Source organism: Rhizobium sp. BK379, assembly GCF_014193955.1.
Lineage (GTDB): Bacteria > Pseudomonadota > Alphaproteobacteria > Rhizobiales > Rhizobiaceae > Rhizobium.
The window spans coordinates 1-455,846 of record NZ_JACIAD010000005.1 but is presented as its reverse complement, the minus strand read 5'-3'; the positions used below and the strand labels follow the sequence as shown (position 1 = coordinate 455,846).

Sequence of the window (455,846 nt, the reverse complement as noted above, 5' to 3'; positions counted from 1 at the left end):
CCGAGACCAGCAACGATCGTGTCTTCCTGCTCGGTCTTGAGTCGGCTGTCACGCAGACGATCGCTGTATTTCTTGGAATCGCGGAACTTCAGCGGATCCTGGGCGACCTTCGGCTGCGGCAAAGCTTCGTATTCGCCGTTGTCGAACAGGTCGGCAAGGCGCGCCTTTGCCGGCATCTTCATGTGGTAGCCGGAAGCGGGGATGACCCACTTGTTGCTTTCCAAGTCCTTGTGAAAGACCATCTCACCCGTTTCCGGGCACTTGATCCAGAGGTTCTCCGGCACTTCGCGACGGCCCAGCATGGAATTGATCCGCGGGCGAACGTAGTTAGTGATCCAGTTCAACTCGAATACTCCTGATTGACTGGTGCCAATGTGGGGAAACTATTCGGCAGCAACAAGGCGCGCCGAACGCGTTCCTGTGGAAAGACCCCGAACCAGCGTCGCAACGGCCTGAACCGTATCCGCTGTCGCCTTCCCGTCAGCCGTCAGGCTGTTGGCCACCTGATTGACGATTGCGGTACCAACGACGACGCCGTCCGCCGAAGCACCGATGATCTTTGCGTGTTCAGCCGTTTTGACGCCGAAACCGACGCAGACGGGGAGATCGGTATGGTCCTTGATGCGCTCGACTGCGCCCGAAATCAGCGACGGATCCGGCAAGGCCGAACCGGTGATGCCGTTCATCGAGACATAGTAGACGAAGCCCGACGTGTTCTTCAAAACGGTCGGCAAGCGCTTTTCATCCGTCGTCGGTGTCGCCAGACGGATGAAATTGATGCCCTTCTTCAGAGCTGGGATGCAGAGTTCGTCATCCATTTCCGGCGGCAGGTCGACGATGATCAGGCCATCGATGCCGGATGCCAGCGCATCATCGAGAAATTTCTCGACGCCGTAAATGTAGATCGGGTTGTAGTAACCCATCATGACGATCGGTGTCGTATCATTGGTCTTGCGGAAGTCGGCAGCGAGCTGCAGCGTCTTCTTCAGCGTCTGGCCACCCTTGAGGGCACGCTGGCCGGCGAGCTGGATCGCGGGACCATCGGCCATCGGATCGGAAAAGGGCATGCCGAGCTCGATAACGTCAGAACCTGCTTCCGGCAGCGCCTTCATGATGCCGAGCGAGGTCTCGTAGTCCGGATCGCCGCCCATGAAATAGGTTACGAGCGCCGGGCGGCCTTCCGCCTTCAGGTCGGCGAAGCGTTTGTCCATACGTGCGGTCATGTTACTTACTGCCCCATTCCCAGGATCTTGCCGACGGTGAAGATATCCTTGTCGCCGCGGCCGGAGAGGTTCATCAGGATGATCTCGTCCTTGCCCATCTTGGGCGCGCGCTTGATGACTTCGGCAAGCGCATGCGAAGGCTCAAGCGCCGGAATGATGCCCTCAAGGCGCGTCAGCGTCTGAAAGGCTTCAAGCGCTTCATGGTCCATGATCGGCACATATTCCGCGCGGCCGATATCGTTCAGCCATGAATGTTCCGGGCCGATACCAGGGTAGTCAAGGCCAGCCGAGATCGAATGACCTTCCTTGATCTGCCCGTCATCGTCCTGGAGCAGATAGGTACGGTTGCCGTGCAGTACGCCCGGCGAGCCGGCCGTGATCGAGGCACAGTGCTCGTCGCCCTGCAGGCCCTTGCCGCCGGCTTCAACGCCGACAATCTTGACGTCCTTATCATCGAGGAAAGGATGAAAGATGCCGATCGCATTCGAGCCGCCGCCGACGGCAGCAACGACGAGATCCGGCAGACGGCCTTCGGCCTCAAGGATCTGCTGCTTGGCTTCCGTGCCGATGACGGCCTGGAAATCGCGGACCATTTCCGGATAGGGATGCGGGCCGGCGGCCGTACCGATCAGGTAATAGGTGTCATCGACGTTGGTGACCCAGTCACGCAGCGCCTCGTTCATCGCATCCTTCAGCGTGCCGCTACCCGCCGTGACGGGCTTTACCTCGGCACCCAGCAGCTTCATGCGGAAAACGTTCGGTGCCTGACGCTCGACGTCGGTGGCGCCCATATAGACGACACAGGGAAAGCCGAAGCGTGCGGCGACGGTGGCGGAAGCCACGCCATGCTGGCCGGCACCGGTTTCCGCGATAATGCGGGTCTTGCCCATGCGCTTGGCAAGCAGGATCTGGCCGATGCAGTTGTTGATCTTGTGCGAACCCGTATGATTCAGCTCTTCGCGCTTGAAATAGATCTTGGCGCCGCCGAGATGCTGGGTCAGGCGTTCGGCGTAATAAAGCGGGCTCGGCCGGCCAATATAATGGGTGCCGAGATGCTTCAATTCCGCCTGGAATTCCGGATCTTCCTTCGCCTTGTTCCATTCTTCCTGCAGATCCAGGATCAGGGGCATGAGGGTTTCGGCCACGAAGCGGCCCCCGTAAATGCCGAAGCGGCCGTCTTCGTCTGGACCGGCGCGGAAGGAATTCGGTTTAGGCGTCTCGTTCAATTTACACTCCCTGTGGTCGTTTCAGGCATACATGCCTGATCAACCGCATCGAAAAACTCATCGATCATCTCCAGGCTCTTCACGCCCGGTGCACTCTCGACACCGGAGGCGGTATCGACACCCGGCGCCTTCGTCATTGCAAGAGCCTGGCCGACATTGGCCTTGTTGAGCCCACCTGACAGCATGTAGTCGACATTGCCGTCAAGCCAGGTGAGCAGGCCCCAATCAAAGGAAACGCCGTTGCCGCCTGGCAGTTCAGATCCTTTCGGCGGCTTGGCGTCGAAGAGGAAGCGGTCAGCTATGCCAATATAGGCTTCGACCTTCTTCAGGTCGTCGGTGGTGCGGACCGACAATGCCTTGATGACAGGGATGCCGTACATCGCCTTGATGGTCAGCACGCGCTCGGGGCTCTCGCTGCCGTGGAGCTGGAGCATGTCAGGGCGCAGAAGTGCAACGATTTCATCAAGATCATCATTGCTCGGATCAACCAAGACGGCAACGACCTTAGCCTTGCCGCGCACAGGTTCGGCCAGCTTGCCGGCAATGTCCGGCTCGACGTAACGCGGGCTTTTCTGGAAAAAGTTGAAGCCGATATGCGTCGCTCCGCGCTTCAATGCGCGCTCGACAGTTTCAGGCGTCTTCAAACCGCAGATCTTGATATCCGGTCTCATGGCAGCGAAGTGACACGAAACGAGCGAAGAGTCGAGCCAATTTGCAATGCCGGCCGTATTTAACGGGAGCGCTTATTCGAACTCTATCGCGTGCAATTGACTGCCATGACGCTTCAGCCAGGATTTCGCCTCTTCCATGTGTGGGCAAAGCTTCTTGCAGAGCGCCCAGAAGTGCGGGCCGTGGTTCATTTCCTTCAAATGTGCAACCTCATGGGCGGCGAGGTAATCGATCACCGAAGGTGGTGCCATGACGATGCGCCAGGAGAAGCTCAGGTTTCCTTCCGAGGAGCAGGAGCCCCAGCGGCTGCGGGTATCCTTCATGGAAATCGAGCGGATCGGTGCCTTGATGGAGCCGGCATGCAGGCGCGACAGTCTCTCGAGATCGCTGCGCGCCTCCTTCTTGAGGAAGGTCGCGATGCGGCGGCCGATATGTTCCGGCATGCCGCTGACGCGAAGCACCGGTTTGCCGTCCAGCACGATAGCCTCAGTCAGCCCACGCAGGCTGCCGGTGTGCTCGATGCGATGTCTGATGCCGCGAAAGAGAATTTCGCCGCCATCGCGCAGGCCCGTATCTGTCGAGAATTTCGCAAGCTTGGTCAGCAGCCAGCCCTGATGCCGATCAAGGAAGGCGTTGACTTCGCGGGCGGCAAGCCCTTTCGGAACCGTCATCTTCAGTGCACGGCCGCCTGGCTCGATACGAAGGGTGATCCGGGTCGCCCGATCATGCTGCTTGATCGTCAAGGGCATGAGGCGGCCGGCGACATCCAGCGTCCGCTTTTCGGGCGGGGCCGGTTTTTTCGTCGCACGGCGGATCTTCGGGAGCGGAAACATAGGAGTTTTCTATACGATTCGGCAGAAATCCGGGCAAAGAAAAACCGGCATCGGAAGCGATGCCGGCCGTAGATTTTCTGTGATCTGCTTACGGCGTCTGGTATTCGGCGACCGGACCATTGTCGTCGCGTCGACCGTTCTTGCGATCGCGCATGAATCGGTCGAACTCTTCCTGATCCTTGGCGCGGCGAAGCTCGCGCAGGTAGGAATCGAATTCCTCACGCATTTCATCTAGCTTGCGGCGCTCCTCCTCGATGCGATCGAGTTCGGCCTTGCGCCAATCGTCGAAGGCGACGTTGCCTGTCGAGAAATGCGGGCGGTGACGGCCATGCGAACGGCGGCAGCCTGCAAAGAAGCCATCCGTTGCCTGGTTGACGTCACGCTTGAAGCCACGCAGCCGCTCGCCGAAGATGATATAGGCAAGCATGGCCAGCCCCAGAGGCCAGAAAACCATGAAGCCGAGGATCATCAAGGCAACGGTAGCCGGAGTCCAATCCGGGCGAAGCAATGCTGACTGGTTCATCGTGCGGTATCCTCGCGTTCAGCACCCGACAGGATGCCGAGTGCTGAAAAAACAGATGGTTACCGCTGAACCGGCCTTCAAGACGATATCAGGTTAAATCGAGCAAAGCCTTGAATCGATGGCATTAAATCAGCGTTTTCTAACTCATGCCGATTTGCCGCCCTTGATGACGCGCTGGACCGGCGGCTTCTTGGCGCGGGAATGCTGGCGCGTGAAGCTGACGATGCGCGGCGCGATCTCGCGGCGGAAGCGGGAACCATTGAAGACGCCATAGTGGCCGACATCCGGCTGCAGGTAATGCATGCGCATGTGCTCAGGGATGTTCACGCAGATGGTCTGGGCTGCATGCGTCTGGCCGACACCGGAGATATCGTCGTTTTCGCCCTCTACGGTCAGCAGAGCGACGTTACGGATTGCCGAGGGATCGACCCGCTTGCCGCGATGCATCAGCTCGCCCTTCGGCAGCGCGTGTTTCATGAAGACCTGATCGACCGTCTGGAGGTAGAATTCCGCGGTCAGATCCATGACGGCCAAATATTCATCGTAGAAATCGCGATGCTTTTCCGGCTCGCCGTCGTTCTTCACGAGATGCATGAAGAATTCCTTGTGGGCGATCAGGTGGCGATCGAGGTTCATCGACATAAAGCCGGAAAGCTGCAGGAAACCCGGATAGACGGGGCGCATGAAGCCCGGCTGCGGCCAGGGCACGTTCATGACGACATTGTCGGCAAACCATTCGAGCGGGCGCTCCTTGGCAAGCTTGTTGACGGCCGTCGGATTGATACGGGTATCGATCGGGCCACCCATCAGCGTCATCGATGACGGAGCGAGCGGATCCTTGGCCTCTTCCATGATCGCAGCAGCTGCGAGGACCGGCACCGAGGGCTGACAGACGGCGATAACATGTGTGTCATGGCCAAGGAAATGCAGCATCTCGATGACGTAATCGATGTAATCGGAAAGATCGAAAGTACCTTCCGTCATAGGCACCATTCGGGCATCGACCCAGTCGGTAATATAGATATCAGCACTCGGCAAAAGCGCTTCGACGGTGCCGCGCAGCAGCGTCGCATAGTGGCCGGACATCGGTGCTACGATGAGGATGCGCGGGTCGCCGCTATGGCCGGCCGGTACATCGCGAGAGAAATGCAGGAGACTGCAGAAGGAGCGCGTCCAGACCACTTCCTCGCGAACCGCAACCTTCTTGCCGTCGATGACGGTCTCATTGAGCCCAAATTCCGGCTTGCCGTAACGGCGCGTCGTGCGCTCAAACATTTCGAGGCTGGCCGAAATGGTGCGGCCGAGCGGTGTCTGCGAGAAGGGGTTCAGCGGATTGGCATAGGCAAAACGCATCATATCGGCTGCAGCGCGGAAGGGAGCCAACGCCGCATGGTTTAATTCATAAAGCTGGTAGAACATGGAGGGCGCCACCTTTCTCTATCCGGCAAAGACGGCGCCGATTGAAGGGCACCGGACTCTTTCCGTTAACGCTGGCACATCAACGTAGGCTAACAGGTTTTTGTTGCACAGCAACATAACATTAGAGTCCGAAAGAAAAATGCCGGGAAATTGATCCCCGGCATTATCTTGGTGCACAAAGTTTAAGCTTTTCAGCCGGAAAAACAGTTAACGATCCGCTACGAAGAGCTGCTTCTGAGTGCCGAGGCCGTCGATACCGAGTTCGACAACGTCGCCGTCCTTCAGGAAACGCGGGGGTTTCATGCCCATGCCGACACCCGGAGGCGTGCCGGTCGAGATAACATCGCCCGGCTGCAGAGACATGAACTGGCTGAGATAGGACACGACGAAAGCGACGCCGTAGACCATGGTCTTGGTGGAGCCGTCCTGCATCGTCTGCCCGTTGACCTTGAGCCACATGCCGAGGTCCTGCGGGTTCCCGACCTCATCCTTGGTGACGAGCCAGGGGCCGATCGGCCCAAAGGTGTCGCAGGACTTGCCCTTGGTCCACTGGCCGGAACGCTCGGTCTGGAAGGCGCGCTCGGAGACGTCGTTGGAGACGCAGTAGCCGGCGACATAATCCAGAGCCTCGGCTTCGCTCACATACTTGGCGGTCTTGCCGATAACGACACCAAGCTCGACTTCCCAGTCGGTCTTTTCGGAACCGCGCGGGATCTGGACATTGTCGTTCGGGCCGACGATCGCCGAGGTTGCCTTCATGAAGATGACGGGCTCGGGGGGCACAGTCGCGCCGGTCTCAGCCGCATGGTCTGAGTAGTTCAGGCCGATGCAGATGAATTTGCCGGTGCCGGCAACGCAGGCGCCGATACGGCCGGGTGACAGTTCCGGCAGGCTCTTCGGATCAAGGGCGGCGATCTTTGCAAGACCTGCCGGCGTGATCGCCTCGCCGCCGATATCGGCGACATGGGCAGAAAGATCGCGGATCTTGCCATCGGCATCAAGCAGGGCCGGCTTTTCGCGGCCCGCTTCTCCAACGCGCATCAGCTTCATGAATATCCTCCTCATGGAAAGCGGGGTGCGCCACCTATGAACGAATTATTCATCGGTGTCATTATGACTTTGCGCGGAAGCGGTACGCCTATCTAGAAAATTTCGGCGAGCTTCGGCCCCATCGGGACGATCCGCGTGGGATTGAGGCTCTCGATCGAATAATAGCCGCGCTTGATGTGATCGAAATTCACGGTCTCGGCAATGCCGGGCCAATCCAGCATCCGGCGGCAGAAAGCCCGAAGATTGGCGTAATCCGACAGGCGCCGCAGGTTGCACTTGAAGAGACCGTGGTAGGCGACGTCGAAACGCACCAGCGTGACGAACAGGCGGATGTCGGCCTCCGTCGGATGCTCGGCAAAGAGAAAGTTGCGTCCTTCGAACTGAGGTTCAATCCAGTCGAGGCAAGCGAAAACCTCGGCAAAAGCCTCTTCATAGGCGATCTGGGTCGTCGCAAAGCCGGTACGATAAACACCGTTGTTCAGGGAGGGATAGATGCGCTCGTTGAAGGCATCGATTTCGTTACGCTTAGCGGCCGGATAGAGATCGATGTCACCACGGGCAAGATCACCAAAACCGCTGTTCAACATGCGCAGAATATCGGAGGATTCGTTATTGACGATGGTGCTGCGCTGCTTGTCCCAGAGAACCGGCACCGTCGCGCGCCCGGTAAAACCGGAATCCGCTTTCGTGTAGATCTCATGCATGTAGGCGGCGCCGTTCAGGTCATCGGCGGTAGCACCGGGATAATCGCCGAAACGCCAGCCCTGCTTGCTGAGTGTCGGCTCGACGATCGAAACCGAGATGACGTCCTCCAGGCCCCTAAGCTTGAGGCCGATCAGCGTGCGCGAAGCCCAGGGGCAGATATAGGCCACATAGAGATGATAGCGGCCAGCTTCAGCGACAAAACCACCCTCACCTGTCGGGCCAGCGCTGCCGTCAGGCGTCACCCAGTTACGGAAGCTCGATATCTGGCGGACGAAACCACCCTTCTCATCTTTGGCCTGGACCGGTTGCCAATCCTCGGTCCATTTCCCATTCACCAGCATCCCGTATCTCCTGATTGATCGGATTGATGCTGCTTTACCGGCAGTTCTTCGCGCGCGTAAGATCAATTTCTGGAAACAGATTGTGCACTGGCCGCGATCAAACTTTGCTTGCCAAGCAAGCGACTACGGAAATATCACTTGAGCGATATCCGCAATGGAATCCTCCCTCCATCGCCAACTTCCGGAAGCCAGCATGACGAAAGCCAATAGCCGCCAATCCGAATATCCAATCGACCCGATGTTTCTCGAGCGTTGGTCACCACGCGCCTTTACCGGTGAGACTATCGAAGAAACCCAGCTTCTGACACTGCTCGACGCCGCGCACTGGGCACCATCCTCCGCGAATATGCAGCCCTGGCGGTTCCTTTACGCATTGAAGGGCTCGGAGCATTGGGAAGAGTTCGTGAGCCTGCTCGTCGAATCCAACCAGGAATGGGCGAAGAACGCTTCGGCGCTGATCTTTGTGGTTTCGCGCAGTTTCAACGGCGCTCGCAGCGAGGGGCGGTCAAGCTATACGCACTCTTTCGATGCCGGCACAGCTTGGGGCCACCTTGCCATGCAGGCCCGCATTTCCGGCTTCTATGCCCATGGCATGGGCGGCATCAAGCATGACGAGATCAAGGAAAAGCTTGGCGTTCCCGATGGTTACCGCGTCGAAGCGGGCATTGCCGTCGGTCGCATCGCCGATAAGAACACCCTTTCCGAGCGTAACCGCGAACGCGAATTTCCGAGCCAGCGCAAGCCGCTCTCGGAGGTCGTCTTCAACGGCCATTTCATCGGCAACGATTGATCGCCAAATAAAAAGCCCCGCAAGCTGATGGTTGCGGGGCTTTTTCGTGACCAGTTTCGGGTCAGATATCTAGGTTTGCAACGCTCAGCGCATTGTCCTGGATGAATTCGCGGCGCGGTTCGACTTCATCGCCCATCAGGCGGGCAAAGAGACCGTCGGCATCAGTCGCATCGGCGACCTTGACCTGCAACAGCGAGCGAACGTTCGGATCGAGCGTCGTTTCCCAGAGCTGCTCGGCATTCATTTCACCGAGACCCTTGTAGCGCTGCATCGTCAGTCCCTTGCGGCCGCTTGCAAAAATCGCATCGAGAAGAGCGCGCGGACCGGAAATTTCGACATCGCCGTCACGCCGGCTCAGTACCGGTGGCGTCTGATAGATTTCCTTCATGCGTGGCGTCAGCTGATCGATAAGACGGGCATCCTGCGAGCCGATCAGCGCCATGTCGAGCACAACGACTTCCTTGACGCCACGAACCATGCGTTCCAGGCGAATGCCGCCCTCGCTGGTGAGGTTGCCTTCCCAGCCGCGTTCGGTTTCCTCGGCGATGATATCGAGCCGCTTGGCGACTTCACTCGCCAATTCCTGGGCGCGCCCGGCATTGCTGACGGTTTCGGCATTGAGCGCGCCGGCGATGGCCGCCTGTTCGACGACCGCACGATTGTAGCGCGAATGCAGGTTGTCGAGCAGCGCACGCAGGCGCAGGGCATCGTGAATGACCTCATTCAGATCCTGGCCGACACGGACTTCGCCGCTGGCGAGCTTCAACGCCGCATCTTCCAGGCCCTGGCCGATCAGATAATCTTCCAGCGCTTTTTCGTTCTTGACGTACTGGACCGACTTGCCGCGCGAGACCTTATAGAGCGGTGGCTGGGCGATATAGAGATGACCGCGCTCGATCAGTTCCGGCATCTGCCGGAAGAAGAAGGTGAGCAACAGCGTACGGATGTGGGCGCCGTCGACGTCGGCATCCGTCATAATAATGATCTTGTGGTAGCGCAGCTTCTCGGCATTGAACTCGTCCTTGCCGATACCAGTGCCGAGCGCAGTGATCAGCGTACCGATTTCCTGGCTGGAGAGCATCTTATCGAAGCGGGCACGCTCGACATTCAGGATCTTGCCGCGCAGCGGCAGGATCGCCTGATTTTCGCGCGAGCGCCCCTGCTTTGCAGAACCGCCTGCGGAGTCACCCTCGACGAGGAAGACTTCCGACTTGGCCGGATCACGTTCCGAGCAGTCGGCAAGCTTGCCGGGCAGCGAGGCGATATCGAGCGCACCCTTGCGGCGCGTCAGTTCGCGTGCCCTGCGGGCGGCTTCACGGGCGGCAGCGGCTTCAACGACCTTGCCGACGAGAATCTTGGCTTCGCTCGGATGTTCCTCGAACCACGTATTCAAGGCCTCATTGACGAGGCTTTCTACGACAGGGCGAACTTCCGACGAAACAAGTTTGTCTTTCGTCTGCGATGAGAATTTTGGATCCGGTACCTTAACCGACAGGACTGCGGTTAGACCTTCGCGACAATCTTCGCCCTGCAGCGTCACCTTTTCCTTTTTCGTAATGCCGGAATTATCGGCATAGGAAACGACCTGACGTGTCAATGCGGCACGGAAGCCGGCCATATGCGTGCCGCCATCGCGCTGAGGGATGTTGTTGGTGAAGCAAAGCACGTTCTCGTGATAGCTGTCGTTCCACCACATGGCCACTTCGACGGTGATGCCATCCTTCTCGCCGCGGATCGCGACGGGCTTTTCGACAAGCGGCTTCTTGGCACGGTCGAGATAGGAAACAAAGGCTTCGAGACCTCCGTCATAGACCATCTCTTCCTGCTTGATGTCGGAGTGACGCTTATCCGTCAGCAGAATGCGGACGCCGGAATTGAGGAAGGCGAGTTCCCGCAGGCGGTGCTCGAGCGTGCCGTAGTCGAACTCCGTCATCGTGAAGGTTCCGCTGCTCGGCATGAAGCTGACTTCCGTGCCGGTCTCGTTGCCCGCTTCGCCCGTCACCTTCAACGGAGCATCCGCTACGCCGTGGGTGAAGCTCATCTCATGAACCTTGCCCTGGCGACGGATTTTTAGTTTCAGCCAGACGGAGAGTGCGTTGACGACCGAAACGCCCACACCATGCAGACCACCGGAAACCTTGTAGGAATTCTGGTCGAATTTACCGCCGGCGTGGAGCTGGGTCATGATGACTTCGGCTGCCGATACGCCTTCGCCGCTGTGAATATCGGTCGGAATGCCGCGGCCGTTGTCCGTCACGGTTACAGAGCCATCCGGGTTGAGCGAAACGGTGACGATATCGGCATGGCCGGCCAGCGCTTCATCGATCGCGTTATCGACGACTTCATAGACCATGTGGTGGAGGCCCGAGCCGTCGTCGGTATCGCCGATATACATGCCGGGGCGTTTGCGCACGGCATCGAGGCCCTTCAGGACCTTGATGGAATCTGCGCCATATTCGGTGTTTACGCCGTTTTCCGTCGCGGGTGCATCGGTCATTCTGTCGAGATTTTCCCTGTTGTCGTCAGCAACGGCGCGCCTTGCGAATCACCGGCTTTTTCAATGTCGAATATAGGTTTTTTGCAGCGAGTTCCCAATGGCAAGGCCCTAAAACAAGGCATAAATCAGGGGATTATGACGCTTTTCCGTCCACTTTGCCGCCATTTTCAAGAAGCGCCGATAACCGGGCGATATCGCCGCTGTCAAGGCTGCGGATTCGCTTGGCCAGACGATTGGCAAATTCGGTATATTCGGGCGGCAGGCCCGAGGTATCGACCACCACACGCGGATCGGAAGAGCCGGCAACGAGGAAGAGTTCCTCGGCCTCATCCCAAATGATGTTGAAGTAGCCTGCGATGCGCTGCAGCAGATCGAAGCTCGGCACACCGCGCTTTCCGTGCTCGAGCGCCGAGAGATAGGCGGGCGAGACATTGAGCGCCGCAGCCATCTCTTTCTGCGTGACTCCCTTGCGGGCGCGCAGCTTTCGGACTGCTTCGGCAAACGGCGTCACAACGTTTCCCCGGCCCGCCGCGAGAGGCGGATATAGAGGGCACCCGCCCCACCATGATGTTGGGCCGCAGGTTCATATGACGAAATCAGAAACCGAAATTCCGGCTTGGAAAACCAGAGCGGCACTGCACGCTTCAAGGCGCCTTCGCTGCCCATTGAACTGCCTTTTCCAGTGATGACCAGGACATGCCGCATGCCGCGTTCATGCGCGCGGATCAGGAAATCGAGCAGAAATGAATGCGCCTCACTCTGGACCATGCCATGAAGATCGATCCGTGCTTCCAGCGCCAGCTTACCCTTGGCAATCTTGCGCTTGACCGGACGCTCCAGCGGATGGTGGACGCCCGAGGGCTGTTTTGCGGGTATCTGGGCTGCTGCTTGCTGCGGGAGCGGTGTGGCCGCCCTCTGCTTTTCTACTTTTTCCTGTTCGGCGGCCGCCTCAGCCTCCGCCAAGAAGGCATCGAGGGCAGTCAATTCATTCGTCTTGCCGGGCATAGGCCGGGTACTGCGGGCGACCTTCCCCCAGAGGATCCTCTCGTCTGCACTGAGCTTGCGGTCCTTCGCCATCAGAGGAACCTCGCTGCAGCGGCATTGGGGATGAGAATTGCGAAATCGGCATCGTTGCGTACCGTTCCCGCCAACTCTCCTGCATCATAGCCCGAACCAGTGAAAATATCTCCGCGCGCGGGACCGACAATTGCCGAACCGGTGTCCAGCGCCAGCATCAGCCGTTGAAACGGCTTGCCGGCATCAAGGTGTGTCAGGGTTTCGGAGCGGATGAAAAATGGAAAACCGAATGTATGGATCAGGCGGTCGACGGCGAGCGAACGCCCTGCGGGAAGCGGCACTTTCGCTGCGGCGATCGGCCCTGCATTTACATTGTCAACCGCTGTTTCTCGAAAGAAAATATAGGACCGGTTATGCCAGAGGACTTCGTCGATCTGGTCCGGATGAGCGGCAAGCCACGCACGGATCGCCTGCATCGAAATTTTCGCGCGGTCGATCTCGCCGCGGTCGATCAGCAGCTTGCCGATCGCCGAAAACGGATGACCGGCTTTTGCGGCGTAGGTGATGCGGCCAAGTCTGCCATCCGGATAGCGTAGCCGGGCAGCGCCCTGCACATGGACAAAGAAAAGATCGACCTCCGATTTTACCCAGGCGATCTCGAGACCACGGCCTTCGAGATAGCCCTGATCGATGTCGCGGCGATCCGGATAGGCATCGATCAGTCCGTCACGCACACGCCCGAATGCGTAGGAACTATCGAGATTGCCAGGACGATTTTGATCGTCGAGGTCGACAAGATCGTCCGGTCGCCGGTAGATCGGAAACCGGTAGGTCGCGTCCCGTCTGTCGGAAACTTCGATTTCGGGTTCGTAGAAGGCGGTGACGAAACCGCTAGCACCGTCGGCCCGGACAATCCGAAACGGCTGACAGTGCTTCTCGAAAAAGGCGCGCGCTTCGTCGGCCGAAGACGGACGAAACGCCTCTGCTTCCTCCAGCAATGGAAGGAGGTCTGCTGAACTCAGCCCCAGCGACCCGCTACGATAGTGTTTCGTTTCGGAAATATGGCGGCGACAGGCAGCCATGACTTCAAAAAGGCTGGAGGGATCGTCATCCCTCCAGCCTTTCAATGCGTCGAAACTGACTGCCTGAAGGGTAAAGCCGGCTGCGTCACTCATGTTCCGATTCGGTCGCGACGAGTTTCCAGTTGGGGTCACGCGATCGCGTATCGCGAGCGAAGGTCCAGAGATCGTTGACCTCGGCGACATTTTCGGCATCGCCATCGATCAACACATCGCTCTTGTCGTAAGTCGCTGAGATCAGCTGGCTGATGATGCGCACAGTGATTTGCGCCTCGCTGCCCTTGGTCTCGGCATGGGTGATCTCGGCCTTGTCGATGCCCACGAAAGTGGACTTCATCTTCTCGCCCTTGCTTTCGCGATCGCTGATCGCCGCGTCGAAGCCGTCATAGACTTCCCGGGAGAGAAGATTCTTCAGCGTTTTGCGATCGCCATCGGCAAAGGCCATGACAATCATCTCGTAGGCCATCCGGGCGCCGTTCAAGAATTCCTTCGGGTCGAAGGAGGCATCGGCTCTGTTGAGCGCGCGCAGCGATTCGTTCAGCGGCGTGCCTGCCGGCGCGAAGGCGTCGATGGCGGAAAAGCGATCTTCCTCTTCTCCGTTCACATCGCGCCGCGGCAGGGTTACGACCTTGCCGGCATCGGCGCTATCGTTTTGCACAGCATCCCGTGGCGTATAGAGATCACGCGGCGGCTTCTCATTTCCGGTGCGGCGTCCAAGAACGGACCGAAGCTGAAAGAAAATCAGCACCGCCGCCACCAAGAAAAATAATGTGATGAAGTCGTTTGAACTCATATCCCGCCGTTCGCTGTTAACATCCCTGATTTCTAGCCCCATATAGTCCGGCTATACGAATGATTCAAATCATGGCTGTTATCTTTGCCAGTGCCAAGAGGAGCCCGGGCCACTCGGGATAAAGAGATGCGTTTTTCCATGCTGCCGGTTTTCGCGCTGCTTCTGCCGCTTGCCGAGATCGCCGGCTTCGTGATTGTCGGCCGCGCAGTCGGACTCGCCGCGACGCTGGCGCTTGTCCTGCTTGGCTTTGTCATCGGTTCGTTCCTCTTGCGCCGGCAAGGTATCAGCATCCTGCGCCGCATGTCTGCCGAGGGGCGTGGTGGTACCATGCCCGGACGGGAATTGCTCAATCCGGCAATGAACGTGATCGCGGCGCTGCTCTTCATCATCCCCGGCTTTCTCTCGGATATTCTGGCGATCCTGCTTCTTATCCCGCAGGTTCGCAACCTGCTCTGGCGGTCGATTGCGAAGCGTTTCGTCGTCGTCGGCACCAGCGGCGGAGGCTTCTCCGCATCGTCGCGTCCGGATTTTGAGAACCGGCCGGGCAAGCCAAGCGATTCAAAGGTGGTCGATCTCGATGAAGAGGACTATCATCGCCAACCGAACGAAAACTCACCTTGGTCCGGAAAAAGGCTCGGCGACTAGGGCCGAGGCACGTTAACTGCCCCGGAGGCCCAGGGTTGTAAGCCCCTCCCCGAAATGTTAGATGGCGGCACCATCCAATGCCCCTCGAGGAAAAGCCCATGGCAGACGACAACAACAGCAACGGCGCAACGAGCCCGACCCTTTCGATCCTTGCCCAGTACGTCAAGGATCTTTCCTTCGAAAACCCGGGCGCACCGCGCTCGCTTCAGGCCCGCGACAAGGCACCGGCGATCAACATCAATGTGAACGTCAACGCCAATCCGCTGTCCGACACGGATTTCGATGTCGTGCTTTCGCTGATTGCCGAAGCCAAGGAAGGCGACAAGACGGTCTTCCACACCGAGCTCGTCTATGGCGGCGTCTTCCGCGTTGCCGGCTTCCCCCAGGAACACATGCTGCCGGTTCTCTTCATCGAGTGCCCGCGCATGCTCTTCCCGTTTGCGCGCCAGATCATTGCCGACGTCACGCGCAATGGCGGCTTCCCGCCGCTGATGATCGATCCGATCGACTTCGCGCAGATGTTCGCGCAGCGTGTTGCTGAAGAGCAGGCCCGTTCCAAGGTTCAGGCCGTTCCGAACTGAGCCCCTCTTTACAGGCCCTCGAAATCAGATGCCCGGCTTTTGTCCGGGCATTTTTATTTTCAGTTGAGCTGTTCGTATTTCGACCAAACCGCCTTTTGACCAAGCTTGGCGATCAGGGCCTGATGGGCCTCGGCTTCCGCTTCGCTCAATCGCGGCGCCAGGGGCCGCGGTCTCTCCATGATGGCTGCGACCACAACTTCGTCCGCCTCGGCATTGTCCTTGTTCTGGCTCGCAGATCCTGCGACGCCGAGCCCCAGTGCAGCCTGCCGGCCGCCGATCATTTCTATGTAGACTTCGGCGAGAAGTTCGGAGTCGAGGAGAGCACCGTGTTTGGTACGGTGCGAGTTGTCGATGCCATACCGGCGGCAGAGAGCGTCGAGCGAGTTCGGTCCCATAGGATGCTTGCGGCGAGCAAGAGAGAGCGTGTCGATCACGCGATCCGGCAGGATCGGCGGCTGACCAAGCCTGGCAAGCTCGGCATTCACGAAGCCCATGTCGAAAGTGGCGTTGTGGGCGATCCACTTGCCGTCGTCGCCGAAGAATTCCAGGATCTCCTCGACGACATCGGCAAAGGGCGGCTTGTCCTTCAGGAACTCGTCTGTGATGCCGTGAACGGCGAGCGCATCCGGATGGACCTTCTGATCACCCGGATTGACGAAAAGGTGAAGCGTCCTTCCTGTCGGGAAATGATTGAAGAGTTCGATGCCGCCGATTTCGATGATGCGGTCCATGCGGTTGTCGAGGCCGGTGGTTTCCGTATCGAAAATAATCTCACGCATGCGGGACTTCTTCCTTCGCTATCCGCTTCTTCAAGTCGGCGACGATATCTGCCACCTGTTCTCTCGTCGTCTCTATGGCGTGGCTGCTATCCACGATGTAGTCGGCCCGACGGCGTTTTTCCGCATCCGACATCTGGCGGGAGAGAATCATATTGAATTTTTCTTCCGTCATGTTCGGTCGCGCAAGCACCCTCTCCCGCTGAATCTGTGGATCGGCGCTGACAACGACAATGACATCCACCCTCTTTTCCGCGCCGGTTTCAAAAAGCAGGGGGATGTCGAGCACGACCATATCTGCTCCCACCTCTTTCTGCCGTGCCAGGAATTCACTCTCCCGCTTGCGCACCAGGGGATGAACAATCTCTTCGAGCCGCTTGAAGCCAGTTGGATCTCGAGCGAGTTGGCGGCCAAGTTGCTCACGGTCGACGACACCGTTCTTCATTGTACCGGGGAAAGCAGCGTTGACCAAAGGTGCTGCCTCGCCGGCATAGAGATCGTGTACGACAGCATCCGAATCGTTGACCGCGACACCGGCTTCGGCAAAGAGCTTCGCCGTTGTCGACTTGCCCATTCCGATGGAGCCGGTGAGGCCGATCTTCAGCATCAGTGTCTTTCCATATCTGCAATGATCAGTGCACGTAGCGTTTCATCGACGACGGGCCGCCTGCCGAACCATTTTTCAAACCCCGGAACTGCCTGATGCAGGAGCATGCCGAGGCCATCGACGACGGCAAAACCCTGTTCATCGGCCTGTGCGAGGATCGGTGTTTTCAGCGGCACATAAACGATGTCGGTAACGACTGCGTCCAAGAGCATCGGAGAGAAATCGATGGCGGGCGCTGCCTCGCCGTCCATGCCGAGAGAGGTGGTGTTGATGAAGAGGCCTGCCCCTTTCATCACTTCGCCGAGAGCTGCGGTCGGGTGGGCATGGACTTTCGAACCGAAGCGATCGGCCAGTTCTTGCGCCCGCTCTACGGTGCGGTTGACGACATGGATTTCCTTGAAGCCGCGGTCGCGGACCGCTTGGATGACGGCGCGACTTGCACCGCCGGCGCCGAAGATGACGACCCGGTCATGCCGGTCCCATCCCGGATGGCGCTCATCGAGATTGGCGGTGAAGCCGCGACCATCCGTATTGGTCGCGAGTATTTGCCCGTCCTCCAGCCACAGCGTATTCGAGGCGCCGAGTTCTTCCGAAAGCTCATCCGGCCTGTCAGCGAGTTTGAACGCCATCTCCTTATGGGGAATCGTGACATTGCCGCCGACGAAACCGGCGCTGCCGGTTCTTAAAGAGACGATAAAATCTGCAAAGGTTTCCGGTGCGACCTCATGCGCGCGGTAGCTGCCGGGCAGATCGAGGGTCTTCAACCAGTAGCCATGGATCAATGGTGAGCGCGAGTGCTTGACGGGAAAGCCCGTGACAAACGCCTTCGGCCCATGTGTTTCACGTGAATCATCCATCAATCGCATCCAGTTCCCGGAGTTTTGCAAGGAGGGGCAGCATGGGCAGACCGAGGATCGTGAAGTAGTCTCCGTCGATCTTCTCGAACAGCTGGATCCCCTCTCCCTCAAGCTGATAGGCGCCGACGCTTGCCAGCGCCTTTGATCCGACGCGGTTCAAATGGCGCGCAATGAAATCATCAGTCAGCGGGCGTATCGCCAGTTCGGCATGCGCCACATGCTGCCATAAGACCTCGCCGTCTCTGACGATGGCGACTGCACTGTTCAGGCGGTGCGTTTTGCCGCCTAGCATGCGCAGATGGTTGGCGGCATCCGCCATGTCCTTCGGCTTGTGAAAGACCTGGGCACCGAGAGACATCGTCTGGTCCGAACCGATGACGAGGGCACCACCGAAGCGCCGGCTGACTTCACCCGCTTTTGCTTCGGCTAGAACGAGTGCCACCTCGTCCGGCGTGGCGCCCGATTTTTCCAGAGGTGCTTCGATTGCCCGTTCGTCAATGTGAGCGGCATGGGCTTCAAAAGCCAAGCCAGCATTTTTCATCAGCATCTGCCGGAACGGGCTCGATGATGCGAGAACGAGCTTCGGTGTCATCCAGGTCCTCGAGAGCGATTCAGTCGTTCAGCGCTTAACGCAGCTTTGGGCGCAGGGCAACGATTGCCGCTGCGGTTTCCTCGATCGAGCGCCGGGTGACGTCGATCATTGGCCAATTGTGACGAGCACAAAGGGAGCGCGCATATTTCAGCTCCTCCGAGATTGCGGCACGGTCGGTATAATGTTCCCGGTCGAAACCGGGCGTTGAGCCGAGAAGGCGATTCTCCCGGACCTGAGAAATCCGGTCGGTCGTTGCGATGAGGCAGACGATCAAGGGTTTTGTCGCGGTCGCCAAAGCTTCGGGCAAAGGCACACCATAGACGATCGGGATATTCGCAGTCTTGATGCCACGGTTTGCGAGATAGATGCTGGTCGGCGTCTTCGACGTGCGGCTGATGCCGACGATGACGACATCGGCTTCATTATAATCCTCCGGCATCTGGCCGTCGTCGTGATCCATCGTGAAATTCAGTGCTTCGATGCGCGCGAAGTAGCCGGCATTCATGACGTGCTGCGCCCCGACCCGCCTTCTGGAGGGAGCTCCAAGATAGATCTGGAACGCGCCGATAACAGGTTCCAGCACGTTGACGGAGGCAACGCCCATTTCCGCGCAGCGTTCATCAATGATGCTGGCAAGCTCAGGATCGACGATCGTGTAGAGAACAATGCCGGGTTCACTGTCGATCGCCTGAAGGACGGGCATCAGCTGCTTGCGGTTTCGGATCAGCGGATAGACGTGCTCGATCGGCTGAGACGACTTGAACTGAGCCGAGGCGGCGCGGCCGGCGGAGATCAGAGTCTCCCCGGTCGAGTCAGAAATCAGATGCAGATGGAAGAAGTTCGTTCTGTTCTCCACGCTATTTTCCGCTGCCTGTTGAAAAGACTGGACAGCGAAGAGCTAATGGCGGGGCGGGGATCGAGGCAAGGGAAAACATGCCCGTTTATCCACATCCGGAACTTTCGAGTGTCACTCCGGAGACGCTTGTGGACTGTGGGGATGATATTCATCCCTTCCGAGATGATGCACAGCTTGTCCACAAGTTGAGGGTCAAAGTGAAGGCTTGGAAGCCCTTGGAATCTTTGCCGGATTCGAAGCAATCACCATTTTCTTCAGAGGTGCAGCATTTTCGATCCTCGTCAGCGTCGCGGGCGTGACAAATCGCGCTGTCAGTGGATGGATTTTAATCCTTGATAGACACCGACTCTAAGAAATAGAAACCTTTTAAAATATCTTTGGATTTTTATAGGGAAGAAGCGCTTGAGCGAAACGCGCCGGAAAATTATGCGGGTTCTAGACGGAGAAACCCTCTCGCCCCCTCCCCTCTGGCTCATGAGACAGGCAGGTCGCTATCTGCCGGAGTACAGAGAAACGCGCGCGAAGGCAGGAAGTTTCCTCGATCTCTGTTATTCGCCTGACCATGCAGTCGAAGTGAGCCTTCAGCCGATACGGCGCTACGGCTTTGACGCCGCTATCCTGTTTTCGGATATCCTCGTCATTCCTGATGCGATGAAGCGCAATGTGCGTTTTACCGAGGGGCATGGCCCGGAGATGGATCCTATTGATGAGACAGGCATCGCTGGGCTCGACGGGGAACATGTCGTCGATTACCTGCAGCCTGTGCTGGAGACGGTAAAGCGTCTGAGGAATGAGCTGTCTTCAGACACGACGCTCCTCGGCTTCTGCGGCGCTCCCTGGACGGTTGCGACCTATATGATCGCTGGCCGCGGCACACCTGACCAAGCGCCTGCGCGTCTGTTCGCGTATAGGCATCCGCGTGCGTTCGAGCATTTGCTGATGCTGCTTGCGGATGTCTCTGCCGACTATCTCGTGGCCCAGATCGATGCGGGTGCTGATGCGGTGCAGATCTTCGATTCCTGGGCCGGTGTTCTCGGCGAGAAGGAATTTGAAGCTTTCGCAATCCGTCCGGTGGCGCGCATGATCGCTTCAATCAGGTCGCGGCGACCGCAGGCGCGGATCATCGCTTTCGCCAAAGGTGCGGGCTACCTGCTCAAGACTTACCGGCAGAAGACCGGGGCTGATGCGATCGGGCTCGACTGGTCCGTGCCGCTTGCCTTTGCGGCCGAGCTGCAGAAGGACGGACCAGTGCAGGGCAATCTCGATCCAATGCGTGTCGTAGCTGGCGGTCGCTCACTGGAGGAAGGTATCGACGATATTCTTCAGGCGCTCGGGAACGGACCGCTGATCTTCAATCTCGGTCATGGCATTACGCCGCAGGCGGATCCGGAGAATGTACGCCGTCTTGTCGAGCGCGTGCGTGGCGCGAGGGTAGCGTAGTGGAGAAGCAAACGGATAAGCGACCAGGTGTCTATGCGCGCCGGCGCGCCCATTTTGCGCTGATCTTCTTTGCACTTCTGGCCGTTGGGCTTTTCGCTTGGAACCCGGATAATCTCTATCTGTGGATCAAGGCGCTTCACATCATCGCGGTGATTTCCTGGATGGCGGGGCTTTTTTATATGCCACGGCTTTTCATCTATCATACGGATGCTGAGCCCGGTTCGGCGCAATCCGAGACCTTCAAGGTGATGGAGCGGCGGTTGCTCAGGATCATCATGAACCCGGCCATGATGCTGACATGGATTCTCGGCCTTTATCTCGCCTGGTCAGTGTATGGTTTCCAGGGCGGCTGGCTGCATGCCAAGATTGGGCTCGTGGTTCTTCTGACGCTGGTCCATGTTTTCTTCAGCAGGGCCGTAAGCGCCTTTGAACGTGACGAAAACCGCCGTTCGGCCCGCTATTGGCGCTTCATGAACGAGGCTCCGACAGTGCTGATGATCCTCATCGTTATCCTCGTCGTGGTAAAGCCATTTTAAGGCCGGAGGTGGCTGCGGTTAAATTTCAGTCATTTTAAGCAGCCCCCTTGCGGGCCGGGTTGTGACTCGCTATTTTCCGCGCATCTCATCTTCGTGGCATGTGTGTAGAGTTCAGTCGCCTGCGAGCCCCTTTCGCAGTACCGAATACGACCCAACATCGCCTTTCCCCTTCTAAAATAAAGAGTATTGGTCACTTCATGGCTGAAATGAAGCTTCAGGAACTTAAGAGTAAATCCCCGACGGATCTTCTGGCTTTTGCCGAATCGCTCGAGGTCGAGAATGCGAGCACGATGCGCAAGCAGGAGCTCATGTTCGCAATCCTCAAGGTTCTTGCCAGCCAGGATATCGAAATCATCGGCGAAGGCGTCGTTGAAGTCCTGCAGGATGGTTTCGGGTTTCTGCGTTCCGCAAATGCTAACTACCTGCCCGGCCCGGACGATATCTACATCTCGCCCTCCCAGATTCGCCGCTTCTCGCTGAAGACCGGCGACACGGTCGAGGGTCCTATCCGCGGTCCGAAGGAAGGCGAACGCTATTTCGCACTTCTCAAGGTCAACACGATCAATTTCGACGATCCCGAAAAGATCCGTCATAAGGTTCACTTCGACAACCTGACGCCGCTCTATCCGAACGAGCGGTTCAAGATGGAACTGGATGTTCCGACATCGAAAGATCTCTCGCCGCGCGTCATCGATCTCGTAGCGCCTCTCGGCAAGGGCCAGCGCGGTCTTATCGTTGCTCCCCCGCGTACGGGTAAAACGGTTCTCCTGCAGAACATCGCGCACTCGATTACAGCGAACCATCCGGAATGCTATCTGATAGTTCTGCTGATCGACGAACGCCCGGAAGAAGTCACGGACATGCAGCGTTCGGTCCGTGGGGAAGTTATCTCTTCCACATTTGACGAGCCAGCGGTTCGGCACGTGCAGGTTGCCGAAATGGTGATCGAGAAGGCCAAGCGCCTCGTGGAACACGGCCGCGACGTTGTCATCCTGCTCGATTCCATCACCCGTCTCGGCCGCGCTTACAATACCGTCGTTCCTTCGTCCGGTAAGGTTCTGACGGGTGGTGTCGACGCCAACGCGCTGCAGCGCCCGAAGCGCTTCTTCGGCGCGGCCCGCAATATCGAGGAAGGCGGCTCGCTGACCATCATCGCGACGGCTCTTATCGATACCGGCAGCCGCATGGACGAAGTCATCTTTGAAGAGTTCAAGGGCACCGGCAACTCTGAAATCGTCCTCGACCGTAAGGTCGCTGACAAGCGTATCTTCCCGGCCATGGACATTCTCAAGTCCGGTACGCGTAAGGAAGACCTGCTCGTGCCGCGCCAGGATCTGCAGAAGATCTTCGTTCTGCGTCGTATTCTCGCTCCGATGGGCACGACGGATGCGATTGAATTCCTTATCGACAAGCTGAAACAGACGAAGAATAATGGTGATTTCTTCGACTCGATGAATACCTGATCATTAGCCGGATTCCTCAGATTGAGGCTGGTGAGTCGTTTATACGACCGCCAGCCTTTTCTGTTTCAGATAGATTCGGAAGCGAACCGATAGGCCGAGGTCCATGGAAGCGTGGAACGATACCATATTTGCTCTTTCGAGCGGCGCGCCGCCGTCAGGCGTGTCCGTCATTCGTGTCAGTGGCCCGCAAACCACTGCGATCCTGGAGGCATTGGCTGGTGAGACTCCATCGCCGCGAATGGCGTCATACCGAACGATTCGGACTCGGAACGGTTTTCCCATTGATACCGGTCTGATCCTTTTCTTTCGCGGCCCGGCCTCTTTTACCGGCGAGGATTCAGCAGAATTTCAGATCCACGGCTCAAGAGCCGTTATATCGGCTCTGTCCCAGGAGCTGGCGGCGTTCCCAGATACCCGACTTGCACTGCAAGGCGAGTTCAGCCGCCGTGCCTTTGAAAACGGCAAGCTTGATCTTGTCGAAGTCGAAGGTCTGGCAGATCTTATCGCCGCCGAGACGGAGATGCAGCGCCGGCTGGCGCTCGAACAGAGTTCGGGAGGACTGTCGCGGCTATACGATTCGTGGGCGGAACGAATTACGCGTTCTCGTGCCCTAATTGAAGCCGAACTCGACTTTCCGGATGAAGACGACGTTCCAGGCTCGATTTCAGATCAAATCTGGATATCCCTCACAGAACTTCGCCAAGAGATCCGGAATCATCTTTCGCATGCGGATATGGGTGAAATCGTTCGAGACGGCTTCAAGGTTGTTATTGCGGGCGCACCAAACGCCGGGAAGTCGAGCCTTATGAACTGGTTCGCGCAGAAAGACGTGGCAATCGTCACCGAAATCGCGGGCACGACGCGCGACATTCTCCATGTCGACATCAATTTGAACGGCTATCTAGTCAGGCTCTATGACACTGCCGGCCTGCGGGATACGGCCGATATCGTGGAGCAGGAAGGTATCAGGAGAGCGCAGGTAGCATTGACCAACGCGGATCTCGTACTTTTTCTGGCAGACATCGGATCATCGAATCCGATAGACGCCGCCGACTTGGAACGCGCACCTTCGCATGTTATTGTCGGGACCAAGCGAGATCTATATCCTTCGGCTGCTTCCTACGATCTTCAGATTTCGACATTGACGGGTGAAGGTCTTCCGGAACTTCGGGACTTCGTTTTCTCCTCTATTGAACAGAAGTTCGAGGGGTTGTCCCTTGCTGTTCCAACACGGGAGCGCCACAGGGATTCGCTTGCGAAGTGCCTGACTGCCCTCTCGGTGGCGATCGATCAGGCGGAGCAGAGTTTGGAGATCAGAGCGGAGTCGTTGAGGCTCTCAAGTGACTATCTGGGACGTATTACCGGACGAGTGGATGTTGAAGATCTTCTCGGCGTCATCTTCTCTGAGTTCTGTATCGGTAAATGATTCACGTGGAACACGGATCGCAGTAGATGCAGAGTTTCACGTGAAACCTTTTGTGGAGTAGCGCATGAGCGCCTGCAGTTATGACGTTATCGTAATCGGAGGCGGTCACGCCGGATCCGAAGCAGCTGCTGCGGCTGCCAGGATGGGTGCAAAGACTGCCTTGATTACGCATCGACGCGATACAATCGGAATAATGTCCTGCAACCCAGCCATCGGCGGCCTCGGTAAAGGCCATCTCGTCCGCGAGATAGATGCGATGGACGGTCTTATGGGCCGTATTGCCGATGCAGCGGGCATCCAGTTCCGAATGTTGAACAAGAAGAAGGGTGCGGCTGTACGCGGTCCACGGACACAGGCCGATCGTAAACTCTATCGTCTTGCTATGCTGGATGCCATTGAAGCCATCGAGAACCTCAACGTGATCGAGGGCGATGCTTTTGATCTAGACATTAGGGACAATCGAGTCGCTGGCGTAATGATGAAGGACGGGAGGCTCATCGCGAGCCCATCTGTTGTCATAACGACCGGCACGTTCCTTCGGGGGCTCATCCATATAGGAAGCGTAAAGACACCAGCAGGTCGGACGGGAGAGCCGCCTTCGATGGGACTTTCGATGACCTTTCTCCGATTGGGTTTGAAACTGGGACGCCTTAAAACTGGGACTCCAGCACGACTGAACGGAAAGACGATTGATTGGGAATCAGTCGGGCGACAGGCTGCGGATGATGAATTGATTCCGTTCTCCTTCATGACGGACCATATTACAAGTGCACAGGTCGAATGCGGTGTAACGAGGACCACGGAAGCGACGCATCGGATCATCGTCGACAATCTGCAGAAATCGGCGATGTATTCTGGTCAGATCGAAGGTGTCGGTCCGCGCTACTGTCCATCGATCGAGGACAAGCTCGTCAAATTTGGCGAGAGAGACGGGCACCAGATCTTTCTTGAGCCAGAGGGGCTCGATGACGACACCGTTTATCCGAATGGAATTTCAACATCTCTACCGGCGGATGTGCAGGCCGCGTTTATTGGCACTATTCCAGGCTTGGAGCGCGTGGAGATATTGCACCCGGGCTACGCGATTGAATATGATCATGTCGATCCACGTGAGTTGACGGCCACGTTGGAAGTCAAGAAGCTTCCCGGACTCTTCCTGGCGGGGCAGATCAATGGAACGACAGGTTATGAAGAAGCAGCCGCCCAAGGCCTTGCCGCGGGCCTTAACGCGGCATTGTCGAGCGGGAACTCGAAGCCGTTCATATTCAGCCGTACAAACTCGTATATCGGCGTTATGATAGACGACCTGACGTCGAGAGGTGTTACGGAACCGTACCGAATGTTCACGTCTCGGGCTGAATATCGATTGACGCTTCGTGCGGACAATGCCGATGCGCGGCTTACGCCCGCAGCGATCGAACTGGGTTGTGTTTCCTCCGAACGCCGTGTTCGTTTTGCGGCATTCCAGGACGAACTGGAGAATGGGAGGGCATTGCTTCAGTCTCTGTCAGTTACGCCGAATGAGGCCCGAAAGTTTGGGCTTAACATTAACTTGGATGGCCAGCGCAGAACCGCCTATGAACTCCTGTCCTATCCCGAGTATACGTTCTCGGATTTGGGACATGTCTGGGGGGATTTGCACGCTTTCTCACGGAAGGTTTCGGAGGCCTTGGAGATTGAGGCGGGTTATTCGGTTTATATGGATCGTCAGGCCGCTGCCATAGAGGCGCAGCGGCGCGATGAGGCGCGAGCGATTCCTATGGACTTTGACTACAGTAGCCTGTCTGGACTTTCGAACGAGTTGAAGAACAAGCTGAACATCCAGAAGCCCGCGAATATAGCGCAGGCTCTGAAGGTGGAAGGCATGACACCCGCAGCGATCTCGCTTCTGTTGGTATATCTGCGCCGCGACGAAAGTGTTCGGACACAAGTCGCCTAATTGCTGCAAGGTTTGAGAGTCTTCGGGAATGGAATTAAACGGATTACGTGTTTCACGTGAAACACAAGAACGTCTGCAGCATTTTGCGGATCTCTTTACGAAATGGGCAAAGGCGATCAATCTTGTAGCGCCTTCCACAATGAGCGATATGTGGAGCCGGCATATTGCGGATAGCGCACAGATATTTCAGATCTCTCCTCAGCCTCAAACCTGGATCGATCTCGGAAGCGGCGGCGGTTTTCCTGGTGTGATTACTGCGATCTTTCTTTCGGAACACCAGCAAGGCTGGGTTCATTTGGTCGAGAGTAACAATAAGAAGGCAGCATTCCTGCGAACAGCGTTGCGAGAAACCGGCGCTCGCGGTGAGGTACATGCGACCAGGATAGAGGATGCGCCAGCAGCAATAGCTGCCTGCGACGCTATTTCCGCCCGTGCATTGGCCGATCTCGATAAGCTGATTGAATATGCGGCGCCCTGGATGGTTGGAACGGAAAATAATCACGCATATTTTCACAAAGGCCGGGATTACCAGAGAGAGATCCAGAAAGCACGTGGTCGCTGGGCTTTTGATCTGCTAGAACACAATAGCGCTGTCGAGCAAGATTCTGTTATTCTCGAAGTATCAAATCTCCGGCGCCTGGTTTAACAACGCGGATATTGCGGCAATGGCTGGCGAACGTAATCGGATTATCACCATCGCAAATCAAAAAGGTGGTGTCGGCAAGACTACCACGGCAATCAATTTGGCAACGGCTCTTGCCGCTATCGGCGAACGAGTACTGATTATCGATCTGGACCCACAGGGTAATGCAAGCACTGGTTTGGGTATTGATCGCCGCAATCGGAAGCTTTCTTCCTATGATCTGATGGTCGGCGAGGCTGGCGTCGTCGAAACCGCCTTGGAAACAGCGGTTCCCAATCTCTTTATTGTCCCCTCGACCATGGATCTTCTCGGCGTCGAGATGGAAATCTCCCAGCAGAGCGACCGTGTCTTCAAACTCAAGAAGGCATTGTCTTCAACCGAGGCGAAGTCCTTTTCTTATATCCTTCTCGACTGCCCGCCTTCCTTCAACCTGCTGACGATGAATGCCATGGCGGCTGCTCATTCGGTGCTGGTGCCTCTACAGTGTGAATTCTTTGCACTTGAAGGTCTGAGCCAGCTTCTGGAGACCGTCAACCAGGTCCGCGGGACGGTCAATCCGCAACTCGACATTCAAGGCATCGTGCTGACGATGTTCGATGCTCGTAACAATCTGGCGCAGCAAGTCGTAAACGACGTGCGGACCCATCTCGGTGAGAAGGTCTATCACACGCTTATCCCGCGGAACGTTCGCGTTTCGGAAGCGCCCTCTTACGGCAAGCCTGCGATTCTCTACGATCTCAAGTGTGCCGGCAGCCAGGCCTATCTGCAGCTCGCATCTGAAGTTATTCAGCGGGAGCGGCAGAGGCTGGCAGCCTGAACGCGTGCATGACAGAGTAAGCGAGTTTTGAACATGAATGATGATACATCGAAAAGACGGCTCGGCCGCGGTCTCGCAGCCCTTATAGGTGAAATGGATCAGCCTGTTCCGGCGGAAACGGAAAGACCTTCGGTCAGCGCAGACCGGATGATTCCGATCGAGTTCGTCACGCGCAATCCTCGCAATCCTCGCCGTTTTTTCGATGACGCTGAACTTCACGATCTTGCGAGCTCGATCCGTCAGCATGGTATTGTGCAGCCAATCGTCGTCAGGACGCTCGCGCGGGATCGTTATGAAATTATAGCCGGCGAAAGACGCTGGCGTGCTGCCCAATTGGCAGGCTTGATTGAAATCCCCGTTATCATCCGGGATGTGGATGATAAAACGGCGCTGGAAATTGCGATCGTTGAGAACGTTCAGCGATCCGATCTCAATGCTCTCGAAGAGGCGCTAGGCTATGAGCAGCTCATTGCCGAGTACGGATATACCCAAAACGATCTCGGTGAGATCATCGGCAAGAGCCGCAGCCATGTCGCCAATTCGTTGCGCCTCTTGAAACTGCCTGATCCTGTTCGTGACATGCTGGCTGCCGGCAGCCTTTCTGCGGGACATGCGCGTGCGCTGGTGTCGACATCAGATCCCGCCGCACTTGCACGTACAATCGTTTCCAAGGGCATGTCAGTCCGCGATGCGGAAAAGCTTGCGCAGAACGACATCAAGGCTCAGTCAGAGCCGCAGGTTGCTGTTCAAAAGAACCAGAAGGATTCCGATACGCTGGCTCTGGAGCGCACGCTGTCGGATACGCTTGGTCTCGACGTATCCATCAACCACAAGGCCGGTGGTGGTCAGATACGAATTTCCTATAAGTCTCTGGAGCAGCTCGAGGAAGTCTGCCGGCTTTTGGAACGCCGCTGATCAGGCTTGTGGTCGCCGTGCCGACTGCAGTGTCGTGGAGAGCAATGTCTGCATAGCGATGCTGTCTTCCAATATTTGACGCTGCCTCGTTTGCAGGATGGCAGCCTGCAGGCGCTTCGTTTCACGGGTGATGGCGTCTGCGCTCCAGCTTTTTAGTGCCTGTTCGATGATCGGCTTACGTCGGAAATGAAGATGCCTGCCCTGCGTCTGCATGATCTGTGCGGGCGGCACTCTCTTTTCATCCATTTCGGCCCGCATTGTGTCGAGAAGCTGAAACTGCCGCAGGCAAGCCTGGAGAACCAGGAAGACCGAGGTCTTGGAACTGGTAATCTTCTGCATCGCATGTAGGAAATTGGTGCTGTTACCGCTTAATATCGCGTCAACTGCGTCGTCGACCGAAATGGCGCTGGCGTCCCCGATTATTTCGGTAACGTGATGATCGTCAACCGTTTCCATGCCCCTGCAATAAAGCGCCAGCTTCCGAATTTCGTTTCTGGAAGCAATTCTGTCGCCGCCGATCAGCGCCACGAGAGCTTGCCTCGCAGCAGGCGTTATGCCCAGCCCCTCGGCAGAAAGTTCATTGTCGATCAAGGCGTTTAGAGCGCGGCCGTCGTCGGCATAACAAGGGATTGCCACAGCTGTGCGAGCGGCTTCGACTGTCTTGCGTAACGCCGATCCCTTCTTCAGGTCACCCGCTTCGACGATGATGCTGGCTGCGTCAAGGGAAGCTCCGGACAGAAATGCGACAGCATCGACGAGATATTTCTCGTTTGCGGCTCCCCTCACCCATATCAGCTTTTCGCCGCCGAAAAGACCGATAGACTGGGCTTCATCGAGCAGGCGACTGGGCTCTTTCTGCAGATCGCCGACGTCGAGCTTGGTGACGGAGAACGGATCATTCTGATCTATGCCAGTCTTTCCGGCGATCATACCGGAGCGCTCGGAAACAAGTCCGCGGTCGGGGCCATAGATCAGATAGATGCGGTACAGGCGTGCAGATTTCTGCAGGAATCCGTCGAATTCATGGGATTTGATTTCCGCCACGCCATGACTCCCTTAGCGGCTGAGCGCGGCGGCGAGGTCTGCTCCCACGAATTCAGCGGCCTGGTTGGCGGCGCGATTTTCGGCATCGAGGATCGCGCGCTGCTTGGCGAATTCCTGACTCGGGAAGTCCATCAAGGCGGTCGCTTCGCGTCTGCCCGCCTTGATGACCTGATTGTCTTTGGTGGTGCGCAAAGTGTAACTGACCGAAACAGTCGCGCGGCCGGCGCGAGACGTATCCGATGACTGAACGAGCAAGGTATCTGCAACGTAGGACGACACCTGCAATTCAACCATGTATTCCGGCTTCTCGACTTCACCGGCACCCCGGGAAGCCAGGAAGATCAGACGATTACGAACTACCTGTCCGACACGCGTGCCCGCTTCGGAAAAGCCGACGGAGCCGAGCTTCTCGGTAACGCCGGTACTTTCGGAATAGAGCGGCCGAACCTGGCAGGCGGAAAGAAACGCCGTGGAGACAAGGATCGTGACGATGCCGGCGCGACGCGCAAGCTTGCGGGCGAAATCAGACGACAATGTTTACAATCCTCTGTGGAACCACGATGATTTTTTTCGGTGCCTGACCGTTCAAGACATTCTTCACCGCGTCCAATTCCAGCACGGCTTCGGTGACGGCATTCTGATCTGCGTCGCGAGAAATTGTCAATTCGGCGCGCTTCTTACCGTTAATCTGCACGGGAAGGATCACGTCGTTTTCAACGACCAGAGATGCGTCATAGTCCGGCCAGGCCGCATGGGCGATGAGTTCCTTGTTGCCAAGGGTCATCCAGCATTCCTCGGCCAGATGCGGCGTCATGGGCGCGACGAGCTGGATCAGGATCTCGGCCGCGTTTCGGATGGCAGCCCGATAGGCTGCATCGCCCTCGCCGGCTGCCACCTTCGTCAGCGGGCCTGCCAGCGCGTTGACGAGTTCGTAGATGCGGGCAACCGCCTTGTTGAACCAGAGCCTGTCATAGTCGTTCTGGACGGCCTTCAGCGTCTTGTGGGCGAGCTGCGAGATCGCCAGTGCTTCGCCTTCCTTTGCCGGCTTGGAATCGACAACGGAGAGTGCTTCAGCGGCTTCCGAAATCAGGCGCCAGAGGCGCTGCGTGAAGCGATGAGCACCTTCAACACCGGCTTCCGACCAGATGACGTCTCGATCGGGCGGAGAGTCCGACAGGACGAAGAAACGCGCGGTATCGGCGCCGTACGAGGCGATGATATCATCCGGGTCCACAACGTTCTTCTTCGATTTCGACATTTTTTCGATCGAGCCGATCGCGATTTCCTCGCCTCCATCAAGCAGATAGGCGCTGCGCTTGCCGTCTATTTCCTCGATGCGGATGTCGGCGGGCGAAATCCATTCGCGATGCATGCCGGCGCCGCGGCTGTAGGTTTCATGAACCACCATGCCCTGGGTGAACAGGCCCTTGAAGGGCTCCTTGACATCCACATGGCCTGTCTCGCGCATCGCCCTGGTAAAGAAACGCGAATAGAGCAGATGCAGGATCGCGTGCTCGATACCGCCGATATACTGGTCGACAGGTAGCCAGCGGTTTGCCGCAGTCGGATCTGTCGGCTGCTTCTCCCAGGGTGCCGTGAAGCGGGTGAAATACCAGCTCGAATCGACGAAGGTGTCCATCGTATCCGTCTCGCGGCGCGCATCCTTGCCGCATTGCGGGCAGGCGACGTGACGCCAGGTCGGGTGACGGTCCAGCGGATTGCCGGGCTGATCGAAAGTCACATCCTGCGGCAGCTCTACCGGCAGGTCCTTCTTTGGAACCGGCACGACGCCGCAATCATCGCAATGAATGACCGGAATCGGGCAGCCCCAGTAACGCTGACGGGAAATGCCCCAGTCGCGCAGGCGGAAATTGACCTTGCGTTCGCCCTGCGGCGCATTGCCGAACAGCGTTGAAGACAGCTTGTCGGCAACAACCTGGAAGGCTTCGTCCGTCGTCTTGCCATCGAGGAAGCGTGAGTTGATCATCACGCCCTCGCCGTCATAGGCGACATCACCGACGGTGAAGCTCGCCGCATCGCCGTCCTTCGGCATCACGACGGGTACAACCGAAAGGCCATACTTGCGCGCAAAATCCAGGTCTCGCTGGTCGCCGGAGGGGCAGCCGAAGATGGCGCCTGTGCCGTAATCCATCAGAACGAAGTTGGCGACATAGACCGGCAATTCCCAGGAAGGATCCAGCGGATGCCTCACGCGGATGCCGGTATCCATGCCCTTCTTCTCCGCCGTCTCGAGGGCAGCAAGAGAGGTGCCGGCTCGGCGGCATTCCTCGCAGAAGGCCTCGATGTCCGCATTTCTTCCTGCCACTTCCTTGGCGAGCGGATGATCGGCGGCGATTGCCAGGAAGGAGGCGCCAAACAGGGTATCCGGGCGCGTCGTGTAGACCACAACCTCGGTTTCGCCGGCAGGTGCGGTTTCCGGGACGATCTCCCAGCGGATCGTGAGACCTTCAGAGCGGCCGATCCAGTTCTTCTGCATCAGCCGTACTTTTTCCGGCCACTGGTCGAGCGTATCGAGCGCGTCCAGCAGGTCCTGGCTGAAATCGGTGATCTTGAAGAACCATTGCGTCAGCTCGCGCTGTTCCACCAGCGCGCCGGAACGCCAGCCACGACCGTCGATGACCTGTTCGTTGGCGAGAACCGTATTGTCAACCGGATCCCAGTTCACCTTGGACTGCTTGCGGTAGACGAGACCCTTTTCCAGGAAGTCCAGGAAAAGATGCTGCTGTTGCTGGTAGTATTCGACGTCGCATGTCGCGAATTCGCGCGACCAATCCAGAGAAAGGCCCATCGCCTTCAGCTGTGCCTTCATTGAGCCGATGTTCTGATAGGTCCAGGACGCAGGATGCACGCCACGTTCCATCGCGGCATTTTCGGCCGGCATGCCGAAGGCATCCCAGCCCATCGGATGAAGGACATTATAGCCGCGGGCGCGCTTATAGCGCGCCACGACGTCGCCCATGGCATAGTTGCGGACATGGCCCATATGGATGCGGCCCGACGGATAGGGGAACATCTCTAGGACGTAATATTTCTCGCGCGGATCGGAGTTGTCAGTCTCGAAGACCTTCTCCTCGTTCCATTTCTGCTGCCAGCGGGGCTCAGCATCGCGCGGATTGTAACGTTCGGTAGCCATAGTATCAGAATTTCCGGAAAATCAGGGGAGGTTGGCCGAGACCTTCACCATGAAACCAACCAAGCGTCAAGTTTTGCGGGCGCTTCATGCGTTCGATCTTGGTATTGGGGCGATTTCAGAGATATCAGCCTTGGCAATGCCACGGCAGCCCAGTAGTGGATTGCCGGTGGACAAGCCGGATGTTGGGGCAGAGCGATGGAACTTCAAGAGCGGTTGAACGAAGTACGGTCCAGGATCGATGCGGCTGGGCGGGATGCAGGCCGTCCGGAACGCGCGGTGCAGTTGGTGGCCGTCTCGAAGACCTTTGAGGCCGATACCATTCGGCTGGCAATCGAAGCCGGCCAGCGCATCTTTGGAGAAAACCGCGTTCAGGAAAGCCAGGGAAAATGGCCGGGGTTGAAGGCGGAAACGCCAGGCATTGAGCTGCATCTCATCGGTCCGCTGCAGTCCAACAAGGCTGCAGAAGCAGTTGCGCTCTTCGACGTGATCGAAACCGTGGACCGCGAGAAGATCGCACGCGCCATTGCCGAGGAGATGAAGCGGCAGGGCAAGGCACTGCGTCTCTATGTTCAGGTCAATACAGGCCTGGAACCGCAGAAGGCCGGCATTGCACCTGATGATACGCCAGCTTTCGTCGACTTCTGCCGCGGTGAACTCGGCCTTGGCATTGAAGGACTGATGTGCATCCCGCCGGCGGATGAAAATCCCGGCCCGCATTTCGCCCTGCTCGCCAAGCTCGCAGAAAAGTGCGGTGTCAAGAAACTCTCCATGGGCATGTCTGGTGACTACGAGATTGCCATTGCCTTCGGTGCGACCAGCGTACGGGTCGGCTCGGCAATTTTCGGCGCGCGTTAACAAATAGCGGAAACTGCTTCTTCGAATCAGAGGATTACTCATGATTCGGACGGGGATCTTGTGGCCGTTGTTTGGAAAGCGATAATATTTATTAATCCGAAAAAAGTTTTAAACGGGCGATTTTTCCCGTTAACGTTTGACTGTGGAGACTCGCTATAATTCTCTAACCTATTTAAATTGTTAGATAATATTTGTCGCTTTCGAGCCTCTTTCAAAACCCGGTCGGGAGCACTTAAAAGCCCTAACAAGAGCTTAAATTAAATTTTCCGCAACGCTAATTGAGGAATTATTAACTATGTTGGGCGCAACCATTCGTTAACGGCAATGACCTGGCTCTCGGGTTTTGCATGAAGCGTCGCCGTTACCGGACTCGTCCGGATGACCCCTTTCACTTTGATTGCGGAAAACGGAACATGACAAGCATCCTCACCAACAACGCTGCCATGGCAGCGCTGCAGACCCTGCGCGGCGTAAATGACAGCCTGAAGGATACCCAGGGCCGCGTCTCCTCGGGCTATCGTATCGACAAAGCTGCCGACAATGCTGCCTACTGGTCGATCGCGACGACAATGCGTTCGGACAACAAGGCTCTCGGCGCGGTTTCCGACGCCCTCGGCCTCGGTGCAGCAAAGGTCGACACCGCCTATACGGCCATGGACAACGCCATCGACGTCGTCACGGAAATCAAGGCGAAGATCGTCGCCGCCACGGAAAAGGGCGTAGACAAAACCAAGATTCAGGAAGAACTCGACCAGCTGCAGGAGCAGCTGGTGAGCATCGCGCAGTCGGCCTCCTTCTCCGGTGAAAACTGGGTTGCCGGCGCTTCGGGCACGAAGAGCGTCGTCTCCTCCTTCGTCCGTGACGGTTCCAATGCCGTTTCGGTCAAGATGACGGACTACATTCTCGATGCGGGTACGCTGGGTAATGTCCTGTTCGGCATGAACAGCAACGGCACGATCCAGACGACGAGCGGTATCATCGGCACTGCATTCAACGGGACCTATGGCAACACCGTTATCGTCATGCCATCGATTTACGCGCTCGATATCACCAACTTCACGCAAGGCCAGCTCGACGGGGCGCTTTCCGGCGTCGAGCTCGTGCTCCAAGCCATGACCAATGCAGGTTCGCAGCTTGGCTCGATTTCGACCCGAATTCAGTTGCAGGAAACCTTCGTCAGCGCCCTGACCGACTCGATCGACTCGGGTGTCGGCCGTCTCGTCGACGCCGACATGGAAGAAGAGTCCTCCAAGCTCTCGGCGCTGCAAACGCAGCAGCAGCTTGCAATCCAGTCTCTGTCGATTGCGAATTCTTCGGCACAGAACATTCTCTCGCTCTTCCGCAGTTAACGCCTGGCAGAAGAACGGTAACAAAAAACCCCGCCATCGGCGGGGTTTATTCATTTCAGGAGATGCCGATCTCAGAACTGATCGTCTTCATCCTCGTCCTTCGGCGTCGAGCGCAGCGAGCTCAGCTTGCGGAATACGGCATCGGCGTCGATTTCCTTTTCTTCCTCGCGCTCGTAGCTCGGCGTCAGGCGCTCGGTTTCCTGAGCAGACTGCAGCGTTGCACCGAGTTCTGCCGCGGTCGGCAGCGGACGGCCCTTGGAAGCCTTTTCCACTTCCATGTCGAGATCGATCTGGCTGCAGAGGCCGAGCGTAACCGGGTCCATCGGTGCCAGGTTTGCCGAATTCCAGTGAGTGCGCTCGCGGATCTGCTCGATCGTCGATTTCGTGGTGCCGACGAGACGCGAAATCTGCGCATCCTTCAGTTCCGGATGATTGCGAACCAGCCAGAGAATGGCGTTCGGGCGGTCCTGGCGCTTGGAAACCGGTGTATAGCGCGGACCGCGGCGCTTGGATTCCGGCACGCGGACCTTCGGCTCGGAAAGCTTCAGCTTGTAGTTCGGGTTGCCTTCGGCGCGGGCAATTTCATCGCGGGAAAGCTGGCCGGTGGCGATCGGGTCCAGGCCCTTGATGCCCTGCGCGGCTTCGCCATCGGCAATCGCCTTGACTTCGAGCGGATGCAGTTTGCAAAACTGAGCGATCTGGTCGAAAGACAGGGCTGTATTGTCGACGAGCCAGATGGCAGTCGCCTTTGGCATGAGCAGCTGTTGAGCCATGGATATAGTCCTTCTATCGTCCGCGCCGGTCGCGGTCCGTGGATTGTCACCACAATGTCCGGGAAATATGGCGGTATATAACCGCACTGTCGCAGAATTGCAATTCTTCAGAAATGAAATGACCTTTGTCTAATTGCCGTCATCAGACTACCTGATATGAATTGCGCAATTCGAGTCCCGGTCGATGCGCCGAAGCGTAGGCCGTTGCATAGCCTTGTGAGGAGGAGTTCCCATGTCGGAGAAGATCTATCCGGTTTCCAAACCGGTGAAGACCCGTGCGCTGATCGATCAGGCCAAGTACGAGCAATGGTACGAGGAAAGCATTGAAAACCCCGACAAGTTCTGGGGCAAGCACGGCAAGCGCATCGACTGGTTCAAGCCCTATACCAAGGTCAAGAACACGTCCTTCACCGGCAAGGTGTCGATCAAGTGGTTCGAGGACGGCCAGACCAATGTTTCCTATAATTGCATCGATCGTCACCTGAAGACGAACGGCAACCAGACCGCCATCATCTTCGAAGGCGACAACCCCTATATCGATAAAAAGATCACCTACAACGAGCTCTACGAGCATGTCTGCCGCATGGCGAACGTGCTGAAGAAGCATGGCGTCAAGAAGGGTGACCGCGTCACCATCTACATGCCGATGATCCCGGAAGCGGCCTATGCGATGCTCGCCTGCGCCCGCATCGGCGCGGTGCATTCCGTCGTCTTCGGCGGCTTCTCGCCGGAAGCGCTGGCCGGCCGTATCGTCGACTGCGAATCCACCTTCGTCATCACCTGCGACGAGGGCATTCGCGGCGGCAAGCCGGTCCCGCTGAAAGACAATACGGATACGGCCATCCACATCGCCGCCCGTCAGTATGTGGCGGTCAACAAGGTGCTCGTCGTGCGCCGTACCGGCGGCAAGACAGGCTGGGCGCCGGGGCGTGACCTCTGGTACCATCAGGAAATCGCCACGGTGAAGGCTGAGTGCCCGCCGGTGAAGATGAAGGCGGAAGATCCACTTTTTATCCTCTACACTTCGGGTTCCACAGGCAAACCGAAGGGTGTCCTGCATACGACAGGGGGTTACCTCGTCTATGCGGCGATGACGCATGAATATGTCTTCGATTACCACCCCGGCGACGTTTACTGGTGCACGGCCGATGTCGGCTGGGTTACCGGTCATTCCTATATCGTCTACGGGCCGCTCGCGAACTGTGCGACGACACTGATGTTCGAAGGCGTGCCGAATTTCCCGGACCAGGGCCGTTTTTGGGAAATCATCGACAAGCACAAGGTCAATATCTTCTACACAGCGCCAACAGCGATTCGCTCGCTCATGGGCGCCGGCGACGATTTCGTGACTCGCTCTTCGCGCGCGAGCCTGCGCCTGCTCGGCACGGTAGGTGAGCCGATCAATCCAGAAGCCTGGGAATGGTATTACAATGTCGTCGGCGACAAGCGCTGCCCGGTGATCGATACGTGGTGGCAGACGGAAACCGGCGGTCACATGATCACGCCGCTGCCGGGTGCGACCGACCTCAAGCCTGGTTCGGCCACGAGGCCCTTCTTCGGCGTCAAGCCGCAGCTCGTCGACAATGAGGGCAAGGTGCTGGAAGGTGCCGCCGACGGCAATCTCTGCATCACCGACAGCTGGCCGGGCCAGATGCGCACGGTTTATGGCGACCATGAGCGCTTTATCCAGACCTACTTCTCTACCTACAAGGGCAAGTATTTTACAGGTGATGGCTGCCGCCGCGATGAGGACGGTTATTACTGGATCACGGGCCGCGTCGATGACGTTCTGAACGTTTCCGGTCATCGTCTCGGCACTGCGGAAGTCGAATCTGCTCTCGTCTCGCACAATCTTGTTTCGGAAGCTGCCGTCGTAGGTTATCCGCATCCGATCAAGGGCCAGGGCATCTACTGCTACGTCACGCTGATGGCGGGCAATGAGGGCACAGACGAACTGCGCCAGCAGCTTGTCAAACATGTGCGCGCCGAAATCGGCCCGATTGCCGCACCCGACAAAATCCAGTTCGCGCCCGGCCTTCCGAAGACGCGTTCGGGCAAGATCATGCGCCGTATCCTGCGCAAAATTGCCGAAGACGATTTCGGTTCGCTGGGGGATACTTCGACGCTCGCAGATCCGGCTGTCGTTGACGATCTGATCGCCAACCGGCAAAACAAGGCTACGGCTTGAGACTAAGGGCCGCTCCGCTATCGGGAGCGGCCCTATTCATCCGCACAAACAACCTGTGGCTTGCGGCCGCCGTCGTAGGCGCGGACCTTTCCTTCCGAAAGAAGATACTGTGCAGGATTGCGCCCGTCCGCGAAGGTGACGTTGGCGAGAATTCGTCCGAAATATTTGTCACCGGCTATCTCTCTCAGCTGGATATTCGCGGCGCCTGATATCATTTGTTCAAGTGCTACTCGTGCCTCGAGAGCGGCTTTCCGGACTTCAGCGCATTTCGAATGGATTTCGGGTGCATCTATACCGCGAATGCGGACATAGACCTCCATGGTTTGTTGCGGCCAAGGTGTCGCCGCAACTAACAGCGTATCGCCGTCAATGATCCGGATAATCTTCGCCGATACGGGACCTTCAATCTCGTCGCGTGCGGCAAAAGCCGGCACAGACGAAAGAACTAGCAGGACAATTGAAAACAGCTTGAGCATAACAGGAATAAATTCCGATCATGCTGGAAAGTCAATGGGAATATTTACCTAGAAATCAATCGCGCGGCCATTAATTTCATAATCGCCGAAGCGGGAGGGCTCAGCTCCGCCGCGTCCGCCGATCTCCGGCGGCAGTTCGGCAGCCCTGGTGTTCTTCCGGCGCTCCTCAGCTTCGGCCAGCGCCCGTTTGGCAGCTGGAGAGAGCATCTTGCGCGGCGGCTCCGAACCTTCAGGCACCGGAATTTCCACATTGTCGTTATCGGCCGTCTGCATGCTGCACTCCCGCCTGAGAATATTGAAAATGGCTGGCGAATAACCAAATCATAGTGCGTCGGCGCCGGGATTTAAAGCATTACGCCGCAATCTGGAGATGGAGACCTCTGATGAACCTCATGCGTACTGCCATGTTGCTTGCCTTCATGACGGCGCTTTTCATGTTTGTCGGCTTTTTGATCGGCGGCCGGGGCGGCATGATGATCGCCTTTCTCATCGCTGCCGGCATGAATTTCTTCTCCTACTGGAATGCCGACCGGATGGTGCTGTCGGCCTATCGGGCGCAGGAGGTCGATGAGCGCAACGCGCCGGAATTTTACCGGATCGTGCGTGATCTCGCCCGCAATGCCGGCCTGCCGATGCCTAAGGTCTATCTCTATGACAGCCCTCAGCCGAATGCCTTTGCGACCGGCCGCAATCCGGAGAATGCTGCCGTCGCTGCCTCGACCGGCCTGCTCGCCGCTCTCTCGCCAGAAGAGGTTGCGGGCGTGATGGCGCATGAGCTTGCCCACGTCCAGAACCGCGATACGCTGACCATGACGATCACGGCCACGCTTGCCGGCGCGATCTCGATGCTCGGCAATTTCGCCTTCTTCTTTGGTGGCAATCGTGAAAACAACAACAATCCGTTGGGTTTCATCGGTGTGCTCGTCGCGATGATCGTGGCGCCGCTTGCCGCCATGCTGGTGCAGATGGCGATCAGCCGTACCCGCGAATATTCGGCCGACAGGCGGGGTGCTGAAATCTGTGGCAATCCGTTATGGTTGGCCTCGGCGCTCGGCAAGATCGCCCGCGGTGCGGCACATGTGCCGAACTATGACGCGGAGCGCAACCCAGCCACCGCCCACATGTTCATCATCAATCCGCTTTCCGGCGAGCGCATGGACAATCTGTTTTCGACCCATCCGAACACCGAAAATCGTATTGCTGCCCTGCAGGAAATGGCACGGGGAGGTTTCGACGTCTCGACGCCGCCGGTTCGCGCTGCTAATCCGACACGCAAATCGCGCTCGGTTCCCAATACCGGTTTCGGCCGCGATGACTCGCAACCGCCGAAGGGTCCGTGGTCTTGAATTCAGACGGCAAGAAGAAGCCAACGCGCAAACATAAACCTGTTGCAGAAGGCTCAGCACCGGCGCCGGTGAAACCCGGCCTGCAGACGCGTGCGGCTGCCGCGAAGATCCTTGCGGCCGTCGTAGATAAAAAACTGCCGCTCGATGGTGCGCTGGATCATGAGCATGGAAATCCGGCCTACAAGGCGCTTGGGGAAAGCGATCGCGCGCTGGCCCGCGCCATCCTCAACGCTACGCTCAGGCATCTGCCGCGCATTGATGCCGCCATTGCCTCGCTGCTCGAAACGCCGCTGCCGGAAGGTGCCCGAGCTTTGCATCATGTGCTTGCCGTCGGTGCTGCGCAGATCCTCTATCTCGACGTTCCCGATCATTCCGCCGTCGATCTCGCCGTCGAGCAGGCCAACCAGGATCCTCGCAATCGGCGTTTCGCGAAGCTCATCAACGCGATCCTGCGCCGTCTTAGCCGCGAGAAGGAGCGCATACTTGGCGAGATCGCCGACATACCGCCAATGCCTATGTGGTTCATCGAGCGGATGGCAAAAGCCTATGGAAAAGAGCGGGCACTCGCCATTTCCGAATCCCAGCTTGAGCCGGCAGCCATCGACCTTACTGTTAAATCCGATGCCCCAGGCTGGGCGAAGCGTCTAAACGGCGCAGTGATACCCACTGGCGGCGTGCGGCTTTCCGCGTTTGAAGGCAGCATTCCCTCGCTTGACGGGTTCGAAGAGGGGGAATGGTGGGTTCAGGACGCGGCTGCCAGCATTCCTGCCAAGCTCTTCGGTGACCTCACCGGCAAGCGCGTTGCCGACCTTTGTGCCGCACCAGGTGGCAAGACCGCCCAGCTCATCCTTGCCGGTGGCCGCGTGACGGCGATCGACCAGTCCGAAAACAGGTTGAAGCGCTTGCGCTCCAATCTCGAGCGGCTTGGTCTTGAAGCCGAAACCATCGCGGTGGATCTTACGAAATTCGAACCATCCGAGCGTTTTGACGCAATTCTTCTCGACGCGCCATGCTCGTCGACAGGCACGACCCGCCGGCATCCCGACGTGCTCTGGACGAAAGGCGCCGGGGATATCGCCAAACTCGCGACACTGCAGGAGCGCCTTCTGCGCCACGCAGTTACCTTGCTGAACCCGGGTGGCGTTCTTGTCTTTTCCAATTGCTCGCTCGATCCACAGGAAGGCGAAGAGGTTGTGGCTCGTGTTCTTGCGGATACTAAGAACCTGGAACGAGTGCCGATCCACGCCGCAAAATGGCCCGGCATGGAGCAGGCTATTACACCGACAGGCGAGTTTCGCACGCTCCCTACCATGCTGGATATGCCAGATGGCTTTGCGTCGGGCCTTGATGGCTTCTACGCTGCGGTACTCAGACGCATCTGATTGCTATTATATTCTAATTTCATCACAAAATAATACATCGTAGCTAATGAAATCGGTTTTGATTCATCTATTCTTAACCACGAGGGTCAATAGACAATTGATATGCAGTCCGGTCGGCGTCTTGCGAGCATATATGTTCGGGAAGCTTGGCGGCGCGGTACGCGCCGTGCCGCGCTTCTGCGTTTGCGCTTCTCGCGCCATACCATATCGGTACCGGAACGCCTGATCGTCGCTCCGACGGATCTGAGGGGCATCGATTCCCACGTTGCCGAAGAGATCATGGACGGCCGGTTTCCGCTTGCCGGCCGTATGCTGGAAACCGACGGGAAATCGCCCTTCACGCTGACCCTTCCCTCGCGTGCGTTCGCAGTCAGGCTTCACAGTTTCGGTTGGCTACGGCACATGCGCGCCAACAAGAGCGAGCGCGGCTCGGCCGTCGCCCGCGTCATCGTCGATAGTTGGCTCTCGATCCATGGAGGCCGGATCGAAGGCATCGCCTGGGAGACCGACGTCGTTTCGCAGCGTGTCATTGCCTGGCTGGCGCATTCTCCGGTCGTCCTGCAGAACGCCGATCGCGGCTTCTATCGCCGCTTCATGAAGTCGCTCGCCTTCCACATCGGCTATCTGCGCCGCATGGCGCCCTATTCGACTGGCGAAGTCCGCTTCCGTCTGCGCATCGCGCTTGCAACGGCGTCTGTTGCCATGCCTGTGCGTGCTTCGACGGTGCGGCGGGCAGCCCAGGCGCTCGACCGCGAATTCGATAGCCAGATTCTCCCCGATGGCGGCCATATCTCCCGCAATCCACGCATCGGGCTGGAGCTGCTGCTCGATCTGCTGCCTCTCCGGCAGACTTACGTCAATCTCGGCCATGATCTGCCGCAGAAGCTGATCTCCGGTATTGACCGCATGTACCCTGCCCTGCGCTTTTTCCGCCATCAGGATGGCGATCTGGCACTCTTCAACGGTGCGACATCCACGCTGGCGGATGAGTTGATGTCCGTACTGCGATACGACGAGACGGCGGGTCAGCCCTTCAAGGCATTGCCGCATTCGCGCTATCAGCGACTTGCAGCCGGCAAGACGGTGATCATTGCCGATACCGGACCGCCCGCGCCTGGCTGCTTCAGAACAGCTCATGCAGGCAGTCTCTCCTTCGAAATGTCCTCCGGCCGCTACCGCTTCATCGTCAATTCAGGATCTCCTAAATTCGCAGGCCAGCGCTATGTCCAGATGGCCCGCACCACCGCCGCTCATTCCACCGTGGTCCTGAACGATACATCCTCCAGCCGGTTCTCCCCCTCGGCTTTTCTGGCCCACATGATGACGGAGCCGGTGGAAACGGTTGCTGCCGAGCGCGTGGAAACCGAGGATGGCCGCGAAGGCATCAAGGCCAGGCATGACGGCTATCTCGATGCTTTTGGTGTCATTCATGAGCGAGAGCTGACGCTGAACGCGGCCGGCTCCATCGTGACCGGTATGGACCGTTTCGTGACCGACGACCGGTATCACAGCGAAGGACCGCTGCGCGCGGTTGCCCGCTTCCACATCCATCCCGCCATCGTGCCGCGGCAGAATGATACGGAATCGGTGCTGCTGACGGCCCCGGATGGCGAAAGCTGGCTGTTTTCCTCTCCCGGCAATGAAGTGCTGATTTCGGAGGATATTTTCTTCGCCGACAGTGCCGGCATCAGCAGCTCCGACCAGATAGAGGTGGATTTCGATCTGGCGGAAAAACCCGAAATTCGCTGGTTTTTGTCACGCAAGAGCTAGCGGCTGTTTGCGCCGGCTCCAAGCTGTGCTAACGCGGCCTCATCAAAACGTCCCTTGCCCGGATGTCTCCCGCGAAGCCCGAACGGAGAAGGTTCATGGCCGTCATTTCCAAGAAAATCCCCGCCCCCGACAAGGTCGAGATCAAGACTGCGCTGCTTTCTGTCTTCGACAAGACCGGTATTATCGAACTTGCCCGCGCGCTTTCGGCGCGTGGCGTGCGCCTGCTTTCGACCGGTGGCACCTACAAGGCGATCGCGGCCGAAGGACTTGCCGTCACCGATGTCTCCGAAGTGACGCAGTTTCCGGAAATCATGGATGGCCGGGTGAAGACTCTGCATCCGAAGGTGCATGGAGGCCTGCTCGCGATCCGTGACGATGCCGAACACCAGGAAGCGATGAAGGCACATGGGATTGACGGCATCGACCTGCTGGTCGTCAACCTCTATCCCTTCGAGGATGTGCGTGCGGCCGGCGGCGATTATCCGACGACGGTGGAGAATATCGATATCGGCGGCCCGGCTATGATCCGCGCTTCAGCCAAGAACCATGCCTATGTCACCGTCATCACCGACCCGGCGGACTATTCCGAGCTGACCGAGCAACTTTCGGCCGATGCCGGCAAGACGGTCTATGCCTTCCGTCAGCGCATGGCGGCCAAAGCCTACGCCCGCACTGCCGCCTATGACGCCGCGATTTCCAACTGGTTTGCCGAAGCGCTTTCGATCGATACGCCGCGTCACCGCACCATTGGCGGCGTGCTGAAGGAAGAGATGCGCTACGGTGAAAACCCGCACCAGAAGGCCGCCTTCTACGTGACGGGCGAAAAGCGCCCGGGCGTTTCGACTGCCGTCCTGCTGCAGGGCAAGCAGCTTTCCTATAACAATATCAATGATACCGATGCGGCCTATGAGCTCGTTGCCGAGTTCCTGCCGGAGAAGTCGCCGGCCTGCGCCATCATCAAGCACGCCAACCCCTGCGGCGTCGCGACCGGTTCGACGCTTCTCGAAGCCTACAAGCGGGCGCTTGCCTGCGATTCCGTCTCGGCCTTCGGCGGCATTATCGCACTGAACCAGACACTCGATGCCGCGACGGCCGAAGAGATTATCCAGCTCTTCACCGAGGTCATCATTGCACCTGACGTCACCGAGGAAGCCAAGGCAATCGTCGCCCGCAAGCCGAACCTGCGTCTGCTCTCAGCTGGCGGTCTGCCGGATGCGCGTGCGGCCGGCATTACCGCCAAGACCGTTTCGGGAGGCCTGCTCGTCCAGAGCCGCGACAACGGCATGGTCGAGGATCTGGAACTGAAGGTCGTTACCAGGCGTGCGCCGACGGCTCAGGAGCTTGAGGACATGAAGTTTGCCTTCAAGGTCGGCAAGCACGTGAAGTCGAATGCTGTCGTCTACGCCAAGGACGGCCAGACCGCAGGTATCGGTGCCGGCCAGATGAGCCGTGTCGATTCAGCACGCATTGCGGCGCTGAAGGCCGAGGAAGCGGCCAAGACGCTCGGACTTGCCGTTCCGATGACGCATGGTTCGGCAGTCGCCTCGGAGGCGTTCCTGCCCTTCGCAGATGGCCTGCTGTCGATGATTGCTGCCGGCGCCACCGCCGTGATCCAGCCGGGCGGCTCGATGCGCGACCAGGAAGTCATCGATGCGGCAAACGAACATAATGTCGCGATGGTCTTTACCGGCATGCGTCACTTCCGCCACTGAGCAGATAACGGACAGATCCCCGGCTTTGCGGCCGGGGAGTTCTCAGGCGCGGTCCGCCGGATAGGGAGTGCGGATCAGCAGCACCAGACCTCCGGCGAGGAACAGGATCAGCGTCGACATGCCGAGATGCGCCGATCCGGTCAAATAGGTCACGATTGAAAACAGGAGCGTCGCCATGAAACTCGTGGCGCGGCCGGATAGAGCATAGATGCCGAAATAACGGCCGGCCTCTTCGAGACTGACGCTACGCGCCAGATAGGAGCGCGATGACGCCTGCACCGGGCCAAAGGCAAGGCCGATCAACAAGCCATAGAGGATATAGGCCTTTTCCGCCATCGTGCCGAAAAGCCCGCCGCTGTCGGCAGTCGAAAGCGGCATCAGCCCGAAGAAAGTGTAGCCCGGGCCGGTGGAAATAATACCGATCGTGGCCAGCAACAGCATGGTCAGGCTGATGATAACGGTCACCTTGGAGCCTATCCCCCTGTCGACGCGTCCGGCGATCAGGCAGCCAAGGATCGCCACGATATTGAGGATGATCCCGTAAATGCCGATCTCGATCGTTGCCCAGCCGAACATGCCCGCCGCAAAGGCGCCACCGAGGATCAGCAGGCCGTTGACGCCATCCTGATAGATCATGCGGGCGATGAGGAAGGTCAGGATACCGCGACGCGTCCTGAGTTCGCCGAGCGTATTGCGCAATTCCTTGAGACCGAAGCGCACCGCAAAGCCGAAAGGCAGGCCTTTGCGGGCATCCGGCGTGAAGAAAAACATCGGCAGGATGAAGATCAGATACCAGACAGCCGAGATCGGGCCGGTGACGCGCGCGTCCTCGCCCGTATGAGGATCGAGACCGAAAAGCGGATCGAGACCCAGAATGGTCTTGCCGCTTTCCGGGCTGCCGGCCAGCAGAGCCACGACGGCGATCAGTACGATCATGCCGCCAAGATAGCCGAGACCCCAGGCGGTGTTGGAAAGCCTGCCAACGTCGTCCTTGCTGACGAGGCGCGGCATCATGGAATCGTTGAAGACGATCGAGAACTCTGCCGAAATCGAGGCGAGGATCATGAAGATGACGGGATAGATGATCGGCGAGCCCGGAGCAGCAAACCAGAGGCAGCAGAGGCTGACGATCTTGATGACCGCGAAGAAGGCGATCCAGGGTTTGCGCGCACCGGATTGGTCGGCGATGGAGCCCAGGATGGGGGACAGGATGGCGATGATAATAGAGGAGATCGTCGCCATGTTGCTCCACATCGTCTGCGCGGCGACCGGATCGGACGTCAGCCGCGAGACGAAGTAGGGGCCAAAAATGAAAGTCGTTACTACGGTGAAGAACGGCTGGGCTGCCCAATCAAAGAGCATCCAGCCCCATATGCCCTTCTCCGTGGCTTTCGGCGGCTGCGTTCCTGTCCAGTCTATGCGATTCAAACGTCCGCTCCTTTTTTGGGGCGGACTGTCTCATCTCGCCCGGTCGCGCGCAAGATCGGTGAGGATGCCTGCGGCAACAGTGATGCGGGCGAGGTTCGGATCGGCTCCATCGCTGAGGCTTGCAAGCTCCTCGACGATGCGGTTGATGCGCACCCTGTCCTGCGCATGCCAGGCCTGGACCGGCTGCTTTTCCTTGCCGTGATCGGAAAGCGCGGAGATCACGATATCGCGACGGGCGCTGGCGATCTGGTCGATACTGCGGGCAAGAGCGAGGTTTTCATAGTGGTCGGAGGTGATGATGCGGTTGCCCGCAGCCAGCAGCCGGCCGACACGGAAAGTCTGGGTGACAGCAAAGTAGTTTTCGGCTGCGCGCGGCAGCGCCTCGCCGGTGCGAGCGGCGATCTGCATGATCTCCGGTACCAGAGCGAAGGTGGGCAGAGCCGCGATTTCGGCCGCCAGTTTTTCCGGCAGACTGGCCTGTTGGTATTCCTCCTGGCGCGCGGCGACGTCAGCTGCGGCCTGATCGGCGAAGGAAGGCTTGAGTTTCTTCAGCGTCGCCTGAAGCCGGCTAATGATCTCGGCCATGTCGCCCTTGGTCATGCCGGTCTTTAGCAGCAGGCGCGTCAGCACCGTGAAGCTGTTGCCGATCTCTTCATAGATGCGGTTCTGGATCTGGCCGGAAACCTTGTTGTCCAGGGCATCCGTTTCGGCCCAAAGCCGGTTGAGATCGAAGCCGTCGCGGGCAACGATGGCGGCGCGCACGACTTCCGGAGCAGATGCTGCGGTCGCATCCATCATGCTGACGGCAAAGCCCGGCCCGCCGCGGTTGATCGCCTCGTTTGCGAGCACCGTCGCGACGATTTCCCGCTTCAGCCGGTGGCTGTCGATATCGGATGCGTTGGACTTCTGCATCTTCGCCGGGAAGTAATGGAAGAGCGTGTCGACGAAATAGGGATCGTCAGGCAGTTCGCTGGCGATCAGCGCATCGAAGAGTACGATCTTGGCATAGGAGAGCAACACACCGATCTCGGGGCGTGTCAGTGGCCGGCCGGCAGTGTAGCGCTCGGACAGCGAGGTGTCGTCGGGAAGCGTTTCGACCTTGCGGTTCAGCTGTCCCGACGCCTCCAGGACGCTCATGAAGCGGCCGAGCTCAAGGCCGTTTGCCGTTCCCTTGCGGGCGGTCAGCGAGATTGCCAGGGACTGCAGGTAGTTGTTGCGCAGTACGAGCGCAGCCACCTCATCGGTCATGCTGCCGAGAAGCTGGTCACGTTTGGTGCGGCTGAGCCGCTGTTCGTGCATAGCGTTCGCCAGCGCGATCTTGATATTGACTTCGACGTCGGAAGTATTGACGCCGGCGGAGTTGTCGATGGCGTCGGAATTGCTGCGTCCGCCCTTCAGGCCGTAGGCAATTCGGCCTTTCTGCGTGACGCCGAGATTGGCGCCCTCCCCGATCACCTTGGCGCGCACTTCGTCGGCCGTAATGCGGATCGGATCGTTGGCGCGATCGCCGACGTCGGTATCGGTCTCGGATGCCGCCTTTACATAGGTCCCGATGCCACCGAACCAGAGCAGGTCGACGGGGCTTTTCAGGATCGCGGTCATGATTTCGAAGGGCGTGGCGACAGCCTTGTCGATGCCGATTGCGGCCACGGCCTCCGGCGTCAGCGTAACCGACTTTGCCGAGCGCGAAATGATCATGGCACCTTTCGAGAGCACGGACTTGTCGAAGTCCTGCCAGCTCGAGCGCGGCAGGTTGAAGAGGCGCTGGCGCTCGGCGAGGGTTTTTTCCATATCGGGATCGGGGTCGATGACGATATCGCGGTGATCGAAAGCGGCGACCAACCGGATCTTCGGTGAGAGCAGCATACCATTGCCGAAAACGTCGCCCGACATGTCGCCCACGCCGGCCACAGTAAAGGGCGTCGTCTGGATGTCGATATCCATCTCGCGGAAGTGGCGCTTTACGGTTTCCCAGGCGCCGCGCGCGGTGATGCCCATCTTCTTGTGGTCGTAGCCGGCGGAGCCGCCGGAAGCGAAGGCGTCGTCCAGCCAGAAACCTGCTTCCTGAGCAAGCGCATTGGCGGTGTCGGAGAAGGTTGCTGTGCCCTTGTCCGCGGCGACGACGAAATAGGGGTCATCGCCATCCAGGCGCACCGTATTGTCAGGCGGGATGATATCGGCGCCGGAGATGTTGTCGGTGATGGAAAGCAGCGTGCGGATATAGGTTTTGTAGGCTTCACGACCTGCGTTGAAGAGCTCTTCGCGGCTGCCGCCGACCGGGAGTTTCTTGGGATAGAAACCACCTTTGGCGCCGACGGGCACGATCACGGCGTTCTTGACCTGCTGCGCCTTGACGAGGCCCAGAACTTCGGTGCGGTAGTCCTCGGCGCGGTCCGACCAGCGCAGGCCGCCACGGGCGACGCGGCCGAAGCGCAGATGTACGCCTTCGACTTCGACGCCATAGACGAAGATTTCACGGAAGGGCCTGGGTTCCGGCAGGCCATCCACCAAGTGCGGGTCAAGCTTGAAGGCGAGCATCGCCTTCGGTGTTCCATCGGCATTGCGCTGGAAATAATTGGTGCGCAGCGTTGAATCGACGATATTGACGTAGCGGCGCAGGATACGGTCGTCATCCAGGCTCGGCACGTCGGCAAGCTCGGCTTCGATTGCCTGATGCAGCTCGGCGAGTTTCTTGATACGTGCCTTTTCCGACAGCTTCGTATCGAGCGTGTCGTGGAACAAGCGGAAGATCGAAGCGGCGATCGCGGGGTATTTGTCGAGGGTGGTTGCGATATAATCCTGCGAGTAGGCGATGCCGGCCTGGCGCAGGTAGCGCGCATAGGCGCGCAGCACATTCACCTCGCGAGCCGAGAGGCCGGCCGACAGGATCAGCCCGTTGAAGCTGTCATTGTCGATCGTGTCGCTGAAGGCTGCGACGAAGGCTTCTTCGAGCGGTGCGCCAAAACGTGCGAGGTCAATGTCCGCACCGCTGCGGGCCTCGAGTTCCATGTCGTGCAGCACGACGATGTTGATCGCGCCGTCGGCGGCCGGAACTTCGATATCGAAGGTCCGTTCGCTCAGGACGTTGAAGCCGAGGTTTTCTAGGAGAGGCACGCGGCGCGACAGCGGCAGCTGCTCTCCGCTATGGAAGATCTTCAGCGACAGGATGCGGCCGCGTTCGTCGTCCTGGCGATAGTAGAATTCGATGCGGATCGGCTCGCCGGCGGCGCATGCGGTGATGTCGGGCAGATCGCCGACCGCTTCATCCGGCGTGAAGGCTTCCTGGAAGGCGTTGCTGACGCCGAGCTTCGGCGCCTTGGGGCCGGCGAGCATCTCGAAACGGCTGTCCCAGCGCGCGGTGATCTGGCGGATCGTCTCCTCGAGCTTGGCCTGATGGATGCGCGGCGTCTTGCCGCCCGAGCGGCCGATGATGAAGTGAACGCGTGCGACACCGCCTTCCGGAAAGGCCGGATAGTAGGCGGAAACGCGGCCATCGTAGACAGTCTTCAGATAAGTGCCGATGCGCTCTCGCACGATCGAGTCATATTCCTCTCGCGGTACGAAGACGATGACGGAGACGAAGCGGTCGAAATGGTCGATGCGCGGCAGCACGCGTACGCGCGGGCGGTCGGCGAGATCGTTGATCTGCTCGGCGAAGGTCGCAAGCAGCGGGGTATCGATCTGGAAGAGATCATCGCGGGGGTAGGATTCCAGCGTATTGTCGAGCATGCGGCCGGAATGGCTCATCGGGTCGAAGCCGAAATGCTCCTTCACCTTCTCGATCTTGGAGCGCAGCAGCGGAATTTCAGATGCCGAAGAGGTGTAAGCAGTCGAGGTGAAGAGGCCGACAATGCGCAATTCGCCTGTCACGTTCCCCTGGGAGTCAAAGCGCTTGACGCCGACATAGTCCATATAGGCGCGGCGATGGACTATGGATTTCACATTGGCCTTGGTGACGATCAGGAAGTCTGGACCGTCGAGGAATGCGAGGATTTCCGGCGTGGTCGTCACGGCGTCCTTGCCGGTGCGCAGCACGAGAACTTCGGGATTGGAGAGAATGCCTAGACCCGTTCCCTTGTCGCGTTCGACATTCGCATCCGGGCCTTTGCCGGAATAAACGTAGTCGCGCATACCGAGGAAAGTGAAGTTCTCGTCACGCAGCCAGGTCAGGAAGGCGATCGCTTCGTCGCGGTCGACCTTCTTGCGGCTGGCGCTATAGTTCGAGAGCTCCGAAATCACCTCATCGACGCGGGCGAGCATCGGCTTCCAATCGGAAACGGCAAGTTCCACCTGCTCGAGCACTGCCCTGATCCGCTTGATCAGGTCGGCTGCCTGGGAGGGGCTGAGCGGCGAAACGTGGAGCTGGATGTGGCTAACGCGCTTAGCCGGGTCGCTCGCTATATCAGCGGAATAGAGTTCCGGGGCCTTGCCGTCCTCCAGGATCAGGATCGGATGAACTGCCATGCAGATGTCGCGATAAGTGCTGGTCACCTCGCCCATGACGGATTCGTACAGGAAGGGCTTGTTGTGATCCGTCACCGAAAGGATGGAGACTGCGATGCCATCGGGGGTGACATCGGCCACCGTGTCGATGCTGACACGCGGTGTCTTGCCGTTCCAGGCGGCGATTTCGGCTGCCGAGTGGACGGCGGAAAGCGCAAGCATTTCCGGCGTGTAGAGTTCGAGATCGTCGCCGCTTGCGCGGCCGAAGAGGATTTCGGGATCGAGATGGGGCTCACCGGTCGCGGCTGCGATCTTGCGCGCGCTCTCGATCTGCTTTTCCCGTTTCGGATTGTTTCTGGCGGCCATGGATCATCCCCCCGATTGTTTTGATGTGGGCAAGTTAGCAGAAGGTTCTTCGAAAGAATCTCTAAAAGAGGGCCTCGAAAAGTCGTTTTCGTGCTTTTTTGGCTATGCTTACGAGAGATTTCGAAAGTTTTTGGGTCGTTTCATGCCGACGGACGGTAAAATCACTTTATCCGGCTTTTCCGTCCCGCCGCACATTTCCACGCTCGCATGAAGAATGGTTGACAGCGCCTCGTCAAAAAGATCATCAACGGCGGTCGAAATTCGGAACCGGATGCCATGTCGGAAAACGCAGCGGGCGCAGTCATCGTCATCTCCAGCCATGTCGTGCGCGGGTCGGTCGGAAACCGTGCCGCGGTCTTCGCGCTGGAAACGCTCGGCCACCAGGTCTGGGCGCTACCGACGGTCGTGTTGCCATGGCATCCAGGCCATGGCCGTTCGACACGGCTTACTTTCGCCGAGGCTGATTTCGAAGCCGCGATCGATGATCTCATCCGCGCGCCGTGGATCGGTGAGGTCAAGGCTGTCCTGTCGGGCTATTTCGGAAACGCGGCCCAAGTCCGTTCCGTCGCGAAGCTCGTTGCGTCGTTGCGCGAGAGGAATCCGGAACTGCTCTATGTCTGCGATCCGGTCATGGGCGATCTCGGTGGCCTCTACGTGCCCGAAGCGACAGCCGAGGCGATCCGTGATCACCTGATACCACTTGCTTCGCTCGCCACGCCCAACCGATACGAACTTGCCTGGCTGTCGGGCGCCGCCCTCGATGACAACAACGCGGTCATGGAGGCCGCCCTTTCGCTCGGTCCCTCGCGCATGCTGGTCACATCGGCGGTGCCGATGATGGCGGGCGGCACGGGCAATCTTTATCTCTCCGGTAAGCATGCTCTGCTTGCCGAACATCGTGTCGTCGAGAACCCACCCAACGGCCTCGGAGATCTGCTGGCCGCTCTATTCCTCTCTCGTCTGCTCTCGGGGATGGAGGATGAGAAGGCGCTGCAGCTGGCGACCGCCAGCGTGTTCGAAGTGCTGGCGCGCGCCGTCAAGCGCGGCAGTAACGAACTGATGCTGGCAAGCGATGCCTCCAGCCTCTTGACGCCCATGGCGATGGTGCAGATGCGTCATCTCTTCCATCCTGCGCAACGGCGGAAAAAATAGGGCTGATGCTTTTGCAGCGCAGCAGTTGATCTTGGCTCGCGCGCGCGCTAATCCAAGAGCATGACGAGATTTCCCAACTCCCTCCTGGACGGTTATCGCAACTTCATGAGTGGGCGCTATGCCGATGCCCGCGACAGGTATCGGCAACTTGCGGAAAATGGGCAAAGTCCGACAACGCTCATGATTGCCTGTTCCGACTCCCGCGCGGCGCCCGAACTGATCTTCGATGCCGGGCCAGGTGAACTCTTCGTCATCCGTAACGTCGCCAACCTGGTGCCGCCCTATGAGCCAGACGGCCATTTCCACTCCACCTCGGCAGCGCTTGAATTTGCCGTGCAGGCGTTGAAGGTCAAGAATATCGTCGTCATGGGCCACGGCCGCTGCGGCGGTATCCGCGCGGCACTCGACCCCGATGCCGAGCCGTTGTCGCCCGGCGATTTCATCGGCCGCTGGATGTCGCTCGTGCGCCCTGCCGCCGAGCAGATCGGCAGCAACGACATTATGACGCCAGGCGAACGACAGACTGCGTTGGAGCGGGTGTCCATTCGCAATTCAATCAACAATCTCAGATCTTTCCCTGAAATCAAGACGCTCGAGGAAGAGGGCAAGCTGGAGCTTCATGGTGCCTGGTTCGACATTTCGACCGGCGAACTCTGGGTGATGGATTCTGAGACACTCGATTTCGTCCGTCCCGAAATCTAGGGATAGACCGCTTTATCGGTTTTTTAAGATATTCCACTAAGCTCGCCTACGAGGAGCAGCTGGACGTGGATTAAACATGAATTTCGAAGCGGTGAAATTCAAGAATATCAGAAGGGCAGTGCTCGCCGCCATTCTGCTGCCCTTCGTCTTCATGATTGTTGAAGGCGTCGTGTTGATCCGCTCCTCGCTCATGCAATACCACGCGCTCGAAAATGACCATCTCTTTGCCGATGTTCTTGCTCGCGGAGGATCGATTGCGGCCAATGAGATCCTAGCGGAACTCGTTGCGACGCGAGCCTATATCAACGATCGCGATGAGATCACCAGGGCGTCGATGATCGAAAGGCGAAACTCACTCGATAGCGAACTCGCGCGTTTCAACGCAAGTCTTCCAGCCGCTGGAGCAATGGATGTCGGTCTGCAGTCGCAGCTTTCCAATCTCCGTCTCGCCTATAGTCGTATCGTTGCGGCGCGATCGGCAGTCGATCGCGGCTATTACGGCAAAGGCGGCAACCCCGTTCATATCTATGGGCAGGCTGGATTGAAGCAGCTTGGACTTGTCGAGTCGCTTTCGTCGAGGATCCATGATCCCGTGTTGATGCGCAAATCCAGCGAGCTGATGAGCATCCTTCTCACCTATTACGGCGAGCGGCTGATCGGCAGTCTTGGCCAGCGTTATCTCGACCGGACCGATTTTTCTGCCATGTCGCACGAGCAGCTCGTTCAAGGCGAAATGATGCTCGGCAACGGTATGGATCGCCTGCGCTTTCATTCTTCTTCGCCTGTCATCCAGGAGATTCTCGACTATAGGGCGCAGCCCGATGAAGTCTGGGCCGATACTTTCACCCAGGCAATGGTTTCCGGGGTGCTGCGGCCGGACAAGGCGATCCGGGACAAATGGATCGGCATCCAGAACGAACGGCTGGATTTTCTGCGGCAGAAGATCGCGTCCGTCACCGATGACATCCATGTGACTGGGCAGAGGCTGTCGATGCGCTCTCATATCCACATGACGATCGTGCTTGCTCTGTCAGCCGGGCTGGTGCTGCTCGTTGCCCTTATTGCAGCGCTTGCGGTTCGCGGTATCCGTCTCGTCGCCCGCGTTACCGAAGAGCGTGAACTGCTCGTCAACGAACTGCGCAATGCCGCCCAGACCGATCTTCTGACAGGCCTTTATAACCGGCGCGGTTTTGAGGCTGCTGCTCTAGCGCTTCTGATGCAGGCTGGTTCACGTTGGATTTCCGTCGTGCTGTTCGATCTCGATCACTTCAAGAAAATCAACGACGTGCATGGCCATGACGCGGGTGATGTCGTGCTGAAGCATGTGGCCGACGTCGCAAGGGAAAGCTTCCGCTCCTTCGATCTATTGGTGCGCCATGGCGGCGAAGAGTTCATGGCGCTGCTCCCGGACTCGACACCCGAGGATGCGGCCATCGTCGCGGAACGTGTCCGGTTGGCGATCGAAGCTGCCGACATCGAACTGCCCGGCGGCGAGCGCCTGCGGGTTACGGCAAGCTTCGGCTGTGCGGGGCGCACAAATGCCGTAAGCAATCGCAATTTCGATGATCTGGTAAAGCGCGCCGACCTGGCGCTCTATGCGGCCAAGGCCTCGGGACGCAATTGCGTTGTTGCCGGGCCGATTGTTCCTGCCACGGCACCGCAGGAAGAGAGGCGCAAGGCTGCTGGCGGAAGCCACGATATCCGCATATGAAAAACGCCGCATTCGCATGCGGCGTTCCTGACATTTCCTATCGAACGTCTCTTCAGTTGCCGTCGATCTGCTGGCCGATATAGGCGATTGCCTGCTGATAGACCGTTGCGGCATTCCATCCCTCGATGGCGACGAAGTTCGGCTCGCCCGGCTGGTAGCCTGCGCCGGCGCGCCAGCCGTGACCCTTGAGGAAATTGGCAGTCGAAGCCAGTGCATCGGCGCGAGAGCCGACCATGTCGACGCGTCCGTCGCCGTCGCCATCAGCGCCGTAACGCACCACGTTGCGCGGCAGGAATTGCGTCTGGCCGATTTCGCCATGGGCAGCGCCTCGGGCTTGCGGGCTCAGATAACCCTCCGAAACGAGCTGCAGGGCTGCATAAAGCTGGTCGGTGAAATATTCCGAACGGCGGCAGTCATAGGCGAGGGTCGAGACTGCGGACATCGTATGCTGGTTGCCCATATAGCTGCCGAAGCCGGTTTCCATGCCCCAGATGGCAATCAATGGGCCGGCCGGAACGCCGAAACGGCGCTCGATCGAAGCGAAGAGAGCCTGGTTGGCGGCCTTCATCGACCGTCCGCGAGAGATAACGGCAGCACCGCCGCGCTTCTTCATGAAAGCATCGAAGGAGAGCTTGAAGCTCTTCTGGCCGCGGTCGGCCGAAATCGTCGGCTTGTTGTAGCTGACATTGGCGAAGGCGCGGCTCAAGACGGACTGGCTCACACCATTGGCTGCCGCCGTCTGTTTGAAATCGGCGACCCAGGCCTCGAAACCGGCACTGGTGTTACCGCACTGGGCACCCTGCGCGAACGCCGGTACCGCATGGAGGACGCCCATTGCCGCGGCGGCCGCCAGAATCAATTTTGTCATGCGCATTGAGAAACCCCGCTCTCGATCTGCATAGCTTTCAGGCCAGGCAAGAGAATGCCAGTCACCGGCGATTTTGTCACGGTCGCCCTTTAGCGAACGCTTATACGGCGGTATTTGCCCGAAAAAGCCCCGCTCGTCGAGCAGGGCTTTAGCATATTATGGTTTACAAATGGTATCAGGCTGCCTGCTTGCGCGGCTTGACGAGGCCACGATTGATGAGCAGCTCGGCAATCTGGATGGCGTTGAGAGCCGCACCCTTGCGCAGGTTGTCGGAGACGACCCACAGGTTGAGGCCGTTCTCGACGGTCGCATCTTCGCGGATGCGCGAGATGTAGGTCGCGTCCTCGCCGGCAGATTCATACGGCGTGATGTAGCCGCCGTCCTCATGCTTGTCGATGACGAGGCAGCCCGGCGCTTCGCGCAGGATATCGCGGGCCTGATCTGCGGTGATCTCGTTTTCGAATTCGATGTTCACCGATTCCGAATGACCGATGAAGACGGGAACGCGCACCGCAGTGCAGGTCACCTTGATCTTCGGATCGAGCATCTTCTTCGTTTCAGCCAGAACCTTCCATTCTTCCTTCGTGTAGCCGTCTTCCATGAAGACGTCGATGTGCGGAATGACGTTGAAGGCTATGCGCTTGGTGAACTTCTTGTTCTCGATCGGATCGGCAACGAAGACGGCACGCGTCTGGTTGAAGAGCTCGTCCATGCCTTCCTTGCCGGCGCCGGAGACCGACTGATAGGTCGAGACGACGACACGCTTGATCTTGGCGAAGTCATGCAGCGGCTTCAGCGCGACGACGAGCTGGGCGGTCGAGCAGTTCGGATTGGCAATGATGTTGCGCTTCGTGAAGAGCGAGATTGCGTCCGGATTTACTTCCGGAACGATCAGCGGCACGTCGGCGTCGTAGCGCCAGGCCGAGGAATTGTCGATGACGACGCAGCCTTGCTGGCCGATCTTCGGGGAGACGCGCTTGGAAACCTCGCCGCCGGCCGACATCAGGCAGATATCGGTGTCAGAGAAATCGTAATTCTCCAGATTGGAGACCTTCAGCGTCCGGTCGCCATAGGAAACCTCGAGGCCCTGGGAGCGGGAGGAGGCGAGTGCTACGACTTCATCGGCTGGGAAACCGCGCTCGGAGAGAATGTTGAGCATTTCCCGCCCGACATTTCCGGTGGCTCCGGCAACTGCAACTTTGAAACCCATTTCTCAAGCTCTCTTTCTCTTCTCTCCTCTTGTCCGGTGAGGGGGAAGCGCGACATCATCGCGACTTCCTGTCCCCGGCCGGGCCGGGGAGAGAGCGGCAGGCCAGAGACGTCAGACGGTTTTCGTCGTCGTTTTGGCCTTGGTTTTGGAAGAAACCGGAACGGAAAAATCCAGCCCGGCACTTCCTGCCAGGTTATTGCGCTCAGCGATGGCATGCTCGTGGCGAACCATGGATATTCCTTTTCCGTTGTTGCTCATAAAACGTTTTCCACAGGAGTCAAGGTTTTTGCGTATGTCGCGAGCGGAGGAGAGGGGGTTGCCATGCTGCGGCGTTTTGTCATCCCTCTGTCATTGCCGAGGGGTATCCCCGACCCGTTGTGATGACTGCAACGAAAAACGGGGGTTTTTCCATGCGTATGCTTCTCGCCGCTTTTGCGGCCACCACGATTCTGGCCGGCGCTGCTCAAGCAGCTTCGATCTATCCGCTTGATCGTGCTACGATTCTTGCCGGTTCACCTTTCGACTTCAAGGTCGAGCTTTCCAAGCAGGTCAAGCCGGAAGACGTGAAGATCACGGTCAATGGCCAGGATTACAAGACAGTCCTCGGGGGCGAGGCACAGTTCGTCGAGCTGGAAAAGGGCAAGGAAGACAAGGCTCTCGGTTCCGCTCTCCTGCTGCGCGGCCTGAAGATCGCCGCTCCGGGCACCTACAAGGTTGAAGTCGCCGCCGGCGACGAAAAGAAGGCCGTGACCTGGGAAGTTTTCGGCACTTCCGCACAGCCGAAAGCCAAGAACATCATTTTCTTCCTCGGTGATGGTCTTTCCGTCGCTCACCGCACCGCAGCCCGTATCATGTCCAAGGGCATGACCGAAGGCAAGGCGAACGGCCGCCTGAACATGGACGATCTCGATCATATGGCCTTTATCGGCACGTCCGCCACCGATTCGGTTACCACCGACAGTGCCAATACGATGTCGGCCTACATGACAGGCCATAAGGGCGCCATCAACTCGCTCGGCGTCTATGCCGACAGGACACTCGACACGCTGGACGACCCGCGCGTCGAAACTTTCGGCGAAGCCCTGCGTCGCCAGACCTCGAAGTCGATCGGCGTCGTCACGACCTCGGAACTTCAGGACGCGACGCCGGCCGCCATCGTTTCCCATACGCGTCGCCGCGACGACAAAGCCGAAATCACCGGCATGCTCTTCGACGTGAAGCCGGATGTCATCCTCGGTGGCGGCTCGGCCTACTTCCTGCCGCAGGCGACTGCCGGCTCGAAGCGCAAGGACGACAAGGACTACGTCAAGATGTTCCAGGACGCCGGCTATAAGCTCGCGATCGACAAGACGGAACTCGCCGCTGCTGCCAGCACTAACGAAGGCAAGATCCTCGGCCTGTTCCACACCGGCAACATGGATACGACGCTTGACCGCGAATTCCTGAAGAAGGGCACTGTCGGCAAATTCCCGGCCCAGCCCGGCCTTGTTGAAATGACCAAGGTCGCGCTCGACAAGCTTTCGAAGAATCCCGAAGGTTTCTTCCTGATGGTCGAAGCTGCCAACATCGACAAGATGTCACATCCTCTCGATGGCGAGCGCGCTGCCATCGATACGATCGAATTTGACAAGACCGTCGGTCTGGCGAAGGAATTCGCCGCCAGCAATCCCGACACGCTGATCGTCGTCACCGGTGACCATACGCACGGCATCACGATCGTCGGCACGATCGACGATACGATTGAAGGTACGGAGATGCGAGAGAAGGTCGCTGGCCGCAGCTTCACCAACTATGTCGATGCCAATAATGACGGCTATCCCGACAGCGTTGACGTCTCCAAACGCCTCGCCCTGTTCGTCAGTAACTATCCCGACCACTACGAAACTTTCCGCCCGAAGCTGGATAACCCATACACTCCGGCCATCCAGAACGAGAAGAAGGATTACGTCGCCAACGAAGTCTACAAGGATGTTCCTGGCGCCGTCTTCGTTCCGGGTAACCTGCCGAAGAGTGCGGCCACCGGCGCCCATACCGTCGATGATGTTGTCCTGCAGTCGACCGGCCCCGGATCGGAGGGCTTCAAAGGCTATATGGAACAGAGCGACGTCTACCGCGTTCTCGCCGACGCTTTTGCGCTCGGCGCCAAGCAGACGAACTAAGCACCTGTGTCCCAGGCCGCTTGCCGGTCTGGGACTTTTCATCGATCCTCATCCCGGTCGCTATGCGGCCGGGTATCCGTTTCTGGAGACCGCTATGGAAAGGCTCGCTTTGCTGAATCTCAGCCGCCGTCGCCTCATGGGCGTCATGGCCGCGGTTCCCTTCGCCGTCGCCCGGCCTGTGATTGCCGATGATTCCTTGATCAGCTTCGATGAACTCTACGGAAAATTTGGTGTGCTTGGTCTCGAATTTTCCGACAAGGTCAAGCGCCTTGCTGGCAAGGAAATCAGTATCAAGGGCTTTATGGCGCCGCCGTTAAAGGCTGAGGCGCAATTCTTTGTCCTGACGGAGATACCGATGTCACTCTGCCCCTTCTGCTCTTCCGACGCAGACTGGCCGGACAATATCGTCGTCGTTTATCTCGGCGAGAAGCAGACCTTCGTACAGCCGAGCCAGACTATCGAAGTGCGTGGCACGCTCGAGTTCGGGTCGTGGAAGGACCCGGAAACCGGCTTTGTAAGCCTGCTGCGTATCCGCCAGGCCGAATATTCCAGCGTCTGAGCATCGATGCTAGCTCTTGAAATCGAACAACTGGCCGTGACGTTTCCTGGCCTTTCAGCGCCTGCGCTCGCCGTCGATCATCTGTCGATCGCCGCGGGCAGTCGTGTCGTGGTTACCGGCGCTTCGGGATCCGGCAAAAGCACCTTCGTCAATATCGTCACCGGACTGGAGAGGGTTTGCGAGGGCCGTGTCCGCTGGAACGGTGAGAATATTGCTGCGCTCTCCGAAAGTCGCCGTGACCGCTTTCGGGCTGCCAATATCGGGTTGGTCATGCAGGAATTTCACCTTTTCCCCGGCCTGTCCGCTGTCGAAAACGTGCTGTTGCCTGCGCGTCTCGCGCGTGCCGCGACGTCGACGATAATCGAGCGCGCCCACGATCTCCTCCACACTGTCGGTCTTGAGCGCGCCGCACAGAGGATCGAAACCATGTCGCGTGGCGAAATGCAGCGTGTGGCGATTGCCCGGGCGCTCCTGCGCAAACCTGGTGTCATCGTCGCCGACGAACCGACCGCGAGCCTCGATGCCGACAGCGGCGATGCCGTCGGTGATCTTCTGCTCGATCTTGCCATGGCCGAAGGCAGTACCCTGATCGTCGTGTCGCACGATCCCCGCCTCGCCACTCGTTTCGACCGACGCCTGACATTTCGGTCCGGCCGCATTATCGACGATTCCGCGATCAAGGGAGCGGCTGCATGATCCGCTTCATCCTTGCCGATCTGCGTCGTTTATGGGCCGGCTCTCTCGTTGTCGTGCTGCTCGTGGCGCTTGCGACCGCGCTCGGCGTTTCCGTCATCCTGCAGGAGCGGGCTCTTCGTCTCGGCAGTGCGCGGGCGGCCGACAAGTTCGATCTCGTCATCGGCGCGGGCGGCAGCGAGACCCAGCTCGTGCTCTCGTCCGTCTTCCTGCAGCCATCCGCGCTGCCGCTAATGTCCGGCGACATCCTGGCAAAACTCGCTGCCGATCCGCGCGTTGAATGGGCTGCCCCCGTTGGTTTCGGCGATTCCTTCTCAGGCTATCCGATCATCGGCACGACGACAGCGTTGACGGAAACGGTTTCCGGCGGCTTTTCCGAAGGTCAAGGTTTCGCCAGCGAGGGCGAGGCTGTCATCGGCTCAAGCGTTAACCTGGCTATCGGCAGCGAGATCAAACCGATGCACGGCACGATCGAAACCGGCGGCCATACGCATACGGAACTTGCCTATCGCGTGATCGGGCGCCTACGACCGACAGGCACAGCATGGGACCGGGCCATTCTCGTTCCGATCCAGGCCGTCTGGCATATTCATGGGCTGGAAGCGGGCGAAGAGCACGACCATGACCACGCCGCCGCGGAAGGCGCTCATGAGGAAGCCGACCATCATGCGGAGGCTGAAACCCATGCCGGCCTGAATGAGAACTGGACTGCGGAAACGCCCGGTCTTCCGGCCATCCTCGTCAAGCCGAAGACGATTGCCGATGCCTACAAACTGCGGCAGGACTATCGTAATGGCACGACGATTGCCGTCTTTCCCGGCGAAGTCCTGACCAATCTTTATGCGACGCTCGGTGATGCCAAGCAGATTCTTGTTGCCGTTGCCTCTGGTGCGCAGGTGCTGGTCGCAGCCTCGCTGATCCTTGTGACTGTCATCCATATCGGCCAGCGCCGCAGGCAGATCGGTGCGCTGCGCGCCTTCGGTGCTCCCCGCAGTGCCATATTCGGTATTGTCTGGCTGGAGTTCTTTATTCTTGTTGCCGCTGGGATCGGGCTTGGTTTTACACTCGGCTACGGTGCCGCGCTCATTCTTTCCGGCTTCTTCTCGCAAAGCAGTGGCGTCAACCTGCCCGTCGGCTTCGCCCGTGAAGACGGAACGCTTGCTGTAATCCTACTTGCCTTCGCCACTGTCCTCGCCGCCTTGCCGGCGGTGCTCGCCTATCGGCAGTCTCCGGCCCAGGCTTTGCGGGGGTGAGCATTGCGGCGGGCCTGTTCCGCCATGCTGTGACCATCCATGCACAAAAAATTAGACTAAAGTCATAATCCCAAAGCATCCCTCTTTCTGACTCGTCTTTTCTGTCAAACTCTCGTCAGGCGTGTCGTGGCCAGGGGTATGCTTTGAGGAGAGTAGGCCGCGACCGTTGCTCATCACTCTGTGGAGGACAGACAATGGCAAATGTCGCAAGCGTCGACGGTGCGAAAGCCGGTCCGATGACGGGCGAGGAGAAGAAGGTCATCTTCGCCTCGTCGCTCGGCACGGTTTTCGAATGGTATGATTTCTATCTTTATGGTTCGCTCGCCACCTATATCGGCGCGACCTATTTCACCCAGTATCCGGAAGCAACGCGCAACATCTTCACGCTGCTCGCTTTCGCTGCGGGTTTCCTGGTGCGCCCATTCGGCGCGCTGGTCTTCGGCCGTCTCGGCGACCTCGTCGGCCGCAAATACACCTTCCTGATGACCATTCTCATCATGGGCTTCTCGACCTTCCTGGTCGGCATCCTGCCGGGCGCGGCCTCGATCGGCATTGCCGCTCCGATCATCCTGATCGGCTTGCGTCTGCTGCAGGGTCTGGCACTCGGCGGTGAATATGGCGGCGCGGCGACTTATGTTGCCGAACACGCGCCGAACGGCCGTCGCGGTTATTTCACGTCCTGGATCCAGACGACGGCAACGCTCGGTCTCTTCCTGTCGCTGATCGTCATCGTCTCGGTCCAGTCGATCATGGGGCCAACTGCCTTCGCCGCCTGGGGCTGGCGTATTCCGTTCCTTGTCTCCGTCGTCCTGCTCGGCATCTCCGTCTGGATCCGGTTGAAGATGAACGAGTCGCCCGCCTTCCAGCGCATGAAGGCCGAAGGCAAGGCATCGAAGGCGCCGTTGACGGAAGCCTTTGGTCAGTGGCGGAATGCCAAGATCGCGCTGATTGCGCTTTTTGGTGCCACCATGGGTCAGGCGGTGGTCTGGTACGGCGGGCAGTTCTATGCCTTGTTCTTCCTGCAGAACGTGCTGAAGGTCGATCTTCAGTCAGCCAATATCATGGTCGCCATCGCACTCTTCCTTGGCACTCCGTTCTTCGTCATCTTCGGCGGACTGTCGGACAAGATCGGCCGCAAGCCGATCATCATGGCGGGTCTTCTAATTGCAGCGGTCACCTACTTCCCGCTGTTCAAGGCGATGACTTATACGGCAAACCCGGCCCTTTACGAGGCGCAGGCGACGATCCGGGCAACGGTTACGGCCGATCCGGCGGATTGCAAATTCCAGTTCAATCCGACCGGTACGTCGAAATTCACCAGCTCCTGCGACATCGCAACGGCGTTCCTGACCAAGAACTCTGTGCCTTATGACGTGGTGCCGGGTCCAGTTGGCCAGCCTGCAACCGTGAAGGTCGGTGACGATACGATCACCAGCTACGACTCCGTTGCAGCCGGTGCTGATGCGGCCAAGACCGGCGCCGCCTTCGAAAAGGGTGTCAATCTTGCCCTTCATGATGCTGGCTACCCGCTGAAGCGCGGCGCTGCCAAGGTTGCCGATGCCAAGCTCGACGCCTTCATCGCTGCCAATCCGGAGCTCACCCTCAATGCCGATGCGATACGTGCCGGCCAGAAGGAAACGCTGCCGGCCGACAAACTCGTTGCCGGCAAGCTGCTGACGGCGGATGAAGCAAAAAGCGTGACGGATATGGCGGTCTACACGATCCCCGGTGCCGGTTCGTTCGCAATGACGGCCGATCCTGCCCGCGTCAACTGGGTGGGGACGATTGCCATCCTCTTCGTGCTCGTGTTCTACGTGACGATGGTCTACGGCCCGATCGCGGCACTACTGGTCGAGCTCTTCCCGACCCGCATCCGCTATACCGGCATGTCGCTGCCCTATCATATCGGCAACGGCTGGTTCGGCGGTCTGCTGCCTGCTACGGCCTTCGCGATGAGTGCTGCCGCCGGCAACATCTATTATGGCCTCTGGTATCCGATCGTCTTCGCAGCGATCACGCTGGTCATCGGTATTCTGTTCCTGCCGGAAACCAAGAACCGCGATATTCACGCAATGGATTGAGACGCGGTGGATATCCTGAAATCAAAGACCCGGCGCCCGAAAGGCGCCGGGTTTTTCATGTGTCATTTTCTCATGCGCATCTCTTATGCGTCCGGGAAGTATCGCTTGGACATCGGCCAGCCGTCCGGCGCAAGCCTGAAAAGCAGGCCGTAGCGGGCATAGACGATCGCCGTCAGCAGCGAGAACCAGGCGCCGAAGGCGAGGCCGGCTATGACATCGCTCGGATAGTGCGCGCCGACCATGACACGCGTCATGCCGAGCCAGATGGCGCCGGCGATGAAGGGAACTCGGTAGCGCGGGAAGAGCAACGCGAAGGCGGCAAAGAAAGCGCCTACCGTGGTCGAATGGCCTGACGGAAAACTCTCCAACGCAGCGCGGCCGGAGAACGGCGTGAAGGAAAGCACGCCGAGATCCTGGAAATGTTCAGGGCGCGCACGACCGATCGTGCGTTTCAGAAGATTTGCAAGCAGACCGGAAAAGACGACAGTCGTGAACAGATAGGCGCCGATCCAGCTCACATAGAGCGCCTGGGCCCTTGCCTTTGCGCTTTTCAAGAGTTTGTAGCCAGCTCTGCCGTGAAAGAAGAGCAGGACGCTGGTGAGGATCAGCCAGGCGGAATCGCCGAAATCGGTCAACATTTCCCCAAAGCGCTGAATGGGTTCCGGCAGGTGACCGGCACCAATCGGTGCATCGAAGATCAGCATGGAAAGGATGACGGCATTCAGGGTAACGAAAAGGCATGCGCGCCAGCGCAATGGTGGCATGACGCATCTATTCCTGCGCCAGCGCCTGTCCAGGGAGACTAAAAGTGCCCGCATCCATACTACCCGTATAATCCTTTAGGACTAGGAATAGGCAGTGAAGATGCACAGGATTACGACACAGACCGGGTTTGCTCAGATAATTCTTTTCGATCCTGGTAATGACCGCTCTTGGCGCTGATGGATGAAACCGTGCCAAATAAAAGGCCCTCCGCACGGGTGCGAAGGGCCGAAAAGCGTTTCACGTGAAATATCAGGCGGAAAGCGCCTTGAATTCGGCGAGAATGGCTTCGCCCATTTCGACGGTGCCGACCTGGCGGCTGCCCTGTGCCATGATGTCGCCAGTGCGGATGCCCTTGTCGAGCACGTTTGCTATCGCCTTTTCCAGGTTATCCGCTTCCTTGACCATGTTGAAGGAGTAGCGAAGGCACATGGCGAAAGAGGCGATCATGGCGATCGGGTTGGCGATACCCTTGCCGGCGATATCGGGCGCTGAGCCGTGCACCGGCTCATAGAGCGCCTTGCGCTTGCCGGTCTTGCCGTCCGGGGCGCCGAGCGAGGCAGACGGCAGCATGCCGAGTGAGCCCGTGAGCATGGCGGCCACGTCGGAGAGCATGTCGCCGAAGAGGTTGTCGGTGACGATGACGTCGAACTGCTTCGGCTGGCGCACGAGCTGCATGCCGCCGGCATCGGCCAGCATATGCTCAAGCTGGACGTCGGAATATTTCGCCTTGTGGGTTTCCGTCACGACCTGGTTCCAGAGCACGCCCGACTTCATGACGTTGCGCTTTTCCATGGAGCAGACGCGGTTGTTGCGAGTGCGGGCCATTTCAAAGGCGACGCCGGCAATGCGCTCGATTTCGTAGGTATCGTAAACCTGGGTATCGATACCGCGCTTCTGGCCGTTGCCGAGGTCGATGATTTCCTTCGGCTCGCCGAAATAGACGCCGCCCGTCAGTTCACGAATGATGAGGATGTCGAGGCCTTCGACCAGTTCCGGCTTCAGCGAGGAAGCGGAAGCAAGCGCCGGATAGCAGATTGCCGGGCGCAGGTTTGCGAAGAGTTCCAGGTCCTTGCGCAGGCGCAGCAGGCCTGCTTCCGGGCGAACTTCATAGGGAACGCTATCCCACTTCGGGCCGCCGACGGCACCGAAGAGCACGGCATCGGCAGCGAGCGCCTTCTTCATGTCGTCTTCGGAGATCGCCGCACCATGCGCATCGTAAGCAGAACCGCCAACGAGGCCTTCATCGGTGACGAAACCGGCATTCATCGCTTCGTTCATGTAAGCGATGATCTTGCGGACCTCGCCCATGGCTTCGGGGCCGATGCCGTCGCCCGGCAGCAGGAAAAGATTGCGCACTGTCATGAAAGCCTCCGCGGAAAAACAAGCTGCGGCTTCTTAGACCCCGGAAATGGGCATTTCAAGCGAGAGAAGGGGTGAATCGGTACGCCTGGCTTCGTGTCCTGTGATGTCCGACACGGTTGCTCCCGTGCTCGCAAACGGGCTAGAACGATAACCCTGCCCATTCTTTTTCGGATATTCGTCCATGTCTTTCGCGCCTCTCCATCTCGACACGCCTCTCTTCCAGACGGCACCTGATTACAGCGCCAGTGGCAAGCCGCTCTGGCTGAAGCTCGATGCGCTACAGCCTTCCGGCAGCTTCAAGCTTCGTGGCGTCGGCAGGCTTTGCCAGCATGAGGTTCAAAACGGCGCGCGCGAGATCTTCTGCGCTTCGGGCGGCAATGCCGGCATTGCCGCGGCCTATGCCGGACGGGCGCTCGGCGTGCCTGTTACCATCGTCGTGCCCGAGACGACAGCGCCGGACGTGCGCCGGACGATTGCTGCAACAGGTGCCAAGGTGCTCGTCCATGGGTCTGTCTTCGACGAGGCCAATGCGCATGCAATCGCTCTCGCTGAGAGCCGCAAGGCAACCTATGTGCATCCTTTCGATCATCCGCTCCTGTGGGATGGCCATGCCACGCTGATCGACGAGGTGGTGGCGAAAGGGGCCAAATTCGACTGCGTCGTTACCAGCGTTGGCGGCGGCGGGTTGCTTGCCGGAATCGTCGAGGGATTGAGGCGGAATGGGCTTTTCGACGTGCCTGTCATTGCCGTCGAGACGGAGGGAGCGGCATCATTTCATGCCAGCCTCAAGGCCAACGAGCGTATTTCGCTACCGGCCATTACATCGATTGCCACCTCACTCGGCGCACGGCAGGTGGCGCAGCATGTTTTCGATCTGCCAAAGCACCATCCGATTGAAAGTGTTCTCGTCAGCGATGCCGATGCCGTTGCCGCCTGCCGGAAATTTGCCGATGCGCAGCGCATCCTGGTCGAACCGGCCTGTGGTGCAGCACTGGCCGTCGCCGATGTCCACGCTGACCTGCTGTCGCGCTTTAACAATCCGCTCATCGAAGTCTGCGGCGGTATCGGCGTGTCGCTCGAAAAGCTTGACCTCTGGAAAGGGAAATTTCTCTGAGACCCGGGCAAGAAAAAGCCGGGCAGAAAGCCCGGCTTGATCTAAAAGCAATTTGATAGGGCTCAGGCAGCCCAGGGGTGCGAAGCGGCGTTCTTCTTTTCGAATTCGTCGATCGCCTTGCCCTTTTCCATGGTCAGGCCGATATCGTCGAGGCCGTTCAGCAGGCAGTGACGCTTGAATTCGTCGAGATCGAACTTGATCGAGCCGCCGTCCGGACCGGTGATTTCGAGGTTTTCGAGGTCGACGCTCAGAACGGCGTTGGAGCCGCGTTCGGCGTCGTCCATCAGCTTGTCGAGGTCTTCCTGACTGACCTTGATCGGCAGGATGCCGTTCTTGAAACAGTTGTTGTAGAAGATATCGGCGAAGCTGGTGGAGATCACGCAGCGGATACCGAAATCGAGCAGTGCCCACGGAGCATGTTCGCGCGAGGAGCCGCAACCGAAATTGTCGCCGGCAACCAGGATCTTTGCCTCGCGGTATGCCGGCTTGTTCAGGACGAAATCAGGGTTTTCGGAACCGTCTTCATTGTAGCGGGCTTCGGCGAAAAGGCCCTTGCCAAGGCCGGTGCGCTTGATGGTCTTCAGATAGTCCTTCGGAATGATCATGTCGGTGTCGATATTGACGACCGGCAGGGGCGCTGCAACGCCCGTGAGCTTCACGAATTTATCCATGACCCATGCTCCATTTCAGCAAAACGTACTTTCTGAATTTGCATCTATTCCAGTTTTCCGCCGAAATGAAGAAGAATCTTTCGCCGATGCAGGCCACGCGACGTTTCGCGTGGCCCGCCGATTGCGTATGACTTCTTACTTGGCCTTTACTTGGATGGGGCGTTCAGGCCCCAGAGCACGCCGAACGGATCACGAAGCTGGCCGTAGCGATCGCCCCAGAACATCAGTTCGACCGGCATGACCACTTCGGCGCCGGCAGCCACCGCGCGATCCCACCAGAAATCGATATCATCGATGACAAGCTGGATGGCGAAACCTTCATGGCCTTTGAAGGGATGACCGTATTCCGGATAGGCATCCGACAGCATTAGCGAGCTGCCGTTGATATAGAGGTGTATATGCATCGTACGGCCGCTTTCATCGGGCGGCACGATATAGGCCTGTTCGGCGCCGAAAGCCTTCTTGTAGAATTCCGCAGCCTTTGCCGCGCCATCGACCGTCAGATAAGGAAGCAGGCCATTCTTGACCGGCGGCATCTTGGCCTGGTTGCTTTCCATCGCGTCCATGCTCGTCCTCCATTCTTTTTTTGAAGTGCCGGCTGAATGCTCGGCTGCTTCAAGGACGTAGCAAGGGAGTGTGAGCCGACAATGTCGGTCAGAATTTTCAGGGAAAAGCGATCAGAGATCGATGATGGTGCCGCGGCCGTCGTTCCAGATGCGCATTTCGCGCTTGCCGTCAGCGCGGGCGCGGACGGGAGCCGGCTTCATCTTCATCGAAAGGGCGCGGCCGACCATGAGCACGGTCAGGATGCCGCCGACGGCGAGCGTGACCGAGAATGTGAGAAGCAGCATGGCTACGAAAACCGTGGCGCCGGCAAGCATGAAGAAGATGGAGCGAATGTTCTGCATTGGTTAGAGACCTTTCTACGGAAAGGAATGTGGTCCTTCTTTTTTCTCTCTGCAAGCCAAGCATGGCTTTTTGTTGTCTTGCCGGGTTTTGCGAAGCTTGGCACTAATAATCCATGAGCCGAACACCACCTCTCCGTTCCCTGCGTCTGCGCCGCTCTGTGCTGAGCGTGCCCGCCATCAATGCGCGGGCGCTTGAAAAGACCTATTCCCTTGATTGCGATGCAGTTATTTTTGATCTGGAGGATTCCGTAGCCCCCGATAAGAAAGCGGAAGCCCGAGACAATCTGAAAGCTTTTTTTGCCGGACCGCCGCTTGAGGGCAAGGAAAGGATCATCCGCATCAACTCTTTGTCATCCGGATACGGGCTGGTGGATCTGGAGCTGATAAAGACATTATCGCCCGATGCCGTTCTCCTGCCGAAGGTGGACGAACCGCAGGACGTCATGGCCATCGGTGATCTGCTTGCCGAAGCTTATGCGCCGGACGAATTGCGCATCTGGGCGATGATCGAGACGCCGCGCGGCGTGCTGAATGCCGCAGCAATCGCCGAATCCGGCCGCACACCGGGATCACGGCTCGATTGCCTGGTCGTCGGGCTCAACGATCTGCGCAAGGAAACGGGCGTCTTGCCGCAGCCGGGGCGGACCTATCTCGTGCCCTGGCTGATGCAGGTCGTTCTGGCAGTAAAAGCCTACGGTCTCGATGCACTCGACAGCGTGTTCAACGATTTCCGGGATGGCAATGGCTTCGATGCCGAATGCGGGCAGGGCCGTGCCATGGGTTTTGCCGGAAAAATGCTGATCCATCCGACGCAGATTGCAGCCGCCAACGTGCATTTCGGACCTGACGAGGAGGAGATCGCGGAGGCGGAGGCCATCATCGCCGCATTTGCCGACCCCGCCAGTGAGGGACACAACGTCATCAATGCGAACGGGCGGATGATCGAGCGGCTGCATCTTGTCCAGGCGGAAGCTCTGGTCCATAAAGCGCACCTGATTTCAGCAAGAAAGCCCGCCTGATGAAACTCTACCGCTTCCTGACCGGTCCCGATGACGCTTCCTTCTGCCACAAGGTGACGGCGGCGCTGAACAAGGGCTGGTCGCTGTCGGGCTCGCCCACCTATAGCTTCAACGCTGCGACCGGCCAGATGCAGTGTGGCCAGGCCGTCGTCAAGGACGTCGAGGGTAAGGATTATCACCCGGACATGAAGCTGTCCGAGCAATAAGTTCAGCGTTCGGCCGCTTCTTCGGCGCTTGCCTCAATGCGTTCCATGTCATCGTCGCTGAGGCCGAAGTGGTGGCCGATCTCATGGATCAGCACATGGGTGATGATGTCGCCCAGCGTTTCGTCGTTTTCGGCCCAGTAATCGAGGATCGGACGGCGATAGAGGCGGATGCGGTTCGGCATCTCGCCGGTTTCCACGGTAAAGCGCTCCGAAATGCCGCGTCCCTCGAAAAGGCCGAGCAGGTCAAAGGGTGTTTCAAGCGCCATATCCTCGAAAACTTCGTCATCGGGGAAGTCTTCGATTTCGATGGTCAGATTGGTCGTCAGCTTGCGAAATTCGTCCGGCAGATGGCTGTAGGCCTCCATTGCCAGCGACTCGAAGGTGCTGATCGTCGGCGCATGGCGATCCCGCCAATCATCGCTCCGGTCTACGTGGGCCATGAATATTCCTTCCTTTGCCGGCCCATATAGAACCTTTATCGCCGATTTTCGAGTGCGGAATCAAAGGCAGGAATAAATTCTTATAAAATGACGGTTGACTCTTTATTAGAGCTCTGGAATCCATAGGAACATAACAGGAACAAGACGAATGGAGAGACCGCCATGGCGCAGACCGCCCTGGCGCGCGAGCGGCTTTTTGCGCTCCGCGAAACCATTGCCCGACTGGAGGGAAAGTCCGCGCCGGCGCTGGCCGCAGCGGAACGGGAAGCCCTGTCGGAAGGGCGCGAGCGGCGGCAGGGGCGCATTCTGCCGCGCCTGCCTTTCGGTGTGGAGCAGTTCGATGACGCCTTGGAAGGTGGCCTTCAGCTCGATGCAATTACCGAATTTCGCGCGGCGAGTTCTTGCGATGCAGGGGCGGCAAGTGGTCTGGCGATGGCCATTGCGGCGCGATTGCAGAAGCAGGAGGAGGAGACCAGCAGGCTGCTGCCGCTGCTCTGGATCGGTGATGTTGTCGGTACACTGGAGGCGGGGCGCCCTTATGCTCCGGGGCTGAGGGATTTCGGGCTGAAGCCGGAGAGGTTTTTCCATGCCGCGCCGCGCAAGCTGGAAGATGCGCTCTGGCTGGCGGAAGCAGCCATCGAAAGTGCTGCCTTCTCGGCCGTCGTCTTCGAAGTGCGCGGCAATCCCCTGCATTTCGGCCTGACCGAAAGCCGCCGGCTCAGTCTCAGGGCGCGTGCGGTGCAGCGTCCGCTCTTTCTCCTCCGGCAGGCGGGAGAGGAGGAGGCGAGCAGTGCCGCCTTCCGCCTGCATGTCGAGCCGGCGCCGTCGGATCTGCGACCGTTGCCGGACGGATCAAAACTTTCCGGCAGCATCGGCAATCCGATTTTCCGTCTCACGCTGGAGAAGAGCCGCAATCCGGCCCCGCTCTCCTGTCTTCTGGAGTGGAACCCCCATGAACGCGAATTTCTCCCCGTCAACGAACCAAGCTTCGCTCGCCCTCCAGGCGAACAGTCAGCGCATTCTGTCGCTCAGCTTTCCGCATCTGCCAACGGACCGCATCGCCCGCAGGCGATGGGGTCTGTCCTGGCGTTCGAAAGGGCGTCCTGAAGCGGCGGCCCCACTCGTCTGTTCCGGCAAGCTCAACAATGCCATGCGGCTGACGGCGCTGGATGAATTCGCCGAGAAGCTGGGATTGCGGAAGGAGCAAGGCGTTGCCGAGGCGCGCGCCATGTATCCGGCGCTCGATGTCGTGGAAGAGGATCCGGCGGCCGACCGCCGGCTGCTGGAGGCGATTGCTGACTGGTGCGACCGCTATACACCGATGGTGGCGCTCGATGGAAAGGATGGGCTGTTTCTGGATATTACCGGCTGCGCTCATCTCTTCGGTGGGGAGAGGGCGCTTCTTCAGGATATCCTGTCACGGCTCTTTCATATGGGGCTTGATGCGCGGGGTGCGATCTCCTCGTCGCCTGGTCTTTCCTGGGCTGTCTCCCGTTTCGGACAGGGTGGCGTCGTGGACGACGAGGAGAGTGAGCGCATGCTGATGCCGCTGCCCGTCGCGGCCCTGCGGCTGGAAGGCCAGACTGTCGATGCCTTAAGGAAGCTCGGTCTCAAATATGTCGGTGACGTTATCCATGCGCCGCGGGCGCCGCTGACCCGCCGCTTCGGGCCGGCACTGCTGCTGCGCCTCGATCAGGCGTTAGGCCATGAAGAGGAGCCGATTTCGCCCCGGCTTCCCGTTGCCAGCCTCTCTTCCGAATGTCGCCTGGCCGAGCCGATCGGAACGGAGGAACAGATCCTCGCCGTTACCGGGCAGGTTGCCATATCACTTAAACCCTCTCTGGAAGCGCGCGGCGCCGGCGGACGGGTGTTCGAACTGGTGCTGTTTCGTGTCGATGGCCGGGTTTACCGCATTTCCGTCGGGGCCTCGCGGCCGCTTCGCGAACCGAAGCTTATAGCGGGATTATTTTCCGAGCGCCTACAGGTGATCTATGACGATATCGACGCCGGCTATGGTTTTGAGATCCTGCGCCTGAATGTATTGCGGCATGATCCGTTCAACGATGCGCAGGGTGATTTCGAGGGAGATCGACAGGGGGAAATCTCGCTTTCGAGTTTTGTCGACCGTGTCGCGGCCCGGCTTGGCGCGGATTGCCTGCAGAGCTTCCAGCTTCGGGAGAGCCACGTGCCGGAGCGCGCCGTCATCACGGTATCGGCAATGGAGAACCTTCCGGCACGGCGCAAATCAGAGCAGAGGCGCGCGCTGCCTTTTCGTGAGGAACGTCCGCTGCGGCTCTTTGCAACGCCGGAGCCGGTCGAGGTCGCATTTGCCGAAGTGCCCGACGGTGCGCCGCAGACTTTCCGGTGGCGGCGCCTGCAGCATCAGGTGGCAAGAAGCGAAGGCCCTGAACGAATTGCCATGGAATGGTGGATCGATGGCGATGATGCCGAAGCGCGGGATTATTTCCGGATCGAGGATGAGGCCGGTCACCGCTTCTGGATCTATCGCCAGGGTCTCTATGGAGACAGCCCCGATCCTCGCTGGTTCATGCATGGGGTCTTTGCATGAAACCCGAACCGGCATTTTTCGAGATCGGCGCGAAGACGAATTTTTCGTTCCTCGAAGGCGCTTCGAAGCCTGAAGAGATGGTCGTACAGGCGGCCTGCCTGAAGCTCGGCGGCCTCGGCATCGCGGACCGGAATTCGGTTGCCGGCGTGGTGCGGGCCCATGCGCAGGCACAGCAGCTTGAGGAGAGATACAGGAACAGGGATGCGATTTTAGCCGAGGCGAAGAAGAAGGGAAAAACGGAGATCATTTTCGATCCTATCCGGGTTCAGCCGGGTGCCCGCCTCGTTTTTTCGGATGGAACACCTGATGTCCTTGCCTATCCGTGCAACCGGAAAGGTTGGGCAAATCTCTGCCGTCTGCTCAGTGCAGGCAATCTGAAGGAAGAAGCGGTCAAGGGAACCTGCATCCTGACGGAAGCGGAGCTTATGGAATGGGGTGACGAGATGATGCTCGCCCTCGTCCCCGATCGGGCTGTCGTAAATGATCCGGGTTGCCAGCCTGCTCTTGAAGAATATCTGGACCGGTTCCGCAAACGGTTCCGCAAGGCGTTTTTCATGGCGCTGTCACCAGCCTATGACGGCCGCGACCGGCAGGCCTTTGCGGTGCTTTCCATGCTTGCCGCCCGCAACCGGGTGCCTCTGATTGCGACCAATCAGCCGCTCTATCATAACACGGAGCGCCGGCCGCTTTCGGATATCGTGATCGCCATACGGGAGCATGTGGAGATATCGGAAGCCGGATTCCTTCTGGCACCGAATGCAGAGCGCTATCTCAAGGATTCACGTGAAATATCGAGGATCTTCCGGGATTATCCGGATGCGGTCGAGAATGCGCAGCTGTTCTTCTGGAAGCTAAGCTTTTCGCTGAATGAATTGAAGCACAATTATCCGCCTGAAAACGATCCTGGCGAAACACCCCAGGAGACGCTTGAGAGGCTTACCAGAGCGGGTGCGATAAAGCGCTACTTTCCTGATGACGTTCCGAAAAAGGTTGATGAACAGATCGCCTACGAGTTGGATCTGATTAAGCGCAAGAATTACGCCTCATACTTTCTGACGGTCCATAAGATCATTCATCACGCCCGCCATGTGCTCAAGGTCCTCTGTCAGGGACGTGGTTCGGCGGCCAACTCAGTCATTTGCTATTGCCTTGAGATAACGGAAGTCGATCCTACAAAGACCACGCTTCTCTTCGACCGGTTCATTTCGATGGATCGGGACGAACCGCCCGATATCGATGTCGATTTCGAGCATGAACGGCGGGAAGATGTCATTCAGTCCATTTATAAAAGATACGGTCATGAGCATGCCGGTCTGACAGCAGCTGTTACCAGCTACCGCACCCGTTCGGCCGGTCGCGAGGTCGCCAAGGCCTTCGGTCTGTCGGAAGATGTCCAGTCGGCAATCAGCAGTCTGGTCTGGGGTTGGTCCGAGGACAATCTTTCGGAACGGGATGCGAAGGCGGCGGGCCTCGATATGAAGGATCGGGTGACGTGGAACGTGCTGAAATACGCCTCCGAGCTTTTGAGCTTTCCGCGTCACCTTACCCAGCACGTCGGCGGTTTCGTTATCACGCGGGACCGGCTCGATGAGGTGGTGCCGATCATGAAGACGGCAATGCCAGATCGCTACATGATCGAGTGGGACAAGGATGATCTCGATAATGTCCAGATCCTCAAGGTGGATGTGCTGGCGCTTGGTATGCTGACTTGCCTGCGAAGGGCCTTCACGCTGCTTGAACTACACTACGATGTAAAGAAGACGCTCGCTGATCTCGGCAATAAGGAGCACGGAGAGGAGGGTGAGCCTGTCTACGACATGATGGGCCGCGCCGATACGCTTGGCGTTTTCCAGATCGAAAGCCGAGCTCAGATGAGCATGCTGCCGCGCCTAAAACCACGCGTGTTTTATGACCTTGTCATTGAAGTGGCGATTGTCCGGCCAGGGCCAATTCAAGGCAACATGGTACATCCTTATCTGAAGCGTAGAGAGTTGCGGGATAAGAATCTTCCCATCGAATATCCAAGTGAGAAACTAAAAACTGTTCTTGAAAGAACCCTTGGGGTTCCCTTGTTTCAGGAGCAGGCCATGCAGATCGCCATTACCGCAGCAGACTTTGAACCAGCAGAAGCAGATCGGCTCCGACGGTCGATGGCGACATTCAAGAGAACCGGCACCATTGATAGTTTCCAAAAACGGTTCGTGGATGGAATGATTAAAAATGGCTACGACCCTGAGTTCGCGGAGCAATGTTTCAACCAGATCAAGGGTTTTGGTGAATATGGCTTTCCAGAGAGCCATGCGGCCTCATTTGCTCTGCTCGTCTATGCATCCTCGTGGCTGAAAGCCTATTATCCCGACGTCTTCTGCGCGGCGATGCTGAATTCGCAGCCGATGGGCTTTTATGCGCCGGCGCAACTGGTGCGGGATGCACGCGAGCATGGGGTGAAAATCCTGCCGGCAGATATCAATCTGTCGAATTGGGAGTGTACTCTTGAAGAGGCGGCTTTTGAGCCGGCAGCAATCGATTTTCGCCACGGCGAGATGCGGGATATCATCAAGACTCGCCATGCTGTTCGGCTTGGTCTTCTGCAGATCAAGGGTGTTTCCTCTAAAGATATGGGAAAGCTCATCGAAAACCGCGGTGAGAGTTACCATTCTGTACGTGACCTCTGGTTACGCTCCGGCCTGCAGAAATCTGTCATCGAGCGGCTGGCAGATGCAGATGCCTTTCAATCCATCGGACTATCACGACGTCAGGCGTTGTGGGCGGTGCGAGCACTGGATGTGAAAAGCGCGACTGAGGAACTGCCGCTCTTCGAGAAGGTTCGCCACATCGATCTTCAGCCTGAGCCGGCTGCCAAGCTCCCTGACATGTTGCCGGGCGAACAGGTCATCGAGGATTACCGCTACCTGTCGCTCTCTTTGAAAGGGCATCCCGTTTCCTTCCTGCGTGAAGAGCTAGGCAGGACGGGCGTGACGCGCAATGTCGATCTGCTTCGCGTTACGAATGGGAGGCGCGTGATCATCGCGGGATTGGTGCTGGTACGCCAGCAGCCGGGTTCCGCGAAAGGTGTGATCTTCATGACGCTGGAGGACGAGACCGGCGTTGCCAATGCCATCGTCTGGAAGAAAGTCTTCGAAAAATACCGCGCCGTGGTCATGGGCGCCCGGCTCGTGAAAATCTATGGCAAATTACAAAGCCAGAGCGGCGTCATCCATACCGTTGTCGAACATATCGAGGATATGACGCCGCTGCTCGGTATCCTTCAGCGAGAGACGAAACGCTTCGGCGTCAGCGAACGCTCGGACGAGGTGTTGCGCGCGACACAGGATCACCGGCAGCGGAAGGAGGCGGATAGCCTGGCGCGGGACAACCTGCTCAGGAAGATCGGCGAGAAAAGACCATCTGAGAGGGCGAGGGATGGTGATATCGCGGAGACCGCGAGCGTGATGCCGCGCGGGCGCAATTTCCACTGATGATCCTCGCGCCTGGAAATTGATGCTTCTTAAGGACTTACGAAAAAGCTCGCCAGTGTGTGATGTCCCGCTGCTGAATCGTGATCGAATGAGGGTCGCGAATTTTCTTGACAGTTCCTATCTTCTTTTGCAGAAAACACGATAGTAAGTGTCATGTTTGGAATGAAGACGTGCTCGTCTGCAGTTGCAATTACATAACCGACAAGGAAATCCGGGACGTTATCAACAATCTTCTCGATGAGGATTGCTGGCAGCTTATCGTACCTGCGAAGGTCTATCACGCCATGGCCAAGCGCGGCCGTTGCTGCGGTTGCTTCCCGAACGTTGTCGATATCATCATCCAGACAACCGAAGATTATCACGCTCGCCGCCACTCGACGGAAGCGGAAATATTTGATTTCATGTCCCGCCTCAGAGAATTCCATGAAGAAAACAGGAGAGCGGACATTGAAAGGCGACAAAAAAGTCATCGAGCGGCTTAACGAGGCCCTCTTTCTAGAGCTCGGTGCAGTCAACCAGTATTGGGTTCATTATCGCCTTCTTGAGGATTGGGGTTATACCAAGCTCGCCAAGAAGGAGCGCGCCGAATCGATCGAGGAAATGCACCATGCCGACCGCCTGGTCGCGCGTATCATCTTCCTCGAAGGCCATCCCAATCTGCAGACGCTTGCACCGCTGCGCATTGGGCAGAACGTCAAGGAAGTTCTGGAAGCCGACCTTGCCGGAGAATACGACGCCCGCACCGCCTACAAGAAGTCTCGCGACATCTGTCATGACGCCGGCGATTACGTTTCCATGAAGCTCTTCGAAGAGCTGCTGGCAGACGAAGAAGGCCATATCGATTTCCTTGAAACCCAACTCGATCTGCTCGAGAAGATCGGTGAAGCCAAATACGGCCAGCTCAACGCAGACTCGGCGAACGAAGCCGAGTAATTCACCATCGACATCCCATCTCGGCCGGTCGCCTTTCAGGCGGCCGGCTTCGTTTATTGCGTATCGATGACAGCTTCGTTTGACGCTCAGTCTTCCGGGGTCAGGCCGGAAAGGTGACGGAATTCCGCCACGACCCGTTCATAGACAGTGCGCTTGAAGGGAACGATCAGGCCAGGCAGTTCCTCCATCGGCTTCCACTCCCAGGCGTCGAATTCCGCCTCATGGCCGCCAGGAGGCGGGTTGATGGCGACCTCGCTTTCATCGCCTTCGAAGCGGAAGGCAAACCAGCGCTGCGTCTGGCCGCGATATTTGCCCCTTAAGCCGATGCCGATCAATTGCGGCGGCAGGTCGTAATTGATCCAGTCTTTCGCCTCGGCAAGCAGCGTCACGGTCCGGATACCGGTCTCTTCGTAAAGCTCGCGATAGGCCGCTTCCAGCGGGTCCTCGCCCTTGTCGATGCCGCCTTGGGGCATCTGCCAGAGCTGCGGCGAGCCGTCATATTCAGAATTGCCGTCAGGGATGCGCCGTCCGGCCCAGACAAGGCCCTCGCGGTTCAGGATCATTACGCCGACGCAGGGGCGATAGGGCAGGTCCTCGGCTCTTACAGTCGCCTGGCTCATGGTTCTCTCCGCTCAGGGATTCTTGGGGTCGTTGACGAGTGCCGCAACGCCGACAATCTCAATGCCGCGCATGGCCGCTTCCTCGCTCCATTTGGAGATCGCGTCAATGCTCTCGTCGAAAGCCGAGGCCACCCCGATTGCCTGGCCGTTGCGGCGAGCGATACGCTCCAATTCGTCGAGTTTCTGCAGGATCGTGTTCACGTCGACCTGGCTGTCCAGTTGCAGATCGGCGAAAGCGTAGGGAAGCTCCGTGCCTTTGGCGACCGCAGCGGTCTTGGACTGTGCCGAAGTGCCATCGTCGAGGAACAGCAGCCCGCGCTTGCCGATATCGCGCATGATCGGCTCCATGGCCTTGGGATCGGAGAGGAAACGTCCGCCCAGGTAGTTCATGATACCGGTATAGTTCGTGATCTCGCCCATGGACCGGTGCAGGCTTTCGATGTTGCGTACCACTGGCTTCGAGGTCAGCAGCGTATCCGGGCCTGGATCATTCGCCGGGTAATCGAATGGTTCCAGCGGTACTTGCAGCAATATTTCGTGGCCGCCACGACGGGCATCCTGCATCCAGCGCTGCAGGCTGTTGCCGCTGGCAGCAAAGGCGAAAGTGATTTCTTCCGGCAATTGCTTGATGGCGCGCTGCGTGCCGGTCTGGCTGAGACCGAGGCCGCTGAGTACGATCGCGATGCGTGTGCCGCGCGTGCCGGACCAGGGACGCGCATATTGATCCATCGGCCGTTTGCCGTCGGGGCCTGTGATCGGCAGCCGGCCGAAGGGCGTATCTTCCAACAGATTGTCGTTGGGGATGGCCGCCATGCGGGGATCCTGACCCACCTGCATGGCGTCGACCAGAACCGGGCCGTTGCCGTCGCGTGGGCGCGGACTGTATTTGGTGACGACGGAGCCGTCTCCGGTCACCATGCGTTCCACGTTGGCGCCCGAGCTCGGTTCTGAGCGTGGCATGCCGTTTGCTGTCTGATTGCCCGAGGTCGGCGGTTGCTGGATCGTGTCGGTCGGCGGAGCGGCCGTGACATCCTGCGATGCCGGCGGTTTCGACCGCTCGAGGCCATCGTCGTGAAATGCCGTGTAAAGAGAAAACCCGCCGATCGCGACAAGACAGATGCTCGCGACTATCTGCCCGATCCGCAATATGCCGGGGCGTTTGCGCGCAGCCTTGCGGTTGCGGCCTAGGGGTGCATGCAGGTCCGTTCCCAATTCCTTGCCCGCTCCAAAACCGGGAAACAGCAGAAAGCCTCAAGGCCGGACAATCGCCCGGCCTTGAAATCGAAGAATTACTTGGCGACCACGGCCTTTTCAGGGTCCGGCGGGAAGGACGGATCGGTCTTCTTGCCGCGCAGCAGGTCGAGTGCGTAGTTGAGCTGGACGTCGTCCTTTGGATCCGGCGGGACATAGGCGACCGAGCCCGAACCTTCCTCAGTCTCGCTCTGGCCCTTGATGTGGCCGCGCAGGGCGGATTCGCCCTCGGTCACCATCTTGCCTTGGAGATCGGCCGGAAGGGGCTCTTCCACCTTGATGTCAGGCGTAATGCCGGTGCCCTGGATCGAGCGACCCGATGGCGTGTAGTAGAGCGCCGTCGTCAGGCGCAGCGCGCCGTTTTCGCCGAGCGGAATAATCGTCTGGACGGAGCCCTTGCCGAAGGAGCGGGTGCCGAGAACGGTGGCACGACGCAGATCCTGCAGGGCGCCGGCAACGATTTCCGACGCGGAAGCCGAACCGCCGTTGATGAGAACGATGAGCGGCTTGTGGTCGGTCAGGTCACCAGGGCCGGCATTGAAGCGGCGCGTCTCATCCGGATTGCGGCCGCGCGTGGATACCACTTCGCCGCGCTCCAGGAAGGCATCGGATACGTTGATCGCCTGATCGAGCAGACCGCCGGGATTGAGACGCAAGTCAAGAACGAAGCCCTTGAGTTTGTCGGCAGGAACGGTCGCCTTGATCTTCTGGATCGCCTTTTCGAGATCCGGATAGGTCTTTTCGGTGAAGGAGATGACGCGCAGGTAACCGACATCATCCTCGACGCGCGACTTGACGGCCTGGACGGCAACGACGTCACGCACGATCGTCAGTTCGATCGGCTTGTCAGCGCCCTTGCGGATCAGCGTCAGCTTGATCGGCGTGTTGACGGCGCCGCGCATCTTCTCGACGGCGTCTTCGAGCTTCAGGCCGCGGACGGATTGGCCGTCGATCTCGGAAATATAATCGCCGGCGAGAACGCCAGCCTTGGCAGCCGGAGTATCGTCGATCGGGGTGATGACCTTGACGAGCTCGTCTTCCATGGTGACTTCGATACCGAGGCCGCCAAACTCACCCTTGGTCTGGGTGCGCATGTCTTCGGCGTCCTTCGCATTCATGTAGCTGGAATGCGGATCGAGCGAGGACAGCATGCCGTTGATGGCGCTCTCGATCAGCTTGTCCTCGGCCGGCGGCGTTACATATTGCGCACGCACGCGTTCGAAGACGTCACCGAATACCGAAAGCTCCTTATAGGTCGATGCTCCCGCCGCCTCTGCAGGCACGCCTGCGGAGTAAATGACGCTCATCGCGGTCGCGCCCATCAGTGCGCCGACCAGAACAAGAGAAGCCCTACGAATCATTGCGTGCCTTTCCAGTGTCTTTGGCGGTCCACCACGGTCGGGAATCGACCGGTTTACCGTCCTTTCGAAACTCAATGTAAAGCGTTGGCCGATCTGTTTCCAGCGCCAATGCGGTTGCGCTTGCCACTCTTTTAGCACCCATCACGGCCAGCGGTTCGCCGGAGAAAACGAATTTTCCCTGACGAGTGCTGATCGTATCCATGCCTGAGATAACCAGGTGGTATCCGTCGCCAGCGTCGAGGATGATCATCTGGCCATAGCTGCGGAAAGCGCCGGCAAAAACCACCAGCCCGTCAGCAGGCGCAGTCACCACCGTTTCCGGATTGGTCGCAACAGTCATTCCCATGGCCTCGTGTCCGGTGCCATCGGCATCTCCGAACTGGCGCAGAATATCGCCCGCCACAGGCAACTCCAGCTTCGCCTTCAATTCTCCGAAGGGATATGCGGGCGCAATGCGGTTTTTATCGGGCACTCCGCTGTCGGCCAGGGCCTTTGCCTGGGCGCGCTGCTCGTCGGTCAGGAGCTTGCGGTTTTCCTCTGCCTGCCGGGCGGCAGCGGCGGCGTCGCGCACGGAGGCGATCTCCGTTTCCATTGAGGCAACGAGGCTTTCGAGCGTCGTTGCCTTGCTTGCCAGTTCCTGGGATCGCTGCTTCTCGGCTTCCAGTTCGGCGGCATTGGTGCGGCTCAGCTTGTCGTTTTCGGCAAGCAGCAAGTCCATGCGCCGCTCCTCCTCCAGGCTGTTTGCCATGGTGATGGTCAGATCTTCCTTCTCCTTGGCGCTTGCCGTCTGCAATGCTGAAAGATTGGCAAGATCGGCCGCCAGCTTTTCGGTCTCCTTGCGGATGCCCGGAACGACGGCGCCGAGCAGAATAGCGCTGCGGACCGAGGCAAGGGCGTCGTCGGGTGTGACGAGAAGGGCGGGCGGCGGGTTGCGGCCCATACGCTGCAAGGCGGCAAGGACCTCGGCCAAAACGCCGCGGCGCTCGTGCAGCGAACGGCGAATGCCGTCTTCCTTGACGCCGATGTCAGCGAGCTTCTTTTCGCTGTCGAGAATCTTGCCTTCCAGGGATTTCCGGCGGGCGGCGGAATCGATCAGCGCCTGTCGAATGCTTGCGGTGCTCTTTTCCAGATTGTCGATGCTGCTTTGAAGCTCGCTCACCTTGTCCGAGGAGAGGTTGATCGTCTTCGACAGCTTGTCGAGTTCGGCCCGCGTCTCGTCGCGCTTCTTCGCCAGTTCGGCGGCGGGGTCAGGTGGCGGTTGCTCGGCTGACGTGACCGGGGCGGTCTGTTCGGCTGCTGCGGGCGGAGGCGGCGCGTCCTGCGCCTGTACGGCAAAGGGGTTTCCCGAAATGGTAATGACGGCCGCACCGAGCCCTGCGGCAACGGCCGGCAAAAACAGGCGGGATCGCTTGGGGGCAGCTCTCGTCATGCGTGTCGGGGTTTACTCGTTCAAATCGCCCGGAACCTAAGCTGATTTGGGGCCGTTGGCCAGAAAGTTTGAAGGAGAAGAGATCGTCACGCAAAACACGGCTGCGTGAGTGTTTTTGGCCGCGTCACACACGATGGTAGGGGTGGCCGGAAAGGATGGTCACCGCCCGATAGAGCTGTTCGGCTATCAGCGTGCGGACGATCTGATGAGGCCATGTCATCTTGCCAAGGCAAAGGGTCATGTCGGCCCTGTCGTAGAGGGAAGGATCGAGGCCATCGGCGCCGCCGATCGCGATCGTCAGGTCGCGTTTGCCCTGATCGCGATAGGTGCCGAGGAGATTGGCGAAAGCTTCGCTGTCCAGCGCCTTGCCGCGTTCATCAAGGAGAATGAGGATGCTGCCTTCAGAGAGCGACTTCTGCAGCATGGCCGCCTCCTCACGCTTGCGGGTCTCCGCATTGGAGGCGCGGCTTTCAGCCACTTCGGCGATGCGAGAGAATTCCAGGCCAACCGCAGGGCCGGCCTTGGCAAAACGGTCGAAATAGCGGGCCGCAAGATCCTTTTCGGGGCCGGACTTCAGCCGTCCCACCGCAAAAAGACCAATCCGCATTCATCCACTCCTGCTATGCCGCGCTTCAAGAAGCGCAATGTGGACTTACCGGCCAGCGATCGAAAGCTGGCCCGGCTAGTTACCACGTCTCAGGCGCCGGGCGAATGCCTGGCTGCCTGTCAGTGCCGCGTTTCCTCGTCCATATCCGGAGCCGCCCACATCTTTTCGATGTTGTAGAACTCGCGAATTTCGGGACGGAACACATGCACGATGATGTCACCGGTGTCGATGAGGATCCAGTCACCGCCTTCCTGACCCTCGACGCGGGCTGTACCGAAACCCTCGTCCTTGAGATCAGTCAGAAGATGATCGGCGATCGCCATGACGTGCCTGTTCGAGCGGCCGGAGACAACAACCATGTAGTCTCCCAGCGCCGATTTTCCGGCAATGTTGATGGTGACGATATCTTCAGCTTTGGAGTCCTCGAGGCTGACGAGAACGGCTTCCAGAGCACGGGCGGCGGCATCGGCGCCACGTTCCGAACCCTTCGGGAGAACGGCAAGCGTTTTTCCCTTGGCGTGTACTGTTGTCAGTGCTTTCCCTTTCCTGGAATGACAAACCATGCACAACACAGATCCGGCGTCACCGGATCATGGTTAAGATAGGCATCAAACCCTTAACGTTTCAAGACGCGGCGCAGCGCGCGAACGGCCAAAAGCCGCATTTGGCGTCACGAAATCGAGATTTCGACCCCAGGTCGAATGGAGTTGCGATGTACAGCGTCTGCGGTCGGGCGTAAAGTGCCGATAATGTCTCCAAATTCCGACCGATATGACCGAACCCGCCAAAAATTCCCTTACGCCCGTCCTGCGAATCACCTTTCCCCATGACGATCGCCTCGGCCGCGGCAAGATGGAGCTGCTCGAGCATATCCGCGAGACAGGTTCGATCTCGGCTGCCGGCCGCGCAATGGACATGTCCTATCGCCGCGCATGGCTGCTTGTTGCCGAGATGAATCGTATGTTCAAGGCTCAGGTGGTTGAATCACAGCGCGGCGGCCAGAAGGGCGGCGGTGCGGCATTGACTCCATTCGGGGACCAATTGCTGGCGCGCTTTCGCAACATGGAAAAAACCGTGCGCAGCAGTCTTGCCGACGATCTCACCTGGCTGGAAAATAACCGCAATCCGCAGCCGGACGACCGGCGTTGATCAGGCTTCCAGCGCGACAGTCTTGATAACGGCGAAAGCGGGCATACCCGGATTTAGCCCCAGGCGCTCGCAGGACAGTGCGGTGATGCGCGAGAGCACGGCATCGCCGGCGCAATCGAGGCGGATCTCGACGGTTCCATCCTCCGCCGGTGAAACCTGCGAGATGGTCCCTTCCAGAATGTTGAGAGCGCTCAGCCCTTCCGGCTTTTGTATTGCCAGCATCACGTCTCGGGCGGGGATGCGGATGCGCACGGCTTTGCCCGCGGCCGGCGCGGCACCTGGAACATAGAGCCTGCCGGCCCTCAGCAGCACCACCGAAATTCGATTGGTCAAATCGATACTCTCGACTGTGCCTTCCAGCACGGCGCCCGCCTCTCTTCGGTCTTCCGGCAGCAGCGAGGAGCGGCTGAGGACTTCTGTCGCAGGACCTGCCGCTTCCACCTTGCCGTCACGCATGACGACGACCTGATTTGCGAGGCGCGCGACTTCGGCGATCGAATGGCTGACATAGACGATCGGAATATCCATCTCGTCGCGCAGACGCTCGAGATAGGGCAAGATCTCGCCCTTGCGGGCTTCATCCAGTGCGGCCAGGGGCTCGTCCATCAGCAGGAGGCGTGGCGAGGCAAGCAGCGCGCGACCGATCGCGACACGCTGCTTCTCGCCTCCCGACAGCTTTGACGGGCTGCGGTCAAGCAGCTGGCCGATGCCGAGCAGATCGACGACGCGATCGAAATTTTCAGTATGCGCGGATTTCGGCGTGAACCACCGGCCATAAGAGAGGTTCGAGCGGACGCTTAAGTGCGGAAAGAGGCGTGCTTCCTGGAAGACATAGCCGAAGCGACGGCGATGCTGCGGAATGAAGATGCCCTTTGCCGTATCCGTCAGCGCCTCGCCGTCGAGCAGGACCCGGCCATCAGTCGGTCGAGTGAGGCCGGCAATGATACGGATCACGGAGGTCTTGCCGGAGCCGGAACGGCCGAAGAGAGCGGTCACCCCGCGTTCGGATGTAAAGGCGGCATCAAGCCCGAAGGCACCAAGGCGATGTCTTGCTTCGACGATGAGTGTCATTCCGGATCGATCCTCCGGCCGGCGAGATAGGCGAGAAATTCCGAAGCGAGAAGGGCCAGCATGGAGATGGCGATGGAAATAAGGGTAAGCCGCATCGCGACGGCATCACCGCCCGGCACCTGGGTAAAGGTGTAGATGGCGGTCGACAGTGTCTGCGTCTCGCCCGGGATGTTGGAGACGAAGGTGATGGTGGCGCCGAACTCGCCCATCGCTTTGGCAAAGCAGAGGATCATGCCGACGATGACGCCGGGAATGATCAGCGGCAGCGTGATGGTCAGGAAAACCCAGGCCGGGCTCGCGCCGAGCGTCCCGGCAGCTTCCTCCAGTTTCCGGTCGACGGCTTCGATGGAGAGACGAATGCTACGCACCATCAGCGGGAAGCCCATGACGCCGCAGGCGAGCGCCGCACCGGTCCAGCGGAAGGCCAGTACGATGCCCAGATATTGATCCAGGAGGCTGCCGATCGGGCCACGGCGTCCGAAAAGGACGAGGAGGATAAAGCCGGTAACGACCGGCGGCAGGATCAGCGGCAAGTGGACGATGCCGTTCACTACGGACTTTCCCCAAAAGCGACCGCGCGCGAGCAACAGGGCGACCAGGATGCCGAGCGGCAGGCTCGCCACAGTGGCGACGGAGGATATACGCAGGCTCAGCAGGATCGCTGTCCATTCCTCATCGCTCAAACCGAACATATCCAAGCGTCATCTTCTCCGAAACAGTGAAGGCCCGCCGAAGCGAGCCTTCACGCTAAGCTCTGGGCGTCAATTGCGCAATTATTTCAGGATGGTGAAGCCCTGTGTAGTGAAGAACGGGGCAGCCTTGTCCGACTTCAGGAAGTCGAGATAGGCAGCAGCATCCGGGTTCTTGCTCTCGGCAAGCAGGGCGATCGGATAGATGATCGGCGGGTGGGAATCAGCCGGGAAGGTGCCGACGATCGCAACGCCCTTATCGGCCGCCGCATCGGTCTGATAGACGATGCCGTAAGGCGCTTCGCCGCGGGAAACGAGGGCCAGGGCAGCACGCACGCTTTCAGAATAGGCAACCTTGCTTTCCACCGATTTCCAGACCCCGAGCTTGTCGAGCGCTGTCTGGCCATACTTGCCGGCCGGAACCGACTTCGGTTCGCCCATTGCGAGCTTGCCATCCCCGATCAGGCCGGCGAGATCGAAGCCCGATTTGATCTCGACCGGTTTCTGTTTGCCGTTTTCGGCGACCAGGACGAGTCGGTTGCCGAGCAGGTTGGAGCGCGTGTCGGCCTTGATCAACTTCTTGTCGGCGACGTAATCCATCCAGTTGAGGTCAGCGGAAATGAAGACGTCGGCTGGGGCGGCGTTTTCGATCTGCTTGGCAAGCGCACCGCTTGCGGCGTAGGAGGCGACGGCTTCCTTGCCGCTTTCCTTCGCCCAGGCGGCGTTGGCTGCGTCGAGCGCATCCTTCAAGCTTGCAGCTGCGAAAACGGTGACCTTTTCTGCGGCTTCGGCGGGCGCGGAAAGCGCTGCTGCGCCAAGCCAGATCGCCGAGATTGCGGCGGTTGCCAGTTTCATCCAGCGGCGGCGATTGTGCATGATTTTCTCCCCAAGAACGAAATATCTAGACGGATATAACGGCAGGTAAGGTTTGGCTAGGGCTGCATTTCATAAAATATATCGGCAGCAAAAAAGCGTAGGTTTCACGCGTGGCCCCTCACGCATTCGTGAGATGCATGGCTCATGGCGCGCCAAAAATTGCCGAGGCGTAAATGTGGCAGTTCAGCCTTGCAAATGACAAGCTCAGAGAATGGAAAGCCTAAATCGATCTGTTATTGCTGATTAAAATGGCAGCCGTCGTCGTCGTATCTCGACGAGGCTTGCATGATATGCATTGCTGCAATGCACTTGTATATATTCACCTTCTGAACAAATGTGCTAAAAGACAATCATCCGACGGCTTCTCCTCCTCCCATAGCCGTCCGATAGGATCGACAACACTCCTCCTCCCAGTTGTCGATCAAGTTTTAAGCCCGACGCACCTCCTCCCGCGTCGGGCTTTTCATTTCTGGAAACCTCCAAAACAATCCGATTATTCCGCGGCCTTGTGCTGGTCGCCGTTGCGGATGGCTGTCGAGCTCAAGGTGGAGCGTGGACCGTGAATGAAGGTCCAGGCGGGCGCCGGCTTCTTCCAGAGCACACGGGCGTCATCTTCGTCGATGCGCGCAAAGGCAAAGGTCTTGGCCATTTTCGAGGAAAGGTAGGAGAGCGTCGAGCCTGGCCGGTCGATGACGGCGATCGGGAAGGTGCGTGCGATATTCTGCCATTTCTGCCAGCGATGGAAATTTTCCATGCTGTCGGCGCCCATGATCCATATGAAATGCACATGCGGATTGCGCGCTTTTACGCGGGCGAGCGTACTGGCCGTGTAGCTCACGCCAAATGCCTGTTCGAAGGCCGTGACCTTGATGTGCGGGTCGGTGGCGATCGCCTCGCTGCGCGCTATGCGCTCCGAAAGTGGTGCTAGATGATATCGGCTTTTGAGTGGATTGCCCGGTGTCACCATCCACCAGAGCTGATCCAGCCCCAGGCGGCGAATGGCGATTTCGGCGACCAAGGCATGGCCTTCATGCGGCGGATTGAAGGAGCCGCCGAATAGGCCGACGATCATGCCGCGTTCGCAATGCGGCATGCGCAGATACTGCCGGCCTATATGCTCCGTGGTCACGTCAGGGCCGCGTCTGTCCGTTGCCGCGAACGCGGTATTTGAAAGAAGTAAGCTGCTCGACGCCTACAGGGCCGCGCGCATGCATCTTGCCAGTGGCAATGCCGATCTCCGCACCCATGCCGAATTCACCGCCATCAGCGAATTGGGTGGAGGCGTTGTGCAGCAGGATGGCCGAGTCGATCTCGGTAAAGAAGCGCTCGACGACTTCTGGGTCTTCGGCAAGCACGGCTTCGGTATGGTTCGACGAATATTTCTGGATATGACCGATCGCGCCGGAGATGCCGTCGACGACGGCAACAGAAATGATGGCATCCAGATATTCGGTCGACCAGTCTTCTTCGGTCGCAGGCTTCAAGCCCGGCACGACGTCGATAACAGCGGCCGAGGCGCGAACCTCGCAGCCGGCCCGGCTCAGAACCTCGATCAATGGTTTCAGATGCGTGCCGGAGACGGCCTCGTCAACCAGCAGGGTTTCGGCTGCTCCGCAGACGCCGGTGCGGCGCATCTTGGCATTGACGATGATATCCTTCGCCATTTCGAGATCGGCGGAGGCATCGACATAGATATGGCAGAGGCCCTCGAGATGGGCGAAAACCGGCACGCGCGCTTCGCTCTGCACGCGGGCAACAAGGCTCTTGCCGCCACGCGGCACGATGACGTCGATTGTGCCATCAAGACCGCGCAGCATGGCGCCGACGGCGGCGCGATCGGTGACAGGTACGAGCTGGATCGCATATTCCGGCAAGCCGGCTGCCTTCAGGCCCTCGACCATGCAGGCATGGATCGCAGCCGAGGAACGGCGCGAATCCGAACCGCAGCGCAGGATCACCGCATTGCCGGCCTTCAGGCAGAGCGCACCGGCATCGGCCGTGACATTCGGCCGGCTTTCAAAGATGACGCCGATGACACCGAGCGGTGTTCGCACACGCTCGATCTTCAGGCCGTTCGGCCGGTCCCAGGCGGCGATGACTTCCCCGACAGGATCGGGAAGAGCGGCAATCGCGCGAATACCCTCGGCCATTTCCGTGACGCGCTTGTCGTTCAGTGTCAGGCGATCGATGAAGGAGGCGAGCATGTCCGTGCCCTCCACATCCTTCAAATCCCTGGCATTTTCCGAAAGGATACGGGCCTTGTTCGCAAGGATGGCATCCGCCATCGCGTTCAGAGCCTTGTTCTTGGCATTGGTGGAAGCAAAGCCCAATGGTCGCGCGGCGGCCTTGGCCTTGCGGCCGATGTCGTTCATCAGCACGTCAATGTCAGGGCTTAGCGCAACAGTATCAAGCATAGCTTGCGTCCTTCTTCTGCCTTTCCGATTTCGAGCCGATCTGCGCCGTCATGACCATATCGTCGCGATGGACCATGGCGGCGCGGCCGGGATAACCGAGGATTGCCTCGATCTCAGCCGATTTGCGGCCGGCGATCTGGCGGGCTTCCTCTGCATCGTAGCTGACGAGCCCACGGGCGACCTCGCGGCCGGAAGGGGCGATGATCGCTACCGTATCGCCGCGGGCGAAATTGCCGGAGATGCTGCGCACGCCAGCGGGCAGCAGACTTTTGCCAGCGCCGAGCGCTGTGACGGCGCCTTCATCGAGATGCAGCATGCCGGCCGGCTGAAGCTGGCCGGCGATCCAGGTCTTGCGGGCGGTGACGGGCGTGCCCGAAGGCGCAAACCAGGAGGAGCGCGCGCCTTTTTCGATTGCCGACAGCGGACTTTCCGTCTTGCCGGACGCAATGATCATGGCGCAGCCCGACGTTGTCGCGATCTTGCCGGCATCGATCTTGGTGCGCATGCCGCCGCGTGAGAGTTCCGAGGCCGCGCCACCGGCCATGGCTTCGATCTCTGGCGTGATTTCCGCAATGGCTTCCAGGAATTGGGCATCCGGATCGAGATGCGGCGGAGCGGTATAGAGACCGTCGATATCGGAGAGAAGGATCAGCAGGTCAGCGCCGGTCATGGTGGCGACGCGGGCAGCGAGGCGGTCATTGTCGCCATATCGGATCTCGCTGGTCGCGACCGTGTCGTTCTCATTGATGATCGGCACGGCGCCGATCTTCAAAAGTTGATTGATGGTGGCGCGGGCGTTGAGGTAGCGGCGGCGCTCTTCGGTATCGCCGAGCGTCAGCAGGATCTGGCCGGCGACGGTGTCGTCTCGTGAAAGGCTTTCCGACCAGGCACGTGCCAGCGCGATCTGGCCGACCGCCGCTGCCGCCTGGCTTTCCTCCAGCTTCAGGGCGCCCGAGGGAAGATCGAGCACCGAGCGGCCGAGTGCGATGGCGCCTGACGATACCACGAGAATATCGACGCCTTTGGACTTCAGCGCAGCGATATCGGCGCACATGGCATCGAGCCATGATTTCTTCAGGCCGGTCTTGCGATCGACCAAGAGCGCCGAGCCGATCTTGATGACGACGCGGCGATAGCGATCCAGCGGTTTGCGGCTACTCATCGCTCTCGTCCTCGTCGCTGAGGATCATGTCGCGATGGCGCAGCTTGGGGGTCTTGGCCGGCTTTTCCTCGGTGTTGGCTTCGACGATGATGTCGCGCAGCGCGCGCAGCACTTCCGTCATTCCCTTGCCGGTAACGGCCGAAATCAGGAACGGCGTCTTGCCGCAGGCCTTTGCAAGTTCCTTGGCCTTCTTCTTCAGCGTCGCGTCGTCGAGGACGTCGATCTGGGATAGCGCAACGATTTCCGGCTTGTCGGTAAGGTCGTTGCCATAGGCTTCGAGCTCGTGCTTGACCGTCTTGTAGGCCTTGCCGACCTTTTCCTCCTGGGCAGAGACGAGATGCAGCAGTACGCGCGTGCGCTCGACATGGCCGAGGAAACGGTCGCCGATGCCCACGCCCTCATGCGCACCTTCGATGAGACCGGGAATATCGGCAAGGATGAATTCCCGCTCGTCGATAGTCGCGACACCGAGGTTGGGGTGCAGCGTCGTGAAGGGGTAATTGGCGATCTTCGGCCGGGCGCGGGTCACGGAAGCGAGGAAGGTGGACTTGCCGGCATTCGGCAGGCCGACGAGGCCGGCATCCGCAATCAGCTTCAGGTGCAGCCAAATGGTCTTTTCTTCGCCCTCGAGGCCGGGATTGGCCCAGTCCGGCGCCTGATTGACCGAAGACTTGAAGTGGGAATTGCCGAAGCCGCCATTGCCGCCTTTTGCGAGGCAGAAGCGCTGGCCTTCCTCGGTCAGGTCGCAGATGAGGCTTTCCTGATCCTCCTCGAGGATCTGCGTGCCGACCGGAACCTTGAGTGTCACGTCATCGCCATTGGCGCCGGTGCGGTTTTTGCCCATGCCGTGCATGCCGACCTTGGCCTTGAAGTGCTGCTGGTAACGAAAATCGATCAGCGTGTTGAGGCCATTGACGGCCTCGACCCAGACATCGCCGCCGCGCCCGCCGTCACCTCCGTCGGGCCCGCCGAACTCGATGAATTTCTCACGGCGGAAGGAGACGCTGCCCGCGCCACCATCACCCGACCGGATATAGACCTTTGCTTCATCGAGAAATTTCATTTTACTTCCAGTACTCAGTGCGTTTGGGCGACCCCTCTTGGCCCATTCGATATAGGCGGTTCAGGCGGAGGTCAAAGAATATCGTGATTTTTGCGAGCTATAACATACAGTACGGCTTCGGTCTCGACGGCAGATACGATCCGGAACGTATCGCCGGAAGCCTCGAAGGTGCTGATGTCATCGCGCTCCAGGAGGTGACGAGAGGCTTCGTTCGGAACGATTATGCCAATATGCCGGATATTATCGCGGCTCTGTTTCCCGACCATTTCTGGGTCTATGGACCGGCCTGCGACATGCATGTCGAGGCGCCGAAGGGCCGGATTTCGCTGCCGCGCGATACCCGTTTTCAGTTCGGCAATATGGTCCTGTCGCGCTGGCCTATCCTGTCGACGCGCACGCTGCTTTTGCCGCGCAGCCGTACGATCGACAAGATAAACCTGCAGCGTGCTGCTACGGAAACCGTTATTGCGACCCCCGGCGGCGCTGTCCGCGTCTATTCCGTCCATCTCGATCATGTCTCTATCGACGAACGCCTTGCGCAGCTTCGCCATCTCGGCGAGCGCATCAATGCCTTCGTTCAGGAGGGCGCATCGCTGAGCGGGGGCAGCGAATTCGGGCTTCCGGAGCTGCCGCTGCCGGAGGATTACGTCATCATGGGCGATTTCAACATGGAGCCGGAATCGCCGGAATACTGCGCCTTCGCCGGATCCGTCGACGGATTTTACGGCCGTACGGCGCGGATCGGCACGCCGATCGACGCCTTTGCGGCGCTTGGAGCCTATACGCCCGGAAGCTACAGCTGGATGGATCCGGAAGATCACGGCAAGCGGATGCATATCGATTACTGTTTCGTCAGTTGCGGCCTCAAGGACCGGTTGAAATCCGCTGTCATCGATACGGATTCGCCAGGGTCCGATCATTTTCCCCTGCGGGTCGAGATCGGCGATTGAAAGGACGCCGCCCTTAAAGCGTGCCGCGATCTTTCAGATCGCTCACTCGCCTTAAGGTCTTTGTTTCGTGCATGCCGTTACCGCAAAACCACTGCACACTTTTGCGCGACAGGCATCATAGCGGCGTCCTTCCTATATCAGGCGACCTTTTTCTGCTGCAGAGCGCCAGGCTGCAGCACGGTTTCGATATGGGCGACCATGGTGTTGCGGGCGAAAGAGTAGATTTCGCTGCAGCCGGTCATCCGGAAACCGAGTTTTTCCTGCAGTCGGAGGGATGCAGGATTGTCGGCAAAGACGCCCGAATGAACGGGAACGTCAGGCATGCGCCGCGAGAAACGTTCCAGCACGGCTTCCGCCGCCTCGCTCATATAGCCGCGCTGCCAGTAGTAGCGGTTCAGCCAATAACCGAGGTGCCAGCGGCCGTGACGAAGTTCGATCGACACATTGCCGATATGAACATCATCACTGCCGGTGATCGCCAAACTCCAATCAGGCATTACGCCTGACGTAACCGGGATCAGCCAGTCCAACGCATCCTGCCGGTCGAAGGGGGCGGGAACGCGGGCCAGCATGCGGGTGACCGCGAAATCGGAAAGCGATTCCGCGATCGCCGGAGCGTCACTCAGCCTGTGCGGGCGAAGCGTCAGCCTTGCCGTGGTGATGACCGGCGCAGGGCCGGGCATCATGGGCTTGCTCTTGGGCCGCTGAAGGGTAACCGAACTCATGAGATTGCCCCCCAGCTTCTCAGCGACATCCAGGTCTTGCGGTCGAGCCGGTACCATTCGACCGGCACGTTGCTGCCGAGCGCCAGCGATGCGGCAAGGCCGGACCCCTGGAACTGGAAGCCGCACTTCTGGATGACGCGGCGCGAAGCGACGTTCATGACCCGGCAGCGGGCATCGATCTGCTCGACCTGCTGCCGCGTCCTGAACACCATGTCGACGAGGGCATGGCATGCCTCGGTCATATAACCCTGGTTCCAATAGGGTTCGCCCAGCCAGTAGCCGATCTCGACGGTCTTCTCGTCGGTATGCGGCTCTACCCCGCAGCACCCCATGAAGGCACCGTTTTCAGCTTTGGTGATGGCATAGACGCACTTGCCAATCTCGCCATTTCGCGTACGCCAAACAAAGTCGGCGGCATCATTGGCGGTATATGGGTGCGGCATACGCGATACCATGGTGGCGACTTTGGCGTTGTTGGCGAGATGGGCAAGGGCGTCAATGTCTTCCTCGTGGGGCGCGCGCATGACGAGCCTTTCCGATAACAAGACAGGGCAATCGGTCCTTAACCGCTCCGGCCTCAGCCGTTCCATGGAAGACCGCTGGTCTTCCCGGGATGACCGTGATTGGTCAACCCTTATCAATTCGCCTTGCATGTTCAGTCCTCCTGTTTGGACAAAGAAAAAGGGGAGATGGCGCCCCATCTCCCCTGTTTTCTGGACTGAACCTGGTACGGTCAGCCGGGTCGATGAGACGCCGGCTGTTTTAGAGCGCTACCGGCTTATTCCGCTGCTTCCGCTTTCGGCATTACAGACACGTACACGCGACCATTGGCCTTCGTTCGGTAGTCCACATTGCCTGCCGTAAGCGCAAAAATAGTATGATCCTTGCCGAGGCCGACATTGGCGCCCGGATGCCACTGCGTACCGCGCTGGCGAACGATGATGTTGCCTGCTACGACATTTTCGCCGCCGAACTTCTTCACGCCGAGGCGCTTGGAATCGGAATCGCGACCGTTACGCGAGGAACCGCCAGCTTTTTTATGTGCCATTGGAGTTCTCCTTTAAACCTGAAACCCGTTGATCTTACTTGGCGGCCACGATGTCCGTGATACGGACAACCGTGTGATGCTGGCGATGGCCGCGCGAACGCTTCGAATTCTGACGACGACGCTTCTTGAAGGCGATAACCTTCTTGCCGCGGGTCTGGTCGACGACTTCCGCCTTGACGGAGGCGCCGGCTACGAAGGGCGCACCGATCGCTGCGTCGGCGCCTTCGCCGATCACGAGGACTTCGGTGAATTCAATGGAGTCGCCAGCGGAGGCTTCAAGCTTCTCGATGGTCAGCACGTCGTTGGCTGCCACACGGTACTGCTTACCGCCGGTCTTGATGACTGCGAACATTATTTTATCCTTTCATGTTCGATCCAGCTCTCCCCGCAACAGGCAGGTGGCTGTCTTCTTATCAGTCGAAGTTAAGCAGGGATTTCAGGGAACTAGCCCGGAACTCTGGTCTGCCGGTGAAACCCCGCGCGAGCGCGAGGCGGGCAAGGGGCGGATTACTCCGCTCCTATTGCGGATGCGGGATACGCGAGTGACAGAAAGGTGTCAAGGCGAAAGGATGGAAAAGCTTGAGATTTCGGCTTGCCAGCCTGTCATTTGCTCGTTATGAGAACGCCCGCGCCGAACAAGCGCCGACCAAATATGCGGAGAGGTGGCAGAGTGGTCGAATGCACCGCACTCGAAATGCGGCATACCTGCAAGGGTATCGTGGGTTCAAATCCCACCCTCTCCGCCATTACAAAATCCGGCGATCCGATCACACCGAAAGCCTGCCCAAGGTCCCGGCATTCAACGCGCTGTGCGGACGTCTTCAAATCTCAATCCGAAGCGCGCCAGATATTTCGATAGGCGATCTGCGTCGTTACTGCTCTTTTTCTCAAGGCGTGAGCTTGCGAACAGGGCTCGGCCTGCGGCGCTGATATTAGCATGTTCCCGGCATAGGCGGACGACGGCTGAAAGCTGGGCCGAATCGAAGAGGTCGAGCCCGGCGACCGCGTCTCGGCCGAGGATCTCGATGAGAATATCGTCATTCGACAGGCTCTGGGCCGAATTCCTCCATGAGGTTTTCAGTCGGCGAATTTCGTCCTCGACCGCTTCCACGGTGATCCGTCCTTGTGGGGCGAGCGTCGCCATGCGGGTGATCGAGGCGGAAAGATCGCGGAAGTTGGCGCTCCAGAGAGCCTCTGGGCTGTTTGCGAAGGAAAGGTAGCGCTGGCGAGCCTCCTTGTTGAAGGTGATGTTCTGACCTTCTAATTCTAGAAAACGCCGCAGCTCGAATTCGAGGTTGGGCTCTATGTCCTCCCGGCGCTCGCGCAGGGCAGGAAGCCCGAATGTCCAGAGGTTCAATCGCGCAAGGAGATCTTCGCGAAACTGCCCCTTCTGCACGGCTTCGCGCAGATCCCTGTTCGTGCCGGCGAGGAGCTGGAAGTCGGCGGACACTTCTCGGTCCGCGCCAACCGGCAGGAAGCGCTTTTCCTCGATGGCACGCAGGCACATGGCCTGTTCATCTGCACCCAACTCACCGATCTCGTCCAGAAAGAGAACGCCCTTGTCGGCGGACTTCAGGAGACCTGCTCGTTCGCCGGCGGCACCGGTAAAGGCGCCTTTGACGTGGCCGAAGAGGGTGGACATGGCCTGGTCGCCGCGCAACGTTGCACAGTTCACCTCGACGAAAGGTCCGGTTACCTTGCGCTGGGCCTTTTTCAGTTCGTAAATCCGCTTGGCAAGCTGCGATTTACCGGCGCCTGTCGGCCCTGTGAGCAGCACAGGTGCGCTCGAGCGGATGACGACGCGTTCGATTTCATCGATCATCCGGTTGAAGGCGGCATTGCGCGTAGAAATACCGGATTTCAGGAAGGATGTGGCATCGTCCCTTTCCGAGGCAAAGCGCTTAGCGATTTCATCGTATCGTGAGAGATCAAGATCGATAATGGCGTGCGTGCCTGCAAAGTCCCGATCCGGTTCGCGGCCGCGCGGCGGCGAGAGCTGTAAAAGGCGGCCTGGAATGATCCGCGCCTCGGTCAGCAGAAACCAGCAGATCTGGGCGACATGCGTGCCGGTAGTGATATTGACGAGGTAATCCTCGCTCTCCGGATCGAAATTATAGTTGCGGGCAAAGTCTCGTAGGCTCGTATAGACCTCGGAGAAATCCCAGGGATCCCTGAGATTGATGATGTTCTGGCGGACTTCGGTTGCCGGTGAGACGGTTTCAATATCCGTAATAATCCCTTTTGCCAGCCATTCCGAATGGTTGTCGTGAATGAGCTCAAGGCGATCGATGAACATTCCGGGCTGCCGGCACAGACCAACGTTCGGCCGCCATCGGGTCCAGCGCTCTTCGTGGCGGCCGAGATCAAGCGTCGTTCCAAGGATGCTGATGGCAACTCGACGTTTCATGGGCTATCCAATTTTATAATGTTTTATATTTTAAGATAAGATATGAAAACTCGAATGAAATCGCAATTCTAGACTGAAAGTTCTTTCCGAAGTTTTTATCCGTTTTAAAACAATTGGATAGCAGTAAATTTCTGCTGTTTCTGTGCTTTGGGCGTCCAATTGGCACACCACTTGAATTGTATCCGGCGTCACTTTGCGTGACACGCCTTTGGTTAAAGTCTGATGCGAAAAGATCGTCGCCTGGGTGGTGTGGAAAAACGAACGAATAGAAGGACTGCAGAAGCAGAAAAGATAATGGTTAAAGTCGTAAGCGGACAGGATCTGATCGACGCAGGCATGCTGCAGGGCAAGTGGTTTCGCCCGGCGCTCGATGCTGCCAATAAGGTTCTGAGCGAAAATGGTTCGATGGATGAGGCGATGGCGGCTGCGCGGACATTCCAGCCGGGGCCGACGCTCGCGCTGCGCACGTCTGGCGACATCGAGATCTATTCGAACATCCGCGCTGAAAACTCTTTCGAGCAGGACAATGTCGAGAAGGTGAATGCGACGATGCGCGAGCTTGTCCGCACGCCCGTCATCCGTGCGGCAGCAATCATGCCGGATGCCTGCCCGGCCGGGCCTGTTGGAACCATTCCGGTCGGCGGTGTCGTCGCATCGGAAGGAATCCATCCGGGCATGCACTCTGCGGATATATGCTGCTCGATGGCGATCTCTATCTTTCCGAGCGTCGATCCGAAATCGCTGCTGGATGCCGTTCATGCCGTGACGCATTTCGGTCCGGGTGGCCGTCCACGCGGTGCGCAGATCAAGCCGTCTGAAGCCACGCTTTCTGCTTTTCAGCAGAATCCGTATTTGAAGGATGGTGCGTTCAGCGCGGGAATTGAACATTTCGGGACGCAGGGTGACGGAAACCACTTTGCCTATGTCGGAACGATGAAATCGACCGGCGAGACGGCTCTCGTGACCCATCACGGTTCACGGGCCCCGGGTGCGCGTCTCTATGATCGTGGGATGAAGGTTGCAAACCGCTTCCGCGAACAGATCTCGCCGGAAACGCTGCGCGATAATGCCTGGATTCCCAGCGATACCGAGGAGGCAGAACTCTACTGGGCGGCACTTCAGACGGTGCGTCAGTGGACGAAGGAGAACCATTATGTCATCCATGACATGGCGGCGGAAAATCTCTCCGCCAAGGTCGCTGATCGCTTCTGGAACGAGCACAACTTCGTTTTCAGGAAGTCCGATGGCCTCTTTTATCACGGGAAAGGTGCGACCCCGGCGTTCGACAAATGGGCGGCAGATGCAACGGATCTGACGATCATTCCGCTCAACATGGCGGAACCGATCCTCATCGTTCGCGGTTCGAATGCCGCGCATGGCTTGGGCTTCTCACCGCACGGTGCCGGCCGTAACTTCTCGCGCAGCGCCCATCTGCGGCGTCTTGCAGAAGAATACGGTGCCGACTCCCGCGGGCTCAGCCCGAACAACATCGCCGATATTCTGGCGAAGGAAGCGGCTGGGATCGACGCGCGTTTCTTCTCCGGCTTCGCGGATATTTCCGAATTGCCGGGTGCCTACAAATCGGCTGCCAATGTCCGGGCGCAGATCGAACAGTACGGTCTTGCCGAGGTGGTCGACGAGGTGATTCCTTACGGAAACATCATGGCGGGCGACTGGCAGAAAAACGCGCCTTGGCGGAAGAAGCGCCGGTAGTCCGGATGTGCGCAGATGTGGCCTGTACAAAGAAAAAGGGCGGAGTAATCCGCCCTTTTGGGTTTTGGATATTAGATTTATCTCGGCGGATATAGGTCCTCGATTTTTAGATCAACATTGAGGTCAGCGGGTTCCTGCCGGGCAGCCGAATTCGGTTGGAGGTTTCCGAGCAGCGAAGAAACCGCGTTGTCTCCAGCAAAGCCCGCTTCTTTCAGAAGCTGGTCGAGGACGGGCTTGTTGGCCTGATAATTCAGCAATTGGCCCGCAAGTCCGTCACCGAGCCCTATGTTTCCGCTTCGGGCGTCGCCGCCGCGTCCCAGCATGCCGCCGGTGTCGAAAATACGGATATCGGAAATCTTCTCGATCGGCTTCACCGCCTCAGCCAGCGCCTGCGGAATGATGCGGATACGCTCGCGCAGGATTTCGTAGTCGATGATCGCCGCACTCAACCGGTTGCGTGCTTCGTTCAGCAGGGCTTCGCTTTCGGCCGCCGCCTTGCCGGTCTCCAGAACGCCCTTCGCTTTGATGACCGCGGCGTCTGCCTCTGCCACCGCGAGCGTCTTGATGGCGTCCGCCTGGTCGACGGCGGCCTGTTTTTCAGCTTCGGCACCGACGGTCACGGCCGTCGCGTCGGTTTCCGCCTTCTTGCGGGCGTCGATGACGGCGATCTGACGTTCGCGTTCGGCAATTTCGACGGCCTTTGCGGTCGAAACCTTTTCCTCCGCTGCGATAGCCAGGGCCCTTGCCTGTTCCGCCTTAGCCTTGGCTTCGGACTCCTCGCGGCTCTTGGTGGCGACGGCAATGGCGCTTTCCTGTGAAACGATCTGCAGGTCGCGGCGGGCTTCGGTATCGCGCTGCTGCACGGCGCGGGATGCGTCGATATTCGCGCTTTCGCGGACCTGCTTGGCGAGGGCCTCACGCTCGGCAATCGCCTGCTCGGTGGTGATGCGGGCCTCTTCTTCCGCGCGCTTGGCAGCCTGCTCCTGCTGGGCGGTTTCTGCGCGCGTTGCGGCCGACTTATTGGCGATGTCACGCTCCTGGTTGAGCTCGGCTTCGCGCTTGGTGCGCTCGATTGCCAGTGACTGCTGGCGCGCTTCGAGATCTTTCTGGGCGATGGCGACTTCCGTATCGCGGACGATCTCGTTGCGTTCCTTCTTGCGGCTTTCGGTGATGCGGGTCAGCGTTGCGAGGCCCTGCGCATCGAAGAAGTTGTTGGCATTGAAATGCTTGATGTCGGTCTGGTCGAGGCGGGTCAGGGAGACCGATTCGAGCTCGAGGCCGTTCGATTGCAGGTCAGCGCCGACGGCCTCCTGCACGGCCTTGACGAAATCCATGCGCTGTTCCTGCAGCGCATCGAGGTTCATGGTGGCGGCGACAGAGCGAAGACCGTCCACGAATTTCGCCTCGATCAAAATCCGAAGCTGTTCCGCATCGTTGGTGCGATTGCCGAGGGTCTGCGCAGCGAGCGCGATCGATGAGGCGTCGGGTTTGACGCGCACGTAGAATTCCGCACCGATATCGACCCGCATACGGTCCTTGGTAATGAGTGCGTCACCTTCGCCGCGCCGTACCTCAAGCCGCAGCGTCTTGAGATTGACGCGCGCTATCGATTGAAAGATCGGAAGGACGACCGAGCCGCCATCAAGGACGACCTTCTGGCCGCCGAGACCGGTGCGAACATAGGCCTCGTCCCGGCTGGATCGAGTGTAGAGTGTTGCGAAAACCAGGCCGATGCCCAGGATCAGTACAAGGCCGATAATGGCCGGCAATAGCAGATCGAATATCATGGTGACTCCCCGGTATATGTATCTGGCGCCTTCAGCATGTTTGACGGCGGAGTGATGGCTATGAAAACATTGGATTTATGGTCGACAATGAGGACCTGGGCGCCGATCGCCATGGGCCGTTCGTTCGGCGCGGCCCTAGCCCTGAACGTATGCCAATTGCTGTGCCGGTCCTTAATGCGAACACAGCCGGGCAGCCCTTGATCCAACGGGCCGACTGTCACTTCGCCAGTCCTTCCAATGAATTCGGCGAGGTCAACGGCATAGGTCTCATCACGTGGTACGAGCCGCCCGACGATCCTGGTCAGGGATCGGACTTCAGGGATCGCAACAAGAAAAGCAGGCACTGCGGCCACGAGTGTCGGCAAAGGCAACCAAAGGGTTCGGGCAATCGCCTGGAAAACAAAGCCGTTTATGGCAAACATGCCGAGAAACAGCATCAGCAGCACCAGAACCGGAACTCCACCATAGTTGAGCCATGACAGAAGCCCCGACACGCCGCTGCCGTGATCGTCGGGTAATGCCTTTCCGATCAGCTCGCTGAGCGAAAACCCAATCAAAAGGCAGCACATTTCCAGAAAGGTTAGTGCAGCCAGTATGATTGCCGCAACCGCAAAGGGGGTGGAGTGAGGGTCGAGGAAAAGATCCATCTGCGTTTAATTCTGACCGGCCTTGAGCTGGGCGAGCCGGGCTTCGATCGCCTGTTCCCGATGCAGACGGTCAAGTTCATCCAGTTCTGCGCTTGCAGCCTTATCCTCTGACGGAACTCCTGTGAGGCGTGAAACGGCCGCGGCCGCGCGGGCTGCCCCGTCAGTCGGCCGGCTTCGGCCGGCTGCAGTGTCGGAAGCCTCATGCAGATGCTGAAGACTACGCTTCAAGGCGGCCAGCTTTTCTTCTGCCTCACGGCGTGTCGCCAGGATTGCCTGAAGCGCTTGCTGGCCCTCATCCAGCTGTGTTCTGGCGGCCGATAGGGCATTGTCGAGTGCCGCAAGCTGCGCCTCCAGATCGATCTGTCTTGCCACGCCCGCCTTCGCAAGGTCATCTCGATTGGCCGACATGGCTGTGCGGATCTTGTCATCGAGGGCGCGCCGATCAGCTTCGATCTCGCTGCGTCGGGTCTGGATGCGATATTCTTCCGCCCGTGATTTGCCGAGGTCCACACGGGCCTCGTCGGCAGCAGAATCGATGTCACGAAGCGCTTGTTCGACGACCGCGATTTTGTTTGCTCCTTCGGCCTTGTCGACGGCAGCATTCGCAAGTCCGGCGATAAGGCGACCTACGCGCGACAATATCCCTTCACTTGTCATGATATTGATCTCCCTTCGGTTTGCATGCGGAGTGACGCCGATATCGATCTGAAAGGCACCGTTGTTGGCAACGAGTTGAGCCGCAAAGATGTTGATTGACCCGTTCGAATAGCCCGCGACGTCGTAAGGAACGATCATTCGGCCACGAACGGTCGCGAGTGACAGCGTTGCTGGTCCCTTTATCGAGAACAGTTTTTCATCCAGAGGCAGTTTTGCCGGTGATATCGGATGGTTGCGATTGGATGCGAAGTCGCGCAGACCGAGGGTGACCAGCCTGGCCGGCAGACCGGTTTTCTCCCGAACGGTCTCATAAGCCAGTTCGTGAAGCCTAACGAGATTGGCTCCGTCTTCTTCCGTCAGCATCTCGTCGAGCATGGCGAGCATTTTCGCGTAGGCGGCAAAGGTCTCGTCCAGAGCCTGTTTTGCCTCAGGGTCAGGCGAAAGGTCATAGCGCAAAATCGATGTGTGAGCGGTTTGGGCCATGCTTTCAAACATAAAGCACTACTTTTGTACTTTCAAGTCGGTTTCAGTTTTTAGTTGAAATTTTATCCGGCGGATGAATCCCTAAGTGTGTATGGCGCATTCAGGACATAAATGATTTTCTCAAGCGTGGCGTGCAATAGGGACGCTCTCGCAACGATCGGAAAAGAGCTTTTCGCTGAGGAAATCGACAAGCACGCGGACCTTGGGCGAAAGGTGCCGGTTGGATGGCCAGAGCAGGTGGAATTGGGCGGGGGCATCGATATGGGCATCGAGCACCGTGCGCAGCCTGCCATCTGCAAGCGGATCGCGGGCGAGGAAATCCGGCATGCAGCCGATGCCCATGCCGCTGATTGTGGCGCTGCGTAGTGCTTCCATGTTGTTGCAGGTCAGCACCGTGCGGGTTCTGATTTCCGGATGATCGGGAGAGAGGCTGAGCGGCCAGGGCTGAAGTTTTCCGGAATTCGGGAATCGGAAGCGGACGCCTAAGTGACCTTCCAGGTCACGTGGGCAATCCGGCGTGCCGTGTTTTTCCAGATAGGCGGGAGCCGCGCATAACAAGAGCTGGAACGGGCGAAGTGCACGCGACATTAGCCGCGAATCCGGCAAGGTTCCGCTGCGGATGGTGACATCGACGCCCTCTTCGATCAGATCGACAATCCGGTCGTTGAAGTCGAGATCGAGTTCGACCTCCGGGTAGAGGTTCACGAATTCCGGCAGGATCGGCAGGATCAGATGGTAGCTGACCAGCGGTACGCTCACGCGCAACCGCCCCCGAGGGATCGCAACCGCCTGAGCGAGCGAGGCTTGGGCATCTTCCAGGTCATCAAGGATGCGCCGGCAGCGCTCATGGAACAGGCGGCCTTCTTCCGTCAGTCGCAAGCTCCGCGTCGAGCGCTGGAACAGGCGGACGCCGAGCTGTTGTTCAAGCGCGGTTACGGCCTTGCCGACAGCGGAGGCGGAAAGGCCGAGAGCACGGCCGGCGGCGACGAAACTTCCAAGATCCGCCGTTCTGACGAATGCCGTGAGGCCACCCAGAGGCTGGTCCATATACAGATCCATTCGAGCGGTTTCTTCCTTTATATGCGGAACAAACCATAGGTTATCGAAGCATTATCCTCAATTTATGCTGCTTTCCGCATTCGAAGTCCAGGCGTTTCAGCGCCGCCCGTGCCCCTCCCAAGCGCGTCCCACCCTCGAACCAGCGGATATCTGATGACCGTTCCCCACAAGTCTAAACCTGCAAGTATCGCGGAGAAAATCTTCGTCTTGATCGCCGTCTGCTCCGCAGCGGCGGCTATGCCTCTTACCTTTACAGGTCCCGCCGTGGCCCTGCCGGCAATAAGTGCCGAACTCGGCGGCAGCCCCATTGCCCACAACTGGGTCACCAACGCCTTCATGCTTACCTTTGGCAGCACGCTTATGGCCGCCGGTGCGCTCGCGGACAGCTATGGCCGCAAACGCATCTTCCTGTGCGGCCTTGCCGCCTTCATCCTGTTTTCCGGCGGACTAGCCTTTTCGCCGGATATCGTCTGGTTCGACAGCCTTCGCGCGCTTCAGGGTTTCGGCTCGGCCGCGGCCTTCTCCGGCGGGATGGCATCGCTGGCGCAAGAGTTCGACGGAAAGGAACGCATGCGTGCCTTTAGTCTCGTCGGCGCGAGTTTCGGTATTGGCCTGGCCTTCGGACCGATGGCGTCGGGCATGATGATCGAAGCCTTCGGTTGGCGGGCGATCTTCGCACTCGTTGTTGGCCTCGCCATCATCGCTTTCATATTCGGTGCGGTATTCCTGACGGAAACCCGCGATCCCGAGGCAAGGGGGCTCGATTGGCCGGGCGCAATCAGCTTCACGCTCGCTCTGTCGCTCTTTACTTATGGCGTGCTGCGGGCGCCGGAGAGCGGCTGGGGCGATGCCTTTACGCTTGGGCTCCTTCTGGGCTCGGCGCTGCTGATGGCTCTCTTCTGTTTCATCGAGCACCTCGTAAAGCGGCCTATGCTCGATCTAACGCTTTTCCGGTATCCCCGTTTCGTCGGCGTGCAACTGCTGGCGGCTGCTCCAGCCTATGCATTCGTTGTCCTGCTGATCCTGCTGCCGGTGCGTTTCGTCGGTATCGAGCGTTTGAGTGCGGTTGCTGGGGGACAGATGATGATCGCGCTTTCCGGCCCGCTTCTCATCCTGCCGATCGCAGCCGGGTTGCTGACCCGGTGGTTGCCGGCAGCGACGATCTGCAGCGCCGGTCTCGTCATCTCGGCTGCCGGTCTCTTCTGGCTCGCCCATATTCCCGTCGGTTCGGACCATGTGGCGCTTGTTGCACCCCTGCTGACGATCGGTATCGGCATCAGCCTGCCCTGGGGCCTCATGGACGGGCTTGCCGTCAGTGTCGTGCCGAAGGAGCGTGCCGGCATGGCAACCGGAATCTTCAGCACGACCCGCGTCGCTGGCGAAGGGGTGGCGCTCGCCATCGTGAGTGCGGTCCTCTCCGCGCTGACGCAGTCCTATCTTGGAACAAGCCATGAAGCGATCGCGGCGGCACAGCGCCTGGTGACGGGCGATCTCAAGGGTGCGGGCCAGGCTCTTTCCGGAATGGGCGAGCTGGAACTCATCCATGCCTATAATGATGCTTTCGGCCTGCTTCTGTGGTTTCTAACCGGCATCACGGTTCTGACGGCAATCGTCATTTTCACTTTCATGGGACGCGGTGCCGGCAAAGCCGGCGAAGCGGCTGAAGAGTCTATTGCTGTTTGAACGGAAAAGGGCGGACAAACGTTTCCGCCCTTTTAACTATAGCCACTGAAAAACTACTCTTTCCGACGCAATTTATCCTGCAATATTACATCCGTCAGTAACGACTCCTAAAGTCCGGGCTGTCACTTTTATTTCCATTGGCATTGCGTGAGCATATTTACTGGCTGGGGTTTTGAAATGAATCGTAATCGGGATGATTGGGTCAACCAGCGGGCATATGCCATCTGGGAGGAAGAAGGCCGGCCGCACGGTCGGGGCGAGAGCCATTGGGCACAGGCGCTCAGGGAGTTCGAACAGCTCGAAGCTACCAAGGCTTCTGCCGACGGCAGTGATCTCATCGAAAAACTGAAGGCAGCCGGACGCTTGATGCGGACCTATGACGAGGCCGAGGCACAGGATAATCAGAGCAGCCGGCGCAAGACGGCAGGCCGCTAGGTTGAATCCGGCCACGCGGCAAAAGCCATTTCCATGCGAGCTTGTATAAGCCGCCGACCATCAGGCCGGCGGCTTTTGCATTATTGCGCCAGGCTATCCGCAAGCGTGATGTGAACGTTCTTCAGCTCCGAATATTCATCGAAACCATGACGACCGAGCTCGCGGCCGATCCCGCTTTGCTTGTAGCCGCCGATCGGCATTTGCGGCGTGCCGTCGCCCATGCCGTTGATCCAGGTACGGCCGGCCTTGATGCGGCGGATCGCCTGCAGGGCAGTCGATAGATTGCTCGACCAGACGCAGGCTGAAAGGCCGAAAGGTGTATCATTGGCCAAGCGGATTGCCTCTTCGGGATCCTTGAAGCGGAAGCTGGCAAGAACCGGGCCGAAGATTTCCTCACGAGCAATCGACATATCCGGTTTCACGCCGGTGAAGATCGTCGGCGCGTAGAAAGCGCCGCCTTCGCCGAGAATGGTGCCACCGCTATAGATCTGTGCGCCATCCGCCTTGCCTGCGGCTACATAGCCGGAGACCTTCTCGAGATGGGCTTTGTGGATCAGCGCACCGACGGTGCTGGAATCGTCGAGCGGATCGCCGGTGACGATCCTTGCCGCCAGAGCCTCGACCTTTTCCAGAAGCTTGTCGGCGACGGATTCATGAACGATCAGGCGACTGCCGGCAATGCAGACCTGACCCGAGCAATGGAAAGCGCCGCCAGAAATCTTCGCGGCGGCGGCATCGAGATCAGCATCGGCGAAGACAACCTGCGGACCTTTGCCGCCGAGTTCCAGGCCGACCCTTTTGATGTTCTGGCCGGCAATCGCGCCGATGATCCGGCCGACGCGCTGCGAACCGGTGAAGGTGACCATGTCGACATCGGGATGCTCGGCGAAGATCTGACCGACATCGGCGCCATAGCCTGTCACGACATTCAACACACCGTCCGGCAAGCCAGCCTCGCGGGCAAGTTCTGCGAGGCGGATGGTCGAGCCCGAGGTGAATTCGCTGGGTTTGATAACGACGGTGCAGCCTGCGCCAATCGCCCAGGGAATGCGCTCGGAGCCGATCAACAGCGGGAAATTCCAGGGCGTGATGATGCCGACGACGCCGGCCGGCTCGCGCAGCACGAGCCCGAGCGTATTGGCACCCATATCATTATGCGTTTCGCCTTCGAGGCCCTGTGCGTGGCCGGCGGCATAATGCCAGAGCGTCGCGGAAAAGCCCATTTCGCCGCGCGCCTGGTTGATTGCCTTGCCGACCTCCAGCGCCTCGATGGTGGCAAGCTCCTCGATATTCGCTTCGATGAGATCGGCGACGCGGCGCATGATGCGGGCACGCTCGCCACCGGTCATTTTCGGCCAGGGGCCATGGTCGAAGGCTTTGCGGGCAGCCGCAATTGCAGCCTCGGCGTCGGCACGCGAACCTTTCGGAATGGCGCCGACGATATGGCCGGGGTGAGCAGGACTTTCGCGGTTGATCGTCTCTCCTGACTGGGCGGGAACGCTCCTGCCATCGATCAGCATGGAATAGCGGCGGTCCTGCAGAAGGCGCGGATCGTCTAGGCGCGGCGCGATGAAGCGATATTGGACGGTCATGACATTGTCCTCGATTGCTGAATGGGACTGCTGATGGGCGACTACTGTCGGGCGGCCCAACTGAGGCCGCGCCGGAGAATGAGAGGCATGTAGGGATGGTTGAATTCGGCGGCGACATGGCCGAGTGCCGAATAGAAGATGCGGCCCTCGCCGAAGTGCCGCTTGAAGACTACCGGCATCGCGATATTGCGCGCGGCCGGATCGTACTGGCCGGTAAAGGTTGTGGTGGCGAGGATTTCGACCGAAGGATCGTAGTGCAGGTAATATTGCTCCGAGCGGTAGTCGAAATCCGGGATACCTTCCATCAGCGGATCGTCCTGCCGCATCACCGCGACCCGGAAGTCGATGATATTGCCGGGATGGGCGACCCAGGTGACGCCTGAGACGTAGCGGAAGGGGGCGCTTTCCTTGAAGGACGTGGCAAGGCAGCCATGATGGCCGCCGAGGCCAAGCCCGCCACGTACCGCTTCAACCAGCGCATTGGCATGCGGTTTTTCCAGCGTCTCGCCGGTGATGACAGGGACCAAAAGGTCGGCTTTTTCAAGCTGCGGAGAGCCGAAGATGTCGAGATCATTGGTGATCTCGACCGCAAAGCCGTCTTCACGCAGCAACTCGCCGACGATATTGGCGCATGGTTCAGGCTCATGGCCTGCCCAGCCGCCCCAGACGATGATGGCCTTCCTCATCCTTCCTCCTTCAGAGCGTTTCCGTTTCTCTTCGAACTACGAAAATTCTCTATCTCTTTGTCTTCACGCAATTCCGGAGGCAAAACCGCTGCCTGTTTTCGCCGGAATTGCTCTAGGCCTGATGCAGCAGACCTTCGATGGTAACACTATGGCGCAACGGCTCGCCGGCCAGATAGCGTTCTATCTCTTCGACCACGAGGCGGCCAAGACGATGGCGCTCGCGTCCGATGGCGCCAGCAATATGTGGCGTCATCAGTACATTCTCCAGCGTATAAAGAGGGGAATCGACCGGCGGTGTTTCCGGCTCCGTCACATCGAGAATTGCCCAGAGCCGGCCACTGACGAGTTCGGCCTCCAGTGCTGCGCTATCGACAATGCCGCCACGGGCGGTATTGATCAGCGTTGCGCCGTCGGGCATGCGGGCCAGCATGCCGGCGTCGATCATGCCGCGGGTGGATGCGAGCAACGGCGCGTGGATGGAAATCGTGTCGCAGCTTCTCATCAGTTCGTCGAGAGGAACAAGCGTTGCGCCCATGCGGCGCGCCTCTGACGCATCGACCAACGGATCGTGCAACAGGATTTCGATGCCGAACGGTCGCAGAAGCTCAATGACACGACGGCCGATGCGCGAGGCGCCGATGATGCCGACACGCTTTTCCCAATTGCCGGCGTCGCCGTCATATTGCTGGGAAACGCCGATGAAGCTGCGCTTCGACGTATAGTCCCGGCGAAACCGGAAAACCTGCTTGTTCGCAAAAAGAATGGCGGCAAGTGTAAATTCGGCGACAGGAACGGCATTCGCATCCGCAGCATTGGTAACGACCACGCCACGCTCGAAAACTTCCGGCGCGACGAAATGCTTCACCGACCCGGCCGCATGAGCGATCAGCCGCAGTTTGGGTGCAGTGTCGAGTACCGCTGCATCGATCATCGGGCAGCCCCAACCGGTCACGAGGATCTCCGTATCCGCGAGAATCTGCCTTGCTGCAGCGGTAGAGAAATCGCGGATCGGCAATTCGCCCGGCATTCGGCAGGCCTGCTTCAGCCTGGCAGTATCAGCAGTGGCAAAGAGCTTTTCAATGCCAAAGGGTCCGAAGGCGAAAGCAAGGGCGGGGCGGGCTTTCTCTGCGATCGAAGCATCCTGAAGCAATTGCACTCTCCCTTGCGCCAAGAAGAACTTCGCGCAGTACCGGAGCGGTCAAGCCGCCTCTCGCATCAGATCGCATGGATGCGCAAGTTACGCAAGCTAATTACGCATTTTTCTCAAGTTTGCGCAATTTGCGCAACGGTCTCGCCGCGCTGCAGGCTGACGCCGCATTCGATCTGCAGGGGCGTGGCACTGGGATCTGCAAGCCGCCGCTGTACAAGGCCGATGGCCTGCCGGGCCATCTCGGCACAGTCGACGCGCATTGTCGTCAGCCTTGGATGCATGAGCGCGGCATAGGGAAGGTCGTCGAAACCAATGACGGAGATCTTTTCCGGCACGGGAATGCCGGCCGCCCCGAGGGCGTTCATGAGACGGAAAGCACCCATATCGTTGGCGCAGAAAACGCTCGTCCAACCGGCTTCGCCGCGGGCACGCTTCTCCACCTCAGCCAGCAATTCCGCATCGGTGCCGCCAGCAACGCTGATTGCCGTAGAGACCGCATCGGGACAGGCTTCCAGCGCTGAATAGAAACCGCGGCGGCGCTGGGTCGTCGTCCAGCGCGTATGATCATGGATATAAAGAAGATTCCGGTGACCCGCGTTTAGCAGGGTGCGGCCTGCGAGTTCAGCTCCAAAGAAATTGTTGGGCGCCACGCAGTCAAAGCGCATGGCGGGATCATAACCATTGACCAGCACGGCGTGGCGCGTGCCATCGAGGAAATGCGATGCAAGATTTTCGGAGAGGTCGATGCCGACAAAGATCGTCATGTTCGCTTCTTCATTCTCCTGGTCGCGCAGCATGCGCTCTGGACCAAGGGAGGTCTCGTCCACCATGCGGATGGAGAGCGTGAAGCCGCCGTCGCGGGCGCTGCTCTTCAGGCCGGCGATGACAGCTTCGTAGAAGGGCGCAAGGCCGCCCGTGGCAAGGCTTCCCGTCACATAGGCGCGCAGGTGGCGCATTTGCGCGGCCGGCTGGCGTCCGCGTCCGAGATAACCGGCATCCTGCGCAAGTTTGCGGATTTGCATGCGGCGCTCGTCGCTGATGCCTCGCGCATCGGACAGTGCGCGCGAAACCGTGCTGACGGAAACGCCCGCTGCTTTTGCGATCGCAATTTGGTTCGCGTCGGGCTTACCTGATTTCTTCACTACCTGTCCTCCTGAACCCTTCGATCAAACGAGGATTCCCGCGACAAATCCACCCTTTGCCACGCATTTTCAATAGCTCTCCGCAGCTTATCGCAGCGCAAGAGGCGATGTATTGCGCAATCAAATTTGCACAGAACTGAAATTTGCGCAATTGACAACGCAAATTGCGCATGCAGAATTGCGACCCTGTAGAAGGACGGTCCCGCGGCCGCGCATTGCGTTTGCGCTCAGTCCAGTGCCGTCGGTTTCGGGAGGAGGAGTTCCATGACAAACGACATGAAACGCGAATTCATTCAGGCGATGATCAGTCGCCGCCAGCTTCTGCAGGCTGCCGGCGCCGGTGCTACGGCTGCCGCCATGTCCGGCTTCGGCTCGATTGCGAGCGCGCAGGAGAAGGTGGAGCTGACCATCTGGGCCTGGACGCCCAACACGCAGAGCGAGATCGACCTCTTCACCAAGGCCTTCCCGAATATCGGCGTGAAGCTCGAGAATGCCGGCCAGGGCCCGGATGAATATGTGAAACTGCGCAACGCTATCCAGGCCGGCAGCGGCCTGCCCGATGTCGGCCAGGTCGAATTCACGAACATTCCGGGTTTCCGCCAGCTGCAGGCGCTGCTTGATATGGGCCAGCATGGCGCCAACGAGGTCAAGGACAAGTTCATCGACTGGACTTGGGCCTCTGCTTCGGATGGCGATGCCGTCTACGGTATTCCGTGGGACTCCGGCCCGATGGGTATTCTTTACCGTGCCGACGTGCTTGACCAGCACAAGATTGCGGTTCCGAAGACCTGGGCCGAATTTTCCGCCAACTCCAAGGCGCTCTCCAAGGCCGCGCCCGGCACTTACCTTACCAATTTCGGCGGCACGGCCGACGGCGGCTGGGTGATTGCGCTTCTCGCGCAGGCTGGCTGGAAGCCCTTCGAGCTCAAGGGCACGGATCTCAAGCTGAACCTCAACGATGCGATCGCCAAGAAATGGGCCGTCTTCTGGCAGGACCTGATCGATGCCGACGCCGTCGGCGTCAAGACGCCGGTCTGGACGACCGACTGGTTCACCGGGCTCGATGAAGGCACCTATGCCTCGTGGATGACGGGTGCCTGGGGCGCCGTCTTCATTCCGCAGTTTGCCAAGAAGAGCAACGGCCACTGGCGCGCAGCGCCGCTTCCGCAGTGGGAAGTGGGCAAATATGTCTCCGCCAATCTCGGCGGATCCACCTTCGCCGTCTTCAACACGACCAAGCATCCGAAGGAAGCCACGCAGCTTGCGGTCTTCCTCGGCAGCAATCCGGAAGTGGCGCGCATGTGGACGACCAAGCAGTTCCTCTTCCCGGTTCTGAAGGAGCTTACCTCCGATCAGGAGCTGATGGGCCACAAGTACGATCTCTATGGCGGCCAGGCCGTCAACGAGGTCTTCGCCGAAAGCGCCAAACACGTCGACTCTTCGTTCCAGTATGCGCCGTTCCAGGATTATCTCGCTGCCCAGGTGCAGCAGGAATTCTCGGCCTCCATCGGCGGCAAGGGCTCGCTCAGCGATGCCTTCGATCGCCTGCAGGAAGGGGTCAGCGCCTATTGCTCCGACCAGGGCTACACCGTCTCCCAAGGATGAGCCGCGGGGATGCGGGATTTTCTTCCCGCATCCTTTTGCATCACGCGCGCCATGCTGGCGCATTTCGCATTGAACTGCCGGAGACGGATACATGGCCGGTTTGGAAAGCCGCAAGCGGCGATACCGGGTGAGCAAGGGAATTGCGCCCTATCTCTTCCTCGCGCCTTTCGCACTGCTTTTCATCGCCTTCCTGATCGCGCCGATGGCCTATGCCTTCACGCTGGCAATCTACAAGACAACAGTGGTTGCCGGGACGAAATTCGTCGGCGCGGAGAATTTCGTGCGCGCGCTCGGCGATCCCAAGTTCTGGCAGGGCGTCATCGTGCTGGTGAAATTTGCGCTGATCCAGATCCCCGGCATGGTGGCAGCGGCGCTACTTATCGCTCTCATTCTCGATAGCGGCACGGTTTATGCAAAGAGTTTTTTCCGCATCAGCTTCTTCATTCCCTATGCCGTGCCGGCCGTTATCGCGACGTTGATCTGGGGCTATCTCTACGGCCCGTCGTTTGGACCGTTCACACAGCTTGCCACGGCCATTGGTCTGCCGCCGCCGAATTTCCTCGGGCCGAGCACGATATTGCCGTCGATCGCCAATATCGCGAACTGGGAATATACCGGCTATCAGATGATCATCTATTACGCCGCCCTGCAGGCCATTCCGGCCGATCTCGAAGAGGCGGCCTCCATGGACGGGGCGAACAGCTTTACCTATGCGATGCGGGTGAAATTGCCGCTGATCGCTCCGATGGTCGTCGTCACGATCATCTTCTCGATCATCGGCTCGCTGCAGCTCTTCTCCGAGCCCTATTTGCTGCGCAATCTGGCGCCGACTGTCATCAACAATGCCTTTACGCCGAACTACTACGCCTACACGCTCGCCTTTACCAACCAGCAGTACAACTATTCGGCTGCGGTTTCCTTCGTGCTCGGCGGCGTCACGGCGGTGATCTCCTATGCCTTCATGCTGATCGTCAACCGTGGAGGCCGCAAATGACCATCGTCGGCAAATCGAAACGCTCTTCCGCCTTTCGCCGCAATCGCTGGACGCTGACGGCAATCCTCGCCGTGATCTGGCTTTATACGGCGCTGCCGCTGTTTTACGTCCTGGTGGCGGCGTCCAAATCGAACAACGACCTCTTTACCACCTTCGGGCTGTGGTTCTCGGGCGACTTCCGGCTTTTCGAGAATATCCGCCAGGTCTTTTCCTATCAGGGTGGTATCTTTGCCCGGTGGCTGCTCAATACCGTTTTCTATGCAACGGTTGCCGGCATCGGCGCGGCACTGTTTTCGACCATGGCCGGCTATGCGCTGGCAAAATACGACTTCCGCGGCAAGCGCCTGATCTTTGCGATCATCCTCGGTGCCGTCATGATCCCGCAGACGGCGCTCGTCGTGCCGCTCTTCCTGCTCATGTCGAAGGTAGGCATGGTCAATACGCCGTGGGCGGTCATCCTGCCGTCGCTGGTCTATCCCCCGGGCGTCTTCCTCATGCGGGTCTATGCCGACGATGCCATTCCGAATGAGCTGATCGATGCCGGTCGAGTCGATGGCGCCGGTGAATTCCATATCTTCTCGGCGCTGACGCTCAGGCTTCTGATGCCGGGCTTTGCCACCGTGCTGATCCTCTCCTTCGTGGCGACCTGGAACAACTACTTCCTGCCGCTCGTGGTGCTGAGTTCGGCCGAATATTTCCCCGTCACGGTGGGGCTGGCGCAATGGTACGCGACGGCGACCGTCGGTTCGGGCGGCGGTGCGGCTCTTTTCACGCTGGTACTGGCCGGCGCACTCATCAGCATCGTTCCCGTCATCATCGCATTCATCGTCATGCAACGCTTCTGGCAAGGCGGCCTCGGCGCCGGCGGCGTCAAGGCGTGAGGAGACTGGCACATGGCCGTCATTGAACTTCGCAAGATCCGCAAATCCTTCGGTGCACTCGACATCATCGGCGGACTGGACCTCCATATAGAAGACGGCGAATTCGTCGTCTTCGTCGGTCCGTCGGGCAGCGGCAAGTCAACGCTGCTGCGCCTCGTCGCCGGTCTGGAGGAGGCCACCTCCGGCCAAATCCTGATCGACGGCGAGGATGTTACGGAGCTCGGCCCGGCAGACCGCAGCCTGTCCATGGTCTTTCAGTCCTATGCTCTCTATCCGCACAAGACCGTGCGCGCCAATATGGCCTTCGGGCTGGAGGTGGCGCGCACGCCGAAGGCGGAGATTGCGCGGCGCGTGCAGGCGGCGGCGGCGTCGCTGAGGCTCGAACCGTATCTCGACCGCAAACCGAAGGAGCTTTCCGGCGGCCAGCGGCAGCGCGTGGCGATCGGCCGTGCCATCGTGCGCGATCCCGTCGCGTTCCTTTTCGACGAGCCCTTATCGAATCTCGATGCGGCACTCCGCGCGGAAATGCGCATCGAGATCGCCAAGCTGCACCAGCGGCTGAAAGCGACGATGATTTACGTCACCCATGACCAGGTCGAGGCGATGACGCTTGCCGACAAGATCGTGGTCCTAAAAGATGGAGAAATCCAGCAGATCGGCTCGCCGATCGATCTTTACGAGAAGCCGGCCAATCTTTTCGTCGCGCAATTTCTCGGCTCGCCGAAGATGAACGTCTTCGACGCGGAACGCGTGGATGGCGGACTACGCGTGGCCAGTTCGGGGCGCCTCGACCTCGCTTCGGCGCCCGCCAATGCAGCCAAGCTTGGCGTACGGCCGGAAGACATTACCGTGACCGCTGTCGGCCAGGGTAATCTCGACGGCAAGGTGGACGTGGTGGAGCGACTGGGCTCGGATACTTACGCCTATGTCGCCCTTTCCGACGGTGCGCTGGTAACGGTGCGGCTTGCCGGAAATGCCCGGCTCACCGTCGGCGAGGCCATCAGCCTGCAGTTCGACAGGAATGAACTGCATCTTTTCGACGGGGCCGGCCATGCAATCGCCCTGTAAACACGTGCATTTTCATATACAAGCCGCCTCTAATCTTCTTATTTTTGCAGATATGTAACCGAGATAACTTTTTACTGACGTGTAACTTGGCTAAGGTCCGCGCATCTGTGGCTTGCAAAAGGTGAGATGCATGGCAGGTGAAACGGTACTCGTCGTCGGCGGTGCGGGATATATTGGCTCGCATACGTGTCTTGATTTGGCGAACAAGGGTTACAAGCCCGTCGTCTTCGATAATTTTTCCAACGGCCATCGCGAATTCGTCAAATGGGGACCGGCGGAAGAGGGCGATATTCGCGATCGGGCCCGGCTCGATGAGGTGCTGGCAAAGCATAAGCCGTCGGCAATCCTGCATTTCGCAGCGCTGATCGAAGTCGGCGAATCGGTCAAGGATCCAGTCTCGTTCTATGAGAATAATGTCATCGGCACGCTGACGCTGTTGTCGGCGGCGCAGGCCGCCGGCATCAATGCCTTCGTCTTCTCGTCCACCTGCGCGACCTATGGTCTGCCGCAGAGCGTGCCGCTCGATGAGAAGCATCGCCAGGTGCCGATCAATCCCTACGGCCGTACCAAATATATCGTCGAGCAGGCGCTTGCCGATTACGACCAGTACAAGAGCCTTCGCTCCGTCGTGCTGCGTTATTTCAATGCCGCCGGTGCCGATTTCGAAGGCCGGATCGGCGAATGGCACCAGCCGGAAACGCATGCGATCCCGCTGGCGATCGATGCAGCGCTCGGCCGTCGCCAAGGTTTCAAGGTCTTCGGCAGCGATTACGAGACGCGCGACGGCACCTGCGTGCGCGACTATATCCATGTTCTCGATCTTGCGGACGCACATGTGCGCGCCGTCCAATATCTGCTTGATGGCGGTGAATCCGTCGCGCTCAATCTTGGCACGGGCACCGGCACGACGGTGAAGGAACTGCTCGGCGCCATCGAAGACGTCTCCCGAAAGCCGTTCCCGGTCGAGTATATCGGTCGTCGCGAGGGTGATTCGCATACGCTGGTTGCCAATAACGACAAGGCGCGGGACGTGCTGGGCTGGGTGCCGCAATATGATCTCTCGCGGATCATCCAGTCGGCCTGGAACTGGCATGCGCGATCAAACCATCACTGAACGCGGCTCAAAGCCCAACGTTCTCGTCATCACTGCGGACCAATGGCGCGGCGATTGTCTCTCTTCTGTGGGGCACGCCTGCGTCAGGACGCCCAATGTCGATGCCCTGGCTAAAGACGGGACGCTTTTCCGGCGGCATTATGCCGGTGCCGCTCCCTGTTCGCCGGCGCGGGCCACGCTCTATACCGGCCTCTACCAGATGAACCACCGGGTCTGCCGGAACGGTTCGCCGCTCGACCGGCGTTTCGACAATCTGGCCCTGGCAGCAAGGCGGGCGGGTTACGACCCGACGCTGTTCGGCTATACGGATACGGCGCCCGATCCGCGCGATATGGATGCCAATGACCCGCATTTGACGACCTATGAAGGTGTGTTGCCGGGTTTCACTGTCCGCCAGCTTCTGCCGGAGCATGAGAGGCAGTGGCTCTCATGGCTACGCTCACGCGGCCGCGCGGATGCCACCAGCCGCGATGTCCATATTCCGGTCGGGACTGTCGCAGGGGAAATCTCGAATGCGGCGCCAGCCTATTCACGCGAAGAAACGCAGACCGCTTTTCTGACAGGGGAATTCATCCGCTGGATGGGCGAGCAGGATGCGCCATGGTTCGCGCATATTTCCTTCCTGCGGCCGCACCCGCCTTTCTCGGTGCCGGAGCCCTTCAACCGGATGTTCGGGCCTGGGGAAGGCCCAGCTTTTGCGCGTGCGACGGACCGTGAAAGGGAACAGCAAGGCCATTCCTATCTCGCCTATGCCATGCCGCGAACTCAAAAAGGCAGCTTCATCCATGGAGCGGAGGGACCGCTCAGCGATTTGAGCGCTGCCGACTTCGACGCCATCCGGTCGATCTACTATGGGATGATCGCCGAGGCGGATGACCAGCTCGGTCGGATCTGGCAGGCGCTGAAGGATGCGGACGCATGGGACAACACGATCGTCGTCTTCACGTCCGATCATGCCGAGATGGCGGGTGATCACTGGACGCTCGGCAAGGGCGGCTATTTCGAGGGCAGTTATCATATTCCTCTCGTCATCCGCGATCCTCGCGCGGCTTCAGCCGGCGGTATCGTCGAGAGTTTCACCAGTGCTGCCGATGTGTTCCCGACGCTCTGCGATCGGCTCGGCATCAGACCTGCCAACAATATCGACGGGCGCTCGCTTGCGCCTTTCCTCGATGACGGTATGGCGCAGGGCTGGCGGGATGCGGCGTTCTGGGAATTCGATTTCCGGGATATCGCCCATGGCGAAGCGGAACGGCATTTCGGCCTTCGGCCGAACGAGCTGAATCTTGCCGTCATCCGCGACGAGCGATTCAAATATGTACATTTCACTTCATTGCCAGCACTGCTCTTCGATCTCGTCAAGGATCCGATGGAGCTGCGCAATCTTGCCGATGATCCGGCCTATGCTTCGGTGCGGCTCCACTATGCCGAACGGCTGCTGTCGCTCAGAGCGCGACATCTGGATCAGACGCTTGCCTATACCGAGCTGACGGAAAAAGGGCCGGTGATGTACCGGCCCTGAGCGGCGTCAGAAGTTTCCGAGGAAGTCCCGCTTGCCGACCGGCGCACCCTGGTTGCGCAGGATGGCGTGTGCCGTCGTCACGTGGAAATAGAAGTTCGGCAGCGCGAAGAGCGCGACATATTCGATGCCGGGAACGACAGAGCCGTTGCGGCCCGGAACCGTGATTTCCCTTAGATCGCTGCCATCAAGAGCTTCGGCAGAAAAGCTCGCAAGGTAAGCTTCGGTCTTGGCCATACGCTCCCGCAGGTCGGCGATCGTCGTTTCATTATCTTCGAACTTCGGCGCCTCAGTTGCCGTCAGGCGGGCGAACGCGAACTTCGCGCTATCGCTGGCGCGCTGATACTGGCCGGAAAGCGGCAGCATATCCGGGGCAAGGCGTGCATTTATGAGGATGGCCGGGTCGATTTTCTTTTCCTCGGCATAGGCTTCCGCCTTGTCGAGATAGGTCTTCAGACTGGCAATGCCGCGCTGGAACATCGGCACGGTCAAACGATACATCGAAATGGACATTGGTCCTCTCTCCAAAATCTTTAAAAAACGGCTGTGTGCGCAGGCCGTTGGGGCTCCGCCTAGATGGGGATCTCTACGGCTTTCGCAATACGCGCCTGTGACGTCCTTTTCCCATGATGGCCAGATTGCAACAGACAATCATGCACAATTCACCTTGGCAGAATGGCTTCTACTCAGCAGCGACAGCGGAAATCGGCAAAGAGACTTGACGTCGTTTCGATAAAATGGAATGAATATTCCGCGAAACAAATTTTACGGTTTGTTTGTTCCGTTTTAACGGAACCGCCACGGGAGAGGCGGCATGGGATTGAGGTTCGCAGACGGATGTCTGGGACCCCGGCGTGAGGAGGGTGCAGCCGGGCACCGCTTTGTGGAGGAAATGCAATGAAAAGATTTATCCTGGGCACCGCGATGGCGCTCGTCCTGTCGACGGCCGCACATGCGGAAACCGTTGGCGTTTCGATGGCGAAATTCGACGACAACTTCCTGACCGTTCTGCGCAACGGCATGACCGATTATGCAAAGACGCTGAATGGCGTCACCCTGCAGGTTGAAGACGCGCAGAACGACGTTTCCAAGCAGCAGAGCCAGATCCAGAATTTCATCGCCTCCAAGGTCGATGCAATCATCGTCAACCCTGTCGATACCGATGCGACGACTGCAATGTCGAAGCTCGCTGCCGATGCCGGCATTCCGCTGGTTTACGTCAACCGTCAGCCGGTCAACGTCGACACGCTGCCCGAAAAGCAGGCTTTCGTCGCTTCCAACGAACAGGAATCCGGCACGCTGGAAACCAAGGAAATCTGCCGTATTCTCGGCGGCAAGGGCAAGGCCGTCGTTATCATGGGCGAGCTTTCCAACCAGGCTGCGCGCATGCGCACCCAGGACGTTCATGATGTCGTCAAGACAGACGAATGCAAGGGACTGGAGATCGTGGAAGAGCAGACGGCCAACTGGGATCGCACCCAGGGCGCCGACCTGATGACCAACTGGCTCTCCAGCGGCATCGAGTTCGATGCCGTGATCTCCAACAACGACGAAATGGCGATCGGCGCCATCCAGGCGCTGAAGGCAGCCGGCAAGGATATGACCAAGGTCGTCGTCGGCGGCGTCGACGCCACGCAGGACGCGCTTGCCGCCATGCAGGCGGGCGACCTCGACGTCACCGTGTTCCAGGATGCCGCGGGCCAAGGCAAGGGCGCGCTCGACACGGCGCTCAAGATTGCCAAGGGCGAAAAGGTCGAGAAGAAGGTCTACATCCCCTTCCAGCTCGTCACGCCTGCCAACGTCAAGGACTTTGTCTCCAAGAACTGAGGCAAACGCCAAGCAGGATGCGGGTTCTGCCCGCATCCTTTCAGCCTGTCCGTATCCGGAGGAGATGATATGGTCGTCAGCCCGTCAACCATGGCCGCAGTGCGCGCAAGCGGCGCAGTTCCGAATGCGGAATATCTCTTGAGCGCAGAGGGCGTTCGCAAGGAATTTCCGGGGGTCGTCGCGCTCGACGATGTGCAGTTCCGGCTGAAGCGCGCTTCGGTGCATGCGCTGATGGGTGAAAACGGCGCCGGCAAGTCGACTCTGATGAAAATCCTCGCCGGCATCTACACGCCCGACAAGGGCGATATCCGCCTGAAAGGGGCGGAAATCCGGTTGAAATCTCCGCTCGATGCGCTGGAGAATGGGATCGCCATGATCCATCAGGAGCTGAACCTGATGCCGTTCATGACGGTCGCCGAAAATATCTGGATCCGCCGCGAGCCCAAGAACCGCTTCGGTTTCGTCGACCACGGCGCAATGCATCGCATGACCGAGGCGCTGTTTGCTCGGCTCAATATCGCGATCGACCCCGATATCGAGGTCCGCTACCTCTCGGTCGCAAACCGGCAAATGGTCGAGATCGCCAAGGCAGTTTCCTACAATTCCGACGTCCTCATCATGGACGAGCCGACCTCGGCGCTGACGGAGCGCGAGGTCGAGCATCTTTTCCGCATCATTCGCGACCTGAGGTCCCAGGGCATCGGCATCGTCTACATCACCCACAAGATGAACGAGCTCTTCGAGATCGCCGACGAGTTCTCCGTTTTCCGCGACGGCAAATATATCGGCACGCATGCCTCCACTGATGTTACCCGTGACGACATCATCCGCATGATGGTCGGCCGCGAGATCACCCAGATGTTCCCGAAGGAAGAGGTACCGATCGGCGAGGTGGTGCTGTCGGTGAAGAACCTCAGCCTGTCCGGCATCTTCCGCGACGTTTCCTTCGATGTGCGTTCGGGCGAAATCCTCGGTGTGGCAGGCCTCGTCGGCTCCGGCCGATCGAATGTCGCCGAAACGCTGTTCGGCGTGACACCGGCAAGCTCCGGCACGATCGAGCTTTTCGGCAAGCAGGTACAGATCACTTCGCCGACGGCAGCGATCCGCAATCGCATGGCTTTCCTCACGGAAGACCGCAAGGATACGGGCTGTCTTCTGATCCTCAACGTGCTCGAAAACATGCAGGTCGCCGTGCTGCACGACAAGTTCGTCAAGGGCGGCTTTGTTCAGGAGGGCGCGATTGAGGAAACCTGCGAGGACATGGCGCGTAAGCTGCGCGTCAAGACCCCGACCCTCTATGAGCGGGTCGAGAACCTCTCGGGCGGCAATCAGCAGAAGGTGCTGATCGGCCGCTGGCTGCTCACCAATCCGAAGATCCTGATTCTCGACGAGCCGACACGCGGGATCGATGTCGGGGCCAAGGCGGAAATCCATCGGCTGGTCACGGAAATGGCGCGCAATGGCGTCGCCGTAATCATGATCTCTTCGGAGATGCCAGAGGTTCTCGGCATGAGCGACCGTATCATGGTGATGCACGAGGGGCGCGTCACCGGTTTTCTCAATCGCGACGAAGCAACGCAGATCAAGGTGATGGAACTCGCCGCGCAGTGATTGCGCGTGACAACGATCGCCAAAGGGAGGTTTGACATGACTATCAAGGCAGCAGAGGGCACAGCGCCCCTCGCAACCCGGCCGAGACGGCGGCGTGTGCCGCCGGAACTCAGCATCTTCCTCGTGCTGGTCGGTATTGCGCTCGTTTATGAAATTCTCGGCTGGATCTTCATCGGCCAGAGCTTTCTTCTGAACTCGCAGCGCCTGACGATCATGATCCTGCAGGTCTCCGTCATCGGCATCATCGCCGTCGGCGTCACCCAGGTGATCATCACCGGCGGCATCGATCTTTCGTCGGGCTCGGTCGTCGGCATGACGGCGATGATCGCAACCAGCTTCGCCCAGTCCTCTACCTGGGGGCGAGCCGTCTTCCCCTCGCTGACCGACCTGCCCGCTCTCGTGCCGATCATGATCGGCCTGCTGATCGGGTCGGCTGCCGGTCTCATAAACGGCGCGCTCATCGCCTATACGAAGATCCCTCCCTTCATCGCAACGCTTGGCATGTTCGTTTCGGCGAGAGGTGTGGCGAAGTGGTATACGAAGGGGCAGCCGGTTTCCGGGATCACCGAGCAATTCCACTTCATCGGAACCAAGGCGTGGCCTGTCGTCGTTTTTCTGGTTGTTGCGCTGATCTTTCACATTGCGCTGCGCTACACCCGCTACGGCAAGTTCACCTACGCCATCGGTGCTAATCCGCAGGCCGCGCGCGTCTCGGGCATCAACATCGAGGCGCATCTCGTCAAGGTTTATGTGATTGCGGGATTGCTTGCCGGTCTTGCCGGCATCGTTACGGCGGCTCGCGCTGAAACCGCCCAAGCCAGCATGGGTGTCGGATATGAACTCGACGCGATCGCCGCGACCGTCATCGGCGGCACTTCGCTCACCGGCGGCGTCGGACGCATCACTGGCACCGTCATCGGCACCGTCATTCTCGGCGTCATGACGTCAGGCTTCACCTTTCTCAGGATCGACGCTTACTACCAGGAAATCGTCAAGGGCGTCATCATCATCGCGGCCGTCGTTATCGACGTCTACAGGCAGAAGAAACGAACCAAGCACTGAACCGGGAAAAGGGGGCTTCGGCCCCCTTCACTGTTTATGGAGAATGGCTGTGGTCACAACGAAGGATCCAGGGCTCCGGATATCTTCAGATGGTGCACGAGTTTCTGGCGATCCCCCAAAATCATCTCAGGAGGGATATCGGCCGGATAGAAGAGATCGATTTCCAATCCCTCGGCGAGAGCGTCATCTGTCGGTCCGGGCAGTTGTCTTTCAGCTATGCGCGCTTCGAAGACCGCAAGCAGGAAGCCGAAGGTTTCGCCTTTCGGTGAAATAAACTTTTTTCGCTCGAGTTCGATCAGATCCACGCGATCCACGGACACGCCAATCTCCTCTGATATCTCGCGGCGAAACGCGACCGAAAAATCCTCGCCTTCTTCGACCGTTCCACCCGGCAGGGACCAGCCCGCGTGCATGCCGCTTCTCTTCGCGAGGACGATTTGACCGCTGGCATTGTGGATGATGCCGATCGCTCCGCCCCGCGCCCGACGGGAAAAGTGCTTGTGTTTCTGTGCCTCAAAATCAGCTTCCGGTAAGCGCTGATCGGTCGCCGTCAGCCTGGCATTCGGGTATTGTCGAGTAAGCGCGTGGAAAATTTCCTCACTCATGGGGTTCTTTCGGATCATTGGCAGAAAAGACTGTCTGCGCTGATTGAGGCCGCGGACCGCAGCATGCAAGGTATCTGCGGTGCCGCCGGTTTGCATCGCAAAAATGCATGGTTTCCACATTGCGCATTTGTAAAAAAAGAGGTGGCGCTTTCTGTCAGCTTTTCTATTGTTGCCGCTTCGGTCCGCCCGTTCGGGCAGTGCAGGAAAGCAGATGCAACTCGTATTCGACGGTCATAACGACGTTCTCCTTCGACTCTGGTCCCTTGCGAAAGACGGAAGCGATCCGGTCGCGGAATTCGCAAACGGTACGACGGCAGGCCATATAGATGCCATCAGGTCAAAGGCTGGCGGTCTGGCGGGTGGCCTTTGTGCCATTTACGTTCCATCGGGCGATCTCGTGTTTGCCGATCCTGATGTGAACGGCCACTATGCGACGCCGCTTGCTGCTCCCCTCGACCCGCTGCCCTCGCTTGCTATCGCCACGGAGATGGCGGCGATTGCGCTCAGGCTCGACCGTGCCGGCGCCTGGCGGCTCTGCCGAACGGTGAAAGATATCCGGAAGGCGATGGCATCGGGCGTTTTTGCCGCTGTCCTGCATATCGAGGGCTGTGAAGCAATCGGCGCCGATCTCGCTGCTCTGGATGTTTTTTATGCCGCCGGGTTGCGTTCGCTCGGCCCGGTGTGGAGCCGGCACAATATCTTTGGGCATGGCGTGCCCTTTGCCTTCCCGAGCTCGCCGGATACGGCGCCGGGTTTGACGGAAGCCGGCTTCGCGCTGGTGCGCGAGTGCAACCGCCTCGGCATCATGATCGATCTTGCCCATATCACCGAGAAGGGTTTCTGGGATGTGGCGGAGACGAGCGACCAGCCGCTCGTCGCCAGCCATTCCAACGCCCATGCTCTGACACCGGTCGCCCGCAACCTCACCGACAGGCAGCTCGACGCGATCCGTGAGCGTCGCGGTCTTGTCGGTGTGAACTATGCGACGGCAATGCTTCGTCCGGATGGCCGCTCCGATGCCGATACGCCGCTTTCCGACATGATCCGCCATATCGATTACCTCGTGAACCGGGTCGGAATCGATTGCGTGGCGCTCGGTTCGGACTTTGACGGCGCTACCATTCCGGAAGAAATCGGTGATGCCTCGGGCAACCAGAGGCTGATTGCCGCTCTCCGGCAAGCTGGCTATGGTGCGGAGGACTTGACCAAAATGGCCAGCGAAAACTGGCTTCGCATTCTGGCTTCGGCGTGGAGGGAAGAGGACGCCTGAGACCAAATAATACTTAGTAATCAATCAAAACAGGGGAACAAACCATGATGATTACCAAACTGAACCGCAGCTTCCGCCTTCTTTCCGCAGGGGCGGCACTTTCGCTCCTGATGGTAGCAGCGCCTGCTGCCTTCGCAGAGACGCCGAAGGACACGCTCGTCGAAGGTTTTGCCATCGACGACATCATCTCGATGGATCCGGGCGAGGCTTTCGAGCTTTCGACGGCCGAGGTTACCAGCAACACCTATAGCCTGCTCGTTCGTCTCGACATGAACGACACCTCGAAGATCAAGGGTGACCTCGCCGACAGCTGGACGGTTTCCGATGACGGCCTGACCTACACCTTCAAACTGAAGCCGGATCTGAAGTTTGCGTCCGGCAATCCGATCACCGCCGAAGACGTTGCCTGGTCCTTCGAGCGCGCCGTGAAACTCGACAAGAGCCCGGCCTTCATTCTCACCCAATTCGGCTTGACCGGCGACAACGTCACCGAGAAGGCCAAGGCTGTCGACCCGACCACCTTCACCTTCACTGTCGACAAGGCCTATGCGCCGAGCTTCGTGCTGAACTGCCTGACGGCAACGGTTGCTTCCGTCGTCGACAAGAAGCTGGTGGTGGACCATGTGAAACCGGTCACGGTCGATGCCGACCACAAGTACGACAACGATTTCGGCAATGACTGGCTGAAGACGAATTATGCCGGTTCCGGCGCTTACAAACTGCGTGAGTGGCGCGCCAACGAAGTTGTCGTCATGGAGCGCAACGACAATTATTACGGCGAGAAGGCGAAGCTTAACCGCGTCATCTATCGCTACATGAAGGAAAGCTCGGCTCAGCGCCTGGCGCTCGAGGCCGGTGATATCGATATCGCCCGCAACCTCGAGCCCAATGATCTCGACGCTGTTGCCAAGAATGCGGATCTGGCGACCACCAATGCGCCGAAGAGCACCGTCTATTACGTCAGCCTCAACGGCAAGAACGAGAACCTGAAGAAGCCCGAGGTTCAGGAAGCCTTCAAATATCTCGTCGATTATGACGCGATCGGTGCGACCCTCATCAAGGGTATCGGCGAAATCCACCAGACCTTCCTGCCGACGGGGCAGCTCGGTGCGTTGAACGAGAACCCCTACAAGCTCGACGTCGCCAAGGCGAAGGAGTTGCTTGCCAAGGCCGGCCTGCCGGATGGTTTCTCGGTTACCATGGACGTACGCAACACACAGCCGGTCACCGGCATTGCCGAATCCATGCAGCAGACGCTCGCTCAGGCCGGCGTGAAGATGGAGATCATCCCCGGCGACGGCAAGCAGACGCTGACGAAGTACCGCGCCCGCACGCACGACATGTATATCGGCCAGTGGGGCTCGGACTATTTCGACCCGAACTCCAACGCCGATACCTTCACCTCCAATCCGGACAATTCCGACGCGGGCACGGTGAAGACCCTTGCATGGCGCAATACCTGGGAAGCGCCCGAGCTTGACAAGGAAACCAAGGCTGCCCTGCTCGAACGTGACGCCGCCAAACGCGCCGGCATGTACGAGGACGTGCAGAAGAAGTTTCTCGCCAACAGCCCCTTCGTCATCATCTTCCAGCAGATCGAAGTGGCCGGCTATCGCAAGAGCCTCAAGGACTTCAAGTTGGGTCCAAGCTTCGATACCAACTATGTAGGCCCGATCTCGAAGTGATGAGCCGGTCAGGCTGATCCAGTGAGTATTGTCGAAACAAGACAGGAGGCGCGGCCCCGCAAGGGCCGTGCACTCTCCTTCGCAAAGGCGTTGGGGCGTTTCCTCTTCGCCGCAGTCACCACCTATCTCGGCCTTCTGGCCGTCACCTTCTTCATCGGCCGCGTCGTGCCGATCGATCCCGTGCTCGCCATACTCGGCGATCGCGCGCCGACCCATGTCGTGGAGCGCGTTCGCCGCGAGATGGGATTTGACCTGCCGCTTTACGAGCAGTTCTACATCTATCTGAAAGGCATTCTCTCCGGGGATTTCGGCAATTCCGTCCTGACCACCAATCCGGTCATGGTCGATATCCGCCGCGTTTTCCCCGCTACGCTGGAGCTTGCGACCGTCGGCACGATCATCGGTTCGGTCATCGGTGTCCCGCTTGGCGTACTCGCTGCCGTGCGCCGCGGCAGCATTGTCGACCAAATCGTGCGCGTCATCGGGCTTGTCGGATATTCGGTGCCGATCTTCTGGCTGGCGCTGATCTCGCTCGTCGTCTTTTATGCGCAGCTGCGCTGGGTAGCGTTCCCTGGTCGCATCGACATCGTCTACGAATACAGCTTCACCCCGGTTACCGGCTTCTACCTTCTCGACAGCGCCTGGCAGGGCCAATGGGATGTCTTCTACGACGTCTTCCGTCACATCATCCTGCCGGCCTCGCTGCTCGGTTATTTCTCGCTCGCCTATATCAGCCGTATGACCCGCAGCTTCATGCTGAACGAGCTGTCGCAGGAATATGTGGTGGCGGCCCGCGCGAAGGGACTTTCGGAAACGCGGGTGATCTGGGGCCATGCATTGAGGAATGCGGCGGTGCCACTCGTGACGGTGATTGCGCTTTCCTATGCAGGCCTGCTTGAGGGCTCGGTGCTGACGGAGACGGTCTTTTCCTGGCCCGGGATCGGCTTCTACATCACCAACTCGCTGCAAAGCGCAGATATGAACGCCGTGCTCGGCGGCACGATCGTCATCGGCACGGTTTTTGTCGGCATCAATCTCATTTCCGATCTTCTCTATCGGATACTCGACCCGAGGACGCGAAACCGATGACGGTTCCGACCACGCCTTCCACGCCGATCAGCCGACGCGAGTGGCTTCTGTCGGATCGACCGCAGTCGCGCACGCAGGCCCGGCTCGGCCGCGCCTATGTTACCTGGCGGCAGTTCACCGCCAACAGGCTCGCCGTCGTCGGTCTGCTCATCATTTTGGCGCTGCTGCTTGTCGCTGCTTTTGCCGATGTCATCGCCACGCATAATCCGGTCATGGGGGACTTGAAAAATGCCCGCCTGCTGCCGCCCGGCAGCGCCGGTTATCTGCTCGGCACCGACGACCAGGGTCGCGATATCTTTTCGCGCCTCGTCTACGGCTCCAGGCTGACGCTCCTCGTCGTCGTGCTGGTCGCCATCATTTCCGCGCCGATCGGACTCATCGTCGGTACGGTATCGGGTTATGCGGGCGGATGGGTGGATGCGACGCTGATGCGCATCACCGATATCTTCCTTGCCTTTCCGAAGCTCGTGCTGGCGCTCGCCTTCGTCGCGGCCCTCGGGCCTGGCATCCAGAACGCCATCATTGCGATCGCCATCACCTCCTGGCCCCCTTATGCGCGTATCGCCCGCGCCGAGACCCTGACCGTGCGGCGGTCCGACTATATTTCGGCGGTCAAGCTCATGGGCGCCTCACCCCTGCGCATCATTGTGCGGCACATCATGCCGCTCTGCATCTCCTCGCTGATCGTACGCGTTACGCTCGACATGGCCGGCATCATCCTGACGGCCGCCGGCCTTGGTTTCCTCGGTCTTGGCGCTCAGCCGCCGCTGCCGGAATGGGGCGCGATGATTGCTTCCGGCCGCCGCTTCATCCTCGACCAATGGTGGGTCGCGGCCATGCCCGGCATCGCCATCCTCGTCGTCAGCCTCGGCTTCAATCTCCTGGGTGACGGCCTGCGCGATGCGCTCGATCCGAAGGAGGCTGGTCAATGAGTTCGCTTCTAACCGTGAAAAACCTGCGCGTCAGCTACCCGACCCGGACCGGCGTCATCGAGGCCGTGCGTGGTGTCTCCTTCACACTCGGCAAGGAGCGGCTGGGCATCGTCGGCGAATCCGGTTCCGGCAAGTCGCAGACCGGCCGCGCCATCATGGGCCTGACGCCGAAGCACGGTGTCGTCACCGCCGACACACTGGATTTCAGCGGCATCGATCTGCTGAAGACATCGGCGGCCGAACGGCGCAAGCTGCGCGGCAAACGTATCGCGATGATCCTGCAGGATCCGAAATATTCGCTCGACCCGGTGATGACCATCGGCAAGCAGATCTGCGAAACCCTGCGCACGCATGAGAGGATCGGCAGGGGCGAGGCGCGACACCGTGCGCTCGACATGCTGGAAGCGGTGCAGATCCGCGATCCCCAGCGCGTCTTCGATTTGTATCCCCACGAAGTTTCGGGCGGCATGGGTCAGCGCGCAATGATCGCGATGATGCTGATCGCCGGGCCGGAACTCCTGATCGCCGACGAGCCTACCTCGGCCCTCGACGTAACAGTCCAGCTCGATGTGCTGAGGATCATGGACCGGCTGGTGTCCGAGCGTGGCATGGGATTGATTTTCGTCTCTCACGACCTGAGGCTCGTTTCCTCCTTCTGCGACCGCGTCATCGTCATGTATGCTGGCCGCATTGTCGAAGAGATAGCCGCATCCGAGCTTCGCAATGCGAAGCATCCCTATACGCAGGGCTTGTTGAACTGCATGCCGCAGATCGGTGAAGATCGGCATCCGCTGCCGGTCCTTGACCGGAAGCCGGAGTGGGCAGCATGAGTACAGCGCTGTCTGCAGACCATCTCGGTGTCGTCTATGACCATTTCCACGCGTTGAAAGACGTCAGCGTTTCCATCGAGAGCGGCGAATCCTTTGGCCTCGTCGGTGAGTCCGGCTCGGGCAAGTCGACGCTGCTGCGCGCGGTCGCCGGGCTTGCGCCGGTCAGTGAGGGAACGATCCACATCCATGGCGAGTTGCTTAAAGGCTCTAAGCGAAGCAGAAGCTTCTACCGAGGCGTCCAGATGGTCTTTCAGGATCCCTATGGCTCGCTGCATCCCCGCCAGACCGTCGACCGGCTGCTTCTGGAGCCGCTCGCCATCCACGGTATCGGCGACGGCGAGAAGCGCATTGCCAGGGCGCTCGACGAGGTCGGGCTCGGCAACGGTTTTCGCTTCCGCTACCCACATCAGCTCTCCGGAGGCCAGCGGCAGCGTGTGGCGATCGCCCGCGCCCTGATCGTCGAGCCGTCGATCCTGCTGCTCGATGAGCCGACGTCGGCGCTCGACGCCTCCGTGCAAGCCGAAGTCCTCAACCTTCTGGAACAGATCCGCCGTGACAGGAAACTGACCTTCGTCATGGTCAGCCACGATCTCGGGGTCATCACCCACATGTGCGAGAGGCTTGCCGTAATGCGCGGCGGCGCTGTTGTTGAACGGCTGACATCGGCCGAACTTGCCGCCGGGAGCGTTCACGAGGAGTACACGCGAAATTTGATGATCGCGAGCAAGGGTTTCGTGAAGGCTTGAAGTCCAATGTTTTCAAGCCTTTGAAAAACCTCGCACGGCATCGGCGTTAAGGATAATGTTTTCCTAAAACACGACCATTCGACTAGACTATTGACAGCTGCCTTGGTTCTGTCATGATCCCGTTAACGACCGTTAGCTTTCGTGATCGATGGAGGTTGAGGCATGTTCTTTCTCGGTGGGATGACCATGGGTTACCTCGATCCTCCGGTTAAGGCCGAGCGGAGGGATACCTCCTCCGTGACCATCCCGGCGGAAAAGGATCGCCGGTTGATCGAAACATCCCCCAATGCACCCCAGAGCGATGGCGCCGTTGAGCGCTCCTGGATCTGGGCATGGCGCACGCTCTGCTGAGTTGACGCCTGGGTGGATTTTCTCTTCCGTCTGCTCTGGACGGAATTTTATCTCTACCTACCTTATAGGGAATATAAGAATATAAATGCGAGCCAGCAATTCGGCCGCAAAACAAACAGACGGAGGCGACACATGGCAAATCTGGGTATTTCGCATACTCACGTGAACCAGTACGGATCCGTACCGGCGAAGAAGCCGGTCACCACGCGGCACAGAATCCAGACCGCGATCCATGCAACACTTTTCACGGCGGCTTTCCTTTTCGTCGTCGCCATGGTTTGCGGCGTCGTCGGCTGATGCCGGCACGTCCTCGAGCGCCACTCTGATGGTGCTCGTCTGATCGAGCATATGTCCGTCCGGAACAATTAGGATGCATCAGCATTCTCCTGACACCTCGGTGTTCATAGGAGAATGGTCATGAAAGGCATCCTGCTGTGGTTGCTCGGTATACCGATCCCCATCATCATCCTTCTTTACCTGTTCCACGCAGTCTAGCCCATTGCCGAAAGTAGGCGTGGGGCGCGGATCGCGCCGGGAACGCCGCGCAGGCGCATGGATATGTCCATGCGCCTTTTTCATGCCGACGGCGGAAAGCGCGAGATGGTCATTGCCTTGAATTATTTCGATCGTGTCCAAGTTTCCCCAGTGGCTTCGCAGGGGCGTCGGATAGCCATGACCATCCGCAAAGTCATGCCATGGAGCCGGACGATTTATCGCCGAAAAGTGTGCGAACCGTCTGATGATCCTGCTTTTGCCGGCCGTCGAAGATGACTGACCCGTTCATGCGACAGTCATCGCAAGCAGTGCAGACCTAGCCAAAATCGCAGAGTTGTTTGGATCCAGAACCGAACCCATGAACATTTCCAGCCCGTCTCCAAGCCTGTCGCGCGAGTCCGACAAGAAGCAGATCGACCAAGGCGACTCGATCCGCTCGACCTATCTGTCCAACGAAGACATCAGGGTGCTGGGCGAAGATGTAGCCCGCAATGCCGTCAGCGCGCTGCCTGCCTTCGCACCTTTCAACTTCTTCGCGCGCAACAGGGAGAACGAGAAGGAAATCCTGCGCGTCTACCGCACGACCGCAACCGATGTCGAAGCCGGAGAGACGATTACGCCGGCGGCCGAATGGCTGCTCGACAACCATTATATCATCGAAGAGGCCATTCACGAGGTCCGCCGCGATTTCCCGCGCCGTTTCTATCGCGAACTGCCGTTGATGAAGGTCGGCGGTGTCGGGATTCCGCGCACGCTTGTCCTCGCCTGGCTCTATGTCGCCCATACCCACAGCACCGTCTCAGAGGAAAGCCTGACGGCGCTGGTCGAAGGCTTCCAGCAGCATGAGACGCTGAAGATCGGCGAGCTTTGGGCGTTGCCGACGCTTGTGCGCTTCGTGCTCGTCGAAAATCTCCGGCGTATTTCGAGCCGCGTCGAGCGTAGCCGTCGCCTGCGCCGCCGTGCCAATGAGGCCGCGGACGAGCTGGTGCGCCTTGCCGACACGGCAAAGGCCGCTGCCTATCTGAAGACGCTCGAAGAATTTGCCGAGGACAATACGTTTTCGACGCAGTTTCTCTATCGCATGCGTGATGGCTCGCGGACTTCGAGCCTCGCCCTTTCCTGGCTCGATGAGCGGCTCGAGAAACTTGGTCGTGACAGCGAAGAAACGCTGATGGCGGAACACAGCCGGCTTTCTTCCGGCAATGTCATGATGGGTAACATCATCCGCAGTCTGCGGGAGATAAACGATGCGGACTGGTCCGTCTGGGTCGAGCAGGTCAGTCATGTCGACAGGCTGCTCTGGGATCATTCGGACTATGGCGATCTCGATTCCGGCTCGCGCAATACCTATCGCAAACAGATCGAGAAGCTTGCCATGCACTCGCCGCTGAGCGAAGTGGAAATCGCCAAGCTTGCCGTGGACATGGTCGCGGAATCGAGACTTTCCGATGAGCGACCACTGCAGCAGCCAAATGTCGGCGAGTTCATAGCAGGCACTCAACGCCTGAAGCTCGAGGCGTGCGCAAACTATCGTCCAACGCTGTCGCAACGTCTCGCCCGCTCGGTGCGAAAGTTCAACTGGACGGCTATCGCCGTTCCGATCGTGCTCGTCACCATCGCCGCCATGACCGTCATTGGAAGCTTCATGGTCAGTGCCGGCATGGGGCCGATTGAAATCGCCTTGCTGCTGATCCTCTTCTCGCTGCCCGCTTCCGATGGAGCGAGCGGCCTGTTCAATACCGTGCTCTCTTTCTTCGTCACGCCGGCGCGGCTTGTCGGCTATGAATTCAAGCAGGGCATTCCCGAGGATGCACGCACGCTCCTCGTCGTGCCGTGCTTGATTTCCAATCGCGATAGTGTCGACGAGATGGTACGCAATCTCGAGGTCCACTATTTCGCCAATCCGCGCGGTGAGATCTATTTTGCGCTGCTGAGCGACTGGCCGGATAGCGAGGTTGAGGAAACTTCAGCCGATCTCGAAGTGCTGGAATATGCGCGCCGGGAAGTCGCCAATCTCTCGGCCCGTTATGCCCATGACGGCAAGACGCGCTTTTATCTGCTGCACCGCCGCCGCCTCTATAATCCCTCCGAAGGCGTATGGATGGGCTGGGAGCGCAAGCGCGGCAAGCTGCACGAGCTGAACCTGCTATTGCGTGGTGATCGCGATACGACCTATCTGCCGGGCGCCAACACCGTGCCGGCCGATGTCGAATATGTCATGACGCTCGATGCCGATACGCGCCTGATGCGTGACAGCGTCACCAAACTCGTCGGCAAGCTCCACCACCCGATCAATCGCCCTGTCATCGACCCGGAAAGCGGACGCGTCGAAAGCGGCTATGGCATCCTGCAGCCGCGCGTGACGCCGTCACTGACGACAGGCAAGGATGCGTCGGTCTTTCAACGCATCTTTTCGATCAATCGCGGCCTCGATCCCTATGTCTTTACGGTTTCGGATGTGTATCAGGATCTTGTCGGCGAAGGCACGTTCACCGGAAAAGGCCTCTATCACGTCGATGCCTTCGAGGGTTCACTGAAGGGGCGGATCGAAGAGAATTCGGTGCTCAGCCATGATCTTCTCGAAGGTTCGATGGCGCGTTGCGCGCTCGTCACAGATCTCGAACTCGTCGAGGACTTTCCCATACGCTACGAAGTCGAGACCTCGCGCCAGCACCGTTGGGCGCGGGGCGATTGGCAGCTCCTGCCCTACCTTTTCAATCCGAAATACGGCGTCACCGCGCTTGGGCGCTGGAAAATGTTCGACAATCTGCGTCGGTCGCTGACACCGATCGCCTGGTTTCTTGCATCGGTGCTCGGCTGGTATCTGATGGAGCCTTTCGGGGCATTGATCTGGCAGATCCTTTTGATCTTCTGCCTGTTTGTGGCCCCGACCCTGTCGCTCATCAGCGGCATCATGCCGCGCAGCAGCGATACAGTCGCCAGCGCCCATCTTTATACTGTCTGGTCGGATATCGCTGCCGCCAACGCTCAAGTGGCTTTGCGCATCATCTTCATCGCCGACACCGTCTGCATGACGGTGGATGCGATCGGCCGATCACTCTACCGCCTCTTCGTCAGCCGCAAGCTACTCTTGCAATGGCGTACCGCTGCCAGTGTCGGGGCCGGGAAGCAGGGCACCATCCTCTCCTATTACAGAGCGATTTGGCACGCTCCGGTTCTGGCGATTTTGTCGGTCGCCCTCGCCGCCTTGTCCGGCAGTGACTCTTTCCTTGTCGGCATTCCCTTCGCGCTGCTCTGGATCTGTTCGCCGGCTGTCGCCTGGTATGTGAGCCAGTCGGCCGAGACGGAAGACCGGCTTGACGTGCCGGATGCGGTTTCCAGCGAGTTGCGCAAGATCGCGCGCCGCACGTGGCGCTACTTCGAGACTTTCACGACGGCGGAGCAGAACTATCTGCCGCCCGACAACGTTCAGGAAACGCCCCACGTCATCGTCGCGACGCGCACTTCGCCCACAAATATCGGCGTTTATCTGCTGTCCGTCATTTCGGGACGCCATTTCGGATGGTTCTCCTTCCATGAGGCGATCGAGCGCTTGGAGCAGACCATCTCCACGGTCGACCGCATGGAGAAGTTCCGTGGCCATCTTTTCAACTGGTATCACACCGATACGCTTGAGGCGCTTGCACCGCGTTATGTCTCTGCAGTCGACAGCGGCAATCTCGCCGGTCACCTGATTGCCATTTCCTCAGCCTGCCGCGATTGGGCGGAAGCACCTTCGGCGCATGTCCAGGGCAATCTCGACGGTGTGGGTGACACCGTCGGCATTCTCGGTGAAGTGCTGGCCGACCTGCCTGATGATCGCAAGACCGTGCGGCCGTTGCGTCGCCGTCTGGAAGAGCGCATAGCCGGCTTCCAGAATGCGCTTGCCACCGTCAAACGCGAGCATGAATTTGCCTCCATCCGTGTGATCAATCTTACGGTCCTGGCGCGCGACATTCAGAACCTCGCCGGCAACCTGCATCACGAAGTGAAGTCGAAGCAGACGGAAGAAGTCACGGCCTGGGCGGTGTCGCTGGTCAAGGTCTGTGAGGCACATATCGCCGACAGTACCTTCGACCTTTCCAATATCGATGCATTGCGGCCCCGCCTTGTAGCGCTCCGCGACAAGGCTCGCGATCTCGCCTTTTCGATGGATTTCGGCTTTCTGTTTCGTCCGGAGCGTCGCCTTCTGTCGATCGGTTACCGCGTGGAAAGCGGCGAGCTCGACGCGGCATGCTATGATCTCCTGGCTTCGGAATGCCGTCTTACCTCGCTCTTCGGTATCGCCAAGGGTGATCTGCCGACGGAGCATTGGTACAAGCTCGGCCGCCAGGTCGTACCGGTTGGTGCTCGTGGCGCGCTGGTCTCCTGGTCCGGCTCGATGTTCGAATATCTGATGCCGCCACTCGTCATGCAGGAGCGCGGTGGAGGCATCCTCAACCAGACCAATAATCTCGTCGTTGTCGAACAGATGAACCATGCCCGCAAGCTCGGCACACCGTGGGGCATCTCGGAAGCGGCCTTTAATGCCCGCGACCGTAACCTCAACTATCAGTACACGAACTTCGGCGTGCCGACGCTTGGCCTGAAGCGCGGTCTCGGCCACAATGCCGTCATCGCACCCTATGCTTCGCTGCTCGCCAGCCAGTACTATCCGGAAGCATCGCTCGAAAACCTGCAAAGGCTTCGCAAGCTTGGCGCTCTCGGCAAGTTCGGCTTTCACGACGCCGTCGACTTCACGCCGACCCGCGTACCCGAGGGCAAGAAGTGTGCGGTCGTCTACAATTACTATGCCCACCACCACGGCATGTCGATCGCGGCTGTCGCCAACGTTGCCTTAAACGGCCACCTGCGTGAACTCTTCCACTCTGATCCGGTCATCGAAGCGGCTGAACTGCTGCTGCAGGAAAAAGCACCGCGCGACATTCCGGTCATGAGCGGCAAGGATGAATCCAATACGCCTGCCAGCATCCAGGACGATCTGATGCGCCCCGTCATCCGCAAAGTCGACGATCCGGCTTCGCGCGAACGAGAGCTCGTTTTCCTGTCGAACGGTCATTATTCCCTGATGCTGACGGCAACAGGTGCGGGTTACGCCCGTTGGAACGGTCTATCCGTTTCTCGTTGGAAGCCAGATCCGACCGAAGACCGCTGGGGCAATTTCATTTTCCTGCGCGATACGGCGACCAATGAATGGTGGTCGGCGACAGCGGAGCCGAAGAGCGTGGAGGGTGAAACGGTCAGAGTGGAATTTGCTGACGAGAAGGCCGTGTTCACAAAGGTTCTTGGCGAGCTCCTGAGTGAGGTCGAATGTATCGTTGCCACCGAGCATGATGCGGAGGCCCGCCGCCTGACATTGTTCAACATGGGTGCCGAAGATCGCTTCATCGAAGTAACCTCCTATCTGGAGCCGGTCATCACGTCCGACGAGACGGACAACGCGCATCCGGCTTTCGCTCGCATGTTCGTCAGAACGGAGATCGATAAGCGCGGTGATGTCATCCGCGCCGAGCGAAACAAGCGTGATCCGAATGAACCGAACATGAGTATCGCGCATCTTATCGTCGACAACGCCGGCGACACGCGTCACACTGAATTCGAAACCGAGCGGCGGGCGTTCATCGGTCGTGGCCGCAGCCTTTCGAATGCCGCTGCCTTTGATCCGGGTGTCCGCCTTTCCGGCACCGACGGTTTCACGCTGGATCCCGTCCTGTCGTTGCGCCGGACAGTGCGCGTGCCGGCCGGCAAGAAGATCAGCGTGATCTTCTGGACGATTGCAGCACCTGATCGTGCCGAGGTGGACAAGGCCGTCGAACGCTACCGCCACCCGGATGCCTTCAATCATGAGCTCATCCAGGCCTGGACGCGCACACAGGTGCAGATGCGCCATGTCGGTGTCAGCTCGCAGCAAGCGGTAGCATTCCAGCATCTCGGCCGTCATCTCGTCTATCCCGACATGCAGCTTCGCGGCGACTACGGCGCCGTCAGTGCGGGCATGCAGTCGCAGTCGGCGCTTTGGCCGCTGGCGATTTCGGGCGATTTCCCGATCTTCACGCTGCGCATCGATGACGACATGGATCTTGAAATCGCCCGCGAAGCGCTGCTGGCGCAGGAATATTTGCGTTCGCGCGGGGTGGCCGCCGATCTTGTCATCATGAATGAGCGCGCCTCGTCCTATGCGCAGGATATGCAGCACGCTCTCGACGCCATGTGCGAAAACGTGCGGCGCCTCGGACAGGCCGACGGGTTGCGTCAGCATATTTTTGCGGTCCGCAAGGACTTGATGGAAGACAGTACCTATGAGGCGCTGATCGCCGCCTCACGCGTGACGCTACATGCAAAGAACGGCAAAGTGGTCGACCAGATCAACCGTGCCCGCGTCCTGTCTGTGCCCCTTAAGGAAATGCCGGAGATCGCGGAAAAAGCCGAGCGTGCCCTAACGCCGGTCAAGCGCATACCGCCACTGCCGGCTCCGTCCATCAAGACCGTTGCCATCGAGGAGGAGGGCGATCTCGACTTCTGGAACGGTATCGGCGGCTTTGCCCGCGACAGCAATGAATATGTCGTGCGCCTGCCGGGTGGACAGGCAACGCCGCAGCCTTGGATCAATGTCATCTCGAACGAGCGGTTCGGCTTCCATGTCTCGACGGAAGGTGCCGGTTTCACCTGGAGCGTCAATTCGCGCGATTACCAACTCACTCCCTGGTCGAATGACGCAGTCATCAACCGTCCCGGCGAGGCGCTCTACCTAACGGATCTCGAAAGTGGCGCGGTTATGACGCCATTTGCGGGCCTTTCCCGTCGTAACGATATTCGTTTCGAAGCGCGTCATGGTCTCGGTTATTCCACCTTCTCCACCACGCAGCACGAGATCGCGCTCGAGGTGACGCAGACCGTAGATCGCGAAAAGCCGGTGAAGCTGCAGCGCCTGCGCCTGCGCAACGCCGGTTCTGTAAGCCGCAAGCTCAGGCTCTACGCCTATGTCGAATGGATCCTTGGGAATAATCCGCAGAAGACCGCTTCTTTCATCCTGTCGAAACTTGACGAGGAGACAGGGGCGCTGTTTGCGACGAACCCCTACAGCATCGACTATTCGGGTCGCACCGCTTTCTTCGCCGCAAGCGAGACGATTTCGAGTTTCTCGGCAAGCCGTCGCGAGTTTATAGGCAGAAGCGGGAGGATTGAGGCGCCTGTTGCCGTGACGACAGCTACTGCTCTTTCCGGCTCGGTAGGCCTCGACGGCGATCCGGCGGCGATCCTCGCGATCGATATCGAACTCGGTGCCGGTGAGGAGCGCAACATCACTTTCTTCCTGGGCGATGCGTCCACCGAAGAGGATGCTCGCACCCTGCTTACCAATATCAGAGAGTCCTCGTTCGATGAGGCGGTGAAGGCAAACCGGGATTTCTGGCAGGAATTCACCGGCAAGCTGCAGATCTCGACGCCGGATCAGGGTATGAACAAGCTCATCAACATCTGGCTGCCCTATCAGAGCCTCGGCTGCCGCATCATGGCTCGCACGGCCTTCTACCAGGCAAGCGGGGCCTTCGGCTTTCGTGACCAACTGCAGGATACGCTGGCCTTCGTGCTGCAGGAGCCTGAGCTTGCACGAAGACAGATTATCAATGCGGCCTCGCGACAGTTCCGCGAGGGCGACGTGCAGCACTGGTGGCTGCCGGGGACTGGAGCTGGCGTACGCACCACTATCTCCGATGATGTCGTTTGGCTCGCCTATGCGATTGATCATTATTGCAGCGTCAGCGGCGACAAGAGCGTGCTCGACGAACAACTCGCCTTCCTCGAAGGTCCGGCGCTGCTGGAAGGCCAACATGACTCCTTCTTCAAACCGGAAGTATCCGAGGATACGGCAAGCATCTATGAGCATGCGGCACTGGGGCTCGATCTTGCCATTGCACGCAAGGGGACGAATGGCCTGCCGCTCTTCCTCGGCGGCGACTGGAACGATGGGATGAACCGTGTCGGCATAGACGGCAAGGGTACGAGTGTCTGGCTCGGTTGGCTGCTTGCCGGCACGCTGCGCTCCTTCATTCCTTATGCCGAGGAGCGGGGCGACAAACCCCGTGTCGAGCGTTGGAACGCGCATCTCGTCGACCTCAAAAAAGCGCTCGAAACCGTTGCCTGGGACGGCGACTATTATCGTCGCGGCACTTTCGACGACGGTACGCCGCTCGGCTCGAAGGAGAGCCTGGAATGCCAGATCGATTCGATTGCACAATCCTGGAGCGTGCTCTCAGGTGAAAGTGATCCAGGGCGGGCCGCCAAGGCGATGGATGCGGTACTCGACCGGCTGGTTGACGAAGATGCCCGGATCATCCGCCTTTTCACACCGCCTTTTGAAAGATCGCTGAAGGATCCAGGCTATATCAAGGCCTATCCGCCCGGCGTTCGCGAAAATGGTGGCCAGTATACGCATGCCGCGACCTGGGTGGTCATGGCGCTGGCGGAATTGAAGCGGGGCGACGATGCCTTGCGCTGTTTCCAGATCCTCAACCCGATCACCCATTCGCTGAATAAGGCGGCCGCCGAACGCTATCGCGTCGAGCCATATGTCGTGGCGGCCGATGTCTATGGACATGCCCCCTATGTCGGGCGGGGCGGCTGGACCTGGTACACCGGCTCGGCCGGATGGCTGTACCGCGCGGCTGTGGAAGGTATCCTCGGTATCCGGCTAAAGGGTGGACAACTTTTTGTGAACCCGTCGCTCCCTTCCAATTGGGACGGGTTTGCGGCAGAGATCGAACGCGACGGAAGCAAATACCGCATTTCGGTCTCAAAAGCGTCCAATGCTGGCGGCTACAGTGTGTCGATAGACGGCAGCGAAGTCGCCAATCCCCAGGAGGGATATCCGGTCGGGCAACAGCAATCTCCAAGCTGATTTTCCGGCGATTCGTGCGGCCAAACGGGGAACCCTTTTGGCCGGCGTAGCGTTTGCAAAACGGATAACAGGAGAGACACCATGGCAGGTATGCCGACCAAAGCCATTGGCGCCCAACGAACTTCCATGTCAGTAGCGGCGTCCAAGCGTGATACGAGGCTCGACGTCATTCGTGGTCTTGCACTCATAACGATCTTCATCAATCACGTTCCGGGGCAAATTTTCGAATATATTACGACCAAGAATTTTGGTTTTTCAGATGCCGCCGAAGCCTTCGTGCTGATCTCGGGCATCGCAGTCGGCCTTGCCTATGGTTCGCGCTTCAAGGCGGGTAAGCGCCTGGAGGTGGCGATCAAGGCGGCAAAGCGTGCCTTCACACTTTATCTTGCCCATATGATCACCACTTTCGTGACGCTCGCGCTCTTCATCTGCGGCGCCTGGCTGTTTCACCGACCGGGCCTGTTGGTCGAGATCAACATTCTGGCGGTGCTCATGAACCTGAAGGAGGGCATTCCAGCGCTGCTCCTGCTCGGCCATCAGATCGGCTACAACAATATCCTGCCGATGTACGGTGCGCTTATGCTGATGGTGCCGCTGATCCTGCTTCTGAACGAGAAAAGCACGTTGCTGGCGCTTGCCGTTTCCGGAACGGTCTGGCTTCTTGCAGGTATCTATCAGATCGCGCCGCAGAACATGCTGTTCGAGGGAGACTGGTTCCTCAATCCTTTCTCCTGGCAGTTCCTTTTCACGATCGGCATCGTCTCGATGATGCATATAAAGCGCGGCGGCACGCTTCCCCACCATCCGCTGCTTTTCGCGTTGTCGTTGGGCTATGTCGTGCTCTCCTTCATCTGGGTGACGGCACGTCTCTGGGATCTCGGCAACTATCTGGCCGCGCTTGGCCTGCCTGCAGTGCTGACCGGTTTCGACAAGACATTTCTGTCGTTGCCACGTCTTCTGCACATACTGGCGCTGGCCTATCTGGTGATCAACATTCCAGCGGTGTCACAGGCTTTCCGTCGCCCGGCCGATCACCCCCTGACAATCCTCGGCCGCCACTCGCTGAACATCTTTGTCGCCGGCACCATCCTTGCAATGGTCGGCCAAGTGCTGCTCTACATCACCAATCGCGACCAGATCATCGGCCCGATCTTCGTGCTTGCCGGCATCGCAGCGCAGTTCGCCTATGCCTATTATCTTGAATATAAGCGCGAACAGGAAAAGGCCCGGCCACTCGCCGGCGGCGCCATCCCGGTGCCGGTCCGCGTCAACCGCACGGTGGATACTTACGGCCACAACAAACGGAAATAGGCAAGGCTTCCTGGGGTCTGAGTAAGCCGGCAGTCGAGAGGCTGCCGGTTCGATGCAGACGGCCATGGGCCTGCCGCGAGACGCGTGCAAGGCTACGATAGAAACCGTGACGACGATCCCTCGGCGATCACTATGAGATTTTGATTTTTTCGCTGTTCATCAGGAATGGAACGGCTACGAGCCTCGATCCATCTTTGCTCCCAAAGGCAATGCCAATGATAGGGAGCACGACGATGTACTTCGAACTCAAGGACGCCACCGCCGACATTCTCGCCAAGAGCCGTTGGCGCAACGAACTCTGCGACCTTCCGCTTGACCTGATCTCCTCCGAACGTGAAGCTTACGACATTCAGGCGATTGCGCAGGATGCGCTGGGCTTTGAGCGCAAGGGCTATGCGCTTGTCGGCACCAGCGAGGAATCGCGCCGCGTCCTCGGCCTTGAGAGGCCGATCTACTCCGAGATTCCCGCTTCCGCTCTGCTTGCCGCTACCAAGGAATTCCGGCTTCCGACCGGCACAATCGGTGTCCAGTGCGAACTGGTTTTCAAGATGTTGCGGGCCTATCCGGAGGCCGGAGAACCGATCAATCTCGATACTGCTGCCGACGCCGTGCTCGACTGCCGGCCGGCCATCGGCATCCTCGGGCGGCGGACGCGGCGTGTCTTCGTGGGAGACAACGCCGCGATCGCCGATTTCGGTCTGCATGTCGCGACCATCTGTGGTGATCATACCGGAACGTTGTCGCCCGCTGACCTTGCTGCCATCGAGATTACGACTTTCCTATTCAAGCAGACGGTCTTTGCCGGGACAGCAGCTTCAGTCATGGGCAATCCGCTCAATGCGATTGCCTGGCTGGCAGATAGGCTCTCTGCAAACGGCAGGCAGCTTCAAGCCAACGATATTGTCGCCACGGGATCGTGCACCGCCATTCTCCAGGTCTGGCCCGGTCAGCATCTGGCCGCCGATTTCGGGCGACTTGGACAGGTCGAATGCATCTTCGGGTGACATTCACTTCAAACTGAAAGGACAGATCATGAGGCCGCAGCGAAAGCCGTTCGTTGTCGAGATCAAGAAGACGAAACAGTTTGTCCGCAAGCCCGCGTCGACTGAGACTGGACGGGTAGATGTCGTGCTGCACGCGGGAACCAAGACGACCGCGAGCACGATCATCCGGGGCGGGGGGCGGTCCTGATGGTCAGCCGTAATGTCCCACACGAATATTTCCTGATAGACGCGGCCAAGACTGACGGCCCTGTGGTCGGCCATCTTCGCGGCAAACCGATTTCCGCTCTGGTTATAGACAGGAACGGCAGCCGCTACCGCTTCGTTGGCGTCGCTGCGAGAGACGGCCGCGGCAGACTGGATGTCCTGTCTCTCAAGCAGGGTGAATGGATCGTCGCGCCCGATCTTGTCTATGAAGAGGCAGCCTAGGTCAGCTCGGTACTGCGATCGACGTCGCAAATGACGAGTGGGCCTGACGTCAGTGTCTCACGTGGAATTCCAACCAACAAAAAAGCCGGAAGAGCGATGCCCTTCCGGCTTTTTGTCATTCGCTTGCGAGCCGATCAGGCTGCTTCCGTCGCATGAGCCTTGCGGACTTCGTCGTCCGTCAGGATGCCACTGGCGCGGAGCAGAGCAGCGAAGCGGCCGTTCGAATGGCTGAGCTCATCGAAGCTGCCGTGCTCGACGATGCGGCCATTGTCGAGGAACAGCACCATATCCGCTTCGCGGACCGTCGAGAGACGGTGAGCGATGATGAAGGTGGTGCGGTTCTGGCGCAGGTTGTCGATTGCCGCCTTGACGCGCGCTTCCGTCTCGACGTCGAGGGCGGAAGTCGCCTCGTCCAGCACCAGGATCGGCGCATCCTTGAGGATGGCGCGGGCAATCGCAATACGCTGGCGCTCACCACCGGAGAGCTTGTTGCCGCGCTCGCCGACATGGGTTTCGTACTGCTCGTCACGGTTCTCGATGAAGTCGGCAGCGGCAGCGGCTTCTGCGGCACGGCGCATATCCTCTTCCGAAGCGTTCTCGCGGCCGAGGCGGATGTTGTCGCTGATCGAGCGGTTCAGCAGGCCTGCATCCTGGAAGACGGTAGCGATATAGCGGCGCAGCGACTTGCGCGTGACCTTGCTGATATCATGGCCGTCGACGAGGATCTGGCCGCCCTGCGGGTCGTAGACGCGCTGGAGCAGGTTGACGAGCGTCGTCTTGCCGGCGCCGGTCGGGCCGACGATCGCAACCGTCTGGCCGGCCTTCACCTTGAAGGAGACGTTGTGCAGGCCCTGCGAGCTGTTGGCGAAGCCGAAGGAAACGTCGTTGAATTCGACATCGCCCTTGACGTCCTTGATCTCGCCGTTGCCAGCCGGTTCCTCGCGTTCACGAACGGAATCTTCCAGATTGTAGAAGTCTTCCAGCTTCGAACGGGCTTCGAAGATCTGCGTGGCGAACTGACGCATCAGGTCAAGGCGAGCGATCAGCAGATTGGCAAAGCCGATGAAGGCAATGACGTCGCCGACGCGCAGTTCGCCGTTCTGAACAAGCACGGTGCCAATGACGAGCACGATCATCATGGCGATCGTGGAGGCCATGCGGTTCAGCGCGCTCGCAAGCGCCCACCAGTCGAGCACCGGATACTGCGCCTGCAGCAGGCGGTCGGCAAAGGACTTCAATGCACGCGTTTCAGCATCGATGCGGTTATAGCTATGCAGCACCGATACGTTACTGATGGAATCGCTGACGTGGCCGAAGACGGTGTGATAGTGGTTTTCGACCGAAGCCTGGCCGTCCTTGGTGCGGCTCATGACCACGCGGCCGATGATCCAATAGGCGATACCGAGTACGATCAGGACTGCGGAGAGACGCAGATCCATCGACATTGCAGTCGGGATAAGCAGGCCAAGCGCAATGACCGTCGAAAGATGGTTGCGCATGAATTCCAGCCACAGGCCGAACAGGGTTTCACAAGCGCGCAGCAGCGTATGCAGCGCGTTGGATGTGCCCCGCTGGTGGTGCCAGGAAAGCGGCATGGAGATGATGCGACCGAAAGCCTCCGTCAGAAGCGTTGCGCGGCGGCCATGGGCCAGCCTGTCGGCTTCGCGCGCCACGAGAACGAAAGCTATGGTGTTGAAGACGGCAAATGCCGCCCACATCATCAGGATCGGCTTGACTTCACCCTTGCCGGAAATCGCGTCGATGATACGACCGAACAGGATCGGCTCGGCGATGGTGATGGCCGCCAATACGATATTCGCGATAACGACGAGGGATACGCGGAGCTTGTAGGCGCCAAGATAGCGCAGAGCCCTTGCATAGACCTTGAATAACGACACGTCGGGACCTCTTTTGCATCTGCGAAAAACGGGATGGTGCGATGCTACAGAAATCTACCTGAACCGACGATTAACAGGATATTCAGGTTTGGGGTCCGGCTTCGAAATTCGCCTTCTGGCGCAGTCGCCAGTGCGATAACTGGCCATAGTTTCGAAATTGTTGCTTAGGCTTAGATCGTAACAATTTGCGCTTGCATTACCTGGAGCGTCTAGCGCACCATCCAGTTTGTGAACTGTAATTTTTTGTAAAGACCGTTCAGTGGCGGGTTATCAAGGCCTGCTCCGGCGGCCTCATTGGTCCGGGCAAGGGGCATTTTGTGCAAATTCATTCTTTAATTCAATTGCTTGTCACTCTAGAGGAACATTCCGACAGCGAACGTGCTGTCGATGAACTCGACAAGGTGATCCGCGCGAGCGGATTCGATTTCTATGGGCTGCTTCGCCATCCCAAGCAGGGAGACAACCCATGGAGTGTGACTATGGCCAGTCGATGGCCGGACAGGTGGTCACACGTTTATGCGGTAAAAAAATATGTGCTCGTCGATCCGACCGTACGGTATCTTGCTCGCGCGCAACGGCCCTTCCGCTGGCGTGACAGCATGGCTGCCTTTCGTGATGATCCGCATCAGCGCCGCATGGAGCAGATGATGGTCGACGCCTTCGGCCATGGTCTGGAAGACGGCTATGTGTTCCCGATCTACGGACGAAACGGCATCCTCGGCAGCCTCAGTCTCGCTGGCAAGCCCGTGGAGTTCTCACCAGCGGAAATCTCCCTTTTCGAGGCGATTGCCCGCAAGGCCTTCTGGCGGCTGCTCGATCTGCAGGGAGAGGCTGCAGCACTGGAAACGGTGCCGATAACCGATACGCAGCTGACCCGGCGCGAAATGGAAATCCTCCATTATCTCGCCGAAGGCATGACCTCGATGGAAATCAGCAAACATCTGAAGATCTCCAACCATACAGTCGACTGGTACATGAACGGCCTCCAGGATAAGCTCAGGGCCAAGAACCGGCAGCAGGCCGTGGCACTTGCTTTCCGGTATGGTCTGATTACCTGAGATCTAGAGAAATTCTATTTCCTCGAGATGAGGGAAATTGAACTTTCTGTAACAGCACGTTAAGAATTCTCTTCGCGGGTGCAGCATTGCCCGTTTTTTCGTGCTTTGAGGAGAGTACATTGCCCATATCGAAGATCCTTGTCGCCAACCGTTCCGAAATCGCCATCCGCGTCTTCCGCGCGGCCAATGAGCTCGGAATAAAAACGGTCGCGATATGGGCTGAGGAAGACAAGCTGGCGCTGCACCGTTTCAAGGCCGACGAGAGCTATCAAGTCGGCCGCGGTCCGCATCTTTCCCGCGATCTCGGACCGATCGAAAGCTACCTTTCGATCGACGAAGTGATCCGTGTTGCCAAGCTTTCCGGCGCTGATGCCATTCATCCCGGCTACGGCCTGCTTTCGGAAAGCCCCGAATTCGTCGATGCCTGCAACGCTGCGGGCATTACCTTCATCGGCCCGAGGGCCGATACGATGCGTCAACTCGGCAATAAGGTGGCGGCACGCAACCTTGCCATTTCCGTCGGCGTTCCCGTTGTTCCGGCGACCGAGCCGCTGCCGGACGACATGGCGGAAGTTGCCAAGATGGCCGGTGTGATCGGCTATCCCGTGATGCTGAAGGCATCCTGGGGCGGCGGTGGCCGTGGCATGCGCGTCATCCGCTCCGAAGCCGATCTGGCCCGTGAGGTAACGGAAGCCAAGCGCGAGGCGATGGCCGCATTCGGCAAGGATGAGGTCTATCTCGAAAAGCTCGTCGAGCGCGCTCGTCACGTCGAGAGCCAGATCCTCGGCGACACACATAACAATGTCGTGCATCTCTTCGAGCGCGACTGCTCCATCCAGCGCCGCAACCAGAAAGTCGTCGAACGCGCCCCCGCCCCGTATCTTTCGGAAGCGCAGCGTCAGGAGCTTGCTGCTTATTCATTGAAGATCGCGCAGGCGACCAACTACGTCGGCGCCGGCACCGTCGAATACCTGATGGACGCCGATACCGGCAAATTCTACTTCATCGAGGTCAATCCGCGCATCCAGGTCGAGCACACAGTCACCGAAGTCGTCACCGGCATCGATATCGTCAAGGCGCAGATTCATATCCTCGACGGCTTTGCGATCGGCACTGAGGAATCCGGCGTGCCGAAGCAGGCGGATATCCGGCTCAACGGCCACGCACTGCAGTGCCGTATCACGACGGAAGACCCGGAGCACAATTTCATCCCGGATTACGGCCGCATCACCGCCTATCGCTCGGCATCGGGCTTCGGTATCCGTCTTGATGGCGGCACCTCCTATACGGGCGCGATCATCACCCGTTACTACGATCCGCTGCTGGTGAAGGTGACGGCCTGGGCGCCGAATCCGCTGGAAGCCATTTCGCGCATGGACCGCGCACTGCGTGAATTCCGTATCCGTGGCGTTGCTACCAACCTGACCTTTCTCGAAGCGATCATTACGCATCCGAAGTTCAGGGATAACAGCTATACGACCCGCTTTATCGACTCGACGCCCGAACTTTTCCAGCAGGTCAAGCGTCAGGACCGCGCCACCAAGCTTCTGACCTATCTCGCCGATGTCACCGTCAACGGCCACCCGGAAGCAAAGGACCGCCCGCGCCCGTCGGAGGACGCTGCCAATCCGATCGTGCCCTATATTGATGGCGGCAAGATCCCCGATGGCACGAAGCAGCTTCTTGACCAGCTCGGCCCGAAGAAATTCGGCGAGTGGATGCGCGAGCAAAAGCAGGTGCTGCTGACGGATACGACAATGCGCGACGGCCACCAGTCGCTGCTCGCCACCCGCATGCGCACCTATGACATTGCCAAGATTGCCGGCACCTATGCGCATGCGCTGCCGAACTTGCTGTCGCTGGAATGCTGGGGTGGCGCCACCTTCGACGTCTCGATGCGTTTCCTAACCGAGGATCCGTGGGAGCGCCTGGGGCTGATCCGCGAGGCGGCACCGAACCTGCTCCTGCAGATGCTGCTGCGTGGCGCAAACGGCGTCGGCTACAAGAACTATCCCGACAATGTCGTCAAATATTTCGTCCGTCAGGCCGCCAAGGGCGGCATCGATCTCTTCCGCGTCTTCGACTGCCTGAACTGGGTGGAGAACATGCGCGTGTCGATGGATGCGGTGGCCGAGGAGAACAAGCTCTGCGAGGCAGCGATCTGCTATACGGGCGATATTCTCAATTCGGCCCGCCCGAAGTATGACCTGAAATATTATACGGACCTTGCCGTCGAGCTCGAAAAGGCCGGTGCACATATCATCGCACTGAAGGACATGGCAGGTCTCCTCAAGCCGGCCGCGGCCAAGGTACTGTTCAAGGCGCTGCGCGAAGCGACCAGCCTGCCGATCCATTTCCACACGCATGATACGTCGGGCATTGCCGCGGCCACTGTTCTGGCAGCCGTGGATGCCGGCGTCGATGCTGTCGATGCGGCGATGGATGCGCTGTCAGGCAATACCTCGCAGCCCTGCCTCGGCTCTATCGTCGAAGCGCTGCGCGGTTCCGAGCGGGATCCGGGCCTCGATCCGGAGTGGATCCGCCGCATCTCCTTCTACTGGGAAGCAGTTCGCAACCAGTATGCAGCCTTCGAGAGCGATCTGAAGGGGCCGGCTTCGGAAGTCTATCTGCACGAAATGCCGGGCGGTCAGTTCACCAACCTCAAGGAACAGGCTCGTTCGCTGGGGCTCGAAACCCGCTGGCACCAGGTCGCCCAGGCCTATGCCGATGCCAACCAGATGTTCGGCGATATCGTCAAGGTAACGCCATCCTCCAAGGTCGTTGGCGATATGGCGCTGATGATGGTGAGCCAGGACCTGACGGTCGCCGATGTGGTCAGCGCCGAGAAGGAAGTTTCCTTCCCGGAATCGGTCGTCTCCATGCTGAAGGGCGATCTCGGCCAGCCGCCGTCAGGATGGCCGGAAGCGCTGCAGAAGAAGGCTCTGAAGGGTGAACAGCCCTATACGGTGCGCCCCGGATCGCTGCTTTATGATGCCGATCTCGATGCGGAGCGCAAGACTATCGAGACCAAGCTGGAGCGTGAGGTCAGCGACTTCGAGTTCGCCTCCTATCTCATGTATCCGAAGGTGTTCACCGATTTCGCGCTGGCTTCGGACACTTATGGCCCCGTGTCGGTTCTGCCGACGCCTGCCTACTTCTACGGTCTCGCCGATGGCGAAGAGTTGTTTGCCGATATCGAGAAGGGCAAGACGCTCGTCATCGTCAATCAGGCAATGAGCGGCACCGACAGCCAGGGCATGGTCACCGTCTTCTTCGAGCTCAATGGCCAGCCGCGCCGCATCAAGGTGCCGGATCGGGCCCATGGTGCTTCGGGCGCTGCTGCCCGCCGCAAGGCGGAGCCGGGCAATGCTACCCATGTGGGTGCGCCGATGCCAGGCGTCATATCACGGGCCTTCGTTGTACCAGGCCAGGTCGTCAGTGCCGGTGACGTACTCGTCTCCATCGAGGCGATGAAGATGGAAACGGCATTGCATGCGGAGAAGGACGGGACCGTTTCGGAAGTCCTCGTCAAGGCCGGCGACCAGATCGATGCCAAGGATCTGCTCGTCGTCTACGCGGGATGAGCTCGGAACGGGCGGCCGTTTCCGCGATCACCCGAATGTGTGCGATCGGCCGATCAAAAAGCTGATTTTTCGATAAGTTAGCAGCCTTCTCGCCTTGTCGGGCGGGGAGGCTTTCTCATAGAGTTCGGCTCCCCTCACCGCCCCCAAGACCAATCAGGATCATTTCATGAGCAAGTTGAAGATTGCCGTCATCGTCGGCAGCACGCGTATTGGCCGCTTTGCCGAGCATCCGGCCAAGTGGATCGCCGAGCTCGTCGGCCAGCGTTCCGATCTCGAAGTCGAAGTTCTCGATCTTCTCGACTACCCCATGCATTTCTTCGGCGAAGAGCGCGCCACCACGGCGGAAAGCGAAACCGCCGAGCGTTGGAAGAAGAAGCTGCGCGAATTCGAAGGCTTCATCTTCACGGTCGCCGAATATAACCATGCTCCGACGGCCGTTCTGAAGAACGCGATCGATCTCGGCGAATTCATCCAGAAGCCGGTCGGCTTCGTCGGTTACGGCGGCGTCGGCGGCGCACGCGCCGTCGAGCAGCTTCGCCTGGTCTTCGTCGAAATGAGTGCAGCTTCCGTCAGGACGGGGGTTCACATCGCGTTCAGCGAATATCTTGCCGTTCTGAAGGAAGGCAAGAGCCTCGGCGATTACGCGCATCTGAATGAAGCCGCCAAGAACCTGCTCGATCAGCTGACCTGGTGGGGCAATGCGCTGAAGGCAGCGCGTGCCGTCGTTACGTCCGCCTGATCGGAATTCCGTATGCCGGGATGCTCACATCCCGGCATTGGCTCAGATATCGTAGGTATGAGCGGCGTTAATGGTGGAGATGAAGCGCTTGGTGCGTTCCTTCTCCGGTGTATTGAAGATCGCCCTGGCGCTGCCGGTTTCGACCACGCTACCGGCCTCGAGAAAAACCACGTCATTGGCGATCTTGGAGGCGAGGCGAAGATCATGGGTCGCCATGACCATGGTCGTGCCCTCGCGGGCAAGCTGGCCCAGCACGTCTACTACTTCGGCCGAAAGTTCCGGATCGAGCGCGGATGTCGGCTCGTCACAGAGCAGGACACGCGGTGACGGCGCAAGCGCACGGGCGATTGCCACGCGCTGCTGCTGGCCGCCGGAGAGTGTCGAGGGCCAAGCGTCGGTCTTGTGCGCCATGCCGACCTTGGTCATCAACTCCATGGCGCGTTCGCGCGCCCTTTCCTTTGGCCATTTCAGGACCGTGACCAGACCTTCCATGACGTTTTCGATCGCCGTCTGGTGCGGAAAGAGCTGAAAGTTCTGGAACACCATGCCGGTCTGGCGACGGATCTTCTGGATCGCCTGCCAGCCGACACGCTTTCCGGGCGTGAAAGAGAGCGTTTCTTCGCCGAGGCGAATGGTGCCAACGGTGGGGATCTCCAGGAGATTGATGCAGCGGAGCAGGGTGCTCTTGCCGCCACCGGAGGGGCCGACGAGGGCGGTGACGCTGCCTTCGGGGATGCGGATACTGATATCCTTCAGGATGACCGCGTCGCCGAAGCGCTTTTCGATATTGGAAAGCTCGATCATGCATTTGCCTCCAGCATCCCACCATAACGCGCGAAGCGGCGCTCCAGCCGCTGCTGCAGCGCCGAGAGTACGGAGCTCAAGGCGAGATAGATCAGCGCCGCTTCAATATAGAGGATCAGCGGTTCGTAGGTGGTCGCGACGATGCGCTGGGCGGCCTGGAAAAGCTCCGGCACGGTAATGGCGGCAGCGAGCGAGGTGTCCTTCACCAGCGAGATGAAGGTATTCGAGAGCGGCGGCACTGCGACACGGGCGGCCTGCGGCAGGATGGTGCGGCTCATGGCCTGGCGCCAGCTCATGCCGATCGAATAGGCTGCTTCCCATTGACCCTTCGGCACGGAAGATATGACAGCACGGATGATTTCGGAGCTGTAGGCGCCGATATTCAGTGTGAAGCCGATGAGTGCTGCCGGAAAGGCGTCAAGCAGGATGCCGATGCTCGGCAGGCCGTAAAAGATCACGAAGAGCTGGACGAGCAGCGGCGTGCCGCGGATGACCCAGACATAGAAGCGGGCAATGGCTGCAACGGGTCCAGGGCCGAACAGGCGGGCAATCGCAGTGATCAGGCCCAGGATCAGCCCAAAGGCGAAGGAAAGCAGAGTGAGGGGAATGGTGAAGATCAGCCCGGCCCAAAGGAGCGAGGGAAGCGATTCCGCCATCAGTTGGAGCCAGTGCGGCAAGGGCGTATCCTCAAGAAAAGATGCGTCCGGCGAGGGTTCGCCGGACGCTTTTCATGCAGCTATAAAGGATATGGCGGCGGCGGGAAACCGCCTGTGTCGCGACTTACTTGGAAACGTCCTGACCGAAGTACTTGTCAGCGATCTTCTTGTAGGTGCCGTCGGCCTTGATGTCGGCGAGCGCCTTGTTGATCGCTTCGACCAATTCCGGTTCGCCCTTGCGGATGATGATGCCGGAGTAATCGGCATTTTCCTGCTGAGCGACGATCTTTACGGGAGCGTCCGGCTTGTGCTTCTTGAAGTCGAGGAAGGAGAGGCTGTCGTTGATCGTTGCGTCGGCGCGCTTTGTCAGCACGAGCTGGATCGACTGGTCGAAACCGTCGGTGCCGACAAGTTCTGCGCCGGCTTCTGTCGCCAGCTTGCCGAAGTTGCTGGTCAAAGACTGGGCGGACTTCTTTCCCTTGAGATCGGCAAAGGACTTGATGCTGTCGTCGCCGTCGCGGACGATCAGAACGGCCTTGGAGGCGATGTAAGGGTCGGAGAAGTCGTATTTCTGCTTGCGCGCATCGGTGATGCCGACCTGGTTGATAACCGTGTCGTAGCGGTTGGCGTCGAGGCCGGCGATCAGGCCGTCCCACTTGCCCTCGACGAACTGGGCTTTAACGCCGAGCTTGGCAGCGACCGCTTCGCCGATCTCCACGTCGAAGCCAACCAGCTTGCCGCTTTCGTCATGATAAGTGAACGGGGCGTAGGTGCCTTCCGTCCCGATCTTGAAGACGCCGGCAGACTTGATGGCGCTGAGGTTTTCACCGGCATGGGCGGGAATAAGGGCTGCGGCCTGAATAAGGGCTGCTGCGGCGACGGTTTTCAACCAGTTCATTGTTCTTTCCATCCTTGGGAAAAGCTGTTCGGATGGCGATACATCGCAGAAAATTGCGGCGACGGAAGCGTAGAAAACTGCAAATAAAAGCGGCAACTGCGAATATTTTTCTCAAGCAGTCGTTCTAGTCCCGAATTCCGCAGAAACCGGTCTCAGGCCGCGACGCGACGGCGTAGTCTCTCGCTGACGATAATGATGAAACCCGCGCCAAGGATCATGATCGCTCCGACGATAACGTTGGGCGTCGGAATGTCGGCCCAGATCAGATAGCCAAGGATGAAGGCCCAGACGAGCGATGTATATTCGAATGGTGCAAGCACCGAGACCGGTGCCTGACGCATGCCTTCAAAGAGGGCGAATTGGGCACAGCCGGCCACGACACCGGTGCCGACGAGCAAGCCGAGTTGCGTCAAGGTTGGTGTCTGCCAGGTGTAGACGACAGCGGTGCCCGTCATAATGAGAAAGAAAACATTGGAGACCACTAGCTGGATGATCGTCTTTTCATGCAGCGAGGTCTTGCGCAGCAGCACCATGGCGGAGGCCCAGAGTACGGCTGCCTGCAGCGCGAGATAGACGGACCAGGAGATCGTGAGGCCGGCGGGATTGCACGCAATGAGAACGCCCACGAAGCCGATGCCAACGGCGAGCCAACGCGCGGGCGTCACCTCTTCTCTCAGGATGAACCAGGCAAGTACGGTGCCGACGACGGGAGCGGCGTAATAGAGTGTGGTGACTTCAGCGAGCTGCAGATGGCTTGCGGCGGTATAATAGGAAAGCCACGCGCAAAGCAGCAGAATGCTTCGGGCGATCATCGGCTTGATGATCGGTGACGTAATTGTCTTATGGACAAGCTGGCCGCGGCCATAGGCGAGGCAGCCGACGAGAATGGTTAGGCTGCGGAAAAACAGGACCTGCCAGACGGGAATGCTCGCCGTCAAAACCTTGACGATCGCATCATGGAAAGTGAACGCCATGTAGGCTGATGTCGTGAGCAGAATGCCCAGGCTGATGGAGTTTTTCACGGAGATGTACCAGAGGCGGGTAACGCCGGCGGGAATCGAGGATGCCCGATCGATAATCCCGCGCTCGGAGGCGGTCAATATGCGAGATTTCGCCTGCCGGCGGCACTTTGTTTCAGAGCGTCAGAAAATGTGTGGCTGTGCATGTTGCATGCACGATTATCAGTGTTTATGCATGATTTCAGATTCTGAGATATTGATCCGGTATGAACATGCAAGATTTCCTGTTGCGGGAACGCCAGACTGTGATTTCCGAGCGGCTCAAGACGCATGGTCGGGTGCTGGCCGCGGAACTGGCGCTCGAATTCGGCGTCTCGGAAGATACGGTGCGGCGCGACCTGCGTGAGATGGCTGCAGCAGGGCTCTGCGAGAGGGTATATGGCGGAGCCTTGCCGATTTCGCCGGCGCACGGAAGCCTGACCCAGCGCATGAGCTTTGCCACTGAGCGAAAGCAGGCACTGGCGCGTGCTGCTGCGGAGGAAATCGTCGCAGGGACGACGGTGTTCTTTGATGCGGGCAGCACCAATCTGGCGATTGCCAACGCTTTGCCGACTGATCTTGCGCTGACGGCGGCGACCAATGCCCCGGCGATTGCTGCCGCGTTGATCGAGAAGCCCGGTGTCAATGTCATCCTGATCGGTGGTCTAGTGGACCGCCAAACCGGCGGTTCGCTTGGCGCCAAGGCATTGCGAGACATGGAGCAGCTGGCACCCGATCTCTGCATCCTGGGCGCCTGCGGCGTCGATATCGAGGCGGGATTGACGACATTCGGCTTCGAGGATGCGGAGTTCAAGAGATTCGCCACCTCCAGAAGCAAGCGGGTCATGGTCGCTGCGACATCGGAAAAATTCGGCACGGCTGCACCACACAGCGTCCTGCCGGTCGCTCATTGCGAATGCCTCATCGTAGAGCACGATGCGGATGCCATCATGCTTCGGGAATACCGTGCACGCGGGTGCCGGACGATCATTGCGGACAAGACTGCCTGAGGCCGTTCCGCCTGTTATGGGGATCGGGCGCGCATGCCCGATCAAGAGGAAAGACAAGGAAATGGATAGTAGCGTGGGTGCAGTGCCGAGGGCACGGAGCGGCTTCATCACCAAGAGCAGAGCGGCGGTCTCGCTGCTCTTTCTCATGAATGGTTTCGTCGTCGGCTGCTGGGCGCCAAAGATTCCCGACTTTGCCGAGCGGCTGGGACTGACCAAGTTCGAGCTCGGGTTGATGATCCTCGTCTTCGGTTTAGGCTCGCTGGTCATGATGCCGATCGCCGGTGCGCAGATCGCCAAACATGGTTCGCGCGTTGTCGTGCGGGTGCTGGCCCTCTGCGTGCTGCCGCTGCTTCTGGCGCTGACGCTTGCACCGAACGTCATAACCGGGGCGATCTCGCTCTTCCTTTTCGGCGGTTTCATCGGGGCAATGGACGTGGCGATGAATGCCAATGCCGTGGCAGTGGAAAAATCCATGCGCCGCGCTATCATGTCGTCCTGCCACGCTTTCTGGAGCCTTGGCGGCTTGATCGGCTCCGGCCTCGGCGGCCTGGTGATTTCCAAACTCGGTATTCTTGGTCACGCGGAACTGGCAACCGTGCTTGCCGCGATCTTCGTTGCTATCGCCTGGCCGATGATCCTGGCCGACCCGCCGCATCCCGAAGACAAGAAGGAAAAGACGCGGTTGCCGATGGTGCCGCTCCCTTGGCTGCTCGGTCTGATGGCCTTGTTCTGCATGGTACCGGAAGGCGCGGTGCTCGACTGGGGTGCGCTTTATCTCCGGCAGGAAATGGACGCATCGGTCGCGCTGTCCGGCCTCGGCTTTGCGGCCTTCTCGGCGACCATGGCGATCATGCGCTTTGCCGGCGACCTGGTCCGCGATCGTCTCGGTGGTGTGAAGACGCTGCGTATCTGCACGCTGTTTGCAATTGCCGGCATGCTGCTTGCAAGCCTTGCGCCTGACGCCGAGATCGCCATCCTCGGCTTCGCACTCTGCGGCATCGGTATTTCCAACATGGTGCCGATCGCCTTTTCGGCAGCGGGCAACATCCCCGGCTTGAAGCCTGGCATCGGTATCTCCGTCGTCACGACCATGGGCTATTCCGGCATGCTGGTGGCGCCCTCGGTAATCGGCTTCGTCGCCGAGCATGTGGGTTTTGCTGCCGTCTTTATGGCGCTGCCGGTGCTGCTGCTCGTGGTTCTCGCATTCTCCAAACTTGCGCATTATGCCGACGGTGTCTCGGGTGGCGGCCACTGAGCCGCCTCCAAACAAAAGTGATATACGGGGCGGTTGACAAGCTCGCGGGCTTGATCCACCTGAAAGGCTCTGTTTTCCGGGTGTAGAGCTCTTCATGTCTGCTTTCGATTTCGATCCGAAACCGCGCCGCGCCTCCGTTGCTGTCGATGTTGGCGGCGTCATTGTCGGCGGTGGGGCGCCGGTGGTCGTGCAATCCATGACGAACACCGATACGGCTGATGTGGATTCCACCGTCGCCCAGGTGGCCGCACTTCATCGTGCAGGTTCGGAGCTCGTCCGCATCACCGTCGATCGCGACGAAAGTGCTGCCGCTGTGCCGAAGATCCGCGAGCGCCTCTTGCGCCTCGGCATGGATGTGCCGCTGATTGGCGACTTCCACTATATCGGCCATAAGCTGCTTGCCGATCATCCGGCCTGTGCCGAAGCGCTGGCGAAGTACCGCATCAATCCTGGCAATGTCGGCTTCAAGGACAAGAAGGATAAGCAGTTCGCCGAAATCATCGAGATGGCGATCCGCTATAACAAACCGGTGCGCATCGGCGTCAATTGGGGTTCGCTGGACCAGGAACTGCTGACGCAGCTGATGGACAAGAACCAGGCCGAGGGTTCGCCGCTTTCTGCCCGGCAGGTGACGCACGAGGCGATCGTGCAATCGGCGCTGCTGTCGGCACAGCTTGCCGAAGAGATCGGCCTGCCGCGCAATCGTATCATCCTGTCGGCCAAGGTCAGCCAGGTTCAGGACCTGATTGCCGTCAATTCCATGCTCGCCGAACGCTCAAACCATGCGCTGCATCTCGGCCTGACCGAAGCCGGCATGGGCACCAAGGGCATTGTCGCGTCTTCGGCTGCCATGGGCTATGTGCTGCAGAACGGCATCGGCGATACGATCCGCATTTCGCTGACGCCGGAGCCGAATGGCGACCGCACCCGCGAGGTTCAGGTGGCGCAGGAACTGCTTCAGGTCATGGGCTTCCGTCAGTTCGTGCCCGTCGTTGCGGCCTGTCCCGGTTGCGGGCGTACGACCTCGACGGTGTTCCAGGAGCTCGCACAGAACATCCAGAACGACATCCGCAAAAACATGCCAATCTGGCGTGAGAAATATCCGGGCGTGGAAGCGCTCAATGTCGCGGTCATGGGCTGCATCGTCAACGGACCGGGTGAAAGCAAGCACGCTGATATCGGTATCTCGCTCCCCGGCACCGGAGAGACGCCGGCTGCCCCCGTCTTCATCGACGGCAAGAAGGCCCTGACGCTGCGCGGCCCGAATATTGCTTCGGATTTCGAAGCCCTCGTCATCGACTATATCGAGAAGCGCTTCGGCCAGAAGACAGCAGCGGAATAATCACTCCGCCTTTCATCAGCCTCAGCTCTTGCGCTCGGCTATGAAGTGGGCCGCCGTAATCAATAATGCGGCGTGCTCGCCATAGGGGGCGAGCAGTTCTTCCGCGTCCTCGACATGCCGGCGCAGCTGTTTTTCTGCCCATTCCATGCCGTGAAGCGCCACGAGCGTTCCCTTGCCGCGGGCCGCATCCTTGCCAGTCGCTTTGCCCATGGTCAGGGAATCGGAAGTCAGATCGAGAATATCGTCGGCAAGCTGGAAGGCGAGGCCGATTTTTTCACCGAAGCGGCGTAGGCGCTGACGGTTCTCTGCAGATGCTCCGGCGATGATGGCGCCGGCCTCGCAGGCAAAGCGGATCAGCGCCCCTGTCTTCATCGCCTGCAGGCGGACAATGCCTGCTTCGTCCGGCGCCTGCTTTTCTGCGGCAAGATCGAGCGCTTGGCCGCCGGCCATTCCGCCGAGACCGGCCGCGCGGGCAATTGCCAGCACGAGTTCCGTCTTGCTGCGGTCCGGTAGATCGGTTTCCGGTGCGGCGATGATGTCGAAGGCGTAGGTCAATAGACTGTCGCCGGCCAGAATGGCAGTCGCTTCGTCGAATTTGATGTGTACGGTCGGCTTGCCGCGGCGCAGATTGTCATCATCCATGGCCGGCAGGTCATCGTGAACAAGCGAATAGCAATGGATGCACTCGAGGGCCGCACCGACGCGCAGCGCCGCCTGCCTGTTGCCGCCGAGAAGCGTGGCGCTTTCGACGACAAGAAAAGGACGCAGTCGTTTGCCTCCGTTGAGCACTGCATAGTGCATGGCATTCCGCAGCAGGTCCGGGCGGGCAATCTCATGAGGTAACACGGCGGGAGAGAGCAGGAGATCGAGCAGCGCCTCGATCTCGGCGGCGCTGTTTTTCAACCGTGTCTCGAATGTTTCCCGTTTGGCGTCCATGCGCGCTCTTTGGCACGGCGGAATGGTTGCTGGCAACGGAATTGTCGATCACTGAGCCAAGATTTCCGCTGCACTCTGGCAATGCGGGTTTTCAGGCGGTATGACAGCGAAGAGGGCGAAAACGGACTGGGACATTGGATATAGCGCCGCAGACAGAGGAGAGCGTCGAGGCGCCGGTTCGCCGGCGCTGGCTTGGAGACCGCCAGGTGCTGAAACGCGTTGTTCTTGCCGTTCTGGCGGTGCTGCTTTTGCCCTATGTGCTGATTTTTATCTATCTGCTGCCCTTCATCCATCCCGTTTCGACGCTGATGCTGCGTGATCTGGTGCTTCTGCGCGGTTACGACCGGCAGTGGGTGTCGATCGACGACGTTGCGCCCGTTCTCGTTCAGTCGGTGATGATGTCGGAAGACGGGCAGTATTGCTTCCACGGCGGTGTCGACTGGGACGAGATGCGTATGCTGGTCGAAGACACGCTGAAGGGTCAGGAGACGCGCGGCGGCAGCACGATCCCCATGCAGACTGCGAAGAACCTCTTCCTCTGGAACAGCCGCTCCTTCATCCGCAAGGGATTGGAATTGCCGCTGGCTGTCGGTTCCGACTTCGTCTGGTCGAAGCGACGGCTGATGGAGATCTATCTCAATATCGCCGAATGGGGGCCAGGCATCTACGGCATCGAGGCGGCGGCGCAATATCATTTCAAGGTGCCTGCCTCGAAGCTGACACGCCGGCAGGCATCGCTGCTTGCGGTTTCGCTGCCGAATCCGATCGACCGCAACGCCGGAAAACCCGGACGAGGGCTGCGCAGGCTCGCGGCGATCATCGAGCGGCGGGCGCAGGGTTCGGGCGATTACATCAAGTGCATCTATGAATGATATCAGAACTTGTCGTTGGAAGCGGCAAGCGTCATCTGACATTCTTGGTTCTGCCATATGGGCGATGCATCAGCAACCAAAGCCCCGAGTCGCCCATGAGATCTACGACGCTTTCGCCCGAGCTTCTCCACTATTCGAAGACGCACAATCCCGCTCCGCCAGCGCATCTCGGCTCCCGCTACCACAAACTCGGGGGCTTCCTGCCGGAGCAGGGCAACACGATTGTCTGCCATCCCCCGAGGAGCTCACAAACGCTGCAGGTGCTCATCGAAGCGCGTGAGAAATATCTGGCGATGCCGGAGGCCGCGCAATTCATCTTCACGCCGATTACCAGTCTCCATATGACGCTTTTCGAAGGCGTGATCGAGACCGGCCGCAAGAAGAACCACTGGCCCGATGACATTCCACTCGATGCGCCGATCGACGACATTACGGAGCTCATGGCGGCGCGGCTCGAAGGCTTCACGATGTTCGATCCCTTCAAGGTGGCAATCGTCGAAGCTCGTCCGTCCGGCCTGCTTCTCGAGGGGGCGACAGAGGGTGACCGCAAGGTGATGCGCGCCTGGCGCGACGCATTCGCAAATCTCCTGGGTTATCGTCAGCCCAACCATGAGAACTATAAGTTCCATATGACTTTTGCCTACCCGATCGAGCGGCTGGAAGACGAGGCGCTGCCGCGCTGGCAGGCGATGCTTGACGAGGTGACCGATCATATCCGCACCAGGGCGCCTGTGCTGGAGCTCAATCCGCCCGCCTTCTGTGTGTTCGAGGATATGAACCACTTCCACGAAGTGCTGATTTTCGATTTCCTGACAGGAAAACACCATGGACAAGCTGACGCTTTACATCGCCAACAAGAACTATTCTTCCTGGTCGTTCCGGCCGTGGATGGCGCTAGCGGGCGTCGGCATTGATTTCGAGGAGGTGTTGATCCCCTTCGACTATCCTGGTGGTAATCCCAACATCAAGGCGGTCTCGCCGAGCGGCCATGTGCCCCTGCTGCAGCATGGTTCCCTTAAGATCTGGGAATCCTTCGCGATCATCGAATATGTGGCCGAGCTTTATCCCGAAGCAGGATTGCTGCCCGGCGATCGTGCCGAGCGGGCGCTTGCCCGCTCGGTTTCCATGGAGATGCTTTCGAGCTTCCGGGCATTGCGCAGCGCCTGCCCGATGAATATCCGCCGGCCGAAGGGTAAAATCGCGCTTCCCGACGGGGTTTCCGCCGATATCAGCCGTATCGAGACGATCTGGCGCGATCTTCTGCAGAAATCCGGTGGGCCGTTCCTCTTCGGTGAATTCAGCGGGGTGGATGCGATGTTTGCGCCTGTCGTCAACCGCTTCGATATCTATGATCTCGTCAGTAGTGCCGATATACTGCCTTACATGAATGCGATGAAGGCGCATCCCGCCTGGCGGAAGTGGGAAGAATCTGCCCGTGCAGAGCCGTGGATCGTCCCGGAAGACGAAGTCTGAGCGGAGAATCAGAGGCATCGCAAAAAATACATATGGGGACTGGTCAAGGCGGCCCCTTGCATGTATAAGCGCGCAAAATTCCGAAATCGCGACATGTCCGTTTCGGCCGCCAGTCTGGCCGTGGATATGTTTTGCCCGCAAGTGGAGTAAGAGAAATGGCTGTACCGAAGAGAAAAACGAGCCCATCCAAGCGCGGCATGCGCCGTTCGGCCGATGCACTGAAGGCTCCGACCTATGTCGAAGACAAGAACTCCGGCGAACTGCGCCGCCCGCACCATATCGATCTGAAGACCGGTATGTACCGTGGCCGTCAGGTTCTGACGCCGAAGGAAAGCGCATAATTCTTTATGCGGCTTGTCCGATGAAGTTTTGAAGGCCGGCTCAACGCCGGCCTTTTTCTTTTCGAGATATTATAATCTTCGGTGTCTTGAAGTGAGACGCTGATATCAGGCAGTATTCCCGCGAGATCGGGGAGATATTTCTGCATGATTAACACAATACCGCTGATGGTTATTCCATTTATTCTTTACAATCTGGCGATGTTGGGCCTGATGGGCGGTGGCGGGATTCCGTCGCTCCAGCATGACGTGATCGTACTGTCGATGCTTTCGGGCGCAATCTGGAGCATGGCGCTCGGCGACCTCTTTATCGTCGTGGCGCTCGTCGTCCTCTTCTTCGAGATCCTGAAGGCAACCCGGAACGGTTCCGGCAACCTCATCAACCATATGCTGTCGATGTTGGTCTTCATCGCCTTCCTGGTCGAGTTTCTCCTCGTCCAGGACGCGGCGACCCAGGTCTTCTTCATCCTGATGACCATTGCGCTGATCGATGTGATTGGCGGCTTTGCAGTTTCGATCCGCAGTGCCGGCAGGGACGTTTCGATCGGCCTATAGGCTGTCGAGCTTGTTCTGCAGCGCGCGAAGCTGTTCCTTCAGCTCGTCGATGTCCTTGGCTTCCGCCTTGCGGGTTTCCTTGGGCGGCGGCGTCATGAAGGGCGAGAACATCTGCATGGCCTGCTGAAACATCTCGGTATTCCGGCGGACTTGATCTTCGACCATCTGCATGGGAAGCTGCAGGTTCTTGCCGAGCGGTGTTTCGCCAAAGGCGCGGTTCACCTGCTCGCGGATCTGTGACTGCTGCTCCGTAAAGGCGCGCATGGAATGTTCGAGGAAGCTCGGTACGACCATCTGCATCTGGTCGCCATAATAGGTGATCAGCTGACGCAGGAAGGAGATCGGAAGCAGCGTGTTGCCGGTCTTCGATTCCTGCTCGAAAATAATCTGGGTCAATACCGAATGCGTGATGTCGTCACCGCTTTTGGCGTCCTGAACGACAAAATCCTCCCCCTTCTTCACCATCTCCGCCAGGTCTTCCAGCGTCACATAGGTGCTGGTGCCCGTATTGTAGAGGCGGCGATTGGCATATTTCTTGATTACGATCTGACCCTCAGTCTTCGCCATATCAGTCTCCCAAACCCCGTCTGATTGTATGGATACTCCCCCGCCAGAGACTGTAGACGCAAAAGAAGGGCGGTGACAATCTCTTTGTGCGATGCGGCAAGCCCTTTCCCTGTACGGATAAATCCATTCGAGGGCGCTGCAGCAAAAGGTGGAACGGTGTTGGCATTTGACTTGCGCCTGCAGCTTTGTCAGTTTCCACTTATATGTGTGACGAGAAACGAGGAAACCACCCCATGAGCAGTTCATCCGTCGTCATCGCCTCTGCAGCGCGCACCGCTGTCGGTTCCTTCAACGGTGCTTTCGGCACAATTCCCGCTCACGAGCTCGGCGCAGCCGCCGTCAAGGGCGCGCTCGAGCGGGCGGGTGTTTCCCCTGAAGATGTGGACGAGGTCATTCTTGGCCAGGTCCTGCAGGCCGGCGAAGGCCAGAACCCCGCTCGTCAGGCAGCAATGAAGGCCGGCGTTCCCAAGGAGGCGACGGCCTGGAGCGTCAACCAACTCTGCGGTTCAGGTCTGCGTGCCGTTGCCCTCGGCATGCAGCAGATTGCGCTCGGTGATGCGAAGATCATCGTCGCCGGCGGTCAGGAATCCATGTCGATGGCGCCGCATGCGGCGCATTTGCGCGGCGGCGTGAAGATGGGCGACATGAAGATGATCGACACCATGATCAAGGATGGTCTGACCGACGCCTTTTACGGCTATCACATGGGCGTTACCGCCGAAAATATCGCACGCCAGTGGCAGCTTTCGCGTGACGACCAGGACCAATTCGCCGTCGGCTCGCAGAACAAGGCCGAAGCCGCGCAGAAGGCTGGCCGCTTCAAGGACGAAATCGTTCCCTTCATCATCCAGGGCCGCAAGGGTGACGTAACCGTTGATGCAGACGAATATATCCGCCACGGCGCGACGCTGGAGGCGATGACGAAGCTGCGGCCGGCGTTCGACAAGGACGGCACGGTGACCGCGGCAAATGCCTCCGGCCTCAACGACGGCGCTGCTGCAGCCGTCCTGATGAGCGAAGCGGAAGCGTCGCGACGCGGCATCCAGCCGCTCGCCCGCATCGTTTCCTGGGCAACAGCAGGTGTCGATCCCCAGGTCATGGGCACTGGCCCAATCCCTGCTTCCCGCAAGGCGCTGGAAAAGGCCGGCTGGTCTGTCGCCGACCTCGACCTTGTCGAGGCCAATGAGGCCTTTGCGGCCCAGGCCTGTGCCGTGAACAAGGATCTCGGATGGGATCCTGATATCGTCAACGTCAATGGCGGTGCGATCGCGATCGGTCATCCGATCGGTGCTTCGGGTGCCCGCGTTCTCAACACTCTGCTCTTCGAGATGAAGCGCCGCGGCGCCAAGAAAGGCCTTGCCACATTGTGCATCGGCGGCGGCATGGGCGTCGCCATGTGCTTCGAAGCAATGTAAATAGCACGCGATGTATGTTCATCGGGTGCGACTGAGGGCGAGTTGACAACAAGAGGGAGCGAAGCATGAGCAGAGTGGCTTTGGTCACTGGGGGTACGCGCGGCATTGGCGCGGCAATTTCGATGGCTCTAAAGAATGCCGGCTACAAGGTTGCTGCCAACTATGCCGGCAATGATGAAAAGGCCAAAGCATTTCATGGCGTTACCGGCGTACCCGTCTTCAAGTGGGACGTCTCAGACTATGTTGCCTGCGGCGAAGGCATAGCAAAAGTCCAAGCCGATCTCGGCCCGGTCGAAATCCTCGTCAACAACGCCGGCATCACTCGTGATGCTATGTTTCACAAGATGACGGCCCAGCAATGGCACGAGGTGATCAATACCAACCTCACCGGCCTCTTCAACATGACGCACCATGTCTGGAGCGGCATGCGCGACCGCAGCTTCGGCCGCATCGTCAATATCTCCTCCATCAACGGCCAGAAGGGCCAGATGGGGCAAGTGAACTATTCTGCCGCGAAAGCGGGCGACCTCGGATTTACCAAGGCACTTGCCCAGGAAGGGGCGGTCAAGAATATCACCGTCAATGCCATTTGCCCCGGCTATATCGGGACGGAGATGGTGCTTGCGGTGCCCGAAAAGGTACTGAACGAGAAGATTATTCCGCAAATTCCGGTCGGACGCCTCGGCGAACCCGAGGAGATCGCGCGCTGCGTGACCTTCCTCGTTTCCGACGATGCCGGGTTCATTACCGGTTCGACTTTGACCGCCAATGGCGGTCAGTTCTTCACCTGAATTATTTCTTGTGGCTGTGAGCGTAGTTGCTCGGGAAGCTGCCGGTTCCGTCATAGGGGCCGGCAGATGCGCCATAGGCGGCAAGCACAATGGTGATGAGGGCGGCGATCGCGATGATCCTGTTCATGGTGATGTCTCCCCGCGGACGAGCGCTCGGATAGTGCCGTCCGCGGCTTCGGTTTCGTTGATGCTGTCAAGCGTTTGGATTGCGCCGTCTATTGGCTCTGACGGGCACTTGCTGAACGGCGCGGTCGTGGCTGCGGACAGCGGCGATTGCCGTCGTCAGGAAGGCTGAGGCGAGCAGGATAGCGACGGCGGAATTCAAGAAAATCTGGGCCATGGTAAGCGCTCCTTTCCATTCGCGGGCGGCACGTGCTTTGCCTGCGATCTTGAAAGGAATATGGGCTCACGTCTGCCAAGGCGGTAGATTTGACTTCAGCGACCGATTGTCAACGCCGCGTTGACGACTATAGCCGGCAACAAAAACGGGCGCCGAAGCGCCCGTCCAAAATTTCCGATGGGCCAGGATCGATCAGCGGCAACGCGCTTCGTAGCGGCGACCGTAACGGTCGCGATAGATGCAGTAACCCTGACGTTCGACCGAATGGCCGATCAGCGCGCCTGTCAGACCGCCGGCGACTGCGCCAACTGCCGCGCCACCCCAGCTGTTGGTGACAGCGCCACCGATGATTGCGCCCGTGCCGGCGCCAATCGCCGTGCCCTGCTCCGTCGGGGTGCAGGATGCGAGAGCGCCAATGAGAGCGCAGCTAAGGATGATCTTCTTCATGTCTAAACTCCCCAGGTTATCGGCCTTTAAATTCGGCCCATCAGCACAAGAATGATAATGATGACGAGAACTAACCCCAAACCACCTGAAGGTCCATAGCCCCATCCGCGGCTATAACCCCAATTCGGCAAGGCGCCGACCAATAACAGTATAAGGATAATAAGAAGTATCGTGCCAAGCATGGTATTTGTCCTGCCTCATCCTCATTTCGACTGGACTAGAAACCCACATCGGCGAATTTTGTTCCCGGCTAAGCTCTCAGAATATCATGGCGGCGTTATCAGCTGTTGCGACGGAAGCCGACTTTAGCCGGTTTCGTGGAAAGCAAGTCGGCGAAATGCCATCGGGCATTTTCTAAGTATGGTTAAAAATATCTTTTAATACAATATGTTGCGGTGAACAAAGCGGGAAAATGGAGATGTCTCCGATTCGTCAGCGATTCGTTCCGGCTTTGATCGGCCATGACCTTTTGCGGGATCGTCGGCACCGGCCGGTTTAATGCTCCGTAAATTTGGCATGTCAAAGATTAATGGCTTCCGGCGGTTCGGAGTGGCCATAGCAAATCCGGAATCCGTATCTTGGGATCGGTGCGAAAATGCGCACAAGATCTCGCCGTGAACGAAAAGGGAAAGCCTCGACTTTAGCGATTCGTCTCCGGTTCGTTCCGGCTTTGGTCGAAGCGTTAATTTCAGGCTTGACCTTTGCGCTTTTACGATTCGGCAACAAGCGTTAACGGCAGCTGCCGTTACCAGTTCTCAGGTAATGCCGCAGATTCAGTATCTAGTGTAAAAAAGCGATTCAAAATCAATACTTAGCCGTGAACAAAAGCTGAATCAGCCGGAGTCAGCGATTCGTCTCCGATTCGTTCTCAAGCTGTTCCGAATCTTAAATCAAGGACTTAGCGGGCTGTGACTTCTGTGCTCAATCCAAAGTCTATTTCAAATCCGCCCTTGCGTTTGGAGCTTTGGCTGTCCATGTGTTCTTTGCCTCATCCGAAGCTCCGACTTGACCCTGGGCGCTATCGCCTCACTTGCATGGACCATGACCCTGACTTCGCAGCCGATGATACTGAGCGGGCGCGGTGTGACCGCGGTGCTCGGACCGACCAATACCGGCAAGACCCATTATGCAATCGAACGCATGGTGGCGCATGGCACTGGTGTGATCGGCCTGCCGCTCCGATTGCTGGCGCGTGAGGTCTATACGCGCGTGGTCGAAAAGGTCGGCGCCCAGAACGTGGCGCTGGTGACCGGCGAAGAAAAGATCTCGCCGCCGAACGCGCGTTTTTCCGTTTGTACAGTCGAGGCGATGCCGCGGGAAACCAAGGCTGCCTTCGTCGCCATCGACGAAGTGCAGCTTGCGGGCGATCTCGAGCGCGGTCACATCTTTACGGACCGGATCCTGCATCTGCGCGGCCGCGAGGAGACGCTTCTATTGGGCGCCGGCACAATGCGGCCGATCCTGCAGCAGCTCCTGCCGGGAATTACGGTCACGGAGCGGCCGCGGCTTTCTCATCTTTTCTATGCCGGGCAGAAGAAGATTACTCGGTTGCCGCAGCGTTCGGCGATCGTCGCCTTCTCGGCTGATGAAGTTTATGCGATCGCGGAATTGATCCGGCGCCAGCGCGGCGGTGCGGCCGTCGTGCTCGGAGCGCTCAGCCCGCGTACCCGCAATGCCCAGGTAGCGCTTTATCAGGCGGGCGACGTCGAATATCTCGTTGCGACCGATGCGATCGGCATGGGCCTCAATCTCGATGTCGATCATGTGGCCTTCGCGCAGGACCGGAAGTTCGACGGCTATCAGTTCCGTAATCTCAATCCAGGCGAACTCGGCCAGATCGCCGGCCGCGCCGGTCGCCATGTGCGTGATGGAACCTTTGGTGTTACCGGCCAGGTTTCACCCTTCGACGAGGAGCTCGTGCAGCGCATCGAGGGCCACGAGTTTGACAACGTCAAGGTTCTGCAGTGGCGGACCAAGGATCTCGATTTCTCGACGATACAATCCCTGCGGGCAAGCCTTGAGACCGGTCCCCGCGTGCCGGGGCTGACGCGGGCATTGCCCGCTGTCGACCAACAGGCGCTTGAACATTTGTCGCGTTATCCGGAAATCGTCGACCTCGCCAATACGCCTGCGCGGGTCGAAAAGCTCTGGGAGGCTTGCGCTTTGCCGGACTATCGGCGCATAACGCCTGCGCAACATGCCGATCTTATTTCTACCCTCTTTTCCGATCTGGTGCGCTATGGCACGGTGAATGAGCAGTTTCTCGCCGAACAAGTTCACCGTTCGGATCGGACAGATGGAGAAATTGACACGCTTTCGGCGCGAATCGCGCAGATAAGAACCTGGACCTATGTGTCGAATCGGCCCGGCTGGCTTGCCGATCCGACACACTGGCAGGAAAAGACGCGGGAAATCGAAGATCGATTGTCCGATGCGTTACATGAAAGGTTGACGAAACGCTTTGTTGATCGCAGGACATCTGTGCTCATGAAGCGCCTGAGAGAGAATGCGATGCTGGAAGCTGAAATCAGTGTGAATGGCGATGTCTTTGTTGAAGGACATCATGTGGGGCAGTTGACCGGGTTCCGCTTTACGCCTGTCGGTGGAACGGACGGGCCGGACGCCAAGGCGGTTCAGGCTGCGTCGCAAAAGGCGCTTGGGCTCGAATTCGAAGCTCGCGCCGCGCGCCTGCATGCCGCGGGCAATGCCGATCTGGCGATCGGCTCGGATGGACTCGTGCGTTGGCTCGGCGATCCCGTTGGCCGTCTTTCGGGCAGTGACCATGTGATGCGTCCGCGCGTCATCCTGCTTGCCGACGACCAGCTTACGGGCAACGCGCGCGACCATGTCGCCGCCCGTATCGAACGTTTCGTCAATCATCATATCAGCACGGTCCTGAAGCCGCTCGACGATCTGTCGCGTGCCGAAGACCTGCAGGGCCTTGCCAAGGGGCTTGCCTTCCAGCTCGTCGAGAATCTCGGCGTGCTCTTCCGCCGCGACGTGACGGAAGAAGTGAAGTCTCTGGATCAGGATGCGCGCGCCTCCATGCGTCGCTATGGTATCCGATTCGGCGCTTATCATATCTTCGTGCCGGCGCTTCTGAAGCCGGCACCGGCAGAGCTCATCACCCTGCTTTGGGCGCTGAAGAACGATGGCCTCGACAAGGCAGGTTACGGCGACCTCATTCCGGTGCTCGCTGCCGGCCGCACCTCAGTGGTCACGGATCCGAGCTTCGAGCGCATGTTCTACAAACTGGCGGGCTTCCGTTTCCTCGGCAAGCGCGCCGTGCGTATCGATATTCTCGAGCGTCTGGCCGACCTCATCCGTCCGCTCCTGCAATGGAAGCCGGGTCAGGGAACGCGCCCGGAAGGCGCATATGACGGTCGCCGTTTCACGACGACGACGGCGATGCTGTCTATTCTCGGCGCGACGCTCGAAGATATGGAAGAGATCCTGAAGGGTCTCGGCTACCGCGCCGATGCCGTGAAGGCTGAGGAGGCGGCCGCATTCCTTGCAACACAGGATGCATCATCTGCTCCGGCGGCGACGGCGGAACCCGCGGCAGAAGAAACGGCTGAAAAGGCCGATCATGACGACGCAGACGGCGCTTCGGAAGAAACGCCGGTTGTCGAGGCTGCACCTGTGGCCGCGGAAACGCCTGCTGTCGCCGAAGGTTCGGCAGAAGCCGGCGAGGCCGAGCCTGCAGAACCGAAGCCGGTTCTCCTGTGGCGCCTCGGTGGCCGCAACGAGAACCAGCGGCAGGCACGCGGCCATGGCGATCGCCGTGGCGGACAGAGCCAGGGCCAAGGCCAGGGTCAGGACCGCGGTGAGCGCAACAATCGCCGTCAAGGTGGTGAGGGCGGCGAGGGCCGGGACGGCAATCGCAATCAAAACCGCAACCGAGATGGCGGCAATCGCGACGGCAACCGGGACGGCGGCAATCGTGATGGGGGCAGGCCTCAGAACGCGCGTAATGACCGCAACGAGCAGCGCGGCGATCGCCAGGACCGTGGTGACCGCAAGGATCGCGGTGATCGCAATGACCGTAACAACAATCGCGGCAATTCGCAGCCGCTGCGCTTCGAAGCCAAGCCACCGCGCAAGGAGAAGCCGATCGATCCGGATTCACCCTTCGCCAAGCTTGCAGCTCTCAAGGAGCAGATGAAGAAGTAATCATGGGCGCAGAGACACAGCCAGGAAGCGGTTCGCGCCAGCGCATCGACAAATGGCTGTTCTTCGCGCGCATGGTGAAATCGCGCTCGCTGGCGCAGAGCCACATCCAGTCCGGGCACGTCAGCATCAACGGTACGCGCTGTGGGCAGCCGAGCCAAACGGTCAAGGTGGGCGATCGGGTGGAGCTGACGCTGGAGCGAAGGGACGTTGTTCTCGTCGTTCGCCTGCCGGGCGACCGGCGCGGACCTTATGAGGAGGCGAAGCTGCTCTATGAGGATCTGTCGCCACCTCCGGATGAGGCAAAACGCCTCACTCCCTATGAGCAGGCCATTCGGGCCACCGGCTCCGGAAGACCGACGAAAAAGGAACGGCGCGCAATTGACAGGCTTATGTCGGATGAGGATTAGAAAACTCTTCCTGCCGTGGGCTTTTCGAAGATCGTTTGTCCTTGAAATCCTGCCGTAAAGTCGATACGTCACACACAACCTGCCGGGTAGCGTGCTTGCCTCCCAAGCCTGTACACGCTTTATCTCCGGCTTAGGGGACAGGCGCGACGTTCCAGGTTGCCCGGCCCCGCCCGCATGGAAAATCCTGGAGTTCTTCATGACCTATGTCGTGACCGACAATTGCATCCGCTGCAAATACACCGATTGTGTTGAAGTCTGCCCTGTCGACTGTTTCTACGAGGGCGAGAATTTCCTCGTCATTCATCCCGACGAGTGTATCGACTGTGGCGTTTGCGAGCCGGAATGTCCCGCTGAGGCCATCAAGCCCGATACCGAGCCGGGTCTCGACAAATGGCTGAAGATCAACGCCGAATATGCGAGCATCTGGCCGAACATCACGGTCAAGAAAGAGCCGATGGCCGAGGCCAAGGAACTGGACGGCGAGGCCGGAAAATTCGAGAAATACTTCTCGGAAAAGCCTGGCAGCGGCGACTGAAAATCGCGGCGTGCAATGCTGTTGAAACCGGGTTCAGCGGCAGGTTAAACGTTTCAGATTACGCGTGAGTCACATGGAGGCTATGTGTTGCCGACATGACTCACGTTAAGCAAATTATTGATTTCCTCATATTTTTGTGATACGTTCACCACACTGTTCCATTTGTGGCATGACGCATGCCCAAAGCCATCACGAAAGTAAAACAAATCCGCACGCGGTTTCCGTGACATATCAATAACTTGAGCTGTCGGATCCCAAGATCGCGCGCAAGGAGACCTTTTGCTTCTGTCTGGTGGAACCAGAGTGAAGTCACCCGACGGATTTAACCGTCTCATCCGGGCCTGACTGACCCGGCTCCGGCCGCCGCCGGAAGCGTAACAGGGAGTTTTTGATTAGAATGACCACCCAGCAGAAAAAACCTTCTACCGCACGTCACGGCTTCAAGACTGGTGAATCGATCGTGTACCCCGCACACGGCGTCGGTACCATCACGGCTATCGAAGAGCAAGAAGTCGCCGGCATGAAGCTTGAACTTTTCGTCATCGATTTCGAAAAGGACAAGATGCGTCTGAAGGTTCCGGTCGCGAAAGCCATGAGCATCGGCATGCGCAAGCTTTCCGAGACCGATTTCGTCGAGCGCGCTCTCAAGGTCGTGCAGGGCAAGGCTCGCGTCAAGCGCACCATGTGGTCCCGCCGCGCCCAGGAATATGATGCCAAGATCAATTCCGGCGACCTGATTTCCATCGCAGAAGTCGTTCGTGACCTCTACCGTGCTGAGAACCAGCCGGAGCAGTCCTATTCCGAGCGCCAGCTTTATGAAGCAGCTCTCGACCGCATGGCTCGCGAAATCGCTGCCGTCAACAAGATGTCTGAAACCGAAGCTGTTCGCCTCGTCGAGACCAACCTTAACAAGGGTCCGAAGCGTGGCAAGGTAATCGAGGAAGACGACTCGCAGGACGAAGCCGCTTGATAGAGCTTTGTTTTTGCTGACAAAAAAACCCGGCCTTGGAGCCGGGTTTTTTATTGGAACTTTTTTGCCGTTGCGACGTTCATACACAGTAATGCGGACTCACCAGAGCTCATGAAGCTCGGTCTGAAGCCGCTGGAGCTGTCAGCGTTCGATGAGGAGCGGATCATGATTTCCAGAATTTGCCTTTGCGGCAACCTCAAGAAACAGATCCAACCCTGCCGTCTTGCCGGCACATGAAGAGAGATAGGGCCTCCTCCTGAAAAGTCCAGGAGGAGGCCTTTATGCATTCAAGACCCTGTTTTGCTCTGGTTCAGTGATGTTCCGGAAACGGTGTTTGCTTGTTCATTTTTAGGCACGTGGCCCATTTAGGAGAGCGATTATGAAGAACATGTCTGCAGATCGGCGCATGATCAAAATAGCAATGGCGGCTCCCTATCTTGCCCGTGAAGAAGAGCACAATCTGGCGATCCGCTGGAAGGATCACGAGGACCGTGGCGCTCGCAACCAGATTGCCATGGCGCATATGCGCCTCGTCATTTCCATGGCAGGCAAGTTCCGCAATTTCGGCCTGCCGATGAGCGACCTCGTACAGGAAGGTTATGTCGGGCTTCTTGAGGCAGCAGCTCGTTTCGAACCGGCACGCGATGTTCGCTTTTCCACCTATGCAAGCTGGTGGATCCGCGCCTCGATCCAGGACTATATCCTGCGCAACTGGTCGATCGTGCGCGGTGGCACGAGTTCGGCTCAGAAGGCGTTGTTCTTCAATCTGCGCCGTCTGCGCGCCAAGCTTGCCAAGGGCGACACGCAGTTGACGCTGCAATCCATTCATCAGGAAATTGCCGCTGCTCTCGGTGTCAGTCTTGCCGACGTGCAGACCATGGATGCGCGCCTTTCCGGCAACGACGCCTCGCTGCAGGCGCCTTCCGTTTCGGGTGATGCCGACAGTGCCGAGAAGATGGATTTCCTCGTCAGCGATGAACCGCTGCCGGATGAGCAGGTTTCCAACATGATCGATGGCGAACGTCGCCGGATCTGGCTTGCATCTGCCCTCAAGCATCTCAACGAGCGTGAAATGAAGATCATCAGCGCGCGCCGGCTGGCCGAAGACGGGGCGACACTCGAAGAACTCGGCGCTGACCTTGGCATTTCCAAGGAGCGCGTGCGCCAGATCGAAAGCCGGGCGATGGAAAAGCTTCGTACGGCACTCGTCAGCGCCGATCCGCACATGGCAGCCTATGCCTGATCAGGAATTACTCCCCAGCAGCACAGACTGGCCCGGCATAAGCCGGGCCTTTTTTATTCGGAGATGATCTTCACGCGGTCGCCAGGAGAAACGGCAGCGCCCGTCGGCAGGGCGTTGATCAGCTTAAAGAGATCGAGCTTGCGATCGGTGCCCATCATGCGGGAGGCGAGCGTGGTAATATTGTCGCCGGGGCGGACCGTGACCACCCGCACGCGCAGGGGTTTCAGCGAAGCTGCCTCATCCGGCGTCATACGGCGGAAGCTCGTGCGCAGAACGTTTGCCGTCGGCTCCAGTGAAGGGTTTCCCTTCGGCACTGCCGTCAGAAAGCGGAAGATCTGGTTGTTGTTTCTGATGACAGTGACGTCGAAGTCCCAGCGGTCGGCAGTGGCGCGCGCGGTCGCAGCCTCCATGCCATTGACGTTGATCGGCTGGATGGTCGAAGGATCGAGGCCGGTAACCCAGCCGCTGGAAATGTAATTCGTCAGGCTCTGGTTCTGGTTGTCCGCCACGCCGTCAAAGCGGATGGCGATATCGTTCGGGCCGGTTGCCATGACGGCCTCGACCTTGTTGTCGATGCTGAAGTCGGGTGGCACGTCAAAGCGGATGCCGAGGCCGCCGTGCAGGAATGTCTGGCCGCGCACATATCCCTCTTCCGGGCTGTCGCCATAGAGAAGGCCATCAATGCCATCGAGATAGTAGTTACGGCCCTTGTCGCCGACCGAGCCCTCCTGGCCGAAGGCGCGGGCATGGCTGCGGGCAAGCTCGATGCGTTGGGCGGAGTTCGGATGGCTCGACAGGAAGTCCAGGCTCTGGTCGGCCTCGGGATCGACCGACATGAAGCGGCTATAGGCAGCCATGGAATCAAGGAATCGGGCTGCGGCATAAGGATCATAGCCGGCTTCGCCGAGCATGCGTACGCCGATAACGTCTGCCTGCAGTTCCTGCTGACGGGAGAATGCGGCGAGACGCAGCTTGCCGCGGGCAAGCGCCTGTTTGCCGGCTATATCACTCGACAGCACTTCGGCGACGACGCGGCTGGCGATGACTTCCGCCTCTTCGCGCTTTTGCCGTTCGATGCCGTGGTTTGCAGTGACGTGGCCCATTTCGTGCGACAGCACGGCCGCGACTTCCGAGGCGTCGTTGGCGAGCGCCAGCAGGCCGCGGGTGACGTAGAGATAACCGCCTGGCAGCGCGAAGGCGTTGATGGCGGGTGAATTCAGGATGGTGATACGGTAGGACTGGCTCGGATTTTCCGACACCGCCGTCAATGCGCCGGCGATGCGGGCAACAAGACGTTCGGTCTTGGCATCCTTGTATTCGCCGCCATAGCTCGCAACGATGCGCGGATGCTCGCGGGCGCCCATGGCGGCCCGCGGGTCATTCTTCTGCACTTCATCGACGATTTGCGGATTGGACGAAGGACCGACGGTCGGCTGATAGGATTGTTCGATCAGCGATTCGCAGCTGTTCAGTGCGACTGCACAGGCCGACAGCAACAGAAGACGGCGCCCCCAACGGAGCGGCGCAAAAATGGCATCACTGGAAAGCGCGGGCGATTTCCACGTCGTCATGCTGTCCAGTCTGTCTCTCCGCACCATCTTAAGTCGCCGGTCTGCCGCGTCTTCGGGCCGGCCGTTGCCAGGAAAATTCAATAGGCTTCCGCCTCGGTTCTCGCACTGCACAATCGGCCCATCCAAGTCTTTGCTGTAGCCGATTTCCGCATGGGTTGCATAGCGAGACTCTATCTAAATGTGGCGCCGTTGCATTTCGGCAATGCCTCGCTTGTCGAGGCACTTCTGGCTCCGATGAAATTATGGCGAAAGTTCCATCGCAAGTGCAGATTCCGGCCGCACTGCGGAAAAAATCGGTCAGTACGGCGACCGATACGGGCAACTATAACGCCTGCGCGAAGAATGCAATTAATGGTTGCTCTGGTTTGACTGAGTTGAGCAGACCCACGGGTGGTCGTGCGCCTCCTGCTTATTCCGCAGCTTCGGCGGTGGCGCTGGCCGGGCTGGCCTTCTGTTCTCCGGCGCGGGGCAACTGTACAGGCTTCAGCATGATGGCGGCGACCAGACCGATCAAAGCAATGCCGCACGAGGTCATGAACAGCGGCGAGAAGGCGGAGGCATAGGCGTCAGCCACGGCCTGTCGGCTGGCGTCGGGAAGCGCTGCCATCATTTTCGGTGTCAGTTCCTCGATATTGGCTACACCCGGTATGGAGGAGCCGAGTCTGCCGAGCTGCGATGCAATGATCGCACCGTAGATGGAGATGGCAATCGATGCGCCGCCCATGCGCGACAGCGTCACCGAGCCGGTCGCAGCACCCACATCGCGGGCCGGTGCGGCGTTCTGAACGCCGATGACTGGAACCTGCTGGGCAAGACCGATGCCAATGCCGTGCAGCAGCATGATCGCGCCGATGAAGACAATCGGCGTACCGGCATGAACCTGAGAGATCAGCGCAAAGGCGATGGCGCTGCAGGTCATGCTGGCGATCGCAAAAGGCTTGTAGCGGCCGGTCTTCGAAATGATGCGGCCGGCATTCAAAGAGCCGACGACGAGACCGCCCGTCAGCAGGATGAAAAGCAGACCAGCGCCCGAGGGTGATAGACCCGTCGTCGTCTGCAGGAAAAGGGCGAGGTAATTGACCATGCCGATGGCAATGCCACCACCCATTATCGAGATCACCAGCAGCAGACTGAACGTGGAATTGCGGAAAAGCGGCAGCGGCACGATCGGCTCCGGCGCGCGGCGCTCGACGAAAACCCAGGTGATGGCGCAGATCACGCCGAAGGTGACGATACCAATGCTCTGCGGCGAGATCAGCGCACCGAAAAGCTCGCTGCTGTCGGTCGCAAGTACGATGCTGGTTGTCGTCAGCGCCAGCAGGAGCGCGCCGGCATAGTCGATCTTCGGTCGGCGATGCGGCTTGCGGTAGGGCAGCATGAAGGCGAGGCCGGTAAGCACGATGAAGCCGATCGGCACATTGACGAGGAAAATCGAGCGCCAACCGAAGAGATCGCTCATCGTGCCTCCGAGGACCGGGCCGATCGCGCCTGAAGCCATCAGTACAAGGCTGGAATAGCTTTGATAACGGGCGCGTTCGCGTGGCTCGAAGAGGTCGGCATTGACGGCGAAGATCGAAACCATGATGCCGCCGCCGCCGAAACCTTGCAGCACGCGCGCAGCGATCAACGTGTTCATGGATACAGCGAGACCGCAGACCGTCGACCCGATCGTGAAGATCGCGATTGCCGTCATCATCACATATTTGCGGCCGAAGAGATCACCGAGCTTGCCATAAAGAGGCATAACGGCGCTCAGTGAAAGCAGATAGGCCGAACCGACCCAGCCGAAGCGATCCAGGTGACCGAATTCGCCGACGATGGTCGGCAGTGCGGTCGACACGATCTGATTATCCAGCGTGGCCATGAACATGGCGGTCATCAGGAAGAAGAAGAGGATGAGCCGTCGACGAGGATCCGTTACGAGCGGTGCGGGGGTGAGTTGCATATCCATGGGATGCCATTTTCATTAGGTCGGCTTTTTATGTGCTAATGTCATGTATTTGTCAATGGCACGTTATTGACATTGGCATATTTTAATTTTGATTCCCGTCTGTTATGGTTCCGTCATGAATGAAACCTTGACCAAGACAAGAACGACTGAGCTTGATGATCCTTCCATGGATAGCGTGCCGCGCATCGGCCGCACCATGACACGCATGCGCATGATGACGGGCCGCCGGCTGATTGGCCGGCTGGCGATTCAGAGCGTGGCGCCCGATCTGGAGCTCTCGCATCTCGATGTGCTCGATGCCGTGAGGCGGGCTCAGGCAAACGGCGAAGCAACTGTTGGTGCCATTGCCGAGACGCTGCGCATCGATCCATCGCGGGCGAGCCGGGTCGTGTCCGATATGGTCGGCCGCAACGTCTTGCGCCGCGAGGCCTCACAGGCGGATGCACGACGGATCGTCGTCGTCATGACCCCGGTCGGGCAGAATTTGTTGGCAGAAATCCAGGCTCAGAAGCTCGCCTTCGTTTCCGAGGTCGTGCGGGACTGGCCACAGGAGGAAATCGACACCTTCTCGCGGCTGTTCGAGAAATTCATCGGCGGTTACGAGACGATCTTCCTTTCCCGCGACAAGGATACGCCGGGCTGAGAAATAGTCCGGGCGTTTGATCTCGCTCAAGCTGACCCGTCCGAGGCAAGCCTAAGTCTCTCTCCGTTCGACGAGATCAGGAGAGATTCACATGAAACATTATCCGCTTCGGCTGCGGGGTATTTTCGCCGCCATCGTTTTCGCGTCCTTCGGGCATGCGGCGTTTTCCGCCGATCTGGCGCCTCCGGCTAGCTCGTCATCGGTGACCGCACAAAGCGCATGGCAGATACGCCTGCGTGCGCTCGGCGTGATCACGCGCGACAATGGTTCGGTCGATGGCATTTCCGGATCCGGTCTGTCCTATTCGGACACAGTGGTTCCGGAAGTGGATATCTCCTATTTCATCACCGACAATATTTCGGCGGAGCTCATTCTCGGCACGACCTATGCCAATGTGCAAGGCGAAGGCTCGATTGCCGGCCTCGGAGAAATCGGCAAGGCGTGGCTTTTGCCGCCAACGCTGACGCTTCAATATCATTTTACCGATTTCGGTGCCTTCCAGCCCTATCTCGGTGCCGGTGTGAACTATACGGTCTTCTACAACCAGTCCGGCAAGAGCGCCGACAGGCTCGACGTGAAGAACACGTTCGGCGTGGCGCTGCAGGCGGGCTTCGACTACATGTTCGATGAACACTGGGGGGCGAACCTGGACGTGAAGAAGATATTCCTGCGCCCGGATTTCGATGCGACAGTCGGCGGCGCCGATGTCAGCGGCAAGGCAAAACTCGATCCCTGGCTGATTGGCGCCGGTGTAACCTACCGCTTCTAAACTGAAGGCGCCGGATTCGCGCCGCCTCTTCCCCTTCACCCCCCGTTTGCGCTATGGGCAATGCCCATGAGCCAATCCACCTTCACCATCCTGCTCGGCGGGGCACTCAGCCTGACGGATCGTCTGCGTGACGCCGTGCGGGACAGCCGCTTCATCGCGGCTGACGGCGGCATGCGCCACGCAGCGGCGTTGGGGGTGGTGCCGGAATTGTGGGTTGGCGATTTCGATTCCACACCGCCGGATCTCGACGGTGCATTTCCTGACGTGCCGCGCCAGCCCTATCCGGCCGCAAAGGCCGCGACTGACGGTGAAATCGCCGTTTCCGCGGCGATCGATCGTGGCGCCAAACGCCTGATCCTTGCCGGCGCCCTGGGTGGCGAACGCTCCGACCACGCGCTTCAACATTTGCTATACGGCGTCGAACTGGCCCAGGAAGGCTTTGACGTCCTGCTCACGTCGGGCAGCGAGGAGGCAGTGCCTTTGCTTCCCGGCTCGCTGGAGATCGATCTTCCCCAAGGCAGCCTGTTTTCCGTGCCAGGTTTCAGCGAATTGAAGGGGCTATTCATAGAGAATGCCCGCTATCCGCTCGCGGACTTCCATTTGCCCTTCGGCTCGTCGCGCACCATTTCCAACGTGGCGGAGGGCCCTGTGCGCTTTTCGCTCGCCAGCGGCAGGGCCATCGTGCTCGCGCGGCCTTATGATCTTTCCGGAGTCTGATACTTGGCGCCCCCCATTCTGAAACTTGACGACATCTTCCTAAGCTTCGGCGGCACACCGCTCTTGGCAGGCGCCGCCCTGCAGGTGGAAGCCGGCGACAAAATCTGCCTTGTCGGCCGCAACGGCTCGGGCAAATCGACGCTTTTGAAGATCGCTGCCGGCCTCGTCGATGCCCAGTCGGGCGACGTTTTCCGCCATCCGGCGTCGACGGTGCGCTACCTGGAGCAGGCGCCGGATTTCGCCGGTTTCCAGACCGTGCAGGCCTATGCCGAGGCTGGGCTTGGACCGGGCGACGATCCCTATCGCGTTACTTACCTGCTATCGCATCTCGGACTGACCGGAGAAGAGGACCCGAATAACCTTTCCGGCGGTGAGGCGCGCCGCGCGGCCCTCGCTCGCGTGCTGGCGCCGGAGCCCGATATCCTGCTGCTTGACGAGCCGACCAACCACCTCGACCTGCCGACCATCGAATGGCTGGAAGGCGAGCTGCAGAAGACGCGCAGTGCGCTGGTCCTGATTTCGCATGACCGTCGCTTCCTCGAAAAAGTCTCGACGGCGACAGTCTGGCTGGATCGCGGTACATCGCGGCGGCTCGACAAGGGCTTTGCGTTTTTCGAAGCCTGGCGCGATCAGGTGCTGGAGGCGGAAGAGCTGGAACAGCACAAGCTCGGCAAGGCGATCGAACGTGAGGAGCACTGGCTGCGCTACGGCGTAACCGCGCGGCGCAAGCGCAATATGCGCCGCCTCGGCGAATTGCAGACGATGCGCGCGCAATATCGCGGTCACAAAGGGCCGCAGGGAACGGTCCAGGCGAGTGCTTCCGACGCGCAGGAATCAGGCAAGTTGGTCATCGAAGCGGATAAGATCACCAAGAGTTACGATGACAGGCCGATCGTCACGCCATTTTCGATCCGCGTGCATCGTGGCGATTGCATCGGTCTCGTCGGGCCGAACGGCGCCGGCAAGACGACGCTCCTGAAGATGCTGACGGGACAGCTTTCGCCTGACAGCGGCACGGTGAAACTCGGCACCAATCTCGAAATCGCCACCCTCGACCAAAAGCGCGAGGATCTGAATCCTGACGATACGCTTGCCAATTACCTGACGGACGGGCGCGGCGAGAATCTGCTGGTCAATGGCGAGCAGCGGCATGTGACCGGCTATATGAAGGAATTCCTGTTCCAGCCGGAGCAGGCGCGTACGCCGATCAAGAACCTCTCCGGCGGCGAGCGCGCCCGGCTGATGCTGGCGCGCATCCTGTCACGACCGGCAAACCTGCTCATTCTCGACGAACCGACCAACGACCTCGACATAGAGACGCTGGATCTGCTGCAGGAGATCGTTACGGGCTTTGTCGGCACCGTCATCCTCGTCAGCCACGATCGCGATTTCCTCGACCGCACGGTGACCTCGACGATTGCGCCTGCCAATCCGGAAACACCGGATGGGCGCTGGATCGAGTATGCCGGCGGTTATTCCGACATGCTGGCACAGCGCAAGGGTGCGGCCGAGGAGCGTAGGCGGGCCGAGAAAGCGGCGGAAAAGCCGAAGGCGCAGGAGGCTGCGGCTGCCGCTCCTTCGGCTTCGAAGGGCAAGCTCTCCTATAAGCAGAAATTCGCGCTCGAAAACCTGCCGAAGGAAATGGCCAAGGCAGAAGCGGAGATTGGCAAGCGGGAGGAGAGGATGGCTGATCCGAACCTCTTCACCAAGGATCCGGCGGCCTTCAATCGGCTGGCTGGCGAGATGGAGAAGCTGCGCGAAAGTCTGGTCAAGATGGAAGAGGAATGGCTGGAACTCGAAATGTTGCGCGAGGAGCTGGAAGGCTGATCCGAAAAAATTCTTCCGTTTGTCGGATCGGGTGGTTTTCGTCCGTCCTTGAGCCGAACGTGATCAACGGCATGGCGCCGTTACACCAAAGGGAGATTTTTCATGCGCATGATTTTCGTGAACCTGCCGGTCAAGGATCTCGTCAAGTCGAAGGAATTCTTTTCGGCGCTCGGCTTTTCCTACAATCCGAATTTTACCACTGACGATGCCGCCTGCATGATCGTCGAGGAAAATATCTATGTGATGCTGCTGACCCACGCCCACTTCCAGCAGTTCATCGAAGGCGATATCGCCGATACGTCGAAGGGTAAGGAAGTCCTAACCTGCCTTTCGGCCGGCAGTCGCGGCGAAGTGGATGACTACTTGAAAAAGGCATTGGCGGCCGGCGGCAAGCCCTGGAAGCCGATCCTCGATATGGGGCCAATGTATGGATGCAGCTTCCAAGACCCCGACGGCCATGTCTGGGAAATCATGTATATGGATATGTCCGCGGCCGGCTGAGGCGGTCTCTGCGGACTCGGGCAACGACCGGTTTGCCGGGGTCCGCTCCCTCACTTTTCCTTGATTCGCACGTGTCGCGACACGCGGCATACACTGCTTTCCGGCAGCCGGGGATTGTGCCGATCAATGGCGATAAGGAAGAGTCACATGTCTCGCAAATCCTATACCAGAATAATCATGGCGCTTGCAGCCAGCAGCTTCCTCGTGCTTGGCCTTTCGCAGGCGGCGAGTGCGCAGGAAAGCCAGCGCTTGCGCGTGCGGGGCACGATCGAGAGCCTCAACGGCGATACGCTTGTCGTCAAGACGCGCGAAGGCAGCGATGCGACGGTTGCGCTCAAATCGGGCTGGAAAGTCGCCGGTATCAAAAATGCATCGGTCGACGACATCAAGGTCGGCGATTTCGTCGGAGTTGCCTCGCTGCCGAAAGGCACCGGTCCCGATGGTGCCATCGAAGTACTGATCTTCCCCGCGTCGATGAAAGGCACCGGAGAAGGCAACCGTCCGTGGGATCTGCAGCCGAATAGCTCGATGACGAATGCGACCGTCAGCAATGCGGTGAAGGCCGTCAATGGACATACGATCACGCTGACTTATCAGGGCAAGGAAAAGACCGTCTCGATTGCCGACGGCACGCCGATCGTCACCTTTGCTCCAGCGACGAAAGCTGATCTGAAGCCGGGTGCCGGTGTCATCGTCATGGCGGAAAAGGCAGCCGACGGGGCCATCTCGGCTTCGCAGGTCACCGTCGGCGTGAATGGTGTGACGCCGCCAATGTGAGCTCGTCCGGAGCTCCCGGACACCAAACGCCGCACATTTTGCAGGAATTTTGCTAGAGCGCCGGGGCAGGAGCTGCCGCGGCGCTCGATCCGGCCGCGGTTGCCGGTGATTGCTCCTCCGGTTTGGAAGGCAATGCCTGCAGGTGCAGCGTGCGCGGGTGCAGTGCCTCCATATAGGTTTCCGAACGGCCGATATAGATCATGCTGGTCTCCGGCATGGTGGTGAGCAGCCTGGTCATCGTGTGCTGCCATTCGGGCTCCATGCCTTCGAGCACTTCGTCGAAAACGACCCAGCGCGGCTTCACGAGCAGCAGGCGGGCAAAAGCGATTGCCTTCTGCTCATCGGCATCGAGAAGCTTGTCCCAGCGTGCGCGGCTATCAAGGCGGGCTAGAAGCGAATGCAAGCCCGCAGCCTCAAGCGCGGCTTCGATGGCCGTCCTATCAAAGGCCTCGGGTTTTCCCGGGAAAGCGATTGCCTCGCGCAGCGTGCCGCCCGGTACATAGGCGACCTGGGGGATGAACAGAATGTCGTCAATCGGGGGCAGGCCGATCGTGCCCTTGCCGCAAGGCCAGAGGCCTGCCATGGCTTGGAAGAGCAGGCGGCGGTTCACACTGTGATCGCCGTTGATCATGACCTTTTCCCCGGCCTTGATCACCACGTCCGTCTCACGCAAGCGGAAGCCGCCGCAATCATCGATCTCCTCGCCAAGCTTGGCGACGATGACGATATCCTTCAGCGTCAGCGTATCAGGTGCGGTTTTCTCATAGACGATGGAATCCTTCAAATCGAAGCCATCATCCATCTCCTGAAGCGCCTGGCGGAAGTCGGTGACACGCATCAATGTCGCGCGCCATTCGGCGATCGGGCCGAAATTCGCGACATACCAGCGCAATGCGGTATTGACCTGGTTGAACGCGCCGACCGACATCATCAGCTGCCCGAAGGTCAGGCCGCCGGAAAAATAAGCGGGCGCGGCGACGATGATCGGAATGACGATGACCAGCCAGCCATAGCCTGCCGAAACCCAGGTCAGGTTGGTATTGGCCATGGCGAGCCGCTTGATGACCGCGAGAACGTTGCTGATATCGCTGTTGATCCGCTTGCGCTCGTTCTCTTCGCCGCGTGCTACTGTGATCGCCGGCATATTTTCGTTGGCATGCATCAGCGCAAAGCGCAGCTCGGCTTCCTTGGAAAACCGGTCGGCATTGAGCTTGACGAGCTTGCGGCCGACGACCTGGCTCAATACCGAGGCCGATGCAGCATAAAAGATTGCCGCCCAGACCATATAGCCGGGGATGGTGAAGTTGTAGCCGCTGATCCGGAAGATGAAGCCGCTCGAAAGCTCCCACAACACGCCGATGAAGCTGACGAGCAGAATGGTCGACTGCAGGAGGCCAAGGGCGAGGTTGGTCGTGCTTTCAGCGAGATTGCGAGAATCTTCGTGCAGGCGCTGGTCGGGATTAACGCCGAGGATGCCGATGGTGGAGAGTTTGAGGGCACGCTTGCGCTCCAGCCACTGATCGACGAGATCGCGCGAAAGACCTTCGCGCATGTAAAGGGCCGTCATCTGGTTCAGCCATGCCTGCAGCACGTTGAGCAGCAGCAGCGCACCGGCGATCATCGCGAAGACTTCGAGCTGGCGGAAAAACTCGCCAAGATCACGACGCTCGAGGGAATCGTAGAAAGGGGCGTTCCATTCGTTGAGGATCACCTGTCCATAGGCGGTCGCCAGGATGATGACCACCAGCAGGATCGCAAGCGCGACGACCTTGCCGCGGACCTGCGAATTCCAGAATGCGGAGAACATCACTCCAAGCCGATATGTCAGGCTGAGATCGTATCCCACCCGGTCCTGATTCTGGATGCCCTTCCCCCCTTTGACGTCAGTTTTCATTATTTTTTCCAAAATCGCCCATCACACCATTAATACCATGGGGGCGTTACTGGTCCATCAACAGATTCCACCACCCATAAAGAAAGCGTGATGGATTGGACAGTTGTTCTTATTGACAGTTGATTCGCGGGCGCACTGGCGTTAATTATGATGTCTCGTGGTGATTTGGCCGGCCGGCTTGCAGCCACGTTAAATAAGTCGCTAAAGGGCCGCGTGCGGACCGGTAGCGATTCTTTCGCCGCCGGTTTTTTATTTTGATCGAGTTGACCGCAATGCCCATCAAAATCCCCGATACGCTGCCAGCCTTCGAAACCCTCGTCAACGAGGGCGTGAGGGTGATGACCGAAACGGTGGCGATCCGTCAGGATATCCGCCCGCTGCAGATCGGGCTGCTCAACCTCATGCCGAACAAGATCAAGACAGAAGTGCAGATGGCGCGCCTCGTGGGCGCTTCGCCGCTGCAGGTGGAATTCTCGCTGATCCGCGTCGGCAACCACAAGGCCAAGAATACGTCTGAAGAACATCTGCTCGCCTTCTACCAGACCTGGGAGGAAGTGAAGCACCGCAAGTTTGACGGCTTCATCATCACGGGCGCGCCAATCGAGACGCTGCCTTACGAGGACGTTACCTATTGGAAGGAAATGCAGCAGATTTTCGACTGGACGCAGACAAATGTCCACTCGACCATGAATGTCTGCTGGGGCGCGATGGCGGGGATCTATCATTTCCACGGCGTGCCGAAGTATGAGCTGAAGGAAAAGGCCTTCGGCGTTTACCGCCACCGCAATCTCAAGCCGTCTTCCGTTTATCTCAACGGTTTCTCCGACAATTTCGAGGTTCCGGTGTCTCGCTGGACCGAGGTGCGCCGGGCCGACATCGAAAAGATTGACGGTCTCGAGATCCTGATGGAATCGAGTGAGATGGGCGTCTGTCTCGTGCACGAGCCGAAGGGCCGGCGGCTTTATATCTTCAATCACGTCGAATACGATTCCACGTCTCTTTCGGACGAATATTTCCGCGACGTGAATGCCGGCGTGCCGATCAAAATGCCGCACAACTATTTCCCGCATAACGACCCGGCGATCGCGCCGCAGAACCGCTGGCGCAGCCATGCGCATCTGCTTTTCGGCAACTGGATCAACGAGATCTACCAGACGACATCCTACGATATCGAAGAGATCGGCTCGGACATCTGAGCGTCACCAGTCAGGTTTAGAAATGACGCCGTCGCATTTCTGCGGCGGCGTTTTGTTTTCCGGCCCTGCCCGGTTGCGGTTTGCGGCGAATGGGGGCAGGTTCCGGTTCCTGAATCCTAGGGATGGAGTGAGCGTCGATCATGGCGGACAAATTGGAACGGGAAGTTTTCGGACAGACGAAGGACGGAGAGACCGTCCATCGTGTCGTCATCCGCGGCGGCGGACTGACGGTCAAGGTATTGAGCTGGGGCGCGGTCATCCAGGATGCGCGGCTGGAGGGTCATGACGCACCGCTCGTGCTCGGCTTCGAGGATTTCGAAGGCTATCTTGCTCATTCGCCCTTCTTCGGCGCGACGCCGGGACGCTGTGCAAACCGCATCGGCGACGGAAAGTTTTCGCTCGACGGCAAGAACTACCAGCTCGAACTGAACGAGAAGGGCGTCACGCATCTTCACGGCGGCAGCAACAATATCGGTACGCTCGTCTGGACGATCGTCGAGCACGAGAGCGACCGTGTCGTGCTGAAGATCGTCGATCCCGATGGCCGCGCCGGTTATCCCGGCAACTGCACGATCCAGGCGACCTATCGCGTGCATGGCAACGGCGAGCTTTCTGTCAACTACGAGACGGTGACGGATAAGCCGACGATCGCCAATGTCTGCCAGCACTCCTATTTCAATCTCGACGGCCGGGACGATGCACTGGCGCATGACATCATGATCGCCGCCGACCACTACCTGCCGACCAACGAGAAGCAGATACCGACCGGCGAGATCCGCTCCGTCGAGGGCACCGCGTTCGACTTCCGGGTGATGGCGCCGATGAAGCGTTTCGACGGTCAGGAGCAGGCGCTCTATGACCATAATTTCTGCTTCTCGCGCGAGCGCACGGCCAAGCGCTCGGTCGTGCTTGCCCGCAGCCTGCACTCCGGCGTCTCGCTGGAGGTGCGCACGACCGAGCCGGGCGTACAGTTCTATGCCGGTTTCAAACTCGGTGTGCCGGTGCCTGGTCTTGGCGGCCGCAAATATGGTCCTTTCGCCGGCTTTTGCCTCGAGACGCAGATCTGGCCTGACGCCATCAACCATGCGGGCTTTCCCAACGCGGTTCTGCGTCCCGGTGAGGTGCTGCGGCAGGAAACGGACTACATCTTCACGAAGAGCTGAGCTCAGCCTTCCGGCCTAGATCAATGAAACCCTCGCGGTGTCTCGCGAGGGTTTTTCTTTTTCGGCGGAATGAATCTGCTTGCCGATTGGTTCTAAATAGGTTCTATTGTGTGTCCATGGATAGAACCAGTCTGATAGCGGAACTGAATGGCCGTGGGCTGCGCGACGAGGCGGCAACTGGACCGCTTTACAAGCGGCTGGCACAGGCGCTCACCGGTCTCATCCAGGAAGGTCTGCTGAAACCCGGAACAGCGCTGCCCGGTGAACGCGACCTGGCGGAAGCCCTGAAGCTTGGCCGGGTGACGGTTCGGACAGCCTATCGCGACCTCATGACATCGGGCGCGCTGGAATCGCGCCATGGCAGCGGCACTTTCGTTTCCAGCAGGGTGGAGCGCATGGAGCAGTCGTTGTGGCGGCTTTCCTCCTTCTCGGCGGACATGCGCTCGCGCGGGCGCTCGCCGGCGGCGAAGATCCTGTCGCGCACCATCAACAATCCCTCCCCGGAAGAATCCTTCCTGCTCGGTCTCGGTGTGGATGAGCCGGTTTTGCGGCTCGATCGCCTTCGTCTGGCCGACGGGCTGCCGCTTGCGATCGAACGCGCTGTCGTGCCGGTCAAATTTCTCGGCGAGGATGCCGGCGGCGAAGGCTCGCTCTATGATGCGCTTGCCCAGAGCGGCCACAAGCCGGTGCGCGCCATGCAGCGCCTGACTGCCGTCACGCTCGATCCTTCATCGGCGGCTATTCTTGCCGTGAAGGCCGGTGCGCCGGCGCTTCTGATCGAACGCGTCTCACGCCTGGAAGACCAGCGTGTCGTCGAATACACCCGCTCGCACTATCGTGGTGACGCCTATGATTTTGTTGCCGAATTGAGAATTGGAGATGACCTATGAGTGAGAACCAGTCGCTGATGCTGCAGGAAGCGGGCCAGTCGCCCGAGGTGGTAGCCACCCTGCTCGAAAAGGAAAAGCCGGCCTTTGCCGAAATCGCCCGGCTGTTCTCGTCCGCTCGCCCAAGCGTCGTGACGACGGCGGCGCGCGGTTCTTCCGACCATGCCGCGACCTTCTTCAAATATCTGTTCGAGATCACCTGCGGCGTGCCGGTCGCCTCGATCGGTCCCTCTATCGCCTCTGTCTATAACGCGCCCCTGCATCTGAAGGGCGGCATCCATTTCACCGTCTCACAGTCGGGCGCGAGTCCTGACATCGTGGCGCTGCAGGATGCGGCAAAGAAGGGCGGCGCAACGACGATTGCCGTGGTCAACGTCACGGACAGCCCCCTTGCGAACCAGGCCGATATCGTCCTCGGCCTCAATGCCGGCGCCGAAAAGAGCGTTGCAGCGACCAAGTCCTTCATTGCATCTGTCGCAGCCCTCACCGGCGTGACGGCTGCGATCGGCAGCAAGGCCGATCTGCAGGCGGCCCTCGAAAAACTGCCGGCCGCACTCGCTGCGACATCGGGCATCAATACGGCTGCCGCCGAGGACGTTCTGTTCAACGCCGCCTCGCTCTATACCGGCGGCCGCGGCACGGCTTTCGCCATTGCTCTCGAAGCTGCGCTGAAGGCCAAGGAGACTGCCGGCCTTCATGCCGAAGCCTTCTCTCTTGCGGAACTGATGCACGGGCCGATGCGCCTGGTGCAGCCGGGTTTCCCGATCGTCGGCTTCGTGCCTGAAGATGCGGCCTTCGACAACAACGTGAAGGCCCTCGATCGGCTGCAGAAGCTCGGCGCTACCACCGTGCCCTTCTCGACGAAGCCTCTTGCCGGCGTTAATCTGCAGGTTCCGACGACCGGCAACGGTCTCGTTGATCCCCTGGTTTCGCTGCTCGTCTATTACCGTCTGATCGAGTCCGTCACGCGTCGCAAGGGTTTCGACCCTGACAAGCCGGCAAACCTGCTCAAGGTGACGGAGACCGTCTGATGCCCCACAAGATCTTCACCGGCGCTCGTATCTTCGATGGCGAACGCTTCCATGACGAGCGGGCGCTGATCGTCAAGGACGGACGCGTCGAGGCGATCGTCGGCCTGAATGATCTGCCCGAGGGCGATGTCGTGACATTGGCAGGCGGCGTATTGTCTGCCGGTTTCATCGATGCGCAAGTCAATGGCGGTGGCGGGCGCATGCTGAACGACGAGCCGTCGCCGAACTCGATGTACATGATTGCCGACGGACATCGGCCGTATGGAACGACGGCGCTGCTGCCGACGCTTATTACCGATACGGCAGAAGCGACGGCTGCCGCGATCGCGGCGGCAAAGATTGCGGTGAAGACGAACCGGGGCGTTGCCGGCCTGCATCTCGAAGGTCCGCATCTGGCGCCGGCGCGCAAGGGTGCGCATCTCGCCGAGCTGATGCGTCCGGTCGAAGACAGGGATGTCAAATCGTTCATCGCCGCGCGCGAGGAAATCGGCACACTGCTCGTCACCATGGCGGCGGAGCAGGTGACGGTTTCTCAGGTGCGCGAACTCAGCGAAGCCGGGGTCATCGTCAGCATCGGCCATTCCGACAGCACGAGCGAGGCAGCCGAGGCGCGTTTCGATGCGGGCGCACGTGGTGTCACGCATCTTTTCAACGCCATGAGCCAGCTGGCGCACCGCGCGCCGGGTCTTGTTGGTGCTGCAATCGATCATCCGTCCGTCTGGTGCGGCATCATTGCCGATGGACATCACGTCGATCCGAAGGCGTTGCGAACGGCACTGCGTGCCAAGCGCGGCGAAGGCAAGCTTTTCTTTGTGACCGATGCCATGTCGCTGGTCGGCTCCGAGATGGATACGTTCACGCTGAACGGCCGTACCGTGCGGCGCGAAAGGGGCGGTTTCTGCTCCAAACTCGTGCTGTCGGACGGCACGCTGGCGGGTTCGGATGTCGATATGGCTTCGACGATCCGTTACGGCGTCACCTATCTGGAGCTGACGCTTGCCGAAGCACTGAGGATGGCGACGCTGTATCCGGCGCGTTTCCTGAAGCTTGCCGATCGTGGTCAGCTCTCGCCGGGCGCGCGCGCCGATCTCGTGCATTTCACCGATGCGATAGAAGTGACGGCAACCTGGCTCAACGGCGAAATGGCGTGAAGGAGAGTGGCCGATGACTGATATTACGGACGCCTATTTCTCCAATCTCATCGGCCGGCTTGAGGAGCTGAAGCGGGCGCTTGCCGCGCCGATGGCGCAGGCTGCCGCTGTAATCCTCGAGGCGGCCCGTGGCGACAAGCGCGTCTATGTCTTCGGCACCGGCCATTCGCATATGCTGGCGGAAGAGGTGCATTATCGGGCTGGTGGGCTTGCCTTCACGGTGCCCGTCCTCGTCGGCTCGGCCATGCTGCATGAGGGGGCGGTCATCAGCTCGGTCTATGAGCGCACGCAGGGCCTGGTGCGGCCGATGCTGGAGCGTTACGGCATGCAGCCGGGCGACGTCATCATTATCGCCTCCAATTCGGGCGTGAATGCCGCGCCGATCGAGGCGGCCGACTATGCGCGTGAGATCGGTGCCAAGGTGATAGCCATCACCTCGATCGCCTATTCGACGGCGATCGCCAATGGCCGCCGGCGGCTTGCCGATGTGGCCGACGTGGTGCTTGATAACGGGCTGCCGCCAGGCGACGCGGTCCTCGATCTCGAAGGTACGGGTCTTCGTGTCGGTCCGGTGTCTACGGCGGTCGGGGTGACGGTCATCAACGCCATCTTCGCAGATGTTGCTTCGCAGCTTTCGAAATCCGGTGACGCGCCCGTCTATCTCAGCGCCAATATGCCGGGTGCCGCTGAGATCAATCAGAAGCTGGTGAAGAAGTACCGGCCGCGTAATCCTCATCTCTGAGCAAATAGCCCGGCATGTTGCTGGCCTATTTGCTGTCTCGCCATCGGGCAAAAATGAAAACGGCCCGAAGCGGTTGCCTCAGGCCGTTTTAAACTCTGAAAACTGATGCAATCAGTCCTTGGCGCGCTCGACGTAGGAATTGTCTTCCGTCGCGATGACGACGCGGGTGCCGGCATCGATATGCGGCGGAACCGAGGTGCGGATGCCGTTCGACAGCATGGCCGGCTTGTAGGAAGAAGAGGCCGTCTGGCCCTTGACGACCGGTTCGGTCTCGACGATCTCAAGCGTGACGTGACGCGGCAGTTCCAGCGCCAGCGGATTGCCTTCGTGGATCGACAGGATGCAGGTCATGCCCTCCTGGAGGTAAGCCTTCTGGTCGCCCATGGTTTCGGCGCTGACGACGACCTGGTCGTAGGTGGCCGGGTTCATGAAGTGGAAGCCTTCGCCATCTTCGTAGAGGTACTGGAAGTTGACGTCTTCCACGAAGGCGCGCTCGACCTGTTCGGTCGTACGCCAGCGTTCGGAAACCTTCACGCCGTCGACGATGCGACGCATGTCGACCTGGGTGACCGGCGTGCCCTTGCCCGGGTGGAAATTCTGAGCCGTGAGAACGACGTAGAGCTTGCCGTCGACATCGAGAACGTTGCCCTTGCGGACCGAAGAGGCGATGACCTTGACCATAAGACTTCCTTGTAAGTCGGCTTTCGGCGTCGTAGAGGACAGTCAGAATAGTCCTGAAGACGCAAAATGTTTTTTCTTCGGGGCGGCACTAACCTAAAATCGCGGAAATAGCCACCCCATCCCCGCCGAATCCGGCAAGGAAGCGTTGTATGAACCTCACGAGCGCCAAGGCGTCTCCCTGGTGGACACCATCAGTGCATGCCGATCGCCGTCCGTTCCTTATCGGGCGCAACGCGATCCAGTCAGCGCTGCGGGGTTATTTTGCTCGTGAGGACTTCATCGAGGTCGATACTGCGACGCTGCAGGTGTCTCCCGGCAATGAGGCGCATCTGCATGCCTTTGCAACGCAGGCGCTGACGACGGACGGACAGGCTGCGCCCTTTTACCTACACACATCGCCGGAATTTGCCTGCAAGAAGCTTCTTGCCGCCGGTGAAGAACGCATTGCCTGCTTTGCGCATGTCTACCGCAACCGCGAGCGCGGGCCGCTGCACCATCCTGAGTTCACTATGCTCGAATGGTATCGGGCGGGTGAAAGCTATGAGAGCCTGATGATGGATTGCGTGCGCATGCTTGCGCTCGCTGCCGAGACGGTCAAGACCGCAATGCTTGCCTATCGCGGGACCGAGTGCGATCCCTTCGCCGGGCCGGAGCGTATCAGCGTCGCAGAAGCGTTCGCCCGCCATGCCGGCATCGATCTTCTGGCTTCTGTATCTGCTGACGGCTCGACCGATCGCGCGCATCTTGCCGCCGAAATGCGGCGGATCGGCATGCGCGTTGCCGATGATGATCATTGGGCCGATCTTTTCAGCCGGGTACTGGTGGAAAAGGTTGAGCCGCATCTCGGCTTCGGCCGCGTCACCATTCTCGACGAATATCCTGTTTCGGAAGCGGCTCTTGCGCGACCTTCGGCAGGCGATCCGCGCGTGGCGGAGCGCTTCGAGCTCTATGCTTGCGGCGTCGAGCTTGCCAACGGCTTTGGCGAACTGACCAATGCCGCAGAACAGCGGCGGCGTTTCGAGATCGAGATGAGCGAGAAGATGCGCGTCTACGGCGAGACCTATCCGCTCGACGAGGATTTTCTGGCTGCGCTGGCGATCATGCCGGAAGCGAGCGGCATCGCGCTCGGCTTCGACCGGCTTGTGATGCTGGCGACGGGAGCGTCGCGGATCGATCAGGTGCTCTGGGCGCCTGTTGCGGAGTATGGCCGATGAACGTCTTGCGGCCGATCAAGAGTGTCGACGATCTCGTCAGATCAGGCCTGATCGAGGACGCTGAGCGACTGGCGCTCGATGAGGTTGCTGCCCGCTATGCCATTGCGCTGACGCCTGCCATGGCAAGGTTGATCGATCATGCCGATCCGGCCGACCCGATTGCCCGGCAGTTTGTGCCCGATGCGGCGGAACTGGTGACCACGCCGGAGGAACGGGCCGATCCTATCGGCGACCATGCGCATAGCCCGGTGGAAGGCATCGTGCATCGCTATCCGGACCGCGTGCTGTTGAAAGCCGTGCATGTCTGCCCGGTCTATTGCCGCTTCTGCTTCCGTCGCGAGATGGTAGGGCCGCAGGGGCTTGGCACTCTCGAGCCGGCGGCGTTGGCTGCCGCCTTCGACTATATTCGCGGCCACAGCGAGATCTGGGAGGTGATCCTGACCGGTGGCGATCCGCTGGTGCTTTCACCACGTCGTCTCGGCGACATTCTAAGCGAGCTTGCGGCAATCCAGCATGTAAAAATCGTGCGTTTCCACACGCGGGTGCCGGTTGTCGACCCGCAGAAGATCAATGGGGCGCTGATCGCCGCACTGAAGGCGAGCGGCAAGACAGTATATGTCGCGCTGCACGCCAACCATCCGCGCGAGCTGACTGCGGAAGCGCGCGCCGCCTGTGCCCGCCTGGTGGATGCCGGCATCGTCATGGTCAGCCAGTCGGTGCTTCTGAAAGGCGTCAACGATGATCCCGATATTCTGGCGGAACTGATGCGAGCCTTCGTCGAGGCACGGGTGAAGCCCTATTATCTGCACCATCCGGATCTTGCACCCGGCACCAGTCATTTCCGGCTGTCGATAGAGGAGGGGCAGAAGATCGTCTCCTCGCTTCGCGGCCGTATCTCCGGCCTTTGCCAGCCCACCTATATTCTCGATATTCCCGGCGGCTACGGCAAGGCCGTGATCGGCGAAAGCGCCGTGCAGGCGACCGGCGAGGGTTGTTATTCGATTTCGGATTATCGTGGCAACGAGCATCCCTATCCGCCCGCAGATTGACGCACGAAACGCGCTATTGGCGTACCATTTCTGCACTTCACACGGCTCGAGCGACTTGCTGCCCGATTTCTCGGGCTATATCAAACTATTGATAGAAATGAAGTATTAGGCCCCAGCTAAGCATGATCCGTAAAATGCAAAGTATGAGTCTTAGTCATATTTAACTAATTATATTAGCGGAATGTTCTGTTTTCCCTACTAAAAGCACTCCCATGAAAAGGCGATGCATGCCGGCTCAGGATCATGAAAATCTGGAGTGAATGGGATGAACAAGACAGTCCGCGACCTCGTAGCCAAGTTCGGTAAGCTTCCTGTGCCCGTTGATCAGGTTGCCGACGATGCGGATCTCTACGCCGCGGGTCTGACGTCCTTTGCTTCCGTGCAACTCATGCTCGGCATCGAAGAAGCCTTCGACATCGAGTTTCCCGATAATCTCCTGAACCGCAAGTCCTTCGCGAGCATCTCGGCGATCGTCAAGACGGTCGATCTCATCCAGGATAGCCGAAAGGTCGCCTGATGAATTTCCCGGTCAAGATCACGGAAGACAGCCTGGTCGCAAGGGCTGCCCGCGTCGCCGAAATTGCGGCAAGACATGCGGATGCCGTCGATTTCGAAGGCCGGTTCCCGCAGGAAGCCGTCAACGCGATGAAGGCCGAGCGGCTGCTCGGTATCCAGATCCCCCGCCATCTTGGCGGCGAGGCTGCTTCCACGACCGATATTGCCGAATTGTGCTCGATGCTCGGCCAGGCCTGCGCGGCAAGCGCGATGGTCTTCGCCATGCACCATATCAAGCTTTCGAGCCTCGTCGAACACGGCGTCGACAGCGAATGGCATAGCGCTTTCATGCGCCGTATCGCCGCCGAACAGCTTCTGATCGCTTCCGCCACTACCGAAGGGGGGATTGGCGGCAACCTGCGCAACAGCATCTGCGCGATCGAAATCGACGGCGATGTCTGCAGGCTGCAAAAGGACGCGACCGTCATTTCCTACGGCTCGCATGCCGATGCCATTCTGATTACCTCGCGCAGCCATCCGCAGGCCGCTTCTTCCGATCAAGTCCTGACCGCCTTCTTGAAAGATCAGTACACACTCGAAAAGACGCATGCCTGGAACACGCTCGGCATGCGCGGTACCTGCTCCGACGGCTTCCTGTTCAAGGGTGAAGCACCGGCTAAACAGATCCTGCCCAAACCCTTTGCTGAGATTGCTGCCCAGTCGATGCTTGCCTCTTCGCATCTGCTCTGGAGCGGCGTGTGGTATGGTATCGCGGTTGACGCCGTTTCCCGCGCGCAGGCTTTCGTGCGCGCTGCTGCCCGCAAGTCTCCCGATGCTACCCCTCCCGGCGCACTTCGCCTCGCTGAGGTTTCCAACCTCCTGCAGATGGTGAAGTCGAATGTGGTTGCCGGCCTCAAGGCCTATGAGGACGCCAAGGCTGACGGCGACAAGCTTTCCTCGATGGGCTTTGCCGTGGCGATGAACAACGTCAAGATCGCCTCGTCGGAGACGATCCTGGAGATCGTCAATCATGCCATGCTGATCTGCGGCATCATGGGCTACAAGAACGGTACACCGTTCAGCCTCGGACGCCATCTGCGCGATGCGCATTCCGCGCAGCTCATGATCTCGAACGACCGCATCCTCGGCAATACGTCGAGCATGCTCCTTGTCCATAAGCAGGACACTAGCCTACTGGGGTAAAGCCATGGATATGCAGACTTCGTTTCTGGACCGGCTCTTCGAGTCCGGCCTGCTGATCGATACCGGCGTTGACGGTCTTTATGGCCGCAGCGGCCAGTTCGAAGACGTCATCGCCGCTTTCGAACGGCTGATCGACAGGTTCGGTGGCGCCGATGGCGCCGAAGCGATGCGCTTTCCGCCCGGCATGAACCGTGCGCTCTTCGAAAAGAGCGGCTACATGAAGAGCTTCCCGCAGCTTGCCGGAACGGTGCACAGCTTCTGCGGCAGCGAACTCGACCATATGAGCCTGCTGCAATGCATGGAAGTCGGCGAGGACTGGACCAAGGATCAGAAGGCGACCGATATCGTTCTGACGCCTGCCGCCTGCTACCCGCTTTATCCGACAGTTGCCAAGCGCGGCAACCTGTCGGCCAAGGGCGGCCTCTTCGATCTCCAATCCTACTGCTTCCGCCATGAACCCTCGAAGGATCCGGCCCGCCAGCAGCTTTTCCGCATGCGCGAATATGTCTGCATGGGCACAGAGCAGCATGTAACCGATTTCCGTCAGAGCTGGATGGACCGCGGCGTCGAAATGATGAAGCAGGTCGGCCTCGATGTGACGATCGATGTTGCCAACGACCCGTTCTTCGGCCGCGCCGGCAAGATGATGGTCAACAACCAGCGCGACCAGAACCTGAAGTTCGAGCTGCTGATCCCGATCACCTCGTCGGCAAACCCGACCGCGTGCATGAGTTTCAACTACCATCAGGACTCTTTCGGTGTGAAATGGGGCCTGAACCTCGAAGATGGCAGCGTGGCTCACACGGCTTGCGTCGGCTTCGGCCTCGAGCGCATCGCGCTCGCGCTCTTCCATCACCACGGCCTCGACGTCAAGGAATGGCCGGCCAGCGTACGGAAAGTCCTGTGGGGCTGAGCGGTTCCATGACCTCGGTTTTTGCGGGTATCGATCCCGATACCTACAAGCCACATGCGCTGCATTCCGGCGAGCGCATGTGGCCGGAGACCAATTGTTATATCGATCTCTGGATCGAGGTGCTGTCGACTTTCGGCGTCGCACCCGAAGCGATGCTCGGCTTTACGCTGACGCAGGATTTCGAGGGCGACCAGTTCACCTTCTTCAAGGTACCGCTGGAGGATCTGGAAGCGCTCTATGGCATCCGCACCACCGAACTTGCGATCTATGACCGCGTGGAGCGGCATGCCGAAGTGCAGATCGCCCGCGGGCGGCTCTGCCTGATCGAGATGGATTCCTTCTATATGCCGGATACGCGGGGCACCGCCTACCGGCAGGAGCACGGCAAGACCACGGTTGCGATCAACCGGCTGGACTTTGCCGGCAAGCGCGTCGACTATTTCCACAATGCCGGTTATTTCCGTATCGAGGGCGAGGATTTCGACGGGTTGTTCCAGTCGCATCTGACAGCTGAGGATGCGCCATTCCTGCCCTATACGGAATTCGCCAAGTTTCCGGAGCAGCCAGTAGGTGAAACGCATCTGCGTGAGGTTTCTCGCCGACTCCTTCACTTCCATTTCGCCCGCCGCCCGGGTGCCAATCCAATCCGCGCCTTTGCAGAAGTCTTCCCGCTGCAGGTTGAAGCGGTGGCCGATCGGCCCTTCGGCTTCTTCCACAAATATGCCTTCAACACGCTCAGACAGGTGGGGGCGAATTTCGAATTAGCGGCCGATCATCTGGCCTGGCTTTCGGCCGGCGAGTTCGGGGTCGCGATCGAGGAAGCACGCCGCATCTCGGAGGTGGCGAAGTCTGTTCAGTTCCAGCTGGCGCGTGCTGTCACCCGCCGCAAGTTCGAGCCGTTGAAAGCGGCCCTTGATCCGGCTGCCGATGCATGGGATTCGATGATGGCATCGCTCGCGGAGCGGGCCTGAAGCCGGAGATCTGACCATGCGGGGGCGGTTGGCAAGCATAGGGGCTGAGGAAAGCCTTCTTACCGAAGGCTGGAATGTGGTTCTGACCGAGCCTGATGCTTGTGCGACGCCGCACGATATCCATCTGTCGGCGCAGTTCATTCCAGCACCCGTTCCGGGCACTGTCGCAGCTGCGCTGGAAAGAGCCGGGCTTTTCGATCGGGAAAATCCTCAGGCGCTCAACACCAGGGATGCCTGGTATCTGACCCGCCTCTTCGATGCGGAGCCGGGCGACGCGCTCCTGCGTTTTCAGGGGCTGGCGACGATCTGCCATGTTTTTCTGAACGGCGTTGAGATCCTTTTCTCCGAGAGCATGTTCACCGCCCATGAAATACCGGTGACGCTCGCAGGCGGTGATGAACTGGCGCTCTGCTTCCGGGCGCTCGCCCCGCGCCTTGGCGAACCCGGACCGCGAGCCCGCTGGCGCCCGCAGATGATCACGCCGCAAGGGCTCAAGAACATCCGCACGACGCTGCTCGGGCATATGCCCGGCTGGTGCCCGGAGATCCATGCGGTCGGGCCATGGCGGCCGATCTCGCTCGTGCGCCGAAGCGTTGCCTCTGTCGACAATGTCACGGTGCGTACCGTTCTGGAGGAAAACGGAACAGGACGGCTCAGCGTTTCTCTTCATGCCGATGGCGAAGAGCCTGTGATGATGCTGCGCTGCGCCGGTATCGAGCAGGGCTTCGAGAAGATCGGTGACAGGCATTATTCGGCAATTCTCAAGCTGCCCGAGGTCGAGGCCTGGTGGCCACATACGCATGGCGCACCGCATCTCTACGATGTGACGCTGGTTCTTGACGGCGAGGAACATTCGCTCGGCAGGACGGGATTTCGGCGTGTCGAGGTCGACCACGGCGCTGACGGCAGTGATTTCGCGCTTTGCGTCAACGGCGAACGGATCTTCTGCCGTGGCGCGGTCTGGACGACAGCCGACATAGCGCGGCTGCCAAGCGAGCGTGCCGATTATGAGCCCTTCCTGCGGCTTGCTGCCGAGGCCGGCATGAACATGATCCGCATCGGCGGGACCATGGCCTATGAGACGCCGGAATTCTTCGCGCTCTGTGACGAACTTGGGCTGATGGTCTGGCAGGACTTCATGTTCGCCAATTTCGACTATCCGAAGAACGACAAGGCGTTTATCGGCCATGTGCATGCCGAGGCGGAGGAATTCCTGCACGGCGTACAGCTTTCGCCGTCGCTTGCCGTGCTCTGCGGCGGCAGCGAAATCCACCAGCAGGCGGCGATGTTCGGCCTGCCCTCGGATTTCTGGAGCGGGCCGATTACCGACGAGATCATCCCGGCGATCTGCCAGCGCATGCGACCTGACGTCCCTTACGTGCCGAATTCGCCTTATGGCGGAGCGATGCCCTTTTCGCCCAATGCGGGCGTCACGCATTATTACGGCGTCGGCGCCTATATGCGGCCGCTTGAGGATGCGCGCCGCGCGGAGGTGCGGTTTGCGGCGGAAAGCCTCGCCTTCGCGCATGTGCCGCAGCAGAAGACCTTGCAACGGCATCTCGACGTGCCCTCAGTTCACACTCCGCTCTGGAAAGAGCGGGTGCCGCGCGACCGCGGCGCTTCCTGGGATTTCGAGGATGTCAGGGATTTCTATCTCGGGCTTCTCTATGACGTCGACCCCGCCAAGCTTCGCCGTGAAGATCCCGAACGTTATCTCGACCTGTCGCGCGCCGTCACAGGTGAGGTTCTGGAGGAAACCTTTGCCGAATGGCGGCGCAAGGGATCGACCTGCAACGGCGCGCTTGTCTGGACCCTGCAGGATCTGTTGCCGGGTCCCGGCTGGGGCGTGATCGATTCCACTGGCGAGCCCAAACCTGTCTGGCATGCGATGCGCCGGGCCTTCCGTCCCGCGCAGGCAGTCTTTACGGACGAGGGGACGAATGGCCTCTATGTCCATGTCATCAATGAAACCGACAAGGTGGTGGCTCTCGAACTCGATGTCGCCTGCCTCCGTGAGGGGCGCCAGCAGGTCGCGAGCGGTAGCAAGGCCTTCAATCTCGATCCAAGAAGCGTGGAGCGGATTGCCTGCACCGATCTCTTCGGCGGCTTCTTCGATGCCACTTATGCCTTTCGTTTCGGTGCGCCATCGCATGACGTCAGCGTGGCGTGGCTGCGCTCGGCGATGGACGGCGCGCTGCTGGCGCAGGCTTTTCATTTCCCGCGTGGCCGGGCGAAAGCCTTCCACGACCCGACGATCGAGGCGTCCTTCCTGCGTGAGGACGATGATTGGTTTATCACGCTTGCGACCGACAGGCTTGCCCAGTCGGTACATATCGACGTCGAAGGCTACCGGGCCGAAGAGGACTGGTTCCATCTGGCACCAGGCCCTGCCAAGCGAGTGAAGCTCATCGCCGCTGCGGGCATTGATCGCGATGCATTGCCGACAGGCGAAATCAGGAGCGTCGGCGCCTTGCGCCGTTTCGCGCTTTAGGGACCAGGGAGCGGTCATGACGATCAGGGTGCAGGCGGAAGAGGCTTTGCGGGGCGTCTATCGAAGCATGCGCGGGCATCTGTTGCAGCGGCTGATTGTCAAATCGCGGCTTGCCTTCAATCCGCGCCGACCGGTCGAGATCGTCGGTTATCTATCGATGGCGGCAGGTGTAGGCGAATCCGCACGGCTTTGCGCTGCCGCTCTCTCCCAAGCAGGCCGTGAGATCATGCTTGCGGATGTCAGCACCCATCCGGATGAAGGCAAGCTGGTCGAGTGGACGTCCGAGCAAATCTCCGGCGGGCAGTCCGGAAGTCGTATATGGCATCTCAATCCGCCCATGCTGCCGCGCGCGATCCTGAAGAAAGGTCTCGGCAATTTCACCCGTGCCTTCAATATCGGCTATTGGGCCTGGGAGCTGGAAGTGGTGCCGGCGGAATGGCGCAATGCCATGCACTATATGAACGCTGTCTTCGTTCCCTCGGAATTCACCAGGCGGGCAATCGCGCCACATACGGCTGCACCTGTCATTGTCGTGCCGCACCCGGTGACCGAGCGGCCGGCTGCTGACGGCATCAGGCAGAAGTTCGGGATTGCCGCGGATGCTTTCCTCGTATCGTTCGTCTTCAGCGCCGGTTCCTCGATCAACCGCAAGAACCCGCAGGCGGCGATCAAGGCCTTCAGGCTCTTCAGCGCCGAATGCCCCCATGCCTTCCTGCTGATGAAGGCGAGTGGCAATCCGGTCCGGGACGAGGCACTTCGCGCGCTCATGCAATCCGTGGAAGGCGACCGCAACATCAGGATCGTTACCGACAATCTGGCGAGTTCGGAGATCAACGGCATCATTCGCGATTCCAATGTCTATCTTTCGCTGCATCGTTCGGAGGGTTTCGGCCTGACGGTGGCTGAAGCGATCATGCATCGCACGCCCGTCATCTCGACCGGTTGGTCAGGCACGGCTGATTTCTGCGATCCCGACAATATATGGCTGGTCGAGCCGTCGCTTATTCCCGTCGTCGACAGCCATCCGGAATTTGCCGATCTCACGAATGCCGTCTGGGCCGATCCTTCACCCGCGACCGCGGCGGCGCATTTGAAGAGCATCTATTCCAATCCCGAGGCTGCGAAGCAGAAAGCAGAGGCGGCGCGGACCTATCTGGTGCGCCACCTCGCCGAGCATAGCTACGACAAGGCGCTTTCACGGCTTTCTGCGATGCAGGCGAGCTAAGCTGAGCGCTTTACTCCCCTTTATTTTAACATTTCCAATTTAGTGATGACTTGTTTTCGGCCGCGGTGCGGCTTCTGGCGGATGGACGGATGTCGAAGGGCATTATTGCAAATTCGGTGATGAATGCGGCGGCGGGCATGCTGCTTCTGGTAACGGGGTTCGTTTCCTCGATCATAACCGCGCGTCTGCTCGGTCCGGAGGCGAACGGCATCGTTGCCTTTTCGCTCTGGCTCGTCGTCACGGGTGCCTCGATTGCCGAACTCGGCTCCAGCATCACGCTGCTGAAGACGCTGCCGCAGCTTTCGGCACAGGGCTACAGTTTCGAGCAACGCAAGGGGTTTGCCTCGATCCTGGTCGCCTTCATGGTCTGTTCCACGTTGGTGCTGCTGGGGCTCTACGCCCTGTTCTTCCTGACATCGGAGGAAATGCACTGGGCCGACACCGCGCCGTCTGTGGCGCTTGTGACAGGTATGCTCTTCTTCATCCAGGCGATCGGCTCCTTCGTCAAATTCTACCTGATCGGTGAAAAACGGCTCGGCACGTTCTTCCAGCTGACGCTGATCGTCTCGGTTTTCCAGCTTGCGGGCGTGGCGGTCGGTGCCGTCTTCTACGGGGTGGAGGGCGTGCTCGTCGGCTACGCGCTCGGCCAGTTGGTGCTTTTCGTTGCTACTTTGCCGATTCTTTTTGCCCGGCGCGATCGCTGCGGCGTATCGCTCAAATATCTGGCCTCGTCGTCCGTGATCCTGTCGATGCAATTCATCATCGACTCGATCTTCCTCAATCGTATCGAACTGCTTTTCCTGCAGCAGTTCTGGTCGGTGGAAATGGTCGGCTTCTATGCGGCGGGTCTGTCGATCGCCAATATAGCGTTGCAGCTTCCGATCCAGATGAGCGGCAGCCTGCTGCCCTATTATTCGGAACGGCGGCACACCAGCGCCGACTCGAAGTTCCCGGTCGAGGCCTTTGCAGCCGTCATCCGCAGCATGGCCTATATCGTGCTGCCCATGAGCCTCGGGCTCGCCGCAATCTCCAGCGAACTGGTGCACGTGGTCTTCGGCGAAGCCTTCGATCGAAGCGGCGGAGTTGTTGCGCTGCTTGCGCTTGTCGCGCCAGCCTACACGCTCATGCAGGTTCTCAGCCTATACCTGCTTTCAATCGACAAGGCCAATGTACGGTTGAAAATCAGTGTGATAGGTGGCCTTCTTATGGTAGTGGGTTGTTTACTCATCGTACCTAGGCTGGCCGCCGAGGGTGCCGCACTTGTGCGCATCGCCGTATTTGTTGCGATGTCGGTAATGATGGTCAGACAAACGGGCTTCGGAACTCAGCTTTCGGGTCTTTATCTCAGCCTTGCGAAGATTGCGCTTGCGGCGGTATTTTGTGCTTGCGGCGCCATCACTGCGCTTGAGCTCATCCAGGGTCCGATCGGTCTTGTCGCTGCGATGATCGCCGGCGCGTTTGCTTACTTCGCTGCGTTGAAAGTCCTCCGTGCCGTTCCGGTCGAAGATATCCAGGTGCTACGCTCGATCCTCGACAAGATACCGGCTCTCCTGCAGGGACCAGCAAGGCGTGTCGTCAATTTCATCTCTACGCCGCCCCCCGAACGTGGGGAGAAGAAGCCTGATAACGAAGAGTTCTCGCGCGAGCCGGCCGAAGGTGCCGGCCGTGCCGCTGCCCTTCCTGTTGTGTTCGACGGGACGATCGGTCTCTTCATGCCGGAAAAGGCTGATGTTGAAAAACGCTCGGCTGCCGTTCTTTTCGTGAGCCCCTGGGGCTTCGAAGAAATGTGCACGCGGAAATTCTATCGCGTCGCGGCGGAGCATTTCTCTGACATTGGCGTGCCGAGCCTGCGTTTTGACTATACCGGGACGGGTGACTCGCTCGATTTCGGCGATCAGGCACCCAGTCTGGAAATCTGGAAGAATTCCATCCGCGCGGCAGCTTCAAAATTGAAGACGCTCAGCGGTTGCTCGCAGATCATTGTTGTCGGCCAGGGTCTCGGCGGCACGCTTGCTCATCTGACCGGCCACACGATCGAGGGCGTCGACAGCATCGTGCTGCTTGCGCCTGTCCTCAGCGGCAGGGGGCATCTGCGCGAAATCAACATGTGGTCGCGGATCATTCATGCCGACCTCGGTCTCGGCAAGGAGCATGCGCAAAGCGCCCAGGTTCAGATCGCCGGCCTGACCCTGCCGGACACGATTGCTGCAGAAATCGGCAAACTCAATATCGGTTCGCCGCAGGAGCTTGCGGCGCCGAATTACCTTGTCCTCGAACGCCCGGCTCGGGTTGACGACACGAGTTTCGCTGACGCCCTGAAGGCACTCGGCGGCAATGTCGAGCAGCGCGTTTTCGAAGGTTATGACGAGCTGGTCACCAATCCGCTCTTTGCCAAGACGCCAATGGCAGTCATCAAGTTGCTTGCCGAATGGCTTGTCGAGACAACCGCGCCCGCCCCATCCGTCGGTCACTCATCGCGGGAGGTCGAAAACCGGCCGCTCGCAGGTGACGGTTTTGAGGAGATCCCGGTTCGTTTCGGCGCCTTCCAGCATCTGATCGGCGTCGTCAGCCGGCCGCAGGGCGAGATCAAGGGTAACGCCGTGCTCTTCATGTCGACGGCCTATGACCGCCATGCAGGCTGGGGGCGGACGACTGTCGATATGGCGCGCGAGCTCGCTCGCCAGGGCGTCGTTTCACTGCGCTTCGATTCTGCCAATGTCGGCGACAGCGTTCCGCGTCCGGATGCCCCGGAACAGGTTCTCTATTCCGCGACGCAGACGGACGATGCACTGGCCTCCATCGATTTGCTGGAGAGTTTCGTCGTCGGCCCGATCATGGTCGCGGGTCGCTGCAGCGGCGGTTATGTGGCTTTTCGCGCGGGTATCGAGGACGAGCGCCTGAAGGCGATCGTTTCCATCAATCCCTTCGTTTACTACTGGGATCCGGAAATGCCGGTGCGGCGCGAGCATGTCGTCTCGGTTCCTCGCAGCGTCGATGATTACGGCCAGCGGATGATGCGGCTCGACACGGTCAGGCGGCTGTTCCGCGGTGAGGTCGATGTCTTCGCTGCTCTGCAGAATATCTTTATCGCGGTCGGCCGCCGGCTTTCGCCGCGCATCGCGCCGCTTGTGGAACTCATTCCGGGCCGTCGTCATATCGCACGCCAGGTGCGTCAGTCTTTTGCGGCGCTTGGCAAACGCAAGGTGCCGCTGACGCTGATCTACAGCGAAGGCGATGTCGGTCTCGACCACATGTATTTCCATTTCGGTCCGCGTGGCCACAAGTTCGCCCGGCATCCGAACGTGCGTCTGGTGATGCTGCAGGATGCAGACCACAATCTGACGCCGCCGGAATCGCGCAAGCTGGTACTGGACGAGATCGTCCGGCTGGCGAAAGCCTAGGAATTTCCGGATCTTTTAAGTGGCAATGCCGATTGAGCGGTAGAGGTCGATATAACGGTCCGCAACGGCATCCCACGAATAGGCGTGGGCGGCCTGCATGAGGCTCTCCCGCAAGGACGAACCCTCGACGGTGACGTCGCGATAGGCTTTCTCGATCGCATCCGCCGTCAGTTCCGGCTTCGTGAAGTCGGCAAGGATGATTTCCTCATGCCGTCCTGCGAGCGCGCGATAGGCCTCGTTGGTGTTGAGGATCGGCTGCAGGCCAGCGCTCATCGCTTCCAGCGCAACGATGCCGAAGCCTTCATATTCCGATGCCGAAGCCATGAGTGATGCCTTGGCAATGATGCCGCGGATCACGTGATTGTCCGGCGAAATAGTCAGGGTTACGGATGCTTCCAACGATCTTGCGGCAATCTCCCGCCTGACGTCAGCAGCATCAAGATCGGATTCGGCGCCGATAACGTCCAGATGCCAATCGGGATTGCGTTTTACGAGTGCGGCCATCGCATCCAGCAGAAGATCGAGCCGTTTGTTTACCGAGAAGCGCCCGATCGTGATGATGCGTCGCTCGGGCGTGCGCGAGGCGGCATCGGCGAATTTGCCGATATCGGCGCCATTCTCGATCGTTATGCCATCGGGGACGATCTGGATGAACTGGCTGAGGTCCGACGCGCTGCAGCAGACGAGGCGGCGATAGGCGATCGCCGAGAGGCGTGTCAACGTTCGGAACCATATCTTCTTGATAACAAGAAATTTCTTCGTGTGAAAGAAACCGCCATGGGTCGTGACGACCATGGGCTTGCAGTGCAGGAACCTGCCCCAAGCGAGCGCGTCGAAGAAGAAGTCGATCGCATGGACATGGATAAGATCGGCGTCGCCGATATGGCGGAAGACCTGTGGTGCTACCGGATAGCGACTGCTGCCGGACCAGGGGATACGGACAACCTCGATGCCGTCGATGGTTTCGCGCGCGGGAAGCTTGTCGTCGGGAGCGGTGAAGAGGGAATCAAGCGTGACAACACGGACGCGGTAGCCGCGTTTCAACGTTTGCCGGGCAAGATTGGCGACCACATCCTCAAGGCCGCCACGGTTGGGCAGAAACTGCCGTACGACGTGCACGATGAGGGGCGCAGCTTTCGGCTGCGGGATGTTCTCGACGGTCTCTACCACGGAGAGGGACATTTCCCACCTGTTCTCTATGGGAATGACCAGCCATACCGAGCCTTAAGGTGCGGTATATGAGGAAGTGACCCTTCCGGCTTTATTGGTGCGATGGTTAATCGCTTCAGAATGCCTTGAAGGTCAATGTCGTCAGCGAGCGTACGATGCCGGAGATATTGGCGATGTTGTCGTTGATGAACTTGCCGATATCCTGGCCTTCCTCGATGTAGACCTTGAGCAGCAGGTCGTAGTTGCCTGATGTCGAATAGAGCTCCGAGACCAGCTCGGTCTTGTAGATGGCGTCGGCGACCTCGTAGGTCTTGCCGGGCGCGCACTGGAGCTGGACGAAAATCGGCTTCATGGGAATTTCCTGCATCGAATTCTGATGGCACGCATAATGGTCGAAAGCGCGTCCGCGATGCAAGCCTTCCTTACGTGTCGGAACCCGAATGGGCTTCGGAGACGATCCAGTCGCGGAAAGCGGCAAGCGGGGCATAGTCGGCACGCTCCGGCGGAAAGGCGAGATAATAACGCTCGCGGCTCTCCATCTCGCGGTCGACGGCAGCAACGAGATCGCCGCGCTCCAGCTCATCCTGGATGAGGAAGGTTGGCAGAAGGGCGACGCCTAGGCCGGCGATGGCCGCCTGTGCTGCGGTGGCAAACTGGTCGAACAGCATGCCATGCACGCTTTCGAAGGCAACGCCGTTATCGGCAAACCAGCGCTCCCAGGCGTCGGAACGGGTCGTCAGATGCAGAAGCGGCACCGAGAGCAGATCTTCCGGCCGGGTGATCTCATTGCGCTTGAAGAAATCGGGACTGCAGGCAGGCAGCGTGCGCTCCGACATCAGAAAGGCGAGTTCGGCGCCCGGCCAGTGCGGATGGCCGAAGTGGATGGCTGCATCGATGGAATCGAGACGGAAATCGAAGGAGGAGAGCCGGGTGACGAGGTTGATCGTGACACCGGGGTTGGCACCAAGAAAACGGCCCAGGCGTGGTGCCAGCCAGCGTGTGCCGAAGGTTGGCAGGATCGCAAGGTTCAGCGTGCCGCCGTGCGGGTTGGCGCGCAGGTTCAGCGAGGCGCTGGAGATGCGTCGCAGCGCTTCCCGGATTTCGCGGGCATAGGCATCGCCGGCAAGGGTAAGGCGCACGGTCTGGCGCTCGCGCAGGAACAGTTCTACCCCAAGATGTTCCTCAAGCGCCTTGATCTGGCGGCTGACGGCGCTCTGTGTCAGGTCAAGCTCGCGGGCGGCAGATGTTACGCTGCCGGTGCGGGCGACCGCTTCGAAGGCGGCAAGATGAGCAATCGATGGCAGAAAGCGCCTTGGTGCAAGCATGATCATTCCATTTTAGAATGAGCTATTTCCGAAACGTCGATATTCACCGCCTAAGAGCCCTTGTAAAGAACTTCATCCTGCAAAATCGGAATGAACGCGGAGTTTTCTTCAATGCCCGGCGCTTTCGTCTCTACGGACCGCATCCGTTCGCTTTTCACCGAAGCCATGTCACAGATGTACCGGACGGAGGTGCCGCAATACGGGACGCTGATCGAGCTTGTGGGGGAGGTCAACGCCGAAGTCCTCGCGAAAGACCAGGAACTTAGCGAGCGGCTTCGGCGTGCAGGTGAGCTCGAGCGCATCGATGTCGAGCGCCACGGTGCGATCCGTCTCGGAACGGCTGAGGAACTCTTCACCATCCGACGGCTCTTTGCCGTTATGGGCATGCAGTCGGTCGGTTATTACGATCTCTCGGTCGCCGGTGTTCCCGTGCATTCTACCTGCTTCAGGCCTGTCGAAGAAAAGGCGCTGAACGTCAATCCGTTCCGTGTCTTTACCTCGCTGTTGCGGCTGGAATTGATCGAGGACGCGGAATTGCGCGCCGAAGCCGCTGATATCCTGGCCAAGCGGCAGATCTACACGCCGCGCGCCATCAAACTCATCGAGCAGCATGAGAAGGCTGGTGGACTGACGGAAGCGGAAGCTGCAGATTTTGTCGCCGAGGCGCTGGAAACCTTCCGCTGGCATGGCGAGGCAACCGTCAGTGCCGAGACCTACAAGCGCCTGCATGACGCACACCGCCTCATTGCCGATGTCGTCAGCTTCAAGGGCCCACATATCAACCATCTCACTCCGCGCACGCTCGATATTGATGAAGTGCAGCGGCGTATGCCGGAGCGCGGCATCACGCCGAAGGCCGTCATCGAAGGACCGCCGCGGCGCAATTGCGATATCCTGCTGCGGCAGACGAGTTTCAAGGCGCTGGAAGAGCCGATTGCCTTCACGGATGCTGCCGGCACGAAGGCAGGCACGCATACGGCTCGATTTGGCGAGATAGAACAGCGTGGCGTTGCGCTGACGGCCAAGGGCCGGGCGCTCTACGATCGCTTGCTCGCCTCGGTGCGCGGCGAAGTGCAGGTCGGCGCATCCGGGGCCAAGGCCGGCGACTATGGTGTCGAGCTCGCGGGACGATTCAAGGCATTGCCGGACGGTTGGGACGAGTTGCGGCGCGAAGGACTGGCCTTCGTCCACTATTCGGCGACGCCTGAAGGTCTTGCTGCGAAGGGCCAATTGCCGTCCGATCCGGAGGCCCTGATCGCCAAAGGTTATCTGCGTTTCGATCCTGTCATCTACGAGGATTTCCTGCCCGTCAGCGCGGCAGGTATCTTCCAGTCGAATCTCGGCACGGACCAGCAGCAGAATTATGCGACACGTTCGAACAGGGCGGCTTTCGAGGAGGCGCTTGGCGCCGACGTGCAGGACGAGCTCGCGCTCTATGCCGAGCGGCAGGCCGCATCGCTTGATATGGCCATGGAAGAGCTCGGCCTTTCGGGCCTGAAGCTGAAGACGGTCGCCTGACAATCGGCCGCTTCCGCAGGGGCGGGAGCGGCGCTAGAGTACCGATTTCGATCCAGACTGGACTGTCCGATGCTCAATGATCCTCGCTCCCACGGCCTATGGGAAAAGACTGCTCCCCAGCCACCCGTCACGTCTGTACTGTCAGGCGCCGTCGATGCCGATATTGTCATTGTCGGCGGCGGCTATACCGGCCTTTCTTCCGGCCTGCATCTGGCCGAGGCCGGATCGCGGGTTGTGCTCCTGGAGGCGAAGGAGATCGGCTTCGGCGGCGCAGGCCGCAATGTCGGGCTCATCAATGCCGGCATGTGGGTCATGCCTGATGATCTGCCCGGGGTGCTCGGCCCCGTCTATGGCGAGCGGCTGCTCGACCTGCTCGGCAATGCACCGCGGCTGGTGATGGAGCTGATCGAAAAGCACGGGATCGCCTGCGAGCTCGAAAAGCAGGGTACGCTTCATTGCGCCGTCGGCGTCGACGGTCTGAAGGAAGTCGAGGAGCGCTACAAGCAGTGGTCGGCGCGGGGTGCGCCTGTCGCACTGCTCGATGCCGATGAGACTGCAAAACGCATTGGCACGAATGCCTATGCCGGCTCGCTGCTCGACATGCGGGCCGGCACGCTGCAACCGCTTGCCTACGCGCGCGGGCTGGCGCATGCCGCCCAGAAGGCGGGCGTTGTGCTGCACACGGCAAGCTCCGTCATTGCGACCGAGCGGCAAGGCAGCCGGTGGGTGGTGAAGACGGAGCATGGGCAGGTAACGGCTGATTGGATCATCGTGGCGACGGATGCCTACAGCACCGGCCCGTGGGAACAGGTGCGCAACGAACAGGTATTTCTGCCCTATTTCAATTTCGCCACTGTCCCACTCGGCCATAATCTGCGTCAGTCGATCCTGCCCAATCGCGAGGGCGTATGGGATACGAAGGAAATTCTCTCGTCTTTCCGGATGGATCAGGCCGGCCGCCTGGTCTTCGGAAGTGTCGGGGCGCTGCGCAATACTGGCCTGTCCGTGCACAAGGGCTGGGCCAAGCGCGCGCTGAAGCGGCTCTTCCCCGAGATCGGCGACGCCGAATTCGAGTGCGAATGGTACGGGCAGATCGGCATGACTGACAACGCCCTGCCGCGCTTCCACAAATTCGCCCCCAATGTCATCGGCTTTTCGGGCTATAATGGCCGCGGGATTGCGCCTGGCACGGTGTTCGGCCGCACCCTGGCGGAGCATATTCTTGGCCGGATTGGCGAAGCGGATCTGCCTTTGCCGCTGACCGACCCCCGTGAGCAGAGCTTCCGCGCGCTTAGGGAACTATGGTACGAAGCCGGCGCTCAGGTCGCCCATTTCGCCGATGCCCGTTTCTGAGAACAACAAGACTGGAACCACGACAATGAACATCGCCGTCCTCGATCTCGCCACCGAAACTGCCAAGCTGCTCGCCGATCTCGGCGTCGATGCCAGGAGCTATACGGGCGGTACGCTGTCCGTCACCTCGCCGATCACAGGCAAGGAAATCGGCAAGCTGAAGGAGCATTCCGTCGCCGACGCCAAGGCGGCGATCGATGCGGCACACAAGGCTTTCCTCGAGTGGCGGGCCATTCCGGCGCCGAAGCGCGGCGAGCTGGTCCGTCTGCTCGGCGAGGAACTGCGCGCCTCCAAGGTGGCGCTCGGCCGCCTGGTTTCGATCGAGGTTGGCAAGATCACTTCGGAAGGCCTCGGCGAAGTACAGGAAATGATCGATATCTGCGATTTCGCCGTCGGTCTTTCCCGCCAGCTTTACGGCCTGACGATTGCCACCGAGCGGGCCGAGCACCGCATGATGGAAAGCTGGCATCCGCTTGGCGCCATCGGTATCATTTCGGCCTTCAACTTCCCGGTTGCCGTCTGGTCGTGGAATGCCGCGCTTGCCATCGTCTGCGGCAATTCCACCGTCTGGAAGCCTTCCGAAAAGACGCCGCTGACGGCTCTTGCTGTGCAGGCCCTGTTTGAGAAGGCGTTGAAGCGTTTCGTCGCCGAAGGCGGCAAGGCACCGGCAAATCTCTCTACTCTGTTGATCGGCGGCCGCGAGATCGGCGAAGTGCTGGTCGACCATCCGAAGATCCCGCTGGTTTCGGCGACCGGCTCCACCGCCATGGGCCGCGCCGTCGGCCCGCGCCTGTCGCAGCGCTTTGCCCGCGCGATCCTGGAACTTGGCGGCAACAATGCCGCGATCGTCTGCCCAACGGCCGATCTCGACCTGACGCTGCGCGGTGTTGCCTTCGCGGCCATGGGCACGGCCGGCCAGCGCTGCACGACGCTACGCCGTCTCTTCGTGCATGAGAGCGTCTACGACCAGCTCGTTCCGCGGCTGAAGAAGGCCTATGGTTCCGTGACGATCGGCAATCCGCTGGAAACCGGTACACTGGTCGGCCCGTTGATCGATGGTCTGGCCTTCGAGAAGATGCAGACGGCCCTCGGCCAGGCAAGGGCTGCCGGTGGCGCCGTCGTCGGTGGTGAGCGTGTCGACAATGGTTCGGCAGAAGCCTTCTATGTTCGCCCCGCGCTCGTCGAAATGCGGGAGCAGACCGGCCCGGTGGAGCACGAAACCTTCGCACCGATCCTGTACGTCATCAAGTACAGCGATTTCGATGCCGTGCTGGAACTGCACAACGCTGTCCCACAGGGCCTGTCGTCCTCGATCTTCACCAACAATATGCGCGAAGCGGAAACCTTCCTCTCCTCGCGTGGCTCGGATTGCGGAATCGCCAACGTCAATATCGGTCCATCCGGTGCTGAAATCGGCGGAGCCTTTGGCGGGGAGAAAGAGACGGGCGGCGGCCGTGAATCGGGTTCGGACGCCTGGAAGGCTTACATGCGCCGTTCCACCAACACCGTCAATTACGGCAAGACCTTGCCGCTGGCGCAGGGCGTCAAGTTCGACATCGAATAAGCTGACGCATTGGAACCACAAAAGCGACGCCTCACCGGCGTCGCTTTTTTTTGACGAAATCCGGATTTATTCCCTGCGAAGATGAAAAATTGAGTCAAGATAATGTGATGATTTTTTTGACTTCGAAACTTGAACTAAGCAGTCAACAAAAATATACGCCTGCCATCACCCTTGGGAGCTCGGGTGACATCGCCACGGAGGCCATCATGAAAATTGCTCTTAACCGTCTTTCCGGCGCGTTCGCGCTTGCCGCTTCACTTCTCGCCGCCACCGCGCTCGCAGGCAGCGCCTATGCGCAGGAGTCCGAAGGTATCGTCGTTTACAATGCCCAGCACGAAAGCCTGGGCCGTGAATGGATCGACGCCTTCACCAAGGAGACCGGCATCAAGGTCACCATGCGCCAGGGCAGCGACATGCAATTCGCAAACCAGATCATCCAGGAAGGCGATGCTTCACCTGCCGATGTATTCCTGACGGAAAACTCGCCGGCGATGACGCTGGTCGACGGTGCCGGCTTGTTTGCGCCGATCGAGAAGGACACGCTGGATCAGGTTCCCGAGCAGTATCGACCGGCTGACGGCATGTGGACCGGCATTGCTGCCCGCACCACCGTTTTCGCCTATGACAAGACGAAGCTGACGGAAGACAAGCTGCCGAAGTCTATGCTCGAACTGCAGGATCCGGCCTGGAAAGGCCGTTGGGGCGCAGCTCCCGCCGGCGCCGACTTCCAGGCCATCGTTGCCGCTCTGCTGCAGCTGAAGGGCGAAGACGCCACCAAGGCCTGGCTAAAGGGTCTCAAGGACAATGCCACGCCTTACAAGGGCAACAGCGTCGCCATGAAGGCCGTCAATGCCGGCGAAGTCGAAGGCGCGATCATCTATCACTACTACTGGTTCGGCGATCAGGCCAAGACCGGCGAGAACAGCAAGAATGTCGGCCTGCATTATTTCAAGAATCAGGATCCGGGCGCTTTTGTTTCCGTTTCCGGCGGCGGTGTCCTGAAGTCCACGCAGCACATGAAGGAAGCTCAGGCTTTCATCAAGTATCTGACCAGCAAGGCCGGTCAGGCGGTTCTCAAGGATGGCGATTCCTATGAATACGCCGTCGGCAAGGACGCCGCTTCCAACGACAAGCTCACTCCGCTTGCCGACCTTGACGCGCCGAAGGTCGAAGCCTCGACGCTGGACAGCAAGAAGGTCGTGGAGTTGATGACGGCCGCCGGCCTCATCTAACCTTTCTGCCGCAGGCTTCTTCCGGCCAAAACTATTGCTTTTGGCTCAAGAAAACCTTAGGGCATGACGAAATCCGGCAACCGCTCTTCAAAAGCGGTTGCCTTCCTTTTTCAGCGTGTGAAGGCATCGGCCTTGCTGCAGGACAATAGATTGCTTGCATCCGGCAAGAATGCGCCGGTGACGCCAGGGGCCGCGCGAATGAGCTTGCCGCGCGGGCGCATGCCGCACGCTTCCGTCGTTCTGCTTGCCTCCATCGTCGCGGTCTTCAGCCTTGTGCCGCTCGGCTTCATTGCCTGGGTAACCTATGATGTCGGCTGGGAAACGGTGAAGACGCTGGTCTTCCGCCCGCGCGTCGGCGAGCTTCTCGTCAATACGGTTCTCCTGGAATCGATCACCATTCCGCTGTCGATCGTGCTTGCCGTCACCCTCGCCTGGCTGACAGAGCGGACGGACATCCCTTTCGCACGGTTCTGGGCATGGCTGGCGATCGCCCCGCTCGCCGTGCCCGCCTTCGTGCATTCCTATGCCTGGGTGAGCCTGCTTCCGGGCATGCGCGGGTTGCAGAGCGGCGTTTTCGTTTCGGTGCTCGCCTATTACCCTTTCCTCTACCTGCCGGTTGCCGCCGCCCTTCGCCGGCTTGATCCGGCAATCGAGGATGCTGCGGCCTCGCTTGGCCTCGATCCGTGGCGCGTCTTCTTCCGCACGATCCTGCCGCAGCTGCGCCTTGCCATCTGCGGCGGCTCGCTACTGATCGCACTGCACTTGCTGTCGGAATACGGACTGTTCGTGATGATCCGCTTCGACACGTTTGCAACCGCGATCGTCGACCAGTTCCAGTCTTCCTACAACAGCCCGGCTTCCAACATGCTCGGTGGCGTGCTCGTCGCCTGTTGCCTGTTCCTGCTCGGCCTCGAGATCCTGTTGCGCGGCAATGAGCGATATGCGCGCGTCGGCTCCGGTTCGGCGCGCCCTGCCGATCGCCGCCGGCTCGGCTGGTTCGTGGCGCCTGCCTTGGCACTGCCGATCATCCTCGCAGTGCTGACGCTCGGCGTGCCGCTGATTACGCTCGGTCGCTGGCTTTATCTCGGTGGGCTCGGCATCTGGCGTCTCGAGGTCGTCAGCGCCTTTGTGCAGACGATCGTTCTCGCCATTGCCGGGGGCGTGCTGACGACAATCGCCGCTGCCCCCATGGCCTGGCTCTCGGTGCGCGCGCCGGGCCGCCTCCAGCGTATTCTCGAAGCCTGCCACTATTATGTCGGTTCGCTGCCCGGGGTCGTCGTGGCGCTTGCGCTGGTTTCCATCACTGTCCGGCTTATTCTGCCCCTCTACCAGACCTTTGCAACGCTGCTCGTTGCCTATGTGCTGCTGTTCCTGCCGCGCGCCATGGTGGGCTTGCGCGCCAGCATCGCCCAGGCGCCTGTCGAGCTGGAGCGCGCAGCAATGGGGCTTGGCCGCACGCCGGGACAGGCAGTGCGCCAGATTACTATGCGTCTTGCAGCGCCGGGGGCTGCCGCCAGCATGGCCCTTGCCGCGCTCGGCATCACCAATGAATTGACGGCCACGCTGATGCTGTCGCCGAACGGCGTCGATACACTCGCGACGAAATTCTGGTCGCTGACCAGCGAGATCGATTATGTCTCGGCAGCACCCTACGCCTTCATGATGGTCGTGTTGTCGCTGCCGCTCACCCTCATGCTCTATGCCCAATCGAAACGGACTGCCGGCCAATGACGCTGCTTACCATCGACACTATCAGCAAGCGTTATGGCCCAGTTCAGGCCCTGAAGGATATTTCGCTCGAAGTTCAGGCAGGCAGCCGCACGGCGGTCGTCGGTCCCTCCGGTTCCGGCAAGACGACGCTGCTGCGCATCATCGCCGGTTTCGAACAGCCTGATGTCGGCCGGGTGATGCTCGATGGCGAGGTGCTCGCCGACGGGCCGGCCTGTGTTCCCGCCCACAAGCGCGGCATCGGCATCGTTTCGCAGGATGGCGCTCTCTTTCCGCATCTGAGTGTCGCTGAAAATATCGGTTTCGGTTTCGAGCGCGGGGCGCCCGATCGCGAAAAGCGTATTCGCGACCTTCTGGAAATGGTGGAGCTGGAAAACAGCATGCTGGATCGCCGGCCGCATCAGCTTTCCGGCGGCCAGCAGCAGCGTGTGGCGCTTGCCCGCGCGCTCGGTCGTCGTCCGCGGCTCATGCTGCTCGACGAACCCTTTTCCGCGCTGGATACAGGCCTTCGGGAAAATATGCGCAAGGCGGTTGCCCGCGTCCTGCAGACGGCTGGCATCACCGCGGTTCTCGTGACCCATGATCAGGGCGAGGCCCTCTCCTTTGCCGATCAGGTTGCGGTACTGCGCGAGGGCAAGCTGGTACAGGCCGGCACGCCGCAGACGCTCTATCTCAAGCCGCGGGATCGCGAGACGGCGCTTTTCCTTGGTGATGCGGTGATGCTGCCGGCTATCATCAAGAACGGCTTTGCCGATTGCGCGCTTGGCAGCGTGCCGGTTGAGGGGGCCCATCAGGGCAAAGCGGAAATCATGTTGCGGCCGGAGCAGATCCGTGTCGTCGTCGACGAGGCCAACGCGAAATACGGCGGGCGTGTCGTGGATGTGGAATTCGGCGGCGCGACTTGCACGGTGGCAGTGTCGCTTGCGGCTGTCGCCCTGCCGCCGATCCTGATCAAGACATCAAGCGTGGCATTGCCGACGCGAGGCGATCTCGTTCGCCTCGATATCGCCGGCAAGGCGCATGTCTTCGTGCGGTAAGTTCAGCCCGCCTTCAGAACCAGCTCTTCGGATCCCTCACCGGCCAGCCAGCCACCGGTAAAGCCGGCACGCTCGAGACCGAGACGGATGACCGGATTCTTGCGCATCAGCTTCCAGATGAAGTCGGAGCGGTCGTTCTCGACCGTCATGACGAGGAGGCCCTGGTCGATAGCCACGGTGCGGTCGTCGACCCAGCCTTCCGGCCGCTTGGTCTGGACCGTCGGGTTGAAGCCGCCGGGGAAGCCACCTTCCAGAAGAAGGTTCGGATAGGTGGTCAGCAGAGCCTTGGTGCCATCGAGGGCGGCCTGCCGGTCGTAGGGCAGGCAGCCGAGTGGCGCCCAGGGTGCGATTGTGCCGTCATCGGGGCCGAGCGGAGCACCGCGTGCGGCATAACCCAACACTTTCGGGCTACGGCCACCGCGCATGCGGCGTGTCGGTGGCGGGCCATCGCAGGCCGTGAAGCCCCAGATGTCCTTGCTATAGCCGACGAACTGACCGGGATTGCGTTCCGCATAATCGCGCTGGACGTTGATGACGACCTGCGTATTACGGAAATAATCCCAGTTCCGCTCGGCCATCGGCTTGTCCTGGATGCCGCGGAAATCGATCCAGGCATGGGAGAAGAGATGAATGAAGAGCGGGCCGGCATAGAGATAGGGCTGTTCGTTGAAGATCATCCATGAATAGCTTGCCGTGAAGGCATCGTAAGACGACTGCGGGATCGGATGCGTCGGCGATGCCAGCGCCAGCGTATAGAGGATGATCGCCTCGTCGAAGCCGTGATAGCGCCAGCGCAGGAAGCCGGAAGAAGGCTTCCAGCCCATCGAGATGCAATCGCCCTTGTTCAGAGCCCAGCGCCAATCGACGCGCTCGTAGATGAATGTTGCGAGCGCGCGGATTTCGGTCTCGGTTTGATCCTCGCCGTCGAAATATTGGGCGGCGGTCAGGATGCCTGCAATGAGCAGAGCAGTGTCGATCGTCGAAAGCTCGCTATTCCAGGCACGGTTGCCGGTGTCCACGTGCAGGAAGTGATAGAAGAAGCCGCGATGTCCGGTCGCGTGACGTTCCGTACCCTGCTTGGCATTGGCGAAGAAATGCAGCGTATTGAAGACGCGCTCGGCGGCTTCCTCGCGGCTGATCCAGCCGCGTTCCACACCAACGGGATAGGAGGAAAGCCCGAAGCCGACCGCGGCGATGCTTGCCGGCACGCCAGGGATCGAGGTATCCGGCACGAGGCCGTTTTCGGGATTGGAATATTTCAGGAAATACTTGAACGCTGAGTGCTGCAGCCTGTCGACTAGCGCGGCATCAATGTCTTCAATCCGTTGCAGCATGTGCTCCTGCCCAACTGTTTGATCGCCCCATGCTTCAACATGGTGGCTGTCCCCATGCAAATCAAACCTTTTTGATTCGCAGGGATAAGAGATCACAAACGGCCGCAGTTGGCGTTAATAATCGTCAGTGAAATAATATCTGGAATAAATAATATAAGCGATGCAGCAAAATGGATTAACCGCACCCCCTCGGATGCTATCCAGTTCCTGCAATACTTGCGCGCTTTGGCCGTCGCCTAAACCTCCCGGACTAGCTCAAGCGGCTTGCTCCAGGCGCACCAGATGGCCCGCAGCGACCTCGCGATATTGACGCTTGGGCGGAATATAACCCACAGGGCGGACCGGGCTTTTCAATTCGTCGGTGCCGAGGTTGCGGCGGATCCCGCGGCGAGCAGGATCCGGCACGGGCACAGCCGCCATCAGCTTCCTGGTATAGGGATGCTGGGGATTGCGGAAGAGCTCTTCGCGCGGACCGATCTCGACGATCTCGCCGAGATACATGACCGCGACGCGATGACTGACTCGTTCGACCACCGCCATGTCGTGAGAGATGAAGAGGAAGGCGAGGTTCAGACTCTGCTGCAGATCCATCAGGAGATTGCACACCTGCGCCTTGATGGAAACATCGAGTGCCGACACGCTCTCGTCGGCGACGATCACCTTCGGGTCGAGGGCAAGGGCGCGGGCGATGCAGATGCGCTGGCGCTGGCCGCCCGAAAACTCGTGCGGGTAGCGCTTCATCATGTCAGGCTTCAGGCCAACACGTTCGAGCAGGTCGGCAGCCTTTTCACGGGCCTGGGCGCGGGTGCCAAGCCCGTGTTCGGTGAAGGGCTCGGCGACAGCGGCACCGATCGTCATGCGCGGATTGAGGCTCGCGAAGGGGTCCTGGAAGATCATCTGGATGCTGCGGCGCATATTGCGCAGGCTGACCGCATCGAGGTTCAGGACATCATAGCCATCAAGGCTGACGGAGCCTGCATTTGGTTGCACCAGACGGGTGATCGAGCGGCCCGTCGTGGATTTGCCGCAACCGGATTCGCCGACGAGCGACAGGGTCTCGCCCTGAAAGAGTTCGAAGGAGACGTCCTCAACAGCATGGATGGCGCCGGTTCTGCGGCCGAAGAGACCGCCGCGAATATCGAAGCGGGTGACGAGGTTCTTCACTTCGAGGATCGGCGTCTTTCGGCGATCGACGGTTTCGGCGACTTCCACCGGATCGCATCGTTCGCCGGTCATCGTGTCGACGACGGGGAAACGCAGCGGCCATTTGCGGCCATCCATCGAGCCCAGGCGCGGCACGGCGGAGAGCAGGGCACGCGTATAGGGGTGTTTGCCGCGATTGAAGATATCGTCCGTCGTGCCGGTTTCGACGGCTTCGCCGCGATACATGACGATGGTGCGGTCGGCGATCTCGGCGACCACACCCATGTCATGGGTGATGAAGAGAACGGACATGCCCTCTTCTTCCTGCAGCACTTTGATGAGATCGAGGATCTGGCCCTGGATGGTGACGTCGAGCGCGGTGGTTGGCTCGTCGGCAATCAACAGCTTGGGCCGGGAGGCGAGCGCCATGGCGATCATGACGCGCTGGCGCATGCCACCTGAAAACTGGTGAGGATATTCGTCGAAACGGGATGCGGCATTGGGAATGCGTACCTTCTCGAGAAGTCGGATTGTTTCGGCGCGCGCGTCGGCTTTGCTGATATCACCATGGCATGTCAGCGCTTCGGAAATCTGCCGGCCGATGGTGAAGATCGGGTTCAGGCTGGTCATCGGCTCCTGAAAGATCATCGCGGCATCCTTGCCGCGCACGGCCCGCATCTCCCGATCAGAGAGGGAGAGGACATCGCGGCCGGTCAACGTGATGCTGCCTTCGACGCGGCTTGAGCCCTTGGCGAGCAGGCGCATGATGGAAAGCGAGGTGACGCTTTTGCCGGAACCGCTCTCTCCGACGATGGCGACCGTTTCCCCCGGCATGACATCGAAGGAGACATTACGAACAACCGATCTCCATTCGCCATCGGAGAGAAAGGAAGTTGTCAGGTTCCGGACGGAAAGGACCGGAGAGACGGATGCTGCAGGCTGATCACTCATATCGTTCCCGTGTTCTTTTTGTGCCGGAGACAGGTTCTTTGCCGGAGATGCTTCAGGTCTTCAAAGGCGTGGCAAGTGAGGCTGACGGCCGTCCTTCCGCAATGCGCGCGGCTTCGAGCGCCGCGATCTTTTCATCGATCTCGCGCCTGTCGATCATTCCATTGGGATTGGTCTTCGTCGCCATCGTCTCGGCAACGTGCATGTAGCGTTCCTGCGCTACTGCATAGAGCCGGCGCAATTCCGCGAGCGGATCGGGATGATCGTCTGCCCTGATGCTGAGCCAGGGATAATCCTGATCACGGTGGACGAGGAGGGCGGCAGACTGTTTGCCACGCTTGTCGCCACCGGCATCCTCGCCGGCCTGCATGGATTCCAGCAGGCGCTCGATAAAGGGCTTGTCCATTGCCTTCTTGTAGGTAGCAAGCGTCTCTACGACGACTTGAGGACCTGCCAGCATATTGCCGGCGACGGAAACATTATCGTCGACCAGGTGACCGGCCCAATCGATGCATTTGGCGCCGGTGAAGGCCGCGTTGCGGCCCTGGGCATCGATCAGATGAAGCTGACGCTGATCGCGGCCGGCGTCACGGCCGGTCAGTTCGGCGATGATCTCATCTGGCGCCTTGCCCCCGGCAAGCATGACGAGCCCGTCGGTGCCGTAGAGCGGGCTGACGAAGGCCTGGGTGGCGACCGCGCCGATAGCGCCGCGGATATGCGGCACCAGGCCGCCGACAGCAAAGAAGCGGGTAGCGACGGCAATGCCGAGATAGCCTGTGCCGGGATCACGGGCGACGATGGACCATGTCATGTCTATCTCCCGATCGCATAGGCCTGCATGAGGCGTGGCGTTGCAGCGGCACGCAGCAGTCCATCTGCATCGCGGCGCGCGGCGGTCAGGCGGCCGATACTCCAGGGGTCGGAGACTGTGAGCGCGTGGCCGCGGGCGCGCAGGTTCTCGAGCACATCGGCGCTGAAATTGCCTTCCACCATCAGACCGCCCGGCTCACGTGTGCGCGGATAGAAGGAGCCAGGGAAATGCGATGTGTGGAAGAGCGGCTGGTCGATCGCCGCCTGCAGGTTCATCTTGTGGTGGACATAACGCAGGAAGAAGGAAAGCTGCCACTGTTCCTGCTGGTCGCCGCCGGGGGTGCCGAAGGCGAGTGTCGGCCGGCCTTCGTAGAGGGCAAGTGAGGGCGTCAGTGTCGTGCGCGGGCGTTTGCCGGGAGCGAGCGATGTCGGCAGGCCTGGCTTCAGCCAGAACATCTGGGCGCGCGAATTCAGGCAGAAGCCAAGACCCGGGATGATCGGCGAGGACTGCAGCCAGCCGCCCGAGGGCGTGACAGACACCATGTTGCCTTCGCGGTCGATGACGTCGATATGAACAGTGTCGCCGCGCTTTTCCCTCAGGTGCGCCATGGTCGGCTCGTAGACGGCGCCGGTCTTGGAATCGGCGCCGAGCATGTCCATCGTCACATCGTATTGCTGCTCGAAGCCGGGCAGCTTCCCGGGACGCAGGTCGAAGGAGGCCTCGTCTGTGATGAGTTTGCGGCGGGCGGCGGCGTAGGTGTCCGATAGAAGCTGATCGACCGGCACCTCGGCGAATTTGGGATCACCATAGTAGATCTCTCGATCGGCGAAGGCGAGTTTCATGGCTTCGGTCACGGTATGGACGAAGTCGGCTCCATCAGGCGCCATTGCGGCGATGTCCATGCCCTTGAGGATCGACAGGGTCTGCAGGAAGACCGGACCCTGGCCCCAGGGGCCGATCTTGGCAACCGTCCAGCCGTGATAGTCGTAGGTCTGCGGTTCCTCGATCGTTGCCGACCAATTCGCCATGTCGTCGGCCGTCAGCACCGCCTTGTGGCTGTTGCCGCTCGCATCCATCACTTCGGCGGTCTTCAAGTAGTTTGCGATCTTTTCGGCGACGAAACCGCGGTAGAAGGCGTCGCGGGCGGCTTCGATCTGGGCCTCGCGACCCTGCTTGGCTTCGGCCTCGGAAATGATGCGCTTCCAGGTCTCGGCCAGAACCGGGTTCTTGAAGTTGGAATTGGGTTCGGGAACGGAACCGCCGGGCACCCAGGTTTCGTAGGAGGTCGGCCATTCTTTTTCAAAGAATTCGGCAAGACCCTTGATGGTTGCGGAGACGCGCGGCAGCAGCGGATGGCCGTTTTCGGCGTAATAGATCGCCGGTTCCAGAACGTCACGCACGCTCAGCCGGCCGTAATCGCGTAGCATCAGCATCCAGCCATCGAAGGAGCCGGGAATGACAGTTGCCAGCAGGCCGTCGCCTGGGATCAGTTTCAGGCCCTCGGACGTATAGTGTTCGATAGTGGCGCCGGCGGGCGCAGGACCTTGGGCACAGATAACCTCGACCCTGTCCTTTTTCTTGGAATAGATGATCGCCGGCATGTCGCCGCCCGGGCCGACGAGATGCGGCTCCAGGATCTGCAATGTGAAGCCGGTAGCAACCGCCGCATCGAAGGCGTTGCCGCCCTTTTCCAGGATGCTCATGCCAACGGCGGAAGCGATCCAGTGCGTTGAGGTAACGACGCCGAATGTGCCCAGAATTTCGGGGCGGGTCGTGAATACGGTCATTTCATATGTCCTTTCGAAAGGTCATGCTTCGCGCGGATCGAGCGCATCGCGCAGGCCGTCGCCCAAGAGATTAAAACCGATAACGACGAGGAAGATGGCAATGCCTGGCCACATCGCCATCCACGGTGCCTGGCTCAGGAAGTTCTTGGCAACGTTCAGCATCGAGCCCCAGCTTGGTGCCGGTGGCTGCTGGCCGAGGCCGAGGAAGGAGAGACTGGCTTCGGCGATGATCGCGGTTGCGATCGTCAACGTCGCCTGTACGAGGATCGGCGCGAAGACATTTGGCAGGATGTAGCGGGTGATGATGCTGGAGTGACGCAGACCGATGGACCGCGCACCTTCGATATATTCCTCGGTCTTGACCGCCAGCACCTGCCCGCGCGTTAAGCGCACGAAGATCGGCATGGCCGAAAGGCCGATCGCGATCATCGCATTGCTCAGGCTTGGGCCGAGAAAGGCCGCGAGCGCAATCGCGGTGATCAGGAAAGGCATTGCCAGAAAGGCCTCGGTGATTCGGGAGATGATCATGTCGATCCAGCCGCCGAAATAGCCTGAGATCAGGCCAAAGGGTACGCCGATGAGGACGGCGATCGCCACGGAAAAGACGCCCGCCATCAGCGAGGCCTGCGCGCCCCAGATCATGCGGGAGAGGATGTCGCGACCGATGTCGTCCGTGCCGAGCCAGTGGGCGGCCGACGGGGCCTTGCGGATCGTCGACCAGCTTGTCGCATTCGGGTCGGGGAGCGGCAGGAGTGGCGCGATGATGGCAAGGATGGCGAAGAAGGCGATGATGGCGAGGCCGACGAGCGCGCCTTTGTTGGCCTTGAGCTTGCGCCAAGCGCGGCTTGGCGAGCGTTGCTCGGTCGAGACAACGGGTGTGGCCGCGACTTGATCGATGGCGGTCATAGCGAAGCCCTCATGCGCGGATTGAGGAGAACGTAGAGGATGTCAGCCACGAGGTTCATCAGAATGAAGCCGATCGCCGTGCAGATGACGACGCCCTGGACGACGGCGTAATCGCGATTGAAGACGGCATCGACAATAAGCTTGCCGAAACCGGGAATGGTGAAGATCTGCTCGGTGAGAACCGCACCAGCGAGCAACTCGCCGAAGAGCAGGGCGCTGAGCGTTACGATCGGCAATACGGCATTGCGAAAACTATGCTCCAGCACCACCGAACTCTCCGGCAGCCCCTTGGCGCGGGCCGTGCGGATATAGTCGGCGCTCAGGACGCTCAGCATGGCCGAACGGGTGTGGCGCATCAAGGTGGCGGCGAGCGCATTGCCGAGCACGAAGGAGGGCATGATCATGGTTTCGATCGAGCGCAACGGGTTGGAGAAGAAGGGCTCGTAGCCCGAAGCCGGAAGCCAGCCGAGGTTCACCGAGATGAGCAGGATCAGCATGATGCCGAGCCAGAAATTCGGGATCGACAGCCCTGAGAGAGCGATGATGTTGGCGAGATAATCGATGATCGTGTTCTTCTTGACGGCTGCCAGAATGCCCATCGGCACGCCGATCACGAAGGCGAAGATCATCGACATGATCGCGAGCTGAATGGTGACCGGCAGTTTCTCGGCCACGAGCTCGAGAACCGGCTGGTTGGTACGCAGCGATATGCCGAGATCGCCCTGAAGCGCGGAGCCCAGCCAGTAGAAATACTGATAGGGAACAGGGTCGTTAAGATGATATTTTTCCCTCAGGAATTCCAGCACCTGCGGATCGCGCTCTTCGCCGGCCATGGCCAGAACCGGGTCGCCCGGCAGAAGTTTCTGCAGGGAGAAGACGAAGACCGAAATGATCAGCAAAGTTGGAATGGCGACCAGCAGCCGCTTGGCGATGAACCTGTACATAGGCGCTCCGATACCATCAGCGGTACGCGGCGAGGGGTGCCGCGTACCTGACGCGTGTGGCTGTCAGCCTTCCTTCTTCACACCGACGAGGCGGATCATGCCGTCGGGAGAAGCAACGAAGCCGGTGATGTTCTTGTGCAGCGCCCAGATCCAGGACTGGTGGCCAATGAAGATGATCGGCAAATCGTCGTTGAGGATTGCGGTCGCGGCATCGTATTTCTGCTTGCGCACGGAGTCATCCGTGGACTGGCGCGCTTCGGTCAGAAGCTTGTCGACGTCAGCGTTGCAATATTTGCTGTCGTTCAGGCCCGCGCCGCAGGTGACGAACTGCTGGATATTGCCATCCGGATCGACGCGGCCGGACCAGTCCGAGCGGCTGAGCTGGTAGTTGCCGGCGGTCTGCTCATTGAGCAGGGTCGCAAATTCCGTCGCTTTCAGGCTGACATCGAAACCGGCTTCGGCAACCATCGACTGGATGATCTGCATCATCTGCATCGTGACCGGGCTGTTCGGAACCTGCATTTCGACCGGCACACGGTCGAAGCCTGCAGCCTTGACAAGGGCCTTCGCCTTTTCGACGTCACGAGCGGGTACCGGGACATCCTTGTCGAACCAGGGGCTGCTCGGCGGGAAAGGCTGGTTACCGGCAACGCCCGTGCCTTCGAAAACGATCTGCATGGCGGCTTCACGATCGATTGCCAGCGAGAAGGCCTGGCGCAGGCGCTTGTCCTTGCCGATCGGATTGTCTGCACGCGCGCCATTGCCGACATTGGCATAGATGCCGAGCCAGCCGGTGTTGACAACATCCTTGTAAACGAGGTTCGCGTCGCTCTTGACCGTCTCGGCGTCGGTGGCGGCCAGGCGTTCGATCATGTCGAGATCGCCCGAGCGCAGGTTGGCCAGGCGTACGGTCGAATCCGGGATCGGCAGATAGGTCAGCTTGTCGATGAAGACATTGTCCTTGTTCCAGTAGTCCTGGAACTTCTCGAGCACGATACGGTCCTGTTGGACACGTTCGACAAATTTGAACGGGCCGGCGCAAACAGGATGGTCGCCGAACTTTGCGCCGAGTTCCTTTGCAGCCTTCGGCGAGACGATCATGCCCGCGCGGTCAGAAAGCTGGGCGAGCAAGGTGACATCTGGGCTCTTCAGCGTGAACTTGACTTCATATTCGCCTGACGCCTCGACCTTCTGCACGGAGCTCAACTCGCTCTTGCGACGCGATTCCGGCAGGGTCATGTTGCGCTCGATGGTGGCGACGACGGCTTCGGCGTTAAAGGGCGTTTCGTCCTGGAACTTCACGCCCTGGCGGAGCTTCATTGTGAGCTCCTTGCCGTCAGCCGACCAGTTCCATTCGGTTGCGAGCTGCGGCACGATCTTCAGGTCCGGCGAGACGTCAACGAGCTTGTCGCACATCGCGGTATAGACGATGCGACCGACGAAGGTGCGCGACTGTGCGGGATCGAGCACGTCGGCGTCGTCCTGGAGGCCGATCTTCAGTTCGACCGCGAAAGCGGGAAGCGCAAAAAGCGCTGCTGCTGCGGCGGTCGTCAGCAATTTGGCGAGTTTCATTCCATTCTCCTCTTTTATGTTTTTTGTTTCACGTCTGTCGTGTCGAGCCGGCGGTTATCTCTGCCGTGCCGATTTCTCCGCTCAGCTGGGCTCCTTCTCGGCCACCAATTCGCCATGGTCGAGAGAGGTGATGCGGACGAGGCTTTCCTGCAGCGTCAGCAGGTGTTGGCGCATGGCTTCGCCGGCCTTTCCTGGGTCACGCGCGGCGATAGCGTCGACGATGGCCGTGTGCTGGCCATGGGTGACTTCGCGCGTCCGGCTGGCGCTGCGGGCGCGCTCGCGGATCGCCTGCCAGGCTTCGTCCTGGCGCACGCGGTTGATGACGTCGAAGATCGTGAGAAAGAATGAGTTGCCGGCGCATTGGGCAATCTGGCGATGCAGCGCGCCGTCCCAGAGTTCGCGGCCGTCGGCATCCGTGCTTTCGTAGATCTTTTTCACCAGATCATACATGCGCTCCATATCGGCTGCCTTGGCGCGTATGGCGGCAAGCTGCGCGAGCTGCGGCTCGACGCGCAAGCGCACTTCCATGATCTCCATGAGATCGGTGTCGGCGATGATGGAATCGACATGGTTGCTCCAGCCATCCGGCCGCTTGCCGGCAAAGGTGCCGGAGCCTTGCCGGCGCCAGATGCGGCCTTCGGCTTCCAGTACTTCCAGTGCACGGCGGATGGAGCGGCGGCTGACCCCGAGGATTTCGGAGAGCGTACGTTCGGTTGGCAGCTTGCCATCGGCATCGAGACTATCCGACTGCAGGAGAGCCCTCAGCTTCTCCAGCGCATAGTTCGAATTGCCTTGTGCTTCGTCCATGGCTGTCTGAACCAATTTGATATTGGTTCAATGCAAACCAAATCCATTGCATCGTCAAGCGCTTTTTTGTGCAGATAAATACCTGCACGTTTTTTGATCGCATCGCGCAGATTTAGAGCAGACATAAGGAGTGGATGCACGTTTTCCTGCGTGCTGGATGCTGAGCAAGCCCCGATACCAAAAATCAATTGGTTCGCTTGTCGTGGTTCAGCGGTTCGTGGAGCGCGCGGAAAGGAAGGCCTGCGGGTCGAAGCTGAAATCCTTGTCGAAAGGATAGGTCGGGTGCGCTTTGCGCAGGCGCGGAAGTCGCTCGACGAACTGATCGACAACGCCGGGGGACAGTGCCATGAGGCTCGGATTGGCAATCGGCGCGATTTCCGGCGACAGGTAGCCTGACTTGACGACAACGATACTTGCCGTGCGCGGATCGAGCCCGAGGCGGGTGAAATCGACGATATTGTGGTAGGGGCGGCGCTTGGCCGAGAGGACCAGATCGATGCCGCCGATGGAGACGACAGCCTGGCGGTCGGTAGCGTCGGTGGTCTCGTGCAGGAACTTCACCGTGAACTGTCCCGTCACCGGCTTGCTGTCTTTGGCATCGAGCGAAGCGCCGACAGTCAGCTCCAGCGTCGTGCCGATACCCGCCGCATAACATCTCTCCGTTGCTGCCTTGTCGGCGATGCCGGCAAAAACCACACCGGTGGCGCCTCTTGCGATCAGCTCGGCCAGTACGTCCGCTCGGTCGCCGACGCCGCCGCCGGTCGGATTGTCTCCGGATTCGGCGAGCACGACGGGGCCGGTCGGGCTGGTGATCGCCTTGGCGACGCATTCCTCGACCGAACCGGTTTCGCAGCCGAAGACGAATTCTTCGCGCACATCCCAATAAGCCTTTGCCAGACGTTTTGCCTCGCGCTCCAGTATCGCGCGGTCCGTGCCGGTCATGATGGCGGCAGCCGTGGCCCGCGGCTCGTCGGCCCAGACATAGCCGACCATCAGCGAGGCATCCCAGACGCCGTCGAGCGCATCGATGCCGGGCAGTTCGGCATAAAGGCTCTTTGCCGGTCGATCGACGGTGCTGGTGCGTTCACCCGGCAGGACGACCGGGATTGGCGCCCATAGCAGGGTGGGTTTTTCGCCCGTCTTCAGGCTCTTGACCAGCATGGCGACAGAGCGGCGCATCGTTTCTTCGACATCGATATGCGGCGCAGTGCGGTAGGTGGAATACATGTCGAGCGCGTCGATGATGCGCTGGGTAACATTGCCATGCAGGTCGTAACTTGCCGAGACCGTACAATCATCGCCAACGAGCGCACGGGCTGCGCTGATCCAGTCGCCTTCCGCATCTTCCATGCCTTCGACATACATGGCGCCATGCATTGCCAGATAGAGTCCGTCGAGCGGCAGGAGCGGCTTCAAGCGCTCCAGGAATTCAGCCTTGAAGGCTTCGTAGGTGTGACGGGCGACAGGGCCGCCGGCAATGGCGCGGGCATGGATCGTCGGCAGGAATTCAGCCTCGTAATCCTTCAGAAAGGCAAAATAGGGGGCTGCCAGCAGGTCCTCGCCGCGTACCACCCGGAAGTCTGCCTCTTGGTTCAGGACGGGGTTGTACGTGCTGCATTCGATGTGAATGCCACCGACAGCGATGCGCATGGGAAACCTCAGCTTATATTGGGACCAATCAGAAAATTGTGAGCGGCAATGCTGGCTGCGCCGCGCGACCAGACGTCGCTATCCACGCGACGGGTGCGGATCGGGGTCTGACCTGCATAACGCGGAAGAACATTGGCTTCGATCGCCTGCTGCACGACCGTGCCGAACAGGCCGTCGAACGAGCCGTCGACATGGGTCACCAGGATCATGCCCGGGTCGTTCATCTGGATCAGGTGCGAGATAGCAAGGCCGAGGGCTGCGCCGGCCTTGTGGATGATGGAGATCGCCTCGGCTGTGCCGAGCGAAGCTTCCGCTTCCAGATCGGAGAGTGACGTGCATTTCAGGCCGGCGGCCCGCGCCATCTCCTTGATCGCCTTCATGGAGGCGATCGTATCCAGGCAGCCGCGCTTGCCGCAGCGGCAGGGGGCGCCGCCGGGCTCGATCGTCGCATGAGCGATTTCGCCCGCACCGCCATGATTGCCGCGATAAAGCCTGCCGTCGATGACGTGGGCGCAGCCGATGCCGTCTCCGAGCGACACGACCGAGAAATTCGGGGTGTCGCGAGCAATGCCGAAGAGCTTTTCGCTGACGGCAACAGCCTTGGCATCGTTCTCGATAAAGGTATCGACGCCGCTTGCGTGGCGGATGATTTCGGCAAGCGGCACATCCTGCCAGCCGAGCAGGGTCGACTGCACGCAGGTTGCCTGCCTTTCATCGACGAAGCCCGATAGCGCCACACCGATGCCGGCCAGTTTCGAGCTTGCCTGAGGATGGGCCCTGAGGATTTCCGGCAAGCCATAGGCGATCGCGTTGGCAATGACCTTGGGATCCCGGGAGTAGGGCAGCTGCTGACGGGCGATGATGTTGCCGTTAAGATCGCTGAGGATCATCGGGGCCGGATCTTCCAGAAGCGAAATGCCGATGAAGAACGCGCATTCCGGTTTCAGGTCGAGCAGCACGGAGGGCCGGCCCTGACCGTAGACGGTTTCCGTCTCGTGCAGAACGCCGCGATCAATGAGCTCGCGGGCAATGCCGCTCATCGCCGCTTTGCTGAGCCCGATCGCAGAGGCAAGATCGGTCCGGCTGAGGGGACCGGACTCACTTATGACCCGCAGAAGCTCGCGCTGCGATGAATTGAACATAAAAATCCTGATCCTGTCGCCCGTGATCTCACACTGACAATAAGTTCACAAAATGAACTAATCAACTGAAATAAATTACGAAAAATTGATCAAGCCATCGATTGGCCGGTTTCAAGAATCAACGACAGAGTGAACCAATGGAAATCATTCGCAAGAGATTTGTTCGCACGCCAATTCATATTGAGCTGTGCCGTCGCTGGAGCGCGGACATCAAACGGCCTGGTGGGTTGAACGTCGGCGCGATCTGCTTGAGACGCGAAATAGCAAATAGATGCAGCGCGTAACATATCGCGCTGGTTCGGTCGCCCTCGCGCGCCATCCTGACGTCTCTTCGTCGCCTGCATTTCACGCTATAATTCGTTCCAGGGGTAAGCGGGGGAGACGAGCATGGGCCAGCAGGAAATTCCGCTCAGGGTGACGGCAATACGGTTCGTCCGCGCGATCAAATTGTTCATGACATCCGATGTCGCCGGGAGCGCCCGGTTCCTGCTTGTCTCCCTGATTGTTCTTTTTGGCAGTATCAGTGCTTTGAATGTCGTCAACAGTTTCGTCGGGCGGCACTTCATGACTGCGATCGCGGAACGGCAGACTGCCGAATTTGTTCGCCAGGCTATCCTCTACACTGGCGCTTTTGCTGCTTCGACGATCGCGTCGGTGATTGCCCGCTTTGCCGAAGAGCGACTGGCCTTGCTTTGGCGAGAATACCTCACCCGTCGTGCGATCGGCGTCTATATGGCCGACGGTACTTTCTACCGGCTCGGCGTTCAGGGCAAAGTCTCCTATCCTGATCAGCGGATTGCCGAGGATATCAAAGCGTTTACGACGACGACGCTCTCCTTCCTGCTCATGCTGCTCAGCAGCGTGCTGACGGTCTTCACCTTTTCGAGCGTCTTGTGGCTGATCAGTCCGCTTCTTTTCTTCACGGCTGTTATCTACGCGGCTTTCGGATCGTTTATGACGATCGTGTTGGGACGGCCCTTGATCAAGTTGAACTATAATCAGCTCGACAGTGAAGCCGCCTTCCGGTCCGGGCTGATCCAAGTTCGGGAAAACGCAGAATCAATCATGATCGAGGGCTCGCAGCAACGCCACGCAGATCGGCTGCTGAGGCAGTTCGATAGCCTTGCCACTAACTTCAGGCGGATCATTGGCATCAATCGCAATGTCGGCTTCTTCGCCACCGGCTACAACTGGATGATACAGATCATTCCGGTCGTCATTATCGCGCCGGCCTTCATGCGCGGTGACATGGAATTTGGCGTCATCACGCAGTCGGCGGCAGCATTTGCCATGCTTGTCGGTGCATTCTCGTTTATTGTCGCACAATTCAACTCGATCTCGAACTTCGCGACCGTCGTCGCGCGTATCAGTTCCTTTTTGGAAGCGGTCGAGGAGACCCGCCGCCAGTCCGATCACAGTGTCGAACTCATCGAGGCTGAGGGGAACCTAGGCTATGAACGCCTGACGCTGACGTCGCGGACAGGAACGGTACTGGTGAAGGATTTGTCCCTTCTCATCCCGCCCGATACACGAGTGATCGTTGCCGGAGAAGACGATGCTGCGGGCGCTGCCTTGTTTAGGGCCACGGCAGGACTGGGTACACCGGGGACTGGGCGCATCGTCAGCCCACCTCGTCAGCATGTGCGGTTTCTCGGCCAGCGGGCCTGTGCGGGTCCGGGAACTCTCCGCCAGATTCTTGCGCCACCGAAGCGCTCGATCGAGACAACGGATGAGCAAATCCTGGCTTTGCTGAGAGATCTCGGCCTTGCACACGATTTGACACTCGCCGACCTGGATAGCGAGCAGGACTGGTCCAGATTGCTGTCACCGCGCGAACAGCAACTCGTCGTACTTGCAAGCGCGATCATAGCCGCTCCGTCACACATTGTTCTGGAAAAGGCCGATACCATTTTCGGTCACGAGCTTCTGCTCGCAATCCTCGGGCTCTTGGCTGAAAGAAGGATCGCGTGCGTCAACTTCGCCGAGCCGGGTGCGCCGCGCTCGGCCTACGATGCAGTTCTCGAATATGGTTCTGACGGCTCCTGGACGTGGACCGATCAAAAACAGAAGGCCTGACTGCCGCGCAGCCTGGTTTTTGAAGACTTGAGCCGCCCTAGACCTGTCGTTCACGGCACGTCCGTTGCGCGTCGGGAAGCTCGGGCGACTGCACGGCAGTCACAACCAGCCGCCTGAGAACCCCGCTCGTCTTAGTCCGACCACCACCGGCTCACATCGACGCATAATGTTCCACAGCAAGCCGGTTCGATAGTTTTCAATCATCAGGACGACGGGACCTTGGTCGATCCCGAAATGGTAGGGGCTGACCCACCATCCCTCGTTCCTGTCTTCCATCGCAAAGGTCTGGTTGAACGATGGCCTGAACCCGTAGAGGCGCGTCATGCCGAGTTGCATTCGAGCGAAATTTCGTACCGTCGGGATGACGATTTCCGGAGCGAATGGCAGTGAGGCGACCACGGCCCAGGGAGATACGGTTCCGTCATCCGGCCCATAAGGTGCACCACGCGCAACATAGTCGAAGAATTCCCTGTCGATCCCGTCGACAGTCCGCTTCGTCCAACCCGGCCCGTCACTTGCCGTGAAACCCCAGCAATATTCGCCGTAGCCTTTGAAGTTCAGCGGATTGCGGATTGCGTATTCCTGCTGAACGAAAGTGGCGTGGCGGCTGTTGCGAAAATAGTCGCTGTCATGCTCGCGCATGAATTCGTCGCGAATTTCACGGAAATCGATCCACATATGCGAGAGCTGATGTGTAAAAAGCGGTCCGGAATAAAGTAGTTCGCGACCGAAGATATTCCGCCATTCGTAGCTCTCGGTATACGCTTTGAAGCTTTCCGGAGGCAGCGGGTGGCTCGGTGAGCCCAGACCAAGAATGTAAAGAAGCAGGCCTTCGTCATAGCCGCGCCAACGATAGGGAATGAAGCCGTTTTCCGGTCGCCAGCCGTGGGTAAGCGTGGCGCCGTTGTCGCGCGCCCAGTTCCAGTCCACGCGCTCGTAGAGCGACATGGCAAGTGCGCGTACCTTCGCCTCGTCCTCGGTGTCCGCATCGAAATATGCCGCGACGGTCAAAGCGCCGGCGAAGAGAAAGGCAGAATCGATCGTCGACAATTCGCACTGCCAGACCCGCCGTCCCGTTTCGATGTCCAGGAAATGGTAGAAGAAGCCCTTGTAACCTGATGCGTCCGGTTCCGGCCCTTGATGGCAGGAGATCAGGAATTCCAGTCGCCGCCGGGCGATCTTGGCGGCAAACTCACGAATGACGATACAGCGTTCCACGACGACGGGAATGGTGGCAAGCGCCATACCTACAGCCGCGATGCTTGCCGGGGCGCCGGCCTGCGTCTTGTCGCGCACCAACCCGTTATCCGGATTCGTGCATTGCAGATAGTAGAGCAACGTCGTGAACTGAAGGCGACCGAGATCTTCATCCGTCGGCATCCGGTTCAGTTCGGGATCGGTGGACAGCAGTTCCGACATCATAAGCAAACCGAGGAAGTCAGATGGTTTCGTCGAGCATCCGGAGGCGCCTCTGATCGGACGCCTGCCGGCATGATTTGTGCGCAACGTGTCGTCTAGGCATTGTCTCCCTCAGTGGAGGTCGCTGCCTTCACTTTTCCCGTGCTCTTGACGCCCCATGTCCAGCCGCTGATCTGTGGCATGTCATCGCCATGCGCCTCGATATATTGCCGGTGCTCGATCAGCCTGCCGCGGATTGCCTGCTTGAAATAGGCCGCACGGGCTCCGAGCTGTGGCAACCGATCGATGACATCCTCAACGAGATGAAAGCGATCGAGCTGGTTCAGAACGACCATGTCGAATGGGGTCGTGGTCGTTCCCTCTTCCTTGTATCCTCGGACATGCAGATTTTTGTGGTTGGTTCGCCGGTAGGTCAGCCGGTGGATCAACCAGGGATATCCGTGGAATGCGAAGATGATCGGTTTGTCCTTCGTGAAGAGCGCATCGAAGTCGGGATCCGAAAGCCCGTGGGGATGTTCGCTCGAGGGCTGCAGCTTCATCAGATTGACGACATTGATGACGCGCACCTTCAAATCAGGAAGGTGCTCACGGATCAGTTGCACAGCGGCGAGCGTCTCCAGGGTCGGCACATCGCCGCAGCAGGCCATGACCACATCCGGTTCCGAGCCGCGATCATTGCTTGCCCATTCCCAGATGCCGAGACCTTCGGCGCAATGTTTGATCGCCTCATCCATCGTCAGCCATTGCGGTGCCGGCTGCTTGCCTGCGACAACGACGTTCACATAGTTGCGGCTGCGCAGGCAATGATCGGTAACGGACAGGAGCGTATTGGCGTCCGGCGGTAGATAGACCCGGATGACCTCCGCCTTTTTGTTGATCACGTGGTCGATGAAGCCCGGATCCTGGTGAGAGAAGCCGTTATGATCCTGCCTCCACACATGCGAACTCAGGAAATAATTGAGCGATGCGACCGGCCGTCTCCAGGGAATGTGGTTGCACACTTTCAGCCATTTGGCGTGCTGGTTGAACATCGAGTCGATGATGTGAATGAAGGCTTCGTAGCAGGAGAAGAAGCCATGCCGCCCCGTCAACAGATAGCCTTCGAGCCAGCCCTGGCATTGATGCTCGCTTAGCACCTCCATGATGCGTCCGTCGGGCGACAGGTGATCGTCCTCTGGATAAATCTCGGCCATGTAGCAGCGATCCGTCACTTCCAGCACGTCCTGCCAGCGATTGGAATTGTTCTCGTCAGGGCTGAACAGCCGGAAGTTCTTGCTGTTAAGATTGAGCTTCATCACATCGCGCAGGAACTTGCCCATGACACGAGCGGATTCTGCGGTCACCGATCCGGGTTTGGGCACCGAGACGGCATAATCGCGGAAATCCGGCATCTTGAGGTCGCGAAGCAACAGGCCGCCGTTGGCGTGCGGATTATCGCTCATCCGTCTATGTCCTGCCGGCGCCAGCGAGGCCAATTCGGCTCGCAGCCTGCCTTCGTCATCGAAAAGCTCTTCGGGTCTGTAGCTCTTCATCCAGTGCTGAAGCACCTTGATATGCTCCGGCTTGTCCATGTCGCCCATCGGGACCTGGTGCGAGCGCCAGTAGTCTTCGCATTTCTTGCCGTCGATTTCGGAAGGGCAGGTCCAGCCCTTCGGTGTGCGGAAAACGATCATCGGCCACGCCGGACGGCGGACAATCTTCTTATCCCGCGCTTCTGCCCAGATCTTCTTGATCGTCGCGACGGCAGTATCCATGGCTTCGGCAAGCTGCTGCTGTACCTGATCGGGCTCATGGCCCTCCACGAAGAGGGGTGCATACCCCATGCCCTCGAAGAATTTCATCAATTCTTCCTTGGGAATACGCGCAAGGAAGCAGGGATTGGCGATCTTGTAGCCATTGAGGTGCAGGATCGGCAGAACACATCCGTCGCGGGCCGGATTGAGGAATTTGTTGCCATGCCATCCGGTGGCAAGAGGGCCGGTTTCGGCCTCGCCGTCACCGACGACACAGGCGACGATCAGGTCAGGATTGTCGAAGGCTGCACCATAGGCATGGCTGAGCGCATAACCGAGTTCGCCACCTTCATGGATGCTCCCCGGTGTTTCCGGAGCGACGTGGCTCGGGATGCCGCCTGGAAAGCTGAACTGTTTGAACAGCCTTTTCATGCCCTCTTCGTCCTGGGCAATATTCGGGTAGAATTCGCTGTAGGTTCCCTCCAGATAGGCATGCGCAACGAGTGACGGTCCGCCGTGGCCAGGGCCGATCACATAGATCATGTTGAGATTGTCGCGCTTGATCACCCGATTGAGATGCACATAAAGCATGTTCAGGCCGGGAGACGTTCCCCAATGGCCGAGCAACCGCGGCTTGATATGCGCGCGCGCCAGAGGCTTTTTGAGCAGGGGATTGTCGAGCAGATAGATCTGTCCGACCGACAGATAGTTCGATGCCCGCCAGTAGGCATCCATCAGGCGGAGTTCCTCGGACGAAAGCGGTGCTTTTCCATGCGCTGCCGCCGAGGCGGTTTTTTTCATCACTGCCGTTTCAGGTGAAGCCATCTGAGTCTCCGATCAAAATGACATTGCTGAATTCGCCGGCCCGTTTCGGGCCGGTGCAGTCTCCGGTCGTTACGGCTGCACTATTGAGGAGGAGATTCCGGGAAATGCTCCACCACGCCGCGGACACCGTTGACGCCCTCCGCGAGGATCCGCGCAGCCCTGCGGCGAGCTGCCGTCTCGAGGTTGCCCCAAAAATGCACGATACCGTCAGCGACCGTGACGGACAGATCCAATCCCTCCAGGCCGGTGTTTTCGCCGAGCCGAACGAGAATGCTGCGTCGAATCGCTTCGTCACCAGTTGCCGTATCGTCCGGCTTTGCCGAATAAATCACCTGCAGGAGATCGGCGCGGCTGACGATGCCGATCAGCTTGCCGGCCCGAAGAACCGGAATGCGCTTGATGTTGCGGTTCTGCATGAGCTCGGCAACACGGGAAAGGGGGGCATCTTCGTCGATCGTGACAGCGTCGGGCGTCATGACATCCCCCACTCTCCATGCGCATCGCTTAACGAAAGCGTTTGCCCTGTCGTCGGGACCAAGTTCCATGTTCGCATTCGGGGCGAACGCGCCGCTTGAGAGTTCCGTTCGACGGATCAGATCACCCTCGCTGATGACGCCTGCCAAGTGCCCTTCATTGTCGACCACGGGAAGACCGCTCACCCGCTGGTCGGACATCAGCTTGGCCGCATGCCGAACGCTATTGTCAGGTGACAATGTGACGACCGCTGTCGTCATGACATCTTTGACAAGCATGTCGATCTAGCTCCGGCTACATTAAACTCATCTCGGCGATCTGGCAAAAATGTCTGCAACGCCTCTCGAGGCCGAACGATGTGAACCTCATTCGCCAGCGCCAGGAAAACCTAGCCAGATACTGGCGTGGTTTGCATTGAGTAAGATCAATCGGGCGCCGCAACTTGTACCGGGAGCGATAGCCGATAACGCGATGAGGAGTGATTTGGGCGGACGTTGTCAGGGAGATCGGCGTCGCCAATATCTCGCGAAGGCAGAAGCGGACCGCCGGTGATGAAAACACCGGATGCATCACAATATCATGTGACGCAACAACACTTACTGACGTAAAAGGAGAAACTGGAGCGGGCGAAGGGATTCGAACCCTCGACCCCAACCTTGGCAAGGTTGTGCTCTACCCCTGAGCTACACCCGCTCAAATCCGCACCGGTCCGGGGTAGTAAGTAGCGGACCGTGGGCGCCACCTTGCGGCGACGGGCGCTATATCGCCCAAACGATTTTCAAATGCAACAGGGAAATGACGGAAAAACGAAGAAAAGTTCTGGCGGTGGAAAACAGGCTTCGAAAACGCCGCGAATGCAGGGCAAAGCGTCGGTCCTGATGATTGCCAAGCGCATGAGGCGGACGTAAGCAGACAGTCCAATCTGCTTTTCTCCTGTCTGACGGAATGACGATGACCGAAAACAAGCCCAGGACTCGCCAGGATCTTCTCGCTTTTCTCGATGGCCTCGGCATCGTCCACACGACCAAGGACCATGCACCAGTATTTACGGTGGCCGAATCGGTGGCGCTGCGGGACGAGATTCCGGGCGGCCATACCAAGAACCTGTTCGTGAAGGACAAAAAGGATCGTTATTTCCTGCTGACGGTGGAGGAAAATGCCGTTGTCGACCTCAAGCAGGTCCATACGCTTATCGGCGCTTCCGGCCGGGTCTCCTTCGGCAGGGCCGAGAAGCTGATGGAATATCTTGGCGTCGTTCCGGGTGCTGTCACCGCGCTCGGCGCGATCAACGATACCGGCAACGATGTCACTTTCGTGCTCGATGCGGATCTGATGCATGACGAGATCATCAACTGCCATCCGCTTTCCAATGACGCGACGACTTCGATTGCCAGCGCCGATCTGATACGATTCATGGAAGCGACAGGGCATAAGCCGCTTGTCTTGAAAGTGACGTCCTGACATACGATTTTAGCGCTATCAAAGACGCCGGCAGATCGGCGCGGCGGGAGATACCTATGAGCGGCAGCGACAATCCTTACAACGGTTCCTTCGGCAACCAGATGTCGGCAACGGCAAGTTATGGCGCAGTATCCCAGCCTGAGGCGGGCGGCAGCCATATCAAGGACACGACGACGGCGAATTTCGGGAAGGACGTCCTAGAGGAATCGCGCAATCAGCCGGTTCTGGTCGATTTCTGGGCGCCATGGTGCGGCCCGTGCAAGCAGCTGACGCCGGTTCTGGAAAAGGTCGTCAATGAAGGTCAGGGCCGCGTCAAGCTGGTCAAGATGAACATCGACGATCATCCCTCGATCGCCGGCCAGCTCGGCATCCAGTCCATTCCGGCCGTCATCGCCTTCGTCAACGGCCGTCCGGCCGACGGCTTCATGGGTGCGGTGCCCGAAAGCCAGGTTCGCCAGTTTATTGATCGGCTCGCAGGTCCTGCGGATGCCGACCAGACCGCAGAGATTGAGGCTTATCTGACGCAGGCTGGCGAATTGCTCGCTGCCGGAAACATCAATGAAGCGGGCCAGCTTTATGGTGCCGTCATGCAGGCCGATCCGGAAAATGCCAAGGCTCTCGCCGGCATGGCCGAATGCCTGATCGCAGCCGATCAGCACGGTGAGGCCCGCCAGATGCTGAGCGAGCTGCCGGAAGAGCTTGGCAAGGATGCGGGAATCCAGGCGGTCCTGAAGAAGCTCGACCAGATCGAAGAGGCCCGCAAGCTCGGCGATCCCGTCGCCCTGGAGCGCGAGCTGGCATCGAACCCCGACCATCACGAGGCTCGGCTGAAGCTTGCCAAGATCCTCAATGTAGAGGGCAGGCGTGAGGAGGCGGCTGAACACCTCCTCACCATCATGCGCAAGGATCGTGCCTTCGATGATGATGGTGCGCGTCGCCAGCTTTTGCAGTTCTTCGAGGTCTGGGGCTTCAAGGACCCGGCGACCGTTTCTGCCCGTCGGAAGCTGTCCTCGATCCTGTTTTCCTGAGTTTGCCGCATCCACCCTTGCGTTTTTGCGCAAGGGCACCACATTTCTCGTGAGGACGGGCGCCGAAGATGCGCCCGCCGAAAGAGTGCGGGACTAGTCTTCATGCAAGTCGGCAATGCGAGATACCTGAAGCCCGGCGATCTACCGGATGAAATTGCAGTTTTTCCCTTGACCGGCGCGCTTCTCCTGCCCGCCGGCCAGTTGCCGCTCAATATCTTCGAGCCGCGTTATCTTTCGATGTTCGATTCCGCCCTGACTGGAAACCGTCTGATCGGCATGGTGCAGCCGGCACACGGCGAGCACGAAGACAAGACGCATGCTCCGGAACTTGCGGCTGTGGGTTGCCTCGGCCGGATTACCTCTTATGCCGAAACCGGTGACGGGCGTTATATCGTCTCGCTGACGGGCGTCTGCCGCTTCCGGCTGCTGGAGGAGCGATCGCATGGCCAGCCGTTCCGCAGCTTCCGTATCGCGCCGTTCATATCGGATCTTTCTGCCGAGAATGAAGAAGAAGCCGTCGACCGCGGCGCGCTGCTGACGGCCTTCAAGGCCTATCTCGATGCCAACAAACTCGAGGCGGACTGGGAGAGCGTGGAGCGGGCTAGCAACCTTACCCTCGTCAATTCGCTCGCCATGATGTCGCCATTCGGCCCGGCCGAAAAGCAGGCGCTGCTCGAAGCGCCGGACCTCAAGACGAGAGCGGAAACCCTGATCGCCATCACCGAAATCGTGCTTGCCCGCGTCTTCGGCGATTCCGATACCGTGCTGCAGTAGAGGGCGGGATGGACGAAAAACTCAGTCGGGTCGATCCCAAGCTTCTCGAACTTCTCGTCTGCCCGCTCACCAAGGGGCGGCTTTCCTACGACCGCGAGCATAATGAGCTGGTCTCGGAAAAGGCGCGTCTTGCCTATCCGATCAGGGACGGCATTCCGATCATGCTGGTCTCGGAAGCCAGAAGCCTCGAAGACTAAGCTTCAGCTCTAGATCGCCTCACCTGCGAGCAGCTTCGGATTGTCCTTGGCAGTCGTTCCTGCCGCTTGGCCGATGAAGAAGGACTTCAGGCCGGGCAGGCGATCGACAATGCCGAGCCCGAAATCGCGGGCGATGCGGATCGGCGTCGCGTCATTGGAAAACAGCCGGTTCAATACGTCCGTGGTGACGCCCATGCGGAACGTGTCGAAACGGCGCCAGCTCTGGTAACGCTCCAGGATGTTGATGGCGCCGATATCGAGCCCAAGGCGATCAGCTTCCACGATGGTTTCAGCAAGGGCGGCCACATCCTTGAAACCGAGATTGAGACCCTGGCCGGAGATCGGGTGAATGCCGTGTGCGGCATCGCCGGCAAGCGCAAAGCGCGGGGCGACGAAGGAGCGCGCGAGTGTGAGACCAAGCGGGAAGGCGCGCTTGCCGCCGACCACCTTGAGGGGGCCGAGTTTGTGACCGAAGCGGCGTTCCAGTTCCTCCTCGAAAACCAGATCGTCGGCGGCAACAAGGCGGTTTGCGTCATTTGTCCGCTCGGTCCAGACCAGCGACGAGCGGTTGTTGCGCAGCGGCAGGATGGCAAAGGGGCCGGATGGGAGGAAATGTTCTTCGGCACAGCCGTGGTGCGGGCGCTCGTGCTCGACGGTGGTGACGATGCCGGATTGGCCGTATTCCCAGGTCACTGTCTTGATACCGGCAAAATCGCGCAGCCTGGAACGTACACCGTCGCAGGCAACCAGCAGGCGCGATTGCAACGCGCTGCCATCGGACAGGCTGACTTCGATATCGATATCGCTCGTCTTCAGGCCGGTGGCGCTCAGGCCATGGCGGATCTCGATGCCGAGCCGCTCGCAGGCGCTGCGCAGCGCGCCGACCATAACGACATTCGGGATCATGTGGGCAAAGGGCCGGCCTTCGGCAACTTCGCCGTCGAAGGTCAGGAAGATCGGGCGAACAGGATCGGACATCTTGGAATCTGTCACGATCATCTTGGTGATCGGCTGAGCCTCTGGCTGGATCTCGTCCCAGATGCCGAAGACTTCGAGCATCTTTGTCGCGGCCGCGATAATGGCGGAAGCGCGCATGTCTTTCTTCCAGGCATGTTCGGGAGCGGCCTCGACGACCGCGACAGCGAGATGCGGCGCCGCCTGCTTGACCGCCACTGCCACGGACAGGCCGACATAACCTCCGCCTACAACCAGCATGTCCAGCATAGCCCGCTCCTCTTACATTCTACGATCAGATGCGATCTATATAGAGCATCAGGTTACCACTTCCTACCGCCAGGAGCCGAACAAATGACGGAGCAAACGGGCAAGTCCACCGCCATGGAAACATTGATTTCGACGCTCGATATCGAGCCGATCGAGGTCGATATCTTCCGCGGCCGTAGCCCGCAGGTGGGGTGGCAGCGGGTGTTTGGCGGGCAGGTGATCGCACAGGCGCTGATGGCGGCGCAGCGCACTGTGGACGGCGACCGGTTCATTCACTCGCTGCATGCCTATTTCATGCGTCCCGGCGACCCCTCCGTGCCGATCATCTACCAGGTCGAGCGCATCCGGGATGGGGCGAGCTTCAACACACGCCGGGCTGTCGCGATCCAGCACGGCAAGGCGATCTTCGCGCTCTCTGCCTCATTCCAGGTGGAGGAGCCGGGATTCCACCACCAGATCCCGATGCCGCCTGTACCGATGCCGGAAACGCTGCTCGGCGAACAGCAGATCAAGGAGCAGTATCTTGCTCACGCTCCGGCGGCGGTGCGCAAATATTGGGAGCGCGAAAGGCCGATCGAAATCCGTCCGGTCTCGCTCAAGCACTATTTTACGCGTGAGAAGCTCGAACCGCGGCAGGACGTGTGGGTTCGCGCCACCGGGCCGGTGCCGGACAGCGGGCTCTATCAGGCTGCGGTGCTTGCCTATCTCTCGGACATGACGCTGCTTGATGCATCGCTGCATGCCCACGGAACGTCCATCTTCGACCAGAACCTGCAGGTTGCAAGCCTCGACCATGCCATGTGGTTCCACCGTCCCGACAAGCTCGATGACTGGCTGCTCTACACGCAGGACAGTCCGTCGGCTTCGGGCGCACGGGGATTGACCCGCGGCAGCCTGTTTACCCGATCCGGTGTCCTGATCGCGTCGGTGGCGCAGGAGGGCCTGATTCGGAAAAAGGCAAATGAATAAATAATGTGCATATTTATAAATTTGCGCATTATTTGTGCGCTTATTAGCCAATCATTTGCCTGTTTATTGGCGTCTTCAATTATAGTCTTTATATTTCAATAACTTATGTAGTTGTCACGAATCTGGCACGCCCTTTGAATGTCTATCGCCGGTCGCTGGTCAGGAAACCGTCAGCGGCAAGGAGAGTCGGCTCCGCGCCGAGGATAACGAAGGATGGGAAACCAGATGAAAATTGTGATGGCCATTATCAAGCCGTTCAAGCTCGATGAGGTCCGCGAAGCCCTCACGGCGATCGGCATCCAAGGCCTGACTGTGACCGAAGTGAAGGGCTACGGTCGTCAGAAGGGGCACACTGAAATCTATCGCGGCACTGAATATGCGGTCAGCTTCCTGCCGAAGCTCAAGATCGAAATCGCGGTCGCATCGGAGATCGTCGACAAGGCGGTCGAGGCCATCGCAGCATCTGCCAAGACCGGCCAGATCGGTGACGGCAAAATCTTCGTCTACTCGATCGACCATGCCGTGCGCATCCGTACGGGCGAGACCGATTCAGAAGCGCTGTAAAGAACGGCAGATCAAGGAGCCATTTCCAATGTCAATTTCGAAGTTTTCCTCCAACATCGCACGGATAGGCGCCCTTTCGGCCGCCCTCCTGGCGCCGGTCGTCGCTTTCGCGCAGGAAGCCGCCCCGGCCGCCGCCGATGCTGCAGCCGCTGCTGCTCCGGCCATGACGATGGATAAGGGCGACAATACGTGGATGCTCATCTCCACGGTGCTCGTTCTGCTGATGACCATCCCGGGCCTTGCGCTGTTCTACGGCGGTCTCGTCCGCGCCAAGAACATGCTGTCGGTGCTCATGCAGGTCTTCATGATCACGGCTGTCGTCATGATCATCTGGGTCACATACGGCTATTCGCTCGCCTTCACCGATGGCGGCTCGCTGAACAGCTTCGTCGGCGGCTTCTCCAAGGCTTTCCTGGCCGGCGTCACACCGTCTTCGCTGGCTGAAACCTTCACGAAGGGTGTAGCCATTCCGGAACTCACCTTCATCTGCTTCCAGATGACCTTCGCCTGCATCACGCCGGCCCTGATCGTCGGCGCGTTCGCCGAGCGTATCAAGTTCTCGGCTGTCATGCTCTTCGTCATCCTGTGGGTCACCTTCGTCTACTTCCCGATGGCGCATATGGTCTGGTTCTGGGGCGGTCCGAGCGCTTACACTGCTCCGGCTGGCTTCATTTACTCGCTTGGCGCGATCGACTTCGCGGGTGGCACGGTCGTTCACATCAATGCCGGTATCGCTGGCCTCGTCGGCGCTATCATGCTCGGCAAGCGCACGGGCTATAAGAAGGAAATCATGGCTCCGCACTCCATGACCCTGACCATGGTTGGTGCCTCGCTCCTGTGGGTCGGCTGGTTCGGTTTCAACGCCGGCTCCAACCTAGAAGCCAACGGCTATGCATCGCTCGCCATGATCAACACCTTCGTCGCAACGGCTGCTGCCGCTGTTTCCTGGTGCATCGTGGAAAGCTTCTCTCGCGGCAAGGCTTCCATGCTCGGTGCTGCTTCTGGTGCCGTCGCTGGTCTCGTCGCCGTCACCCCGGCAGCCGGTTTTGCCGGCCCGATGGGTTCGATCGTTCTTGGCCTCATCGTCTCGCCGGTCTGCTACTTCTTCGTCGATGTCGTGAAGAACAAGTTCAACTATGACGACTCGCTCGATGTCTTCGGCGTCCATTGCGTTGGCGGTATCTTTGGCGCCATCGGCACCGGCATCCTCGTCAACCCGGCTCTCGGCGGCGCTGGTATCGTTGACTATGGGACACCGGACTTTGCGGCAACCTATCTCGGCACCGGAGCTCAGGTATTCAAGCAGCTTCAGGGCGTTGTGGTTACGCTCCTGTGGTCGGGCATTGGCTCTGCGATCCTCTACAAGGTCGTCGATGTCATTATCGGGCTGCGCGTTTCGGTCGAAGCCGAGCGCGAAGGTCTTGACCTCGCAACGCACGGCGAAGCTGCCTATCACGCCTAATCAAAGGGTTTGCGGCGCCCGGCACAAGGGCGCCGCCGAACAGCCCGTCGCGGCCTATCTAACCATAAGCCGCTCTTGGCCCGGACCTCTCAAGGTTCGGGCCCTTTTCTTTTTAGCGATCCGGCATATGCATGGTTAACATCGCTTTAACCCTACTTTGATTAGGTAGAGCGGACGCATTTGGCGCAGCGAAGCATTGGCGATTCGCGTGCCCCCAGGCATTGGACGGGTTTGACATATGGCAAGAAGCACGTCGCCGGCGATGGACGGCCGTCCTGACCGGTTCTCCTTCTCGGCATTCATGCTGCGACAGATCCAGGCTCTCGCCGGCTTTGCGGTCTTCCTCGTCCTGGCGCTCGCGGTTGCGGCGCTTGCGACATGGAACGTCACCGATCCCAGCTATTCCTACGCCACCGGCAACCTGCCGACCAACATTCTCGGTTATAGCGGCGCTGCCTTTGCGGATGTCGCCATGCAATTCCTTGGGCTCGCCAGTGTCGTTTCGATGCTGCCGATCGTCGCCTGGGCGCTGGCGCTGATTTCCGGCCGTCGCATCAGCCGCATTCCGGCGCGCGCCGGCGCCTGGCTTCTAGGCACAGTGCTTTCCTCAGCCGTCATCGGTTGTTTTCCACCGCCGCTCACCTGGCCGATCCCGAATGGCATCGGCGGTGTCATCGGCGACATGATCCTGCGTTTTCCGGCACTCTTCGTCGGCGCCTATCCGACCGGTGTCTTCGCAACCGCCATCGGCTGCATCTTCTCTGTCCCGACTGCGTGGATGATGCTCTTTGCGGCCGGTATCGTCGGCCGCAGCGAGCTCGATGAAGAGGACGAAGAAGAGGATTATGTCGATACGCGCAGCAAGGTGCGCGTCGTCGGCGACGAGGATGAGGACGACGATGGGTCCCGCTGGATGGCCTTTAGCGGTGCCATGACGCATGCCTGGTACATGAACCAGGCGCGTTTCCGGCGGCTCTTCGGCATGGGACCGCGCAAGCGGCGCCAGAGCGATTTCGAATCGCCCTATGATTTCAACGATGACGAATTCGGCACGTTGAACGAACCGGTGCGCGCCAAGCCCGCAGCGCGTGGCGAGCGCACGGATCCTTCCATGGAGCCGCGTGCCGTATCCGCCCGCCGCGTCGTTTCTGCGCCTTCCATCTCTCTGAACGACGATGAGGACGAGGATGACGATCCGCCGTTCGATAGCGACTTGCCTCCGCGTCCGGCCGATATTCTGCCAGATGACGATGATGACGACTGGATGATCCGCGCGCCGGCCAAATCGGCCGGCAAACCCGAGCCGCGCGTCATTCCCGCTTCATCTCGTCCGAAGCCCGGCGCCCGCGTCGAACGCGAGGCGCAAGGCTCGTTCATCCGGCCGGAGGGCTTCCAGCTTCCCTCCATGCATCTGCTTGCCGAGCCGAAGAACGTGGTGCGCGATTCCACACTCTCGGCTGATGCGTTGGAGCAGAATGCCCGCATGCTGGAGGGCGTGCTCGAGGATTTCGGCGTCAAGGGCGAGATCATCCACGTTCGCCCCGGCCCCGTCGTCACGCTCTACGAACTGGAACCGGCACCCGGCATCAAGTCATCCCGGGTCATCGGTCTTGCCGACGACATCGCCCGCTCGATGAGCGCGATTGCTGCCCGCGTTGCCGTCGTGCCGGGCCGCAATGCGATCGGCATCGAGCTGCCAAACCAGTCACGCGAGACCGTCTATCTGCGCGAGCTCATTGCCTCGCGTGATTTCGAAAGCTCCAAGGCGAAGCTCGCCATGGCGCTCGGCAAAACGATCGGCGGCGAGGCCGTGATCGCCGATCTCGCGAAAATGCCGCATCTGCTCGTTGCCGGTACCACCGGCTCGGGTAAATCGGTCGCTATCAACACGATGATCCTGTCGCTGCTCTACCGCATGACGCCGGAGCAGTGCCGCCTCATCATGATCGACCCGAAGATGCTGGAACTCTCCGTCTATGACGGCATTCCGCATCTGCTTTCGCCTGTCGTCACCGATCCCAAGAAGGCCGTCGTTGCGCTGAAATGGACCGTCCGCGAGATGGAAGAGCGCTACAAGAAGATGTCGAAGATCGGCGTTCGCAATATCGACGGCTTCAATACGCGTGTCGAGCAGGCACTTGCCAAGGGGGACACGATCTCGCGCACGGTGCAGACCGGCTTCGACCGGCAGACCGGCGAGGCAGTCTACGAGACCGAGGAATTCGATCTGCAGCCGATGCCCTATATCGTCGTCATCATCGACGAAATGGCCGACCTGATGATGGTCGCTGGCAAGGATATCGAAGGCGCCGTGCAGCGTCTTGCCCAGATGGCGCGTGCGGCCGGTATTCACGTCATCATGGCAACGCAGCGCCCGTCAGTCGACGTCATCACCGGTACGATCAAGGCGAACTTCCCGACCCGCATCTCCTTCCAGGTCACGTCGAAGATCGACAGCCGCACGATCCTCGGCGAGCAGGGTGCTGAGCAGCTGCTCGGCATGGGCGACATGCTCTACATGGCCGGTGGCGGCCGCATCCAGCGCGTCCATGGTCCATTCGTATCCGACGTCGAGGTCGAAGAGATTGTCTCCTATCTGAAGACGCAGGGCTCGCCGCAATATCTCGATGCCATCACTGCTGATGACGACGAAGATGGTGATTATGGTGGCGGTTCGGCCGGCACAGCAAATCTCGCCGATTCGGAGGATCCCTACGATCAGGCCGTTGCCATTGTCCTGCGCGACGGAAAGGCCTCCACTTCCTATGTTCAGCGCAGGCTCGGCATCGGTTATAATCGTGCTGCTTCGCTGATTGAACGCATGGAGCAGGAGGGCATTATCGGCCCTGCCAACCATGCCGGAAAACGCGAGATTCTCGTGCCCACGGACGGGGATATTCTCGACCGCTGATACAGGAAAATTTTGCAGCGCGCCCGTCCGACGGAAACCCTGGGCCGTGTAATCCGTTACCTTTCACCGGGCGATCGCGGTGCCTTGAAGACGCCGCCTTTCGGCGGCATGCAGATCGCATACAGGAGGTTCATATGACCAACTCCACATCCATTTTTTCCGGCCTGCCGGTAAGCCGCCGCGACGTCCTTGGCGTCTTTGCCGCTGCGGCCGTTGCAAGCGCCGTCCCGTTTCCCGCTCTCGCTCAGGTCGCACAGGCGGCCGCACCCGCTGGCAACAACGCGACGGCACAGGCGATCGCCGATCATTTCTCCGCCGTTGCCACGATGCAGGGCGAGTTCGTCCAGTTTGGCCCTCGGGGTGAACAGACCGGTGGCAAATTTTTCATCGAGCGTCCGGGCAAGCTGCGCTTCAACTATGACGATCCGTCGCCGATGCGTGTCATTGCCGACGGAAGAAATGTCGCGATCGGCAACATCAAGCTGAAGACCTGGGATCTCTATCCGCTTTCCAAGACGCCGCTCAGCCTGCTGCTTGCGCCGCGTATCGACCTTTCTGCCGGCATGGTGAAGGGCGTGAAGCAAGAGTCCGATCTGACGACGATCTCGCTCGGCAACAATACGGTGTTTGGCAACTCGACCATCACCATGATGTTCGACCCGAAGACCTATGACCTGCGCCAGTGGACGATCACCGATAATCAGGGCAAGGATACGTCGGTCATGATCTTCAACGTAAAAACCGGCATGGCCTTCGACGAGCGCGTCTTCCGTGTGCCCTACGAGGATATCAAGGGCACCTCGGCGAACCGCGACTGATCCTTTTCGGTTGATCGCCGGCCGCTTTTGCCTGTGGCCGGTTTTCTCGCTTACACCTTTGCTCTAAAGCCTTTTCAGAGAGATCTGAAAGGGCATGGCATGAGCTTTTCCATTACCACTTGGAACATCAATTCGGTGCGGCTGCGCATGCCGATCGTCGAGCAGTTGGTGCTGAAGCACCGGCCCGACATTCTCTGCCTGCAGGAAACCAAGGTTACGAACGATCTCTTCCCGTTGGCACCGCTACGCGCCATGGGCTACGAGCACATCATCATCCACGGCCAGAAGGGTTATCATGGCGTCGCCATCGCTTCCCGCGTGCCGCTGACCGAGGATCACCGGCAGGATTACTGCAATGTCGGCGATGCGCGCCACATCTCGGCGGTCTTCCAGCGCGGCAACCGGCGCATCCGCCTGCATAATTTCTATGTTCCTGCTGGCGGCGACGAGCCGGACCGCACGATCAATCCAAAATTCGGCCACAAGCTCGATTTCATCGAGGAGATGAAGAACCTCAAGGCGAGCGCCGAGCCGAACACGTCTGCCATCCTTGTCGGCGATCTCAATATCGCGCCGCTGGAGCATGATGTCTGGTCGCATAAGCAGCTTCTGAAGATCGTCAGCCATACGCCTGTCGAAACCGACGGACTGCTCGAGGTGATGAAGCGCGGCGGCTGGCATGATCTCATGCGCCAGCACGTGCCTGCCAATGAGAAGCTTTATACCTGGTGGAGTTACCGCGCGAAGGATTGGGAAGCTGCCGACAAGGGCCGGCGTCTCGACCACATCTGGTCCTCGCCCGACCTTGGCCCGCTTCTGCAGCGTATCGAGGTGCTGAAGGAAGCACGCGGCTGGGACCGGCCGTCCGACCATGTGCCGGTGACCGTGCATCTCAATCTCTGAGACGCTTCAACTGAATCGGTGAAATTGGCTTGCGGCCTGCGCCGCAAGATCGGCAATGCTATCGCGGATGCGGTTTTCGATAATGCGTGCCGCCGAAGGATATTCTTCGATCAGGCGATGAAACAGGGCCCGCGTGATGCGGATGATGCCGGTATCCTCGCGCGCGATCGCAGTGAATTTGCGCTCTACCTGTGTCACCAATGCAAGTTCCGATATCAGCGATCCGGATTCGGCAATGGCTTCGGTCCGCCCCATGCCATCCGAGCCCGTCACGCTGAGTTCGAGACTGCCGCTGGTGATCACATAAGCACTTTCGGCGGGCGAGCCCTGACGGAACAGCATCTGCCCCGCCGCAATCACGCGACGGTCCGCGCCGAAGGCAATAAGGCGCAGCTGGTCGTCGTTCATGTCCTTGAACAGCGGCAGCTGCGCCAGCAGGAGAATATCGTCGGAAAGAGACATTCTACGGGATAATCTTGTAGCCGCCGTTTTCCGTCACGAGGATCTCGGCGTTGGATGGATCCCGCTCGATCTTCTGGCGCAGACGGTAAACGTGGGTTTCCAGCGTGTGTGTGGTGACGCCGGAATTGTAGCCCCAGACCTCTTCCAGCAGCACGTCGCGGGTGACCACCTTCTGTTCGGCGCGGTAGAGGTAGCGAATGATCGCCGCTTCCTTTTCCGTCAGGCGGATCTTCTGGCCGTTATCGGTGGTCAGCAGCTTCTGGCTCGGCTTGAAGAGATAGGGACCAACGGTGAAAGTCGCATCTTCGCTCTGCTCGTGCTGGCGAAGCTGTACGCGGATGCGGGCAAGCAGCACGGCGAAGCGGAAGGGTTTGGTGATATAATCGTTGGCGCCGGCCTCAAGGCCGAGGATCGTGTCGGAATCCGTGTCATGGCCGGTCAGCATGATGATCGGCGCTTTGAAGCCGCCCTTGCGCAACAGCTTCACCGCCTCGCGGCCGTCCATATCGGGCAGGCCGACGTCCATGATCAGAAGATCGACAGGATTGGAGCGGGCGGCCTGGACGCCCTTGCCCGCGGTCGCTTCCTGCAGGACCGTGAATTCCTCATACAACGACAATTGCTCCGTCAGCGTCTGGCGAAGGTCGTCGTCGTCATCCACCAGAAGAATGGTGCGTGCGGTCATGCGGGTGCGTCCTTGCGTTGGTCAGATACTCCTACGCCAAATTCCAGATTTGGCAAGGATTGGCGATCTGCTGCTGTTGCTGCCTAAGGCTTCATATGGTTTCAATCGAAGCCCAAGGCAATTCAAGAACATGCGAGAAAAATGGAAAAAGCAAGGCGAGAGCGAAACGGCAAGCCTCCTACGCTCGTTGTGCGTGCCGCTCCGGGCAAAAAGAGCAGGGCTATCATCCGTTGCGGCCCGCTTGCCCTGCCTGCCGCTATCGGCCGCAGCGGCCGGACCGTGATCAAGCGGGAAGGTGACGGGGCAACGCCGATTGCTGCCATGCGACTTCTTTACGGTTTCAGGCGCGGCGAACGAAACGGGCATCTTCCCTCGGAATTGCCGATCCGGCGCATCCGCACCGATATGCTGTGGTGTGATCAATCGGACGATCCAAACTACAACAGGCTGGTGAAGGCGCCGTTCAAGCCGAGCCATGAAGATATGAGGCGTGAGGACGGGCTCTACGACATCTGTCTGGTGCTCGACTGGAACATAACCACCCGGGCGCGCAATCGCGGCTCGGCGATCTTTTTCCATCTCATCCGGCCCGGATATGAGCCGACTGCGGGCTGCGTTGCGATCAGCGCCCGCGACATGCGCCGTCTTCTGCCCCATCTCAGAAAGGGAACGATCGTCCGCGTTCTCTGATTGTATTGCCGACAACCTGTCCTATATGGATTTTTGACCGGACGCGAGGGCTTCGATGTGTCCAGGGAAAACCGCTTCGCGGCTTCAATTCGTGCCCCATTCAATTCATGTCTTTGGCCAATTCTTCAAACTTCCGGAGATCTACTGTGACCACTCAGCCCATCATTACTTTTCACGACGGACACTCCATTCCACAGGTCGGTCTTGGCGTCTGGCAGACGCCGCAGGATATCGCTGCTCCGACCGTGCGCACCGCACTTGCCGCAGGTTACCGTCACATCGATACGGCGTCCGGCTACGACAATGAAGAGGGCGTCGGCGAAGGCATCCGCTCCTCCGGAACCGATCGCAAGGATATCTTCGTCACCACGAAACTGCGTAATACCGACCAGGGCTACGACAATGCGCTGCGTGCCTTCGAGGTCAGCCTGAAGAAGCTCGGAACCGATTATATCGATCTCTATCTCATCCACTGGCCGTCGCCGCACCGTGGGCTTTATCGCGAAACCTGGAAAGCTTTCGTGCGGCTGCGGGAAGAGGGCCGCGTACGATCCATCGGAGTTTCCAACTTCTATCCCGACCATCTCGATCACATCGTCGGCGATACAGGTGTGGTTCCTGTTATCAACCAGATCGAGCTGCATCCGGACTTCCAGCAGAAGGCCGCCCAGGAAGCCCACAAGAAGCTGAATATCGTCACGGAATCCTGGAGCCCGCTTGGCCAGGGCCGCTTCATTTCCAATCCGGTCATCGCCCAGATTGCTGCCAAGCACGGCAAGACACCGGCGCAGGTGATCATCCGCTGGCACATCGATACCGGCCTTGTCGTCATTCCGAAGTCGGTGACGCCCTCGCGCATCGAGGAGAATTTCAACGTCTTCGATTTCAAGCTTGATGGCGAAGACATGGCAGCGATTGCCAAGCTCGATAGCGCCGGCGCTCGCATGGGTCCGGATCCGTACACGGCGACGTTCTAAGCGCCGTCTTCTCAGCTTCGCGCAATTAAGAAAGCCCGGCGCTCGCGCGCCGGGCTTTTGTCATGTCCGATGGGCCAGAAAGATCAGTTCCACTCGCGGATGTCGACGAAGTGGCCAGCAATCGCGGCTGCGGCGGCCATGGCCGGCGAGACGAGATGCGTGCGGCCCTTGAAGCCCTGGCGGCCTTCAAAGTTACGGTTCGAGGTCGATGCGCAACGCTCGCCCGGCTTCAGGCGGTCGTCGTTCATGGCGAGGCACATGGAGCAGCCCGGTTCACGCCAGTCGAAACCGGCTGCCTTGAAGATCTTGTCGAGGCCTTCCTGCTCCGCCTGTTCCTTCACGAGGCCGGAGCCCGGAACGATCATGGCGTTGACGGTCGAGGCGACGGTCTTGCCTTCAACGACCTTGGCGACAGCGCGCAGGTCTTCGATGCGGCCGTTGGTGCAGGAGCCGATGAAGACACGGTCAATGCTGATATCAGTCATCGGCGTGCCCGGCTTCAGGCCCATATAGTCCAGCGCACGCCACTTGGAGGCGCGCTTGGTTTCGTCCTGGATATCGTCCGGGTTCGGAACGATGCCCTGTACCGAAATTACGTCCTCGGGCGATGAGCCCCAGGAGACGATCGGCGGCAGTTCGGCAGCGTTGAGCGTGACGACGCGGTCGTAATGCGCGCCTTCGTCGGTCTTCAGGGTCTTCCAGTAGGTGATCGCCTGCTCGAGCGCTTCGCCCTTGGGTGCACGGGGCTTGCCCTTGATATATTCGAAGGTGATCTCGTCGGGCGCGATCAGACCGGCGCGGGCGCCGCCTTCGATCGACATGTTGCAGATCGTCATACGGCCTTCCATCGACAGCGCGCGGATTGCTTCGCCGGCATATTCGATGACGTAGCCGGTGCCGCCGGCAGTGCCGATCTCGCCGATGATGGCAAGGACGATATCTTTGGCGGTAACACCCGGCGGCAGCTGGCCGTCGACCTGCACCAGCATGTTCTTGGCCTTCTTCTGGATCAGCGTCTGGGTGGCAAGAACGTGCTCGACTTCAGACGTGCCGATACCATGAGCCAGCGAGCCGAAGGCGCCGTGCGTGGAGGTGTGGCTGTCGCCGCAGACGATCGTCATGCCCGGCAGAGTGAAGCCCTGCTCCGGTCCGATGATGTGGACGATGCCCTGGCGCTTGTCGTTCTCGGAATAATATTCGACGTTGAATTCGGCGGCATTCTTGGCGAGCTGCTCGACCTGAATGCGGCTTTCCTCGTTCTTGATGCCAAGATGGCGGTCAGCAGAGGTCGGAACGTTGTGGTCGACGACGGCAAGCGTCTTTTCCGGCGCGCGAACCTTGCGGCCGGTCATGCGCAGACCTTCGAAAGCCTGCGGCGAGGTAACTTCGTGGACCAGGTGACGGTCGATGTAGAGAAGACAGGTGCCGTCAGGCTGTTCGTCTACCAGGTGGTCGGCCCAGATCTTGTCGTAAAGGGTACGCGGTGCGCTCATGGCTAATCGTCCGTTTTGGCTGGAGCGTGGAATAAAGGATGTGGCGGAGAGGCTCCGCAGGCCGTCATTCGATCAACGAAGTCGGCTGTTGAGCGCACCGGAAACGGACGCAAAGAAACGTGCCGGCAGGCGATAATGGTCCTGCAGCACGAAAATATGCGCACCGATGCATCTGAACTTGGATTCCATGGCGCTGGATATAGCGATTTTTGATCGAAACGGCAATTCGAATCGTCATGCGCTCTAGCGCCGCGGCATCTGCTTCATCTTCTTCTCGATCCGTCGCAGGAAGAGCGACAGACCGATCGTCAGGATCAGATAGATGTAGGTGACGATCGAATAGGTCTCGAAGAAGCGAAACGAGCCAGAGGCATAGACCTTGCCCATCTGCGTGATGTCGGCGACTCCGAGAACGGAGACCAACGATGAATCCTTTACCATCGAGACGAAGTCGTTCGAAAGCGGCGGAAAGATCACCCGGATCGCCTGCGGAAAGACGACGAGACGGAAGCGGCGGTAACGCGACAAGCCTAGCGACTTGGCCGCCTCGATCTGGCCGATATCGACCGACTGGAAGCCGGCGCGGAAGATTTCGGCGATGAACGAGGAATAACCGATCATCAGGGCAATGATGGCGCGCCACATCAGCGACAGATCACGCACGAGGATAGGCTCGGCAATACCTGCCTGCACCAGGGGTGTGATCAAGAAATTATAGGCTGCGACAACCCCCGGCGCGCCGACGAAGGCGATATAGAAGAGCAGCACGAGGATCGGAATGCCTCGGATGATCTCGATATAGAAGCGGGCGATCTGGCGCAGTACGATATTGTCGGAGAGACCCAGCAGCGCGATGCCCAGACCGAGCACGGTCGCCAGCACAAAGGCGACAAGCGTCACGAACACGGTAATACCGGCACCATTCACGACGGTCCGGAAGACCTGCGCGTAGATATCGTTGGTGACGATGACGACGGCGAGAACGATGCCGATCAGAACAAGGACGACCAGCCACCAGGGACGGTCGTCCTTTTCGTGTCGCGGGGATGGGGGTAATGCCATCTGCGATCGCTCGGGGACTATTGGCCCATCTTGTAGTCGAGGAACCACTTCTTGTTGAGCGCATCAAAGGTGCCGTCCGCCTTCAGGTCGGCGATGGCGGCATTGACGGGGGCGACAAGATCGGAGCCCTTGGGGAAGATAAAGCCGAAGTCTTCGGTGCCGAGCGGTTCGCCGACGACCTTCAAACCGCCATTCGAGGAATCGACATAACCCTTGGCAGCGACGCTGTCGGTGAGGACCAGGTCGACGTCACCGGTCTTCAGGGCCTGTACGGTCGCACCGAAGGTTTCGAAGAGTTTGATGCGCGGGTTCTGTTCGTTGCCGTCGAGGATTTCGTAGACGGCGGTATAGAAAGGCGAAGTGCCGGGCTGGGCGCCGATCAGGCCATCGCTGAGGGCGCCGAAGCTCTTGGCGTCGGTGAAGCGCTTTTCGTCGCCACGAACCAGCATGAACTGCTGCGAGCGCATGTAGGGGTCGGAGAAGTCGACCTTCTGCTTGCGGTCGTCCTTGATGGTGATGCCGGTCATGCCGATATTGTACTGGCCGTCGGACACGGCCTGGATCATCGCGTCCCAGCTGGTGTTCTGGTACTCGACCTTGAAATTCAGCCGCTTGGCGATCTCGTTCATCGCGTCATATTCCCAGCCGATCGCCTTGCCGGATTTGGGATCGACAAACTGCAGCGGCGGATAAGCATTTTCCGTCACCACAACAACTGTCTTGCCGCCGAGGTCCGGCAGGCTGGCGGCGAAGGCTGCGAGCGGCGAAAGCATGACGGCGGTCAGGCCGGCAAGAACGGTGCGGCGAAAGAACATAATGTGGCTCCCCAATATTTGAGTGGCAGAATTGTCATGGAAGATGTGCTCATGGCAAGGCTGCAGGCATCGCCGACCCTTGCAAAAAAGAAAAGGCGGCCCAAAGACCGCCTTCCCCATGCAATGATTTTCGCTTTCGCGAGAAGCTTACTCAGCCGAACCTTCAGCAGCGGCTGCTGCTTCTGCGGCGGCCTTTGCTTCAGCGGCTTCGGCTGCTGCCTTTTCGGCGGCGAGAGCCTGAGCTGCTGCAACCTTTTCAGCTTCGATCCGTGCCTTTTCCTCGGCAAGGGCCTGACGCTCGGCATCGTTGAGCTTGCGGGCGCGGGTGCCGGTGTTCTCGACGATACGAGCCGACTTACCGCGACGGTCGCGCAGGTAGTAGAGCTTGGCGCGACGGACCTTACCGCGGCGAACGACTTCGACGCTTTCGATCAGCGGGGAGTAAACCGGGAATACGCGCTCGACGCCTTCGCCGTAGGAGATCTTGCGGACCGTGAAGTTTTCCTGCAGGCCGCCGCCGGAGCGGGCGATGCAGACGCCTTCATAGGCCTGAACACGGGTACGGTTGCCTTCCGTGACCTTCACGTTGACGCGGACGGTATCGCCCGGGGAGAATTCGGGAAGCGTACGCTTGGCTTCGATCTTGGCGGCCTGTTCGGCCTCAAGCTGCTGAATGATGTTCATCGTCTTAACCTTTGGTTATTCTGAAACAGCCAGAGCGCTCACACTGTCCTTCGGTCTATGCCTCCGGAGTTTGCCCTTGCGGGCGGGAGCGGGTTCGCCATTCTTTGTTTGCTGGCAGACAGGGTTAAACCCCATTTCCGCGTGCGCCAATACACGAAAGACTTCCGCTTGTCATCCCTTGGACGACAAATTTATGAAATCAGCCGCCTTTTCCGGACTTCTGCGCTGCAAGAAGATCGGGGCGTCTTTCCTTCGTCAGGGAGACGGCCTGTTCGTGGCGCCATTTCTCGATCGCGCCGTGATTGCCCGACGTCAGGATCGCCGGAATCTCGCGGCCTTCCCATTCCTGCGGACGGGTATAGTGCGGATGTTCCAGCAGCCCGCCTTCGAAACTTTCATGCAGGCCGGAGAGGTCGTTACCCATGACGCCAGGCAGGATACGGACGATCGCGTCGAGCACGATCAGCGCCGCCGGCTCGCCGCCTGACAGTACGTAGTCGCCAATCGAGACTTCCTCGAGCCCGCGCGCGTCGATCACCCGCTGGTCGACGCCCTCGAAACGGCCGCAGATGATGATAACGCCATCGCCGGCCGCCAGTTGCCGCACACGCTCCTGCGTCAGCGGCTTGCCGCGCGGGCTCATCAGCAGTCTCGGGCGGGTGTCGTTTTCAGAGGTGCTGTCGATGGCGCGGGCCAGCACGTCGGGCTTCAGCACCATGCCGGCGCCGCCGCCAGCCGGCGTGTCGTCGACGGTGCGATGCTTGTCAGTGGCAAAATCGCGGATCTGCACGGCATCAAGCGACCATTGTCCGCGCTCTGCCGCCTTGCCTGCGAGCGAAAATCCCAGATGACCCGGAAACATTTCCGGGTAAAGTGTCAGAACGGTCGCCCGGAAAGCCATGGCGCCTACTTCTTTTTCTTCGGCTTGGCGGGGGTGAGGCCCTTCAGATCGTCGGGATCGTCGATGAGGCCGGCGGCAAGCGGATCAATGAGCAGCTTGCCGGCTTCAAGGTCGATTTCAAGCACGGAGGCTTCCGAAAAGGGGATCAGCACCGGACGCTTGCCGGGGCCCTTGAGTTCCAGAAGATCGCCGGCGCCGAAATCGAAGACTCCGGTCACGGTGCCGTAACTGATGCCCTGATCGTCGAAGGCTTCGAGCCCTTCCAGATCGGCATAGAAGAACTCGTCGTCCTCCAGTTCCTCGTCCGACAGGTTGTCGCGTTCGATGTAGAGTTCCAGGCCGTTCAACGCCTCGGCGGCGTTGCGGTCGTTGACGCCGCGGAAGCGGACGACGACCATATTCTTCATCTCGCGCAATTCGAGAACCTCGAAAATGCGCCCATCCATGCTGTGCAGGTGGCCATAATCGCCGAGCGCGGTCGGGTCGGCCGTGTAGGCTTTTACACGCACCTCGCCGCGAATGCCCTGGGCGCCACCGATGGTCGCCATCAGCACCGGGTTTTCAAGCTTGGTCATGGGGTCCTTCATTCGAGCGCAGGCAAGAAGCCGAGATCACGCTTCTCATAAACGAAGTGCGCGGGAATGGAAACGAAAACGGGCGGCATGTCGCCATGCCGCCCGTTCAGATGGGATCGAAACCGATTATTCGGCGGAAGCAGCAGCTTCAGCGGCGTCAGCAACCTTCTGAGCCTTTTCGGCAGCGCGCTCCTGAGCCTTCTTGCCCGGCTTTGCCTTTTCCGGGTTGTTGCGGGTTTCGCGCTTGGAGATGCCGGCTTCGTCGAGGAAGCGCAGGACGCGGTCCGTCGGCAGGGCGCCCTGATCGAGCCAGTGCTTGATACGCTCGCCGTTCAGCTGAACGCGCTTTTCATCATCCTTGGCGAGCATCGGGTTCCAGGAACCGAGGTTCTCAAGGAAACGGCCGTCGCGCGGGCTGCGGGCGTCAGCGAGAACGACGTGGTAGTACGGGCGCTTCTTGGAACCACCGCGTGCGAGACGAATTTTCAGTGCCATGTTTTACTCCTTAGGCTTTTCTTGAACCGCTTCGTTGAGCGGCATGGTTATCGGGTTGCGGCGCTCTGTTCAGCGTGATCCGCAGCGATCTGCTCATGATGCCGGATGACTTCCTTGATGACGAAGTTCAGGAACTTCTCGGCGAAATCCGGATCCAGATGCGCATCTTCGGCAAGCTGACGAAGACGCGTGATCTGGTATTCCTCGCGCGCCGGATCGGCCGGCGGCAACTTGTACTTGGCCTTGAGCACGCCGACCTCTTTGGTGCAGCGGAAGCGTTCGGCCAGAATATGAACGAGCGCCGCATCGATATTGTCGATCGACTGGCGGTAACTCGAAAGCTGGGCTTTGACGTCTGGATCAATCATGGGGCAGGCGATCCTTTCACTTCTTCTTCGGCAATCCGGGCAGGCCCGGGAAACCACCACCGAGGCCCGGCAGCTTCGCGCCGCCCAGACCGGGCAATCCGCCCGGCAAGCCTCCGCCTAGACCGGGCATACCCCCACCCGGCTTTCCGAGACCCGCGGCTTCCGCCTGCTTCTGCAGCGCTTCGAGCTGCTTCGGGTCGATATTCGAAAGATCAGGCATGCCGCCCATGCCGCCCATGCCGCCGAGGCCCCCCAGCCCCATCTTGCCGGCAAGACCGCCCATCATCTGCTTCATCATGCCGCCTTTGCCCTTGCCGCCCATCATCTTCATCATGTCGGCCATCTGCCGATGCATCTTCAGAAGCTTGTTGATGGCAGCCGCATCCGTGCCGGAGCCGGCGGCGATGCGCTTCTTGCGCGAATGCTTGAGCAGGTCGGGATTGGCGCGCTCGGCCTTGGTCATCGACTGGATGATGGCGATCTGGCGGCCGAACAGCTTGTCGTCCAGGCCGGCAGCGGCCATCTTGTCCTTCATGCCGGCCATGCCGGGCATCAAGCCCATGATGCCGCCCATGCCGCCCATCTTCTGCATCTGGCGCAGCTGGTCGGCGAGGTCGTTCAGGTCAAACTTGCCCTTGGCCATCTTGGCGGCCATGGCAGCCGCCTTTTCGGCGTCGATGTTTTCTGCAGCCTTCTCGACGAGCGAAACGATATCGCCCATGCCGAGGATACGGTCGGCGATACGACGGGGATGGAATTCCTCCAGCTCGCCCATTCGTTCGCCGACGCCGATCAGCTTGATCGGCTTGCCGGTGACGGCGCGCATGGAAAGGGCCGCACCGCCGCGGCCATCGCCATCCATGCGGGTCAGCACAAGGCCGGTGATGCCGACACGCTCATCGAAACTGCGAGCGAGATTGACGGCGTCCTGGCCGGTCAAGCTATCGGCGACCAGCAGGATTTCGTGCGGGTTCGACTTCTTCTTGATATCGGCCATTTCGACCATCAAGGGTTCATCGATATGGGTACGGCCGGCGGTGTCGAGAATGACGACGTCATGGCCGCCGAGCCTGGCTGCCTGAACGGCGCGGGCGGCGATATCGGTCGGAGACTGACCGGCAATAACGGGCAGGGTGTCGATGTTTGCCTGAGCGCCGAGCTGGCGAAGCTGCTCTTGCGCTGCCGGGCGGCGCGTGTCGAGCGATGCCATCAGCACCTTCTTCTTCTCGCGTGTCGTCAAGCGATTGGCGATCTTTGCCGTGGTCGTCGTCTTACCGGAGCCCTGCAGGCCGACCATCATGATGACGACCGGGGCGGCTGCATGAAGGTCGACACCGACACCTTCGCCGCCGAGCATCTCGATCAGCTCGTCATGGACGATCTTGACGACCATCTGGCCTGGCTTGATCGACTTCAGGATCTCGGCGCCGACAGCCTTTTCACGCACACGATCGGTGAAGGAGCGCACGACTTCCAGCGAAACGTCGGCTTCCAGAAGCGCACGGCGAACCTCGCGCAGCGCTGCGGAAACATCACTTTCCGAAAGCGCGCCACGGCCTGTCAGTCCATTCAGGATGGAACCAAGACGGTCCTGGAGGTTCTCAAACATCGGCTCTTCCTTGATACGTTTCGGGGAGTTTTGGGATGTCCCGAACGTCGTGCTTTTCCTTGACGAAAACAAGACGCAAAGCCAAAAAGCACCCGAGGGCGCGACGCGCTGTCGGGTGTTGACCTCCGGAATCCAATGTCCCGGTCGGCGGCTCGGAGTCTTTACTCGTCGCGGATTTGGGGCGATAAACAGGAAAGCTGCGGGAAAGTCAAGGCGAATGCGTCCGGCGACGCCGTGGCGGGCTTTTTCCAAACCCGAACGGCAGGCGTGGTGCGGGATAATACGCCATGCGACCGGTCGCGACGACGGAAGTATATATCTATATATACTAACATATTCGCCTTGGAATTCACTGATGTCTGGTAGAATATTTCTATCGCAGACCCGAATTCGCTCTAAAAGCCAGTTGCAAAATATTCCGCTTCTGATTCTACTTTCTACTTAAGTAAATTCTGTAAAATGATTCGTTAATATCCTTGATGTCGAATGAATCGGCGGAGATATCAAATGATAAACCCAGATATAGAAAGCTGGGCGCTGGCACGCGCCCATAATATAGTTCTGAAGGAAGGCCTGAATCTGGCGAAGGCGGCACAGGACCTGGATCGCAAGCGGTCTCGCTTGTTGGTCTATGAGCTCAGAAAGGTCATTACTGCCGCTATTGTTGAAGCGCATGCGGCGTCCCTCAGTTCCGATGGCCCGGCGGCGCGCTAGATCCGGATTCTGTCTGGTTTTCATAGGTTGGCTTTGTTGTATCCGCCCTGATTTCGCGGACTTCGCCGTTGCGCGTAAGAAGAAGGACGAAGCTCGCCTGGCGCTCACCCACTGGTAATCCCTGAGCATTTCCGCCATATACAGCCGAAACGCAGCGGAAACAGTCAGATGAGCAACACGGTCGAATTCGCGAAGATGAACGGGCTTGGCAACAAGATCCTGGTCGTCGACATGCGCGGGCGGAGCGACAGGGTGACGTCACAGGCTGCCATCGCGCTCAATGCCGATACCGACACGCAGTTCGACCAGATCATGGCGATCCATGATCCGAAGGCGGATGGCACCGATGCCTATATCGACATCCTCAATTCCGACGGATCCAAGGCGCAAGCCTGTGGCAACGGAACTCGCTGTGTCGTGCAGGCGCTCGCCACCGAGACCGGCAAGAAGGCTTTCACCTTCCAGACGGTTGCCGGCATCCTGAATGCCGTCGAACATGAGGACGGCACGATATCCGTTGACATGGGGCGGCCGGTCTTCGACTGGAACCGGATCCCACTTGCGGAAGAATTCCACGATACGAGCCGTATCGAACTACAGATCGGGCCGATCGATAATCCTGTCCTGCATTCGCCCTCGGCCCTATCGATGGGCAATCCGCATGCGATCTTCTGGGTCGATCGCGATCCGATGAGCTTCGATCTCGAACGGTTCGGTCCGCTGCTTGAAAACCACCCGATCTTTCCGGAAAAGGCCAATATCACGCTGGCGCAAGTCATCTCGGACTCGGCGCTGCGGACACGTACCTGGGAGCGGGGTGCGGGGCTGACGCTTGCTTGCGGTTCGGCCGCCTGTGCATCTGCCGTCAGTGCGGCGCGCACCGGCCGCACCGGTCGCAAGGTGACGATCGACGTCGCGTCCAGCCCGATCCGCCAGCCACTGACGATTGATTGGCGCGAAGACGACCATGTCGTCATGACCGGTCCTGCCGAATGGGAATGGTCCGGCACGGTCGACCCGACGACCGGCTCATGGTCACGCGATGCGGTACCCGGAGCGGAAGTGCGGTGAGCGGCGTCGAGGTCATTACCTTCGGCTGTCGTCTCAATATCTATGAATCCGAAGTCATGAGATCGCAGGCCGAAGCGGCCGGGCTCAACAATGCCATCCTGGTCAACACCTGCGCTGTGACCGGCGAGGCCGTGCGTCAGGCCCGTCAGGCGATCCGCCGCGCGCGTCGCGACAATCCACATGCCCGCATCATCGTTACCGGTTGTGCCGCCCAGACCGAAAAGCAGACCTTTGCCGAAATGGCGGAGGTCGATGCCGTGCTTGGCAACGAGGAGAAGCTGAAGGCAGCCTCCTATCGTGCGCTTCCCGATTTCGGCGTTTCAGCCGAAGAGAAGCTGCGCGTCAACGACATCATGAGCGTGCGCCATACGGCGCCACAGATGGTGAGACATATAGACGGTCATGTCCGGGCCTTCATCCAGGTGCAGAATGGATGCGATCACCGCTGCACTTTCTGCATCATCCCCTATGGTCGCGGCAATTCGCGTTCCGTGCCAATGGGTGCAGTGGTCGATCAGGCGCGCAACCTCGTCGACAGCGGTTATCGCGAAATCGTGCTGACCGGGGTCGATGCCACGAGTTATGGCGCCGATCTTCCGGGTGAGCCAACGCTTGGGCTGCTCGCAAAGACGCTCCTGAAGCAGGTGCCCGATATTCGTCGACTGCGACTGTCTTCCATCGACAGTATCGAGGTCGATCGGCATCTCATGGATCTGATCGCAGACGAGCCGCGCTTCATGCCGCATCTGCATCTTTCCCTGCAGCATGGCGACGACATGATCCTCAAGCGCATGAAACGCCGGCATCTCCGGGCCGACGCTCTGCGTTTCATCGAAGACGTGCGCCGGCTGCGGCCGGAGATCAGCTTTGGCGCGGACATGATCGCCGGCTTCCCGACAGAGACCGAAGATATGTTCGAGAATTCTGTGCGGCTGGCCGAAGAAGCCGAGATCGCGCATTTGCATGTCTTTCCCTATAGCCCGAGAGCCAGCACACCTGCCGCGCGCATGCCGCAGCTCGATCGCGCTCTCATCAAGGACCGCGCCGCCCGGCTGCGCGCCACTGGACAGATGCTGCACCAGCGCCATCTGGACAAGATGGTTGGAACGCGGCAGTGGCTGCTGGTGGAAAACAACGGTCTTGCGCATACGGAAAACTTCACGCTCGTCACGGTTCCCGGTCTTCGCCCGCGCGATATCGTCGAAGTGAAGATCACCGGCCACAATGGCAAGTATCTTGATATGCAATTGACGGCTGCTGCGGCAGCCTGACTTCACGGACAACTCATGGCGCTCAGTTTCATCAAAAAGGTCTTCACCTTCGGCAAGCCGACGGACGAGCCCGTGCCGGAGGCCGTGAAAAGGGAGTTGGAGCCGCGCTCGCGTGACGAAGATCTGCCGCTTGCTGCCGATCCAGTTCTTGCCGAAGAAATGGAAACCGCCGGCGGTCCGGCCGCAGATGTCGGGCAGGATGGCGCGATGGACCCGGAGCCCGTTGAGGCCGAGCCGGAATTACTGCCGCCCGTCGATGATCTGGGTGACATGGGCGTCGTACCTTTGTCTCTTCTAGAGGCGGAAGCGGAAGCAAATGCCGATGACGATGCATCGGCGCCCTCCTCTGTCGTCTTGGATCATCTCCCCCACACGGAGGGAGATCGTTTTGAGGATGCCGCTGCCCCTGTAGAGGAAGGCCGGGTCGAGCCCACGGAGGTGTTCCCGGAAGAGTTTCCTGTTCGAGACGCGCAGGAGGCTCCGCTTGAGGTAGAGCCAAGTTCCCGATCCTTGCCAGAGGGGGAAGGTATCGTGTCCGACGAACAAGTCGCGGACCCTGTTCTTCCCAAAGGCTTCGCCACCGGATCCCTCGCCGAACCCGAGCCTCTGGTCACTCCGCAGCCGAGGCTTTCCTGGTTTCAGCGCCTGCGCAATGGTCTGGCGCGGACCTCCTCGCAGCTTACCGGTCAGATTGCAGCACTCTTCACCAAGCGTAAGTTGGATGACGACACGCTGCAGGATCTCGAAGACCTGCTGATCCAGGCCGACCTCGGCGTCGAGACTGCAATGCGCGTCACCGATACGCTCGCTTCCGAACGTTATGGCAAGGACGTCACCGGCGAGGATGTGAGCCGCATCATGGCAACCGAAATCGCCAAGGTGCTGAAGCCCGTCGCCAAGCCCCTGCAGCTCGATCTGTCGCACAAGCCGCATGTCATCCTCGTTGTCGGCGTCAACGGCACCGGCAAGACGACAACGATCGGCAAGCTTGCGGCGAAGCTCTCCGGTGCTGGCCTCAAGGTGATGCTGGCCGCAGGCGATACATTTCGCGCCGCTGCCATCGAGCAGCTGAAAATCTGGGCCGATCGCACCAAATCCGAATTCATCGGTACCAAGCTCGGCGCGGATGCGGCGGGCCTTGCCTATGATGCGTTCGAGCAGGCAAAGGCAAGGAAATGCGATGTTCTGATCATTGATACGGCTGGCCGCCTGCAGAACAAGGCGGAGCTGATGGCAGAACTGGAGAAGATCGTGCGCGTGCTCGGCAAGCTTGACCCCGATGCGCCACACACTGTTCTCCAGACACTGGATGCGACGACGGGCCAGAATGCGCTCAACCAGGTCGAGATCTTCCGCAATGTCGCCGGTGTCAGCGGGCTGATCATGACCAAGCTTGACGGCACGGCGCGCGGCGGCATTCTGGTGGCGATCTCCGCCAAGCACAAGCTGCCGGTCTATTTCATCGGTGTCGGGGAAGGGGTCGACGATCTCGAACCGTTCGAGGCCGAGGATTTTGCCCAGGCTATTGCCGGCATCGGCCAGTGATGCCACAGATTAGCCGTTGATGGCTTGCATGCATTGCAAAAAGCAGGTTTGAAAGAGCATGACGACTGAAAGCGATATTACTCCGAGCGCCGCAGACCGGCATCATCCGCTTCTGAAACTGGCGCTGGAACTCGGGCCGCTTATGGTCTTTTTCTTTGCCAATCTGCGTGGGGAATGGCTCGTCGCCCGTTTTCCGGCGTTGGCTGAGCTCGGCGGTCCGCTGTTCGTGGCGACCGGGCTTTTCATGGGCGCAACCATTCTCTCGCTGGTGGTTTCCAAGGTCGTGCTCGGCCATCTGCCGATCATGCCCTTCGTTTCCGGGATCGTCGTGCTGATCTTCGGTTCGTTGTCGATCTGGCTGCAGAATGAAACCTTCATCAAGATGAAGCCGACGATCGTCAATGCGCTTTTCGGCTTTACCCTGCTTGGCGGCCTCGCCTTCGGCAAGTCGCTGCTCGGTTATGTCTTCAACGCGGCCTTCCAGCTCGATGCGGAAGGTTGGCGCAAGCTGACGATCCGCTGGGGCATCTTCTTCCTGTTCCTTGCGGTGCTGAACGAGGTCGTCTGGCGTAATTTCTCTGACAATTTCTGGATCGCCTTCAAGGTCTGGGGCACGATGCCGATCACCATCATCTTCACCATGGCGCAGATGCCGCTGGTGCTGAAGCACAGCATTTCCACCGAGGCTGAAAGCGAGAAGTGACTGTCATCGACGGCGCCGACCGGTCACGGCATCAGATATTCTGGTTTTCCGCCTGTTTCGCGGTTCTGATCCTCCAGATCATTGCCGAATATATGATGGGCCGGGTTCCGATCTGCACTTGCGGCTACATCAAGCTGTGGGAAGGGACGGTCAATTCCAGCGGCAATTCACAGCATCTGTCCGACTGGTACACGCCGTCGCATATCATCCATGGCTTCCTGTTTTACGGGCTGGCGCATCTCGTGCTTCGCGGCAAGCCGCTTGCGGCGCGCCTGTTTCTGGCCGTTGTCATCGAATCCGGCTGGGAGCTTCTGGAGAATTCACCTCTGATCATCGATCGCTACCGAACCGCGACGATCTCGCTCGATTACTACGGCGACAGCATCATCAATTCGGCGATGGATACGATCTTCATGGCCGTCGGCTTCTTTTTCGCTTCAAGAGCGCCGGTGGCGTTGACGGTGGCAATCGCGATCTTCTTCGAGATTTTCACCGGCTACGTGATCCGCGACAATCTCACGCTGAACGTGATTATGCTGATCTGGCCCGTCGAGGCGATCAAGATATGGCAGGGCGGCGTCTAGGAAACAGGCTTGCCCAGCGCCTTTTCGATTGCTGGAAAGAGGCCTTCCCTGAGGCTGATATCGTCGAAGGGGCCGACACGCTTATAAATGATCGTGCCGTCAGGTGCGACGAGATAACTCTCTGGAATACCGTAGACACCCCAGTCGATCGCCGCCTTGCCGTTCGGGTCGATGCCGATGGCGTGGTAGGGATTGCCGAGTTCACCGAGGAAACGCAAGGCGTTCTCGTTCTTATCCTTGTAGTTGATGGCGACGATGTTCAGTCGCCCGTCCTCGGCAAGCTGCTTGAGAAGGGGATGCTCGTCACGGCAAGGGATGCACCAGGATGCAAAGACGTTGACGAGGGTGAGCTTGCCCTTGATTGCTTCATCCGTCAGTGCCGGCAGGTTGGAGCCCTCGAGCGGCGGTAGGTTCAGTGACGGCGCCCTGGTACCGATCAATGCGGAGGGGATTTCAGCGATGTTCTTGCCATGGAAATCCTGTTCGTAGAGCATTTTAGCAGCCGTTGCGGCGATGCCACCGAAGACGACGAGCGGGATCAGTGCAAATGCGTAGCGGCTGAAGCCGCCGCTCCGCGGCCTACTTTCTTGCGGGGTTTCGGTCATTCGGCGTCCTTTGGTCGGGCGGAACGGCGGCGGATGCCGGCGGCTTCGAGTGCTGCCAGTTCCTTCTGGCGCGCGCGCCCGTCAGCCCAGGTCCAGAGCGTCACTGCAAGTGTCACCAGTGCGGCGAAACCATAGGAGCCGTAGACGTAGAAAGCGTAAGAACCCACCGCTATTCCTCCCGGTTTGCCATACGCGCGGCCATGCGACGCTGGGAGGCGATACGGCGTCGCCAGATCTCGTTTCTCATTGCCATCAGATGCAGCGTGAAGAAGAGCAGGGTGAAAGCGATCGCCATGACCAGCAGCGGGCGCAGGAATTCCGGATCGATTGCTGGTCCGTCGAGGCGCAGAACGCTTGCCGATTGATGCAGCGTATTCCACCAGTCGACCGAGAACTTGATGATTGGAATGTTGACGAAGCCGACGAGGATGAGGATGGCAGTGACGCGAGCAGCCTTGGAAGGCTCGTCCATGGCGCGGTTGAGCGCGATCAGGCCGAGATACATCAAGAAGAGAATAAAGACGGACGTGAGCCGCGCATCCCAAACCCACCACGTACCCCACATGGGTTTGCCCCAGAGGGAGCCGGTAACCAGCGCAAGCAGCGTGAAGGCGGCGCCGAGTGGAGCGGCAGCCTTGGCCGCAACATCGGCCAGCGGATGACGCCAGACCAGCGTGCCGATCGCCGAAATGCTCATGATCGTATAGCACATCATGGAGAGCCAGGCGGAGGGAACGTGCACATACATGATGCGTACCGTTTCGCCCTGCTGGTAGTCGCCCTCGGTCGAGAAACTCAGATAGAGGCCAATGATGAAACAGAGGGCCGTAATGCCGGCCAGCCATGGAATGACGCGCGATGCCAGCGCCAGAAACCGCGTCGGGTTGGCGAGATCGCTGAATTTGCTGATGGCAAGGCTCGTTTCGCTCATATCCGCTTCCTTACCTTGATCCGCTGGGAGCCGCAATCGAAGCGCGGATCAATCCGCCGTGTTTCTAAGTGCCAGTGCGGCGGCAGCCGGGCCTATCACCGCAAAGAAGAGTGTCAGGGCAATGAGTATCAGAAACGGCGGCAGAAAGGGTGACGGTCCAACCACCGCCGCGTAGGTGGCGCTGACACCGAAGATCAGTACCGGGATCGTCAGCGGCAGGATGAGTACCGAGACCAGCAGTCCGCCTCGGGGCAGCGCGACGGCAACGGCTGCACCGACGGCACCGATGAAGGTGATTGCCGGCGTGCCGACGAGGAGGGTGAGCATGGTGGCGCCGATCGCCGTCTCATTCATATTCATGAAGAGCCCGAGCAGCGGCGAGGCAATGACCAGCGGCAGGCTGGTTGCCGCCCAGTGAGCGGCGCATTTGACGAGCACCGTCAGAACCAGGGGTGTGTCCTGCATCAGCATCAGGTCGAGTGAGCCGTCGTCTCGCTCCGCCTGGAACAGGCGATCGAGCCCGAGAAGGGCGGCGAGCAGTGCGCCAATCCAGACGATGGCAGGCCCGATGCGCGAGAGAAGCGCGAGATCCGGGCCGACACCGAAGGGAATGACAGCAACGACAGTAAGGAAGAAAAGAATGCCGATGAGCGCGCCGCCGCCGGCGCGGACGGAAAGCTGGAGGTCGCGGAGAAAGAGGGCGATCATCCCCACACTCCCTGCTCGACGCCGGCAAAGCCGGTCATTCTCATTTCCCTGGCCCTTTCCAGTCCAAGAGGCTGATGCGTCGCGGCGACGACAATCCCGCCTTCCGTCAAATGCGCTTCGATCAATTGCGCAAACAGCCTGTCCGCATTCGCATCCAGCGCTGCGGTCGGCTCGTCCAGGATCCAGACCGGGCGATGGGAAACCAGAAGCTTGGCGAAGGCGAAGCGACGCTGCTGGCCGGCCGAGAGGTAGCCGAAGGGCAAGTGCGTGATGCCGGACAGGCCGACCGCTTCCGCGGCCTCTTCGGTGCCCAGGCCAGTTCTCGTGCCAGAACTTAGGAAGGATCGCCAGAAATCCAGATTTTCTGCAACCGTAAGTTCCGTCTTCATTGCATTCCGATGGCCAAGGTAGTGGCTCGCTTCGGCCGCCGGACGCCTTTCGCCGGCTGGCGAATCACTGACTGTAGCGGAGCCTTTTTCGGGCCTCAAAAGACCGGCCACCACGCGCAATAAAGTGGACTTTCCCGATCCGTTTTTGCCTGTCAGGATCAGTGCCTCGCCGGGCTGCAAGTGAAAGGAAACGTTAACGAAAATCAGATCTTCCCCGCGCCGGGCCGCCAGATTTTCAGCGATGAGATGCATGCATCGGCTCTTTCTTCGTTGGCGCTCTCGGGCGGGCTCAAAAAATGTCCAATTTTGACCTTGTCGCTATGGCAAGTCTTTACGAAATTATCTATAAGACCTGCAACCACGCCAGCGGTCGGCGTGAATATCATCCTTGCGCCGAACTTGAGGTTTCTCCTCACGTGCGGACAGCGGAAATGGCCGTACCCGCATCCTGATGTGCATTAAGTGCATAGGCGTTCGCACGACTGTGTTGGCTATCAGAAACGGGGTCTCTCGTGTCTAAATCTCTTGACAGTTTCAATTGTCGGTCCACGCTTTCCGTTGGTGGAAAGGACTACGTCTACTACAGCCTGCCGAAGGCTGAGGCAAACGGCCTGCCCGGCGTTTCGAAGCTCCCCTATTCGATGAAGGTGCTGCTGGAAAACCTGCTGCGCTTCGAAGACGGCCAGTCGGTCACCAAGGAGCACATCCTCGCCGTCGCCGAATGGCTGAACAACAAGGGCGCCGTCGAGAACGAGATCGCCTATCGCCCGGCCCGCGTGCTGATGCAGGACTTCACCGGCGTTCCCGCCGTCGTTGACCTTGCCGCAATGCGCGACGCGATGGTTTCTCTTGGTGGTGATCCGGAAAAGATCAACCCGCTCGTTCCCGTCGACCTCGTCATCGACCATTCCGTCATCGTCGACGAATTCGGCACGCCGCAGGCTTTCGCCAAGAATGTCGAGCTGGAATACCAGCGCAACGGCGAGCGCTACCGCTTCCTGAAATGGGGCCAGCAGGCGTTCAAGAATTTCCGCGTCGTTCCTCCGGGCACCGGCATCTGTCACCAGGTCAATCTCGAATATCTCGGCCAGACCGTCTGGACGAAGGAAGAGGACGGCGAGACGATCGCCTATCCGGACACGTGCGTCGGTACCGACTCGCATACGACGATGATCAACGGCCTCGGCGTTCTCGGCTGGGGTGTGGGCGGTATCGAAGCTGAAGCCGCCATGCTCGGCCAGCCGGTTTCGATGCTGCTGCCTGAGGTTATCGGTTTCAAGCTGACTGGCAAGCTCAAGGAAGGCGTCACCGCGACCGACCTCGTTCTGACCGTCGTGCAGATGCTGCGCAAGAAGGGCGTCGTTTCCAAGTTCGTCGAATTCTTCGGCCCGGGCATGGACAACATGCCGCTCGCCGACCGCGCGACGATCGGCAACATGGGTCCGGAATATGGCGCAACCTGCGGCTTCTTCCCGGTCGATGGCGAAACCATCAACTACCTCACGATGTCCGGCCGTACGCATGACCGGATCGCACTCGTCGAAGCCTATTCGAAGGCACAGGGCATGTGGCGCGACGGCGACGGTTCCGACCTCGTCTTCACCGACACGCTGGAACTCGACCTCGGCGACGTCGTTCCCTCGATGGCCGGCCCGAAGCGTCCGGAAGGCCGAATCGCACTCGAAAACATCGCCACCGGTTTCGCCGGCTCGATGGATGCCGACTACAAGAAGCCCGGCCAGCTCAATAACCGCTATGCGGTCGAAGGCACGGATTTCGATCTCGGCCATGGTGACGTGGCGATTGCTGCCATCACCTCCTGCACCAACACGTCCAACCCGTCGGTTCTGATCGCTGCCGGCCTTCTCGCCCGCAACGCCGTTGCCAAGGGCCTGAAGACCAAGCCGTGGGTCAAGACCTCGCTTGCTCCCGGATCGCAAGTCGTCGGCGAATATCTCGCCAAGTCCGGCCTGCAGGCCGATCTCGACAAGCTCGGTTTCAACCTCGTCGGCTTCGGCTGCACGACCTGTATCGGCAATTCCGGTCCGCTGCCGGCACCGATCTCCAAGACGATCAACGACAAGGGCCTGATCGTTTCCGGCGTGCTCTCCGGCAACCGCAACTTCGAAGGCCGTATCTCGCCGGACGTTCAGGCGAACTACCTCGCTTCGCCGCCGCTGGTCGTCGCCTACGCGCTCGCCGGCACGGTGCAGAAGGACCTGACCAAGGAGCCGATCGGTGAAGACCAGAACGGCAACCCGGTCTATCTGAAGGACATCTGGCCGACCTCGCACGAAGTGCAGGACTTCATCCAGAAGTACGTCACCCGCGAACTCTACGAAACGAAGTATGCCGACGTCTTCAAGGGCGACGAAAACTGGCAGGCCGTTCAGGTTCCTCCGGGCCAGACCTATGCCTGGGACGACGATTCGACCTACGTCCAGAACCCGCCGTACTTTGTCGGCATGGGCAAGAAGGGTACGGGCACATCCGACATCAAGGGTGCACGTGTTCTCGGCCTCTTCGGCGACAAGATCACCACCGACCACATTTCTCCGGCCGGTTCGATCAAGGCTGCGTCGCCGGCAGGCGCCTACCTGCTCGGCCATGACGTCGCCGTCGCCGACTTCAACCAGTACGGAACGCGCCGCGGCAACCATGAAGTCATGATGCGCGGCACCTTCGCCAATATCCGCATCCGCAACTTCATGCTTGGCGCGAACGGCAAGGAAGGTGGCTACACCATCCACTACCCGTCCAAGGAAGAGACCTCGATCTACGATGCGGCCATGCAGTACAAGGCCGAGGGTGTTCCGCTCGTCATCTTCGCCGGCGTGGAGTATGGCAATGGCTCGTCGCGTGACTGGGCTGCGAAGGGCACGAACCTGCTCGGCGTCAAGGCCGTGATCGCCCAGAGCTTCGAGCGTATTCACCGTTCGAACCTGGTCGGCATGGGTGTCATTCCCTTCGTCTTCGAAGAGGGTACGACCTGGCAGAGCCTCGACCTGAAGGGCGACGAACTCGTCACCATCGAGGGCCTCGAAAACATCAAGCCGCGCGAAAAGAAGATCGCCAAGATCACCTATGCCGACGGCACGGTGAAGGACGTTCCGCTGGTGTCGCGCGTCGACACGCTGGACGAGGTTGTCTACCTCAACAATGGCGGCATCCTGCAGACGGTTCTGCGCGATCTCGCAGCCTGATTTTTAAGATACTTGACTGATAATGACCGCCGGAGAGCAATTTCCGGCGGTTTTTCTTTGCGCAAAACAGGTCGGTATCACTGCTCACGCCGATGTGTTTCAGCAGCCTGCGGCCTGGGGCTTCGTCTCACCCGTTCGTGACTTTGCGTTTGGAGCCGGAAGGATTATTCGTACGTTCATATCTCAGAGCCGGCGGTCAGGATTGCCGGCACTGAAAAAGAGGTGCTGGTGAATGTCCCCGCGTTTTATGATCCCGCTGATCGTCGGGCTTGCTTTTGCAGGTCCTCTCATGGCCGAAGACGGCACGCCGAAAGGCGTCGTCGAACTGTTCACGGCGCAGGGCTGCGCCTCCTGTCCGCCTGCCGATGCTGCATTCCGCAAGCTCGTCAGCCAGGGCAACGTCATCGCGCTCGCCTATCATGTTGACTATTGGAATTATCTCGGCTGGGCCGACACGTTGAGCTCGAAGGAAAATACCGAGCGGCAGTACGGCTATGCCCGTATGATGGGGCGCAGCAACGTCTATACGCCCCAGGCCATCGTCAATGGCCGGGACCATCTCGCAGGTGCCGATCTTGCCGGTATCAACGGCAAGATAAATGGCTACGCCAACGACGGCAAAGGCCTGACCGTTCCTGTCAGTGCCCACATGCGTGGTGACGAAATGGAGATCAAGCTGGGTGCGGGCCAAGGCAAGGCCAATGTCGTGATGGTCTATTTCGACAAGGAAAAAACGATCGACGTCGAGAAGGGCGAAAACAGCGGCCAGAAGATCTCGTACCTCCACAGTGTCACCGACGTGGAGACCGTCGGCATGTGGGATGGCAAGGCCACAACGCTCACTCTGCCGGCGAGCGTCATGGAAAAACCGGATCTCGAGGGATCAGCGATTCTCTTGCAGTCTGTGACTGACAACGGCGATCCGGGAGCGATCCTCGGCGCGACGGTCGTCATGGCAGGAAAAAATATATAAGGATTTCATTCGCTTGCGGATGAAAGTTAGGCGGCCCGGCAAAGCGTATTCGGGGCTGGGGTTAAGGTCGATACGCTCCGCCGGGCCCTTTGGCGCGCTGGCGCCAAACTGGAGCCTATAGTTCTCTTGCAAATGAGGCGCTGTTTTGTCTGAATTGCGGCACCGCCGAGAAAGCCGGTTTCGTCCCCAGTGTGATAGTCGGCGCCCTTGCAATTTGTCGTGGCTCGGGCAAACTGTCACTCTCCTGTCACACGTGGAGGTCTTGGGAGTCTGATGACAGATACGCCGGATTTGCGACACGGCGAAAGCCGCTCCGTCGACAATAGCTCTTCAACCGTCGTTGATCTCAAGGAATACAGACAAAACAAGGACCCGATGCCGGTGACATTTCACCGGCGGGAACTCGACCAGATTCTGTGGATCTACGGCCGCATGGTCGGCGAGGGCGAGTGGAAAGACTACGCGATCGACCATACCAGGGAGAAGGCGGTATTCTCCGTCTTCAAGCGTTCAGGCGAAATGCCGCTCTTCCGCATCGAGAAGAACCCGAAGCTTGCCGCCAAGCAGGGCGCCTATTCGGTGGTAAACTTCAACGGCGTGATTCTGAAGCGCGGCCACGAACTTGGGCCTGTTCTGAAGGTTTTCGACAAGTCGCTGAAGCTCGTCGACAAATAGGCCATATCATCCCTTGAACAGGGTGCCTGGATAGGCCTCGGGATCGGGATGGGTTTCTGTTCCTTCGCCAAGCCTGCGCTGCATCAGCATCGTATCCAGCCAACGGCCGTGCTTGTAGCCGGCACCTTTCATCAGACCGATCTCTTCGAAACCCAGCGACCGGTGAAGCGCGATCGATGCCGCGCTCGCGCCGCCGATGACGGCTGTCATCTGGCGGAAGCCAGAGACGGTGCAGCGTGAAATCAGCTCTCCGAGGAGCAACTTGCCGATGCCCTTTCCGCGCGCCTCCGTGCCGAGATAAATCGAATCCTCGACCAGCCAGCGATAGGCCGGACGGGTGCGGAATGCCGATGTATAGGCATAACCGAGCAGCGTGCCGTCCTCGGCCGTTGCGGCGATATAAGGATAGGACTGCTCCCTGATAGCGCAGTAGCGCGCCGTCATTTCCGCTTCGGTCGGCGGCACGATCTCGTAGCTCGATGTGCCGTTCAGTACGGACTCGCGATAGATTTCGGTAATGGCAGGAAGATCGGAGGCAAGAGCGTCGCGCAGGAGAGGGGGCATTTCGGATCGATCGGCACCGTTGGATGACAGCCCACGTTGAAGCATTCCAGCGAGGTGCCCGCAACAAAAAAGGCGGCCGAAGCCGCCTTTTCGTGTTTCAGTCCAGCCTGCTTACTTGCGGTTGCCCATGAACTGCAGCAGGAACATGAAGAGGTTGATGAAGTCGAGGTAGAGCGTGAGGGCGCCCATGATGGCCTTGCGACCAGCGACGTCATAACCGTCTGCTTCATAATACATTTCCTTGATCCGCTGGGTATCGTAGGCGGTGAGGCCTGCGAAGATAAGCACGCCGATCACGGAGATTGCGAACTGCAGGGCCGACGAAGCCAGGAAGATGTTGACCAGCGAAGCAATGATCAGGCCGAAGAGACCCATGATCAGGAACGAGCCCATCGCCGACAGGTCACGCTTGGTCGTGTAGCCGTAGAGCGACAGCGCACCGAAGGAGGCCGCGGTCACGAAGAAGGTCTGCGTGATGCTCGACTGCGTGTAGATCAGGAAAATCGACGACAGCGAGAGACCGACCAGTGCAGCATAGACCCAGAAGGTTGTCTGAGCCGCAGCCACGCTCATGCGGTTAATGCGGAAGCTCAGGAAGAAGACCGCCGCAAGAGGCGCAAGGATCACGACCCAGCGCAGGGGCGACTGGTACAGGACCTGGCCGAACTGGGTGAGCTGGCCGTCCTGGACGGCGAAGGTGAATGCGAAATAGGCGGCCAAACCAGTGATCGCCAGACCCAGCGCCATCAGGTTGTAGACCTTGAGCATATAAGCGCGGAGGCCTTGATCAATCACTTCGCCGGTTTGTGCACGGCTTTGGTAGTTACGAAGATCAGCCATAGTTTCCTCTTACAAGCTCCGATGGAAATACGGTGTCGGGTTTACGACCCGGGCGCCGCTGCGGAGCTTCCAGCATGCCTGCTGACAATATGAGGCTTTCGCCCTTTTCAAACAAGGCCTTTGCAATCTGCCGTTCGGTTAAATCGCCGTAAGGTGAAGGGATTTAGGCCCCTTGCCCGTCACAACTCGCGCAAAACGGGTGCTGCCTTCTGTCCAAGGATGCGCCAGGTGCCGATCAGGCCGATGCCGACGGTCAATACAAGGGCGGTGACAAGCGTGAGACCCGCGACATCAGGCATGAAGCTGGAGGGCAGGCGCATGATGCGACTGACGATGAACCAGGCAGCAACACCGCCGGCAAAGAGCGCGAAAATCGCAGTGGCCACACCGAGGATGAGATATTCGTAGCTGAAGGCACGGATCAGCATGGCCCTCGTCGCGCCAAGCGTTTTCAGCACCACAGCATCATGAGTGCGCGCTCGATTTCCGGCGGCAAGTGCGCCGGCCAGCACGAGAACGGAGGCGATGAGTGCAACGGATGCTGCCGCGCGGATGGCGGTCGCAAGCTCGCCGACCAACTGGTTGACGATATCGATCGCGTCCTTGACACGCACGCTGGTGATGGTCGGATAGGCATTGGTCACGGATTTCAGGATCGCGGCGTCCTCCGCCTCGGTCGAGGCAGGGTCGGTCAGTGTCGCCAGCCACGCATGCGGGGCACCACGGAAGGTGTTCGGCGAGAAGACCATCACGAAGTTGATCGACAGCGATTCCCACTCGACCCGCCGCAGATTGGCGATCTTGGCCGTGATGTTGCGGCCGAGGACGTTGACAGTCACGGTATCGCCGATCTTCAGGCCGAGTTCATGCGCCTCTTCCGCGGAAAAGGAAACGAGCGGCTCGCCACTGTAATCCTTTGGCCACCATTGACCTTCGACAAGTGTCGAATTTTCCGGCGGGCTTTCCTCGTAGGTGATGCCGCGGTCGCCGTTGAGCACCCAGCGGCCGGCCGCAGGAACATTCATCTTGGTCACGTCCTGGCCGTTAAAGGCGATGATGCGGCCGCGCAGCATCGGCACTTCCACCAGTTTGCCATTTGGTGACCGGGTGTGGATCAGGTCGCGAAAGGTATCGAGTTCGGCACCCTGGATATCAACGAAGAAGAAATTCGGCGCGCCTTCATTCATACGGCCGGTCAATTGCTGGCGCAGATTGCCGTCGATCAGCGTCAGCGTCACGAGCAGCGCAAGGCCGAGACCGAGCGAGAGAACGACGGAGGGCGTCAGTGCTCCGGGGCGATGGATGTTGCCGATCGCCAGCCGCAGCGCCGGCGAGTTGACGCGCGGGCTTCTACGCGCCACCCAGGCGATCAAAGCCGCGACCAGCCGCAGGATGACGAAGGCGAAAATGATGGCGCCGACAAAAACCACAGCGATGAAGCGATCATAGGCGGTAAAGATGGCGAGGCCTGCGAGTGCTGCCATGAAGAGCACGGCCAGTAGCACATAGGGCCAGGAGGGCAAGCGGCGTGCCTCGAACCCCTGTTCGCGGAAGAGTGCGGTTGCCGGCACCTCGCGTGCATGGCCGAGCGGCAGGATGGCAAAGGCAAGCGTCGTGAGCATGCCGAAGAGGGCCGCAAGAAGCAGAGCGCCGGGATAGAGCGTCGGATCGGTGGAAACCGGCAGGAACTGGGCAAGGAACTGCGCAGCCAGCATTGGTGACAATGCGCCGAACACGAGACCGATCAGGATGCCGGCTGCCGCGATAATGCCGATCTGGAAGAGATAGATCCAGACCACGACGGCGGCGGGCGCGCCCAGGCATTTGAAGGTGGCGATCGTCGTCCGTTTGGCATCGAGGAAGGCGCGAACCGCGTTGGCGACGCCGACACCGCCGACGATCAATGCGGTGAGGCCGACCAGCGTGAGGAACTGCGAAAAGCGGGTGATGTTTTCCGTCAGCGACGGGGCGGCGCGATCGCTGGTCCGGATCGACCAGCCGGCTGACGGGAATTCCCTGGTGGCGCGCGCCTGGATGCCGCTCATCGTGCTGCGGTCTTCCAGCTTGATCTTGTAGACATGTTCCACAAGGCTGCCCGTCTGGATCAGGCCGGACGCCTGCAGTGCGTTTCGGCTGATGAGCATGCGAGGGGCGAAGCCGAAACCTTCCGAGAGCGCATCGGGCTCGGTCTTGACCGTGCCTGTGATGCTGAGCTTGACGTTGCCGAGCAGCAGTTCGTCGCCGATCTGCAATCCCAACCGCTCCAGCAACAGCGGTGCAACGACCGCGCCGTATGTGCCGCCTTCTCCTGACAGCAGCGAGGAGAGCGGATAATTCGGCTGCGCTTCAAAAGTGCCGTAGAGCGGATAGGCGCCGTCGACGGCCTTCACCTCGACCAGCGCCTGATCCGAACCATCGGGCTTGCGGGCCATTGAACGTAGACCGGTGGAAACGGAGACCTCGCCGAGGCCGCGGAGGAAATTCATTTCCTCTGGCGTGGCTTCGCGGTTGTTGAGCTCGAAGCGGACATCACCTGCCAGAAGCTCCTGCCCCTGCGAGGCTATCGTATCGGTGATCGATTGCGAGACCGAGTTGACGGCAGCGATTGCGGCGGTGCCGAGTGCGATGCAGGCGAGGAAGATGTAGAAACCCTTCAGGCCGCCGCGCAGCTCGCGTAGGGCCAGACGGAAGGCGAGCGAGATATGCGGCGTGATGATCGTCATGCAATCGCCGCCTCGGACTGGCGGACGGCGCTGTCGCCTTCGATGCGTCCGGAGCGGACGCGGATCTGGCGTGAGCAGCGATTGGCGAGACCAATATCGTGGGTGACGAGCAGCAAGGTCATGCCGCGTTCGGCCTGTTTGGAAAACAGGAGATCAGCGATCTGCCGTCCGGTATCGGTATCGAGATTGCCGGTTGGTTCGTCGGCGATCAGCAGGGCAGGTGACGGCGCGAGCGCGCGGGCGATTGCAACGCGCTGCTGTTCCCCTCCGGAGAGCTGACCCGGATAATGGTTCAGACGTTCGGCGAGCCCGACGGATGCCAACTCACGGCGAGCGATCTCGAAGGGATTGGGTACATTGGCGAGCTCGAGGGGGACGGCGACATTTTCCAGCGCCGTCATATTGGCGATCAGATGGAAGGACTGGAAGACGATGCCGATGTTGCGGCCGCGGAAATCGGCGACCTGATCCTCGCTCAGCGCGTGCAGGGGCGTATCGTTGATATTGATTTCGCCGCTGTCGAGTTTCTCAAGGCCTGCAAGCACCATCAACAGGGTGGACTTGCCGGAGCCCGAGGGGCCGACGATACCGACGGATTCGCCGGCGCTGATCTCCAGATCGATGCCTTTCAGCACATGCACGGAGGCAGCAGCATTACCGAGCGTCAAATCGGCGTGTTTCAGATCGATGATGGTTTTGGCCAACAGAAATCGCCCTATATAGTTCCGTAACCGAATGGCCGCATAACGGCACCTAGCCAATCTAGGGAAAGCATTATGAGATTTAAAGTTGCCGCCCTTCACTTCACTGTCATCATCTTCTCCCTGATTTTCTCGACGGTTGCGCAAGCACGCACGATCAATCTGGTCGGTTTCGGCGACAGCCTGATGGCGGGCTACCAGCTGCCGCCGGGCGACGGCTTTCCTGAAAAGCTGCAGGCGGCTCTGAAGGCCAAGGGGATCGACGTTTCGATCACCAATGCCGGCGTCTCGGGCGACACAACCACGGGCGGGCTTGCGCGAATCGATTGGTCCGTTCCTGACGGAACCGATGGGGTGATTCTCGAACTCGGGGCCAATGATGCGCTTCGCGGCATCCCTCCGGATCAGAGTGAAAAGAATCTCGACCAGATGATAAGCCGGTTAAAAGAGCGCGGCATTGCGGTATTGCTTGCCGGCATGATGGCACCGCCGAACATGGGTGCGGACTATGCCGAACGCTTCAACCCAATTTATCAGAAACTTGCGGAAAAACACGGGGTTGAACTCTACCCATTTTTTCTCGACGGCGTGGTCCTGGATGCTGGCCTGAAACTCGACGATGGCATGCATCCCAACGCCAAGGGAGTGGACGTGATGGTGGAAAAGATGGAACCAGCTGTCACGAAATTCGTTGGAACGATTTCTTCTGTGAAGAAATAGGGGCTTGCACAGGTTTGTAATGCGTGATTCCGTGTGAGCACCTGCAAAAGATTCGGGGAGTGCTCGTTATGCCGAGACTATTTACCGCCCTCGAAATTCCGCGCAATGCGGCGATGAGCCTGTCATTGTTGCGCGGTGGTCTTCCCGGAGCTCGATGGATCGATGTGGAGAATTACCACATCACACTTCGTTTCATCGGCGATGTCGACGGACGCACGGCAGACGAAATCGTCGAGCGCCTCGATCGTATCGACCGGCCGGAATTCCAGCTCCGGCTCGACGGCATCGGCTCCTTCGGCTCCAAAAAACCCCACTCGATCTGGGCGGGAGTTTCTCCTTCGCCGGAAATGTACGCCCTGCAGGGCGAGATCGAGCGGATTTGCCAGCGAATCGGCCTGCCGCCGGACCCGCGCAAGTTCACGCCGCATGTCACCCTTGCCAGGCTGAAATATTCCCGTGTCGATGATGTCGTCCAATACCTCGCCGGCCGCGGCAACTTCCAGACCTCGACCTTCACCGTGCCGCGCTTCGTGCTTCTGTCGTCTCGCGAATCGGTTGGCGGCGGACCCTACCTCACCGAGGAGGTGTTCCCACTCCACGAACCGCTGATGGCGCCGAGCCTCTCGACCAGCGTGCTGCAGCCATTGAAGAGCCTAGCGTAAACGAACTCGAAGTCTTCCCGGTCGCCATAATAGGGATCGGGAATATCTTCCCCGGTGTCGAGCGCGAAATCGCCGAAAAGGTGGATATTTTCCCGGTCGGGGGAACGCCGGCGCAGTTCAGAGACATTCGACCGGTCCATGGCGAGGATCAGATCGAAACCGTCAAAATCCTCGAGCAATATCTTGCGGGCGCGTTGCCCGGAAATGTCGATGCCATGTGCGCTTGCGGTGGCGATCGAGCGTCGGTCGGGAAGTTCTCCCTGATGCCAGCCGCCGAGGCCGGCGGAATCAATGCGGAACGCATCGCCAAGGCCTGCCTCATCCGCGATATGGCTGAATATTCCCTCGGCAAGCGGAGAGCGGCAGATATTGCCCATGCAAACAAAGAGGATGCTGATACGTTTCATCTGAGAACCTGGCGAAGGATGGAAGGAGCATGGCATGAAAAGGGAAAAGCTGGAAAGTCCGGTGATCAGCCAATTGCTTGGCGAGCTCAAGGGCTGGACGCTCGATGATGCGGCGGGCTCGATTTCGAAGACGTTCAAGTTCGGCAGCTTCGTCGAAGCTTTCGGCTTCATGGCCGAATCGGCACTTGCTGCGGAAAAACTCAACCATCATCCGGAATGGTTCAACGTCTATTCCCGAGTCGAGGTCAGGCTCAACACGCATGATGCCGGCGGTCTGACTGAGCTGGATTTCAAGCTTGCAAAGGCCATGGACAAGGCTGCAGCGCCGAGAGCTGATTGAAACGGTTTCGGTCGTCACCATATGTTCGGAGCGACCACAAGGGATATCGGGATGGACGAGGTCAAATACGGAGAAATCCTGTTGCCGGGCGACGAGGATACGCAGAACCGTCGTGAAAAGACGGTGCGGCAGAAATTCTGGCCGACCTTTCGCCGTGCCGTACGTCAAATTCCATTCTCACGCGATGTGGTCGCCGGTTTCTATTGCGCGCTTGATCCGCAGACGCCAACCAGGGTGCGCGGCATTCTCCTGGCAGCGCTTGCCTATTTCGTCATGCCGGTCGATATCATCCCCGATATCTTCGCAGTAATCGGCTTTTCGGATGATGTCGCCGTCCTGTCGGCGGCCTTTGCCATGGTGAGGGGCAATATCCGGCCAAGCCATTACGAGGCGGCCGATCGCGTTCTCGCCGACCGTTCCGAAGACGGGATGAAGACGATCTAAAACGCGTCGCGGTTTTTCAGACCCGCCAGCTACGCCGGGTCTTTGTTTTGACGCCTGTCGTTATCGCAAACCGCCGCACTTCAGACCTCTTCCCGCTCCAGCAGGTTTCTCAGCTTGCCGAAGGCGAGCCTGATGCGCGATTTTACCGTGCCGAGTGGCAGGCCGGTCGCGTCAGCGATTTGCGAATGCGACTGGCCAAGAAAGAAGGCAGCCTGGAGAAGTGCCCGCTGCTCCTCGGGCAATTGACTGACGGCGTCGCGCACCTGCGCATCGCGATCGTCATTGGCGACAATTTCGTCGGCGCGCATCTCCTCGGGCGGCTGCAGCGTCGGATCCTCGCCATCGAGAACACGAACCCGGGCGCGGCGCTGCTGATCGATGCGGCGGTTCCGCGCGATGCGGAAAAGCCAGGTGGAAAGCGAGGAGCGGCTGGGATCGTAGAGAGCGGCCTTGTGCCAGAGAACGATCATGATCTCCTGAACCAGTTCCTCGGCCTCGCCTGATGTCATCTTCTGGCGCATCAGCCATGATTTCAGGCGCGGTGCGAAATAGTCGAACAGAACGGAGAATGCGGACTCGTCGCGCTGATCGGCAACGGCCTTTGCGAGGGCAGCGAAACGCTGTCTTTCCTCGGCATCCATATCCCCTCACGCACTCCCTAAGACACAGATTTCGTCCTGAATTTCCACACCTTAATGAGGTACAACGGATTTGAGAAAGGTCAAACTCTTGCCTGAATCTTTGTGTCTTAAATTCACCCGAACCGATGGCTCAGCCCATCACGACAGAGCGTGACACAGGCGCCGCTGTCGGGTTCAGACGTTAACGGTCGGGCGAAAATGAAACAGGCAGATACAATTCGCAGCCATTGTTGACCATTTGGTAACCTGAATTAAGTCAAAATAAAGCAGATCGTGATTATGCGCCGCCCGCAATGATCGCTTCGGGCCTTGAACCGCAAGAACCGGCAGGAATTCCATGTTCGTAAAAAGTATCGTATCCGCTTTCGCCCTCACAGTTGCTATGACCGGAGTGGCGGCAGCGCAGCAGGCGGCAGCAGCACCGACCCGCATCCAGCAGTTCCAGGCATGGGGCGCCTATTCCTACAAGTCAGGTGCATCCACCGTCTGCTACGTGCTTTCGGTACCGACTGCAAAGCAGCCGGCAAGCGTCGACCACGGCGACAATTTCTTCATCGTGTCGCAGCGCCCGGGCCAGAACATCTCCTATGAGCCGCAGGCTATGATGGGCTATTCGCTGCAGGAAAACTCCAAGGTGAATGTTGTCATCGACAACAAGACCTTCGTGATGTTCACCAAGGACAAGGCTGCGTGGGTCGAGAACGCCGCGCAGGAGCCGGCGCTCGTTGCAGCCATGAAGACGGGCCATTCGATGACCGTCAACGCTGTCTCGCGCAAGGGCACCGGCACGTCCTACAGCTATTCGCTCTCTGGTATTTCGGCTGCACTGAAGCAGATCGAAAGCTGCAAGTAAGTTCGATTGCTTGAGGCAATGTTTCGAAGGCCGGCCTTGCGCCGGCCTTCGTCGTTTCCATCTATAGGGACGCTTCCATCTCTCGTGACGCGGTCTAGTGACGTGGAGGCAAAATGATGCTAAAGCCGCGCGCAACTGCGGAAGGATGGCGAATTCATCGCCGCTCCGCCCATTCATTTCTGCAATCATGCGTCAACGGCCCCGCAAGTCTTCCGGCTTTCCGGGATGGTTGCCATGTTGAGTTCGGGATTAGAAGATTATGTCCGTTATGGATGCGATGACCGTTGCCAAGCCCGCCGGGCGGGCGCCTCTCGGTACTGAGCTTTCGCCAAAACCCTCGCTGATCGGATTGACGCGCGAGGAAATGGGTGCGGCGCTGCGCGAAAAAGGTGTGCCGGACAAGCAGATCAAGATGCGAGTGTCGCAGCTCTGGAACTGGATCTATGTGCGCGGCGTCTCCGATTTCGATCACATGACGAATGTCGCCAAGGACATGCGCGAGATGCTGAAGCAGCATTTCACCATCGCCCGGCCCGAAATCGTCGAAGAGCAGATTTCCAATGACGGCACGCGCAAGTGGCTGTTGCGTTTTCCGCCGCGGGGTGCCGGTCGTCCGGTCGAGATCGAGGCTGTCTACATCCCCGAGGAAGGGCGCGGCACGCTCTGCATTTCCAGCCAGGTCGGCTGCACGCTCACCTGTTCCTTCTGTCACACCGGCACGCAGCGGCTGGTGCGCAACCTGACGGCGGAGGAAATCCTCTCCCAGCTTCTGCTCGCCCGCGACCGGCTCGGCGATTTCCCCGATCGTGACGTTCCTGTCGGCGCCATGGTGCCGTCGGAAGGCCGCAAGGTCAGCAATATCGTGATGATGGGCATGGGCGAGCCGCTCTATAATTTCGATGCCGTCAAGCAGGCGCTGCTGATCGCGACGGATGGTGATGGTCTCTCACTGTCCAAGCGCCGTGTAACGCTTTCCACGTCTGGTGTCGTACCCGAGATCCTGCGCACCGGCGAAGAAATCGGTGTGATGCTGGCGATCTCGCTGCATGCGGTGCGTGACGACCTGCGCGACATTCTCGTGCCGATCAACAAGAAGTATCCGCTGAAGGAACTGATCGAAGCCTGCAGGAACTATCCCGGTCTTTCGAATGCGCGGCGCATTACGTTCGAATATGTGATGCTGAAGGACGTCAATGACAGCCTGGAAGACGCCAAGGGGCTGATCCAGCTCCTGAAGGGCGTGCCGGCGAAGATCAACCTCATTCCCTTCAACCCCTGGCCGGGCACGAACTATCAGTGTTCCGACTGGGCGCAGATCGAGAAGTTTGCAGATTTCATCAATTCGGCGGGTTACGCTTCGCCGATCCGCACGCCGCGCGGCCGCGATATTCTCGCTGCCTGCGGTCAGCTGAAGTCGGAATCCGAACGCATGCGCAAGACCGAGCGTCTTGCCTTCGAAGCCATGATGATCGCCAACCACGGCGCAGACGACTGATCAGCAAGTTTGATCGTCGCAACAAATCTCCGCGATTGATTAACGGGGGCGCTTTTTCTAAAAGTGCCCCCAAAATCACTCTGGAGGACACCCCATGCGTTCAATTCTTCTGGCCTGTGCTGCAACTTTGGCCCTTACACTGCCGGTCAAGGCCGCTGACGTCACGGTTGCCGTCACCGCAATCGTCGAACATCCGGCGCTCGATGCCGCGCGTAAAGGCGTGCTCGATGCGCTGACTGCTGCCGGCTATAAGGAAGGCGAAAACCTCAAGTTCGTCTTCGAATCCGCGCAGGGCAATCCGGCAACGGCAGCCCAGATCGCCCGCCAGTTTGCCGGTGACGAACCCAACGTCATCGTGCCGATCTCCACGCCGTCGGCCCAGGCCGTCGTTTCCTCGACGCGCGATATCCCTGTCGTCTTCACGGCCGTTTCCGACCCGCTCGGCGCGCAGCTCGTCAAGAACATGGACAAGCCGGGCGGCAACGTGACGGGCCTTTCCGATATGTCGCCGGTCGGCGAACACATCGCGCTCATCAAGGAAATCCTGCCTAATGTGAAGACAATCGGCTACCTCTACAATTCCGGCGAGGCCAACTCGGTCTCGCTTCTGGCGGCACTGAAGGCTGAAGCCGAGAAGGCCGGCATCACCGTTGTTGAATCGGCCGCGACGAAGTCCGCCGAAGTGCAGGGCGCTGCCCGCGCGCTCGTCGGCCGCGCCGATGCGATCTACATCCCAACCGACAACACGATCATCTCGGCGCTGGAAGGTGCGGTTGCCGTTGCAGAAGAAAGCAAGCTGCCGCTCTTCACCGCCGATACGGATTCCGTTTCTCGCGGCTCGATCGCAGCGCTTGGCTTCAATTACTATGATGTCGGCAAGCAGACCGGCGAGATCGTCGTTCGCGTGCTGAAGGGTGAAAATCCCGGTGATATCGCGGTGAAGACCGCGGCCGGCAGCGATCTCGTCATCAACAAGGCAGCTGCGGCCAAAATGGGTGTCACCCTGCCGGAAAGCGTTGTCTCGCGCGCCAACAAAGTCATCGAATAATCGACTGTCGTTCCAAGGTCTTAGCTACGATCAGCCGCTCCCGTTTGCACGGGGGCGGCTGAATATATTAAAAGGCTCCCGTTTCGCGACGGGCGGAACGGAAACAAAAGGGGCTGAAAGCCTTGAGCCAAATTGCATTCTGGGGGGCCGTCGAGCTCGGTCTGGTTTATTCCTTCGTCGCGCTCGGCGTCTATCTTGCGTTCCGCGTTCTCGATTTTCCGGATCTGACGGTGGACGGTTCGTTCCCGCTCGGTGCAGCCGTGACTGCGGTGCTGATCATCGCCGGCGTCAATGCGTGGCTCGCAGCACTGATCGCGATGGCAGCGGGGGCCGGAGCCGGAATGGTGACGGCGCTCCTCAACGTGCGCTTCAAGATCCTCAACCTGCTCGCCTCGATCCTGACGATGATCGCGCTCTTCTCGGTGAATCTACGCGTCATGGGCAAGCCGAATGTCGCGCTCATCAATGCCGATACGATGATCAGTCCCTTCTTCGGGCATGGGCTCAGGGATTTCTACGTTCGGCCGCTCTTCGTCGGCACTCTCGTCGTTATCGCCGTCATCGTCGTCTGGCGCTTCCTTGAAAGCGATGCCGGGCTTGCGATGCGTGCCACGGGCGCCAATGCCCGCATGGCCCGTGCCCAGGGTGTTGATACCAGCCGGCAGATCTATCTGGGCATGGCGATTTCCAATGCGCTGGTGGCGCTTGGCGGCGCGCTCTTTGCGCAGACCAACGGGTTTGCGGACGTCACCTCGGGTGTCGGCACCATCGTCGTCGGCCTTGCTGCAGTCATTATCGGCGAGACGCTGCTTGGGCGGCGGGGGCTGCTGATTGCGCTTATCGGATGTGTGTTCGGCTCGATCATATACCGCATCGCCATCCAGCTTGCGCTGTCGAGCGACGTTATCGGCCTGCAGGCCTCCGACCTCAATTTCGTGACGGCGGTTCTCGTGACTGTCGCGCTCATTCTTCCCCGCCTTCGCGGAGGTGCCGCATCATGATCAGCGTCAAGGACATCAAGGTTGTTTTCGGGCGTGGCACGCCGCTGCAGAAACAGGCGTTGAACGGCGTCAGCCTGACAATCGAGGAAGGCTCTTTCGTCACCGTCATCGGCTCCAATGGCGCCGGCAAATCGACGCTGCTCGGCGTGCTCGCCGGTGATGTCATGCCGAGTGAAGGCTCGGTTCTGATCGGCAAGACCGACGTGACGCGCAAGTCTACATCGGCCCGCGCCGGTCTGGTGGCGCGCGTTTTCCAGGATCCATTGACCGGAAGCTGCGGTGCGCTGTCGATCGAGGAGAACCTCGCTCTGGCCGCCCGGCGCGGTGAAAAGCGCGGGCTTGGCGCAGCTCTCGGTGGAAGCCGCCGCGACTACTTCAAGGAGCGGATCGCCGAGCTTAATCTCGGGCTGGAAAACCGGCTGAGAGACCGTATGGACCTGCTGTCCGGCGGTCAGCGGCAGGCCGTTTCGCTCGTCATGGCGACGCTTGCCGGCTCCGAAGTGCTGTTGCTCGACGAGCATACGGCAGCGCTCGATCCCGGTATGGCCGAGTTCGTCATGAACCTGACGCAGAAGATCGTTTCCGAACGCAAGCTGACGACCATGATGGTGACGCATTCCATGCGTCAGGCGCTGGACTACGGCCACCGCACGATCATGCTGCATGGCGGCGAGATCGTGCTCGACGTGGCTGGCGACAACAGGAAGAACCTGCAGGTCGAAGATCTGATCGCCATGTTCCGCAAGATGCGTGGCCAGACGCTCGACGACGATGCGCTGCTGATCGGTTAGGCCGACAGCGTGCTGATCGGCTAAGCTGACAGCGTGCTGATCATTGATCAGCGCGCCTGTGTGAGCAGGATCTTGGCGGCGAAGACCGAGAAGACGCCAGCGAAGGTATAATCCATGCCGCGCAGCACCTTCCTGTTGCTCTGCAGCCAGCTCGACAGCCAGTCGGCAGCCATGACGACAGCCGCGTTGACCGGCATTCCGACCAGGATGAAGCAGAAGCCGAGGAAGAGCAGCTTGTGCGTCACGGCGGGATCACTCGCATCGACGAACTGCGGCAGGAAGGTCATGAAGAAGATGATGACCTTCGGGTTCAGCAGGTTGACCCAGAAGCCCGAGGAAATGTTCGAAAGGATCGTGCCCCTTGGGCCTTCAACCTTAGCGACGGTCAGCTTCGAGCCGTAGCGGATTGCCTGCACTGCCAGCCAGAAGAGATAGGCGGCGCCGCCGGTCTTCAGGATCAGGAAAGCGGTCGGAGAAGCGGTGATCAAAGCCGATATGCCGAAGGCGACCAGCATCGTGTGCACGACGATGCCGAGGCTGGTGCCAAGAACAACGAAAAGGGCTGCCTTCTTGCCCTGTGCCAGCGCACGGCTGATCGACAAGGTCATGTCAGGGCCGGGGGTTGCCGCCAGCAACAAAGTGGCGGCGGCGAAGGCAATAAGCGTCGGAAAGCTTGGCAGGAACTCCATGGTATACTCTGAAAGCCGGAGAAAGATCCGGCGATCTCTTACGCGGCTTTCAGAAATTTACCAATCAAACCTTGTGATGGCACCGATTACTTCTGTTCGAGATAGGCCTTGAATTTGTCAGCGTAATCCTTGTGCCAGCGTGACAGCGGCGGGCGGTTCTCGATGATATCGCCCATCGCCCAGGCCATGCGCCGTTCATCGACAGGACGGGCTACGTCGTTGTCGGGGCATAGGATGTAGAAATCGCCGCGCTCCAGGCTTTCGACCATGAAATCGACCGTCTGCTCCGGTGTCCAAGCACCAGCAGGCTTTTCCTGGCGATCGCCTTTGGTGAGGCCGGTAAAGACGAAGCCCGGGATCAGCAGATGCGCGGAAATGCCCGCACCTTCGATATTGCGTAGCTCATGCTCGAGCGCTTCAGTGAAAACCTTCACACCGGCCTTGGAAACATTGTAGGCGGGGTTTCCAGGCGGCGTGGTGATGCCTTGCTTGGAGCCGGTGTTGATGATCAGGCCGGGTTCGTTATGGGCTATCATGCCCGGGCCGAATGCCCTGACGCCGTTGACGACGCCGAGAAGATTGACCGCAAGAATATTGTCCCAGCCGGCCTGCGGACTGAAGATCGAGGTTTCCGGGCCGATGCCGGCATTGTTCATCAACACATGCACGCGGCCGAAGCGTTGGATGACAGCGCGTTCGAGGGCTTCGATCTGCTCCTTCTGCGATACGTCGGTCTCGACAGCCATCACATGCTCCTGGCCCGCGATCGCCTCCAGTTCGGCGCGGGCGCTGGCGAGCCTGTCGCCACCGAGATCGGCGATCACGACGCTCATGCCGGCCCTGGCGAAGCATTTTGCGGCGGCAAGGCCGATGCCGGATGCGCCGCCGGTGATGACGGCAACATTGGATTGTTTGAAAATGTCTTGAATATTCGTCACGGGACTGGCCTCTCCTCGGAGCATTGTTCGGACGGTGCCGAATATGGGCTCTGCTTTTGCGCTGTCAAACCTTATCGGGGTACCGCTGGCGCCTCGTTGCCCTTGCGTCACGCGCCAATCTCGCTAAAAGTGCCGCGATACCGGGCTTTGCGGGTGTGCCGCGGCCTTCATGCAACGGACCTCATCATCATGGCATCATACAAAGACGTGAAGAAAGTCGTGCTCGCCTATTCGGGCGGTCTCGATACCTCGATCATCCTGAAGTGGCTGCAGACCGAACTCGGCGCTGAAGTCGTGACCTTCACCGCCGACCTCGGCCAGGGCGAAGAGCTGGAGCCGGCGCGCAAGAAGGCCGAGATGCTCGGCATCAAGGAGATCTATATCGAGGACGTGCGCGAAGAATTCGTGCGCGATTTTGTCTTCCCGATGTTCCGCGCCAATGCCGTCTATGAAGGTGTCTACCTGCTCGGCACGTCGATTGCCCGCCCGCTGATCTCCAAACACCTCATCGATATCGCCCGCAAGACCGGCGCCGACGCGATCGCACATGGCGCGACCGGCAAGGGCAACGACCAGGTTCGCTTCGAGCTTTCTGCCTATGCGCTGAATCCCGACATCAAGATCATCGCGCCGTGGCGCGACTGGTCCTTCAAGAGCCGTACCGATCTGCTCGAATTCGCCGAAAAGCACCAGATTCCGGTCGCCAAGGACAAGAAGGGTGAGGCTCCCTTCTCGGTCGATGCCAATCTGCTGCACTCCTCTTCCGAGGGCAAGGTTCTGGAAGATCCGGCGCAGGAAGCGCCTGAATATGTACATATGCGCACCATCTCGCCGGAGGCAGCCCCCGACAAGGCGACGACCATCAAGGTTGGCTTCCGCAAGGGTGATGCTGTCTCGATCAACGGTGTCGAGATGTCTCCGGCAACATTGCTCGCGACCCTCAACAATTATGGCCGCGACAACGGTATCGGTCGCCTCGATCTCGTCGAGAACCGCTTCGTCGGTATGAAGTCGCGCGGTGTCTACGAGACCCCCGGCGGCACGATCCTGCTGGCAGCGCATCGCGCGATCGAGTCGATCACGCTCGATCGTGGAGCGGCACACCTCAAGGACGAGCTGATGCCGCGTTATGCCGAGCTCATCTATTACGGCTTCTGGTTCTCGCCTGAGCGCGAAATGCTGCAGGCCCTCATCGACAAGAGCCAGGAGCATGTCGAAGGCGAAGTGACGCTGAAGCTCTATAAGGGCAATGTCATGGTCACCGGCCGTGAGAGCGAAAAGTCGCTCTATTCCGACAAGCTCGTCACCTTCGAAGACGATCAGGGCGCCTACGACCAGAAGGATGCCGCCGGCTTCATCAAGCTCAATGCGCTGCGCCTTCGCACGCTCGGCAAGCGTAATCTGCAGAAGTAACGCTCGTCGGACCGATCCGAAAGAGCCCGCCGGCCCCGCCGCGCGGGCTTTTTTCTTTCCCGGCCGATACAACGTCCACCAGTGTCTTGACGGGACGAGGTCATGGCATAAGCTGCACCGGTTACCATCGGAGCCTTTCCATGCCGCTTTCCCTGCTCGTCGGCGCCTTTCTGGCGGCGCTTTTCTATGTGCTCATCCCCGGTCCGGCTTTTCTGCAGCTTCTCGGTATTGGCGCCGGGCAGGGTCGCAAGGCGGGCGCCTTCTTCATGATGGGGCATCTTGTCGGCGATCTCGTCTGGTCGGGTCTGGCGCTGGTTGCGATCGTCGGCGCCAAGACGATCGGCACGTTCGTTTTCGACCTGCTGGGGCTTGCCTGCGGCTTCTATCTCGCCTGGATCGGCTGGAGCGCCGTCAATGCGAAGCCGAAGGCCGAGGGACAGGCGCTGCTCGTCGTGGAGCGGCCGTTCCGCCGCGGACTGATTTTCGGGGTCACCAACCCGAAGGGCTATCCGGTGGCGCTCGCCACGTTCACGGCGCTGGTCGCAGGCTCTGCAAGCGCGCTCGACTTTCAGGCCCTGCCGATGCTGCTCAGCGTGTCCTTCGTCGGTTTCATCACGGCCGACATCATCCTGATCGGGATCATCGGTGCCGGCGTCGTACGCCGCTTCTACCGCGCCCATGAAAGGCTGATCGTACGTTGCTCGGGCGTGCTCTTCATGGGTTTCGCCGTTCAGGCCCTGTGGCATGCCACGCCTGGTCTGCTCGGTTGGCGCAAGGCCTGATCAGGCCTCGCTACCGAGGAAGCCGACGACCGATTCCAGCGTCTGAACCTCATTTGGGTCGCCAATCGACATGGCGATCCGAAGCTGGTCCTTGTAGTAGTCCAGGAAGTTGAAACTGGTGCCGTCAGTGACATCGGACAGATCGATGACGTTGCCGAGTGGATCGATCGCGTACATGGGCAATGGTTCGGATATTGCGGCAAAGGTACTCTGATCAATCAAGCCATTGTCGAGGCTTTGCCGGGCATAGCTGCGCAATTCGCCTGCACTGACGGCCGTGAAATCGATCGCCTGGCGATTATCAAAATCTTCGATCTGGAATGAGCCTTGAGCAATGCCGTGCTTAGGCTCGATTACAATATCAGCGGTCTTCGAACTTTTTGCGTTATTGTTTGTATTATTTTTGAATAGCAAACTCTGAGAAGACCGCAGGGAAAAAATTTCCATGCGCATGTCCTCTTACTTGAAGATAAGGGGAAACTAGCGTCTCGAGCCGATTCGCGTCAATCGTTAACGATTGGTTAATTTTTATGTATCAATTCTTGCCCACAAGAATTAGCCGGGCGGACAAAAGTCACGGCCGGCCACATATCAATTCCGTGGCGACCTTCCTATATTATTGATCCACTTGCCGGCATAAAGGACTTTCATATGTCTTCTTCCACTCAATTCAATCAGGCACTTGTCAACTGGAATGGCCTTCATGGCCTGCCGCGTTTTGACGCCATTGCCGATAGCGATTTTGCCGCGGCCTTCGAGGCCGCGCTCGCCTTGCACGAAAGAGAGATCGACGCGATCGCCGGCAGCAAGGAAGAGCCGAGTTTCGACAATACAGTCGTCGCACTCGAGATTGCCGGGGATGAACTATCGCGTATTTCCTCTCTCTTCTGGAACCGGGCCGGCGCGCATACCAATGATGTCATTCAGGCGCTGGAGCGGGATATTTCGCCGAAAATGTCCCGGCATTACTCGAAGATCGGCATGAATGCCGACCTCTTCAAGCGTATCGACGCACTCTGGGAAAAGCGTGAAAGCCTCGGCTTGACGCTGGAGCAGACACGCGTGCTGGAGCGGCATTGGAAAGGCTTCGTCAAATCAGGCGCCAAGCTGCCAAAGGCGGAGCAGGAGAAACTTGCTTCGATCAACGAAAAGCTTGCCGGCCTCAGCACCGGCTTCGGACAGAACGTACTTGCCGACGAAAAGGGGTGGTCGCTGATCCTCTCCAGTGAAGAGGAACTTGCCGGCATTCCCGATTTCCTGCGCGACGCAATGGCAGCTGCTGCCCGCGAGCGCGGCGAGGACGGCAAATATGCCGTAACGCTGTCACGCTCGATCATAGAGCCGTTCCTTACTTTCTCCGAGCGCCGGGACCTTCGCGAGCAGGCCTTCAAGGCCTGGGTGGCGCGTGGTGAAAATGTTGGCGAGACGGATAACCGTGGCATTATTAGAGAGACCCTTGCGTTGCGTGACGAGGTGGCAAAGCTTCTCGGCTACGCCAACTTCGCCGAGCTGAAGCTCGACAACACGATGGCGAAGACGCCAGAGGCCGTGAATGATCTGCTGCGCGCCGTCTGGGCAAGGGCGGTGAAGCGCGCTCACGAGGAAGAAGCGGATATCGCCGCGCTGATCACCGCGGAAGGCAAGAACCACGACGTCATGCCGTGGGATTGGCGTCACTATGCGGAGAAGATCCGGGCGCAGCGGTTCAATTTCTCGGAAGCGGAGCTGAAGCCCTATCTGCAGCTCGAAAAGATCATCGACGCCTGCTTCGACGTTGCTGGTCGCCTGTTCGGCATTCATGCCGTCGAGAAGAAGGGCGTTGCCGCCTATCATCCGGATGTCCGGGTCTTCGAGATTCGCGACCGGGACGACAAGCTGGTCGCGCTTTTCCTCGGCGACTATTTTGCCCGCAGCTCGAAACGTTCGGGCGCCTGGATGAGCTCCTTCCAGTCACAGCACAAGCTGACGATGAAGAACGGCCACCATGGCGAGATGCCGATCATCTACAATGTCTGCAATTTCGCAAAGCCCGCGGAAGGAAAGCCGGCGCTGCTTTCGCTCGACGATGCGCGTACGCTGTTCCATGAATTCGGCCATGCGCTGCACGGCATGCTCTCCAACGTCACCTATCCCTCGGTATCGGGTACGGGGGTTTCGCGCGATTTCGTCGAGCTTCCTTCGCAGCTCTACGAGCACTGGCTGACGGTTCCTGCCATCCTCAAGGAATATGCCGTGCATTTCGAAACCGGAGAGCCGATGCCACAGGCGCTGCTTGACAAGGTGCTTGCCGCCCGCACCTTCAATTCCGGCTTCAACACCGTGGAGTTCACCTCTTCGGCGCTGGTCGACATGGCCTTCCATACGCGCGACAAGGTGGAGGATCCGATGGCCGTTCAGGCCGAGGTGCTCTCGGAAATCGGCATGCCGAAATCGATCGTCATGCGTCACGCCACGCCGCACTTCCAGCATATCTTCTCCGGCGGTTATTCGGCGGGCTATTATTCCTACATGTGGTCGGAAGTGCTCGATGCCGATGCCTTCGCCGCCTTCGAAGAGACGGGCGATGCCTTCAACGGCGAAATGGCCGCAAAGCTTCGGAACAATATCTACTCCACGGGCGGCTCCGTCGATCCGGAAGACGCCTACAAGGCTTTCCGCGGCAAGCTGCCGAGCCCGGACGCGATGCTGGTCAAAAAGGGCCTTGCGACCTTCGAGGAATTGACAGGCAGTGACGCTTAAGACAGTTTGATGACATAGAGCAAAGCGGCATGGTGATAGCCATGCCGCAGCTTTCGCGTGCCACCCCCTTTCGCAATCGCGAAAAAAACGGTATGAGCGCGCCAAACATAAATGGCGCGTCCACTAAGCGTAGCGCCCCAGCCTCAGAGATTATGACAAATGGCACTTCGCAACATCGCGATCATCGCGCACGTTGACCATGGCAAAACGACCCTCGTCGACGAACTCCTGAAACAGTCCGGTTCGTTCCGCGAGAACCAGCGCGTTGCAGAGCGCGTGATGGACTCGAACGACCTCGAAAAGGAACGCGGCATCACCATTCTCGCCAAGGCAACCTCGGTGGAATGGAAGGGTGTCCGCATCAACATCGTCGACACCCCCGGCCACGCCGACTTCGGCGGTGAGGTCGAGCGCATCCTGTCGATGGTGGATGGTGCGATCGTTCTGGTCGACTCTTCCGAAGGTCCGATGCCGCAGACGAAGTTCGTCGTCTCCAAGGCGCTGAAGGTTGGCCTTCGCCCGATCGTCGCGATCAACAAGATCGACCGTCCCGATGGCCGCCATGAAGAAGTCATCAACGAAGTCTTCGACCTCTTTGCCAATCTCGACGCGACCGACGAACAGCTCGACTTCCCGATCATGTATGGCTCGGGCCGCGACGGCTGGATGAACGTCAATCCTGAAGGCCCGAAGGACGAAGGTCTTGCGCCGCTTCTCGATCTCGTGCTCAAGCACGTTCCGGAACCGAAGGTCGAAGAAGGCCCGTTCCGCATGATCGGAACGATCCTTGAAGCCAACCCCTTCCTCGGCCGCATCATCACCGGCCGTATCGCATCAGGCTCGATCAAGCCGAACCAGGCCGTCAAGGTTCTGGGCCAGGATGGCAAGCTGATCGAAACCGGTCGTATCTCCAAGATCCTCGCCTTCCGCGGCATCGAGCGTACCGCGATCGAAGAGGCCCATGCGGGCGATATCGTCGCGATCGCCGGCCTCTCCAAGGGCACCGTCGCTGATACGTTCTGCGATCCTGCCGTCTCGGAAGCCATGAAGGCGCAGCCGATCGATCCGCCGACTGTCACCATGTCCTTCATCGTCAACGACAGCCCGCTGGCGGGCACCGAAGGCGACAAGGTGACGAGCCGCGTCATTCGCGACCGTCTTTTCAAGGAAGCCGAAGGCAACGTCGCCCTGAAGATCGAAGAAGCCGAAGGCAAGGATTCGTTCTACGTGTCCGGCCGCGGTGAACTTCAGCTCGCCGTTCTCATCGAAACCATGCGTCGCGAAGGCTTCGAGCTCGCCGTGTCGCGTCCGCGCGTCGTGATGCACAAGGATGAAAGCGGCCAGGTTCTCGAGCCGATCGAAGAAGTTGTCGTCGACGTCGACGAAGAGCATTCCGGTGTGGTCGTGCAGAAGATGTCGGAGCGCAAGGCCGAGATGGTCGAGCTGCGTCCGTCAGGCGGCAATCGTCTTCGCCTGCGTTTCTACGCACCGACCCGCGGCCTCATCGGCTACCAGTCGGAGCTGCTGACCGATACGCGCGGCACGGCGATCATGAACCGCCTGTTCCACGACTACCAGCCCTACAAGGGCGTGATCGGTGGCCGCGTCAACGGCGTGCTGCTCGCCAACGGTTCCGGCGAAGCCGTCGCCTATGCGATGTTCAACCTGGAAGACCGCGGTCCGATGATCATCGAGCCGGGCGAAAAGGTCTATGCCGGCATGATCATCGGCATCCATTCGCGCGACAACGACCTTGAAGTGAACGTCCTGAAGGGCAAGCAGCTCACCAACATCCGCGCCGCCGGCAAGGACGAAGCCGTGAAGCTTACCCCGCCGATCCGCATGACACTCGATCGTGCTCTTTCCTGGATCCAGGACGACGAGCTGATGGAAGTGACGCCGAAGAACATTCGCCTGCGCAAGATGTATCTCGACGCCAACGACCGCAAGCGTTTCGAAAAGTCGAAGGCAGCTCTCTAAGAGCCTCGCCTACTCCTTTAAAACCCCGGCCTTCGCGCCGGGGTTTTTTATTGTGCGCTGCGTCGATTCCGTCTTGTGACAATCGTTAAAAAAGCGTTAAATTTTCTCTGTCGTCCACATATCAAGTCTGTGGGCAATCGATCACGATGCGGCTGCCGCATATGGTTAATTGTCGCCAGCGGGACCAGAGTAAGCGTTATGAAGACGTTGTCGATCGATGTCCGGCGGGCTGAACCGCATGATGCCCGAGCCATTTCGGAAGCCCACCGGCTTTCATGGCAGCATACCTATGCCGGCATCATTCCGCATCGTGCTCTGACGCAGATGATCGAGCGCCGCGGCGAAAACTGGTGGCGCAAGGCGACGCGCGGTCCGGCGACATTGCTTGTTCTGGATGTGGCAGGAACTGTCGCGGGTTATGCGACCCTCGGCCTCAATCGCGCTCGCGCATTGCCTCAGGAAGGCGAAATCTACGAGCTTTATCTGCGCCCGGAATATCAGGGTATCGGCCTCGGAAAATTGCTTTTCGGTGAAGCCCGGCGGTTGCTGAAATCTCTCGGCTGTAACGGTATGGTCGTCTGGTGCCTGGAAGAAAATGAGACCGCAGCCGGCTTTTATCGCGACCATGGCGGTGTCGATTTCTGCGAAGGCATGGAAAATTTCGACCATAAGCAGATCAAAAAGATCGGCTTCATCTGGAACTGATTGCGGTACCGCAATCGCTGCATCTTTCATTAGAAAAATTATATATTTTGACGCCCGCGCGCATTAAGCATTGCTTGCGAGGCATGTTGCGTTGCGTCATGAAACCGATTAACTGGCTTCGAGCAATTCAACCTCCCGGGAGTTTCCTATGCGCATCGACGCCGTTTCAATCGGTAAGAATCCACCTGAAGACGTCAACGTTATCGTCGAGGTTCCGGTCGGCGGTCATCCGATCAAGTATGAAATGGACAAGGAAGCCGGCACGCTGGTCGTTGACCGTTTTCTCTATACACCGATGACCTACCCGGGCAACTACGGCTTCGTGCCGCATACGCTTTCCGAAGACGGCGACCCGATCGACGTGCTGATCGCCAGCACCCGTCCGCTGGTTCCGGGCTGCGTTATCAACGTGCGCCCCATCGGCGTTCTGAAGATGGAAGACAATTCCGGCAAGGACGAGAAGATCATCGCCGTCCCTTCGCCGAAGCTGACGATGCGTTATGACAAGGTGAAGGATTATACCGATCTTCCGGACATCACGCTGAAGCAGATCGAGCATTTCTTCGAGCACTATAAGGATCTGGAGCCTGGCAAGTGGGTGAAGATCTATGGCTGGGGCGACTCCAAGGAAGCAGGCGAGCTGATCCTCGAAGCCATCGAGCGCGCCAAGAAAGAAAAGGCCTGATTCCGGCCATTCTGCAATTGCGGATGCAAAACCGCTGCACATCCTTGCCGGAATTGCTCTAGCCGAATAGCGTTTCGAGCTTGTTGATTAAATCCTCCGGATCGCCATCGATCCGGAGGATTTTTTTGCGCGACGTATCGCCGGCAGCAAGGCTGACCAAGGACTTTCCAATACCCAAAGACTTGGCGACGAGCGCTATAAGGGCCTTGTTGGCCTTTCCCTTCTCCGGGACGGCGGTGACACGCGCCTTCAAAAACATGCCGCCTTCGCCATCTGGTTCGATACCGTCGATGGCATTCTGCCCGCCATTCGGCGTCAGCCTTACGGCAAGACGGACGTGATCACCGGAAAGCCTCCAGGGACGGCTCAAACGACCAGCGAAAATAGGAAAGGCTTGATCGGGTTGTTGAGTATGGCCTGTATGAACAGGATGATCAGCAACAGAACGATCGGAGAGATGTCGATGCCACCCAGATTGGGCAAAAAGCGGCGTATCGGCCGCAATGCAGGTTCGGTGGCGTTATAGAAGAACATACCCAGTTGGCTGACAAACTGGTTATGCGAATTGATGACATTGAATGCGTACAGCCACGAGAAAATGGCGCTGGCAATGATCACGTACCAATAGAGGTTCAAAGCCACATTGATAATCAAAAAAATGGCTTCAAGAATTCCCGCCATTACCGTCTCCAGTTCGTTGTTGACAGATATGTAGACATTGGCGATTAAACGAGCAAGGGCCGTGTGGAGACGCATGGCAAATCATGTTTAACGGGCCACTTCGCAGGCAATTCTGCGCCCGCTCTCTCGGAAAAGCTTCATGTCGCTTTCGCCCACCGGAGACCGTTTTGCCGCGTTCCGGCATCCGTCCTACACCCGCTTTTTCTTCGCGCGGTTTCTGCTTTCCTTCTCGCAGCAGATCGTCAGCGTCGCCGTCGGCTGGCAGATGTATGACCAGACCGGCAGCGCCATTTATCTCGGCCTGATCGGGCTCGTGCAGTTCCTGCCGTCTCTCGCATTGATCCTCGTTACTGGATCGGTGGCCGACCGGCACAATCGCCGTGCGATCGCCTCGATCTGCTCGCTTGTCAGCGCGCTCTGCACGCTTGCGCTCCTGGGGATGACGATTACCGGCAGCTTTTCACCAATTCCGGTTTTCGCGGTGCTGCTGATCTTCGGCATAGAACGCGCCTTCATGACGCCGGCCGTGCAGTCGCTTGCGCCGAACCTCGTGCCGGAGAAGGACCTTTCGAACGCGATCGCCTGGAATTCCTCCTCATGGCAGCTTGCGGCCATCACCGGCCCCGTGCTCGGCGGTCTGCTTTACGGCGTCAGCGCTTCGACGGCCTATATGGTCGCAGTCATCTTTTCTGCGCTGGGCGCGATCCTGCTCTACACGATCCCGAAACCGCCGCAGAAGACGACGGGTGAAGCCAAGAACTGGGACATGATCCTCGGCGGTTTCCGCTATATAAGGGAAGAAAAGGTGGTGCTTGGGGCCATCTCGCTGGATCTCTTCGCCGTTCTCTTAGGCGGCGCCACCGCGCTGATGCCGATCTTTGCGCGTGATATCCTGACGCTCGGGCCATGGGGCCTCGGCCTGCTGCGTTCGGCGCCGGGCGTGGGCGCCATCATCATGGCGATCTTCCTTGCCGCCTATCCGCTGAAGCACAAGGCCGGCCTGTATATGTTCATCGGCGTGGCGATTTTCGGCCTCGGCACGATCGTGTTCGGCTTCTCGACCAATACCGAGGTTTCCATCGCAGCGCTCGCGATCATGGGCGCTGCGGATATGATTTCCGTCTATGTTCGCGAGAGCCTGATTGCGCTCTGGACGCCGGACCATCTGCGCGGTCGCGTAAACGCCGTCAATATGGTCTTTGTCGGCGCGTCCAATGAGCTCGGCGAGTTCCGAGCGGGCACCATGGCCTCGGCCTTTGGTGCGGTTCCGGCCGTCATCATCGGCGGGGTCGGTACGCTTGCTGTCGCTGCGCTCTGGGCAAGCGGCTTTCCGAAGCTCAGGAATATCGATACGCTCGACGCGCCTATACGAGAAGCGCCCTAGTCGTCCTGGCCACGGTCGACTTGCCTTCGAAGACGACATCAAGAAATTCGTCGAGCCAGGCTCTCAGCGGCGCATCGAACAGCATGCGGCCTTCGAGATGTTCGCGTCCCTGCTGTGCATTCGGCAGGATGAAGCGATGGGCGCCGTGCACGACCCAGCGATGCATCATCACCCGCGTCAGCTCCGCATGGAATTGCAGGCCCCAGGCGTTGCCATTGTAGCGGAAAGCCTGGTTGGGGTAAGCGTCGCCGGATGCCAGCAGCTCGGCGCCATGCGGTAGTTCAAATCCTTCCCGGTGGAAGTGATAGACCATCTTCGGCCAGCGCATCAGCAGCCGGCCCTTCTCCGTCGTATGGAGTGGATACCAGCCAATCTCGGTAGACCCGTCGCAATTGGCCGCGACCTTGCTGCCGAGTTGGCGCGCCAGCATCTGTGCGCCGAGGCAGATGCCGAGATAGGGACGGTTTTCCCTGAGGGGGATTTCCAGCCAGTCGATTTCCGCCTTGACGAATTCATCGGGATCGTTGGCGCTCATCGGGCCGCCGAACACCACTGCACCCGCATGGTCGTCGAGCGTCGAGGGCAGCCGGTCGCCAAGCACGGGGCGCCGGATATCGAGGTCGTAGCCTTTCTCGACAAGAAGTTGGCCAACACGGCCGGGGCTTGAGCGCTCCTGATGAAGAATGATGAGAATGGGACGCTTGTCGCGTCTCACTATCCTGTCAGTCGCCATCGTCCTGCACCACCTGTGCGTTTGTCACTCGTGCTGCCGCCTCCTGCCGCTTCTGAATACGCTCACGGGAGGACACCCCCAGGAGATCGGCGATCCGCCAGATCACATGGTCTTCCATTTCGCTGCGCTCGCCGTCGGCATAGACGATATCCCAGAGAATGCCGATCAGCTCCAGACGCTGCTCGGTATTGAGATGTCTCTTTAGATCGGAGGTGAAGCGGAAATAATCAACTGCCGTGCTTTCGGCTTCCAGCCCCGCGGCCATCAAGGCGTCGAGCTGTTTGCCATCAAGCGCGTATTGCTCCTTCAGAAGCTTGCGCAGCCGTTTCTTCTCGCTGTCCTTGATCTGGCCGTCGGCCTCCATGACCTGCATACAGAGCGCGGCCACCGCGATGCGCGGGTCATCGGGCGCAAAGCCTGATTTCGGACGGTCGGCGGTCAGATTTTGGAAGAATGCCTGAAAGCGTTCGAACATGCGGTTTTCGTTCCATTTCAGAAAAGGCGGAGTCGCGTCTTGGTTTCCGGCTCCATCTTGGGATCGCGCACGCCGGGGTCATCCGGCAGGCCACCAAAGAAGGGCTTTGGTTCAGACGCAGCAGGAGCCGGTCGGGAGGTGGACGGTTCATTGGCTTTTGCCGGTGTAGGGGCAGGAGGTGCTGGCCGCACGGCTTCCGCAATCGTTGCGGCTCGTTCCAGCTCGATAATGCGGTGGTCGTTGACCACGCTTTCCGGCCGGGTATGGCGCAGCGGCGGCAAGGTCTTCAGCGCCGTTTCGATCGGGGCGGTCGACCCTTCCTCGATTGGTCCTTCGAGCTGGCCGAAAGGTGCCTTCCACTCGAAGGCGTCGAGACGACCGGTCACCGGCGAGACCGGCAACCATTTGTCGGAAACGAAACCATCGGCAACCCAGGCCGGATCGCGCGGCGCCTTCAGCGCCTGTGCCAGCCAATGGCGCACGCGACCCTGATCGCCGGTCTCTGCTTCCTCGATGTCTGCGAGCAGCAGAAAGGCCGCCTCGCGGGGTTCGATACGGGCGGCTGCTTCCGCCTTGGCACGCGCCTTGGCGAATTGCTGTGCATCGAGTGCGGCCTGTGCGACGACGAGGAGAGATTCGACATTATTCGGCCGCATGCCTTCCAGCCGCTCGGCGCGCTTCAGGCGATCGAGTGTCGAATCGCCGCTGCGGGCGCGGACATAGACGCGACCGATCTCGGGATGTGGCGCGGCCTTCCATGCCTGTTCGAGAATGGAGGCAGCCTTGCGTATGCCGTTCTCGCGGAACAGCGCCTTTGCGGCGATAAGTGCGGCGGGCACGAAATCGGCTGAAAGCTTCAGCGCCTGGAGGGCATCATCACGAGCGCCGGCGGCATTGCTTTCCAGCTTGTCATCGGCGCGCGCCGTCAGCAGCACTGCATGCAGACGGTTGGCCTCCGCCTTTTCGACAACCTTGGCGGCCTTCTGCTGTTCCAGCAGACGGATGGCCTCGTCCCAGCGGCCGGACTGGCTGCGATATTCGAGCGTTGCCTGTGCTGCCCATGGCAGGTATGGCGCATTGTCGGCCGCCTTTTCCGCGTATTGGCGGGCGGCTTCGTTTGCGCCGAGACGCCTGGCCTCCAGGTAAAGGCCGCGCAAGCCAAGCTCCCGCGTCTCCGGATCGTTGGCCATCGCTTCGAACTTGGAGCGTGCCTCGTCGTAGCGGCCTTCGATGAGCGCCGCCTGGGCTTCCAAAAGATTGATCAGCGGTTCCTGATCGGCGCGGATAAGACCGCGCGAGCGTGCCGCCATCTTGCGGGCGAGCAGGGCATTGCCGGCGCCGGCTGCAATGAGGCCGGTCGACAGCGCCTGGTAACCGCGGTCGCGTTTACGGGCGCGAAAGAAGCGCGTCACCGAATGGGGAGAGGTCCATATCAGGCGGACGAACCACCAGGCCACCATGACGGCAGCGATCAGCGCAATGATGGCGCTTGCCGCCACGATCAGCTTGGTCTGGTAGATCTGCCCTTCCCAAATCAGCGACAGATCGCCGGGACGATCGGCAAGCCAGGAGAAACCATATGCAAGAACGAGGACGAGGAGCGCGAAGATAACCAGGCGGACCATACTCATCCTTCCTTGCCGGTGCCGGAAACGGCCTTCGAGAGAGCGCCGCCAACGAGATCCTCGACGCGGATACGAGCTTCGAGCGACTGCTTGAAGGCGGCGGAAGCCTGCTTGGCAGCAGCAGGCAGGCTGTTCCATTCAGTGGCTGCACCGGGCAGATCGCCGTTCTTCACCTTGTCCTCCATACGCGCGGCGATCGCCTCAACGCTTTCGCCTTCGACATTTCCGACGGGGCGGACCGAAACCAGGGATTTGGCGCTCGACATCAGCCGGTCAGACCAGCTCTGGTTGGGATCGGGCTGGTTGACGGACTCGACGATCGCTGCCGCAACATCGGGAACCTGACGGATGAGCTCGGCGCGGGAGGGCACGCCGGTTTCGGCAAAGCCGCGCAGATCGGTTGCAGCGGGATCGTCGGGTGCTACGCCGGCAAATGTATCGAGTTCGGCGATGAAAGGGCCGCCGCGGTCGATCGCGGCCTTGAGCGCTGCGGCTGCGATAGCCCGGGCGACGGCGACATCCTCGCGCGGTTCATTCAGCTTCTTTTCGGCTTCGGCAAGGCGGCTGGAAATATCGGCGCCGCTGGAGGCCTGCTGTTCGGTGGTCTGCGTAAGGCTCGTCTTCAACTGCTCGATTTGAGCAGTCAGATCTGCAATCTTCTGGTTGAGCGCTTCAACACCGCCAGGCTCTGTCGCTGTGCCGGATGCCGGTGCCTGGGGAGCCGCTTCGAGAGCCGCGACGCGCTTTTCGAGAGCACTTGTATCGGCGGCCGGCGGCGGATTGGCGGCAAGGCTTGCGACCGATTGCTTGAGCCCTTCGATCTCGCCGGCGAGATCGGCCATATCGGCTGAATTCGTCTGCGAGGTTGAGGAACCCGGCAGATAACCGGCATATTGAATGGCTCCGGCGCCGAGCAATGCGACAAGGCCGCCGAAAATGCCCGCGGCGATCAGACCCGATGTGACCGCTCCCTTCTGCGGCGGCGGCGGTTGCACCGGTTCCGAGAGCGGGGGTTCCTTGGAGAAGGACCCATCCTGCGCGCCGGCGGCGCGTTCGCTTTCGTGTTCGGACAGCGGTTCACCCGCGGCTTCTGCAGCGGAAACGGCCTCGGCGACAGGCGCATCATCGATGGCTTGTGCGGCTTCTTCAGCAGGCTTTTCAGGATCAGTCGCCGAGGCGAAGTCCTGCGCGTCCAGGTCAATGGTGACCGGCTTGTCGGAGCTCTTCGAGTGGCGTGGCGGATTTCCCGATACCATGAGGTCCTCATTATCCTGCATTGCAACGAAACTAGACAGGGACGGCAGTTAAGGGAAGAGGTTAGATCAAATTTGGGCGGCTAAAGCCTTCAAAGCAGCGACAAAAGGCTTTTTTCATCCGGCATCGGCGAAATCTCCAAGGCTGTGCTCAAAAGAGATGGAACAGCTTCCGCTACAGTGTTGCTGAGACAAATGAGACGGATTTTCGGCAGCTGCAATAAAAGGGACTCTACCTGCGGGATCTGAAAGAAATTTGCGGCCGTTTGGCGGGAGTAGAAAAGAACAGCATCAGGAGGATTGCGCATGAGGAAGGTGGCGACCGTCCCGGGGTCGAGAGCGATAGATTCCATCCGGTAACATTCGGCCACTGAGAACTGACGCCCCAGCTCGGTCAGCCGCGTCTCGAAGGCCTCGGCACGCGGAAGGCCGGCGAGATAGACAAGCCCGCCGGTATTGTTTGCCGCGATCAACTCGGCCAGTTCGCGGCCGCTGCCAGACGATGTCGTGACGGAGCGGAATCCCAGCTTGCGGGCCTCCTCAGCCGTCATCTCGCCGACGGCAAAGAGACGGCGCGAAAGGTGGGGTGTCAGCGCGTCATCCAGAGATTGTAACGTGCGCACCGCCTCCGCGCTCGTTATCGCTATCGCCCCAGTGGTTGTTTCCAGACCCCGGCGAGCGGCTGCCGCATCGTGAATGGGACGGGTCAGTGGCAGCAATAGTGGCTCGTGGCCTAGCTCGCGTAAACGTTGAGCGGTTCGCTCGCCCGAATGTGCCGGACGGGTGACGAGCACGCGCATGCCGGCTAGCTCCAGTCCTCAAAGAAGCTGCTTCCTGCTCTTGCGCGGACATCCTGTCCGGCGCGGGTGCCGAGTGCAGCGGCATCGCGGCGATTGCCATCTATGGTGATCGCATGCTGATGGCGGCCGTCAGGGGTAATGATGAGACCCGAGAAACGGATCTGATCACCTTCGCAGACGGCGTAACCGCCGATCGGCGTGCGACAGGAGCCATCGAGGGCGGCAAGGAATGCGCGTTCGCAGGAGACCGTGTCGAAGGTCGGCGGATCGTTGATCGGCGTCAGCAGTTCGTCGATCCTGTTGTCGCCGATGCGGCTCTCGATACAGATCGCGCCCTGTGCGGGTGCCGGCGGGAAGCTATCGGGGTCGAGGATATCGGTGATCACCTCGACCTTGCCAAGACGCTTGAGGCCCGCAAGCGCCAGAAGCGTCGCGTCGACCTGACCTTCCTGCAGCTTACGCAGGCGCGTGTCCACAAGGCCGCGGAAAGTGATGACGTTGATATCCGGCCGCATGCGGCGAATGAGCGCCTGACGGCGAAGCGAGGATGAGCCGACGGTTGCGCCATGGGGCAGGTCGATCAGCTTCGGAGCGGTGCGGCCGACAACCGCGTCGCGAATGTCTTCGCGCGGCAGATAGGCGGAGAGGTAGAGACCTTCTGGCAGGTTGGTAGGCATGTCCTTGCTCGAATGCACGGCAAAATCGAGATCGCCGGCCGCAAGCTGCTGCTCGAGCTCTTCCGTGAAAAGTCCTTTGCCGCCGATCTCGGCCAGGGAACGGTCGGTGATGCGGTCGCCCTTGGTCGTCAGAACGACGATTTCGAACATTTCCTCCGGAAGATTGTGGGCTGCCATCAGCCGATCTCGGGCTTCGTGCGCCTGTGCGAGCGCCAGCGGGCTGCCACGCGTGCCGATACGGAAAGGTTTTGTTTGCATCCGCTTTGTTCCGTTGTTACCGGAGTTCTCGTAAACAGGTTTAACCCCTATCGCAATCAACGAACAGATTTCATGGCTCCCTTTCTGCGCATCCTCGGCATCGAGACAAGCTGCGACGAGACCGCCGCTGCGGTCGTCGAGCGCGATGCCGAAGGCCGCTCCAATGTCCTGTCGGATGTCGTTCTTTCCCAGCTTGACGAGCATAGCGCCTATGGTGGCGTGGTGCCGGAGATTGCGGCCCGCGCCCATGTCGAGGCGCTGGACGACCTGATCGACGAAGCCCTGAAGCGCGCCAATGTGTCGCTCTCGGATGTCGACGCGATTGCCGCGACATCGGGGCCCGGCCTGATCGGGGGGCTGCTTGTCGGGCTGATGACCGGCAAGGCGATCGCCAAGGCGGCGGGCAAACCCCTTTATGCCGTCAACCACCTGGAAGGCCATGCGCTGACGGCGCGGCTGACGGATGGTCTTTCCTTTCCTTATCTGATGCTGCTCGTTTCCGGTGGCCATACGCAGCTCATTCTCGTGCGGGGCATCGGCGAGTACGAGCGCTGGGGCACGACGATCGACGATGCGCTGGGTGAGGCTTTCGACAAGACGGCGAAACTGCTCGGCCTTCCCTATCCCGGCGGGCCGGCGGTGGAGAGGATGGCGCAGTGTGGCAATGCCGATCGCTTCAATTTCCCGCGGCCGCTCGTTGGCGAAGCGAGGCTCGATTTTTCCTTCTCGGGCCTGAAGACGGCCGTGCGCCAGGCGGCGACCGAGATCGCGCCACTGACGGATCAGGATGTCGCCGATATCTGCGCCTCCTTCCAGAAGGCGATTTCCCGCACGATGAAAGATCGCATCGGCCGCGGCCTGCAGCGATTCAAGGCGGAATTTCCGGACCTTCCCGAAAAGCCGGCGCTGGTGGTGGCCGGCGGCGTCGCAGCGAACCAGGAGATCCGCAGCACGCTTCAGGCGCTCTGCGACAAGAATGGCTTCCGTTTCATCGCGCCGCCTCTTCACCTCTGCACCGACAACGCCGTGATGATTGCCTGGGCCGGACTTGAGCGCATGGCGAAGGGCGTAGTGCCAGACGATCTCGATGTGCAGCCGCGCTCGCGGTGGCCGCTCGATTCCAAGGCCGGGACCGTGCTCGGATCCGGAAAGCGGGGAGCCAAGGCATGAGCGAACGGATCGCTGTGGTCGGATCGGGAGCTTTCGGTACGGCGCTTGCATCCGTCATCGCGCTCACAGGCCGCAATTCGGCAATTCTCGTCGGCCGCGATCCCGCGCTAATCGAAGATCTCAGGTCGGAACGGCTTCATGACGCTGTTCTGCCTGGCATCCCTTTGCCGGAAACGCTGGAATTCTCCGCCGACGCAGATGCGATCGGCGATGCGGGCATTGTCCTCTTTGCCATGCCGTCACAAGCGCAGGCGGATGCCGCACGGCAATATGGTCCTTATCTGGCCAAGGATGCCGTCCTGGTCACCTGCGCAAAGGGCATCGAACGGCAAACAGGTGCGCTGCTGACCGACATGCTGGAGCGGGAATTGCCCGATCATCCGGTTGGCGTACTCTCCGGCCCGGGCTTTGCCGCCGATATCGCCAAGGGGCTGCCGACGGCCATGGCCATCGCCGCGGCCGACATGCAGGTTGCCGAACGGCTGGCACAGGCGATCTCCGGCCGCACCTTCCGCCTCTATGCCTCGGCAGACCGCATCGGTGTGCAGCTTGGCGGTGCGTTGAAGAATGTACTGGCGATTGCCTGCGGTATTGTCGAAGGCGCCGGCATTGGCGATTCGGCGCGCGCGGCACTGATTGCCCGCGGGCTTGCCGAGATGTCACGCTTCATCGTCGCCAAGGGCGGCAATGCCGATACGGCGCGCGGGCTTTCCGGCCTCGGCGATCTGGTGCTGACGGCAACCAGCCATCAGTCGCGTAACCTGCGCTTCGGCATTGCGCTCGGACGCGGCGAAAAGGTCGATCCTTCGCATGGCGAGTTGGTGGAAGGGGCCTTTGCTGCTGCAGTTGCCGCACGACTTGCCGAGGAGCTCGGCGTCGAGATGCCGATTACCGACGCCGTTTCCGCGATCATAGACGGCAGGCTCGGCATTTCCGAAGCCATCGAACAATTGATGACACGCCCGATTACGACCGAATAGGAGACAGACATGCTTTTCGCCCTTCTCTGCAAGGACAAGCCCGGCCATCTCAATGTGCGCATGGAAACGCGTGCGACCCATCTGGATTATCTCAACAAGCTGAATGCCGAAGGCAAACTCGCCATGGCTGGCCCGTTTCTCGATATGGAAGGCAAGCCGAATGGCAGCCTCGTGATTGTCCATGCCGAAACGGCTGACGATGCCACGGCGCTCGGCGCTGCCGACCCCTATGCATTGGCCGGCCTTTTCGAAAGCGTCGAGGTGAAGCCCTTCAACTGGGTCTTCAACAAGCCGGAGGCTTGAGGGCGATGGCGCATTGGCTTTATAAATCCGAGCCCGCGGCCTGGTCCTGGGAACAGCAGAAGGCGGCCGGCGAGAAGGGCACAGAATGGACCGGTGTGCGCAACTACCTCGCGCGGAACAACATGCGGGCCATGCAGATCGGCGACAAGGGTTTCTTCTACCATTCCAATGACGGGCTGGAGATCGTCGGTATCGTCGAAGTCTGCGCCCTCTCGCATCCGGATTCGACAGCGAAGGGTGACGATCGCTGGGATTGCGTCGATATCCGCGCCGTCATGGACGTGCCGAAGCCGGTGACGCTGAAGGACATCAAGGCAAACGAGAAACTGTCCAAGATGTCGCTGGTCACCTCGATGCGGCTTTCCGTGCAGCCGGTGACCGACGACGAATGGGCCGAGGTCTGCCGCATGGGCGGTTTCGACAACCCGCCGCGCTGAGCAGCTTTGAAAACTGACCCGGAAACCTTCATCCGCGCCAATACCAGCCTGCTTGCGCCGCCGCATGTGCCGGAAATCCAGCTTTATCTGGCCAGCGAAGCTCATGAGCTCTGGCTGAAAACGGAAGAGGAGCTGGAGGCGATCGGCCTGCCGCCGCCTTTCTGGGCCTTTGCCTGGGCGGGTGGTCAGGGGCTGGCGCGCTACGTTCTCGATCAGCCCGAAACGGTCAAAGGAAAGCGCATACTGGATTTCGCGAGCGGTTCCGGATTGGTGGGAATTGCCGCAAGCAAGGCTGGCGCGGCCAAGGTGACGGCCTCCGATATCGATCCGTGGTCACAGACGGCGGTGCGGCTGAATGCGGCCGCCAATTCGGTCTCGCTGGACTTCAACGAGACCGATTTGATTGGTCAGAACGTCGATGCCGATGTGGTTCTCGCAGGCGACGTTTTCTACGACAAATCCTTCGCCGGGGCGCTCGTGCCTTGGTTCGAGACGCTCGCGGCCGAGGGCAAGGACGTGCTGGTCGGCGATCCCGGGCGCACCTATTTGCCAAAGGATAGGCTGGAATTCTGCGCCGTCTATGAAGTGCCCGTCACCCGGGCGCTTGAAGACAGCGAGGTCAAGAAGACGACTGTCTGGCGGTTCAGACCCTAGGGTCTGATGACGCAGACATTGGCTTCATAAGAGCAGGGATCGTCGGCGATGCCGACATCGATCACCTTGGCCTTCGGGGCAAGGTTGCGCTCCGGCCCGGCCAGACGATAGTACCCGTCGCCGCCGACATAGGTCCCGCCATCCGTCTGATAGGCATAGGACGATCCGGCGTAGACGCCGTTGCTCCCGTAATTCTGATCATAATTCTGGGGCTGGGATGTGATGACGACGATGTTGTTGCGGCCGTAACGGCTTGTCCCCGGATAGTTGAACTGCCTGAGAAAAGGGGTGCGCGGGCGATAGCGGATGACGTTGTCGCGTGTGAAATGCAGGCCACTGTCCCAGTGTGTGCGCCTGCCGAGGAAGACGCCGTCATTAAAGCCGTTGTGGCGCGGAAAGCGATGATCGAAGTGGCGTTCTCCAGCTGCGGCTGGCAGTGCTGCCAGCACCGCGATAAGAGCAAGGGCAGCCTTGGGCAGACTGGGAAACATGGACCAAACTCCGAAACGCTAACAAATCGTTAACGCCAGATTGCGCCAAAAGGCCGATGTTGTCCACGCAGGTGTGCAGTCAGGTTAAAAATAGAGCGAAAGAGACGAGTTTCGCGGCCGTGAAAACTTCCCGGTAACGCGAATCGATTAAATTAAAAGCAGGCAGCAATTATGCTTGTCGTCAGGGGTTTCGGTGATTAAACGTCGAGATTGATGCAACGCACACAGAATTTTGTCATTCGTGTGGTTGACTGAGAATGCCCCTGACATCAAGGGCAAAGAGAAGACGCCGCGAGGTTCTGATGGCGAATGTGACAAACCGGCCCCTGTCGCCGCATCTGCAAATTTACAAGCCAATCCCCACCATGGTCATGTCGATCGTTCACCGTATCACCGGTGGCGCTCTCTATTTCGGCACGCTGCTGATTGCCTGGTGGCTGATCGCGGCCGCCACCGGCCAGGCCTATTACGACTGGGCCAACTGGGTGCTTGGCAGCATTATCGGCAAGCTTGTCCTGCTCGGTTACACCTGGGCATTGATCCACCACCTGCTCGGCGGCTTCCGCCACTTCATGTGGGACCTTGGACATGGCTTCGAGAAGGAGTTCTCGACCAAGCTCGCAATCGCCAATATCATCGGATCGCTCTGTCTGACCGTGCTGGTCTGGGTGATCGGCTTCATCATTCGCTTCTGAAGGTCGCACTCATGGATATGCGCACTCCTCTGGGCAAGGTTCGCGGCCTCGGCTCCGCCAAGGAAGGCACCGATCATTTCTGGCGCCAGCGCCTGACGGCCGTCGCCAATGTGCCCCTCATCATCTTCTTCGCCATCTTCATGATCGTCTATGCCGGCGCGCCTTATGCCGACGTGGTTCGAGCGCTGTCGAACCCGTTCGTCGCCGTCATCATGGGCCTGATGGTCATATCCGGCACCATCCACATGAAGCTCGGCATGCAGGTCATCATCGAGGACTACGTTCACGGCGAGATCGGCAAGTTGCTGCTGCTGATGCTGAATACGTTCTTTGCGGTGCTGATCGCAGGCCTCTGTCTCTTCGCCATTCTGAAAATCGCATTCGTAGGATAACCGTATCATGGCAACGTCTTCACCCGCTCAGAATGGGAAGGCCTACACCTATGTCGATCACTCCTATGACGTGATCGTCGTCGGCGCCGGCGGCGCCGGCCTGCGCGCCACCCTCGGCATGGCCGAACAGGGCTTTCGCACGGCCTGCATCACCAAGGTATTCCCGACCCGCTCGCACACGGTTGCCGCCCAGGGCGGTATTGCCGCCTCGCTGCAGAACATGACGCCCGATAGCTGGCAGTGGCACCTCTACGATACCGTCAAGGGTTCCGACTGGCTCGGCGACGTCGATGCCATGCAGTATCTGACCATGGAAGCGCCGAAGGCGGTCTATGAGCTCGAGCATTACGGCGTGCCTTTCTCGCGTAACGAGGAAGGCAAGATCTACCAGCGCCCGTTCGGCGGTCACATGCAGAATTTCGGCGAAGGCCCGCCGGTACAGCGCACCTGCGCCGTTGCCGACCGTACCGGCCATGCCATCCTGCATACGCTCTACGGCCAGTCGCTGCGCAACAACGCCGAGTTCTTCGTCGAATATTTCGCTCTCGACCTCATCATGTCCGATGACGGCAGCCGTTGCACCGGCGTCGTAGCCTGGTGTCTCGACGACGGCACGATCCATCGCTTCGCCGCCAAGATGGTGGTGCTGGCGACCGGCGGTTACGGCCGCGCCTATTTCTCGGCAACCTCTGCCCATACGTGCACCGGTGACGGCGGCGGTATGGTGGCCCGTGCCGGCCTGCCGCTGCAGGATATGGAATTCGTGCAGTTCCACCCGACCGGCATCTACGGTTCAGGCTGTCTGATTACGGAGGGCGCGCGCGGCGAAGGCGGTTATCTCGTCAATTCCGAAGGCGAGCGCTTCATGGAGCGTTATGCGCCGTCGGCCAAGGACCTCGCCTCGCGCGACGTCGTGTCGCGCTGCATGACGCTGGAAATCCGTGAAGGCCGCGGTGTCGGCAAGAACAAGGACCACATCTTCCTGCATCTCGACCATCTCGATCCGGCCGTGCTGCATGAGCGCCTGCCGGGTATTTCCGAGAGCGCCAAGATCTTCGCCGGCGTCGATGTGACCCGCGAACCGATCCCGGTTCTGCCGACCGTCCATTACAATATGGGCGGTATTCCCACGAACTATTGGGGCGAGGTGTTGAACGCCGACAGCTCCAACCCGGAACGCATCATCCCCGGCCTGATGGCCGTCGGTGAAGCCGGCTGCGCCTCGGTTCACGGCGCAAACCGTCTTGGCTCCAACTCGCTGATCGACCTCGTGGTCTTCGGCCGTGCTGCGGCGATCCGTGCCGGCGAGATCATTGATCGCGACGCACCGGTGCCGGCGCTGAACAAGGCTGCCTGCGACAAGATCATGGACCGTTTCGACGGCCTGCGTTACGCCAGTGGCGGCACGCCGACGGCGGTGCTGCGCGAGAAGATGCAGCGCGCCATGCAGGAAGACGCAGCCGTGTTCCGCACCCAGGAATCGCTGGAATCCGGCTGCCGCCGTCTTTCGGAAATCTGGGGCGAACTCAAGGACATCAAGGTCACCGACCGCTCGATGATCTGGAACTCCGACCTCGTCGAGACGCTGGAACTGCAGAACCTGATGGCAAACGCCATCACGACGATCTACGGCGCCGAAGCCCGCAAGGAAAGCCGCGGTTCGCACGCCCGCGAAGACTACACGTCAGGTCCGTTCGCAGGCCGCGACGACGTCAACTGGCGCAAGCACACGCTGGCCTGGGTGAACGAGGCGGGCGACGTGAAGCTCGACTACCGGCCTGTCCACACCGACCTCATCGCAGACGGCATCGATCCCCACAAGATCGAGCCGAAGGCCCGCGTATACTGATCAGAGGAACCTGACATGGTTGAACTCGCTCTCCCTAAAAACTCTCAGATGCGCGAAGGCAAGGTGTGGCCGAAGCCGGCGGGTGCCAAGAACACCCGCGAGTTCCGCGTCTATCGTTGGAGCCCGGATGACGGCCAGAACCCGTCGATCGACACATTCTACATCGATGTCGATGATTGCGGACCGATGGTTCTCGATGCGCTTCTCTACATCAAGAACAAGATCGATCCGACGCTGACGCTGCGCCGTTCCTGTCGTGAAGGCATCTGCGGTTCCTGCGCGATGAACATCGACGGCACGAACACGCTCGCCTGCACCAAGGGGATGGACGACATCAAGGGCACGGTGAAGATCTACCCGCTGCCGCATATGCCTGTCGTCAAGGATCTGGTTCCCGATCTCAGCAATTTCTATGCCCAGCATCGTTCGATCGAGCCTTGGCTGAAGACGGTTTCGCCGACGCCAGCCAAGGAATGGAAGCAGAGCCACGAAGACCGTCAGAAGCTCGACGGCCTCTATGAGTGCATTCTCTGCGCCTGCTGCTCGACCTCCTGTCCGAGCTACTGGTGGAACGGCGACCGTTATCTCGGACCGGCCGTCCTGCTCCAGGCCTATCGCTGGCTGATCGACTCCAGAGACGAAGCGACCGGCGAACGCCTCGACAATCTCGAGGATCCGTTCCGCCTTTATCGTTGCCACACGATCATGAACTGCGCGCAGACCTGCCCGAAGGGCCTGAACCCGGCCAAGGCGATCGCCGAAATCAAGAAGATGATGGTCGAGCGTCGCGTGTGAGTGCTGACGCTTCAGCCGGCATCGAAGGTTTTGATTCCGAGGCGGTCGCCGAAATCCGTTCGCGGCTTGCCTCTGTCAAACAACAGGGTATCCGCATCGGTTTTGCGATCGAAAGCGGAAGCCGTGCCTGGGGCTTTCCCTCACCCGACAGCGATTATGATTGCCGTTTCGTCTATGTCCGTCCGGTCGCCGACCATATCGGACTGATCTCGCATCGGGATGTGATCGAGTTTCCGATCGTGGGTGATATCGACACTGGCGGTTGGGATCTGCGCAAAGTGCTGCTGCTCGCCCTCAAAGGCAATGCCGTTGTCGTCGAATGGGTAAAATCGCCAATCGCCTATGAAGAGGAGCCCGGATTTCGCAGCCGTCTTTCCAACGTGCTTGACGAGATCATGTTGCCGCCGAAGCTCGCGCTGCACTATGTCGGTCTGCTGCGCAGTCACTGGCAGACACATGGGGACGGTCCGATAAAGCTCAAGAAGCTGCTTTATGCGATCCGTCCGGCAATTGCGCTCGAATGGATGCACTCGAATGGGTTTCAGAAACTGCCGCCGATGAACATGATGCAATGTCTGGCCGCAGTCACCATCGATGAGGACTTCCGCAAGGCGATTCATGAATTGGTGATCGTCAAAGGCCGGACGCGCGAGATGGGCGAGGGCCTGCCGCCCAAGCGCATCCAATCCTTTCTCGCGGCATCAATTGAGCGTTATCAGGACCTCGCCGAGCAAATCAAACTTGATCAGGGAGCGGACGCCCGGGCACAACACCTTGCTGACATATTTTACCAGCAAGAAGTCCGGCGAGCGGTTGGTTGAATTGTGCCGGCTTCGCCATAGGTGTCTCGAAGGCTGATTTGTATTGTGCTGACTTGATTAACCAAAGTGAAATACGGTAATTCGAACCCAGAATTGAAATATCTCTGCGGTTGAGGCGGACATTCGGGAGCTTGATGATGCAGTTGCGATATGTGGTGACGGGTCTAACGGCCGCTCTGGCCTTGGCGGGATGCCAGCGCACCTCATATGATTACAGCAGTAACAGTGCGCCTCCGCCGCTGACGGCGCAGCCGGTACCTTCCGTACAGGGCGGCCAGCTGCCTCCTCCGGCCGGGCAGTTTCCTGCCGCCCCGACCTCGACGGCGCCGATGGCGGGTGTCCAGCCGGGTGGTGCTGCACCAGCGACTTCGCTTGATGTCACCAAGGAATCGATGGTCGGCAGCTGGCGTGTCAACGGCACCTGCGACATGTTCCTGACGCTCACCAATCTCGGCAGCGGATCGCGCGGCGGTACGCGCGGTTGCGTCGGCGAGTTGACAGCCATGGGCTCCTGGGAAGTGTCCGGCAAGCAGGTTCTGCTCAAGGACCGCAGCGGCAACCAGATCGGTTCCGTCTACAAGGTTGCCGACAACAGCTTCAATGGCCAGACCTCGACCGGGCAGCCGATCACCCTCAGCCGGTAAGTCAGTCCGGCGGGGTTCCGCCGGTTACGCATAGGCGGACAAGCCCTCATGCAGCCAATGCCAGACTATTCGCTCAGCGTCACCGAGCAGCTCAAATCGCTGACCGCATCGGGGACGTTGCAGGTTGATTCTGCCCAGATGGATGTGGCCAAGTGCCTCGACCGGATACTTGCCGCTCTCAAGCAGAAGCGGCCTGCGGCCAAGAGCAGCGCACTCGGTTGGTTATTCGCATCCAAGAAGAAGGCGGAGGCCGGCATCAAGGGCCTCTATATCCATGGCAGCGTCGGGCGCGGCAAGACGATGCTCATGGACATGTTCTTCCAGATGGCGCCATGCCGGAAAAAGCGGCGCGCGCATTTTCATGAGTTCATGGCCGATGTGCACAATCGCATCGCCGCCCATCGGCAGAAGCTGAAGAACGGCGAAACGAAGCAGGCCGATCCTATGCCGCCTGTCGCCGCCGCTCTTTTCGAGGAAGCGGAGCTGCTCTGCTTCGACGAATTCACCGTCACCGATATCGCCGATGCGATGATCCTATCGCGGCTGTTTTCCGAGCTCTTTGCGCGCGGCTGCGTGCTGGTGGCGACCTCGAATGTCGAGCCTGACAATCTCTACAGGGATGGCCTCAATCGCGGCCTCTTCCTGCCCTTCATCGATCTCCTGAAGAAGCATGTCGAGATCGTCACGCTCGATTCGCCGACCGATTACCGGATGGAGAAGCTGAACAGCCAGCCGGTCTATCTCGTGCCGATCGATGAGCGCACCGACATGGCGATGGATGCGTCGTGGACGCAGGCGCTGCACGGCCGCAAGGCCTTGCCGACGCAGATCGCTATGAAGGGACGAGCGATCGATGTGCCGCTCGCCGTCGATCGCATGGCGCGCTTCTCCTTCTCGGATCTCTGCGAAAAACCGCTGGGCGCCGCCGATTTCCTGGCCATCGCGGAGCGCTTCGATACGATCTTCCTTGATCACATTCCCTTGCTCGGCCCTGAAAAGCGGAACCAGATCAAGCGCTTCATCATTCTGATCGATACGTTCTACGATCACGGCGTCCGCCTTTGCGTTTCCGCTGCCGCCATGCCTGAAGATCTGCTCGCCGAAAGGCGCGGAACCGAAGGTTTTGAATTCGATCGCACGGTGTCTCGCCTTTTCGAAATGAGAAGCGCCGAATATCTCGCAGCGCATCATCAACAGCGGGCTGCCCAGTAACACTTTGGTGACAATTGATCTTACGTTTACGTAAGAATTTTGATATCTAAACGATTGAAATTGTTGCACCAAAAATAATGCATTGCCATTTTTTGGCTTTAGGTCTATGCGATTGCGACATTGGGCGATGCCCGCGCGTCGCCCGACGGATTTTGATCGCAAAGGAAAAGCGAAATGGCGCGTAACAAGATCGCACTCATCGGTTCTGGCATGATTGGTGGCACGCTGGCGCATCTCGCCGGCCTGAAGGAGCTGGGCGATATCGTTCTCTTCGACATTGCCGACGGCATTCCCCAGGGCAAGGGTCTCGATATCGCACAGTCCTCCCCGGTCGAAGGCTTCGACGCCAACCTGACCGGCGCCAGCGACTATTCCGCCATCGAAGGCGCTGACGTCTGCATCGTCACTGCCGGTGTTCCGCGCAAGCCGGGCATGAGCCGCGACGACCTTCTCGGCATCAATCTCAAGGTCATGGAGCAGGTCGGCGCCGGCATCAAGAAGTATGCCCCGAACGCTTTCGTGATCTGCATCACCAACCCGCTCGACGCCATGGTCTGGGCGCTGCAGAAGTTCTCCGGCCTTCCGGCCAACAAGGTCGTCGGCATGGCCGGCGTTCTCGACTCCTCGCGCTTCCGTCTTTTCCTCGCCAAGGAATTCAACGTTTCCGTTCAGGACGTCACGGCCTTCGTTCTTGGCGGCCACGGCGACACGATGGTGCCGCTCGCCCGCTATTCGACCGTCGGCGGCATTCCGCTGACCGACCTCGTCACGATGGGCTGGGTCACCAAGGAACGCCTCGAAGAAATCATCCAGCGCACTCGTGACGGCGGCGCCGAAATCGTCGGCCTTTTGAAGACCGGTTCGGCCTATTACGCTCCGGCTGCTTCTGCGATCGAAATGGCTGAATCCTACCTCAAGGACAAGAAGCGCGTTTTGCCCTGCGCTGCTCACCTGACCGGCCAGTACGGCGTCAAGGACATGTATGTCGGCGTTCCCACCGTTATCGGTGCCGGTGGCGTCGAGCGCATCATCGAGATCGATCTCAACAAGACCGAGAAGGAAGCCTTCGACAAGTCCGTCGGCGCTGTCGCCGGTCTTTGCGAAGCCTGCATCAACATCGCGCCCGCTCTCAAGTAATCGGTGCGCTGACGTTATCGAAATAGGGATAAACCCATGAACATTCATGAATATCAGGCCAAGGCTCTGCTGAAGGGCTATGGCGCGCCGGTCGCGCAGGGTGTGGCTATCCTCAAGGTTGAAGAAGCCGAGGCTGCCGCCAAGTCGCTTCCCGGTCCACTTTATGTGGTCAAGAGCCAGATCCATGCGGGCGGCCGCGGCAAGGGCAAGTTCAAGGAACTCGGCCCGGATGCCAAGGGCGGCGTTCGTCTCGCCAAGTCGATCGACGAAGTCGTTGCTCATGCCAAGGAAATGCTCGGCAATACGCTGGTGACCGCACAGACCGGTGAAGCCGGCAAGCAGGTCAACCGCCTCTATATCGAAGATGGCGCCGACATTGCCCGCGAACTCTATTGCTCGCTCCTGGTCGACCGCTCGGTCGGCAAGGTGGCCTTCGTCGTGTCGACCGAAGGCGGCATGGACATCGAAGCTGTCGCCCACGACACGCCTGAGAAGATCCACACGATTGCGATCGATCCGGAAGCAGGCGTTACGGCTGCCGACGTTGCCGCGATCTCGAAGGCGCTGCAGCTCGATGGCGCGGCCGCAGAAGATGCCAAGACGCTCTTCCCGGCGCTCTACAAGGCGTTCGGCGAAAAGGACATGGCCCTGCTCGAGGTCAATCCGCTGATCGTCATGAAGGACGGCCATCTGCGCGTCCTCGATGCCAAGATGTCCTTCGATGGTAACGCGCTGTTCCGTCACGACGACGTCAAGACGCTGCGCGACGAGACGGAAGAAGACGCCAAGGAAATCGAGGCCTCCAAGTGGGATCTCGCTTACGTGGCGCTAGACGGCAATATCGGCTGCATGGTCAACGGTGCTGGCCTTGCCATGGCGACGATGGACATCATCAAGCTCTACGGCAAGGAGCCGGCGAACTTCTGCGACGTCGGCGGTGGTGCCGGCAAGGAGAAGGTTGCTGCAGCCTTCAAGATCATCACGGCAGACCCCAAAGTCGAAGGCATTCTCGTCAACATCTTCGGCGGCATCATGAAGTGCGATGTCATTGCCGAGGGCGTCATTGCCGCGGTCAAGGAAGTCGGTCTCAAGGTTCCGCTCGTGGTTCGCCTCGAGGGCACCAATGTTGAGCTCGGCAAGAAGATCCTGAACGAGTCGGGTCTGGCCATTACGGCTGCCGACGATCTGGATGACGCGGCCAAGAAGATCGTCGCTGCGATCAACGGTTGAGAACGGTCATGGCTTCCCAGTCCACGCCCAGTGCTGCTCATTTCCGCCTGGAGGCCTTTGCCGGCCTCTGGGAAGGGGAAGAGCATGTCGCGGCTTCGGCCTGGACGAAGGAAGGCAAAGCCAGCGCTTCGCTCTCCGGCGAGGCGCTGTTCGGCGGGTTTTTCGTCGAGCAATCCTACCGCCAGATGCGTGACGGAGAAATTTCCTTCGAAGCCCGCAATGTTTTTGGCTTCGACAGTTCGGACCAGAGCTACAAGCTCTACCAGTTCGACAGCGTCGGTTTTGCTCCGCCCTCACCGGCTTCCGGCGCGTGGAATGGCAATGAACTGGTGCTGATGAAGGCTTCGCCGCGCGGCAGACAGCGCACCGTATTCACATTTGAAAATGAAGACTGCTACCGGATGGGCGTCAGCTTTTCGCCTGCAGGCAGCGATACTTGGCAGGAGGTCGTCAGCGGCACCTATCGTCGCGCGTCCCTCACGTCTTCCAACCTCTCCTAAACAAAGGCCTCGCATGTCCATTCTCGTCAACAAAGACACCAAGGTTCTGGTTCAGGGCCTAACCGGCAAGACCGGCACGTTCCACACCGAACAGGCGCTCGCTTACTACGGCACGCAGATGGTCGGTGGTATTCACCCGAAGAAGGGTGGCGAAACCTGGACCGGCTCCAAGGGCGAAAGCCTGCCGATCTTCGCAACTGTTGCCGAGGGCAAGGAAAAGACCGGCGCCAACGCGTCCGTCATCTATGTTCCGCCGGCAGGTGCCGCCGATGCGATCATCGAAGCGATCGACGCCGAGATCCCGTTCATCACCTGCATCACCGAAGGCATTCCGGTCATGGACATGGTTCGCGTCAAGGCCCGCCTCGACCGTTCCAAGTCGCGTCTGCTCGGACCGAACTGCCCGGGCATCCTGACGCCGGAAGAATGCAAGATCGGCATCATGCCGGGCTCGATCTTCCGCAAGGGTTCCGTTGGTATCGTTTCCCGCTCGGGCACGCTGACCTACGAAGCCGTCTTCCAGACCTCCAATGAAGGTCTCGGCCAGACGACGGCAGTCGGCATCGGCGGCGACCCGGTCAAGGGCACCGAGTTCATCGACGTGCTCGAAATGTTCCTGGCCGACGAAGCCACGACCTCGATCATCATGATCGGCGAAATCGGCGGCTCGGCTGAAGAGGACGCGGCACAGTTCCTCAAGGACGAAGCCAAGAAGGGCCGCAAGAAGCCGATGGCCGGCTTCATCGCAGGCCGTACCGCGCCGAAGGGCCGCACCATGGGCCATGCCGGTGCTGTTGTTTCCGGCGGCAAGGGCGATGCGGAATCGAAGATCGCGGCAATGGAATCGGCAGGCATCAAGGTGTCGCCATCTCCGGCCCGCCTCGGCAAGACGCTGGTTGAAGTCCTCAAGGGCTAATCCAACTTATATACCCCGGGCGGAGGAACGGCATCCCGGCCTCCGCCCGGCTCTTCATTTCAAAGCGGATGCGCCGCGGACAGGCGGCAATCGGAATGCGGCAGCCGGCGATGAAGCCGGCAAATTCATCTAAGTCAGGAGGCGGGCGGAAGCGTCCGCGTAACACCATGGCACGGCAAGAAGCCAACGAGCAATTTCAGATCACCTCGTTTTTGGATGGCGCCAACGCTGCCTATATCGAGCAGCTCTACGCCCGTTATGAAGACGATCCCAACTCGGTAGACGACCAGTGGCGGTCTTTCTTCAAGGCGCTTGAAGAAGACCCCGCTGATGTGAAGAAGGCGGCCAAGGGCGCTTCCTGGCGCAAGAAGAACTGGCCGCTGCAGGCAAGCGGCGATCTGGTCTCGGCGCTGGATGGCGACTGGGGCATCGTCGAAAAGGTCATCGAGACCAAGGTCAAGGCGAAGGCCGAAGCCGCTGGCCAGCCGGCAAATGCAGCCGATGTGCTGCAGGCGACGCGCGATTCCGTCCGCGCCATCATGATGATCCGCGCCTATCGCATGCGTGGCCACCTGCATGCCAAGCTTGATCCGCTCGGCATCGCCGCCCCGGTAGATGATTATCACGAGCTTGCGCCTGAAAATTACGGTTTCACGGCTGCAGATTACGATCGCAAGATCTTTATCGACAACGTGCTCGGTCTCGAATACGCGACCATTCGCGAGATGATCGAGATTCTCGAGCGCACCTATTGCTCGACGCTCGGCGTCGAATTCATGCATATCTCCAATCCGGAAGAAAAGGCATGGATTCAGGAACGTATCGAAGGTCCGGATAAGGGCGTTGCCTTCTCGGCCGAAGGCAAGAAGGCGATCCTCGCCAAGCTCGTCGAAGCCGAAGGCTACGAACAGTTCCTCGATGTCAAGTTCAAGGGCACCAAGCGCTTCGGCCTCGACGGCGGTGAATCGCTGATCCCAGCGCTCGAACAGATCCTGAAGCGCGGCGGCCACCTCGGCCTCAAGGAAGCCGTGTTCGGCATGGCCCATCGCGGCCGCCTGAACGTGCTCTCCCAGGTCATGGGCAAGCCGCACCGCGCGATTTTCCACGAGTTCAAGGGCGGTTCCTACGCGCCGGACGAAGTCGAAGGTTCTGGCGACGTGAAGTACCATCTTGGCGCTTCCTCCGACCGTGAATTCGATGGCAACAAGGTGCATGTCTCGCTGACCGCGAACCCGTCGCATCTCGAAATCGTCGACCCTGTCGTCATGGGCAAGGCCCGCGCCAAGCAGGACATGAGCGCTACGGTGTGGGACGGCGATATCATCCCGCTGTCCGAGCGCGCCAAGGTTCTGCCGCTCCTGATTCACGGCGACGCGGCCTTTGCCGGCCAGGGCGTCATTGCCGAAATCCTCGGTCTTTCCGGTCTTCGCGGCCACCGCGTTGCCGGTACGATGCATGTCATCATCAACAACCAGATCGGCTTCACGACGAACCCGGCCTTCTCGCGCTCGTCGCCCTATCCGTCCGACGTTGCCAAGATGATCGAGGCGCCGATCCTGCACGTCAACGGCGACGATCCGGAAGCCGTCGTCTACGCAGCCAAGATCGCGACCGAATTCCGCATGAAGTTCCACAAGCCTGTGGTGCTCGACTTGTTCTGCTATCGCCGCTACGGCCACAACGAAGGCGATGAGCCGTCGTTCACGCAGCCGAAGATGTACAAGGTCATTCGCGGCCATAAGACGGTTCTGCAGCTCTATGCTGATCGCCTCGTCCGCGAAGGCCTGCTTACGGACGGCGAAGTCGAAAAGATGAAGGCCGACTGGCGCGCGCATCTCGAGCAGGAATTCGAGGCCGGCCAGCACTACAAGCCGAACAAGGCCGACTGGCTGGACGGCGAGTGGTCGGGCCTGCGCACCGCAGACAATGCCGACGAACAGCGCCGCGGCAAGACCGCCGTGCCGATGAAGACGCTCAAGGATATCGGCCGCAAGCTGTCGGAAATTCCTGATGGCTTCAACGCGCACCGCACGATCCAGCGCTTCATGGAAAACCGCGCTAACATGATCCAGAGCGGCGAGGGCCTCGACTGGGCAATGGCGGAAGCACTTGCTTTCGGCTCGCTCGTTGTCGAAGGCCACAAGATCCGGCTCTCCGGCCAGGATTGCGAACGCGGCACCTTCTCGCAGCGCCATTCGGTTCTCTATGATCAGGAAACCGAAGAACGCTATATCCCGCTGGCAAACCTGTCGCCGACGCAGGCCCGTTACGAAGTCATCAACTCGATGCTTTCGGAAGAAGCCGTTCTCGGCTTCGAATACGGCTATTCGCTCGCTCGTCCGAATGCGCTGACACTCTGGGAAGCCCAGTTCGGCGACTTCGCCAACGGTGCGCAGGTCGTGTTCGACCAGTTCATCTCTTCCGGCGAACGCAAGTGGCTGCGCATGTCGGGTCTCGTCTGCCTGCTGCCGCACGGCTATGAAGGTCAGGGTCCGGAACATTCGTCGGCCCGTCTGGAGCGTTATCTTCAGCTTTGCGCTGAAGACAACATGCAGGTCGCCAACGTCACGACACCGGCGAACTACTTCCACATCCTGCGCCGGCAGCTGAAGCGCGACTTCCGCAAGCCGCTGATCCTGATGACGCCGAAGTCGCTGCTGCGCCACAAGCGCGCGGTCTCGACGCTTGCCGAAATGGCCGGTGAATCCTCCTTCCATCGTCTCCTGTGGGACGATGCCGAGGTCATCAAGGACGGCCCGATCAAGCTGCAGAAGGACGCCAAGATCCGTCGCGTCGTCATCTGCACCGGCAAGGTCTATTACGACCTTCTGGAAGAGCGTGAAAAGCGCGGCATCGACGACATCTACCTGCTGCGCATCGAACAGCTCTATCCGTTCCCGGCCAAGGCGCTCATCAACGAGCTGTCCCGCTTCCGGAACGCGGAAATGGTCTGGTGCCAGGAAGAGCCGAAGAACATGGGCGCCTGGTCGTTCATCGACCCGTATCTGGAATGGGTTCTTGCTCATATCGATGCGAAGTATCAGCGCGTTCGCTACACCGGCCGCCCGGCCGCCGCTTCGCCGGCAACGGGCCTGATGTCCAAGCACCTGTCGCAGCTCGCAGCATTCCTCGAGGATGCGCTGGGCGGCTAACAAAAAGGGGGAAGCGCGATGGCATATTTCTTCATGAAACTTGTGCCGCCGCGCTCCACGTTCCCGCACGACGGGACCGGGGAGGAGATGGCGGCGATGAAGCGCCATGCCGAATATTGGCACCAGAACGCTCTTGCGGGATCGGCGATTGCCGTCGGCCCCGTCTTCGCGGGCGATGGGGCATTCGGCATCGCGGTCGTCGAGGCTGCGGACCAGGTGGCGGCACAGGCGCTTGCCGATGCCGACCCGATCGTCTCTTCCGGCCTCGGTTTCCGTTTCGATGTCTCGCCAATGCCCTCAATCATTCTCCGGCCGCAAACCGGGACCGCTATCTAACACGATAACAAGCACAATCAGGATTTGAACAATGGCCACAGAAATCCGCGTTCCAACACTCGGTGAATCCGTCAGCGAGGCAACCGTCGGCACCTGGTTCAAGAAGGTCGGCGACGCCGTCAAGGCTGACGAGCCCATTCTCGAGCTTGAAACCGACAAGGTGACCATCGAAGTTCCGGCGCCGGCATCCGGCACGCTCTCGGAAATCGTCGCCCAGGCTGGCGAGACGGTTGGTCTCGGCGCGCTTCTCGGCCAGATCGCCGAAGGTGCGGCCGCCGCTGCTGCGCCCGCTGCCGCCGCCCCGGCTGCAGCACCTGCGGCTCCGGCCCCGACGCCGGTTGCTCCGGCAGCAGCTGCCGCTGCTCCCGCCGCGTCGGTATCGTCCATGCCGCCGGCTCCGGCTGCGGCAAAGATGCTCGCAGAAAACAATCTGTCGGCCGAGCAGGTCGATGGCAGCGGCAAGCGCGGTCAGGTTCTGAAGGGTGATGTCATCGCCGCCGTCGCCAAGGCTGCCGCCGCTCCGGCCGCTGCTGCTCCGGCGGCACCCGTTGCCGCGCGCGGCCCGTCGACGGTCGAAGATGCTGCCCGCGAAGAGCGCGTGAAAATGACGCGCCTGCGCCAGACGATCGCCAAGCGCCTGAAGGATGCACAGAACACGGCTGCCATGCTCACCACCTATAACGAGGTGGACATGAAGGCCGTCATGGACCTGCGCAACAAGTACAAGGATGTCTTCGAGAAGAAGCACGGCGTGAAGCTCGGCTTCATGGGCTTCTTCACCAAGGCCGTCACGCATGCCCTGAAGGAACTGCCGGCCGTCAACGCCGAAATCGACGGCACCGACATCATCTACAAGAACTACTGCCACGTCGGCATGGCTGTCGGCACGGACAAGGGCCTCGTCGTCCCGGTCATCCGCGACGCCGACCAGATGTCGATTGCCGAAGTCGAGAAGGAACTTGGCCGTCTCGCCAAGGCAGCTCGTGACGGTTCGCTCTCGATGGCCGAAATGCAGGGCGGCACCTTCACCATCACCAATGGTGGCGTTTACGGTTCGCTGATGTCCTCGCCGATCCTCAATGCACCGCAGTCGGGCATTCTCGGCATGCACAAGATCCAGGAACGTCCGGTCGCCATCGGCGGTCAGGTCGTCATCCGCCCGATGATGTATCTGGCGCTCTCCTACGATCACCGCATCGTTGACGGCAAGGAAGCCGTGACCTTCCTCGTGCGCGTCAAGGAAAGCCTGGAAGATCCGGAACGTCTGGTTCTGGACCTCTAAGCGGAGCGATCTGCCATGCGAGACCGGATCATGCGAGCGGCAGGCGCAGCATTCTGTGCCATGGTTGCCTTCATGCCGGTCTCGGCTCTCGCTTTCGACGTGAACAAGGCGAGCAGCAATTTCGACCTCGTGTCGCTTAGCGATGCGGAGCTTTCCGCACGCTCTCTCAAGACGGTTGATATGGGCAATGTCGAGCTCACGTCCGGCCATATCGTCGCCGCTGATCCGCTGGCGCAGCCGGACCGGCCGGCCTTCGCAAGAACGGTTCCTGCAGGCGACTATCCGGTGCGGCTCTATGAGGCTTTCGGGCGTGTTGCCGCCGCCAGCATGCGTTTCGGCGAAGGCAAGCCCGATCATTGGGAGCTTGCGACCGTTCCCGGTCAGGATATCGCGACGCTCAAGGATGACGAGATCTTCGGCTACCCCGTCGATGCAGGCCTCGGCAGCTACATGGATGCCGATACGCTCGATCTGATCGGGGAGCGCGAGCAACAGGTGCAGACCCAGAAGCCCGATTCCGACGCGAATTACTATAACGACGTGCTCGCCCCGGAGCTTGATGCCAACAAGGGTGTCTATGCCCTGCACCGGCCAGTGACCGGCAAGAAGGGCAATGTCGCGATCTTCTGGAGCGGCTCGGGCGACGGCTTCTATCCGGTGTTCTGGGGCATGGACAAGGAAGAGCATCCACTGGTGCTGCTGACGGATTTCCAGGTCATCGAAAACGCCGACGGGCGCAGAAGGCCGAACCTATAATGAGTGGGGAGCACATGGCGATGAAACGGAAAGGTCTGGCAGCGATCGTCATCGCCGCACTGTCCTGCGCGCCGGTTTCCGCCGTCGCTGCCGAGTGCAAGCAGGCCAGCGCGATCTATGGAGATCGTGATGGCGCCTATGAACTGCGCTTTTCGCCGATTACCTCCGAGGCCATGACCTCGACCCATCAGTTCAAGCTCAGCGCGTTGAAGAGCCCGGTCGTCATGAATGGCTATGTCATGTCCTCCGACGATCCGGAGCGGACCATGGGCATGGTGATGTTCAACTGCCCGGATGGCGATGTCACCGGTGCCGATCTCGATGCCTGCATGGTCTGGCAGGGCTTCGTTTATCGCGCAAGCGCCAATGGCGGGCTCGATAATCTGCAGTCCGGCGACAGCCCGGCGGCGGAGAAGATCGTCTTTCCCGGCCTCGGCCCGGCGATACGCCAGTCTTCGGCCTGGGGTGACGGCAAGGCAAAGGTCGCGCCGTGGGATGTTCTCGATTTCAAGGGATGTGCACAATGACTGATGGTCCCGTTCTGCTCGTGACCGGCGGCAGCCGCGGCATTGGTGCTGCCGCTTGCCTGGTTGCTGCGCGCCATGGCTGGCGTGTTGCGGTGAACTACGCCTCGAACGAGGATGCGGCAAATGCCGTCGTTTCAGAGATCAAGAAGGCCGGCGGCGACGCGATCGCGATCAGGGGTGATGTCGGCAATGCCGCCGATATCGTCTCGATGTTCGAGGTGGTCGACAAGCATTTTGGGCGACTGGACGGGCTGGTGAACAATGCCGGTATCGTCGACTACACCGCGCGTGTCGATGAAATGTCGGCCGATCGTCTCGAACGGATGATGCGGATCAATGTAACCGGCTCCATCCTTTGTGCCGGTGAGGCGGTGAGGCGCATGTCCTCCAGGCATGGCGGGCAGGGCGGCGTGATCGTCAATATCTCCTCGATGGCGGCTGTCATTGGCGGGTCTACACAGTATGTCGACTATGCCGCCTCCAAGGCAGCCATCGACACCTTCACGATCGGGCTCTCCAGGGAAGTCGCGGCCGAAGGCATCAGAGTGAATGCGATCCGCCCCGGCATCATCGAGACGGATATCCATGCCTCCGGCGGGCAGCCGGACAGGCCGAAAGAAATGGCTTCATCGATCCCGATGAAGCGAGCCGGAGAGGCGGAAGAGGTGGCCGATGCAATCGTCTACCTGCTGTCGCCGTCGGCATCCTACATAACAGGCGCGATCCTCAATGTGAGCGGCGGGCGCTAAAGCACGTCGCGCAAAAGTGCGCAGCGGTTTTGCGGTAACGACATGCGACAACAAGAACTTAAAGCGCGGCAAGCGAATCTGAAAGATCGCGACACGCTTTAATCAATAACGTAAAGGGAAAAGCAATGTCCTATGATGTGATTGTTATTGGAACCGGCCCCGGCGGTTATGTCGCGGCAATCAAGGCCGCGCAGCTCGGCCTCAAGGTCGCAGTCGTGGAAAAGCGCGCGACCTATGGCGGCACCTGCCTGAATGTCGGCTGCATTCCATCCAAGGCACTGCTGCACGCTTCGGAAATGTTCCACGCAACACATCACATGGAAGAGCTCGGCATCGAAGTCGCTGCTCCGAAGCTCAATCTCGACAAGATGCTGGCGCACAAGGATGCGACCGTGAAGTCCAATGTCGACGGTGTTGCTTTCCTCTTCAAGAAGAACAAGATCGATGCGTTCCATGGCACCGGCAAGATCGTCTCCGCCGGCAAGGTTTCCGTGACCGCCGAAGACGGCTCGGTTCAGCAGATCGAGGGCAAGAACATCGTCATCGCCACCGGGTCCGACGTCGCCGGCATTCCGGGCGTGAAGGTCGATCTCGATGAGAAAATCATCGTATCCTCCACCGGCGCCATTGCGCTGGAAAAAGTGCCTGAAACGATGATCGTCGTCGGGGGCGGTGTCATCGGTCTCGAGCTCGGTTCGGTTTGGTCGCGCCTTGGCGCAAAGGTGACCGTCATCGAGTTTCTCGACAAGATCCTCGGCGCGATGGATGCCGATGTCTCCAAGCAGTTCCAGCGCATGCTCGGAAAGCAGGGTATCGATATCAAGCTGAACTCCAAGGTGACCGGTGTCGAAAAGGCTGAAAAGGGCGCCAAGGTGACATTCGAGCCGGTCGCAGGTGGTGCGGCCCAGACGCTCGAAGCCGATGTCGTGCTGATCTCGACCGGCCGCATTCCCTACACGGCGGGCCTTGGCCTGGAAGAGGCCGGCGTCAAGCTCGACAATCGTGGCCGCGTCGAAATCGACGGCCACTTCAAGACCAATGTCGATGGCATCTACGCTATCGGCGACGTTGTGAAGGGACCGATGCTGGCGCACAAGGCCGAAGACGAAGGTGTGGCGCTTGCCGAAATCCTCGCCGGCCAGCACGGCCACGTTAATTACGACGTCATTCCGAGCGTCGTCTATACGCAGCCGGAAGTCGCTTCCGTCGGCAAGACCGAGGAAGAGCTGAAGGCCGCCGGTATCGCCTACAAGGTTGGCAAGTTCCCGTTTACGGCAAACGGCCGTGCCCGTGCGATGCTGGCAACCGATGGTTTCGTGAAGATCCTGTCGGACAAGGAAACCGACCGCGTGCTCGGCGGCCATATCGTTGGCTTCGGTGCCGGCGAGATGATCCACGAGATTGCCGTGCTGATGGAATTCGGTGGTTCAGCCGAAGACCTCGGCCGCACCTGCCATGCGCATCCGACCATGTCTGAGGCCGTGAAGGAAGCAGCACTCGCCGCCTTCTTCAAGCCGATCCATATGTAAGATTAAATATCAGCAATCATTCATAATGCCGCTTGCCTTCGGGCGGGCGGCATTTTCATTTGGTAGGCAAGATCTGCCGACTATTTGATGAGAGACAAGAAAATGGGTGATCGTGTCGTTGTCGGTTACAGCCTCTCCCAACGGTTCCTCCACTGGGTGACCGTACTCCTGGTCCTCTTCAATCTTCTATTTCCTGACGGCATGAATACGTGGCGGCGGCTTGTCCGCCATGGCGGCACGCCGTCGCCGGAACAGATCGCTTCAGCCAACATCCATGCCTATGTCGGTATCGCGATCCTGATCGTGACGATCCTCAGGCTCACCCTGCGCTTCGTGCAGGGTGTACCGCCCGAAGCTGCGGAGGAGCCGACGATCTTTCGGCTCGCTGAGCGGCTGGTGCATGCGAGCCTCTATCTGTTGTTGCTCGCTCTGCCTGCTTCAGGCATTGCGGCCTATTATTTTGGTGTCGAGGCACTGGGCTCACTGCATGCTGACGTCCTGAAGCTCGTTCTCTGGATCGTCATCGTCACGCATGTCTTCGGCGCGCTGGTTCATCAGTTTTACTGGAAGACTGATGTCTTGCGGCGAATGACTGCCGGCTAAAGGCGGTCAGTTAACCGCGGTGACGGTGAAGCCCTGCTGGCGCAGCAATTCGATGACGCCTTCCTTGCCCGGCAGGTGAAGGGCGCCGACGGCCATGAAGACGTTGCCGTTGGCGAGGATCGGTGCGGCACGTTCGGCCATCACCTTGTTGCGGTCGAGGATGATGCGTTGCTCGAAGGCGGCATAATCGCTGTCTTCTTCGCTGCCTTCGGGCGTGACGGTCTTCAGCATGGGCATGGTCATGCCGATATCGCCGGAGAGATAAATGTCGGTCATGGTCTCGACGACATCATTCATCTTGGCTCCGAGTTCCAGAGTTTCGATCAGCGACTTCAGATGAAACTCGGTCGGTAGCTCGGCCATGGCCTGCAACTGTTCGGCCAGGGTTTCGAGCCCCTTGACCTGTTTGCCTTCCGTGGCCGCATCGGCTGCGATCTTCTGGTCGAGAAACTGCACGCCCTTGGCCTTGCGGGCCATTTCACAGGCGGGAAGAGCGACGGCGCTTGCGATCATCCAGGGACGCATGCGCGAAACGGCCGAGAGCGGGATGCCGCGCTGCTTCAGTCCGTCCTCGAGGCGGGTATAGTCCTCGGGCGAAAGAAGCTTTTCGATAGTCGTGCCGTCCGTGAACATCATCAGGTCCGGCCTCATCAGAAGCGATGCAGTGGCCTTCTTCTCATCGAGGATTTCGTCGGATTCAATGACGATCGTGTCGGCGCCATCATGGGCTTCCTGCGCGCGGGGCGGCAGGTTCAGGACGCGTGGATCGGTGACGTGCATGGTGCCGAGGAGCCAGGAGGGCTTAAGACCGGGCTTCTCGATCTTCCAGAAAATACCTTTGCCGTTCGGGGTGGCATCTGCCTCTTTCACCGCCTCGGCATAGCGGGCCGGTTCGTTCTGCTGCAGCTCGCTGAGAAGGTCCTTTCCGCCGCAGCTGTCTTCAGCGGCATCGGCCGGCGTGACCGAGAAGATGACTGCAAGCAATGCGGCGGCCAGCAGCATGTGAAAGGCGGCGATCAGCCAGAGCAGGATATTGCCCGACTGCGCGATGTGGAAAGTGCGGTGGCCGATGGATATCGTCATGATGGTAATCCGGTCACATGTGCTTCAAGCCTCATGCTCTACGCCGGGCTTGCGCATATTCCTTTAAGAGACAGCGTTAACGAAGGCTTATGCGCGTGGATGCGCCCTATCATATACCTCCAGGAGCCTTGATGCATCGACGCCGGTATAGACCTGTGTGGTGGAAAGACTGGCATGGCCGAGCAATTCCTGGATGGTACGCAGATCGCCGCCACCGGCCAGCAGATGCGTGGCGAAGGAGTGGCGCAGCGCATGCGGGGTGGCAGTCTCGGGCAGGCCAAAGGCGCCGCGCAGCTTCTGCATGGCCCGCTGAATAATCGCTGGCTGCAGTTTGCCGCCGCGGGAACCACGAAAGAGCGGCTCGCCTTCGTCAAGATGAATAGGGCAGAGCTGCCGGTATTTAGCGACAGCTTCAAGGACGACTGGCAGCAGCGGCACGAGGCGCGTCTTGTTGCCTTTACCGGTGATGCGCAGCGTGGTGGTGCCGGTCCTGACATCGGCGGGCGTCAGGTCGAGCGCTTCAGAAATGCGCAGACCGCAGCCGTAAAGCAACGTCATGACGGCGGCGTCGCGCGCGGCAATCCATGGCTCGTCATGGAGCTGCGATTCATTGCTGACCGCGGTGATGGCCTGTTTGTCCGACAGGGGCTTCGGGAGAGATTTCGGTTGCTTCGGTGAGCGCACCGCGCTCGCCCCTGCTGCATTGACGAGACCCTTCTTTTCAAGGTGACGCAGGAAAGAGCGAATGCCGGCGAGATTGCGAGCCACGGAACGGGCACCGGAACCTTCCTTGCGGCGGGCGGCCAGAAAGGCGCGGAAGTCTGCCGGGCGCAGCGCCTCGACGTCGCGCAGAGTCGTGGGGCCGCCGAGGTGACCGGTCATGAAGGTCAGGAACTGGCGTGTGTCGCGCTCGTAAGCATCGAGCGTATGTCCGGAAAGACGGCGTTCGCGGGCCAGGTTTTCGAGCCAGGCGCGGCGTTCCGTCATCAGGTGCGGATCGGCGATGATCAGGAGTTCATTCATGGCCAGGGCTCTTGAATTTGATTTCCATAATGCCAATTCTGGAACAGTGGCGTTATGGAATTGCTAATGCTTGCCAAACCCTTGTCATGTATCGATCATAATTCGCTGAGATAGCTTACAGCTCCTATAAGACAGGAATTTTTATGGCACGGCGCGACTCCATGACGGCTTTCGGACAGCTTGCGGAAGCGATCGCCCTGGTCTCACACGGAAAACCCGGCCATATCGTCGATACGCTGATTGCCGAGCGTGGACAGAAGATCGTCCGGCATCCGCTCTGGCCGGTCCTCCGGCCGTTTCTCTACACTCTGCTGCGCTATAACAGGGCGATCGAATTCGCCAGCGACGTTGCCAATATGCCGGGCTTTCAGTCGTTCGAATATATGAGCAACCTGCTGAAGCTCGACATCAACGTCACCAATGGCGAGCGCATTCCGGCGTCCGGCGGTTTCATCCTCGTCAGCAACCATCCGACCGGTATTGCCGATGGCGTGGCTGTCTTTGATCTCCTGAAGACGCGTCGGCCGGATATGATGTTCTTTGCCAATCGTGATGCGGTGCGCGTCAATCCGCGCTTTGCGGAAATAATCATTCCGGTCGAGTGGCGCGAGGAATTCAAGAGCAAGCTCAAGACGCGCGAGACGCTGCAGCTGACCAACCATGCCGTGAAGGAGGGCAAGGCGACGGTGCTGTTTCCTTCCGGCCGCATCGCCTACTGGGCGAATGGAAGGCTGAACGAGCGGCCGTGGAAAACCTCTGCTGTCGGTCTCGCCCGCAAATACGGCCTGCCGATTCTTCCCGTTCATGTGACGGCGCGCAATTCCGGTCTGTTCTACTGGTTTGCCAAATGGTCGACCGAGTTGCGCGATATGACCGTCTTCCACGAGCTTCTGAACAAGAAGGGCGATCGCTTCGATTTCGTCATCGGCAATCTCATTCCTGCCGAACAGCTTGACGGCGACCTGACCGAGGTGACGAAGGCGCTGGAAAAGCTAACGGTCCACGATATGGCGGCTGATGGGAATGCGCAGTTCGTGCCCGTCTCCGCGCAGCCGTTGCGGGAGCCCGTTGCCGCCCATTCTTTTTAGCGTTGCTTTGCGCTAAAGCGAAGACATGCGTCTTCGCTCCATGTTTGCCAAAAATTACCGGTCGCTGCGCTCGATCCGCATGGATCTGGCGGACACCACGCTGTTCCTCGGCGAAAACGGCGCCGGCAAGTCCAATCTCTATCGTGCGCTGCAGCTTGTGCAGGCGGCGGTTCGCGGGCGGTTGGGCTACGAACTAGCGGCAGAGGGCGGGATGTTATCGGCCCTCTGGTCAGGATCACGCCGCACGTCCGATGGGCCTGCTCGAATCCGTCTCGAGGTCGAGATCGTCGACGAGGAGCGCGCCGTCACATTCCGATATCATGTCGAGGCAGGGCTGCGTCCGCCGGCGGCGGCCGGATTCGCGCTGGAGCCGCAGATCAAAGCCGAAGAACTGTCCGTCGAAACCGGTCGACGCGCAGTGACGATGATGAGACGTGCCGGTCCTGGCATCTCCGTCCGCGACGCTGCAGGACGGATGCAGGATTATCCGGACGAAGCCCTGACCTCTGAAACCGCGATCGCGCTCCTTGGGGATGCCGGCCATTTCCCCGAGGTTGCTGCCTTCCGCCGCATTGTCAACAACTGGCGCTTCTTCCACGGTTTTCGTACCGACAGGGCGTCTCCGCTTCGCCACCCCTGTCTCCCGGTCACCAGCCCGATTCTGGATGAGGACGGATCCAATCTCGCCGCCGTCTTTGCAACGCTTGCACATATCCGGCAGGATACGGTCGAGCTTGACCGTATCCTGGCATCTGCGCTCGGTGGGGCGAGGCTTGTCGTGTCGGAACCGGGCGAGACGGCCGAGTTCGGGTTGATGCTTCCGGATTTTCCGCACCGCGTCTTCCATCCGCGCGAGCTGTCCGATGGCCAGATTCGCTTCCTTGGTCTTGCGGCCGCATTGCTCTCTTATCGTCTGCCGGCGCTCATCGCGCTGAATGAGCCGGAGGCGAGCCTGCATCCCGATATGCTCGTGCCGCTTGCCGATATGATCGCCGAAGCGTCGAAAAGCACTCAGGTCTGGATTGTCACCCACTCGGTGCAATTGGCCGAGGCGGTGCGCGAACGCTGCGGCGTTCGCCCGCGAAAGGTTATCCGTGAGAATGGCGCCACTTGGATCGAAGGCATGCGGCTGACGGGAGCGATCGCCGGTGACGACGATGATGACGAATAAGCCTCATCGTCGGCGGGTTCCATTTTTCGGCCGTTGCGGGCATGGTCTGCCGCGATGAGCACAGATTCGTCCGATCTCTTTGGCACGCTTTTCGAGGCCCCGCCCGTGAACCGCACGGTTCCGGTACTGGTGCCGATGCCGGCGCCAAAGCCCTATTCCTACTCGGTGCCCGATGGCATGGCGGTCGAGCCTGGCTCGGTCGTGCAGGTGCCGCTTGGGCCGCGTCAGGTGATCGGCGTCGTCTGGGATGGCGGTGAAGACGGCGTCGATCCGAAGAAGCTCCGACCCATCACCCATGTCTTCGATTGCCCGCCACTCAACAAGGAGATGCGGGATTTCATCGACTGGGTGGCCGCCTATACGCTTTCGCCGCCGGGACTTGTGGCGCGCATGGCGCTGAGGGCGCCGAATGCCTTCGAGCCGGAGCCGATGGTGGAAGGATTGCGCTTCGTCGGCGGCGAGCCGGAGCGGATGACGCCAGCGCGCGCCCGCGTGCTCGATACCGCTGCGGACGGGCTATCCTGGACACGCATCGGCCTTGCGCATGCTGCCGGTGTATCCACCAGCGTCGTCGATGGACTGATTGCGCAGGGCATTTTCGAGACCATCTTCCTGCCGCCGCCACCTGTCGTTGCCACACCCGATCCGGATTTTATCGGCTCCCGCCTCGAGGGGCCGCAGAAGGAGGCGGCCAACGAAATCCTGGACGAAGTGCGCAAGGGGGAATTTGCGGTATCGCTGATCGATGGCGTAACGGGTTCCGGAAAGACGGAAGTCTATTTCGAAGCGATTGCGGAGACGCTGAGGCGGGGCAAACAGGTGCTGATCCTGCTGCCGGAAATCGCGCTTACTGCCAGCTTTCTCGAACGTTTCCAGGATCGGTTCGGTGCGAAACCGGCCGAGTGGCATTCCGATCTTGCACCGCGTATGCGTGAAAAGGTCTGGCGGCAGGCGGTGACAGGCGAGGTGCGGGTCGTGGCCGGTGCGCGCTCGGCGCTGTTTCTGCCTTTCGAGGATCTCGGCCTCATCATCGTCGATGAAGAGCACGATCCTGCCTACAAGCAGGAAGACCGCGTCTATTACAATGCGCGAGACATGGCGGTCGTGCGGGCGCGGATCGGCGATTTTCCACTGGTACTCGTTTCGGCGACGCCCTCGGTTGAAAGCCAGGTCAACGGCCAGAGCGGACGCTACAGCACGATCCATCTGCCGACGCGTTTCGGCGATGCCGCACTGCCCGACCTGCATCTTGTCGACATGAGACGCCATGCGCCGGAGCGCGGCGGATTCCTGTCGCCGGTTCTGATCCGGGCGATCGGCAAGACGGTGGAGAAGGGCGAGCAGGCGCTGCTCTTTCTCAATCGCCGCGGTTATGCGCCGCTGACGCTCTGCCGTGTCTGCGGCCATCGTTTCCAGTGCCCGCAATGTTCGAGCTGGCTGGTGGAGCACCGATTCCGTCGGCAGCTTCAATGCCATCAGTGCGGTTATTCCGAACCGACACCCGAAGCCTGCCCGGAATGCGGAACGCTCGACCATCTCGTCGCCTGCGGTCCGGGCGTGGAGCGTATCGCCGAAGAAGTAGAACGACATTTTCCGGATGCGCGCACCATCGTGCTCTCGTCCGACATCATGGGCGGGGTGAAACGGCTGAGGCTGGAACTCGACGCCATCGCCAAGGGCGAGGCGGATATCGTCATCGGCACGCAGCTTGTTGCAAAGGGCCATAACTTTCCGCTGATGACACTGGTTGGCATCGTCGATTCGGATCTTGGCCTTGCCAACGGCGATCCGCGTGCTGCGGAGCGGACTTTCCAGCTTCTTTCGCAGGTCACCGGACGCGCCGGGCGAACCGGCCTCAAGAGCCATGGGCTGCTTCAGACCTATCAGCCGCAACATCCGGTCATGCAGGCAATCGTCTCCGGCGACGCGCGAGCCTTTTACGAACGCGAGATCAGCGAGCGCGAGCGCGCAATCCTTCCGCCCTTCGGCAGGCTCGCCTCCATCATCGTTTCAGCCGATACGCGGCACGATGCGGAAAACCATGCGCGCGGCATGCGCAATGCCGCACCGCAGGTTGCGGGCATTTCCGTTCTCGGCCCAGCAGAGGCGCCGTTGGCGCTGGTGCGCGGACGCCATCGTTTCCGGCTGCTGGTCCATGGGCGCCGGAACTCGGACATGCAGGCCTATCTACGGGCAATGCTGTCGCAATCACCGAAGGAGAGAGGTTCGATTCAGGTGCAGCTTGACATCGATCCGCAGAGCTTCCTGTAGATCGTTGCAGTCTCAGCGTTTCCGGATGCCGCCGATCATGGCATAAACGCCGAATCAACTGGCGATTTGGGGCGCGGCATGGAATTCTACTTCCCGACGGAATTTAGCGAACAGCTTGCCTTTGGTGCAGCGGCCTTCACCGCCCTTGCCGGCTTCGTCATCATGTTCGCGCCCGGTCTTGCCATGCGGGCTTTCGGGCTCGCACCGCGCGGCGAACGGCGCGAGGGCTTCGGCGAAATGCGATCGATGGGCGGCCTCTATCTCGGCCTCGGCGTTGCCGCGATCATGCTGGCGCAGGACTGGACCTATCTGGCGCTCGGAGCAGCCTTCGCGATGGCGGCTTTCGCGCGCATCATTTCCATCCTGTCAGATAAGGGGAGCACGCTCCTCAACTATTTACTTCTGGTTGCGCAGGCGGCCATGGCCGCATTGCCGCTGCTACACGTATTCGGCTTCCTGCAGGGCTGATCCGAAGCCGAAATTATAGCGTTTCGCGGGCCACTTCAGGACGTTTCAGTAATTTTGCTGACAGAAAATCATGCGAAACACGTATTCGGGCGTTACGCGTGTTGCGAGTCCCGATATCCTATGTTAGACGGACCCCGAATTTCGGAAGAAGCAAGAGGCTTCTCTTGCGATTTCTGGGGGAAATCAAAACGAATTCAAGATCATAGACTCGGCGCCCGTCGGAAGTCGGATTTTGAATTGAAATCAGGGAAATTTGTGCCCGTGGCAGACACGTCCCAGCTTACTTCTGGTGTTGCCGAGCGCTATGCCTCGTCGCTTTTCGAGCTGGCGCTCGAAGAACGCGCAGTCGACAGCGTTACCGCCGATCTTGACCGTTTCCAGGCCATGCTGGACGAAAGCGAAGACCTGAAGCGCTTTGTCCTGAGCCCGGTCTTTTCCGCAGAAGATCAGCTCAAGGCGATCGTCGCTCTTAGCGAAAAAGCTGGCATCTCGGGTTTCTTTGCCAATTTCCTGAAGGTCGTGGCGCGTAACCGCCGCCTGTTTGCCCTGCCGGGCATGATCAAGGCCTTCCGCATCATTGCTGCCAACCAGCGTGGCGAAATTTCTGCCGAAGTCACTTCGGCCCATGCTCTCTCGGCAGAGCAGGAAAATGAATTGAAGGCGGCGCTCAAGGGCGTCACCGGCAAAGACGTGGCGATTGCTGTCACGGTTGATCCGTCAATTCTTGGTGGTCTGATCGTCAAGGTCGGGTCCCGTCAGATTGACACGTCTCTTCGTACCAAACTCTCTACCCTTAAGCTTGCATTGAAAGAGGTCGGCTGATGGATATCCGCGCTGCGGAAATTTCCGCAATTCTTAAAGACCAGATCAAGAACTTCGGCAAAGAGGCAGAAGTCTCGGAAGTCGGTCAGGTTCTCTCCGTTGGTGACGGCATCGCTCGCGTTTACGGCCTGGACAATGTTCAGGCTGGTGAAATGGTCGAGTTCCCCGGCGGCATCCGCGGCATGGCGCTCAACCTTGAATCCGACAATGTCGGTGTCGTTATTTTCGGCGCCGACCGCGACATCAAGGAAGGCGACACCGTCAAGCGCACTGGCGCGATCGTTGACGTTCCGGTCGGTCCGGAACTGCTCGGCCGTGTCGTCGACGCTCTCGGCAACCCGATCGACGGCAAGGGCCCGATCAATGCGACCCGCCGTTCGCGCGTCGACATCAAGGCTCCGGGCATCATTCCGCGCAAGTCGGTTCATGAGCCGATGTCGACCGGCCTCAAGGCCATCGACGCTCTCATCCCGGTTGGCCGCGGCCAGCGCGAACTCGTCATCGGCGACCGCCAGACCGGCAAGACCGCGATCCTGCTCGATGCCTTCCTCAACCAGAAGGCCATTCACGAGAGCGGTCCGGAAGGTGAGAAGCTTTACTGCGTTTACGTCGCCATCGGTCAGAAGCGTTCGACCGTCGCGCAGTTCGTCAAGGTGCTCGAAGAGCGCGGCGCGCTGAAGTATTCGATCATCGTTGCCGCCACGGCTTCCGATCCGGCTCCGATGCAGTATCTGGCACCGTTTGCCGGCTGCGCCATGGGCGAATATTTCCGCGACAACGGCATGCACGCGCTGATCGGTTACGACGACCTGTCCAAGCAGGCTGTTTCCTACCGCCAGATGTCGCTGCTGCTGCGCCGCCCGCCGGGCCGCGAAGCCTATCCAGGCGACGTTTTCTACCTGCACTCGCGTCTGCTCGAGCGCGCTGCGAAGATGAACGACGATCAGGGCGCCGGCTCGCTGACCGCTCTTCCTGTCATCGAAACGCAGGGTAACGACGTTTCGGCCTTCATTCCGACCAATGTGATCTCGATCACCGACGGCCAGATCTTCCTTGAAACCGACCTGTTCTATCAGGGTATCCGCCCGGCCGTTAACGTCGGTCTGTCGGTTTCCCGCGTCGGTTCCTCGGCTCAGATCAAGGCCATGAAGCAGGTTGCCGGCTCGATCAAGGGTGAACTCGCGCAGTACCGTGAAATGGCTGCCTTCGCCCAGTTCGGTTCGGACCTTGACGCTGCTACGCAGCGTCTGCTGAACCGCGGCGCACGCCTGACCGAACTCCTGAAGCAGCCGCAGTTCTCGCCGCTGAAGACGGAAGAGCAGGTCGCCGTGATCTTCGCGGGCGTCAACGGTTACCTCGACAAGCTGCCGGTCGCTCAGGTCGGCAAGTTCGAGCAGGGCCTGTTGTCCTATCTGCGTTCGGAAGGCTCTGCCATCCTCGATGCGATCCGCACGGAAAAGGCTATCAGCGACGCGACGAAGGGCAAGCTCACTGCTGCTCTCGACAGTTTCGCCAAGTCTTTCCAGTAACGGGCCCTAGGTTAGGACGGATAACGGATGCCTTCACTTAAGGATCTGAAAAACCGGATCGCCTCCGTCAAGGCGACGCAGAAGATCACCAAGGCGATGAAAATGGTCGCCGCGGCGAAGCTTCGGCGTGCGCAGGAGGCGGCCGAGGCCGCCCGGCCTTACTCGCAGCGTATGAATGCGGTCCTGGCGAATATTGCCAAGGCCGTTACCGATGCGGACGGTGCCCCGGTTCTGATGACCGGCACCGGCAAGGACCAGGTGCATCTGCTCGTCGTCTGCACGGCCGAACGCGGCCTGTGCGGCGGCTTCAATTCGCAGATTGCGCGCTTTGCTCGCGATCACGTTCGCAAGCTGGTCGCCGAAGGCAAGACGGTGAAGATTCTCACCGTCGGCAAGAAGGGCTATGACATCCTGCGTCGCGAATTCGCGTCGTTGATCGTCGAGCGCAAGGAACTGCGCGAAGTCAAGAAGATCGGTTTCGAGAATGCCGACCAGATCGGCAAGCGCATCATCGAGATGTTCGAAGCCGGCGAGTTTGACGTCTGCACGCTGTTCTACTCCGAGTTCAAGTCGGTCATCAGCCAGGTTCCGACCGCACAGCAGCTCATCCCGGCCAAGGCTCCGGAAGCCGTTGCCGTAGATGAAGAGCATGCTGGTGCCGTTTATGAATACGAGCCGGATCCGGCGTCGATCCTCGACGAGCTGATCCCGCGCAACATCTCGGTCCAAATCTTCCGCGCTCTCCTCGAGAACGTCGCGGGTGAAATGGGCGCCAAGATGAGCGCGATGGACAATGCGACGCGCAATGCTGGTGAGATGATCAACAAGCTGACGTTGAGCTACAACCGTCAGCGTCAGGCTCAGATCACCAAGGAACTGATTGAAATCATTTCGGGCGCGGAAGCGCTCTGAGGTTAGGAAAAGAGGGTCAGAAAATGGCTGAGGCAGCTACCCCCAAGACCGGCTCTGTCGGCAGAGTCACACAGGTTATCGGCGCCGTCGTCGACGTTGCTTTCGAAGGCGAACTGCCGAAGATCCTGAACGCGTTGGAAACCGACAATAACGGTAACCGTCTGGTTCTCGAAGTTGCTCAGCACCTCGGCGAAAACGAAGTTCGTACCATTGCGATGGACTCGTCCGAAGGTCTCGTTCGCGGCCAGCAGGTTACCGATACCGGCGCTCCGATCTCGGTTCCGGTTGGCAACGAAACGCTCGGCCGTATCATGAACGTCATCGGCGAGCCGGTCGACGAAGCTGGTCCGCTGAACACCGCTCACAAGCGCGCCATCCACCAGGACGCCCCGGCTTATGTCGAGCAGTCCACGGAAGCGCAGATCCTCGTCACCGGCATCAAGGTGGTCGATCTTCTTGCTCCCTATGCAAAAGGCGGCAAGATCGGCCTGTTCGGCGGCGCAGGCGTCGGCAAGACCGTTCTCATCATGGAACTGATCAACAACGTCGCCAAGGCGCACGGTGGTTACTCGGTCTTCGCTGGCGTGGGTGAACGTACCCGCGAAGGCAACGACCTCTACCACGAAATGATCGAATCGGGCGTCAACAAGCATGGCGGCGGCGAAGGGTCGAAGGCTGCGCTCGTTTACGGCCAGATGAACGAACCGCCGGGCGCCCGCGCTCGCGTCGCTCTGACCGGTCTGACGGTTGCTGAACACTTCCGCGACCAGGGTCAGGACGTTCTGTTCTTCGTCGACAACATCTTCCGCTTCACGCAGGCTGGCTCGGAAGTGTCGGCTCTGCTCGGCCGTATCCCTTCTGCTGTGGGCTATCAGCCGACGCTCGCAACCGACATGGGGCAGATGCAGGAACGCATCACCACGACGACGACGGGCTCGATCACCTCGGTTCAGGCCATTTACGTTCCGGCCGACGACTTGACCGACCCGGCGCCGGCAACCTCGTTCGCCCACTTGGACGCAACCACAGTTCTGTCGCGCTCGATCGCTGAAAAGGGTATCTATCCGGCCGTCGATCCGCTCGACTCCACCTCGCGCATGCTCGATCCGCTGGTCGTCGGCGACGAACATTATGAAATTGCCCGTAAGGTTCAGTCGACCCTGCAGCGCTACAAGGCCCTGCAGGACATCATCGCCATCCTGGGCATGGACGAACTGTCCGAAGAGGACAAGATCGCTGTTGCCCGCGCCCGCAAGATCGAACGCTTCCTGTCGCAGCCGTTCTTCGTTGCCGAAGTCTTCACCGGTTCGCCGGGTAAGCTGGTTGCTCTCGAAGACACGATCAAGGGCTTCAGGGGCCTCGTCAACGGCGATTACGACCATCTGCCCGAAGCTGCTTTCTACATGGTTGGCTCGATCGAAGAAGCCATCGAGAAGGCCAAGAAGCTCGCTGCCGCTTGATGAGCGACGCTCAGGACGAGATATTCTGCTGCGACACGCTCAAAAGTGTCGTGGCAGAGCTTCCTGAACCGGCCGCGCCGACCATCTACCGGGCCGATAATGGCGTGATGATGATGGTTGTCGGACTGGCTCAGACCGAGGAAGGTCTCGGTTATCTCGATCATGCGATGATGCACTGCCCGTTCTGCGGGACCAAATTGCAAGATGCAAAGGCCATAGCCGAGAAGGTAAGTCACTGATGGCTGACAATTTCAACTTTGAGCTCGTTTCGCCGGAGCGCCTGCTGCTGTCGGAGATGGTGACCGAGGTCGTCATTCCCGCCACTGAAGGCGAGATGACGGTCATGGCCCACCATGCCCCGACGATGACGACCATCAAGCCGGGCATCGTGAGTGTTCGTTCTTCTTCAGGCTCGAAGCAGGATTACGTTGTGTTCGGCGGTTTTGCCGACATCCTGCCGACGGGATGCACGCTTCTTGCTGAATCTGCCCTTCCGGTGGAGGAACTCAACAAGGACGAACTGACCCGCCGCATCGAAGCTGCGAAGCAGGAACTTGAGGATGTCGTGCATCATGAGCACAAGTCCAAGCTTGAGCATTTCATCATGGAAATGACCCGTCTGCAGGGCATGGTCGGTCAGGACTGATCGGTTCAGGTAGACATTCTGGATTGAACAAGAAAGCGGCCTTGAAGGCCGCTTTTTTTATCCGGAAACACGATGCATTTATGCTGAGGCGTGCTGCAAAAGCAAAAAGGCGGTGTTTCGCCGCCCGCCTGATCGATCTGGTCTGTGGAAACTCGGTATCTCAGAAACCGGTGCCGCCGCGCAGCTCGGAGAGCAGCGTGCCAAGCAGGATCTTCATATCCAGCCAGAGGCTGAAATTCCTGATATAATAGATATCGCTGGCGATGCGGGCGCGTGCCTCCGTCGGGCGTTCCGTCGGACCGCGCCAGCCGCGCGTCTGGGCAAGGCCGGTAATACCTGGCCGCATCAGATGGCGGTAATGATATTCAGGCACCAGTTCCTCGTAGAGCATGCCGGCCGCGCGCATGTTGATGGCGTGGCAACGGGGACCGACGAGCGACATATCGCCCTTAATGACGTTGAGAAGCTGGGGCAGTTCATCGATATTGGTTTTGCGCAAGAAGGCGCCGATCCGCGTCACGCGCCGATCACCCTTGACGGTTTGTTCGACGCCGGTGGGATCGCAGAGATCCGCCCGCATGGAGCGGAACTTGTAGACAGTGATCTTGCTACCCTTACGCCCCCAGCGAATCTGTCGGAAAAACACCGGGCCGCCATCGTCGATCACGATGAGGAGGGCGATAGTCAGAAGGACGGGGAACAGGATGATCAGTGCGCTCGCCGCTCCAAAAATGTCGAAAGCTCTCTTCAAGCCAAGCTGAAGCCAGCCTCCGCCATCCAATGAGGCAAAGCTTTCCGGCTGGCGAATATTGGAATTCGCTGCGTCGGGAGCCTTCATCTTCACTGTCTTTACTGAGAAAGCCGTGTCTTGAAGCTTATTTGAAGTAAACACGTTCATTAAGCAACGTCCGTGGAAATACTGGAATAGTGCGTCGCGCTGGCACAAATACATGGACCGGGTCGGTTTGTCACCCGCTTCTTTAATGTTTTCCTTACCCTAATTGAGCCAAATTTGGGAGTATTTCGAAATATGTCCCTGATATTTTTGGCTGGTTAGGAATTAACTATATTGCGTAAAGGCTTAATTCTTGCGCGTTATGCGTGCGGCGCGTCGTATTGCCTGCCGCTCGAGAGCGAAATAACTGAGGCTTGCGAGAAGAAAGACAATCGTCGTCGCAAGGGCAGAGCCAATAAGCCAATCGCGCAGGGGGTTGTCCTTACCGATCCCGAATATGGCCGGCGAGATCGTCTGCATCGTGGTCAGTACGATGTCCTGCCAGATGTAGATGCCGAAAGAGACGGTTGCCGTGAAGCGCACGAAGGCGTTGTCGAGCAACGCCGCAAGCAGGGTGGAGCGCGAGAGGGCAACCAGCGCAATCGCGGTCATGAGTGGAAACAGCGGAAAGACGTAAGGGATGCCGAGCCATCCATAGGCTTCCCACGGCCCTCCCGCCGAAAGCGGCAGCTGGAGGCCGGCGATGACCAGGCAGGCGAAGGCAATGATGTCGAACAGGATCTGACGCTTTGGCGGCAGTATCGTGTGAAGGCCCGCCGCGAGTGCACCGAGCGCAAAAATCGCGAAGAAACCGAAGGGATTGTAGTTCGGCATCCACTCCTTTGCGCCGCCCTGCATGCCATATTGCCAGCCACGATCAATCTCATTGGGAGGAACAAGCGTGCGGAAAGTCTCGTGGGCAAGCAGCGCCACAGCAATGATGGCGAGCCAGGCAAGGCGCGTGATCAGCGGAGTGCGGCGTTTTTCCGGGATAGCGAAAAGCCAAAGGAAACCAAGCGGCAGCAGCACATAGCTCGTTACTTCGAAGGATATGGACCAGAGCGGGCCGTTGCCTTCGACAGGAAAGAAGGTGCGCCAGTGCCACTGGCTCATGAACAGGAGACCGCTCACATAACGCATGACGAGTTCCGGCGTCAGCGCATGCCCGAGCAACGTGATGCTGAGGATAAAACCTGCGGTCAAAGCTACCCAATAGCCGGGCACGATGCGGGCCGCTCGACGCAGCACATAGGTGCGCAGGTCAGGCATTGCATAACCGGCATCAAGGGAATGCCAGAACGGCAAGGCCAGCAGAAAGCCGCTGAGGATAAAGAAGATCGCGACGCCGAAATTGCCGAAGCGCAGGGCGGTTAGCGCCGGCTGAAACCCTTCGGTCTTGTTAAGGTCGATGCGCAGAACAAGGTGGTGGATGAGGACAAGCAGGCAAGCGGTTGCACGCAAGAAATCTGCTCCGGCTACCCGGTCCTGCTGCTGCATGTCACTCCCTCGCTCCTTGCCGGACTTTGCAGCGGAAAGCTGCTGCCGGCAAGGGCGGGGTCATCTCAGCCAAGCAGATCGTTCGTGTAATAGGCGGAAAAGTCGGGCTTTTCCTTCAGCGCCGCACCATTGGCATCGAGCAGGATGCCATGGTCGAACAGGAACGTGCCGATCGCGTCGGCCTTGGCCGGATCGATGATGCCGATCGCGCCGTTGTCACCCTTGAGGAAACGACCTTCGACCAGGGCCTTTTGCGATGCCTTGACCAGTTCGGTATTCAGCAGCGCGCCGTTGCTGCCGGCAATCAGGAGATCGCAGGCCTCGTCCTGATTGTCGATCGAATAGGCATAACCTTTGAGTGTTGCCTGGACAAAGGCGCGGGCATTTTTCGGATTGGCCGAAAGATAGGCATCGCTGGACGCGATTGCGGTCGTCTGTTCGTCGGGAATTCCATGGTCGCTATAGCGCCAGCGTCCGACCTGCCGGTTCTCCAGCTGGGCGGCAATACCCTCCCAGGTGTAGATTTCCAGTGTAAAGTCCACCGCGCCGTTGTCGAGCGCCTCATAGGCCGAGGTGCCGAGCGTGACATTCTGGAAGGTGCCCTTGCCGCCGTCGTTGCGGATCATCGCAGAGACGAGTGCCTCCTCCCATGCGCCGCCGAAGCCGCCATAGGTCTTGCCGTCAAGATCTTTCGGACTCTTGATATCGTTGCGGCCGCCCTTGAAGATCAACCTGCCGGTTTCCGTCTGCACGACGGCATAGACGAGCTTCACATCGGCGCCGGCGGCGCGCTGGGTAAAGGTCTCGATCTCTCCGCAAATCCCGAAATCGGCAACACCATTTGCGACCAACGTGCCGGCACTCGTATCGGCATAGGGCAGGATCTCGACATCGATGCCGGCTGCCTCATAGAAGCCCTTCGCCTTGGCGACATAGATGCCGATATGGTTGGTGTTCGGCGTCCAGTCGAGCGCGATACGCACCTTGTCGGAGGATTGCGCGAAGGCGGTGCGGCCGGCAAGGCTTGCGGCCATGGCGGCAAAAAGGGTCTGTCGGCGGGTGAGAAGCATCAGGACCTCCTCAGGTTCTTTACGGATGGAGCAATGTTTGAAGAATTTCAGTTTCGATTGCCTGAGCAGCAGGGGAGCCGAGATCTGCAAGCGTCCGCGGTCTTGCGAGCGGCACTTCGAACTCCCTGATCACGGCAGCCGGACGGGCGGACAACACATAGATACGATCGGACAGGAAGACGGCTTCCCGTACGTCATGGGTAATCAGCAGGGCCGTCCATCGATGACCGGTCCACATTCCCTGCAGCCATTCCTGCATCTGGGTGCGGGTGAGCGCATCGAGTGCCCCGAAAGGCTCGTCGAGCAGCAGCATGTCCTGCCGCTGTATCACGGTGCGCAGCAAGGCCGCGCGCTGGCGCATGCCGCCCGAAAGGGCCGCGGGATAGTGATTTTCGAAGCCAGAAAGGCCGAAGCGTTCAAAGAGGGGGGCCGCCACGGCGCGCGCTTGGCTGCGGCGCATGCCGTGCACTTCGAGGCCGAGGATCGCGTTGTCGATGACGCTTCGCCACGGCATCAGCGCATCGCGCTGAGGCATGAAGGCGAATGCATGCGCGGCCTGCGAGAGCTGCATGCCGTCGAAGACAATCTCTCCCTTATCGGCCTGCAGCGCCTGTGTCAGTAGCCGCAGGATCGTCGACTTGCCGGAGCCGGATGGGCCGACGATCGAGACGAATTCACCTCTGGCGATATGAAGAGAAATGTCCTTCAGCACTTCCATGCCGTCGAAGGACTTCGACACATTCTTCAGCTCGAGCATCCCGTTCATCGGCGTTTCTCCGCAGGGGATTGCCAGGGCATGACGAAACGCTGCACCGCCAGGGTGAGGCCGAAGAGGCAAAGGGTCAGAAGGGCGCTGACGACGACGGCGGCGAGGACGAGGTCGGGTCGAAAATTGTTCTTGGCGTTGAGGATATAGATCCCGAGGCCGCGCGCGGCGCCCGCATATTCGGCGAAGATGGCGCCGACCACGGCATAGGTGATCGAAATACGCAGGCCGGCAAAGAAGAAAGGCATGGCGGAAGGGAGCCTTGCCAGGCAGAAGATGCGCCAGCGACTTGCCTTCATGGAACTCAGAAGCTCGGCGATATCCCTGTCCGTCGCTTCATAGCCCTGCAGCAGGGCGACCAGCAGCGGAAAGAAGGTAACGAGAGCGACGAGCAGAAGCTTCGGCAGCAGCCCGAAACCGAACCAGAGTACGACGAGGGGGGCGATCGCGACCAGCGGCAATGTCTGGCTGACGATGAAGAGCGGCAGCAGCGCACGGCGCATGAATGGCACGAAATCCATCAGGACCGACGAGGCGAAGGCGAAGACGAGCGACAAAGCAAAACCGCCGAGCGTCGCGCCGAGCGTCGGCCAGGTATTGTCGAGCAGCGCCTGCCTGTTCAGCCAGCCCTGTGTAAGGATGCGTGAAGGTGAGGGCAGGATCGAGGGCTTGATGCCGGAGAGATCGACATAGAACTCCCAGATAGCCAGGAAGGCAAGCATGGCGAGAATGGCGGGCAAGGCCCGCCTCAGTGGCGCAAATGTCGAATCCGGTTTCGATAGGGTCATGCCGTCAGGCGTCTCAGGCTTTGCTCGGGCTGTTCGCGGAGACCGTGATATCCAGTGTCACGTGACCTTCGGGATCGCCAAAGCGATAGAAAGCTTCTTGGATGGTCGCGAAGATCGCGCCGGCGTCACCGCGCAGCTTGGTGCAGAAATTCTTCGAGCGGTCGAATGTGCCCGAGCGCTTCAGGAAGTCGATGCAGCCGTAGATCTCGTCCATATGGGTGCCAGTTCCCATGACATAGAGAGAAAATTGGGCCGCCGTTGGTTGACCAGTCTCGGTCGTATCCCTGACTGCTGCGATCGCGGCCTCCACGCGCTCGGCGAGCGGCTCGGAGCGGCTTGAGGACAGGCCGGCGCCGCAGATCGCATCATCCGGTTCGCCGGGGCAGCCGCGCGAGATCGCGGCGGACAATACGCAATGCTCGCCACTTGCGGCAGCCGAAACGAAGAGGTCGCGCATGGCGGCAAACAGCACGTCCGGCGGGCCGACCATGAGCGTGGAAATATCATCGGTTTCGATGCGAAGATGATCGCGATAGGGCTCGAGAGCCTTGATCGCGTCAAGGATGATGCCGACGAAATTGCCGGACATCGGATATAGAGACACTTGTGCGCCGGAAAACATTTGGACCTCGCTCCGCTGGCATTACCCAGATCAGCTTTAAAGGGTCCGGAGGCATGCGCCTCACATCTCAGCCCCGGCAATTCGGAGCTCCCCCGTGAAATTGTGGCGGAAGCTATCACCCGGCCTGCGGTACCGCAACCGTAAAATTCCTACCCGGCTATGCGGTCGCCAAGAAGCGCGTGCAGTTCAGGCGCACTTTGTAAGGTACCCGAGGGGAAACACCCGGACGGAGGTCCTGTCCGGGTGTCCAGCCGGTCCGTACCTGCCAGAGACGGAGCCGGATGTCTTCGTCTCAGGCGGCGACGCCGGCATAGGGCGTGTCGCTGCGGGCGGCGACCAGCGCCTCAGTCCACCACTGCAGCTGGGACATCATTCGGGAAAGCCTGCGCAGAGCTTCCTGCGGATCCTGCAGCCGGCCCTCATTGTCGAAACGGCGCCAGGGGGAATTGAAACTCACGGCATCGCAGATCGTGACGGCGTGAAGCTCCGCAAAAACGAGGCGAAGTTGTTCGACTGCGCGCAATCCGCCGGATATGCCGCCATAACAGACGAAGGCGATCGGCTTTCCGTGCCAGGGTTCGGCGAAGAGATCGATGAGGAATTTCAGAGAAGCGGTAAAGCTGTGGTTGTACTCCGGCGTGACGAGGATGAAACCATCGGCCTGATGAAGCCTGTCCGCAAGCCGTCTTGCCTCCGGATGATGCGGTAAATGCTCTCGCGGCAGTGAAAATGCCAGCGGGTCGATGATGTCGATCTCGAATTGCGGAAAGCGGGCCAGCTCTCTTTCGAGCCACTTCACCACCCTGTCGCAGATACGTCCCTCGCGCGTGCTGCCGTAGATGACGGCAAGCCTCATGGGTTTGTGCATGCATTGCTCCTTCTTATCTCGGCTTTACGGCCTCGGGAGCGCAGTCTATAAAACCTCAACTAATATTGAGGTCAATGGGTCATGCAGCAGAATCCGGGATTCTCCTTGAGCAAACTTCTGACGGTGGGCGAGGTGGCAGAGCGCAGCGGACTTGCGGTTTCCGCCCTGCACTTCTACGAAGCGAAAGGGCTGATCTTCAGCATTCGCACGCGCGGCAACCAGCGGCGCTACGGCCGCGATGTGCTGCGGCGTCTCGGCATCATCAAGGTGGCGCAACGCGTTGGCATTCCGCTCTCCGAAATTCAGACTGCGTTCGAAACCCTGCCGCAGAGCCGTACGCCGACAGTCGAGGACTGGCAGAGGTTATCGACGCTCTGGAAGGACAATCTCGATATCCGCATCAGGCAGCTCAGCCTGTTGCGCGATCATCTGACGAGCTGCATTGGCTGCGGTTGCCTCTCTATCGACGCCTGCCCGCTGCGCAATCCCTTCGATGTACTTGGCAGACAGGGCGCCGGTGCGCGGCTGCTCGACCCGGGTGCCTAGACCTTCGGGCTTTCTTTTGGCTCATGCCCGCATATGTTAGGCGTGATAGCGCAAGCGGCGGACCGGCCCGCAAATGAGGAGAACTTCGTGTTTCATCCCAAATTATTCGAAAACCGCAATGTCGTCGTGACGGGTGCCGGCCGCGGAATCGGCCTCGAAGTTGCCCGACAGTTTCTGGATTGCGGTGCGCGCGTGCTTGTCCATACCGGGCGCGACGGGGAGCGCGAACTGCCGGATTTTCTGCTGACTGCCGAATCGGAACGCCGGGCCCTGCTTTTGCCGGCGGATTTCCTGCAGCAGGGTGGGGCTGCGAAGTTTGCGCAAGAGGCGCTCGATTTCTTCGACAAGGTGCATGTGCTGGTCAACAATGCCGGCACGATGCATGGGCGTTTTCCCGCCGGTGAACTGACCGATGCCGATTACGAGACCGTCGTGCGCCTCAACCAGACGTCGGTGGTGGAGCTCACCCGGGCCCTGCTTCCCGCGCTCCGGGCCGCGCAGGGTGCCGCCATCGTCAACACGGTCTCGATTTCCGCGATAACGGGCGGTAGTCCCGGTTCGGCGATCTATTCCGCATCAAAGGCCTTCGTCGCGACCTATTCGAAGGCGCTTGCCCGTGAGCTGGCGCCTGACGATATAAGGGTCAACTGCGTCTCGCCCGGTACGATCGATACCGATTTCCATGCACGCTATTCATCCCGCGAAAAACTGGAACAGACACGCAAGTCGATCCCGCTGCAGCGGCTCGGAACGTCGGAAGATTGCGCCCCGGCCTATCTCTTCCTGGCCGCGCCATCGTTGTCCGGCTACATCACCGGTCAGGTTCTGGAGATCAATGGCGGCCAGCTTATCTGCTGATTTGGTTGGACTTTTTTTGGTATTTGACGACTTTTGACCAATTCGCTTCTGCGAATATGATATTGTACTGATCTACCCTATTACCTCCTTCCGAGAAGCAGATGCCATTGCCTAAACCGAAGCTGGGCATGACCAGCCAGGACTTGCAGAAGCTTGCTGATAAAGCCCACGAGGCAAGTGATCTCCTGAAGGCGCTAGCCCATCAGACCCGGTTGCTCATCCTCTGTATCCTTTCGGAAGGGGAAAAAACGGTTGGCGAGATCGAGGATATCCTTGGTATACAGCAGGCTATGGTGTCTCAGCAGCTTGCGCGACTGAGGCTCGAAGGCCTCGTCAACACGCGTCGTGAAGGACGGCTCGTTTATTACAGCATGGGAAACGAAAGCGTTCTGGCTTTCCTCGAATCGCTGTTCAGTCTCTTCCCGGTTGTTGAAAAGGTCTGAAGCCGCGGCTCTTGCGAAGCGGCCTTCAAGCCGCAAAGATGGGCCTCATCCCGAATTCGGCAGGAGGCCGGATGATCGACAAGCTGGAATTCTTCATCGCACTCGCCAACGAGAAACATTTCGGTCGTGCGGCAGAGGAATGCGGCGTTTCCCAGCCCACGCTCTCGGCCGCCATTCGCCAGCTTGAAGATCAGCTGGGGGTCATGCTGGTGCAGCGCGGCTCCCGCTTTCAGGGGTTGACGCCCGAAGGCCAGCGCGTGCTCGAATGGGCCCGGCGCATTGTCGGTGACACGCGCACCATGCGCGAGGAAATGCGCGCCGCCCGCACGGGTCTCTCCGGCCATCTGCGCCTGGCTTCCATTCCGACCGCACTCGCCATGCTGTCGCGAATCACGACGCCCTTCCAGGAACGGCATCCCGACGTCACCTTTTCCATCGTCTCGCGCAATTCACTGCAGGTGCTGAGCATGCTCGAAAATCTCGAGATCGATGCCGGCATCACCTATCTGGAAAACGAGCCGCTCGGACGCGTCACCTCGGTGCCGCTCTATGCGGAACGCTATAATCTCATTACTGCCGCCGGCAGCCCGCTCTCGGATCGCGAGAGTGTGACGTGGCGTGAAGTGGGCGATCTTCGGCTTTGCCTATTGACGGCGGACATGCAAAACCGGCGTATCATCAACCGACATCTGGCCGAAGCAGGCGCGACAGTCCATCCGACGCTCGAATCAAACTCGATGATCGTGCTTTTTTCACATGTGCGGACCGGCCGCTGGGCGAGCATCATGCCTCATAACGTCGCGAAATCATTCGGTTTTCCTGTGGAGATCCGAATGATTCCGATCACCGAGCCGGAGGCGCACCATCTTGTTGGCCTTGTCGCTCCTTTTCGAGAACCTTTTACGCCGCTCGTCTCCGCCTTGTTGCATGAAGCAAGGACACTCGTTGAAGACGCCGAATTTTGATAGAAAAAAGCTATCAATCAACGAGACTGCTTTATTGATTGCGACCAGCTTCCCTGAGACAGTTCGATAGAATTCGCAATGACATGGGGAGTTTTGCGGTTTTCAAGGAATTCGCAGGTCGCAAGGGAGAGCTGCTGATGAACATACGTGTCGCCCAGGGCGATATCACCGGACGTATCCGCTCGATCGTTGACGATCTTCGATCCCTCGAAGGACCACTCCTGCCTATTCTGCATGAAGTCCAGGAGCAGTTCGGATACGTGCCGCAGGAAGCCTTGCCGGTTATCTCCGAGGAGCTCAACCTTTCCCGCGCCGAGGTCCACGGCGTCGTAACTTTCTATCATGATTACCGCGATCATCCCGCCGGCCGGCACGTGCTGAAACTCTGTCGCGCCGAGGCTTGCCAGTCGATGGGCGGCGATGCACTGGCCGAGCGTATCAAAACCCTGCTCGGCATCGATTTTCATCAGACGACACTCGACGGCAGCGTCACGCTTGAGCCGGTCTACTGTCTTGGCCTCTGTGCCTGTGCGCCAGCCGCCATGCTGGATGGCGAAGTGCATGGCCGGGTCGATGGCGAACTGGCTGCTGAGCTCGTTGCGGAGGCACGTCGATGACTGTGAAGATTTATGTTCCGCGCGATGCCGCAGCGCTCTCGCTCGGGGCCGAGAAGGTGGCAACGGCGATTGCCCAGGAGATCGTCGCCCGCGGCCTTGATGCGACAGTTGTGCGCAACGGCTCGCGCGGAGTGTTCTGGCTCGAGCCACTGGTTGAGGTCGAGGTTTCCGGGAAACGGATCGGCTATGGGCCGGTCAGGACGAAGGATGTCGCCGATCTCTTTGATGCGGGGTTGATGGAAGGCGGGATGCATGCGCTCTGTCTGGGGGAGGTCGAGGACCTCCCGTTCCTGAAAGGCCAGACCCGTCTCACCTTTGCCCGCTGCGGCATTACCGATCCGCTTTCGCTTGACGATTATGAGGCCCATGGCGGGCTTGCCGGCCTTCGCCGCGCCATTTCGATGCAGCCTGCCGATGTCGTCAAGGAAGTGACCGATTCCGGTCTTCGAGGCCGCGGTGGTGCGGGTTTTCCGACCGGCATCAAATGGAAGACGGTGCTCGATGCTGCCGGTTCTCGCAAATATATCGTTTGCAATGCAGATGAGGGCGACAGCGGCACCTTCGCCGACCGGATGATCATGGAAGGCGACCCCTTCGTGCTCATCGAAGGCATGGTGATTGCCGGGCTTGCGACGGGAGCCACGAAAGGCTTCGTCTATACGCGCTCGGAATATCCGCATGCGATCGCCACGATGACGGAGGCGGTGGAGATTGCCCGCAAGGCCGGCATCCTAGGCGCTTCGGTGCTCGGCTCCGGCAAGACCTTCGACATGGAGATTCGCACCGGTGCAGGCGCCTATGTGTGCGGCGAGGAAACGGCGTTGCTCAACAGCCTGGAAGGCAAACGGGGCATCGTGCGCGCCAAGCCGCCGTTGCCGGCCCATAAGGGATTGTTCAACTGTCCGACCGTCATCAACAACGTGATCTCGCTCGCATCCGTGCCCGTGATCATGGACAAGGGGGCGGCCTTCTATCGCGATTTCGGCATGGGTCGGTCGCGCGGCACCATTCCGCTGCAGATTGCCGGTAACGTGAAATATGGCGGGCTCTATGAAACCGCCTTCGGCCTGTCTCTCGGCGATATCGTCGAGAAGATCGGCGGTGGTACGGCATCGGGACGGCCGGTGAAGGCGGTGCAGGTGGGCGGGCCGCTTGGTGCCTATTTCCCGCGGGCTCTCTTCGACACGCCATTCGACTACGAAGCTTTTGCGGCCAAGGACGGATTGATCGGCCATGCCGGCCTCGTCGTTTTCGACGATACCGCCGATATGTTGAAACAGGCGCGCTTCGCCATGGAGTTCTGCGCGGTGGAAAGCTGCGGCAAGTGCACGCCCTGCCGCATAGGATCGACGCGCGGCGTCGAAACGGCGGACAAGATTGCCCAGGGCATAGAGCCCGAGAAGAACCGGGAACTGCTCGCCGATCTCTGCAATACGATGAAGTTCGGCTCGCTCTGCGCGCTCGGCGGGTTCACGCCCTATCCTGTCATGAGCGCCATGACGCATTTTCCGGAAGATTTTGCTCCGGTCCCTCTCATTGAAGCGGCGGAATAGGCCATGTCTCTCATTCATGAAATCGACTACGGAACGCCGGCTTCGAAATCCGAAACGATGGTGACGCTGACCATCGACGGCCGGCAGGTGACGGTTCCCGAAGGAACCTCGATCATGCGCGCCTCCATGGAGGCCGGCATTCAGGTGCCGAAGCTCTGCGCGACCGATATGGTCGATGCCTTCGGTTCCTGCCGTCTCTGTCTGATCGAAATCGACGGCCGCAACGGAACGCCCTCCTCCTGCACGACACCGGTGGCGTCCGGCATCGTCGTCCATACGCAGACGGAGCGGCTGAAGAATATCCGCCGCGGCGTCATGGAGCTTTATATCTCGGACCATCCGCTCGACTGTCTGACCTGCGCGGCCAATGGCGATTGCGAGTTGCAGGACATGGCGGGCGCCGTCGGCCTGCGCGATGTGCGCTATGGCTACGAGGGTGACAACCACGTCAAGGCGCGCAACAGCGGCGAGATCAATCTGAAATGGATGCCGAAGGACGAGTCCAATCCGTACTTCACCTATGATCCGTCGAAGTGCATCGTCTGCTCCCGCTGCGTTCGTGCCTGCGAGGAAGTGCAGGGCACCTTCGCGCTGACGATCGAAGGGCGCGGGTTCGGCTCGCGTGTTTCGCCCGGTATGCACGAGCATTTCGTCGATTCCGAATGCGTCTCTTGTGGTGCCTGCGTGCAGGCCTGCCCGACGGCGACGCTGACCGAAAAATCAGTCATCCGCATCGGCCAGCCGGAACATTCGGCCGTCACGACCTGCGCCTATTGCGGTGTGGGCTGCTCATTCAAGGCGGAAATGCGCGGCGAAGAGCTGGTGCGCATGGTGCCGTGGAAGGATGGTCAGGCAAACCGCGGCCATTCCTGCGTCAAGGGCCGCTTTGCCTATGGATATTCGACCCACAAGGACCGTATCCTCAATCCGATGATCCGCGAGAAGGTGACGGATCCCTGGCGCGAGGTGACCTGGGACGAGGCCTATGCGCATGTGGCTTCCGAGTTCCGCCGCATCCAGTATCAGTATGGCCGTGAAGCGATCGGTGGCATCACATCGTCCCGCTGCACCAACGAAGAGACTTACCTTGTCCAGAAGCTGATACGCGCCGGCTTCGGCAACAACAATGTCGATACCTGCGCCCGCGTCTGCCACTCTCCGACAGGTTATGGGCTGGGCCAGGCTTTCGGCACCTCGGCCGGCACACAGGATTTCGACAGCGTCGAGCATTCCGATGTGGTCATTATCATCGGTGCCAATCCGACCGATGGCCATCCAGTCTTCGGTTCGCGCCTGAAGAAGCGGTTGCGGCAGGGCGCCAAGCTGATCGTTATAGATCCGCGTCGCATCGATATCGTCCGCTCGCCGCATGTCGAGGCATCCTTCCATCTGCCGCTGAAGCCCGGCACCAATGTCGCAATCATGACGGCGCTGGCGCATGTGATCGTCACCGAAGGCCTCTACGATGAGAAATTCATCCGTGAGCGTTGCGACTGGTCGGAGTTCGAGGATTGGGCGGCTTTTGTCTCCGAGCCGCAGCATAGTCCGGAAGCCGTCGAGAAATTTACCGGCGTCAATCCGGAAGATGTGCGCGGCGCTGCACGGCTTTTTGCGACCGGCGGCAATGGCGCCATTTATTACGGTCTGGGCGTCACAGAACACAGCCAGGGCTCGACGACGGTCATGGCAATCGCCAACCTTGCCATGGCAACCGGCAATATCGGCCGTCCAGGCGTCGGTGTGAATCCGCTGCGCGGCCAGAACAATGTGCAGGGTTCCTGCGACATGGGGTCCTTCCCGCATGAGCTGCCGGGCTATCGCCATATCTCGGACGATGCGACGCGCGATATTTTCGAAAAGCTCTGGGGCGTGAAGCTCAACAACGAGCCGGGCCTGCGTATTCCGAACATGCTGGATGCCGCCGTCGATGGCTCCTTCAAGGGCCTCTACATTCAGGGTGAGGATATTCTTCAGTCCGATCCGGACACCAAGCATGTCGCCGCCGGTCTTGCCGCCATGGAATGTGTCGTGGTGCAGGATCTCTTCCTGAACGAGACTGCGAACTATGCGCATGTCTTCCTGCCGGGTTCGACCTTCCTGGAAAAGGACGGCACCTTCACCAATGCCGAGCGCCGCATCAACCGCGTGCGCAAGGTCATGACGCCGCGCAACGGCTATGCGGACTGGGAAGTGACACAGAAGCTTGCTCAGGCAATGGGCCTCGACTGGCACTATACGCATCCGTCCGAGATCATGGACGAGATTGCCGCAACGACTCCGAGCTTCGCATCGGTCTCCTACGACTATCTCGAAAAGATGGGCTCGGTTCAGTGGCCCTGCAACGAGACACATCCGCTCGGGTCGCCGATCATGCATGTGGATGGATTCGTGCGCGGCAAGGGCAAGTTCATCCGTACGGAATATGTCGCGACCGACGAGCGCACCGGCCCGCGCTTCCCGCTGCTTCTCACGACCGGCCGCATTTTGAGCCAGTATAATGTCGGTGCACAGACACGCCGTACCGATAACGTTGTCTGGCACTCGGAGGACCGGCTGGAGATCCATCCGCATGATGCCGAACAGCGCGGTATCCGGGATGGCGACTGGGTGAAGCTCGGCAGTCGCTCGGGCGATACCACACTTCGCGCATTGATTACGGACCGCGTGGCGCCCGGGGTCGTCTATACGACCTTCCATCATCCGGATACGCAGGCAAACGTTATCACGACAGACTTCTCCGACTGGGCGACGAACTGCCCGGAATACAAGGTGACGGCAGTGCAGGTTTCGCCCTCCAACGGCCCGTCGGAATGGCAGGTCGAATATGACGAGCAGGCCCGCCGGTCCCGCCGCATCGCCAGCAAGATGGAGGCGGCGGAATAATGACGGAACGGCCGACCCGCATAAGCGTGACGGAAGTCGCCCGGAGAGGCGGTATCATGGCGCGGGGCGAGCGTATCGTGCCCGAGGAAGTGCCAATCGCCTTTTCCTATGGCGGCAGTTCGCATGCGGTCATGATGGGCACGCCTGATGATCTCGAGGATTTCGCTGTCGGCTTCAGCCTGACCGAGGGCATTATCACTGATCGCAGCCAGGTCGCCGGTATCGAACTCCTGGAAGACGAGAAGGGTATCGACGTCCAGGTGACCCTCCTCGACGACGTCGAGGATGCGCTGCGAAGGCGCAGGCGGAGCATGGCGGGACCCGTCGGTTGCGGCCTCTGCGGTATCGAGTCGATCGAGCAGGCGGTCCGCACCGTACCGGACGTGTCCAAGGCTGAGCTGTCGCTGTCGCATGCCGATATCGTGCAGGCGGTTGCGTTGCTCAACGAATCTCAGCCGCTGCATCGCGAGACGCGGGCCGTTCACGGCGCCGGCTTCTACATTCCTGGCAAGGGATTGATCGCCGTGCGCGAGGATGTCGGCCGGCACAATGCGCTCGACAAGCTTTGCGGCGCCGTTATCAGAGCTGGTGAAACAGGCGCTTCAGGCGCCGTTGCCGTCACAAGCCGCCTGTCTGTCGAGATGGTTCAGAAGACGGCGATCCTTGGTGCTCCCGTGCTGATTGCCATATCCGCGCCGACCGCACTTGCCATCCGCACAGCTGAGGAAGCCGGCATGACGCTTGTCGCTCTCGTGCGCGGAGAGGATTTCGAGATTTTCACCCACCCACATCGCTTGTCGCCCGGAAGCATCGCCGATGTCGCATGATACCAAGACCAAGCTTGTCTATATGGCAAACCAGATCGCAACCTTTTTCAAGACGCAACCCGAAAGCGAAGCTGCGCAAGGGGTTGCGACGCACATCAACAAATTCTGGGAGCCGCGCATGCGGCGGCAACTCTTCGAAATTCTGGAAAAGGAAGAGAACGGCCTCGACGCACTCGTGCTGCAGGCCGTGCCCCTGATTCGCAAACCGGAACCGGCGGAACAGCCAGTTCGATAGGCCAATATCAGAGGGGCCGTTCTTCCCGGCGCCGGCCAAAGGTCATGATCAATAAGCGCTCGTGCCGCTCTTGCGGCAGCACGAGCTATCCGAATGAGGCCTGATCAGAATTCTTCCCAGCTTTCGGCAGACGTCGCCGCTGCGCCACGGGTTCTTGCAGTACGGGCGACAAGATGCAGGGCAGGAGAAGTGGCTGGCTTTCTCACATGCCGTGTCGCGGCGATATTGCCGCCGGGGAGTTGGAACTGCGAGACCAGCGTCCGCAGTGCATCGGCTTCGGCGGCAAGATTGTGGCTGGCGGCCGTGCTCTCCTCCACCATGGCGGCGTTCTGCTGCGTTGCCTGATCGAGGGTGTTGACGGCCTGATTGATCTCCTTGAGGCCGGTCGCCTGTTCCCTGGAGCCTTCGACGATCGCTGCGACGTTTGAATTGATGCTGGCAACCTGAACGACGATTTCCTCCAGCGCCCTGCCGGTCTGTCCTACCAGTTCGACGCCGTTTTTCACCAATTCGCTCGATGTATTGATCAGCGCCTTGATCTCCTTCGCTGCTCTGGCAGAACGCTGTGCGAGTTCGCGGACCTCCTGGGCGACGACGGCAAAACCCTTGCCGGCTTCACCGGCACGAGCCGCTTCGACGCCGGCGTTAAGCGCCAGCAGGTTGGTCTGGAAGGCGATATCGTCGATGACGCCGATGATATTGCTGATCTCGCGGGAGGATTGCTCGATCTGGTCCATGGCCGAAACTGCCTTGCGCACGACCGTGCCGGATTGTTCCGCACTGTGTTTTGTCTGTCCGACCAGGCGGCCCGCCTCGTCGGCACGCTGGCTGGAATCGTTGACCGTGGTGGTGATCTCCTCCAGAGCTGCCGCCGTTTCCTCGACCGAAGCGGCCTGCTGTTCCGTCCGCTTGGAGAAAGAGTCTGCCGAGGAACCGATCTCGCGGGAACTGTCGGCGATAGCGGTGGCATTCTCACCAATGGTCTTCATCGTCCTGGAGAGTTTGTCGATCGTCGCATTGAAATCGTGGCGCAACTGCTCCATCGAAGGGACGAAGGCCGTGTCCAGCGTCCGGGTCAGGTCGCCTTCTGAGAGCTGGCGCAGGGCCGCGCCGAGAAGGGAGATTGCGCTCATGCGCTGTGTCACGTCGGTTGCGAACTTAACGACCTTGTAGATCCTGCCATCCGCGTCGGCGATCGGATTATAGGCGGCCTGGATCCAGATTTCCTTGCCGCCCTTACCGTAGCGGACGAATTCGTTGGCGATGAATTCGCCCTTTGCCAGCCGCGGCCAGAACTGCTTGTATTCGTCGCTTCGCGCATAGGCCGGATCGCAGAACATGCTGTGATGCTTGCCAACGATCTCGGACAGCGAATAGCCAAGACCATTGCAGAAGTTCTCGTTGGCCGTGAGGATGTCGCCTGCGGGGGTAAATTCGATGACGGCCTGCGAGCGTGAAATTGCCTCGAGCTTGCCGGCGTCCTCGACGGCGCGTTTCTTGGCCTCGGTGATGTCGGAGGCGATTTTCACGACCTTGAAAGGTTTGCCATGCTTGAAGACAGGGTTGTAAGAGGCCTGGATCCAGATCTCGCGACCGCCTTTTGCCAGGCGTTTATAGGCGCCGGCATCATATTCGCCACGGCCTAGGCGGGCCCAGAAATCCCGGTAGCTGGCGGTTGCCGCGTAGGCCGGTTCGCAGAACATGCTGTGATGTTTGCCGGCAATCTCGTTGAGATCGTAACCGAGCGCTTTGCAGAAATTCTCGTTTGCCGTGAGAATGGCTCCGGTCAGGTCGAATTCGATAATCGCCTGTGACTTCGAGATAGCATTGAGAACATATTTCGAATTGGGTGATAGACCAAGCATTCCCGTCCCCTCTGAAATAGGACGCGTATATTCGCGCCCGACCTCTGAATTGAAGACCAAACAAGCATGGGTTCGCGGCGTGAAAATACGGCCGGGGCAACAACCGTTATTTTCACCTATCACAAATCGTATCTTCTTGATGCTTTACAACCGATGATGATGGTGGGCGGTAAATTTTCAGTATAAAAGGCAATGCTAATAAATATATATTTTCGGGAGAAAATTACACTTTCAGATCACATCCCGACCTTAACAAAAAAACCGCCCTTGTGGGGCGGTTCTTGCCTCGGTCAAACTGCCTGGCGTGGCGCTCAGGCGGCCAGTTCGTCCGTCTCGTTTTCCTTGAACATTTTTGCAAGGTTCAGGAAGCAGATCATGCCATTTTCGGAAGCGATGATACCTTCGCAGAAAGCGCGGTCGAAGGACGCGGTCACTTCAGGAACGGGTTGCACCTGGCTGGAAGAAATCGTCAGGATGTCGGAAACCCGATCGACCAGCATGCCGATGACCATATTGTGCACTTCGGCAACGACGATGGCGCTGCGCTCATTGGCGACAGTGCTCTTCATGCCGAGCTTGTAGGCGAGGTCGATGATCGGAATGACCGAACCGCGCAGGTTCATGACACCGATGACGTCGGCCGGAGAGTGCGGGATCGGCGTCGACGGCGCCCAGCCACGGATTTCGCGGATGGTCGTGGTCTTGACGCAGAATTCCTGATCATGGAGGCGGAAGGCAATGATTTCGAGCGTATCGCCGCTGAAGCTAGTGGAATTGATCGTGGCCATTAGAATTCTTCCCAACTGTCATAAGCCAGGGCAGAAGCGGATGCGCCCCCATTAGCGCGGACGAGCTTTGCCTTCACACCATACGATGGCTTTGCACCTTGCGAAGCATCGTTACGGTTATGGATGACATTAACGGAAGAGTGTTGCGCAAATCTAAACTGTGCAACGAGATTGCGGAGGTTTTCAGTCTCGGACGAAAGTCGGGCACTTGCCGCCGTCGTCTCCTCCACCATGGCGGCATTTTGCTGCGTGCCCTGATCCATGATGTTGACGGCCTTGTTGATTTCGACAAGTCCGGTCGACTGCTCTCGGGAGGACTCGACGATCGCTGCGACATTGATGTCGATATTGCCGACCTGGGTAACGATGCGTTCCAGCGACTGGCCGGTCTGGCCGACCAGATCGACACCGCTCTTCACATGCTCCGAGGAAGCAGTGATGAGCGCCTTGATTTCCTTGGCGGCGCTGGCCGAGCGCTGTGCAAGTTCGCGAACCTCCTGGGCGACGACGGCAAAACCCTTGCCGGCCTCACCGGCGCGCGCTGCCTCGACGCCGGCATTCAGTGCCAGCAGGTTGGTCTGGAAGGCGATCTCGTCAATCACGCCGATGATATTGCTGATCTCGCGTGAGGATTTCTCGATCTGGCCCATGGCGTCGACCGCCTTGCGGACGATGCTGCCGGAATGTTCCGCACCGCGTTTCGTTTCCGCAACGAGGCTGCCCGCATCGGCGGCGCGTCCGGCGCTATCGGCAACGGTCTGGGTGATTTCATCGAGTGCGGCAGCGGTTTCCTCTACTGTCGCAGCCTGCTGTTCGGTGCGTTTGGACAGCACGTCGGCTGCTTCCTTCGTTTCGCGCGCACCGCTGGCGATCGCCTCGGCGTTGAGGAGGACCGTACGCATGGCGCTGCCGAGCTTGTCGATCGCGGCGTTGAAATCGGTGCGGACCTTTTCCAGCCCGGGCGGGAAAGGATTTTCGACCCGCTTCGTCAGATCGCCTTCGGCAAGTGCGGTCAGGCCAGTGGCCAGATCATCGACGGCGCGGACACGCTCGGTGACGTCGGTCGCGAATTTGACGACCTTGAAGACGCGGCCGCTCATGTCGAAGATGGGGTTATAGGATGCCTGGATCCAGACGATCTTGCCGCCCTTGCCGATGCGCATAAACTCCGCGGCGACGAACTGGCCGGCGGCTAGCTTCTTCCAGAATTCCTTATAGGCGTCCGAGCGCACATAGGCCGGGTCGCAGAACATGCCGTGATGCTTGCCGCGGATTTCCTCCAGCCGGTACTCCATGACCGAGAGGAAATTCTCGTTCGCCTCCAGGATCTCTCCATCAGGCGTGAACTCGATGACGGCCTGAGCCCGCGAGAGAGCGTTGATCTTGCCTTCGGCATCAGCGGCTTTCAGTTTGACGGCGGTCACGTCGCTTGCCAGCTTGACGATCTTGTAGGGTTTGCCGCCCGACATCAGCGGGTTGTAGCTCGCCTGGATCCAGACTTCGCGGCCATCCTTGCCAATGCGCTTGTATTCACCGGTATCGAATTCGCCTCTGCCGAGCTTCTGCCAGAATTCCCGGTAGGCCGGGGAGGCAACATAGTCCGGCTCACAGAAAATACTGTGATGCTTGCCGACAATGTCGCTTAGCTTGTAGCCCAGCGCTCGGCAGAAATTCTCGTTCGCATTCAGTATCTTTCCCTGCAGGTCGAATTCGATCGTCGCCTGCGACTTCATGAGAGCTGTGACAATCGCGCGTGAATCCGGCGTCGCACCCAGCGAAAACAATGACATTCCGACCCTCCGATATGTGGTTGCTACCAGCCGATCTCTCGGAGAATGGACCGGATTTGAGTAATGCGGACCTGCCACAACATCGCAGTATATCCGACAATACTTGGAGTCTGTCCTGCTTCACAAACGAGGTGAATCGGTATCAATGTTATCGTGAATCTCGATCCTTGGCGCCAAGGCTCAGGATTATCTACATTCACATCAATTAAGTATGATTTTCAGGATTAATAATGAGTAACCAAATCCAGATTTAATCGGATTCTTGCGCCACTTTTACAAATTTTTATGGAGGAGAATTAGTTTTTCTCCTCCGGTAGATAGTAATGGTTGTAAGACAAATCTGGTTTTACTTTAGGTTATCGACTTTTCGATTTGCGAGACGGCCCAATCGACCTCTTCCCTGGTGATGACCAGCGGCGGCGCGAATCGTATCGTATGGTCGTGCGTATCCTTGGCGAGCAGGCCGCGATCTTTCAAGGCGTAGCAATATTGCCGGGCGCCACCGGCTTCCGGCTCCAGTTCGATCGCGAGCATAAGACCACGCCCGCGCACCTCCTTGACGATGTTGGAGCGGATCGAGCGAAGACCTTCGAGGAAATAGTTGCCCATCGTCTCGGCGTTCTCGATCATCCCTTCTTCAGTTAGCACTTTCAGCGCCGCGCGGGCGACCGCGCAGGCCAGCGGGTTGCCGCCGAAGGTCGAGCCGTGCTGGCCGGGCTTGAGCACGCCGAGGACTTCCGAATTCGAAAGCACGGCCGAGACCGGATAGAAGCCGCCGGAAAGCGCCTTGCCGATGAGCGTCACGTCGGCTTCAATGCCTTCGTGTTCTTCGGCGAGCAGCTTGCCGGTGCGCCCGAGACCGGTCTGGATTTCATCGAGAATGAGCGTGACGTTGTTTGCCGTGCAGAGTTCACGCACGCGGGTGAAGTAACCGGCCGGAGGGATGATAACGCCAGCCTCGCCCTGGATCGGCTCGATCAGTGCCGCGACGGTATTCGCATTGATGGCCGCTTCGAAGGCCTCGGCATCGCCGAAGGGAACGACGCGAAAGCCCGGCGTATAGGGCCCGAAGCCGGTACGGGCATCAGGGTCCGTCGAAAAGCTGATGATGCTCAGCGTACGGCCATGGAAATTATTGGCGCAGACAATGATCTCCGCCTTGCCTTCCGGCACGCCTTTAACCTCATAGCCCCATTTGCGAACCGCCTTGATGGCGGTCTCCACGGCTTCCGCGCCGGAGTTCATCGGCAGGATCTTGTGGGAGCCTGTGAGTGCAGCCAGCTCCTCATAGAGATAAGCGAGCTGGTCGTTGCGGAAGGCGCGCGAGGTGAGCGTCAGACGGCCAGCCTGCTCGACCATGGCGGCAAGGATCTTCGGATGGCAATGGCCCTGGTTGACGGCGGAATAGGCCGAGAGGCAATCGAGGTAGCGCTTGCCATCCGTATCCCAGACATGAACACCTTCTCCCCGCGTCAGCACGACATCGAGCGGCTTGTAGTTGTTGGCTCCAAGACGCTGTTCGGTGGCGATGAGGTTCGATGAGATGTTCATGGCCGGTGCTCCCTTATGCGGCGCGTGTAGGACGATCGAAGATGCGGCGACCGAAGAGGCTTGCCGTCATCTCCACCATGATGCGGGCGCTCTTGCCGCGATCATCAAGGAAAGGATTGAGTTCGACGAGGTCGAGCGAGGAGACGAGGCCGCTGTCGGACAGCATCTCCATGATGAGGTGCGCTTCGCGGAAGGTGGCGCCGCCGGGAACGGTGGTGCCTACGCCGGGCGCAAAATCCGGATCGAGGAAATCGACATCGAAACTGACATGCAGCAGGCCGTTCGCCTTCTCGACCGTTTCCAGAATCTGGCGAAGGATCACGGCCACGCCCTGTTCGTCGAGTGAACGCATATCGAAGACATTGACGCCGTGCCTGCGGATTTCGACCCGCTCGGCCGCATCGACTGAGCGGATGCCCACCTGAAAGATCTTCTCCGGATCGACGAATGCGCGGTCCCTCGGCAGGATCTCTGCAAAATCCGCCAGGCCGCAGAAGAAGGCGACGGGCATGCCGTGAATATTGCCTGACGGCGAGGTCTCGGGCGTATTGAAATCCGAATGGGCGTCGAGCCAAAGGACGAAGAGCGGGCGGCCCTTTTCGGCGGCATAACGCGCCATGCCTGAGACGCTACCCATGGAAAGGCTGTGGTCGCCACCGAGGATCAGCGGGAAATGGCCGGCTTTCGCTGCGTCATATGTGGCTGCTTCGAGCGCGCGCGTGTAGGCGCCGACCACGCGGAGATTATGCGCTTTCGGATGATTGGGAAGGTCCCTGGCCGGGACGACGCTGAGATCGCCCGTATCGACGACTGTGTGGCCGAGCTCGGCCAGAGCCTTGTCGATGCCTGCGATACGCAATGCTGTCGGCCCCATGCCCGCGCCTCTGCGGCCGGAACCCTCCTCAAGGGGAACACCGATGAGGGCGACAGATTGAGATTGTACTTCCATTCGTAGGGCTCCGTTGTGAGGCCTGTTTTGGCCGATAGTGGGATAAAGACGCGGCGGCAAATAGATGGAAAAGTGTCAGAAATGGATTATGATTGCGCAGATTGATAAAGCTAATTTGACAAAGTGAAATCATGGACGACCTCGACAACGAGCTTTTGAGTGCGCTTCGGCACAATGCACGAATCTCCGTTTCGTCGCTTGCGGCGCTGACCGGCGCTTCGCGTGCAACGGTGACCGCCCGCATCGACCGGCTCGTGGAAAACGGGACGATCGCCGGCTTTACCATCCGCACCGGTCACGAGACACGTTCGGCCGGCGTTCGGGCGATCGTCATGATCGAAGTGCATGGCAAGCTTGCCGACAAGGTTGCTGCCCAATTGCGTGGCCTGCCCCAGGTACGCGCATTGCACAGCACCAATGGCAAATGGGATTTCGTCGCCGAGCTCGAGGATCGGGACCTCGCCTCTTTCGACGAAACGCTGCGCCGGATACGTCTCGTCGACGGTATCAACACGACCGAAACCAACATTCTGCTCAAGACCAGCAAGACGAGCTTCTAGCCCGGCCTCAATACTCGTGTTCGTAGACGATCCCGGCTTCGCCCGATCCGTTGCCACCGGCGGCACCGCGCAGCTTCACGCCGCGGCCGACATCGAGATTGATAATCGCCTTGGCACCGGCTTCTCCGCCCTGTTGCAGCTCGAAATAGGTCCGCTCGTTGAGATAGCGGCCGACGCTGACACTGGTCTGGCCCTTCGAGTCGGTGCTGATGTCGAGATCATCGACGCCGAGCTGGTTGCGCAGACCTTCGAAAAGCGAGGTCGAGCGATTGCCGGCGAGCTGGCTGACGGCATCGGCAAGCTGGGCGATCTGCACCGGAGAAAGGCGTGACATGGACTGGCCGAAGATCAGCTGAGCCAGCACTTCATCCTGCGGCAGGGCGGGCGAGGAGGAGAAGGTGATAGCGGGGTCAGTCGCAAGGCCGGCAACATCTACTGTCAGCGTCGTGCTGCCCGAGGTGGAGGTTGCTTCCATGTCGAGGGCGGGCGTCAGGTCGCCGGCGAAAGTGATGCGGCTGCGGTCGGAGAAATCGAGGCGGCGGTTGAGGATCGTCAGACGCCCGCGGCGCATGGTGAAGGCGCCGGCAACTTCGGGTGCGGCAGCCGAGCCGCGGATCGTGATGTTGCCGCCGACTTCCGCGTCGATGCCACGGCCGCGCACGAAGATCTGCGAGGGCGCGTCGAGCTGGATATCCAGCATTATGGTCGAAGACTTTTCCCGTGGCTGCTGCTGCGCATTGTTTTTGAGCTGGGCAAGCACGGCAGGCGGCGCGTGGATGTGGCGTATATCGATTTCGCGCAGGGACGTCGGCAGTCTCTCCGGCACGGTGATCGACGCCTTGTCGATGTGGAGCTTACCATTAAGCATGGGATTGGAGAGCAACGGTCCCTTTAGTCCGAGTGCCCCGTCCACGGTTGCGACAACCAAAGTGCCGTCGACATAGACTGCATGATCCAGACGAATGGAAAGGTCGGCGGGGAAGGTGCCGCTGATGCCGACCGAGCCGCTGGCCGAAATAGAGCCGCCGCTTGCGAGCCTGCCGTTCAGCCGAGAAATGACGGCCTGCTGGCCGTTGAAGGTAATAGTCGCGCTGAGGCCTTCGAGGGCGAGGTTGCGGCGCACGTCGATCAGCTTTGCGCCATCCGTGGTGACCGTGCCGTTGATAACAGGGGCGGCCGTCGTACCGCTGACTTCCAGGTTCACATTGGCGACGCCTTCGGCAACGAGACCTTGCTGGGCGAGTTGTGCGCCGAGAACGGCGAAGGGAAGGCTGCCGTTGAAACGCATCGACATGGCGCGGTTGCCTGTCATTGCGAGATTGCCGCCGCCTCTCAGCGACAATCCGCCGTCGCCGGCAAGGCTGGTGTCGACCGTCAGGCGATTGTCGGCCAGCTTGCCGCTTGCGCCGATGGTGAGCGGGGCAAGGCCGGCGCTCCTCGTCTGGCTCGTTTCGGCATTCTTCCAGTCGACCTTGAAATCAACCGAGGGAAGGGGAAGTGCGCCGGAAGCAGTTGCGGTTGCGGAGATGGCTCCGGCCGCACCAAGGTTCGGAACAAAACCGTTGGCTACGGCAGCCGGGAGATTGGTGACGTCGGCCTTGGCGTTGACGCCCTTGATGGTCGTTCCGGCTATATCGAGATTGCCGGATGCCTTCAGCGAGACGCCGCCGCTGCCGTTGAGATTGGCATCGAAATCCAGCCGATCCTTATTGAGTTTGCCCGAAGCGGCGAGCGCTAGGCCGGAGAGGCCGGCAGTTCTCGTCTGTTTCGTCCCGGCGTTTTTCCAGTCGATCTTGAAATTGGCTGTCGGGGCGGTCAGTGATCCCGAGGCCGTGGCCGTCGCTGTGATGATGCCTTCGGCTCCAATATCAGGGACGAAACCATTGGCGACGGCGGCGGGCAGGTTGGTGATATCGGCCTTTGCATCGATGCCCTGGATCGCGGTGCCTGCCAGCGCGAGATTGCCGGCGGCTTTCAGCGACACGCCACCCTTGCCATTGAGATTGGCGTCGAAATCCAGGCGGTTGGTGACATATTTGCCGGAAGCGGCAAGCGCGAGGCCAGAAAGACCGGCGGTCTTGGTTTGGCGCGTTGCCGCGTTCGTCCAGTCGAGCTTGAAATCGACCACCGGCTCCGTCGGCGTGCCTGAGGTGACTGCAGTGCCGGAGATTATGCCCTCGGCGCCAAGACCGGGCACGAAGCCATTGGCGAGGTTTGCGGGCAGTCCGGCAATGTCGGCGTTGACGGCGAGGTCGCGAATGGCGGTGCCGTCGATCGTCACGCCGCCGTTCGCCTTCAGCAGCGCGCCATTGCCACTGCCGAGATTGGCGTCGAAATCGACCCTGTTGTTTTCATATTTGCCGGTGGCCCGGGCGGAAAGATCGGTGAGGCCATTGCTCTTTGTCTGGCGCGTTGCCGCATTGGCCCAGGCGAGATCGAAGGTGACAGCCGGTGTCGGCAGCGAGCCCGAGGCCGACGCCTTGCCGGAAATCGTTCCTTCAGCGCCGAGATCGGGAACGAAGCCGTTGGCGAGATTTGCAGGAAGGTTTGCGAGATCGGCGTCGACCTTGAGATTGCGCACCGCCGTCCCCGCAAGCTCGATATTGCCCGCCGCCTTCAGCGACAAGGTTTTCGGTCCGGTGAGGCTGGCATCGAAATCGAGTTTCTGGTCGGCAAAATGGCCTGTTGCCGCAAGATCCAGTCCGGTCAGGCCGGCGGTCTTGGTGTGCCGTGTCGTGGCGTCCTGCCAACTGAGCTTGATATCCGCAGCCGGTGCGGCAAGCGTCCCCGATGCCGAGGCGGTGCCCGAAATCGTTCCGCCGGCGTCCAGATCCTTCACGAAACCATTGGCGATATTGGCGGGGACATTCGCAAGCTCGGCATCGACCTTGATATTGCCGATCGTGGTTCCGGTAATCGCGACGTTGCCGAGAGCTTTCAGCGATAATTTGCCCTTGCCGGTGAGTGCCGTATCGAAATCGAGCTTGTTATCCGCAAACCTGCCGGATGCGTTGAGCGACAGACCGGCAAGTCCGGCGCTCTTTGTCTGGCTTGTCGCGGCGCCTTTCCAGTTCAGCTTGAAATCGGCCGCTGGTGCCGCGGGCGTGCCCGTCGCGGTGACCGTCCCCGAAACCGTGCCTTCGGCGGCAAGATCGGGAACAAAACCGTTGGCGACATTTGCCGGCAGACTGACGATGTCCGCGTTGATATTGAGAGTTGGGCCGTTCGGATCCGCAAGGCCAACATCACCCCCAGCCTTCAGGGAAAGACCGTCAGCGCCGCGAATGCCGCCCTCGAAAGTCAGCTTGTTTTCGGCGAACGTTCCTGATGTGGAGACGCCAAGAGGGGCGATGCCGGCGCCCTTCGTATGACTGGTGGCCGCATCCTTCCAGTCGAGCTTGAAATTGACGACGGGAGCGGCTGATGTGCCGGTCACGTTGACCGTCCCTGAAATCGCGCCGTCAGCGGCGAGATTGGGGACGAAGCTGTTGGCGAGACTTGCGGGCAAGTCGGTGATGACGGCGTCGAGCTTCAGTGTCTCACCGGCAGAACCGGTAACCGATACCGAGCCGCTGCCGGTCTTCACGGTCAGACCGTTCAGACTGGCAACTCCCTTGGTGACGTTGACCTGCGCCGGTGATGCCAGTTCGACCGGAATGTTGCGTGGCTTCGCGGCGAAATGGTCAAGGCTGAGATCAATCATGCCGCCTGCGGACTGCACACTGCCGCCCGCCTGCAGCGGATTGCCGTCATAACCTGCATTCAGATTGAAGTCGGTGCGGGTCTGCTGCTGGGCGAAATCAAGCGCAATGCCGGTAAGCTTGTTGGTACCGATGCCGAACTCGTCGGCCCGTATCGTGCCGTTGGCGGCAAAAGCCTGGACATCGCTGACGGTCACGTCGATCGCAGGCTTTGCGATCGTCAGCGTGTCGCGGCGAATGCCGTTGCCGTTGGCGGCAATCTTGAGTGCGATCTTGCCGTCATTGCCGGTGACATCGACAGAGCCTTTGAGGTCGCCTTCCGCCTTCTGGCCGCCGAGGGCTGCAAGCAGGCCGATATCCGGGAAGTCAAAGGTCAGCACACCCGCCGGCGTCATGCCCGAGGAAAGCGTGAGATTGCCCGTCAGGCGATTGCTGCCGACATCGGCCGTCAGCGCGGGGATAGAAATCGTTCCGTTTTCGGATCTGACATCGCCGTTGATGCCGATCGGCTGGCCGTCGATCATGCCCGTTGCGGCTACGTGGCCCTGCGGAGCGGCTGGATCGGCAGAGCCCGTCAGGTCGATGTTGAGATTGCCCACCTTGCGATCGGCCATCTGCAGGCTGGCGGCTTTGACATTGGCGGTGAGCGCAAGCGCCGGAAGCGTGCCACTGGCTCTGACGCTATAATCCGCTTCCCCGCTCGTGCCCGAGAGCAGCTTGCCGATGTCGCGAAGCTTGCCGGCGAGATCGGCTGTCAGCACGTCATCCTCGAGCGCTACGTTGCCGCCTGCCTCGATGGTCGGAGATTTGATCGTGATATTCGACAGCGCCACCTTTGAGGGGATAGTGCCGGCGACCTGGGTCTCGAGATTGATCGGCGCATCGAACTTTTCAGCGACGGCCGGCGGTAGCGCGGCCGGCTGTACGACAAATTTCGCATTGCCGGTCAGTGTATTGTCAGCCAGGCGATAGGAGCCATTGAGATCGGCGCCGATATTGGCGCTTTCGATCGTCGTGCCGTTGAAGCCGATGCCGTTGCGTGAAATCTGAAGCGGAGCGACGAGTGTGATCGGGCCGCGAACGGCGCGGTTGAGGTTGGGCTCGGTGAATGTCGCGTCCCCGGCGACGAGACGCAGTTGGATATCGCCGGCGCCATTGGCGAGGTTGAAGGCATCGCTCTTGGCCGTCAGCTTGACGTTGCCGATGTCGGCTTGCGGCATTGTGGCGGAATCCAGCGATCCGCTCGCATTGATGCGCACGGCCTGTGCCTGTCCGGTCATCGCCAGGTTGAGGCCTGAAATCATGAAGCGTGCTTCGCCATCGGCAAGCGGCCAGCGGAAATCGACAGGGCCCGAGGTGCCCAGCACATTGGCATTCAGGCTGTTGTTGCCGGCAGGATCGAGTGTACCGGATGCGGCGATGACGACGCTGCCGGTGGCGAGATTGCCGGTCTGAATATCGATCTTGCCGTGATCGTCGAAGGTGGCGGATACATCGATATTCGTCTGCCCTGCAAAAAGCGGCCGGAATGCCATGGGGAGCAACGAGCTCACATCGCCGCCGCCCTTAAGGTCGAGATGATGCAAGCCGTCGGCCGTGATTGCATGCTTGCCTTCCAGTGAGGCGCGCTGCTGGCCATCGAGGGCTGCCTGCAGCTTGCCGTTCCAATCCGAAATCGGGCCTTCGCCATTGAGCGCTATGTTAACGGCCGGGCTGCCGGGCAGACCGAGAAAGCCAGCAAGCAGGCCGCCCTGCGGTTCTGCAAGCTGGGCATTCAGCCGCAGGTGGCTGTTTGCCGGGGTAAAGGCAACGTCGGCGGAGAGTTTGGCGTCGGGAACCTGATGGCGGTTGACGTTGATAATTGCCTCGCCGCCGTCGCCATCGGCTCTGAGATTGCCGGTGGCGGCAAGCGAGAAGGCGCGTCCGGTCAGAGGCGCCGCGAGCGAAATATTCGGCAGGGCGATATGCTCGATATCGATCTTTATGGGTAGCCGAAAACCACTGCCGCCTTGTTCCTCCGCGGGCGCCGGCCTGGAAGGCAGAGTGCGTACCGCTTTACGGCGCACATCGATGGAGGCAACAGAGACCTGTTTGGCGCTGAACGTTCCGGTCAACAGCGCCAGAGGATTCCAGTCGATGGCAATACCACGGACTTCTGCGAATGTGCCGCGCGTGTCCGAGAGGGTAATCTCGGCAGCGCGCAACCCACCGGTCAGCAGGCCTTCGGGTTCCCGTACTGAGATCGTCATATCGCGGTTGGAAAGTGCCGAAGCGACATTTTCGGTGATGATGCGGGCGCCGAATGAGGTGAATCCGAAAATCGCCAGAGCAATGACGGCAAGGATGAGCGCAGCGCCGAGGCCGTAGCCGACAAGCCGCATTATCCAGTTCATGATTTTCGCCAACATTTGCATAAGAGCGGACACTATCCCGTTTTCATGACAGCTCACAGGTCGGAAAATACTGCGAAATCGGCATTCCAAAGGCATTCCCGTTTCCGGTCACGGAAATACTCCATCATTTCTAGAATGACTGGCCTATGCCGGCATAAATTCCATATTCAGTTCCACCGTCGTACTTGTTCAGCGGTACGGCAAAATCAAGCCGAAGGGGACCGAAAGGCGTTGCATAGCGGATACCGGCGCCCGCACCGGCCCTGATATCGGAAAAATCAGGCGCAATACTGTCCGAAACCGTGCCGACATCGATAAAGGGCACGACGCCGATCGTATCGGTAATCCTGATGCGCGCTTCGAAGGAGCCGATTACATAAGAGCGGCCGCCAGTCGCCTCGTCGTTTTCGTTGTAGGGCGAGATTTCCTGATAACCGTAACCACGCACGGAACCGCCACCGCCGGCGAAGAAACGCTGGGTGGCGGGAATATCCTGAACGCCGTCGCCGCCGATCAGCGTGCCGGCTGCAAGCTTGCCGGCAAGTACGACGCCGTCTTCGGCGCCGAGACCGAGATAGCCTGATATCGAGCCCTCGAAGGCCGAATAGACCGTGCCGTTCATGAACTCATAGCCCGGCTTTGCCGACAGCGTGGCCTGGTAGCCCCCGGTCGGATTGAATTTGTCATCACGGGCATCGCGATCATAGGTGATCGGCAGCGTGAAGGTCAGATAATTGTTGTTGCCGAAAGCGTCGTCGTCATTCTCGAAGCTCACCTCGCCGGCTGCCGAGATGGTGTCCTGATCCGTCAATTCATAAGAGAGGCCAAGCGAGGCGGTGATAAGCTTTGCATTATAGGCATCCGGATTCTGCGTCTTGGCGACGATGCCGGCCTTCAGCGTGGCGGACGGATGGATGAAGCCCGGTTTCGTGAAGAGGATGCCGGCGGAGTAATCGAGATCGCCGAGGTCGGACGCTTCGCCGAGGCGCGAGACGGCGCCTTCGATGCGCAGCGATTCGGCCCCGCCGAACAGATTGCGATGGCCCCAGTAGCCGTTGACGCCGAAACCGTCGATCGTCGAATATTGCGCGCCGATGCCGAGGTAGCGCCGCTTGCCTTCGGAAACCTCGATTGTCATGGGCAAGGTGCCATCGGAAGCCAGTGCGTCGCTTTCGTGGATCGTCACGCTGGAGAACACGCCAAGCGCGCGCAGGCGCTCGCCTGCCTTCCTCAGCGCCTCCGGCGAATAGGCTTCGCCCTTCTGCAGACGGGAGTAGCGCTGGATGAATTCCGGCTTGACCCTTTCCTCCCCGGTCACGCCGACGTCGCCGATCGGAGCAACCGGACCACCTTCGGCAGCGAGAACGATATCGACGGTGTTCTTGCTGTGGTCGGCGACCACGCGCCGCTCGGTCAGCTTGGCAAAGGGCCTTCCTTCGCTCTTCAACTGGTCGACGATCGTATCGCCAGCCTTGATGATGGCGAGCGAGCCGGCTTGCTCGCCCGGTGCGAGATCGTAATCGGCGGGATTGCGGTGCGCAGCATCGCCGCCGAATTGGACCTCATCCACGGTGAAGACCGGACCAGGGGCTATATCCACTTTGACCGGAACCGGCTTCGAGCGATCAAAAGTCGGGTTGGGCGGGAGATCGTCTATGTTGCGGCCATCGATGGTGATCGTCACAACGCCGCCGTAACGCGCCTTTTCGTAAAGTGTCGCGATCAGCCTCTCGCGGTCGTCACGAGCTTTGACGACAATGCCAAGATCGCCTGAAACCGGCCTGCTCTTGTCACCGACAAGGCGAGAGCTGTTTTCCAGTGCCTCTTTCAGGTCGCTATCAGCTGTGCCGGTCTCAAGGTCGATGTCATAGCGCACCGGATCGGGGACCTGCAGGTTTTCGTCCTCGTCCTTGCCGAATATGGTGATGCCGAAAAGCTTGAATGCGTAAGCATTGTCCACGAGGACTGGTGAAAATGCAGCCGCCGCTGCGACCACCACCATGGCGCCTGCTCGATACGCAATACCCGTTCTCAGGCCCGTCCCTCTAATCCGCATCCGCCGCTTTTTGGTTACATTAAAATGAAGCTCTGCGTTGCCCAGCCGATAACAAGCTTAGCGGCAAAATCGCGCCACGTGTACCAATTTAAACTGTTGGCGCACTAATTTAGTACAAAAAAATCCCGGACGACGGTCCGGGATTTCCATTTTTCCCATTCTGATTGCAGATCTTAGCGGCAATCATCGATGTAGCGGCGACCATACCGGTCTCGATAGTAGCATTGGCCGGGCTGCTCTGCGACCCTGCCGATCAATGCGCCTGAAACGCCGCCGATTGCTGCGCCGACTGCCGCGCCGCGCACGTCGCCGGTGACCACGCCGCCGATAACGGCACCAGACGCTGCGCCGATGCCGGCACCTTGTTGCGTGGGTGTGCAGCTTGCGATCGAAAGGCCGATCAATGCGAGAACGAGGACTTTTTTCATTCTTCTCTCCGAGGTTTTTGGCGCCCCAGCGGGCGGATGTCGTCCCTAACCTGTTTTTTCGCCAGGCTAGCCCGAAAACTATGTCGCAAGAAGGGCTTGTCCACCATCATCGAGCTTTTTTCGAAAGGCGCGGGTTTCTTTCCACGATTAAAAGCGAATTTATTTGCCGGAATTGACGCCGATCAATTTCCCCGATCACGGCTCGCATATTTTTTATCTGGAATCATTCAAAAGTCTGCGCCTTTTGCCGCAGTTGATGTTAAATCAGGGACGTAAGGGTTGACGTGCGGTTGCGGTCTCAGCAAGAAACAGCCGTACGAACTGGAGCATATGATGGATTTCGAAGCGTTTTTCAAAAGCGAGCTGGACGGGCTTCACGCTGAGGGCCGTTACCGCGTTTTTGCCGATCTGGAGCGCCATCGCGGTAACTTTCCGCGGGCAACCCGTCACACGGCGAACGGCGAACAGGAAGTGACCGTCTGGTGCTCCAACGACTATCTCGGCATGGGCCAGCACCCCAAGGTGATCGAGGCGATGAAGGAAGCCATCGATCACTGTGGCGCGGGTGCGGGAGGCACCCGGAATATCTCTGGCACCAACCACTATCATGTTCTGCTTGAGCGGGAGCTTGCCGATCTGCACGGCAAGGAAGCCGCGCTGACCTTCACGTCAGGCTATGTTTCCAACTGGGCAGCACTCGGCACGCTCGGCGCCAAGATCCCCGGCCTCATCATCTTCTCCGATGCCTTCAACCATGCCTCGATGATCGAGGGCATTCGCTACGCCAAGTGCGAGAAGGTCATCTGGAAGCACAATGACGTGGCCGATCTCGAAGCCAGGCTCGCTGCCGCCGATCCCAAGGCGCCGAAGCTCATCGCCTTCGAATCCGTCTATTCCATGGATGGCGATATCGCGCCGATCAAGGAAATCTGCGATCTCGCCGACAAGTATGGCGCGATGACCTATCTCGACGAAGTGCATGCCGTCGGCATGTACGGTCCGCGCGGCGGCGGTATCGCCGAGCGCGAAGGCCTGATGGATCGTGTCACGGTTATCGAAGGCACGCTCGCCAAGGGTTTTGGCGTCATGGGTGGCTACATCGCTGCATCTGCGGCGCTCTGCGATTTCATCCGCTCTTTTGCATCGGGCTTCATTTTCACGACGTCGCTGCCGCCGGCGCTTGCTGCCGGCTCGGTCGCTTCGATTCGGCATCTAAAGGCAAGCCCATTCGAGCGTGCTCGCCATCAGGATCGGGTGCGGAAGCTGCGCATGCTGCTTGACCAGCAGGGCATTCCGCACATGCCGAACCCGAGCCATATCGTGCCGGTCATGGTCGGCGATGCCGCCAAGTGCAAGTGGATCTCGGATCTGCTGCTCGACAATTTCGGTGTCTACGTGCAGCCGATCAACTATCCGACGGTGCCGAAGAAGACCGAGCGCCTGCGCATCACGCCGACACCGCTGCATTCGGACGCGGATATCGAGCATCTCGTCAGCGCGCTGCATTCGCTCTGGTCGCGTTGCGCGCTTGCCCGCCACGTCGCCTGATTTTTCAGGAACAGCTTTTTATTAGATGAGCCCGGCAGCCCGCTGCCGGGCTTCCTTGTCTGCGGCGAACACATCGTCCATCGTCGCTGCCGCTGGCAGGCTGATGAGATCGTCCATCACCTTTTCGGTGATCTCGGCCATGGCGAGGAAGGGAAGGCGGCTTTCGATGAAGGCTTCGAGCGCCACTTCCTTGGCCCCGTTCAGTACCGCTCCCTGGACCCCGCCGCGCGTCATCGCCAGCCGGGCAAGCCGCAGGGCAGGGAAACGTTTTTCGTCCGGAGCCTCGAAGTCCAGCCGCGCGAGCTTGGCGAAATCCAGCCGTTCGATCGGTAGATTCGCCCGGCGCGGATGGGAAAGGGCGTAGCCGATTGCGGTGCGCATATCGGGTGCACCGAGTTGCGCCAGCACCGAGCCATCCGTATAGCCTACCATTGAATGGATGACCGATTGCGGATGGACGATCACCTCCACCTGCTCGGGGCGCAGGCCGAAAAGATGCTTCGCCTCGATCATTTCAAGCGCCTTGTTGAACAGCGACGCACTGTCGATGGAAATCTTCAGGCCCATCGACCATCTGGGATGAGCGCGTGCGCTCTCCACCGTAACATTGGCCATCTCCTCCAGTGATGAGGTGCGGAAGGGGCCGCCCGATGCTGTCAGGATCACACGCTCCACGGCGTGGCGCTGGTTTTCCTCCAGCACCTGGAAGATCGCATTGTGTTCGCTGTCGACGGGCAACAGCTTGCCGCCGCCGTTCCTCACCGACTCGATGAAAAGGTCGCCGGCCGAAACAAGACATTCCTTGTTGGCGAGCGCGATATCGGCGCCACGGCGTGCCGCGACAAGGGTGGGTGCCAGCCCGGCCGTGCCGACGATGGCCGCCATTACCCAGTCAGCTTCGCAGTCTGCTGCTTCCATCAGGCCGGATTTGCCGGCAGCGACTGCAATGCCGCTGCCCGAAAGCTCGCTCTTCAGTGATTCGTAATGTCGGTCATTGGCGATGACGGCCAGCCGTGCGCCTGATGATTTCGCCTGCTGGGCCAGCAATTCCACATTGCCGTGGCCGGTCAGGACGGAAATTTCGAAATTGTCCCGGCCGCCCATATGGTCGATGACATTCAGCGTATTCTGGCCGATCGAACCTGTCGAACCGAAGATACTGAGGCGCCGAGGCGCGATTTTGCCCGTCATCATGGTCGATTTCGCAAGAAATTGCATATTCGGCATCGGCTCTACAGGGGATCGCGGGAGGCAGCAAGTGTGCGGTGCAGCAAATTTCAACCCCAGAGGGGTTTACATGCCCCTGCCATGATGTGATCCTGATAACAGTCCCCAAGGGGATGATCATTTGCTACGGCTGATTACGGTCGAACAAGGCAAATCCGCTGGGCACTGATGTGTCCGACGAGCAACCGGCAATTTATGCCACTGGCCACGGGCCAAACAAAAACCGGGCCAACAAAAATCGAAGACTGAACCGGGATTGCGTGTCCGCGCCGTCCTTCATTGCGTTCGATGCGAGCGCTTCCACGTCTGCTCTGCGCCTATCGGCGCGCCCGGTGTGCTAGTTCAAAACGATGCGATATTATGACGAAGATAAAGATTGCCTGCTTTGTTTTTGCCCTTCTGCCGCTGGCCAATCCGGTATTTGCGGATGATCTGCTGATCTGGTCGCCGGTGAAGGTGTCCACCCGTTCCTACAAGACGACGGTCGGGTTTCGCCTGCCGATGGAATGGGAGACAAGTGCCGGCGCCGATCTCGCACTCGCCTCCAACAAGAGCGGCGCACCGCTGCCGGATTCCGGCCAGGCAATGCTCTGGGGCAAGCTGCAGAAGGTGAGCGTTACACCGGCCGGCCGCGCACAGCAGGATGTGACGCTGCAGGTCGATACCTTGCGCGGCAGCGGTGCGCTTATGCTCAGCCGCTCGCGGAGCTGGATATTGTCTGACACACTCGACATGCAGACGACACGTGCGGTGAGCTTCGGTTACAACGCCGTCGATGCGCGGCAGGCAACAGTATCGGCCTCGCAGGCGGTCAAGCTGATCTATCCATGGACCGGCACATCGATTTCGGCCGGCAGCAGCATCGGGGATGCGAGTGGCGACTTTTCCAGCACGGTTGCCGTCAGCCAGAATATCCTGCCCAATCTCGGGCTGAGTGCGTCCGTATCCGATCCGCTTTCGACGGGCCGGACAGGAAATGTCAATTTGAATTATCAGCTTCGCTGGTAGGCGAAACCAAAGCTCCTTCCTCTGCGTTTCTTCCTCACAGTCAAGGAGGAGAGAACGATGGTGTTCAAGGAACAGACATTTCACGGCCAACAGCCCGAAGCTGAGGCAGAATACGCCAACCGCGCGACGCTGGAATCTGCGGTCGCCAATGCGCTGGCGGTCGCTGGCGGTATCGACGCATCCGATGTCGAAGTTACTGCCGAAGACGACGAAATCGTTTTGAGCGGCAATGTCGGTACTGTTGATGAAATCGAGCGGGCAACAGTGATCGCAAGAACAGTCGAGGGCGTGCATACGGTTCGCAACCGTATTTTGCTTGCGAACTCGATGGTTAACGTTCGCCATTAACTATTAACCGAACATTAACTTTATGTAAGTTTATCCGTGCCGACCCCTGACCTAGGTTTGGACCTATTCCAGCCCCCTGAAGTCAGGTATTTCGATGCATCAGATGGAAATGATCAATCGCCGAACGTGGAGCAGCCCGCTCTCCCGGCGCGACTATCGCAATAGCAGCGGGTTCATCAATGAAGGCGAGCGTATGGTGCTTGGTATTGGGATTGCCAATGCCAGGGGCGGTCGCGTGCTTGATATCGGTGTCGGCGGCGGCCGTACGGCTGCACTTCTCGCCGGGGAGGCCAGCGAGTATGTCGGCGTCGACTATACGGCAGAGATGGTGACCCTCGCACGCTCCAACCACCCGGGTTTTCGTTTTGAGAATATGGATGCGCGCGATCTTTCGGCCTTTGCCAACGGCTCCTTCGATCTCGTCGTGTTCAGCTATAATGGCATCGACTCTGTCGATGCCGATGGACGCAGATCGGTCCTTCGTGAAGTCTCGCGCGTGCTGAAGGCCGGTGGTACGTTTGCTTTTTCGACCTTCAATCGCAACTGGCATGGTTTCGGTGAGAACCGCGCCCGCTCGTCCATTATCTGGTCCAACCATCCGGTGAAGCTTAGTTTTCGGCTTCTCAAACATGCAATGGGTCTGGTGCGGGAGCGTCGTTTTGCGCCGCTGGAGCAGCGCGACGGCGAACATGCAATCCTGCTGCATCGCGCCCATGATTTCGGCATCATGGTCTATGCCACGACACCCGGCCAGCTACGCTCACAACTTACCGAAAGCGGCTTTAACAGCGAGCCACTGCTCTTTTCGGTCGATGGACGCCCGCTTGGCGGCGAGATGCTGGCAGACGAGGAATATTTCCACGTCGTGGCGCGCAAACCGTCGCTCAGTTGATCAGCCGAAACGTTCGGTCAGGAACCCGGCTGGAGCCTTTTCGCCAACGAGCCGATCGGTCTTATGTGCGGTGATGGAGCCTTGCGGCTGATAGCTGATGGCGATGAGCAGACCGCAAACGATTGCACAGCCAATTGCAAGCAGGGTCATTCGAATATGCATGACGGATACTCCTGTTTACCGGTAAAACGCGGGAAAAATTCCGAAGTTCCTCATGCTTCAGAACTCAAGACCCCAGCCGGTTTTCCGGCCGGGGTCGTCACATCTTAGCGGCAGACACGGGTCTTCTTGATCACGGTCTCGCCGTGGCTATGGATGCGTTCCGTGCGGGTGAAGCAATCATGCGAAACGCGGCGCGGCGGCAGGTGATGACGATAGTAAGGACGGTCCGCCATGCGATGGTGCCCGTATCCACCGTTGTCGGTTGTGATGGTAACGCTGGCAGCCTGGGACGGCAGAGCGCCGGCGAGAATCGTGGCCGCAGCAAATGCGGAAGCAATGATAATATTCTTCATGACAAGCCTCTCTTTCTAAGTGGGTCGGGAGATGAACTCGAACGAAGCGTAATCAGTTCAATCACATAGCGTTACCAATTGTGTCACTGGCAACCTTTGCCCGCTCGAAATCGTTCTCGTGTCGGAACAGCCGGAGACATCGTGATGGGACAGATTGGAAGGGGCGTCATACTGGCCGTTGGGCTGGCCGGCGGCACGCTTTTCTCGCAGGCGCCGGAATTCGCCCAGCAGTATCGGCAACGCATCGGCGGGGCGGTCGATGAGCTCAGGATCATCGTCGACGATTCACGAAACAGGCTGCCGACCATCATCTCGATCGCCAGCAGGCACTCGATGTCTATGCCCGGTCCCCCGACGATTTCCTGCGTGATCGCGGCCTTTCCATGCGCAGCACATTGGAACGCTACGAGCGCCTTGTGACCCAGCAGTCAGATCTCGGCCGCGCAGCGCCGGTCGCAAAGCCCTTCATTCTCATGCGCAATGCCGATGACGGTATTCTTGCCAGTACCTGGCAAGACTTCGTACCGGGGGTCCCCGTCAGCGTCGCCGGTTTTGTGTGGGCGGCAATCGGGTTCGTCGGCGGATGGATCGTCGCGGCGCTGCTGGGGGTTGGCGCAAAACGCGCTGTGCGGTGGCGACCTGGATATCGGTGAGAGAATGGTGATCCCGACGCGATTCGAACGCGTGACCCCCAGATTAGGAATCTGGTGCTCTATCCTGCTGAGCTACGGGACCACTTGGATGCCATGCATACAAAAGGCTTGGCATTAAGCCAAGCCTTTTTGCAGTCTCTCATGTCGTTTCGTTTCAGGCGCCGAGGCGCTGTTCGGCAAGGCGTACCCAATAGGAAATGCCGTGGGCGATGGCCTCATCGTTGAAGTCATAGGCGGGATTATGGAGGCCAGCGGTGTCGCCGTTGCCGATGAAGATGAAGGCGCCGGGGCGGGCGTTCAGCATGTAGGAGAAATCCTCGCCGCCCATCATTGGATCAATTTCGGGATCGACGTTGGCTTCGCCGGCAATGTCGGTGGCGATGGCGACAGCGTGTTCGGTTTCATCCGCATGATTGAAGGTCACGGGATAGTTGCGGTGGAAATTGATATCGGCTTCTGCGCCGTGTGCGGCGCAAATGCCTGTCACGACTTCGCGCAGGCGCGCTTCAGCCTGATCACGCACCTCGTCATCAAGCGTGCGGATCGTGCCGGCGAAGGTCGCATCATTGGGGATGACGTTATGGGCGAAACCGGCATTGAATTTGGTGACGGAGACGACGACCGAGCGCAGAGGATTGACGCTGCGCGAGGCGATCAGCTGCAGGTTTGTCACGATCTGCGAGCCGATGGCGATCGGATCGATGGTACGGTGCGGCTGTGCCGCGTGGCCGCCGCGGCCCTTGATGGTGACGGTGAACTCGTCGGTCGCCGCCATGATCGGCCCCTTGCGAGTGGCGAACTGGCCGACGGGCAGACCCGGCAGATTGTGCATGCCGTAGACCTCTTCGATGCCGAAGCGCTCCATCATGCCGTCCTTGACCATCAGATTGCCGCCACCGCCGCCTTCTTCGGCCGGCTGGAAGATGACAGCGACATTGCCGTTGAAGTTGCGGGTTTCCGCAAGATATTTTGCTGCGCCGAGCAGCATGGCGGTGTGGCCATCATGGCCGCAGGCATGCATTTTGCCAGGTGTTTTCGAGGCCCAAGGTTTGCCGGTGATTTCGGTAAGCGGCAGAGCGTCCATATCGGCGCGCAGGCCAACTGTGCGGCTGCCTTCACTCTTGCCCTTGATGAGGCCGACGACGCCGGTGCGGCCGATGCCGGTGACGATTTCGTCGACGCCGAATTCCTTAAGCTTTTCAGCAACAAAGGCAGCCGTATTTTCGACCGCGAAGAGAAGTTCCGGCCGCGCATGGATGTGGCGGCGCCACTCTGCAACTTCGTCCTGAAGTTCGGCGGCTCTGTTCAGAATCGGCATTCTTGGCTTCCTGTGAATGAAATGCGTGGGGCCTGTCTGAAAGCATCACAAGGGCGTGATGCCTTGGAAATAACTTAGTCAATGACCTTTGCCATGTCATAGCCATATAGGGTAAATAGGGGAAGGTTTCGAGATAATTCCCTGAAGGACGAGCACTTGTCGACGCGCCACGATCGTTTGTTCGCCGCTTTGCGGCCCTTTTCTTTTATAGCGACAGCAACAGCGGTTCTTGTCTCGTCCGTTACACTTGCTCACGCCAATCCGCATATTCTCGTCGACGTGCAGACCGGCCGGGTGCTGGAGCACGAGGAGGCTTTTCGCAAGTGGTATCCGGCTTCGCTGACCAAGCTGATGACCGTCTATACCGTGTTCGATGCGATCCGCTCCGGCCAGATCAGCCTCGACACGCCCGTCGTCATGAGCAAGCGGGCCGCGTCCGCGCCGCCGGCCAAGATGGGCTTCAAGCCGGGCCAGAAATTTACGCTCGACAGCGCGTTGAAGATCCTGATGGTGAAGTCGGCCAATGACATCGCCGTTGCCGTTGCGGAAGCGGTCGGCGGCACCCAGGAAGCTTTCGTCGTGCGCATGAATTCCGAGGCGGCGAAGCTTGGCATGTCGGATTCGCATTTCGTCAATCCGAACGGCCTGCCGGGTAACGGCCAGTATACAACGGCCCGCGACCTTGCGATCCTGACGGTGGCGCTGCGCCGCGACTTCCCGCAATATGCCGGTTATTTCTCGCTGGAAGGCTTCACGAATGGCAAGCAGAACGTCCCGAACATCAACATGCTGATCGGCCGCTTTGCCGGCGCCGACGGCATGAAGACCGGCTTCATCTGCGCTTCGGGCTTCAACCAGATCGGTTCTGCGACGCGTAATGGCCGGACGCTGGTTTCCGTCGTGCTCGGCACCGACAGCCTGGCGGCTCGCGCCGACGCCACTGCCAATCTGCTGCAGAAGGGCTTCACCACGCAGTTTGCGGCAAATGATACATTGGGTTCGCTGAGGCCTTATGGTCCGGGGCAGGACCAGGTGAATGACATTACAGCCGACATCTGCAGCGCCAAGGGCGCGAAGATACGCAGCGAAACGCGTGACGAGGTCGGCCGCATGAAGGTGCAGTCGCCCTATATTCACGAAATGGACCACGAGCCGCAATTCGTGTTTGCCGGCCTCATTCCGGGGCAGGATCCGCAGCCAGTTGCGCAGAACGACAAGATCGCCAAGGGCGACGCGGTCGAGGCGCTTGCCAATGTGCCGGTGCCGCTCCCGCGGCCGAAATCCTTCTGAGGAAAGATCATGAGCACGTTCAGCGACAAGATCCCGGTCACCATCCTGACCGGCTTCCTCGGTGCCGGTAAATCGACGCTTCTGAACCGCATCCTCAAAGATCCTGCCATGAAGGATGCGGCCGTCATCATCAACGAATTCGGCGATGTCGGCATCGACCATCTGCTGGTCGAAAGTTCCGGTGATTCCATCATCGAGCTCTCCGATGGCTGCCTCTGCTGCACTGTGCGCGGGGAACTGGTCGATACGCTGGCGAACCTCATGGATGCCGTGCAGACGGGCCGGGTGAAACTGGTCAAGCGCGTGGTCATCGAGACCACCGGCCTTGCCGACCCGGCTCCCGTCATGCAGGCGATCATGGGCAATCCGGTCATTGCGCAGAATTTCGAGCTCGACGGCGTCGTCACCGTTGTCGATGCGGTGAACGGTCTGCAGACGCTCGATAATCATGAGGAGGCGCGCAAGCAGGCGGCTGTTGCCGATCGACTGATCGTTTCGAAGCAGAGCATAGCCGGCGGCACGGATGCATTGATGGCACGTCTGCATGGCCTCAATCCGCGCGCCGCCATCATGAATGCCGACAGCGATGAGGCAGGCTCAGCGCGTATTTTTGTCAACGGGCTTTATGATCCCGGTACAAAGATCGCCGATGTCCGCCGATGGCTTCATGATGAAGACGAGCATGAGCACGAGGGGCATCATCATCACGACCATGGGCACGATCACGGTCATCACCACCATCATCATGATCATGGCCACGAGCATCAGGACCCGCACGACGTCAATCGTCACGATGCTTCGATCCGCTCTTTCTCGATCATCGAGGAGAAGGCAATCGATCCGATGGCGCTCGAAATGTTCATCGATCTCCTGCGTTCGGCGCACGGGGAAAAGCTTTTGCGCATGAAGGCGATCATCGCGACGTCCGACCGGCCGGAGCGACCGCTGGTGCTGCATGGCGTTCAGAGCATCTTTCATCCGCCGGTGCGGCTTCCAGCCTGGCCGGATCCCGAGGACCGGCGCACGCGCATGGTGCTGATCACGAAGGATCTGCCTGAGGCTTTCGTGAAGGATCTTTTTGATGCGTTCGTGGGCAAGCCGCGGATCGATACGCCGGATCGGACAGCGCTCAGCGACAATCCGCTCGCCATTCCGGGGGTGCGGATCTAACTGCGAAAAACCCTATCCCTTGCGGATCAGGAAACGGTGGCCGCGCTCGGTCTTTTCTGTGCTGACCAGTTCGTGGCCGTCCTCATTGCAGAAATGCGGGATGTCAATGACGGCGAGCGGGTCGGTCGTGTCGACGAGGATCATCGCACCGCTCGGCATGGCCGTCAGTTTCTTACGTGTCCTGATAACGGGAAGCGGGCATTTCAGCCCGCGCAGATCGTAGAGAACGGCGTCCAAGCCGGTCAGTTCCTGGCCCAGAACTTCCAGAACGGCTTCTTGGTTGCGTCAGCGGTTTCTTGCGGCGCGGGTTCGGGCGCTGCATAGGCAAGCGGGTTCTGCATCGGCACCGGAATATTGGCCGGCAGCGCGGCGGCAACGGTCGTGGCCTGCGCCTGTGTCGTCGGCGTCGCAGTCGCTACGGTCTTTGCAGCAACGCTCTTTGCGGCCTGATTGGCCATCATGTCTTCGAGTTCGGCAACCTTGACCATGCGGCCGGCCTCGAGCGACGTGCCGGTTGGAGCATAGGCGAGTTCACGACCCTTGCGCTGCTTGGCGACCACAGCCTTGCGTTCTGCTTCCGTCGGGTCGTACCAGGCAAGCCCGTCATATTTCTTCAGCGCTGTCTGATAATCGGCATCATAGGTCTTGCCATAGGAGGCGAGCGCTGCCGTCAGCGCCGGCGGTGTCGACATGGCCGGGCAGGCGCCGGCCGGATTGAAGCTGCCGCCGTTCGTGGCCTGCTGGTTGAAGACGTATTTCTTCTCGCAGACATTCACTTCCGGCGGACGCTTGGTAACTTCGAAATTGTCGTAGCCGACCTTCAGCATCTTCCAGAAATCGTAATTCTGATCGAGACGGTGCTTGACCATGTTCTCGGCGGTCATGCGGAAGGGGAAGGCCTGAAGCTGCACGCTTTCCTGGCCGCCCTTGAAGGCGTCACGGGCGAAGGCGTAGATTTCCAGAACCTGCTGGTCGGTCATCGAGTAGCAGCCGGACGACGAGCAGGCACCGTGGATCATCAGGTCGCTGCCGGTGCGGCCGTTGACAGCATCATAGCGGTTCGGGAAACCGGTGTTGATCGCCAGATAATATTTGGAATTGGGGTTCAGGTTGGCGCGGCTAAGGTTGTAGAAGCCTTCCGGCGCCTGCCGGTCGCCGGTCTTGACCTTCGGACCGAGCTTGCCGGACCAGGCGCAGATCTTATAACCGGCGATCTTCTCGAACCGATTGTCCGTCTTCGCCTTCCAGACTTCCAGCGCACCTTCTTCCTTGAAAATGCGGATCATGATCGGCGAGTTGCGGTCCATGCTCTTGGCGGACATGTCGGCAAGGATATGGGCGGGAAGCGGCTGCTCCACCTTGTTCTTGACGGTCGAAAGGTCGATGCCTTGAGCCGATTCCAATGCATCATTGCAGCCGGTCAGAGCCAGCGCCATGAGCGAAACATAGGCAAAATGACGTATGCGCATTCAATCAGCCCATTCAATAATGCGACCCAACCCGCTTACGGAAACCGGGCGTAGCGCGGAATCATAGGCGGCTTATACTTGATAAATCCTTACCAGCCTATGACTTGCGCGGACGTGTCCCGCAAGCGCAATGTTACAGATAACATTATTGTGGCCAAGATTTGGCCCCAATCAGCTCTATCGGCCTGTGGAATTTACAGATTGCGGCCCATGGCGAGGAATTTCTGGCGGCGGTCGTTGCGCAATTGTTCGCCGGAACGGGGAGCCATTTCGGCAAGCGCATTGGCGATGACATCGCCGGTTGCGGCGATAACGCTGTCGGGATCACGATGCGCGCCGCCGAGCGGTTCGGGGATGATGCCGTCGATGACACCGAGCCCCTTCAGGTCCTCGGCGGTGATCTTCATATTGGTTGCAGCTTCCTTGGCGCGGGTGGAATCGCGCCAGAGGATCGAAGCGGCGCCTTCCGGCGAGATGACGCTATAGATCGAATGTTCGAGCATGTAGACGCGGTTGCCGGTGGCGATCGCAATCGCGCCGCCTGAGCCGCCTTCGCCGATGACGATCGAGATCAGCGGTACCTTCACGCCGAGGCACATTTCCGTTGAGCGGGCGATGGCTTCGGCCTGGCCGCGTTCTTCGGCGCCGACGCCGGGATAGGCGCCTGCGGTATCGACGAGGGTGATGACAGGAAGCTGGAAGCGGTCCGCCATCTCAAGGATGCGGATCGCCTTGCGGTAACCTTCCGGACGGGCGCTGCCGAAATTGTGCTTCAGGCGGCTCTTGGTGTCGTTACCCTTCTCCTGGCCGATGACGGCGACCGGCTGGCCGCGGAAGCGGGCAAGACCGGCCTGGATGGCGGCATCCTCGGAAAACTTGCGGTCGCCGGCAAGCGGCGTGAATTCCTGGAAGAGCGTCTTGGCATAGTCGACGAAATGCGGACGCTGCGGATGGCGCGCGACCTGCGTCTTCTGCCAGGCATTGAGCTTGGAATAGATCTCGACGATCGCCTCGCGGACGCGGACCTCGAGCCTGCCGACTTCGTCGGAGGTGTCGATGCTTTCGTCTTCCGTCGCCAGCTTCTTAAGCTCGATGATCTTACCTTCGAGGTCGGAGATCGGCTTTTCGAAGTCGAGATAGTTGTGCATGAGGTGCGTTTCCGTTCCTTGTGCTCGGGGCAGTTTCCTGGTTCCGCCCCTTGTCGCCGGTCCTATTCGTGCTTTTTCGCCTGTTTTGCAAGGGGGTGGTGCGTATGGACGAGCTGCTGCAGACGTTCTTCCAGAACATGCGTATAGATTTGTGTCGTCGAAATGTCCGAATGGCCGAGGAGTTCCTGTACGACACGCAGGTCCGCACCATTTGCCAGAAGATGGCTCGCGAAGGCGTGTCTCATGACGTGCGGCGAAATCATCGACGGTGTGAGGCTCGCGCGGATTGCCAGATTTTTGAGATCGCGGGCGAAGACCTGGCGGGGCAGGTAACCTTCCTTCGAGGCGGCAGGAAAAAGCCAGGGACTGTCCTGAGGCTGTTTTGATGCTGCGTTCTCGGCTGCCAGCAGGCGACCGTAGGCTTTCAGCGCGGCGATGGCGGATTGGGAAAGGGGTACCAGCCGCTCCTTATTGCCCTTGCCGCGGATCATTAGAAAGCGGCCCTCCTGATCGAGAACGCGGGCGGGAAGCGAGACGAGTTCGCTGACGCGCATGCCGGTGGCGTAGAGCAATTCCAGCAGCGCCAGCATGCGCAGGCGATGAAGCTGGCCGGGGGCTGGGTCAGCGGCCTCGGCTTCCGCCTGCGAGAGCAGCTTTGTTACCTCCCCGACGCCCATTGTCTTCGGAAGCGCCCGACCTTTTTTCGGCGCATCAAGAATGCCGGTCGGATCGTCTGTGCGCAGGCCCTCGGCATAGAGGAACTTGTAGAACTGGCGCATGGCGGCAAGCCGGCGGGCCTGCGAGGAGGGCTTGAAACCCTGCGCGGATAGCGAGGCGAGATAGGCGCCGAGATCACCCGATCCTGCCTCGGTCAATCGGATGTTGCGACCGTGCAGAAAAGAGCGCAGGTCATCCAGATCGCGTTCGTAGGATTGCAGCGTATTGACCGCAGCACCCCGCTCGGCGCTCATCATTTCCAGAAATGATTCCACATGGACGCGGCCGAGATCCTTCATCGCGTCATTTCTTCGTGGTGTTGATCGTGCCGGTCGAAGGCGGGTTCACCCGTTCGGAGGGGATGCGGATCGTCACGTCCCGCTCCTGCGGCTCGACGAAGGTGACGAGCGCCCACATCGCTCCATAGATCAGTCCGGCAATGACCGCCAGGACGGACAGGAAACGGATCAGGGTCGGCATCCGACTACTCCTTAGAACTCTGCTTCTGTTATAAGAAGCATATTTGCAAGCGCAAGAAGCGGCATGGGTGTCATGATTCCCTTGCCCGCGACTTGACGCTACACCCGCATTTGTCGATACCGTTTGCAAACAAAGTGTGAATGGACCGATGAGTGAACCGCCAGTTTCCGTTGCAGACAGCCTGAGAGACAGAGCTCGCGCCGCGCTCGGTTCACGCAATCTGATCCTCGTTGGCCTTATGGGAGCCGGAAAATCCTCGGTGGGCCGCCTCGTTGCGCACCAGCTCGGCGTTCCCTTCATCGACAGCGATATCGAGATCGAGCGCGTTTCGCGCATGACGATCACGGAACTTTTCGCTGCCTATGGAGAGGAGGAGTTCCGCGCGCTCGAAGCGCGGGTCATGAAGCGCCTGCTCAAGGGCGGTCCGCGCGTCGTCTCCACCGGCGGCGGCGCCTTCATCAATGCCCGGACGCGCAGACATATCAAGAAGGGCGGCCTTTCGGTCTGGCTGAAGGCCGATCTCGAGGTCCTCTGGGAACGGGTCAACAAGCGTGACACACGCCCGCTCCTGAAGACCGAAAATCCGAAGCAAACGCTCGAAAATCTGATGAATGCCCGCTACCCCGTTTATGCCGAAGCCGATCTGACGGTGCTTTCGCGCGACGTACGCAAGGAAGTCATGGCCGATGAAGTGCTGAGAGCCGTGGTCGAGGCGCAGAAGGAAAGTGCAGTATCATGAACGCGATAACCCCCGCTTCCGCTGTCCGCAAAGTGCATGTGCCGCTTGGCGAACGGGCCTATGATATCATGATCGGGCCGGGGCTGATCGCCGGCGCAGGTGCCGAGATTGCCTCGCGGCTCAAGGGGCGCAAGGCCGCCATCATCACCGACGAGCATGTGGCGCCGCTTTATCTCGACGCTTTGAAGGCAAGTCTGGATGCTGCAGGCATAGCCTCAGCGGCAGTCGTCTTGCCGGCCGGCGAGAAGACCAAGAGCTTCGAGCATCTGATCAATGTCTGCGACAAGGTTCTGGAAGCGCGCGTCGAACGCAATGACTATGTCATCGCACTCGGCGGCGGCGTCATCGGCGACCTCTCGGGTTTTGCTGCCGGTATTGTCAGGCGGGGTGTGCGATTCGTGCAGGTGCCGACCTCGCTGCTGGCCCAGGTGGATTCCTCCGTCGGCGGCAAGACCGGCATTAACAGCCGCCACGGCAAAAACCTCATCGGCGTTTTTCATCAGCCGGACCTGGTTCTCGCCGATACCGATGTTCTGAATTCCCTGAGTGAGCGCGAATTCCGTGCTGGCTACGCCGAAGTTGCCAAATACGGCCTGATCGACAAGCCGGATTTCTTTGCCTGGCTGGAGAACAACTGGCAGGCAGTCTTTGCCGGTGGCTCTGCGCGCATCGAAGCAATTGCCCTCAGCTGCCAGGCGAAGGCGGATGTCGTCGTCGCCGACGAGCGTGAAAACGGCCAGCGCGCACTGCTCAATCTTGGCCATACGTTCGGCCATGCGCTGGAGGCTGCGACCGCCTATGACAGCAGCCGGCTTGTTCATGGCGAAGGGGTTTCAATCGGCATGGTGCTGGCGCATGAATTTTCGGCGCGCATGAACCTTGCGAGCCCGGACGACGCCCGCCGTGTCGAGGCGCATCTGAAGGCGGTCGGCTTGCCGACCCGCATGTCGGAAATTCCGGGCACTCTTCCGCCGGCCGAAGCGCTGATGGATGCGATCGCGCAGGACAAGAAGGTCAAGGGCGGCAAGCTCACTTTCATTCTCACACGCGGCATTGGCCAATCTTTCGTCGCCGACGACGTGCCGGCTTCCGAAGTGGTCAGCTTTCTCAAGGAAAAACATCCCTGATGTCAGTCGAGGGCACCCTGGCGTTTTTGTCGGTCTACTGGCCGGAGATCGTTTCGATCGTGGCCCTGGTGTTGATGTCTGCGTTCTTTTCTGGATCCGAGACCGCGCTGACTGCCGTTTCGAGAAGCCGGATCCATACGCTGGAAGCCAATGGCGATGAGCGTGCCGGTCTCGTCAGAACCCTCATCGAGCGTCGTGACCGGCTGATCGGTGCGCTGCTGATCGGCAATAATCTCGCCAACATCCTGTCGTCGTCGCTGGCGACAAGCGTGTTTCTGGGGATCTTCGGCAATTCCGGCGTGGCACTGGCAACGCTTGCCATGACCATCATTCTCGTAATCTTCGCAGAGGTTCTGCCGAAGAGCTGGGCAATCTCCAAGCCGGAGCGCTTTGCGCTCAACGTTGCAATACCGACACGGCTGTTCGTCGCCGTGGTCGGCCCACTCTCTTCCTTCGTCAATGCGATCGTGCGCAAGATCCTTGGTCTTTTCGGGATCAACCTGTCGCGCGAAGTCTCGATGCTGTCAGCCCATGAGGAGCTGCGCGGCGCCGTCGACCTGCTGCATCGCGAGGGTTCCGTCGTCAAGGCCGACCGTGACCGTCTCGGGGGCGTACTCGATCTCGGCGAACTCGAGCTTTCGGATATCATGGTCCATCGCATGGCGATGCGGGCGATCAATGCCGACGATCCGCCGGAAGCGGTGGTCCGGGCGATCCTCGAAAGTCCCTATACGCGCATGCCGCTGTGGCGCGGTACGATCGACAACATCATCGGCGTCGTACACGCCAAGGATCTGCTCAGGGCGCTGGCCGAGCCGAACATGGAACCGCAGCAGCTCGATATCGTGAAGATCGCCCAGAAGCCCTGGTTCGTGCCTGACAGTACCAATCTCGAAGACCAGCTCAACGCCTTCCTTCGCCGCAAGCAGCATTTCGCCGTGGTCGTAGATGAATATGGCGAGGTGCAGGGCATCGTGACGCTCGAGGATATTCTCGAAGAGATCGTCGGCGACATCTCCGACGAACATGATATCGACATGCAGGGCGTAAGACAGGAGGCCGACGGTTCGATCGTCGTTGATGGCGGCGTGCCGATCCGCGATCTCAACCGCGCACTGGACTGGAACCTGCCGGATGAGGAGGCGACGACGATTGCCGGCCTCGTCATCCATGAATCGATGACCATTCCCGAGGAGCGGCAGGCCTTCACCTTCTACGGCAAACGCTTCGTCGTCATGAAGCGGGAGAAGAACCGCATCACCAAGCTTCGCATTCGTCCCGCCGAGGAAGACGAAACGAAACCCGCCTGACCAAGTTTTCCGTTGCCGGGCATCTGGAGACCTCCTGATGCCGGCTCATTCCGCAGGATCTGACATGTTCGACATCATCTGGCGCTCCGTCGTCATCGGCACCGGGGCAACCATCCTCATGGATCTCTGGGCGATCCTGCTCGCAAAGCTCGGCGTGACGCCGTCGCCGAACTGGGCGCCGGCCGGCCGCTGGTTCTGGCATCTCGGCAAGGGCAAGGTCTTCCATGACAATATCGGTGACGCCGCGCCATATGCCAGCGAGCTGGCGCTCGGCTGGATCGGTCACTATGTCGTCGGCATCCTCTACGGCATCCTGCTGGCGATCTTTGTCGGCCCGGCCTGGTTTGCCGCCCCGACGTTCCTGCCGGCCTGGATCCTCGGTATCGTCACCGTCGGAGCGGGCTGGTTTCTGATGCAGCCTGGCCTCGGCCTCGGGTGGGCAGCTTCGAAGACGCCGAACCCTACCAAGGTTCGCGTGCTTAATTTGCTGGCCCACACCGTGTTCGGTTTCGGCCTTTACGCGACCGCGCTGATTATTCGCTAAGGATTACCAGCGCGTCGGTTCGCCGGGCGCTGCCGGTTCGACGGCCAACGCGTGAAGCCCGGCATCCAGTTCGGGCTTCAGGAGGTCGGTGATCGCCCTATGCCGTTGCAGCCGAGACATGCCGACGAATTTTGCAGAGACGATGCGCACACGCATATGTGTCTCGCCGGCGCCTGTGATGTCCGGCTGGTGGCCGGCATGCAGATGGCTCTCGTTGATGACGGAAAGGCGTTCGGGTGCGAAGGTCGCCTTAAGCTTCTCTTCGATGCTGGTCTGGAGTGTCATCACTGGGTCTTCTGAGTTCACGAAAAAGGTTCCCACCAAGCCAGCAACATTCCCGTTTGTCAATTCTTGTTGTCATCGGTCTGCAGCCCCATAATTAGCGCCGTCATGAGACTTGATTCCAAATACTTCGATCGCATCCGTACGCGCCGCAGGCGAGAGCAGGAGCCCGAGCAGGCGCCTCCAACTTGCCAGTGGGACGGCTGCGACAAAAAAGGCACGCATCGCGCTCCTGTGGGACGCAATGCGGAAGGCCAGTTCTTTTTGTTCTGTTTCGAGCACGTCAAGGACTACAACAAGGGATACAATTATTTCTCCGGCCTCTCGGACGGCGAAATCGCGCGCTACCAGAAGGAGGCGATAACAGGTCATCGCCCCACCTGGACGGTCGGCGTCAACAAGGATGCCAAGAACAGCCCGCTGCATGCCGAAGTTCGCTCCGGCTCCTATTCACGCGTGCGTGATCCCTTCGGCTTCGTAAAAGAAGGCGGCGGCAAGGGCAGCGGCCCGCGTTTCCCGCAGGCCCGCAAGCTGAAATCGCTGGAAGCCAAGGCTTTCGATACGATGGGACTTGCGGCGAACGCCACCTCCGCCGAGATCAAGAGCAAGTACAAGGAACTGGTCAAGAAGCATCACCCCGATGCGAATGGCGGCGATCGCGGCTCGGAAGAGCGTTTCCGCGCCGTCATCCAGGCCTATCAATTATTGAAGCAGAACGGTTTTTGTTAATTCCCGTCCTTGCTCTTAAGCTTCAATCGGGTATGGTCCTCATCGGCTGAGGCCGCAGGCAACCGCGGCATACATATTTGTGCGTTTTCCCGACATCGCCTCTGCCGACCTTCCGGACGCGGCGTTTCTTGTCCGGGACTCTTTCAAGAATGCTCGCCAGCGGTCATCATCCCGCCGAGGTTTCGTTTCAGTCCCGGAGAAGTATCGCCGACGTTCCAACCTGACGGGCGCGGGACAAATATCGCGGCGTCGCGGTTGTGAAATGGCCTGAGACAGTATGGTCGGGTGCCACCGCCCGCCTTGGAGACATGATGAGCAAGATCGAACTTGATATTTCCGAACTGCCCGATACCACCGTTTCGGTCCGTGAGGCCTTCGGCATCGATTCCGACATCCGCGTTCCCGCCTACAGCAAGGGCGACGCCTATGTGCCTGATCTCGATACCGACTACCTCTTCGACCGTGAGACGACGCTCGCGATCCTCGCAGGCTTTGCCCATAACCGACGCGTGATGATTTCAGGCTACCACGGCACGGGCAAGTCTTCGCATATCGAGCAGGTCGCCGCCCGCCTCAACTGGCCGTGCGTGCGTATCAACCTCGACAGCCATGTCAGCCGTATCGATCTCGTCGGCAAGGATGCAATCGTCGTCAAGGATGGCCTGCAGGTCACCGAATTCAAGGACGGCATCCTGCCCTGGGCCTACCAGCACAATGTCGCACTCGTTTTCGATGAGTACGATGCCGGCCGCCCGGACGTGATGTTCGTTATCCAGCGTGTGCTGGAATCCTCTGGCCGCCTGACGCTGCTCGACCAGAGCCGCGTCATTCGCCCTCACCCGGCCTTCCGCCTGTTTGCGACTGCCAACACGATTGGTCTCGGCGATACGACGGGCCTCTATCACGGCACGCAGCAGATCAACCAGGCGCAGATGGACCGCTGGTCTATCGTCTCGACGTTGAATTACCTGCCGCACGACCACGAAGTGAATATCATCGCCGCCAAGGTGAAGAGTTTCGGCAAGGACAAGGAAGGCCGTGATACGGTTTCCAAGATGGTCCGCGTCGCCGACCTGACACGCGCTTCGTTCATGAACGGCGATCTGTCGACCGTCATGAGCCCGCGTACCGTCATCACATGGGCCGAGAATGCCGAGATCTTCGGCGACATCGCCTTCGCCTTCCGGGTAACCTTCCTCAACAAGTGCGACGAGCTCGAGCGTCCGCTGGTGGCCGAGCATTATCAGCGCGCCTTCGGTGTAGAGCTGAAGGAAAGTGCGGCCAACATCGTGCTGGGGGCATAAGGCCAGTCGATCATGGCATCTCGTGGTGACAATTCGAAAGCAAAGCCCGGCGCGCCTGTCGATGTCGAGCCGTTGCGGCGTGCGATAACCGGTTGCGTGCGCGCAATCGCCGGTGACGACCAGGTCGAGGTGGCTTTCGCCAATGAGCGTCCCGGCATGACGGGCGAGCGTATCCGTCTGCCGGAGCTTTCCAAGCGGCCGACGGCGCATGAGCTGGCGGTGACGCGTGGGCTTGGAGATTCCATGGCGCTTCGTATCGCCTGCCACGACGAGAAGGTCCATTCGACCATGGCGCCGCAGGGCTCCGATGCTCGGGCGATCTTCGACGCTGTCGAGCAGGCGCGGGTGGAATCGATCGGTTCACTGCGCATGGAAGGCATGGCTGCAAACCTGCGTTCCATGACGGACGAGAAATACGCGAAGGCGAATTTCACCGGCATCGAACGACAGGAAGATGCGCCGATCGGCGAGGCTGTCGCCATGATGGTGCGCGAGAAGCTCACCGGTCAGAAGCCGCCGGCCTCGGCTGGCAAGGTGCTCGACCTGTGGCGTTCCTTCATCGAAGACAAGGCCGGCAGCGAGCTCGACAATCTCTCCGGCGTCATCAACGACCAGCAGGCTTTCTCGAAGGTCATTCGCAATATGCTTTCAGCCATGGAGATGGCTGAGGAATATGGCGATGACGACAGCAATTCGGATGATGACGAGCAGTCCAACGACAATGATCAGCCGACTGGTGACGAGCAGAACGAGGACGAGGTCGACGAGGATGCCGGCAGCGATGCCGCACCTGTCGAGGACAGCGAAGTCTCCGATGAGCAAATGGAGGACGGCGAGACTGAAGGCGCCGAAATCTCCGACGACGACATGATGGAAGAGGGCGAGGACGATTCCGAGACGCCGGGCGAAACCCGCCGTCCGAATACGCCGTTTGCCGATTTCAACGAGAAGGTCGATTACCACGTCTATACGGAAGAGTTCGACGAAATCATCACGGCCGAAGAGCTGTGCGATGCCGCCGAACTGGAGCGCCTGCGCGCCTTCCTCGACAAACAACTGGCGCACCTGCAGGGCGCTGTCGGTCGCCTTGCCAACCGCCTGCAGCGCAAGCTGATGGCGCAGCAGAACCGTTCCTGGGATTTCGATCTCGAGGAAGGCTATCTCGATACGGCCCGTCTGCAGCGCATCATCATCGACCCGACGCAGCCTCTCTCCTTCAAGATGGAGCGCGATACGCAGTTCCGCGATACGGTCGTGACGCTGCTGATCGACAATTCCGGCTCAATGCGCGGCCGACCGATCACTGTTGCGGCGACCTGCGCCGATATCCTGGCGCGCACGCTCGAGCGGTGCGGCGTCAAGGTGGAAATCCTCGGCTTCACGACAAAGGCCTGGAAGGGCGGTCAGGCGCGCGAGAACTGGCTTGCGAATGGCAAGCCGCAGACACCAGGCCGACTCAACGACCTGCGCCATATCGTCTACAAGTCTGCCGACGCTCCGTGGCGGCGGGCACGCAGCAATCTCGGCCTGATGATGCGAGAAGGCCTGCTCAAGGAAAACATCGATGGCGAGGCGCTGATCTGGGCGCATAATCGCCTGCTGGCACGGCGCGAACAGCGCCGCATCCTGATGATGATTTCGGATGGTGCGCCAGTCGATGATTCCACGCTGTCGGTCAATCCAGGCAATTATCTGGAGCGACACCTGCGCGCCGTGATCGAGCAGATCGAGACGCGTTCTCCGGTCGAGCTTCTGGCAATCGGCATCGGCCATGACGTCACGCGCTACTATCGCCGTGCCGTGACGATCGTCGATGCCGACGAGCTTGCCGGCGCCATGACCGAGCAGCTAGCCGAATTGTTTGAGGATCATGCCACACAGCCGCGCGGTGGCCGTCTGCGCCGCGCTGGTTGATATAGTCTCGGGGAAGCTCCGTATGGCGTTTGAAAACCTGTCTCGCGTGGCTCTGGTCGCCCTCTGCCTCGCGACAGGGTTCTCAAGCGCGCAAGCGGGCGCGGGCGAGCCTGCGAAGATCGTCAGCCGCAAAATTTCGGATTTCCATATCGGTCGCGACGAAACCCGTTTCGGTCCGCTGGAGTTTATCGGCGGGCTGGAGATGGTGTCGAGCAATTCGCTCTTCGGCTCGCTTTCTTCCATCCGCATGCGCCCTGACGGCAAGAGTTTCGTTGGCGTTCTCGATACCGGGCACTGGCTGACGGGCAGCATCGAACGTGATGCCAATGGCAGGCTCTCCGGTCTTTCCGGTGTCGAGATCACGCCGATGCGGGATCGGGTCGGCCGGACCTATGAGGGTAAGGGACATATGGATGCCGAGGGCCTCGCGCTGGATGGCGACAGGCTTCTTGTGTCCTTCGAACAGTATCATCGCGTCGACGTCTATCCGGATCCTGGTTTTCTCGACTCACGATCCCTGTCGACTGTCGGGATCCTCGTTCCCCGCGATGAGATGCGGTCGAACCGTGGAATTGAAACTGTCGTCGTGGCCCCTGCCTCAGGCCCGCTGAAGGGCGCGCCCCTGATCGTGACCGAGCGTAGCCTGGACGAGGACGGCAACCGGCTTGCGGCTATTCTGGACGGGCCGTTGAAAGGGCAGTTTACCGTCGAGCAGGACGGCAGCTTCGATGTGACTGACGGCGCCTTCTTGCCGGACGGCGATCTGCTTCTTCTGGAGCGGCGCTTCAACATGGCCGAAGGCATCGGCATGCGGATCCGCCGTATCAAGGGGGCGGATATCAAACCTGGCGCCATTGTGAATGGGGAACTGCTCGTCGAGGGCAATTTCAACTACAATATCGACAATATGGAAGGGATCGATACCTTCCAGGCGGCCGATGGCACGACGCATGTCATCCTGGTGTCTGACGACAATCACTCCATCCTTCAGCGCAATCTGATGCTGGAGTTCAGACTCATCGATTGAGTGGCCGTCGAATGGCTGTCACAACTCTGCGCTATTCGGTCCGTCCCTTGCGGATATCACCCCTTACGAGAGCGTATCATGCACATCCATATCACGGGCGCTTCGGGCTCCGGCACGACCACGCTCGGCCTGGCGCTGGCCGACATACTCGGCATCCGCCATCTCGATACCGACCATTTCTTCTGGATGCCGACCGATCCGCCCTTCACGACGCAGCGCGAAGTGAGCGCTCGCGTCGCGATGCTCCAACAGGAAGCGCGGCCCGATGCTGGCTGGGTGCTTTCCGGCTCGGCCCTGAAATGGGGTGCGGACTTCGAGCCGCTTTATGATCTGGTGGTTTTCCTGACGATCGATCCAATCTTGCGCATGGAGCGCATCCGCACGCGCGAGGATGCCCGCTACGGCGAGCGGATCAGGCCTGGCGGCGACATGGCCGTGCAAAGCCGCGCCTTCATGGAATGGGCCCAGAGCTATGATACGGCCGGACCGGAACACCGCAGCCTCGTTGGGCATGAAGAGTGGCTAAGGACGGTGACGAGGCCAGTCCTGCGCCTCGACTCATCGCGTCCCCTGGGAGATCTTGTTGCTGACGTACTGAACCACCCGGCGGTGATTGCAAAGCGCCCTCGGGCTTCGTGAATCCGTGGCCGGTGTTGATTGCTGACGACGCTCGGACTGGCTGCAGCAAAGCCTGCAGCCAGTCCGTCCAGCATTCATGATCAGAGCGTTTTCCTGGGTCGCTCGACCAGAAACAATGTCCATCCAAGCGGGAGCAAGGTGACGGCTGATGGTGCGGCGGTATTTACCGTGCCGCAGCGGACTGCATCGGACGCAGCACGTTCATGAGTGCGCCGTAGGGCAGCAGCATTACCAGGCCGACAAGCATCTTCACCAAGAAATCACCCAGTGCCCAGGAGATCCAGCGCGGGGCTTCCGTTGAAAGGACACCGAGGATCGGTGCGTTTTCCAGCGCGAACGGTTCGTTCGGGCCAAGGAAGACAAAGAAGGCGGCGAAGGACAGCGAGAAGAACATCACTGTGTCCAGCGCCGAACCGATCAACGAGCCGACGAGCGGGGCGCGCCACCAGGCCTGACGGCGTAGACGGTTGAAGACGGCGATATCGAGAAGCTGGCCAGCAAGATAGGCCGAGCCGGAGGCGATTGCGATACGCGGAACCGAGGTGAAGAAGGAAAGGGCGACACCGACGACAAAGCCGGCGAAAACCACCTTACGCGCAGCCTGTGGGCCGAACTGGCGGTTCGTCAGGTCGGTGATCAGGAAGGCGATCGGATAGGAGAAGGCGCCCCAGGTCAGAATGTCGGTAAGATTGATACCGGCAATCGTGGCGTTCAGCGGAAACTGGACGAGAAAATTGGAGGCGACGACGACAAGCGTCATCAGGGCGACATAGGCCAACGTATAGCGGGTCTTCAGCATTTTTTTATCCTGGGTGATGCCACCAGTTGGAGTAAAATTTAGGCCTAAAGGCTGGCAAAGCAAAAGGCCTGTCCGGATGTTATCCGTGCAAGCCTTTTGAAGCTTTCGAAAGACTTCGTCGAAGCTTAGGCTGCGACAGCAGCGGCTTCAGCGGTCTTCTTGACGATCTGACGGCGCAGCAGACGAGCGCGCATCGAAAGTTCGTTTTCGCTAGCCTTCAGCAGGAAGGCATCGAGGCCGCCACGGTGCTCAACGGAACGAAGAGCAGCAGCCGAAACGCGAAGACGGTAACGCTGACCGAGCGCATCGGAGATCAGCGTAACCTGGCACAGGTTCGGGAGGAACCGGCGCTTGGTCTTGTTGTTGGCATGGCTGACATTGTTACCAGTCAGGACTGCCTTGCCGGTCAATTCGCACATGCGGGACATGGAACACCTATTCTTGTTTTTCTCGGGCCATTGGATGACAATCCGGCAACAACCAGCTGCGCAATCCATCAGGCCATGATTGGAAAGTTGCGGTTCTATAGTCAGACAGGCCGCGCCCGTCAAGCCAAACCTTGGCCTTTCCCGCAATTCTGTCAAAAAGCTGCTGTTTTCTTCGCGTTGCGGCAGGAGTATAGACCGCAATGCAAGGGCGCAAGCGGCCCAGCAAGACAAGGCTCTCACTATGGCTCATCTCGGCAGACGAATAACGGCTTCGGCATTTGCGGCGCTTCTGGCCTTGCCAGCGGGTGCAAGCGAGATACAGCACCGTACGGAGTACAAGGTCGCCCTTGCAGGGCTGACGATCGCGCGGGCAGCCTTCCTGACCAAGATCGAAGACGATCACAGCTACAATATTGACGGCGATATCAAATCGGCCGGTCTTGCCGATCTCGTCACCGATATCCTTGCCAAGACCAGTGTCAGCGGCGTGGTACGAAACGACCGCCTGCAGGCAGCAAAATACGTTCTCTATTACAAGACCGGCAAGAAGGTGCGGACCTATGAGGTCAGCTATCGCAACGGCAATATCGTCTCTGCTACCACCACACCCGAGCCGCGGCGGCCAAAGAACTGGATTCCGGTGACGCAGGGCGACATGCGCTCCGTGCTCGATCCGATTTCGGGCCTGATCTTCACTGGCGATACCAATGTGTGCGCCCAGAAACTGCCCATCTTTGACGGCGAGACACGGATGGACCTCGTGCTTTCGCCGAAAGGTGACGAGGATTTCTCGACGGATGGGTTCAAGGGCAAGGCGACCGTCTGCAGCGTGCGCTTCATTCCGCGTTCCGGCTACAAGAAGGGCCGCAAGGATCTCGACTATCTCAGCAAGAGCAATCGTATGGAGATCTGGTTTGCCAAGGCTCAGGCGGCGAATGTATATGCTCCGGTCTACGTCCGCATTCCCACGGAATACGGAACGGTGACAATCACTGCCGTGAAATACGGCGTGTGAGCAGCTGACGGAGCTTTGACAAGTCTCCGCAAGGGGGACAGGTGAAGCTTCGGGCAACGCTGATAGGTTTTACGGCCATTCTGATGTGGTCGTTCCTGGCACTCTTTACGGCCGCCTCCGGCAAGATGCCGCCATTCCAGCTTTCCGCCATCTGCTTTGCCATCGGCAGTATTCCCGGCATTCTCGTGCTCGCCTTCAACCCGTCGCGCATCGCGCTCCTGAAGCAGCCGGCAAAGGTCTGGATAACAGGTGTTGCCGGTCTGTTCGGCTACCACTTCCTCTACTTCACCGCGCTGAGAAATGCGCCGGCGGTTGAGGCTGGGCTGATTGCCTATCTGTGGCCGCTGCTGATCGTCGTCGGTTCGGCGCTGCTGCCGGGCGAGAAGTTGCGCTGGTACCACATCGTCGGCGCTCTGGCGGGGCTGTGCGGCACCTTCCTGATCGTTGGGCGCAACGGCATCGATTTCGACGGCGCATATGCGGTCGGTTATGGCGCTGCCTTCCTCTGTGCCTTCACCTGGTCCGGCTATTCACTGCTGACGCGGCGTTTCGATGCTGTCTCGACCGATGTGGTCACCGGCTTCTGCCTTGCGACATCAATTCTTTCGCTGCTCTGCCATCTGGGACTGGAGACGACGGTCTGGCCGCAAACGGGCTTCGAATGGATTGCGGTGGTCGGTCTCGGTCTCTTTCCGGTCGGCGCGGCCTTTTATGCCTGGGATCACGGGGTCAAGAACGGTGATATCCAGATTCTCGGCGCTGCAAGCTATGCCGCACCGCTACTTTCGACGCTGATACTGACAGTCTTCGGAATTGCCGAACCGAGCTGGCGTATTGTGCTTGCCTGCCTGCTGATCACGGGTGGCGCGGTGCTCGCCGCACAGGAGATGTTCCGCCGCAAGCCACAAATGCAGCCTGTGGCGGAGCAGATCTAGGAACCGGGCTTCCAGTCCGGCGGCGCCATTTCGAATTTGGAGAATTCGAAGCCTGGCGCAACCGTGCAGCCGACCAGCGTATAGTCGCCCAGGGTTTCGGCCGATTGCCACCAGTTGGCGGGAATGATTGCCTGCGGCCGCTCGCCGCCGGCGATATCCGTGCCGAGTTTCAGCGTCTCGCTGCTGCCACCATCTTCGGAACGATGGAGAGCCAGCGGCGCGCCGGCATAGTAGTGCCAGACCTCCGCAGCGTCGTGCACGCGATGCCAATGCGAGCGCTGCCCTTTGGCTAGCAGATAATAGATTGCCGTCGAATGGCCGCGCTCGCCGCCATTCGTGTCGCGGAAGGTCTGGACATACCAGCCGCCTTCGGGATGCGGCTGCATACCGAGCTCGCGGATAATCTCCTCGGGTGACAGGTCCGTGCCAGCCATGTCCTAGAAATTGTCCTTGCGCTTGCGGATTTCGGCGAAGACCTCTTCGTTGGTCTTTCCTTCCATCAGCAGATTGCGGCGGATGGCAGGATCGGCGGCGCGCAGGAAGGGGTTTGTTTCCTTTTCGAGCCCCAACGTCGTCGGAATGGTGAACTTGCCTTCGGCCCGCAGCGCTTCGATTTCTGCGGCGCGGCTCTTCAGGCGCTCGTTGTCAGGGTCGATGGTGACCGCAAAACGGGCGTTCGAGAGCGTATATTCGTGGCCGAAATAGACGGTGGTCTCATCCGGAAGGACGGCAAGCTTCTGCAGTGAGTGCCACATGTCGGCGGCCGGCCGTTCGAACAAGCGGCCACAGCCGAGCGCAAAGAGCGTATCGGCTGCGAAGAGCAGCTTGTCGTCGGGGAAGTGGTAACAGATATGGCCTGCCGTGTGGCCGGGCGTTTCGATGACATTGACCGTGTGGTCGCCAAAGAGGAAGCTGTCGCCGTCGCCCATCGTCTTGTCGAGGCCGGGAATGGCCACAGCCTCGTTGATCGGGCCGATGATCTCAAGGCCGTATTGTTCTTTCAGCGCCAGATTGCCTTCCACATGGTCGATGTGGTGGTGGGTCGTGAAGATATGGGTGATGTTCCAACCGCGGCGCGCAGCAGCGGCTTCGACAGCTGCCGCATCGGGCGCGTCGATCGAAGCGGTCTGCCCAGTCTCCGTGTCATGGATCAGAACACCGAAATTGTCGCTGCGGCAGAGAAAAACATCTAATTCCAAAGGTTTCATCGCTCAAATAGTCCCTTATCCCTCGAACTGACCGGGAATGTAGAGGTTCCGGCCTTGAAGTCCAACCGGTCATTGATAACATTTGAGATAATGCACGCCGATATCGTCGATCTTCGCCAATTCTATCATTCCGAGCTTGGGCGCATGGCCGAGCAGTCGATTGCCATGGCGCTATCATCGCTCTGGGTCCGGCTGCCGCAGGAGCGGCTTGTAGGCATCGGTTATTCCGTGCCCTTCCTCGACCGGTTCCAGGCCGATACGGAACGCACCTTCGCCTTCATGCCGGCCGGGCAGGGGGCGGTGAACTGGCCTGTCGGCTCGCTCTCCTCCACTGCGCTGATCTTCGATGAGGAATTGCCGCTGCCGGATTCTTCGATCGATCGCGTGCTGATGGTGCATTCACTGGAATTTGCGGAAAGTCCGCGTGAGACGCTGAAAGAGCTCTGGCGGGTGCTGGCGCCCGGCGGACGGCTCGTTATCGTCGTGCCGAACCGGCGCGGTGTCTGGGCACGGATGGAACATACGCCTTTCGGTTCGGGCCGGCCCTATTCGCGCGGCCAGCTGACCCATCTGCTGCGCGAGACCAATTTCACGCCAGGCGCCACGGCCGAGGCTCTGTTCTTTCCGCCGTCGAAACTGCGTGCCGTCTTGCGCCTGCGCCGCGGTTTCGAGCGGATCGGCCGCGCACTCTGGCCGGCTTTTTCCGGTGTCATCATCGTCGAGGCACAGAAGCGGCTTTATCAGGGCCTGCCGGTTGCTGCCCGCGCGTCCCGACGTGTCTTCGTGCCGGTGCTCGCGCCGCACGGCGTGCCGACGACGCGCAGCCGCTAGCACACCGCAGTACTCGACAAAAACGCCATTCCGCTTTAATGCCACTCGAGTCTTTCGCCGGCTTTCCGGCGATTTCGAAGGTCGATCCGTGAGCATTGAGATGAGCAAACCCGTTCCGCGTCCCGGTATTCTTGATATCGCTGCCTACGTGCCGGGCAAGGAACATGCGCCGGGTGTCGCCCGCGTCTACAAGCTCTCCTCCAACGAGACGCCGCTTGGCGCCAGCCCCAAGGCAATCGAGGCATTCAAGGCAGCCGCAGGCAATCTCGAGCGTTATCCGGATGGACAGGCTCGTGAGCTGCGCGAGGCGATTGCTTCAGTGCATGGCCTCAACCCGGCAAATATTCTGTGCGGCAACGGCTCCGATGAGCTGCTTGCGCTGCTCTGCCATGTCTATCTCGGCACCGGCGACGAGAGCATCGTCACCGAACACGGTTTCCTCATCTACAAGATCCAGTCCATGGCGGCGGGAGCGACGCCTGTCGTGGTCAAGGAAAAGGATCATACGGTCGATGTCGACGCGATCCTTGCGGCGGTGACTGAGAGGACGAAAATCGTCTTCATCGCCAATCCCGGCAATCCGACCGGAACCTATGTCCCGGTCAGCGAAATCCGCCGTCTGCAGGCTGGGCTGCCGCAGCATGTCATGCTCGTGCTCGATGCGGCTTACGCGGAATATGTCCGCCGCAACGATTACGAATCCGGTATCGAAGTCGTTTCCTCGAATGCCAATGTCGTGATGACCCGCACATTCTCGAAGGCTTATGGCCTTGCTTCCTTGCGTATCGGCTGGATGTACGCGCCGGCGGCGATCGTCGATGCACTGGACCGCGTGCGCGGGCCGTTCAACATGAATGCGCCGGCCATTGCGGCGGGGGCCGCGGCGATCCGCGACCAGGCTTTCATTCAGGAGGCCGTGTCCTTCAACCGGATGTGGATCGAGAAGCTCACGGATGCATTTCAGGCGCTCGGCCTCAAGGTCACGCCCTCGGTGACCAATTTCGTTCTCATCCATTTTCCCGATGTGGATGGAAGGCGCGCAGCGGATGCCGATGAATTCCTGACCAGCCGCGGTTATATTCTGCGTGCGGTGCGCGGCTATGGCTTCGCCAATGCGCTGCGCATGAGCGTCGGTCCGGAAGAGGCCAATCGCGGCGTCATCGAAGCACTTGGCGAATTCATGGGACGCAAGGCATGACTGTGCAGTTTGATCGCATCACCCTCATCGGCATCGGCCTGATCGGCTCTTCGCTCGCTCACGACATCAAACGTCTGGGCTTGGCCAAGGAAGTGGTCATCGCCACGCGCAGTGCAGAGACGCTGAAGCGGGCCGAGGAGCTTGGTCTTGGAAACCGCTATACGACCTCCTCGGCCGAAGCGGTCAAGGATGCCGATCTTGTCATCGTTTCGGTGCCGGTCGGTGCCTCCGAAAGTGTGGCGAAGGAAATTGCCGGCACGTTGAAGCGCGGCGCCATCGTCACAGATGTCGGCTCGACCAAGGCGTCTGTTATCGCGCAGATGCAGCCGCACATGCCTGACCACGTGCATTTCATTGCTGGTCACCCGATTGCCGGTACGGAAAAGTCCGGTCCGGACGCCGGATTTCCGGGCCTTTTCGAAGGGCGCTGGTGCATCCTGACGCCGCTCGAAGGAACTGATCCGACAGCGCTGAAGACGCTGCGCAATTTCTGGGAAACATTTGGCTCCCGAGTAGACGAAATGGACGCCCAGCATCACGACAAGGTGCTCGCTATCGTCTCGCATCTCCCGCACCTCATAGCCTACAATATCGTTGGCACGGCCGACGATCTGGAGACGGTGACGGAATCGGAAGTCATCAAATATTCCGCCTCCGGCTTTCGCGATTTTACCCGACTTGCCGCATCCGACCCGACGATGTGGCGCGATGTCTGCCTGCATAATCGCGACGCGATCCTGGAAATGCTGGCACGATTCTCGGAAGACCTCGCCTATCTGCAGCGGGCAATCCGCTGGGGTGAAGGCGACAAGATTTTCGAATTGTTTACTCGCACCCGCGCCATCCGCCGCTCGATCGTCCAGGCAGGCCAGGATGTGGATGCGCCGGACTTCGGCCGCCCGCACCCGCTGGAAAAGAAATAGTCATGGTGGAGATCGCCAAGGCTGGCCAGTCGGACAAGGAGTGGCTGCTTCGCGAGGATCATCGCGTTGGCGAAACCTGGGTTTCGCGTTGCATCGACCTCGGCGAATATCTGATTGCCCGCGAAGAGGGCGAGATCGTCGGCTTCCTGCGCTTCTCCCGCTTCTGGGGCAGGATCCCCTATATGGAGATGATCCTCGTCCTGGATGGCCATCGCCGGTCTGGCGTCGGCACGGCGCTGTTTCTCATCTGGGAAAAGGAAATGCGCGACAGCGGCGCGCGCCTTTTGATGACCTCGAGCGAGTGCGATGAAAGCCGTCCGCAGGATTGGCATCGCCGTAACGGCTTTTCTGAAACCGGTTCGATCGAACTGCCCGGCATTCAACTGGTGCCCGAGGTCTTCTTTCTCAAGAAGCTCGATTAAACCGGTGGGATCTTGCCGAGAGGGATAAAGCCGCTCACCGTCGCATTTCCGTGATCGACGACGAGATCGACCGACACCTTGTCGCCTCCGCCGGCAAGCGCCTTCAATAGCTTGGTTGCCGTATCGACCGTCGAGGCGATATCGGGGAAGGCCTCTTTGATGGTTTTGCCCCAGGGCCCGAGCTGTTCGATCTCCAGCTTGAACTTGCCGGACAGGAAGCCGTTCTCGTCGAAGGTGAAGGGGCCGGAGACGGTCATCACCTTGCCATCGCCGATGTCGGCGACGATGCGGCGGAGTTGGCCCTGAGTGCCGTGGATGCCTTGTTCGTCAGTGCCGTCGATCATGCCGGCCTTTCCAATCAGCGTCAGGTCGGCGCTGGCGGAGAATTTCGGGAAGATCTGCGGCCAGTCCTTGAGGATCGCATTGGCGTTTTCGACCGAGATCGCGCCGTCAAGATCCGCTCCGTTCTGCCGCAGGTGGATTTCGGTGCGGGCGGCATCGAAATTGACGGTCTGTCCGGTAAAGGACGAGATGGTGACGGCCTTCAGCCCGTTGATAACGGTCGAGGTGCGGTCGATGCCCTGCGCCTTGGTGACGAGGCTCGATTGCAGATTGTCCCATTGGGCATTGATGGTCAGGCCCTGCGCGGTACGGATTTCAGCCGGCGAGTCGAGTTCCCAGACGATATGGCCGGGGGCATAGACCTGGGCAGCAGAACGAAGCGCGCCGAAGGTGGCCGAGATGCCGTTGACGTTGTCGTCCACATCCACCTTGGAGCAGAAAAGTCCGATGCGGAAAGGAAAGCCGCGGAATTCGATATCGGAGCACTCGCCGCTGACGCCGGTGTCTGCGCGGGGAGCAATCGCGCTCAGCACTGTCTGTTTCAGCGCAGAGGCTGCGTAGAACCAGCCGCCCGTATAGAGAGCGATCACTAGAAGGATAGCGCCGCCCAGCAACCAGAATTTCTTACCGCTGTTATATTGGCCGCTGCCGGATTGGCTTGACGCTGCCATGATGTTCTCCAATGGTGAGAGCGAAATCTGATTTGATCTGGCGTGCGATATGGACGAATTTTGGGTATTTGGCTACGGCTCGTTGATGTGGAATCCGGGCTTCGAATTCGTCGAGCGATCGCAAGCCCTGGTTTACGGCTATCGGCGCTCTCTTTGCGTCCGCTCCTTCGTGCATCGCGGCAGCCGGGAAACCCCCGGTCTCGTTCTCGGCCTCGACAGAGGCGGTGCCTGCCGCGGCATGGCTTTTCGCGTGGCGCCGGATAAGTGGGATGAAGTGATCGACTACCTGCGCGCCCGCGAACTCGTCACCAATGTCTATCTCGAACGGCATCTGCCGCTGCAGCTTCCGGATGGCCGCAGCGCGCGGGCTGTCGCCTATGTGGTCGATCGCGCCCATGAGCAATATGCCGGCGCACTCGACGCATTCGCTGCGGCACGTGTCGTCAACGTATCAGTAGGCCAGTCGGGGCCGAACGATGCCTATGTCTTCAACACGCTCGCGCATCTCAAGGAGATGGGTATTCGCGACCAGTGGCTGGAGCAGGTGGCAGAGGAAGTCACGCGGCTGCGGGCTGCGGCTTAAGCCGTGACCGCTTTTGCCTTGCGCAACTCGGCCAGCCGTTCTGCCGCTGTCGGCGGCAACGGCACATGCGGGTTGCGTTCGACCGTGTCGATCAGGAGCTGATCGCTGGCGCTTTCCGTCACGTCGATCAGATGGGCGAAGAAGGCGTCAGGATCCATGCCGGGCATGATGGGCGGCAGGATCTGTACCTTGAAGTGACCGGGATAGCGCATGGTACTGCGGCGCGGCCAGAACAGACCAGGATGCATTACGATGGGTACGACCGGCAGCTGCAGGTCGCGGTACATGCGGGCGATGCCGTATTTGTACAGTGGCTCGGCACCTGGTGGGCGGCGTGTGCCCTCAGGGTAGATGATGAGCTGGCGGCCGGTGGCAAGCTCTTCCTTGGTGCGTTTCAGAACCTCGACCATCACCTTGCCGCGGGCACCGCGGTCGACCGGAATCATTCGCTGCTTCTTGGCATACCAGCCGAAGAGCGGGATCCACATGAGTTCGCGCTTGAGGATGTAGACCGGATCGTCGAGGTTGGGCAGCAGCGCATATGTATCCCAGAAGGACTGATGCTTCGGCGAAATGATGTAGCTGCCGTGAGGCAGGTTCTCGATGCCCTCGATCTCGAAGGTCGTTCCCACGATCACCCGCATCAGCCAGTGGTTCGAGCGCGCCCAGTTCTTGGGAACGCTGTAGGCGAGCTTGCGCGGAATGATGAAGTAGATCGGGGAGAGCACGATCATCCGCAGGATGAGGTTTGCATAGAAGATCGTGTTGAACAGAACGGAACGCAGGGCGATCATGAAACTTTCCCGAGGCACGGTCACGGGACCGGCCTACACGATATTGCCCGTCGGAAAAAGCGTCTGATTGCCTGAGCGCGCAAAAGTCTCAGCTTTGGCCCGCCAGGCTGGCGGAACGCAGGCCCGTATGGCGCAGGCCGACAATGTTGCGTGCACCGGCCAACAGTACCTTGGCGTATTCGGCCAGCATGACGCGCAAGGCGTTCGGATCAGTGAACCAATCGCGTGTCTTCAGATCGGAATTGACGACGGGATAGGCGATGAATTGGGTGTCGGGATCGACATAGGCGAGTTCGGCGAGGCTGCGCGGCATGTGGTAGTTGTTGGTGACGACGAGGATGCTCTTATAGCCCCTGGCATGAATCCAGTTCGACGCCTCCTCCGCATTGCCGATCGTATCGAGCGCGTCGTAGCCTATGTCGACACAGCAGGAAAAGAGATCGGCAGAGCCTTGGGTCATCCTGCGGATCTGCGCCGGCGTGGTGGAGGGATGCGCGCCGGAGATCAGCAACCGCTTGCCTGCACCTTTTTGCAGGAGCTCGACGGCTTGATCGATACGCTGGTAGCCCCCGGTCAGCACGATGATCGCGTCCGCCCGCGGCTCGGCTGGAGGCTTCAGGGTCGTCACCGAATCGGCAAAACGCAAAAAACCGCCGAAGATCAGCGCAGCAATCAACACGCAGGAAAAGCCCGTCCAACGCAAGACGCGACGGATGGGGCTACGCCGCGCCGAGACGCTCTCGGGGCGTTCAATCTCCGGGTCCGGGCGAATCGGATTGCGTGTCGTATGGCCCATCGTCATGAGTCGTGATTATACGCTGATTGCGGCGCAGAACAGACGCTTTCATGGCAAATCGGCATGCTGCGACTAATTCACGATGCCGTCCGCGCGCGTCGGATCGGAACGCAATGTATCGATTTCATAGATCGTGCGCATGACAGTGAGCCGCGCCGTCAACGTCGTGAGCAACGCAATCACGATCATCGTCGCCAAGATGCCGAGATAGCCGAGGGCACCGACCGAAAAAGTGCCGAAGAGGGCCGTTGCCTGATCGGTCTCTGGCGTGGCGATCGTCTTGCTCTGCAAGAAGCCGGCGCCGGCAAAAAAGAGGGCGGCCAGCGCACTGCCGATTGCCGAACCCTTGAGGCTGATTTTCAGGAAATGCTTCTGGAATTCCGTCGCGACGAACGAGCTCTCGGCACCGACGAAATGCAGGACTTCGACGATGTGGCGATTGCCGGAAAGTACGCCGCGCGTGGCAAAGACCACCGTCAGTACCATGGCTGCGAAAACAAGTAGCAGAATGCCGGTGCCGATCATGACCGTCGTGCGGGCCATGGCAACCAGCCGGTCCACCCAGGTACGGTGGTCATCAAGGAAGGCTTGCGGGATACTTTCCTTCAGAAGATCGCGCATCGCCGCAAAGTCGGGTGGATGGCTCTCGTCGATGGTGATGATCACCAGACGCGGCACGGGAAGTTCCTTGATGTCCAGACCGCTGCCGAGCCACGGCTCCAGAAGGCGAGCAGTGGCGGCTTCATCGACGATTTGACCGCTCTTCGTGCCGACGAAGGTGAGCGCGATATCGCGGGCCTGAACGAGGGCCTTTTCCATGTCCAAGTTATCGTCGGGCTTGATCTGAATGGTGACTTCGCGGGAGATCTGGCTTTCCCAGCTTGCTGCAGTCGAACGGACCATGCTGACGCCACCGAGTGTCAGGCAGGCAAGGAATGCCATGATGGCGATGACAACCATCAGTGCATTGCCCTGGATGTTCGATGGCGGCAGGATCGGTGCCGTGGGGCGCACGCGCATCTCCGGCCGCTTGGGCTGCTGGGCAGGGGCAGCGGCAGGCGCCTTTGCGCGGGTCCTGGTGGGCGGTTTAGTCATAAATATCGAGATGCCCTTCCGAGAGGATCATGCGGCGGGCTTCCACCTGGTCCATCAGCGAGAGATCGTGAGTGGCAATCACCACCGCGGTGCCTAGGCGATTGAGCTCCATGAAGAGGTTCAGCAGGCGCTTGGCCATCGGCGGATCGACATTGCCGGTCGGTTCGTCGGCAAGCAGCACTTCCGGCCGGTCCATCAGTGCGCGGGCGATTGCCGCGCGCTGCTTCTCACCGCCCGAGAGCACTGGTGGCAACACGTTGATGCGTTCGCCGAGGCCGACCCATTTCAAAAGTTCCAGCACATCGGTCTTGTAGGTGCTCTCATCCTTGCCGCGCACGCGTAGCGGCAGGGCCACATTCTCATAGGTCGTCAGATGGTCGAGAAGGCGGAAATCCTGAAAGACGATGCCGACCCGGCGGCGCAGCAGCGGCAGCTCGGGCCGCGGGATCTCGGATATGTCGCGCCCGAACATGCGGATCAGGCCGCGGGTCGGCTGCAGCGACATGAAGAGCAGGCGCAGGAGCGTGGTCTTGCCGGCGCCGGACGGGCCAGTCAGAAACTGGAAGGACTTTTTCGGGATGTCGAAAGTCAGGTCCCGGAGGATTTCCGGGCCCATACCATATCGCAAACCGACATTCTCGAAATGGATCAACGGGGCAGCTCAGTCTTTCGTGGTTTCACCGCATGACTTGTTAACCAACACCGTTAACAGCGGGTAAATTTTGCCGGAAAGACGCCCGTTTGATGGCGATCTTTGCGAAGCATTAACCATTGAAATTTACGACTGGGCTGGATTCGTTTCAATGCCAAGATTGTTTTGGGCAGCGAAACCATGTGGACATCCGAGAGGTCGCCACCATGGAAGCATCCTACTTCAGAAGACAGGCCGCCGGCCAGACCTATGATTTTCTGCCGCCGGATCCGGTTATTCGCCAGCCTCGGCGCATGCCGCGCAGAGATGACGTTGCCGATGCCGAGTTCGTTGTTGTCGGCAAGGCACGGCAGCAAGGTGGGTCCGGCAATGCCCGCGATACGAGCCACAATCCCCGTCGCAGCGTCCCGCCCAGGGACCAACCTCCAATGCCGCTTTCTACCGTCACCGCGGTCGTGCGCAACATTGAGGTCTGGCTACAACAGGCGTCGCTGCAGGGCTTTGCTGCACTGGTCGCCTCGCTCTTCGTGCTGGTGTTCGGACTTGCCGGTGGATTTTCGTTTCTTTCGGAAAGTGGAGGGCCGCCGGCTGCTGCGCTTCACTTCTCGCATGTGACGATTACCCCACGCGACGCCAATGGCATGCGCATCCTGCTGATCAATGGCATCATCGAGAACGACAGCGGCGTGACGCAGCAGGTCAAGCCGATCCGCGCCGATCTCGTCGCCGACGACAGATTGACCGCCAGTATCGTCATCGAGCCACCGGCCGATGCCATTTATGCAGGTCAGAGCCGTGGCTTTTCAGCCCGTGTGCAGCATGTCGGCGGCAAGGTGCCGGATCTGCGGCTTTCCTTCATGCCCTGAGCGCCAAGGGCGTTTTTGGGTTGATCGACGGGAAAACCTGCTTCTGCGGGGTGTTTCGCCGGGATTAATGTGCTAACGGCTTACCCTTCATTTTACGGAGCAAGCCTTTATGCCTGTCGTGCGCGGAAAAAACATCGAACCGCTCTTCACTGCCGAGCAGATCGCCGAGCGCAATCATTCCCTGGCGCAGGATATCGCAGCCGGTCCGACCAAGGACCTGCTGGTCATCGCCGTGCTCAAGGGTTCCTTCATTTTTGCGGCCGATCTGCTGCGCGCCCTGCATGATACCGGCCTTGCTCCCGAGGTCGAATTCATCACGCTTTCGAGCTATGGCGCGGGCACGGTTTCGCAGGGCGTGCGCATCGTCAAGGATATCGACAGCGACGTGAAGGCCCGCGATGTCCTGCTGATCGACGACATTCTTGAATCCGGCCGTACGCTGCGGTTTGCCAAAGAGCTGCTCTATGAGCGCGGTGCGCGCAACGTGACGATCGCCGTGCTGCTCGACAAGCGCGTGAAGCGCAAGGAAGAACTGGAAGCGGACTATGTCGGCTTCGAATGCCCCGACTATTTCGTGGTCGGCTACGGCATGGATGTCGCCTATGCCTTCCGCGAGCTGCCCTTCGTCGGCGTGGTTACCGGTGACGCATAAGCCGTCCTGCTTCAAGACGGCTTGTTAACCATTCCGTCGATCGGCCTGACATGTTTACCGATCGAAAAGGAACCGCATGCGATCTCCGTCGCGGGGCATGACGACGGAGCAATGCACAGATGGCAAAAATTCTGATCACGGAAGACGAGGATTCCCTTCGTACTTTCGTAGCCCGGGCACTACGCCTTGACGGTCATGAGACCGATGAAGCCGCCGATGGGGCGGAAGGGCTGGAAAAGCTGAAGGGCGGCAGCTACGACCTGCTGCTTTCCGATATCCGGATGCCGGTCATGGACGGCATCGAACTGGCTCATCAGGCGAAGGATGCCTTTCCGGCGCTGAAAATCCTGCTGATGACGGGTTATGCCGAACAGCGCGAACGCGCTGACGACCTGGCTGAGAAAATTATCGATGTCGTGCCGAAACCGTTCGCCTTGCCTGACATCCGCAAGGCCGTGGCGCGCGCCCTGGTCGCATAACATATTGCGGCGCGGCGTGCCCAAAAGGCACGCCAACTACCCTCACTCCTCTCAGCATCACTGAATATCCAGCAGCCGCTCGAGATATTGACGCTCGATCGCCTGGGTCGGATTATTCCCGAGCTTTTCGCGGATGGCGTCGAGAATCTCCCGGGCGCGCTGGACGTCGATCTCGTCGGGTATCTTCACATCGTTGTTCATATCGGGGCCGAGATCGGTCTGGCGCGGGCGGCCAAGCGGATCGCGGCCGTTCTGGTTGCCCTGGCCGAGCTGGCCGTTGGGTCCCTGTTGTCCTTGCTGACCCTGCTGTGCCTGCATCATCTGGCTCATCATGTCGCGCGCGCCCTGCCGCAGGGCTTCTAGAGCCCGTCCCTGGCCTTCCACAGCGCTGCTGCCGTTGCCCTGGCCGAGGTCGCGGCCGGCGCCTTCCATTTCCCGCTGCGCCTGACCGAAGCCTTCGCCAGGCTTCATACCCATATCGCTGAGGCTCTTCTGCAGTTCCTGCAACTGCTTGCCGAGCGCATCCTGCTGGGAGCGCAACTGCTTCAATGCTTCACGCAGTTGCTCGGCCGTCATCTGGTCACCGGGCTGCTGGCCTTGCTGCTGCTCCTGCTGGCCCTGCTGCTGTTGCTGCTGGCCTTCCTCGCCCGGCATCATGTCGTCCATGTTGGGGTCACCGCGCTGCATGCGGTCGCGAAGCTGCTGGTCGAGGCGGAAGGTCTCGTCCATCAGCTTCTGCTGGTCGCGCAGGATCTTGCCGAGCTTGTCCATCTGCTGTGTCAGCTGGCTGTTTTCCTGCTGCTGGCCGCGTTGCGGGCGGGCTGTCTGCAGATTGTTCATCAGCCGCTGCAGTTCTGACAGCATCTGCTGGGCGGCATCACGATTGCCGGAGCGCGCCAGGTTTTCGATCTGGTCCATCATGCGCTGCAGATCCTGCTGGCGCAGGAAATTCTGGGCATTCTGGTTCGGCTGCATCGGCATGTTCTGCAGGCGCTGGGCGAGCTCGTTCATGTAGTCCTGCATCGCCTTGCGCAGTTCATCCATCAGCTTCTTGATTTCGGCATCAGGAGCATTGCGGTTCAGCGCATCGGCAAGGTTCTGCTGGGCGTCGCGCAGCCGCCGTTCGGCCAGCGAAAGATCCCCTTCCTCGATACCGAGGGCGATGTCCCAGAGATATTGGGCGGTATCCTTGAGTTGCTCATCACCTTTGGCGATTTTCATGCGGGTCAGCGCGGACTCTATCAGCAGGAAATGGGTGGTGTTCGGGATCGTCTCCTCGGGCCGGATCGTCAGGGCTTCGTTGAGCGCGATTGCTTCCTTCATCTTGCGAGTATCGAGAGCAAACGTCTGGCGCTCTTCGGCGACGGCTGCAGCCAGCGGCTCGCTGAAGGGTCGCGACGGCATGATCATTTCATAGGGCGGGCTGCGACCCGTCTGTCCGGCGGCATCCTTCGCGACGAGCGTGATGCGTACGCGTTTGCCGGCCAGCGGATGCTCGGTCAGGTTCTTGCTCGTCAGGCCCTTGCCGTCACGCGCATTGCGGCGGGGAATGTCCAGCCGGAATTCCGGCAGCGGATAGAGCGGCGTTGCGGCCGGGTCGGATTCGACCGGCACGATCTCGGCATGAGCCTCTTGCACGCCGTAATCGTCCTTCACCGTAAAGCCGATTTCCAGAGCACCATTGACGGCGCGGCGCGGCATGCCGTCGAAGGCGATTTCCGGGGCCTTGTCGGGCAGCACGTCGAAATTCCAGGTGCGGCCGTTCGCCTGCAGTGCGCCGTTCTCCTCAAGCTTCATGATGTGCGTCTGCGCCATCAGTTGAGGTGCGACCGGCGCGCCGCCCGAGGGCTGTTCGGTATTGGCATTTGCGGCCGGTTGCGGCCGGGTGTCTTCCTGAACAGCAATTTCGTGGCTTTCGCCATTGGCCTTCCTGAACAGCACCTTCTCGTCCGATTGACCGCCGCTGACACGCACCGTCAGGCTGGAAAACTGCGGAACGCCGATCGGTGTCTGTTCACTGCCATCGGCCGTCAGATAGATCGGCGCGCGGCCGGTATAGGAGGGTGGGGTCACCCAGGCGTCGATACGCACGGCCGGATTGCTCGTAACCTGTGCGGGCGCGGGCTCAAATGCATCGGCGACGGAACCGCCGTTGATGGACAGCGAATAACCGAAAGCGGTAACGACAAGCAGTGCCGGAATCGCGCGCAGTGCGAAGCGGTCGTGCCGCGCGATATCGGGTCGCGGCAGACCGGCGTCCAATGTCGCGATCTTCCGCGCCATGCGCGTCTGGTGTTCACGCCACAGGGCGCGGGAGAAGGGTGTGTCGAAGGCGGGCTCATCCTCCTGCACCATGACCGGCTGATGCGGCAGGCCATTGCGCTCTTCCAGCATGCGGTCGGCGTCGACAACGCGGGGCCAGCGAAGATTGCGGAACGGCAGGAGGGAAACGAGGAAGCCTGCAGCAAAGACGGTCAGGAGGAGGATGCGCAGCCAATCCGGTACGATGCGGAAGAAGCCGAACCATGAGACCGAGAGATAAATCGCCACAACCGAAAGGGCGGGTACCAGCAGCGGAAGAACCTGCTCGGCAAGAAGCACGATCCGCGCGAGGAAACGTTTTGCTGCCACAAGCCGCGCAAGAGAGGGTTGAAGCGCGAATGCGCCTTTCTTCTGCCTTGCGGGGCTTGTCATCAATCCGGTCTCCGCGATCTGGCGTTCAGGGAACAGAGGGCGCTTCCGGCGATTGCTGGGCAATACGCTCACGAAGGAAAAGGATAACACTCTTTGTGGCGAAGGCGAGGGCGAGGGCCCTTCAATACCGGTTTTTCACGTGTGGTCGCCAAAAAGTGATTGCGACCTTTAGTCCAGCCAGGCCGGGACGGAATCGAGACTGATCAGCTCCGAATAGGTGCGGCGGGGGCGAATCACATGGAACTCGTCGCCCTTGACCAGAACTTCAGGCACGAGAAGGCGGCTATTATAGGTGCCCGCCTGGACTGCGCCGTAAGCGCCGGCCGTGCCGATGGCCAGGAGGTCGCCCGGCTTCGGGGTCGCCATTTCGCGGTCGAGCGCGAGGTAATCGCCGGTCTCGCAGACGGGGCCGACAACATCGGCCCGGATGCGCGGCGCGTTGGCAGCCGAAATCACCACGGGGCGGACCTCATGATAGGCCTCGTAGAGTGTCGGACGGATGAGGTCGTTCATCGCGCCGTCAACGACCACGAAGGTCTTTTCGCCGCCGTCCTTCAAATAGATGACCTCGGTGACGAGGATACCGGCATTGCCGACGAGCAGGCGGCCCGGCTCAGTGACGATCTTGCAGTTCAGAGAGCGAAGCTGGTTCTTGACGACGGCGGCATAGGCTTCCGGCGAGGGCGGCGGGTTGTTGTCGTCCTTATAGGGGATGCCGAGACCGCCGCCGATATCGACGTGATGGATATCGTGACCATCGGCGCGCAACGTGTCGACCAGATCGTGCAACAGCTTGAACGCATCGTCGAAGGGCTGCAGCTCAGTGATCTGGCTGCCGATATGCATGTCGATGCCGGTAACCTCGATCCCGGGCAGGCTGGCGGCGCGAGCATAGATCGTGCGGGCGCGCTCCCAGGAGATGCCGAACTTGTTTTCCTTCTTGCCTGTCGAAATCTTCGCATGGGTACGGGCGTCGACATCCGGATTGATGCGGAAGGAAACAGGCGCCTTCTTGCCGGCGCGCACGGCACGCTGGTTGAGAACTTCGAGTTCCGGTTCGGATTCGACGTTGAAGCAGTAGATACCGGCTTCGAGTGCGTAGTCCATCTCATTCGGTGTCTTGCCGACGCCGGAGAACATGATGCGGTTGGCGGGAATTCCCGCGGCAAGCGCGCGGCGCAGTTCGCCTTCGGAAACCACGTCGATGCCGGCACCGAGCCGGCCGAGCGTTTTCAGCACGGCCTGGTTCGAATTTGCCTTCATTGCGTAGCAGACCATGGAATCGACATCGCCGAAGGCGTCGGCGAAGACGCGGTAATGGCGCTCGAGCGTTGCAGTCGAATAGACGTAGAAGGGCGTACCGACCGCTTTGGCGATCTCGGGAACGGGAACGTTCTCGGCGTAGAGAATGCCGTCGCGATACTGGAAATGGTTCACTGGAGTCCGGCCTTAGAGAAGGGGATCGAGAATAAAGGGCTTGTCGACGGAGCCTGGCCGTTGCGTCGGTTTGGAAACATCGCCGCCCTTTGTCGCGTTTGCGCTCGGCGGATCGAGGTCACCCTTGCGGCCGCACCCGGCAACGGCGAGGCCGATGACGGCAAAAACCACCGTAAGGCGGATGAAATGCGGCAAGCTGGTCTGCATGGATATCCTCGTATCGGACACTGGGCGGGCACTGACTGGCATCTTCATAGCGAAGTTTGACAGCCTTGTGCACCCCGATTGTTGACGCTTTGTCCAGTGCGTGTTTCCGGGCGGGAGACCGTTCTCCATTTCGCCCGGAAATGCCTTAATTGCGCGCGCGCCAATAGGCGATCTGCTTCCTGACTTCCGAAGGTGCGGTGCCGCCAAAACTCTTGCGGCTGGCGACCGAAGCTTCGACCGTCAGCACGTCATAGACCTTGTCGGTAATGGCGGGATTGATCCCCTGCAGATCGGCGAGCGGAAGCTCCGACAGATCGCAGCCCCTGCTTTCGGCAAGGGCCACGGCGCGGCCGGTGACATGGTGGGCGTCGCGGAAGGGAAGACCCGCCTCGCGCACCAGCCAGTCGGCGAGATCTGTCGCAGTCGAATAGCCCGAGCCAGCGGCCGCTTTCATTCTGATAGTGTTGATCGTCATGTCGCGTACCATGCCAGTCATGGCGGCAATCGCAAGTTCCAGGCTCTCGGCTGCGTCGAAGACCTGTTCCTTGTCTTCCTGCATGTCCTTGGAATAGGCGAGCGGCAGGCCCTTCATGATCGTCAGCAGGGCGATCAGCGAGCCATTGATGCGGCCGGTCTTGGCACGCACCAGCTCGGCCGCATCCGGGTTCTTCTTCTGCGGCATGATCGAGGAGCCGGTGGAGAAGGCGTCGGAGAGACGCACGAAGCCGAATTGCGGCGTCGACCAGATGACGATCTCTTCTGCAAGACGCGACAGATGCACGGCGCAGATTGCGGCAATCGCCAGGAACTCGATGGCAAAATCACGGTCGGAAACGGTGTCGATCGAGTTGCGGGTCGGCTCACGGAAACCGAGAGCCTTTGCGGTCATGTGGCGGTCGATCGCATAGCCGGTGCCGGCGAGCGCTGCCGCACCGATCGGGCTTTCATCGAGATGTTCGATTGCGTGGCGAACACGCGAGCGGTCGCGGCCGAACATTTCCACATAGGCCATGCAGTGGTGGCCGAAGGTCACCGGCTGGGCTGTCTGCAAATGCGTGAAGCCAGGCATGACGCTGTCTGCATGTTCCTCGGCGCGATCGAGGAAGGCTGCGATCAGATCGGTCAGCATGGCCTCGGTTTTTTGCAATTCTTCCTTCACCCAGAGGCGAAAGTCGAGCGCCACCTGGTCATTGCGCGAACGGGCCGTGTGAAGGCGGCCGGCCGCTGGGCCGATCAGGGTCGCAAGCCGTGCCTCGACGTTCATGTGAATGTCTTCAAGCTGGCGGGAGAATTCGAAATTGCCGCTTTCGATCTCTGACAGGATCGTGTTTAGCCCGTGAACGATCTTGTCCTTATCGTCGGCGGAAATAATGCCCTGATGGGCGAGCATCGTGGCGTGGGCGATCGATCCGCGGATGTCCTGGGCAAACAGCTTCTTGTCGAAACCGATCGAGGCATTTATCTCCTCCATGATCGCATCGGGGCCGGAGGCGAAACGTCCGCCCCACATCTGGTTGGAGGATTTGGTGTCCGTGTTGTCCTCGGCCATGGAAGATGCCCGTCCTGGAGAATGAAATGACGACGAAAAAACCCTTCGGCCTGCCGTCCGTGAAACTGATCGCAATCGCTGCCGTTGCTGGCATCGTTGCCGGTGCGGCAGCGGTATACGTGAAGGAGACGGGCATTGGCAATGGTATCGGCGATACGGCTTCGGCCGAGTGCCCGCTGACGAAGGAGCGCAGTGCTAACCTGAGCTCCCTCATGAAAGGCCAGGTTGCCGCCATGGTCGCCGCCAACCAGCCGAAGAAACTTCAGACAGTCGCGTTCAACGGCCCTGACGGCAAGCCGATGACGCTTGATCATTTCGCCGGCAAGACCGTGCTTCTCAATCTCTGGGCCACATGGTGCGTGCCCTGCCGCGAGGAAATGCCGGCACTGAACGCGCTGGAGAAGGATATGGGCAGCGACAAGTTCCAGGTCGTGCCTGTCAATATCGATAGTGGTGACGATGAGAAGCCGAAGGCGTTCCTGAGCGAAATCGGTGTCGATGCGCTGCAGCTTTACCGGGACAATACGATCGGCGTCTTCAATAGCCTGAAAAAGGAAGGACTTGCCTTCGGTCTTCCGGTCACGCTGCTGCTCGACGAAAAGGGTTGCCTGATCTCGGCCATGAACGGTCCGGCCGCATGGGATAGCGACGATGCCAAGGCGCTGATCAAGGGGGCGATCGGGTCGTAAGGACGCGGCTCAGGGGTCACCGGCGCCGCGGATAAGGAACACACCTGCCAGTCCGATCAGGACGCAGCACTGCAGCAGAAACATCGGCAATTCGCTCGACATGATTTTTCCTCCCATTCACGGCAGGAAAGCATGTCGCGAGCCTTTGTTCCATTCGCCTATTTTAGTGATCAGGGACTTATCGGGTCGGAACCGGGGTTTCGCCGCGATAGTCATAGAAGCCGCGGCCGGATTTGCGGCCGAGCCAGCCGGCCTCGACATATTTCACCAGAAGCGGGCACGGGCGGTATTTGCTGTCGGCGAGGCCGTCGTGCAGCACCTGCATGATTGAAAGGCAGGTATCGAGGCCGATGAAATCGGCAAGCTGCAACGGTCCCATCGGATGGTTGGCGCCGAGTTTCATGGCGGTATCGATGGCATCGACCGTGCCGACGCCTTCGTAGAGCGTATAGATCGCTTCATTGATCATCGGCAGCAGAATGCGGTTGACGATGAAGGCCGGGAAATCCTCGGCGACCGTAACGGTCTTTTCCAGCGATGCGACGAATTCCCTGGCGGCGGAAAAGGTTGTTTCCTCAGTCGCGATGCCGCGCACCAGTTCCACGAGCTTCATGACCGGAACCGGGTTCATGAAGTGGATGCCCATGAAACGCTCGGGACGGTCGGTCGCGGCTGCAAGACGCGTGATCGACAGCGAGGAGGTGTTGGTGGCAAGGATCGCTTCCGGCTTCAGTACCGGACAGACCTGAGTATAGATCTTGCGCTTGACGCTTTCATCTTCGGTTGCCGCCTCGATCACGAGATCAGAGGGGGCGAGATCGTTGACATTGGCCGAGCCGGTAATGCGGGAAAGCGCTGTGCTGCGCTCTTCATCCGTCATCTTGCCGTTCGTCACCTGACGCGCAAAATTGCCGTTGATGGTGGCAAGGCCGGACTCGATACGGTCCTGCGACAGATCGTAGATATGAACCTTGTATCCTGCGGCGGCCGAAACATGCGCGATGCCGCAGCCCATCTGGCCCGCACCAATGATACCAATATTCTTCAACACCGCGCTCATCTCCAACCCCCGCCCGGCATACACCCCCGCGCCGCCGGTATTTTTATATGAAATTGCCGGACGAAAGATCGCCCGGCAAAAGTAGTAGACCGATAGAAGACAATTTTCCAGTCATTCGCAAGTGCGAAAAGAAGGCAATCTGACCGATCAGAGGGCTTTTTCGAGCTCCGGCAGAACGTCGAAGAGATCGGCGACAAGTCCATAGTCGGCGATCTGGAAGATCGGGGCCTCTTCGTCCTTGTTGATCGCGACAATGACCTTCGAATCCTTCATGCCGGCAAGATGCTGGATGGCGCCCGATATGCCGCAGGCAATGTAGAGCTGCGGGGCGACGACCTTGCCGGTCTGGCCGACCTGCCAGTCGTTCGGGGCGTAACCGGCGTCGACAGCGGCACGCGAGGCGCCGACGGCTGCACCGAGCTTGTCGGCGACCGGCAGGATGACTTCCTTGAACTTCTCGGCGGAACCGAGCGCGCGGCCACCGGAGATGATGATCTTTGCGGAGGTCAGTTCCGGACGTTCGGAGGCCGAGAGCGCGTCGGACACGAAGTTCGAAAGGCCCGGATCGGAGACGGCGGGGATTGTTTCGACGGCGGCCGAGCCGCCCTCGGAGGCGGAGGCGAAGGAAGCGGTGCGCACGGTGAGGACCTTCTTGGCGTCGGTCGCCTGCACCGTCTGGATCGCGTTGCCGGCATAGATCGGGCGCTTGAAGGTATCCGGCGAAATCACTTCGGTGATTTCGGAGACCTGGGCGACATCGAGGAGAGCGGCGACGCGCGGCATGACATTCTTGCCAGTGGAGGTCGCCGCGGCGACGATCGTGTCGTAGCTGCCGGCCAGAGAGACGATCAGGTCGCCAAGCGGCTCAGCAAGATTGTTGGCGAGCTCATCGCTTTCGGCGAGCAGCACCTTGGAGACGCCGGAAAGCTTGGCAGCCGCGTCGGCGGCGGCCTTTGCGCCCTTGCCGGCGACGAGAACGTGGATGTCTCCGCCAATCTGTGCGGCAGCCGTCAGGGCCTTGGCGGTCTGGTCGGAAAGGGTTGCGTTGTCGTGGTCAGCCAGAAGAAGAATGGCCATGGTCGTAATTCCTTTCTCGAACCTTAGAGGACGCCGGCTTCGTTCTTGAGCTTGTCGACAAGCTCGGCGACCGACTTCACCTTGACGCCCGCCTTGCGGCCGGACGGCTCTTCCGTCTTCAGCACCTTGAGGCGTGGAGCGGTGGAAATACCGAAATCGGCCGGGCTCTTCTTATCGAGGGGCTTCTTCTTCGCCTTCATGATGTTCGGCAGGGTGGCGTAACGCGGCTCGTTCAAGCGCAGGTCGGTCGTGACGACCGCGGGTAGCTTGACCTTGATCGTCTGCAGGCCGCCGTCGATCTCACGGGTAACGGTGGCATTGTCGCCCTCGATCGCGATCTTGGAGGCGAAGGTCGCCTGGGCGGAGCCGAGGAGGGCTGCCAGCATCTGGCCGGTCTGGTTGGAATCGTCGTCGATCGCCTGCTTGCCGACGATGATCAAGCCCGGCTTTTCGGCGTCGGCAACACCCTTGAGGATCTTTGCCACTGTGAGCGGTTCGACGGAGTCATCGGTTTCGACGAGGATGGCGCGGTCGGCGCCCATTGCGAGCGCCGTGCGGAGCGTTTCCTCGGCCTTGGCAGGGCCGATCGAGACGACGACCACTTCCTCGGCCTTGCCTGCTTCCTTCAGGCGAAGGGCCTCCTCGACCGAAATCTCGTCGAACGGGTTCATCGACATCTTGACGTTGGCAAGGTCGACGCCCGATCCATCCGGCTTGACGCGGATCTTCACGTTGTAATCGACAACGCGCTTGACTGGGACGAGAATTTTCATGGGGTCCTTCCTTCGAACAGAGATGGGCCTTCAACAGAGACTTCTGGGAAAATGCGCGCTTGGGCGCCGCTCCGATTGTCGAATGGCGACATGGATACGCGTTTTTCCTCCAAATACAACGCTTCCGTGACGCAGCCGGTCGATTTGGATGGCAATATATTAACGTTTACGTTCACGTCAATATTAAAGCTTGTCTCGGCCCCAGGGCAGGCGCGGTGGCACGGGCATGCCCGAGGCAGTGACGCGAATGGGGATCGGCCGATCCTTGACGGCGCGCGGCGTCACGATCTGCCGGTCGAACAGCGGCACGCCCGGCCGGCGCATGACGAAAATGAGCAGGGCACCCGCGATGATGCCGCCGACATGGGCGCCCCACGAGACGTTGCCGTCGGAATCGATCAACAGCATGAAGAACTGCTGGCCGACCCAGAGCAGGAGCGGGATGAAGGCGGGTAGCGGCAATGGCACGCGGAAAAAAACCAGTACCCAGACCCGCACGCGCGGATGCAGCATCAGATAGGCCGCCACCACACCGGAGATCGCCCCGGATGCGCCGACGAGCGGGGCTTCCGATGTCGTCGACAGCAGGCCGTGGCAGAGGGCACCGGCGGCCGCACAGGCGAGGTAGAAGACGAGGAAACGCAGATGCCCCATTGCATCCTCGACATTGTCGCCGAAGACCCAGAGGAAGATCATGTTGCCGGCAAGATGCCAGAAGCCCGTATGGATGAAGGAATAGGTGATGTAGGTGGCGGCTTCCGGCACGATCTCCAGTCCCGGCGCCAGCATCGCATGGCCGAAGATGATAGCTGGGATATAGCCGAGGCCGACGGTTGCGGCCTGCGCGACCTGCTCGCTTTCGACAGCCGTGAAGATCCAGGCGGCAATGTTTGCCGCCATCAGGCCGAGCGTGACCCACTGGACCTTGATATGTTTCAGCGTATTGGCATCGTGCAGCGGTATGAACATGAAAGCCTGCCCCCGGGCGATCGTGATGGCTGCGAACCTACCTGTTTTTTCCGGGAACCCAAAGCACATCCGCCTTGCCGCCATCATTTGCATGGCGGGCCGCAACGAACAGGAAGTCGGAGAGACGGTTGACATATTTGAGGGCCGCGACGCCCACGATCTCTCCCTCGCCGCGGGCAAGTGCAACCATCAGCCGTTCGGCACGGCGCGCCATCGTCCGGGCAAGGTGCAGATGAGCGGCGGCAGGGCTGCCGCCGGGCAGCACGAAGGATTTCAGCGGGTCGAGATCGGCATTCAGCCTGTCGATATCGCGTTCCAGCCGGGTGACCTGGCTTTCCACGACGCGTAGCGGCTCATAAGCCGGCGGCTCGTTGGTTTCAGGCGTAGCCAGATCGGCACCGAGGTCGAAGAGGTCGTTCTGGATCAGCATCAGCATGGCATCGAGTTCGGGCAGGTCCGCCGTATGCAGCCTTGCGACGCCGATTACCGAATTGGTTTCGTCGATGGTGCCGTAGGCTTCGACACGCAGGTCATGCTTGGCACGTCGCGGGCCGGAGACGAGCGCGGTCGTGCCGTCATCGCCGGTTCTGGTGTAGATCTTGTTGAGCTTTACCATTGACGGCTTTCGGATCAGCTCGGGCGTCCGCCACCGGTCAACCAGAGCGTCAGCATGATCAGGATGACGGCGATTGCCTGCAGCAGCACGCGCAGCTGCATCAGCTTGTTGGAAAGGTTCGGATCGCCACCCTTCATCATGTTGAACAGGCCGCGGATCAGCACGAGGGCGACGAGGCCCATGACGATGATCGCAATGACGTAGGTGACTGTGGACATGGCAGTCTCTTTTCTTTTCAGTCCGTCCAGCGCATCAGGCGGTAGAAGAGGTCGGACGGAAGCAGCCTCTTCAACAATATGCCCTGTTTAGCCGGAATCGTTACAGGATAATGTGGCTTCGGATTTTTCGAGTTCAATGCACGTTTCAATGCTGCGTAGACCGCTTCGGGGCCAAGCTTGTGGCGGTTGACCGGGCCTGAGCCTTCAAGGCGGGCGAGCTGCCGGCGGTATTCGACCGCATGGGGCGAGTTTTCCAGGTCGATATGTTCTTTGATCTTCGCCAGCGCGTTTGTGGTGAAGCGGCTGGTGATGGGTCCCGGCTCAATCAGGCTCACATGAATGCCGCTTCCCTGCAGCTCCATGCGCAAGGTGATGCTCAGGCCTTCGAGCGCGAATTTCGAGGCCGTGTAAGCGCCGCGATAGCGGTAGGGTACGAGGCCGAGGATCGAGGAGCATTGGACGATGCGACCCTGGCCGCGCCGGCGCATGAAGGGAATGACCAGCCTGGTCAGTTCGTGCCAGCCGAAGACATTGGTCTCGAACTGGTCGCGCAGGGCCTGCGCGGAGAGATCCTCGACTGCGCCCGGCTGCCCATAGGCGCCATTGTTGAACAAGGCATCGATCCTGCCGCCAGTGCGCTCGGCCACTGCGTCCACCAGCGCCGAGATCGTTTCAGGCTGCGTGTAGTCCATCAGCACGGCCTCGATGCCGTCTGCTTCGAGCGACGACAAATCCTCCGCCTTGCGTACTGTGGCGAAGACACGCCAGCCGTCGGCTTTCAGGGCGCGCGCGCAATAAGCGCCGATGCCGGAAGAGCATCCGGTCACGACGATGATGCGCGGGTCAGCCATTCAATGATTCCTGTACAAAATGGGACTCGTTTCCCATATTCGCGGAAAGGATACAATTGGGAAGCAGAATGCCGAAATTCCTGCGCACGTTCTACGATGTGGTGTACGACGCCATCTGCCACCTGATCGAGGACGATGGCTTTGCAATGGCAAGCCATGTGGCGCTTTCCACCCTGCTTGCAGTCTTTCCCTTCCTGATCTTCGGCACGGCGCTTGCCAATTTTCTTGGTGCCGACCAGTTTTCCACCACGGCCATCCATCTGATCTTCGATACGTGGCCTGAAGCGATCGCCAAGCCGCTGGCCGACCAGGTGGTGGAGGTCTTGACGATCCCGCGCGGCGGACTGCTGACCATCTCCGTGCTTGCAGCTGCCTATTTCGCCTCGAACGGTGTCGAGGCACTCAGGATCTCGCTCAATCGCGCCTATCGCGTGCAGGAGACGCGCCCTTGGTACTTCACCCGCCTTGCGAGCCTCGGTTATGTCCTCATCGCCGTGATCATCTTTGCGGTCATCAGCATTCTGCTCGTGGCAGTCCCTGTCGGTCTTGATTATGCCCGCGACTGGCTGCTGCACAACGACTCGCTCGAATGGCTTCCCGTCACCATCCGCCAATGGCTGCCGGCCATCGTCGACACACTCGAAATTGTCTTCAGCTGGCGCATCTACGGCACGCTCGTCATGCTGACGATTGCCCTGCTCGTCGTCCATCTCTGGCTGCCCTCCGGCAAGCGTCGCGTATTCGACGTCGTCCCAGGCGTGTTCCTGACCTTGATATTCTGGCTCATCGGCGCGCTGATCTTTGCCTATTATCTTGCGACCTTCGCCAACTACACGGCCACCTATGCCGGTCTGGCGTCCGTCATGATCGTGCTGATCTTTCTCTATATGGTGGGTGTCATCTTCATCGTCGGCGCGGAGATCAATGCGGCGCTCATGAAGTTCCGGGTGTTGCGCAATTTCTCGCGAACTTTCTCGGTGGTCGGACGTGACCACGCCGCCGATTCAAAGCCCGATAAGACTGCGAATATCGGCGGCTGACAGCCCCCTGGCACGCAGTTCCGCAAGGCCGGTATCGCCTTCACTCTTGGAAAGTTTGCGGCCCTCTGCATCCACGATGAGACGGTGATGGTGATAGACGGGCTGCGGCAGGTCGAGCAGCTCCTGCAGCAGCCGATGCACCGAGGTGGCGTGGAAGAGGTCGAGGCCGCGCACGACGTGGGTCACGCCCTGCAGCGCATCGTCGATGACGACGGAGAGATGATAGCTCGAGGGCGCGTCCGAGCGCGAGAGAACGACGTCGCCCCAGGCGACGGGTTCGGCCAGGATTTCGCCCTTACGCTCATCGCCTGTCTCCATCCAGAACAGCGGTTCACCGATCAGGTCCAACGCCCTGCTCATGTTCAGCCGCCATGCATGTCTGAGACCTGAGCCCAGCATCGCGTCGCGTTCTTCCTCGCTGCGGTCACGATCGTCGGCTGGATAATGCGGCGTGCCATCCGGATCGCGCGGCCAGGGCTCGCCCATCCGCTCATAGGCGGTAACGCGTGCCTTGACCTCACTGCGCGTCAGAAAGGAGGGATAGACCAGCCCGCGTTCGATCAGCGAATGAAGGGCTGTCTGATATTCGGAAAAATGTTCCTGCTGGCGACGGACCGGCTGTTCCCATTCAATGCCCAGCCACCTGAGGTCGGCGAATATGCCGGCCTCGAATTCCGGTGTGCAGCGGGTCAGGTCTATGTCTTCGATACGCAGCAGCAGCCGACCATCTGCGGCCCTGGCCATGTCGTTGTTCAGGAAAGCCGACAGCGCGTGACCGAGATGCAGCTGCCCATTGGGGCTCGGAGCGAAACGGAAGACGGGTTTTTGACGCGGAGTCGTGATCATGCTTTCTTCTGGCATGGATTTGAAACGATCGCGAGGCAAGGTGCGGGTCATCAGCAATGAAAAGGATATTAAGGAGGGGCTTGCCTCTCTCCTTGTTCTCGATCCGCGGCTCGTGGCAATTGCCAGGGAGGCAGGCCCCGTTCCGCTCCGGCTGCGCGAGCCAGGATTTGCCGGCCTTGCCCATATCATCGTTTCGCAGATGGTATCGCGGGCGAGCGCCGAGGCGATCTGGCGGCGGATGCAGCCAGAGAGCGGAATGCTGAGCGCGCAATCTTACATATTGCTTCATCCCGATGCCTGGCGCGAGTTCGGTCTCTCTCGCGCCAAGGCCGATACACTGACGCGGATTGCGCAAGCGGTTGCTTCAGGACGAATCAATCTGGAGGCCATGATCCAAAAGCCGCCCGGCGAAGCGCTCGCAGAACTGACGGCCCAGAAGGGAATCGGGCCATGGACGGCGGAGGTCTATCTGATGTTCTGCGGCGGCCATGTGGATGTATTTCCATCGGGCGACGTGGCGCTTCAGGCGGCGGTCGCTGCGGCATTCGGTCTCGCTGAACGCCCGCAAGCCAAAGTCCTTGCAGGGCTTGCGGAAATCTGGTCGCCATGGCGTTCGGTCGCAGCCCGGCTTTTCTGGGCTTATTACGCTGCAAAAATGCGTCGGGACGTGCTGCCGGTCGCCTGACGGACACCCTCCCTCAATTTGCCTTTATCCCCTGAATTTATTGGACTTCACAATCCTGTAACAACCGGCCTAATATACAAGTGCAGATGCCGAATCGATCCAGGAGGGCTCCTTGACGATTGCAGTCTCACCACAGGCCCTGCCAGCGCTCGTCCTGAACGCTGACTACCGGCCGCTGAGTTATTACCCCTTGTCGCTCTGGTCCTGGCAGGACGCGATCAAGGCGGTATTTCTCGACCGTGTGAACATTATCGCAGAATATGAGCATGAGGTTTCCTCACCGAGCTTCTCGATGCGGTTGCCGAGTGTCGTGTGCCTAAAGACTTACGTTCAGCCGTCCCGCAATCCCGCCTTCACCCGCTTCAACGTCTTCCTGCGCGACAGGTTCGAGTGCCAGTATTGCGGCGCTCACGACGATCTGACCTTCGACCATGTCATCCCGCGCGCTCACGGCGGCGAGACAACCTGGGAGAATGTCGTGGCGGCCTGTTCTCCCTGCAATTTGCGTAAGGGCAGCAAGCTTCCGAAGCAGGCTGGCATGCTCCCGGCGCAAAAGCCTTATCAGCCGACCGTGCAGGACCTGCACAATAACGGTCGGCTCTTCCCGCCGAACTACCTGCATGACAGCTGGCTCGACTACCTCTACTGGGACACCGAGCTGCAGCCCTGATCGAACCGACTACGCAGTCTTCTTCACGCTCCAGAAGGCGAAGGCTGCGAGGACCAGGCTTGCGATCACATTCCAGCCGGCGAAGGACAAGCCCAGGACCCGCAGCGCTGCATCCGTGCAGGACGGGCCCTTGATCGTATTCAGTTCGCCCAGGAGATCGCCGGCATTGGTGGTCATGCTGCTGGCCGTGGTCGAGCAGGTGGCTGGACCGGGCCAGAAATGCCACTCGACGCCGGCGTGATAGACGCCCATGCCGGCGCCCACCAGCATCAGGATGCCGACGGCGAGGATGATGGCGCGCGTCATCCAGTTCGGCAGGCCGACGAGCGCCGCAACAGCGCCGACTACAGCGATTGGAATGCCATAATAATAGGGCTGGCGCTGCAGCAGGCAGAGCGCACACGGAATATAGCCGCCGATATACTGGAAGCCGAGCGCCGTGCCGACGACCACTGCCATGGCAATGGCGAGCAGCAGCGAGAGGGTGAAGCCCGGGCGGGCAAGCGGCGAGGTGGGGGCAGTCATGGCGGAACTCCGCGAAGTTGGCTCAGTGGGCAAAATATCGATAGGCTAGATATAGCACGATCACGACCGCTGCGCCGACGCCGACGATCTGGCCGAGGCGCTTCTCGATGAAGTGGCGGATCGGCTCGCCATAACGGCGCAGCAGCCAGGCAAGGAAGAGGAAGCGGGCGCCGCGGGCGATGATTGCCGAAACGATGAAGAGCGGCAGGCTGACGTGGATGACGCCGGATAGAATCGTGACGATCTTGATTGGCGGCAGGTGCGCCAGACCCGATGTGACGAGAAGCAGGAGGATCGTCTCGTAGGTGACGTAGGACTTCATCTGCTCGAATTGATCGAGCTTTCCATAGAATTCTAGCACCGGGCGCGCGACAGCCTCGTAGGCATAATAGCCGAGCGCCCAGCCGGCGATTCCGCCCAGCACCGATGCGATGGTAGCGACGATCGCGTAGCGATAGGAGCGTTCGGGCTTGGCAAGTGCCATCGGCAGGAAGAGCACGTCCGCGGGAACCAGAAAGACGGAGCTTTCGACGAAGGCGATGACGGCGAGCCAGACTTCGGCCGATTTCTTAGAGGCCAGAGACATGGTCCAGTCGTAAAGTCTGCGGAGCATCCGTTTCCTTTCCTTGTTGCGACGCACAAAGCATTAGGGGGCGATCGTGACGCTGTAAATGCTTGGTCTTCGGCTTGACGACGTTCGCGTTGAAAATTTTCGTGATCGACCTGGTCCCCCTCCCAAGATTTAGCAGGATGGCAAGGGGGCGAATCTGCGGCAAGCTACCGGCAGATCGAAATATTGACGGCACCCCATGAGATTGAAGGTCATAGACGGCGGGCTCAGCGCCGCCAAAGAATGGAACAAGGAAGCGGAACACCGCCGGCCGGAACATGAGGATGTTCGCCGCGAGGCCGAGCGGCGTCTCGGTGCCAGCGGATATCACCGGTCACGGGTTATGGAATTTGCTATTGGTGTGCCGATGCCGTCATCACTCAGATACCTCGCCATGCAGATCGAATATGCTGCCGAGGCAATGTGCCGTCTCGATCGTATTCCAGCTGATTTCGATTCAGACCTGTACTGGCCGATGCTGGACAGCACTACGACAGCGTGACAGGGGTTTGGCAACGACCAGCCGCCGGACCGCTTACGACAGGTCCATGGATTTTTCCCACTGCTGGCGCATGACGTTCATTTCGGTGCGCTTCTGGGCCATTTCGCTGACGATGGCACGGAGGTTCGGATGACGCGACATGAACATGTTGAAATCGCGGCGCTCCAGCACTTCGAATTGGCAGAAATCGACAGCGATGACGTCAGCCGTACGGCGACCGCCGCTGAGTAGCGCCATTTCACCGAAGAAGGCGCCGGGCTCCAGGCGAACCGAGCCGCTTGCCAGCCTCACTTCGACCGCGCCGGAAGAAATGAAATACATGCTGTCGCCGCGGTCGCCGCGTCGGATGACACGTTCACCGGGTGGAGCAAGTCTAGCCTGGAAGAGCAGCAGCAGTTCCTCCAGTGCATCCTCGTTGACCTCTGAAAAGAGCGGGAAAGTATCGATCAGTTGCTGGATGCGCAGATGGTGCTGGCGTTCACGCTCCTCGCCGATTGCACGGATCTTCTCGAGTTCGCGGCTGAGAGTGTCCTGATTCTTGCGGCCGTACGTGTCGTAGACACGCGGCCATTTCGTCTTGATATGGCGGTTCAGGTTTTCCGCTACGAAGATGACCAGCGGATTGAGGGTGATGGAGAGGATCGCGGCGGCGAGGATCAGATCCTGCCCCTCATGCGGCAACAGACCGAGGGAGACACCGAGTCCAGCGAGGATGAATGAGAATTCGCCGATCTGAGCAAGGCCACCGGCGGCCGTCAGGCCCATGCCGATCGGATAGCGCAAGAAAGTTACGATGCCGAAGGCGATAATCGCCTTGCCGATGATAATCAGCGCCAAGGCACTGATGACGGCAAGCGGCTGCTTCACGATGATCGATGGATCGAAGAGCATGCCGACCGAGACGAAGAACAACACCGAAAAAGCGTTCTGCAACGGCAGGGAATCGGCTGCTGCTCGATGGCTGAGATGGGATTCGCTCATGACCACGCCGGCAAAGAAGGCGCCGAGCGCGAAGGAAACGCCAAAGATCGCCGCCGAGCCGAAGGCGATGCCAAGTGCGATGGCAAGCACCGCAAGAGTAAAAAGCTCACGCGAGCCGGTGCGGGCAATCAGCGTCAGAAGCCAGGGCACGATACGCGGGCCGAGGAAGATCGCCATGGCGGCAAAAGCTGCGACCTTCAGCAATGTCAGCGCGATCGTGGCCCAGAGAGGCAGGTCGAGGCCGTGCCAGGCTTCACCCGCATGGCCACCCAAAAGCTCGGCCAGTGCCGGCAGAAGCACGAGCGCCAGCACCATTGCAAGATCCTCGACGATCAGCCAGCCGACGGCAACACGCCCACCGGCGGTGTTGACAAGGTTACGTTCTTCCAGCGCCTTCAGAAGTACGACGGTACTGGCAACCGAAAGGCTGAGGCCGAAGACGATGCCGGCGCCGAGGCTCCAGCCCCAGAGTTCTCCGAGGCCGATGCCGAGCAGGGTGGCAAGGAGAATCTGGCCAATGGCGCCGGGTATTGCGATGCCGCGCACGGCAAGAAGATCGGATGCCGAGAAATGAAGGCCGACGCCGAACATCAGCAGGATCACGCCCATTTCGGCAAGCTGGCTCGCAAGCTCGGTATCGGCAACGAAGCCCGGCGTAAAAGGCCCCATGACGACCCCGGCGGCAAGATAGCCGACCAGTGGCGGCAGCCTCAACCTGTCCGCGCCGTAGCCAAGAATTACCGCAAAGACGAAGCTTATGGCTACCGTCGCAATGAGTCCCGTTTCCTGGTGCATCAGCCCTCTCAAAATGCCGCAAGGCCGGCACTTTAGGACGAAGCGTCGGCAAAGTTAAAGAGTTGATTTGAATAGAATTGGCTTAAAGGACTGCCTTTTTGGGCGGAACCACGAAGCTCTTGGGTCGTTGCCTATGCATGAAGACGAGGAGAAGAGATATGCGAAAGATCATCATCAACTGTGCAATCGCTGCCCTTGCCTTGGGCTCTGCTGCGGCGCCTGCAATGGCAGACAGCGTTACAGTCACACGCGAGCGCGCCTATGACGGTTATGATCGCTACGACCGTGACCGAGACCGGGTCCGCCCCGGCGTTACCATCAGTGATCGCGGTATTACGTTCGGCGCGGTGCGCGAACGTGATCGTTATCGCGATCGGGACCGTGACCGCTGCTACACGCGTAGCGTGACCCGCGAGACTGACGAAGGAACGGTCACAAAAACCGTAAGACGGTGTGACTAAGCAGCCGGCTGAGGTCCTGCACTTTGTGGAACTTCAGCATCGTCGGCCACGGATGGTGCCTCGCCCTTCAGGGCGGGGCAAACATACTAGATCTGATATTTAGAGATATTTGGTGCCCCATGCCGGGGTCGAACCAGCACTTCTTTCGAAACTCGATTTTGAGTCGAGCGCGTCTACCAATTCCGCCAATGGGGCAGCGAAACACGAGGCGGCTGTCTAACATGCGTTCGCCCGCGCGTGCAAGACGGCGGGCGAAGTTTAGCCGCTTCGAATTTTGTGTTTAGTGGGCCACAGTTGCGCTTGCGCCGGTTAGGCCTGATTTCTTCAGCGTGATCGCCAGAACCGAGGCCAACAGACAGAAGGCACCGGCAATGAAGAAAGCCGGCAGGTAGCTTTCCAGCGCCGTACGCGACAGGCCGGCGCCGTAAGCAGCGGTTGCCGCGCCAAGCTGGTGGCCGGCGAAGACCCAGCCGAAGACGAGGCCGGCTTTTTCACGGCCGAAGCGGTCAGCGGCAATCTTGACGGTCGGCGGCACCGTGGCGATCCAGTCGAGGCCGTAGAAGACCGCGAAGATCGACAGGCCGTAGAACGAGAAATCGCTGAAGGGCAGGAAGAGCAGCGAGAGGCCGCGCAAGCCGTAATACCAGAAAAGCAGCCAGCGATTGTCGAAGCGGTCGGAAAGCCAGCCGGAGCCGATCGTGCCGAAGAAATCGAAGATGCCCATGACGGCAAGCACGCTGGCGGCTGCGACCGGCATGATGCCGTAGTCGCCGCAAAGGGTGACGAAATGCGTCTGGATCAGGCCGTTGGTGCTGAGACCGCAGATGAAGAAGGTGGCAAACAGGATCCAGAAGGTCGAAGTCTTGGAAATTTCCCTGAGAACCGTGATCGGCGTTGCAAGGGCGGCGGCGAGTGTGCCGCGGGCGGGGGGCGGCGTCACCTGAGTTTCGCCGACCGAGGGCAGGTTTACGTCCGAGGGGCGGTCACGCATGAAAAGCAGCACGAGAAGAGCAGCAACCATGATCATCGCGCAGACGAAGAAGACCGTGGCGCGCCAGCCGTAGCGTTCGGTCAATTCCGCCATCAGCGGTAGGAAGACGAGCTGGCCGGTCGCCGAGCTTGCCGAGAGCATGCCGACGACAAGGCCGCGATGCTTGACGAACCAGCGGGTGGAAACCGTGGCTGCCAGCACCATGGCAGTCAGCCCGGTTCCAAAGCCGACGACGATGCCCCAGAGCGCCAGCAGATGCCAGAGCTTGGTCATGAACAGCGACCCGACGAAGCCCGCGCCGATCAAGGCAAGGGCGAAGACAATGACTTTGCGGACACCGAAATAATTCATGAAGGCGGCCGCAAACGGTCCCATCAGGCCGAAAAGGATCAGGCGGATGGCAAGTGCGGAGGAAATCTGCGAAGTTTCCCAGCCGAACTCATTCTGCAGCGGCTTGATGAGCACGCCCGGCGCGCCCATTGCGCCGGCGGTTACCAGCATGGTCAGGAAGGTGGCTGCGACGACAACCCATCCATAGTGGATGTTTCGCCGGGCAAGGGTTGAGGCAAGTACAGCAGAGACCATGGGCAAATTCCGTTTGTGACGTCGGGACCATACAAGGCCGCTTTACATGACGACCATCATATTTGTTGCATATTGATGATGGACATCATATAAATTGTCAAGCGACCATTTCCGGAGACGAAAGATGCGGGTCACCCGCGAGAAATTTGCAGAAAACCGCGAGAAGATCCTGACGGCAGCCAGCGTGCTCTTCCGCGAGAACGGGTTCGACGGCGTCGGCGTTGCGGACATCATGAAAGCCGCTGGTCTGACGCATGGCGGGTTCTACGGCCATTTCGAATCAAAGGACGATCTTGCCTTGGAGGTCAGCCGCAAGCTGATCGAGCGGGTGGAGGAACGCTGGCGTGAGTTGATTGTCGGACATCCAGATCGTCCGCTTCAGGCGCTGCTCGATCATTACATCCATTGGCGCACGGTCGACGATCCCGGTGGAAGCTGCGTCTTTGCGTCGCTGATCCAGGAGGTCAGCCGCAGCGAAGGGGCGGTTCGTGCGACCTTCAGCGAGGGCTTGTCCACGCTGGTCGATGTGCTGAAAGAAGTGGTGCCCGGCGCGACTGAGGAAGAGCGCCGTGCCAATGCGACGACAACGCTTTCATCGATGATGGGGGCCGTCATTCTTGCCCGCGCGGTCGAGGACCGGGCGCTCGCCGAGCAATTTCTGGTCACGATGCGCCGCAGGCTCGATCCGGCGCAATCATCCTAGGGCATTCGCGCATTCCCGTTGCAAAAACGGCTCCGCGCTTTTGCTGGAGTTGCTTCAGTCGCGGAAGGCGATCATCGCAAGGCCTTCGACGATTTCAGTAAAGGTGCCGTTCGGCGAGAGCGCTGCGAGTTCGCTGCGGAAGGCTGCCTCGAATTCTTCTGTCTTGTCGCCCAGCGCCTGTGGAGAGGTGACGGACATGGAGAAGGCGCGGCCGATTATGTCCTCCGTCCCGATTATCCGTTCGTTGACGATGCCGATGCGTTCGAGGTTGCGGAAGGGGGAGTGCAGCAGGACCGTCTCGTGCGGTCCGAATTCCGGCGCTCGGCGCAATTTGCGCTCGGCGTTTTTTTCCGGCGAATAGGTCTCTGACAGCTGATGCAGGATATCACGCCAATCCGGTGCGGCCGCGATATGCCTGTCGGAGAAGAGAACGACAGCGCCATCGCGAGCGATGAGCTTATCGAGTGCGGCAAGCGTTGTCGGGCGGTCCATCCAATGGAAGGCGCGGCCCATGACTGCAAGCTTCAGCGGCGCCAGATCCTGGCCGAGATCGTAAGAGGAGCCCTGGATAAGCCTTATAGTGACCGCGGCTTTGGACGCATTCTCGCGTGCTGCATCCAGCATTTCCGGCTCGGGATCAATCCCGATTACATCGGCGCCGGCGAGGCGTGCGAAGGCGATGCCGAGCGGTGCCGGGCCGCAGCCGAGATCAAGCAGACGATCACCGGTTTTCAGGCCGGTTCGTTCGGTAACACGTTCGATCAACCTGTCCGGATAGGGGACGCGGAAGCGGCTATAGTAGGTAGCGGTGGTGCGGAAGCGGCGAGCTTCGTAGGGAAAGATGGTCATGCGGCGGGCCCTCTGTTTGCCCGAAACGGCTAAGGCCTAAGTGTGACCGGCTCGTGATGATCTGCCTCAATGGTCGTGACCCAGCTGAGCACTGATATTCCATGCGCGGCGCTCGCCTGAAAGTCCCGACTTTGGAAATTGAAAGGGTCTCCCTCCGCACCAGCAGAGGGAGATTGCCGGGGCGTGTTATTTAAAGCCCGCAACATTGTGCGGGATATAGGGGGCTTCGAGTGCGGCAATGTCTTCGGCGCTGAGTTTCACGGTCAGCGAGCCGACGGCATCCGTGAGGTGTTGCGCCTTGGATGCGCCGATGATCGGCGCGGTGACGGCACTTTTCTGCAGGATCCAGGCGGTGGCGACCTGCGCGCGGGAGATGCCATGGGCCCTGGCAATTTCGGCAACTTTCTCGACGATCTTGCGATCGGCATCTTCAGCCTGCCTGTAGAGCGTCTTGCCGAATTCATCGGTCTCGCTGCGGTTGGTCTTATCGTCCCAGTCACGGGTCAACCGGCCGCGGGCAAGCGGGCTCCAGGGAATGACGCCGATCTTCTGGTCTTCGCAGAAGGGCAGCATTTCGCGTTCTTCCTCGCGGTAGAGCAGGTTCAGATGGTCCTGCATGCTGACGAATTCCGTCCATCCGTTGAGGCGGGAGGTATAAAGCGCCTTGGCGAACTGCCAGGAATACATGGAGGAGGCGCCGATATAACGCGCCTTGCCGGCTTTCACGACATCATGGAGAGCTTCGAGCGTTTCCTCGATCGGTGTTGTGTAGTCCCACCGGTGGATCTGGTAGAGGTCGACATAATCGGTGCCGAGGCGGCGCAGACTGTTGTCGATCTCGTCGAAGATCGCCTTACGCGACAGGCCGGCGCCGTTCGGGCCGGGGCGCATGCGATTGAAGACCTTGGTGGCGAGAACAATATCCTCACGCTTGGCGAAATCCTTGATGGCGCGGCCGACGATCTCCTCGGAGGACCCGTTGGAATAGGTATTGGCCGTGTCGAGGAAATTGATCCCGAGTTCGATCGCTTGCCGCAGCAATGCGCGGCTTCCTTCTTCAGGCAGGCTCCAGGCGTGGTTTCCACGGTCCGGATCGCCATAGGTCATGCAGCCGAGGCAGATCTTCGAGACTTCGAGACCGGTTTTCCCGAGTTTTACATATTCCATAAAAATGCTCCGTGATGAATTTCAGCGGCTCCCCAGGCGCATGCGCATGATGTAGTGCAGAAATTGCCGAAGTCTCAGTGAGTAGGCGGAGAATGTCTTCTGCAGTTAGCGCAATAATACGTGATGGGCAGGCGGGATGTCGTCTTATCCTTGCGGATTACAATGCTTGCACATTCGACCGGTGAGGTGTTAGCTGGTGCAGCATTTTACTGGATCATGCCTATGAAACTGCCGCCCGGCGATCGATATGACACGCTCTACCGCGATTTTTCCTGGCAGATATCAAAGGATTTCAATATCGGCCGTGCCGTCAGCGACGATTGGGCCGCGCGTGATCCCGATCGCGTCTGTCTCGAACATTTTAGTCCCGACGGCCACCATCTGTCTTTGACATATGGCGAGCTTGCCGCCCGCTCCTCATCCTTCGCCAATGCGCTGTCAGCACTTGGCATCGGCAGGGGGGATCGGGTTGCGCTGCTCCTGCCGCAATGTTTCGAGACGGTCGTTTCGCATGTCGCGATCTACAAGATGGGCGCAATCGCGCTGCCGCTGGCGCTGCTCTTCGGGGTCGAGGCCCTGGAATACCGGCTGAAGGCTGCGGGCGCGACAGCCGTCGTCACCAACGGCTTCGGGCTTGCACGCATCAACCAGATCCGCGACCGGCTGCCTGACGTCAGACACGTCGTCTCGATCGAGGGAGAATCGGCTGGTACGCTCGGTTTTGCCGAGCTGGTCTCTGCCTATTCTTCCGCTTTCGAAATTGTGTCGTCAGGCCCGGACGAGCCAGCGCTGATGATCTTCACGTCGGGCACGACGGGGCCGCCGAAGGGCGCATTGCATGGTCACCGGGTTCTCGCCGGCCATATTCCCGGCATGCAGTTTGCCCATGAAGGCTTTCCGCAGGCCGGAGACAAGGTCTGGACGCCGTCAGACTGGGCCTGGGCGGGCGGGCTGCTCAATGCGCTGCTGCCGAGCCTGTTGCTCGGCGTGCCTGTCGTCTCCTCGCCGGCCCAGAAATTTGATGCCGACATGGCCTATCGCATCATGGCCGAGATGAGGGTGCGTAATGCTTTCATTCCGCCGACGGCGCTCCGGCTCCTGAAATCCGTCGAGGAGCCGCGCTCGAAATACGATCTCGTGCTGCGCACCATCGGTTCGGCAGGTGAATCGCTGGGGCGCGAAACCTACGAGTGGGCGCGCCGTACGCTTGGCATCACCGTCAATGAATTTTACGGACAGACGGAGTGCAATTTTGTGCTGTCTTCGAGCTCTGCCTTCGGGGTGACCAAAGCTGGCGCGATCGGGCGCGCCTCACCTGGTCACAGGGTTGCTGTTGTCAGCGACGAAGGTGACGAACTGCCGGTCGGAGAGCAGGGGCAGATCGCAATCGCCAGCCCTGATCCAGTAATGTTTCTCGGTTACTGGAACGATCCCGATGCGACAGACAGGAAATATGCCAAGGGTTGGCTGTTGACCGGCGATATCGGTCGGCAGGACGCGGAGGGTTATGTCACCTTTGCGGGCCGCGACGACGACGTCATCACCTCATCTGGCTACCGTATCGGGCCTGCAGAGATCGAGGACTGTCTCATCGGCCATCCGGCCGTACAGCTTGCTGCGGCCGTCGGAAAGCCCGATGCGCTGCGCACGGAGATCGTCAAGGCCTATATCGTGCTTTCGCCGGGCTACAACCCGAGCGCGGAACTGGCAGTGGAGATCCGGGACTGGGTGAAAACCCGGCTTTCGATGCACGAATATCCGCGCGAGGTCGAATTCGTCGATGCACTGCCGCTGACGACGACGGGCAAGGTCATCCGGCGCCTGCTGCGGGAAAAGGCTGCGGCGGAAGCTAAAAGCTAACCGCGGCCGGCGAGCGACATGATCTTCTCGCGTAGCATCTTCGCCATGTTGCGGGTGCTGCGGTACATGTGAAGCTGAGCCGCGACCTGCCGCATGTCGCGGTCACCGTTCTGGGTGAGGCCGATCACCAGTGTGCCCATCTCCTCGCGTTCCTGCCAGAAGCGGCTCATGATCGGATGATCCGAGACCGCGCAGGAATCCGAGCGTACGACATTGGCGTCGTCGAGATGCCATTCGGTCAGCTCGCTCATTAGCAGCTTGCCTGGCGAATAGCGGGAGTAGCTTTCGTCGTAGGCAGTCTTCCAGGTATAGGCCTCGCCACCCATCATCAGTACGACCACGGCAGCAATCGCCTTGCCGTTGATGTCGATCGTATGGATGCGCACGGCATCGACTTCCGCCAGATTGGAGACGGCCTCGCGGGCGAAGGCGGTGTGATAGCGGTCGGTCACCAGCGCACTGCGGCGCTTGCCCTTCCAGCCGCCAGCCTCCAACGCGAGGAACTCCTCGAAGCGCAGGTGGATTTCGCGTGGCTGGCGGGCAACGGTGTGGACGACACTGCCGAGCTCTTCGAGAAGCCGCCACTGGCGGCGCATCTCGCGCTGGTGAGAGGAGGATATGGTGCGGCCGAGATAGACCATGGCGTCGTCATCGCTTTGCAGCATCGGCCGCTCATAGGGATTGGCAACTGTCAGCGGCAGGTTGCGGCTGAGGGCCACCGCCTTTGCCATCCGCACGAAGATACCGTTTAGCCGTACATCCGGCAGCACCAGTGTGCCCGGCAGGCCAAGGTCCGGCGTGACAAGGCCTTCGAAGAGGTTGTCGAGCGTCTCCGCGGCTTCCTCTGCATCGACCAAGGGCGTGCCGAGCGGACCGAAACTGTTTGCCCAGCCGCGGATGATCGACGGGCCAACGGCAAAGCCGGGCTTGTCGACCGAGAAGGGCATGAGCAGGCGCATGCGGCTGCGATGTTCGTTCTCGTCGCGGATGATGGCGAAATTCACCTGCCGGTCTTCAAGACGTGGCATGGCAGGCGCCAGAAAGCGGCCGCTGAAGAAGACGTTCGGTTCCATCGCGCGGTTGGAGAGGAAATCCAATTCTTCCTGCAGATCGTAACCCAGCCTGCCCGGGTAAAGGCAGAGCTCGCGCCCCAGCCGGCCGATTTCGATCCGTGCTTCAGCCTGCGGCGCCTCGAACTTGAGCGCGGCGAGATCGTGAACCATGCGGTTCGCGTTGCTGTCGGTGCTCTCGGTGATGGGTGGTACACGTACCATCTATCGGGCTCTCATTTCTGGCGTTGCGATGGAAGGGGTTGCGAAGGCGAAAAGCGCGAAGCCGAGCGCACGACGGACAAAGACATGCAGCAGGATCGCTTCCACGGCCATGGCGGAGGCCGTGGCGATTGCCGTGCCGACAATGCCGTAGTGAGGGATCAGCAGGAGATTGAGGCCGACATTGGCGGCGAGTGCTCCGGCGTAAAGGGCGACACAGAGGTTCTGCTTGCCCGCCATCATCAGCAGCGTCTCGGCGGGACCGATCAGCGCCTTGGCAAGAATACCGGCCAGCAGGATCGCCATCAACACATAACCGGCAGTAAAGGCGCCTCCGAAGAGCGACAAGAGCATATGACCGGCGGCCAGCACCGCGAGACCGGCAACAAGCGCCGGCCAGAAAGTCCAGCGCGCGGCATCGATAGCCGCAACTGCGAGATCGGCTCGGTTGCCCTCGGCGATGATCGAGGAGAAGCGCGGGCCGGCGGCGGCCTTCACCGAGAAATTGATGAAATGTACCAGCGCCATGGTCTTGGCCGCTGCGAAATAGATCGCAACGTCGTGCGGCTCCAGAAAGATGCCGACGACGACGACATCGGAATTGGTCAGCAGGAAGCTCACGCCTTCGATGAGGAAGATCGGAAATGCGACACCGAGCCATTCCACGAAATCGACCTTGCGCGGGCCGGCATCGTAGTGCTTGCGCATCCGATAGAGGGTTGCGGCATATTGGCCGAGTGCCGTGACGAAGGTCGCCGCGAGCGCTGCCTGCATGGCGGTGACTGCCGTATGCGGCGCGTCGAAGAAAATCGCAGCCAGCATGAAGAGGATGATGAGGATCGGCCTGACAATATAGACCGGGCTCAGCGCCATGACGGGCCAATGATTGGCCCGCGACGTGCCCTCGAGGATGTCGCCGAGCGCGATCATCGGCATCGCCATGAGGCCGAGGAAGATCGGAACCAGATAGTAGCTCTCGATCCTGTCGCCGAAGAAATGCAGGCCAAGCATGCCGGCGATGAGAACGGTCGTGCCCGAGACCATTGCAAAGATGCGCGCAATACCCGTCAGGCCGCGGATTTCGGCGAAGGCGCCGGCAGCGCGATATTGCGGCAGGAAGCGGACAATCGCGGTGTGGAAACCGAGGCAGGAAAGATCCCCGCATAGAACGACCAGCACCCAGACGAAAACGAAGATGCCGTATTCATATTCGCCCATCAGCCGGGCAAGTATGATCTGCGACAGGAAGGCGAGGGCCGCACTCAGAATGCGGATCGAAAAGGCGATCAGCGCCATACGCTGGGCGGCGGCCTTGTCGCCCCGTTCGGTCAGGACCGCGGCAAGCATGCGCCGCGCCCGGCCGGCGACCGGCCGCAGCCCCGCGGGCAGCATCTTTTCCGCTGTTTCTATGACCGCCATTCTGAACACGCAAAACTCTAAGGGCAGGGCATTCGCACGGCCAAGTCTTGCCAGACCAGGGTTAAGAAACGGTATGCCCGGCGAGGAGGTCTTGCCTGTCGCGGTGATCCATAATTGGGCGGAATTACCCAAGAAAAATGGCGCCCGAGGGCGCCATTATCAAACCTGTTCGAAAGCACCGTGGCAGTGCTTGTATTTCTTGCCCGAGCCGCAGGGGCAGGCTTCGTTGCGGCCCACCTTACCCCAGGTCTGGGGATCGTCAGGATTGCGATTTTCCGGCGCCACGATCACTTCCTCTGCCTGGTAAGTCGTGTTGGCGAACTCGTCCTCGCCCGTCGTCGGGTCGAGGTGATGCGCCTGCATGAGCGGCGGTTCCGGCTGCGGCGGAGCCTGCTGCACCAGCTCGACCCGCATCAACTGCGCGGTCACAGCCTGGCGCAGATTGTTGAGCAGCGATTGGAAGAGCTCGAAGGCTTCAGACTTGTATTCCTGCAGCGGGTCGCGCTGGGCGTAACCACGGAAGCCGATGACCGAACGCAGGTGATCGAGATTGACGATGTGCTCGCGCCACAGATGATCAAGCGTCTGCATGACGACCTGACGCTCGACATAATGCATGATGTCGGGGCCAAAACGCTCGACCTTCTCGTTGAAGGCGGCGTTGGTGGCTTCCGTCAGGCGCTCGCGAATATCGTCCTCGCCGATCCCTTCCTCCTTCACCCAGTCCTCGACCGGCAGATCGAGATTGAGGATGTTGGTGACCTGTGTCTTCAGGCCTGCGGCATCCCACTGTTCGGCATAGGCGCGCTCGGGGATATGGGTGGTCACGAGATCGTCGACAACTTCGCGACGCATGTCGGACACAGTCTCGGAAATGTTCGGCGCTTCCATCATCTCGACGCGCTGTTCGAAGATGACCTTGCGCTGGTCGTTCAGAACGTCGTCATATTTCAGGAGATTCTTGCGGATGTCGAAGTTGCGGGCTTCGACCTTCTTCTGCGCTCGTTCCAGAGCCTTGTTGATCCAGGGATGGACGATCGCCTCGCCATCCTTGAGGCCCAGCTTCTGCAGCATGCTGTCCATGCGGTCGGAGCCGAAGATGCGCATCAGGTCGTCCTGAAGCGAAAGATAGAACTTGGAACGGCCGGGGTCGCCCTGACGGCCGGAACGGCCTCGCAGCTGATTGTCGATGCGGCGGCTTTCATGGCGCTCGGTGGCGATGACATAGAGGCCGCCGGCTGCAAGCGCCTTTTCCTTGAGCGCCTTGATCTCTTCGCGAATTGCTTCGACCTTCGCGTCGCGCTCGGCACCCTGTTCGATTTCGGCGAGCTCATGCTCGAGACGCATGTCGAGGTTGCCGCCGAGCTGGATGTCGGTACCGCGGCCGGCCATGTTGGTGGCGATCGTCACCGCACCCGGCACGCCGGCCTGGGCGACGATATAGGCTTCCTGTTCATGATAGCGGGCGTTCAGGACCTGGAAGTTCGTGAAGCCCTGCTTGCGCATCAGCTCGGCCAGGAATTCCGACTTTTCGATCGAGGTCGTACCGACAAGCACCGGCTGGCCGCGCTTGTGGGCGTCCAGGATCTCGGTGATGATCGCCTTGTACTTTTCCTCGACAGTCCGGTAGACCTCGTCGTCTTCGTCGATACGCTTGATCGGGAGATTGGTCGGCACCTCGAGAACGTCGAGATTGTAGATGTTGCCGAATTCTTCCGCTTCCGTCTGAGCCGTACCGGTCATGCCGGCAAGCTTGGCATACATGCGGAAGTAGTTCTGGAAGGTGATCGAAGCCAGCGTCTGGTTTTCCGGCTGGATCTGCACCTTTTCCTTGGCTTCCAGCGCCTGATGCTGGCCTTCCGAATAGCGGCGGCCCGGCATCATGCGGCCGGTGAATTCGTCGATGATGACGATCTCGCCGTTGCGGACGATGTAGTCCTTGTCGCGCTGGAAGAGCTTGTGAGCCTTCAGCGCATTATTGATGTGGTGAACGATCGCGACGTTTTCGATGTCGTAGAGCGAGGCGCCCTTCAGGAGGCCGGCCTGCTTCAGCAGGTTTTCCAGCTTCTCGGTGCCGACTTCGGAGAAGTTTGCCGAACGCTGCTTTTCATCGATCTCATAGTCTTCCGGCGTCAGTAGCGGAATGTAAGTGTCGATGGTGTTGTAAAGGTCGGAGCGGTCGTCGAGCGGGCCGGAAATGATGAGCGGCGTGCGCGCTTCATCGACCAGGATCGAGTCCACTTCGTCGACGATCGCGAAGTTATGGCCGCGCTGGACCATCTGGTTCGTCTCGTACTTCATGTTATCGCGCAGATAATCGAAGCCGAGTTCATTGTTGGTCGCGTAGGTGATGTCGCAATTGTAGGCGTCACGGCGCTCCTCGTCGGAAAGGCCGTGGACGATGACCCCCGTTGTCAGGCCGAGGAAGCCGTAGAGACGGCCCATGGTCGCGGCGTCGCGCTGAGCGAGGTAGTCGTTGACGGTGACGACATGCACGCCCTTGCCGGCGAGTGCGTTCAGATAGACCGGCAAGGTCGCGACCAGCGTTTTACCTTCGCCGGTCTTCATTTCGGCGATGGCATTGGAATGCAGGATCATGCCGCCGACGAGCTGTACGTCAAAAGGTCGCATGCCGAGAACGCGGCGCGAGGCTTCGCGAACGACCGCGAAGGCCGGGATCAGGATATCGTCCAGTGTCTTGCCTTCTGCGAGGAGCGCGCGGAACTCCACCGTCTTTGCGGCAAGCTGCTCGTCCGTCAGCGCCTTGGTCTTCTCTTCAATAGAGTTGATTGCGGCGACGTTCGGCTGGAAGGACCGCACGCGGCGATCGTTGGCTGAGCCAAATAACTTGCGGGCAATACCGCCAAAGCTGACCATATGACTGGTCCTTTCTGAATATTCTTCCCCGACGTTTCTTATTCGCCACCCAGCCGAAAAACAGGCGCACGCTTGAAAACGCCCGGAAACTGTTCTGGACGCGAGGTTGCGTGACAGATAAGAGGGGGGGCAAATGATGTCAACGGATTTGGCTGATATAGAAAGGCCACATTCCGGTGTTGAAGGCTGTTTTCGGGCTGGATTCACGAAAGCTGAAGCCGGCGGGTATAATTGTGAAGGGTTATTTGATGTTGAGCAGTAAAAAACTTGCCGCGCTGGCGTTTACCGCCCTCGTGGCGTTTCAGGCTCCCGCCTTTGCCGATGACGCTGTCGTCGCTAAGGTCGGCAATCTGGAAATCCATCAGTCGGAACTCGATCTGGCTGTCGCCAATCTCGACCCACAGCTCGCGCAGCTTCCCGATGACCAGAAGAAGGTCGCCGCACTTTCGGCCGCCATCGACGTGAAGCTTCTGGCTTCCGACGCGACCGCCGAGAAGCTCGACCAGACAGACGACTTCAAGAAGCGCATGCAGTACCTGACCGACCGCGAGCTTCACAACGCCTACTTCAAGAAGCATGTCGTCGATACCGTGACCGATGCCGACGTCAAGGCGCGCTATGACAAGGAAGTCGCCGCTCTGCCGAAGCAGGAAGAGGTTCACGCCCGCCACATCCTCGTCAAGACCGAGGACGAGGCCAAGGACGTCATCAAGCAGCTCGACGCCGGCAAGGATTTTGCCGAGCTCGCCAAGGAAAAGTCCACCGATCCGAACAAGGATGACGGCGGCGACCTCGGCTACTTCACCCGCGGCCGCATGGTCAAGGAATTCGAGGATGCTGCTTTCTCTCTCGAAAAGGGCACCTATTCCAAGACACCTGTGAAGACCGACTTCGGTTATCATGTGATCAAGGTCGAGGATAAGCGCGACGCTCCGCCGCCGCCGTTCGAACAGGTACAGGACCAGGTTCGTCAACTCGTCATGCGTGACAAGTATCTTGCGCTTCTGAACGATGCGAAAGCCAAGGCCAAGGTCGAGATCACGGACGAAACGCTTCGCAAGGGTTACGAAAACGCGAACAAGCAGCCAGAGCCGGGCGCCGAGCCCGTGCCGGCACCGGCGCCGCAGCAGTAATCATCAGCATTTGGGCCCGGTTCTTCCGGGCCCTTCACTATCATCGTCGCATTTCCGGATGGCGGACCGGCTTCCACTTCGCCTGGAAATGCATATTGGCAGGTCTCATTCTATGTCCGCTACCGTTTCTCCGCTTGCCCCGAAAACCTTTGCCTCGCTGCCCGCGCTTCGCGGCGTGCGCATGGCGACCGCTTCCGCCGGCATCAAATACAAGAACCGGACGGATGTGCTGATGATGGTCTTTGATGCGCCGGCTGCCGTTGCCGGCGTTTTCACCAAGTCGAAGTGCCCTTCCGCTCCGGTTGATTTCTGCCGGACCAACCTGCCGCACGGGACGGCACGCGCCGTCGTCGTCAATTCCGGCAATGCCAACGCCTTTACCGGCCTGAAGGGCCGCGCCGCGACCGAGCTCACGGCAAAGTCCGCCGCTGCCGCCGTCGGCTGCGGCGAAAATGAAATCTTTCTCGCGTCGACCGGCGTCATTGGCGAACCGCTCGACGCCAGCAAATTTGCCGGTGTGCTCGACAAGATGCACGCCGATGCGACGGGCGATTTCTGGTTCGAGGCCGCCAAGGCGATCATGACCACCGACACCTATCCGAAGGTCGCGACCCGGACGGCTGAAATTGGCGGTGTCGAGGTGACAATCAACGGCATCGCCAAGGGAGCCGGCATGATCGCGCCCGACATGGCGACCATGCTCTCCTTCGTCGTTACCGATGCTGCGATCGATTCCTCCGTCCTGCAGTCGCTCTTGTCTGCCGGCGTCGAACCGAGCTTCAACTCCATGACGGTTGATAGCGACACCTCGACCTCGGACACGCTGATGTTGTTTGCGACAGGTGCAGCAGCGACCGACGGACAGGCTCGGATCACGAGCGCGAACGCTCCGCAGCTCGGCGCATTCCGTTCGGCGCTCAACGACCTTCTCAAGGACCTGGCAATCCAGGTCGCCCGCGACGGCGAGGGGGCGACGAAGATGCTCGAGATCACCGTGACCGGCGCCGAGAGCGATGCCGCCGCCAAGACGATCGCCCTTTCCATCGCCAATTCGCCACTGGTCAAGACTGCGGCTGCCGGCGAAGATGCCAATTGGGGCCGGATCGTCATGGCTGTCGGCAAGGCCGGCGAAATGGCCGATCGTGACCGGCTCGCCATCTGGTTCGGTGATGTGCGTGTTGCCGTCAATGGTGAGCGCGACCCCAGCTATTCCGAGGATGCTGCCTCGGCTGTCATGAAGAAGCAGGATATTCCTGTGAAGGTCGACATTGGCCTCGGCTCCGGCAAGGCCACGGTCTGGACCTGCGACCTCACCAAGGAATATGTTGCGATCAATGGCGACTACCGGAGCTGATCGTTCGTTGATGCAGGCATCTCTTCAGAAGCAGAACCTGCCGCTGGTCCGGCGGCTGGAGGCCGTGGGCTTTCGCGCCTGGCCGGCCGCTTCCGTGCAATATGACGGAAGCTGGCAGGTTCGCCTAACCGCCGGCCATCCCTCCAACCGCCTGAACTCCATCGTGCCGCTCGATCCGTCCGACCATCGGGACGTCGAGATCAGGCTGGAGAAGGCAAGCCGTAAATTCGAGGCCTATGGCCGCTCCGCCGTGTTGCGCGAGACACCGCTTGCATCGCCTGTTCTGATCGACATGATCAAGGAACAGGGTTGGAAACGTTTCGATGAGACGGCTGTCATGGTCTGCGATCTCTCGCAGGCTGATCTGCCCGATACGCTCGATCACCTTCCAACACATGATGTTGGCCGGTTCGTCGATGCCAATCTCGCCGTCGACCAGGCATCACCTTCGATGAAGCCAGCGCTTGCCGAGATCATTTCAGCAATCAAGCCGCCGTCCGGTCTTTTCATGATCGAGGATACAATCCAAGGCTCGCTGGCAACGGTCCTCTGCGTGCAGGACAATGATCTTGCCGGCATCATGTCGCTGTCGGTCGCCGATAGCCATCGCCGCAAGGGGCTTGGTATCGAGATCCTGACGTCGGCTTTGCGCTGGGCGCGGATGCGCAGCGCTCGTACAGCCTGGCTGCAGGTGAAACTCTCCAATGCGCCGGCAATCGCGCTCTATGAGCGTCTCGGCTTCCGTGATGCCTATCACTATTGCTATTGGCGGGAGCGTTGCGAATGAGCGAAGCCGGAAGGAAATTGCTCTTGGTCGCAGCCTGTGCGCTGATCGATGCAGATGGGCGGATCCTTCTGGCGCAGCGGCCGGAGGGCAAGTCGCTTGCCGGCCTGTGGGAATTTCCCGGCGGCAAGGTCGAACCCGGCGAGACGCCCGAGGAAACGCTGGTGCGCGAACTGAACGAAGAGCTCGGTATCTCGACGAAGGTGCCATGTCTTGCGCCGCTGACCTTCGCAAGCCACAGCTACGATACGTTCCATCTGCTCATGCCGCTCTACGTCTGCCGCCGCTACGAGGGCATTCCGCATGGCCGTGAGGGCCAGGCAATCAAATGGGTGCGCCCGCAGGCACTGCGCGATTATCCGATGCCGCCGGCCGATGAACCGCTCATTCCGGTGTTGCAGGATTTACTTTAGCTTTTGTTGATTATTGGGGCGAAACGTCGATTTCGCCTGTGGATATTAATCGATCATTTAGCACCTTCTGGCAATGATCGGCCTCACTCAAGCAACTGGCGTGTGTGTATTTAAGGGCTTGACGTCATGGACGACGATTTCTGGAAAGCTGTGCGCGAAAAGGAACGCGCTTCTTCGTCTGCTTCACGCAGGACGGGGGCGCTCAATATTGCCCTTCTGTTCGGTACGGCCGTCGTGGCGCTGACCCTTATCCTGACGCCTATGCTGGCGGATTCTTCCAAGAAGAGCGTGCTCGCCAGCGCGCCGGCTGATTTCGACACGATCACCACCGGTTCCATTCCGAAGGTGGAGAATGGCGCGAAAAGCGAGAACGGCAAGCGCTATACAATCCGCCGCAGCGTGCTCCAGGATACGCCTGGCTCTGTCTGTGTCGTCCAGGGCTACGGCGTGGGCGCCGGCTGCTGAGGAAATCAGGCTTCCGTCGCCGGGGCTTGCGAATGTCGTTGCTGTCTTGGGCGCAAAAGGGTTGGGTTGATGGATTTGCTGAAGAAATTTCTGACGGACAGAAGCGGTGCGACGGCGATCGAATATGGATTGATCGCAGCGCTGATGGCGGTTGCCCTTATTGGCGGCCTGGGTGTGTTCACCGATGGCCTGCGCGGCGTGTTCAATACCGTCGAGAATAACCTGACGATCAACTGAGCTATCCGTCAGGCCTCACTGCCTCAGTTTCTGCTCTTCCACCTTCAATGCGTCAGCAAGCCGTGCCTTGGCCGATCCCGGTTTCAGGGGCTGCTGCTGGCTTTCATGCGGTGCCCATCCAGACACATAGATTACTGAAAATGTTGCGCGGATACGGCCGTCCGGGTCCGAATAGCGCTCGGCATAGATTTCCGCTGCGCGCAGGAAGAAGGCACGCGTCAGCGGCTTGCGGCTGCGAGCAGACAGCGGATTCGCCATGCCCATCGCTTTCAGGTCACGCATCAGCGGAAACAGTGAATCATAGCGGACAGTGTAATTCTCCGCATCGATGACGGGCAGCGCAAAGCCTGCTCGCTGCAGCAAACCGCCGACATCGCGCACATCGGCGAAGGGGATGACGCGCGGGCTTGCCCCACCGGTCATCTCGATTTCGGTTGCGAGCAGCACCTCGCGCAGTTCCTGCAGCGTGCCGGCGCCAGGAATGGCGGCCAGGAACAAGCCGTCCGGTTTCAATGCGCGGCGAATCTGGATGAAGACACCGGGTGTGTCGTTGGTCAGGTGCAGGTTGAGTGGTGCAATCACCAGATTGGCTGATTGGGGCGCGAGCGGCACGTCTTCGAGCGGTGCTTCGAGAAAAGATTCACCGGGCGCGACATAGCGGATGTCGCTTTCCACGCGGGTGAGGCTGCCGACCTTGCCGGTCGCGATCGCCGCATGGGCGGCCGCACCCGTCGTGCCGTGCAGTTCTACCGCATGTTCGAAGCTGCGCTCCACGACGGCGAGGCGGTCTGCCAGTTCCTCGGCGGCGATATCGAGCAGGAAGCCTGCTTTCGGGTCGTTGTTTGCGAGCGCGCGCCGACGGTTTGCGGCGATCTGCGCCTTGTCGAAGATGATATCCATGGCGATGTCCATATTCCCCCGTCCGGCAGGCGGCAAGGCGATTTTCCTTTGGCGCGACGCGCCAGTGCGTCTCGCGGCCCTTGAGCTCGGCCTGCCACGCTGTGGGTCTTCGTTTTATGCATGTCACTCTCGCAAAACCGCTACACACTTTTGTGCGACATGCTCTAGTCTGCCTCATATGGGGACGATCGAGATGAAAAGTGAGGCGGTGCGGATATGGGCGCAGTTTCTGCAGCCGTTTTCGATGCTTGCCGATCTTGTCTATCCGCCGGCCTGCGCGGCTTGTGGTGTTTCGACAGGCGGTCACCGCGGGCTCTGTGCCAAATGCTGGTCCGAAGTCCGCTTCATCGAGCGCCCTTATTGCGAGGTGCTCGGCCTTCCCTTTTCTCATGATCTCGGCGCCGGCATCCTGAGTGCCGAAGCGATCGCCAATCCACCTCCGTTCGATCGACTGCGTTCAGCAGCCACCCTCGATCACGCCGTTCGAACCTTGGTCCATGGTCTGAAATACCGCGATCGTACGGATCTCGCACCGATGATGGCCGCCTGGATGCTGCGCGCCTCGGACGGCATGGTCGAACGCTGTGACGCCATCATTCCGGTTCCCCTCCATCGCACCCGCATGGTCTCGCGCAAATTCAACCAGGCCGCTGAGCTTGCCCGACATTTGGCGGGGCTTGCTGGAAAGCCGCTATTGCCGGCAACGCTCCTGCGTGTGAAGCGGACCAGCCAGCAGGTCGGTCTTGGCTTACGGGCGCGCGAAGACAATGTCCGTGGCGCTTTTGCAGTTGCCGCGGGCACGGAAAGCGATGTCTTCGGCAAACGCATCGTGCTTGTCGACGACGTCTTTACGACGGGGGCGACGGTTGGTGCGGCAACGCGCGCGCTGCGCAAGGCGGGCGCCTCCGATATAACGGTTTTGACCTTTGCAAGGGCTATCGCAGAAACTATATGACAGAAAGAAAACAGCACTGTCTGGAGAGCTTCATGGTACCCGTTACCATCTATACGCGCCAATTCTGCGGCTATTGTGCACGCGCCAAATCTCTTCTTGAAGAGAAGGGCGTCGACTATGTCGAACATGACGCGACCTTCTCGCCCGAGCTTCGCCAGGAAATGCTTGGTAAGTCGAACGGCCGCACGACCTTTCCGCAGATTTTCGTCGGCAGCACGCATGTCGGCGGTTGCGATGATCTCTACGCGCTCGATCGGGCAGGCAAGCTCGATCCGCTGCTGGCAGCCTGAGGAAGAGCGATGAGCTTTACGGCTGCCGCCATACAGATGTGTTCCGGTGTCGATCCGGAGCGGAATGCCGCTTCGATGGCGCGTCTCGTCCGAGCAGCTGCCGCGCAGGGCGCCACCTATGTGCAAACGCCGGAAATGACCGGCATGCTGCAGCGTAACCGGGCTGCTGCAAAAGAAGTGCTGCGCGACGAGAGCAATGACATCATCGTCAAGACCGGCTCGGCGCTTGCGGCTGAGCTCGGCATCTATATGCATGTCGGCTCGACGGCGATTGCGCTCGATGACGGCAAGATGGCCAATCGCGGTTTCCTCTTCGGACCTGACGGAAAGATCCTGAACCGATACGACAAGATCCATATGTTCGACGTCGACCTCGACAACGGCGAGAGCTGGCGCGAAAGCGCCGCCTACCGGCCGGGGTCCGAAGCGCGCGTTCTGTCTTTGCCTTTTGCCGAGATGGGTTTCACTATCTGTTATGACGTGCGTTTCCCGCAGCTTTTCCGTGCGCAGGCGGTTGCCGGTGCCGAGGTGATGACCGTTCCGGCCGCTTTTACGAAGCAGACCGGAGAGGCGCATTGGGAGATCCTGCTGCGGGCGCGTGCCATCGAAAACGGCGTCTTCGTCATCGCGGCAGCGCAGGCTGGCCTGCACGAGGACGGTCGGGAGACATTCGGTCATTCCATGATCATCGACCCCTGGGGCAAGGTGCTCGCGGCGGCCGGCCCGACTGGCGAGGCCGTCATTTTGGCAGAGATCGATCCGGCGGCTGTGAAGGCCGCACATGACAAGATTCCAAACCTTAAGAACGGACGGGAGTTTTCCATCGAGAGGATTGCGGGGGGAATCTCGGGAGGCGTCGCAGCTTGATCCGCTATTCCCTCATTTGTGAGAATGCCCATGAGTTCGAAGGCTGGTTTTCAGAAAGCGCGGATTTCGACCGGCAGGTCGCAAGCGGGTTTCTGACCTGTCCCGTCTGCAATTCCGCCTCCATCTCGAAATCGCTGATGGCGCCGTCGGTCTCGACTGCACGCAAGAAGGACGAGATACAGTCTGTTGCCATGGACGTGGCTCGCCGCGAAGCCTTCCTGAAGCTCAAGGAAGCGGTTGCAGCGGTCAAGGCGAATTCGGAGGATGTCGGGACGCGTTTTCCCGAAGAGGCCCGCAAGATCCATTATGGCGAGGCGGATGCTCGCGGCATTATCGGCCAGGCGACACCCGATGAAGCGCAGTCGCTGGTCGAAGAGGGCATCGAGATTGCTGCCCTGCCGATCCTGCCTGAAGACGTGAACTGATATGGAGACTGCGCGGCTGGCCTTCTATAATTTCGGCCTGCATGTCGCACCTTCTGACAGCAGGGCCGTCGAAGGCTTCGTTCTTCGTGAACCTCCGAATTTCGAAGCTGCCGCCCGGGCGTGCGGCTTCATTGGCCGCTCAGGCTATCCCGGATATCCCGGCCCCAGAAGCTGGGGGCCGCAGGCTTTTCCGCGTTACATCGAGGGCAGCGGTTTCACCTCTGCGCCATCTTCCCTGTCATTATGGGCCGATATCGAGTCTCTGATGGCTTTCACCTATAATGGTGTTCATGCCGACGCCCTGAAACATGCCCGCAACTGGAATGTGAAGCAGACTTGGCCGCCGCTCGTCCTATGGTGGGTTTCAGTCTATCATCGGCCGGACTGGCAGGAAGGTGTGGAGCGTCTCGAATATCTTGCCGACCACGGCGCAAGCCCTAAGGCCTTCAACTTCAAACAGCCCTTTGGGCCTGACGGGGCGGAAATTGTGATCGATCGCGACCACGTCAAAGAGCTTGCCGCGCGCAATGCCGAGACGCAGAAGGATCTGCTCGCTTTCGTCCAAACTTTGAAGGTCTAGACCGTCGCGATCAAGCCGGCCGCTTTGCCAGCAACATGTAGTTCACATCCATGTCTTTCGACAGGTTCCACTGGTTTGCCAGCGGATTGAAGAAGACGCCTGTGCGGTCGATGATTTCGAGGCCGTTTGCGACGAGCGGTTTTTCCAGCTCTTCGGGGCGCACCAGCTTTTCATATTGATGCGTGCCGCGCGGCAGCCAGCGCAGGACATTTTCGGCGGCAAAAATGGCAAGCGCGGCCGCCTTCATGGTGCGGTTGATGGTGGCGACGAACATCAGGCCGCCCGGCCGGACCATGCCGGCGCAGGTATTCATGAAAAGCTCGACATCGGCCACATGCTCCACCACTTCCATGTTGAGCACGATATCGAAGGCCTCACCGGCCTCGGCGAGCTGCTCTGCGGTGACGGCCCGATAGTCGACCGTAACACCCGATGCCTTGGCATGGGTTGAAGCGATGCCGATGTTTTTTTCGGAGGGGTCCGCGCCGACTACTTCGGCCCCCATACGGGCAACCGGCTCCGACAGAAGGCCGCCACCACAGCCGATATCGAGCACGCGCAGGCCTTCAAGCGGTTTGGCACTCTTTGGATTGCGAGAGAAATTCTCCGCTGCCCTGTCGCGGATATAGGCCAGGCGAACAGGATTGAACTTGTGCAGCGGCTTGAACTTGCCGGTCGGGCTCCACCACTCGGCTGCCATGGCGGAAAAGCGATCGACTTCGCTCTGGTCGATTGTTGTTTTGGCCGCTTCGTTCATCTGCCGCTCCTTCATGTCCTGTCAGTGAAGTCGGATGATCGGTACGATAAGTCAAGGGCGCTCAAGCCGCACCGGACGCTTGGTATACACCTTAACAAAACGAGCGAGCCTCAAGACATTAAAAAACCCCGCGTCTTCGCGGGGTTCGTATCAAAGGTCATGCAGATTCAGCGGCACTGACGGCGCGGGCCGTATGTGGGCTGGTACGTATTGTCATACGCGCGGTATGAGCGATAGCGGCTGTAGCAGTAATCGGCATGCGAACTGCCCGTCTGCACGCGCGGCTGCGAGGCTATAATGCCGCCGATGATTGCGCCGGCGGCCAAGCCCCCGATAATGGCGCCGGTGTTGTCATGGTGCCGATAATACCGGTCGCGGTAATAGCGGTCGCCATAATAGCGGCGGTCCCTGTCCCATCCGCGATCATAGCGATAACGGTCCGAATAGCGGTAATTGCGGCCCCAGCCTTGATTATAACGAGGGCATTTCGTGAAGTTGTTGCAGCCCACCTGAAGAAGCTCGGCCTGGTCGCCGGCGGCTTGGGTTTGCACTGCCGACTGGACAGGGTTTGCCGTATAGGCCGGCCCTGCCCAAGCGGGCATTCCGGAGAATGCGGTTGCTATCGACAGTGCAATTATCGCTAATCTTCTCATTCTGCTCACCAGCTTTCTTGACGTATCTATTGCTGTTTAAACGCATTTCCGGCCACTAAGTTCAATCGCCTTGATGCTCCGGTTCGACGGGCATGGTGAGAGGGATGTTTTGCAGGGGCGGTGCGGGTCGTTTCCGGCGAACTCCTGCCGTCTCCACTTCACCCTTTCCCCGCCCTTGCCACCCCTTGCCAAACTCGCTAAGAGACGCGCCAACTTTCGTCCTTGGTTGGCGGGGCTAGAAGCGTTCCAGAAACCAGTATTTCCGGGCTCTTCGGCCATTCGGCAGCCGGGGTTTTCTGATGCCCGGGAGGGCAATGCGTCTCCCGGCGGTTTGTGAACGCGTGGCGTACCGGAGAAGCAAATCCCGTTTCCGGCAGTCGCGCGCGGGTCGTGGTAGAGGCTTATGGCACGCATCGTTATGAAATTCGGCGGAACCTCCGTCGCTGATCTGGACCGCATCAAGAACGTTGCCCGCCATGTGAAACGTGAAGTCGACGCCGGCCATGAAGTGGCAGTCGTCGTTTCCGCCATGTCTGGCAAGACCAATGAGCTGGTTGGCTGGGTGCAAGGCACGCCAAAGGTGATCGGCGCCAACTCGCCTTTCTACGACGCACGCGAATATGACGCCGTGGTCGCCTCAGGCGAACAGGTCACGTCAGGCCTTCTGGCGATCGCTCTGCAGAGCATGGGCATCAATGCCCGTTCCTGGCAGGGCTGGCAGATTCCGATCCGCACAGACAACGCGCACGGCGCCGCGCGCATCATGGAGATCGACGGCACCGATATCATCAAACGCATGGGCGAGGGGCAGGTCGCGGTCGTCGCCGGCTTCCAGGGGCTTGGCCCCGATAACCGCATTTCGACGCTCGGGCGCGGCGGATCGGACACGTCGGCAGTGGCGATCGCGGCCGCAGTGAAGGCCGACCGCTGCGACATCTATACCGATGTCGACGGCGTCTATACGACCGATCCGCGCATCGAGCCCAAGGCCCGGCGCCTGAAGAAGATCGCCTTCGAAGAAATGCTGGAAATGGCCTCTCTCGGTGCCAAGGTTCTCCAGGTACGCTCGGTGGAGCTTGCCATGGTGCACAAGGTACGCACCTTCGTGCGTTCGTCTTTCGAGGATCCCGATGCTCCGGGCATGGGCGACCTCTTGAACCCGCCCGGAACGCTGATTTGTGACGAGGATGAAATCGTGGAACAGGAAGTAGTCACCGGCATCGCCTATGCCAAGGATGAGGCTCAGATCTCGCTTCGCCGTCTTGCCGACCGGCCCGGCGTTTCCGCTGCGATCTTCGGTCCGCTTGCCGAAAGCCACATCAACGTCGATATGATCGTCCAGAACATCTCTGAAGATGGTTCGAAGACGGACATGACCTTCACCGTTCCTTCGGGAGATGTCGAGAAAGCCATCAAGGTCCTCTCCGACAACAAGGCGAAGATCGGCTATGACGTTGCGCAGAGCGAATCGGGGCTGGTGAAGGTTTCGGTCATCGGCATCGGCATGCGCAGCCATGCGGGTGTTGCGGCGACCGCCTTCCGGGCACTTGCCGAAAAAGGCATCAACATCAAGGCAATTACAACTTCGGAGATCAAGATTTCGATCCTGATCGACGGTCCTTACGCAGAACTCGCTGTCAGAACTTTGCATTCCTGCTACGGTCTGGATAAGAATTGATTCCCAGCGGGCGGCCTGCCCCTTCAGGTTGAAGATGCGGCCGGTTCTTCTGTCCGCACCAAGCGTTTGTTTCGGGGAGCTTGAGACGCAATGAGAGACCTTTCCGGCGGTCCGCGCGTATTGCTCAAGCGGCTGCGCGAATTGATGGCGGAGCCGCTGGAGCCGCAGGAGCGACTCGACCGGATCGTGCGCCAGATCGCCAGCAACATGGTGGCAGAGGTGTGCTCCGTCTACGTGCTGCGGGCCGACGGCGTTCTCGAGCTCTATGCGACCGAAGGTCTCAAAAAAGAAGCCGTCCACCTTTCGCAACTGAAGATGGGGCAGGGTCTCGTCGGCACGATCGCCGCATCGGCCCAGCCGCTCAATCTTTCCGACGCACAGTCGCATCCTGCTTTCCGCTACCTGCCGGAAACAGGTGAAGAGATCTATCATTCCTTCCTCGGTGTGCCGATCCTGCGGACCGGCCGGTCGCTCGGCGTTCTCGTCGTGCAGAACAAGGCGAGCCGCAATTATCGCGACGAGGAGCTGGAAGCGCTCGAAACGACGGCGATGGTTCTCGCCGAGATGATCGCGACCGGCGAACTCAAGAAGATCACGAAGCCGGGCCTCGAACTCGATCTCACCCGTTCGGTCACAGTCGACGGCGATACGTATAATGACGGCATCGGTCTTGGATACGTCGTGCTGCACGAGCCGCGCATCGTCGTTACCAATCTCCTCAATGAAGATGCGGAGAAGGAAATCCGGCGGCTGGCGGAAGCCATGGGCTCGCTCAGGATTTCGATCGACGACATGCTGTCGCGCCGCGATGTCTCCATGGAAGGTGAGCACCGCGAGGTGCTCGAAACCTATCGCATGTTCGCCCATGACCAGGGCTGGGTGCGCAAGCTGGAAGAAGCGATACGTAACGGCCTGACGGCGGAAGCGGCGGTGGAGAAGGTCCAGAGCGACACCAAGGCGCGCATGATGCGCCTGACCGATCCGTATCTTCGCGAGCGGATGCACGATTTCGAAGATCTGGCGAACCGGCTGCTGCGCGTATTGACCGGTTATACGGGTCGCACGACGGCTGAAGGCTTTCCGACCGACGCGATCATCCTGGCGCGTGCCATGGGGGCGGCGGAGCTTCTCGACTACCCGCGCGCCAATGTGCGCGGTCTGGTGCTGGAAGAAGGCGCGGTGACGAGCCATGTGGTGATCGTTGCACGCGCCATGGGCATTCCGGTCATCGGCCAGGCGGCGGGTGTCGTCGCTCTTGCCGAAAATGGCGATGCCGTCATTATCGATGGTGACGAAGGGCATGTGCATATCCGACCGATGCCGGAGCATCAGCGTTCCTATGAAGAAAAGGTTCGCTTCCGCGCCCGCCGGCAGGAGCAGTTCCGGGCATTGCGTTCCGTCGAGCCGGTCACCCGGGATGGTCAGCGCATTCAGCTTCTGATGAATGCCGGCCTGCTGGTCGACCTGCCGCAGTTGGCGGAATCGGGTGCGGAGGGCATCGGTCTCTTCCGCACGGAACTGCAATTCATGATCGCGTCAACCATGCCGAAAGCGGAAGAGCAGGAGATGTTCTACCGCAATGTGCTGAAGCAGGCGGCGGGCCGTGTCGTGACTTTCCGTACGCTCGATATCGGTGGCGATAAGGTCGTTCCTTACTTCCGCGGCCACGAGGAAGAGAATCCGGCGCTCGGCTGGCGGGCAATCCGCCTGTCGCTTGACCGTCCGGGGCTGTTGCGCACCCAGCTGCGCGCCATGCTGAAGGCTGCGGCAGGCGCCGAGCTGAAGCTGATGGTGCCGATGGTGACCGAGGTTTCTGAGCTCAGGCAGGTGCGCGAACTTCTGCAGAAGGAAGTGCAGCATCTTTCGCGTTTCGGCCATGGCCTGCCGCGCAAGCTGCAGTTCGGCGCGATGCTGGAAGTGCCGGCGCTGCTCTGGCAGCTCGACGAGCTGATGGATGCGGTCGATTTCGTCTCGGTCGGTTCCAACGATCTCTTCCAGTTCGCCATGGCGGTCGATCGCGGCAACGCGCGGGTGTCGGAGCGCTTCGATCCACTGGAACGGCCGTTCCTGCGGATTCTGCGCGATATCGTGCGCGGTGCCGATCGCAACAAGACACCGGTGACGCTCTGCGGTGAGCTGGCAGGAAAGCCGCTTTCGGCCATGGCGTTGCTGGGCGTCGGTTTCCGCTCCATCTCCATGTCGCCGGCTTCGATCGGGCCGGTCAAGGCGATGCTGCTGGGCCTCGATGCCGAGGCTCTCACCAAGGCCGTTAATGAGGCGCTCGACGACCGAAATGCGACCGTGCCGATGCGCGAAGTGCTTGCCCGCTTCGCCGAGAGCCACAATATTCCCCTTTAGACATATATAAGAAGAATTGGAGCAAGGGGTGGCGAAGCTTCCCATTGAAAAGATGCGCGAGCTTGAGCGCCGGTTCGGCGAGATCGAAGCGCGCATGTCGGCCGGCCCTTCGGCTGATGTTTATGTAAAGCTCGCGTCCGAATATTCAGAGCTGCAGCCGGTCGTCACAAAGATCCGTGCCTATCAGAAAGCACTCGGCGAGCTTGCCGATCTGGAGGTGCTGCTCGAGGACAAGTCCGTCGATCGCGACATGCGTGAGCTCGCCGAACTCGAGCTGCCTGACGTGAAAGAGCGGATCGAGGCGCTGGAGAACGAAATCCAGATCCTGCTGCTGCCGAAGGATGCGGCCGATGAAAAGAGCGCGATCCTGGAAATCCGCGCCGGCACCGGCGGCAACGAGGCTGCGCTTTTTGCCGGTGACCTTTTCCGCATGTACGAGCGCTACGCGTCGACACATGGCTGGAAGGTGGAAGTGCTGTCGTCAAGCGAGGGCGAAGCCGGCGGCTTTAAGGAAATCATCGCTACAATCACCGGCAAAGGTGTCTTTGCCAAGCTGAAGTTCGAATCCGGCGTGCACCGTGTGCAGCGTGTGCCGGAGACGGAAGCCGGTGGGCGTATCCACACATCGGCGGCGACGGTTGCGGTCCTGCCCGAGGCCGAGGAGATCGATATCGAAATCCGGCCGGAAGATATCCGCATCGACACGATGCGCTCGTCGGGTGCGGGCGGCCAGCACGTCAACACGACGGACTCGGCGGTGCGTATCACGCACTTGCCGACAGGTATCGTTGTGACCAGCTCGGAAAAATCGCAGCACCAGAACCGCGCCAAGGCCATGCAGGTGCTTCGGTCGCGTCTTTACGATGCCGAGCGGCAGAGGGCCGATAGCGAACGGTCTGCCGACCGCAAAAGCCAGGTCGGGTCCGGCGACCGTTCCGAGCGCATCCGCACCTACAATTTCCCGCAGGGCCGTGTGACCGACCATCGTATCAACCTGACGCTTTATAAACTCGACCGGATGATGATCGGCGAGATCGACGAAGTGGTGGATGCGCTGCTTGCTGATTATCAGGCGAGCCAGCTCGCGCAGCTCGGCGAACAGCAATGACCGCATCCGGGCCGACGGTTTCCGAAATGCTTGCCGAGGCCCGGCGCCGTTTCACGGAAGCCGGCATCACTGATCCGCAGACCGATGCGCGGCTGCTGATTTCGGGTTTGTTGAAGCTCTCGCCGACCGAGATGCTGACCGCAGGCCGTGACGTGGTTTCGGAAGAGCAGGCGGGAACCATCGGTCGGGCGATCGAAAGGCGGTTAAAACACGAGCCAGTGCATCGCATTCTCGGAGAGCGGGAGTTCTACGGCCTGCCGCTTTCGCTGTCCGCCGGCACGCTGGAACCGCGACCGGATACGGAAATCCTCGTCGATACGATCATTCCTTATCTGCGCGACCTTGCAAAGACGGAAGACAATCTCCACATCCTGGATCTAGGAACCGGGACCGGAGCGATTTGCCTTGCGCTCCTGAGTGAATGCCCGGAAGCATCAGGCATCGGCAGCGACATTTCGACCGATGCACTTGAGACGGCAAGATCAAACGCAGAAAGAAACGGATTGCAGGATCGATTCACGACCATTCGGTCGAACTGGTTCGAGAACATCCACGGGACGTTTCATGCGCTTGTCTCAAATCCGCCCTATATTGCTTCCAATGTTATTCACGATCTCGCTCCCGAAGTGACGAAATTTGATCCAGCTGCAGCTCTGGACGGCGGCTCGGATGGGCTTGACGCCTACAAAGCCATAGCAAAAGATGCCGGAAGGTTCGTACGGCCAAATGGGATCGTCGCACTTGAAATAGGCTATGATCAGCGAAACGATGTGACGGCGATCTTTGAAGCGGAAGGCTTCAAGTGCCTCAAATCCGTGAAAGACTATGGTCAGAATGACAGAGTGCTCGTGTTCTCGCCGGCATGATGGCGACAAATTGCAGCATCGAACTGGACATTGTTGCTATTGCGAAGAAAAAGGCTTGGATTTCCCGAGGAAGCAATATAGGTTGCCCTCACGCGTTGGGCGCATAGGAATGAACGAGATTCGTTCGGTACTTGCTCAGCTTCGGGGGTCTGCTCTTTTAAACGAGAGTTTCAAAAGTTGAACACGACCCAATGCGTGAATCAGTCAAACTGACTTGAAGACAAGCGGCAGGTCGGCGCGAAGGCGCACTATGCTTGCGGCACGAAGGCCCTGATCCGGATGAACCGGTCTTGGCGGTTGGTGCCATGTATCCAATCACAAACAGAGAATTCAGGTGAACGATCGATGAGGCCAGGACAGCAGAACAAGCGCGGTCGAGGGCGTGGCAATCACAATAATAACAATGGCGGCGGCGGAAATAACAATAACAACAATTTCAACCGCAAGGGCGGCAATCCGCTGACCAGGACTTATGACAGTTCCGGTCCCGATGTGAAGATCCGCGGCACTGCCCAGCACATCGCTGAGAAATATGCGCAGCTCGCCCGTGACGCCCAGAGCTCCGGCGACCGCGTCATTGCCGAAAATTACCTGCAGCACGCCGAACATTACAACCGCATCATTGCCGCCGCGCAGGCGCAGATGCAGGAGCGCTTCCAGCGCGACGACCGCAACGACTATAATGATCGTGACAATGCGGACCGCGATGGTGACGATCTGGATACGGGTGACAATGACGATGTCGTCATCGTTCAGCCGCCGCACCAGCAGCAGCGAGAAGAGCGACAGCCGCAACGCGAAGAGCGTCAGCAACAGCGTGAAGAGCGTCAGCCGCGTGAACAGCGCCAGCCACGTGAACAGCAGCCGGCCGCACCGGTGCAGCAGGCGGAGGCCATCGACGGAACCGGACCGCAGCCGGAGATCGAAGGTATTCCGGCGGAAGTTGCCATGGAAGAAGAGGGTGGCGCAGCGCAGCCTGTTGAACGCCAGCCCCGTCGCCGTGCCGCAGGCGCCCGCCCCCGCCGTCCGCGCCGCGCCGCTGAAGGCGAAGCAGCAGGCGAAGAGGGCGCTTCCAGCGAGGCACCTGCTCTGGCCGAGGCAGCTTCGGAGTAAGCTCGTTTCAAATATCCATGGACCCGAGAAGCCGCCCCCTAGGCGGCTTTTTCTTTAGGGGCACGGGCCGCGTGTCACGCCGGATCATTCTCGCGCCTGTCTTTGCCCATCGCGGTTGGAATCCGACTTTCAGATCAAGCGAATCTGACCAGGCGGCAAAATTGGAGAGGTTTGCGAAGCGGCCTATGACGCGTGGTTTTTCCCGTGTCCCGCCCCTTTAAACTCTCCGGATTCCCCACCATATCCACCTCAGTTTCGTTTGCCGCAAATCTCAATGGCGACAAACAAGGGCTTGCCTTTTGAGGGAGCTCAATCTCAATCATCGGTCTGTGCCTTATGAAGGGCAGGGCGATTCATGGAGGTAACATATGAATATCGAGAAATACTCCGAGCGGGTGCGCGGTTTCGTTCAGTCCGCCCAGACCTATGCGCTTGCCCAGGGGCACCAGCAATTCACTGCAGAACATGTGCTCAAAGTCCTGCTTGATGACGATCAGGGCATGGCCGCTTCGCTGATCGAGCGCGCCGGCGGTGATGTAAAAGCCGCGCGGCTCGCCAATGATGCCGCGCTTGCCAAGCTGCCGAAGATTTCCGGCGGCAATGGTAACATCTATCTTGCCCAGCCGCTTGCCAAGGTCTTCTCCACTGCCGAAGAAGCGGCAAAAAAGGCCGGCGATAGCTTCGTGACGGTCGAACGTCTGCTGCAGGCGCTGGCGATCGAAACCTCTGCCTCGACCTATCAGTCGCTGAAGAACGCCGGTGTGACCGCGCAGGCGCTCAATCAGGTCATCAATGAAATCCGCAAGGGCCGCACCGCCGATACAGCGAGCGCCGAGCAGGGGTTCGACAGCCTGAAGAAATATGCACGCGACCTGACAAGTGATGCCCGCGAAGGCAAGCTCGATCCGGTTATCGGCCGCGACGATGAAATTCGCCGCACGATCCAGGTTCTCTCGCGCCGTACCAAGAACAATCCCGTTCTGATCGGCGAGCCGGGCGTCGGCAAGACCGCGATCGTCGAAGGGCTTGCGCTGCGTATCGTCAATGGCGACGTGCCTGAGAGCCTGAAGGATAAGAAGCTGATGGCGCTCGATATGGGCGCCCTGATTGCCGGCGCGAAGTTCCGCGGCGAGTTCGAGGAACGCCTTAAGGCGGTGCTGAACGAGGTCCAGTCTGAAAATGGCGAGATCATCCTCTTCATCGATGAAATGCACACGCTTGTTGGCGCCGGCAAGGCTGACGGCGCGATGGATGCCTCGAACCTGCTGAAGCCGGCCCTTGCTCGCGGCGAACTGCATTGCGTCGGTGCGACGACGCTCGACGAATATCGCAAGCATGTCGAGAAGGACCCGGCCCTTGCCCGCCGCTTCCAGCCGGTCATGGTCGAGGAGCCGACGGTCGAAGATACGATCTCGATCCTGCGCGGCCTGAAGGAAAAATATGAGCAGCATCACAAGGTGCGCATCGCCGATGCCGCGCTGGTTGCCGCTGCGACCCTTTCCAACCGTTACATCACCGACCGTTTCCTGCCGGACAAGGCGATCGACCTGATGGACGAGGCGGCTGCCCGCCTGCGTATGCAGGTGGACTCCAAACCGGAGGAGCTCGATGAGCTCGACCGCCGCATCATCCAGCTGAAGATCGAACGCGAGGCGCTGAAGAAGGAAACCGATGTGGCTTCCGCCGACCGGCTGAAGCGGCTGGAAGGTGAACTGACCTCGCTCGAGGAAGAGGCGGATGCGTTGACAGCCCGCTGGCAGGCGGAAAAGCAGAAGCTCGGTCTTGCCGCTGACCTGAAGAAGCAGCTCGACGATGCCCGTAACGAATTGGCGATCGCCCAGCGCAAGGGTGAATTCCAGCGCGCTGGCGAGCTTGCCTATGGTGTGATCCCGGGTCTCGAAAAGCAGCTTGCCGATGCCGAAAGCAAGGAAGACAACAGCCGCAACGCGATGGTCCAGGAGGTCGTGACCCCCGACAATATCGCCCACGTCGTCTCCCGGTGGACCGGCATTCCGGTCGACAAAATGCTGGAAGGCGAACGCGACAAGCTGCTCAGGATGGAAGACGATCTGGCGAAATCGGTGATCGGTCAAGGCGATGCGGTTCAGGCTGTATCCCGTGCCGTGCGCCGTGCCCGCGCAGGCCTTCAGGACCCGAACCGGCCGATCGGCTCGTTCATCTTCCTCGGCCCGACCGGTGTCGGCAAGACGGAACTCACCAAGGCGCTTGCCCGCTTCCTTTTCGACGACGAGACGGCAATGGTACGCATGGATATGTCCGAGTATATGGAGAAGCACTCCGTTGCCCGGCTGATCGGTGCGCCTCCCGGTTATGTCGGCTATGACGAAGGTGGTGCGCTGACGGAAGCCGTCCGCCGCCGGCCCTATCAGGTCGTGCTGTTTGACGAGATCGAGAAGGCGCATCCCGATGTCTTCAACATCCTGCTGCAGGTGCTTGACGACGGTCGCTTGACCGACGGCCAGGGCCGGACGGTCGACTTCCGCAACACGATGATCATCATGACCTCGAACCTTGGTGCCGAATACCTGACGCAGTTGCGTGAGGGTGAGGACAGCGAGACTGTTCGCGAGCAGGTGATGGACGTGGTTCGCGGTCATTTCCGGCCGGAATTCCTGAACCGTATCGACGAGATCATCCTCTTCCATCGCCTGAAGCGTGAGGAAATGGGCGCGATCGTCGATATTCAGCTGAAGCGTCTGATTTCGCTGTTGTCCGAGCGCAAGATCGTGCTCGACCTCGATGAGGAGGCCCGCAACTGGCTGGCGAACAAGGGATACGATCCGGTCTACGGCGCGCGTCCGCTGAAGCGGGTGATCCAGAAATTCGTCCAGGATCCGCTTGCCGAGCAGATCCTCTCAGGCCAGGTGCCGGACGGATCGACGGTGAAGATCACCAGTGGGTCGGATCGCTTGCTGTTCCGGTCGAAACAGTCGGTGAGCGAAGCGGCGTAAAGCTGCGTTGACGAGAATTGAAAATGGCGGCCTTCGGGCCGCCGTTTTTGTTTCTGCAGACGGAGGATTACTTGCTGGCGACCTGGTCCGAGGCGGGCTGGTTGTTCAGCAGCGTGTCGATGCGTTTGCGCTCGTCCTCGAACTTGGCGAGTGCATCGCCCTGGAGCGACTTGCCGCCCGGCAGGCGGATGCGAAGCGGGTCGACCTTGGTGCCGTTGACGATCAGTTCGTAATGCAGATGCGGGCCGGTGGATTCGCCCGTCGTGCCCACCCAGCCGATGACCTGACCCTGTCGCACCTTTGCTCCGGGCACGATGCCCTTGGCGATGGCGCTCTGGTGGTTATAGGAGGATTCATAGCCATTGGCATGGCGGACGATCGTCTGGTTGCCGTAGCCGCCGGAATCCCAGCCGGCCTTTTCGACCGTACCATTACCGGCTGCGATGATTGCCGTTCCGCGCGGCGCTGCCCAGTCTACACCCGTATGCATGCGCGCGAAGCCGAGGATCGGATGGCGGCGCATGCCGAAGCCGGATTTGAAAATGCCGTTCGGGACAGGATTGCGCAGCAGGAACTGCCGGATGCTCTTACCCTCCTGATCGAAGTAGTCGATCGTGCCGTCTTCCGGGTCCTGAAAGCGATAGAAGCGCGTCAACGTATCGCCAAAACGGGCGTTGACATAGAGAAGGTCGGAATCCTCGGTCGCCTGGCCGTTGCTGTCAGCCACCGAGAAGAAGGCTTCGAGGTAATCCGTTGGCTTCAACTGCGCCTGGAAGTCGACATTGGCTGCTAGCAGCTTGATGATCAGCGCGGTCATATCCTTGGTCATGCCGTAGGAAAGGGCTGCGCGGTAAATGCCGTCATAGACGCGCGGCAGATTCTGGCCGGCGGGTGGAGCGAAGGAGTTGTCTTCGAAAGCGGTGGCGATCGCATCCAGCATCGGTGGTTCGCTGCCGGCCACGAAGCGGCCCTTGTCATCGAGGGCGACAGTGATGAGATGGCGCGTATTGCGATAGATGCTGGCCCGAATGATCTTCGCCTGCTCGCCCTTCTGAATGATACCGATGCGCAGGACGTCGCCCTTGGAAAGCGTATCGGTGCCGAGCACCGGGGTGATATAACCGGACATGCCATCTGCCTGTGGCTGCGGATAGCCGGAATCGGCGAGCGCCTTGGCAATTGTCGTGTCCTGGCGCACTGGCAGAATATCGTCGGCGAATTCCTCGGTCTGCGGTGTGATGGATTCCGGTGCCGAGACGGTCATATTCTGTTCGAGCACGCGTGCGGCAAGGCCGGCCGTCAAATCGACGTCATTGTCCTCGGCGGAGAAGCGGCGCGGATCCACATAGTAAAGGGCCGCGAGCTGGGCATTTCCATCCGTCAGAACGGATCCGTTGGAGCGGACGTTTTCCTCAACCTCGTCAAGCGACAGGCCAGGGGCCATGTTGAGATTGGATTTGCCGGTGGGGAAGGGAACGGTCTTCAGTGCCACTTCGGATTCGACGTCGGACCCGTAGATTGCGCCGGTACGGCTTTGCGGTGCCGGCTGGGGCTCGTCGGCCGAGAAGATCGCCAGCGGATCGAAGTCCGGATAATCTTCAGTTGCCACGTGATTGGCAGCCAGCATCATCTTCACATGAGAGAAGGGCTGGCGGCGCACGACTTCCTTCTCGCCGTCATGGACAACGGTCGAGACCTCCATGATGGCGCGGTCGGATGGTTTGGCGGCGATGACGGGGGCGATCAGACGACCGCCGCGGGTAACAGATGTATCCTGATGTGCGTCTGCCGATGCGCTTGCATAGGCTTCGGCCGGGATTGCCAGCTGCTGCCTGCCGTCGAGCGCAGCAAAGAGTGCGACACCCATGAGGATTGAAGAGGTAATGCCGGTGAGGAACGTGCCCGAAAGCCAGCGAAGCGAAACTTCGCGTCGGTCGGGCGCGCGTCGCCCGTCTGCCAGAAGCGGAGGCTCGCTGCCGAGCGAGCGGATCATCATTTTCTCCGTCATCATGGCAGTGGAGTTCGCATCCTTACATTCGATGTCGTTCTGAGCATCCGCGGGCCATCCTGGCTGGGGCGAAAGATGTGCATATTTTGGGCACTGAAGTCAAATCACACCGGGAATGGCACCTTACGTGCGCATGCCTGCGTGAATCCTACGTGTTTCCTCTCACCAGCAGAATGTGATGATGTCGGGGCGAAGAGGAGCAAAATCGCATCTTCCACAACAAAACCGACAAACAGTCATGTTTTTCAGGCTTTCCAGCGTGACCAGAATCCGGGAAATCGACGAATTCCAATGGCCTCTACAAAATCTCGTGAGAAAACAACAGGATACGAGAAAGATGATTTTTTTGAAAAAGGCCTGTTGACTGTTTCGGTGTGTGAGGATTATAAGCCCACTCACTGACGAGGGCGGCGGCGCTGCTGGCGACGAAGTCTCTCGTTCTAAAGAAATCAA

General features: G+C 59.7%; 429 protein-coding genes, 4 tRNA genes, 1 pseudogene and 2 riboswitches (1 of these 436 running past the window's edge). Of the genes and pseudogenes, 239 read left to right on the top strand and 195 right to left on the bottom strand.

Annotation, left to right across the window (positions count from 1 at the left end; translation table 11 throughout):
- The 9 genes from accD to FHT93_RS23810 form a co-directional block, all read right to left on the bottom strand.
- Positions 1-344, bottom strand: the beginning of a protein-coding gene (gene accD, locus FHT93_RS23850) for an acetyl-CoA carboxylase, carboxyltransferase subunit beta (RefSeq protein WP_112544983.1). 559 nt of this gene lie to the left of the window's left edge; only the first 344 of its 903 coding nucleotides appear in the window; its start codon is at positions 342-344; its stop codon lies beyond the left edge, outside the window.
- A gap of 39 nt (positions 345-383) precedes the next feature.
- Positions 384-1,223, bottom strand: coding sequence for a tryptophan synthase subunit alpha (gene trpA, locus FHT93_RS23845; RefSeq protein WP_113013471.1), 840 nt, complete (start codon positions 1,221-1,223; stop codon positions 384-386).
- Positions 1,224-1,228: 5 nt separating this feature from the next.
- A complete protein-coding gene (gene trpB / locus FHT93_RS23840) occupies positions 1,229-2,449 on the bottom strand; it encodes a tryptophan synthase subunit beta (RefSeq protein ID WP_113013470.1) in 1,221 nt (406 codons plus the stop codon).
- Positions 2,446-3,120, bottom strand: a complete 675-nt coding sequence (locus FHT93_RS23835) for a phosphoribosylanthranilate isomerase (RefSeq protein WP_112544980.1) — start codon at positions 3,118-3,120, stop codon at positions 2,446-2,448. Before FHT93_RS23835 ends, trpB begins: the two co-directional genes overlap by 4 nt.
- 72 nt (positions 3,121-3,192) lie before the next feature.
- Positions 3,193-3,951, bottom strand: coding sequence for a SprT family zinc-dependent metalloprotease (locus FHT93_RS23830; protein WP_113013469.1), 759 nt, complete (start codon positions 3,949-3,951; stop codon positions 3,193-3,195).
- Positions 3,952-4,039: 88 nt separating this feature from the next.
- Entirely contained in the window at positions 4,040-4,474 is a 435-nt protein-coding gene (locus FHT93_RS23825) for a DUF2852 domain-containing protein (protein ID WP_112544978.1), read from the bottom strand.
- 144 nt (positions 4,475-4,618) lie between these two features.
- On the bottom strand, positions 4,619-5,893 hold the full coding sequence (gene phaZ / locus FHT93_RS23820) for a polyhydroxyalkanoate depolymerase (protein WP_112970664.1): 1,275 nt from the start codon (positions 5,891-5,893) through the stop codon (positions 4,619-4,621).
- Between the two features lie 207 nt (positions 5,894-6,100).
- A complete protein-coding gene (locus tag FHT93_RS23815) occupies positions 6,101-6,943 on the bottom strand; it encodes a fumarylacetoacetate hydrolase family protein (RefSeq protein ID WP_112544976.1) in 843 nt (280 codons plus the stop codon).
- Positions 6,944-7,035: 92 nt separating this feature from the next.
- Positions 7,036-7,989, bottom strand: coding sequence for a glutathione S-transferase family protein (locus tag FHT93_RS23810; RefSeq protein WP_113013468.1), 954 nt, complete (start codon positions 7,987-7,989; stop codon positions 7,036-7,038).
- Between the two features lie 193 nt (positions 7,990-8,182).
- Between FHT93_RS23810 and FHT93_RS23805 the strand changes: the two genes are divergently transcribed.
- Positions 8,183-8,779: a nitroreductase family protein gene (locus tag FHT93_RS23805; protein ID WP_113013516.1), complete on the top strand. Its 597-nt coding sequence runs from the start codon at positions 8,183-8,185 to the stop codon at positions 8,777-8,779.
- A gap of 61 nt (positions 8,780-8,840) precedes the next feature.
- Here the strand turns inward: FHT93_RS23805 and gyrB are convergent, their stop codons facing one another.
- The 5 genes from gyrB to FHT93_RS23780 all read right to left on the bottom strand — a co-directional run bounded on the left by gyrB (position 8,841) and on the right by FHT93_RS23780 (position 14,165).
- Positions 8,841-11,276 carry a DNA topoisomerase (ATP-hydrolyzing) subunit B gene (gyrB, locus tag FHT93_RS23800; protein WP_113013467.1) on the bottom strand — a complete coding sequence of 812 codons (2,436 nt, stop codon included), beginning with the start codon at positions 11,274-11,276 and terminating at the stop codon, positions 8,841-8,843.
- 133 nt (positions 11,277-11,409) lie between these two features.
- Positions 11,410-11,787 (bottom strand): helix-turn-helix domain-containing protein, encoded by a 378-nt coding sequence (locus tag FHT93_RS23795; RefSeq protein WP_112544972.1) that lies wholly within the window; start codon positions 11,785-11,787, stop codon positions 11,410-11,412.
- A complete protein-coding gene (locus FHT93_RS23790) occupies positions 11,784-12,353 on the bottom strand; it encodes a Smr/MutS family protein (protein ID WP_112544971.1) in 570 nt (189 codons plus the stop codon). Before FHT93_RS23790 ends, FHT93_RS23795 begins: the two co-directional genes overlap by 4 nt.
- Entirely contained in the window at positions 12,353-13,468 is a 1,116-nt protein-coding gene (locus FHT93_RS23785; RefSeq protein WP_113013466.1) for a murein transglycosylase A, read from the bottom strand. Before FHT93_RS23785 ends, FHT93_RS23790 begins: the two co-directional genes overlap by 1 nt.
- Positions 13,461-14,165: a Tim44/TimA family putative adaptor protein gene (locus FHT93_RS23780; RefSeq protein ID WP_113013465.1), complete on the bottom strand. Its 705-nt coding sequence runs from the start codon at positions 14,163-14,165 to the stop codon at positions 13,461-13,463. The genes FHT93_RS23785 and FHT93_RS23780 overlap by 8 nt, the downstream gene beginning before the upstream one ends.
- Before the next feature lie 126 nt (positions 14,166-14,291).
- Here FHT93_RS23780 and FHT93_RS23775 point away from each other — a divergent pair, with 126 nt between their 5' ends.
- Positions 14,292-14,810: an FxsA family protein gene (locus FHT93_RS23775; RefSeq protein WP_112970669.1), complete on the top strand. Its 519-nt coding sequence runs from the start codon at positions 14,292-14,294 to the stop codon at positions 14,808-14,810.
- A 98-nt stretch (positions 14,811-14,908) separates the two neighbouring features.
- On the top strand, positions 14,909-15,391 hold the full coding sequence (gene secB / locus FHT93_RS23770) for a protein-export chaperone SecB (protein WP_112544967.1): 483 nt from the start codon (positions 14,909-14,911) through the stop codon (positions 15,389-15,391).
- Between the two features lie 59 nt (positions 15,392-15,450).
- On the opposite strand, the gene dnaQ is transcribed toward secB, so the two are convergent.
- Genes dnaQ through FHT93_RS23745 form a run of 5 tightly spaced genes read right to left on the bottom strand, consistent with a single transcriptional unit; the run spans position 15,451 to position 19,079 of the window.
- The gene (gene dnaQ / locus FHT93_RS23765; protein WP_113013464.1) at positions 15,451-16,170 is read right to left on the bottom strand and encodes a DNA polymerase III subunit epsilon; all 720 of its coding nucleotides are present in this window, start codon (positions 16,168-16,170) and stop codon (positions 15,451-15,453) included.
- Positions 16,163-16,774, bottom strand: a complete 612-nt coding sequence (gene coaE, locus FHT93_RS23760; protein ID WP_113204244.1) for a dephospho-CoA kinase — start codon at positions 16,772-16,774, stop codon at positions 16,163-16,165. The genes dnaQ and coaE overlap by 8 nt, the downstream gene beginning before the upstream one ends.
- Complete coding sequence (locus FHT93_RS23755) at positions 16,774-17,631, bottom strand: shikimate dehydrogenase (RefSeq protein WP_183849704.1); 858 nt, start codon at positions 17,629-17,631, stop codon at positions 16,774-16,776. The genes coaE and FHT93_RS23755 overlap by 1 nt, the downstream gene beginning before the upstream one ends.
- Complete coding sequence (locus FHT93_RS23750; RefSeq protein ID WP_113013461.1) at positions 17,624-18,223, bottom strand: Maf-like protein; 600 nt, start codon at positions 18,221-18,223, stop codon at positions 17,624-17,626. Before FHT93_RS23750 ends, FHT93_RS23755 begins: the two co-directional genes overlap by 8 nt.
- A gap of 34 nt (positions 18,224-18,257) precedes the next feature.
- Positions 18,258-19,079: a pyruvate, water dikinase regulatory protein gene (locus FHT93_RS23745; protein WP_112970674.1), complete on the bottom strand. Its 822-nt coding sequence runs from the start codon at positions 19,077-19,079 to the stop codon at positions 18,258-18,260.
- A gap of 402 nt (positions 19,080-19,481) precedes the next feature.
- Between FHT93_RS23745 and hemE the strand changes: the two genes are divergently transcribed.
- From hemE to FHT93_RS23705, 8 genes are all read left to right on the top strand, one after another.
- On the top strand, positions 19,482-20,519 hold the full coding sequence (hemE, locus tag FHT93_RS23740; RefSeq protein ID WP_183849702.1) for a uroporphyrinogen decarboxylase: 1,038 nt from the start codon (positions 19,482-19,484) through the stop codon (positions 20,517-20,519).
- Positions 20,519-21,055 (top strand): protoporphyrinogen oxidase HemJ, encoded by a 537-nt coding sequence (gene hemJ / locus FHT93_RS23735; RefSeq protein ID WP_029868908.1) that lies wholly within the window; start codon positions 20,519-20,521, stop codon positions 21,053-21,055. The genes hemE and hemJ overlap by 1 nt, the downstream gene beginning before the upstream one ends.
- 197 nt (positions 21,056-21,252) lie before the next feature.
- Positions 21,253-22,518 (top strand): transcription termination factor Rho, encoded by a 1,266-nt coding sequence (gene rho, locus FHT93_RS23730; protein WP_029868909.1) that lies wholly within the window; start codon positions 21,253-21,255, stop codon positions 22,516-22,518.
- A 103-nt stretch (positions 22,519-22,621) separates the two neighbouring features.
- Complete coding sequence (gene mnmE, locus FHT93_RS23725; protein ID WP_183849700.1) at positions 22,622-23,944, top strand: tRNA uridine-5-carboxymethylaminomethyl(34) synthesis GTPase MnmE; 1,323 nt, start codon at positions 22,622-22,624, stop codon at positions 23,942-23,944.
- Positions 23,945-24,008: 64 nt separating this feature from the next.
- Positions 24,009-25,883 (top strand): tRNA uridine-5-carboxymethylaminomethyl(34) synthesis enzyme MnmG, encoded by a 1,875-nt coding sequence (gene mnmG, locus FHT93_RS23720; RefSeq protein WP_183849698.1) that lies wholly within the window; start codon positions 24,009-24,011, stop codon positions 25,881-25,883.
- Positions 25,884-25,911: 28 nt separating this feature from the next.
- Entirely contained in the window at positions 25,912-26,529 is a 618-nt protein-coding gene (gene rsmG / locus FHT93_RS23715; protein ID WP_112970678.1) for a 16S rRNA (guanine(527)-N(7))-methyltransferase RsmG, read from the top strand.
- 19 nt (positions 26,530-26,548) lie between these two features.
- On the top strand, positions 26,549-27,343 hold the full coding sequence (locus FHT93_RS23710; protein ID WP_112544958.1) for a ParA family protein: 795 nt from the start codon (positions 26,549-26,551) through the stop codon (positions 27,341-27,343).
- A gap of 33 nt (positions 27,344-27,376) precedes the next feature.
- Positions 27,377-28,258, top strand: coding sequence for a ParB/RepB/Spo0J family partition protein (locus FHT93_RS23705; RefSeq protein ID WP_113013455.1), 882 nt, complete (start codon positions 27,377-27,379; stop codon positions 28,256-28,258).
- Here the strand turns inward: FHT93_RS23705 and holA are convergent, their stop codons facing one another.
- Genes holA through leuS form a run of 3 tightly spaced genes read right to left on the bottom strand, consistent with a single transcriptional unit; the run spans position 28,259 to position 32,456 of the window.
- A complete protein-coding gene (holA, locus tag FHT93_RS23700) occupies positions 28,259-29,302 on the bottom strand; it encodes a DNA polymerase III subunit delta (RefSeq protein WP_113013454.1) in 1,044 nt (347 codons plus the stop codon).
- A 12-nt stretch (positions 29,303-29,314) separates the two neighbouring features.
- Positions 29,315-29,836 (bottom strand): LPS assembly lipoprotein LptE, encoded by a 522-nt coding sequence (gene lptE, locus FHT93_RS23695; protein ID WP_113013453.1) that lies wholly within the window; start codon positions 29,834-29,836, stop codon positions 29,315-29,317.
- Complete coding sequence (gene leuS, locus FHT93_RS23690) at positions 29,826-32,456, bottom strand: leucine--tRNA ligase (protein ID WP_113013452.1); 2,631 nt, start codon at positions 32,454-32,456, stop codon at positions 29,826-29,828. The genes lptE and leuS overlap by 11 nt, the downstream gene beginning before the upstream one ends.
- A 195-nt stretch (positions 32,457-32,651) precedes the next feature.
- Between leuS and FHT93_RS23685 the strand changes: the two genes are divergently transcribed.
- The gene (locus tag FHT93_RS23685; RefSeq protein ID WP_113013451.1) at positions 32,652-33,311 is read left to right on the top strand and encodes a YggS family pyridoxal phosphate-dependent enzyme; all 660 of its coding nucleotides are present in this window, start codon (positions 32,652-32,654) and stop codon (positions 33,309-33,311) included.
- A 413-nt stretch (positions 33,312-33,724) separates the two neighbouring features.
- Positions 33,725-34,660, top strand: a complete 936-nt coding sequence (locus tag FHT93_RS23680; protein ID WP_112544953.1) for a flagellin — start codon at positions 33,725-33,727, stop codon at positions 34,658-34,660.
- 71 nt (positions 34,661-34,731) lie between these two features.
- On the opposite strand, the gene FHT93_RS23675 is transcribed toward FHT93_RS23680, so the two are convergent.
- Positions 34,732-35,433, bottom strand: coding sequence for a DUF1013 domain-containing protein (locus FHT93_RS23675; protein WP_112544952.1), 702 nt, complete (start codon positions 35,431-35,433; stop codon positions 34,732-34,734).
- A 232-nt stretch (positions 35,434-35,665) separates the two neighbouring features.
- On the opposite strand from FHT93_RS23675, the gene acs reads away from it, so the two are divergent.
- A complete protein-coding gene (acs, locus tag FHT93_RS23670) occupies positions 35,666-37,621 on the top strand; it encodes an acetate--CoA ligase (RefSeq protein ID WP_113013450.1) in 1,956 nt (651 codons plus the stop codon).
- 32 nt (positions 37,622-37,653) lie between these two features.
- On the opposite strand, the gene FHT93_RS23665 is transcribed toward acs, so the two are convergent.
- Positions 37,654-38,097 carry a thermonuclease family protein gene (locus FHT93_RS23665; RefSeq protein ID WP_113013449.1) on the bottom strand — a complete coding sequence of 148 codons (444 nt, stop codon included), beginning with the start codon at positions 38,095-38,097 and terminating at the stop codon, positions 37,654-37,656.
- A gap of 48 nt (positions 38,098-38,145) precedes the next feature.
- On the bottom strand, positions 38,146-38,370 hold the full coding sequence (locus FHT93_RS23660) for a DUF1674 domain-containing protein (RefSeq protein ID WP_113013448.1): 225 nt from the start codon (positions 38,368-38,370) through the stop codon (positions 38,146-38,148).
- Positions 38,371-38,480: 110 nt separating this feature from the next.
- On the opposite strand from FHT93_RS23660, the gene htpX reads away from it, so the two are divergent.
- The 4 genes from htpX (at position 38,481) to purH (ending at position 44,307) form a co-directional block, all read left to right on the top strand.
- Positions 38,481-39,443, top strand: coding sequence for a zinc metalloprotease HtpX (gene htpX / locus FHT93_RS23655; protein WP_113013447.1), 963 nt, complete (start codon positions 38,481-38,483; stop codon positions 39,441-39,443).
- Positions 39,434-40,825, top strand: a complete 1,392-nt coding sequence (locus FHT93_RS23650; RefSeq protein WP_113013446.1) for an RsmB/NOP family class I SAM-dependent RNA methyltransferase — start codon at positions 39,434-39,436, stop codon at positions 40,823-40,825. Before htpX ends, FHT93_RS23650 begins: the two co-directional genes overlap by 10 nt.
- 102 nt (positions 40,826-40,927) lie before the next feature.
- Positions 40,928-42,595: a heparinase II/III family protein gene (locus tag FHT93_RS23645; RefSeq protein WP_112544947.1), complete on the top strand. Its 1,668-nt coding sequence runs from the start codon at positions 40,928-40,930 to the stop codon at positions 42,593-42,595.
- A 95-nt stretch (positions 42,596-42,690) separates the two neighbouring features.
- Positions 42,691-44,307, top strand: a complete 1,617-nt coding sequence (gene purH, locus FHT93_RS23640; protein WP_112544946.1) for a bifunctional phosphoribosylaminoimidazolecarboxamide formyltransferase/IMP cyclohydrolase — start codon at positions 42,691-42,693, stop codon at positions 44,305-44,307.
- Positions 44,308-44,349: 42 nt separating this feature from the next.
- On the opposite strand, the gene FHT93_RS23635 is transcribed toward purH, so the two are convergent.
- Both FHT93_RS23635 and FHT93_RS23630 read right to left on the bottom strand, forming a co-directional pair.
- Positions 44,350-45,735, bottom strand: coding sequence for an MFS transporter (locus tag FHT93_RS23635; RefSeq protein WP_113013445.1), 1,386 nt, complete (start codon positions 45,733-45,735; stop codon positions 44,350-44,352).
- 30 nt (positions 45,736-45,765) lie between these two features.
- On the bottom strand, positions 45,766-50,544 hold the full coding sequence (locus tag FHT93_RS23630; RefSeq protein ID WP_113013444.1) for an NAD-glutamate dehydrogenase: 4,779 nt from the start codon (positions 50,542-50,544) through the stop codon (positions 45,766-45,768).
- 276 nt (positions 50,545-50,820) lie between these two features.
- Between FHT93_RS23630 and pdxY the strand changes: the two genes are divergently transcribed.
- From pdxY to FHT93_RS23615, 3 genes are all read left to right on the top strand, one after another.
- Positions 50,821-51,696, top strand: a complete 876-nt coding sequence (pdxY, locus tag FHT93_RS23625; RefSeq protein WP_113013443.1) for a pyridoxal kinase PdxY — start codon at positions 50,821-50,823, stop codon at positions 51,694-51,696.
- A 60-nt stretch (positions 51,697-51,756) separates the two neighbouring features.
- A complete protein-coding gene (locus FHT93_RS23620) occupies positions 51,757-52,398 on the top strand; it encodes a carbonic anhydrase (protein WP_112544942.1) in 642 nt (213 codons plus the stop codon).
- A 91-nt stretch (positions 52,399-52,489) separates the two neighbouring features.
- On the top strand, positions 52,490-54,109 hold the full coding sequence (locus tag FHT93_RS23615) for a GGDEF domain-containing protein (protein ID WP_113013515.1): 1,620 nt from the start codon (positions 52,490-52,492) through the stop codon (positions 54,107-54,109).
- 52 nt (positions 54,110-54,161) lie between these two features.
- On the opposite strand, the gene FHT93_RS23610 is transcribed toward FHT93_RS23615, so the two are convergent.
- The 3 genes from FHT93_RS23610 to FHT93_RS23600 all read right to left on the bottom strand — a co-directional run bounded on the left by FHT93_RS23610 (position 54,162) and on the right by FHT93_RS23600 (position 56,481).
- On the bottom strand, positions 54,162-54,983 hold the full coding sequence (locus FHT93_RS23610; RefSeq protein ID WP_112544941.1) for a lytic murein transglycosylase: 822 nt from the start codon (positions 54,981-54,983) through the stop codon (positions 54,162-54,164).
- A gap of 169 nt (positions 54,984-55,152) precedes the next feature.
- On the bottom strand, positions 55,153-56,187 hold the full coding sequence (locus FHT93_RS23605) for an aspartate-semialdehyde dehydrogenase (protein WP_112544940.1): 1,035 nt from the start codon (positions 56,185-56,187) through the stop codon (positions 55,153-55,155).
- Positions 56,188-56,298: 111 nt separating this feature from the next.
- Positions 56,299-56,481 (bottom strand): hypothetical protein, encoded by a 183-nt coding sequence (locus FHT93_RS23600; protein ID WP_183849758.1) that lies wholly within the window; start codon positions 56,479-56,481, stop codon positions 56,299-56,301.
- Between the two features lie 116 nt (positions 56,482-56,597).
- Between FHT93_RS23600 and FHT93_RS23595 the strand changes: the two genes are divergently transcribed.
- The 5 genes from FHT93_RS23595 (at position 56,598) to FHT93_RS23575 (ending at position 62,932) form a co-directional block, all read left to right on the top strand.
- Positions 56,598-58,346 carry an alkaline phosphatase gene (locus tag FHT93_RS23595; RefSeq protein ID WP_183849696.1) on the top strand — a complete coding sequence of 583 codons (1,749 nt, stop codon included), beginning with the start codon at positions 56,598-56,600 and terminating at the stop codon, positions 58,344-58,346.
- Positions 58,347-58,440: 94 nt separating this feature from the next.
- Positions 58,441-58,905, top strand: a complete 465-nt coding sequence (locus FHT93_RS23590) for a hypothetical protein (protein ID WP_113144993.1) — start codon at positions 58,441-58,443, stop codon at positions 58,903-58,905.
- A 6-nt stretch (positions 58,906-58,911) separates the two neighbouring features.
- Entirely contained in the window at positions 58,912-59,601 is a 690-nt protein-coding gene (locus FHT93_RS23585) for an ABC transporter ATP-binding protein (protein ID WP_183849694.1), read from the top strand.
- On the top strand, positions 59,598-60,851 hold the full coding sequence (locus tag FHT93_RS23580) for an ABC transporter permease (protein WP_183849692.1): 1,254 nt from the start codon (positions 59,598-59,600) through the stop codon (positions 60,849-60,851). Before FHT93_RS23585 ends, FHT93_RS23580 begins: the two co-directional genes overlap by 4 nt.
- 194 nt (positions 60,852-61,045) lie before the next feature.
- Entirely contained in the window at positions 61,046-62,932 is a 1,887-nt protein-coding gene (locus tag FHT93_RS23575; protein ID WP_113204261.1) for an MFS transporter, read from the top strand.
- 83 nt (positions 62,933-63,015) lie between these two features.
- Here the strand turns inward: FHT93_RS23575 and lpxE are convergent, their stop codons facing one another.
- Both lpxE and leuB read right to left on the bottom strand, forming a co-directional pair.
- Positions 63,016-63,750, bottom strand: a complete 735-nt coding sequence (gene lpxE / locus FHT93_RS23570) for a lipid A 1-phosphatase LpxE (RefSeq protein WP_183849690.1) — start codon at positions 63,748-63,750, stop codon at positions 63,016-63,018.
- Between the two features lie 196 nt (positions 63,751-63,946).
- Positions 63,947-65,059, bottom strand: a complete 1,113-nt coding sequence (leuB, locus tag FHT93_RS23565) for a 3-isopropylmalate dehydrogenase (protein ID WP_112970695.1) — start codon at positions 65,057-65,059, stop codon at positions 63,947-63,949.
- A 181-nt stretch (positions 65,060-65,240) separates the two neighbouring features.
- Between leuB and FHT93_RS23560 the strand changes: the two genes are divergently transcribed.
- Positions 65,241-66,173, top strand: a complete 933-nt coding sequence (locus FHT93_RS23560; protein ID WP_183849688.1) for a pyridoxal-phosphate dependent enzyme — start codon at positions 65,241-65,243, stop codon at positions 66,171-66,173.
- Between the two features lie 62 nt (positions 66,174-66,235).
- Here FHT93_RS23560 and leuD read toward each other — a convergent pair whose 3' ends face one another.
- From leuD to FHT93_RS23545, 3 genes are all read right to left on the bottom strand, one after another.
- Positions 66,236-66,844 carry a 3-isopropylmalate dehydratase small subunit gene (leuD, locus tag FHT93_RS23555; protein WP_112970697.1) on the bottom strand — a complete coding sequence of 203 codons (609 nt, stop codon included), beginning with the start codon at positions 66,842-66,844 and terminating at the stop codon, positions 66,236-66,238.
- Positions 66,845-66,990: 146 nt separating this feature from the next.
- The gene (locus FHT93_RS23550) at positions 66,991-67,410 is read right to left on the bottom strand and encodes a glyoxalase/bleomycin resistance/extradiol dioxygenase family protein (RefSeq protein ID WP_112544930.1); all 420 of its coding nucleotides are present in this window, start codon (positions 67,408-67,410) and stop codon (positions 66,991-66,993) included.
- A gap of 111 nt (positions 67,411-67,521) precedes the next feature.
- Positions 67,522-67,752 (bottom strand): hypothetical protein, encoded by a 231-nt coding sequence (locus FHT93_RS23545; protein ID WP_007824784.1) that lies wholly within the window; start codon positions 67,750-67,752, stop codon positions 67,522-67,524.
- A gap of 113 nt (positions 67,753-67,865) precedes the next feature.
- Between FHT93_RS23545 and FHT93_RS23540 the strand changes: the two genes are divergently transcribed.
- Both FHT93_RS23540 and FHT93_RS23535 read left to right on the top strand, forming a co-directional pair.
- Positions 67,866-68,771 carry a CoA ester lyase gene (locus FHT93_RS23540; protein WP_183849686.1) on the top strand — a complete coding sequence of 302 codons (906 nt, stop codon included), beginning with the start codon at positions 67,866-67,868 and terminating at the stop codon, positions 68,769-68,771.
- Entirely contained in the window at positions 68,771-68,977 is a 207-nt protein-coding gene (locus FHT93_RS23535; protein ID WP_112970700.1) for a DUF1737 domain-containing protein, read from the top strand. Before FHT93_RS23540 ends, FHT93_RS23535 begins: the two co-directional genes overlap by 1 nt.
- A gap of 2 nt (positions 68,978-68,979) precedes the next feature.
- On the opposite strand, the gene FHT93_RS23530 is transcribed toward FHT93_RS23535, so the two are convergent.
- Positions 68,980-69,417 carry a metallopeptidase family protein gene (locus FHT93_RS23530; protein WP_007824789.1) on the bottom strand — a complete coding sequence of 146 codons (438 nt, stop codon included), beginning with the start codon at positions 69,415-69,417 and terminating at the stop codon, positions 68,980-68,982.
- 162 nt (positions 69,418-69,579) lie between these two features.
- On the opposite strand from FHT93_RS23530, the gene FHT93_RS35690 reads away from it, so the two are divergent.
- The 5 genes from FHT93_RS35690 to bfr all read left to right on the top strand — a co-directional run bounded on the left by FHT93_RS35690 (position 69,580) and on the right by bfr (position 76,398).
- Positions 69,580-70,524 carry a hypothetical protein gene (locus FHT93_RS35690; protein ID WP_246781709.1) on the top strand — a complete coding sequence of 315 codons (945 nt, stop codon included), beginning with the start codon at positions 69,580-69,582 and terminating at the stop codon, positions 70,522-70,524.
- The gene (locus tag FHT93_RS23525; protein ID WP_348649803.1) at positions 70,436-71,986 is read left to right on the top strand and encodes a DNA polymerase Y family protein; all 1,551 of its coding nucleotides are present in this window, start codon (positions 70,436-70,438) and stop codon (positions 71,984-71,986) included. The genes FHT93_RS35690 and FHT93_RS23525 overlap by 89 nt, the downstream gene beginning before the upstream one ends.
- The gene (locus FHT93_RS23520; protein ID WP_183849682.1) at positions 71,983-75,465 is read left to right on the top strand and encodes an error-prone DNA polymerase; all 3,483 of its coding nucleotides are present in this window, start codon (positions 71,983-71,985) and stop codon (positions 75,463-75,465) included. The genes FHT93_RS23525 and FHT93_RS23520 overlap by 4 nt, the downstream gene beginning before the upstream one ends.
- 101 nt (positions 75,466-75,566) lie before the next feature.
- A complete protein-coding gene (locus tag FHT93_RS35685) occupies positions 75,567-75,947 on the top strand; it encodes a (2Fe-2S)-binding protein (protein ID WP_312866593.1) in 381 nt (126 codons plus the stop codon).
- Entirely contained in the window at positions 75,913-76,398 is a 486-nt protein-coding gene (gene bfr / locus FHT93_RS23510; RefSeq protein WP_027512212.1) for a bacterioferritin, read from the top strand. Before FHT93_RS35685 ends, bfr begins: the two co-directional genes overlap by 35 nt.
- 86 nt (positions 76,399-76,484) lie before the next feature.
- Here the strand turns inward: bfr and FHT93_RS23505 are convergent, their stop codons facing one another.
- The 6 genes from FHT93_RS23505 to rsfS form a co-directional block, all read right to left on the bottom strand.
- A complete protein-coding gene (locus tag FHT93_RS23505; protein ID WP_112544923.1) occupies positions 76,485-77,018 on the bottom strand; it encodes an RNA pyrophosphohydrolase in 534 nt (177 codons plus the stop codon).
- A 12-nt stretch (positions 77,019-77,030) separates the two neighbouring features.
- Positions 77,031-78,230, bottom strand: coding sequence for a divergent polysaccharide deacetylase family protein (locus tag FHT93_RS23500; protein ID WP_183849678.1), 1,200 nt, complete (start codon positions 78,228-78,230; stop codon positions 77,031-77,033).
- Between the two features lie 77 nt (positions 78,231-78,307).
- Complete coding sequence (locus FHT93_RS23495) at positions 78,308-79,630, bottom strand: S41 family peptidase (protein ID WP_112544921.1); 1,323 nt, start codon at positions 79,628-79,630, stop codon at positions 78,308-78,310.
- Entirely contained in the window at positions 79,620-81,029 is a 1,410-nt protein-coding gene (locus FHT93_RS23490) for a murein hydrolase activator EnvC (protein WP_183849756.1), read from the bottom strand. Before FHT93_RS23490 ends, FHT93_RS23495 begins: the two co-directional genes overlap by 11 nt.
- 154 nt (positions 81,030-81,183) lie before the next feature.
- Complete coding sequence (rlmH, locus tag FHT93_RS23485; protein WP_112544920.1) at positions 81,184-81,666, bottom strand: 23S rRNA (pseudouridine(1915)-N(3))-methyltransferase RlmH; 483 nt, start codon at positions 81,664-81,666, stop codon at positions 81,184-81,186.
- Between the two features lie 119 nt (positions 81,667-81,785).
- Positions 81,786-82,229: a ribosome silencing factor gene (rsfS, locus tag FHT93_RS23480; RefSeq protein ID WP_018114199.1), complete on the bottom strand. Its 444-nt coding sequence runs from the start codon at positions 82,227-82,229 to the stop codon at positions 81,786-81,788.
- 208 nt (positions 82,230-82,437) lie between these two features.
- On the opposite strand from rsfS, the gene FHT93_RS23475 reads away from it, so the two are divergent.
- Positions 82,438-82,815: a winged helix-turn-helix domain-containing protein gene (locus FHT93_RS23475; RefSeq protein WP_183849676.1), complete on the top strand. Its 378-nt coding sequence runs from the start codon at positions 82,438-82,440 to the stop codon at positions 82,813-82,815.
- Here the strand turns inward: FHT93_RS23475 and modC are convergent, their stop codons facing one another.
- The 7 genes from modC to obgE form a co-directional block, all read right to left on the bottom strand.
- Positions 82,816-83,886: a molybdenum ABC transporter ATP-binding protein gene (modC, locus tag FHT93_RS23470; RefSeq protein WP_183849674.1), complete on the bottom strand. Its 1,071-nt coding sequence runs from the start codon at positions 83,884-83,886 to the stop codon at positions 82,816-82,818. It lies immediately after the preceding gene.
- Positions 83,883-84,584: a molybdate ABC transporter permease subunit gene (modB, locus tag FHT93_RS23465; RefSeq protein ID WP_112544918.1), complete on the bottom strand. Its 702-nt coding sequence runs from the start codon at positions 84,582-84,584 to the stop codon at positions 83,883-83,885. Before modB ends, modC begins: the two co-directional genes overlap by 4 nt.
- Before the next feature lie 75 nt (positions 84,585-84,659).
- A complete protein-coding gene (gene modA, locus FHT93_RS23460) occupies positions 84,660-85,451 on the bottom strand; it encodes a molybdate ABC transporter substrate-binding protein (protein WP_183849672.1) in 792 nt (263 codons plus the stop codon).
- Between the two features lie 493 nt (positions 85,452-85,944).
- Entirely contained in the window at positions 85,945-86,544 is a 600-nt protein-coding gene (locus FHT93_RS23455) for a nicotinate-nucleotide adenylyltransferase (protein ID WP_246715634.1), read from the bottom strand.
- Between the two features lie 37 nt (positions 86,545-86,581).
- Positions 86,582-87,865, bottom strand: a complete 1,284-nt coding sequence (locus FHT93_RS23450; RefSeq protein WP_183849670.1) for a glutamate-5-semialdehyde dehydrogenase — start codon at positions 87,863-87,865, stop codon at positions 86,582-86,584.
- Positions 87,858-89,027 (bottom strand): glutamate 5-kinase, encoded by a 1,170-nt coding sequence (gene proB / locus FHT93_RS23445; RefSeq protein ID WP_113013425.1) that lies wholly within the window; start codon positions 89,025-89,027, stop codon positions 87,858-87,860. The genes FHT93_RS23450 and proB overlap by 8 nt, the downstream gene beginning before the upstream one ends.
- On the bottom strand, positions 89,020-90,090 hold the full coding sequence (obgE, locus tag FHT93_RS23440) for a GTPase ObgE (protein WP_018114298.1): 1,071 nt from the start codon (positions 90,088-90,090) through the stop codon (positions 89,020-89,022). Before obgE ends, proB begins: the two co-directional genes overlap by 8 nt.
- A gap of 83 nt (positions 90,091-90,173) precedes the next feature.
- Here obgE and FHT93_RS23435 point away from each other — a divergent pair, with 83 nt between their 5' ends.
- Positions 90,174-91,040: an endonuclease/exonuclease/phosphatase family protein gene (locus FHT93_RS23435; RefSeq protein WP_018114297.1), complete on the top strand. Its 867-nt coding sequence runs from the start codon at positions 90,174-90,176 to the stop codon at positions 91,038-91,040.
- 137 nt (positions 91,041-91,177) lie between these two features.
- On the opposite strand, the gene FHT93_RS23430 is transcribed toward FHT93_RS23435, so the two are convergent.
- The 4 genes from FHT93_RS23430 to rplU all read right to left on the bottom strand — a co-directional run bounded on the left by FHT93_RS23430 (position 91,178) and on the right by rplU (position 93,165).
- Positions 91,178-91,765: a GNAT family N-acetyltransferase gene (locus FHT93_RS23430; protein ID WP_112544912.1), complete on the bottom strand. Its 588-nt coding sequence runs from the start codon at positions 91,763-91,765 to the stop codon at positions 91,178-91,180.
- A complete protein-coding gene (locus tag FHT93_RS23425; RefSeq protein ID WP_112544911.1) occupies positions 91,762-92,418 on the bottom strand; it encodes a GNAT family protein in 657 nt (218 codons plus the stop codon). The genes FHT93_RS23430 and FHT93_RS23425 overlap by 4 nt, the downstream gene beginning before the upstream one ends.
- 125 nt (positions 92,419-92,543) lie before the next feature.
- Positions 92,544-92,813 carry a 50S ribosomal protein L27 gene (rpmA, locus tag FHT93_RS23420; protein ID WP_007824841.1) on the bottom strand — a complete coding sequence of 90 codons (270 nt, stop codon included), beginning with the start codon at positions 92,811-92,813 and terminating at the stop codon, positions 92,544-92,546.
- A 34-nt stretch (positions 92,814-92,847) separates the two neighbouring features.
- Positions 92,848-93,165, bottom strand: coding sequence for a 50S ribosomal protein L21 (gene rplU / locus FHT93_RS23415; RefSeq protein WP_007824851.1), 318 nt, complete (start codon positions 93,163-93,165; stop codon positions 92,848-92,850).
- A gap of 304 nt (positions 93,166-93,469) precedes the next feature.
- Here rplU and FHT93_RS23410 point away from each other — a divergent pair.
- Positions 93,470-93,559 (top strand) — tRNA-Ser (locus FHT93_RS23410).
- A gap of 53 nt (positions 93,560-93,612) precedes the next feature.
- Here FHT93_RS23410 and rtcR read toward each other — a convergent pair.
- On the bottom strand, positions 93,613-95,220 hold the full coding sequence (rtcR, locus tag FHT93_RS23405; protein ID WP_183849669.1) for an RNA repair transcriptional activator RtcR: 1,608 nt from the start codon (positions 95,218-95,220) through the stop codon (positions 93,613-93,615).
- 294 nt (positions 95,221-95,514) lie between these two features.
- Here rtcR and FHT93_RS23400 point away from each other — a divergent pair, with 294 nt between their 5' ends.
- Positions 95,515-96,933, top strand: a complete 1,419-nt coding sequence (locus FHT93_RS23400) for an RtcB family protein (protein WP_183849668.1) — start codon at positions 95,515-95,517, stop codon at positions 96,931-96,933.
- A 77-nt stretch (positions 96,934-97,010) separates the two neighbouring features.
- Here FHT93_RS23400 and FHT93_RS23395 read toward each other — a convergent pair whose 3' ends face one another.
- From FHT93_RS23395 to FHT93_RS23380, 4 genes are all read right to left on the bottom strand, one after another.
- Positions 97,011-98,720 carry a flotillin domain-containing protein gene (locus FHT93_RS23395; protein WP_246781708.1) on the bottom strand — a complete coding sequence of 570 codons (1,710 nt, stop codon included), beginning with the start codon at positions 98,718-98,720 and terminating at the stop codon, positions 97,011-97,013.
- Positions 98,717-99,367 (bottom strand): OB-fold-containig protein, encoded by a 651-nt coding sequence (locus FHT93_RS23390; RefSeq protein ID WP_113013379.1) that lies wholly within the window; start codon positions 99,365-99,367, stop codon positions 98,717-98,719. Before FHT93_RS23390 ends, FHT93_RS23395 begins: the two co-directional genes overlap by 4 nt.
- A gap of 6 nt (positions 99,368-99,373) precedes the next feature.
- Positions 99,374-100,519 (bottom strand): PspA/IM30 family protein, encoded by a 1,146-nt coding sequence (locus FHT93_RS23385; protein ID WP_183849666.1) that lies wholly within the window; start codon positions 100,517-100,519, stop codon positions 99,374-99,376.
- A 108-nt stretch (positions 100,520-100,627) separates the two neighbouring features.
- On the bottom strand, positions 100,628-101,554 hold the full coding sequence (locus FHT93_RS23380; RefSeq protein ID WP_183849754.1) for a LysR family transcriptional regulator: 927 nt from the start codon (positions 101,552-101,554) through the stop codon (positions 100,628-100,630).
- 165 nt (positions 101,555-101,719) lie between these two features.
- Here FHT93_RS23380 and FHT93_RS23375 point away from each other — a divergent pair, with 165 nt between their 5' ends.
- Complete coding sequence (locus FHT93_RS23375) at positions 101,720-103,249, top strand: MFS transporter (protein ID WP_183849664.1); 1,530 nt, start codon at positions 101,720-101,722, stop codon at positions 103,247-103,249.
- A 177-nt stretch (positions 103,250-103,426) separates the two neighbouring features.
- Positions 103,427-103,684 (top strand): DUF2934 domain-containing protein, encoded by a 258-nt coding sequence (locus FHT93_RS23370; protein WP_112544878.1) that lies wholly within the window; start codon positions 103,427-103,429, stop codon positions 103,682-103,684.
- Between the two features lie 80 nt (positions 103,685-103,764).
- Here FHT93_RS23370 and FHT93_RS23365 read toward each other — a convergent pair whose 3' ends face one another.
- The 4 genes from FHT93_RS23365 to FHT93_RS23350 all read right to left on the bottom strand — a co-directional run bounded on the left by FHT93_RS23365 (position 103,765) and on the right by FHT93_RS23350 (position 108,254).
- Positions 103,765-105,276 carry an aldehyde dehydrogenase family protein gene (locus tag FHT93_RS23365; RefSeq protein WP_246781707.1) on the bottom strand — a complete coding sequence of 504 codons (1,512 nt, stop codon included), beginning with the start codon at positions 105,274-105,276 and terminating at the stop codon, positions 103,765-103,767.
- A 41-nt stretch (positions 105,277-105,317) separates the two neighbouring features.
- Complete coding sequence (locus FHT93_RS23360) at positions 105,318-105,962, bottom strand: ThuA domain-containing protein (protein WP_183849662.1); 645 nt, start codon at positions 105,960-105,962, stop codon at positions 105,318-105,320.
- Between the two features lie 112 nt (positions 105,963-106,074).
- Positions 106,075-107,112, bottom strand: a complete 1,038-nt coding sequence (locus FHT93_RS23355) for a hydroxyacid dehydrogenase (RefSeq protein WP_246781706.1) — start codon at positions 107,110-107,112, stop codon at positions 106,075-106,077.
- Between the two features lie 113 nt (positions 107,113-107,225).
- The gene (locus FHT93_RS23350) at positions 107,226-108,254 is read right to left on the bottom strand and encodes a LacI family DNA-binding transcriptional regulator (protein WP_113115475.1); all 1,029 of its coding nucleotides are present in this window, start codon (positions 108,252-108,254) and stop codon (positions 107,226-107,228) included.
- A gap of 264 nt (positions 108,255-108,518) precedes the next feature.
- Between FHT93_RS23350 and FHT93_RS23345 the strand changes: the two genes are divergently transcribed.
- From FHT93_RS23345 to FHT93_RS23320, 6 genes are all read left to right on the top strand, one after another.
- Entirely contained in the window at positions 108,519-109,859 is a 1,341-nt protein-coding gene (locus tag FHT93_RS23345; RefSeq protein WP_113013376.1) for an extracellular solute-binding protein, read from the top strand.
- A gap of 91 nt (positions 109,860-109,950) precedes the next feature.
- Positions 109,951-110,853 carry a sugar ABC transporter permease gene (locus FHT93_RS23340; protein ID WP_183849660.1) on the top strand — a complete coding sequence of 301 codons (903 nt, stop codon included), beginning with the start codon at positions 109,951-109,953 and terminating at the stop codon, positions 110,851-110,853.
- Positions 110,850-111,734, top strand: coding sequence for a carbohydrate ABC transporter permease (locus FHT93_RS23335; RefSeq protein WP_113115474.1), 885 nt, complete (start codon positions 110,850-110,852; stop codon positions 111,732-111,734). Before FHT93_RS23340 ends, FHT93_RS23335 begins: the two co-directional genes overlap by 4 nt.
- Positions 111,735-111,746: 12 nt before the next feature.
- Complete coding sequence (locus FHT93_RS23330; RefSeq protein ID WP_183849658.1) at positions 111,747-112,802, top strand: ABC transporter ATP-binding protein; 1,056 nt, start codon at positions 111,747-111,749, stop codon at positions 112,800-112,802.
- A gap of 130 nt (positions 112,803-112,932) precedes the next feature.
- Positions 112,933-113,916 (top strand): UDP-glucose 4-epimerase GalE, encoded by a 984-nt coding sequence (gene galE / locus FHT93_RS23325; protein ID WP_183849656.1) that lies wholly within the window; start codon positions 112,933-112,935, stop codon positions 113,914-113,916.
- Positions 113,894-115,438: an alkaline phosphatase family protein gene (locus FHT93_RS23320; RefSeq protein ID WP_183849654.1), complete on the top strand. Its 1,545-nt coding sequence runs from the start codon at positions 113,894-113,896 to the stop codon at positions 115,436-115,438. Before galE ends, FHT93_RS23320 begins: the two co-directional genes overlap by 23 nt.
- Before the next feature lie 6 nt (positions 115,439-115,444).
- On the opposite strand, the gene FHT93_RS23315 is transcribed toward FHT93_RS23320, so the two are convergent.
- The gene (locus FHT93_RS23315) at positions 115,445-115,948 is read right to left on the bottom strand and encodes a DUF1993 domain-containing protein (RefSeq protein ID WP_183849652.1); all 504 of its coding nucleotides are present in this window, start codon (positions 115,946-115,948) and stop codon (positions 115,445-115,447) included.
- Positions 115,949-116,332: 384 nt separating this feature from the next.
- Between FHT93_RS23315 and FHT93_RS23310 the strand changes: the two genes are divergently transcribed.
- The 3 genes from FHT93_RS23310 (at position 116,333) to FHT93_RS23300 (ending at position 119,935) form a co-directional block, all read left to right on the top strand.
- Positions 116,333-117,262: a sugar ABC transporter substrate-binding protein gene (locus tag FHT93_RS23310; protein ID WP_112544868.1), complete on the top strand. Its 930-nt coding sequence runs from the start codon at positions 116,333-116,335 to the stop codon at positions 117,260-117,262.
- A gap of 69 nt (positions 117,263-117,331) precedes the next feature.
- The gene (locus FHT93_RS23305) at positions 117,332-118,873 is read left to right on the top strand and encodes a sugar ABC transporter ATP-binding protein (RefSeq protein ID WP_183849650.1); all 1,542 of its coding nucleotides are present in this window, start codon (positions 117,332-117,334) and stop codon (positions 118,871-118,873) included.
- A 36-nt stretch (positions 118,874-118,909) separates the two neighbouring features.
- A complete protein-coding gene (locus tag FHT93_RS23300) occupies positions 118,910-119,935 on the top strand; it encodes an ABC transporter permease (RefSeq protein ID WP_029869141.1) in 1,026 nt (341 codons plus the stop codon).
- Between the two features lie 53 nt (positions 119,936-119,988).
- On the opposite strand, the gene FHT93_RS23295 is transcribed toward FHT93_RS23300, so the two are convergent.
- A complete protein-coding gene (locus tag FHT93_RS23295; RefSeq protein ID WP_183849648.1) occupies positions 119,989-120,540 on the bottom strand; it encodes an NUDIX hydrolase in 552 nt (183 codons plus the stop codon).
- Positions 120,541-120,751: 211 nt separating this feature from the next.
- On the opposite strand from FHT93_RS23295, the gene FHT93_RS23290 reads away from it, so the two are divergent.
- The 8 genes from FHT93_RS23290 (at position 120,752) to FHT93_RS23255 (ending at position 127,740) form a co-directional block, all read left to right on the top strand.
- On the top strand, positions 120,752-121,810 hold the full coding sequence (locus tag FHT93_RS23290; RefSeq protein WP_183849646.1) for a dipeptidase: 1,059 nt from the start codon (positions 120,752-120,754) through the stop codon (positions 121,808-121,810).
- Between the two features lie 44 nt (positions 121,811-121,854).
- Complete coding sequence (locus FHT93_RS23285; RefSeq protein ID WP_183849644.1) at positions 121,855-123,495, top strand: ABC transporter substrate-binding protein; 1,641 nt, start codon at positions 121,855-121,857, stop codon at positions 123,493-123,495.
- A gap of 21 nt (positions 123,496-123,516) precedes the next feature.
- Positions 123,517-124,584 (top strand): ABC transporter permease, encoded by a 1,068-nt coding sequence (locus FHT93_RS23280; RefSeq protein ID WP_112544862.1) that lies wholly within the window; start codon positions 123,517-123,519, stop codon positions 124,582-124,584.
- Entirely contained in the window at positions 124,581-125,516 is a 936-nt protein-coding gene (locus tag FHT93_RS23275) for an ABC transporter permease (RefSeq protein ID WP_112970731.1), read from the top strand. The genes FHT93_RS23280 and FHT93_RS23275 overlap by 4 nt, the downstream gene beginning before the upstream one ends.
- Complete coding sequence (locus FHT93_RS23270; protein ID WP_183849642.1) at positions 125,513-126,346, top strand: ABC transporter ATP-binding protein; 834 nt, start codon at positions 125,513-125,515, stop codon at positions 126,344-126,346. Before FHT93_RS23275 ends, FHT93_RS23270 begins: the two co-directional genes overlap by 4 nt.
- Positions 126,343-127,092: an ABC transporter ATP-binding protein gene (locus FHT93_RS23265; protein WP_183849640.1), complete on the top strand. Its 750-nt coding sequence runs from the start codon at positions 126,343-126,345 to the stop codon at positions 127,090-127,092. Before FHT93_RS23270 ends, FHT93_RS23265 begins: the two co-directional genes overlap by 4 nt.
- 162 nt (positions 127,093-127,254) lie before the next feature.
- The gene (locus tag FHT93_RS23260) at positions 127,255-127,443 is read left to right on the top strand and encodes a hypothetical protein (protein ID WP_112544859.1); all 189 of its coding nucleotides are present in this window, start codon (positions 127,255-127,257) and stop codon (positions 127,441-127,443) included.
- A gap of 132 nt (positions 127,444-127,575) precedes the next feature.
- Positions 127,576-127,740, top strand: a complete 165-nt coding sequence (locus FHT93_RS23255) for a hypothetical protein (protein WP_167669464.1) — start codon at positions 127,576-127,578, stop codon at positions 127,738-127,740.
- A 78-nt stretch (positions 127,741-127,818) separates the two neighbouring features.
- Here the strand turns inward: FHT93_RS23255 and FHT93_RS23250 are convergent, their stop codons facing one another.
- Positions 127,819-128,079: a hypothetical protein gene (locus tag FHT93_RS23250; RefSeq protein WP_162710093.1), complete on the bottom strand. Its 261-nt coding sequence runs from the start codon at positions 128,077-128,079 to the stop codon at positions 127,819-127,821.
- Between the two features lie 217 nt (positions 128,080-128,296).
- On the opposite strand from FHT93_RS23250, the gene FHT93_RS23245 reads away from it, so the two are divergent.
- From FHT93_RS23245 to FHT93_RS23230, 4 genes are all read left to right on the top strand, one after another.
- Positions 128,297-136,834 (top strand): glucoamylase family protein, encoded by an 8,538-nt coding sequence (locus tag FHT93_RS23245; protein ID WP_183849638.1) that lies wholly within the window; start codon positions 128,297-128,299, stop codon positions 136,832-136,834.
- A gap of 81 nt (positions 136,835-136,915) precedes the next feature.
- Complete coding sequence (gene opgC / locus FHT93_RS23240; RefSeq protein WP_113013364.1) at positions 136,916-138,145, top strand: OpgC domain-containing protein; 1,230 nt, start codon at positions 136,916-136,918, stop codon at positions 138,143-138,145.
- 233 nt (positions 138,146-138,378) lie between these two features.
- Positions 138,379-139,149, top strand: a complete 771-nt coding sequence (locus FHT93_RS23235; protein WP_113204290.1) for a hydratase — start codon at positions 138,379-138,381, stop codon at positions 139,147-139,149.
- Positions 139,150-139,335: 186 nt separating this feature from the next.
- Positions 139,336-139,575, top strand: a complete 240-nt coding sequence (locus FHT93_RS23230) for a hypothetical protein (RefSeq protein ID WP_112544855.1) — start codon at positions 139,336-139,338, stop codon at positions 139,573-139,575.
- A 134-nt stretch (positions 139,576-139,709) separates the two neighbouring features.
- Here the strand turns inward: FHT93_RS23230 and FHT93_RS23225 are convergent, their stop codons facing one another.
- Complete coding sequence (locus FHT93_RS23225) at positions 139,710-141,473, bottom strand: glucan ABC transporter ATP-binding protein/ permease (RefSeq protein ID WP_112544854.1); 1,764 nt, start codon at positions 141,471-141,473, stop codon at positions 139,710-139,712.
- A gap of 317 nt (positions 141,474-141,790) precedes the next feature.
- Here FHT93_RS23225 and FHT93_RS23220 point away from each other — a divergent pair, with 317 nt between their 5' ends.
- The 3 genes from FHT93_RS23220 (at position 141,791) to FHT93_RS23210 (ending at position 146,854) form a co-directional block, all read left to right on the top strand.
- Complete coding sequence (locus tag FHT93_RS23220) at positions 141,791-142,531, top strand: LuxR family transcriptional regulator (RefSeq protein ID WP_112544853.1); 741 nt, start codon at positions 141,791-141,793, stop codon at positions 142,529-142,531.
- Positions 142,532-142,650: 119 nt separating this feature from the next.
- The gene (gene pyc / locus FHT93_RS23215) at positions 142,651-146,115 is read left to right on the top strand and encodes a pyruvate carboxylase (RefSeq protein WP_183849635.1); all 3,465 of its coding nucleotides are present in this window, start codon (positions 142,651-142,653) and stop codon (positions 146,113-146,115) included.
- A 166-nt stretch (positions 146,116-146,281) separates the two neighbouring features.
- A complete protein-coding gene (locus FHT93_RS23210) occupies positions 146,282-146,854 on the top strand; it encodes an NAD(P)H-dependent oxidoreductase (protein WP_183849633.1) in 573 nt (190 codons plus the stop codon).
- A 42-nt stretch (positions 146,855-146,896) separates the two neighbouring features.
- Here the strand turns inward: FHT93_RS23210 and FHT93_RS23205 are convergent, their stop codons facing one another.
- From FHT93_RS23205 to FHT93_RS23190, 4 genes are all read right to left on the bottom strand, one after another.
- Complete coding sequence (locus tag FHT93_RS23205; protein WP_112970739.1) at positions 146,897-147,658, bottom strand: amino acid ABC transporter ATP-binding protein; 762 nt, start codon at positions 147,656-147,658, stop codon at positions 146,897-146,899.
- Positions 147,655-148,335, bottom strand: coding sequence for an amino acid ABC transporter permease (locus tag FHT93_RS23200; RefSeq protein WP_112970740.1), 681 nt, complete (start codon positions 148,333-148,335; stop codon positions 147,655-147,657). Before FHT93_RS23200 ends, FHT93_RS23205 begins: the two co-directional genes overlap by 4 nt.
- Before the next feature lie 103 nt (positions 148,336-148,438).
- The gene (locus FHT93_RS23195) at positions 148,439-149,212 is read right to left on the bottom strand and encodes an amino acid ABC transporter substrate-binding protein (protein WP_183849631.1); all 774 of its coding nucleotides are present in this window, start codon (positions 149,210-149,212) and stop codon (positions 148,439-148,441) included.
- A gap of 152 nt (positions 149,213-149,364) precedes the next feature.
- A complete protein-coding gene (locus tag FHT93_RS23190; RefSeq protein ID WP_183849748.1) occupies positions 149,365-150,234 on the bottom strand; it encodes a DMT family transporter in 870 nt (289 codons plus the stop codon).
- A gap of 209 nt (positions 150,235-150,443) precedes the next feature.
- Here FHT93_RS23190 and FHT93_RS23185 point away from each other — a divergent pair, with 209 nt between their 5' ends.
- The 3 genes from FHT93_RS23185 (at position 150,444) to ispG (ending at position 153,817) form a co-directional block, all read left to right on the top strand.
- Positions 150,444-151,220 (top strand): DeoR/GlpR family DNA-binding transcription regulator, encoded by a 777-nt coding sequence (locus FHT93_RS23185; RefSeq protein WP_113013505.1) that lies wholly within the window; start codon positions 150,444-150,446, stop codon positions 151,218-151,220.
- Positions 151,221-151,281: 61 nt separating this feature from the next.
- On the top strand, positions 151,282-152,475 hold the full coding sequence (locus FHT93_RS23180) for an MFS transporter (RefSeq protein ID WP_183849629.1): 1,194 nt from the start codon (positions 151,282-151,284) through the stop codon (positions 152,473-152,475).
- Between the two features lie 94 nt (positions 152,476-152,569).
- Positions 152,570-153,817, top strand: coding sequence for a flavodoxin-dependent (E)-4-hydroxy-3-methylbut-2-enyl-diphosphate synthase (ispG, locus tag FHT93_RS23175; RefSeq protein ID WP_007827555.1), 1,248 nt, complete (start codon positions 152,570-152,572; stop codon positions 153,815-153,817).
- A 21-nt stretch (positions 153,818-153,838) separates the two neighbouring features.
- On the opposite strand, the gene FHT93_RS23170 is transcribed toward ispG, so the two are convergent.
- Positions 153,839-154,753: a polyprenyl synthetase family protein gene (locus FHT93_RS23170; RefSeq protein WP_112544846.1), complete on the bottom strand. Its 915-nt coding sequence runs from the start codon at positions 154,751-154,753 to the stop codon at positions 153,839-153,841.
- A 134-nt stretch (positions 154,754-154,887) separates the two neighbouring features.
- Between FHT93_RS23170 and mtgA the strand changes: the two genes are divergently transcribed.
- The 5 genes from mtgA to FHT93_RS23145 all read left to right on the top strand — a co-directional run bounded on the left by mtgA (position 154,888) and on the right by FHT93_RS23145 (position 157,991).
- The gene (gene mtgA, locus FHT93_RS23165; RefSeq protein WP_112544845.1) at positions 154,888-155,625 is read left to right on the top strand and encodes a monofunctional biosynthetic peptidoglycan transglycosylase; all 738 of its coding nucleotides are present in this window, start codon (positions 154,888-154,890) and stop codon (positions 155,623-155,625) included.
- Between the two features lie 95 nt (positions 155,626-155,720).
- Positions 155,721-156,539, top strand: a complete 819-nt coding sequence (locus FHT93_RS23160; protein ID WP_183849627.1) for a DUF1868 domain-containing protein — start codon at positions 155,721-155,723, stop codon at positions 156,537-156,539.
- Positions 156,451-157,098, top strand: coding sequence for a glutathione S-transferase family protein (locus tag FHT93_RS23155; RefSeq protein ID WP_183849625.1), 648 nt, complete (start codon positions 156,451-156,453; stop codon positions 157,096-157,098). Before FHT93_RS23160 ends, FHT93_RS23155 begins: the two co-directional genes overlap by 89 nt.
- 155 nt (positions 157,099-157,253) lie before the next feature.
- A complete protein-coding gene (rpmF, locus tag FHT93_RS23150; RefSeq protein ID WP_003543812.1) occupies positions 157,254-157,439 on the top strand; it encodes a 50S ribosomal protein L32 in 186 nt (61 codons plus the stop codon).
- Positions 157,440-157,583: 144 nt separating this feature from the next.
- Complete coding sequence (locus FHT93_RS23145) at positions 157,584-157,991, top strand: hypothetical protein (protein ID WP_112544843.1); 408 nt, start codon at positions 157,584-157,586, stop codon at positions 157,989-157,991.
- Here FHT93_RS23145 and phaR read toward each other — a convergent pair.
- On the bottom strand, positions 157,986-158,558 hold the full coding sequence (gene phaR / locus FHT93_RS23140; RefSeq protein WP_112544842.1) for a polyhydroxyalkanoate synthesis repressor PhaR: 573 nt from the start codon (positions 158,556-158,558) through the stop codon (positions 157,986-157,988). The genes FHT93_RS23145 and phaR overlap by 6 nt on opposite strands.
- A 233-nt stretch (positions 158,559-158,791) precedes the next feature.
- Here phaR and FHT93_RS23135 point away from each other — a divergent pair, with 233 nt between their 5' ends.
- Positions 158,792-159,973 carry an acetyl-CoA C-acetyltransferase gene (locus FHT93_RS23135; RefSeq protein WP_113013358.1) on the top strand — a complete coding sequence of 394 codons (1,182 nt, stop codon included), beginning with the start codon at positions 158,792-158,794 and terminating at the stop codon, positions 159,971-159,973.
- 65 nt (positions 159,974-160,038) lie between these two features.
- Positions 160,039-160,764: a beta-ketoacyl-ACP reductase gene (locus FHT93_RS23130; protein WP_183849623.1), complete on the top strand. Its 726-nt coding sequence runs from the start codon at positions 160,039-160,041 to the stop codon at positions 160,762-160,764.
- Between the two features lies 1 nt (position 160,765).
- Here FHT93_RS23130 and FHT93_RS35940 read toward each other — a convergent pair whose 3' ends face one another.
- From FHT93_RS35940 to FHT93_RS23115, 4 genes are all read right to left on the bottom strand, one after another.
- Positions 160,766-160,891, bottom strand: coding sequence for a hypothetical protein (locus tag FHT93_RS35940; RefSeq protein ID WP_281413437.1), 126 nt, complete (start codon positions 160,889-160,891; stop codon positions 160,766-160,768).
- A 66-nt stretch (positions 160,892-160,957) separates the two neighbouring features.
- Positions 160,958-161,104: a hypothetical protein gene (locus FHT93_RS23125; RefSeq protein WP_183849621.1), complete on the bottom strand. Its 147-nt coding sequence runs from the start codon at positions 161,102-161,104 to the stop codon at positions 160,958-160,960.
- A 192-nt stretch (positions 161,105-161,296) separates the two neighbouring features.
- The gene (locus FHT93_RS23120; RefSeq protein ID WP_112544839.1) at positions 161,297-161,551 is read right to left on the bottom strand and encodes a glycine zipper domain-containing protein; all 255 of its coding nucleotides are present in this window, start codon (positions 161,549-161,551) and stop codon (positions 161,297-161,299) included.
- Between the two features lie 26 nt (positions 161,552-161,577).
- Positions 161,578-161,733, bottom strand: a complete 156-nt coding sequence (locus FHT93_RS23115) for a DUF3309 family protein (protein ID WP_007825451.1) — start codon at positions 161,731-161,733, stop codon at positions 161,578-161,580.
- Between the two features lie 859 nt (positions 161,734-162,592).
- On the opposite strand from FHT93_RS23115, the gene FHT93_RS23110 reads away from it, so the two are divergent.
- The 5 genes from FHT93_RS23110 to FHT93_RS23090 all read left to right on the top strand — a co-directional run bounded on the left by FHT93_RS23110 (position 162,593) and on the right by FHT93_RS23090 (position 168,879).
- A complete protein-coding gene (locus FHT93_RS23110; protein WP_183849619.1) occupies positions 162,593-165,724 on the top strand; it encodes a helicase-related protein in 3,132 nt (1,043 codons plus the stop codon).
- A 2-nt stretch (positions 165,725-165,726) separates the two neighbouring features.
- Positions 165,727-166,131, top strand: coding sequence for an RNA-binding S4 domain-containing protein (locus FHT93_RS23105; RefSeq protein ID WP_029868973.1), 405 nt, complete (start codon positions 165,727-165,729; stop codon positions 166,129-166,131).
- A 196-nt stretch (positions 166,132-166,327) separates the two neighbouring features.
- The gene (fdxA, locus tag FHT93_RS23100; RefSeq protein ID WP_029868974.1) at positions 166,328-166,666 is read left to right on the top strand and encodes a ferredoxin FdxA; all 339 of its coding nucleotides are present in this window, start codon (positions 166,328-166,330) and stop codon (positions 166,664-166,666) included.
- Between the two features lie 397 nt (positions 166,667-167,063).
- A complete protein-coding gene (locus FHT93_RS23095) occupies positions 167,064-167,636 on the top strand; it encodes a CarD family transcriptional regulator (RefSeq protein WP_007825443.1) in 573 nt (190 codons plus the stop codon).
- A gap of 379 nt (positions 167,637-168,015) precedes the next feature.
- Positions 168,016-168,879, top strand: a complete 864-nt coding sequence (locus FHT93_RS23090) for an RNA polymerase factor sigma-32 (protein ID WP_029868975.1) — start codon at positions 168,016-168,018, stop codon at positions 168,877-168,879.
- A gap of 53 nt (positions 168,880-168,932) precedes the next feature.
- On the opposite strand, the gene FHT93_RS23085 is transcribed toward FHT93_RS23090, so the two are convergent.
- Both FHT93_RS23085 and FHT93_RS23080 read right to left on the bottom strand, forming a co-directional pair.
- A complete protein-coding gene (locus FHT93_RS23085) occupies positions 168,933-170,477 on the bottom strand; it encodes a M48 family metalloprotease (protein WP_112970927.1) in 1,545 nt (514 codons plus the stop codon).
- A gap of 382 nt (positions 170,478-170,859) precedes the next feature.
- Complete coding sequence (locus FHT93_RS23080; protein ID WP_112544835.1) at positions 170,860-172,401, bottom strand: MDR family MFS transporter; 1,542 nt, start codon at positions 172,399-172,401, stop codon at positions 170,860-170,862.
- 115 nt (positions 172,402-172,516) lie between these two features.
- Between FHT93_RS23080 and FHT93_RS23075 the strand changes: the two genes are divergently transcribed.
- From FHT93_RS23075 to FHT93_RS23050, 6 genes are all read left to right on the top strand, one after another.
- Entirely contained in the window at positions 172,517-173,044 is a 528-nt protein-coding gene (locus tag FHT93_RS23075) for a MarR family winged helix-turn-helix transcriptional regulator (protein WP_113013356.1), read from the top strand.
- Between the two features lie 91 nt (positions 173,045-173,135).
- On the top strand, positions 173,136-173,813 hold the full coding sequence (locus FHT93_RS23070) for an OmpW family protein (protein ID WP_113013355.1): 678 nt from the start codon (positions 173,136-173,138) through the stop codon (positions 173,811-173,813).
- A 60-nt stretch (positions 173,814-173,873) separates the two neighbouring features.
- Positions 173,874-174,530 (top strand): thiamine diphosphokinase, encoded by a 657-nt coding sequence (locus FHT93_RS23065; protein ID WP_246715627.1) that lies wholly within the window; start codon positions 173,874-173,876, stop codon positions 174,528-174,530.
- A gap of 3 nt (positions 174,531-174,533) precedes the next feature.
- Positions 174,534-176,357 (top strand): ABC-F family ATP-binding cassette domain-containing protein, encoded by a 1,824-nt coding sequence (locus FHT93_RS23060; protein WP_183849617.1) that lies wholly within the window; start codon positions 174,534-174,536, stop codon positions 176,355-176,357.
- A 102-nt stretch (positions 176,358-176,459) separates the two neighbouring features.
- Entirely contained in the window at positions 176,460-176,858 is a 399-nt protein-coding gene (locus FHT93_RS23055; RefSeq protein ID WP_112544830.1) for a VOC family protein, read from the top strand.
- A 147-nt stretch (positions 176,859-177,005) separates the two neighbouring features.
- Positions 177,006-177,635, top strand: a complete 630-nt coding sequence (locus FHT93_RS23050; RefSeq protein WP_112544829.1) for a hypothetical protein — start codon at positions 177,006-177,008, stop codon at positions 177,633-177,635.
- Positions 177,636-177,687: 52 nt separating this feature from the next.
- Here the strand turns inward: FHT93_RS23050 and FHT93_RS23045 are convergent, their stop codons facing one another.
- Positions 177,688-179,529, bottom strand: coding sequence for an ABC transporter ATP-binding protein/permease (locus FHT93_RS23045; protein ID WP_183849615.1), 1,842 nt, complete (start codon positions 179,527-179,529; stop codon positions 177,688-177,690).
- 147 nt (positions 179,530-179,676) lie between these two features.
- Positions 179,677-179,754, top strand: a riboswitch (SAM riboswitch).
- A 47-nt stretch (positions 179,755-179,801) separates the two neighbouring features.
- On the opposite strand from FHT93_RS23045, the gene metA reads away from it, so the two are divergent.
- From metA to FHT93_RS23015, 6 genes are all read left to right on the top strand, one after another.
- Positions 179,802-180,725 carry a homoserine O-succinyltransferase gene (gene metA, locus FHT93_RS23040; protein WP_112544827.1) on the top strand — a complete coding sequence of 308 codons (924 nt, stop codon included), beginning with the start codon at positions 179,802-179,804 and terminating at the stop codon, positions 180,723-180,725.
- A gap of 140 nt (positions 180,726-180,865) precedes the next feature.
- Complete coding sequence (locus tag FHT93_RS23035; protein ID WP_112544826.1) at positions 180,866-181,888, top strand: aldose epimerase family protein; 1,023 nt, start codon at positions 180,866-180,868, stop codon at positions 181,886-181,888.
- 116 nt (positions 181,889-182,004) lie between these two features.
- A complete protein-coding gene (locus tag FHT93_RS23030) occupies positions 182,005-182,778 on the top strand; it encodes a GntR family transcriptional regulator (RefSeq protein WP_112544825.1) in 774 nt (257 codons plus the stop codon).
- On the top strand, positions 182,775-183,806 hold the full coding sequence (locus tag FHT93_RS23025) for an SIS domain-containing protein (protein WP_112544824.1): 1,032 nt from the start codon (positions 182,775-182,777) through the stop codon (positions 183,804-183,806). Before FHT93_RS23030 ends, FHT93_RS23025 begins: the two co-directional genes overlap by 4 nt.
- Entirely contained in the window at positions 183,806-184,957 is a 1,152-nt protein-coding gene (nagA, locus tag FHT93_RS23020) for an N-acetylglucosamine-6-phosphate deacetylase (protein ID WP_112544823.1), read from the top strand. Before FHT93_RS23025 ends, nagA begins: the two co-directional genes overlap by 1 nt.
- Before the next feature lie 13 nt (positions 184,958-184,970).
- Positions 184,971-185,699 (top strand): SIS domain-containing protein, encoded by a 729-nt coding sequence (locus FHT93_RS23015; RefSeq protein ID WP_113204305.1) that lies wholly within the window; start codon positions 184,971-184,973, stop codon positions 185,697-185,699.
- Positions 185,700-185,810: 111 nt separating this feature from the next.
- On the opposite strand, the gene efp is transcribed toward FHT93_RS23015, so the two are convergent.
- Positions 185,811-186,380, bottom strand: a complete 570-nt coding sequence (efp, locus tag FHT93_RS23010; protein WP_112544821.1) for an elongation factor P — start codon at positions 186,378-186,380, stop codon at positions 185,811-185,813.
- Between the two features lie 149 nt (positions 186,381-186,529).
- Between efp and epmA the strand changes: the two genes are divergently transcribed.
- The 9 genes from epmA (at position 186,530) to FHT93_RS22965 (ending at position 199,342) form a co-directional block, all read left to right on the top strand.
- A complete protein-coding gene (gene epmA / locus FHT93_RS23005; RefSeq protein ID WP_183849613.1) occupies positions 186,530-187,594 on the top strand; it encodes an EF-P lysine aminoacylase EpmA in 1,065 nt (354 codons plus the stop codon).
- Positions 187,591-188,643: a lysine-2,3-aminomutase-like protein gene (locus FHT93_RS23000; RefSeq protein ID WP_183849611.1), complete on the top strand. Its 1,053-nt coding sequence runs from the start codon at positions 187,591-187,593 to the stop codon at positions 188,641-188,643. Before epmA ends, FHT93_RS23000 begins: the two co-directional genes overlap by 4 nt.
- A 265-nt stretch (positions 188,644-188,908) precedes the next feature.
- Complete coding sequence (locus FHT93_RS22995; RefSeq protein WP_112544818.1) at positions 188,909-189,160, top strand: acyl carrier protein; 252 nt, start codon at positions 188,909-188,911, stop codon at positions 189,158-189,160.
- The gene (locus FHT93_RS22990; RefSeq protein WP_113144940.1) at positions 189,160-190,341 is read left to right on the top strand and encodes an acyl-CoA dehydrogenase family protein; all 1,182 of its coding nucleotides are present in this window, start codon (positions 189,160-189,162) and stop codon (positions 190,339-190,341) included. Before FHT93_RS22995 ends, FHT93_RS22990 begins: the two co-directional genes overlap by 1 nt.
- 4 nt (positions 190,342-190,345) lie before the next feature.
- Positions 190,346-191,254: an amino acid--[acyl-carrier-protein] ligase gene (locus FHT93_RS22985; RefSeq protein WP_183849609.1), complete on the top strand. Its 909-nt coding sequence runs from the start codon at positions 190,346-190,348 to the stop codon at positions 191,252-191,254.
- 8 nt (positions 191,255-191,262) lie between these two features.
- Entirely contained in the window at positions 191,263-192,225 is a 963-nt protein-coding gene (locus tag FHT93_RS22980) for a DUF1839 family protein (RefSeq protein ID WP_210299383.1), read from the top strand.
- Positions 192,226-192,241: 16 nt separating this feature from the next.
- A complete protein-coding gene (locus tag FHT93_RS22975; protein WP_183849605.1) occupies positions 192,242-194,716 on the top strand; it encodes a glycoside hydrolase family 2 protein in 2,475 nt (824 codons plus the stop codon).
- Positions 194,717-194,762: 46 nt separating this feature from the next.
- Positions 194,763-195,941, top strand: coding sequence for a glycosyltransferase family 4 protein (locus FHT93_RS22970; protein ID WP_113013501.1), 1,179 nt, complete (start codon positions 194,763-194,765; stop codon positions 195,939-195,941).
- Positions 195,942-196,030: 89 nt separating this feature from the next.
- Positions 196,031-199,342, top strand: a complete 3,312-nt coding sequence (locus FHT93_RS22965; protein ID WP_183849604.1) for an oligosaccharide flippase family protein — start codon at positions 196,031-196,033, stop codon at positions 199,340-199,342.
- A 15-nt stretch (positions 199,343-199,357) separates the two neighbouring features.
- On the opposite strand, the gene FHT93_RS22960 is transcribed toward FHT93_RS22965, so the two are convergent.
- From FHT93_RS22960 to FHT93_RS22950, 3 genes are all read right to left on the bottom strand, one after another.
- Positions 199,358-200,524 carry a glycosyltransferase family 4 protein gene (locus FHT93_RS22960; protein WP_183849602.1) on the bottom strand — a complete coding sequence of 389 codons (1,167 nt, stop codon included), beginning with the start codon at positions 200,522-200,524 and terminating at the stop codon, positions 199,358-199,360.
- Positions 200,525-200,627: 103 nt separating this feature from the next.
- Positions 200,628-200,864 (bottom strand): Lrp/AsnC ligand binding domain-containing protein, encoded by a 237-nt coding sequence (locus FHT93_RS22955; RefSeq protein ID WP_112545015.1) that lies wholly within the window; start codon positions 200,862-200,864, stop codon positions 200,628-200,630.
- 70 nt (positions 200,865-200,934) lie between these two features.
- Entirely contained in the window at positions 200,935-201,843 is a 909-nt protein-coding gene (locus FHT93_RS22950) for a LysR family transcriptional regulator (RefSeq protein WP_112544812.1), read from the bottom strand.
- 105 nt (positions 201,844-201,948) lie between these two features.
- On the opposite strand from FHT93_RS22950, the gene FHT93_RS22945 reads away from it, so the two are divergent.
- From FHT93_RS22945 to FHT93_RS22920, 6 genes are all read left to right on the top strand, one after another.
- Complete coding sequence (locus tag FHT93_RS22945; protein ID WP_183849600.1) at positions 201,949-203,355, top strand: VOC family protein; 1,407 nt, start codon at positions 201,949-201,951, stop codon at positions 203,353-203,355.
- Between the two features lie 69 nt (positions 203,356-203,424).
- Positions 203,425-204,708 carry an FAD-binding oxidoreductase gene (locus FHT93_RS22940; RefSeq protein ID WP_183849598.1) on the top strand — a complete coding sequence of 428 codons (1,284 nt, stop codon included), beginning with the start codon at positions 203,425-203,427 and terminating at the stop codon, positions 204,706-204,708.
- A gap of 25 nt (positions 204,709-204,733) precedes the next feature.
- Positions 204,734-206,272 carry an aldehyde dehydrogenase family protein gene (locus tag FHT93_RS22935; RefSeq protein ID WP_183849596.1) on the top strand — a complete coding sequence of 513 codons (1,539 nt, stop codon included), beginning with the start codon at positions 204,734-204,736 and terminating at the stop codon, positions 206,270-206,272.
- A 206-nt stretch (positions 206,273-206,478) separates the two neighbouring features.
- Positions 206,479-207,504, top strand: a complete 1,026-nt coding sequence (locus tag FHT93_RS22930; RefSeq protein ID WP_183849595.1) for an iron ABC transporter substrate-binding protein — start codon at positions 206,479-206,481, stop codon at positions 207,502-207,504.
- Positions 207,505-207,567: 63 nt separating this feature from the next.
- On the top strand, positions 207,568-209,235 hold the full coding sequence (locus FHT93_RS22925; RefSeq protein ID WP_113144934.1) for an iron ABC transporter permease: 1,668 nt from the start codon (positions 207,568-207,570) through the stop codon (positions 209,233-209,235).
- Positions 209,232-210,269: an ABC transporter ATP-binding protein gene (locus FHT93_RS22920; RefSeq protein WP_112970766.1), complete on the top strand. Its 1,038-nt coding sequence runs from the start codon at positions 209,232-209,234 to the stop codon at positions 210,267-210,269. Before FHT93_RS22925 ends, FHT93_RS22920 begins: the two co-directional genes overlap by 4 nt.
- A gap of 2 nt (positions 210,270-210,271) precedes the next feature.
- On the opposite strand, the gene FHT93_RS22915 is transcribed toward FHT93_RS22920, so the two are convergent.
- From FHT93_RS22915 to FHT93_RS22870, 10 genes are all read right to left on the bottom strand, one after another.
- The gene (locus tag FHT93_RS22915) at positions 210,272-211,603 is read right to left on the bottom strand and encodes a glucoamylase family protein (RefSeq protein WP_112545699.1); all 1,332 of its coding nucleotides are present in this window, start codon (positions 211,601-211,603) and stop codon (positions 210,272-210,274) included.
- Between the two features lie 255 nt (positions 211,604-211,858).
- Complete coding sequence (locus FHT93_RS22910; protein WP_183849593.1) at positions 211,859-213,697, bottom strand: ABC transporter ATP-binding protein; 1,839 nt, start codon at positions 213,695-213,697, stop codon at positions 211,859-211,861.
- A gap of 52 nt (positions 213,698-213,749) precedes the next feature.
- Positions 213,750-214,505 carry a DUF1028 domain-containing protein gene (locus tag FHT93_RS22905; protein ID WP_183849591.1) on the bottom strand — a complete coding sequence of 252 codons (756 nt, stop codon included), beginning with the start codon at positions 214,503-214,505 and terminating at the stop codon, positions 213,750-213,752.
- A 2-nt stretch (positions 214,506-214,507) separates the two neighbouring features.
- Positions 214,508-216,292: a gamma-glutamyltransferase family protein gene (locus FHT93_RS22900; RefSeq protein ID WP_183849589.1), complete on the bottom strand. Its 1,785-nt coding sequence runs from the start codon at positions 216,290-216,292 to the stop codon at positions 214,508-214,510.
- Between the two features lie 21 nt (positions 216,293-216,313).
- Entirely contained in the window at positions 216,314-217,198 is an 885-nt protein-coding gene (locus FHT93_RS22895) for an ABC transporter permease (RefSeq protein WP_112545695.1), read from the bottom strand.
- On the bottom strand, positions 217,195-218,142 hold the full coding sequence (locus FHT93_RS22890) for an ABC transporter permease (RefSeq protein ID WP_112545694.1): 948 nt from the start codon (positions 218,140-218,142) through the stop codon (positions 217,195-217,197). Before FHT93_RS22890 ends, FHT93_RS22895 begins: the two co-directional genes overlap by 4 nt.
- A 63-nt stretch (positions 218,143-218,205) precedes the next feature.
- Positions 218,206-219,714: an ABC transporter substrate-binding protein gene (locus tag FHT93_RS22885; RefSeq protein WP_113013332.1), complete on the bottom strand. Its 1,509-nt coding sequence runs from the start codon at positions 219,712-219,714 to the stop codon at positions 218,206-218,208.
- A gap of 81 nt (positions 219,715-219,795) precedes the next feature.
- A complete protein-coding gene (locus tag FHT93_RS22880; protein ID WP_183849587.1) occupies positions 219,796-220,521 on the bottom strand; it encodes a FadR/GntR family transcriptional regulator in 726 nt (241 codons plus the stop codon).
- A 207-nt stretch (positions 220,522-220,728) separates the two neighbouring features.
- Positions 220,729-222,171 carry a M81 family metallopeptidase gene (locus FHT93_RS22875; RefSeq protein WP_113013330.1) on the bottom strand — a complete coding sequence of 481 codons (1,443 nt, stop codon included), beginning with the start codon at positions 222,169-222,171 and terminating at the stop codon, positions 220,729-220,731.
- A gap of 8 nt (positions 222,172-222,179) precedes the next feature.
- Positions 222,180-223,313, bottom strand: coding sequence for an ROK family transcriptional regulator (locus FHT93_RS22870; RefSeq protein ID WP_113013329.1), 1,134 nt, complete (start codon positions 223,311-223,313; stop codon positions 222,180-222,182).
- Positions 223,314-223,700: 387 nt separating this feature from the next.
- On the opposite strand from FHT93_RS22870, the gene FHT93_RS22865 reads away from it, so the two are divergent.
- Positions 223,701-225,389: an SbmA/BacA-like family transporter gene (locus FHT93_RS22865; protein ID WP_113013328.1), complete on the top strand. Its 1,689-nt coding sequence runs from the start codon at positions 223,701-223,703 to the stop codon at positions 225,387-225,389.
- A 99-nt stretch (positions 225,390-225,488) separates the two neighbouring features.
- Here the strand turns inward: FHT93_RS22865 and FHT93_RS22860 are convergent, their stop codons facing one another.
- The 4 genes from FHT93_RS22860 to FHT93_RS22845 form a co-directional block, all read right to left on the bottom strand.
- A complete protein-coding gene (locus tag FHT93_RS22860) occupies positions 225,489-226,808 on the bottom strand; it encodes a glucoamylase family protein (protein ID WP_183849584.1) in 1,320 nt (439 codons plus the stop codon).
- A 95-nt stretch (positions 226,809-226,903) separates the two neighbouring features.
- Positions 226,904-229,342, bottom strand: a complete 2,439-nt coding sequence (locus tag FHT93_RS22855) for a phosphoketolase family protein (protein WP_112545713.1) — start codon at positions 229,340-229,342, stop codon at positions 226,904-226,906.
- Between the two features lie 104 nt (positions 229,343-229,446).
- Positions 229,447-230,118, bottom strand: a complete 672-nt coding sequence (locus FHT93_RS22850; RefSeq protein ID WP_113013327.1) for a CBS domain-containing protein — start codon at positions 230,116-230,118, stop codon at positions 229,447-229,449.
- A gap of 340 nt (positions 230,119-230,458) precedes the next feature.
- Positions 230,459-230,533, bottom strand: a tRNA-Gly gene (locus tag FHT93_RS22845).
- A gap of 258 nt (positions 230,534-230,791) precedes the next feature.
- Between FHT93_RS22845 and FHT93_RS22840 the strand changes: the two genes are divergently transcribed.
- The 4 genes from FHT93_RS22840 to FHT93_RS22825 all read left to right on the top strand — a co-directional run bounded on the left by FHT93_RS22840 (position 230,792) and on the right by FHT93_RS22825 (position 233,300).
- A complete protein-coding gene (locus FHT93_RS22840) occupies positions 230,792-231,301 on the top strand; it encodes a prolyl-tRNA synthetase associated domain-containing protein (protein WP_113013498.1) in 510 nt (169 codons plus the stop codon).
- A 56-nt stretch (positions 231,302-231,357) separates the two neighbouring features.
- Positions 231,358-232,329 carry a thioredoxin gene (gene trxA, locus FHT93_RS22835; protein ID WP_112545686.1) on the top strand — a complete coding sequence of 324 codons (972 nt, stop codon included), beginning with the start codon at positions 231,358-231,360 and terminating at the stop codon, positions 232,327-232,329.
- A gap of 102 nt (positions 232,330-232,431) precedes the next feature.
- Positions 232,432-233,103 (top strand): LON peptidase substrate-binding domain-containing protein, encoded by a 672-nt coding sequence (locus tag FHT93_RS22830; protein WP_112545685.1) that lies wholly within the window; start codon positions 232,432-232,434, stop codon positions 233,101-233,103.
- An 8-nt stretch (positions 233,104-233,111) separates the two neighbouring features.
- Positions 233,112-233,300, top strand: coding sequence for a Trm112 family protein (locus FHT93_RS22825; RefSeq protein ID WP_112545684.1), 189 nt, complete (start codon positions 233,112-233,114; stop codon positions 233,298-233,300).
- Between the two features lie 9 nt (positions 233,301-233,309).
- On the opposite strand, the gene FHT93_RS22820 is transcribed toward FHT93_RS22825, so the two are convergent.
- Positions 233,310-234,524 (bottom strand): ubiquinone biosynthesis hydroxylase, encoded by a 1,215-nt coding sequence (locus FHT93_RS22820; RefSeq protein ID WP_113013326.1) that lies wholly within the window; start codon positions 234,522-234,524, stop codon positions 233,310-233,312.
- A gap of 84 nt (positions 234,525-234,608) precedes the next feature.
- Between FHT93_RS22820 and tesB the strand changes: the two genes are divergently transcribed.
- The 6 genes from tesB to FHT93_RS22790 all read left to right on the top strand — a co-directional run bounded on the left by tesB (position 234,609) and on the right by FHT93_RS22790 (position 242,151).
- Entirely contained in the window at positions 234,609-235,493 is an 885-nt protein-coding gene (gene tesB, locus FHT93_RS22815) for an acyl-CoA thioesterase II (protein WP_183849583.1), read from the top strand.
- Between the two features lie 213 nt (positions 235,494-235,706).
- Positions 235,707-236,057, top strand: coding sequence for a P-II family nitrogen regulator (locus FHT93_RS22810; protein WP_007814595.1), 351 nt, complete (start codon positions 235,707-235,709; stop codon positions 236,055-236,057).
- Positions 236,058-236,085: 28 nt separating this feature from the next.
- On the top strand, positions 236,086-237,519 hold the full coding sequence (locus FHT93_RS22805; protein ID WP_112545681.1) for an ammonium transporter: 1,434 nt from the start codon (positions 236,086-236,088) through the stop codon (positions 237,517-237,519).
- A gap of 238 nt (positions 237,520-237,757) precedes the next feature.
- On the top strand, positions 237,758-240,430 hold the full coding sequence (locus tag FHT93_RS22800) for a DNA translocase FtsK (protein WP_183849581.1): 2,673 nt from the start codon (positions 237,758-237,760) through the stop codon (positions 240,428-240,430).
- A gap of 134 nt (positions 240,431-240,564) precedes the next feature.
- Positions 240,565-241,248 (top strand): outer membrane lipoprotein carrier protein LolA, encoded by a 684-nt coding sequence (locus FHT93_RS22795; protein ID WP_183849579.1) that lies wholly within the window; start codon positions 240,565-240,567, stop codon positions 241,246-241,248.
- 99 nt (positions 241,249-241,347) lie between these two features.
- A complete protein-coding gene (locus FHT93_RS22790) occupies positions 241,348-242,151 on the top strand; it encodes an exodeoxyribonuclease III (RefSeq protein ID WP_112545678.1) in 804 nt (267 codons plus the stop codon).
- Between the two features lie 6 nt (positions 242,152-242,157).
- Here FHT93_RS22790 and FHT93_RS22785 read toward each other — a convergent pair whose 3' ends face one another.
- Both FHT93_RS22785 and FHT93_RS22780 read right to left on the bottom strand, forming a co-directional pair.
- A complete protein-coding gene (locus tag FHT93_RS22785; RefSeq protein ID WP_112545677.1) occupies positions 242,158-242,613 on the bottom strand; it encodes a cyclic nucleotide-binding domain-containing protein in 456 nt (151 codons plus the stop codon).
- A gap of 1 nt (position 242,614) precedes the next feature.
- Entirely contained in the window at positions 242,615-243,298 is a 684-nt protein-coding gene (locus tag FHT93_RS22780; protein WP_112545676.1) for a response regulator transcription factor, read from the bottom strand.
- A gap of 141 nt (positions 243,299-243,439) precedes the next feature.
- Between FHT93_RS22780 and FHT93_RS22775 the strand changes: the two genes are divergently transcribed.
- Both FHT93_RS22775 and FHT93_RS22770 read left to right on the top strand, forming a co-directional pair.
- Complete coding sequence (locus FHT93_RS22775; protein WP_183849577.1) at positions 243,440-243,988, top strand: L,D-transpeptidase; 549 nt, start codon at positions 243,440-243,442, stop codon at positions 243,986-243,988.
- A 146-nt stretch (positions 243,989-244,134) separates the two neighbouring features.
- Entirely contained in the window at positions 244,135-244,965 is an 831-nt protein-coding gene (locus FHT93_RS22770) for an aldo/keto reductase (RefSeq protein ID WP_183849575.1), read from the top strand.
- A gap of 83 nt (positions 244,966-245,048) precedes the next feature.
- Here the strand turns inward: FHT93_RS22770 and leuC are convergent, their stop codons facing one another.
- The 9 genes from leuC to ffh all read right to left on the bottom strand — a co-directional run bounded on the left by leuC (position 245,049) and on the right by ffh (position 252,967).
- A complete protein-coding gene (leuC, locus tag FHT93_RS22765) occupies positions 245,049-246,458 on the bottom strand; it encodes a 3-isopropylmalate dehydratase large subunit (RefSeq protein WP_112545673.1) in 1,410 nt (469 codons plus the stop codon).
- A gap of 243 nt (positions 246,459-246,701) precedes the next feature.
- Positions 246,702-247,520: an amino acid ABC transporter permease gene (locus FHT93_RS22760; protein ID WP_113013320.1), complete on the bottom strand. Its 819-nt coding sequence runs from the start codon at positions 247,518-247,520 to the stop codon at positions 246,702-246,704.
- Between the two features lie 17 nt (positions 247,521-247,537).
- Positions 247,538-248,335 (bottom strand): basic amino acid ABC transporter substrate-binding protein, encoded by a 798-nt coding sequence (locus FHT93_RS22755; RefSeq protein WP_112970787.1) that lies wholly within the window; start codon positions 248,333-248,335, stop codon positions 247,538-247,540.
- Positions 248,336-248,482: 147 nt separating this feature from the next.
- Complete coding sequence (gene rplS / locus FHT93_RS22750; protein WP_112545670.1) at positions 248,483-249,019, bottom strand: 50S ribosomal protein L19; 537 nt, start codon at positions 249,017-249,019, stop codon at positions 248,483-248,485.
- A gap of 199 nt (positions 249,020-249,218) precedes the next feature.
- Entirely contained in the window at positions 249,219-249,920 is a 702-nt protein-coding gene (gene trmD / locus FHT93_RS22745) for a tRNA (guanosine(37)-N1)-methyltransferase TrmD (protein WP_183849573.1), read from the bottom strand.
- A 5-nt stretch (positions 249,921-249,925) separates the two neighbouring features.
- Complete coding sequence (gene rimM, locus FHT93_RS22740; RefSeq protein ID WP_112545711.1) at positions 249,926-250,495, bottom strand: ribosome maturation factor RimM; 570 nt, start codon at positions 250,493-250,495, stop codon at positions 249,926-249,928.
- A 126-nt stretch (positions 250,496-250,621) separates the two neighbouring features.
- Entirely contained in the window at positions 250,622-250,990 is a 369-nt protein-coding gene (gene rpsP / locus FHT93_RS22735; RefSeq protein ID WP_112545668.1) for a 30S ribosomal protein S16, read from the bottom strand.
- A gap of 47 nt (positions 250,991-251,037) precedes the next feature.
- Entirely contained in the window at positions 251,038-251,358 is a 321-nt protein-coding gene (locus tag FHT93_RS22730; protein ID WP_183849571.1) for a chorismate mutase, read from the bottom strand.
- Between the two features lie 16 nt (positions 251,359-251,374).
- Complete coding sequence (ffh, locus tag FHT93_RS22725) at positions 251,375-252,967, bottom strand: signal recognition particle protein (RefSeq protein WP_183849569.1); 1,593 nt, start codon at positions 252,965-252,967, stop codon at positions 251,375-251,377.
- Positions 252,968-253,453: 486 nt separating this feature from the next.
- Here ffh and FHT93_RS35680 point away from each other — a divergent pair, with 486 nt between their 5' ends.
- From FHT93_RS35680 to FHT93_RS22700, 6 genes are all read left to right on the top strand, one after another.
- Positions 253,454-253,681 carry a hypothetical protein gene (locus FHT93_RS35680; RefSeq protein ID WP_183881184.1) on the top strand — a complete coding sequence of 76 codons (228 nt, stop codon included), beginning with the start codon at positions 253,454-253,456 and terminating at the stop codon, positions 253,679-253,681.
- A gap of 168 nt (positions 253,682-253,849) precedes the next feature.
- On the top strand, positions 253,850-254,752 hold the full coding sequence (dapF, locus tag FHT93_RS22720; protein ID WP_183849567.1) for a diaminopimelate epimerase: 903 nt from the start codon (positions 253,850-253,852) through the stop codon (positions 254,750-254,752).
- Positions 254,749-256,023 carry a tRNA (N(6)-L-threonylcarbamoyladenosine(37)-C(2))-methylthiotransferase MtaB gene (gene mtaB / locus FHT93_RS22715; protein WP_183849564.1) on the top strand — a complete coding sequence of 425 codons (1,275 nt, stop codon included), beginning with the start codon at positions 254,749-254,751 and terminating at the stop codon, positions 256,021-256,023. Before dapF ends, mtaB begins: the two co-directional genes overlap by 4 nt.
- Before the next feature lie 15 nt (positions 256,024-256,038).
- Positions 256,039-257,568: a signal recognition particle-docking protein FtsY gene (gene ftsY, locus FHT93_RS22710; RefSeq protein ID WP_113144915.1), complete on the top strand. Its 1,530-nt coding sequence runs from the start codon at positions 256,039-256,041 to the stop codon at positions 257,566-257,568.
- A 58-nt stretch (positions 257,569-257,626) separates the two neighbouring features.
- Entirely contained in the window at positions 257,627-258,271 is a 645-nt protein-coding gene (locus tag FHT93_RS22705) for a septation protein A (RefSeq protein WP_112545661.1), read from the top strand.
- The gene (locus FHT93_RS22700) at positions 258,268-258,855 is read left to right on the top strand and encodes a DUF2585 domain-containing protein (RefSeq protein ID WP_112545660.1); all 588 of its coding nucleotides are present in this window, start codon (positions 258,268-258,270) and stop codon (positions 258,853-258,855) included. The genes FHT93_RS22705 and FHT93_RS22700 overlap by 4 nt, the downstream gene beginning before the upstream one ends.
- Here the strand turns inward: FHT93_RS22700 and FHT93_RS22695 are convergent.
- The 5 genes from FHT93_RS22695 to ccmA are packed head-to-tail and all read right to left on the bottom strand — an operon-like array spanning position 258,852 to position 261,740.
- Entirely contained in the window at positions 258,852-259,460 is a 609-nt protein-coding gene (locus tag FHT93_RS22695) for a DsbE family thiol:disulfide interchange protein (RefSeq protein WP_183849562.1), read from the bottom strand. The genes FHT93_RS22700 and FHT93_RS22695 overlap by 4 nt on opposite strands.
- Positions 259,457-259,627, bottom strand: coding sequence for a heme exporter protein CcmD (gene ccmD, locus FHT93_RS22690; RefSeq protein ID WP_112545658.1), 171 nt, complete (start codon positions 259,625-259,627; stop codon positions 259,457-259,459). Before ccmD ends, FHT93_RS22695 begins: the two co-directional genes overlap by 4 nt.
- A gap of 2 nt (positions 259,628-259,629) precedes the next feature.
- Positions 259,630-260,391, bottom strand: a complete 762-nt coding sequence (locus tag FHT93_RS22685; RefSeq protein WP_113204331.1) for a heme ABC transporter permease — start codon at positions 260,389-260,391, stop codon at positions 259,630-259,632.
- Between the two features lie 48 nt (positions 260,392-260,439).
- Positions 260,440-261,099 carry a heme exporter protein CcmB gene (gene ccmB, locus FHT93_RS22680; RefSeq protein WP_183849560.1) on the bottom strand — a complete coding sequence of 220 codons (660 nt, stop codon included), beginning with the start codon at positions 261,097-261,099 and terminating at the stop codon, positions 260,440-260,442.
- Positions 261,096-261,740: a heme ABC exporter ATP-binding protein CcmA gene (gene ccmA / locus FHT93_RS22675; RefSeq protein ID WP_183849558.1), complete on the bottom strand. Its 645-nt coding sequence runs from the start codon at positions 261,738-261,740 to the stop codon at positions 261,096-261,098. The genes ccmB and ccmA overlap by 4 nt, the downstream gene beginning before the upstream one ends.
- A 260-nt stretch (positions 261,741-262,000) precedes the next feature.
- Between ccmA and acnA the strand changes: the two genes are divergently transcribed.
- From acnA to FHT93_RS22660, 3 genes are all read left to right on the top strand, one after another.
- Complete coding sequence (gene acnA / locus FHT93_RS22670) at positions 262,001-264,691, top strand: aconitate hydratase AcnA (protein ID WP_112545654.1); 2,691 nt, start codon at positions 262,001-262,003, stop codon at positions 264,689-264,691.
- Between the two features lie 232 nt (positions 264,692-264,923).
- On the top strand, positions 264,924-265,664 hold the full coding sequence (locus tag FHT93_RS22665) for a thioredoxin family protein (protein ID WP_112970795.1): 741 nt from the start codon (positions 264,924-264,926) through the stop codon (positions 265,662-265,664).
- Positions 265,665-265,937: 273 nt separating this feature from the next.
- Positions 265,938-266,339 (top strand): DUF2794 domain-containing protein, encoded by a 402-nt coding sequence (locus FHT93_RS22660; protein ID WP_112545652.1) that lies wholly within the window; start codon positions 265,938-265,940, stop codon positions 266,337-266,339.
- Positions 266,340-266,345: 6 nt separating this feature from the next.
- Here the strand turns inward: FHT93_RS22660 and FHT93_RS22655 are convergent, their stop codons facing one another.
- The 4 genes from FHT93_RS22655 to FHT93_RS22640 form a co-directional block, all read right to left on the bottom strand.
- Positions 266,346-266,903, bottom strand: a complete 558-nt coding sequence (locus FHT93_RS22655; RefSeq protein ID WP_183849556.1) for a GNAT family N-acetyltransferase — start codon at positions 266,901-266,903, stop codon at positions 266,346-266,348.
- Positions 266,904-267,014: 111 nt separating this feature from the next.
- Positions 267,015-267,743, bottom strand: coding sequence for a Bax inhibitor-1/YccA family protein (locus FHT93_RS22650; protein ID WP_113013307.1), 729 nt, complete (start codon positions 267,741-267,743; stop codon positions 267,015-267,017).
- A 179-nt stretch (positions 267,744-267,922) separates the two neighbouring features.
- On the bottom strand, positions 267,923-270,466 hold the full coding sequence (locus FHT93_RS22645) for an ABC transporter permease (protein WP_183849555.1): 2,544 nt from the start codon (positions 270,464-270,466) through the stop codon (positions 267,923-267,925).
- Positions 270,463-271,170, bottom strand: a complete 708-nt coding sequence (locus tag FHT93_RS22640) for an ABC transporter ATP-binding protein (RefSeq protein WP_113013305.1) — start codon at positions 271,168-271,170, stop codon at positions 270,463-270,465. The genes FHT93_RS22645 and FHT93_RS22640 overlap by 4 nt, the downstream gene beginning before the upstream one ends.
- 72 nt (positions 271,171-271,242) lie before the next feature.
- On the opposite strand from FHT93_RS22640, the gene FHT93_RS22635 reads away from it, so the two are divergent.
- A complete protein-coding gene (locus tag FHT93_RS22635) occupies positions 271,243-271,887 on the top strand; it encodes an arylesterase (RefSeq protein WP_183849553.1) in 645 nt (214 codons plus the stop codon).
- 68 nt (positions 271,888-271,955) lie between these two features.
- Positions 271,956-272,549, top strand: coding sequence for an RNA 2',3'-cyclic phosphodiesterase (gene thpR / locus FHT93_RS22630; protein WP_113144909.1), 594 nt, complete (start codon positions 271,956-271,958; stop codon positions 272,547-272,549).
- On the opposite strand, the gene FHT93_RS22625 is transcribed toward thpR, so the two are convergent.
- Positions 272,456-272,956 carry a low molecular weight protein-tyrosine-phosphatase gene (locus FHT93_RS22625; protein ID WP_183849551.1) on the bottom strand — a complete coding sequence of 167 codons (501 nt, stop codon included), beginning with the start codon at positions 272,954-272,956 and terminating at the stop codon, positions 272,456-272,458. The genes thpR and FHT93_RS22625 overlap by 94 nt on opposite strands.
- 34 nt (positions 272,957-272,990) lie before the next feature.
- Here FHT93_RS22625 and FHT93_RS22620 point away from each other — a divergent pair, with 34 nt between their 5' ends.
- Entirely contained in the window at positions 272,991-273,296 is a 306-nt protein-coding gene (locus tag FHT93_RS22620) for a 4a-hydroxytetrahydrobiopterin dehydratase (RefSeq protein ID WP_183849549.1), read from the top strand.
- 51 nt (positions 273,297-273,347) lie between these two features.
- The gene (locus FHT93_RS22615) at positions 273,348-273,740 is read left to right on the top strand and encodes a YkvA family protein (protein WP_183849547.1); all 393 of its coding nucleotides are present in this window, start codon (positions 273,348-273,350) and stop codon (positions 273,738-273,740) included.
- An 80-nt stretch (positions 273,741-273,820) separates the two neighbouring features.
- Here the strand turns inward: FHT93_RS22615 and FHT93_RS22610 are convergent, their stop codons facing one another.
- Positions 273,821-274,381 (bottom strand): sigma-70 family RNA polymerase sigma factor, encoded by a 561-nt coding sequence (locus FHT93_RS22610; protein ID WP_112545643.1) that lies wholly within the window; start codon positions 274,379-274,381, stop codon positions 273,821-273,823.
- 337 nt (positions 274,382-274,718) lie between these two features.
- Here FHT93_RS22610 and FHT93_RS22605 point away from each other — a divergent pair, with 337 nt between their 5' ends.
- From FHT93_RS22605 to FHT93_RS22585, 5 genes are all read left to right on the top strand, one after another.
- On the top strand, positions 274,719-275,234 hold the full coding sequence (locus FHT93_RS22605) for an invasion associated locus B family protein (protein WP_029868777.1): 516 nt from the start codon (positions 274,719-274,721) through the stop codon (positions 275,232-275,234).
- A 259-nt stretch (positions 275,235-275,493) separates the two neighbouring features.
- Complete coding sequence (gene rlmN, locus FHT93_RS22600) at positions 275,494-276,729, top strand: 23S rRNA (adenine(2503)-C(2))-methyltransferase RlmN (protein WP_029868778.1); 1,236 nt, start codon at positions 275,494-275,496, stop codon at positions 276,727-276,729.
- A 94-nt stretch (positions 276,730-276,823) separates the two neighbouring features.
- Positions 276,824-277,777, top strand: a complete 954-nt coding sequence (locus tag FHT93_RS22595; protein WP_029868779.1) for an ABC transporter substrate-binding protein — start codon at positions 276,824-276,826, stop codon at positions 277,775-277,777.
- Between the two features lie 122 nt (positions 277,778-277,899).
- Entirely contained in the window at positions 277,900-278,778 is an 879-nt protein-coding gene (locus tag FHT93_RS22590; protein ID WP_112545640.1) for an ABC transporter permease, read from the top strand.
- On the top strand, positions 278,775-279,569 hold the full coding sequence (locus FHT93_RS22585; RefSeq protein WP_112545639.1) for an ABC transporter ATP-binding protein: 795 nt from the start codon (positions 278,775-278,777) through the stop codon (positions 279,567-279,569). Before FHT93_RS22590 ends, FHT93_RS22585 begins: the two co-directional genes overlap by 4 nt.
- Positions 279,570-279,616: 47 nt before the next feature.
- On the opposite strand, the gene FHT93_RS22580 is transcribed toward FHT93_RS22585, so the two are convergent.
- Positions 279,617-280,258 carry a LysE family translocator gene (locus FHT93_RS22580; protein WP_029868782.1) on the bottom strand — a complete coding sequence of 214 codons (642 nt, stop codon included), beginning with the start codon at positions 280,256-280,258 and terminating at the stop codon, positions 279,617-279,619.
- Between the two features lie 86 nt (positions 280,259-280,344).
- Positions 280,345-281,196 (bottom strand): SDR family NAD(P)-dependent oxidoreductase, encoded by an 852-nt coding sequence (locus FHT93_RS22575; RefSeq protein WP_183849545.1) that lies wholly within the window; start codon positions 281,194-281,196, stop codon positions 280,345-280,347.
- Positions 281,197-281,385: 189 nt separating this feature from the next.
- On the opposite strand from FHT93_RS22575, the gene FHT93_RS22570 reads away from it, so the two are divergent.
- Both FHT93_RS22570 and FHT93_RS22565 read left to right on the top strand, forming a co-directional pair.
- The gene (locus FHT93_RS22570) at positions 281,386-282,609 is read left to right on the top strand and encodes an argininosuccinate synthase (RefSeq protein ID WP_029868784.1); all 1,224 of its coding nucleotides are present in this window, start codon (positions 281,386-281,388) and stop codon (positions 282,607-282,609) included.
- A 140-nt stretch (positions 282,610-282,749) separates the two neighbouring features.
- The gene (locus FHT93_RS22565) at positions 282,750-283,391 is read left to right on the top strand and encodes a LysE family translocator (protein ID WP_029868785.1); all 642 of its coding nucleotides are present in this window, start codon (positions 282,750-282,752) and stop codon (positions 283,389-283,391) included.
- Here the strand turns inward: FHT93_RS22565 and FHT93_RS22560 are convergent, their stop codons facing one another.
- Positions 283,392-283,838, bottom strand: a complete 447-nt coding sequence (locus FHT93_RS22560) for a hypothetical protein (protein WP_183849543.1) — start codon at positions 283,836-283,838, stop codon at positions 283,392-283,394.
- Between the two features lie 204 nt (positions 283,839-284,042).
- Here FHT93_RS22560 and FHT93_RS22555 point away from each other — a divergent pair, with 204 nt between their 5' ends.
- The 4 genes from FHT93_RS22555 (at position 284,043) to ppa (ending at position 289,500) form a co-directional block, all read left to right on the top strand.
- Positions 284,043-286,130 carry a M3 family metallopeptidase gene (locus FHT93_RS22555; protein ID WP_113204340.1) on the top strand — a complete coding sequence of 696 codons (2,088 nt, stop codon included), beginning with the start codon at positions 284,043-284,045 and terminating at the stop codon, positions 286,128-286,130.
- 159 nt (positions 286,131-286,289) lie between these two features.
- The gene (gene typA / locus FHT93_RS22550; RefSeq protein WP_029869162.1) at positions 286,290-288,110 is read left to right on the top strand and encodes a translational GTPase TypA; all 1,821 of its coding nucleotides are present in this window, start codon (positions 286,290-286,292) and stop codon (positions 288,108-288,110) included.
- Between the two features lie 198 nt (positions 288,111-288,308).
- Positions 288,309-288,815: a GNAT family N-acetyltransferase gene (locus FHT93_RS22545; RefSeq protein WP_112545633.1), complete on the top strand. Its 507-nt coding sequence runs from the start codon at positions 288,309-288,311 to the stop codon at positions 288,813-288,815.
- Positions 288,816-288,963: 148 nt separating this feature from the next.
- Positions 288,964-289,500: an inorganic diphosphatase gene (gene ppa / locus FHT93_RS22540; protein ID WP_112545632.1), complete on the top strand. Its 537-nt coding sequence runs from the start codon at positions 288,964-288,966 to the stop codon at positions 289,498-289,500.
- Between the two features lie 58 nt (positions 289,501-289,558).
- Here ppa and FHT93_RS22535 read toward each other — a convergent pair whose 3' ends face one another.
- Positions 289,559-289,870 (bottom strand): DUF167 domain-containing protein, encoded by a 312-nt coding sequence (locus FHT93_RS22535; RefSeq protein ID WP_113013298.1) that lies wholly within the window; start codon positions 289,868-289,870, stop codon positions 289,559-289,561.
- Positions 289,867-290,256: a YggT family protein gene (locus FHT93_RS22530; RefSeq protein WP_112545630.1), complete on the bottom strand. Its 390-nt coding sequence runs from the start codon at positions 290,254-290,256 to the stop codon at positions 289,867-289,869. The genes FHT93_RS22535 and FHT93_RS22530 overlap by 4 nt, the downstream gene beginning before the upstream one ends.
- A gap of 64 nt (positions 290,257-290,320) precedes the next feature.
- Here FHT93_RS22530 and FHT93_RS22525 point away from each other — a divergent pair, with 64 nt between their 5' ends.
- Positions 290,321-291,565 carry an MFS transporter gene (locus FHT93_RS22525; RefSeq protein ID WP_113013297.1) on the top strand — a complete coding sequence of 415 codons (1,245 nt, stop codon included), beginning with the start codon at positions 290,321-290,323 and terminating at the stop codon, positions 291,563-291,565.
- Here FHT93_RS22525 and FHT93_RS22520 read toward each other — a convergent pair.
- The 6 genes from FHT93_RS22520 to hemC all read right to left on the bottom strand — a co-directional run bounded on the left by FHT93_RS22520 (position 291,546) and on the right by hemC (position 297,386).
- Positions 291,546-292,298 (bottom strand): glutamine amidotransferase, encoded by a 753-nt coding sequence (locus FHT93_RS22520; RefSeq protein ID WP_112545628.1) that lies wholly within the window; start codon positions 292,296-292,298, stop codon positions 291,546-291,548. The genes FHT93_RS22525 and FHT93_RS22520 overlap by 20 nt on opposite strands.
- Complete coding sequence (locus FHT93_RS22515) at positions 292,288-292,773, bottom strand: TerB family tellurite resistance protein (protein WP_112545627.1); 486 nt, start codon at positions 292,771-292,773, stop codon at positions 292,288-292,290. The genes FHT93_RS22520 and FHT93_RS22515 overlap by 11 nt, the downstream gene beginning before the upstream one ends.
- A gap of 17 nt (positions 292,774-292,790) precedes the next feature.
- Positions 292,791-294,398 (bottom strand): heme biosynthesis protein HemY, encoded by a 1,608-nt coding sequence (locus FHT93_RS22510; RefSeq protein WP_113013296.1) that lies wholly within the window; start codon positions 294,396-294,398, stop codon positions 292,791-292,793.
- A gap of 2 nt (positions 294,399-294,400) precedes the next feature.
- Positions 294,401-295,675 carry a mitofilin family membrane protein gene (locus FHT93_RS22505; RefSeq protein WP_183849541.1) on the bottom strand — a complete coding sequence of 425 codons (1,275 nt, stop codon included), beginning with the start codon at positions 295,673-295,675 and terminating at the stop codon, positions 294,401-294,403.
- A 68-nt stretch (positions 295,676-295,743) separates the two neighbouring features.
- Entirely contained in the window at positions 295,744-296,451 is a 708-nt protein-coding gene (locus FHT93_RS22500) for a uroporphyrinogen-III synthase (protein ID WP_113013294.1), read from the bottom strand.
- A gap of 5 nt (positions 296,452-296,456) precedes the next feature.
- Positions 296,457-297,386: a hydroxymethylbilane synthase gene (gene hemC / locus FHT93_RS22495; RefSeq protein ID WP_113013293.1), complete on the bottom strand. Its 930-nt coding sequence runs from the start codon at positions 297,384-297,386 to the stop codon at positions 296,457-296,459.
- Between the two features lie 72 nt (positions 297,387-297,458).
- Between hemC and tsaD the strand changes: the two genes are divergently transcribed.
- From tsaD to FHT93_RS22470, 5 genes are read left to right on the top strand one after another with little or no spacing between them, the layout of a single operon-like run.
- Entirely contained in the window at positions 297,459-298,556 is a 1,098-nt protein-coding gene (gene tsaD, locus FHT93_RS22490) for a tRNA (adenosine(37)-N6)-threonylcarbamoyltransferase complex transferase subunit TsaD (protein ID WP_113013292.1), read from the top strand.
- Positions 298,553-299,536 (top strand): NAD(P)H-dependent glycerol-3-phosphate dehydrogenase, encoded by a 984-nt coding sequence (locus tag FHT93_RS22485; RefSeq protein ID WP_113013291.1) that lies wholly within the window; start codon positions 298,553-298,555, stop codon positions 299,534-299,536. The genes tsaD and FHT93_RS22485 overlap by 4 nt, the downstream gene beginning before the upstream one ends.
- A gap of 9 nt (positions 299,537-299,545) precedes the next feature.
- Positions 299,546-299,839 (top strand): YciI-like protein, encoded by a 294-nt coding sequence (locus FHT93_RS22480; RefSeq protein WP_113013290.1) that lies wholly within the window; start codon positions 299,546-299,548, stop codon positions 299,837-299,839.
- A 5-nt stretch (positions 299,840-299,844) separates the two neighbouring features.
- Positions 299,845-300,276, top strand: coding sequence for an EVE domain-containing protein (locus FHT93_RS22475; RefSeq protein WP_037101755.1), 432 nt, complete (start codon positions 299,845-299,847; stop codon positions 300,274-300,276).
- A 6-nt stretch (positions 300,277-300,282) separates the two neighbouring features.
- Positions 300,283-300,930, top strand: coding sequence for a methyltransferase (locus FHT93_RS22470; RefSeq protein ID WP_113013289.1), 648 nt, complete (start codon positions 300,283-300,285; stop codon positions 300,928-300,930).
- Here FHT93_RS22470 and FHT93_RS22465 read toward each other — a convergent pair.
- Positions 300,927-301,421, bottom strand: a complete 495-nt coding sequence (locus FHT93_RS22465; RefSeq protein ID WP_113013288.1) for a hypothetical protein — start codon at positions 301,419-301,421, stop codon at positions 300,927-300,929. The two genes, FHT93_RS22470 and FHT93_RS22465, sit on opposite strands and share 4 nt — an antisense overlap.
- Before the next feature lie 302 nt (positions 301,422-301,723).
- Between FHT93_RS22465 and sdhC the strand changes: the two genes are divergently transcribed.
- From sdhC to FHT93_RS22370, 19 genes are all read left to right on the top strand, one after another.
- Positions 301,724-302,116 (top strand): succinate dehydrogenase, cytochrome b556 subunit, encoded by a 393-nt coding sequence (sdhC, locus tag FHT93_RS22460; RefSeq protein WP_112545617.1) that lies wholly within the window; start codon positions 301,724-301,726, stop codon positions 302,114-302,116.
- An 11-nt stretch (positions 302,117-302,127) separates the two neighbouring features.
- On the top strand, positions 302,128-302,508 hold the full coding sequence (gene sdhD / locus FHT93_RS22455) for a succinate dehydrogenase, hydrophobic membrane anchor protein (RefSeq protein WP_112545616.1): 381 nt from the start codon (positions 302,128-302,130) through the stop codon (positions 302,506-302,508).
- A 7-nt stretch (positions 302,509-302,515) separates the two neighbouring features.
- A complete protein-coding gene (gene sdhA, locus FHT93_RS22450) occupies positions 302,516-304,357 on the top strand; it encodes a succinate dehydrogenase flavoprotein subunit (protein ID WP_113013287.1) in 1,842 nt (613 codons plus the stop codon).
- A 15-nt stretch (positions 304,358-304,372) separates the two neighbouring features.
- On the top strand, positions 304,373-305,152 hold the full coding sequence (locus tag FHT93_RS22445; protein ID WP_112545614.1) for a succinate dehydrogenase iron-sulfur subunit: 780 nt from the start codon (positions 304,373-304,375) through the stop codon (positions 305,150-305,152).
- Positions 305,149-305,973 carry a nucleotidyltransferase domain-containing protein gene (locus tag FHT93_RS22440; protein ID WP_183849539.1) on the top strand — a complete coding sequence of 275 codons (825 nt, stop codon included), beginning with the start codon at positions 305,149-305,151 and terminating at the stop codon, positions 305,971-305,973. Before FHT93_RS22445 ends, FHT93_RS22440 begins: the two co-directional genes overlap by 4 nt.
- A 137-nt stretch (positions 305,974-306,110) precedes the next feature.
- Positions 306,111-306,617 (top strand): protease inhibitor Inh/omp19 family protein, encoded by a 507-nt coding sequence (locus tag FHT93_RS22435; RefSeq protein ID WP_112970822.1) that lies wholly within the window; start codon positions 306,111-306,113, stop codon positions 306,615-306,617.
- A 48-nt stretch (positions 306,618-306,665) separates the two neighbouring features.
- On the top strand, positions 306,666-307,829 hold the full coding sequence (gene zapE, locus FHT93_RS22430; protein WP_183849537.1) for a cell division protein ZapE: 1,164 nt from the start codon (positions 306,666-306,668) through the stop codon (positions 307,827-307,829).
- A gap of 174 nt (positions 307,830-308,003) precedes the next feature.
- Positions 308,004-308,966, top strand: a complete 963-nt coding sequence (gene mdh / locus FHT93_RS22425) for a malate dehydrogenase (RefSeq protein WP_007822364.1) — start codon at positions 308,004-308,006, stop codon at positions 308,964-308,966.
- A gap of 36 nt (positions 308,967-309,002) precedes the next feature.
- Entirely contained in the window at positions 309,003-310,196 is a 1,194-nt protein-coding gene (sucC, locus tag FHT93_RS22420) for an ADP-forming succinate--CoA ligase subunit beta (protein WP_112545612.1), read from the top strand.
- A gap of 8 nt (positions 310,197-310,204) precedes the next feature.
- Positions 310,205-310,696: a DUF1579 family protein gene (locus FHT93_RS22415; protein ID WP_183849535.1), complete on the top strand. Its 492-nt coding sequence runs from the start codon at positions 310,205-310,207 to the stop codon at positions 310,694-310,696.
- A 13-nt stretch (positions 310,697-310,709) separates the two neighbouring features.
- Complete coding sequence (gene sucD, locus FHT93_RS22410) at positions 310,710-311,612, top strand: succinate--CoA ligase subunit alpha (protein ID WP_112545610.1); 903 nt, start codon at positions 310,710-310,712, stop codon at positions 311,610-311,612.
- A 167-nt stretch (positions 311,613-311,779) separates the two neighbouring features.
- On the top strand, positions 311,780-314,764 hold the full coding sequence (locus FHT93_RS22405; RefSeq protein ID WP_112545609.1) for a 2-oxoglutarate dehydrogenase E1 component: 2,985 nt from the start codon (positions 311,780-311,782) through the stop codon (positions 314,762-314,764).
- An 18-nt stretch (positions 314,765-314,782) separates the two neighbouring features.
- Positions 314,783-315,100, top strand: a complete 318-nt coding sequence (locus tag FHT93_RS22400; RefSeq protein ID WP_183849533.1) for a YciI family protein — start codon at positions 314,783-314,785, stop codon at positions 315,098-315,100.
- A gap of 31 nt (positions 315,101-315,131) precedes the next feature.
- Positions 315,132-316,382: a 2-oxoglutarate dehydrogenase complex dihydrolipoyllysine-residue succinyltransferase gene (odhB, locus tag FHT93_RS22395; protein WP_183849531.1), complete on the top strand. Its 1,251-nt coding sequence runs from the start codon at positions 315,132-315,134 to the stop codon at positions 316,380-316,382.
- 15 nt (positions 316,383-316,397) lie between these two features.
- The gene (locus FHT93_RS22390; RefSeq protein ID WP_183849529.1) at positions 316,398-317,138 is read left to right on the top strand and encodes a DUF4241 domain-containing protein; all 741 of its coding nucleotides are present in this window, start codon (positions 316,398-316,400) and stop codon (positions 317,136-317,138) included.
- On the top strand, positions 317,138-317,665 hold the full coding sequence (locus FHT93_RS22385) for a hypothetical protein (protein WP_183849527.1): 528 nt from the start codon (positions 317,138-317,140) through the stop codon (positions 317,663-317,665). Before FHT93_RS22390 ends, FHT93_RS22385 begins: the two co-directional genes overlap by 1 nt.
- Positions 317,662-318,414 (top strand): SDR family oxidoreductase, encoded by a 753-nt coding sequence (locus FHT93_RS22380; RefSeq protein WP_113115398.1) that lies wholly within the window; start codon positions 317,662-317,664, stop codon positions 318,412-318,414. The genes FHT93_RS22385 and FHT93_RS22380 overlap by 4 nt, the downstream gene beginning before the upstream one ends.
- 125 nt (positions 318,415-318,539) lie before the next feature.
- Positions 318,540-319,943 carry a dihydrolipoyl dehydrogenase gene (lpdA, locus tag FHT93_RS22375; RefSeq protein ID WP_183849525.1) on the top strand — a complete coding sequence of 468 codons (1,404 nt, stop codon included), beginning with the start codon at positions 318,540-318,542 and terminating at the stop codon, positions 319,941-319,943.
- An 87-nt stretch (positions 319,944-320,030) separates the two neighbouring features.
- Positions 320,031-320,546, top strand: a complete 516-nt coding sequence (locus FHT93_RS22370) for a cytochrome b/b6 domain-containing protein (RefSeq protein ID WP_246781705.1) — start codon at positions 320,031-320,033, stop codon at positions 320,544-320,546.
- Positions 320,547-320,552: 6 nt separating this feature from the next.
- Here the strand turns inward: FHT93_RS22370 and FHT93_RS22365 are convergent, their stop codons facing one another.
- Together FHT93_RS22365 and FHT93_RS22360 are read right to left on the bottom strand one after the other, a co-directional pair.
- Positions 320,553-321,629: a TraB/GumN family protein gene (locus tag FHT93_RS22365; RefSeq protein ID WP_113115395.1), complete on the bottom strand. Its 1,077-nt coding sequence runs from the start codon at positions 321,627-321,629 to the stop codon at positions 320,553-320,555.
- Between the two features lie 87 nt (positions 321,630-321,716).
- Positions 321,717-322,652 carry a tyrosine recombinase XerC gene (locus tag FHT93_RS22360; RefSeq protein ID WP_113013280.1) on the bottom strand — a complete coding sequence of 312 codons (936 nt, stop codon included), beginning with the start codon at positions 322,650-322,652 and terminating at the stop codon, positions 321,717-321,719.
- A gap of 143 nt (positions 322,653-322,795) precedes the next feature.
- On the opposite strand from FHT93_RS22360, the gene FHT93_RS22355 reads away from it, so the two are divergent.
- The 10 genes from FHT93_RS22355 to FHT93_RS22310 all read left to right on the top strand — a co-directional run bounded on the left by FHT93_RS22355 (position 322,796) and on the right by FHT93_RS22310 (position 333,019).
- Positions 322,796-323,740 (top strand): GNAT family N-acetyltransferase, encoded by a 945-nt coding sequence (locus FHT93_RS22355; protein WP_113013279.1) that lies wholly within the window; start codon positions 322,796-322,798, stop codon positions 323,738-323,740.
- A gap of 25 nt (positions 323,741-323,765) precedes the next feature.
- Positions 323,766-324,911, top strand: coding sequence for an AAA family ATPase (locus tag FHT93_RS22350; protein ID WP_112970835.1), 1,146 nt, complete (start codon positions 323,766-323,768; stop codon positions 324,909-324,911).
- A 54-nt stretch (positions 324,912-324,965) separates the two neighbouring features.
- Positions 324,966-327,182 (top strand): primosomal protein N', encoded by a 2,217-nt coding sequence (locus FHT93_RS22345; RefSeq protein ID WP_183849523.1) that lies wholly within the window; start codon positions 324,966-324,968, stop codon positions 327,180-327,182.
- 78 nt (positions 327,183-327,260) lie between these two features.
- Complete coding sequence (locus tag FHT93_RS22340; protein WP_183849521.1) at positions 327,261-327,650, top strand: DUF4345 domain-containing protein; 390 nt, start codon at positions 327,261-327,263, stop codon at positions 327,648-327,650.
- 255 nt (positions 327,651-327,905) lie between these two features.
- Positions 327,906-328,472: a F0F1 ATP synthase subunit delta gene (locus FHT93_RS22335; protein WP_112970838.1), complete on the top strand. Its 567-nt coding sequence runs from the start codon at positions 327,906-327,908 to the stop codon at positions 328,470-328,472.
- Positions 328,472-330,001: a F0F1 ATP synthase subunit alpha gene (gene atpA, locus FHT93_RS22330; RefSeq protein WP_112545595.1), complete on the top strand. Its 1,530-nt coding sequence runs from the start codon at positions 328,472-328,474 to the stop codon at positions 329,999-330,001. Before FHT93_RS22335 ends, atpA begins: the two co-directional genes overlap by 1 nt.
- A 27-nt stretch (positions 330,002-330,028) precedes the next feature.
- Positions 330,029-330,913: a F0F1 ATP synthase subunit gamma gene (locus FHT93_RS22325; protein ID WP_112545594.1), complete on the top strand. Its 885-nt coding sequence runs from the start codon at positions 330,029-330,031 to the stop codon at positions 330,911-330,913.
- 23 nt (positions 330,914-330,936) lie between these two features.
- Positions 330,937-332,373, top strand: a complete 1,437-nt coding sequence (gene atpD / locus FHT93_RS22320) for a F0F1 ATP synthase subunit beta (RefSeq protein ID WP_112545593.1) — start codon at positions 330,937-330,939, stop codon at positions 332,371-332,373.
- On the top strand, positions 332,373-332,612 hold the full coding sequence (locus FHT93_RS22315; protein ID WP_112545592.1) for a hypothetical protein: 240 nt from the start codon (positions 332,373-332,375) through the stop codon (positions 332,610-332,612). The genes atpD and FHT93_RS22315 overlap by 1 nt, the downstream gene beginning before the upstream one ends.
- Positions 332,612-333,019: a F0F1 ATP synthase subunit epsilon gene (locus FHT93_RS22310; protein WP_112545591.1), complete on the top strand. Its 408-nt coding sequence runs from the start codon at positions 332,612-332,614 to the stop codon at positions 333,017-333,019. The genes FHT93_RS22315 and FHT93_RS22310 overlap by 1 nt, the downstream gene beginning before the upstream one ends.
- Positions 333,020-333,179: 160 nt before the next feature.
- On the opposite strand, the gene FHT93_RS22305 is transcribed toward FHT93_RS22310, so the two are convergent.
- The 7 genes from FHT93_RS22305 to FHT93_RS22275 form a co-directional block, all read right to left on the bottom strand.
- Complete coding sequence (locus FHT93_RS22305; RefSeq protein WP_246781704.1) at positions 333,180-333,857, bottom strand: sugar transferase; 678 nt, start codon at positions 333,855-333,857, stop codon at positions 333,180-333,182.
- A 243-nt stretch (positions 333,858-334,100) separates the two neighbouring features.
- Complete coding sequence (locus FHT93_RS22300; RefSeq protein WP_112545589.1) at positions 334,101-335,291, bottom strand: acyltransferase; 1,191 nt, start codon at positions 335,289-335,291, stop codon at positions 334,101-334,103.
- A 65-nt stretch (positions 335,292-335,356) separates the two neighbouring features.
- Positions 335,357-336,364: an ABC transporter substrate-binding protein gene (locus tag FHT93_RS22295; protein WP_112545706.1), complete on the bottom strand. Its 1,008-nt coding sequence runs from the start codon at positions 336,362-336,364 to the stop codon at positions 335,357-335,359.
- A 16-nt stretch (positions 336,365-336,380) separates the two neighbouring features.
- Entirely contained in the window at positions 336,381-337,127 is a 747-nt protein-coding gene (locus tag FHT93_RS22290) for an ABC transporter ATP-binding protein (protein ID WP_183849519.1), read from the bottom strand.
- Entirely contained in the window at positions 337,124-337,915 is a 792-nt protein-coding gene (locus FHT93_RS22285) for an ABC transporter permease (RefSeq protein ID WP_113115389.1), read from the bottom strand. Before FHT93_RS22285 ends, FHT93_RS22290 begins: the two co-directional genes overlap by 4 nt.
- Before the next feature lie 13 nt (positions 337,916-337,928).
- Positions 337,929-338,537, bottom strand: coding sequence for a YkoF family thiamine/hydroxymethylpyrimidine-binding protein (locus tag FHT93_RS22280; RefSeq protein ID WP_183849518.1), 609 nt, complete (start codon positions 338,535-338,537; stop codon positions 337,929-337,931).
- Positions 338,528-338,641, bottom strand: a riboswitch (TPP riboswitch). It overlaps the preceding gene by 10 nt.
- Before the next feature lie 188 nt (positions 338,642-338,829).
- Complete coding sequence (locus FHT93_RS22275; RefSeq protein WP_112970842.1) at positions 338,830-339,405, bottom strand: NAD(P)H-dependent oxidoreductase; 576 nt, start codon at positions 339,403-339,405, stop codon at positions 338,830-338,832.
- An 81-nt stretch (positions 339,406-339,486) separates the two neighbouring features.
- Here FHT93_RS22275 and soxR point away from each other — a divergent pair, with 81 nt between their 5' ends.
- The 9 genes from soxR (at position 339,487) to FHT93_RS22230 (ending at position 348,332) form a co-directional block, all read left to right on the top strand.
- On the top strand, positions 339,487-339,951 hold the full coding sequence (soxR, locus tag FHT93_RS22270) for a redox-sensitive transcriptional activator SoxR (protein WP_112545585.1): 465 nt from the start codon (positions 339,487-339,489) through the stop codon (positions 339,949-339,951).
- Positions 339,952-340,038: 87 nt separating this feature from the next.
- Entirely contained in the window at positions 340,039-340,809 is a 771-nt protein-coding gene (locus FHT93_RS22265) for an SDR family oxidoreductase (protein WP_112970843.1), read from the top strand.
- Between the two features lie 101 nt (positions 340,810-340,910).
- On the top strand, positions 340,911-341,252 hold the full coding sequence (locus FHT93_RS22260) for a metalloregulator ArsR/SmtB family transcription factor (RefSeq protein WP_112545583.1): 342 nt from the start codon (positions 340,911-340,913) through the stop codon (positions 341,250-341,252).
- Positions 341,253-341,323: 71 nt separating this feature from the next.
- The gene (locus FHT93_RS22255; protein ID WP_112545582.1) at positions 341,324-342,217 is read left to right on the top strand and encodes a LysR family transcriptional regulator; all 894 of its coding nucleotides are present in this window, start codon (positions 341,324-341,326) and stop codon (positions 342,215-342,217) included.
- Between the two features lie 137 nt (positions 342,218-342,354).
- On the top strand, positions 342,355-342,834 hold the full coding sequence (locus tag FHT93_RS22250) for a formate dehydrogenase subunit gamma (protein ID WP_113206207.1): 480 nt from the start codon (positions 342,355-342,357) through the stop codon (positions 342,832-342,834).
- Positions 342,831-344,387 carry an NADH-quinone oxidoreductase subunit NuoF gene (locus FHT93_RS22245; protein ID WP_183849516.1) on the top strand — a complete coding sequence of 519 codons (1,557 nt, stop codon included), beginning with the start codon at positions 342,831-342,833 and terminating at the stop codon, positions 344,385-344,387. The genes FHT93_RS22250 and FHT93_RS22245 overlap by 4 nt, the downstream gene beginning before the upstream one ends.
- Positions 344,388-344,390: 3 nt before the next feature.
- Positions 344,391-347,270, top strand: coding sequence for a formate dehydrogenase subunit alpha (gene fdhF, locus FHT93_RS22240; protein ID WP_183849514.1), 2,880 nt, complete (start codon positions 344,391-344,393; stop codon positions 347,268-347,270).
- The gene (gene fdhD, locus FHT93_RS22235; RefSeq protein ID WP_113013267.1) at positions 347,270-348,097 is read left to right on the top strand and encodes a formate dehydrogenase accessory sulfurtransferase FdhD; all 828 of its coding nucleotides are present in this window, start codon (positions 347,270-347,272) and stop codon (positions 348,095-348,097) included. Before fdhF ends, fdhD begins: the two co-directional genes overlap by 1 nt.
- Positions 348,087-348,332: a formate dehydrogenase subunit delta gene (locus tag FHT93_RS22230; protein ID WP_112545578.1), complete on the top strand. Its 246-nt coding sequence runs from the start codon at positions 348,087-348,089 to the stop codon at positions 348,330-348,332. Before fdhD ends, FHT93_RS22230 begins: the two co-directional genes overlap by 11 nt.
- Before the next feature lie 104 nt (positions 348,333-348,436).
- Here FHT93_RS22230 and FHT93_RS22225 read toward each other — a convergent pair whose 3' ends face one another.
- The 5 genes from FHT93_RS22225 to rocF form a co-directional block, all read right to left on the bottom strand.
- On the bottom strand, positions 348,437-350,197 hold the full coding sequence (locus tag FHT93_RS22225; protein WP_183849512.1) for a PAS domain-containing methyl-accepting chemotaxis protein: 1,761 nt from the start codon (positions 350,195-350,197) through the stop codon (positions 348,437-348,439).
- A 311-nt stretch (positions 350,198-350,508) separates the two neighbouring features.
- The gene (locus tag FHT93_RS22220) at positions 350,509-350,985 is read right to left on the bottom strand and encodes a chemotaxis protein CheW (RefSeq protein WP_029868938.1); all 477 of its coding nucleotides are present in this window, start codon (positions 350,983-350,985) and stop codon (positions 350,509-350,511) included.
- Positions 350,985-352,775 carry a methyl-accepting chemotaxis protein gene (locus FHT93_RS22215; RefSeq protein ID WP_183849510.1) on the bottom strand — a complete coding sequence of 597 codons (1,791 nt, stop codon included), beginning with the start codon at positions 352,773-352,775 and terminating at the stop codon, positions 350,985-350,987. The genes FHT93_RS22220 and FHT93_RS22215 overlap by 1 nt, the downstream gene beginning before the upstream one ends.
- A gap of 351 nt (positions 352,776-353,126) precedes the next feature.
- The gene (gene rocD, locus FHT93_RS22210; RefSeq protein WP_029868940.1) at positions 353,127-354,326 is read right to left on the bottom strand and encodes an ornithine--oxo-acid transaminase; all 1,200 of its coding nucleotides are present in this window, start codon (positions 354,324-354,326) and stop codon (positions 353,127-353,129) included.
- Positions 354,327-354,339: 13 nt separating this feature from the next.
- Entirely contained in the window at positions 354,340-355,275 is a 936-nt protein-coding gene (rocF, locus tag FHT93_RS22205; protein ID WP_029868941.1) for an arginase, read from the bottom strand.
- A 131-nt stretch (positions 355,276-355,406) separates the two neighbouring features.
- Between rocF and FHT93_RS22200 the strand changes: the two genes are divergently transcribed.
- Positions 355,407-355,835, top strand: coding sequence for an Lrp/AsnC family transcriptional regulator (locus FHT93_RS22200; RefSeq protein ID WP_029868942.1), 429 nt, complete (start codon positions 355,407-355,409; stop codon positions 355,833-355,835).
- Between the two features lie 7 nt (positions 355,836-355,842).
- Here the strand turns inward: FHT93_RS22200 and FHT93_RS22195 are convergent, their stop codons facing one another.
- The 3 genes from FHT93_RS22195 to FHT93_RS22185 all read right to left on the bottom strand — a co-directional run bounded on the left by FHT93_RS22195 (position 355,843) and on the right by FHT93_RS22185 (position 364,413).
- Positions 355,843-361,950, bottom strand: coding sequence for a translocation/assembly module TamB domain-containing protein (locus tag FHT93_RS22195; RefSeq protein ID WP_183849508.1), 6,108 nt, complete (start codon positions 361,948-361,950; stop codon positions 355,843-355,845).
- Between the two features lie 109 nt (positions 361,951-362,059).
- Positions 362,060-363,985, bottom strand: coding sequence for an autotransporter assembly complex family protein (locus FHT93_RS22190; RefSeq protein ID WP_183849506.1), 1,926 nt, complete (start codon positions 363,983-363,985; stop codon positions 362,060-362,062).
- Positions 363,986-364,158: 173 nt separating this feature from the next.
- Positions 364,159-364,413 carry a YMGG-like glycine zipper-containing protein gene (locus tag FHT93_RS22185; protein ID WP_007822262.1) on the bottom strand — a complete coding sequence of 85 codons (255 nt, stop codon included), beginning with the start codon at positions 364,411-364,413 and terminating at the stop codon, positions 364,159-364,161.
- Between the two features lie 333 nt (positions 364,414-364,746).
- Here FHT93_RS22185 and hemA point away from each other — a divergent pair, with 333 nt between their 5' ends.
- Positions 364,747-365,961, top strand: coding sequence for a 5-aminolevulinate synthase (gene hemA / locus FHT93_RS22180; RefSeq protein ID WP_029868798.1), 1,215 nt, complete (start codon positions 364,747-364,749; stop codon positions 365,959-365,961).
- A 21-nt stretch (positions 365,962-365,982) separates the two neighbouring features.
- Here hemA and dxr read toward each other — a convergent pair whose 3' ends face one another.
- Positions 365,983-367,155, bottom strand: coding sequence for a 1-deoxy-D-xylulose-5-phosphate reductoisomerase (gene dxr, locus FHT93_RS22175; protein ID WP_183849504.1), 1,173 nt, complete (start codon positions 367,153-367,155; stop codon positions 365,983-365,985).
- A gap of 393 nt (positions 367,156-367,548) precedes the next feature.
- On the opposite strand from dxr, the gene FHT93_RS22170 reads away from it, so the two are divergent.
- From FHT93_RS22170 to FHT93_RS22160, 3 genes are all read left to right on the top strand, one after another.
- On the top strand, positions 367,549-368,196 hold the full coding sequence (locus tag FHT93_RS22170) for a hypothetical protein (RefSeq protein WP_183849502.1): 648 nt from the start codon (positions 367,549-367,551) through the stop codon (positions 368,194-368,196).
- Between the two features lie 57 nt (positions 368,197-368,253).
- The gene (locus tag FHT93_RS22165) at positions 368,254-368,544 is read left to right on the top strand and encodes a BON domain-containing protein (RefSeq protein ID WP_113144867.1); all 291 of its coding nucleotides are present in this window, start codon (positions 368,254-368,256) and stop codon (positions 368,542-368,544) included.
- Positions 368,545-368,647: 103 nt separating this feature from the next.
- Positions 368,648-369,436: a class I SAM-dependent methyltransferase gene (locus tag FHT93_RS22160; RefSeq protein ID WP_246781703.1), complete on the top strand. Its 789-nt coding sequence runs from the start codon at positions 368,648-368,650 to the stop codon at positions 369,434-369,436.
- Here the strand turns inward: FHT93_RS22160 and FHT93_RS22155 are convergent, their stop codons facing one another.
- Together FHT93_RS22155 and FHT93_RS22150 are read right to left on the bottom strand one after the other, a co-directional pair.
- Complete coding sequence (locus tag FHT93_RS22155; protein ID WP_183849500.1) at positions 369,437-369,598, bottom strand: hypothetical protein; 162 nt, start codon at positions 369,596-369,598, stop codon at positions 369,437-369,439. It lies immediately after the preceding gene.
- Positions 369,599-369,702: 104 nt separating this feature from the next.
- Positions 369,703-369,951, bottom strand: a complete 249-nt coding sequence (locus FHT93_RS22150) for a hypothetical protein (protein ID WP_113144865.1) — start codon at positions 369,949-369,951, stop codon at positions 369,703-369,705.
- A 144-nt stretch (positions 369,952-370,095) separates the two neighbouring features.
- Here FHT93_RS22150 and FHT93_RS22145 point away from each other — a divergent pair.
- A pseudogene (locus FHT93_RS22145) lies at positions 370,096-370,604 on the top strand (DUF2937 family protein).
- Between the two features lie 5 nt (positions 370,605-370,609).
- On the opposite strand, the gene FHT93_RS22140 reads toward FHT93_RS22145, so the two are convergent.
- Together FHT93_RS22140 and FHT93_RS22135 are read right to left on the bottom strand one after the other, a co-directional pair.
- Positions 370,610-370,686 (bottom strand) — tRNA-Arg (locus FHT93_RS22140).
- 72 nt (positions 370,687-370,758) lie between these two features.
- On the bottom strand, positions 370,759-371,922 hold the full coding sequence (locus FHT93_RS22135) for a M20 aminoacylase family protein (RefSeq protein WP_183849498.1): 1,164 nt from the start codon (positions 371,920-371,922) through the stop codon (positions 370,759-370,761).
- A gap of 156 nt (positions 371,923-372,078) precedes the next feature.
- Between FHT93_RS22135 and FHT93_RS22130 the strand changes: the two genes are divergently transcribed.
- Together FHT93_RS22130 and FHT93_RS22125 are read left to right on the top strand one after the other, a co-directional pair.
- Entirely contained in the window at positions 372,079-373,212 is a 1,134-nt protein-coding gene (locus FHT93_RS22130; RefSeq protein ID WP_112545565.1) for a D-alanyl-D-alanine carboxypeptidase family protein, read from the top strand.
- A gap of 9 nt (positions 373,213-373,221) precedes the next feature.
- A complete protein-coding gene (locus FHT93_RS22125; protein ID WP_183849496.1) occupies positions 373,222-374,382 on the top strand; it encodes a GTP-binding protein in 1,161 nt (386 codons plus the stop codon).
- Positions 374,383-374,394: 12 nt separating this feature from the next.
- On the opposite strand, the gene FHT93_RS22120 is transcribed toward FHT93_RS22125, so the two are convergent.
- The 5 genes from FHT93_RS22120 to FHT93_RS22100 all read right to left on the bottom strand — a co-directional run bounded on the left by FHT93_RS22120 (position 374,395) and on the right by FHT93_RS22100 (position 378,196).
- Positions 374,395-374,619: a sulfurtransferase TusA family protein gene (locus FHT93_RS22120; RefSeq protein WP_112545563.1), complete on the bottom strand. Its 225-nt coding sequence runs from the start codon at positions 374,617-374,619 to the stop codon at positions 374,395-374,397.
- Between the two features lie 5 nt (positions 374,620-374,624).
- A complete protein-coding gene (locus FHT93_RS22115; RefSeq protein ID WP_112545562.1) occupies positions 374,625-375,851 on the bottom strand; it encodes a murein L,D-transpeptidase family protein in 1,227 nt (408 codons plus the stop codon).
- 194 nt (positions 375,852-376,045) lie between these two features.
- Positions 376,046-376,999, bottom strand: coding sequence for an acetyl-CoA carboxylase carboxyltransferase subunit alpha (locus tag FHT93_RS22110; RefSeq protein WP_112545561.1), 954 nt, complete (start codon positions 376,997-376,999; stop codon positions 376,046-376,048).
- A 62-nt stretch (positions 377,000-377,061) separates the two neighbouring features.
- Positions 377,062-378,015 carry a site-specific tyrosine recombinase XerD gene (xerD, locus tag FHT93_RS22105; protein ID WP_183849494.1) on the bottom strand — a complete coding sequence of 318 codons (954 nt, stop codon included), beginning with the start codon at positions 378,013-378,015 and terminating at the stop codon, positions 377,062-377,064.
- Between the two features lie 4 nt (positions 378,016-378,019).
- Positions 378,020-378,196 carry a hypothetical protein gene (locus tag FHT93_RS22100; protein ID WP_183849492.1) on the bottom strand — a complete coding sequence of 59 codons (177 nt, stop codon included), beginning with the start codon at positions 378,194-378,196 and terminating at the stop codon, positions 378,020-378,022.
- Positions 378,197-378,344: 148 nt separating this feature from the next.
- Between FHT93_RS22100 and FHT93_RS22095 the strand changes: the two genes are divergently transcribed.
- The 4 genes from FHT93_RS22095 (at position 378,345) to FHT93_RS22080 (ending at position 381,916) form a co-directional block, all read left to right on the top strand.
- Positions 378,345-378,935 (top strand): shikimate kinase, encoded by a 591-nt coding sequence (locus tag FHT93_RS22095; protein WP_113013246.1) that lies wholly within the window; start codon positions 378,345-378,347, stop codon positions 378,933-378,935.
- Positions 378,932-380,062 (top strand): 3-dehydroquinate synthase, encoded by a 1,131-nt coding sequence (gene aroB / locus FHT93_RS22090; protein ID WP_183849491.1) that lies wholly within the window; start codon positions 378,932-378,934, stop codon positions 380,060-380,062. The genes FHT93_RS22095 and aroB overlap by 4 nt, the downstream gene beginning before the upstream one ends.
- Positions 380,062-381,372, top strand: a complete 1,311-nt coding sequence (locus FHT93_RS22085) for an HlyC/CorC family transporter (protein WP_112970874.1) — start codon at positions 380,062-380,064, stop codon at positions 381,370-381,372. The genes aroB and FHT93_RS22085 overlap by 1 nt, the downstream gene beginning before the upstream one ends.
- A 64-nt stretch (positions 381,373-381,436) precedes the next feature.
- Positions 381,437-381,916 (top strand): DUF2938 domain-containing protein, encoded by a 480-nt coding sequence (locus tag FHT93_RS22080; RefSeq protein WP_183849745.1) that lies wholly within the window; start codon positions 381,437-381,439, stop codon positions 381,914-381,916.
- Between the two features lie 3 nt (positions 381,917-381,919).
- Here FHT93_RS22080 and FHT93_RS22075 read toward each other — a convergent pair whose 3' ends face one another.
- A complete protein-coding gene (locus tag FHT93_RS22075; protein ID WP_112545555.1) occupies positions 381,920-382,201 on the bottom strand; it encodes a BolA family protein in 282 nt (93 codons plus the stop codon).
- A gap of 105 nt (positions 382,202-382,306) precedes the next feature.
- Here FHT93_RS22075 and FHT93_RS22070 point away from each other — a divergent pair, with 105 nt between their 5' ends.
- The 5 genes from FHT93_RS22070 to FHT93_RS22050 all read left to right on the top strand — a co-directional run bounded on the left by FHT93_RS22070 (position 382,307) and on the right by FHT93_RS22050 (position 387,811).
- On the top strand, positions 382,307-382,927 hold the full coding sequence (locus FHT93_RS22070) for a J domain-containing protein (RefSeq protein ID WP_112545554.1): 621 nt from the start codon (positions 382,307-382,309) through the stop codon (positions 382,925-382,927).
- Between the two features lie 311 nt (positions 382,928-383,238).
- Entirely contained in the window at positions 383,239-384,231 is a 993-nt protein-coding gene (gene cobS, locus FHT93_RS22065; protein WP_112545553.1) for a cobaltochelatase subunit CobS, read from the top strand.
- Positions 384,232-384,243: 12 nt separating this feature from the next.
- Entirely contained in the window at positions 384,244-386,145 is a 1,902-nt protein-coding gene (gene cobT / locus FHT93_RS22060; protein ID WP_183849489.1) for a cobaltochelatase subunit CobT, read from the top strand.
- Between the two features lie 22 nt (positions 386,146-386,167).
- Positions 386,168-387,172 carry an esterase-like activity of phytase family protein gene (locus FHT93_RS22055; RefSeq protein ID WP_183849487.1) on the top strand — a complete coding sequence of 335 codons (1,005 nt, stop codon included), beginning with the start codon at positions 386,168-386,170 and terminating at the stop codon, positions 387,170-387,172.
- 75 nt (positions 387,173-387,247) lie between these two features.
- Complete coding sequence (locus tag FHT93_RS22050; RefSeq protein WP_113013490.1) at positions 387,248-387,811, top strand: AAA family ATPase; 564 nt, start codon at positions 387,248-387,250, stop codon at positions 387,809-387,811.
- Positions 387,812-387,974: 163 nt separating this feature from the next.
- Here FHT93_RS22050 and FHT93_RS22045 read toward each other — a convergent pair whose 3' ends face one another.
- Entirely contained in the window at positions 387,975-388,610 is a 636-nt protein-coding gene (locus FHT93_RS22045; RefSeq protein WP_183849485.1) for a VUT family protein, read from the bottom strand.
- A gap of 125 nt (positions 388,611-388,735) precedes the next feature.
- Positions 388,736-389,038 (bottom strand): 50S ribosomal protein L28, encoded by a 303-nt coding sequence (rpmB, locus tag FHT93_RS22040; RefSeq protein WP_112545549.1) that lies wholly within the window; start codon positions 389,036-389,038, stop codon positions 388,736-388,738.
- Positions 389,039-389,279: 241 nt separating this feature from the next.
- Here rpmB and FHT93_RS22035 point away from each other — a divergent pair, with 241 nt between their 5' ends.
- Positions 389,280-390,053: a DUF3108 domain-containing protein gene (locus tag FHT93_RS22035; RefSeq protein ID WP_113013241.1), complete on the top strand. Its 774-nt coding sequence runs from the start codon at positions 389,280-389,282 to the stop codon at positions 390,051-390,053.
- 41 nt (positions 390,054-390,094) lie between these two features.
- Positions 390,095-390,988: an EamA family transporter gene (locus tag FHT93_RS22030; RefSeq protein WP_113013240.1), complete on the top strand. Its 894-nt coding sequence runs from the start codon at positions 390,095-390,097 to the stop codon at positions 390,986-390,988.
- Here the strand turns inward: FHT93_RS22030 and FHT93_RS22025 are convergent.
- Positions 390,985-391,407 (bottom strand): cupin domain-containing protein, encoded by a 423-nt coding sequence (locus tag FHT93_RS22025; protein WP_112545702.1) that lies wholly within the window; start codon positions 391,405-391,407, stop codon positions 390,985-390,987. The two genes, FHT93_RS22030 and FHT93_RS22025, sit on opposite strands and share 4 nt — an antisense overlap.
- Before the next feature lie 18 nt (positions 391,408-391,425).
- Positions 391,426-392,196, bottom strand: a complete 771-nt coding sequence (gene gloB, locus FHT93_RS22020; protein ID WP_112545546.1) for a hydroxyacylglutathione hydrolase — start codon at positions 392,194-392,196, stop codon at positions 391,426-391,428.
- A 54-nt stretch (positions 392,197-392,250) separates the two neighbouring features.
- On the opposite strand from gloB, the gene FHT93_RS22015 reads away from it, so the two are divergent.
- The 4 genes from FHT93_RS22015 (at position 392,251) to FHT93_RS22000 (ending at position 395,570) form a co-directional block, all read left to right on the top strand.
- On the top strand, positions 392,251-393,027 hold the full coding sequence (locus tag FHT93_RS22015; protein ID WP_112545545.1) for a class I SAM-dependent methyltransferase: 777 nt from the start codon (positions 392,251-392,253) through the stop codon (positions 393,025-393,027).
- Between the two features lie 100 nt (positions 393,028-393,127).
- Positions 393,128-394,225, top strand: coding sequence for a histidinol-phosphate transaminase (hisC, locus tag FHT93_RS22010; RefSeq protein WP_183849483.1), 1,098 nt, complete (start codon positions 393,128-393,130; stop codon positions 394,223-394,225).
- Positions 394,204-395,148, top strand: coding sequence for a prephenate/arogenate dehydrogenase family protein (locus tag FHT93_RS22005; RefSeq protein ID WP_348649802.1), 945 nt, complete (start codon positions 394,204-394,206; stop codon positions 395,146-395,148). Before hisC ends, FHT93_RS22005 begins: the two co-directional genes overlap by 22 nt.
- A 2-nt stretch (positions 395,149-395,150) precedes the next feature.
- A complete protein-coding gene (locus FHT93_RS22000) occupies positions 395,151-395,570 on the top strand; it encodes a GNAT family N-acetyltransferase (protein WP_183849479.1) in 420 nt (139 codons plus the stop codon).
- Here FHT93_RS22000 and FHT93_RS21995 read toward each other — a convergent pair.
- Entirely contained in the window at positions 395,567-396,583 is a 1,017-nt protein-coding gene (locus FHT93_RS21995) for a DUF2125 domain-containing protein (protein ID WP_183849477.1), read from the bottom strand. The genes FHT93_RS22000 and FHT93_RS21995 overlap by 4 nt on opposite strands.
- A gap of 49 nt (positions 396,584-396,632) precedes the next feature.
- On the opposite strand from FHT93_RS21995, the gene FHT93_RS21990 reads away from it, so the two are divergent.
- A complete protein-coding gene (locus tag FHT93_RS21990) occupies positions 396,633-397,166 on the top strand; it encodes a gamma-glutamylcyclotransferase (RefSeq protein WP_112545540.1) in 534 nt (177 codons plus the stop codon).
- Here the strand turns inward: FHT93_RS21990 and FHT93_RS21985 are convergent.
- The 4 genes from FHT93_RS21985 to ftsE all read right to left on the bottom strand — a co-directional run bounded on the left by FHT93_RS21985 (position 397,163) and on the right by ftsE (position 400,503).
- The gene (locus FHT93_RS21985; RefSeq protein WP_112545539.1) at positions 397,163-397,960 is read right to left on the bottom strand and encodes a 1-acyl-sn-glycerol-3-phosphate acyltransferase; all 798 of its coding nucleotides are present in this window, start codon (positions 397,958-397,960) and stop codon (positions 397,163-397,165) included. The two genes, FHT93_RS21990 and FHT93_RS21985, sit on opposite strands and share 4 nt — an antisense overlap.
- 88 nt (positions 397,961-398,048) lie before the next feature.
- Entirely contained in the window at positions 398,049-398,762 is a 714-nt protein-coding gene (locus FHT93_RS21980; RefSeq protein ID WP_112545538.1) for a YdcF family protein, read from the bottom strand.
- Positions 398,763-398,828: 66 nt separating this feature from the next.
- Complete coding sequence (locus tag FHT93_RS21975; protein WP_183849475.1) at positions 398,829-399,851, bottom strand: ABC transporter permease; 1,023 nt, start codon at positions 399,849-399,851, stop codon at positions 398,829-398,831.
- A complete protein-coding gene (gene ftsE / locus FHT93_RS21970; protein WP_007825071.1) occupies positions 399,844-400,503 on the bottom strand; it encodes a cell division ATP-binding protein FtsE in 660 nt (219 codons plus the stop codon). Before ftsE ends, FHT93_RS21975 begins: the two co-directional genes overlap by 8 nt.
- Positions 400,504-400,709: 206 nt before the next feature.
- Between ftsE and FHT93_RS21965 the strand changes: the two genes are divergently transcribed.
- The 3 genes from FHT93_RS21965 to FHT93_RS21955 all read left to right on the top strand — a co-directional run bounded on the left by FHT93_RS21965 (position 400,710) and on the right by FHT93_RS21955 (position 402,500).
- The gene (locus FHT93_RS21965) at positions 400,710-401,369 is read left to right on the top strand and encodes a hypothetical protein (RefSeq protein ID WP_183849473.1); all 660 of its coding nucleotides are present in this window, start codon (positions 400,710-400,712) and stop codon (positions 401,367-401,369) included.
- Positions 401,370-401,478: 109 nt separating this feature from the next.
- A complete protein-coding gene (gene hpt / locus FHT93_RS21960) occupies positions 401,479-402,021 on the top strand; it encodes a hypoxanthine phosphoribosyltransferase (protein WP_183849471.1) in 543 nt (180 codons plus the stop codon).
- 119 nt (positions 402,022-402,140) lie between these two features.
- Entirely contained in the window at positions 402,141-402,500 is a 360-nt protein-coding gene (locus FHT93_RS21955; protein ID WP_112545534.1) for a response regulator, read from the top strand.
- Positions 402,501-402,557: 57 nt separating this feature from the next.
- Here the strand turns inward: FHT93_RS21955 and FHT93_RS21950 are convergent, their stop codons facing one another.
- From FHT93_RS21950 to argH, 4 genes are all read right to left on the bottom strand, one after another.
- Positions 402,558-405,194 carry a TIGR02302 family protein gene (locus FHT93_RS21950; RefSeq protein WP_183849469.1) on the bottom strand — a complete coding sequence of 879 codons (2,637 nt, stop codon included), beginning with the start codon at positions 405,192-405,194 and terminating at the stop codon, positions 402,558-402,560.
- 168 nt (positions 405,195-405,362) lie between these two features.
- On the bottom strand, positions 405,363-406,631 hold the full coding sequence (lysA, locus tag FHT93_RS21945) for a diaminopimelate decarboxylase (protein ID WP_113013231.1): 1,269 nt from the start codon (positions 406,629-406,631) through the stop codon (positions 405,363-405,365).
- Positions 406,632-406,643: 12 nt separating this feature from the next.
- A complete protein-coding gene (locus tag FHT93_RS21940; RefSeq protein WP_112545531.1) occupies positions 406,644-406,838 on the bottom strand; it encodes a lipoprotein in 195 nt (64 codons plus the stop codon).
- A gap of 145 nt (positions 406,839-406,983) precedes the next feature.
- Positions 406,984-408,387: an argininosuccinate lyase gene (gene argH, locus FHT93_RS21935; RefSeq protein WP_183849467.1), complete on the bottom strand. Its 1,404-nt coding sequence runs from the start codon at positions 408,385-408,387 to the stop codon at positions 406,984-406,986.
- A gap of 26 nt (positions 408,388-408,413) precedes the next feature.
- Here argH and FHT93_RS21930 point away from each other — a divergent pair, with 26 nt between their 5' ends.
- A complete protein-coding gene (locus FHT93_RS21930) occupies positions 408,414-409,076 on the top strand; it encodes a TlpA disulfide reductase family protein (RefSeq protein ID WP_112545701.1) in 663 nt (220 codons plus the stop codon).
- Between the two features lie 178 nt (positions 409,077-409,254).
- Here FHT93_RS21930 and FHT93_RS21925 read toward each other — a convergent pair whose 3' ends face one another.
- The 7 genes from FHT93_RS21925 to FHT93_RS21895 all read right to left on the bottom strand — a co-directional run bounded on the left by FHT93_RS21925 (position 409,255) and on the right by FHT93_RS21895 (position 414,640).
- Positions 409,255-410,136, bottom strand: a complete 882-nt coding sequence (locus FHT93_RS21925) for a 3-hydroxybutyryl-CoA dehydrogenase (RefSeq protein ID WP_112545529.1) — start codon at positions 410,134-410,136, stop codon at positions 409,255-409,257.
- Positions 410,137-410,283: 147 nt separating this feature from the next.
- Entirely contained in the window at positions 410,284-411,213 is a 930-nt protein-coding gene (locus FHT93_RS21920; protein ID WP_112545528.1) for an electron transfer flavoprotein subunit alpha/FixB family protein, read from the bottom strand.
- 23 nt (positions 411,214-411,236) lie between these two features.
- Positions 411,237-411,986 (bottom strand): electron transfer flavoprotein subunit beta/FixA family protein, encoded by a 750-nt coding sequence (locus FHT93_RS21915; protein WP_112970888.1) that lies wholly within the window; start codon positions 411,984-411,986, stop codon positions 411,237-411,239.
- Between the two features lie 183 nt (positions 411,987-412,169).
- Entirely contained in the window at positions 412,170-412,955 is a 786-nt protein-coding gene (locus FHT93_RS21910; RefSeq protein WP_183849465.1) for a rhomboid family intramembrane serine protease, read from the bottom strand.
- Positions 412,956-412,992: 37 nt separating this feature from the next.
- Positions 412,993-413,571, bottom strand: a complete 579-nt coding sequence (locus FHT93_RS21905; RefSeq protein ID WP_113115352.1) for a cob(I)yrinic acid a,c-diamide adenosyltransferase — start codon at positions 413,569-413,571, stop codon at positions 412,993-412,995.
- A gap of 14 nt (positions 413,572-413,585) precedes the next feature.
- The gene (locus tag FHT93_RS21900) at positions 413,586-413,789 is read right to left on the bottom strand and encodes a twin transmembrane helix small protein (RefSeq protein WP_037101578.1); all 204 of its coding nucleotides are present in this window, start codon (positions 413,787-413,789) and stop codon (positions 413,586-413,588) included.
- A gap of 17 nt (positions 413,790-413,806) precedes the next feature.
- Entirely contained in the window at positions 413,807-414,640 is an 834-nt protein-coding gene (locus tag FHT93_RS21895; protein WP_183849463.1) for an SDR family oxidoreductase, read from the bottom strand.
- A 68-nt stretch (positions 414,641-414,708) separates the two neighbouring features.
- On the opposite strand from FHT93_RS21895, the gene FHT93_RS21890 reads away from it, so the two are divergent.
- On the top strand, positions 414,709-415,680 hold the full coding sequence (locus FHT93_RS21890; RefSeq protein ID WP_112545523.1) for a YihY/virulence factor BrkB family protein: 972 nt from the start codon (positions 414,709-414,711) through the stop codon (positions 415,678-415,680).
- Here the strand turns inward: FHT93_RS21890 and gluQRS are convergent.
- Positions 415,645-416,526: a tRNA glutamyl-Q(34) synthetase GluQRS gene (gene gluQRS / locus FHT93_RS21885; protein WP_112545522.1), complete on the bottom strand. Its 882-nt coding sequence runs from the start codon at positions 416,524-416,526 to the stop codon at positions 415,645-415,647. The genes FHT93_RS21890 and gluQRS overlap by 36 nt on opposite strands.
- Between gluQRS and FHT93_RS21880 the strand changes: the two genes are divergently transcribed.
- Both FHT93_RS21880 and FHT93_RS21875 read left to right on the top strand, forming a co-directional pair.
- Positions 416,525-417,211: a DNA-3-methyladenine glycosylase 2 family protein gene (locus FHT93_RS21880; protein WP_183849461.1), complete on the top strand. Its 687-nt coding sequence runs from the start codon at positions 416,525-416,527 to the stop codon at positions 417,209-417,211. The two genes, gluQRS and FHT93_RS21880, sit on opposite strands and share 2 nt — an antisense overlap.
- Positions 417,212-417,323: 112 nt before the next feature.
- A complete protein-coding gene (locus FHT93_RS21875; protein ID WP_112545520.1) occupies positions 417,324-417,881 on the top strand; it encodes an HNH endonuclease in 558 nt (185 codons plus the stop codon).
- Between the two features lie 9 nt (positions 417,882-417,890).
- On the opposite strand, the gene FHT93_RS21870 is transcribed toward FHT93_RS21875, so the two are convergent.
- Both FHT93_RS21870 and FHT93_RS21865 read right to left on the bottom strand, forming a co-directional pair.
- Complete coding sequence (locus tag FHT93_RS21870; protein WP_183849460.1) at positions 417,891-418,406, bottom strand: disulfide bond formation protein B; 516 nt, start codon at positions 418,404-418,406, stop codon at positions 417,891-417,893.
- Between the two features lie 22 nt (positions 418,407-418,428).
- Positions 418,429-419,019: a YqaA family protein gene (locus tag FHT93_RS21865; RefSeq protein ID WP_112545518.1), complete on the bottom strand. Its 591-nt coding sequence runs from the start codon at positions 419,017-419,019 to the stop codon at positions 418,429-418,431.
- A 196-nt stretch (positions 419,020-419,215) separates the two neighbouring features.
- Here FHT93_RS21865 and FHT93_RS21860 point away from each other — a divergent pair, with 196 nt between their 5' ends.
- Positions 419,216-419,518, top strand: coding sequence for a hypothetical protein (locus tag FHT93_RS21860; protein WP_183849458.1), 303 nt, complete (start codon positions 419,216-419,218; stop codon positions 419,516-419,518).
- A gap of 33 nt (positions 419,519-419,551) precedes the next feature.
- Here FHT93_RS21860 and FHT93_RS21855 read toward each other — a convergent pair whose 3' ends face one another.
- Positions 419,552-421,294 carry a cation:proton antiporter gene (locus FHT93_RS21855; protein ID WP_112545516.1) on the bottom strand — a complete coding sequence of 581 codons (1,743 nt, stop codon included), beginning with the start codon at positions 421,292-421,294 and terminating at the stop codon, positions 419,552-419,554.
- 158 nt (positions 421,295-421,452) lie between these two features.
- Between FHT93_RS21855 and FHT93_RS21850 the strand changes: the two genes are divergently transcribed.
- Entirely contained in the window at positions 421,453-421,755 is a 303-nt protein-coding gene (locus FHT93_RS21850) for a hypothetical protein (RefSeq protein WP_113013220.1), read from the top strand.
- A gap of 110 nt (positions 421,756-421,865) precedes the next feature.
- On the opposite strand, the gene FHT93_RS21845 is transcribed toward FHT93_RS21850, so the two are convergent.
- Positions 421,866-421,950: transfer RNA gene (locus FHT93_RS21845), tRNA-Leu, on the bottom strand.
- An 85-nt stretch (positions 421,951-422,035) separates the two neighbouring features.
- Positions 422,036-423,331 carry an MFS transporter gene (locus FHT93_RS21840; protein WP_113208547.1) on the bottom strand — a complete coding sequence of 432 codons (1,296 nt, stop codon included), beginning with the start codon at positions 423,329-423,331 and terminating at the stop codon, positions 422,036-422,038.
- Between the two features lie 124 nt (positions 423,332-423,455).
- Here FHT93_RS21840 and FHT93_RS21835 point away from each other — a divergent pair, with 124 nt between their 5' ends.
- The gene (locus tag FHT93_RS21835) at positions 423,456-424,034 is read left to right on the top strand and encodes a TetR/AcrR family transcriptional regulator (RefSeq protein WP_112970897.1); all 579 of its coding nucleotides are present in this window, start codon (positions 423,456-423,458) and stop codon (positions 424,032-424,034) included.
- A gap of 54 nt (positions 424,035-424,088) precedes the next feature.
- Here FHT93_RS21835 and FHT93_RS21830 read toward each other — a convergent pair whose 3' ends face one another.
- Together FHT93_RS21830 and FHT93_RS21825 are read right to left on the bottom strand one after the other, a co-directional pair.
- Positions 424,089-424,883, bottom strand: a complete 795-nt coding sequence (locus tag FHT93_RS21830; RefSeq protein ID WP_183849456.1) for a class I SAM-dependent methyltransferase — start codon at positions 424,881-424,883, stop codon at positions 424,089-424,091.
- Between the two features lie 186 nt (positions 424,884-425,069).
- The gene (locus FHT93_RS21825) at positions 425,070-426,050 is read right to left on the bottom strand and encodes an aldo/keto reductase (protein WP_113204401.1); all 981 of its coding nucleotides are present in this window, start codon (positions 426,048-426,050) and stop codon (positions 425,070-425,072) included.
- Between the two features lie 222 nt (positions 426,051-426,272).
- Between FHT93_RS21825 and FHT93_RS21820 the strand changes: the two genes are divergently transcribed.
- On the top strand, positions 426,273-427,910 hold the full coding sequence (locus tag FHT93_RS21820) for an AMP-binding protein (protein WP_183849454.1): 1,638 nt from the start codon (positions 426,273-426,275) through the stop codon (positions 427,908-427,910).
- Here the strand turns inward: FHT93_RS21820 and FHT93_RS21815 are convergent.
- The 3 genes from FHT93_RS21815 to secA form a co-directional block, all read right to left on the bottom strand.
- Entirely contained in the window at positions 427,907-429,184 is a 1,278-nt protein-coding gene (locus FHT93_RS21815; protein ID WP_183849452.1) for a GNAT family N-acetyltransferase, read from the bottom strand. The two genes, FHT93_RS21820 and FHT93_RS21815, sit on opposite strands and share 4 nt — an antisense overlap.
- Complete coding sequence (locus FHT93_RS21810) at positions 429,185-430,600, bottom strand: lipopolysaccharide biosynthesis protein (RefSeq protein WP_113017264.1); 1,416 nt, start codon at positions 430,598-430,600, stop codon at positions 429,185-429,187. It lies immediately after the preceding gene.
- 159 nt (positions 430,601-430,759) lie between these two features.
- Complete coding sequence (gene secA, locus FHT93_RS21805; protein WP_113017263.1) at positions 430,760-433,477, bottom strand: preprotein translocase subunit SecA; 2,718 nt, start codon at positions 433,475-433,477, stop codon at positions 430,760-430,762.
- A 248-nt stretch (positions 433,478-433,725) separates the two neighbouring features.
- Here secA and FHT93_RS21800 point away from each other — a divergent pair, with 248 nt between their 5' ends.
- The 6 genes from FHT93_RS21800 (at position 433,726) to FHT93_RS21775 (ending at position 437,863) form a co-directional block, all read left to right on the top strand.
- Positions 433,726-434,610 (top strand): peptidylprolyl isomerase, encoded by an 885-nt coding sequence (locus FHT93_RS21800; RefSeq protein ID WP_112545155.1) that lies wholly within the window; start codon positions 433,726-433,728, stop codon positions 434,608-434,610.
- A gap of 112 nt (positions 434,611-434,722) precedes the next feature.
- Entirely contained in the window at positions 434,723-435,964 is a 1,242-nt protein-coding gene (argJ, locus tag FHT93_RS21795; protein WP_113144835.1) for a bifunctional glutamate N-acetyltransferase/amino-acid acetyltransferase ArgJ, read from the top strand.
- Positions 435,945-436,751 (top strand): GNAT family N-acetyltransferase, encoded by an 807-nt coding sequence (locus FHT93_RS21790; RefSeq protein WP_112545137.1) that lies wholly within the window; start codon positions 435,945-435,947, stop codon positions 436,749-436,751. Before argJ ends, FHT93_RS21790 begins: the two co-directional genes overlap by 20 nt.
- Positions 436,748-437,161, top strand: coding sequence for an 8-oxo-dGTP diphosphatase MutT (gene mutT, locus FHT93_RS21785; RefSeq protein ID WP_112970903.1), 414 nt, complete (start codon positions 436,748-436,750; stop codon positions 437,159-437,161). Before FHT93_RS21790 ends, mutT begins: the two co-directional genes overlap by 4 nt.
- Positions 437,162-437,287: 126 nt before the next feature.
- Positions 437,288-437,626, top strand: a complete 339-nt coding sequence (locus FHT93_RS21780; RefSeq protein ID WP_112545139.1) for a hypothetical protein — start codon at positions 437,288-437,290, stop codon at positions 437,624-437,626.
- 69 nt (positions 437,627-437,695) lie between these two features.
- The gene (locus FHT93_RS21775) at positions 437,696-437,863 is read left to right on the top strand and encodes a Flp family type IVb pilin (RefSeq protein ID WP_112545140.1); all 168 of its coding nucleotides are present in this window, start codon (positions 437,696-437,698) and stop codon (positions 437,861-437,863) included.
- A gap of 15 nt (positions 437,864-437,878) precedes the next feature.
- Here the strand turns inward: FHT93_RS21775 and FHT93_RS21770 are convergent, their stop codons facing one another.
- Positions 437,879-438,763 carry a methyltransferase domain-containing protein gene (locus FHT93_RS21770; RefSeq protein WP_183849450.1) on the bottom strand — a complete coding sequence of 295 codons (885 nt, stop codon included), beginning with the start codon at positions 438,761-438,763 and terminating at the stop codon, positions 437,879-437,881.
- 178 nt (positions 438,764-438,941) lie between these two features.
- Here FHT93_RS21770 and FHT93_RS21765 point away from each other — a divergent pair, with 178 nt between their 5' ends.
- From FHT93_RS21765 to FHT93_RS21745, 5 genes are read left to right on the top strand one after another with little or no spacing between them, the layout of a single operon-like run.
- The gene (locus FHT93_RS21765; RefSeq protein ID WP_183849447.1) at positions 438,942-439,718 is read left to right on the top strand and encodes a ComF family protein; all 777 of its coding nucleotides are present in this window, start codon (positions 438,942-438,944) and stop codon (positions 439,716-439,718) included.
- 32 nt (positions 439,719-439,750) lie between these two features.
- Positions 439,751-440,008: a glutaredoxin 3 gene (gene grxC / locus FHT93_RS21760; RefSeq protein ID WP_112545142.1), complete on the top strand. Its 258-nt coding sequence runs from the start codon at positions 439,751-439,753 to the stop codon at positions 440,006-440,008.
- Positions 440,009-440,017: 9 nt separating this feature from the next.
- Positions 440,018-440,875 (top strand): carbon-nitrogen hydrolase family protein, encoded by an 858-nt coding sequence (locus tag FHT93_RS21755; protein ID WP_183849445.1) that lies wholly within the window; start codon positions 440,018-440,020, stop codon positions 440,873-440,875.
- Positions 440,872-441,300: a DUF1178 family protein gene (locus tag FHT93_RS21750; protein ID WP_112545144.1), complete on the top strand. Its 429-nt coding sequence runs from the start codon at positions 440,872-440,874 to the stop codon at positions 441,298-441,300. Before FHT93_RS21755 ends, FHT93_RS21750 begins: the two co-directional genes overlap by 4 nt.
- A gap of 1 nt (position 441,301) precedes the next feature.
- Positions 441,302-441,880 carry a DUF3291 domain-containing protein gene (locus tag FHT93_RS21745; protein ID WP_183849443.1) on the top strand — a complete coding sequence of 193 codons (579 nt, stop codon included), beginning with the start codon at positions 441,302-441,304 and terminating at the stop codon, positions 441,878-441,880.
- A 10-nt stretch (positions 441,881-441,890) separates the two neighbouring features.
- On the opposite strand, the gene ubiG is transcribed toward FHT93_RS21745, so the two are convergent.
- Positions 441,891-442,637: a bifunctional 2-polyprenyl-6-hydroxyphenol methylase/3-demethylubiquinol 3-O-methyltransferase UbiG gene (gene ubiG / locus FHT93_RS21740; RefSeq protein WP_183849441.1), complete on the bottom strand. Its 747-nt coding sequence runs from the start codon at positions 442,635-442,637 to the stop codon at positions 441,891-441,893.
- A 167-nt stretch (positions 442,638-442,804) separates the two neighbouring features.
- Positions 442,805-443,290: a BA14K family protein gene (locus tag FHT93_RS21735; protein WP_183849439.1), complete on the bottom strand. Its 486-nt coding sequence runs from the start codon at positions 443,288-443,290 to the stop codon at positions 442,805-442,807.
- A 403-nt stretch (positions 443,291-443,693) separates the two neighbouring features.
- Between FHT93_RS21735 and FHT93_RS21730 the strand changes: the two genes are divergently transcribed.
- The 6 genes from FHT93_RS21730 to clpB all read left to right on the top strand — a co-directional run bounded on the left by FHT93_RS21730 (position 443,694) and on the right by clpB (position 453,385).
- Positions 443,694-444,968 carry an aspartate kinase gene (locus tag FHT93_RS21730; RefSeq protein ID WP_112970910.1) on the top strand — a complete coding sequence of 425 codons (1,275 nt, stop codon included), beginning with the start codon at positions 443,694-443,696 and terminating at the stop codon, positions 444,966-444,968.
- A gap of 90 nt (positions 444,969-445,058) precedes the next feature.
- Positions 445,059-447,326 (top strand): phosphoenolpyruvate--protein phosphotransferase, encoded by a 2,268-nt coding sequence (ptsP, locus tag FHT93_RS21725; RefSeq protein WP_112545149.1) that lies wholly within the window; start codon positions 445,059-445,061, stop codon positions 447,324-447,326.
- A gap of 28 nt (positions 447,327-447,354) precedes the next feature.
- Positions 447,355-448,434 (top strand): peptide chain release factor 1, encoded by a 1,080-nt coding sequence (prfA, locus tag FHT93_RS21720; protein ID WP_183849437.1) that lies wholly within the window; start codon positions 447,355-447,357, stop codon positions 448,432-448,434.
- Positions 448,431-449,300: a peptide chain release factor N(5)-glutamine methyltransferase gene (gene prmC / locus FHT93_RS21715; RefSeq protein WP_183849435.1), complete on the top strand. Its 870-nt coding sequence runs from the start codon at positions 448,431-448,433 to the stop codon at positions 449,298-449,300. The genes prfA and prmC overlap by 4 nt, the downstream gene beginning before the upstream one ends.
- 345 nt (positions 449,301-449,645) lie before the next feature.
- On the top strand, positions 449,646-450,413 hold the full coding sequence (locus tag FHT93_RS21710; RefSeq protein WP_183849433.1) for a DUF4167 domain-containing protein: 768 nt from the start codon (positions 449,646-449,648) through the stop codon (positions 450,411-450,413).
- Between the two features lie 368 nt (positions 450,414-450,781).
- Positions 450,782-453,385, top strand: coding sequence for an ATP-dependent chaperone ClpB (gene clpB, locus FHT93_RS21705; RefSeq protein WP_112545153.1), 2,604 nt, complete (start codon positions 450,782-450,784; stop codon positions 453,383-453,385).
- A gap of 67 nt (positions 453,386-453,452) precedes the next feature.
- Here clpB and FHT93_RS21700 read toward each other — a convergent pair whose 3' ends face one another.
- Positions 453,453-455,396, bottom strand: a complete 1,944-nt coding sequence (locus FHT93_RS21700) for a M23 family metallopeptidase (protein WP_113017251.1) — start codon at positions 455,394-455,396, stop codon at positions 453,453-453,455.
- Between the last annotated feature and the right edge of the window lie 450 nt (positions 455,397-455,846).

Coding starts and splice junctions, on each gene's coding strand:
- ccmB (WP_183849560.1), bottom strand. CDS start 261,099: ATGATCGCCCTCTTTCTCCGCGACCTCCAGCTTTCCGTCCGCGCCGGC.
- FHT93_RS23230 (WP_112544855.1), top strand. CDS start 139,336: ATGGTCAGCCGTAATGTCCCACACGAATATTTCCTGATAGACGCGGCC.
- FHT93_RS22290 (WP_183849519.1), bottom strand. CDS start 337,127: ATGAACGGGATGCTCGAGCTGAAGAATGTGTCGAAGTCCTTCGACGGC.
- FHT93_RS21955 (WP_112545534.1), top strand. CDS start 402,141: ATGGCAAAAATTCTGATCACGGAAGACGAGGATTCCCTTCGTACTTTC.
- leuB (WP_112970695.1), bottom strand. CDS start 65,059: ATGACAGTGCGCAATCTTTTCCTGCTGCCGGGCGACGGCATCGGCCCC.
- FHT93_RS23180 (WP_183849629.1), top strand. CDS start 151,282: ATGGATAGTAGCGTGGGTGCAGTGCCGAGGGCACGGAGCGGCTTCATC.
- FHT93_RS21880 (WP_183849461.1), top strand. CDS start 416,525: ATGCTTTCTTCTGGCATGGATTTGAAACGATCGCGAGGCAAGGTGCGG.
- FHT93_RS23075 (WP_113013356.1), top strand. CDS start 172,517: ATGAATGAAACCTTGACCAAGACAAGAACGACTGAGCTTGATGATCCT.
- FHT93_RS22660 (WP_112545652.1), top strand. CDS start 265,938: ATGACAGATACGCCGGATTTGCGACACGGCGAAAGCCGCTCCGTCGAC.
- FHT93_RS21835 (WP_112970897.1), top strand. CDS start 423,456: ATGCGGGTCACCCGCGAGAAATTTGCAGAAAACCGCGAGAAGATCCTG.
- FHT93_RS23195 (WP_183849631.1), bottom strand. CDS start 149,212: ATGAACTGGTTGAAAACCGTCGCCGCAGCAGCCCTTATTCAGGCCGCA.
- FHT93_RS22615 (WP_183849547.1), top strand. CDS start 273,348: ATGGACGAGGTCAAATACGGAGAAATCCTGTTGCCGGGCGACGAGGAT.
- FHT93_RS22555 (WP_113204340.1), top strand. CDS start 284,043: ATGTCTTCTTCCACTCAATTCAATCAGGCACTTGTCAACTGGAATGGC.
- FHT93_RS22890 (WP_112545694.1), bottom strand. CDS start 218,142: ATGTACAGGTTCATCGCCAAGCGGCTGCTGGTCGCCATTCCAACTTTG.
- prmC (WP_183849435.1), top strand. CDS start 448,431: ATGACCGCATCCGGGCCGACGGTTTCCGAAATGCTTGCCGAGGCCCGG.
- rpmB (WP_112545549.1), bottom strand. CDS start 389,038: ATGTCCCGCATGTGCGAATTGACCGGCAAGGCAGTCCTGACTGGTAAC.
- FHT93_RS21990 (WP_112545540.1), top strand. CDS start 396,633: ATGGACGAATTTTGGGTATTTGGCTACGGCTCGTTGATGTGGAATCCG.
- FHT93_RS21765 (WP_183849447.1), top strand. CDS start 438,942: ATGGGGACGATCGAGATGAAAAGTGAGGCGGTGCGGATATGGGCGCAG.
- sdhA (WP_113013287.1), top strand. CDS start 302,516: ATGGCAACGTCTTCACCCGCTCAGAATGGGAAGGCCTACACCTATGTC.
- FHT93_RS23755 (WP_183849704.1), bottom strand. CDS start 17,631: ATGGATGATTCACGTGAAACACATGGGCCGAAGGCGTTTGTCACGGGC.
- FHT93_RS22560 (WP_183849543.1), bottom strand. CDS start 283,838: ATGGAAATTTTTTCCCTGCGGTCTTCTCAGAGTTTGCTATTCAAAAAT.
- atpA (WP_112545595.1), top strand. CDS start 328,472: ATGGATATCCGCGCTGCGGAAATTTCCGCAATTCTTAAAGACCAGATC.
- dnaQ (WP_113013464.1), bottom strand. CDS start 16,170: ATGCGTGAGATTATTTTCGATACGGAAACCACCGGCCTCGACAACCGC.
- FHT93_RS23430 (WP_112544912.1), bottom strand. CDS start 91,765: ATGAGTTCGGTTACCCTTCAGCGGCCCAAGAGCAAGCCCATGATGCCC.
- FHT93_RS23045 (WP_183849615.1), bottom strand. CDS start 179,529: ATGAAAACTGACGTCAAAGGGGGGAAGGGCATCCAGAATCAGGACCGG.
- rlmN (WP_029868778.1), top strand. CDS start 275,494: ATGTCCGTTATGGATGCGATGACCGTTGCCAAGCCCGCCGGGCGGGCG.
- FHT93_RS22705 (WP_112545661.1), top strand. CDS start 257,627: ATGACGACTGAAAGCGATATTACTCCGAGCGCCGCAGACCGGCATCAT.
- FHT93_RS22695 (WP_183849562.1), bottom strand. CDS start 259,460: ATGACCGAAACCCCGCAAGAAAGTAGGCCGCGGAGCGGCGGCTTCAGC.
- FHT93_RS22390 (WP_183849529.1), top strand. CDS start 316,398: ATGCGAGACCGGATCATGCGAGCGGCAGGCGCAGCATTCTGTGCCATG.
- FHT93_RS21800 (WP_112545155.1), top strand. CDS start 433,726: ATGTTGAGCAGTAAAAAACTTGCCGCGCTGGCGTTTACCGCCCTCGTG.
- FHT93_RS22780 (WP_112545676.1), bottom strand. CDS start 243,298: ATGACCGCACGCACCATTCTTCTGGTGGATGACGACGACGACCTTCGC.
- FHT93_RS22220 (WP_029868938.1), bottom strand. CDS start 350,985: ATGGCCACGATCAATTCCACTAGCTTCAGCGGCGATACGCTCGAAATC.
- FHT93_RS22350 (WP_112970835.1), top strand. CDS start 323,766: ATGCGTCTTCGCTCCATGTTTGCCAAAAATTACCGGTCGCTGCGCTCG.
- mutT (WP_112970903.1), top strand. CDS start 436,748: ATGAGCGAAGCCGGAAGGAAATTGCTCTTGGTCGCAGCCTGTGCGCTG.
- FHT93_RS23390 (WP_113013379.1), bottom strand. CDS start 99,367: ATGGATCTTTTCCTCGACCCTCACTCCACCCCCTTTGCGGTTGCGGCA.
- FHT93_RS22100 (WP_183849492.1), bottom strand. CDS start 378,196: ATGCCGACCCTGATCCGTTTCCTGTCCGTCCTGGCGGTCATTGCCGGA.
- FHT93_RS23235 (WP_113204290.1), top strand. CDS start 138,379: ATGTACTTCGAACTCAAGGACGCCACCGCCGACATTCTCGCCAAGAGC.
- modC (WP_183849674.1), bottom strand. CDS start 83,886: ATGACACTCATCGTCGAAGCAAGACATCGCCTTGGTGCCTTCGGGCTT.
- FHT93_RS23145 (WP_112544843.1), top strand. CDS start 157,584: ATGATTAACACAATACCGCTGATGGTTATTCCATTTATTCTTTACAAT.
- FHT93_RS23495 (WP_112544921.1), bottom strand. CDS start 79,630: ATGATTCGTAGGGCTTCTCTTGTTCTGGTCGGCGCACTGATGGGCGCG.
- FHT93_RS22870 (WP_113013329.1), bottom strand. CDS start 223,313: ATGTTCAATTCATCGCAGCGCGAGCTTCTGCGGGTCATAAGTGAGTCC.
- FHT93_RS23450 (WP_183849670.1), bottom strand. CDS start 87,865: ATGCTTGATACTGTTGCGCTAAGCCCTGACATTGACGTGCTGATGAAC.
- FHT93_RS22950 (WP_112544812.1), bottom strand. CDS start 201,843: ATGATCATGCTTGCACCAAGGCGCTTTCTGCCATCGATTGCTCATCTT.
- FHT93_RS22255 (WP_112545582.1), top strand. CDS start 341,324: ATGATCGACAAGCTGGAATTCTTCATCGCACTCGCCAACGAGAAACAT.
- FHT93_RS22285 (WP_113115389.1), bottom strand. CDS start 337,915: ATGACCCTATCGAAACCGGATTCGACATTTGCGCCACTGAGGCGGGCC.
- efp (WP_112544821.1), bottom strand. CDS start 186,380: ATGGTCAAGGTCATCGCCTCTTCGGTCCGCAAGGGCAACGTTCTCGAT.
- FHT93_RS23425 (WP_112544911.1), bottom strand. CDS start 92,418: ATGCAAGGCGAATTGATAAGGGTTGACCAATCACGGTCATCCCGGGAA.
- gloB (WP_112545546.1), bottom strand. CDS start 392,196: ATGAAACCTTTGGAATTAGATGTTTTTCTCTGCCGCAGCGACAATTTC.
- FHT93_RS23790 (WP_112544971.1), bottom strand. CDS start 12,353: ATGGCGAAGGACCGCAAGCTCAGTGCAGACGAGAGGATCCTCTGGGGG.
- FHT93_RS22570 (WP_029868784.1), top strand. CDS start 281,386: ATGGCATCATACAAAGACGTGAAGAAAGTCGTGCTCGCCTATTCGGGC.
- FHT93_RS23260 (WP_112544859.1), top strand. CDS start 127,255: ATGTTCTTTCTCGGTGGGATGACCATGGGTTACCTCGATCCTCCGGTT.
- rlmH (WP_112544920.1), bottom strand. CDS start 81,666: ATGCGGATTGGTCTTTTTGCGGTGGGACGGCTGAAGTCCGGCCCCGAA.
- FHT93_RS22400 (WP_183849533.1), top strand. CDS start 314,783: ATGGCATATTTCTTCATGAAACTTGTGCCGCCGCGCTCCACGTTCCCG.
- FHT93_RS23275 (WP_112970731.1), top strand. CDS start 124,581: ATGACGGTTCCGACCACGCCTTCCACGCCGATCAGCCGACGCGAGTGG.
- FHT93_RS23050 (WP_112544829.1), top strand. CDS start 177,006: ATGTCTCGCAAATCCTATACCAGAATAATCATGGCGCTTGCAGCCAGC.
- FHT93_RS23780 (WP_113013465.1), bottom strand. CDS start 14,165: ATGAGTTCAAACGACTTCATCACATTATTTTTCTTGGTGGCGGCGGTG.
- atpD (WP_112545593.1), top strand. CDS start 330,937: ATGGCTGAGGCAGCTACCCCCAAGACCGGCTCTGTCGGCAGAGTCACA.
- FHT93_RS23290 (WP_183849646.1), top strand. CDS start 120,752: ATGCAACTCGTATTCGACGGTCATAACGACGTTCTCCTTCGACTCTGG.
- FHT93_RS23330 (WP_183849658.1), top strand. CDS start 111,747: ATGGCCGTCATTGAACTTCGCAAGATCCGCAAATCCTTCGGTGCACTC.
- FHT93_RS23835 (WP_112544980.1), bottom strand. CDS start 3,120: ATGAGACCGGATATCAAGATCTGCGGTTTGAAGACGCCTGAAACTGTC.
- FHT93_RS22810 (WP_007814595.1), top strand. CDS start 235,707: ATGGGAAACCAGATGAAAATTGTGATGGCCATTATCAAGCCGTTCAAG.
- FHT93_RS23295 (WP_183849648.1), bottom strand. CDS start 120,540: ATGAGTGAGGAAATTTTCCACGCGCTTACTCGACAATACCCGAATGCC.
- FHT93_RS22215 (WP_183849510.1), bottom strand. CDS start 352,775: ATGTCATTGTTTTCGCTGGGTGCGACGCCGGATTCACGCGCGATTGTC.
- FHT93_RS23680 (WP_112544953.1), top strand. CDS start 33,725: ATGACAAGCATCCTCACCAACAACGCTGCCATGGCAGCGCTGCAGACC.
- FHT93_RS23335 (WP_113115474.1), top strand. CDS start 110,850: ATGACCATCGTCGGCAAATCGAAACGCTCTTCCGCCTTTCGCCGCAAT.
- FHT93_RS22565 (WP_029868785.1), top strand. CDS start 282,750: ATGCCGCTTTCCCTGCTCGTCGGCGCCTTTCTGGCGGCGCTTTTCTAT.
- FHT93_RS23665 (WP_113013449.1), bottom strand. CDS start 38,097: ATGCTCAAGCTGTTTTCAATTGTCCTGCTAGTTCTTTCGTCTGTGCCG.
- hemA (WP_029868798.1), top strand. CDS start 364,747: ATGGATTTCGAAGCGTTTTTCAAAAGCGAGCTGGACGGGCTTCACGCT.
- cobT (WP_183849489.1), top strand. CDS start 384,244: ATGGCATCTCGTGGTGACAATTCGAAAGCAAAGCCCGGCGCGCCTGTC.
- FHT93_RS21825 (WP_113204401.1), bottom strand. CDS start 426,050: ATGGAATATGTAAAACTCGGGAAAACCGGTCTCGAAGTCTCGAAGATC.
- FHT93_RS21850 (WP_113013220.1), top strand. CDS start 421,453: ATGCGAAAGATCATCATCAACTGTGCAATCGCTGCCCTTGCCTTGGGC.
- FHT93_RS22875 (WP_113013330.1), bottom strand. CDS start 222,171: ATGCGCATCGCTGTCGGTGGCATTCACATCGAATGCAGCACGTACAAC.
- FHT93_RS22595 (WP_029868779.1), top strand. CDS start 276,824: ATGCGTTCAATTCTTCTGGCCTGTGCTGCAACTTTGGCCCTTACACTG.
- FHT93_RS23505 (WP_112544923.1), bottom strand. CDS start 77,018: ATGAGCCAGGCGACTGTAAGAGCCGAGGACCTGCCCTATCGCCCCTGC.
- FHT93_RS22000 (WP_183849479.1), top strand. CDS start 395,151: ATGGTGGAGATCGCCAAGGCTGGCCAGTCGGACAAGGAGTGGCTGCTT.
- hpt (WP_183849471.1), top strand. CDS start 401,479: ATGCCTGTCGTGCGCGGAAAAAACATCGAACCGCTCTTCACTGCCGAG.
- FHT93_RS21730 (WP_112970910.1), top strand. CDS start 443,694: ATGGCACGCATCGTTATGAAATTCGGCGGAACCTCCGTCGCTGATCTG.
- FHT93_RS21995 (WP_183849477.1), bottom strand. CDS start 396,583: ATGGCAGCGTCAAGCCAATCCGGCAGCGGCCAATATAACAGCGGTAAG.
- FHT93_RS22775 (WP_183849577.1), top strand. CDS start 243,440: ATGGAAAAAGCAAGGCGAGAGCGAAACGGCAAGCCTCCTACGCTCGTT.
- trxA (WP_112545686.1), top strand. CDS start 231,358: ATGAGCGGCAGCGACAATCCTTACAACGGTTCCTTCGGCAACCAGATG.
- FHT93_RS22790 (WP_112545678.1), top strand. CDS start 241,348: ATGAGCTTTTCCATTACCACTTGGAACATCAATTCGGTGCGGCTGCGC.
- FHT93_RS21940 (WP_112545531.1), bottom strand. CDS start 406,838: ATGCAGACCAGCTTGCCGCATTTCATCCGCCTTACGGTGGTTTTTGCC.
- rocF (WP_029868941.1), bottom strand. CDS start 355,275: ATGGAAGTACAATCTCAATCTGTCGCCCTCATCGGTGTTCCCCTTGAG.
- FHT93_RS23300 (WP_029869141.1), top strand. CDS start 118,910: ATGACTATCAAGGCAGCAGAGGGCACAGCGCCCCTCGCAACCCGGCCG.
- FHT93_RS23370 (WP_112544878.1), top strand. CDS start 103,427: ATGAATCGTAATCGGGATGATTGGGTCAACCAGCGGGCATATGCCATC.
- FHT93_RS22360 (WP_113013280.1), bottom strand. CDS start 322,652: ATGAATGAACTCCTGATCATCGCCGATCCGCACCTGATGACGGAACGC.
- pdxY (WP_113013443.1), top strand. CDS start 50,821: ATGTCGGAAAACGCAGCGGGCGCAGTCATCGTCATCTCCAGCCATGTC.
- FHT93_RS23380 (WP_183849754.1), bottom strand. CDS start 101,554: ATGGACCAGCCTCTGGGTGGCCTCACGGCATTCGTCAGAACGGCGGAT.
- FHT93_RS22755 (WP_112970787.1), bottom strand. CDS start 248,335: ATGTTCTTTCGCCGCACCGTTCTTGCCGGCCTGACCGCCGTCATGCTT.
- phaZ (WP_112970664.1), bottom strand. CDS start 5,893: ATGTTCTACCAGCTTTATGAATTAAACCATGCGGCGTTGGCTCCCTTC.
- FHT93_RS22075 (WP_112545555.1), bottom strand. CDS start 382,201: ATGACACTCCAGACCAGCATCGAAGAGAAGCTTAAGGCGACCTTCGCA.
- fdhD (WP_113013267.1), top strand. CDS start 347,270: ATGACGGAACGGCCGACCCGCATAAGCGTGACGGAAGTCGCCCGGAGA.
- FHT93_RS23775 (WP_112970669.1), top strand. CDS start 14,292: ATGCGTTTTTCCATGCTGCCGGTTTTCGCGCTGCTTCTGCCGCTTGCC.
- ispG (WP_007827555.1), top strand. CDS start 152,570: ATGTCTGCTTTCGATTTCGATCCGAAACCGCGCCGCGCCTCCGTTGCT.
- FHT93_RS22370 (WP_246781705.1), top strand. CDS start 320,031: ATGAGAGACAAGAAAATGGGTGATCGTGTCGTTGTCGGTTACAGCCTC.
- FHT93_RS22990 (WP_113144940.1), top strand. CDS start 189,160: ATGAATTTCCCGGTCAAGATCACGGAAGACAGCCTGGTCGCAAGGGCT.
- FHT93_RS22095 (WP_113013246.1), top strand. CDS start 378,345: ATGAGTGAACCGCCAGTTTCCGTTGCAGACAGCCTGAGAGACAGAGCT.
- leuS (WP_113013452.1), bottom strand. CDS start 32,456: ATGGCTACCGAACGTTACAATCCGCGCGATGCTGAGCCCCGCTGGCAG.
- FHT93_RS21910 (WP_183849465.1), bottom strand. CDS start 412,955: ATGTTCATACCGCTGCACGATGCCAATACGCTGAAACATATCAAGGTC.
- FHT93_RS22445 (WP_112545614.1), top strand. CDS start 304,373: ATGGTTGAACTCGCTCTCCCTAAAAACTCTCAGATGCGCGAAGGCAAG.
- FHT93_RS23580 (WP_183849692.1), top strand. CDS start 59,598: ATGATCCGCTTCATCCTTGCCGATCTGCGTCGTTTATGGGCCGGCTCT.
- FHT93_RS22505 (WP_183849541.1), bottom strand. CDS start 295,675: ATGCAGGATAATGAGGACCTCATGGTATCGGGAAATCCGCCACGCCAC.
- FHT93_RS22380 (WP_113115398.1), top strand. CDS start 317,662: ATGACTGATGGTCCCGTTCTGCTCGTGACCGGCGGCAGCCGCGGCATT.
- FHT93_RS23660 (WP_113013448.1), bottom strand. CDS start 38,370: ATGCAGACGGCCGATAACGACAATGTGGAAATTCCGGTGCCTGAAGGT.
- FHT93_RS23550 (WP_112544930.1), bottom strand. CDS start 67,410: ATGGACGCGATGGAAAGCAACCAGGCCAAGATGCCGCCGGTCAAGAAT.
- FHT93_RS23110 (WP_183849619.1), top strand. CDS start 162,593: ATGACCCTGACTTCGCAGCCGATGATACTGAGCGGGCGCGGTGTGACC.
- FHT93_RS22310 (WP_112545591.1), top strand. CDS start 332,612: ATGGCTGACAATTTCAACTTTGAGCTCGTTTCGCCGGAGCGCCTGCTG.
- FHT93_RS22260 (WP_112545583.1), top strand. CDS start 340,911: ATGCCATTGCCTAAACCGAAGCTGGGCATGACCAGCCAGGACTTGCAG.
- FHT93_RS21755 (WP_183849445.1), top strand. CDS start 440,018: ATGAGCTTTACGGCTGCCGCCATACAGATGTGTTCCGGTGTCGATCCG.
- FHT93_RS23805 (WP_113013516.1), top strand. CDS start 8,183: ATGACGAAAGCCAATAGCCGCCAATCCGAATATCCAATCGACCCGATG.
- nagA (WP_112544823.1), top strand. CDS start 183,806: ATGCCCCACAAGATCTTCACCGGCGCTCGTATCTTCGATGGCGAACGC.
- argH (WP_183849467.1), bottom strand. CDS start 408,387: ATGGCCGAGGACAACACGGACACCAAATCCTCCAACCAGATGTGGGGC.
- FHT93_RS22785 (WP_112545677.1), bottom strand. CDS start 242,613: ATGTCTCTTTCCGACGATATTCTCCTGCTGGCGCAGCTGCCGCTGTTC.
- rplS (WP_112545670.1), bottom strand. CDS start 249,019: ATGAACATCATTCAGCAGCTTGAGGCCGAACAGGCCGCCAAGATCGAA.
- FHT93_RS23400 (WP_183849668.1), top strand. CDS start 95,515: ATGGTTAAAGTCGTAAGCGGACAGGATCTGATCGACGCAGGCATGCTG.
- FHT93_RS22545 (WP_112545633.1), top strand. CDS start 288,309: ATGAAGACGTTGTCGATCGATGTCCGGCGGGCTGAACCGCATGATGCC.
- hisC (WP_183849483.1), top strand. CDS start 393,128: ATGAGCAAACCCGTTCCGCGTCCCGGTATTCTTGATATCGCTGCCTAC.
- FHT93_RS23000 (WP_183849611.1), top strand. CDS start 187,591: ATGAACGTCTTGCGGCCGATCAAGAGTGTCGACGATCTCGTCAGATCA.
- FHT93_RS23285 (WP_183849644.1), top strand. CDS start 121,855: ATGATGATTACCAAACTGAACCGCAGCTTCCGCCTTCTTTCCGCAGGG.
- FHT93_RS22365 (WP_113115395.1), bottom strand. CDS start 321,629: ATGACGATATCCATCGGCCACCGCACTTTCCACATCGCGCAGTCGGGC.
- typA (WP_029869162.1), top strand. CDS start 286,290: ATGGCACTTCGCAACATCGCGATCATCGCGCACGTTGACCATGGCAAA.
- FHT93_RS22685 (WP_113204331.1), bottom strand. CDS start 260,391: ATGAGCGAAACGAGCCTTGCCATCAGCAAATTCAGCGATCTCGCCAAC.
- FHT93_RS22190 (WP_183849506.1), bottom strand. CDS start 363,985: ATGCGGATTAGAGGGACGGGCCTGAGAACGGGTATTGCGTATCGAGCA.
- FHT93_RS23365 (WP_246781707.1), bottom strand. CDS start 105,276: ATGACCGTCCAATATCGCTTCATCGCGCCGCGCCTAGACGATCCGCGC.
- FHT93_RS22245 (WP_183849516.1), top strand. CDS start 342,831: ATGACTGTGAAGATTTATGTTCCGCGCGATGCCGCAGCGCTCTCGCTC.
- sdhC (WP_112545617.1), top strand. CDS start 301,724: ATGGCGAATGTGACAAACCGGCCCCTGTCGCCGCATCTGCAAATTTAC.
- FHT93_RS22935 (WP_183849596.1), top strand. CDS start 204,734: ATGAACATCGCCGTCCTCGATCTCGCCACCGAAACTGCCAAGCTGCTC.
- FHT93_RS23090 (WP_029868975.1), top strand. CDS start 168,016: ATGAAGAACATGTCTGCAGATCGGCGCATGATCAAAATAGCAATGGCG.
- FHT93_RS23315 (WP_183849652.1), bottom strand. CDS start 115,948: ATGTCCATTTCGATGTATCGTTTGACCGTGCCGATGTTCCAGCGCGGC.
- FHT93_RS23095 (WP_007825443.1), top strand. CDS start 167,064: ATGACCACCCAGCAGAAAAAACCTTCTACCGCACGTCACGGCTTCAAG.
- FHT93_RS22110 (WP_112545561.1), bottom strand. CDS start 376,999: ATGCACAACTATCTCGACTTCGAAAAGCCGATCTCCGACCTCGAAGGT.
- FHT93_RS35690 (WP_246781709.1), top strand. CDS start 69,580: ATGGCGCAGACCGCCCTGGCGCGCGAGCGGCTTTTTGCGCTCCGCGAA.
- acs (WP_113013450.1), top strand. CDS start 35,666: ATGTCGGAGAAGATCTATCCGGTTTCCAAACCGGTGAAGACCCGTGCG.
- rocD (WP_029868940.1), bottom strand. CDS start 354,326: ATGAACATCTCATCGAACCTCATCGCCACCGAACAGCGTCTTGGAGCC.
- FHT93_RS21710 (WP_183849433.1), top strand. CDS start 449,646: ATGAGGCCAGGACAGCAGAACAAGCGCGGTCGAGGGCGTGGCAATCAC.
- FHT93_RS22805 (WP_112545681.1), top strand. CDS start 236,086: ATGTCAATTTCGAAGTTTTCCTCCAACATCGCACGGATAGGCGCCCTT.
- FHT93_RS21745 (WP_183849443.1), top strand. CDS start 441,302: ATGGAGACTGCGCGGCTGGCCTTCTATAATTTCGGCCTGCATGTCGCA.
- FHT93_RS23255 (WP_167669464.1), top strand. CDS start 127,576: ATGGCAAATCTGGGTATTTCGCATACTCACGTGAACCAGTACGGATCC.
- FHT93_RS22160 (WP_246781703.1), top strand. CDS start 368,648: ATGGAAATGATCAATCGCCGAACGTGGAGCAGCCCGCTCTCCCGGCGC.
- FHT93_RS22965 (WP_183849604.1), top strand. CDS start 196,031: ATGTCGAAGGGCATTATTGCAAATTCGGTGATGAATGCGGCGGCGGGC.
- FHT93_RS23560 (WP_183849688.1), top strand. CDS start 65,241: ATGTCTTTCGCGCCTCTCCATCTCGACACGCCTCTCTTCCAGACGGCA.
- FHT93_RS22070 (WP_112545554.1), top strand. CDS start 382,307: ATGAGACTTGATTCCAAATACTTCGATCGCATCCGTACGCGCCGCAGG.
- purH (WP_112544946.1), top strand. CDS start 42,691: ATGGCCGTCATTTCCAAGAAAATCCCCGCCCCCGACAAGGTCGAGATC.
- FHT93_RS22985 (WP_183849609.1), top strand. CDS start 190,346: ATGGATATGCAGACTTCGTTTCTGGACCGGCTCTTCGAGTCCGGCCTG.
- FHT93_RS22960 (WP_183849602.1), bottom strand. CDS start 200,524: ATGTCCCTCTCCGTGGTAGAGACCGTCGAGAACATCCCGCAGCCGAAA.
- mnmE (WP_183849700.1), top strand. CDS start 22,622: ATGGAAGCGTGGAACGATACCATATTTGCTCTTTCGAGCGGCGCGCCG.
- FHT93_RS23610 (WP_112544941.1), bottom strand. CDS start 54,983: ATGCGCATGACAAAATTGATTCTGGCGGCCGCCGCGGCAATGGGCGTC.
- FHT93_RS22355 (WP_113013279.1), top strand. CDS start 322,796: ATGGCACGGCGCGACTCCATGACGGCTTTCGGACAGCTTGCGGAAGCG.
- lpdA (WP_183849525.1), top strand. CDS start 318,540: ATGTCCTATGATGTGATTGTTATTGGAACCGGCCCCGGCGGTTATGTC.
- FHT93_RS21810 (WP_113017264.1), bottom strand. CDS start 430,600: ATGGCGGTCATAGAAACAGCGGAAAAGATGCTGCCCGCGGGGCTGCGG.
- FHT93_RS22800 (WP_183849581.1), top strand. CDS start 237,758: ATGGCAAGAAGCACGTCGCCGGCGATGGACGGCCGTCCTGACCGGTTC.
- FHT93_RS23595 (WP_183849696.1), top strand. CDS start 56,598: ATGCGTATGCTTCTCGCCGCTTTTGCGGCCACCACGATTCTGGCCGGC.
- tesB (WP_183849583.1), top strand. CDS start 234,609: ATGACGGAGCAAACGGGCAAGTCCACCGCCATGGAAACATTGATTTCG.
- mdh (WP_007822364.1), top strand. CDS start 308,004: ATGGCGCGTAACAAGATCGCACTCATCGGTTCTGGCATGATTGGTGGC.
- hemC (WP_113013293.1), bottom strand. CDS start 297,386: ATGCAAACAAAACCTTTCCGTATCGGCACGCGTGGCAGCCCGCTGGCG.
- FHT93_RS23065 (WP_246715627.1), top strand. CDS start 173,874: ATGCCCATGAGCCAATCCACCTTCACCATCCTGCTCGGCGGGGCACTC.
- proB (WP_113013425.1), bottom strand. CDS start 89,027: ATGAGTAGCCGCAAACCGCTGGATCGCTATCGCCGCGTCGTCATCAAG.
- FHT93_RS21865 (WP_112545518.1), bottom strand. CDS start 419,019: ATGCTCCGCAGACTTTACGACTGGACCATGTCTCTGGCCTCTAAGAAA.
- FHT93_RS22300 (WP_112545589.1), bottom strand. CDS start 335,291: ATGCAGCAGCAGGACCGGGTAGCCGGAGCAGATTTCTTGCGTGCAACC.
- FHT93_RS21915 (WP_112970888.1), bottom strand. CDS start 411,986: ATGAAAATTCTCGTCCCAGTCAAGCGCGTTGTCGATTACAACGTGAAG.
- FHT93_RS22840 (WP_113013498.1), top strand. CDS start 230,792: ATGACCGAAAACAAGCCCAGGACTCGCCAGGATCTTCTCGCTTTTCTC.
- FHT93_RS22055 (WP_183849487.1), top strand. CDS start 386,168: ATGGCGTTTGAAAACCTGTCTCGCGTGGCTCTGGTCGCCCTCTGCCTC.
- FHT93_RS22185 (WP_007822262.1), bottom strand. CDS start 364,413: ATGAAAAAAGTCCTCGTTCTCGCATTGATCGGCCTTTCGATCGCAAGC.
- FHT93_RS21870 (WP_183849460.1), bottom strand. CDS start 418,406: ATGACTGCCCCCACCTCGCCGCTTGCCCGCCCGGGCTTCACCCTCTCG.
- FHT93_RS22305 (WP_246781704.1), bottom strand. CDS start 333,857: ATGAAGGCTCCCGACGCAGCGAATTCCAATATTCGCCAGCCGGAAAGC.
- FHT93_RS22760 (WP_113013320.1), bottom strand. CDS start 247,520: ATGGCATTACCCCCATCCCCGCGACACGAAAAGGACGACCGTCCCTGG.
- sdhD (WP_112545616.1), top strand. CDS start 302,128: ATGGATATGCGCACTCCTCTGGGCAAGGTTCGCGGCCTCGGCTCCGCC.
- FHT93_RS22620 (WP_183849549.1), top strand. CDS start 272,991: ATGAAAAGGGAAAAGCTGGAAAGTCCGGTGATCAGCCAATTGCTTGGC.
- FHT93_RS23605 (WP_112544940.1), bottom strand. CDS start 56,187: ATGGGTTTCAAAGTTGCAGTTGCCGGAGCCACCGGAAATGTCGGGCGG.
- FHT93_RS23815 (WP_112544976.1), bottom strand. CDS start 6,943: ATGAAGCTGATGCGCGTTGGAGAAGCGGGCCGCGAAAAGCCGGCCCTG.
- FHT93_RS23825 (WP_112544978.1), bottom strand. CDS start 4,474: ATGAACCAGTCAGCATTGCTTCGCCCGGATTGGACTCCGGCTACCGTT.
- FHT93_RS21895 (WP_183849463.1), bottom strand. CDS start 414,640: ATGGCTGACCCGCGCATCATCGTCGTGACCGGATGCTCTTCCGGCATC.
- FHT93_RS21770 (WP_183849450.1), bottom strand. CDS start 438,763: ATGGATATCATCTTCGACAAGGCGCAGATCGCCGCAAACCGTCGGCGC.
- FHT93_RS22915 (WP_112545699.1), bottom strand. CDS start 211,603: ATGCTGCAACGGATTGAAGACATTGATGCCGCGCTAGTCGACAGGCTG.
- FHT93_RS23535 (WP_112970700.1), top strand. CDS start 68,771: ATGAAACTCTACCGCTTCCTGACCGGTCCCGATGACGCTTCCTTCTGC.
- FHT93_RS21775 (WP_112545140.1), top strand. CDS start 437,696: ATGGATTTGCTGAAGAAATTTCTGACGGACAGAAGCGGTGCGACGGCG.
- clpB (WP_112545153.1), top strand. CDS start 450,782: ATGAATATCGAGAAATACTCCGAGCGGGTGCGCGGTTTCGTTCAGTCC.
- FHT93_RS22830 (WP_112545685.1), top strand. CDS start 232,432: ATGCAAGTCGGCAATGCGAGATACCTGAAGCCCGGCGATCTACCGGAT.
- FHT93_RS22155 (WP_183849500.1), bottom strand. CDS start 369,598: ATGCATATTCGAATGACCCTGCTTGCAATTGGCTGTGCAATCGTTTGC.
- FHT93_RS23530 (WP_007824789.1), bottom strand. CDS start 69,417: ATGGCCCACGTAGACCGGAGCGATGATTGGCGGGATCGCCATGCGCCG.
- FHT93_RS23205 (WP_112970739.1), bottom strand. CDS start 147,658: ATGATCGAGCTTTCCAATATCGAAAAGCGCTTCGGCGACGCGGTCATC.
- rpmF (WP_003543812.1), top strand. CDS start 157,254: ATGGCTGTACCGAAGAGAAAAACGAGCCCATCCAAGCGCGGCATGCGC.
- FHT93_RS23785 (WP_113013466.1), bottom strand. CDS start 13,468: ATGAGTGACGCAGCCGGCTTTACCCTTCAGGCAGTCAGTTTCGACGCA.
- trmD (WP_183849573.1), bottom strand. CDS start 249,920: ATGGCTTTCCGGGCGACCGTTCTGACACTTTACCCGGAAATGTTTCCG.
- FHT93_RS23520 (WP_183849682.1), top strand. CDS start 71,983: ATGAAACCCGAACCGGCATTTTTCGAGATCGGCGCGAAGACGAATTTT.
- FHT93_RS21950 (WP_183849469.1), bottom strand. CDS start 405,194: ATGACAAGCCCCGCAAGGCAGAAGAAAGGCGCATTCGCGCTTCAACCC.
- FHT93_RS22435 (WP_112970822.1), top strand. CDS start 306,111: ATGCAGTTGCGATATGTGGTGACGGGTCTAACGGCCGCTCTGGCCTTG.
- FHT93_RS22665 (WP_112970795.1), top strand. CDS start 264,924: ATGTCCCCGCGTTTTATGATCCCGCTGATCGTCGGGCTTGCTTTTGCA.
- FHT93_RS21815 (WP_183849452.1), bottom strand. CDS start 429,184: ATGGTACGTGTACCACCCATCACCGAGAGCACCGACAGCAACGCGAAC.
- FHT93_RS22905 (WP_183849591.1), bottom strand. CDS start 214,505: ATGACATGGTCCATCGTCGCCCGTGATCCCGGCACAGGCTATCTCGGC.
- FHT93_RS23170 (WP_112544846.1), bottom strand. CDS start 154,753: ATGGACGCCAAACGGGAAACATTCGAGACACGGTTGAAAAACAGCGCC.
- FHT93_RS21985 (WP_112545539.1), bottom strand. CDS start 397,960: ATGATCGCCCTGCGTTCCGTTCTGTTCAACACGATCTTCTATGCAAAC.
- FHT93_RS23155 (WP_183849625.1), top strand. CDS start 156,451: ATGGACAAGCTGACGCTTTACATCGCCAACAAGAACTATTCTTCCTGG.
- galE (WP_183849656.1), top strand. CDS start 112,933: ATGGCAGGTGAAACGGTACTCGTCGTCGGCGGTGCGGGATATATTGGC.
- FHT93_RS23085 (WP_112970927.1), bottom strand. CDS start 170,477: ATGGTGCGGAGAGACAGACTGGACAGCATGACGACGTGGAAATCGCCC.
- FHT93_RS23675 (WP_112544952.1), bottom strand. CDS start 35,433: ATGGCTCAACAGCTGCTCATGCCAAAGGCGACTGCCATCTGGCTCGTC.
- FHT93_RS23395 (WP_246781708.1), bottom strand. CDS start 98,720: ATGATATTCGATCTGCTATTGCCGGCCATTATCGGCCTTGTACTGATC.
- FHT93_RS23160 (WP_183849627.1), top strand. CDS start 155,721: ATGAGATCTACGACGCTTTCGCCCGAGCTTCTCCACTATTCGAAGACG.
- FHT93_RS23070 (WP_113013355.1), top strand. CDS start 173,136: ATGAAACATTATCCGCTTCGGCTGCGGGGTATTTTCGCCGCCATCGTT.
- sucC (WP_112545612.1), top strand. CDS start 309,003: ATGAACATTCATGAATATCAGGCCAAGGCTCTGCTGAAGGGCTATGGC.
- FHT93_RS22170 (WP_183849502.1), top strand. CDS start 367,549: ATGACGAAGATAAAGATTGCCTGCTTTGTTTTTGCCCTTCTGCCGCTG.
- FHT93_RS22655 (WP_183849556.1), bottom strand. CDS start 266,903: ATGCCCCCTCTCCTGCGCGACGCTCTTGCCTCCGATCTTCCTGCCATT.
- aroB (WP_183849491.1), top strand. CDS start 378,932: ATGAACGCGATAACCCCCGCTTCCGCTGTCCGCAAAGTGCATGTGCCG.
- FHT93_RS23345 (WP_113013376.1), top strand. CDS start 108,519: ATGACAAACGACATGAAACGCGAATTCATTCAGGCGATGATCAGTCGC.
- odhB (WP_183849531.1), top strand. CDS start 315,132: ATGGCCACAGAAATCCGCGTTCCAACACTCGGTGAATCCGTCAGCGAG.
- FHT93_RS22850 (WP_113013327.1), bottom strand. CDS start 230,118: ATGCTTGTCAAAGATGTCATGACGACAGCGGTCGTCACATTGTCACCT.
- zapE (WP_183849537.1), top strand. CDS start 306,666: ATGCAGCCAATGCCAGACTATTCGCTCAGCGTCACCGAGCAGCTCAAA.
- FHT93_RS23015 (WP_113204305.1), top strand. CDS start 184,971: ATGACTGATATTACGGACGCCTATTTCTCCAATCTCATCGGCCGGCTT.
- FHT93_RS21855 (WP_112545516.1), bottom strand. CDS start 421,294: ATGCACCAGGAAACGGGACTCATTGCGACGGTAGCCATAAGCTTCGTC.
- FHT93_RS23025 (WP_112544824.1), top strand. CDS start 182,775: ATGAGTGAGAACCAGTCGCTGATGCTGCAGGAAGCGGGCCAGTCGCCC.
- FHT93_RS23575 (WP_113204261.1), top strand. CDS start 61,046: ATGGCAAATGTCGCAAGCGTCGACGGTGCGAAAGCCGGTCCGATGACG.
- FHT93_RS21975 (WP_183849475.1), bottom strand. CDS start 399,851: ATGACTAAACCGCCCACCAGGACCCGCGCAAAGGCGCCTGCCGCTGCC.
- FHT93_RS21780 (WP_112545139.1), top strand. CDS start 437,288: ATGGACGACGATTTCTGGAAAGCTGTGCGCGAAAAGGAACGCGCTTCT.
- rimM (WP_112545711.1), bottom strand. CDS start 250,495: ATGACCAAGCTTGAAAACCCGGTGCTGATGGCGACCATCGGTGGCGCC.
- FHT93_RS22315 (WP_112545592.1), top strand. CDS start 332,373: ATGAGCGACGCTCAGGACGAGATATTCTGCTGCGACACGCTCAAAAGT.
- FHT93_RS22530 (WP_112545630.1), bottom strand. CDS start 290,256: ATGCGTCTCCACACGGCCCTTGCTCGTTTAATCGCCAATGTCTACATA.
- FHT93_RS22405 (WP_112545609.1), top strand. CDS start 311,780: ATGGCACGGCAAGAAGCCAACGAGCAATTTCAGATCACCTCGTTTTTG.
- FHT93_RS23265 (WP_183849640.1), top strand. CDS start 126,343: ATGAGTACAGCGCTGTCTGCAGACCATCTCGGTGTCGTCTATGACCAT.
- FHT93_RS23590 (WP_113144993.1), top strand. CDS start 58,441: ATGGAAAGGCTCGCTTTGCTGAATCTCAGCCGCCGTCGCCTCATGGGC.
- FHT93_RS22085 (WP_112970874.1), top strand. CDS start 380,062: ATGTCAGTCGAGGGCACCCTGGCGTTTTTGTCGGTCTACTGGCCGGAG.
- thpR (WP_113144909.1), top strand. CDS start 271,956: ATGCCGAGACTATTTACCGCCCTCGAAATTCCGCGCAATGCGGCGATG.
- rsmG (WP_112970678.1), top strand. CDS start 25,912: ATGGAATTAAACGGATTACGTGTTTCACGTGAAACACAAGAACGTCTG.
- secB (WP_112544967.1), top strand. CDS start 14,909: ATGGCAGACGACAACAACAGCAACGGCGCAACGAGCCCGACCCTTTCG.
- metA (WP_112544827.1), top strand. CDS start 179,802: ATGCCCATCAAAATCCCCGATACGCTGCCAGCCTTCGAAACCCTCGTC.
- FHT93_RS22225 (WP_183849512.1), bottom strand. CDS start 350,197: ATGCTTGGTCTATCACCCAATTCGAAATATGTTCTCAATGCTATCTCG.
- FHT93_RS22500 (WP_113013294.1), bottom strand. CDS start 296,451: ATGCGCGTGCTCGTCACCCGTCCGGCACATTCGGGCGAGCGAACCGCT.
- FHT93_RS21840 (WP_113208547.1), bottom strand. CDS start 423,331: ATGGTCTCTGCTGTACTTGCCTCAACCCTTGCCCGGCGAAACATCCAC.
- epmA (WP_183849613.1), top strand. CDS start 186,530: ATGAACCTCACGAGCGCCAAGGCGTCTCCCTGGTGGACACCATCAGTG.
- htpX (WP_113013447.1), top strand. CDS start 38,481: ATGAACCTCATGCGTACTGCCATGTTGCTTGCCTTCATGACGGCGCTT.
- FHT93_RS22230 (WP_112545578.1), top strand. CDS start 348,087: ATGTCGCATGATACCAAGACCAAGCTTGTCTATATGGCAAACCAGATC.
- rsfS (WP_018114199.1), bottom strand. CDS start 82,229: ATGGTTTGTCATTCCAGGAAAGGGAAAGCACTGACAACAGTACACGCC.
- FHT93_RS22280 (WP_183849518.1), bottom strand. CDS start 338,537: ATGTTTTCCGGCGCACAAGTGTCTCTATATCCGATGTCCGGCAATTTC.
- FHT93_RS21860 (WP_183849458.1), top strand. CDS start 419,216: ATGAGATTGAAGGTCATAGACGGCGGGCTCAGCGCCGCCAAAGAATGG.
- ppa (WP_112545632.1), top strand. CDS start 288,964: ATGCGCATCGACGCCGTTTCAATCGGTAAGAATCCACCTGAAGACGTC.
- coaE (WP_113204244.1), bottom strand. CDS start 16,774: ATGCTGAAGATCGGCCTCACCGGCTCCATCGGAATGGGCAAGTCGACA.
- FHT93_RS21905 (WP_113115352.1), bottom strand. CDS start 413,571: ATGGTAAAGCTCAACAAGATCTACACCAGAACCGGCGATGACGGCACG.
- FHT93_RS23705 (WP_113013455.1), top strand. CDS start 27,377: ATGAATGATGATACATCGAAAAGACGGCTCGGCCGCGGTCTCGCAGCC.
- ffh (WP_183849569.1), bottom strand. CDS start 252,967: ATGTTTGAGAACCTCCAGGACCGTCTTGGTTCCATCCTGAATGGACTG.
- mnmG (WP_183849698.1), top strand. CDS start 24,009: ATGAGCGCCTGCAGTTATGACGTTATCGTAATCGGAGGCGGTCACGCC.
- ubiG (WP_183849441.1), bottom strand. CDS start 442,637: ATGAACGAAGCGGCCAAAACAACAATCGACCAGAGCGAAGTCGATCGC.
- FHT93_RS21920 (WP_112545528.1), bottom strand. CDS start 411,213: ATGGCCATTCTTCTTCTGGCTGACCACGACAACGCAACCCTTTCCGAC.
- FHT93_RS23080 (WP_112544835.1), bottom strand. CDS start 172,401: ATGGATATGCAACTCACCCCCGCACCGCTCGTAACGGATCCTCGTCGA.
- FHT93_RS22345 (WP_183849523.1), top strand. CDS start 324,966: ATGAGCACAGATTCGTCCGATCTCTTTGGCACGCTTTTCGAGGCCCCG.
- FHT93_RS21925 (WP_112545529.1), bottom strand. CDS start 410,136: ATGAGCGCGGTGTTGAAGAATATTGGTATCATTGGTGCGGGCCAGATG.
- tsaD (WP_113013292.1), top strand. CDS start 297,459: ATGGCTCCCTTTCTGCGCATCCTCGGCATCGAGACAAGCTGCGACGAG.
- FHT93_RS23120 (WP_112544839.1), bottom strand. CDS start 161,551: ATGAAGAAGATCATCCTTAGCTGCGCTCTCATTGGCGCTCTCGCATCC.
- FHT93_RS22325 (WP_112545594.1), top strand. CDS start 330,029: ATGCCTTCACTTAAGGATCTGAAAAACCGGATCGCCTCCGTCAAGGCG.
- FHT93_RS22415 (WP_183849535.1), top strand. CDS start 310,205: ATGGCTTCCCAGTCCACGCCCAGTGCTGCTCATTTCCGCCTGGAGGCC.
- phaR (WP_112544842.1), bottom strand. CDS start 158,558: ATGGCGAAGACTGAGGGTCAGATCGTAATCAAGAAATATGCCAATCGC.
- FHT93_RS22865 (WP_113013328.1), top strand. CDS start 223,701: ATGGGCCAGCAGGAAATTCCGCTCAGGGTGACGGCAATACGGTTCGTC.
- FHT93_RS23545 (WP_007824784.1), bottom strand. CDS start 67,752: ATGCAGAACATTCGCTCCATCTTCTTCATGCTTGCCGGCGCCACGGTT.
- FHT93_RS23360 (WP_183849662.1), bottom strand. CDS start 105,962: ATGAGGAAGGCCATCATCGTCTGGGGCGGCTGGGCAGGCCATGAGCCT.
- FHT93_RS22635 (WP_183849553.1), top strand. CDS start 271,243: ATGAGATTTAAAGTTGCCGCCCTTCACTTCACTGTCATCATCTTCTCC.
- leuD (WP_112970697.1), bottom strand. CDS start 66,844: ATGGATAAATTCGTGAAGCTCACGGGCGTTGCAGCGCCCCTGCCGGTC.
- rho (WP_029868909.1), top strand. CDS start 21,253: ATGGCTGAAATGAAGCTTCAGGAACTTAAGAGTAAATCCCCGACGGAT.
- FHT93_RS23310 (WP_112544868.1), top strand. CDS start 116,333: ATGAAAAGATTTATCCTGGGCACCGCGATGGCGCTCGTCCTGTCGACG.
- secA (WP_113017263.1), bottom strand. CDS start 433,477: ATGGTCAGCTTTGGCGGTATTGCCCGCAAGTTATTTGGCTCAGCCAAC.
- FHT93_RS23830 (WP_113013469.1), bottom strand. CDS start 3,951: ATGTTTCCGCTCCCGAAGATCCGCCGTGCGACGAAAAAACCGGCCCCG.
- FHT93_RS22895 (WP_112545695.1), bottom strand. CDS start 217,198: ATGACCGCCATCGATCAAGTCGCGGCCACACCCGTTGTCTCGACCGAG.
- FHT93_RS22625 (WP_183849551.1), bottom strand. CDS start 272,956: ATGAAACGTATCAGCATCCTCTTTGTTTGCATGGGCAATATCTGCCGC.
- soxR (WP_112545585.1), top strand. CDS start 339,487: ATGCAGCAGAATCCGGGATTCTCCTTGAGCAAACTTCTGACGGTGGGC.
- FHT93_RS22605 (WP_029868777.1), top strand. CDS start 274,719: ATGTTCGTAAAAAGTATCGTATCCGCTTTCGCCCTCACAGTTGCTATG.
- trpA (WP_113013471.1), bottom strand. CDS start 1,223: ATGACCGCACGTATGGACAAACGCTTCGCCGACCTGAAGGCGGAAGGC.
- FHT93_RS35680 (WP_183881184.1), top strand. CDS start 253,454: ATGAATCGGCGGAGATATCAAATGATAAACCCAGATATAGAAAGCTGG.
- FHT93_RS23185 (WP_113013505.1), top strand. CDS start 150,444: ATGCAAGATTTCCTGTTGCGGGAACGCCAGACTGTGATTTCCGAGCGG.
- FHT93_RS22900 (WP_183849589.1), bottom strand. CDS start 216,292: ATGACCGTATTCACGACCCGCCCCGAAATTCTGGGCACATTCGGCGTC.
- modA (WP_183849672.1), bottom strand. CDS start 85,451: ATGCACAATCGCCGCCGCTGGATGAAACTGGCAACCGCCGCAATCTCG.
- FHT93_RS23035 (WP_112544826.1), top strand. CDS start 180,866: ATGGCGGACAAATTGGAACGGGAAGTTTTCGGACAGACGAAGGACGGA.
- FHT93_RS23270 (WP_183849642.1), top strand. CDS start 125,513: ATGAGTTCGCTTCTAACCGTGAAAAACCTGCGCGTCAGCTACCCGACC.
- gyrB (WP_113013467.1), bottom strand. CDS start 11,276: ATGACCGATGCACCCGCGACGGAAAACGGCGTAAACACCGAATATGGC.
- FHT93_RS21900 (WP_037101578.1), bottom strand. CDS start 413,789: ATGTCCACAGTCACCTACGTCATTGCGATCATCGTCATGGGCCTCGTC.
- opgC (WP_113013364.1), top strand. CDS start 136,916: ATGGCAGGTATGCCGACCAAAGCCATTGGCGCCCAACGAACTTCCATG.
- FHT93_RS23055 (WP_112544830.1), top strand. CDS start 176,460: ATGCGCATGATTTTCGTGAACCTGCCGGTCAAGGATCTCGTCAAGTCG.
- fdxA (WP_029868974.1), top strand. CDS start 166,328: ATGACCTATGTCGTGACCGACAATTGCATCCGCTGCAAATACACCGAT.
- cobS (WP_112545553.1), top strand. CDS start 383,239: ATGAGCAAGATCGAACTTGATATTTCCGAACTGCCCGATACCACCGTT.
- FHT93_RS23320 (WP_183849654.1), top strand. CDS start 113,894: ATGCGCGATCAAACCATCACTGAACGCGGCTCAAAGCCCAACGTTCTC.
- rpsP (WP_112545668.1), bottom strand. CDS start 250,990: ATGGCACTGAAAATTCGTCTCGCACGCGGTGGTTCCAAGAAGCGCCCG.
- FHT93_RS22195 (WP_183849508.1), bottom strand. CDS start 361,950: ATGCAAATGTTGGCGAAAATCATGAACTGGATAATGCGGCTTGTCGGC.
- FHT93_RS23375 (WP_183849664.1), top strand. CDS start 101,720: ATGACCGTTCCCCACAAGTCTAAACCTGCAAGTATCGCGGAGAAAATC.
- FHT93_RS22135 (WP_183849498.1), bottom strand. CDS start 371,922: ATGCCGATTCTGAACAGAGCCGCCGAACTTCAGGACGAAGTTGCAGAG.
- FHT93_RS23135 (WP_113013358.1), top strand. CDS start 158,792: ATGAGCAGTTCATCCGTCGTCATCGCCTCTGCAGCGCGCACCGCTGTC.
- FHT93_RS22645 (WP_183849555.1), bottom strand. CDS start 270,466: ATGACGATCATCACGCCGCATATCTCGCTCGCCTTCCGTCTGGCCCTA.
- FHT93_RS22860 (WP_183849584.1), bottom strand. CDS start 226,808: ATGTCGGAACTGCTGTCCACCGATCCCGAACTGAACCGGATGCCGACG.
- FHT93_RS22045 (WP_183849485.1), bottom strand. CDS start 388,610: ATGCTGAAGACCCGCTATACGTTGGCCTATGTCGCCCTGATGACGCTT.
- rtcR (WP_183849669.1), bottom strand. CDS start 95,220: ATGAAACGTCGAGTTGCCATCAGCATCCTTGGAACGACGCTTGATCTC.
- grxC (WP_112545142.1), top strand. CDS start 439,751: ATGGTACCCGTTACCATCTATACGCGCCAATTCTGCGGCTATTGTGCA.
- FHT93_RS23585 (WP_183849694.1), top strand. CDS start 58,912: ATGCTAGCTCTTGAAATCGAACAACTGGCCGTGACGTTTCCTGGCCTT.
- FHT93_RS22730 (WP_183849571.1), bottom strand. CDS start 251,358: ATGATTGATCCAGACGTCAAAGCCCAGCTTTCGAGTTACCGCCAGTCG.
- fdhF (WP_183849514.1), top strand. CDS start 344,391: ATGTCTCTCATTCATGAAATCGACTACGGAACGCCGGCTTCGAAATCC.
- FHT93_RS22610 (WP_112545643.1), bottom strand. CDS start 274,381: ATGGATGCCGAGGAAAGACAGCGTTTCGCTGCCCTCGCAAAGGCCGTT.
- FHT93_RS22955 (WP_112545015.1), bottom strand. CDS start 200,864: ATGAAGCCGATTTTCGTCCAGCTCCAGTGCGCGCCCGGCAAGACCTAC.
- FHT93_RS22520 (WP_112545628.1), bottom strand. CDS start 292,298: ATGGCGACTGACAGGATAGTGAGACGCGACAAGCGTCCCATTCTCATC.
- FHT93_RS22275 (WP_112970842.1), bottom strand. CDS start 339,405: ATGCACAAACCCATGAGGCTTGCCGTCATCTACGGCAGCACGCGCGAG.
- FHT93_RS23210 (WP_183849633.1), top strand. CDS start 146,282: ATGAGCAAGTTGAAGATTGCCGTCATCGTCGGCAGCACGCGTATTGGC.
- FHT93_RS23125 (WP_183849621.1), bottom strand. CDS start 161,104: ATGGCCCAGATTTTCTTGAATTCCGCCGTCGCTATCCTGCTCGCCTCA.
- FHT93_RS22150 (WP_113144865.1), bottom strand. CDS start 369,951: ATGAAGAATATTATCATTGCTTCCGCATTTGCTGCGGCCACGATTCTC.
- FHT93_RS22825 (WP_112545684.1), top strand. CDS start 233,112: ATGGACGAAAAACTCAGTCGGGTCGATCCCAAGCTTCTCGAACTTCTC.
- FHT93_RS22925 (WP_113144934.1), top strand. CDS start 207,568: ATGACGAAATCCGGCAACCGCTCTTCAAAAGCGGTTGCCTTCCTTTTT.
- FHT93_RS22820 (WP_113013326.1), bottom strand. CDS start 234,524: ATGCTGGACATGCTGGTTGTAGGCGGAGGTTATGTCGGCCTGTCCGTG.
- FHT93_RS21820 (WP_183849454.1), top strand. CDS start 426,273: ATGAAACTGCCGCCCGGCGATCGATATGACACGCTCTACCGCGATTTT.
- FHT93_RS22885 (WP_113013332.1), bottom strand. CDS start 219,714: ATGAAACTCGCCAAATTGCTGACGACCGCCGCAGCAGCAGCGCTTTTT.
- FHT93_RS22080 (WP_183849745.1), top strand. CDS start 381,437: ATGTTCGACATCATCTGGCGCTCCGTCGTCATCGGCACCGGGGCAACC.
- FHT93_RS22480 (WP_113013290.1), top strand. CDS start 299,546: ATGCTTTTCGCCCTTCTCTGCAAGGACAAGCCCGGCCATCTCAATGTG.
- FHT93_RS23630 (WP_113013444.1), bottom strand. CDS start 50,544: ATGGCCGCCAGAAACAATCCGAAACGGGAAAAGCAGATCGAGAGCGCG.
- FHT93_RS23385 (WP_183849666.1), bottom strand. CDS start 100,519: ATGTTTGAAAGCATGGCCCAAACCGCTCACACATCGATTTTGCGCTAT.
- obgE (WP_018114298.1), bottom strand. CDS start 90,090: ATGAAATTTCTCGATGAAGCAAAGGTCTATATCCGGTCGGGTGATGGT.
- FHT93_RS21700 (WP_113017251.1), bottom strand. CDS start 455,396: ATGATGACGGAGAAAATGATGATCCGCTCGCTCGGCAGCGAGCCTCCG.
- ftsY (WP_113144915.1), top strand. CDS start 256,039: ATGGCGCTCAGTTTCATCAAAAAGGTCTTCACCTTCGGCAAGCCGACG.
- FHT93_RS21830 (WP_183849456.1), bottom strand. CDS start 424,883: ATGACCATCTTTCCCTACGAAGCTCGCCGCTTCCGCACCACCGCTACC.
- sucD (WP_112545610.1), top strand. CDS start 310,710: ATGTCCATTCTCGTCAACAAAGACACCAAGGTTCTGGTTCAGGGCCTA.
- FHT93_RS22485 (WP_113013291.1), top strand. CDS start 298,553: ATGAGCGAACGGATCGCTGTGGTCGGATCGGGAGCTTTCGGTACGGCG.
- FHT93_RS22385 (WP_183849527.1), top strand. CDS start 317,138: ATGAGTGGGGAGCACATGGCGATGAAACGGAAAGGTCTGGCAGCGATC.
- FHT93_RS23340 (WP_183849660.1), top strand. CDS start 109,951: ATGGCCGGTTTGGAAAGCCGCAAGCGGCGATACCGGGTGAGCAAGGGA.
- FHT93_RS23030 (WP_112544825.1), top strand. CDS start 182,005: ATGGATAGAACCAGTCTGATAGCGGAACTGAATGGCCGTGGGCTGCGC.
- FHT93_RS22585 (WP_112545639.1), top strand. CDS start 278,775: ATGATCAGCGTCAAGGACATCAAGGTTGTTTTCGGGCGTGGCACGCCG.
- FHT93_RS23540 (WP_183849686.1), top strand. CDS start 67,866: ATGAGCCGAACACCACCTCTCCGTTCCCTGCGTCTGCGCCGCTCTGTG.
- FHT93_RS23305 (WP_183849650.1), top strand. CDS start 117,332: ATGGTCGTCAGCCCGTCAACCATGGCCGCAGTGCGCGCAAGCGGCGCA.
- FHT93_RS21790 (WP_112545137.1), top strand. CDS start 435,945: ATGGCGACTACCGGAGCTGATCGTTCGTTGATGCAGGCATCTCTTCAG.
- FHT93_RS22650 (WP_113013307.1), bottom strand. CDS start 267,743: ATGGCTGATCTTCGTAACTACCAAAGCCGTGCACAAACCGGCGAAGTG.
- ptsP (WP_112545149.1), top strand. CDS start 445,059: ATGAGAGACCTTTCCGGCGGTCCGCGCGTATTGCTCAAGCGGCTGCGC.
- gluQRS (WP_112545522.1), bottom strand. CDS start 416,526: ATGATCACGACTCCGCGTCAAAAACCCGTCTTCCGTTTCGCTCCGAGC.
- FHT93_RS23685 (WP_113013451.1), top strand. CDS start 32,652: ATGGAACTTCAAGAGCGGTTGAACGAAGTACGGTCCAGGATCGATGCG.
- FHT93_RS22930 (WP_183849595.1), top strand. CDS start 206,479: ATGAAAATTGCTCTTAACCGTCTTTCCGGCGCGTTCGCGCTTGCCGCT.
- FHT93_RS23245 (WP_183849638.1), top strand. CDS start 128,297: ATGAACATTTCCAGCCCGTCTCCAAGCCTGTCGCGCGAGTCCGACAAG.
- FHT93_RS22855 (WP_112545713.1), bottom strand. CDS start 229,342: ATGAAAAAAACCGCCTCGGCGGCAGCGCATGGAAAAGCACCGCTTTCG.
- FHT93_RS22580 (WP_029868782.1), bottom strand. CDS start 280,258: ATGGAGTTCCTGCCAAGCTTTCCGACGCTTATTGCCTTCGCCGCCGCC.
- ccmA (WP_183849558.1), bottom strand. CDS start 261,740: ATGCATCTCATCGCTGAAAATCTGGCGGCCCGGCGCGGGGAAGATCTG.
- FHT93_RS21930 (WP_112545701.1), top strand. CDS start 408,414: ATGACGACGAAAAAACCCTTCGGCCTGCCGTCCGTGAAACTGATCGCA.
- FHT93_RS23645 (WP_112544947.1), top strand. CDS start 40,928: ATGCAGTCCGGTCGGCGTCTTGCGAGCATATATGTTCGGGAAGCTTGG.
- FHT93_RS22250 (WP_113206207.1), top strand. CDS start 342,355: ATGAACATACGTGTCGCCCAGGGCGATATCACCGGACGTATCCGCTCG.
- leuC (WP_112545673.1), bottom strand. CDS start 246,458: ATGAGCGCACCGCGTACCCTTTACGACAAGATCTGGGCCGACCACCTG.
- FHT93_RS23475 (WP_183849676.1), top strand. CDS start 82,438: ATGACCGAACCCGCCAAAAATTCCCTTACGCCCGTCCTGCGAATCACC.
- FHT93_RS23810 (WP_113013468.1), bottom strand. CDS start 7,989: ATGCTGGTGAATGGGAAATGGACCGAGGATTGGCAACCGGTCCAGGCC.
- FHT93_RS23455 (WP_246715634.1), bottom strand. CDS start 86,544: ATGCCGCATTGCGAACGCGGCATGATCGTCGGCCTATTCGGCGGCTCC.
- FHT93_RS22795 (WP_183849579.1), top strand. CDS start 240,565: ATGACCAACTCCACATCCATTTTTTCCGGCCTGCCGGTAAGCCGCCGC.
- FHT93_RS22525 (WP_113013297.1), top strand. CDS start 290,321: ATGTCGCTTTCGCCCACCGGAGACCGTTTTGCCGCGTTCCGGCATCCG.
- FHT93_RS22995 (WP_112544818.1), top strand. CDS start 188,909: ATGAACAAGACAGTCCGCGACCTCGTAGCCAAGTTCGGTAAGCTTCCT.
- FHT93_RS22125 (WP_183849496.1), top strand. CDS start 373,222: ATGAGCACGTTCAGCGACAAGATCCCGGTCACCATCCTGACCGGCTTC.
- FHT93_RS22115 (WP_112545562.1), bottom strand. CDS start 375,851: ATGCGCATACGTCATTTTGCCTATGTTTCGCTCATGGCGCTGGCTCTG.
- FHT93_RS22515 (WP_112545627.1), bottom strand. CDS start 292,773: ATGTTCGAACGCTTTCAGGCATTCTTCCAAAATCTGACCGCCGACCGT.
- FHT93_RS22340 (WP_183849521.1), top strand. CDS start 327,261: ATGGAATTCTACTTCCCGACGGAATTTAGCGAACAGCTTGCCTTTGGT.
- FHT93_RS23710 (WP_112544958.1), top strand. CDS start 26,549: ATGGCTGGCGAACGTAATCGGATTATCACCATCGCAAATCAAAAAGGT.
- FHT93_RS22465 (WP_113013288.1), bottom strand. CDS start 301,421: ATGTTTCCCAGTCTGCCCAAGGCTGCCCTTGCTCTTATCGCGGTGCTG.
- FHT93_RS21965 (WP_183849473.1), top strand. CDS start 400,710: ATGGAAGCATCCTACTTCAGAAGACAGGCCGCCGGCCAGACCTATGAT.
- FHT93_RS22880 (WP_183849587.1), bottom strand. CDS start 220,521: ATGGACGAAGCACAAGGCAATTCGAACTATGCGCTGGAGAAGCTGAGG.
- FHT93_RS23750 (WP_113013461.1), bottom strand. CDS start 18,223: ATGACACCGAAGCTCGTTCTCGCATCATCGAGCCCGTTCCGGCAGATG.
- FHT93_RS22035 (WP_113013241.1), top strand. CDS start 389,280: ATGGCTCATCTCGGCAGACGAATAACGGCTTCGGCATTTGCGGCGCTT.
- FHT93_RS22910 (WP_183849593.1), bottom strand. CDS start 213,697: ATGAGTGATCAGCCTGCAGCATCCGTCTCTCCGGTCCTTTCCGTCCGG.
- FHT93_RS22510 (WP_113013296.1), bottom strand. CDS start 294,398: ATGGTCCGCCTGGTTATCTTCGCGCTCCTCGTCCTCGTTCTTGCATAT.
- FHT93_RS23130 (WP_183849623.1), top strand. CDS start 160,039: ATGAGCAGAGTGGCTTTGGTCACTGGGGGTACGCGCGGCATTGGCGCG.
- FHT93_RS23105 (WP_029868973.1), top strand. CDS start 165,727: ATGGGCGCAGAGACACAGCCAGGAAGCGGTTCGCGCCAGCGCATCGAC.
- FHT93_RS21980 (WP_112545538.1), bottom strand. CDS start 398,762: ATGACGATGGGCCATACGACACGCAATCCGATTCGCCCGGACCCGGAG.
- FHT93_RS22200 (WP_029868942.1), top strand. CDS start 355,407: ATGGACGACCTCGACAACGAGCTTTTGAGTGCGCTTCGGCACAATGCA.
- FHT93_RS21735 (WP_183849439.1), bottom strand. CDS start 443,290: ATGAGAAGATTAGCGATAATTGCACTGTCGATAGCAACCGCATTCTCC.
- dapF (WP_183849567.1), top strand. CDS start 253,850: ATGAGCAACACGGTCGAATTCGCGAAGATGAACGGGCTTGGCAACAAG.
- FHT93_RS22945 (WP_183849600.1), top strand. CDS start 201,949: ATGCCCGGCGCTTTCGTCTCTACGGACCGCATCCGTTCGCTTTTCACC.
- FHT93_RS22475 (WP_037101755.1), top strand. CDS start 299,845: ATGGCGCATTGGCTTTATAAATCCGAGCCCGCGGCCTGGTCCTGGGAA.
- rplU (WP_007824851.1), bottom strand. CDS start 93,165: ATGTTCGCAGTCATCAAGACCGGCGGTAAGCAGTACCGTGTGGCAGCC.
- FHT93_RS22975 (WP_183849605.1), top strand. CDS start 192,242: ATGCGGGGGCGGTTGGCAAGCATAGGGGCTGAGGAAAGCCTTCTTACC.
- FHT93_RS22165 (WP_113144867.1), top strand. CDS start 368,254: ATGGTGTTCAAGGAACAGACATTTCACGGCCAACAGCCCGAAGCTGAG.
- FHT93_RS22920 (WP_112970766.1), top strand. CDS start 209,232: ATGACGCTGCTTACCATCGACACTATCAGCAAGCGTTATGGCCCAGTT.
- FHT93_RS21890 (WP_112545523.1), top strand. CDS start 414,709: ATGCCGAAATTCCTGCGCACGTTCTACGATGTGGTGTACGACGCCATC.
- rpmA (WP_007824841.1), bottom strand. CDS start 92,813: ATGGCACATAAAAAAGCTGGCGGTTCCTCGCGTAACGGTCGCGATTCC.
- FHT93_RS22940 (WP_183849598.1), top strand. CDS start 203,425: ATGCTCAATGATCCTCGCTCCCACGGCCTATGGGAAAAGACTGCTCCC.
- lpxE (WP_183849690.1), bottom strand. CDS start 63,750: ATGCGGGCACTTTTAGTCTCCCTGGACAGGCGCTGGCGCAGGAATAGA.
- FHT93_RS23115 (WP_007825451.1), bottom strand. CDS start 161,733: ATGCTTGGCACGATACTTCTTATTATCCTTATACTGTTATTGGTCGGC.
- argJ (WP_113144835.1), top strand. CDS start 434,723: ATGTCCGCTACCGTTTCTCCGCTTGCCCCGAAAACCTTTGCCTCGCTG.
- FHT93_RS22980 (WP_210299383.1), top strand. CDS start 191,263: ATGACCTCGGTTTTTGCGGGTATCGATCCCGATACCTACAAGCCACAT.
- FHT93_RS23620 (WP_112544942.1), top strand. CDS start 51,757: ATGACGAGATTTCCCAACTCCCTCCTGGACGGTTATCGCAACTTCATG.
- dxr (WP_183849504.1), bottom strand. CDS start 367,155: ATGATGACGGGCAAAATCGCGCCTCGGCGCCTCAGTATCTTCGGTTCG.
- xerD (WP_183849494.1), bottom strand. CDS start 378,015: ATGAAGGATCTCGGCCGCGTCCATGTGGAATCATTTCTGGAAATGATG.
- FHT93_RS35940 (WP_281413437.1), bottom strand. CDS start 160,891: ATGAACAGGATCATCGCGATCGCCGCCCTCATCACCATTGTGCTTGCC.